Below are 457,593 nucleotides of genomic sequence, written 5' to 3'. Positions count from 1 at the left end.
GCGACGTAGTGCAGGGATTGCCGGCCTACAAGTCCTTGTTCGATTTGCCGCAGGTGCCTGATATGGCATTGATTTGCGTGTCGGCGGCTCAGGTCACGGGGGCGCTTGAGGATTGTGTGGCGCTGGGGGTCGGCGCCGCCGTGATTTTTGCGTCGGGCTATGCGGAAACGGACACCCCGGGCCGGATCAAGCAGAAGGAACTGGCCGATATCGCCAAGAAAGGCGGACTCAGGCTGATAGGCCCGAATTGTCTTGGCCTGTTGAATAGCCGCAATGGCTTCACGGGTACGTTCAGCAGCGGATTCGACAAGCGCCTGCCCGATCCAGGACCCGTGGCCATAGTCAGCCAGAGCGGTGCCTATGGCGGACACGTGGCCTATCTGTGCATGCAGCGCGGCCTGGGTATCAGCTACTGGATATCGACTGGAAACGAGGCGGCTACCGATGTGGCCGATTGCATAGACTGGTTGGCTCGGCAAGATGAGGTCCGCGTAATACTGGCCTATGCCGAGGGTGTCAGCGATGGCAGGAAATTCGTCGACGCTTTGCGTGTTGCTCACGACAACAAGAAGGCCGTGGTTTTCATGAAAGTCGGTCAATCCGAGAAGGGCGCGCTGGCGGCTCAATCACATACGGCCAGTCTGGCGGGCAGCGACGCGGTTTACGAAGGCCTCTTCAGACAGTATGGTGTTTACCGAGCCCGTACGACGGAAGAGCAGGTCGATATCGCGTACGCCTGCAGCCGGGGGGTGTATCCCGAGGCACGCAAGGTGGGGATCATTACGGTGTCGGGCGGATTCGGCATTCAACTTTGCGATGCCGCTGAACGCTACCAACTGGACGTCTCGCCGCTGCCGGCTGCGGCCGGGAAAAAGCTGAAGGAAATAAACCCATTGGGTACGGATAACAATCCGTGCGACACCACAGCCGGCTGGCTCAACGACATGAGCCTGATCACCAGGACCTATGAAGTCATGTACGAGGACGGTGGCTACGATAGTACCGTGGGTGCGTTCACGATTCTTCCCGCCACGCCATCGTTCGGCGAAAGAATCAAGGAGGCCATAGGCAAGGGCACGGCCGCGCACATCGACAGCAAGCCGACGCTGCTGTGCATGGAGGCCGACGATGAGGTGGTGCGTTCTTACGAAAAGGCCGGCTTCCTGATTTTCAAGGACTCGGACCGGGCAATGCAGGCACTTGGCGCGCTGGCACGTATCAAGGAAGGCTTTGATATGCCTGTTCCGGAACCTCGCGATGGCAAGGCGCTTGCTGTGCCGTTGCAAAATGGGCCGTTGTCGGAAGTATCCGCACTGAGGTATCTGCAAAAGGCTGGTGTCGACTTCATGCCTTGTGAATTGGTCACGTCGGTGAATCAGGCTATTGCGGCGGCGCGGCACATCGGCTATCCGGTAGTCATGAAAATAGTGTCTCCGCAGATAGTGCATAAAACAGAGATGGGTGGAGTCATCGTTAATATCGGCAGCGATCAGGAGGTCGCCGCGCACTTCAATGTGCTGATGCAGCGTGCGAAAAGCCTGGGCGATGATATCCGGATCGAAGGGGTGCTGGTTGTCAAAATGGCGCCCAAGGGTGTGGAAACCATTATTGGAGTGAACAACGACCCGCTTTTCGGGCCTGTAGTGATGTTCGGCCTGGGTGGAATTTTTACCGAACTGTTTAAGGATGTGGTGTTCAGGGTGGCACCTTTTGGCGTCGATGAAGCGCGACGCATGATCCGGGAAATCAAGGGCCATGCGCTGCTGGACGGATTCAGGGGCAGCGCCAGGGCCGATGTGAACGCCCTGGCCAGGTTGCTGAGCAGTATTTCGGAATTTGCCGTGGCCAATTCCAGCCAGTTCAGCAGCATGGACTTGAATCCGGTGATGGTTTTCGAGGAAGGCCAGGGTGCATGCGCTCTGGACGCGGTGGTGGTCGGGGCGTGCCATGATTGACGCCCATCAACTGTTGAGCAGGAAGTTCGAGGAAATCATCCAGACCTATAACCCCAGGGATGCCATGTTGTATGCCTTGTCGATAGGCTTGGGGGCGGATCCTCTGGACGAACGACAACTCCGATTTGTGTACGAGCAGAATCAAATTGTTTTCCCCACGTTTGCTCTGGTCCTGGGCTATCCGGGGTTTTGGGCCAAAGAGCCCGACACCGGCATAGACTGGAAGCGGCTGGTGCATGCCGAACAATCGATCCATTTTCATGAGACGTTGCCGGCGTCGGGAACCATAAAAAGCACCAATAAGGTCAAGGCCATCTACGACAAAGGCCCGGAAAGGGGCGCTCTGCTGCTTCAAGAGCGACAGCTTGCCGACGCGGCCAGCGGCCGGCTGCTGGCCACAATATCGCAGCTTTCCCTGCTGCGCGGCGACGGTGGCTGCGGAGACAACGGCGAAATGCCTCCCAAACCGCATCAAATGCCGGATCGCGTTCCGGACTGTTCCGAGGTCGCTAAAACTTTGCCGCAACAGGCGCTGCTGTATCGATTGAATGGCGACTTCAATCCTCTGCATGCCGATCCGCGGGTGGCGGATGAGGCCGGATTCGGCAGGCCGATATTGCATGGACTGTGCAGCATGGGCATTGCCTGCCACGCCGTGCTCAGGAATCAGCTCGATTACGAGATTCCGCGAATGGCCGGTATGCGAGCAAGGTTTACGGCGCCGGTCTTTCCCGGCGATGAACTGCGTACCGATATGTGGCGCGATGGCGACGAGGTGTCGTTCCGCATGGTCAATACCGAAACGGGTAAGGTGGTTTTGAATGGCGGGCGCGTGACGCTGGGTTAACGATTTGACGACAAGGATGGAGAGGCTTTATGGATTTGGGATTGAAAGACAAGGTGGCGATAGTGACGGGATCAGGCCGGGGGCTGGGCGCCGCAACTGCGCGTTGCCTCGCCCGGGAAGGCGCCCGGGTGGTGTTGACCGACATTGAGCCGAATCAGCTGGAAATCACGAAAGGCCAGTTTCTGGAGCAAGGCCTGGAAGTCATTGCGCTGCGGGCCGATATCACCAAAAAACAGGAGGTGGATGATCTGGTGGCGGCCACCGTGGAAAAATTCGGCGGTGTGCATATACTGGTCAATAATGCCGGTTTTCCGAGAGATAGGGTGGCCACCAAAATGACCGAGGAAGATTGGGACCTGGTCATCGAAGTCATCTTGAAAGGTTCGTTCCTGGCTTGCAAGGCGGTATTGCCGCACATGATCGAGCACAAGTGGGGTCGCATCATCAATATTTCATCCAGAGCGTATTTCGGTAATCCTGGCCAGGCCAACTATTCGGCCGCCAAGGCTGGGTTGCTGGGCCTGACCCGAGCCCTGTCGCTGGAAGACGGCAAGCACAATATCACGGTCAACGCCGTGGCTCCCGGTTTCATGGAAACCGAGGCCATAAAAATGCTGAGCTATTACGAGAAAATTCGTGAACTGGCGATAAAAAATACACCCATGGCCCGCACCGGGCTGCCCGACGACATTGCCGATGCCGTGGCATTTCTGGCTTCCGAGCGCGCCAGTTTCATTACCGGCGAAACCCTGCATGTGACGGGAGGCCGCTATGGTTGAGGCGCAAGTCGTTCTTTCATTCCTTATGGAAATTAGGGGCTGTTCACATCGCCGGTGGTCTTGGTATGCCTGATCTTGTGGAAATTCGCGTCGATGGCCCGGTGGCTATTCTGACGCTGTGCAATCCGCCGTTGAATGTGGTCAATCTTGCCTTGACCAGGGATTTGAATCGGCACCTCGACGGTATTGCTCAAGACACGGCCGTACGGGCGGTGATTATCACTGGTCAGGGGGAGCGTGCATTTTGTGCGGGCTCGGATGTCTCCGAATTCAAGGACATGACCCTGCCAGGCCAGGTGGTGGAAAAGAAATTGCTGTTTCAAAACGCAGTATTCAGGAAACTGGAAAGCCTGCGTCAGCCGACCATTGCGGCGATAAACGGCCTGGCGTATGGCGGTGGACTGGAGATTGCCTTGTGTTGCGATCTCCTGGTGATGGACGAAAAGTCCAGGCTGGCCTTGCCTGAGATCAAGCTGGGCGTGTTTCCCAGTAGCGGCGGCACGTTTCGCCTGACTCGAAAAATTGGCGCAGCACGGGCCAAAGAGATGATTTTCCTGGGTGAGCCAATAGACGCCGAAACAGCGTTGCGCTACGGGCTCGTCAACCGGATTGCCAGGCCCGGAGCCAGCCTGCGGGCAGCCGTGGAATTGGCTCACAAATTAAGTATCGGGCCGCGTCGGGCCCTGGCCTTGGCCAAAGCCCTGATCAATGACGCGTTCAATAGCCCGACCAGCGAGCTGATTGAAAAATCGCTGGCGGCCAGCGATCAGGCTTTTACCTCGCCGGAGTGCCGGGAAGGGGTCAGGGCGTTCTTTGCCAAGGAACCGGCGAAGTTCGATTGACAGTCATTGGAATTAAAGGAATACAAAATGATCAGACGTGCTGCGATTGTGGCGCCGGTCCGGACGGCCATAGGTGCATTTGGCGGCGGCTTGAAGAGTATTGCGGTGGAGCACCTGGGGGCGGCCGTCGTCAGGGAAGTCCTGGGCCGGACACAGATAGACCCGGTATTGATCGACGATGTGGTGTTTGCCCAGTCCTATGCCAATAGCGAAGTTCCCTGTGTCGGTCGCTGGATTGCGCTGGAAGCGGGGCTGCCGGTCGATGTGCCGGGCATGCAGCTGGACCGTCGCTGCGGCAGCGGTGTACAGGCTGTGGCGACTGCCGCCATGATGGTGCAAAGCGGAGCGGCCGACGTAGTGCTGGCTGGCGGCGTTGAAAGCATGAGCAATGTGGAGTTTTACACCACCAGCATGCGCTGGGGCGCGCGCGCGGGGTCCGTTGTATTGCACGACCGCCTGGATCGTGGCCGCGAGCGCGCCCAGCCCGAGCATCGCTTCGGTCCTATTTCGGGGATGATAGAAACCGCCGAAAATCTGGCCAGGAAATACGGCATCAGCCGTGAAGAGTCCGACCAGTATGCCTTGCGTAGCCAGCAGCGTGCCAACGCAGCCTGGGATGAGGGCCGTTTCGATCAGGAGATCGTGCCGATTTCCGTTCCTCAGCGTAGAGGCGACCCGGTTATTTTCAAGCGAGATGAAGGCCTGCGTGCCGATCTGAGCGTGGAGTCACTGGCTCGACTCAGGCCGATCGTGAAAGGCGGCGTGGTCACGGCCGGAAATGCCTGCCAGCAAAACGATGCGGCCGCCGCTTGCCTGATCGTGGCCGAAGACAAGCTCCATGCCCTGGGCTTGCAGCCGCTGGCCTTTTTGAATGGCTGGGCGGCCGCTGGATGCGAACCCGGTGTGATGGGAATCGGCCCGGTTCCTGCCGTGAAGAAACTGCTCTCCCGGCTCGGCCTGTCCCTGAACGACATGAGCCTGGTCGAAATCAATGAAGCGTTTGCCTGCCAAGTATTGTCCGTACTCAAGGAATGGGATTGGCATGATGCGGAAAAATTGAACGTCAACGGCTCGGGTATATCGCTGGGCCACCCGGTGGGCGCAACCGGTATGCGGATCCTGGCCACGATGCTGCATGAGCTGTCGCGCCGTCAGGGCCGCTATGCCCTGGAAACCATGTGTATAGGTGGTGGGCAAGGCATTGCCGCCGTTTTTGAACGAGCCTGATCGGTTTGGGAGTGTGTCCATCATGACAGTCAACCAAGAAATGGGCGCGCCCTTGGCGGGTTTGCGCATTGTTGAAATTTCAGCCTTCATTGCCGCCCCGCTGGGAGCGATGACGCTTGCCCAATTGGGCGCGGAAGTCATACGCATCGACCCGGTCGGCGGGAATATCGATATACACCGCTGGCCGGTCACCGACAAGGGCGACAGCTTGTACTGGGCCAGCCTGAACAAGGGCAAAAAATCGGTTTCGCTGGATTTGAGATCGGAGCAGGGCCAGCGCCTGGCGCAAGAGATCATTTGCGCGCCCGGCAAGGATGCCGGGATCCTGATCACGAATTTACCGTCCCGTGGATGGATGAGCTACGACAATCTGTCCCGTCAACGCGACGATCTGATCATGCTGCGGCTTACCGGCAATCATGATGGCTCGGCGGCCGTCGACTACACCGTGAATTGCTCAGGTGGCTTTCCCATTGCCACAGGGCCGGATGAAGAGCCCGTGAATCACGTTCTGCCAGCCTGGGATGTTGCGGCCGGTTTATATATAGCCACAGGAATTCTCAGCGCCGAACGCATCCGTGGCCGGACCGGCAAAGGGCAGGAAATCAGCCTGGCTTTGTCCGACGTGATGCTGGCTACCGTTGGCAATCTGGGTTATTTCAATGAAATCCAGGTCAATGGGACGCATCGGCAGCCCATGGGGAATTATCTGTATGGCGCATTTGGCCATGATTTCAAGACCCGTGATCATCGACGCGTCATGGTGGTGGCCATCACAAATCGACAGTGGCTGTGTCTGAAGAAGGCAAGCGGCCTGGCCGAAAAACTGGACATGATAGGCCCGATGCTGGATGTGGACTTGAGCACCGAAGGTGGGCGCTTCGCGGCCAGCAAGGCGATCGTGGCGGTATTGGAACCCTGGTTTCAGAATCGGACCTTGGCCGAAATAAAAAGCGCGCTGCTCGATTCAGGTGTGTTGTGGGGGCCGTACCAGGATTTCTCGCAACTCTTTCATGAGGATGATCGGTGCTCCCTGAATAACCCGCTGTTCGGCGAGGTTGAGCAAGATCGTATCGGTACCCTCCGGGTCCCGCGTACGCCCCTGAGCTTTGGCCTGAGCCCAGTTCCGGCGCCAGCCGCGGCTCCCTGCCTGGGCGATCAGTCGATCGAAGTCCTGCACAATCTGCTGGGCTTGCCGCAAGCCGAGTTGCGCCGCTTGTGCGAGCAGGGTGTCGTTCAGCCCGGAGCGTCCGGCTTGGCCTGATGCCGCGCCTTTTTGCAAGGGTTACTTCAGGCTGCCCGACAGGAATTGGGCCAGGCGGCTGCTTTTGGGCGAGCCAAGTACCGTTGCCGGGTCGCCTTCTTCTTCGACGACACCCTGGTGGAGAAACATCACGTGGTTGGAGACATTGCGCGCAAAGCTCATTTCGTGCGTGACGACAATCATGGTCCGTCCTTCTTCGGCCAGGGCTTGCATGACTTTCAAGACCTCGCCCACCAGCTCCGGATCCAGCGCGGAGGTCGGCTCGTCGAACAGCATGACTTCGGGTTCGAGGGCAAGCGCCCGGGCAATGGCCACACGCTGCTGCTGGCCGCCCGACAGATGCACCGGATATTTATTCGCCACGTCCAGGGAGAGGCCGACTTTCTGCAGATAGTGCTCTGCTTTTTCAGCGGCGGCTCTTTTGTCCAGCCCCTGGACGCTAATGGGCGCCGCCGTGATATTTTCCAGCGCGGTCATATGCGACCATAAGTTGAAATGCTGGAAAACCATGGCCAGCTTGGTGCGCAGGCGCTGCAGTTGCTGCTTGTCCGCGACGGCCAGCTGCTTATGCCTGTCGCGCACTGTTTTCAGCTCTTCGTTAAGGATGATGATCCTGCCTTCCTGCGGGGCTTCGAGAAAGTTGATGCAACGCAGGAAGGTACTCTTGCCCGATCCGCTGGAGCCGATGATGCTGATCACATCGCCGCGGTTGGCCTTCAGCGAAACGCCCTTCAGAACTTCCTGCGAGCCATAGCTTTTGTGGATATTCTCCACTCTCAGGTTTTCCATGAATTTCTCAATTCTAATGAGTGGGCAGCGGTTTCAAAAAGGCCAGCCACCTTTTTTCCATTAGCCTGAAGGCAGCGACCAGCGCTACGGCGATGACCGCGTAAAAAATCCCCGCAATGCTGAAGGAAGAGAAAGCGGCATAGGTTGCGCTATTGACGTCGCGCGCCACTTTCAGCAATTCGGGAACCGTTGCCGTGAAGGCAATCGAAGTGCAATGCAAAAGGATGATCACTTCATTGCCGTAGTAGGGCAAAGCGCGCTTTAATGCGGAAGGCAGGATGAGCCGGGTGTAGATTTTCACTCTGGAAAAGCCGAAGGCCCGTGCCGCTTCGATTTCCCCTGCCGGGATGGAGCGGATGGAGCCGGCCAGGACTTCGGTCAGGTAAGCGCAGCAATTGAAGCTGAATGCCACAATGACGCAATTGAAGCCACTGCGGAAAAATTCGGACAAAGAAGGCGTATGACGGATGAATTCCAGGCTGAAAAAGCCCGTGTAAACGATCAGGAGCTGCACATACAGCGGCGTACCTCGGATAACGAAGGTATACAGCTGCACCGGCCGGCTCAGGCGCTTGTTCGATGACGCCCGCAGTATCGCAAGCGGTATCGAAGCCAGGAAAGCAATCAGCATGGTAAGGACCAGGATCCAGAGCGTCATGGCCGCGCCCGAGATGTTCCAGCCGTTGCCGATGCCCAGGTACTGAGGCCAGTATTCCTTCAATATGTCTATCAAAGCTGTGCCTCTTTCACGCCGACGCCGAAACGCTTGCCGACACGAGCCAGCGCCAGCAGGGTTGCGCAGGTAAACGCCAGATAGATCAGGGCCGCCAGGATATTGAAGAAAAACAGATGCTGGGTCGATCGGCCCGCCTGCTGGCTGATGCTGATGATATCGACCAGGCCAATGATGGACACCAGCGCGGTCGATTTGATGACGACCTGAATATTGTTGCTGAACCCCGGCAAGGCAAAGCGTATCATCTGAGGCAGGGTTATTTTCCTGAACACCTGGCTGTCGCTCATGCCCGTGGACAGGGCCGCCTCGATTTGTCCGCGTGGCACCGATTCCAGCGCCCCGCGAAACGTTTCGGTCATGTAGGCGCCGTAGATGAATGCCAGGGTGACGACCCCGGCGGTGAAGGCATTGATTTCAATCAGGCCGATGCCCAGCATGTCGCATACCCAGTTGATGAAAATCTGCAGGTTGTAGAAAACCAGCAGCATGATCACCAGGTCTGGGATACTGCGAATCACGGTGGTATAGGCGGCGGCAATATAGCGCAGGGCACTGTTGCCGGAGGTCTTACACAGGGCTCCCACAATACCCAGCAGGGTGGAAAAGAAAGCGGATAGCACGGTGAGCGCCAGGGTCATGAGCGTACCTTGCAGAATCAGCGTCCCATACCCGTACAGCATGCTTCTTGCCTTGATATCCGTTTGAAGAGCTTCGACAAACGCCTGTTTACTGCTTGGGTTCCACCAGGCCGTATTTGGAGTATTTGTCGAGAATTTTCTTGTATGTGCCATCGGCCTTCATGGCGGCGATCGCTCCATCGATCTTGCCTTTCAGTGCCGTATCGCCAAGCCTCATGCCGGCGCTGGCGCCATATCCGAAAACCTCGGGATCATCAACCGGCTGGCCCGTCAGGTGAAAGTTCTTGCCGCTTGGGCTTTCGAAAAAGAACTGGGCCGCCGCCGCATTCTGCAGGGTACCGTCGATTCTTCCCAGCGCGAGATCCTGTTTTGCCAGATCGTCGTTCTGGTAGGTAACCAGATTGATTCCCTTGTCCTTCCAGTGTTTGTTCGCATAGGCGGCCTGCGTGGTTCCCTGCACGATGCCTATGGTTTTACCCTTGAGCGATTCGACGGTCGTATCGAGCGTGGTGTTCTTGGGCACCATCATTCGCGACGGGCTGGCATAGAGCGGCGTGCCGAACAGGACCTGTTTTTTCCGCTTCTCGGTGATGGTCAGCCCGGACAGGATTGCATCGATTTTTCGCGCGTTGAGGGCGGGGATGGCGCCATCGAAATTTATTTTCACCCATTCGCATTTGGCATGCAGGTGTTGGCAGATCGCGTTGCCGGCATCGATATCGAAGCCCACCAGGTTTCCCTTGGCATCGACGGATTCGAACGGCGCGAAGGTGGGATCCACTCCGTATCGGATGTTTATCGCATCCTGGGCGTGGGCTGCAAACGCACCAAGCGACAGCAAGACGGCAAGCAGGGTTTTTTTCATATCGGCTCCGGGAATATTCGGCTCATTGAAAACGCATGATAGTTCAAAACCGTAATCTCGAACTATGTATATACTTTAGGGCTATCCCTAGTATCCTAGTATCATTCAAGCTACTTCCATACAGCGGGACACCGCCCATGCGCCGCTCTTGTACAGGCGCCGGGCCCTGGATTGAACAGTCAAAAGGCAGGAAAACCAATGATGCACTATATGATGGATGCCGAACCCAGCTACACGGCCCTGAGATTGCAGTTTCTGGCAAATGCGGAACAGCACAACGCCCGGATCAAGCATTATCTTCATCCCTTGAAAGGCATGGATGGCGAGGATCTGTATACGGATGTCGCCGTTTTAGCAAAAAATGGGACAAAGAAGTGGCTGGTTTGCGTCTCGGGCACACATGGCGTCGAAGGCTATTACGGTTCGATGTGCCAGGCCCATTACATGGATCATCTGGCAGGCAGGGCGCAGGACGGCGATGTTGGAATCCTGATGATCCATCTGATCAACCCGTGGGGTACGTCGTGGAAACGCCGGGTCAATGAAGGCAATATCGATCTGAACAGGAATTATCTGGATTTCGGCAAGCCTGTGCCGGAGAACCCCGCGTACGAAACGATTCACGATCTGTTCGTCAAGGAATCCGCCCAGGGCGAAGGGCGCCGAAGAGCCGAGGGAAAATGGGCCGAGAAAGTCAGGCAGGTCGGCTATGCCCAGGTAATGAATCAATTGGGGGCGGGCCAGTACAAGCATCAGGATGGCTTGTATTTCGGCGGCTTTGAGCCCTCGTGGTCGAACGTCACCCTGCGTGCCATTGTCCAGGAATTTCTGGGCGACTGCAGCGATGCCATCAGTTTCGATCTGCACACGGGGGCCGGCGCATATGGCCATCCGATGCTGATGGCCATTGCGGAGCAAGAATACCCGGGAATGGCCGATGCGCAGCGCTTATATGGCGCGTGGCTGTACAAGATCCTGACCGGCGTCAGCCGAACCACCGATACGGGGATTTCCGCGGCGGCAACCGGCTATACCTCTCAGGCCATGGTAGACATGATGGCGGGAAAAAGATTTACTCAGCTGGTCATAGAGTGCGGCACCTATGATTCGGAGAAAGTCGGCCATGATGCGCTTCTGAATGATCATTTCGCGCATCTTTCGGGCACGCTGCAAGGTCGGGAGTTTACCCGGGCGAAAAATGGCATCATGGAGTTCTTCTTTCCCAAGGACCGTGATTGGCGGGAACTGGTGTGGGTAAGGACCCGGCAGATCTTTGATCGGGCTTTGGCGGATCTGGCGGACAGATAGTCTAGGAGCGTGGGCGGTAGAAATCCTAGGTCCGAAAATTCGCAATGCGTTTTTGGCTCAAGTGTTTATTGAGCTGAGCGTGTTTCAGTGACTTTTGTTTTGAGCTGTTTTTAGATTTGATCTGTGAGTTTGGGCTGCTTGTACAGGCTTGAACGATGAGGTTGGACTGTGTGTTGCTGTGTAGGCGGCGGTTAATTCTATAAAGACGCCGCAGGGTGGGCGGTGCTGTACAGTCCGGCACGTCCAGCGGTCGTGGTGCTACGCACCCCGACTGCCCGGGTCTGCCTCGTCCAGGCGGGCGTCGGGCCAACTCGCGTCGCCCCGCGTTGCGGGTCGCCACTCAAACAGGGCCCGCCGAAGGCCCCCGCCTTCCCTTCGTCAGCACCCGGCGCTGGACTACCGCCGGCCTGCACAGCACCGCCCACCCTGCGGCTCGCGTTGAGGTAATGCATCGAGGTATACATTGGGGAAGCCGCGTTGAGCCAATCACAGGCTACGTTGAGGCGGTGGGTGCTTAGTAAATCCAGGGTTTGGCACAGCGTGGTGTAGTGGCCACTCGATAGAGACATGAGTGCGGGCACGTTAACTGTTTCTATGGGTGCAGGCCCATTAACGGTAGGGGCGAGCACGTAAATTCCGGGCACCTCGTGATGCAATTCCAGGCATGCCATCACGCGAGCCGTCTATCGGGGCTTGGGGTCAGGGCCGGCGTAAGGCGTGCGCCGGATGCTACCGTAGGGAAGGCGGGGGCTTTCGGCGGGCCATGTTTGAGCGTAGCCGCGCCAGCGGCGTAGCGAGTTTGGCCCGACGCCCGCCTGGACGAGGTAGATCCGGATCAAGCACGCCGTGCCGGTCCTGACCCCAAGCCCCGATAGACGGCGTCTTTAAATACCTATCCATCGATCCCCGTAAACAATCGAGTGTCGTAACCACTCGAATCAAAAATACCCTAGTTTTCCGGCATGAAGCGCATTCTGAAGCGGCGGCCCTTGATATTGCTGTTGCCCAGCTTGGCGTAGGCTTCCTTGGCAATACGCCGGTCCAGCGCCACAAAGCTCACGAAATTGAAAATATTTATCTTGCCGACCTGATCCGCATTCAGGCCCGCATCTCCCGTGAGGGCGCCCAATAGATCACCCGGGCGCAGCTTGTCTTTTTTGCCGCCCTGAATGCAGAGCGTGACCATGGGTGCCCGCAGGCGGCCGCCGGGAGCCGGCTTGAGCGCGGCCAGATCCGACCAGACCAGGGGCTTGCCTTGATACTGTTCGATCAGATTGGCCCAGCGCATTTCGTACGGAGCGCACAGGCTCAAGGCCAGGCCTTTTTCCTGGCCGCGCCCGGTGCGTCCGATGCGGTGGATATGCACCTCGGCGTCCGGCGTGACATCGACGTTGATCACCGCCCCCAGGGTTTGTATGTCCAGGCCGCGCGCCGCGACATCGGTCGCCACCAGCACTGAACAACTCTGGTTGGAAAACTGCACCAGCACATCTTCGCGTTCACGCTGGTCCAGATCGCCATGCAGCGCCAGGGCGCTGAAACCGCGGCTCCGCAACTCTGCCGCAAGCGTTTCGCATTGTGCCTTGGTGTTGCAGAAAGCCAGCGTGGATACCGGACGGAAATGCTCAAGCAACTGAGCCACCGCCGCATTGCGGCTTTCCGGGGCGATTTCATAGAAATGCTGTTCGATCTGGCTGGCGTCGTGCTGCGACTCCACTTTGACTTCGGTTGGCTTGACGAGGAAGCGGGCGCTGGCCTTGCGGATATCATCGGGATAGGTTGCCGAAAACAGCAGCGTTTGCCGCTTTGCCGAGCACGCGTTCACGACGGTGACGATATCGTCGTAGAACCCCATGTCGATCATGCGGTCGGCTTCGTCCAGCACCAGGGTTTGGATAGCCGATAAATCGATGCTGTTGCGGTCGATATGGTCGAGCAGCCTGCCCGGGGTGCCCACCACGATATGCGCGCCGCGCGCCAGGGATTCGATTTGCGGCCGGATGGGAGTGCCTCCGCATACCGTCAGTATTTTCACATTGCCGGCGGCGCGGGCAAGACGGCGCAGCTCGTTGGCCACCTGGTCGGCGAGTTCGCGGGTGGGGCACAGGACCAGGGCCTGGATGGCAAAATCGGCAGGGTTCAACTTGTGCAATATGCCCAGGCCGAAGGTGGCGGTTTTGCCGCTGCCGGTTTTGGCCTGGGCGATCACGTCGCGGCCTTCAAGAATCGAAGGCAGGCTTTGCGCCTGGATGGGCGTCATGTCGACGTAGCCCAGGTTATTGAGGTTGTCGAGCGTGGCGGGCGTAAGGGGAAGGCTGGAAAAGGAAGTCGTGGTCACAATGATGTTTGCCCGCATGGAAGAGCGTCAAGTGTAGCAGGCGACCGTAGGGGTCGCCCTTGTGGCCCTCCGCGATCAATGCGTGGCCAAACGGGCGGGTACAGGGCCCGCCCCTACCGCGGATTGTCAGGCTGAGGCATGGCGGGGCAGCCGTGCCAGGCGGTATTGGCGGGTATGTTCTCGCCCTTCATGACCAGGGTCAACGGACCCAGGCGTACATCGTTTGCGATATTGGCGCTGTACAGGATGGTACTGCGCGGCCCCATGTAGGTGCGCGCACCGATGCGCACATCGTCGATTTTCATGACCCTGTCCTCAAACAGATGGGTCTGTGGGCAGCACAAGGCGTTGAGCTCGCTGTAGTCGCCTATGTGCACGCAATCGAATTCGGTGATGTCGGTGGTGTCCAGGTAAACGCCACGTCCGATGTGGCAACCCAGCAGGTTGAGTGCCTTGGGCAGGAAAGGCGTGCCCCGCAGGTAGCGCAGGAAATTCGGAACGGCAATGCCTTCATACATATTGGTGGTGGCCTCGGACAGCCACACGAATGGAGTCCACATGGGTACCGCGCAGCGCCGGTAGCGGCCCAGCAGCACCCATTTGAAAAAGGCCACGAACAGAAAGGTCGCAAGGCCGAACAGCAGTCCGGAAATGGCCAGTTCGCGGATCGTGTAGAGCCAGTGGCCGGCCCCCGCAATGGGCATGACATCCAGCACGATCGCATAGCCGGCGGCGATCACCAGGGAATGGGGTGCCACGATACGGAAGGTCTCAACCAGGCCGCGCTGCAGGCGTCGCGAGGGCGAGGGGTGGTATGTCAGCTCTTCGGGAAAGCCCTGCACCGTCTCGCGGGCGGGTAGATTGATGGGAGGCGAGCCCAGCCAGGTATCACCGCTTTTGACCTGCGTCGAGCGCGGCAGGCTGGAAAGCACTCCGATCAGCACATTTTCCGGCAGGTTGGTGCCGTCGGGTATATAGGTGCCATTGCCGACAAAGCTGCGGCGCGCGATAACGGTCGGCTTTACGGTCATCCAGCCGCCGTCGATATGTTCGTCGCCCAGCATGACCGCGTCGGCGATAAAGGTCTCGTCGCCCAGAGTCAGCATGTCGGGCACTACCCCCAGCGCGGTAGAGATCTCCGCATCGCGGCCGACCCGCGCGCCCAGCAACCTATACCAGGTGGAGGAAAACACCGTGGCGTAGACGCCATGCAGCACCTGCAGGCTGGACTCCTGAATCTGGTTGACCAGCCACTTGAGGAGGAAGACCCTGCCATTCACAGGGTAGCGGCCTGGCTTGAGTTTGGGCAGCAGCGCCCAGCGTATGCCCGCGGCCAGCAGGGCGGTCAGGACAATCATCACGACGCTGGCGGGCAGCGCCAGCAGGAAGTATTTGATCAGGCGCAAGGCGAAGACATCGTAGCCGTTGACGAAGCCGGCGCGCTGCAGCGCGCCCACGGACAGGTTGTCGATGTCCAGGTAGTCAACCAGAATGAAGGTCGGGAACAGGGGCATGAAAAACAGCACGCTGATGAACAGGGCGCCCAGCACGAAGTAGATGTTCTTGCCGATGATGTGGGCTCGCGATTCGACGGGCCGCAAAGGCAGGCTGGCGGGATCGAATTCCCCGTGGTCGATGGCGGGCGAACCGCCCCAGATGCGGCGGGCCGGCACCCGCGAGCCATCGCGCAATGCCGACTGCCCGTCCACGTGCCCCCACTCGCCGATATGGGTGTTGCCTTCCATTACCACATAGGCGCCCAGCGAGACCTGGTCTTCCAGCGTGATTTGGCCCAGTATCAATTCGCCGTTCTGTACGCGGGCGTTTTCCAGGTTGACGCCGTTGCCTATGCTGACGCCGTCGCCGACGCTGAGCAGATCCGGCACACGCAATGTAATCGAGCCAATCAGCACGTCGTTGCCGATCCGGGCCCCGAGCGCGCGAAGCCAGTAGACATATAAGGAAGAGCCGTTGAGCATGTACAGGGGTGTTGCTTCGAGTATGCGATCGGTAAGCCACCAGCGGAAGTAAGTCACGCCCCAAAGCGGATAGCGCCCGGGTTTCAATCGCCCCAGAATCAGCCATTTGCCGGCGCAGGCCAGGACGAACTCCAGCAGGGTAGCCAGCAAAAACACCACGACCGACACGGCAACGGCCCGGGTGATGGAATCGCCCGGGTCGCCCGTAAGATATTGATAGGCAAAGAAGGGCAGCAGCCATTGCGCCATTTTGAACGTCACCAGGAACGGCACGGTGACAGCCTGCGCGACCCCGCAACGCCAGCGTCGCCATCGCGAATGCATGATCCGGGGCGGGGGGACAGTCCGTTCTGCGCCGTGAAGCGCTGTGTCGCTGGCCTGGCGATCCATGACGGTGGACAGCACTTGGGCCAGTCGGCCGATCTGGCGGTTTTGGTAGATATCGCGCACGGTCACTTGTGCAAAGCGCTGATCGGCTCGCAATGCGGAGGCGAGTCGTGCGGCAAACAGCGAGTGACCTCCCAGGTCGCTGAAAAAATCCAGCTCCCGGCGTACGGCCTGGCCCGGAAAGAGCGTTTCCAGCGCGGCAAACAAGGCTTCTTCCGCCGGGGTTTCCGCTGCGTCCGAGCCTTCGGCCGGGCCGCTGGCAGCCAGCGGCAGGGCTTTGAGCGTTTTGCGATCGATCTTGCCGGAAGGCAGGCGCGGCATTTCCGCCAGATGTTCAAAGCGCACCGGCACCATATAGGGAGGCAAGCGTGCTCCCAGGGCCGCGCGCAGCGTTGCCGTGGAGGTATCGGCATCCCCGGCGGCGGTTCCGTTCCCGTTGTCTGGCATGGCGGTGGCTTCGCCATTGGCGCCCACCCAGAACGCAATCAACTGGTCCATGCCGGCATCCTGGCGCAGCACCACCGCTGTGGCACCTATGCCCGGCTGCTGAGCCAGCACCGCTTCGATTTCACCCAGCTCTACCCGAAAACCGCGGATCTTGACTTGATCGTCGGCGCGGCCCAGGCAATGCACGCGATGATCGGCGTCGATGCGGGCCAGGTCGCCGGTGCGGTAAAGCCGTTGGTCGTGCTCGCCAATGCTCCAGGGATTGGGCAGGAATTTTTCCCGGGTCAGGTCGGGCCGCCCCAGATAGCCCGCCGCCACGCCGGGGCCGGTAATACACAGCTCACCGATCTCGCCGTGAGGCAATATGCGCAGCGTTTGGCTTTCGGCGCCTTCCGTCCCGGTTGCGACCACCAGCAAGCCATAGTTGGGCAAAGGATGGCCAATTGTCACGGCCTCGCCCGGTTTCAACTGGGCCAGGCTGGCCGAGACAGTCGCTTCGGTGGGGCCGTAGGTGTTGAACATCTGCCGTCCGGGCTTTGCCCAGCGCTCGACCAGCGTTTCGGGGCACATTTCCCCGCCCAGGTTGATAATCCGCAAGCTGGGCACATCCTGGGAGAACAGGGCCAGCAAGGTCGGCACGGCGTGCAGAACCGTGATGTTTTCCGCCGTCAATGCGCGCGGCAGGGCCTCGGGATCGGCCGCGATTTCCTTGGGAGCTATCCAGAGGGTGGCACCCACCAGGTAGCTGATCCATATTTCCTCGAACGACATGTCGAATGCCACCGAGAATCCCTGGTATACCCGGTCGCTTTCGCGCACTCCCAGTATGGCATTTTCGCTTTGCAAAAAATGGCAGATACTGGCTTGCGTGATGGCAATGCCCTTGGGCTTGCCTGTGGATCCGGAGGTGTAGATGACATAGGCGGTGTCTTCGCCCTGGGTGCCGGCGCGGTGGCGCAAGGGGGGGGGATCGTTGTCCAGCGGTGCCAGCAACTGTTCCGCCGTGTGCACCGGCGCAGCCAGGGAACCCAGTTGCGGCAGCAGGTCCGCGCAACTGAGCAGGGCGCTTGCTTTTGCATCCTCCAGGCATACGGCTATGCGCTCAACGGGCGTATCCGCGTCGAAAGGAAGCCAGGCTGCGCCGGTTTTGGCGATCGCCAGTTGCATGATCAGCAAATCGATGCCGCGCGGCAACCATAATCCAACGATATGTCCGGGCTTTACCCCGGCTTCGATCAGGCGATGGGTGGCGCGATCGGCCTCGACATTGAGTTCGGCGTAACTCAGGCTGCGTGTGCCGAAAATCAACGCGGTGTTCTGGGGGTGGTGTGTGGCGCTTGCCTCAAACACGTCGGCCAATGTTTTACGGTGCAGCAATTCCGGCTGTTGCGAGCCATGCAAAACATAGGAGTCAGACATGTAGTAAGAGGTGTGTTGAAGCCGAAAGTAGAATTATGGTGTTGAACTCATGCCAACCCAATCAAATTCTTTGATCCGCCATTTTAATATCGTTGTCGCGGCATGTTGTGCAAAGAATTGTTGCGTGCGCGCCATAAAACCCCATAAAGAATGTAAAGAGTGTTACGGTGGCGGCGTATATTTCAGCCTCCTTCGCGACGATATGCCCGCGCATGGCGACAGGACGCCTGACTACCGCCAATAGAATAGGTGTCTAGGTGTCCGGCCGCGGCGCAGGTACGGCTGCCTGAAATTGGGACAAATAGGATACCCGTGATGGATACCTGGTATATCTTGCCTAACGGCAATATCAAGCACGTCGATGGCCTGGAGATCCAGCCGGAAAATGACTGGTTCCCTACCGACGAGAGTCTGGAAATTTTCAGTAGCGCCCAACGCGCGGCGGGGAAGACCGAGGTGCAAATCATCCAGCGCATAATGAGTCTGGCGCTGGAGTGTGAACAATGGGTCCGCGACAATCTGGCGTAGATTGCCGCGGGCGGGTCGAAGTACCCAGCCTGTTCAGGCGGCCAGTGCGGCGGCGCTTTCGTTGGCGGCGGTGTCCAGCGCCTTGATTTCCTGCTCGGCGGCGGCAATCGCCTGGGCCTTGGGCGCATCGCCCATTGCCACGCCTTCAGCACGCACAAAACGAACATCGGTGATGCCGAAAAAGCCGAATACGATTTGCAGATAGCTTTCCTGGTGTTCCATGGCGCGGCCCGCATCGCTGGTGGAGTAGATTCCGCCGCGGCTCGAGGCCACCACTACGGTTTTGCCCGCTGCCAGGCCGATGGGGCCGTTTTCGGTGTACTTGAATGTGCGGCCGGCTTGTGCAATGCGGTCGATCCAGGCCTTGAGCTGGCTGGGGATCGAGAAGTTGTACAAGGGAGCGCCCACCACGATGACGTCGGCCGCCAGGAATTGCGTTACCAGCGTTTCGGAAATTGCATTTTCCTGCCGTTGCACTTCGCTCAGGCTTGCGGTGCTGGGAGGAAGCCGGAAGCCCAGCGAATCCGCCGACAGGTGGCTGGGGGCCGCGGCGGCCAGATCCAGGTAGTCGACTTCGATGGCGGGATGGTCGGCGCGCCACTGGGCAACGATACGTGCGGTAAGTTGACGTGAGACGGAGCTTGCGCCGGTGACGCTTGAATCGATATGCAGCAGTTTCATGATTTTCTTCAACATAAGTAAGCCACACCAGGCGGCGATGAATGTATTATGAATAAGTATCGAATCATTGATAAGTTGGCAAAACTGCAATAAATTGTCCTGTTTATTGATCTAATTGAGGCCGCTGATGCTAGACCTGAACGATATGCGCTACTTTGCCGAGGTGGTGAACCGTGGTGGTTTCGCCGCGGCCGCACGGGCCATGGGGCTGCCCAAATCGCGTTTGTCCCGGCGCGTGGCCAAGCTCGAAGCGGATCTGGGCGTCCGTTTGCTGCAACGTACTACGCGCAAGCTGTCCCTGACGACAGTCGGCGAGATGTATCTGCGCCATTGCGTGGCCATGTGCGCCGAGGCCGATGCCGCCGCCGCCACTGTGGCCCAGGTGCAAAGCGAGCCCTGTGGCATCATTCGCCTCAGTTGCCCGGTGACGCTGGCGCAAACCGTGGTTGGCCCGGTCCTTCCGGAGTTTCTGGCCCGCTATCCGCTGGTCCAGGTCATGATGGAGGTCAGCAATCGCGTCGTGGACCTGGTTGAAGAGGGCATGGACATTGCGCTGCGCGTGCGGCCTAGCCTGGCCGACAGCGGCAGCCTGGTCGTCAAACATCTTGGTTTGTCTCACGCACTGCTGGTGGCCAGCCCATCGCAGTTGCAGCGCCAGGGGCAGCCTGTCGAGCCCGATGACCTGTCCCGATTCGATACCGTGGCCATGTCGGTGGCCGATGGCCGGTCGAGCTGGAAGCTGCTTGGTCCCAACGGCCAGGAACACACGGTTCAGCACCGCCCCCGTTATGTGGCCGACGATTTGCTGACCATCAAGTTTGCGGTGCTGGCTGGCACAGGTATCAGCATGTTGCCCGACTATATGTGCCGCGACGAGCTGAACGATGGCCGTTTAGTGCCGGTGTTGCCCGGCTGGGCCTTGCAGCCCGGTATCGTGCACGCGGTATTTCCGTCCCGTCGGGGGCTGGTTCCCGCCGTAAGGCAGCTGCTGGATTTTCTGGGCGAGCGTGCGGCAGGCATTTCCAATGAAGTGGAAGAGTGTATTGCCCGAATCGAGGCCAGTACGCGTTCGGCGGCGGCTTCCAGCCGGCCGCAAGGGTTCAGCCCGCCGCCGGCACACTGAAGCCGATTGTGTTCATGCCGTTTGCGCTGCTGGCGAAGACTTCGCCCCCATGCATGGTGGCAATCGCCTTGACAATGGCCAGGCCTAGGCCATGGCCATGCGTTTGGCCGTTATGGCGCGCGGCGTCGACCCGGTAAAACCGGTCGAACAGCAAGGGCAGGTGATTGTGAGCGATGGGTTCGCCCGGATTGGAGACCGCAATCCGGATGAGCGAGGATTCCTGGTGAAGATTGACCAGGATCTGCGCGCCGGAACGGGAATGTTCAATTGCATTTTGCAACAGGTTGGTCATGGCGCGGCGAAACAGGGCGGTTTCGATTTTTGCCTCGGCAGCGGTGTCGCCGTCGATTTTGACGGTTTCCTGCGTCTCGTCCAGGACGAACTCCAGAAACTCAATGGTTTTGCCTATTTCCTGCACAATGGGCGTCTGCACCAGGCCTGTGGCGGCTTCGCCCTGATCGGCGCGTGCCAGAAACAGCATGTCGTTGACGATGGAGCGCAGGCGTTCCACCTCTTCGAGGTTCGATTGCAGTACTTCCTGGAACTGCGGAGCCGTACGCTGGCGCGACAGGGCAACCTGGGTTTCGCCGATCAGGTTGGTCAGCGGCGTGCGCAGTTCGTGAGCCACATCGGCATTGAAGGCCTCGAGCTGGTTGTAGGCCGCCTCGAGCCGGCCCAGCGCGCCATTGAAGGCTGTGGCGAGATCGGACAGTTCCGCGGGAAGCGGCGAGATCCGCAAGCGCTGCGACAGCGTTCTGGGACTCAGGGTTTGCGCTTCTTTCGACAATAGCTTGAGGGGGCGCAAACCCACCTGGGCAATCCAGTAGCCCAGGACCATGACCAGCAGCACGGCGGTCAGCGACAGCGCCATCAGCGCGATCAGGAAGGTATGCAGGGTGTGCACATAAGGCATGGCATCTATGCCTATGGTAAGTTCGACGGCCGGCCGGTCCTGGTAGGCGGCGATGGTTTTGGTCAGGGTGTACAGGGGGTAGGCGCGTTCGGGCAGTTCGAGCATGCCCATGCCATTGGCCGAGTGGGGGACGGCCTGAATTTCGGACAGATCCCGGCCGTACCGATAGCGCGGGTCCGGGCTGTTTGCCCAGAAGCGTTTGCTGCCGTTGGCCAGGGTCAGGGTATCCATTTTGGTGACGACATGCGACCAGCGCTTGGGGGTTCCGGCACGCTTGATCATGTATTCCATGTCCTGGTAAGCCGTTTGCAGTTCGTCGTGCTGATGCCGGGCCAGTTCGCGCTGCAGTACGCCATAGAGGGCGGCGCCGATCAGCAGAAACGTGGCCAGCGTGGCAAGCGCGAACATGGCCACCAGCCGCACGGTGATGGAGCGTTTCATCTGGAGGCCTCTTCCCGGCGCAGTTCCAGCACATAGCCCATGCCGCGGATGGTATGCAGCAGGCGAGGACTGAAGGGAGTATCTATCTTGGCTCGCAAGCGCTTGATGGCGACTTCCACCACATTGGTATTGCTGTCGAAGTTCATGTCCCAGACCAGTTCGGCAATGGCGGTTTTGGAGAGGATTTCGCCCTGGCGTCGCGCCAGCACCGCCAACAGCGAAAACTCCTTGGCCGTCAGGTCGATGCGGATATTGCCGCGATAGGCTTTGCGGCTGATCAGGTCGATATGCAGGTCGCCGATGCGCAACTGCACGGGTTCCTGTGTGCGCCCGCGCCGGTTCAAGGCCTGCAGCCGAGCCAATAATTCCATGAATGAAAAGGGTTTGACCAGGTAGTCGTCGGCGCCTTCGTGCAGGCCTTTGACACGGTCTTCGACACGGTCGCGCGCGGTCAGCATGATGACCGGCGTCTGTTTGACGGCGCGCAGGGCGCGCAGCAGCGAAAAGCCGTCCTGGCCGGGCAACATGACATCGAGCACGATGACATCGTAATCGTGATGCAGGGCCAGATGCTGGCCGTCGATGCCGTCGTGCGCCAGATCTACCGCGCAGCCTTGCTCCGTCAATCCCTTGTGCAGGTAATCTGCGGTTTTCAGCTCATCTTCGATGATCAGTATTTTCATGGGAAACACCGTTGCGACTCCCTAATAGTTTAAATCATTCAGCGGTGTTTCCAGGGGCCGGCAAGGCGCGCCGGGCCAGGCGTTCTTTCCTGACTTTTTTTGCCTTGCGAGCCTTTTTGCGGCGCATGTACCAGTAGTGGGCGCGGTCCAGGTACAGATAGATGACCGGCGTCGTGAACAGCGTCAGGGCTTGTGACAGGATAAGGCCTCCGACCATCGCGAATCCCAGCGGCCGGCGCAGTTCCGAGCCCGCGCCGTGGCCCAGCATCAGCGGCAGGCCGCTGAGCAGGGCGCACATGGTGGTCATCATGATCGGACGGAAACGCAGCAGGCAGGCCTGGTAGATGGCCTCTTTGGGCTCCAGTCCGTGCTGGCGTTCGGCGGTCAGGGCGAAGTCGATCATCATGATGCCGTTTTTCTTGACGATGCCTATCAGCAAAATGATGCCGATCAGGGCGATGACGCTCAGGTCGTAGCCGTTGGCCATCAGGATCAACAGGGCACCCACACCGGCCGAAGGCAGGGTCGAGAGAATCGTCAGCGGATGAATGTAGCTTTCATACAGCAGGCCCAGCACGATATAGACCGCTACCAGGGCGGCCGCGATCAGGTAGGGCTGGGTTGCCAGCGATTCTCCGAACGCCTTGGCCGTGCCCTGGAAGGAGCCGACCAGGGCCTGGGGCACATTCATGGTGGACTCTGCCTTCTGGATGGCCGTAACGGCTTGTCCCAGGGCGACGCCCGGCGCCAGATTGAACGAAATCGTCACGGCCGGGAACTGGCTTTGGTGGCTGATCGATAAATATCCGGTTTTGGTGGTGTCCACTTTCACGAAGCTCGAAAGCGGTATCTGCTGGCCGGTCAGCGGCGAGGTGACGTAAAGCTTGTTGAACAGATCGGGATCTTTCTGCAGGCGCGGCGTTACCTCAAGCACGACGTGATAGCTGTTGATTTGCGTGAAATACTGCGCCACCTGGCGCTGGCCTATGGCATCGTAGATGGTGTTGTCGATCAGCGCCGGCGAAATGCCGAAACTCGAGGCGCGAGCCCGGTCTATGGTGACTGTTGCGGTGGCCGCGGCATTTTGCTGATCGGTCGCCAGGTCGGTCAGTTCGGGTAGTTGCCGGAATCGCTCCAGCAGTTTGGGCGCCCAGGTGTTGAGCTCGTCCAGATTGGCGTCCGTTACTGTGTACTGGTATTGAGTGCGCGACAGGCGGCCGCCCACATTGATGTCTTGTCCGGCCTGCAGGAAGAGCTTGATGCCTTCGACCTTGGCGAGTTGGGGGCGCAGACGTGCAATGACCTGGTCCGCGCTGACCGTGCGCCCGTCTTCCTTGGGTTTGAGGCTGATGAAGAACCTGCCGGTATTGAAGGTAGGCTGGTTGCTGCTCATCCCGAAACTCGTAATATCCGGATCTTCGCGCACTACATCGGCCAGCTTCATCATGCGCTGGTTCATGGCGTCGAAGGACGTATCCTGGGCCGACTCGGCAAACCCGAAGATGAAGCCGGTATCTTGCTGGGGAAAAAATCCCTTCGGAATGACAATGAACAGCACCACGGTGGCAGCCAGGGTGGCGATGAAACTGCACAGGGTAATGAACTGATGGCGCAAGACCAGGTTCAGTCCGCGCCGGTAGCCGTTGAGCAGCATGTCGAAACCGCGCTCGAACACCTGGTAGATGCGGCCGTGCGACTCAGCGTGATAATTTTTCAGGAAACGCGAGCACAGCATGGGCGTCAGCGTCAGCGAGATCAAGACCGACACCACGATGGTCAGCGTGACAGTAATGGCGAATTCCCGGAACAGGCGCCCGACGATGCCGCCCATCAGCAGCAGCGGTATGAATACGGCGACGAGCGATACGGAAATCGAGATAATGGTAAAGCCGATTTCGCCGGCGCCCTTATAGGCGGCTTCCATGGGCGACATGCCGTCTTCGATATGCCGGTAGATGTTCTCCAGCATGACGATGGCGTCATCGACCACGAAACCCACGGCAATCGTCAGCGCCATCAGGGACAGGTTATCCAGGCTGAAGCCGACCAGATACATGATGGCGACGGTGCCCAGCAGCGCCAGCGGCACTGTCGCACTGGGGATCAGGGTGGCGGGAACGCTGCGCAGGAAAACGAAAATCACCCCCACCACCAGCGCAATGGACAAGAGCAGGGTCAGTTCGACCTCGTGGACCGATGCACGTATGTTCTGGGTCCGGTCAATGAGCGTACTGACGTGGATCGTAGGCGGAATGGAGGCTTTCAGGCGCGGTAGCGCGGCGCGGATGCGTTTTACGGTTTCAATGACATTGGCGCCCGGCTGCTTGGTGATGCCGACCACCAGGGAACGGCCATTGATGGCCGCATCTTCGGCGGTCGCCGCTTTGCCGGCAAATGCCCATGCGGCCTGTTTTACATCTTCGGGACCCGCCACGGCCGTGCCCACGTCGCGTACCCGAATAGGCGTGCCGTGCCGGTAGGCCAGCACCATGTCGTTCCACGGTTCGGCGCTCAGCAGCTGGTCGTTGGTGTAGACGGTAAAACTTTGTTTGCTTCCGTCTATGGTTCCTTTGGGCTGGCTGACCGTGGTGCTGGCAATGACGCCGCGTATGTCTTCCAGGCTCAGGCCCATGGCGGATAATTTGTCCGGATCTACCTGTATGCGAACCGCGGGCTTTTGCTGGCCGAAAATATTGACCAGCCCGACACCTTCGATTTGTGAAATCTGTTGCGCCAGAATATTGTCGGCGTAATCGTTGACCTCGGTGATGGGCAAGGCATTCGACTGCACCGACAGGATCATGATGGATGAATCGGCCGGATTGATCTTGCGGAAAGTCGGCGGATTCGGCAGATTCGCCGGCAACTGCCCCGCGGCGGCGTTGATTGCGGCCTGCACATCGAGCGAGGCGCCGTCGATATCGCGATTCAGGTCGAATTGCAGGGTAATTTGCGTGGACCCCAGCGCGCTGACCGAGGTCATTTGCGTCAGGCCGGCAATCAGGGAGAACTGCCGCTCAAGTGGCTGAGCGACACTGGACGCCATGGTTTCGGGGTTGCCGCCGGGCAGTTTGGCCGTAACCTGAATCGTAGGAAAATCGACTTGCGGCAGGGGTGCCACCGGCAGCAGCGGAAACACCGCCGCGCCAACCAGGAACAGCGCCAGCGCCAGCAGCGACGTGCCGATCGGGCGCTTGATGAAGGTGGCGGAAATGCTCACTTGGCGTTTCCTTTCGCTGCAGGGGCGGTTTGCGCTTGCGCTTCGCTTATGCGCAGGCCCGGCCTGAGCTTGTATTGGCCATCCCGCACCACACGCTGCCCGGCGCTCAAGCCCTGGTCGACGATGGCGATGCCATCCTGGATGTTGATGACGTGTATGGCTTGAATCCGTACGGTTTCGTCGGAGTCGACGACATAGGCATAGGTGCCGTCGGGGCCGCGCTGAACGACTTCGGCCGGCACGGTCAGCGCCTGCTTGCGTATGCCCAGGTACAGTCGCGCATTCACATACTGGCCCGGCCAGAGCTTATGTTCGGGATTGGGGAAGCTGCCCTTGATCTGAACCGTACCTGTACTGGTGTCGATCTGGTTGTTCAGGAGAATCAGATGGCCGCGTCCCAGGACTTGCGCGCTGTTGCGGGGGTAAGCTTCCACGGCTAGCGGTTCCTGGCTGGCCTTGAGCGCATGATTGATATCCTGGAACGATTCTTCGGGCAAGGTGAATACGACTGCAATGGGGTCTATCTGGTTGATTACCACCAGGCCGTTGGCGTCCGCGGCATGCACAATATTGCCCGGGTCTACCAGCCGTGCGCCTGTGCGTCCGCTGATCGGGGCAGTGATGTGGGTATAGCTGAGCTGCGTCCTGGCAAAGCTGATTTGGGCGTTGTCGGATTGCACGGCCGCTTCGATCTGGGCCACCTGGGCACGCTGGGTATCCAGGGTCTGGCGGGTGGCGGCGTCTTGCTTGATGAGTTCGGTATAGCGGCGCAAATCGAGCTTGGCGTTTACCAGTTGCGCCTGGTCCTTGGCTTTTTGCGCCAAGGCCTGATCCAGCTGGGCCTGCTGCGTGCGGGGATCGAGTTGCGCGATCAATTGCCCTTTCACCACGTCCTGGCCTTCCGTGAAGCCGACCTGGTCGAGTTCGCCGTCGATCCGGGTCCTGACCGTGACGCTTTCTCTGGGAACCACGGTGCCTACGCCGGTGAGATAGATGGGCACATCCTGCTGCGTGACCGGCGCCGTCGTTGCCACGACCGGCGCTGCCTGGCTGTCGGGTGGTGTGGAGCTGTCGCTGTGATGATGGCTTATGTACCAGACGAGGCCGCCAAGCACGATCAGCGCGGGTATGCCGATCAGCAGCATGGAGCGTCGTGTGGAAGATAGTGTAGTCATGAATTTCTACTTGGATTTTTAATTGGATTTGGCGCGGGAGGCTGTTTCCGATGGGCCGGCCGGCAATTGGCTGGCGCTCCAGCCGCCGCCGGTGGCCTTGATCAGGGCGACGCTGGCAAGCAGTTGGCGGCCGCGCAGTTGCGCCATGGTGCGTTCGGCGCTTAATGCCAAGGCCTGCGCCGTAACGACATTCAGGTAAATGCTGGTGCCGGCGCGATATTGGGCCAGGGCCAGGTTCGCCGCGAGCCTGGCCGACTGTACGGCTTGGTCTTGCGCCACGGCTTCCTGCGCCAGAATCCGCAGGGTGGCCAGGTTGTCTTCCACTTCCTGAAAGCCGCCCAGCACGGTCTGCTTGTATTGCGCCACGGCAGCGTCATAGGCCGCCGTGGCCTGTTGATCGCGCGCCTTGCGCAGGCCGCCGTCGAAGACGGTTTGCGCCAGCGATGCGCCCAGTGCCCAGACTCGGCCCGGCACATTGAACCATTGCAGGAAACTGCCGGAGTCGAAGCCGCCGCTCGCGCTAAGCATAAGGGAAGGGAAGTAGGCAGCACGAGCCACGCCGATGTTGGCATTGGCGGCGGCCGCGCGGCGTTCCGCGCTGGCGATATCGGGGCGCCGTTCGAGCAGATCGCTGGGCAGCCCGGTGGGAATGGCCGGCAATTGCATGGGCAAGGACAAGGTTTGTTCAGAGTTTGACGGCACGGGCGGCAGCGAAAAGGCCGCCGGCGCCTTGCCGGTCAGGATGGCGAGCGCGTGTTCCAACTGGCTGCGCTGGGCCTGCAGGTCGAGTGCCTGCGCCTGCGCCGTACTCAGTTGGCTTTGTGCCAGCGCCACATCCGAACGCAGGGTCACGCCGGCCGCGTACTGGTTCTGCGTGAGTGTGAGCGCGCGCTGATAGGCCTTCAGGGTTCGGGCATAGAGATCCAGTTGCAAGTCGGTGACGCGCAACTGCATATAGTCTTGCGCCAGTGTGGTCTGTATGCTCAGGCGGGCTGCGGCCAGGTCGGCGGCGCTGGCCTGGCTTGCCGCCTGGCCGGCCTCGGCGCTGCGGCGTATGCCTCCCCAGAGATCAGGCTCCCACCCGGCGGTCACCCCAACCGTGTAGTTGTTGCCCAGCTTGGGGCCGTTGGTATTGGTTTGCGCACGTCCGGCACCGCCGCCGATGCCCAGGGTAGGCCAGAAGCCAGCCCGTGCCTCGGCCGCCACGGCAAGCGCCTGACGATACTGGGCTTCGGCCTGGCGTATGTTCTGATTGGTCTGATTGGCTTGTTCGATCAGGTGGTCCAATGTTAGGTCGCCATAGGCTTGCCACCAGTTATGCCCGCTGTCGATCTGCCGCGGTTGCGCCGTTTTCCAGGGGCCTGCTTCTTTGTAGGCGGCCGGAACCTCCATGCTTGGGCGTACGTAGTCGGGCCCGACGGCGCAACCTGCCAGCAACACAGCCATGGCCAGGCAGGCGGCGCCGGTGGTACGTCGCGGCGCGCCTTGTAATAGCAGCAAAGGAAGAAGCATAGGGGTTTACGGCACTCGGGCTATATCAATAAAATGTCGGCGGGCGGGAGCCAGTGGAAGTTCGCAGACATGAGCATAGCCTGACTTTACACTTTGTTGCAGGGCTTCAGGCTGTCGCGAATATGACAGTTTTGTCAGTTTCGGGCCAGCGCGCGTTCCAGGACGCAGGCAACGTGCTCCGCTTTGCGGGTATGGTGCAGGCCGTCGGCGATCTGATGGCGGCAGCTGGTTCCGTCGGCGACCAGCAGCGTGTCCGGCTCGGCTTTGCGCAGAGCAGGCAACAAGGACAGTTCGGCCATTTGCATGGATATGTCGTAATGCTGCGCGTCGAAGCCGAAGCTGCCCGCCATGCCGCAGCAGCTCGATTCGATCAGCTCGACTTTCAGCTCGGGAATCAGGCCCAATACCTGTTGCACAGGCTTGATCGCGTCGAATGCCTTCTGATGGCAATGGCCGTGCAGCAAGGCGCGTTTTTGCGGAAGCGCGGCCAGCTTCAAGTGCAAGCGGCCGGCTTTATGTTCGAGCGCCAGGAATTCTTCGAATAAATACGAGTTTTTTGCCAGGCTGGCGGCGCTGCTGCCCAAGCCCATTACCAGGAATTCGTCGCGCAGGGACAGCAGGCAGGACGGTTCGAGCCCCACAACAGGAATGCCGCGTGAGACAAATGGCTCGAGGGCCTCGATGACCCGGCGGGCCTCGACTTTGGCCTGGTCGACAAGGCCGGCGGCCAGATAGGTGCGGCCGCAACAGAGCGGCCTTGCGCGCGCGGCGTCGGACGGGGCGGGCTTGGCGATGTAGACGCGGTAGCCCGCGGCCTGCAGCACTCTGTGCGCGGCGCGCGCGTTTTCGGATTCGAAATAATTGTTGAATGTATCGGCGAACAGCACCAGGTCGGCCGCGGCTGCGTCGACCGATTGCGCATCGCGTAGAAAAGTGTCGCTGCGCCACTTCGGAAGCGAGCGGCGGGCCGAAAAGCCCAGCCATTTTTCCGATATCAGGGCCGCGCCGGGCAAGGTGTCGCGCATATTGAAAAATGCCGGAAACCTTGCCGCCCAGCGAGCCCAATGCGGCAATGTGGCAACCAGCCGATCCTTGAGCCGCAAACCGTGTTTCTTTTGCGATTGATACAGGAATTCGATCTTCATCTTCGCCATGTCGATGCCCGTCGGGCATTCGCGCCGGCAGCCTTTGCAGCCTACGCAGAGATCCATGGTGTCGCGCATTTCGTCCGAGGTGAACGCATCGGCTCCCAATTGCCCCGAGAGCGCGAGACGCAGTGTATTGGCGCGGCCGCGCGTCAGGTGCTGCTCGTCGCGCGTTACCCGATAGCTCGGGCACATGGTGCCGGCATCGAATTTGCGGCAATGGCCGTTGTTGTTGCACATTTCCACGGCCTTGGCAAAGCCGCCCGCCGGATCGCCGCCGGTACCGGGAGCGCTGGTGGTGTTTGCGTCCGGATCATTCTGTACATTCCATGCCGACCAGTCGAGTGCGGGCACCAGCGGTATGGCCTGATAACCGGGCTTGAAGCGAAACAGCGAGGCGTCGTCCATTTTGGGGCAACGAACGATCTTGCCGGGATTCATGATGCCGTCTGGATCGAACAGATCCTTGATCTCTTCGAAGGCGCGCGTCAGACGAGGCCCGAATTGCCAGGATACCCATTCGCTGCGGGCCAGGCCGTCGCCGTGCTCACCTGAAAATGCACCTTTGTACTCGCGAACCATGGCGCTGGCTTCTTCGGCGATGGCGCGCATTTTTTCGGCGCCGCCCGAGCGCATGTCGAGAATGGGCCGCACATGCAAGGTGCCGACCGAAGCGTGCGCGTACCAGGTGCCGCGTGTGCCGTGTTTGCGGAAGATCCCGGTCAGACGCTCGGTGTATTGGGCCAGATGCTCGAGCGGTACCGCGCAGTCTTCGATGAACGACACGGGTTTGCCATCGCCGCGCATGCTCATCATGATGTTCAGGCCGGCCTTGCGCACTTCCCACAGGGCTTTTTGCGCGCTGGTATCGGTCATTTCGACAACGCTGCCGGGCAGCCCAAGGTCGCTCATCAGTTCGACCAGCAATTTCAGCCTGCGGGTTTGTTCGCTTGCCGTATCGCCGGCGAATTCAACCAGCAGGATCGCCTGCGGCGCGCCGATAAGCGCCTGGTCGATGACCGGTTTGAATGCCGGATTATCGCGTGCCAGGTCGATCATTGTGCGGTCGACCAGTTCGACCGCGCAAGGCTCCAGTTTGACGATATGGCGCGTCAGGTCCATGGCCTGGTAGAAAGTGGGGAAATTCACCACGCCGAGTGTTTTGTGGCCGGGCAGCGGTACGAGATTGAGCGTGATCTGCTGGGTGTAGGCAAGCGTTCCTTCGCTGCCGACCAGAAGGTGCGACAAGTTGGCACTGCCGTCGGCCGTATAGGGCCGCACGCTTTGCGGATGGAAAATGTCGAGGTTATAACCGCCGACACGGCGCAGCACACGCGGAAACATGCGTTCGATTTCTTCGCGTTCGCGTTCCGCAATGCGATGCAGCGCGGCGACGATGGAGGTCATGCGCGAGCCGGCGGCATCGGCGGCATTGCCGAACCGGGCCTGGGTTCCGTCTGCCAGCAGGGCGTCGATATGGTGCACGTTGTGCACCATATTGCCGTATGCAATTGAGCGCGAGCCGCAGGAATTGTTGCCAGCCATGCCGCCGATGGTGCATTGCGCCGCCGTGCTGACATCGACTGGAAACCATACGCCATGCGGCTTGAGCCAGGCGTTCAGGTGGTCCAGCACAATACCCGGTTCGACGGTTACCGTCATGGCGTCAAAGTCGAATCCGGTTACGCGATTCAGGTATTTGCTGTTGTCGATGAGCAGCAGTTCGCCTACGGTCTGTCCGCATTGCGAGGTGCCGGCTCCACGGGCTGCCAGCGGTACTTTCATGTCGCGGCACAGGGCTACGGCGATGCGTACGTCGTCCAGGGTTCTGGGGATCAGTACGCCGACAGGGTCGGCCTGGTAGATCGAGGCGTCGGTGGCATAGCGGCCGCGCGAACCCCGGTCGAACAATATCTCGCCCCTGACTTCGTTGCGCAGCCGCCTGGCCAGTTCGCTGCGGACAGAGTCGAGACGGTTCAGGGCGGCTGCGGGCATGGGGGCGTTCATCGGAGTCCTGTAGAGGATAGGGCGGTTTGGGTCAGGCCAGGTCGGGAGACGTGTGGAAAAGGGCTTCGAGGACCGTTTCGCCCTTGCGCTGCAAATGCGTGCGCATGATGGCGGCAAGGCGCGGGCCGTCGCGGGCCGCGAGCGCTTCGACCATGTCGGTATGCTCGCGCATGGCCTTGTCCCATTTTTCGCGATTCAGGTTGGAGCGAAAACGCAGATTCTGTATGCGCAGGTTCAGCGTGGCATAGACCTGCGACAGCAGTTGGTTCTGGCCGGCCTGGTTGATGCGGTCGTGAATGGCTCGATTGACCCGGTAATAGGAAGACAGGTCCTGGCGGGCATGGCTGGCCTGCATTTCGAAGGTAAGCGCCTTGATTTCGTCGATTTCCCGATCGGTGACATGAAGGCAAGCCAGTTCGCCCGACAAGGCCTCGAGCGCGGCCATGACTTCGAAGCTTTCGCGCACGTCTTTTTCGGACAGGGCGATGACCTGGGCTCCGCGATTGGGCTGAATGTGCACCAGACCTTCGGCCGCAAGCAAACGGAACGCTTCGCGCAGCGGCGTGCGCGAGACGCCAAGCCGGTCGCACAGAGCCCGCTCGTTCAGGCGGGTGCCTGCAGGCAATTCGCCTTCGATGATCAGTTCGCGCAGCCGGCCGGCCACTGTGGTGGGCAGGGTACTGCGGTCTACCGCATCGATGGCCATCGATGCCAGGAGATTGGGCACGGCCTGACTGCCGGATTCAAGCGCCTGGGCTTCGCCTTGTATTGGCGGCTGTTTGTTCATTTGGTATACAAATAGTGATTGGAATCGGAAGCACGCATGGGGTTATTTTTTCCATGGATTTTCTGTTTTTTACACTTGAATTTTATTATACGTCAAATGATTATGCTGTTATGCAGCATTTTTTTTGCTTGCGTCGAACTGAATATATTCTTATTATTTTCCATATTAATGTTTTTTGTATACCAAAAATAGGATAAGCCCTTGCCATGATTCCGCTTAGTTCGCATCCCTCCGGCCGTCACTTCCTGCAAATTCCAGGGCCGACGAACGTTCCCGACAGGGTTTTGCGCGCTATCGATAATGTGACTATCGATCATCGTGGCCCCGAGTTCGGTGTTCTGGGTAAATCGGTCCTGGCGGGAATGAAAAAAGTATTCCAGACGCAGTCCGATGTCGTGATCTATCCGTCTTCGGGTACCGGGGCATGGGAAGCGGCGCTGGTCAATGCCTTGTCTCCCGGCGACCTGGTGCTGATGGCCGAGACCGGGCACTTTGCCGCGCAATGGAAGAAGATGGCGCTCAAGCTTGGCCTGCAGGTCGAATTTCTGCCGGGCGATTGGCGCCGGGGCGCCGATCCCGCGGAAATCGAGGCGCGGCTGGTTCGGGACGTAAACCGCGACATCAAGGCGGTCTGTATCGTTCACAATGAAACGGCCACGGGCGTGGTCAGTCCGGTCGATTCGGTGCGCCGGGCCATCGACCGCAGCGGCCATCCGGCTTTGTTCATGGTAGACACCATTTCGTCGCTGGGCTCGATCGATTATCGCCACGATGAATGGGGGGTGGATGTCTCGGTTTCCGGTTCGCAAAAAGGCCTGATGCTGCCTCCCGGCCTGTCGTTCAACGCAATTAGCGCCAAGGCGCTGGCTGCGTCGCAGAATGCCGCTTTGCCGCGTTCGTACTGGGACTGGAAAGACATGCTCGCCATTAACCCGACAGGCTATTTTCCTTATACGCCGGCGACCAATCTGCTCTATGGCCTGCATGAAGCGCTCGACATGCTGTTTGCGGAGGGCCTGGAAAATGTATTCGCGCGGCACAGGCGCCATGGCGAGGCGGCGCGCCGTGCGGTTCGCGCCTGGGGCCTGGAAATCCTGTGTCTGGATCCGAACGAGTACAGCCCGGCGCTCACCGCCGTACTCATGCCTGAAGGACACAGCGCCGATGCATTTCGCAAAACCGTCCTGGAGCATTTCAACATGTCGCTCGGACAGGGGCTGAGCAAGTTGTCGGGCAAGGTTTTCCGCATTGGCCATCTGGGCGACATGAACGATCTGACCTTGTGCGGCACGCTGGCCGGCATCGAAATGGGGCTTGCCGTGGCGGGCGTGCCTCACCGCAAAGGTGGCGCGCAGGCCGCCATGGATTATCTGGCGGAAACAGCCGCGGCCGCATGCAAGGCCGCGGCCTGACAGTACAAAGGCCCGGGTGCCCACGGTCCGGGCGCGCGTTGGGCATAAGGGCCGTAAACAGCCTGCGATGCGCGGGCGATGAGAAGTAGAAGGACCACAATCGAAATACCCTTGCAAAGGAGACATATCATGAGGTCATTCAATTTTCGCGCTGTGCGCATCGCCGCCCGTTTCCGGGCCTTTGCGGTTGTAGCGGCAATGGGCGCCATGTCCATGCTGGCGAGTCCGGGCACCGCGCAGGCGCAAATCGAACTCAAGCTGGGCCATGTCGGCAACCCGGGTTCCTTGTTTCAACTGAGTGCCGACGAGTTTGCAAAACGCGCCAATGCCAAGCTGGGTGGTAAATACAAAGTCGTTGTGTTCGGCTCCAGCCAGTTGGGCGGCGACAAGGAAATGCTGCAGAAACTCAAGCTCGGCACGCTCGACATGGCCCTGCCGTCGACGGTGATGTCATCCGAGGTCGATCTGTTCGGCATTTTCGAGATGCCTTATATCGTCAAGGATCGCGAGCACATGAAACGCATCGAAAAGGCGATTTTCTGGTCGAAGCTTGAGCCCGCCGCCGAAAAGAAAGGCCTGAAAATCCTGGCCGTTTGGGAAAACGGCTATCGCCATATCACCAACAACAAGCATCCCATCGTCACTCCCGCCGACCTGAAGGGCATCAAGCTGCGGGTGCCCAAAGGGAAATGGCGAGTGAAAATGTTCCAGGAATACGGGGCCAACCCCAGCCCCATGAGTTTTTCCGAACTGTTCAGCGCGCTGCAGACGGGAGTCATGGATGGAGAAGAAAACCCCCTGACGCAAATCTACTCGGCCAAACTCCAGGAGGTGCAGAAGTACCTTTCCCTGTCCGGCCACGTGTATACCCCCGCGTACCTGACCGTAGGCCTGAAGCGCTACGAGAAGCTGCCGGCCGATGTACGGAAAATACTGGAAGATTCCGCTCGGGAAACCCAGGCGTATGTCTATGAAACCGCCGCCAGGCAGGACACGGACCTGCTCAAGAAATTGAAAGATGACGGTATGAAGGTCAACGAGGTCGATAAAAATGCTTTTATCGCCGCCAGCAAGCCTATTTATGCGGAATTCGGCAAAGAGGTTCCGGGCGCCAAGGAACTGATCGACCAGGCCGTCGCGCTGGGCAAATAGTTGGGTCAACAGGCAGGGGAAACCGATATGCATGATTCTTCACAACGCGCGGCCGGCAATTCGATGCATCGCTTTCGCGATGGCTATGGCCGTGTGCTTGAATGGGTGGTGAGCGCCCTGATGATCATCCTGGCCGTGGAAGTCACCGTGGGCGTGGTGTTCCGAACCTTGGGGGAGTCCCTGGTCTGGTACGACGAAACGGCATCGCTGCTGCTGGCCTGGCTGACGTTCTACGGCTCGGCGCTGGCGTCGGTGCGGCGCGCGCATATCGGTTGCCCGGAACTGGTCGATCAACTGTCGCCGGGGCTGAAGCGGCAGGTCAATATTGTGGCGCAATTGCTGGTGATCGCTTTTTTCGCCTTGTTCGGCTGGGTGGGCCTGTCGATCATGCCGGTGCTGTCGGGGGAGTCGCTGGTGAGCCTGCCCGCGGTCCCGGTCAATCTCGTGCAGTCGGCCATCCCGATCAGCGCCGCGTTGATTGTCGTCGCCGAAATCATGCATCTGGTGGATCTGGTCAGGCGGACCGAGCCTGGACACGATTCCGAGGCTTTGGCCGACGGCCTGCAATGAATCTCAAAGGACTATCATGATCATGCTGCTGTTGTTCGGCGCGGTTCTGTTGCTGGTGGTGATCAATGTGCCGATCGCGGTGTCGCTGGGCATAGTCGCAGTCCTGGCGATGGTCTGGAGTCACGGCCTCGATGCCTTGCCCAATGTGGCGCTGGTTACCTTCAATGGCGCCACCAACTTTCCTCTGCTGGCGATTCCCCTGTTCATTCTCGCGGGCGCGATCATGAACGCTTCGGGGATTTCACGGCGTCTGATTGCGTTCGCATCGGCTCTGTTCGGCTGGATACGCGGCGGGCTGGCGCACGTGTCCATCGGCTCATCGCTGTTTTTCGCCGAGATCTCCGGTTCGGCCGTGGCCGATGTGGCGGCACTGGGGTCGATCCTGATTCCGGGTATGAAAGCCAAAGGCTATCCCGCCCCCATGGCGGCGGCCACGATGTCTTCGGCGTCCACGCTGGCCATCATTATTCCCCCATCGATCCCGATGATTCTGTATGCGGTCATGGCCGAGACTTCGGTGGTGCAGATGTTCGTGGCGGGTATCGTGCCCGGTGTCCTGGGCGGCTTGGGCTTGATGGGGGTGGCCTCGTTTCTGGCGCATCGCTACAAACTGCCGCGCGAAGAGGCGTTTTCGATGAGGCGCGTACGCAAGACGGCCCGCGAGGCTCTATGGGCATTTGTGCTGCCCATCATTATTCTTGGCGGCATATTCGGCGGCGTCGTCACGGCCACCGAGGGCGCCGCCCTGGCCGTCGTCGCGGCCTTGTTCGTCGGGCTGGTCGTTTACCGCGAACTCAATCTCAAACATCTGCGCCAGGCCATACTGGAAGGAGGCATACAGACCGCCATCGTGATGCTGCTGGTCGCCACCAGCGCGCTTTTGGGAAGCTATCTGTCGGAGGTCCAGGCGCCGCAGGCGCTGGCGCACGCGGTTGCCGAATTCACATCGAACAAATGGGTAGTGCTCGCTTTGCTTAATGTGCTGTTTCTGTTTCTGGGCATGTTTCTGCATTCGGCCGCCGCCATCATTCTGGTCATTCCGGTGGTCATGCCGCTGGTTCATATGGTGGGAATCGACCCCATCCACTTTGGACTGATTGTTACGATCAATCTTGGCATAGGCCAGCAAACGCCTCCGGTGGCCAGCGTATTGATGGTGGCGAGCTCTATCGCCAAGTCGTCGGTATGGGAAGTGACACGGGTCAATATCTGGTACATCGGGGTGCTGCTTGCGGTGCTGCTTGTCGTGACTTACGTACCGATCACCGGCCTGGGCCTGGTGGACTTGTTTTATCGATAACCATGCACGCGGGATATTTTCATGTCTGATCTGATTCAAGTCGAGCGCAACGACACGATTTCCACCGTTGTGCTCAATCGCCCCGAGAAACTCAATGCGATGACCCGGCCCATGTGGCAGGAATTGGGCGATACGATCAATGCCTTGTCGGCCGACGATACGCTGCGTTGCATCGTATTGCGTGGAGCCGGCGAAAAATCGTTCTCGCCGGGCAATGACATCGCCGAGTTCCAGACCGAGCGGGCCAACAAGTTGCAGGCAATCGAGTACGGCCGCGTCATGCACGCGACGGCCGCGGCACTGGCCCATTGCAGGCATCCCCTGGTGGCGCAGATCCATGGCATTTGCGTAGGCGGAGGGTTGGAGATCGCCGCGTTGTGCGATATTCGCATTTGCGGCGAATCGAGCCGATTCGGCGCGCCCATCAAGAACCTGGGCCTGGTCATGGCTTATCAGGAAATGGCGCCCCTGGTGCGTTTGGTGGGAGCCGATATCGCACTCGAAATTTTGCTGGAGGGCCGGGTCTTCGATGCGGCCGAAGCCAAGGCCAAAGGACTGGTCACACGTGTGGTGCCAGACGCGGCGGTGGCCGCCGAGGCACTGTCCAGCGCCCGGCGCATTGCCGACGGTGCTCCATTGGCCGCGCGCTGGCATAAAAAATTTGCCCGCAGGCTGGCAGACCCGCAACCCATTTCCGCTGTCGAATACGACGAATGTTTCGACTGCTTCGATACCGACGATTTCCGTATTGGCTACGCCGCGTTCCTGGCCAAGCAAAAGCCTGAATTTCATGGCAAATGAAGGATATTGAAATGAAGCCTGATACCGTCCGGCCCGGCCCCCTGGCCGGCATGCGCGTGCTTGAGCTGGCGCAGATCATGGCCGGACCCACATGCGGGATGATGCTGGCCGATATGGGGGCCGACGTGGTCAAGGTCGAGAAATTGCCGGGTGGCGACGACTCGCGCGGCTATCGGGAGCCACGCGTCAATGGTGTGTCGGCGCCGTTCATGATATTGAACCGGAACAAGCGGGGTATTGCGCTGAACCTGAAGCACGCGCAGGGCCGCGAGATTTTGCTGCGCATGGTGGCCGATGCCGATGTACTGACTGAAAACTACCGTCGCGGTACGCTGGAAAAGCTGGGTCTGGGCTACGAGGTTCTGTCGTCCATCAACCCCGGCCTGATCTACTGCGCCGTATCCGGCTACGGTCGAGACGGCCCTTATGGCGACAAGGCGGGCTTTGACTTGATTGCACAGGGCTTTTCCGGATTGATGTCGATCACCGGTGAACCCGGCGGGGCGCCCGTCAAGACGGGCAATTCCATCGCCGACATCAATGCGGGGATTCTGGCGGTTGCCGGAATTACCGCGGCATATGCGCACAAGCTCAAGACGGGCCGGGGCCAGGTTGTCGATACGTCGCTGCTGGAAGCGGCGTTGCAACAAACGTATTGGCACGCGGCCACCTACTTCGCGACGGGCGAGTCGCCGGGGCCGACCGGGTCGGCCCATTTGTTGGCCGCTCCGTACCAGGCTTTTCGGACCAGTGACGGCTGGATCAATATCGGGGGTGCGAATCAGGCCAACTGGGAACGCATTGCGGACGTGCTCGGGCATCCCGAGTGGCGCGATGATCCACGTTATGCCAGCAACAGTGCGCGCATGGAAAATCTGGAATCCCTGACCGGAGCCATGGATGCGGTGCTGGTGAAACGCAACCAGGCCTACTGGCTGGCGGCATTTGATCGCGCCGGAGTTCCCGCCGGGCCGGTGCACACAATAGGGCAGGCCCTGTCGCATCCACAGACGCTGGCGCGCGGCATGGTGGTCGACCTGGAGCACCCGCAGGCAGGACGGACCCGGGCGCTGGGCTGTCCCATTCATTTCTCCGAGACGCCGACGCAAATTACGCGGCCCGCGCCCATGCTGGGGGAGCATACCCGCGAGGTGCTTCGGGAGTACGATTACACCGATGCCCAAATCGACGGCTTTATTGCCGATGGCGTTGTCGAGGCGGGGCGTGCCGAGTCGCCGGCCGGTTGACGAATTGAATATTATCGACATCGAGAGAACTTTACATGCAACACAACGAGCTTCAGCAGGCGGTTCAATTTGCCATTGATCACGAGACCCGTTGGGATCGGAATGTCGATGGCAACTGGGGCGTTCACTTGCAGGATCCTCCTCCCTGGAATCGTCTGCTCGGCCCGGTGCATTCGCGCGGGCCGGTGTCCGGCACCATAGTTCTGGATGGACAGCCTTTGGTTTCATGGGGCGAGCCCAAACGGGCCGACCTGACATTCAGTATCGCCAAAACCTATCTGGGACTGCTGGCCGGTGTTGCGCACGATCAGGGTTTGCTGCCGGATGTCGACGAGCCCGTCCATGTTCGCGTTCCGGGTATTGGTTTTGATGAAGGCCGCAATGCTGGTGTGACCTGGGCGCATCTGCTGCAGCAGACCAGCGAGTGGCAGGGTGTGTGCTTTGGGGTTCCCGATCAAGCCGATCACTATCGCGCCGTGAAATTCGGCGCTGCGCCGGCAGGTAAAAAAGGCGATCTGCGGCCTTTGCACGCCCCCGGCACATACTGGGAATACAACGACGTGCGCATCAACCAGCTTTCCCTGGCCCTGCTGCACCTGTTCGGAAGACCTCTTCCCGAGGTGTTCGGCGAGGCGATCATGCACCCGATCGGCGCCAGCGATGAATGGAGCTGGGTGGGCTACGACAATGCCTGGGTGGATGTGGCGGGGCAACGCGTGCAGTCGGTCCCCGGGGGCACTCATTGGGGCGGCGGCATGTCGATAGGCAGCGTGGACCAGGCGCTTATCGGCCAGTTGTTCCTGGACGATGGCCAGGCGAACGGCCGGCGGATCATCTCTTCCGAATGGATGCGGCGCATGCGCGTGCCGTGCGCCATTGCTCCTTACTATGGTTATCTGGTGTGGCTGAACCATGAGCGGCGGGTGTTTCCCAGCCTGCCCGCGTCAAGCTATTTCGCCATCGGCGCGGGGAGTTCGTTCATGTGGATTGAGCCCGAGCGTCGCATGGTGCTGGTAGTGCGCTGGCTTGATCCCGACCATGCCGACGGGTTTTTCGGCCAGGTGCTGCGGGCGGTCGATGCCGGCGCCAGGCCGTAGCCCGGCCGCCGGCTTACGCTTTATTCTGCTGCGATACGTCCATAAAATGGGTAGCCGGGGTCGTTGTAGCCCGGCGATGAGGCATGCCCCGGGGTGACCAGGCTGTTTACCAGGGCTTCTTCTTCGGCACTGATCCGGATATCCATGGCCGGATAATAATCTTCCATTTGCGCCAGCGTGCGAGGGCCGGCAATCACGGAACTGATGTTGGCATTGGCCAGGACCCAGGCCGTGGCGAAGTGCCCAAGCTTTATTCCTCGCGCTTCGCAGTGCCGCAAAAGGGTTTGCGCTATGACCAGGGATTCTTCGCGAAACTCGGTTTCCAGAATGCGCTTGTCGCCGCGGGCCGCGCGGGTATTGTCGGCAGGGGCCTGGCCCGGCAGGTATTTGCCCGTCAGCACGCCTCGCGCAATAGGGCTGTACGACGCCACGCCCAGGCCGTAATGGGCGCATGCGGGCAGAATTTCCACTTCGGGTCCGCGATTGAGCAGGTTGTAATAGGGCTGGCACACCACAGGCTGGGGCACGCCGGTTTTTTCGCATAGGCGAATCATCTCGGCAATGCGCCAGCCGCGGAAATTGGATACCCCGAAAGCACGGATTTTTCCGGCGCGGATCAAGTCGCCCAGAGTGCGCACGACTTCTTCCAGGTTTTCTTCATGGAAGTCACGATGTAGATACAAAATATCTACATAATCGGTAGCCAGGCGTTGCAGGCTGTTTTCCACTTCAAGCATCATCCAGTTGCGCGAGTAGTGCGATTGATTCGGCTTTGCGCTCATGGCATTGCCCAGTTTGGTTGCCAGTACCCAGTCGTGGCGATTGGCTTTCAGCAGTTTGCCGACCATTTTTTCCGAGCCGCCCTTGCTGTAGACGTCGGCGGTATCGATGAAGTTGATTCCCTGTTCGTGCGCCGAGGCGACTATGCGCTGCGCTTCGTCCAATTCGGTTTGATCGCCGAACATCATGGACCCCAGGCACAGGGGCGAAACTTTCAGATTGCTTTTGCCAAGACGTCGATATTGCATGATTTTCCTGTCTGGTTTGCCGGCCGCGCCGCGGAGTGCGGGTCGGGCGATAAAAGAATAAAAATAGCACATCCATTGCGTGGTCCGGGAAAAACCGGGCATGCGGCTAGAGTATTTTTGGTTTAAGTGTTTACGGAGGGTGGACGCGTTTCAGTGACTTTTGTTTTGAGCTGCCTGTACTGGCTGGGCGATGACTTTGGACTGTGCGTTGCTGTGTGGGCGGCGGTTGATTCTATAAAGACGCCGCAGGGTGGGCGGTGCTGTGCAGTCCGGCACGTCCAGCGGTCGGCTAGCTACGCTAGCCGACTACCCGGGTCTGCCTCGTCCAGGCGGGCGTCGGGCGAACTCGCCCGGCCTCGCGAGGCCGGGCTCAGACAGCGCCCGCCGAAAGCCCCCGCCTTCCCTTCGTCAGCACCCGGCGCTGGACTACCGCCGGACTACACAGCACCGCCCACCCTGCGGCTTGCGTTGAGGAAATGCATAGAGAGAGGCACTAGGTCATGCACTGAGAGAAACATGTACCGAGAGAAATGCTGAGGTCATGCATCGAGGTATACCTTGGGCCGGCAAGTTCATTCTAGGCATGCCATTACGCGAGCCGTCTATCGGGGCTTGGGGTCAGGGCCGGCGTAAGGCGTGCGCCGGATTTAGCTCGGCAAGGCGGGGGAAGTCGTCGGGCGTTGTCTGAACGGAGCCTCGCGCAGTGTGCGAGGCGCAGTGAGTTCGACCGACGCCCGCCTTGCCGAGCTAAATCCGGATGAAGCACGCCGTGCCGGTCCTGACCCCAAGCCCCGATAGACGGCGTCTTTAAATACTAATCTATCGAATGCCATAAACAGAATGCCACAAACAACTCGAACCAAAAATACTCTAATCGCAAGTCGACCCACTTCAAACCCATCGATTGTTTTTCTGCAACAGGGAAATGCAGTTGTAACATTCGATAAGACTTCTGAACCGCTTGAACTATCAGGGGTCGAAGCTACATGAGGAAAATTACGACCGGCGCGGCGAAACGCCTTATCTTTTCGCTCTGTATCATGTCGGCTCTTGGGGGGTGCGCAGTCTATCCGGCCTCCCCGGGATACACCTACTACGATGGCTACGACGCTCCCGCGTATGTGGCGCCCGCGCCTGTCTACGTCGGGCCGCCAGTGTTTTTCGGTTTCGGTTGGAGCGGGGGCTATCATCACGGCTGGCGTGGCGGTCGCCATTGGCGCCGTTGATTATCCATTCTGTTAAAAGCGGCCCGGGCGGGCCGCTTTTTTTGGCCTGGACTGCCGATCCCTCGGTCGGTGAGACGTGCGGTCCAGTTCCGCTGGAAGCGCTTCAGTCGCGCCGGGCTTCTATCCAGACAGTGTCGATGCTGAACGAGTGATCGGCCTGGATTGCAAAATATTCATAGGCTTCCCTGGGCAGGGCTTTCATCGTGGCATTCAAGGCGGCCACGCGATCCGGCGGCGTGCCAATACGCTTGATCCAACTGTCGAACGCCAACGGCAATTTCCAGCTGTCGCTGTTCATGACCGAAAGGCCCGCGGCACCCAACATGGCGCGCCATTCGGAGAGTCGGTAATCGCGTACATGCGAAGAGTCCCGCAGCAACTCGACCGTCTGCAGTACGGTATCGTAGAGCGGCGTTTCAGGTGCCGCGACATCAATGATGATCAGCGTACCGCCGGGCGCCAGCACGCGCGCCGCTTCGGCGATCGATTCATTGATCCGCATCCAGTGGTGCGCCGAATAGCGGCTGGCAATCAATTCGAAGCTCGAATCGTCGAAGGGCAAGGCTTCTGCCGAACCCTGCCTGGTGGCCAGGTTGCCGAGGCCGCGCTGTTTGGCTTCCTCTTCCACGACCGCCAGCATTTCATCGGACAAGTCGTAGGCCACGACTTCGGACGCTGCGGCGGCCGCCAGCGCATAGCTTGCGTGGCCGCCGCCGCAGCCGAGGTCCAGGATCCGCTTGGGCTGCAATTGCCTGGCCAGATCGGAGAGGCGCTGCAGATCGGCGCCTTGGGCATGCACCGCGCTGGTCAGGTAGTTTTTTGCCGTGCTGCCGAATTGTTGGGTAACCAAGCCGTGCTGATCCATGATTTTCCTCATTTGTGGGGATAAGATGCCCAGTTTATGGAGCCTTTAATACTGGCACAAGTCCATAATTTATACTGGTATGTATTCTTATACCCTTGTGCTGCCTGGTTCATTTATTGCATCGGTTTCCAGGCTTTGACTTGTGGCTGGAACGGCTTTGGCGCTATGCGTAACCAGGAATATTCCGGCAACGGCCAGAAGCATTCCGAGCCAGGCCAGCACTGGTATGGTCTCCCCCAGTATGACGAACGCAATGAGCGCGGTCACCGGAGGCACCAGAAAGAACAGGGCCGATACCCTCGATGCTTCGCCATGGCGGTACATGGTCAGCAGCAGGGTAATGGCGATCAGCGAGTTGGCCAGTACCAGGTAGGCCAGGGACAAAAGCAGGGGTGTCGTCCAGGCGACCCGCATGGGTTCGAGCGCCATGGCCAGAGGCAGCGTGACGGCAAGACCTACCGCGTACTGGATCAGGTTCGCCGGAATCGGATGCGTTTCGGTGCCGAATTTTCTTTCCCATAGCGTGCCGGCCGTGATGGACAACAGGGCGGCGCAGGCGTAAAACAAGCCGGCGGGCGTTGCAATGTCCAACTGGGATTTGCCTGCAATCACGATAGCGGCGCCCGCCACTCCCAGGGTCAGGCCGGCCCAGCGCCGGAGGCTGATTTTTTCGTTTGCGAAAGCGGGCGCCAGCAAGCCGATCAGCAGGGGCTGCATGGAGGTGACCAGCGCCAGCGCCCCGGCCGAAATGCCGTGCTTGAAGGCAAGATAGGTAAACGAGAAGTAGGACGCCTGCAGCAGCAGGCCGACCATGGCCAGGTGGCCCCAGGCACGTGCCGATCGTGGCCAGGCCGGTCGCAGAATCAGGGCCGGCAGTGCCAGCACGGCCAGCACCAGGGCATAGCGCAGCGCCAGAAAAGTCAGCGGATCCGCATACGCCAGTCCGATCTTCAGGAATACAAAGCCGCTGCACCACAGCAGCAGGAAGATTGCCGGCGCCGCCTTGAGCCAGGGTGGGGCAGATCCTGTTTTCCGGTTCGTATCGTTCGAGCTCATGCGGGCAACAATCATATCTAAAGGCGAATCTTATCCCAGAGCGACTGCGCCAGTCTCGTTGCCTGCACGGTTGCCTTGCACGCTCAGTGCACACAGGCCTTTGTGTGTGTGCAGGTGTTCCGCATTGCCTGCCGCCGGCCATGATCTTTCCAGGAAATTACAGAATATTACGAAAAAGTAATTGTCCGATGTTCGCAAGTCTATTATATTTTGTATATATCAAAGCACTATGTACACATATGAGAACAGTTTCGGTCAAATCCGCGGCGCGCATTCTTGACGTGTTGGAGCTCATGGCTACCTTGCAGCAAGGCATACGTGTCAATGAAATCGCCAGGCAGCTGGGAATTCCAAGAAGCAGCGCATCGGCGTTGGTGTCGACCTTGGAGGGCAGGGGCTATATTCAGGCCGCGGCCGACGGCTACCGTCTGGCCGAATGCTATCGCGACGTGGGCTGGGTTGGCGGCGCAAGCGCCACGCTTCTGCGAGCCAGCCAGCCGGTCATGAATCGCCTGGTGGCTGCGACGGGGGAGTCGGCATTTCTAGGTGTTCCAACATCAAACCTGAGCATCCAGTACATCGCAAAAAAAGTCAGCGACAACCCCTTGCGCTATGACGTTGGTCTGGAGTTTTTACGCCCCGCCTACTGCACTTCGATTGGACAGGTAATTCTTTCCAGCCTGAGCGACACGGAATTCGAGCGCTACCTGGAAACGCACGATCTTGCCGCCATTACGCCTCGAACCGCGACCGATAGGCAAGCCATCAGGAAGGCCGTCGAGTTGGGGCGAAAACAAGGGTATGTCACGATTGCCGACAGCAATGTTCTCGGAGCATCGGGCGTGGCGGCGCCGATTTTATCGGGCGATCGTGTCCTTGCCGGCCTGGCAGTCATCGCTCCCAGTCAGCGCTTCGACCCTGCGCGTGAACAAATCATTCAAGCAGTCGTTGCGTCGGCCCGGGAAATCAGCGAGGCGCTGCTGCATCGGGGCGCAACGCCGGAGGGCGTCCCGGCACAGCAATGAGTCGCAGTCAGGGTTCCGGTTTCAGATCATTCCGGATATCGGCCTTCAGCACGTTTTTTCATATGAGAACCGTTCATGCATTCATCCGGCATTTCCAATCGTGAAGTCGTTGTCATCGGTGCAGGCATTATTGGCGCAGCGACTGCGCTGGTTTTGCAGCGGCAGGGGTTCTCGGTCACTTTGGTCGACAAAGGGCCGCCCGGAATGGAGTGTTCGTACGGTAACGGCGGCGCGATCAGCCCCGATTTCTGCGTTCCCGCTTCCTTGCCCGGAATGCTGAAAAGAGTCCCGCGGTGGCTGGCAGATCCGTCCGGCCCGCTTGTAATCCGCTGGGGCCGCTTGCCTGTGGTGCTGCCATGGATGGTGCGCTGGATTCGCGCCGGCAGCATCGATCGCGTCGAGGCTGCCGCCACGGCCCTGAGGGCGTTGCACGCCCCTAGCCTGACCGCCTATGCCCGCCTCCTGGGCCCGGAAGCCGCGGGCCTGATTGAAACGACAGGGCAGATTTATGTTTGGAAAAGCGAGCGCGCCGGTCCCACCGAAACACTCGCCCGCGCCCTGCGCGAGAAACACGGTGTCCAGACCCAGGCACTGGACGCGGCCCAGATCCGGCAGCTGGATCCGCAGCTTGCCCCTGGTTTTACGAAAGGTCTGTTTTTTTCCGATAACGGCCACACAGTAAATCCGCTGCGTCTGGTCCAGACTCTGGTCGATTTGTTTCAGCAGATCGGTGGGCGCTTGAGGCGCGCGGAGGTGCTTGGTTTGGAGCGTCAGGCGAAGGCGGTGAAGTTCGTTTGTTGCGACGACGGTGTGAAGCTGGCGGCCGATGCGGTCGTCATCGCGGCGGGTATGCGTTCCCGTGAATTGGCGGCATTGCTGGGCGATTCGATTCCGCTTGAGGCTGAGCGCGGCTACCACGTCATGCTTCCCGATCCGCATGTGCGCCCCGCCATAAAAATCAGCAACCGGGACCTGATGTTCGGCCTGACACCCATGGAGCATGGTGTGCGTATTGCCGGTACGGTTGAGTTTGCCAAACCGAATGCTCCGATGGATGAGCAGCGCGCCAGGGCCTTGCTGGCAAACGCGAAACGCATGTATCCCGGCTTGAATACCGATGGAGCGACGTTCTGGATGGGTTCCAGGCCTTCGACGCCCGATAGCCTGCCGGTCATCGATCGGGCGAGCACTGCTCCCAACGTCATTTATGCATTCGGACATGGGCACACCGGTTTGACTGGAGCGCCGATGACGGCCGAACTGACCTGCCAGTTGCTTTCCGGGGCAAGGTCCGCGATTGATATTTCGCCATATCGTTTAAGCCGGTTTTGACGATTGGCCTGGTGCGCGGCGCTGGGCGTTGTTCCGGCACCGGGCGGTATTTTTCCAGTAAGCGGGTTTTGAAGGACGAGCGTAGATGGCAAAGAGCACATATTCCGAGAAGCAGGGCCAAATAGCGATTGGTGTCGATACCGGAGGCACGCATACTGATCTGGTGCTGGCCGGCCAGGGCAAGCTGGTGACATTGAAGGTGCCGAGTACACGCGAGGACTTAAGCATAGGCATTATCGCCGGGATGGCAAAAATCATCGAGATTGCGGGCGTGTCCATGCAGGCAATCGATTGCTTTGTCTATGGCAGCACATTCGTCACAAATCTGTTTGTGGAAGGGAAAGAAACAGGTGTCGGCCTGATTACCACCGAAGGCTTTCGAGATGTGCTCGAAATCGGTCGAGCGTCGCGCAAACCAGACGTCTATGACATTCATTGGCGGCCGGCGGCTCCGCTGGTACCGCGCCAGTTGCGCTTCGGCGCACTGGAGCGGATCGATCATCTGGGGCGCATCGTTACCCCGCTTGACGAGGCAAGCGTGTGCGAGGCATTGCGCGCGCTTGCCGCGGCCCGTGTCGACAGCATTGCGGTTTGCCTTTTGCATGCTTACGCCAATCCATTGCATGAACGCCGCATTGCGGAACTGGCTGCCGAAATTTGCCCGGAGATCGACATTTCCTTGTCTTCCGACGTGGTGCGGGAGTTCCGTGAATTCGAACGTACCAGTACCACCTGCGTCAGCTCCTTTATCAAGAAACCCATTACTTTGCACTTGCAAGGGCTGAAACAGGCGCTTGCACAAAGCGGCGTACCCGCAGTGCCTTTCATCATGCGCGGCAACGGTGGCATATCGACCTTCGATATGGCATCGCAGGCTCCCACCGCCATCACCCACTCCGGTGTAATGGGAGGCATAGTCGGAGCCACCGCTCTTGCTGCGGCCTGCGGCATCAAGAACCTCATCACGCTGGACATGGGAGGGACGAGCGCCGATGTGTCTTTGATCACCAATGGTGCGCCGGTCCTGGCCAATCGCAGCCGCATAGGTTCACATCCATTGCTTGTTCCGACACTCGACATGGTTACCATCGGCGCCGGTGGAGGTTCGATTGCGTGGGTGGATGGTGGAACGGCGCTGCGTGTCGGCCCGCACAGCGCCGGTTCGGCTCCCGGCCCTGCCTGTTATGGGCAGGGCGGCGATTGCCCCACGGTCACAGATGCCAATCTGGTCGCCGGCCGCCTCAATGCCGACTATTTCCTGGGCGGAGCGCGGAGTTTGCAATTTCGGCTCGCTTTCGATGCTATCGAGCAAAAAATCGCCAGGCCGCTTGGCATGACGGTGGACGATGCGGCGTTGGGCATTATTGCCATAGCCGAGGCGCATATGGCCAATGCGATTCGTCTGGTAACGGTTGATCGCGGCCTGGATCCTCGCGACTTTACCCTGGTGGCATTCGGCGGGGCCGGAGCGCTGCATGCGGTCCGGTTGGCCGAGGCCTTATCGATACGCAAAGTCCTGATCCCTCCCGCTCCGGGCAATATGTCGGCCATGGGCTTGTTATGCGCCGACGTTCGCCACGACTACGCGCGGACCATCGTTCTCAAGGTTGGGCCGGCGATTGCGCCGCAGCTTGCAGCCATGTTCGATGAAATGCTGATCGAAGCCCAAGCTGCCCTTGCCGAGGACGGTGTCGAGCCTGATGCGCGCAGTTGCACGCTATCGGTCGATCTGCGGTATCAAGGCCAGAATTATGAACTGACATTGCCCTTGTCCAGATCGGAGCTGGCCGACGGCTTCGATGAGCTGGTGGCGCGGTTCAATGCCCAGCACCGGCAGGTCTATGGCTACAACCTGGCGGGCCGCGAAGTCCAGACCGTGAATGTGCGTGTGACGGCAATAGGTGCAAGCTCGCATGCTCGTTGGCCCGATCACGCCTTCTCGGATGCGCCCCCCGCCCCGGTCGGCCGGCGCGAACTGTTGGTCGAGGCGAATAAGCGCCTGGCGGCGCCTGTCTATCGTTTCGACGATCTGAGTGCCGGACAGGAAGTCGGCGGTCCAGCCATTGTCGAGTATGCGGGCGGAACCTTGTTTCTCGCGCCAGGCTGGAGCGCAGGCTTTGATTCGATGATGAATGCCCATTTGACTCACGCGCAGCCCACCCTCGCATCCATCGCAGATGTCCAATTATCAGGCAAGGAGTATGTATGATGCCGTCTTCCGTACTACAGCCGGATCGCGGGATTGCGCCGCCGCGCGTCGATCCCGTCACACTGGAGATCGTTCGCAATGGCCTGAAAGCCGTTGCCCAGCGCATCACGCGCCGTATGATCCGCTCCGCAAATTCCTTCATCGTGAAGGAAATGGAGGATTGTTCGGCATCGATTCTGGACACGCATGGGCAACTCCTGGCCGAGGAGGCGGGGCCGCCCATTCAACTGAATACCGTGGGTATTTGCCTGAAGACGATCCTGGAGCACTATTTTCCGCTGGAGGCATGGAAGCCTGGCGATGTGGTCATTACCAACGATCCTTATGCCGGCGGTGAATCGCTGGCGGCGACCCACACGAACGATTACCTTGCGTTCCATCCTTTGTTTTTCGAGGGTCGCCTGGTTGCGTTTTCCGGGTTGATGGTGCATCACTTTGACATTGGCGGCATGAACATGGGTACCCGTGGCTGGGGCACCGAGATCTACCAGGAGGGGCTGCGCATTCCACCCTTGAAAATAGTCGAAGGTACGGAGCTTGATACCAAGGTCATGGATATCATCCTGACCAATACACGCACGCGGGACATGTTGGAAAACGATGTCATCTCGCAAATTGCCAGCGTCAAGGTGGCGGCCGATGATGTGCTCGAGCTGTTCCGGAAATATGGAGCGCAGACGATGCAGGCCTGCTTCACCGAGTTGATCAACTACTCGGAGCGGCGCACGCGAGAGGTTTTGGCCGAGATTCCCGATGGCATTTATCGGCATCAGGAGCCTTTGCTGGACGATGGGGCAAAAGGGGGGCCGTACTATCTGCGCCTGGCCATCATTAAACAGGGCAGCGATGTCACGCTTGATTTCAGCGGCACCGATGCCCAGGTCAAAGGCCCCATCAACAGTCCGCTGGCGACCACCCTGGCCGCTGTCTACTATGCCATGCGATGCGTGACCGACGCCTCGATCCCCAGCACCGAAGGTTGCAAGCGGCCCATCCACGTGATTGCGCCGCCGGGTACGCTGGTCAATGCGCGCGCGCCCGCGGCCGTGTACCAACGCATGATTGTCTGCCACACCATTGTCGATCTCGTCATGGGCGCTTTGGCGCAGGCCATTCCCGAGCGTGTCATGGCGGATTCCTGCGGCTGCCTCTACAACTACACCATCGCCACGCAGCCGGGAAGCGGGGCGCGTACGGTTTTCGGTGAAGTGGTGCCTGGAGGAATCGGCGCCACCGCTCGGGCCGACGGCATCGAAGTTGTCGCCTGCCATGTGACCAATTGCCATATTCCGCCCAGCGAAGCCATCGAGATGGAATCGCCCGTACTTTACCTGCGCCGTGAAATGCGCTGCGACTCGGGGGGGGCGGGGCGTTTTCGCGGGGGTGTGGGCCAGATTCTTTCGTACAAAATTCTTGGTGGCGATCCTGAATTGCAGCATACCTCGCAGAAATCGGTATCGCTGCCTCAAGGCGTTGCGGGAGGCCATGCGGGAGACGGCGGTCGCTGGGTCATCAACGAAGGCCTGCCCGGCGAGCGTCAACTGCAACACGCCATTGGGGATATCGAGTCTTTGGCGGAAGGCGACACGGTCACTCACTACACCCCGGGCGGCGGAGGTTATGGCGATCCGTTCAGCCGCGAAGTCGATGCCGTGCGGCGAGACGTACGCAGCGGTTTTATTTCCCTGGCCTGCGCGGAAAGGGATTACGGCATCCGGTTTGATGCAAAAAACCTTGATGTCGTTGAGCTATTGCGATGAAACACGGCGGTGGCGCCAGTGCGGCCCGGGCGGCCCATGGCGTGCAGCCGGTGCAAGTTGTAGGCAGGAGAGGCAGGGATTGAATCGAATAACTTTTTAAGGTAAATAACATGAAGATCCTACGCAATATGCTGTTGCTTATGTTGTTTGGCACCCCTTTGGCCAATACGGCGCTCGCGGCCGGCCCGTCGGCGGGCAGTTATCCCGACCGGCCCATCCGCCTTGTTGTACCCTGGGCGGCAGGCGGCTTCACCGATACACTGGGGCGGCTGCTTGCCGACAAGATGTCGAAGAGCACCGGGCAACCCGTCATTGTTGAAAACCGTCCCGGCGCGAGCGGCAGCATAGGCAGCGAGCATGTGAGCCGGGCCGCGCCGGATGGCTACACGCTGCTGCTCAATACCAGCGATGCCTTTGTTTACGCGATCAATAGCACGGTCAATCCAACTCCCAGTTATGATCCGCTGAAAGATTTCACGCAGATTTCCTTGATCGCCACACAACCCGTGTATCTGGCCGTGGGCAGCAAAGTGCCGGCGCACAATGTCGCGGAGTTCGTCAAGATGGCCAAGGCGAATCCGGGTGGCGTGAGCTTTGGTTCTTCAGGCGAAGGTTCCGCCGTGCACCTGGCTATGGAACTGTTCAGCGCCGCGGCCGGGATAAAAATGATACATGTGCCTTACAAGGGAATAAATCCGGCATTGCTGGACGTTCTCGCGGGCCGGGTCCAGGCCATATTCATCAGCTATCAGGGGGCTGGCAGTTATTTCGAAACCGGTAAATTGCGGCCCTTGGCAATCACTTCCCTGGAGCGTTCGGCCATAACGCCAAAAGTCCCGACCCTCGCCGAATCCGGCTACCCGGATTTCAAATTGATGCTGTGGTACGAAATTGTTGCGCCCAAGGGAACGCCGCGTGCGGTGGTTGAAAAAATCAATCATGTGCTCAAGGCCGCCCTGGACGCGCCAGATCTCAGGCAAAAACTGACAGCGGCGAACACCACGCCGGTGGGTGGTACGCCCGAGCAGGCGCAGGCCTTTCTGGTCGACGAGCTTGCAAAATGGAAGGGTGCGGTCAAAGCGGCCAAAAATACTCCCTAGCGAGGCCGCCGCGGCACCGAAGTGCCATGCGTGGCCGTGCATGGCACTTCGGCGGCGGCGCACTTGATTGGCCTATAAAATGTCCTGATGCTGCGATGAGCGCTGCTTCCAAGGACTGAGTATGAAAACCATAGGCTTGCTGGGCGGAATGAGCTGGGAGTCCACTGTTCCCTATTACACGATCATCAACACCGTCATCAAGAAACGGCTGGGCGATCTGCATTCGGCAAAAATCGTTTTGTATAGCGTTGATTTCCAGGAAATCGAAACCTTTCAGCACGAGGGCGACTGGGCGGCCGCTGGCGATTATCTCGGAAAATGCGCGCAAGCCCTGCAAAAGGCCGGAGCGGATTTCGTGGTCGTCTGCACCAATACCATGCACAAGGTTGCTTCCCGAATACAGGAAACAGGGGGCTTGCCGGTGTTGCACATCGCCGACGCAACGGCGCATGCAATCAAGAACAGCAAGCTCGGAAAAGTCGGCTTGCTGGGTACGCGATTCACGATGGAGCAGGAGTTTTATAAAGGCTACATCGAATCGCACCATGGCTTGAAGATTCTGGTTCCCGATGCGGAAGACAGAAACCTCGTGCACAAGATCATCTACGAAGAACTTTGCCTGGGCATTATTTCCGACTCGTCCAGGAAAGAATATCTGCGGATCATCGAAACCCTGACCCGACAGGGGGCCGAAGGCATTATTCTGGGGTGCACGGAGATTGGCCTGCTGATCAAAGCCGCCGATGTGGCTGTTCCCGTTTTCGATACCGCCGCCATCCATGCGGAAGCCGCGGCGCTTCACGCCTTGCTGTAGCGGATATTCCTCTTGGCCCGCATTCCGCTTGCGTAGATGCGGTGCCGCTTATCGGCGCCCCCGCCGCGTTTGCCTCGAACCCTGATAAAGTGGCGGGAAGTATCAGGCCAATCACGAAAAGGAGCCCGTCCCATGCCGCAACCCGCACACATTTCAGCCTTGGGGGTCCCTGACGCCGCCACCCTGGACGATGATATCAAGGCCGTGTACCAGAAGTGCATGGACAAGCTTGGCCTGGTTCCCAATGTACTTTCGGCCTACAGCCTGCGACCCAACAAGCTGCGCAATTTCATGGCCATGTACAACGAACTCATGCTTGCGCCGTCGGGGCTCAGCAAGCTTGAACGCGAAATGGTCGCGGTCGTGGTGTCGAGCGCGAACCACTGCTACTACTGCCTTGTTGCTCATGGCCAGGCGGTGCGCCAGTTGTCCGGCGACCCGGAACTCGGCGAAATGATGGTCATGAATTATCGGGTGGCGAAACTGGATCCGCGCCAGCGCGCCATGCTGGATTTCGCCTGGAAACTGACTGCGACTCCCCACCTCGTCGTCGACGACGATCGGAATCAGTTGCGTGCGGTGGGGCTTGGCTCCGAAGACATCTTCGATCTGTGCGACACAGTGGGCTTTTTCAACCTGTCGAACCGGGTTGCCATTGGTACGGACATGATGCCGAATCGCGAATATCACGGCATGAACCGTCCCGAACCTTTCATAGCTCCCGAAAAGAAGTGAGGCTGCGCGAATAGCGCCCAAAAATCATTTCAGTGGCGTCCTGCAAACGGTGGTCGCGGCGTTCGAGCATGCCGATATCGCGGGTAGTTGAACCCAGATCCTCGGGCAAGGGCAGGATCCGCAGCTTATGGGCTTTGTTCCACTTCACGGTGTGAAGCAGGGGCAGGATCGTAACGCCGACACCGTGTCCGACCAGATCCAGCACCTGCTCGATGGCGTTCAGCTCGAGAAAGTCGTCGGGAATGACTCCCATTTTTTTTAAAACCCGGTCTATTTGACCTCCGGTATGCTGGGTGCGGTCAAAGCGCAGAAAAGGGTGGCTTCTCAGGATCTCCCTGGGGTCATCGCCAATGACAGTGCTCGGGGTGATGAGCCGCAAAGGCTCCTGATAAAGCATTTTCCATCGGGTGCCGGCCCACTTCTTGCCGACGCCCACCACGAACGCCGCATCGATCTCGCCGGCCTGGACTTTGTGGCTCAGCTCGCTGGATTTGCCCGAGACCAGGCGTATTCCCAACTCCTTATGCTCGCTCTTGAGTTCCGACACGATTTTTGCCAGGATACTCATGCAGGAGACGATGGCGCCGATGGTCAAATTCCCGACGAACTGCCCCGGCGGCGGCTTGGGCACTCGCATACGGTCGTAAAGCGCAAGCAGATGCTCGATTTCGGGCAGGATTTCCTGGCCCGCTGCGTTGAGCGAAGCCAACCTGCCGCTGCGATCGAACAACTGGCGGCCAAACTCTTCTTCCAGAGCACGCATCTGCAAACTGACCGCCGCCTGGGTCAGGGCGACATGTTCCGCGGCGTCGGAAAAGGATCCATGACGGGCCACAGCCAGGAACGTGCGCATGAAGCGTATGGTACTCATAAGAAAAACTTGTAGTTCAAATATGAAAACTAAATTGATTTAATGATTGATTGATAGTAGCTTAAAAGCCCCCCAAATATCTGTAGCGCTTGTATGAAAAACTTTAACTGGACCAATCCTTACCCTTCCATTCGCGCCCCCCTGTTTGCGCGCAATGTGGTTTCAACCTCGCACCCGCTGGCGGCGCAAGCGGGATTGCGCATGATGCTCAAAGGCGGCAATGCGGTTGATGCGGTGATTGCCGCGGCCGCCACGATGGTACTGGTCGAGCCGGTTTCCTGCGGAATCGGCGGGGATTGCTTCGCGATCTTGTGGGATGGCAAAAAGCTGCATGGCCTGAATTCATCCGGCGTGGCGCCGGCGGCCTGGAATGTCGAGTACTTCAAGCGCAAGCATGGCGTCGACAGCAATGGCCAGGCCAATCAGCCGATACGCGGATGGGATTCCGCCACCGTACCTGGTGTCGTGGCGGGCTGGGCAGCCTTGCATGAAAAGTTCGGCAAACTGCCTTTCGAGGTTTTGTTCGAGCCGGCGATCGAAATCGCCGAACGGGGCTATGCCGTTCCGCCGATCGTGGCGGGAAAATGGGCCAAGGCGGCAAAAGAGCTGAAAGACCAGCCGGGCTATGCCCAGGCATTCATGCCCGAGGGCCGTGCCCCCGAAGTAGGAGAGCATTTCCGTTTTCCCGATGCCGCCGTCACGCTGAAGCGCATTGCCCAAAGCCGCGGGCGCGATTTTTATGAAGGCGAGCTGGCCGAGAAGATCGCCGCGTTCAGCCGTGCAGGCAATGGCGCCATGACACTCGACGATTTGCGCAACTACCGGCCGGAATGGGTCGAACCCATATCCAGGAACTATCATGGCTATACGCTCCATGAAATCCCTCCCAATGGCCAGGGCATTGCGGCCTTGATGGCTTTGGGGATTGCCGAACATTTCGACCTGCGCAATATGCCGGTCGATTCCGTGCAGTCGCAGCATGTCCAGATCGAAGCGATGAAACTGGCCTTCGCCGATTTATACCGTTATGTGTCCGAACCGCGCACCATGGACATCACGCCGCTGCAGATGCTGGACGACAATTACCTCGACAGCCGGGCCAAGCTGATTCGCCTGGACAAGGCCGGGACCTACGCGGCCGGCCGGCCGTATGCGGGAGGCACCATCTATCTGACAGCCGCCGATGAAAGCGGCATGATGGTTTCGTTCATTCAGTCGAACTATATGGGCTTCGGCTCAGGCGTCGTGGTGCCGGGCACCGGGATCAGCATGCAGAACCGCGGAGTCGGATTTTCCATGGACCCCGCCTCGCCCAATGTGGTCGGAGGAGGCAAGCGGCCGTTCCATACCATTATTCCCGGATTCCTCAGCAAAGATGGCAAGCCGGTCATGAGCTTCGGCGTCATGGGGGGCGATATGCAGCCCCAGGGGCATTTGCAGACCGTTGTGCGCATGATCGATTACGATCAGCAGCCTCAGGCCGCCTGCTGCGCTCCGCGCTGGAAAGTGAACCGCGACTTTACCCTCGATATCGAGCCGAACATGAACGCCGGCACGGTCGAAGGCTTGAAGTCTCTTGGACATAAATTCAAGTCTGTTTATGATCCCTATATGGATTTCGGCGCCGGGCAGTTTATCTGGCGCATGTCCGAGGACGACAACGAGAAGGGGTATGTGGCGGCCAGCGACAGCCGGCGCGACGGTCAGGCCGTCGGGTTTTAAGACAATAAGATCAATCAGGAGACAAACATATGAAAAAAATCACGGTTTTGCTGGGCGGACTGGTGCTGGGCGCGGCGGCCACGGCCAGTTTTGCGCAAACCTTGCGCATCGGCATGCAGGAGGACCCGGATACCCTCGATCCGGCCCGTTCACGCACGTATGTGTCGCGCATCGTCTTTACGTCCTTGTGCGATAAGCTGGTCGATATCAATGCCAAGCTGCAGTTTGTTCCGCAATTGGCCACGTCCTGGTCCTGGAGTCCCGACAACAAGGTCTTGACGTTCAAGCTGCGCAATGATGTCTTGTTCCATGACGGCACCAAGTTCGATGCGGCGGCCGCCAAGGCCAATCTGGATCGCGACCGAACCATGAAGGAAAGCCAGCGCAAGGGCGAGCTGGCTTCGATCCAGCAGGTCGATGCCCCTGATCCCTCCACCCTGGTCATTACGGTGAAGCAGCCCGACGCGACCTTGCTTGCGCAACTGTCGGACCGTGCCGGCATGATGCTGTCGCCCAAAAGCTTCCAGGGTGCCGATAACGCCGCTACGGTGGGGCGCGATCCGATTTGCTCGGGTCCTTACAAATTCGTGGAGCGTGTGCAGAACGACCGCATCGTCCTGGAAAAATTCGACAAGTACTACGACGCCAAAGACTTTGCCTTCAAGAAAGTGGTGTTCATGCCCATTCCCGATACAACCGTGCGCCTGCAGAATCTGCGTTCCGGAAGCATCGATATTCTTGAGCGGCTGAATCCGTCCGATGTGGCGCAAGTCAAGGCCGATTCAAGCCTGGTGTTCGCACCCGTCACCGGCTTGGGTTTCCAGCAATTCATGTTCAACGTGGCCAATGGCCCCAAGGCCAAGACCAATCCGTTCAGCAACAAGCTGGTCCGGCAGGCCTTCCAGCTGACCATCGATCGCGATGCCATCAATCAGGTTATCGGGGGCGGCATTTTCATCCCGGCGCAGCAACCCTTTCCCCTGGCCAGCCCTTACCACAGCGACAAGTTCCCGGTCACCAAGCCCGATATCGCCAAGGCCAAGGCGCTGCTGAAAAAAGCCGGCATGGAAACCGTCAAGGCTGAATTGACCTTCGGCAACAATACGATTGCGTCTTCGACGGCCGAAATGGTGCAGGCCATGGCGGCCCAGGCCGGGTTCCAGCTAAGCCTGCGTCCCACCGAATATGCCGCCATGCTGGCGGACGATTCCAAGGGCAACTTCCAGGTCGACATGCGCGGCTGGTCGGGCCGGGTGGATCCGGATGGCAATATCTACAATTTCGTGACCTGCGGCGGTGCCCTGAACGACGGCAAATACTGCAATCCCGAGGTGGACAAATTGCTGAAGGAAGCCCGCACCGTGCCTGACGAAGCCAAGCGCAAGGCTATTTACGATCAGGCCCAGACTATTTTGCAGGACGATCTGCCCAGCCTGTATACGTATTACCAGCCCTGGCCGTTCGCCGTGCGCAAGAAGGTGCAAGGCTTCACGCCGTATCCGGATGGCATGATCCGCCTGAAGGGCGTGTCTTTCTCCAAAAACTAGGCCCCAGGCCTACGCAGCACGTCAAGGCCGCAACCAGGCAGCGGCTTTGACGCACACGGCCTGTCTTTCAATCTATCAAGCATTGCAGGGCACCCTGGCATGTTCAAACTTATTTTGCGCCGCATAATTGTGGCGATACCGACGCTGATACTGGTGTCGATGCTTATTTTCAGTCTGCAGAAAATCCTGCCGGGCGACCCGGTGCTGGCCATGGCGGGCGAAGAGCGGGATCCGGCCGTACTGACCTATTTGCGGGAAAAATACCGCCTGAACGATCCCTTGCCGGTGCAGTATCTGGCCTGGGTCAAGCAGGTTGGGCAGGGCAACCTGGGCGTGTCGCTGCGTACCGATATTCCCGTCACGGTTCTGGTCAAACAAAAGCTGCCCGTCACGATCCAGTTGGCGGTGATGGCCATGTTTTTTTCCATTCTCATAGGAATTCCCCTGGGCATACTGGCCGCGGTAAAAAAAGGCACGCGGCTCGAGTTCGGAGCCAATCTGTTTGCCTTGTCCGGAATGTCCATACCCAATTTCTGGCTGGGCATCATCCTGATCATGATCGTCGCCGTCCATTGGAAGCTGCTTCCCGCTTCGGGCTTTGTGCCGCCAAGCGAAGATCTCGGCCTGTCGCTTAAAACCATGCTCATGCCCGCGGCCGTGCTGTCGACGGTTATCAGCGCCTACCTGATGCGCCATACGCGTTCGGCCATGCTCGAGGCCCTGAGCGCCGACTACGTACGTACCGCGCGCGCCAAAGGCGCTTCGGAATGGGTGGTGGTGCTGCGTCATGCCTTGCGCAATGCCTTGATGCCGATCGTGACGCTGGTAACCATCCTGTTTGGCGAACTGCTGGCCGGAGCGGTGCTGACGGAGCAGATTTTCGGCATACCGGGATTTGGAAAATTGCTGGTCGACGCCGTGTTCAACCGTGATTACGCCGTGGTGCAAGGCATTGTGCTGTGCATCGCGATAGGCTTTATTACTCTTACCTTGATTGCCGATATCTTGTATATCCTTGTCAACCCCCGGCTGAGGTACGCATGAACGCGCAAGTCATGAATGCCGGCGCCGCTCCTCGCCGCAGGAACCGGTCCTGGGGCAAATTCAAGCGGAATCGTTCGGCCGTGCTTGGGGCCGTCATTGTCCTGTTTTTTGTCCTGGTTGCCATACTGGCTCCGCTCATTGCCGGCCACGATCCGGTGCAGGTCAGCTTTTCGGTCATCCGCAAGGCGCCGTCGGCGGCACACTGGTTCGGCACCGATGAACTGGGGCGCGATATTTTCAGCCGGATGGTGTATGGCACGCGCGCGTCCCTGATGGCGGGTATGTGCTCGGTCCTGATCGCCCTGATGGTCGGTGTGCCGTTCGGTTTGCTGGCGGGTTATTTCGGCGGCTGGATCGACGGCTGTATTTCACGCGTGACGGAAGCCCTGTTTTCGATTCCGTTTCTGATTCTTGCCATTGCACTGGCGGCGTTCCTGGGCCCCAGCCTGATCAACGCCATGATTGCCATCGGGATGTCGGCCGCACCGTTGTTCATACGCCTGGCGCGCGGCCAGGTCTTGTCGGTCAAGAATGAGGATTACGTCCAGAGCACGCGCTCGCTGGGTGCCTCGAACCGCCGCATCATCCTGCGCCACATATTGCCCAATATCATGCCGGCGCTGATTGTGCAGGCAACCATCCTGATTGCCAGCGCAATCATTGCCGAGGCGAGCCTGTCGTTCCTGGGGCTGGGTTTGCAGCCGCCCGATCCCTCCTGGGGGTCGATGCTGAATACGGCAAAGAATTTCATGATCCAGGCGCCCTGGATGTCGGTTTTTCCGGGCTCGGCGATTTTCCTGGTGGTATTCGGATTCAATTTGTTGGGTGATGGCCTGCGCGATGCGCTGGACCCGCGTCAGGATAGTTGACATATGCCGATGATGAATGCAGAGCGTGTCGTTCAGGTTGAAGACTTGAGCGTTTCCTTTAAAACCCCTGATCGCCTGGTCCAGGCGGTGCGCAATGTGTCCTTTTACGTGGAAAAGGGCGAGACACTGGCGATTGTGGGGGAGTCGGGTTCCGGCAAGTCGGTAACGTCCTTGTCGGTGATGCGCCTGGTCGAGTTTGGCAAGGGCCGCATTACACACGGCGAAATCCTGTTGCGCCGCCGCAGCGGCGACGTGCTCGATCTGGTGGCCGCAAGCGAGCCCGCCATGAGGACGATACGCGGCGCCGACATCGCCATGATTTTTCAGGAACCCATGACGTCCCTGAACCCGAGCTTTACCACCGGCAATCAGATTGCCGAGGCGCTGCGCCTGCATCAAGGCATGGATGCGGCCGCGGCCCAGGCGGAAACGCTGCGCCTGCTGGAAACCGTGCGCATTCCCGATGCCCGTGCGATACAAGGCCGCTATCCTCACCAATTGTCGGGCGGCATGCGACAGCGCATCATGATCGCCATGGCGCTGTCGTGCCGGCCGCAGGTGCTGATTGCCGACGAGCCCACCACCGCCCTGGATGTCACCATCCAGGCCCAGATCCTGCAGCTTATACGCCAATTGCAGCAGGACATGGATATGGGCGTGATTTTCATCACGCATGACATGGGGGTCGTGGCCGAAGTGGCGGACCGGGTCATGGTGATGCATCGTGGTGAAAAGGTGGAAGAAAACTCATCCGATGCTTTATTCAATCAGCCTCAGCACTGGTACACCAAAGCCTTGTTGTCCGCGGTGCCGAAACTGGGCTCCATGAAAGGCATAGGCCAGCCCACGCCCTTTGCTTTGCTGGGTGCCGACGCCGCGTCCGCTCATGAAGAGCCGCTGCCGCTGTCATCCACGGTTAAATATGAGCAAGGGCCGCTCCTGCAAGTCGATAAGCTGGTAACGCGGTTCGATATTGCCAGCGGCCTGTTTGGCCGCGTGCGTCGGCGGGTGCATGCCGTGGAGCAGGTCAGTTTCGATTTATATCCGGGCGAAACGCTGGCCCTGGTGGGTGAGTCGGGCTGCGGCAAAACCACCACCGGACGCTCCCTGGCCCAGCTGGAGCGGCTGCGTGCCGGGAAAATTCTTTTCGCGGGGCAGGATATAAGCCTTTTGAGTGCGGGCCAGATGCAGGCCTTGCGCAAGAACATCCAGTTCGTGTTCCAGGACCCCTTTGCATCGCTCGATCCGCGCGTGACCATCGGTTATTCAATTATGGAGCCGTTGCTGATCCACGGCGTGGCCAAAGGGCGCAAAGCGTACGAACGGGTGCGCTGGCTGATGGACAAGTGCGGCCTGAGTCCTGAAATGATAGACCGCTATCCCCATGAATTCTCAGGCGGGCAAAGGCAGCGCATTTGCATCGCGCGGGCCCTGGCCTTGAACCCGAAAATCATTATTGCCGATGAATCGGTGTCCGCCCTGGATGTATCCATACAGGCGCAGATCGTCAATCTGTTGCTGGACCTGCAGCGTGAGCTGGGCCTGTCCATCCTGTTCATTTCCCACGATATGGCCGTGGTGGAGCGCGTCAGCCATAGAGTGGTGGTGATGTATCTGGGGCAGGTGGTTGAAATCGGCCCGCGCAGCGCCATTTTCGAGAGTCCGCAACATCCTTACACCAGAAAGCTCATGGCTGCCGTGCCGATTGCCGACCCTTCGCGGCGGCACCGGGAGCACTCGCTACTGGTGGATGAAATTCCCAGCGCCGTGCGCAGTGTGGGCGATGATCCGCTGGTCGAGCCTCTGGTGGAGGTCGGCAAGGGTCATTTTGTGGCGCGCCATTCTGTAGGGGTCTATTGATGCCGGACGGTATTGCCGATGCCCGCGCCAGCGGTGCCGGTGGGCCAGGCTGGGCAGGCTCGCCTCACCCGGCCCTGGCTGTGCCAGGGCTGCCCACGCCAAGGACCTGGCTCGGGGCGGTCGCAAAACTCGCGTGGCGCACAGCCCCCCGGGCTGTGCGCAAGCGTCACGCTCAGACAGTTGCTCCCTTGATTCCCCGCCCCGGGTCCTTGGCGTGGCGGGTTCGAGCTCGCCTGCCCAGCCTGGCCCACCGGCACCGCTTGATGTTCCAAGAATCTAATCCGCCAACGAAACAACTCATTTCCATTGGAGCTTGATCATGAACAAGGTAATCCTGAAAATCGCGGCGATAGCGGGCGTGCTTTTATCGAGCGCGGCGTTTGCCCAGACTACCCTGAAAATAGGCTTGCAGGACGATCCGGACCAGCTTGATCCGGTGCGAGCCAGGACATTCGTGGGTCGTATCGTATTTGCGTCGCTGTGCGACAAGCTTGTTGAAATTACTCCCGACCTGAAAATCGTTCCCCAATTGGCCACCTTATGGACGTGGCTCGACAATAAAACACTTAAATTCACTTTACGCGATAAAGCCGTCTATCACGACGGCACTCCTATCGATGCCGCATCGGTCAAGGCCAACCTCGATCGCGCCAAGACATTGCCCGACAGCAATCGCAAAAGCGAGCTGGCAACGCTGGTCAGCGTCGACGCGCCGGATTCCAGGACAGTCGTGCTCCATTTGTCCGAGCCAGACGCATCGTTCCTGTCGCAGTTGTCCGATCGTGCGGGCATGATGCAGTCGCCGAAAAGCTTCGATAAAGATCCAGGAAAAAATCCCGTATGCTCCGGCCCTTATCGTTTCAAGGAGCGCGTCCAGAACGACCGCATCGTGCTGGAAAAATTTCCGCAATACTGGGATGCCAAGGATTTTCATATCGATACGGTCATCTTCAAGCCCGTTCCCGATGCAACGGTGCGGCTCAACGACCTGCGCGCCGGCGGGCTGAATATGGCCGAGCGCATTGCCCCGAGCGACGCCGAAACAGTCAAGAACGATCCCAGCCTCGTATTCATGCCGATTACCGGCCTGGGCTTCCAGGCCATTTCGGTCAATTTTGCCAATGGCCCTCGAGGGGCCAGCAACCCCTTTGCGAAAGATGCGCGGGTCAGGCAGGCTTTTGATCTAGCCATCGACAGGGACGCCATAAATCAGGTCGTGGGGATGGGCCTGTACCAGCCCGCTTTCCAGCCTTTCCCTCCCGCCAGTTTTGCTTACGACAAGAGCGTCGAGCGTAAAGGCCGCGATGTAAAAAAGGCGCGTGCCTTGTTGAAGGAGGCAGGGTTTGATCGGGTCAAGGTTGAAATCTCGTATGGCACCAATACTATTATGCAGCAGGTCATGGAACTGATACAGGCGACGGGGCGCGAAGCCGGATTCGACATCAGCCTCAGGCCCATGGAGTTTGCCGCCTTGCAATCCACTTTGGCGCGCGGCGATTTTCAGCTTGGGCAAGCCGGTTGGTCGGGCCGCGTCGATCCCAGCGGCAACGTGTTTCAATATGTCAGTTGCAAGGGCAGCCTCAACGATGGCAAGTTCTGCGACGAAAAACTCAACAAGCTGCTGGTCGATGCGCGAGTGGAGCAGGATACCGGCAAACGCAAGGCGCTTTATGCGGAATTCCTTCAGCGGATGCAGGTTGAACGGCCCATTTTCTACACCTACTATCTACCCTGGACCTTTGCCGTGCAGAAACGGGTAAAGGGGTTTGTTCCCTATCCCGACGGCCTGATTCGCCTGAAAGGGGTGGAACTGGCCAAGCAGTAGGCCATTGCCGTTTGGCTTATTCCAGTCTTTTTTCGTTTCAGGCTATCGATTATGTTTACGACTCGTCCGGAAATCACCGGCACTTTCGGTGTTGTCACCTCGACTCACTGGCTTGCCACAGCGGTAGGCATGTCGATGCTGGAGCGCGGCGGCAATGCCTTCGATGCGTGCGTGGCCAGCGCGTTCGTGTTGCATGTGGTCGAGCCCAATCTGGTGGGGCCGGCCGGTGAAGTGCCGGGCATTTTCTATTCGGCAGCCACAAAAAAAATCGAAGTGCTGTGTGGGCAGGGCACTACGCCGGGCGCCGCCACGCTGGACCGCTATCGGGCTGAAGGTTTAACGCTTATCCCCGGCAACGGGCTGCTTGCTGCGGTGGTGCCCGGCGCTTTCGACGCATGGATGATCCTGTTGCGCGACCACGGCACGAAGTCGCTGCGCGATGTGCTGGAGCCGGCCATTTATTACGCCCAGACAGGCCATCCGCTGCTGCCGCGCGTGTCCAACACCATTGCGAGCATGAAGGATTTTTTTGAGGCATATTGGCCGACTTCGGCCGAAGTCTACTTGCCTCAAGGTGCCGTTCCCAAGGGAAAGAAGCTTTTTTGCAATCCGGCGCTGGCCAATACCTGGCGCCGCTTGCTGACCGAGGCGGAAAGCGTCGGAGGCAATCGCGAAAAGCAAATCGAAATGGCCAGGCAAGTGTTTTACAAGGGCTTTGTGGCCGAGGCAATCGATCGGTTCGCGTCCCATACGGAAGTGATGGACGAAAGCGGGGCGCCGCATAAAGGAGTCATAAGGGGCGACGATATGGCCCGCTGGTCGGCCAGTTACGAAGCGCCGCTGCAGTACCAATATGGAAATATAAATGTCGCCAAAACGGGGCCGTGGAGCCAGGGCCCGACATTCCTGCAAGTGCTGGCCTTGCTCAAGCACACCGATATTTCAAGCCTGAAGCCGGGCGACCCGCGTTTCGTGCACCTGCTGGTTGAAGCCATGAAGCTGGCTTTCGCCGATCGTGAAGCCTATTACGGCGATCCCGATTTCATCGATGTTCCGCTGTCCGTGCTTTTGTCCGACGACTATAACCGGGTGCGCAGCTGCCTTATTGGCGACCGGGCATTCAATGAATTGAGCCCAGGCATAATCCCGGGCTACGAGGCGCAAGTCGCGCGCGTCATGGCTGTCCTGAACCGCCTGTCGCCCCAAACGGCGGATGACACGCCTCTTTCCGCCATGGATAAGGCAAACCGGCTCGTGTCGGCCAAGAAGGGCGATACCACGCACATTGACGTCATTGACCGCTGGGGCAATATGATTGCGGCCACGCCATCGGGCGGCTGGCTGCAATCGTCGCCGGTGATACCGGGCTTGGGCTTTGGCCTGAATACCCGGGCCCAAATGTTTTGGCTCGAAGAAGGTCTGCCCGGTACGCTGGCTCCTTATAAGCGGCCGAGAACCACGCTGAGCCCCACGTTCCTGTCAAAAGACGGGGTGCCTTACATGGCTTTCGGCACACCCGGAGGCGATCAACAGGAGCAATGGCAATTGATCCTGTTTTTACGGCATATTCAGCAAGGCTTCAATTTGCAGGAAGCCATCGATATGCCCATGTTTCACACACAGCATTTTCCCAGTTCCTTTTATCCACGCGGTCGCAAGCCCGGAAATATTACAATCGAAAGCAGCTATGGCCGCGAGGTGATCGACGACTTGCAGCGGCGCGGGCATCAGATTGAAGAGTCGCCGGAATGGAGTATCGGGCGATTGACCGCAGTGTCGCGTGACGAAGATGGCCTGATGCACGCCGCTGCTTCGCCACGGCTGCTTCAAGCCTATGCCGCCGGGCGATAACGGTGATCCAGGGAATGGAATGTCTGTCGAAATAAATGAGCCGGATTGGTCGGGCGCTCCGCACGGATGGAACTGGGTGGCGCAGGACGAAGACGGCCGCTGGTTCTGGTATGGCGTGAAACCGCTGCCGAGCATAGGCGGCGGAGTGTGGCGCGCACCATCGCGCGCCCAGGCCTTGGCATGGGTGGGCCAGCCCAACCCGGACTGGATCGACTCGTTGCGGCAAAGGCCTGCTTAGAGCATTTTTTGTTCGAAGTGTTTGCGGCATTTGACGTTTTGGTCGCTTTGGTATTTACGGTTTGGTATTTGAAGACGCCGTCTATCGGGGCTTGGGGTCAGGGCCGGCACGGCGTGCTTGATCCGGATCTACCTCGTCCAGGCGGGCGTCGGGCGAACTCGCCCAGCCTCGCGAGGCTGGGCTCAGACAGCGCCCGCCGAAAGCCCCCGCCTTCCCTACGGTAGCATCCGGCGCACGCCTTACGCCGGCCCTGACCCCAAGCCCCGATAGACGGCTCGCGTAGTGGCATGCCTGGAATGAACTTGCCGACTCAGCGTATACCTCGATGCATGACCTCAACGCAAGCCGCAGGGTAGGCGGTGCTGTGTAGTCCGGCGGTAGTCCAGCGCCGGGTGCTGACGAAGGGAAGGCGGGGGCTTTCGGCGGGCCCTGTTTGAGCAGTGCCTCGCGGGCGAGGCACTGCGAGTTGGCCCGACGCCCGCCTGGACGAGGCAGACCCGGGCAGTCGGGGTGCGTAGCACCACGACCGCTGGACGTGCCGGACTACACAGCACCGCCCACCCTGCGGCGTCTTAATAGAACTGCCGTCCAAGGTAATAAACTCAGACCTGAACGGCTCAAAACGAAAGCCACTGAAACGCGTCCACCCCCGTAAACACTTAAACCAAAAATTCTCTAGCGGCCGGTGAGCCTGACCGGGGAAAGCTCAGGTATCCTGATCGGGAATAAGCCTGCGCCCCAGGCTGACTGCTTCGTCCTGGGCGTAGCCCAGTTTCTGGTAGAACTCGATGATTTTTGAATTGGAGGAGCGCACCAGCAGATTCAGCTTGGGGCAGCCGCGCTGGATCAGCAAATGCTCTGCTTCCTGCACGAGCTGCCGGCCATAGGACTGATGACGATGCGTGAGCGCAACCGCAAGATAATAGAGCCAGCCGCGGTGGCCATCGAAGCCGATCATGGCGGTGGCGACAAGGGTTTGCGCTACAGTGCCCACCAGAAAGAGTTCAGGCTGTTCGGTAAGCTTGCGAGCAATGTCGCGCCGCGGATTATTCCAGGGCCGAACCAGCCCGCATTCGTGCCAGAGGGCGATGACAGCCTCTTCGTCGGCGGCTTGATAGGCACGGATTTGCATAGATGAGTATTCCTTAGCTGATTTCTGCAACCACACACCCCTTGCCCATCGCCTTTGCTTTGTACATGGCATGATCTGCGCTGTGCAAAAGCGCCTTGCTGGTGGTTCCCGACTCGGGAAAGCTGGCTACGCCGATACTGGCCGAAACCTCGACGGATAATGTGTCAAGCTGGTATGGAACGGAAAGACTCTTGGCGAGTTTCTTGGCGATCATTTCCGCGTCCGCCATCGAGGCATTGACCAGCAGGACACTGAATTCGTCGCCGCCCAGCCGCGCGGCAACGTCGGACTCCCGTATTCCCGCCTTGAGCCGTTCGGCCGCCAAACGCAGCAGCTTGTCTCCCGCCGCGTGGCCATGTTCGTCATTGACCGCCTTGAAACCGTCCAGGTCGATGTAGAGAATGGACATGTGGCTGTGGATTCTTCCTAGAAGCCGCAACTGCTGATCGACGATTTCCGTAAAAAGCGACCGGTTGCTGAGTTTGGTGAGAAGATCGTGGTTGGCCTGATGCCGGGCATGAAAAAGCATCTCGGAGGCTTTTACCAAGGCCAGCCCGACTTCGTCGGCTTCTTTGAGATGGTATGACGATGGCTTGACCGGTTCGCCGCGTCCCAGCGCAAGCGCCGGAGAGGCCAGGCCGCGTACCGATCGGGCTATCTTTCCGCCGATCAGCCAGGCGAAGCCCAGGCTGCCTGCCAGCAGTGCGGCGGTAGCGAAGATCAGCCAGAAGAATCTATCCCACAAAGCGGAATCCAAGCTTTGGGTCGGGATTTCTATCGCTATGGTCCAGCCTGATATGGGAGATTGGCTGAAAACAGTCAGCGCGGGTGCGCCCGCCAGGGTGGTATTTTCAAACGAGCCTTCGTGGTCCAGGGTCATATGCTTGATCAGGCTCAGGGGGGCTTGCATGCCTGTGAGCCGATGCGTGTCGTGGGTGGTGGCGACAATCGTTCCACTCTTGTCCACAATAGTGCCAATCCAGTTTGGGGGCAATGTTTGCTGGGCAAGCAGTTTGCTGAAATGCTCGGCGAACATTCCCGCGCTTAAGTTATAGATGGCCTTGTTTTTGCGTACGACCGGGACGCCCATGACAGCGAGAGGCCGGCGGGTTACAGGGCCGACAAACAGATTGGAAATCACCGTTTTTTGCGTCTCGGCAACACGTTGCAGCTGACGGGAATTGCTTTGTCGGGGAAGCGGTGCGCCATACGGACGAATGGTGTTGAGGTATTGTTTTCCCGCTGCGTCGCTTAATGCAATGGCGATGTTTGCCGGATCGCGAAGAATTTCGCTGGCCTGTCTATAAAAGGCGGCATAATCCTGAGTGCTCAGGTACGGTGACGTGGCCAGGGCAATCAGAGTGGACTCTGTGCTGGCGAAGTCCCTGTCAACCGCCAGGACCATCGCCCTGGCCGTCGACATTGAGTTGTGCGTGAGTTGTGTCCGGGCTTGATGATAGTCGTAGGTAATAAGCAGGACAGCCATCAACGAGGCAGGCACAATACATGCCGTGGCCAGCAATACAAGCCGCGAGAGGATCGACGGAGCGCAAGTTGTTTTCATTATTCGTTGTTCTTTGGCGAATAATAACGCTATGGTGCCCACAGCACCATAGCATAGCGTTTTCCCGTGCGGCCATGGCTGTCGGCAAGGGGCCGCGCAGGCTGCAATACATGGATCGCCTTACGACACATAGCCTTTGAAAGCATGCGCGATTTCGCTGCGTAATTCTTCTTCATCCCAGGGCTTGGTCAGGAATTTATATATTGAACCCCGGTTGATGGCTTCCGTGACCGATTTCAGGTCGGTGTAGCCGGAAAGTATCAGACGGACGGTGGCCGGATACATTTTCTTGACGCTGCTGAAAAATTCCGTGCCGGTCATTTCGGGTATGCGTTGATCGGACAGAATTACCTGAACATCGTGAGTCGCCAATATCGAGAATGCCTCGGGCGGCGTTTTTGCCGTCAGAATGCGATAGCCGTCGCGACGCAGCAGCCGTGCCAGGGCGCGAAGAATATTTTCTTCATCATCCAGCAACAAGAGAGTCCGGTCGGATTCTTTTTTGTATTTGGGTTCCGGCAGGATTTCGCAGCCTCCATGTTCTTTGAGCCGCTGCTCCAGGTCTCCGAATGACATGGGCTTGGCGAACAGATACCCCTGAAACTGATCGCAGAAATTGCGCTTCAGAAACCAGTACTGCGATTCTGTTTCCACTCCTTCCGCAATGACTTTTACATTCAGATGATGCGCTATGTCGATAATCGCTTTTGCAATAGCGGCGTCATGCCTGTCGCTGATTACCTCGTTGACGAAAGAGCGATCTATCTTGATTTTGTCTATGGGTAGATTTTTCAAATAGTTGAGGCTGGAATAGCCGGTACCGAAATCGTCTATGGATACGGCCACGCCTATTTCTTTCAGCTCTTTCAGCTTGGTAATGGTATGGGTGGCATTGTCCAGCAATATCCCTTCCGTAATTTCGATTTCCAGGCATTTTGCGGGCAGGGAATAGGTCTGCAGCTTCTTCCTGATGCTATCTATGAAATCGGTTCTCTGAAAATGCAGGGGCGAGATATTCACGACCACGGGAAAGTCGGACAGGTTTCGCGTTTTCAGGGTTTTGATGTGGCGGCATGCCGTGTTCAATACCCAATCGCTCAAGGGAATGATTTGCCCGGTTTCTTCGGCCAATGGAATAAAAACCGAGGGGGGAATATATCCACGAGTCGGGTGTTGCCAACGCAGCAGGGCCTCCACGCCTACTATACGGCCTGTGCTGCCGTCGATCAGGGGTTGATAGTGCAGCTCGAGGCCATCTTCATCCAGGAATTTCTGAAGTTCGGTTCGCAATGAAAGGCGCTCGGCCACGAGTGCGCTCAGATCGGTCGTATATTCATGCCACGTGTTGCGGCCGTTGTACTTGGCACGGGTCATGGCCAGATCGGCTTCACGCACAAGCTCCATCGGTTCGGCCGCGTGATCGTTGGTAACCGTTATGCCCGCACTGGCCGTCAGGCGAAATTGCATATTCTCGATATGGTACGGTCCGGTAACGGCGGCAATAATGCGCCGCGTGGCATCAAGCACATCTTGACGCGCAACACCCGCATGTACAACCACGAACTCGACTCCGCCTATACGGGCCAGAACCCCTTTTTTACCCACTTCTTCACGCATGCGCTGAGCGACTTCCACAAGGATTTTGTCGCCGATGTTATGGCCCATGGAGTCGTTGATGAGTTTCATGCCATCGAGATTGACCAAGACGACCCAAACGGCGGCGTTCTCAGCCTTTGCCGCCTGGCAGACCCTGCTTAGTTGCAGCTCGAGCTGCCGCTTGTTGGGAAGGTTCGTCAGGGCATCGTGGAGCGAGCCGTGATGCAACTGGATGGAGCGATGACGAATGCCTGATGCCAGTCGTTGTGTTCTGATCAGGAATGCGGTAAGTGCAAGGCCCACCAGCAGTACGATATTGGCCAGCAATGCCGCCAGCCCTTCGGTCAGCGGCCCTGTGCGCCATGACGATAAGGTCCAGACAGTGCCGTGGCGCAGGGATATCGCAGATTCGCCGACTCGCGAAAGATAGCCTTGGCTTGCCGCCTCGCCAAAAAGCGGCTGGCCATTTTGCTCGACACGAAAATGCAGCGGGCTGTCGCTCGCCCCGAAAGCTTCCGACAGCAGCGCTGAAATGTTTTCGACGGCAACGATAGTCCATCCCTGTGTGCCGGGGCCGGCCAGGGGGGCCGCAATGATCGCCAGCGTTTTTTTCGGAAAAATGGCCTCCGCATAGCCCAGATGCGCGCCTGGATTTATTCGCATGCGGTTCAGCCACCGACGGTAGTCCATGCCGGCCAGGTTCTGCTCTAGCCAGCGGCGGGCCACGCCGTCTTTGCTTTGTATCCATTGGATGCGGTGATTGTCATCCAGAACCGCAATAAGACTGAGCGATGCAACGCTGTCCAGATAACTGTCCAGTTCCTCGCGGACCAGTTTTTCCGGTGGCGTTCCATCCAATGCATTCCAGCGCCTGCTCATCCTGTCGAACAGGGCCAACTGGCCGGCGATCGAATTTTTTACGTTTAGCGCTGCGCGTTTGAATGCCGCCTGATCATGGTGGCTCGTTGTGCGTAGGCTTTGTTCAGTCACGACATGCCAGCCAAGCACCGATGCCAGTGTGCCCAGGACAATAGTGATGGCGATGGCTCTATCGCGCAATACATCTTCCAGGCTTGTCTTTCGGCTCAAGGCCACGACCGCACACCCACCCAGAATTCCCATGATGGCTGTTATCTTGGCGGCGTCGGCGCTGTCGTAGAGTCTTGAAGAGAATCCCCATTGAGCCACAAGATCCAGGACAGCGCCTGTTGTGGCGGCAATGCCCAAGTAGAACGAGGCGCGCCGGCCCGGCGCACCCAGATTGCGGCAGACCAGCCCCAGGGACAGGATGGTTGTCAACATGGCCCACGAAGCCATGACGTGAGGCAGCCTTCCAAAGGCCGAAGGCGCATCCAGGGGGGCGGCGGGCAGCAGATCGCTGTATAGATGCGATACGCTCACCAGCAACGCGCCGCAAGCCAGAATGCGCGAGATGTTGGCCCGGTCTCTGGCTGTAGCCATGGCTGTGCCGCACAAAAAAAACACTATGGCGCGATCCGGCGAAATAAACGCAGGGAGCACCGCGCCGCCTTCTGCCCATAGGTAATGGACGCCACCCAGAACGCCGAACCAGATCAAGGTAAAGGCCACCACGAGTACAGGCATGCGAGTCAATGTTTCGCGATTGTTTCCCGATGCCTCGCCTGGGGATATGGCTTCGGCAGGCCATATCGCGTCGGATAATGGCTTGTTATTCATTCTCCGCCCTCAGTGGCGTTTTGATCGGGGCGGCGCACATGCAGTGTGTATTGCGCCTGATCGGCATCCTCGAAGATCTGGAGCTTGTTGATCAGGCTTTCCGTCAGGGCCTGACCGCCTTTGAGCAGCAGCATGCCGCTGCCCGCATGCAGGTCCTGGGCCATTATCATCCCCGGTTCGAGACAGGGTATCGTCAAAGCCAGGATTGTGCTGTCTTCTTCTTCCTGGCCGGGGGAGTCGACTTTACCCGCCACTTCGATGAACTCGGGACACAGCAAGGGGTCGTAAAGCCGCATGGCATACTTTGGCATGTTGGCGAGTACCTCGTCGCGCGTCAGCCTGCGCGTCAGCACGATTCCTTCCCGCATTTCAACGAAATCCACGGCCAATTTCAGGATTCGCGCGCCCAGGGGAATCGCATGGCCCGCCAATCCATCCGGGAAGCCCGTGCCATCCCACCGCTCCTGATGGTGCCGTACGAATTTCGCCGCATCGTGGGTGGGGTCCAGCGCGGCCAGCAGGCTTCCCCCAGCGCACGGATAGTCGCGGTAGCGTTCCCGTTGCTCTCTGTCCATCTGGTCGGCCGGCACAGTGATGAGCGCATCGGGCCAAGTCAGCTTGCCGACGTTGTACAAAGTGGCCGCCAAGGCGAGGTCGTCCATCAACTTCTGGGGAAGCCCTTGGGCCTTGCAAAAGTTGTGCGCCAGGGCCGCGATTTCTTTGTTCAGGGATCCGCCCTGAGGCAGCCTTTGGTTTATCAATGATGAAAATATTTCCACCGTCTTGGCGTGACTTTGCCGCAGCTCTGTCCGCGTTTTCCGGCGTGCGTGGTTGCGGGATGCGAGAGCCCGCTCTATGGTTGTGCAAAGTTCCGCATCGTCCCAGGGCTTGCTTATATAGCGATAAATCCCGCCTTCGTTGATCGCGTCGATAGTGGCGCCGATATCCGGGTAGCCGGTCAGCAGCATGCGCATTCTGTCGGGCCAGCGGCGCCGCACCTCGGCAAGCAGCGCGGCTCCATCCATCCCCGGCATGCGGCCATCGGAAATGACCAGGTCGATTGAATTTTGTTCCAGCACCTGAAGCGCAGTATCGCCGTTTTCGGCCGTCAATACATGATAAGGCTTGCCCCGCAAGGTTCGTTGCAAGCTGCTGGTAATGTTTTTGTCATCGTCGACGATCAGCAAGGTCGATGTGCCTTCTACGGGCTGTGCATCATGCATTATATTTGTTCTCCTAGATATCAAGTAGATCGATGTGCCTTATGGGTAACCAGACCCTGAACTGCGAGCCTTTCCCCGGGGTGCTGAAAACTTCTATGCGGCCGTGATGCTTTTGAACGATGCTGTAAGAAAGGGAGAGTCCCAGTCCTGTGCCGGAGCCCACCGGCTTGGTTGTAAAGAACAGGTCGAAAACCCTGCTTGCCGTGGCTTTATCCATCCCACAGCCTGTATCTTCTATGTCTATCCGCACCCATGGCTCCTCATGCCTGGTTCTGATCGTGATCGTCCCAAAATTGTCAATGGATTGAGCGGCGTTAAGCAGAAGATTCAGGAGTACCTGATTGATTTGCGATGCGTTGCATTCGACTTTTGGCAACTGGGCGTAGTCTTTGATTATTTTTGCTTTATATTTGAGCTCGTTGTTGGCGACATTAAGAGTGGTGTCGATCCCGCGGTGCAGGTCCTCCAGGCGAAACACGTCTTCATCGATATGGGAAAAATCCTTGAGCGTCGTAATAATCTTTTTTACCCGATCGATGCCTTCTTCGGATTCCACGATAAGCGCTTCAATATCGCCCCGGATATAGTCGTACTCCAATGTCCGTTTTAACTGGCGCAGGTCGTTTATGCTTTCGGTATCGTCGATGGCATCGATAATCTTGAGCATGTCCTGCATGTAGCCGGCCAGTGCTTTAAGGTTGGAAAAGACATACCCGATCGGGTTGTTGATTTCGTGCGCGACACCTGCCGCCAGTTGCCCGATTCCCGCGAGCTTTTCAGACTGCAGAAGATGATTGTTGGCGCGTTCCAGTTTCTTTTGCAGGCGAAGCTGCGATGCGTGCGTGGACTGCAGCTGGTGGATAGCCGCAACAAGCCCTCGATAAAATAATTCTGTTTCCTCCGGATCGTAAAACAGCAGAGCGTGGTGCCGGCCGGGGGCCTGTTCTCCCAGGGGAAAACATATCAGGCCTCGGGGTTGCCGGTTCTGCGGCGATACGGCATTCAGGCTGATTTCGCTTATGTCCGGATTTTCATTCGTGCTGTGTCCTGCCGCCAGGCCTTCCAGGTTTTCCGCCTGTATGCTGCGGAAAGCCTCGCCATTGACTGCGGGAATGACAGACAAAAAATCCTGATTCAGCACGGTTTCCAGTGTCTGGCCGGACCATTGGAGCATGGGGGGGTTCATATGCTTGATTGCGCCATATTGATCCAATATGACCAGACCCAAGGGGAGGGCGTCGTCCAGGGCAATGAGCATATTTTGCATAGATGAATTGTTTCCCGGCATTGTTATAGTGGCGTCGCAGTAGGCGCCTGAGTCTCGTGGTACTTGTTGCGGCAAGCGAAACTACTAGGCCACCCGCCTGGCAAATTCTGGCTTTTTTGTGCTGCTCTGTGACGCCCTTCATAATCGCTGCGATGGGAACGGTTGCGCGATATTGGCGTACTGCCCCCCTGTTTCGAGTGATCTCGTGCGGTGTCGGCATAAGGTCGTACTCGACTGCGCTGGTATGAGCCAACTGCAGCAATGTAGTACTGAAGTTACAAGCAGCTGCCTGTTCAATGCAGGCGTAAGCCCCTGCTGCCTGGCGACCTCTCGACAGCCTCGGGTCTTGTAGTAATGAGGCTGACCGTAGCCGTGATGTTCGAGAGAAAATTTGTAGGGAATATCGTACCTTACAGGCACCGGTCTAGAAACAAAGATTCAAGGTTTAGTATCTTAATGATATACATTGTTAATAAAATGCAACATTTTTGGAGCGTATTTTATAGCTTGAACGAGCTTCTGAGCATTTTTGATTCGGCTGTTTATGGGATTCGGTGTTTTGGTCGCTTTGGTATTTACGGTTTTGGTATTTAAAGACGCCGTCTATCGGGGCTTGGGGTCAGGACCGGCACGGCGTGCTTGATCCGGATCTACCTCGTCCAGGCGGGCGTCGGGCGAACTCGCTACGCCCCGCGGTGCGGGGCTCCGCTCAAACACGCCCGACGACTACCCCCGCCTTCCCTACGGTAGCATCCGGCGCACGCCTTACGCCGGTCCTGACCCCAAGCCCCGATAGACGGCTCACATTGCGGCATGCCTAGAACGATTGCCTGGAATGGTGCACCTGGAACGGTGTGCCTGGAAGGATAGACGGCGTGTGGAGACGGCCTGCCTGGAATTAATGTGCTTGCACCTACCGTTAATGGGTCTGCGGCTATAGAACCGTTAACGTGCCCGCACTCATGCCTCTATCGAGTGGCTACTACACCACGCTGTGCCGAACCCTAGATTTACTAAGCGCCCGACGCTTCAACGTAGCCTGTGATTGGCTAAACGCGGCTTCCCCAATGTATACCTCTATGCATTTCCTCAACGCGAGCCGCAGGGTGGGTGGTGCTGTGCAGTCCGGCGGTAGTCCAGCGCCGGGTGCTGACGAAGGGAAGGCGGGGGCTGTCGGCGGGCCCTGTTTGAGCCTGGCCTCGCGAGGCCAGGCGAGTTGGCCCGACGCCCGCCTGGACGAGGCAGACCCGGGCAGTCGGGGTGCGTAGCACCACGACCGCTGGACGTGCCGGACTGCACAGCACCGCCCACCCTGCGGCGTCTTTATAGAACTACCATCGCACCCACACAGACTACACAGCAACGCACAGCCCAAAGCCATCGTTCAAGCCAGTACAGGCAGCCCAAAGCACAACCCAAGCCTAAAAACAGCTTAAAACGAAAACCACTGAAACGCATCCATTGCCGTATACACACTCGAACCAAAAATGCCCCAGAAGCTATGTGTCGTGTTGCAGCACTGCTGCGCTCAAGAACGTTGCCCATAAAAAAAGCCCACCATGCGGTGGGCTTTTTCGAACATTCCGTGTTTAGACGGACTGGATGTTCTTGGCTTGGGGGCCTTTGGGGCCTTCAGCTACTTCGAAGGAAACCCGCTGGTTTTCTTCGAGCGATTTGAAGCCGGTGCCGACGATGTCGGTGTGGTGGGCGAACAGATCTTTGCCGCCCGACTCAGGAGTGATAAAGCCGAAGCCTTTTTCGTTGTTGAACCATTTAACGATACCAGTTTCTGTTTTCATTTTTGCAACCTTTAAAATTACGAGCACGATACTCTAGGGGAGACTATCAAGGTGTGAAGGTTTGAGCAAAAAAGTACTGTTTCTGGTACTGGCTTGTACTAATTTCAACGAACTTGAAAATCTATTCGGCAATGTAGCCTTATCGAAGACGAAAGTCTAGGCCGAATGCGCTCTATTATAGGTTTTTTTTGAGTGATCGACACAGAAAGACCGTTATGCCCATCCTGACGGCCTGTTTTTCCGCTATACCTGTGTCTCCTGCCCGAGAAAACGTTCCACCAGCCTTGCCCAGTACGCGGCGCCAACGGTGAGGTTGTCGTCCGTGAAATCGTACGAAGCGTTGTGCAGCATGGGGCTGTGTTCGCCATTGCCCAAACGCAGGAAACAGCCGGGCTTGTGCTGCAGGTAATAGGCGAAATCTTCGCTGCCGGTGATGGGGCCGAAAGGCGCGATTACCCGCGCGGGGCCGACGAGTTCTTCGGCTATGCCCCGGGCGAATTCGGTTTCGGCTTCGCTATTGACCACGACAGGGTAGCCTTGCCGATAGTCGATATCCACGCTGCCGCCATAGCCCTGTACGTGCAGCGTGACCAGTTCGGTAATACGCTGCTGCAGTTTTTTCCGCACATCGGCGCTGAAGGAGCGCACGCTCAAGCCCATTGTGGCGGATTCGGGGATAACGTTGGGCGCGATACCGGCATTCAATGTACCGATTGTGACGATGGCGGTTTGCGTAGGGTCGATATTGCGCGACACGACGCTTTGCAGCGCCATGACCAGGCTGCCGGCGATCAGCACCGGATCGACGGCCAGATGGGGGCGCGCCGCGTGGCCGCCGCGGCCGTGAATCGTGATCTTGACCGTATCGGAGGCCGCCATGAAGGGGCCGCTGCCGAACATGAAGGTGCCCACTGGATATCCGGGATGGTTGTGCAGGCCGAAGATGGCGTCGCACGGAAAGCGCTCGAACAGCCCGTCGGCAATCATTTGCTGGGCTCCGCTATCGCGCCCGGCTTCTTCCGCTGGTTGGAACACCAGGTGTACCGTGCCGGAAAAATTCCGCTTTTGGGCAAGATGGCGGGCCGCACCCAGCAGCATGGTGGTGTGGCCATCGTGTCCGCACGCGTGCATCCGGCCGGCATGGCGGCTGGCGTAGGGCAGCTTGGTTTCTTCCTGGATGGGTAGCGCGTCCATATCGGCGCGCACACTGACACTGCGTGCCCCCTTGCCCAGTTTCAGCGTTCCCACGACGCCATGTCCGCCGACTTTGCGTGTAACCTGGTAGCCCCATTCTTCCAGGCGCGACGCGACCAGCTCGGCGGTATCCACCTCGTGAAATGAAAGTTCCGGGTTGTGATGCAAATGATGGCGGGTTTGTGTGAGAAAACCGGCTGAATCGATCAGGTCGTCGACCTGGCTGTAGCGGGTGTGGATGGTCATGAAAGCTTTACCTTTGAGTCGTCGCGTCAAGCCTGTTTCGGTGTTTTGCCGGCGCCCATGTCCCAATACAGGCCCGTCATGATGCTCAGGCCTTCGCGCAATATGGCGGGCGGCAAGTGTTCATTGGGCGCATGCTGCGAGCAGCCTGGGTAGGAGTGCGGTACCCACACGGTGCGCAAGCCCAGTATATCCGTGAAAATGTCGTTGGGCAGCGAGCCCCCCAGATTAGGCAGCACGGCCGGCTTTTTGCTACTGGTTTGGGCGATCGAGGCCACGGCCCATTGCACCCATGGATCTTCAGGATCGATGCGCGTGGCCTGGAACTTGCCTTCTCGATTCGGCTCGGCCTTGACCATGGGAAAGCCTTGCCGGTCCAGGTGGCGGCGCAGGGCGGGCAGAATATCGTCGGGATCGATTCCCACTACAAAGCGCAGTTGGCAACGCGCCCAGGCTCGTGGAGGAATGGCATTGACAGGGGTTTCCGGGTTGCCTGTCTTGTAGGCCAGAACCTCGAAAGAGCACCAGCCGAATACTCGTTCGGCCGGCGACAATCCGGCCTCGCCCCACCAGGGTTCGATCTCGGGGCCGTCGGTTCCTCCGTCGACTTCGCAATCGGCCAGCGCACGGCGTACGGACGCGGGCAGTTTTTCGGGAACCCATTCGGGGATGCGGATCTGCCCGGTGGGCGATACGATGCTGGCTATGGCGTGTGCCAGCTGAATGCCGGGGTTGGAGATCAGGCCTCCCCAATTGCCGGAATGATGCCCGCCCTTGCGTGCCTCGATGGTCAGATCGAAATTCATGCTGCCGCGTGAGCCCAGGAATACGGTAGGGCGCTCAATGCCAAGGCGCGGTCCGTCGGAGGCCAGCAGCAAATCGGCCTTGAACAGGTCTTTGTTGTTTTCGCACAGCTCGCGCAGGCCGGGGGAACCGGTTTCCTCGCCCATTTCTATCAGGTATTTGGCGTTGAAACCCAGTTTGCCGCGTGTTTCGAGAACGGTGCGCAGGGCTTCCATATTGACTGAGTGCTGGCCTTTGTTGTCGGCGATGCCGCGCCCGTACCAGCGGCCTTCGGAGGCCGTGAGCGTCCAGGGTGAGAGAGCATCCTTCCATTCGGGATCAAGACCGCGTATCACGTCTCCGTGCCCGTAGCCGAAGACCGTGGGCAGGCTTGGGTCTTCGAGCCGCTGGGCAAACAGGAACGGCGCCTTGGCCTTGGGATGTGTCAGGATCTGGCAGGCGAAGCCCATGGCTTCGAAAGCGGGGCGCATCTCGGTCTCGAGGTAGCTCGCCAGTATGGGTTGGCGTTCGGGATTCTGGCTTTCGGTGGGAATGGCGATGCGGCGGGCCAGGGTTTCCTGGAACTTGCCGGAATCGAAATGCTGCTGGGCGTTGGCAATGGCTTGAGCGCGGCTCATGATGTTTGTCCTGAAGTAATAGGCGGATATAGATGGCAGGCCACTTTGCCTTGCTCATACGAGATAAGGTCCGGCCTCTGGCTGCTGCACTGAAGCAGTTTTTGCGGGCAGCGCGGATAAAAGGAGCAGCCGGTCGGAGGATTTAGCGGATCTGGAAAGGCCAGGCCCAGGCCGATATCCGGAATGCCCAGGCCGGGTTCGGGCGTCAGCACCGAGGCCAGCAAAGCCTGGGTATACGGGTGGCGAGGCTTGTGGAACAAAGCGGCCGTGTCGGCCTGCTCCACGACGCGCCCCAGATACATGACCGCAACGTGAGTGGCAATGTGCTCGACGACGGCCAGGTTGTGGCTGATAAATACGTAGGTCAGTCCGAACTCGCGGCGCAGGTCGAGCAGAAGATTGAGGATCTGGGCTTGTACCGATACGTCCAGGGCCGAGGTGGGCTCATCGCAGATCACGATTTCGGGGCTCATTACCAAGGCTCGGGCGATGGCGACACGCTGGCGCTGTCCGCCGGACAACTGGCCGGGCGTATGGTCGGCGTAACGCGCCGGAAGCCCTACGCGTTCGAGCATCTCGATGGCCTTGCCGCGCCGCTCGGCGGCGGTTCCTATATGGTGGACTTCGAGCGGCAGAGCCACGATCGAAGCGATGCTGCGCCGCGGATTGAGCGACGAATAGGGATCCTGGAACACGGGCTGCACGCGTCGCGCCAGCTTGCGGCGATCCAGGCTGAGTATGTCTTGCCCATCGAGGGTAATGCGGCCGGTGCTGGAAGGCAGCAGGCCGAGCAGCATGCGGGCCAGGGTCGATTTGCCGCAGCCCGATTCGCCCACAATGGCCAGGACATCGCCGCGATTGAGGCTGAGGTCTACGCCGTTGACCGCATGCAGGGTGCGGCGCGGCTGGAACATGCTGCCGCCCACGCGAAAGGTACGCGTCAGGCCGTGGGCCTGCAGTAGTGCGCTCATGCCGTGGCTCCGTTCAGGATGCAGCGCCAGCTGTGGTCGGGCGGCGAGCCGTGCACGGGGATTGTCGCACCGCAGATGTCTTGCGCATGGGGGCAGCGGTCGCGAAAACCGCAGCCGTGGAATTGGCCGATGAGGGATGGAACCACGCCCGGTATGGTCCCCAGCCTGCCGCCAGGTTCGGTACGGCCCGGGATGGGTATGCAGCCGAGCAGGCCCTGCGTGTAGGGATGGCGTGGATTGGCGAATAGTTCGCGGGCGGTGCCTTCTTCGACGATTTCGCCCGCGTACATGACCGCCACACGGTGCGCGATGCGCGCCACCACCCCCAGGTCGTGGGTGATGAGTATCATGGCGATACCCAGGTCCTTTTGTATGTCGGCCAGCAGCCGCAGGATTTGCGCCTGTATGGTGACATCCAGCGCCGTGCTGGGCTCGTCGGCAATCAGCAGTTCGGGGTTGCACATGAGCGCCATGGCAATCATGACGCGTTGCCGCAAACCTCCTGATAATTGGTGCGGGTACTGGCCCAGACGTTCGGCCGCCGAGGTAATGCCGACTTTCCCCAGGAGATCGATGGCCCGCTCGCGGGCCTCGGTTGCGCTGCTGTTGCGGTGGTGCAGATAGGGTTCCATCAACTGGTTGCCTATGGTGTAGGCCGGGTTGAGGGCGGTCATGGGTTCCTGGAAGATCATGGCCATTTTATTGCCGCGCAGGGCATTGATGCGTTTTTTCCCCGCCTTGCCGAGGTCTTCACCCAGGAAGGAAAGGCTTTGCGCGCGGCGTTCGGCCGTCTTGGGCAACAGGCTCATGAGGGCCAGCGAGGTCATCGATTTGCCGCAGCCCGATTCGCCCACGATACAGAGCGTTTCGCCGCGCCGGACCTGGAACGACACGTTGCGCACCGCATGCAGGGTGCCGCGTGCTGTTGGAATATCGACCTCCAGGTTTTGGACATCCAGGACAATATCAGTCATATCGTCAGGCTCTCCCTTCGGGCGAGAGCAGATCGTGCAGCCCGTCGCCGGCCAGATTGATGGAAAAAATCAGCAGGGCCAGCGCGCTGCCCGGCAAGGCGATAAGCCAGAATGAAAAGAACATATAGGATTTGGCTTCTGAGATCATCAGCCCCCAGGACGGCAGGGGAGGCTGTACGCCCAGGCCCAGGAAGGACAGTGCGGCTTCAAGCAGTATGGCGCTGGCGGCTTCCAGGGTGGCGATAACGATAAGGTGAGGCATTACGTTGGGCAGAACCTCTGTGAGCAGGATGCGCGTGGTCGAGGCTCCGGCGGATTTGGCGGCTGCCACGTAATCCAGTGAGCACACTTGCTGCGTGGCGCTGCGCATGACCACGGCAAACCGGTCCCATTTGAGCAGGCCGAGCACGATGATGACGACCCACAAGGAGCTGCCGACTATGGCCACGGTGGCCAGCGCCACCAGGATCACCGGCATCGACAGACGGGTAGTAACCAGGAACGAGACGAACATATCCATCTTGCCGCCGAAGTATCCGGCCAGCATGCCTATGGTCGTGCCGATAAGGCCGGAGATCAGCGCCACGCTGGCGCCGATCAGCAGTGAAATACGTGCGCCGTAAAACAGGCGGGAAAGATAGTCGCGGCCGAGGGGGTCGGTGCCCAGGGGGTGCAGCCAACTTCCTTTGGCGTACCAGACCGGAGGCACGGTTCGATGAATCAGATCCTGTGAATAGGGGTCGTGCGGCGACAGCCATGGAGCGAAAACGGCGATCAGGAAAATCAGCAGCAGCAGGCCGCCGCCAACGGTAAAGGCCTTGTTGCGCCAGGCCCGGCGCCAGAACCCTTTGGTGGAGGTTGGGGCGGCGGCAAGGCTCACAGGGACGTCGAGCAAGGTGCTTGTGCTCATGGTCAGGCTACCCGGATGCGTGGATCAAGCCAGGCGTTGGCGATATCGGACGCCAGAGTCAGCACCACGTAAATCACCGATAGCAGGAGAACGATCAGTTGCATGACCGGGAAGTCCTTGTAGGTGATGCTCTGGTAGGCCAGATAGCCTAGCCCATCCAGAGCGAAGATGGTCTCGACGACGACTGAGCCGCCCAGCAGGAAACCCAGCTGTACGGCAGTGAGCGCCACGACCGGTACGACCGCGTTGCGCAGCGCGTGCTTGAAAATGACGCTGCCTGTCGACAGCCCTTTGGCGCGGGCGGTCCGGATGTAGTCGGCCTCGAGCACTTCGATCATGCCGGCGCGGATCAGGCGCATGAAGGCCGGTGCAACGTAATAGCCCAGTGCGACGGCGGGCATGACGAAATGCTGCCAGGTACCGCTGCCCGATACAGGCAGGATGCGCAGCGATATCGAGAAGAGCATGATCAGGAGCAATGCAAAGAAGAAATTGGGCAGGGCCTGGCCCACCACAGCGATGGCCAGGCAAAGCCGGTCTATCCAGCTGTTTTTGTAAATGGCGGCCAGAACTCCCAGCGGGATTGAAATGGACAGGGCCACGGCCAGGGCGGCGACGCCGAGAATCAGTGTGGTTTGCAGCTTCTCGAATATGAGCGGACCGGCGGGCGTCTTGAAATAGATCGAATTGCCGAAATCGCCGTGCAGTATTTTGCCCAGCCAATCCAGGTACTGTATGGGCAAGGGCCGGTCAAAGCCGTAGGTATGGCGTATCAGGTCGATATCGGCCTGCCGCGCACCTTCACCGGCAATTGCCAGGGCCGGGTCGCCCGACAGGCGCAACAGCAGGAAGGCGATGATCGATACGGTCAGCCCCACCAGTATTGCCAGTGCCAGCCGTTTCAGGATGTATGCAAACATGTTTCTAGTTCTCCGTACTGCCTTTTGAAGCAGGGCGCCCACAAGGGGCGCCCCTACATCGTGATTCCTTGATTTCCAAGACGGTCTTTACTAATCCGCAACTCCTTCGTTTGCAGGGGCGGCCCTTGTGGATGCCCGACAGGTGGGAAGCGCCATGCCATTGCCGGGGCACCCTTGTGGATGCCCCTGGCGTGCGCCATTTACTTCCAGCTCATTTCCCAGAAGCGAACCAGTTCATCGGGGTAAGCCTTGAACGACAAGTCCTTGTTCGCCACGTAATACACCGGCAGAGACCACAGCGGAACGCCGTAGGCCTGATCGGCGATGCGGGTCAGCGCCTTTTTATAGGCGTCTTTGCGGACCTGGGGATCGACCGAATTATTCCCTTTGTCGAGCCATTCCTTGACCTGTTTGTCTTGTGTGACGTCGTCTTTGCCACCGCCATAGAAGACGGGCGTGGAAGCGGACACGTCGTTGACCGAGAAGGAGCCCCAGGTTTGATTGATGAGTTCGGACTTATTGGCGCGATTCATGTCGCGCATGGCCGCGTACTGCAGGAAGTTCAGCTTGGCCTTGATGCCCACGGCTTGCAGGTAGTTGATGATGGCTTCAACCTGGCTGCGCTCCCGGTAGGCGAGGATGCTGATATTGAATCCGTTGGGAAAGCCCGCCTCGGCCAGCAGCTTTTTGGACAATGCCGGATCGTAGGTGTAGCGCGGCGCACCCTCGTCGGTGCAGCCGAACTGCGACGGGAAGCACATGGTGTTGAGTACGCGCGAGCCGGCGCCGACGATGTTCTTGGCGATGGTTTCGCGGTCGATTGCGTGAATGATCGCTTTGCGTACACGGATGTCTTTCAGTTCCTTGGCTGCCGGGGCGCCATCCTGCATGTTCATTTGCAGGAACGAAATACGCATGGTTTCACCGCTGACGACTTGCAGCGTTGGTACCTGGGCGGCCTGCTCAGCCTGGTCTTTAGGCACATACATGATGAAATCCACGCCCGAGGACAGGGCTTCGGCCATCTGGGTCTGGCGGTCCGGGATGAAACGGATTTCAATTTTTCCTATCTTGGCATGGGCCTTGGGCGAATCGGCGAAATAATGCGGATTGCGCACCAGCGTAATGGATTTGCCCGGCGTGTATTGCGACACCATGTAAGGCCCAGTGCCGACCGGCTTGGCGTTCATGCCCTGGGGGCCGACTTCCTTGTAGTATTTGGCAGGGTGTATGACGACCGGACCCGCCAGGTATTCGATGGCCGCCGGGAAGACCCCTTTGGTGGTAAGGCGCACCTTGTATTTGCCGAGCTTTTCCGCCTTGGCAATCCAGTTGACGTTCTGCTGGGTGGTTACCTTGTTGTTGGGATCGGCAATGAAGTTCAGCGTATACACGACGGAGTCTGCGTCGAAGTCTTCACCGTTATGGAACTTGATGCCCTGGCGCAGTTCGAAATCGATGGTGTGGTCATCGACCTGCTTCCAGCTTTTCGCGAGCAGGCCCTTGTATTCGTTGGTTTCCGGGTCGCGATAGATCAGCGTATCCCAGACGTTGGCGCCGATGATGACGCCGATGCGCACATTATTGAAATAGGGGTCCACGCTTTCCGGCGCCTGGTCGTAGGCAAAGCGCACGGTGTCGTCTTTTTTGTTGGCCAGGGCCGGGCTGCTCAGGGCCATCAAGCCGCTCATCAGAGCACACGCGGCAAGGCGTGTTAACAGGCTTCCAGTTTTTAGAATATCCATAATGTCCCCTAAAAGGTAGATGTGCGCATTCCGCGTCTGGGTTTTCACATGTGGTCTGACCACTTCTGGCCATTTAACTATAGACCTCAACTAGTTTGCTCTTGTGGTTTACCCTAAATCGCCATGACAGAAACAGGCGCAGGGGTGTGTTGTACAAACCCCAGCGCCTGCTTCCAGGTGCTTGATCGTCGCAATGGTCCCGCATGGCGATCAGGTTTTGGAAGGGAACACCCAAACCTGACCTTCAGGCAGTACCAGATGGTAGTCGCCAGGAGTGCGGCTGGCCGCGCCGTAGGCCCGCAGAGCCAGGGCCTGGGCCGGATTGTCGTTCGCTGCCCGGAACAGATATTCCCATCGATCCCCGAGGTACATATTGGTTAGCAAGGGCATTGCCAGGCTGTTGTCGACAGCGTTTTCGGACAGTTGCACTTGTTCGACGCGGATTACTGCCACGGCATCGTTGCCGCTTTCGAGGCCTTGCCCCGCCTTGCCCCACAAGGACCAGCCCGGGCCTTCGATGCGGGCTCGGCCATCTTGTATCTGGCTGACGCGGCCCTGCAAGCGGTTGTTGCTGCCCATGAATTCGGCACAAAACAAGGTAGTGGGGGCGCCGTACATTTCCTGGGGCGTGCCTTGCTGTTCGATTTTTCCGTTGTTCAGCAGCAATATGCGGTCGGATATCGCCATTGCCTCGCTCTGGTCGTGAGTAACCATCAAGGCGGAGAGGCCCAGCCGCATGATGAGTTCGCGCAGGAAGGCACGGGCTTCTTCGCGCAGTTTGGCATCCAGATTCGATAGCGGCTCGTCGAGCAGCAGTACCGGGGGGTTATAGACCAGGGCCCGGCCGATTGCCACCCGCTGTTGTTGGCCGCCCGACAGTTCGTGCGGATGGCGCTGGCCTAAATGGCCCAGGCCCAGTTGGTCCAGCACGGTTTGCACTCGTTCGCGTAATTCGGCGCCTGCAACCTTGCGCAGCTTCAGCGGGTAAGCCACGTTTTCAAATACGGTTTTATGAGGCCATAGGGCGTAGGACTGGAATACCAGTCCGAGATCACGGAATTCGGCGGCGACCTCTGTGCCTGCGACGCTATCGAACATGACGCGTTCATTGATGGTGATGCGTCCTTGCTTGGCGGCTTCCAGGCCGGCGACGGCTCGCAGCAATGTTGTTTTGCCGCTGCCCGAAGGGCCGAGCAGCGAAACGACTTCGCCGCGCCGCAATTCCATGGATACACCCTTGAGCACCGGATTGGTGCCGTAGTCGAGATGCAGGTTTTCAACCGTGAGTTCAATCATGAAGCTTTACTCCGAATCGCAAGGCCACGCCCAGGCCGGCCACCACCAGGACAATATTGATAAAAGACAAGGCGGCCACGATGTCGATGGCACCCGAGGCCCATAGGGAAACCAGCATGGAGCCTATGGTTTCGGTGCCGGGCGACAGCAGGTATACGCCGGTAGAGTATTCGCGCTCGAAAATCAGGAACATCAGCAGCCACGAACCGATCAGGCCGTAGCGCGCCAGCGGAATGGTGACATGGCGCGTGATTTGCGCGCGTGTTGCCCCCGTGCTGCGGGCGGCTTCTTCGAGTTCGGGCGCCACTTGCAATAGAGTGGATGAAATCAGCCGCAGGCCATAGGCCATCCACACCACCGAATAGGCGAGCCAGACGCTGAAGATGGTGGAGCGCAGGCCGCGCAGGCTTTCGATGACGTTGTCGCGCAGCCATTGGGCCATGGGCAGTACCGAGAGCCAGCCGTCATCCAGCGAGTTGTCCAGCAGCATGGGCACGAACAGGAAGACCCATAAGAAGGCCAGGCCGGCCAGCAGGCCGGGCACGGCGCGCGGCACCAGCACGCTGTAGTCCATGAAACGGGTGATGCCATCGGGCTTGCGATGCATGGCCAGGCCGATGGCTGTATAGCAGGCCACAGCCAGGGCACCGCCCACCACGCCTATGGCAATCGAGTTGACAATGGCGCGCATCAGGGTGGGTTGCGAGAGTATGGTGCGAAATGCCTCTACCGACAGTACGTCGAATAGCGAGACGCCCATTCCCCAGTTGGAGACGAACGAGCGCAGGAAAACGCCGGCCAGCGGTACCACTACGGCGAGCAGCAACCAGAAAACAACGACCGCGCCCGCCAGCCAGCGCCATCTCCCCAGGGGCAAGGGCCGCGCGCGCGAAGCCTTGCCCTTGAGTGTCACGTAGCGGTTGGCGGAACGCATGAGCCGGCGCTGCAGCATCACCAGCGGAATCGTGAAGGCAATAAGAACTACGGCAACCGCCGCCATCAGGTGGTAGGAAGGGGTGCCCAGCTTGTTGGTGAGTTTGTACAGATAGGTGGACATCACCAGATGGCCTTCGGGGTCGCCCAGCACCAGCATCAGGCCGAATACTTCCAGGCCCAGGAAGAACAGCAGCACCGATGCGTACAGCATGGCGGGGCGCACCATGGGCAGGCTGACCGACATCATGACTTGCAGGGGCCTGGCGCCGGCAATCCGCGCGGCTTCTTCAACGTCGGAGCCCATGCTGCGCAGTGCCGAAGAGATATAGAGGTAGGCGTAGGGGACGTGAGTCAGCCCGGCAATGATGACAATGGTGCCAAGGGAATAGATGTTCCAGGGGACGAAGCCAAAGAGGTCTTTTGCCCACAGCGAGAAGAAGCCGACAGGGCCGGCGGCCACCACGTAGCCGAATCCCAGGACCATGGGCGATACGAATACCGGCACGAGTATCAGCGGCTCGATCCAGCGGCGCCCCGAGAGATCGGTGCGGATCATGAGGAAGGCCAGCATTCCTCCCAGCGGCACGGCAATGATGAAAAGCCCGAACGCCAGAATGAAGCCGCTTGTAAGCGCCTTCAGAAAGTCGGGATCGGCGAAAATGAAACGAAAAGCCTCAAGCCCCACATGCTTGGACGGCATAAAAAAGGGCGCCGACAGGAAGCTCTGATAAATAATCAGCGACAGCGGTACATAAATTGCCAGTGCGGTAATAACTACGACTACGCCGCGTGGCAGCGATTGCCATTTTGTGCGCAAGGAATGCATGGGAGCCCCCGTGTTTTTCGATCCCGCAGGGGTACCCATGTGGGCGCCCCTGCACATGCCACCTTTTGTTCGAGGCACAAAGGGCGGCCACAAGGGCCGCCCCCGGTTAGCTTACTTGCCCGCGGCGGTGCGCCATTGCTTGATGAACGCAAGGCGCTTGTCTTGTTGCAAATAGTCGAGCAGGGATTCGTTGACCGGAATGGGCTTGAGGGATTTGCCCAGTTTCTTGGTCATGCCGTCGACATCGTTGTCGCCATCGATGTCATCGCGCACCGACGCCAGGTCTGCCTTGTTGGCCAATACATCCTGGCCGCGCTTGGACAGCAGGTAGTCGAGCCATAGCTTGGCGGCGTTCTTGTGCTTGGCCTTCTTGCTGATAAAGGCAACGCGCGACAGTACCAAGGTGTAGTCGGTAGGATAGGCTACGCCGATCGACGGATCTTTTTTGGCGCGTGTTTCGGCATAGGAACCAAGGATGTTGTAGCCGATCAGGTTTTCACCCGAAGAGACCCGTTCCATCATGGTGCCGGTGGACGACTGTACCACCAGGCCCGCTTTGCCCACGTCGCGGACGAAATCGAAGTATTTCGGATTATCGAGGTTGTCTTGTACGGCGAACATGAATCCCACCGCGGATTTCTCGATGTCGTAGGTGGTGACTTTGTTCTTGAAGCGGTCGACCTGGCTGCTGACCAGTTTGGCCAGCGCGGCGTGCGTGGTGGGAACTTCTTCTTTTTTGATCAGGCGCTTGTTGTAGATGAATACCGCAGGTTCATAGGTGGTGCCGTAGGCCTTGTCTTTCCAGACCGACCAGGAGGGCACCTTGGCTATTTCCTGGGATTTGTACGCCAGGGCGTAGTCGACAGCCAGTTTCAGGGCGGAATCCATGGACGAGCTCCAGACGATGTCGCCGCTGGCGCCGCCCGCTGCCTGTTCGCTGATGTAGCGGTTGTAGATTTCGGTGCTGTTCATGTCGTTGTATTCGACTTTGACGCCTGGATAGAGCTTTTCAAAGTCTTTCACGACGGGGTTGGCCGCTTTGGTGTCGGTGGTGGAATACACGACTACCTTGCCTTCCTTGTTGGCGCCATCGATGAGCTTCTGATAATCGGCCGGATAGCCTGCCGGCACCTGGGCCAGGGCGGTTCCGGTTACAACGGCAAAGGCGGCAGCGCACGCGGCCGCCAGACGTGATGGTCGTAGCATAAGTCTTCTCCTGTAGATTTTTATAAAGGGATAGTGAATTCCCGTTCCCGTGGCTATGATAGAGGAGCCGGCGATTTATGGCTACTGCCATGTTTGCGCCCGGCAGCCGAAGCGCTCTCGAACGGTGCTCGATTCGTTGACACGTTTGGATCCGCATTTGGCGGGAATCCGGCTTAATATGAGGCGTTTTCGTAGCTGTTTGATGACGGGGAGAAACCTCATGACGCACAGTGAAAACACCGATACCAGCCCGGCGTGGCTGTCCGGGCTGGCAAGCTCCATGACGGTGGAGCACGATTACTACGCGCAAGTCGAAGGGCAGTTGCCGGCGGCCTTGCAAGGTACTCTTTACCGCAATGGCCCCGGCCGTTTCGATCTGGGCGGCGTGCGCAAGCAGCATTTGCTGGACGGCGATGGAATGATCCAGGCTTTCGACTTTCAAGACGGCAGGGTAAGGTACCGCAATCGTTTCGTGCGCACCGAGAAATATCTTGCCGAGGAACAGGCCGGACACCTGAGCCTGCCTACCTGGACGACGAGGGCGCCGGGCGGTGTCCTGAAAAACATGGGCAATCGCATCAAGTCGCAGGCCGGAGTCACGGCAGTGGTCAAGCATGGCTGCCTGTATGCCTTTGACGAGGTCGGGCTGCCTTATGGCCTGGATCTGCAAACGCTGGATACGCTGGGCGAACAGCAGCTTGGCCCGCCCGGTACGCATATCGACTACAAGGCCCATACCAAAACCGATCCCAAAACCGGTGCCTGGCTGTTGCTGGGTATTGAAAACGGGCCGCGCATGCATCTGCACCTTGCCGAGCATTCCGTGGATGGTGCTTTGCTGCGCCATCAGCGTATTGCGGCGCCGCGATCCTTTTATATTCACGACTGGTTTGCCACGGAACACTATGCGCTGGTGCTGCTGCATCCGGTCAAGCTTTCTCTTGCAAAGTTCTTGAGCGGCTGGGCCAGCTTTACGGACAGTCTGCAGTGGAAGCCCGAACTCGGGAATTTGCTCCTGGTGATAGACCGCGAGGGTATCAAGGCCCCAATCGTACTGGAAACCTCGGCATGTTTCATGTGGCACAGTGTGAATGCCTTTGAAATGAAGGATTCCATCATCGCCGATTTTGTAGGCTACGACGAGCCCGATCATTTTCTCGGCTCCAATGCCGCGTTCAAGGCGATCATGCAAAAAAGGCAGGGCGAGCAGAATTATTCCGGCACGGTACGGCGCTATTTGATCAATCTCGAGCAAAAACAGATTACCGAAGACGTGCTGAGCCAGGAAAACCATGAGTTTCCCATTGTCAATCCTCGGCTAGCCTGTTACCGCAGCCGCTACGGATATTTCTCCACGGCATCGCACAGCACGGCTTTCCATAACGGCCTGGCCAGGCTGGACCTGGACACCGGCAAGCGCGATGCCGTCCACCTGGGCGGCGATTATCATCTGGGCGAACCGATATTCGTGCCCGATGGCGTGGCGGCCGACGAACCGGGCTGGCTGCTTTCCTTGGGCCTGGACGGTAAATCCGGGCATTCCTTTTTAGGTATTTTTCGTGCCGAACGCCTCGCCGACGGGCCGGTGGCCAGGGTGTTGCTGAATCATTCCACCCCGCTCAGTTTTCATGGCTGGTGGCATCGGCGCCCAGTTTGAAACCAAGGAGAATCTCATGCGCAGGAATTCAGTGTTTTGGTCGTTCGGCCGCACGGCATCTCGTGTGCGTTTGCCGATTCTGCTGTTTGCGCTTTGCTGGCCATCCATTGTCCTGGCGGCTAAGCTGACAGTCGAAGTTTCAGGCCTGCATAATGTACAAGGGAAGGTGGCGGTTGCCGTATTTGCAAGTGCCGAGGGTTTTCCGAAAGACGATTCCAAGGCGATACGGCGGGCGATGCTGCCTATAGATGGCGCATCGCATTCGGCGAAAACTGTTTTTTCGGACATTGCCCCGGGCACGTACGCTATTGCCGCCTTCCACGATGACAACAATAGCGGCAAGCTTGAAACCAATTTTTTTGGCGTGCCGAAAAAAGGCTACGGCTTTTCAAACAACCCCAGACCAAAGATGCGTGCGGCCAATTTTGATGAGGCCCGTTTTACGGTTCCAGCCGAAGGGGCGAGTGTCGGAATTCAGTTGCAGTATTGAGTCGTGAATACTTTTCGCTATTTTACAGAGCAAGCACATAGGACACAGTATGAAAATGATTGCGTGGTTGATGTTGGCGGCGGCATTGTTGCCGGTGGTCGCCGCGATGATATCCAAGGGAGGGGGGAAGGGCTATGACAACAACAATCCGCGCCCGTGGCTGGAAAGGCAGCAAGGATGGCGAGCGCGGGCCAATGCCGCGCAGATCAACCTGTTCGAAGGGCTGCCGTTCTTTTATGCGGCGGTGTTATTCGCCCTGCATGCCAATGTCGATCCGGTCTATCTGGGCAAACTGATGCTGGCCTGGGTGATTGTGCGGCTCGTGTATCTGGGTTTATATATCGGTGGCTATGGCGCCTTGCGGTCCCTGGTCTGGGGCGTTGGCATCGCTGTGAATATTGTCATTCTGTTTTCCGCTGTTTAGAGCATTTTTTGTTCGGGTTGTTTACGGGATTCGATGTTTGGATAGCTTTGGTATTTGCGGTTTGGTATTTAAAGACGCCGTCTATCGGGGCTTGGGGCCAGGTCCGGCACGGCGTGCTTGATCCGGATTTAGCGCGGCAAGGCGGGCGTCGGGCGAACTCGCATCGCCCCGCGGCGCGGGTCGATACTCAGACAGCGCCCGACGACTTCCCCCGCCTTGCCGCGCTAAATCCGGCGCACGCCTTACGCCGGTCCTGGCCCCAAGCCCCGATAGACGGCTCGCGTCATGGCATGCGTGGAATGAACCCGCTCGCATCCATAGTTCATGGGGTTGCACCTAAAGGATAGTGAACGTGCCCATCTCCATCAAGTGGCCGCGTATACCTCGATTGACGACTCGATGTACTAAGCGCCCGCCGCTCCAACGTATCCCTCTATGCATTTCCTCAACGCGAGCCGCAGGGTGGGCGGTGCTGTGTAGTCCGGCGGTAGTCCAGCGCCGGGTGCTGACGAAGGGAAGGCGGGGGCTTTCGGCGGGCCCTGTCTGAGCAGTGCCTCGCGGGCGAGGCACTGCGAGTTGGCCCGACGCCCGCCTGGACGAGGCAGACCCGGGCAGTCGGGGCGCGCAAGCGCCTCGACCGCTGGACGTGCCGGACTGCACAGCACCGCCCACCCTGCGGCGTCTTTATAGAATTAACCGCCGCCAACACAACAACGCACAGTCCAAAAGCCACAGATCAAGCCTAAAAACAGCTCAACACGAAAGTCACTGAAACGCACCCAGTGCCATAAACACGTGAACCAAGAAAGCTCTAATTCAGCGTAGTATTGGTGCCGAGCATTGCATTCAGAACCCGTAGAGTTCCGCTGGATTTTCGACCAGGATTCGATTTCGTACAGTCTCATCGGGAGCCCATTGCGTCAGAAGATTGAGCAATGCGATATCGTCGGGCCCATTCCCTTTTTCGGTCGGATGCGGCCAGTCCGAACCCCACACCATGCGCTGGGGCGACAAGCGGATAAGAGCCTGCGCAGTGGCGACAGTGTCCGAATAGCCGTCTTTGCCGGAATTCAGATAAGCGCCGGACAACTTGATCCAGGTGTTGCCGCGTGCGACCAGCCCGGCGACGACATCCAATGCTTCGTGCGTGGACCCAGCTTCTCCATGCAGGCGCAGCATATGATCGAAAACCAGAGTCCCGGGAAGGCGCTTGAGCATGGCGGCGTGTTCAACGATTTGGCCGGGAAGCAGATGCAATTGGAGATGCCAGCCCAGACGCTGCACCCGGCGGGCAAGCGGTTCGATCATATCGAATGTAGTTACCGCGGTGGCAGGATTGAATAGTGTGAATCGTATGCCGCGTATCCCACCCGCGTGCAGGGTATCAAGCTCGGAATCGGCCACATCCGGATGCACTACGGCGATGCCGCGAGCGTCTTTTTCGCCAAGTTCGGCGATGGCGTGCAAAGTCGCCCGGTTGTCTGTTCCGTAGATTCCGGGTGCCACCACAACGACTCTTTTCAGGCCCAGCTTGTGCTGCAGTAATTTATATTCGGGTACGCCCAAAAATCGTGGCGGCTCAAGGCCCGCGGCCCGCTTCGGAAAACGCTTGTCGTAGATATGAATATGCGCGTCGCATGCCTGGTCGGGCATTTGCGCCGAGTTTGCAGGCTTCGTTTCCATTCCTTATTCTTCCCTGTTCAATGCGATGGCCGCGGGAAAGAGATCCCAGCAGGCGATGAACAGTGCTGCGCATAATGGCCCGATCACAAAGCCATTCAGTCCGAATACAGTGATGCCGCCCAGCGTTGAGATCAGGATGACATAGTCGGGCATCTTGGTGTCTTTGCCTACCAGTTGAGGGCGCAGAATATTATCGACCAGGCCTATGACCAGCACGCAGAAAAGCGTCAGGACCACACCTTGCCAGATGGCCCCGGTAACCAGGAAGTAAATCGCCACGGGCGCCCAGACCAGGGCGGCCCCGATCGCGGGCAGCAGCGAGAGGAAAGCCATCAGCACCCCCCACAACAGGGCGCCTTGAATGCCCAGGAACCAGAAAATAAGGCCGCCCAGCGCACCTTGCGTGGCGGCCACGACAATATTGCCCTTGACGGTGGCGCGCACGACAGTGGCGAACTTGCGGTATAGATGCCGCTGGTGATCGTCGCTAAGGGGGATCAGCAGTTTGCTTTGCCGGGCCAGTTGAGCGCCGTCGCGCAGCAGGAAGAACAGCAGGTACAGCATGACGCCCATGCCGATCAGGAACTCGAATGTGTGTTGCCCTACGCTGACTGCCTGTGTGGCCAGGAATTTGCTGCCTTGCAAGGCTGCGGCGGAGAGTTTTTCCTGCAGGCTGAAGATGTCGCTGATGCCGAGGCGGGTTAGGGTATCGTGCACCGATGCGGGCAGGACATTGACGATCTGTTCGAAGTAATTGCCCAGATTCAGGTCTCCGGAACTGATCTGTTTGTAGATGATCGCCCCTTCCTTGAGCAGGACCCCGGTAATGAGGATCATTGGAATGATCACGATCAGGATAATGATAAGCACGGTCGTCAGGGCGGCGAGGCTGGGGCGCTTGTGCATTCTGGCAAGCAGCCGCCGGTGCAGCGGCGTGAAGACGATGGCCAGGATTACGCCCCAGAAAATGGCGCCGTAATAAGGCAGCAAGACCCAGACGAATGCCACGGTCACGGCAAGCAGCAGTATCAGGAATGAGCGGAAGTAGAGGTTGGAGTTTTCCATCCGGAATCCAATGAATAGGGGTGGAGGGCGAAAGCGGTTGCTGGCGCAGCACACCGCGCCATACCCCGGATAGCGCCACAGTTAGGCAATTCTAAGCGAAACTCTGGATAGTTACCGTTACACATGTGCCTGTTTGTGCCGCTTCGTCTGAGTAGCCGATATGCACTTGCGCTCCGATTCGACCGGCAATCGTCTGGACAATCGACAAGCCTAACCCCGATCCTATGGCTCCATTGCCCGCTATGCGATAAAAAGGGTCGAAAATCCGGCTGCGTTCTTCGGGAGAAATGCCCGGCCCCGAGTCGCGGACTTGCAAGACCACCTTGCCTTCGCTGACGTACTCGGACAGATCGATCCGTCCGCCGTCGGGCGTATAGCGAATGGCGTTATCCACCAGATTTCTGACTATGGTGATCAAGTCGATTTCGTTGGCCAGGATTTCCGCCTCGGCGGTACCTTCAACGCCGATATCGATGTTCTTGGCTGTCGCCAGAGGCATCAAGTCTTCCAGTACGCGCCGGTAAATGCGTTCCACAGGAACCGCCGCGACAGGCTTTACCGGCTCGGATTGCACTCGGGCCAGGGTCAGCAATTGATCGAGCAGGTTCCTTCCTCGTTCAATGCCCCGGCGCAGGGTAGCGACTCGCTCCCGGGCGGCGTCCGGCATCTCGGCGTCGGCGAGCCGCTCCGCCTGTAGAGACAGTGCGGTCAGCGGCGAGCGCAGCTCGTGGGCCGCGTCGGCCACGAAGCGGCGCTGGGCCTCCATGGACTGCGAAACACGATGCAGCAATTGATTGATGGCAACGACGAAAGGCCGAATTTCCGTAGGCAGCTTGTCTGGCGCGAGGGGGTGCAGCTCCTGCTCGCTGCGTTGTTCTATTTCGACGGATAATGCCGCGATAGGCCGGAACATCGAGCGTACGAGGGCGGCAACCACCAAGAGCAGGAGGGGCATCAGAATCAGAAGGGGCATCAGTGTGCGCAATGCACTGTCCCGGGCGATTTCGTCGCGGATGCCGGTTTCCTGGGCCACGGCGATACGCTCCCCGGTAGCCAGGGTTTTGACCAGGACCCGGTGCGGCTCGCCTTTTATCTTGACGGTCTGGAGGCCATCGATCAGGGAGGCGGGCAATGCCGGGGAAGGGTTCGCATCGGCGCTGTTCCCGTTTGCGGCGTTTCCCGACAGATACTGCACGATGACTCGCGACTCTTCGTTGCTGCCGGGAAGTCTGCCCCTGTCTCCCAAGTGGGCGTCGGGCAAATGCCGGCGATCGAACAGCGCCGCAATCTGGCGCAGTGTGTCGTCCTGGAGTTCCTGGGCTTCATTGAATGCCGCCGCGAAAGAAAACACGCCGGCGATCAAGGCTACCGCCAGAATCGCCAGCAGCAGCCAGAAGGAGAGTCGAAGCTGGATCGAGCGCTTCAGTCGCCCTTTGAAACCATCCATCCCACCCCCCTGACATTCTTGATGACTTCGCTTCCCAGCTTTTTGCGCAGTGTGTGGATCAGGAATTCGACCGCATTGCTTTCCACCTCGTCTCCCCAACCGTATATTCGCTCTTCCAGGTTGCTGCGGGAAAGAATAGCCCCAGGCCGCACCATCAGGGCTTGCAGCAAGGCGAATTCCCTGCTGGAGAGCTGTGTTGCCTCGATCCGGCCATGCGTATGAGCCTCACGTGTGGCCGGATCGAGCGACACGATTCCATTGCTCAGGACAGGGCCTGCCGTGCCTCCCTTGCGGCGCAGTACGGCCCGCATGCGCGCAAGCAGCTCGGCCATCTCGAAAGGTTTCAGTATGTAGTCGTCCGCGCCGCTGTCCAGCCCACGAATCCGGTCGCCCAGATCGTCGCGCGCTGTAACAATGAGCAGGGGCACAGGATTGTCTTTGGCGCGAATGGAAGTCAATACGTCCAGGCCGTCTTTGCCGGGCAAGCCAAGGTCAAGCAGCACGAGGTCGTAGTGCTGGCAGGCAAGCGTATCGAGGGCAGTTTGCCCGTTCTTCACCCAGTCGGTGGCATAGGAAGCGTCTTTCAGAGCGTCTTGTATGGCTTGCCCTATCATCGGATCGTCTTCAACCAGCAGTATCCGCATTCACCCTCCCTGTGGCGCCACTTATGATGTATTGGAATATTAATCCAGAGTTTGGCGCAAGAGGCTTAGGCCTGCCTTAGCTCCGCCGGGCGGCGTCCGGGGCAGCCCTTGTGGATGCCCATTGGAAAGTATGCATGCGCGCCAAACAAAAAAGCCTTTCGATTTCTCGAAAGGCTTGATTTTGTTGGCTCCCCGACCTGGGCTCGAACCAGGGACCTGCGGATTAACAGTCCGTCGCTCTACCGACTGAGCTATCGGGGAATTAAAGAAGCGAAACTATAGCATAGAATTTTAGGTGCTTGCAAACTGACGCGGCCTTCGATCATCAATGCGCGGCGGCGGCAACATCTCCCGCGCCGGAGTTCATCTTTCTGGGGCGCGCAAACCAGACCAGGATGATCAGCGCCAAAAAGATAATTGCCGAGGCGTAGAAAATATCGGTGGCGGAAATGGTAAACGCCTGCTGGTTGATGAGATTGTTGATCAGCGATGCCGACTGCGCCTGATTCAATCCTTTGTCGTGCAGGCCTGCCATGGCCATATCGAAGGCCGGCTTGCCCGGCCTGGCAATTTCGGTCAGTTGGGCGTGATGCAGGGCAGCGCGATTTTCCCAGAGTGTGGTGGTAATCGAGGTGCCGAATGCTCCGAAGACCAGGCGCACGAAATTGGACAGGCCGGCTGCGGCGGGAATGCGATGCGGCTCCAGCCCCGACAGGGTGATTGTTGTCAGGGGAATGAAGAACATCGCCATGGCCGCACCCTGGATGAAGGTGGGTATCATGACCGTGCCCAGATCAACTTCGGTATTGAAGTCGGCCCGCATGTAGCTGACCAGGGCGAAGATCAGGAACGACACAGTGACGATGTAGCGCGGATCGTGCTTGCCCAGCAGTTTGCCGACAATGGGCGAGAAAATGATCGCCAGGATGCCGACGGGAGCCGAGGCGATCCCGGCATCGGTGGCGGAATAGCCCAGGGTGCTCTGGAGCCACAGGGGAAGCAGTACCACTGTGCCGAAAAATACCCCGTATGCTACCGAGATGGTCACTGTGCCGGAGGTGAAATTGCGGCCTTTGAACAGCGTAAGATCTATCACCGGATGCTTGGCAGTCAGCTCCCAGATCACGAAAAACACAAATGACACGATGGCGACGACCGCCATGGTCGTAATGGCCGAGCTGGCGAACCAGTCCAGTTCCTTGCCTTTGTCGAGCATCAACTGCAGCGCGCCCACCCACAGGACAAGCAGTGCCAGGCCGGTGCCATCGATGGGCAGCTTGATTCGCGCCGAGTCGCGGGTTTTATAGATTTGCCACGAGGCCCATCCGGCGATCAATCCCACGGGCACGTTGATGTAGAAGATCCACGACCAATTGTAATTGTCGGAGATCATGCCTCCCAGCAAAGGCCCTGCAACAGGCCCGACCAGCACCGTGATCGACCACATGGCCAGTGCCATGCCCGCCTTTTCTTTGGGATAGCTGCCCAGCATGAGCGCTTGCGACAAAGGGATCATGGGGCCTGCAACGGCCCCCTGTATCACACGGAAAATCACCAGCGATTCCAGTGACCACGACAATCCGCAGAGCCATGAAGCCAGCACGAACAGCAGGGTCGACAGGACGAACAGGCGCACCTGGCCGAAGCGCTGAGTCAGCCAGCCTGTCAGCGGAACGGTAATGGCGTTGGCCACCGCAAACGAGGTGATGACCCAGGTGCCCTGCGTGGCGCTCACGCCGAGGTCGCCGGCGATGGTTGGAATGGACACGTTTGCAATCGACGAGTCGAGTACATTCATGAAGACGGCGGCGGACACGGCAATGGTACCGAACAGGCGTGCCTTGCCTTCGAGCGGCAGGTGCACGACGGGCTTGGGTTTGCCGGCCGGTTTCGGGGCTTTAGGCTCTTCGGAGCTCATGATCCAAGATTTTCTTTGATGATTTTATCGATGAGTGCATCAGCACCATTCTTGTTGTCTTCGAAGACACTGGTTTCAAGTTTGGAGTTGATGTTTTTGTCCACGGCTTGTTTGCCAGGGTCGACGAGATGGACTTCAGCCACCATCGACAAGCCTACGCGCAAGGGGTGATCGGCCAGCTGCTTGGGGTCGAGGGCGATGCGCACGGGGACGCGCTGCACGACCTTGATCCAGTTGCCGCTGGCATTTTGCGCGGGAAGCAGGGCGAAAGCGCTGCCGGTGCCGGCGGCAATGCCCTGTATCTTGCCGTTATAGCTGACGTCGCTGCCATAGAGATCGGCGGTCAGTTTCACGTCCTGGCCAGGCTTCATGTGGGCGACCTGGCCTTCCTTGAAGTTGGCTTCGACCCAGACCTGCTGCAGCGGCACAAGAGTCATCAAGGGAGTGCCTGGGCCGACGCGCTGTCCGACCTGGACGGAGCGCTGTGCGACCATGCCGTCGACCGGAGCGGGTAAAACGGTACGGGCGCTGGCGAGCCAGGCTTTGCGCAACTGATCGGCGGCTTGCTGCACGTCGGGGTGGGCTGCAATCGTTGTGTTGTTCGTCAGGGCCTGGTTGGTTTCAAGCTTGGCCTTGGATGCGGCCAGTGCTGCCTGGACCTGTGCCAGCCCTGACTGCGCCGCCTTGACGGCGGTTTCGGCATGAAGGATTTCTTCGCCGCTTATGCCGCCCGATTTGGCCAGTGTCTGGCGCCGCTTCAAATCGCTTTGCGCCTTGTTCAGATCGACCCGGGCACGCTCGATGTCGGCCTGCCGCACGGCAATATCGGCCTTGAGCGCATCGTTTTGCACAAAAAGCGTGTGCGTGTGGCGTACGGCCTGGGCCAGCGCCGCTTCAGCCTGCTTGAGGGCGACTCCGGCATCGGTGGGGTCGAGTTTGATCAGCGCCGTGCCTTTTTTGACGTGCTGGGTGTCGTCGGCATCGATCGCCACGACTGTTCCCGCTATTTGTGAAGTGACCTGCACCAGGTTGCCGTGCACATAGGCGTCATCGGTGGATTCGTAGTGCGAGGCCACCACGAACCACCAGACGGCGTAGCAGATGCCCAGGACAATAAAAATCAGTGCTGCGGTAAGAAGCAGGGGTTTGCGCTTGGAGGCCGATTTGGTTTCGGTAGTCATAACTGTCTCGTGTTTCAGTGAGTCGTGTATCAGTATCAGTGGAGTGCGCCGGCCTTGGGCATTGCGGGGACATTGCCGGGCGACGTGCCAGCGGCCGGCGCGGAGCGGTATCCGCCACCCAGCGCTGTAGCGAGTTGGGCATCCAGGTTATAGGCGCGCGCCTGCAGATCGGTGTCCAGAATGGCTTGTTTCTGAACCTCATTCTGTGCCAGCAGCACTTGCACATAATTGCCCAGTCCGGAGCGATAACGCTGAACCGCAATGTCATAGGCCGACGAAATGGCGGTGTAGCTGGCGTGCTGATCGACGATCTGCTGTTGCAAGGCGCGAATCGCGGTGCTGGCATCAGCCACCTCCCGCACTGCCGTCAGCACGGCCTGGTTGTAATTGGCAATGGCCAGGTCGCGTTCGGACCGCTTCGCGTTCAGTTGCGCATTGAGCGCCCCGCCATGGAAAATCGGCAAGGTAATAGCGGGCCCTGCGCCGTAGACCTTGCTGCCGTTTTTCAACAGGTTGTCCAGCCCCAGCGACATGAACCCGGCAAAGGCGGAAAGGTTTATATCGGGAAAGAATTCCGCCTTGGCGGCCGAGATTTCACTCGAACTGGCTTCCACCAGGCGCTTTGCCGCGACGATATCGGGGCGCCTTCCCAACAGATTCATGGGAAGCAGGGCAGGCACACCGGCGGCCACGGCCGGCAGCTTGGCGCGTTCAATGCTCATGCCTCGGTCCGGCCCGGCCCCAACCAGCGCCGACAACTGATGGCGCAGCAGGTCGGCATTGGTGCCGACCTGGCTTAACTGAACCTTGGCGGCTGAAACGGCTGAATCGGCCTGGTTGACTTCAACCTGTGTGTCGAGCCCGGCAACGACGCGTTGATGCGTGATCTTGGCGACGTCTTCAAGCTGTCTGACGATTTGCGCGATAACCTGGTGTTGCGCCAGTGCATTTTGCAGATTGAAATAGCTTTGCGTTACGGCGCTGACCAGAGCATTGCGCGCCAGCTGCGCATCGGCCTTGCTGGCTTCAACGCGCGACACGGCCGCGGCATAGCGCGCGCGGTTCTTGCCCCACAAGTCCAGGTCGAAACCCAGTTGGAGCTGCAGGGTGTTGTCGGTTTGCATGGAACCCGCGTAAGGCGGCGGATAGATGTAGTTTTCCGAAAAACGCTCGCGTGTCATTTGATAATTGGCGTTGAGCTGGGGCAGTTGCACGGCTCGGGCGCCGCTGACAGCTGCGTTGGCCATGCCTAAACGAGCCTTGGCCGCGGCCAGCGACGGATTGTTTTGCAAGGCCTGATCGATCAGGCTGTCAAGCTGTGGATCTTTATAGCGCAGCCACCATTGTTCGGTTGGCCAGTCGATGGCCGCTGTCTGCAGGCCAAGCTGCGCGCCCTGGATTTCCTTGAGTCCGGGCTCTCCAGGATTGATGGCCGCACAACCAGTCAGAGCGGCAAGCAGCAAAAGAGGTAATAGGGGTTTCATACTGACATTAAACTGAATTTGATTGATCGGGTCGTATCTGACTAGGCAATAATTTAAGCAGGACCTTGGAGGTTATGCAAAGGTACAGGCAAGCTATTTACGATGAATGTAAGAGTGCGGAATTAATGAGCGTCTTGATCGAACGAGGAGTCCATACAGGCGCCATTGTCTATCATGCGTCGCAGGAACTTTAGCAGCGTTTCGGTTTCCTTTTCCGAGAATCCGGCAAGATGGGCGTTCAAGGTATGGGCTACGGCAGGCAAGATGTCTTTAACCACCTTGGTGCCGCTTTCGGTAAGTTCCAGATTGACGACGCGGCGATCTTCCAGGCAGCGGTGCCGGGTAAGGAACCCCTTGGCCTCAAGGCGGTCGAGAGTGCGGGTCATGGCGCCTGTATCTACATTAGTGACACGTGACAGCTCGGCGGGCGTGTGGATGTCGCGGTGGCAGATCAATACCAGGGGCTTCCACTGCATAGCGGTCAGGCCCAGGGGGGCGACGCCCAGATCGATGTTGCGATTGATCGAGGCGTATACGTTCTTGATAAGATGGCCGATGTTGTTGGTCTCGCAAAGCGATTCTTCGTTGGGGCTGTAAAAAGTCGACTGGGCGTGTGCCCGCGCGCTTGCCGGTGCGGTGCCGCGCGCGGCTTCGTGAGCCGCGGACTTGCCTGCCGCTGAAGGTGTCGGGGAAAGAGAAGTCTTGTCGTGTGCCATGGAAAGAATTCTAGCGCGAATTTATTGCCTAGGCAACTACTGACTTCTCATTATTCTTTTGTGCAGCTAATAATTCCACAAAATAGCAACAGATCCGCCGGACTTTTTGGCCAGATCTGTTTGCCACAGGCCTGCCATGGCTCAATCGTGCCGCATGGATTGTTCGATTTCTTCGCGGTGTACATCGTGCGTGACGAATCCGGCGTCATTGTCGGGCATGGCCAGGCGATCCGGCTGGGCCAGGGTGTCGCGTATGTCCTGCAGCCCGCTGGCCCAGCGTCCGCGCATGGTGGCCAGGTCGAATTGATAATCCTTGTAGTACTGTTCGTAGGGCTTGTCGCGATAGATGAGGTGCACGACGTTATAGTGCTTGCTCGACGAAAGTTCCTGGGCCAGTTTGCAGTAGTGCTCGCTGGTCCGCGCCTCGGCCGGGACGTCTTCGAGCACATTGAGCAGCACGTGCCTCAGATATTGGGTCCAGCGCAGGTGTTCGGTAACCAGGCGCGTGCGGCTTGAGTATTGGATTTCCTTGATGCGATCGGATACTTCGCTCATATTGGCAGGCAGCCGGCCGCGCGCGCTCCACAAGTCCACCTGGAATACCAGTGTGTCCTTGCGTGGGCGCGTATTCAGCACGTCGGACAAGGGCGTATTCGAGACCAGGCCGCCATCCCAGTAATACTCGCCATCGATTTCTATGGCTGGAAAGGCAGGGGGCAGGGCGCCCGAGGCCATGAAGTGTTCGGGCCGCAAGGCGATTTTGGTGTTATCGAAATAATTGAAATTGCCCGTGCGTACATTGACGGCGCCCACCGACACATGCAGCTCGCCGGAATTGATCCGGTCGAAATCGCAAAGCCGCTCGAGCGTTTCTTTCAGTGGGCTGGTGTCGTAATAGCTGGCGTGGCCGGGGCCGCTCGAGGAGATGAACGCCGGCGACGGGAAACGGGGCTTGAAAAAACCTTTCTGCCCGTCCAGGACCGCGCTGGCGGCGCTCAGGGCGCTCATTGTCTGGCGCACGGCGTCGCCCAGGTTGAAAAAACTCTGCTCTATAAACGGGTTGGGCGCCAAACCCAGGTTCGGCTGGCAGATGGTTTCCCAGAACTCGACCAGTCTTGCAATGCGTTTTTCGGGAGGGTTGCCGGCGATGATGGCGGTATTCAGTGCGCCGATCGAGATACCCGACAGGCGGTCGGGCTCGATGCCTGCCTCGGACAAGCCCTGAAAGACGCCTGCCTGATAGGCTCCCAGAGCCCCGCCGCCTTGCAAGACCAAGGCGATAGTTTCATAGGGCGGCAGCCCGAGCTCACGATCCTTTTCGCTCCATTTGCCGCGTGCGGCGATTGCCTGCGGGATCTGTGCTTTGATTGGCATGTTCAATGCGCTTGTCTTGCGCCCGCGCGCTGGCGCGGCTTTGACGTGGCCCGTTTTCTTACCCCGGGTTTTCCCCGCGCGCCGCGAAGGCGAGCGGGGATTGTCGGTGGAAGCGGTTGCAGCGGAGAACAGTTCTAGTTGAGTTGTCATGGCAGTCCAAAGGCGCGTAAGGCGTTGGTTTTTAGTGTAGCCGACCGTGGGCGCCGGGCGAGGGACCTGCGATCAGCGTGCGCCGGCGTTCAGGCTGGCGATAAAGGCCTCGATAAGCGCTCCCCGATAGCGTGCCTTGTGCAGTACCAGCGACAGGCGCCGATGCAGATCCAGGAAGGGAGTATTCAGAATGGCCAGGCGCCCTACGGCAACGGCGTCGCCAGTCGCCGTGGCGGGCAGGCAGGCGATGCCCAGCCCAGCGATGACGGCCTGCTTGATGGCTTCAACCTGCCCGAGTTCCAGCACGATCTGGCCAGGAGGAAGTGAATTCATCGCCTGTTCTGCCAATGCCCGCATTGCCGAGCCCGGCTCGCGCAGAATCCATTTGGCGTCTTTGAAGTGGCTGGGTTGCAGTCGGCGATGTTGGGTCAAGGGATGATTGGCCGCGGCGCAGACGACCAGTGCGTCGTCGCGCCAGGGTTGGACGTCGAGTTGCGGGTGGTTGACAGGGCCTTCCACGCACCCCACGTCTATTCTGTGTTCCAACAGCCCGGCCACTATCGTATCGGTGTTTTCGACGCTGACAGTCAGGGAAACCCGAGGATGCGCGGCGACGTAGGGGCCCAGCAGCTCGCCTACCAGGTAATTGCCTATGGTGTTGCTGGTGCCCAGGCGCAATTCTCCTTTCAATTCCAGGGGATTGCCGCTGGACTGACGCAGCATTTCGTGCATGCGCTCAACGACTTCCTGGGCCATGGGAAGCAATTCCTTGCCGCGAGAGCTTAAATGCAGGCGTCCGCGTGTCCGATCGAACAGGGGGGCGTTCAACTGGCGTTCGAGTTCGGCCAGCGCCATGCTGACGGCCGGTTGCGTGACAAACAGGCGCTCGGCCGCCGTACGGACGCTACCTGTGGCGGCAATGGAGACGAAGACTTCAAGCTGTCGTATGCTGATTCCAATCATCAATAAATCTTATACGATAAATAAGTATTAATGAATTTTTTTATATTGTTGGCGAATTTAAAATAACTTCAGATTATTAAGATATGCGAGTCTGTAATGTTGACGTCAACGCCTTCCTCCTCTCAGGCAGTATCCCACCGGCCTCTGGCAGCGCCCATCCATCATGCCGGAGGCCGCCGCAGCAGCCGTCTGGCGCCGCCGAAATCATCGCCTTTATATGGATTGGTGCTGGCGATGGTGGTGGGCATGGCCGCCCTGTACCTGGGGCGCTGGGCTCCGATTATCGGCGGACCTGTATTTGGGATTGTATTGGGTATTGCAATCCGCAATTCCGTGGGGGTGGGGCCGATATTCAAGCCCGGCCTGGGGTTTGCTTCCAAGCAGGTGCTGCAGTGGTCGATTATCGCCTTGGGGTTTGGCCTGAGCATCCAGCAGGTAGCCAAAACGGGCGTGGAGTCGCTTTCGGTCACCCTGGTGACGATCTCAGCGGCTTTCGCCTCGGCGTATTTCCTGGGCAAGTGGCTGAATATTCCCGCCAAGCTGAAAATCCTGATCGGTGTGGGGACGGCGATTTGCGGCGGCTCGGCCATTGCGGCCGTCACGCCCATCATAAAATCCGACGATCATGATACGGCGTTTGCGATTTCCACGATTTTTATCTTCAATATTGTGGGTGTCCTGACTTTCCCCTTGCTGGGGCATTGGCTGCAGATGTCGGATGCGGGCTTTGGCATGTGGGCCGGTACGGCCATCAACGATACCTCTTCGGTGGTGGCTGCCGGCTATAGCTACAGCCACGCCGCCGGCGATTATGCCACCATTGTCAAGCTCACCCGCGCAACCTTGATCATTCCCATTTGCCTGGCCCTGGCTTTCTATGAAGCCTGGCGGCATAAAAAGCAGGGCGGCACCGATTTCAGCCTGGCGCGCATTTTTCCCTGGTTCATCCTGTGGTTCCTGGTGGCGTCCGGGGTACGTTCGGCAGGGATCATTCCCGAGGCCTGGAATGGGGTCATTCATTTCATGGCCGAGTTTCTGATTATCGTGGCGCTTACCGCTATCGGCCTGTCCTCGGATTTACGCCGCATGGCCACCGCCGGCATGCGCCCCTTCCTGTTGGGCCTGGGCGTGTGGTTGTCCGTATCGCTCAGCAGCCTGTTGGTGCAGCACTACATGGGGTCGTGGTAGTTCGCTTAAAGAACGCGAATGGCGGGTGATCGCAAGGGGAATCTCTTGCAGTCACCTTCGGCGCTCGCTTCAGCCGGTTTTCCGCTTGCCCGGCTGCCCCCTGTGCGGGCGTTCTTTTATGATTTCGACCTCCAGCATGCGCTGCGCGCGCAGGGTGATCTTGTCCAGGGCTTTCCTGAGCACACGCAATTCATCGGCATCCAGATCCTGGGTGACCTGGGCGTTCAGCTCGACGATGGTGGGCATGATCTGCCGGTAGAGCGCGTGGCCGGCCTCGCTGACGTCGATGAAAATATTGCGGGCGTCGCGCGAATTGCGATGGCGGATCAGCCAGCCTTTGTTGCACAGTGTGCTGATGGTTCGCGAGGTGCGTACCAGATCGAGATTGGCCGCTTTGGCCAGCGCCGCCGAGCCGAGCCGGCCGTTGACGGCCGCGGTGGCCAGGATGCGCCATTCCCGTCGCGTGATATTGAACCGGCCTTCGCACAGGCGCGTGAAGATCGGATTGGCCCCGGACCACGCTCGATAAATGCGAAACACCGTCATGTCCTGGATGGTTGGCTCGGGCACAACAGGCGCGGGGCTTGCGCCTGCCCGAGTGCTGCGGCCGGGTGAGGGCCGGGATGCTGCCTCGACCATAAGTGTTTTCCCTTGTTGCCAGATACTTGATTAGATCAATTACCGGCGTGCTTGTTAAGCTGCAAATCATAGTCATATGAAAATCAGGAGACCATCATGCACGGCAATCTATTAAAAATAAAGGCGATTGTTGCTGCGATCGCGGCGTGTTCGAGCCTGGCCATGACGGCCGCCCATGCCGAATCGGCAAAGCTCGATGGGCCCTTGACGCTGGTGGTCGGTTATGCGCCGGGGGGAACTTCGGATCGCACCGCCCGCATTGTTTCGCAAGAACTGCAGCACAAGCTCGGAGTTTCCGTGATTGTGGAAAACAAGACCGGCGCGGGCGGCCGCATCGCTGCCGCGTATGTCAAGGCGACGCCGGCGGGCAAGAATGTATTGCTGTTGGGCAATCCGGCGGTGATGGTGGTGGCGCCATTGGTGTACAAGCAGTTGAACTATGACCCCGTCAAGGATTTCAAGCCGGTGTCGATAGTGACCAAATATGGCTTCGGCGTGGCTGTGGCGGCCACAAATCCCATCAAGAATTTGTCTCAGCTCATCGAGTGGGCCAAGGCGCATCCCAAAGAGTTCAATGTGGGCGTGCCGGCTACGGGCAGCCTGCCTCACTTTTTTGCATTGATGCTTGCCGGGAAAATCGGTATCAAAGGGCAAGTGATAGGCTATCGCGGATCGGCGCCCGTCATGACCGATCTTATCGGCAATTCGATTCCGGTGGCCATCGATACGCTGGACGTGCAGACTCCGCAGCATGTGGGCGGGAAAATCCGTATCCTGGCCACTTCGGGCGCCAAGCGTGAAATCAGGACGCCGGATGTGCCTACTTTTACACAGGCGGGTGTCGGGCTCGAGGCTTTTGGCTGGAATGCGTTCTTTGCCCCCGCCACCATGCCCGATGCCAAGGTCAAGATCCTGAGCCGGGCTATCATGGACACTCTTTCCACGCCCAGCGTGCAGAAAATCCTGGAACAGAACGACCTGGTCCCTGTTGTGGCCGGCGCCGCTGAAACGAGGAAAATGGTCGATGCGTTCCGCAAACAATGGGCGCCGGTTGTCGAGAGTTCAGGCTATGTGGTGGAAAAATAGGCGGTCCAGGCGCTGAGGCCGCAGGCGGCTCGGGCCGTTCGCGGTTTGCGATAATCATTAACGGAGGTAGGCGAGGGCGGGGCGCCGGACATTGTGTGCCGTTGTTGTTCAGCCCAAAGGTTCTCGCGCAAAGTCGATGGCCCAGATTCAGAATGTCTTGTTCATTATGTCCGATCAATTGCGCGCCGATCATTTGGGGTGCTACGGACATCCATACATGCGGACGCCCAATATCGACGGCCTCGCGAAAAAAGGCGTGCGTTTCGAACGCGCGTTCGTGAATTCGGGCGTATGCGGCCCTTCGCGCATGAGCTATTACACGGGGCGCTATCCGTCTACCCATGGGGCTACCTGGAACCGGGTGCCTTTGCCGGTGGGCGAAGTCACCATGGGCGAGTATTTGCGTAATCATCAGCGCAAACTGGTGCTGGCGGGAAAAACCCATGTCATGCCCGACCACGCCGGCCTGGAACGCCTGGCTATCGATGGCGGATCCGAATTGGGACGCTTGCTGGCCAGTGGCGGATTCGAGGAAATCGATCGCTACGATGGCCACCACGAACCTGGCGAGGAAAGCGGCTATCCGGCATACCTGCGCCGCCAGGGGTATGTGTCGGACGATCCCTGGACCGATTTCGTGATTTCAGCGCGCGATCACACCGGCAAAGTGGTGAGTGGCTGGCATATGCGCAATTCCCGCTTTCCGTCGCTGGTGGAAGAAAAGCATTCCGAAACGGCTTACATGACCGATCAGGCTTTGGGTTTCATGCGGAAAATGGGCGGCCAGCCTTGGGTGTTGCACCTCAGCTACGTCAAGCCGCATTGGCCGTACATTGCTCCGGCTCCTTATCACGCCATGTACAGTGCGGACCAGTGTTTGCCTGTGATTCGCAACGAGTCCGAAAAACAGAATGCGCATCCGGTCGTGGCGGCATATCGCCAACAGGAAGAAAGCCTGAGTTTTGCGCAGGATGATTGCATACGGGTGGTGCGTCCGGCTTATCAGGGCTTGATTACTCAGCTTGACGATCATTTGGGGCGGTTGTTCGAGTACATGGAGCGTACTGGGTTGATGCAAAATACCCTCATCGTGTTCACGGCGGATCACGGCGATTTCCTCGGAGACCATTGGCTCGGCGAAAAAGAGTTGTTCTACGATACTGTGCAGCGCGTTCCCTTTATCGTGATGGATCCGTCGCCCGCCGCCGATGTGTCGCGCGGCCGGGTCGAATCGCGCATGGTGGAGTCGGTCGATGTCTTGCCGACGCTGCTCGAGGCCTTGAATATTCCTTTGGCGGCACATCGCCTGGAAGGGCGCAGCCTTTTGCCGATCTTGCATGGTGAACCCGAAGCCTGGCGCGATTGCGTATTTTCCGAACTCGACTACAGTTATCGGCTGGCGCGCCTGCTGGTGCACAAGACGCCGCAGACAGCTCGCGCGTGGTCGGTGCGCACCGATCGCTGGCTATATGTGTACTGGATGGGTGAGCCCGAACAGCTCTACGATTTGCAGGCCGATCCGGAGCAATTCCAGGACCTGGGCCGGGATGCCGGTCATGCGGCTGTTCGCGGGGAACTGAAGGCCAGGCTGTTCGACTGGTTTACGCATCTTAAGCGTCGTACCACGGTAACGGACGAGTCGGTCGAAAAGGGGACCGATGCCTACAAGAAGGCTGGCGTGTTTTACGGGCAGTGGTGATTGGTAATCCGCAGCGCACTAGCGTAGTTTTTGGTTTGAGTTGTTTACGGCATTTGACGGTTTGGTATTTGAAGACGCCGTCTATCGGAGCTTGGGGTCAGGCCCGGCACGGCGTGCTTCATCCGGATTTAGCTCGTCAAGGCGGGCGTCGGGCGAACTCACTGCGCCTCGCACACTGCGCGAGGCTCCGTTCAGACAGCGCCCGACGACTACCCCCGCCTTGCCGAGCTAAATCCGGCGCACGCCTTACGCCGGTCCTGACCCCAAGCCCCGATAGACGGCTCGCGTAATGGCATGCGTGGAATGAGCTTGCCGGCCCAACGTATACCTCGATGCATGATCTCAACGTTTCTCTCGGTGCATGACCCCAATGCCTCTCTCTCTATGCAAGCCCACCCTGCGGCGTCTTAATAGAACTACCGTCCAAAGTACAAAGTAATAAGCCCAAACCTGAACGGTTCAAAACGACAGTCACGGAACCACGTTCAGCGCAGTAAACATCCGAACCAAAAATGCGCCTAACCCAGCCACGACATAGGATTGTGCCGTATGGCCACGCCCACGATATAAAAGAAAACGGCAATGGCGACCAGGGCTGCCAAGGCTCGTGTCCCGGAGGTTTTGCCGCGCTTGATCGCGATCGTGCCTATCCCTATGTAAAGGACCAGGGCCAGCAATTTGGCCACGATCCACGGCTGCAGGCCGCCCAGCATGAAAGTAAGAATAATGCCGCAAACGAGCAACACCGTATCTACTACATGCGGAAGAATCTTGATTGCGCGCAGTTGCAGCTTGCCCGAACCGGTGACAGACCAATAGGCCCGCAGCGCGAACAGGATAATGCTTATGGCGGCAGCGCTTACGTGCAAATGTTTGACGATCGAATAGTTCATGATTGACCAAGTATCAAGGGCAGTGGATTAAAGTCGGCGTGGCCCGTAGGGCTGGACCCTCGGCCAGCGCCAGGCACCGGATTGGATGCCGCAGCAGGGCGTGATTCAGCTCAATTCCCAGGCTCCGCCCCCCTTGATGATAAGTTGCCGGGAATGGTGCGCCACCAATGTGCTGCGATGGCCTACGCTCAGCAATATCATGTCAGGCAGATGCTCGCGCGTCAGTCGGTACATGGATTCTTCCAGCCCTTCGTCCAGGGCTGAACTGGCCTCATCCAGGAAAGCGGCGTCGGGCCGGGCCAGGAGCATGCGGCCGAATGCCAGGCGTTGTTGTTCGCCCAGCGACAGGATGCGGCCCCAGTCCGCGACTTCGTCGAGTTTGTCGATAAGGTGGCCCAGTTGCACCTGCTTGAGCACCTCCTGGGCCTGGCCGTCGGAGAGGTTCGATGGCTGGGTTTCAAGCAGCGAGTCGCTGGAGACAAGAAGGGTATCGAGGTTTGCCGAGCCGCCGCGCGAACTTGTCATAGCGGCTTCCTGTTGGCGTTGGGGACTGGCGATAATGGATGTACCGGCCGCGCCCGGCAACTGGCTTGGGTAGTACAAGGCCTCGCGCAGGCTTCCGAGCGGCAGATACGGCTTTTGCGACAGGAACAGTGCGCCGCTCTCGGGCCGGATAATGCCCCCTTCGCAATAGGGCCAAAGACCGGCAATCGAGCGCAATAACGTGGTTTTGCCCGATCCGGAGGCGCCGCGGATCAGCAGCGGCGCGCCTGGTTGAACCTCGAGCGACAGGCGGTTGATCAGGAGCTGCCGGCTTGGCGTGAGCACGGTCAGATGGTCGAGCGCGACCCGTTTGCCTTGGGCTTGCACTTGCGGCGTGGGTAGCTCGTATGAATGCCTGATGGCGGTGGTGAAGCCGGTCAGGCGGTCGAGAGTGGCCCGGTATGCGGCAAAGCTATCGTAGGCATTTCGGAAAAACGACAGATTGTCCTGCAGGCGCCCAAAAGCCTGGGCGGTCTGGATCAAATCGCCCAGGCTGATTTTTTTCGTGAAAAAACGTTGCGCCTGGATAATGAAAGGGAAAACCACCGCCGCCTGCGTGATGGAAAAATTGAACCCCAGGAACTTCAGGGATCGGTACACAATTGCCCACGAGTTGGCGATGACTTGCGCAAAACGATTGCGCAGCAGGGCGCCTTCCACTTTTTCGCCGGCATAAAAGGCCACGCTTTCCGCGTATTCGCGCAAGCGCACCAGTGCGTATCGATAATCGGCATTAAAGCGTTCGTTCAAAAAATTCAGGCTTATGAGCGGACGGCCGATGCGTATGGCGAATACAGTGGCCACCAATACGTACAGGAACACCAGAAAGACCATGCCGCGTGGAATGTCCAGCCCCATGACAGACAGGGGGCCGGATAAATTCCACAAGATCAGGGTGAAGGCAAAGGTCGACACCAGCGCGTTTACCACGCCCATCGATAAGGTCAGCGATGTTGAGACGAAGCTGTTTACGTCCTGTTGTATGCGCTGGTCGGGGTTGTCTGTGGGTTTGTCGAGGTACTGGGTTCGGTAGTAGGCCTGATGATCGAGCCAGCGGCTGAGCATCTGTTCGTTCAGCCAGACGCGCCAATGAATGGTGAAGGCCTGTTCTACATAAAAATCGATGAGCGAACGGATGACATGCGTCGTTGCCAGAACCGCGAACAGCCACATGGCAAACCAGAATTCGGTTTCATCGAGCTTCTGCAGCGCGGTATACATATTGTTGTACCAGGACGAAAACAGCACATCCAGGCGCACGCCGCACAGCGTTAAAAACAGGATGAAGGCCAGCGCGATCAGAGGTTGCCAACTGCGTTTCGGAGAAAAATAGCCTTTTGCCAGAGTCCAGAACTGCCGCCCCCATATCGTGAATCGAACCAGAGCCCAGATTGCCAGTCCGGCAAGTACGACAGTGATGGCGTAGGCTTTTAATATCCAAAGCCCACTTTCAAGTAGCTCGTGATTCCAGTTCATTCATGCTCCGTAACGGGAGAGTGCCTGGCACTCCGGGGTTTGGCTGGCTGCTGGCCGGTCGTTCTTAATGACCTGGGTTTTTGGCAGAGGTTCCCCGGCCTTGTCGCCCGCGTTCACAAACCATTGACTGGAATTTTCAGATAGCGCACCCCGTTGGCCTCGGGTTCGGGAAAGTATCCCGCGCGGATATTGACTTGTATTGCCGGCAAAATCAGCGTCGGCATACCCAGTGTCTGGTCGCGCCGGGTACGCATGGCGACAAATTCATTCGCGCTGATGCCGTCGTGGACGTGAATGTTGGCGTTGCGCTGGGCTCCCACGGTTGTGAAACACTGCGGTGCACGCCCGGGGGGTGGATAGTCGTGGCACATATAAAGTACCGTATTTTCATCCAGGCCGAGTATTTCCTGGATGGACTCGTACAATCGCGGTGCGTCGCCGCCGGGAAAGTCGCAGCGCGCGGTGCCCACATCCGGCAAAAACAAGGTATCGCCCACGAATACACCTATATCTTCAATACGATAGGCCATGTCGGCGGGGGTGTGGCCAGGCACATGCAGGGCGGTGGCCCGCAGATTGCCGATCTGGAAGTGTTCGCCGTCGTTGAGCAGGCGATCGAATTGCGAGCCATTGGGCAGGAATTCTTTTTCCAGGTTGAAAATACTTTTGAAGACCTGCTGCACGCGCCGGATCTGCGCGCCGATGGCGATTTGTCCGCCAAGCTGCTCTTTCAAGTAGGCGGCGGCCGATAGATGGTCGGCATGGGCATGGGTTTCCAGAATCCACTGGACCGACAGGCCTTGTGCTCGCACCCAGGCAATGATTTTGTCGGCCGAGGCGGTGGACGTGTGGCCCGATGCCGCGTCGTAATCCAGCACCGAATCGATAATCGCGCATGCGGAGGAATCGGCGTCATGGACTACATAGGTGAATGTCGAAGTATGTTCATCAAAAAAAGCTTGAACAAGAGAGGACGGCATTGCGGTTCCTTGGAGTATGGCGGCTCGTGGCGCGTCGACCGGTATAGGGATGGGAGCGCGTCGGGATGACAGTGCACAAGTATAAGGGGGATTTGACGATGCGGGATCGGGATGCGCACCCGGCGCCGCCCGGAACGGAGAAGGGCACATTCCCGGCCGTGTTTGCCGCGGCCCTGCCGCGAATCAAAAAGAGTTACGATTGATCCCGGGGTCGGCGCCAGGTGCCGGATAATCGGGGCTGGCGGCGACGCATGCCTGTCGCTCAGGCATATCCTCTTTTATCCTCCTTCCGTTTGAGAGAGTTTGCATGCCATACATTACGATTACCGCTACACAGGGTTTGTCTTCCGATCAGAAAAAACAGCTGCTCGAGCGTTCGAGCGATGCCGTGGTCAGCAGCATAGGCGCGCCGATTACCAGTGTGCGGATCATGCTGCACGAGTTGTCGCGCGATCACTATCTGGATGCCGGCCAGTACGGCGCGCCTACCGTAATGTATCAAGTGGAGTTTATTGAAGGCCGCAATGAAGAGCTCAAGTCCGCGCTGATTGCCGCGCTGAGTAAAACCGCGCATGAAGCCACCGGCATTTCAGAGCAGAACATACGGGTAAGGCTGATCGATTTTCCCAAACCGAACATGGGTATGGCAGGCGGCATCAGCGCCAAGCAGGCTGGCCGCTGACACACCTGTCGAGCATCTTCTACGCCGAAGTCCTGTTGCCGGTCCCATGCCCAGGCATAGGGTTTACAGGACGTTCGGCCCCGTGTTTTGTCCGCGGCGCCCATCATGGGTTTTCAGCCGCAAAGTCGTGGCCGCGTATCAAATTCTTTTTTGACCGAGCCAAACAATATTGATCGAGCCAGGCAATATTGATCGAGCAAAACAATAATTAAAGTTCGATTTTGTATCTCCATCCCGAGAGCCATTTCGCCGCATCAAGCGGCTCGGCTCGCAATTTTCAATTTGAGTCAATGCGCTGAAGTAAGGGCGTTATTTGCCTTATTTCTTCCTGGTGTTTTCCCTAGAAAGTGTTAATTGCGTAGACATAAAACTTACATTAAGTTATGTTTGCAACCAAATTTAAGAATTGCTTGGCTTGTTTCGTTAAGTAACATTATTAAAAAACTCAGGCAAGCAATGGCGAAATTTTGATTATTTCTTATTCGATATATAAAAAAATCTATTTGTAAATAGATCGAATAGCTAATTTTTTACTTCAATGCGTAACTTGGGCTGTCGCATGAGAGGTGCGGTGGCCGGGATCGGGGAGCGCTGTTTAGAGCCGCCAGGCAAGCTGGGCGAGGGGACAAAATGAGCAATGCAATGAGGGCGGGCGCAAAGCGGGCCGCTTCGAGCCGCGATGTTTTCAGGTTAACGGCGCTGACGGCCGCGCTTTTGGGAATGGCTGGAACGGCTTGCGCCGATACGCTGCTGTGCGGGGGTCCGGGATGCACACTGGACCCTGCTTTGACATATACCAGCGTGGTGGTGAACAATTTGGGAATCGCGACGGGCAATAATTCCCGAATTGCCGGGTCCTTGTACGAACTTACGAAGGTCAATGCCGGCGGCGGCCTGACGCTGACCGGCGCATACATACTGAACGACGTCAGCACTCCGACCGGCACCAATGGACGAGGGGTAACGGCCAGCGGCGTGGGCGCCACAGCATCGCTCACCAATTCGGACATAGTCCTGAGGGCCTTTTCAAGCAATCCCGGCACGAATTATGCGCATGCGTACACGGCGGGGGTCGGGGCCGATGCGGGCGGGCATGTCGATATCAGCGGCGGGTCAATTACGGCTTCGGGCAGCAAACGCACTGTGGGCATGGAGGCCAAGGACGGTGGGTCCATCAATGCCAGCAACCTGGCCATTGATACTTATAGCTCGTTCGGTCATGCCGTCAATGCCTACAGAACCGTGACGCTGGGAGACTCGGTAACGGCCATTGACCTCGATCATGTCACGATCAACACACATGACTTGAATTATGCCGTTGGGATTCAATCCGCAAACAAAGGCGCCAGCGTCAATGCGACGGCCACCGATATCACGACTGTGGGCACTAATAGTTTCGGCGTTGAGGTATTCAACGGGGCCACGGTGGTATTGACGAATGGCAGTATTGCCACCTCGGGAGCAACGGCTGCCGGTGTGCGTGCATATGGCGGAGGGGTTCTGGGCCTTGGCGCTGTCACCGTCAACGGTACGCGGATTGCGACCAGCGGCCTGGGTGCGGCAGGGGTGGTGGCCGGAGCCGAGGGGTCTGCTGGAATCGTCAATCTGAACGGCGGTTCCATAGTCACGATGGGCGGCCCCGTGGGTACGGACGGCAGCGCGGGTGTGTTGGCCCAATACGGCAGTCAGGTCTCTCTTGTCAACACCAGCGTGACGACGAGCGGGGCGAATGCCCAGGGTTTGCTGGCGGCACAGGGAACGAGCAGCGGCCCCACGGTGATTAATGCCGTCAACACTACGGTTGCAACCAGTGGCGCGGGCGCCGGGCGTGTCCGGGGCGAATGGTGCCCAGATCATGGTGAGCGGCGGCTCCATCACCACCACTGGGGCGGGTTCGGCCGCGGTGCAACTGAGCAACGACAGCGATATTGCGCTGACGGGCACCAGGGTTGAATCGGCTGGCGCTTCCATCATGTCCAGTTTCGGCTCGACCGGGCAAACCCAGAATATTGCGATTGGATCGGGAACGGTGTTGACCAAGAACAATGGCGTGTTGTTGCAGGTCAACCGCAACTTGGCGGGCATGGACGGTACCGTCAACCTCAGCCTGGGGGCGGGGTCGATCTCGGCGGGCGATATTATTGATCTGGATGGCCTGGTCAAGGGCGGCAGCGATACGCGCAGCCAAGGCGGCAAGACCAATCTCACCATAGCGCCGGGTGCGAGCTGGACAGGCATTGTCCAGGGCTTGAACACATCGACTGTGGCCGATGGCGCCTCGATGGTCGACAATGGCGGCGCGCCGATTGCCGGCAACGTGGTCGGCGGCAGCAACTCAACGATAACCTTCAATAACGGTGCGCAGATAGGCGGGAATGTGGCTACGGGCGCCGGCACCCAGGGCACATTCCGCGGCGCGGCCACGATAGGCGGCAGCGTGGTGGGCACTGGCTCGACGCTGGCCTTTAATGGGCCGGCCACCATTGGCCAGGGCGTGACCGGAGATGTGGGCTCGAGCTTCAGTTTTGCCGGACCCACCAGCATTGGCCAGAGCGTTTCGGGCCAAAGCACGAGTTTCGTGTTCAGTAAGGGCGAGGCCACCACCATTGGCGGCGACGTGGTGCTGGGACGCAGTTCGAGCCTGAAGGGCGGTACGATTGCCACGCCGATCCGGATCCTCGGAGCGGCCACGGTCAACAGCGGCTCGACCCTGGGCGGCAACCTGATCGTCTCGGGTTCCTTGGGCGGCAGCGGCGGCACGGTCAGTCCCGGCAATTCGGTCGGTACGCAAAGCTATGCGACCAGCGCGGGCTTTGTCGGCGCTTATAAAGCCGAAGTCAATGCGGCGGGCCAGTCCGACTTGATCATCATCCGTTCGGGCAATCTGGACCTGTCGGGAATCGACCTGACGGTGGCGCAGGAAAACGGCACTGGCGGCTATCGCTTGCGGCAGAAATACACAATCATCCAGACCCCGGGCGGTGCGGTGCTGAACACGTTCAAGAGCACCGGGCTGGACGCGAGCTTTGCCGATACCCTGGTCAAACTCGATCCGGTGCTGTATGGCGCCCAGGACGTGGGGGTGAGCCTGTCGATCGATCCGGCCAAGGTGGCCGCCAAGACTTCGAGCCTGAGCATGAATCAGAATGCCACGCTTGGCGGGGTGATTTCGGTCGCGGGAAGCAACGCGGCGGCCGACGCGGCACTGGTCTCGACAGACACCAAGGGGGCGCTGAACCAGCTTTCGGGCGAACTGCACGCCAGCACACAGTCGGCTTTGCTCAGTTCGGGCGACCTGATGGTGAGCACTCTTTCGAATCGTATGCGTGGCAACCTGGGCGTGGGCCTGATGGCGGGCGCGCCCCTGGCGCAAGCCTCCGGGGCGGTACCCGCCAGCGCCATGCCTCAATCCGCAGCCTATCCTTTATGGGCCCAGGTGGTAGGTAGCTGGCAAACTTTCAAAGGCCGGGATAACAACACTGCCAAAAGCAGGCTGGCCACGGGCGGCTTGTATCTGGGGGGCGATGCCGATGTCGGTGCCGGCTGGCGCGTAGGGGGAGCCCTGGGCTTCACCGACGGCCAGGTCGACGTCGACGATCGCAGCGCGAGATCCAGGCTCAAGAGCTATACGGCTTCAGTGTATGGAGGCAAGAGTTGGGCAACGGGCAAAGGGCGCATCAACTTCCTGGTCGGAGCGGGCTATACACGCCATGTCATCGATAGCCGCCGCACCGTGAGCATGGGAGGCAACCAGGCGCTGGAGGCGAAGTACCATGCGAATGCCACCCAGCTCTTTACAGAACTGGGCTATGCGCTGCCTGTGGGGCAGGCCGGCACGATCGAACCCTACGTGGGGCTGGCGTGGATCAATCAACGCTCGCAGGGGTTTGACGAGACGGGCGGGGCGGCCGCATTGCATGGCGACAGCCGCACCGACAGCGTCACGACGATGACGCTGGGCGTGCGGGGCAAGACCATGGTGAATGTGGGTCGCCAGACGGTCAGGCTGACGGCGGGCCTGGGCTGGCGTCATGCGGGAGGTGATGTGAACCCCGAACGGCGTCTGGCTTTCCTGCAGGGCAATGGCACTGCCTTTACGGTGTCCGGCGCCCCGATAGCCAGAAATGCGGCCGTGGTGGATCTGGGGGCTGAAATGGCAATCGGCAAGAAGGCGGCCGTGGGCATGTCCTATAGCGGCCAGTTTGGTGCGGGAAATACCGATAACGCCGGTTCGCTGTACCTGAGGGTGCGTTTCTAAACCGGGGCTGGGCGCGGTGCCTGTATCGTTGTCGTGGCAAAACTTGTATATTGAAGGCCCATGCCACTGGATAGACCAGGTGCTTGAACAAAGAGCCGGAAATGAATGCAAGCAACTCAGCGACTCCGTCAGCAAGAACGAATGGGGCGCACGCCAGCGCCCATGCCGAGGCCAACGCCGTTGTATCGTTTTGGCGCAATGCGGGACCTGCCTCCTGGTTTGCCAAAAACGACGATTTCGATCAGGCCTTCCGCACCTCGTTTTGCGATCTGCACTTTGCCGCCGCGCGGCGCGAGTGTGATCGCTGGCTGGACGATCCTTATGGCAACCTGGCCCTGATTCTTTTGCTGGATCAGTTCCCGCGCAATGCGTTTCGCGGCTCGGCGCATATGTATGCCACCGATTCGCTGGCGCGAGCCTATGCCCGAACAGCCATTGATTCGAATGCGATTGCGGCGATTGAAGACACGCTCAAGCTCTTCGTGTGCCTGCCATTCGTACATTCGGAAAATATCGAAGATCAGCACTACGCGCTTGATTTGTACGAGCGGCACAGCCCCGATAATCTCAGGCATGCGCAAGAGCATTGCGAAATCGTGCGGCGGTTCGGGCGGTTTCCGCACAGGAATTTCCAGTTGGGGCGGGCTTCGACACCGGCGGAACAAGCCTTTCTGGATTCGGGCGGATTCTCCGGATAGCCGGCCATCGATCAGCCGCTCATGGATCACTGAGTACGCTTTGTCGATTAATCAGAACTTTTTACCTGTCACGGAACGCACTTATGGCCAATCTCAATCCATCCCGCCGCCGCTTCTTGAAGACTACCGTGATAGCCGGTATTACGGCTTATATCGCGCCGTTCGGCTCGGCCGCCTACGCGGCCTTGTTCGATGAAAAAATCCTCACGCCGATCGACTGGGATCCCGTCGCCGGCCGGGCACGGTTTCGCGTCGATGGCATGGCCAAGGTGACCGGCGCGAAGGTTTTTGCCCGCGATATCCGTGCCCGCGATTTGCCCCATTGGCCGGCACAGCAAAGCCACGCATTGGTGCTGCGCGCCACCCGGGCCGATGCCGTGTATCGGGGTTTCGACCTGGCTCGCCTGGGCGGCGACCTGAAGCCAGACCGCATTGTGACCGCGGCCGATTTGCAGCGCGATGGTGTGGCATTTACCGATTTCTACGGCGAAGACATGCTGTTGCCCGAGGGCAAGACACCGGCGTATCTGGGGCAGGCGGTGGCCATCCTTATCTACCATGATTTCGCCCATTTCCGTCTGGCCAAGAACACCTTGCAGTTCCAGGCCGACGTGATACGGTATGGCGCGAGCACGGGGCCGCTGGTGCGCGACCCATGGGGGACATTCCGTTTCGTGCGCGTGGGGGGCAAGACGCCCTACGACGACGATGTGTTTTCCAGCCTGAAAGACGCTCCGGTATTTCCAAGCCAGATGCGCAAGCAATTGCCGGTCTGGCCGGATGGCAAAGATCACGGCAATGTCGGCGAAGAAGGCATGTTTCACGCCGCAAGCATTCGCCGGGAACTCGATGACCCTCCCAAAGACTGGCTCGTGGTCGAGCGCCGTTATCAGACGCAGTCGGTCGATACGGCGGCGCTGGAGCCGGACAATGCCAATTGCTGGTACGACGCACAGGCCCAGGCCTTGCATATGGTGGTGCCTACTCAATCGCCCAGCGAGGTGGTTGAGACCGCCGGCGAGATGCTGGCCAAAGCGAAGTTTCCTGTGAAGTCCGTATTTTTGCATCCGTGCTACACGGTGGGTTATGGCTCCAAAGATCACTGCAATATGCCGTTTTACGGCCTGGTTTGTGCCCTGTACTCGGACGGGCACCCGGTGCGTCTCGCCAACGACCGCTATGAGCAATTCCAGACGGCATTGAAGCGCCATGCTTTCGACATAAGCTACCGCCTGGCGGTGGATCGCAAGACGGGCCTGTTTCAGTCGTTTACGGCGGACATGACGGCCAATGGCGGTGGCCGCTGCAATTTTTCGCCCTCGGTGGCGATGGTTGGCGCTACCGCGGCTCAGTCCATCTATTATCTGCCCAAGACCGACCTGACGGCGCGCGCCGATGCCTCGCGCGCGGTCGATGCCGGATCGGCGCGCGGCTATGGCACCTTGCAATCGATGGTCGCGACCGAGCTCATGGTCGACGACGTGGCCCAGCAACTCGGGCTCGATCCGATCGAACTCAGGTTGAAGAATGTTCTGAAGACCGGCATGAAAAACACCCAGGGGGCGATTCCGGCCGGTGCGGTGCGTGCGGATGAAATCCTGCGCAAGGCGCAGAAGCATCCCCTGTGGATCAACCGGGCCAGCCGCAAGAAAGAGTACGAGGCGAGCCATCCCGGCCGTGCCTATGGCATTGGGTTTGCCTGTGTGCAAAAAGATTTCGGCACCGGCGCCGAGTCGTCGTTCGCCAAAATCGAAGTCTCGCCCGAAGGGCGCATCATGTTGCGTCATACGGGTACCGAAATCGGCACCGGTATGAGCACTTCGCAAGCCATTGCCTGTGTTCGCTGGCTTGGTTCGCCGGCCACCGATCTGGGTTTTGCCATAACAGACTGGCCCGATTTGCCCATGAAGACCAGCGGAGATCCTTATCTGATGAGCCAGTCCGACCAGGACGGCGCCCAGGCCGATCCCCAGTGGACTCCGGCACTGGCTTCACCGGCCAGCGCGTCGAATTCGGCTTTCTATTACACGCACACCACGCGCGAAGCCTGCCGCGTGATATTTCAATATGGCTTGTGGCCGGCGGCGCTTGCGCTGTGGGGCAGCGGCACGGGCGGGGGACAGGCCGCCCCCTATGTGGTTCGGCAGGAAGATGCGCGTTGGGAGCAGGGTTTGCTGACTGCCAATGGCATGCAGGGCCTGAGCCTGGCGCAGCTTGCCGCGAAGGCTCACGAGATGGGGGGTGTGGTGGGTGTCGTGGTGCATGGTTTCAATCGCTGGCAGTGGGCCGAAGCCGAATTCCAGATCGGCAAAGCCGCTGCACGCCTGGCCGTCGATGGCCTGGCCCTGTATTTCGGCGCGGGGGCGGGCACGGCTGGTCCGGCCAGCGCGGCTGCAAAGCCGTACCGGGCGATAAAGCGAACCAGTGTTTATTACCCGCCCGTACAACGCAATAATGCGGGGGTGACCTATTACAGCGCCATGGGAAGTTTGGCTGAAATAGACATTAATCTGGCCAATGGCGAGGTTGAACTCCTGAACCATCACTCCATTATCGAATGCGGCAATGTGCTGTCCGAAGAATTGGTGTCGGGCCAGATACAGGGCGGGATAGCCATGGGAATCGGACATGCCCTGTACGAGTACCTGCCCTTGTACGAAGATGGCCCGGGCAATGGCACCTGGAATTTCAATCGTTACCACTTGCCGCGCGCCAAAGAAGTGGCCCTGTGGTCGCAAAGCTACGAGGTGCTGCCGCCCTTGTCCGAGACCGATCCGCCCAAAGGCATGGCGGAGGTGGTCATGATTCCGATCGTCGGGGCCATAGTCAATGGCGTCGCGCACGCGACTGGCCATCGTTTCAATACCTTGCCCCTTACGCCCGAAAAAATACAGGAGGCTCTGGCATGAGCGTTGCAAGCAAGTCGGTTTCCATGACCATCAACGGCACGGCGGTGGGGCCCTTCGATGTGCCGGAAAGCCTGATGATGATTGATTTTCTGCACGAATACGCCGGCCTGACCGGATCGCGCCTGGGTTGCGGCCAGGGCATTTGCCATGCCTGTGTGGCCATTCTCGATCACGAAGACGGCACCAGCGAGGAAATTCGCACCTGCATCACCGGAGCCATTTTCTTCCAGGGGAAAAAGCTGCGGACGGTGGAAGGCCATGCGCAGCGCAACCAGGCCGGCGAACTTACAGCCCTTTCTCCCATCCAGCAGAAGTTCCTTGAGTTTTATAGTTTCCAGTGCGGGTATTGCACACCGGGGTTTGTCAATGCAGCGACGGTCTTGCTTGAAAAATTGAAACGCCAGCCAATTGCGGGCGACCAGGTCGAAGCGGTGGTGACCGAAGCCTTGAACGATCATATCTGTCGTTGCACGGGGTATGTGCGTTACCACCAGGCCGTCAAAGACCTGATCATGACGACGCCCGGCCTGCTCAAGGAGACCGCTCATGGCAAGTAAGAAAAAGATATTCGGGGGCGTGGTGATTGTGGCCTTGGTGGCCGCGGGGCTGGTGTTCTCGGGTGTGCTGGACTCGTCTTACCCGACCTCGGATGTCGATAGGGGAGGGAATTCTCTCGAACTTCTGGCGCGCGGCAAATATCTGGCGAAGGCCGCCGATTGCACGGCCTGCCATACAACCCGCAACGGCGCGCTATTTGCGGGCGGAGATGCGCTGGATACACCATTCGGAAAAATATACGGCTCGAACATCACGCCCGATAAAGAGCATGGCATAGGCAAGTGGACTTCCGCGGATTTCTACAAGGCCCTGCACGACGGCCTGGCTCCCGATCGCTCCTTGTATCCGGCCATGCCGTATACAAGCTACCGCGGCGTGACGCGCGAAGACAGCGATGCCATTTTTGCCTATTTGCAAAGCCTCAAACCGGTTGCGCAGCCTGATAGAGGCAACGAGTTTGCCTTTCCGTTCAACTTGCCGATACTCATGCGTGGCTGGAATCTGCTGTTTCTGAAAAACACCCTGCCCGACGTGTCCTCGGGCAGCTCGCAAGAATGGGTGCGTGGACGGTACCTGAGCAATGCGCTGGGTCATTGCACGGAATGCCACACGCCGCGCGGTTCGATGGGGCAGTTGAACCTGGGCAGCACCCTGGCTGGAGGCGACCTGGGCGATATCAAGGCTCCGGACATCACGCCCAAAGGCTTGGCCTCCCGGGGCTGGACACCGCAAGACCTGCGGATATTCCTGAGCCAGGGTATTGCGCCTCAAGGGTCGGCGTTTGGCGAAATGTTTTCGGCCTTCCATCACAGCACCCAATACCTGAGTCCCGCCGACAATAAGGCGATGGTCGCCTACCTGATGGGCGACATGCCCTTGGCACCGGTAGCCATGCCGCGCGCCGCCGCCGGCAATGCCGATCTCACAGCGGGCAAGCTGCATTATCTGGCCCTGTGCGCGGCTTGTCACGCGGCCCAGGGTCAGGGCAAGCCCAATGTGGCGGTTGCAATGGACGGCAACACAACTGTGCGTAACGTCGATCCGCATAATCTGATTGCGGTGATGCTCAGGGGGATCGACGAGCAGAAGTTCCCGGGCAATCAGGCCATGCAGGCCATGCCGGGCTTTGCCGGCAAGCTGAACGATAGGGAAATGGCCGATCTGGCGAATTATCTGCGGGTAAGCTGGGGCGGGCAGAAAGCGGATGTTCAGCCAGAGGCTGTAAAGGCTTTGCGCAAATAACGAGGTTTTGAGTCATGGATTCAGTCGACTATCAAGTTCTTCAAAGTGTGCTCAAGTGGTTGCGTCAAGGCAAGGCTGTGGCGCTGGCGACGGTTGTGCGCAATTGGGGGTCGGCGCCGCGGCCGCCGGGATCGCTGTTTGCGGTCTCCAACGCCGGAGACTTCATCGGTTCGGTATCCGGCGGCTGCATTGAGGACGATTTGCTGGCGCGCTTTACCGCGGCCTTTCCTCAAGGGGTGTCGATAGCCCGCTACGGCATTGCCGCGGCCGATATGCGTCGCTTCGGCCTGCCTTGCGGGGGTACGCTCGAACTGGTGGTCGAGCGTTTGCATGATCCGGCCAGCATTGAAATGCTCTGCACCGGCATCGAGTCGGGGGAATTGCTGGAAAGGCATGTCGACCTTGCCAGTGGGGCGGTCAGTGTCAAACCCGGCGCCGCCGATTTTGCGGTTCGCTATAGTGACGCCGAAATGGTGCAGGTATTCGGGCCGCGCTGGCGCCTGCTGATCATCGGCGCGGGTGCCGTGTCGGAATGTCTGGCGCAAATGGCGCCGGCCCTGGATTTTGCGGTCTATATCAACGATCCGCGCGAAGAGCAGCAGCGCAATTGGCATGCGGAGGGTGCGCAGTGGCTGGCGGGCATGCCCGATGATGCCGTGCTGGAATTCAAGCCCGACCGGCGTACGGTGATCGTTACGCTTAGCCACGATCCCAAGATCGATGACATGGCGCTGATGGAGGCTCTCAAGACGAAGGCATTCTATATAGGCGCCATCGGCTCGGCGGCAAGCACCCAGGCCAGGCGCGAGCGCTTATTGACGCTCGATGTGACACAGCAGGAGCTAAGCCACCTGCATGCACCCATAGGCTTGCCGATCAACAGCCGCGCGCCGGCCGAGATAGCCGTATCCATCCTGGCCGAACTGGTGGCGCTTCGCAATGCCGCCAAGGACACCTCCCCCGCCAGCGCCTGCGCCTTCACGCCCAAAGCATCATAATTCGGCGTCATCACGAATATCGCAATGAATGTCGTAACGCGGATATGCCGACTGTCCTGATGGATATTTGCACGGATCGCGTAGAGGCGACCCTTGTGGCCGCCCGTCAACCAGCCACCGAAAGGAGCCTCGCAGTGGAAAAAAGTACGGCAATCGTTCTGGCCGCCGGGCGTGCGCGGCGATTTGGACGAGACAAGCGCCTGGAGCTTGTCGATTCAATACCCATGTTTTTGCGCACAGCGCTCAAACTGAAAAAAATCATTCCCGATACGCTGGTCGTGCTGGCTGCGGGCGACGTGGAGCATGCCCGAATCCTGGACAAGCACGGAATCGATGCGGCCTTTTGCCCCGATGCCGCCCTGGGCATGGGCCATAGCCTGGCTTATGGTGTGGCGCAGCGGCCCGCGGCGGCGGGCTGGCTCATCATGCCGGCCGATATGCCGTATATCCAGGACGGCACGCTATCGGATCTGGTCCAGGCGGCAAAAGGGCATGCCTTGGCGGCACCGGTGTTCCAGGGCAGACGCGGCCACCCGGTCTGGTTTGCACATCGCTACTATCACGCTTTGTGTGCGCTCAAGGGCGACGAAGGCGCACGCCGCCTGTTGCGGGACGCCGACCTGTATCTGCTGCCGGTTGAGGATGCAGGCAGCGTGCGCGATATTGACCGGCCGGAGGATCTGGCCCCCGCGTCAGAATGAAACCGCCGGGCCTGATTCGGCCCGTCTTGTTTTGCCGCGTGTCAGCGCCGCCAGCACAAAGGTAAGTGCCAGGGTAGGCAGGGCAGAACCCAGATTTGGTGCCCATTGCGCCAGGACATGGTACGTGGCTATGCCCAGCAGCCACAGGCCCGCGGCGAAGGCATCGATTTTGCGGATCTGCGGCGCGAATGCGGCATGCCCGAAACCCAGGCGCCCCAGTATCACGCCATATAGCGGCACGAACACTGAGCTGAGCAGCAGCAGGAAAGGCTCCAGACTGTGCATGGGCAGCACCAGCGCGAGCAGAGTACTGCCCACCGCCAGCAGCAATCCCCAGCGGCGTATGCTCCAGCCTGGCTTCAGGCTGTGCGCCGAGACCGAGCCTGAATATACGTCGCCGTACGCGTTATCGAGTTCGTCGACCAGGATCAGGCCCAGGGCAATCAGGCCGCCTTGCGCCAGCAACAAGGCACTGACCAGATCGGTATCGGGATTGGCCACACTGACCACGACCACGCCCAGGCCGTAGCACCAGATATTGGCGACGGTGTAGCCCAGCCAGGTTCCTCCCAGGGCGCCCCGGCCGCGGCGGCCGTAGCGGGCGTAGTCGGCCACCAGAGGCAGCCACGACACGGGCATGGCTATTACCAGGTCGATTGCCGAAAACATGCCCATGCTGCCGTCGCCCTGGCGGTTCCAGAGCGTGGCCAGTCCCGTGGTTTGCAATTGGCTGGAAAACTGCCAGCTCAACCACAGCAGTGACAGCACGACCAGCGGCAGACCCAGGCGGCTGACGAATCGCCGCACCAGAGTGATCATCGATCCCGCCAGCAGCGCGGTGAGCACGGCTCCCCAGAATACCGTGCACAGGATCAGCCCCCAGCCGCTGTCCAGATGCAGGCCGAAAGCGTGTTTTCCTATGGCCGCAGTACCTTCGCGCATGATCACGAGCTCGAACGTGGTCCAGCCCAATAGTTGCACGATGTTCAAGAAAACCGGCAGGCGCGCGAAGTGGCGGCCGTAGGTGACGTGAATCAGACCGGCGCTGGACAGGCCGCAGTCGCAGCCCACCTTGGCGACCCAGGCCAACAGTCCGGCGCCTATGAGGGAGCCTGCCACCACCGCCAGCAAGGCCTCCCGGGTGCCGATAGCGGGCGCCAGGTAGGCGCCGATCTGCATGACCAGCAGCCCGACACCCAGGCTGAACCAGAGCGAAGCGTGATCGGTCCAGCCAAAAACGCGGGCGGATGCGGGCAGTGGCGTCAGTGCCTGGTTGCCCGGGGTCGAGGAGGAAGAGTTCGTCACGTCCGGTTTGTTCCTTGAGTATGTCGTCGAGTCAGTTGGATACTGCCGCCAATGATAAGGGCAGATACGCGGGTTGCTCAGCCCAGATGCGACGCCGAAGGATGTTTTTCCTCGGTTTCCATGGATGCCAGGCCGTGGATTATGCCGCAGTCTTCAATCGGCCGTTCGGTGCCGCATTGTCGCCGCAGCGTGGCCAGCTGTTCCTGCAAGACCTGCAGTTCTTTGATGCGCACGGCGACGTGATGAATATGCTCGTCGAGCAGGCTATTGACCGGTCCGCAATCGCCGCCGCCGGGATCATCCATGTGCCCAAGCAAGGACCGTATTTCGTCATGGCCCATATCCAGCGTTCGACAGTTGCGTATGAAGCGCAAGCGTTCCAGATGGGCGGTCTGGTAGTTGCGGTAGTTGCTGTCGCTGCGATCGGGCGCAGGAAGCAGCCCCGCTTTTTCATAAAAACGGATGGTTTCTGTACTGCAATTGGCCAGTCTGGCGAGATCGCCGATTTTCATGGTGTGCTCCGGCATCGCGTAAAAAAGACTAAGGGTTGACCTTGTAGTTACTTTAAGGTGTTTACTGGCGAAATACAAATCCTTTGTCTGGGGACATCATGAAGCAAGCCGGAGATTGCGGCCATTCGGACCATGGAGGCGGTTCGGTCCACCAACACGAGTCTCATGGGCATGCAGCGGCGGCCGGGGGCTGCTGCGTCCAGGGCGATGCCGCATTGGCCGCGCTGGCTCGTCCTGTTTTCCACGAACGAGGCACGCGCACCGCCATGCGTATTATGCAAATGGATTGTCCGACTGAAGAAGCCCTGATACGCAGGAAGCTCGAGAGCATGGATTGCGTCCACGCCGTCGAGTTCAACCTGATGCAGCGGGTGCTGACCGTGGATCATGCCGTCGATTCCGAGACGCCGATTCTTGCCGCCATCCGCTCTCTGGGCTTTACGCCCGAACTGCCTGGCGCCGGCCAGAGGCAAGGCAAATCGGTGGATGCGCCTGCCAGGCATTGGTGGCCTCTGGCGCTGGGCGTAGCGCTGGCATTGTGTGCTGAAATGTTCAGCTGGTGGGGGTATGCCCCCTGGCTATCGGTCGTCGCGGCCGTTTCGGCCATTGCGTTCAGCGGGCTGGGCACATATAAAAAGGGCCTGGTCGCGGTGTTCAACGGCACGCTCAATATCAATGCGCTCATGAGCATTGCCGTCAGTGGCGCGGTGTTGCTGGGGCATTGGCCCGAAGCGGCCATGGTCATGGTGCTGTTCGCCATTGCCGAGCTGATCGAAGCCCGATCGCTTGATCGCGTGCGCCATGCGATTGAAAGCCTGATGCAGATCGTTCCCGAAACCGTGACGATGCGACAGGGCGACGGAACCTGGGCCGAGGTTGAAGCGGCCCAGGTTACCCCCGGCGCCATTGTGCGGGTCAAACCCGGGGAACGGGTCGGGCTCGACGGCGTGATTGTTTCGGGCTGCTCGGTGCTTGATCAGGCGCCGATCACCGGCGAGAGCCTGCCTGTGGACAAGACAGTGGGCGATGAGGTTTACGCGGGCACCATCAACGGCGCGGGCGCTTTCGAATACCGTGTCGTGGCGGCGTCGGACAACACCATGCTGGCGCGTATTATTCACGCGGTGCAAGAGGCGCAATCCGGCAAGGCGCCTACGCAGCGCTTTGTCGATCGCTTTTCAGCGATTTATACGCCCATAGTCTGCGGCTTGGCTTTGCTGGCGGCGCTGTTGCCGCCTTTGTTCCTGGGTGGCGCATGGCTGGACTGGGCTTATAAGGCGCTGGTACTGCTGGTTATTGCGTGCCCCTGCGCGCTGGTTATTTCCACGCCTGTGGCCATAGTCAGTGGCCTGGCTGCCGCGGCCCGGCATGGCATTCTGATCAAAGGCGGCGTGTACCTGGAGCAGGGGCGCAAGCTGATGCTCGTGGCTCTGGATAAAACCGGCACCATCACACAGGGCAAGCCGGTGCAAACCGATTTCGAGCCTTTGGCCGGACTCGATGCCGCGGCGTGCCGGCGTTTGGCCGCAAGCCTCGCAAGCGGCTCCGATCATCCGGTGTCGCGCGCCATAGCGGCGGCCCATATGGCCGATGGGGTCGAGGCGGGCGGCGCAGGCGGGCAAGACTTGCTTCCGGTAACGGGTTTCGAGGCCGTTGCAGGCGGCGGCCTGCGCGGCACGATAAATGGCAGCCTCTATCTGCTGGGCAATTATCGTCTGGTCCGCGAGTCCGGCTATGGCTCACCGGCGCTTGAGGCGCGTCTCGATACGCTTGAGCGCCAAGGCAAGACTGCTGTGGTGCTGGCGGGTGCCGGCCAGGCCCTGGCCTTGTTTGCTGTGGCCGACACGGTCAAGGAATCGAGTCGCCAGGCCATTGCCGATCTGCATGAAATGGGGGTGCGCACCGTCATGCTGTCGGGCGACAACACGCATACGGCCCAAGCGATTGCGGCCCAGGTGGGCATAACCGAGGTGTTGGGTTCGCAATTGCCGCAGGACAAGCTGGCGGCTATCGACGGCTATGCCACGCGGGGCATTGTGGGGATGGTCGGCGATGGAATCAATGATGCCCCCGCGCTGGCGTGCGCCGATGTCGGTTTTGCCATGGGGGCGATGGGCACCGATACGGCTATTGAAACGGCTGATGTTGCCTTGATGGATGACGATCTGCGCAAGATTCCCCGCTTTGTGCGTCTGTCGCGCAGTACCCATGCGGTGCTGGTGCAGAATATCGCGCTGGCGTTGAGTATCAAGGTCCTGTTTCTGGCATTGACGCTGCTTGGGCTGGGTACCATGTGGATGGCTGTATTCGCCGATGTGGGCGCCAGCTTGTTGGTGGTGGGTAATGCGTTGAGGCTTTTGCGCCGTTAGCGCATTTTCGGTTCCAGTGTTTACGGCGCTGAGCGTGTTTCAGTGACTTTCGTTTTGAGCTGCCTATACCGGCTGGGGCGATGACTTTGGATTGCCTGTATTGGCTTGATTGATGACTTTGGGCTGTGCGTTGCTGTGTAGTCTGTGTAGGCGCGATCGTATTTCTATAAAGACGCCGCAGGGTGGGCGGTGCTGTGTAGTCCGGCACGTCCAGCGGTCGTGGTGCTGCGCACCCCGACTGCCCGGGTCTGCCTCGTCCAGGCGGGCGTCGGGCCAACTCGCAGTGCCTCGCGTGCGAGGCACTGCTCAAACAGGGCCCGCCGAAAGCCCCCGCCTTCCCTTCGTCAGCACCCGGCGCTGGACTACCGCCGGACTACACAGCACCGCCCACCCTGCGGCTTGCGTTGAGGCAATGCAGCGAGAGAAGCGTGGCGGCCCCATGGCGAGACGCAGGGTGTTGCGTCACGATGACACTTCAGTATTTGGTTTCTGCAACTTTTATTTGCATAACATTATAATGTAAACCACATTCAATTGGTCCATCAAGAATAATGATGTTTGCCCTGCGTGAAGCGTATCGTGCAGGCCTGCTGCGGCGGCCGCACTGGTTCTCCAATATTGTTGCCGGCGTGATTGTCGGCGTGGTGGCTTTGCCGCTGGCGATGGCGTTCGCGATCGCTTCGGGGGTCAAGCCCGAGCAGGGACTGTATACCTCCATCGTGGCAGGTTTGGCGGTGTCGATATTTGGCGGTAGCCGAATCCAGATCGCCGGCCCGACCGGCGCGTTTATTGTCATCCTGTCGGGGATAACCGCCAAATATGGCGTCGATGGCCTGCAAATTGCCACCCTGATGGCGGGCGTCATACTGTTTTGCTTTGGCTTGGCCCGCTTGGGTGCCATCATCAAATTTATTCCGGCGCCGGTGATCGCCGGTTTTACCGCAGGCATAGGCGTCATTATCTGGGTGGGTCAGTGGAAGGATTTTTTCGGTTTGCCCAAAGTAGGTGGCGAACACTTTCATGAAAAGCTATGGCATCTCCTGCAGGCGCTTCCGCAACTCGATCCGGCCACTACCGGCTTGTCTCTGCTGTCGCTGCTGCTGGTGATCTTTACTCCCAGGATTCCTCGCTTCGAGCGTGTCCCCGGACCCCTGGTGGCCTTGGTCGTGGTGACGGTCCTGCAGTCCGTGTTCGAGTTCAAGAGCGTCGCCACCATAGGCACTACCTTCGGCGGGATCCCGCGTAGCCTGCCAACGTTTCAGATCCCGGCGGTCAGCTTGTCGCGTATCATCGAACTGATCGGCCCGGCCTTTGCCATTGCGATGCTGGGAGCCATCGAGTCTCTGTTGTCGGCGGTCGTGTCCGATGGCATGGCAGGGACGCGCCACAATTCGAACCAGGAACTGATTGGACAGGGCCTTGCCAATATAGCGTCGCCTTTATTCGGTGGTATTGCGGCAACCGGCGCCATTGCCCGCACTGCCACTAATGTCCGCAATGGCGGCACGAGTCCCCTGGCCGGCATTGTGCACTCGCTGACGCTGGTGCTCATTATTCTGTTCCTGGCTCCTTATGCTTCCAATGTGCCGCTGGCGACGCTCGCGGCAATTTTGTTCATGGTCGCATGGAACATGAGCGAAGCCCGGCACTTCGTCAGGCTGGTCAGGCGGGCGCCGCGCGCCGATGTGATTATCTTGCTGGTTACTTTTTGCCTGACGGTTTTCGCCGACCTGGTCGTGGCCGTCAATATTGGAGTAGTGCTGGCCATGCTGCACTTTTTGCGGCGCATGGCGGCCAGCGTCGTGGTGCATGAGGAGTCGGAGCAGGATCTCCATAGGGAACTGTCATTGGAAGGATTTACCCGTCTGCCTGCGGGGGTGCGGGTCTGTGCCGTAGAGGGGCCCATCTTTTTTGGCGCCGTCGAGGCCTTCGAACAGGCGTTCGACAGTGCGCAGGCCGATTTGCAGTTTCTGGTCATCCGTTTGAAACGAGTCCCGTTTATCGACGCAACGGGCCTGCAGGCGCTTGAGTCTGTGGTTCACGACTGGCACGGACAACGGGTCCGTGTCATCCTGACCGAGGCAAATGCGCGGGTGGAGCGTAAGCTGGGCAAGATGGGGCTGATCGACAAGCTGGGTCGCGAGAACGTGGTGGGAACGCTGGCGCAGGCCATGACCGCTTGCGGCGCGATCCCGGCCTGAAAACCTCTATTTGCCCACGGATGTCTTGATCTTGGGATTGGACGTGGCGGCAGCCTTGCCGTATGTGACCCCGTGCTGGGCGAGGTAGTCGCGGATCATCTTCCGTACGACTTGCGAAGGAGTGATGTCCTGTGCGGCGCACAAGCCTTCGAAGGCTTTCTTTTTATGTGGGTCGATCAAGACGGTAAGGCGGGCGGTCTTGTTTTCCATAAATACTTGAAGTGTCAGTAATGATAATTAAATTGTAATGCATGATGCAGACACTCGCGAATCAGCGCAGCCATAAATAGTGGGTCGGATTGTCCAGGCACGCTCCGAAACCGCATTCGAGCAGGGTGGATCCCAGGTTGGCCAGGACCAGCAGGAAAAACAGCCACATGATCAGCCGCGCATAAGGCCCGGTGGTGCGCGGCATGGTGTATTCGGCGTTGGCGCGATCCAGGCTGAGCATCAGGCCGCAATAGGCAATGAGCGCCACGAATGCGAGCAGCGCCCAGGTATAGAAATGCAGGCCCAGAAACGGAGCTCCGTAGCCTGGGTCCCCGGGCCCGATATGCAGCGCCACCTGGCGGATGGAGGCAAAAGCCCCTCCCAGCGCCGACAGGATCGTGACGCCGTAATGCAGCGGAGCGGGACCGAACCGCACATTGAGCAGCAGCCCGATTCCGGTCAGAATGAATGCGATTCGCTGCAGCAGGCACAGGGGGCAGGGCAGCTCGTGGAAGATCAATTGCCAGGCAAACGCGAACGAGAGCACGCCGCATACGCCCAGAAGCGCCAGCGAGTTGACGGAGCGCGATACATGAAAAGAATCGGTATGAAAGTGCACGGATATGAACCAGGAAGGCTTAAAGCGACAAGATCAAGGGATCATTCATGTGGACCTTGCACCAGGCGAGGAAGATAATTGAGCTGAGCAGCCAGAACCACAAGCATGCCCGGCGTTGGCCCCGTATTCCAAACCAGATTGACATGATTCCGGTCAGGAAGGGCAGCATCATGATCATAAAAGTACCTTATCTGTTAACTAACACAATGTAACGAATGGTATTGGAGGGATGCTATAAAGGTTTTCCCTTAGACTGTTTCTTGCTGTCATGGCCCGGGTTTTATTCATAGTATAAGTTTTTAAAACATATCTTTTTTTTGTTGGTAATTACCCTTTGTAAAAACAAAATAATATATAAGTCATTAATTATAAATAAGATTAAATCAATTCTTTCATGGTTCTGTAAGGCTAATATTTCATTGACAGACATCGTACGTCCTGTATAAAGTAGCGCAGTTGGATTAAATTCATAAAGGCTGGTTTTTATAAATAACCTTATGTTGGAGACACCATGAGACCACGCAGCAACTCGCTAAAACGCCTTTCACTATGCGGTTCCCTGGTTCTGGGCCTGTGGGCTGGAACACAGGCCCAGGCCGAGCCGGTGCAAATCAATATTGTCGATATCGCCGGCAATCTGGCGCTGACTCGACAGGCATTCGAGAACTTCCAGAAGCAGAATCCCGACCTGGTTTCCCGCATTACATTTACCAATGCCCCCGCACCGCAATTGCCGGGCAAGATCAAGGCCATGCAGGCCGCAGGCCGCGCTGAAATCGACCTGGTGCTGACCGGCACCGACGGCCTGGCCGCCGGCATACAGCAGAACCTGTGGATCAAGCTCTTGCCCGATCAGGCCGCGGCGTTTCCGGGGGTAATGGACAACTACGCTCCAGGCCCGCTGAAGATGCAAGGCCTGGCGCAAGGCTTTGGGCTGGAGGTCACGTACATGCCCGCGGGCCCCTTGCTCGAATACAACCCCGACAAGGTGAAGGCCGCGCCGAAAACCCCGGAAGAATTGCTGAAGTGGTGTCAGGCCAATCCCGGGCGGTTCATTTATGCGCGCCCGGCCAATTCCGGGCCAGGCCGCACCTTTCTGATGGGGCTGCCTTATTTGCTGGGTGACAAGAATCCGAGCGATCCTATCCATGGCTGGGACAAGACCTGGGCGTATTTGAAGCAGCTCAATAGTTGTGTGCCGTACTATCCCGGCGGCACTTCCGCCGTCATGAAAGAGTTGGGCGACGGGTCGCGCGACATGACGGTGACCGTCACGGGCTGGGACATCAACCCCCGTGCGCTGGGGGTGGTGCCGGCTTCGTTCAAGGTGCAGCATTTTGATCACATGACCTGGGTCAATGATGCCCACTATATGGTCATACCGAAAGGCGTGTCCGCGGCCAAACAGAAAATCCTGTTCAAGCTCATGAATTTCATGCTTGAGCCCAAGCAGCAGGCCATGACCTATGACGATGGCTACTTTTATCCCGGCCCAGCCATCAAGAACGTGACGATCAAGGATGCCCCCGAGCATAGCCAGGAGGTCATAAAGAAATACGGCCGCGCCGAATATGCCCAATGGCTGGCCGACTATCCCCATGTTTTGCCGCTGGATGCGACGACCATGGTTGCCGCTTTCCAGAAATGGGACTCCGACATCGGCGCTCTGAAGTAAGTATTCAACGTTCTTGTGCCGGCGGTCCTGGTGGCCGCCGAGCACCTGCCCGGCCTGATCCCGGTGCCTGCCGGGCGGCTTCGTCAATCACGCATCCACACCATGACACAGATTTTTAAAACCCTGCATCTCAATTCCGTCACTCGCAGCTTTGCCGACGCAAGCGGGAATCGCATCGACGCCTTGAAAGGTCTGGATCTGAAGATCGAGTGTGGGGAATTCATTGCATTTCTCGGCCCCTCGGGTTGCGGGAAAACCACCGCGCTCAATTGCCTGGCCGGTCTCCTGCCTTTGTCGGGGGGCAGTATTACCCTGGACGGCAAGCGCATCGACGTCCTGCCGCCCGAACGGCGCGGCTTTGGCATGGTGTTTCAAAGCTATGCGCTGTTTCCCCATATGAATGTGGTGGACAACGTGGGATTCGGCTTGAAAATGCGGGGCGTTTCGAAAAGCGAGATCGGCCGCCGCGTGCGCGCCGCCTTGTCTCTGGTTCAGCTCAATGGCCACGAGAAAAAGCTGCCTGGCCAGTTGTCCGGTGGCCAGCAGCAGCGCGTGGCCATTGCCCGCGCGATCGTGATCGAGCCTCCAGTGGTTCTCATGGACGAGCCCCTGTCCAATCTGGATACCAAGCTGCGCATCGAGATGCGCGCCGAGATCCGGCGCATACACAGCCAGCTCGATCGCGCTACCGTTTATGTGACGCACGATCAGGACGAAGCCTTGTCCATGGCCGACCGTATCGTGGTGATGCGCGAGGGCGTGATGCAGCAGGTCGGCACGCCCCGGGAAGTGTACGGCCGGCCTACCAATTTGCATGTGGCGCGTTTCATGGGCTATCGCAATGTGCTCGACTTTACCTTGAGCGGTGCACGGGAAGATTGCGCCTCTTTCGAGGCCAACGGCGTATCGCTGTCCGGAACCCTGCTCGCGCCGTCCAGCGGGCCGTCGGTCAGCGTGGCGATCCGGCCCGAAGATTTCGAAGTATGCGAGCGCGGCGCCGCCAATTCGTTCGAGGCCCAGATCGAAGCGGTGGAATACGGCGGCCACGACTCTCTGCTTTCCTTGCGTTCCGCGGTGGGCCCGCTTTATGCGCGTGTGGGCGGCGATTTCCAGTCAGGCCAGTCGGTATGCCTGCATATCTCGCCGCAAAAGGCGCTGGTGTATGCGAGGGAACACGCATGAGTCCGTTTCCCCGTGATTTGCGCAGCTGGCTGCTCGCACCGGCATTGCTGTGCATTATTGCCCTGTTTGTGTATCCCTTCGCCTATGGGTTCATGCTTACGTTTCAACCGATGAACGGGCATGGCATCTGGGCCAACTATATCGATTTCTTCAGCCATAAGCGTCAGTGGTACACCCTGGTCATTACCCTGAATCTGGCGGTGCCGGCCACCATCATCAATGTGGCAGCATCGCTGCCGATTGCCTTTGTATTGCGCCGCAAATCGCGCTACCAGAAGTGGGTGACCACGCTGCTGGTGGTGCCCGTTACCCTGGGTACGGTGCTGATTGCCAATGGAATGCTCAGCTACTTTGCTCCCAATGGCTGGTTTTCGCAGGCGGTGCATGGGCTCAACCTGTATAGCGGCGAAGTACGCCTGACGCATAACTACTGGGGGGTTCTGCTGTCGCTGATCATCTCGGGCTTTCCCTTTTCTTTCCTGCTGATACTGTCTTACGTGACCGGCATAGATCCCACCTTGGCCAAAGCGGCGTCCACATTGGGGGCTACGCCCTGGGAACAGTTTCGGCGAATTTACCTGCCGCTGCTGGCGCCCGGCCTGACCATGGCGGCGTGCCTGACCTTCGTGCAGGCCTTTTCGGTGTTCCCTTCGGCCATTTTGCTGGGTGTGCCGGCGGGGGCGACGCGCGTCATTTCGATTGCCGCCTACGAGGCCGCTTTCGAATCCTACGATTACGGCATGGCTTCCACCATCGCGGTTTTGATGGGGTTTGCGCAATTGTTGCTTGTAGGGGCGATGCTGGCGGCACGCAAGGCTTTCTATACGGGCCCGGTTTCCGGCGGCAAAGGCTGACGAGGTGTGCAGATGAACCAAACAATAAAACAATCCTCGCCCTTGCTGGCCAAATCATGGCGTTACCTGGTTTGGGGTTCTGTCATTTTTTTCCTGTTGAATGTGGTGCTGATGATAATGGCCGTCGCCGTCGACTCGGTGGCCACGCGTTGGTTCGGCACACTTCTGCCGCAAGGCTTTACCTTGCAGTGGTATGCCCGCGCCTGGAACGATTTTCAGTTGGGTCCGGTGCTGTGGGTCACTGTGAAGGTCGTCGGCGCAGTGGTGATACTGTCGGTTTTGCTGGGAGTGCCGGCCGCCTATGCGCTGGCCCGAGTCGACTTCCGCGGGAAAAAATGGGCCATGCTCGTCTTTTTGCTGCCATTGATGGTGCCGCCCGTCACGTACGGTATCCCGATGGCCACGGTCATGTACAAGATTGGCCTGGCCGGGACTCTCGGCGGCGTGATTCTGGCCAATCTTGTTCCCGCCTTGCCATTTGTCATTCTCGTCATGACACCGTTCATAGAGCAGCTCGACCCCAACCTGGAACTGGCGGCACGCATTTTCGGCGCCAATACGCGCCAGTATTTCCGGTATGTGCTGGTGCCGCTGCTGGTGCCGGGCATGCTGGCTGCCGCGCTGTTGGTGCTGGTGCGGACCATAGGCATGTTCGAGCTGACTTTCTTTACCGCCGGGCCGGATACCCAGACCCTGGTGGTGGCCTTGTATTACGCCGTGTTCTCGACCGGCGTGAGGGCGCCTCAGGCTATCGATGCCATGGCCATCATCTATATGGTGATCACTCTGGTATGGGTGCTGATTGCCTTGCAGTTTGTAAGCCCGACGCAGTTGGTCAGCCGTGTCAAGGCTGAGCCGCAGGAATAGCGCCCGTGGCTGTTACGGTTTTTATTCAGAGGTATTCATGATTACGCAGAAAGGGATTGATCCCCTATATATACGGGTTCACGACAACGACAATGTCGCCATTGTCGTGAACGATGGCGGCCTGCCCGCCGGAGCGGTGTTTGCCGACGGCCTGACGCTGGTCGAACGCGTACCGCAGGGCCACAAGGTGGCGTTGTCCGATCTGGCTGAAGGAGCGCCCATTGTGCGCTACAACGTGGTGATCGGGTACGCCTTGCAGGCGGTTTCCAAGGGCAGTTGGCTCAGTGAGGCCCGCATGCGCATGCCCGAGCCGCCGTCGCTTGAAGGCTTGCCCATTGCCACCGTCAAGGCGCCGGTTCTGGCCCCGCTCGAGGGCTACACCTTCCAGGGTTATCGCAATGCCGACGGTTCCGTGGGAACACGCAATATCCTGGCCATCAGCACTACCGTTCAATGCGTGTCGGGCGTGGTGGCCTATGCGGTCAAGCGCATCAAGGAAGAGCTGTTGCCGCGCTTTCCCAATGTCGACGACGTGGTCAGTATCGAACACGTCTACGGTTGCGGTGTGGCCATCGATGCGCCGGGCGCCGACATTCCCATACGCACTTTGCGCAATATCAGCCGCAACCCCAATTTTGGAGGCGTTACCCTGCTGGTAAGCCTGGGCTGCGAAAAGCTGCAGCCGGCCAGGCTCTTTCCCGAAGGAGCCATCGCCATCCAGCGCGTCGATCCCGACCTGGTTCGTTTGCAGGACGATGAACACGTGGGTTTCGAGTCCATGGTCGTCTCCATCATGCAGCGCGCCGAAACGCGGCTGGCCGAATTGAATTTGCGCCAGCGCGTCAGCTGCCCCGCATCCGACCTGGTCGTCGGCGTGCAGTGCGGGGGCAGCGACGCTTTTTCGGGCCTGACGGCCAATCCGGCGGTTGGCTTTGCCAGCGACCTGCTGGTGCGGGCAGGGGGCGCGGTCATGTTTTCCGAAGTCACCGAAGTGCGCGACGGCATCGATCAATTGACTGCCCGGGCGAGCACTCCGGAGGTAGCTCAGGCCCTGATTCGGGAAATGGATTGGTACGACCAGTATCTCAAGCGCGGCAGCGCCGATCGAAGCGCCAATACGACCCCGGGCAATAAAAAGGGCGGGCTTTCGAATATTGTCGAAAAGGCCATGGGATCCATCGTCAAATCAGGCTCCAGCGCAATCGTCGACGTCCTGTCGCCCGGCGAGAAGCTGCGCAAAAAAGGCTTGATATATACCGCTACGCCGGCCAGCGACTTTATTTGCGGCACTTTGCAACTGGCCGCCGGCATGAATGTGCATGTGTTCACGACCGGGCGCGGCACGCCTTATGGGCTGGCCGCTGTTCCAGTGGTGAAGGTCGCCACGCGCGACGACTTGGCCAGGCGTTGGCACGATCTCATGGATATCAATGCGGGCAAGATAGCCACCGGCCAGGCCACGATTGAAGAAGTGGGCTGGGAGCTGTTCCAGTTCATTCTGGATGTGGCCAGCGGGCGCAAGAAAACATGGGCCGAACAGTGGAAACTGCAAAATTCGCTGGCATTGTTCAACCCGGCGCCGGTGACCTGAGGGCGGATTGTGCCGGCCATGCGGTTCAGGAAAATGAAGTGTGCCGCTGTCGATGGCGATTCGAATGTGATGTACCGGGGGGGCGCCGCATTGGGTGTCATTGTTTGAAGAGCAAGGGTATATGGGTATGCTGTCTGTATTAAGGGCAGCTATAATCCAGCCTTGTAGGCTCAACTACTTACTATATAAATAATATGATTTCCAGCGGCCCAGAAAAAAAGCGTTCGCGCAGCCTGACCGACGATGTCGTGGCTGCGTTGTCCGAGCACATCCAGAACGGCCGTTTCAGGCCCGGTGCCAAGTTGCCCACTGAATCGGCCATCATGCGCGAACAGGCGGTCAGCCGCACGGTCGTGCGTGAAGCCATTTCCCGCCTGCAGGCGGCCGGCCTGGTCGAAACACGCCATGGCATCGGCACCTTTGTCATGGAGTCCAGCGTCGGCCATACCGTCCGGCTGGCGGCCGACAATATTTTCACCATGCTCGACACCATGGCGGTTCTGGAATTGCGCATCAGCCTCGAAACAGAGTCCGCGGCATTGGCGGCAATGCGCCGCACCGATGACGATGTACGAGCCTTGCGTTCCTTGCTCGATGATTTCGAAGGGCATATCGACCAGGCCGATGGCAGCGCCGTTTCGGCCGACCTGGCGTTTCACCTGAAAATCGCCAATGCGACCGGTAATCGGTACTTCCAGGACATCCTGGGCCAATTGGGCAAGAACCTGATCCCTCGTACCCGTATCGATACGGCGAATCTGGCCTTGAACGATGAGCACACCTATTTGCAGCGCGTGAATCAAGAGCACGAAGACATCTACGCCGCCATCGACCGGCACGACCCTGAAGCGGCTCGCGCGGCCATGCGCACCCATCTTACCAATAGCCGCGAGCGCCTGCGCCGGGCCTACGAACGCATGACCCGCGAACCCGCAGCGACCTGATTGCCTCTTGTTGTGCGGGCTCGCACACAGCGGCTTCGGCCGCTGTTTTGCTTTTTGCGTGACTGGGGTATTTTTGGTTCGGGTGTTTACGGCGTTCGATGTTTTGGTATTTGAAGACGCCGTCTATCGGGGCTAGGGTCAGGCCCGGCACGGCGTGCTTGATCCGGATTTAGCACGCCAAGGCGGGCGTCGGGCGAACTCGCCCGGCCTCGCGAGGCCGGGCTCAGACAGCGCCCGCCGAAGGCCCCCGCCTTGGCGAGCTAAATCCGGCGCACGCCTTACGCCGGTCCTGACCCTAGCCCCGATAGACGGCTCACGTTAGGGCATGCCTGGAACGATTGCCTGGAATGGTGCACCTGGAACGGTGTGCCTGGAAGGAGAGATGTCTTGTGGAGACGGCATGCCTGGAATCAATGTGCTTGCATCTACCGTTAATGGGCCTGTATCCATAGAACAGGTAACGTGCCCGCACCCATGCCTCTATCGAGTGACCACTACACCACGATATGCCAAACCCTGAATTTACTAAGCGACCGATGCCTCAACGTAGCCTGTGATTGGCTCAACGGGGCTTCCCCAACGTATACCTCGCTGCATTGCCTCAACGCAAGCCGCAGGGTGGGCGGTGCTGTGTAGTCCGGCGGTAGTCCAGCGCCGGGTGCTGACGAAGGGAAGGCGGGGGCCTTCGGCGGGCCCTGTCTGAGCAGTGCCTCGCGCGCGAGGCACTGCGAGTTGGCCCGACGCCCGCCTGGACGAGGCAGACCCGGGCAGTCGGCTAGCGCAGCTAGCCGACCGCTGGACGTGCCGGACTACACAGCACCGCCCACCCTGCGGCGTCTTTATAGAATTAACCACCCAAAGTAGCAACTCAAACCTGAACGAACGGTTCAAAAAAATCGACTGAAACGTCTTCAGCGCCGTAAACACCTAAACCAAAAATACTCTAGCTCAGAGTAAGGCGAGCATGCCAATTTATTTATTTGTTATACGTCATCGTATCATATGGATAATTCATAACAAAGCTCAAAAAATTTAAGTGATTAAATGGTATTGACCGCTATAAATCACAAATTTATGAACAAATTATAAGGAAAACCCTTGTAAAGCCATGCGTTTATGTTGTACGATGACATGAATGAATTCTTGGTTAAACAAAGACAAAGAGGATTTTTAAATGAGCCCCAACGAGTTAAAGCATACGGTTTCCAATGGCTTGCTTTCCTTCCCCGTAACGGATTTCGACGAACATGGCGATTTCCGGCCTGACACCTATGCGCGCCGCCTGGAATGGCTGGCTCCCTATGGCGCCAGTGCTTTGTTTGTAGCGGGCGGAACGGGCGAATACTTTTCCTTGGCCCCCAGCGAATATGCCGAGGTCGTCAAAGTCGGTGTCGATACCTGCAAAGGCAAGGTTCCCATTATTGCTGGCGCGGGCGGCGCAACGCGCAACGCCATCGCCTATGCACAGGAAGCCGAAAGACTGGGCGCGCAAGGCGTGCTGCTAATGCCGCATTATCTGACCGAAGCCAGCCAGGACGGCGTGGCCGATCACGTCGAACAAGTGTGCAAATCCGTGTCCCTCGGCGTGATTGTGTATAACCGTTCACTGTGTCAGTTGAATGCCGAACAGCTAACGCGCCTGGCCGAACGCTGCCCCAATCTGGTCGGCTATAAAGACGGTCTGGGCAATATCGAGTTGATGGTTACGATACGTCGCAAGCTGGGTGATCGTTTTGCCTATCTTGGCGGCCTGCCGACGGCCGAATTTTATGCCGCTGCCTACCGCGCCTTGGGTGTACCGGTCTATTCCTCGGCGGTGTTCAATTTCATACCCAAGACGGCCATGGAGTTTTACCAGGCCGTCGTCAAACAGGATACCGCCACTATCGACCGGATCATGGATGATTTCTTCATTCCTTATGCCCAGATCCGTAATCGTTGCAAAGGCTATGCTGTCAGCATCGTCAAGGCCGGCGCGCGCCTGGCGGGCTACGACGCAGGCCCCGTCCGGGCTCCGCTGACCGACCTGACTGACCAGGATCGCGCCGACCTGGCCGTTCTCGTTAAAAAACTCGGGCCCCAGTAAGGGGAAGAGGCGCGATGGGTGCTGATTTAATGAGTCATTGACCTCGTGCATTGACTCCGTGTTTTGTTAGGGGCGATTCTTGCACAAGCAACTGCGAGAACCGCCCCTACGAACGCAAAGACAACCGGGCGATCCCCTCATTGTCGCACTGACTTGCAAGCATGTAAGAACCGCTGGCCTGTGAGCATGCAAAAGACGTTGCCTTATAGGCATGCAAAAAACACAGACCCATAAACATGCAAAAACAGGCCTGCAATGGCACAAAAAACTCCAATGCAAGCGGGGGTGGCGGCCCAGGCGGGGTGAGCGAGCTTGAGTCCGCCGCGGCCGCAGCCTGGATCGGGATGCAAGGGAGCGGTTGTTTGAGCGTCAAGGGTGTCCACAGCCCGGGGGGCTGTGGACGACGCGAGTTCCGCGACCGCCCGATCCAGGCTTCGGCCGCGGGCAGTCCTGGCGCAGCCAGGACCGGACGATGCGAGCTCCACCCCGCCTGGGCCGCCACCCCCGCGTCTCAAGAACGCGGACAGTCGCCCTAAGGCACCCCCACGAGCAGCCACAACAGCCACCCCCACGCATGGCTTGTATTACACATCGAGATGCGCCGGCACGCAATTGGTGGGCGCACTGGTCTTTTTTATTTGCCCGATCAGGGACTCTTTCAGCCCCTGCATGAAGGCTGCGGCCGGTAAAGTGCGCGACGCAGGCAGGCAGTCATGCAGCGAAGCGATCCGGGTCGCGTCGTAGCGCTTGCCGCTGCCCAGTTGCCGCTCCAACAAATTGGCGCGTTCGGTGAGCGACGCCGCATCGATCGCCGCCAGCAGAAGGGCATGCACGAGCACGATTTGCCGCTTTGTTTGATCTTGCCCGACGCGCCGCCAGAGCTGTGCCGTTCCCGCCACCTTGCGCGCTGAGTTTTCAGGACCCCACGCCAGATTGTAGCGGCCGTCGCAGAAAGACCCGTCCACAGCCTGAATCCGGGTTTCAACATCCCAGTCTTCCTTCAGTGCATTGCGAATCATGGAGCAGATCAACAGATACGCGGCATCGGAATGCCGCAGCGGCGGCCCGTCGAACGCATAGGCCATGCTCAGATTGACGATGCCGGTGCCTTGCGGGACCACGCCGCCTCCCGACAGCCTGACGGCAATCGGCCATCCCTGGGCGGCAAATTCTTCGCTGACCCTGGCAAAAGAGTCATGGCGTTGATAGGTGCGTGGAACCACCAGGCCCTGCTGCGCTTCCCAGACGCTGGCGATCGGGCCGTCGCAGGCCGCCAGACCCACGAGCGACTCGTCGAATCGGGCCCCTTGGCGCGGGTCGGAAGGGAAGGTCAGAAGCTTGAATGGCATGTTGGACGGCGGCGCATATCGTGGATGCAGTCATGCTCGGCCGGGATGGAATTCTTCGTCGCTCATGAACAGATAGCGTATGGCATCGATCAGGCTGATGACGACGACCAGGGGCGTGAACAAATAGAAAATAAGCAGATACACAATTCCCCATCCGACCTGGCCCAGGTAAAAGCGGTGGCCTCCAAGCCAGCCCAGGAAAATGGCCAGGATGATGGCGATTTTACGAGGGCTCGCCGAACGGTTGAGTTCGGCGCCCTTGTTGCGAATCAGCCATAAACTGACGGGTACCGTCAGCACCAGCGCAATCACCACCTTGGTGGCATGAGCCTGCACGTAGTTGCGCGCCGCATAATAAATGTCGGAAAAATTGTGGATCACCAGACCCGTCAAGTACGAGATCCAGGCAAAGACTTCGTGCGCGATCGTCTCCCCAAAGGTAAGGGCGATCAGGATAATGATGAAAACAACGCAGGCCAGGATGATTTTTTGCAACATGAGGGTGCTATGCCTTGTGTGCCATGGTAAAGAGTTCAAGTTTAATGGCTATTGCGGCCCATATTGTTAAGAACTGGTAAGAACTGTATGGGGGCGTACGCGGCGCACACCGACCGCCGGCATGCCGTGATCGCGAGTGGTTCGGGCCGGGCGAACACTACGGAACTTTCCTGGCCAGCCGCCACAGCGACGTGACTTCAGCCTTGCGCGCCTTATGCAGGGCGTCGTTCGCATCCAGTGCCTTCGGGTGCAGGGGCCGGGCGTCGTGCCTGGCCAGCACCTTCAGGCCGGCGTGTTCCATGGCGTTCAAGAGAAATTCGCGACTGCGCAAACCCAGGTGTTCGGCCAGGTCGGACAAAATCAGCCAGCCTTCGCCGTCATTGCGCAGATGCGAGGCCAGGCCGTTCAGGAACCCCAGCAGCATGCGGCTATCGGGATCGTAGATGGCATGTTCCAGAGGGAGCGTGGGGCGCGCCGGCAGCCAGGGTGGGTTGCAGACGATAAGCGGGCTTTGCCCGGCGGGAAACAGGTCGGTGTCCTGGAGCTCGATGCGTGGCTCCAGCCCCATGCGCTGGAAATTCTCGCGCGCACAGGCCAGGGCACGTGGGTCCTGGTCGGTTGCCACGATTTTCTTGACGCCGCGCCTAGCCAGAATGGCGGCCAGCACGCCGCTGCCCGTGCCGATGTCGAACGCCAGGTCGGTGGCAGGCAGAGGTGCTTTGGCGACCAATTCGATATATTCGCCGCGGATCGGGGAGAAGACGCCGTAGTGGACATGGATATTATGGGGCAGGCCCTCGATCGCGATGCCCTTCTTGCGCCATTCGTAAGCGCCGATAATGCCTTGCAAGGCGCGCAGCGACAAGAGCAGAGGCTCGTGCTTGTTGCTCAGGGCGGCGAGGCAGGCCGCCGCGACATCCGGAGCGCGGCGCAAGTCGATTCGAAAGTTCGCGTCCAGCTCGATAAGCAGGCTGTTAAGGAGGCGGGCACGCTGGGATTGCGCCAGCCGGTGCAAATTGAAGGCGTCGGCGGGCGCCGGCAGCGTGTCTTCCTTGTGCTTTTTCCGTTTATCGACACGCCGCGCCAGCGCTTGCAAAAGTTGCCTGGCATTTTGAAAATCGCCGCGCCACAGCATGGCGGTTCCGCCATTGGCCAGGCGGAAGGCCGAATCCGCTGTGAGCGTATCGTCCACGATGCTGATGTGCTTGGGCGGCGCACTATGGTTTTCCATGCACCACAAGGCGCGCCGGGTTTGTTCGTTTTCTTCCCAAACGGCATAGGCGGGGACAGCGGGGTGGGCAGTGGTGGTCATGAAATAGGCAGTGTATGCGGAGCCTTCATTGTATCGGGATGAGGTTGCGGGCTCACAAGGGCTCGACGTGGTCCAGCAATATGTCGATGAAATGCCGGGTCAGCAAGGATGGCGCGGTATGTGTGGGAATGGCCATCTGTATGGGAATGTCGATGGCCGGTTCCAGTTTTTTGATCAATAGCTGGCCGGCGAAGGTACTGGCAACGTAAGGGTTGACGATGGCGATGCCATTGCCGGCCGCGACCAAGGCGCAGATGGTGATGGACGAAGTCGTCTCGATGACGAATTCGTCCGAGTCCTTGCCTTCGGTAAGCAGCGCCTTGATTTTCATGGTGATTTCTTCGGCGTCGCTCAAGGAAAGCACCCGATCGCCCCGCAATAGCGCCAGGTCCACGGTATCGGCGTTCTTGAGAGGGTGGTCCAGCGGCAGCACGCAGACGGCCCGGGAAGTTTTAATGACGGTGGGCTGGAAGTCCTTTTGATCCAGGGTGCCGGTCGTCAGGGCCACGTCGCACAGGTCCTGGTGCAGGTAGTCCGTCAGTTGCTGCGTGCTGAGCGTTTGTATATTGATATAGGTCTTGGGGAATTTTTGCAGAAACCGATTGACGACTTGAGGCAGCAGCCCGATTCCCAGGGTGGGGGTGCATCCGATCCTGAGCGCGCCGGTGCCGGACTTGCGCATGATGGATACGACCGATTCGATTTTTTCCAGGCCATCGAAATGCCTCTGTATTGTTTTATAGAGCAGCTTGCCTTCGCTGGTGGGGCGCAGCCGTCCATGATGCAGCTCGAAAAGCTTCAATTCGGTCGCGCTTTGCAATTCGGCGATGCGGCGGCTGATCGAAGGCTGCGTGGTGTTGAGCATCAGGGCTGCGCGGGTGGTCGTGCCCATTTGCATGACGGCCTTGAAGGCTTCGATTTGCTGGAAATTTAAGGGTCTGGCCATGTTTTAGCGTGCAGGAAGAAGGGGGGGGGGTGAGGGCCCGGGCGCATTTTTTGGCGCTCGGACCAGCCTCGTTTAATGTATATCAAATCTGAATAGATCATAAACAAAAAAGAATTTGATCGTATGGCTGTCTGGGAATACTCTTTCCCGCTGTCCTGTTTGTGCAAATAATTTGCTGTTCGAGGCCTGGCGTCCGGTGTCGTGTTCTGCGGCATAGGGAAGCGTACGGCCCATCATGGCATCCTGGAATTCGATTTTTCATGACTCAACATATTCTGAATGCATTGTCGCCTTGTCGCCGTGTCGGTGCGGGGAAGCTGCATCATTTTTTCGGTTACTACAACAAGAGCGCCTGGGACGCGAGTGATCGCTACCTGCTGGCCAATCGAGTGCCGGTGATGGATGCGGACCTGACTCCGGAGCTCGTGGCCGAAGTCGGTTTTTTCGATCTGCAGGATCACGATAATTATCACAGCCTGGGTAAAACCACAGCCTGGAATTGGCAAATGGGCTGCCAATTGCAATGGCTCGATGGCATGCCGGGACGGCAGTTCATTTACAACGTCCGCACGATGGATGCGGCTTCGTTCTACCCCGGCTTTGCTTCGTGCATTTATAACGTGGACACGAAAGAAGAACGGCTTTTGCCCCTGCCGGTTTATGTGGTCGCGCCCAATAGCCGCTATGCCCTGAGCGTCGATTACAGCCGCCTCTACATTACGCACGAAACCATAGGGTATAGCGAGAATGGGCCCGCGCGCACCTTCCCGCTGGCGCCTGCCGGAGACGGAATTCATTATATGGATCTGGCCTCGGGAGAAACACGCCTGCTGGTGAGCTATGAGGATTTGCGCCAGTTCCATCCGCGCGCCTCCATGGACAAGGCAATCCATTGGGTCAGCCATATCGAGATCAACCCCGCGTCCTCGCGCATTCTATTCCTGCATCGCTGGACCGAGCGCGTCAAGGACGAGACATGCTTCCTGCATCGCCTGATCACGATGAATCCCGACGGCTCCGGCCTGCGCCTGCTGGAATGCTCGGACCATCCTCTGCCGCAACTGGCCGACGATTTCGATCCCGCGGCGGTGGGTACGTTCGATTACGAAAAATCCGAATACCAGATTTCGCATCCCTTATGGAAGGACGATACGCAGATAATCGTCTGGGGGCCGCATGACGGCGAGATCCACTATCATCTTTATACCGATAGCGATCAGGGCGAAGTCCGGGTCATAGGCCCGGATATCCTGACCGAAAATGGCCACATGACATTTTCGCCTGTGGACAAGCGATGGCTATTGAGCGATACCTATCCGGATTCCACAACGAATCAGCGCATCCTGTTTTTGTTCGATATCGAAAACAATGTGCGCCACGACCTGGGCAGCTTTTATACAGATCCCGATTTGCGCAAAGAGAATCGCTGCGACCTGCACCCCCGCTGGAGCCGCGATGGCAGCCTGGTGTGCATAGATTCGGTGCACGAGTCGCAGCGCCAGATGTACATCATCGATGTGTCGGAAATCGTAGGCGCCGGCGTCTGATGGTCGCGAGGCGATCCCGGGTACCGGGGACTCAGGTTTGATTCATTTCAGTTCGAGCAGGCAAGCAAGAGAGTTTTTCTTTATAAATACCGACTCTCCATTCATGCAAAGGAGCAGCAACAATGAAGCGTAAATACAATCTATTTTATAAAAGCATTTTATTGAGCCAGTGCGCCGCGGCGGTAGCCCTGGCTCTGGGCGCCGGTTCGGCATTGGCCGACGATGCCTTGTCGGGCACCTTGAAGAAGATCAAGGACGAAGGGGTGGTGGTCGTGGGCTATCGCGATGCGTCGATTCCATTTTCGTATTACGACGCAGATCAAAAGCCCATTGGCTATTCGATGGATTTCACCAACCTGATCGTCGCCGAGCTTAAAAAGAAATTGAATCTGCCGAATTTGAAAGTCAGGCAGATTCCCATTACTTCGCAAAACCGGATTTCGCTGCTGCAAAACGGGACTTTCGATTTCGAGTGCACCACCACCACTCATAACGAGTCGCGCGCAAAGCAAGTCGATTTCAGCAATAGCATCTTCGAGATCGGTACCCGCTTGCTGGTCAACAAGAATTCCAATATCAAGGACTTTGCCGATCTGAACGGCAAGACCCTGGTGGTCGGCGCCGGCACGACGTCCGAAAAAATCATCCGCAGCATGAATGTCGAGAAAAAACTGGGCATGAGCATCATAAGCGCCAAGGATCACAGCGAATCGTTCCTGATGCTGTCGACCGGCCGCGCCAAGGCCATGATGATGGATGACGCCCTGTTGGCCGGGGAGCGCGCCAAAACCAAGAATCCGTCCGACTATATTATTACCGGCACGCCGCAGTCGTACGAGGTTTACGGGTGCATGGTACGCAAGAACGATGAAGGCTTGAAGTCGCTCATGAACGAAGTGATCGCCAAGGCCGAGACCTCGGGCGAAGGCGAGAAGATTTATAACAAATGGTTTATGAGCCCGATTCCTCCCAAGGGCTTGAATCTGGACTTCCCGCTGTCGGACGCCATGAAGAAGCTATTTGCGCATCCCAACGACAAGCCTGTGTCGTGATGGATGTTTGGACGCTAGCGGTCGGGGCGACGTTTTCGGCCGCTGCTGTTTGTACGAGGTGAGGACCTGATGGATTACAAGTGGAACTGGGCGGTTTTGCTGCAGCCGGTCGCAACCGGGGAACCCTCGACCTATTTGGGTTGGCTGTTCACGGGGTTTCTGAATACGGCTCTTTTGACGGCACTGGCCTGGATACTGGCGCTGGCGGTCGGCTCGGTGTTCGGAGTCTTGCGTACGCTGCCCAATAAGCCTTTGCGCGCCTTGGGGACGATCTATGTGTCCATATTCAGGAACATTCCCCTGATTGTCCAGTTTTTCATTTGGTACTTCGTGGTGCCTGAACTCTTGCCCCGGGGTTTGGGCGACTGGCTCAAAAACCTGCCGCCGTATACGCAGTTTTTTGTGGTGTCGGTATTTTCCCTGGGCATCTACACCGGTTCGCGCATCTGCGAACAGGTGCGCGCCGGCATCAATTCCTTGCCGCGAGGGCAGCGCTACGCCGGGCTTGCCATGGGCTTTACGCTACTGCAAACCTATCGCTATATTTTGCTGCCCGTTACGTTTCGCACCATTATTCCGCCGCTGACCTCCGAGTTCTTGATTATTTCCAAAAATTCCGCCGTGGCATCCACCATCGGCTTGCTGGAACTGTCGGGCCAGGCGCGTCAGCTGGTCGACTATACCGCCCAGCCCTACGAGTCGTTTATCTGTGTAACTCTGGGCTACGTACTGCTGAATTTCCTGATTATCCGCTTGATGGGCTGGGTGCGTAATCGCACCAAAGTGCCGGGCCTGTTGGGGAACTGATATGTTTGAAATGGATTGGAGTTCCATCGTTCAATCTCGTGCCCTGCTGTTCACCGGCATGTGGATTACCCTGAAAATCACGGCGGTGGCGATATGCTGCGGCCTGGTCTGGGGCACCGTATTGGCGATGTTCAGCATTGCCAGAAACAGATTGCTCAATGTCTTTGCCCAATCGTATGTGTCGCTGTTCAGGTCGATTCCGCTGGTGATGCTATTGCTGTGGTTTTTTCTGATTGTGCCGCAATTCCTGAAGGCGATTTTCGATCTTTCACCCAGTGTGGATATTCGGCTGGTCTCGGCCATGGTGGCTTTTTCCTTGCTGGAGGCGGCCTTTTTTTGCGAAATCATGCGCGCCGGGATTCAAAGCCTGCCCAAGGGGCAATTCCATGCGGCGCGAGCGCTGGGCATGAATCCCTTGCAATCGATGCGATTCATTATCCTGCCGCAAGCTTTCAAGGCCATGCTGCCTATTGTCCTGACGCAATGCATTGTGATTTTCCAGGATACTTCGCTGGTGTACGTGATTGCGCTGGGCGATTTTTTCCGGCGTGCCACCAGCATCGGCGAACGTGACGGCACCATTGTGCAGATGCTGCTATTTGCCGGCGTGGTGTATTGGATTATTTGTTCATTGTTGACTCTGGTGGTTAAGTTGATTCAGTTGAGGGCTGCGCATGATTGAGCTGAAAAGTGTTTCTAAATGGTATGGGAAATTCCAGGCGCTCAAAGATTGCAGCGTCCGCGTCGATCAAGGCGAGGTTGTCGTGTTTTGCGGGCCATCGGGCTCGGGAAAGTCGACCTTGATCAAGCTGATCAATGGGCTGGAAGATTTCCAGGCCGGCGATGTCCTTTACAGGAACCAGTCGATTCACGGCGGCGATATCAAATTGACCCGGCTCAGAACCAGAATCGGCATGGTGTTTCAGCACTTCGAGCTGTTTCCGCATCTGTCGGTGCTCGAAAACCTGACCATTGCGCAAATCCGGGTGCTTGGCCGCTCGGAAGGCGAGGCGGTAAAGAAGGCCAGTGCCTTGCTGGATCGGGTCGGTCTGGCGGCGCACATCGATAAGCATCCCGGCCAGTTGTCGGGAGGGCAGCAGCAGCGCGTGGCTATTGCGCGGGCCTTGTGCATGGATCCCGAAGTCATGCTGTTCGACGAGCCTACCTCGGCGCTGGATCCGGAAATGATCAATGAGGTGCTGGCGGTCATGATCGAGCTGGCTCAAGAAGGCATGACCATGCTGTGCGTGACGCATGAAATGGGCTTTGCCAAGAAGGTGGCCGATAAAATCGTCTTTATGGATGCGGGCGCTATTGTCGAGGAAACACCGAAAGACACGTTTTTCATCGAGCCCCAGACGGACCGCGCCAAGGATTTCCTGCAGAAAATCATTCATTGAAGAAGCATTAATGGCATTGTCTAACTGCACGCCTGTCGTACCGCGTGTTCCCAGCCGTCCATCAGCGCCTTTGCATGTGCGGCGTCGTGTTGCGGGGTAAATGTGCGCTCGACCTGCCATAGCTCCGAAAGCTCTTGCTTGCTGCGATATACGCCGCTGGTCAGCCCCGCCAGGTAGGCGGCCCCCAGCGCGGTGGTTTCGATGACGGTGGGGCGCACTACCGGAATGCCCAGCAGATCGGCCTGGAACTGCATCAGCAAATCGTTCACGCAAGCGCCGCCATCGACACGGACTTCGGCCAGCGGCGCCGCACCCGCCGCCACGGCATCGCGGCTCATGGCCTGCAGCAAGGCCGTGCTTTGATAGGCTATGCTTTCGAGTGCGGCGCGTGCGATATGCGCCATGGTCGAGCCCCGGGTCAGTCCGGTAATGGTGCCGCGTGCATTGGGTTGCCAGTAGGGGGCGCCCAGCCCGGTAAAGGCCGGCACCAGCACTACTCCTCCCGAATCGGGAACGCTGTGTGCCAGCGCTTCGATTTCGCTGCTGCGGGTGAATGCATGCAGGCCATCGCGCAGCCATTGGACGACCGCCCCGCCTATGAATACGCTGCCCTCTATGGCAAATTCAGGCTGCGGTGCCGTTTGCGCGGCGCTGGTGGTAATCAAGCCGTTCTCGGACGTCTGAAATTTTTCCCCGGTATGCATCAGCGCGAAGCAACCTGTGCCGTAAGTATTCTTGGCCATGCCTTCGCGAAAGCACGCCTGGCCAAATAATGCACTTTGCTGGTCGCCCGCGACGCCGCAGATGGGGATGGCGTGGCCAAGGAGATCGGCATGCGCTACGCCATATTCGGCGCTTGACGGCAGGACCTTGGGCATCAACTCCGGTTCGATAGTCAGCGCGCGCAGCAGTTCGTCATCCCACTCGTTGCGATGCACATTGAATAACATGGTGCGAGAGGCATTGCTGACGTCGCTGGCGTGCACGGCGCCGCGGGTCAGTTGCCAGATAAGCCAGCTGTCGATAGTGCCGAAAGCCAGCTCGCCCTTGCGTGCCAAGGCGCGCGCTGAAGGGACGTGATCGAGGATCCACTTGAGCTTGGTCCCCGAGAAATACGCGTCGATGCGCAAGCCGGTTTTCTCGAGTATGACCGGCTCCAGGCCTTTTTCGCGCAGTTCGGCGCAGGCTGGCTCGGCGCGGCGGTCCTGCCAGACGATGGCATTGTAGAGGGGTTGCCCAGTCTTGCGGTTCCACACCACGGTGGTTTCCCGCTGATTCGTAATTCCGATCGCCCGGATATCGTTGCCCTTAAGCCCGGCCTTGGTCAAGGCTTCCTGGGCAGTGCTTAATTGGGTTTGCCAGATTTCCAGGGGGTTGTGTTCGACCCAGCCGGGTTCAGGGTAAATTTGTGTGATTTCCTTTTGTGCCAGCGCGACGATTTTTCCGTTTGCATCGAAAACGATGCTGCGCGAACTGGAGGTTCCCTGATCGAAAGCAAGTAGATAGGTCATGGCATTTTCTGTGGGAAAGAGGACTCAAAGCGTTTTTAGCATACTCGCTCGCCGTCTCATCCCATTTTCCGGCCAATTGCGGCCTTGAAATCGAAAGAACGACACCAAGCGGCCAAACAGACAAAGCACGCAGCCTGTGCGGAAATGGAATTACACTAAAACCTGTCTGGTTTAATGGCGACTTGCATATGTCGATTCCTCCTACTCCTTTATCTACCGATCGGCCTCGATTGCTGGCCGCGCTGGCACAGCCCAGGATCTACGACATGGCGATTATCGGTGGCGGAGCGACCGGCTTGGGCGTGGCGCTTGACGCGGTTTTGCGTGGCCTGTCGGTAGTGTTGCTGGAGTCGCACGATTTTGCCAAGGGGACATCGTCCAGGGCCACCAAACTGGTGCATGGCGGGGTGCGATACCTGGCGCAAGGCAATGTTGCCCTGGTGCGCGAGGCCTTGCACGAGCGTTTCACTCTTCTGCACAACGCGCCGCATCTGGCGCGGCCGCTGCCCTTTGTGATGCCCAGTTACCGTTGCTGGGAAATCCCGTTTTACGGCATCGGACTAAAGATATACGACGCGCTGGCCGGCAAGGCCGGCCTGGGCTCCACCGAGTTCCTGAATGCCAGGAAAACCGAACAGTGCCTGCCCGGAGTCAGGACGCAAGGGCTGTGCGGCGGAGTCAAGTACTGGGATGGACAGTTCGACGATGCGCGCCTGGCCTTGGCCCTGGCCCGAACCGCTGCGTCGCAAGGAGCCTTGGTGCTCAATTATTGTGCGGTGACGGATCTGATCCACGAGCAGGGCCGCGTAGCGGGCCTGCGTTGCCAGGATTCGGAATTCGGTACCGAATATACGGTTCGCGCCAAATGCGTCATCAATGCGGCCGGTGTATGGGTCGATGAATTTCGCCAAAAAGACGGCGCTGCCCTGCATCGACCCACCAAACCCATGGTGGCGCCTAGCCAGGGAGTGCATCTGGTGGTGGATCGCGATTTCCTGCCTGGCGACCATGCGTTGCTGGTGCCCAAGACCCGTGACGGCCGCGTGCTGTTTGCGGTGCCTTGGCTGGGCAAGCTCATTTTGGGCACGACCGATACGCCGCGCCACGACCTGGCGCGCGAGCCTGATGCCTATGCCGGAGAAGTCGAATTTATTTTGAGGGAGTCGGCCCATTACTTGCAGCGGGCTCCTACGCGCGCCGATGTTAAAAGTATCTGGGTGGGTTTGCGCCCCTTGGTCCGTCCGCCCGACGACGAAGGGGACAACACCAAGAAAATCAGCCGCGAGCATACGGTGCTGGCCAGCCCCAGCGGCCTGATCACCGTTACCGGGGGGAAATGGACGACCTACAGGGCCATGGCCGAAGACGTGCTCGCCAAATGTGTCGATGCCTCTGTGTTCAATAGCTTGCCGCCGAGCCGAACGGCCGATTTCAGGCTGGTGGGGGCGGACACGGATGCGCCTCGTGCAACGCTTACCCAGGCACCGGGTCTCGACGCCTACGGTTCGGAGAGCGGCTATGTACAAAGTCTCGAGGGCCACGATATGGAAGTTGTCCCGGGCCTGACCGAAGCCATGGTGCGTTTTGCGGTGCGCTACGAGTACGCGCGCAGCGTCGAGGACGTGCTTGCCCGTCGTTTCCGCTTGCTGTTCCTGGATGCCCGGCTGGCGGCCAAGGTCGCTCCGCAGGTGGCCGAGATCGTACAACAAGAGACGGGCCTCGATCCCCACTTGAGTATGTTTTTGCAGCTGACCGAGCATTACCTGAGCCTGCCATCCTGAGCGCTTTGGGGAAGGCTTGCTGCGTTGCCATGCCCTTGAACAGGGCTGAAAAACATCGGCCGGGAGTCGCGCTGGCCAGGCCGGGAAGGAATCGATGACATTGTCAGGCGTGGCCTTGCCTCGATTGTTCGCGCTTAAACCCCTCTGTCTTGCCGGCCCTGTGCCGGTATATTTCGTCCATACAAAATAGCACGCAATGTCGCCGGCTTACGCCTGTGGTAGCTGGCAATTGTCGATCATCCCTTCTTTGGAATGCTGTTTTCCACACTGAAAACAGGGTGAAATCGCGGCTGGAAATTTGACGTTATATGCAGATGCATGTTTGTGGTTTTTTTGTTACGTATGTTGCACTGTTTCAACATACGTTGGGTATTAAATGTAAAAAGCCACCAAACTTTTCACTTATATAGTATCTTTCGTCAATAAATGGTATGAAATGCTGGTTTAAAATTCCATATTTTTCATTAAATTGAAACTTGAAATACCGATAATTAAAATTATTGGCAATATTAAGATAAATAGATACAAATCTAAGATTTTGTTATACTTCCGCCTAGGAACACAGGCTTTATTGGCTTGATTTGGTAACTTTTTGTTTGAAATTTCGTGCCTTACCCTACAGAATGGAGGACGCTTGTGTCTGGAACTGATAATTCATCGTTAAGCGATATTCGGGAAGTCAATTTGTCATACCTGATGCTGGCTCAGCGTTTGTTGCGTGACAATTATGCGGCTGGCATGTTTCGTCTCGGCTTTAACGAAGACGTTGCCGAAACCCTGATGCGCCTGTCTCCGTCCCAATTGGTAAAGCTGGCGGGCTCCAGTTCCCTGATTTGCCGTTTCCGCCTGGACGACCATGGTTTGTTGTCCGCCTTGACCCAGGATGTACTGGGCGGGGTATTGCAGCAGGCGCATTCAACCATCCTGCTTTCGCAGCGTCCCGTAGAACAAGCCATTTAGCATTCACCTTGTTGTAGGACATCCATAATGTCAACAAAAAGCGTCGCCAAAGAGGCCGAAGAAATACTTTTGGCGACCGATATGATTCGGCTGGGCGCAAGGTTGCAGGTGCTGCAATCGGAAACGTCTTTAAGCTATGACCGTCTGGCCAGGCTGTATCGTGAAATAAAGGGCTGTTCCCCACCCAAGGGAATGCTGCCGTTTTCCGTCGACTGGTTCATGACATGGCTGCCCAATATCCACTCCAGCACGTTCTATGGGGCATACAAGTTCCTGGATACGTTCACCCCTGCCAAAAAGGCGCGTGCTCTCATCGAAGCCTATCGTCTTTATCTTGAACAGGCTTTCACAAGCCGTGGCTCGGTCGAAGAGCCCGTGCTCAGCTTTACCCGGGCGTGGATGCTGGTCAGGTTTTTCGAAAGCGGCATGTTGCAGCAGTCCCGCTGCGTGCGCTGTACAGGCGAATTTGTGGCGCACGCGCACGACCCTCAAAACGATTTTGTCTGCGCCATTTGCCGTCCGCCGCCGCGGGCCGGGAAAACCCGCCCAAGGCAATCCACTGCCTGCGATTCCTGAGCGCCAGGGGCAGGGGGATTTTCAGAGTCCTGATTTAGGATGAAAAAACCCCTCTGACAGCCGCTTTTGGACTACTCAAAAAGAGTGATCATAGCCACACTGTTTTAGCAAGGGTGTTCTTGTGTTCATTATTTTCGGGTTTCTTCTCGTCCTGGTGTCGGTGTTTGGCAGCTATACGGCGCTGGGCGGGCATTTAGGCGCTTTGTATCAGCCCTTCGAGTTCATCCTGATCGCCGGTGCGGCGCTGGGCGCGTACATTTCGTCGAACAGCGGCAAATCCGTCGCTCTGCTGTTGCAGGCCATTCCGGGGGTACTCAGGGCAACGCCCTACAGCAAATCGGTGTACATGGAGTTGATGGCCTTGCTGTACGTGATTCTGAACAAGGCCCGGCGCGATGGCCTGATGTCGATCGAAGGCGACATCGAAGATCCGAAAAGCAGCGCTATTTTTGCCGAATACCCGAGCATTCTGCGCGACGCCAAGCTGATTGAGTTCATTACCGATTATTTACGGCTCATGATCAGCGGCAATATGAGCGCGTTCGAAATCGAAACGCTCATGGACCAGGAAATCGAAGCCTACCACCATGAGCGCGATATTCCCGCCCACGCCTTGCGTGCCGTTGCTGATGCTTTGCCGGCATTTGGAATTGTGGCGGCCGTGCTGGGGGTCATCAAGGCGCTGGCCTCGGTCGACCAGCCGCCCGCGATACTGGCGGATCTGATCTCCAAGGCCATGGTCGGCACGTTCCTGGGGGTTTTGCTGGCTTATGGCTTTGTCGCTCCGCTGGCGTCGACGATCGAGAGGCGCACGGTCGGCTCGGTCAAGATCCTGGAGTGCATCAAGGTCACTTTGCTGGCGAGCATGAATGGCTACCCGCCGCAACTGGCGGTCGAATTTGGGCGCAAGGTTTTATATTCGGGCGTTCGCCCGTCGTTCATAGAGCTTGAAAACCACGTGCGGCAGACCCGATCGCAGTCCAATAAGAATGCCTGACGGGTTCGGGTCATGAAACAGTCGAACTCCGATCGCGTGGTTATTCGGCGCAAGCGTGCCGTGGTTGCGGCCAACCACGGCGGCAGCTGGAAAATTGCCTATGCCGATTTTGTCACGGCAATGATGTCGTTTTTTCTGGTCATGTGGCTGATTTCGCTCGTGCCTTCCAAGGATCTCAAAACCATCGCCGAATATTTCCGCATGCCGCTCATGACAGCCGTGACGGGCGGGCCCAAGGTGGATAGGGGTTCGAACGTGATTCCAGGCGGCTCGCCCAGTGTCATACCCAACAAGAACCCCTTGCCCCCAAGGGATATTCGCGATGAATCATTGCCGCCCGGTCTGGGCGGCGGCGACGATGCGGAAGGAGACCGCCGGGACACGCGTCGTCTGGAGGATCTGAAAGGCAAGCTCGACGCTCTGATCAGATCGGATCCTGTGCTGAAGGAATTTCAGCCGCAGTTATTGCTGGACATGACACCGGATGGGTTGCGCATTCAGATCATCGACAAGCAGAATCGGCCGATGTTTACGACAGGGAGCGCTCAGGTCCAATCATATATGAGTGCGATCCTGCGCGAACTGGGGCCTGTCTTCAATGAACTGCCCAATTCCATCAGTATTGCCGGCCATACCGATGCTCAACAGTACGCGGCCGGCGATCGCGAATACAGCAACTGGGAGCTTTCGGCCGACCGGGCCAACGCGGCGCGCCAGGAACTGGTTGCCGGCGGCATGGAAGCGCTGAAAATCAAGCGCATCCTGGGCCTGGCTTCGTCGGTCAGCTTGATTAAAGATAATCCCAATGCTGCCGTTAACCGCCGTATCAGTATTGTTGTATTGAATCGCCGCGCCGAGCGCCGCATCGATGAACAGAATGCAGCGGGTGCCTCCGCGGCGAAGTTGCGGGAGGCGCTGGAGTCCACTTTGCTGCCCGACCCGCCATTGCCCGCAAGCGCCGCAGGCGCAGCCTCCTCGGATGGCAAGGCGGCGCCCGTTCGGGCTGCGCGCGAATCGGAACGTAAAGCCGGGACATCGATGTCCGGAGGCCGGCAGGCAACACACTGACGAGTGCGGCGGCGCTGGGGCAGTGCAGTACGTGGGGCGGCCGTTGCTTGACGGCACGCTGTTAAAGGGAGCGATCATGAGTGGTGCCGGTGTTGATCTGAGTCAGTTTTTCGAAACATTTTTCGATGAGGCTGACGAGCTGCTGAGCGAAATGGAGCAATTGCTGCTGGGATTGGACGTGGCCAATCCGGATATGGATCAGCTCAATGGAATTTTTCGGGCAGCGCATTCCATAAAAGGCGGAGCAGGCACTTTTGGCTGTTTTGGCTATCTGGCCGAGACCACGCATTTACTTGAGAACTTGCTGGATTTTTTGCGCCGGGATGAGCTTTCCCTGCGCAAAGACATGATAGACCTCTTTCTGGATACCAAAGACGTGCTGACCGATCAGATCGCCGCATATCGCAATGAGCAAGACCCCGATATCCAGGCTTATGAACGCATATGTGCGCAATTGCGGGAATTGGCTCTGGAGCAATCTTCCGCGGTTGCCGAGCCTGTCGCCCGGGTTTCGGCGCCGGTCGCGGCGGCCGCGCCCGCGCAGGCTGCGCCGACCGATATTCTGCATGTCCGTGTCGATTTGCGGGAGCTCAGTGCCAAGGACGCCGATGCGCTGGTCGCCGAAATGGCCATCCTGGGCGAGGTGCTGCGGCAGGACCGAGGCGATGGCGTCTTGTCTTTGACGCTGCAGACCAGCTGTTCGGCCAGCGATATCGAAGCGGTGTGCTGTTTTATTGTGAATGCCGATCAGGTGCGGGTGTCCGGCGCCAGCGCCCCGGACGCGGCCGGTATTGCCGCCCAGGGGGCCTCCACGGACTCAGGGCCAGGCGCTGGACTCGGGCTTGCGGCCGTTTCGGCACCGGCTGCCCAGGCTACACTCGAAGCGGCGGCGGAGCCGGCTCATGCGGCATCCGGGTCGGAGGCGCTGCAGAATAAAGGCGGCAAAGAGAAAAGCGGCAAAGAGTCAGGCACGATTCGAGTCGGAGTCGAAAAGGTGGATCAGATCATCAATCTGGTGGGCGAACTGGTCATCACCCAGGCCATGCTGGTGCAAACAGCATCCACGCTTGATCCGGTCGTGCACGATCGCTTGCTGAACGGCATTGAACAGCTGGAACGCAATGCCCGTGATCTCCAGGAGGCGGTCATGTCCATACGCATGATGCCTATGGACTATGTATTCAGCCGCTTTCCCAGGTTGGTGCGCGAGAGCGCGTCGAAGCTGGGCAAGCAGATCAACCTGCAAACTTACGGCCAGGCTACCGAGTTGGACAAAAGCCTGATCGAACGCATTATCGATCCGCTCACTCATCTGGTGCGCAATAGCCTGGATCACGGCATCGAGTCGCCCGAGAAGCGCATCGCAAACGGCAAGAGCCCGGAAGGCCGGCTTCGCTTGTCCGCGCAACACAATGGCGGGCAAATCGTGATCGAGGTTTCCGACGACGGTGGTGGTCTGGATCGGGGGCGGATACTCAGGAAAGCCGCGCAGCAAGGCATATCCATCAACGAGAACGCGCCCGATGACGAAGTCTGGCAGCTTATTTTCGCGCCTGGATTTTCCACCGCCGAGCAGGTGACCGATATTTCGGGACGTGGCGTAGGCATGGATGTGGTGCGGCGCAATATCCAGGGGATGGGCGGGCATATACAGTTGTCGTCGCGTGCCAATCAGGGTACGACGACCCGCATTGTGTTGCCGCTGACCCTGGCCATTCTCGATGGCATGTCGGTGCGGGTGGGTGACGAAACCTTTATCTTGCCGCTCAGCCATGTGACCGAATCCATGCAGCCCACGATGGATCAAATACATAATATTTCGGAAGACGAGCATGTGCTGCACGTGCGCGGCGAATATTTGCCTTTGGTGGCCTTGCACAATGTGTTTTCTGTAAAGAATGCCCAAACCGAAATTGCGCGCTCGATCGCCGTTATCTTGCAGGCCGAGGAAGTGCGCTTTGCGCTTTTGGTGGATCACCTGATTGGCCAGCACCAGGTTGTGGTCAAAAATCTTGAATCCAATTATCGGAAAATACCGGGCGTATCGGCGGCTACCATTTTGGGCGATGGCAGTGTCGCCCTCATTGTCGATGTGTTTGCGCTAATGCGCATGACACGTGAGCGGGCAGTGTAAGGGATCGAGGAATTATCGGAGAACATGATGATTAATAAATTTGAGTTCAATTCGGGCCAGCTCGACAATACCGGCAAGGAGTTTTTGGTCTTCACGCTCGCGGCGCAGGAGTATGGCATCGACATCCTGAAGGTTCAGGAAATTCGCGGCTACGACAGCCAAAGCGTGACTCGTATTGCCAATGTCCCCGCATTCGTCAAAGGGGTAACCAATTTGCGCGGGATTATCGTGCCCATTGTCGATATGCGCATCAAGTTCAATCTTGAAAACGTCGAGTACAACCATCAAACGGTGGTAGTCATACTGAATCTGGGTTCGCGGGTGGTGGGCGTGGTGGTCGACGGGGTTTCCGACGTGCTTATGCTGCAGCAGTCGCAAATCAGCGCGGCTCCGCAATTCGGTACGGCATTCTCGACCGAGTACCTGACCGGCATTGGCACCTTGGGCGAGCGCATGCTGATACTGGTCGACATTGAAAGGCTGATGACGAGCGAGGAAATGGCCCTGGTAGAGCGTGCTGCGGCCTGAGGCCCGATCGCGGCTTCACGGAAATCGCGGAATCCATCTTATAAGACTGCAAAACGTATGCGCGCACTATCCTTGCTTTCCAATCTGAAAATCCGCACGAGTCTGATACTGGTGCTGGCTTTCTTTTTGTTTATGGTGTTTACAGGTGCGGTATTGGGCGTGTTCTCGATGCATGGCAATAACCGTGCCTTGACGCAGGTGGCCCAGAATCAGCGCGCGGGGGCCTTGATCGGCGAGGCGGGGTCGGTGCTCAAGTTCAGTGGAGGGGAGGTGATCGAGGCGGGGTCCTCAGGGGCCTTGTCGCACGAGGGCCGGTCGCCAGCTCTCGTGCATTCCTTTCCCTCCCTCGCTGGCCAGGCTTGATTCGTGACATCGACCGCCCGCCAACCTCTTTTCCTGATGGAGTCTCTGGCTCAGGCGAGCCAGCATGACTTCGACCGGGCAGTACGCCTGTTGCGCGACCGTGCCGGTATAGTCCTGGGCGGCCACAAGCGCGAAATGGCTGCGCGCACGCTGGGGCTGCGGGCCAAGCGCCTGGGCAAGAAAACGATTGAGGGGTACTTGAACTATCTTGAACAGGACACTGGCTTGCCGGAATGGGAGCATTTTGTGAACGCGTTCACGATCAATCACACCGCGTTTTTCCGGGAAGCCCATCATTTCGAAACCTTGAATAAATGGGTTCGCGACCGCAAGCGTCCCGTGTCCGTCTGGTGCTGTGCGGCATCTACGGGCGAGGAGCCTTATTCGATAGCAATGACCTTGCGCGAAGCTCTGCCCGGGGCCGATTCGCAGATATCGGTATGGGCAACCGACATCGATACGCATGCCATCGAACGCGCCAGATTCGGAGTCTACTCTCTCGATCGTGTTCAGCCTGTGCCGGATGGCATGCTGAAAAAATACTTTTATCGCGGCAAAGGTACGCAAGACGGCATGGTTCGCGTCAAGCCGGTAATACATAATCTGGTGCAGTTCGAGCCGTTCAATCTGGTCTCGCCCATTTGGCCATCGGACAAGAAGTTCGATGCCATTTTCTGTCGCAATGTGATGATTTATTTCGATAAGGAAACCCAGACCCAGGTCCTTGGGCAATTCTCGAAAATGCTCAAGCCCGAGGGTCTGCTGTTTGTTGGGCATTCGGAAAACTTTACCTATTTGAGCAAGGCATTTCGCTTGCAGGGGCAAACGGTGTATGTCGAGGCCCAGGGCGGCAGGCGTCCGTGAGGCATTTTTATATATATGAATGAAGGGCCATAAGGCGATGAAAAAAATCCGTGTTTTATGTGTGGATGATTCGGCGTTGGTGCGTGGCCTGATGACGGAAATCATTAATGGCCACCCCGACATGGAAGTCGTGGCGGTTGCTCCCGACCCGCTGATCGCGCGTGAGTTGATCAAGCAGCATAATCCCGACGTACTTACCCTGGATGTGGAAATGCCGCGCATGGACGGCCTGGATTTCCTGGAGCGCCTGATGCGGCTGCGGCCCATGCCGGTGGTCATGCTGTCGTCCCTGACCGAGCGCAACTCGGAGGTGACCCTGCGCGCCCTGGAGCTCGGTGCCGTTGATTTCGTAACCAAGCCCAAGCTGGGTTTGCGCGATGGCCTGGTCGAATACACCGATATCATCGCGGAGAAAATTCGCGCCGCGGCGCTTTCCCGCCCGCGCCAGCGATCGCAATCCGCGGCAGCGCCAAGGCGCCTGTCACAACTGTTCTCAACGACTGAAAAGCTGGTCCTGGTCGGCGCCTCGACTGGAGGCACCGAGGCGATACGCCAGGTTCTGGAGCCTCTGCCCGCCAATAGCCCGGCCATACTGATCACGCAGCATATGCCGGCCGGTTTTACCCGCTCGTTCGTGCAGCGCCTGGACAGCCTTTGCGCAGTAACCGTGCACGAGGCGGAACAGGGCCAGCGTGTCCTGCCGGGGCATGTCTATTTGGCTCCCGGCGGTGTGGCGCATATGAAGCTTGCCCGTTCCGGGGCCAATTACACGATCGACCTCGATCATGGCGAGCCGGTCAATCGGCACAGACCGTCGGTCGATGTGCTGTTCAATTCGGCGGCGGCGGTGGCGGGCAAGAACGCGGTGGGAGTTCTTTTGACGGGCATGGGCAAAGACGGCGCGCAAGGCTTGCTGGCTATGCGGCAGGCGGGAGCGCTGACCTTTGCGCAGGATGAAGCGAGTTGTGTGGTATTTGGCATGCCGCGGGAAGCCCTGCATATTGGCGCTGCGATCGAAGCTGTCCCTTTGCAGGACATGAGCGAACGTATTCTAACTAGTTGTGGTGCATATGGCCATCGAGTCTGAGCGTGTTTGACGGCTCGCGGCTATTTATTATTTTTGGAGAGTAACAAGTGGTACAGAAAACCATGAAAATATTAGTGGTTGACGACTTCCCGACCATGCGTCGCATTATCAAGAACCTGCTCAAGGATTTGGGGTTTGAAAATGTCGATGAGGCGGAAGATGGGGCGATGGGCCTCGAGAAGCTGCGCAACGGCACGTTCGACTTTGTGGTTTCCGACTGGAATATGCCCAATATGGATGGATTGACCATGCTCAAGCATATCCGTGCCGATGCGGTCCTGTCCAAAATGCCGGTACTCATGGTAACGGCGGAAGCCAAAAAGGAAAACATTATCGCGGCAGCGCAGGCGGGAGCGAACGGCTACGTGGTGAAACCCTTCACGGCGGCAACCCTGGAAGAGAAGCTGAACAAGATATTCGAAAAAATCGGAGCCTGAAAAAGGGAGCATGAATATGTCTGAAAATCCCGTGAACGGCGCGGCCGAACCTATCGACCTGATTCATCGTATCGCGCAGCTCACACGCATGCTGCGTGAAAGCATGCGCGAACTGGGCCTGGATCAGGCCATCAAGGATGCCGCGCAGGCCATACCCGATGCCCGCGATCGCCTGCATTATGTCGCTCATATGACCGAACAGGCCGCCAACCGGGTGTTGAACGCCGCCGAGAAGATGCAGCCTTTGCAAGAACAGATGCAGCGCGAGGCACAGGCGCTCGATGTGCGCTGGCAATCATGGTTCGATCATCCGGTCGAGCTCGACCAGGCGCGCGAACTGGTCGACGACACGCGCTCATTGCTGCGCGGCATTCCCGACAAAACGCAGGCTTCGCAGAATAGCCTGATGGAAATCATCATGGCCCAGGACTTCCAGGACCTGACGGGCCAGGTCATCATGCGCATGCTTGGGGTGGTGGGCGCTATCGAAACCGAACTGGTGCAAGTGCTTATCGACAATGTTCCCCAGGAACGCCGCGACGAAGCTGTAACCCTGTTGAATGGGCCGCAGATCAGCCCGCAGGGCAAGGCTGATGTGGTAACCAGCCAGGATCAGGTGGACGATTTGCTGGCGAGCCTGGGCTTCTGACGGCGGTTTGGGCCCTGTTGGCTTCGGGATATCCGTGAAACAACAGGTTTGGGCCTATGCGCCGAGGTAGAACGCTTTTTTTGTGAGAGACCGTGCACAGGGACAAGGAGACAAAACATGAAGAAAAAATCCAATCGCATGTTGGGTGTGGGCCGATTGTTGCGGCGCCTGAGCAATGGCCAGGCAACCCTGGCCGACCGGGCCTGGACACTTAATCCTGTTGCGTGGCCGTTGTCGCGATTCTTGAGCTCCTTGCGCGATCGGGTGATCACCATGCGCCAGGCCAGCATCGATATTGCGCTCAATGCGGCGCGCCTGCAGTCGCAGGCCCAGGCATGCCGCGACATGGTGCGCGAGCAGGCTTCCGAAGCAGATGCCCTGGCTATCAGCGGTGGGCAGATTGAATCCTTGTCCGAGCAGACTTCAGTGCGCGTCAACGAGATTGCCAGCACCTTCAATTCGCAATTGCAGGTGGCGCATCAGACCCTTTCCCAACTGAATGACCTGCATCAGCGTATCTCGCGAGTGTCGGCGCAAATGGAAGTGTTTTCGGGTGTGGTGGCGCAACTGAGCCAGCGTGCCCAGTCGGTCGAAAGTACCAGTCGCCTGATCAAGGATATTGCCTTGCAGACCCATTTGCTGGCGCTGAATGCCGGCGTCGAGGCGGCACGGGCCGGAGAAGCCGGAAAGGGGTTTGCGGTGGTGGCCAGCGAGGTGGGCAAGCTGGCCGAACGCGTCAACGCGGCCACGGGCGAAATTGTTACACATACCGGGGAAATCCTGGATCTGGTATCGGATACGCGTGAAAAAACCACGCAGATCCATCTCGATATGACCAGCTCCGATCACGTGGTGTCGCAGTTCACCGCCAACTTCGATCAGTTCGTCAAGGATTTCGACCGTATGGAAGGCGAGATGGGCGAAGTGGTGCAGGCGGTATCGCAAGTGAACGGCACGAATCACGATATGGGCAGAAAAATCGCCCGTATCGCCACCCTGAGCTCGCATGTGCAAAATCGCATGGTGACCATGAATGATCAGGTCACCGGGGTGCGCAATGAAACCGAGAGCATGCAGGAAATGCTGGCGTCCCTGCGCACCGGAAATACCGCTTTCGACTGGGTGGCCAATATGCTGGAATCGTTTCGCGAAGCCTGCGGCCAGCTGCTGCAGCAAACCAGGCAGCAAGGCGTGGATGTGTTCGACCGGCAGTACCGGCGTATCCTCAACAGCAATCCGCCGAGGTTTCAGACTCTGTACGATACGGCGATAGACCAGCCCCTGACTCAGATACTCGACTATGTGCTGAACCAGGTGCCTGCCTGTTCGTATGCCCTGCTGATCGACCAGAACGGCTATTGTCCCGCCCACAATACGCGTTATTCCCAAGCGCCCACCGGCGATGTGGGGCACGACACCGCGCATGTGCGGCACAAACGTATTTTCGACGACTCGGTAAGTTTGGCGGCAGTGGCGAATTCGCTGGGAGTGCTGTGTCAAACCTATATGCGCGACACCGGCGAAATCATCACCGACTTGTCCCTGCCCCTCGATCTTGACCACGGACGCTGGGGCGCAGTGCGCATCGGTCTCGACTATAGCCAGTTCGAGACCGCCTTTCGCGGCACTGCAGTGTAGTTGCCCTCTGCAAGTTCCTGGCCTGCGCTCCTGGGGGTAGCCCTGGTGGCTATCCGTCGCATCGCGCCGGCCCGAATTTTGAATTAAGCGGGTTTATCGGGTTTGCTCGACCAATCGTGCGCGGGGGGTTCCTTTAGAATCGTGCCAACGATCCCGTCTTGAATTTTTACTGAATGGCAGCCGTGGCTTAGCTTGATCCTCGGGATACAAGCGGGCGGCGCATCCCCGAATGGCTGAGGAAAGCGACCTCGAAAAAACCGAACCGGCTTCCCCGCGGCGTCTGGACAAGGCGCGCGAGGAGGGCCAGGTCGTGCGTTCCCGCGAGCTCAATACCTTCGCCCTGTTGGCGGCAGGCGTTGGCGGCTTGTGGATAGGCGGCCCCGATCTTTACCGCAATCTGAGCGAAATCGTGCATTCCGGCTTGTGGTTCGATGCCCGCCTGGGCCGGGATACGGGGGTGATGCTGGCGGTCGCCTCGCGGTCGGCCATACAGGCCGTTATGGCTTTGCTGCCGTTGTTTGGCGTTTTGGCGGCAGTTGCAATCCTGTCGTCGCTGGCTTTGGGCGGACTATTGTTCTCGGCCAAACCGCTGGAGCCTAAGTTCGAACGCCTTAATCCCGCGAAAGGCCTGCAGCGCATGCTGTCGTCGCAAACCCTGGTGGAGTTGATCAAGACGCTTGCCAAGGCCACTGCGATCGGAACCGTAGGGGCCATGGTGATCTGGCATTATCGCGACCGGATGATCGGACTGATGCGGTCCACTCCCAGCGCCGCCCTGACCGAAGGCATGTCTCTGGTGGCCTTGTGCTGCGCTTTGATCGTCGGTTCGCTGCTTCTTATCGTGCTCATCGATGTGCCCTGGCAGTTATGGAGTCACTACAAAAAATTGAAGATGTCGCGTGAGGACGTCAGGCAGGAACACAAGGAAAGCGACGGCGATCCGCATGTCAAAGGCCGCATACGCCAGCAGCAAAGAGCCATGGCGCGGCGCCGCATGATGGCCGAAGTGCCGCGCGCCGATGTGGTCGTGACCAATCCCACTCATTTTGCCGTTGCGCTGAAGTATCAGGATGGTCAGGGTGGAGCGCCGCGTGTAGTGGCCAAAGGCTCGGACCTGCTGGCCGCCCGCATTCGCAAGCTCGCCGAAGAGCACAGCGTGCCCATGCTGGGGGCTCCGCCACTGGCCCGGGCCCTGTATCGCAACGTCGATGTAGGCCGCGAGATACCGGCCGAATTGTATACGGCAGTGGCCGAGGTGCTGGCCTGGGTTTATCAGTTGCGCCGCTGGAACGCGGGCCAGGGCGTGGAGCCCATCAGGCCCTCCAATTTACCGATCCCGCGGGAACTTGATTCTCCGGATCTTGACACAATGGCAGCAATCGCTTCATGAACAGCTTTATCGCACTCTTGAAGGCCAACGGTCCGCAGCACGCGCGCCTCATGGCCGGGCCGGTACTGATCCTCATGGTTCTGGCCATGATGATCCTGCCTTTGCCGCCTTTTATCCTCGACCTGCTGTTCACCTTCAATATCTCCCTGGCGGTCATGATTCTGCTGGTCGCCATGTTCACCAAAAAGCCGCTCGATTTTGCGGCCTTTCCGGCTGTGCTGTTGTTCGCGACCCTGCTGCGCCTGGCGCTGAATGTGGCATCGACCCGGGTCGTCCTGCTGCACGGCCATAAAGGCCCCGATGCGGCCGGCCAGGTTATTGAAGCCTTTGGGCATTTCCTGGTGGGCGGCAATTTTGCCGTCGGTATTGTGGTTTTCGTCATCCTGGTGATTATCAATTTTGTCGTGATCACCAAGGGGGCCGGCCGTATAGCCGAAGTCGGCGCGCGCTTTACCCTGGATGCCATGCCCGGCAAGCAGATGGCCATCGATGCCGATCTGAATGCCGGCCTGGTGGGTGAGGACGAGGCTCGCAGGCGGCGCAGCGAAGTGGCTCAGGAGGCGGAATTCTACGGCTCGATGGACGGCGCGAGCAAATTCGTGCGCGGCGACGCCGTGGCGGGTCTGCTGATCATGGTCATCAATATCCTTGGCGGGCTGATTGTGGGCGTGGCGCAGCACGGCCTGAGTTTTTCCGATGCGGGCCGCGTCTATACCTTGCTGACTATCGGCGATGGCCTGGTGGCCCAGATACCGGCTTTGGTGATCTCGACGGCGGCCGGGGTGGTGGTATCGCGGGTTGCGACCGATCAGGATGTGGGGCAGCAAATGGTCAGCCAGCTGTTTGCCAATCCGGCAGTCCTGTTCATTACCGCCGGTATCCTGGCGGCCATGGGGCTGATTCCGAATATGCCTCATGTGGCATTTCTGTTGTTGGCAGCCATATTGGGCAGCTCCGGCTGGGTAATGTACAAGCGCCAGCAGGGCGAACGGGCCGAGTTGGCCGCAGAGCCGCAAAAAGCGCAGGCCGCTGTCGATGCGGCCGCGGCTGAAGCCAGTTGGGATGACGTGGCTTTGGTCGATCCGCTGGGACTGGAAGTAGGCTATCGCCTGATTTCATTGGTTGATCATGCCCAGAACGGCGAACTGCTGCACAGAATCCGCAGCCTGCGCAAGAAGTTCGCCCAGGATGTGGGGTTCTTGCCTCCAGTGGTGCACATTCGCGACAATCTGGAACTCAAGCCCAACGATTATCGTATCCTGCTCTCGGGCGTGGAGATCGGGCGTGGCGCAGCCACGCCCGGGCAATGGCTGGCCATCGATCCGGGCGGCGTGGATATCAAGCTTCAGGGAAATTCCACCACCGATCCGGCCTTTGGCCTGCCCGCGGTCTGGATCGATGTGGCCATGCGCGAGCAGGCCCAGGTTGCCGGCTATACCGTGGTGGATGCGGGCACGGTGATCGCCACGCACCTGAACCACTTGATGCATCGGCACGGCGCCCATTTGCTGGGCCGACAGGAAGTCCAGCAGCTATTGGATCATGTCGGCAAGGAAGCCCCCAAACTCATCGAAGATCTGGTTCCAAAAACTGTTTCTCTTACTTTGCTGCAGAAATTGCTGCGCGGCCTGCTGGATGAAGAGGTATCGATCCGGGATGTGCGATCCATCGTCGAGACGGTGGCCGAGCATGCGCCTCGGCTGGCCGCGCTCAATCCCAACGGAACCGGGCCGGATCCCAACGAATTGCTTGCCTTGACGCGGGTAGCGCTGGGCCGGGCCATCACGCAGCAATGGTTTCCCGGCGAAGGTGAACTGCGGGTGATCGGGCTTGAAGCCAGGCTCGAGCGAGTGCTGGTGCAGGCCTTGTCGACCAGCGGGGCGCTCGAGCCGGGATTGGCCGAGACGTTGCTGAACGACACGCTGCGGGCGGTTCGCGAGCAGGAAACCAATGGCGATGCGTCGGTGCTTGTGGTGCCGCCCGCGTTGCGCGTTTCACTTGCGCGTTTTCTGCGACACCATATACCGCAAATCGCGGTGCTTTCGAATACCGAAATTCCCGATGAACGCATGTTGCGCGTGACTGCCACGATAGGCGGGGCGATGGCATGAATATAAGCCGTTTTTTTGGCAGCACGAACCGGGAGGCCATGCGGCAGGTGCGCATGGCCTTGGGAGCCGATGCCCTGATCGTGTCGAATCGCCGTGTCAACGGCGGCGTCGAAATCCTGGCTACCGATCCGACCTTTGTTCCGCCCGAGTTCAATACGGCAACGGCGGCGGCCGATCCGCCGCCGCGCGCTGTCCAGGAGCCTGAGCGGCAGCGGCCGCGTCAATCGACAACTGTTGCGCCGCAGGCCGACGTTATGGGAGCCATAGGCGATTTGCGCGGCTCGCTCGAAACCCGCATCGACGAGTTGCTCTGGGGTAGCCAGTTGCGCCGGGCGCCTCAGGCGGTTTCCCTGTTCCAGGCCATGCTGGGTTTTGGTTTCAGCACCGCTTTGTTGCGCGCCATGCTCAAGCGTCTTCCTGAACACCTGCCGCCCAAGGCCGCGTTGCAGTGGGCGCGCCAGGAACTGATCGATCATTTGCCGGTGCTTGCCAGGGAAGACGATCTGTGGACATCGGGGCGGGTTCTTGCGCTGGTGGGGCCAACTGGGGTTGGCAAGACGACGACCATTGCCAAACTGGCGGCACGCTGCGTCAAGCGCCAGGGTGCGGAAAAAGTGGTGCTGTTGACGACGGATACCTACCGGATCGGCGCTCACGAACAGTTGAAGATATACGGGCAGATGATGCGCGTGCCCGTGCATGTGGTTCAGGATATGGCTGAGCTGAATCGCATTGTGAGCGGAATCCGCCCGGATCAGACGATTCTGATCGACAATATCGGAATCAGCCAGCGCGACCGCTATATAGCGGAGCAGGCGGCGATGCTGGCTGGCGCGGGGCGTCCGGTGCAGCGCCTGCTGGTGCTGAATGCATCCAGCCACGGCGATACGCTGGACGAAGTGGCGCGTTCCTATTGCAACGATGGCGGCGAACCGATATCGGGCTGTATTGTGACCAAGCTCGACGAAGCCTCGCGCCTGGGCGCCGCGCTCGATACGGCGATTCGCTATCAACTGCCCATCCATTATGTATCAAACGGCCAGAAAGTACCGGAAGATCTTTTGTTCCTGTCGGCGCGCGACCTGATCGACCAGGCTCTGGCGCACAAACCGCAGGGCCAGGCTCTGTACGCGCCAACCGAAGCGGATTTTGCGGCATTGATGTCCCTGGCCAAGACGCCTGAAGCAGAGTCCGGCGGTACTGTGCCGGAGTCGCGGCGCCGACTGTTGCTGCCGCCGCTGATGGCGATGATGAGCGCAGGCGCCGCGGCATCTGCCAGCCTCGCGAAAACCGATTTAACGGCCGCCTGGGATTTCGTCAAGGGCGATCTGGCCTGCGCCTCGGCACTGGATTTATGGCGCACGCACGCCGGAACCGGACCAGCCGTTTCTTTGCGGCATGCGATCGATCAGCACCTTGCGTCCATGCACAATGAACTTGCCTGCGGCGATGGTTCCTATGTATTGGCCGTTCATGACGGAGTGGCGCTCCGATCGGCCCCTGACAGCCAAACTCATTTGCGCGCCAGCTTATTGCTGACGGAGCGTGGCGAAGCATTGGGCTCTCCCTTGCAGTTGTTGACACAGGCCGAAGGCTGGTCGACATCGGCGGGAGAGTCGGCCCTGGCGGCGCCCAGCGCAGGCGACGCGCTGTTCCATCAGGTCGAATGCCTGGACCAGGCCACTGATCTATTACCTTGCGTGCATCTGATCGAAGCGGGCGGCCCCGGCGTGTGGCGGCGGCTATCGTCGCAGCGATGGCTTGCCCATGTGCCGGGCGCCACGAAACTGGATACCGAGTCGGGTCCGACCATAGTCACGGCCCTGGCCAAGACCCTGGATTATCGTCTTGCGGCCAGTGCATTGCAGCACTTGAGCCTGGTTCAAGTGGCCGGCGTCGCCATTGACGATTTGGCATTCTGGGTGGGATCGGAGCGTGTAGGGTTGCCGGCGCGCCAAAAGGCCGGCGTGCAGGCTCTGAATATGTTGGCGGTGCGTGTTGTGAATCGCCACGATGGCCGAATCGTTCAAACGCATTTCGGCTTGAGCAATTTGCCGTCCGAGCAGATCGGGATCGACCTGCAGGCTTCATGGCTGATCATGCAAGCCGAACTCAAGACCTGCTTTCGCTATACGGCATGCGGCTGGGGTGCTCTGGCCGGCGGCGATCAGGCCGATTCGCCGCAGAAAAAGGCCTTGCTCGCCGTGCGCTTGGCACTGGCAGCCTGGCAGCTTAGGCAGACGCCAGCCGCCGCTGCGGCTCGCAGTCTGCTTGACAGTCTGGCGGGAAAATCCAGCCCCGCGGCGGTGATGAAGGGCCTGGTGAAGCTATTTGCCCTGCATGAAATAATCGCTTGACTGTGCGGGGTATTTGCCGCAAGTTCCATCGGTATCGATGTGCAGCAGGCCTGCATCCCGGCATCGGGCTCTGCCGGGGAGTTTATCCGGCTTTGATGTTTGTTTTGTGTGCCGGCATGGAATGCGCGCGGCCGCTGGCATCGTACAGATGATCGACGCCGACCAGGCGGCGCAAGGTATCGATGGCTTGCTGGTTGTGCTGCAGATAAATATCGATGATGGCGCCGTTCGACGCGTTCAGGTCGCTGGCCTGGCGGGCGAGATCGAGGAGCGACTGGCAGGCCGGTTGCAAAGAGGGATGTGCAAGGGCTGCGGCATCCAGGCCGGTCTTGTTCGGTTCGAAGCCGAGTTTGCGAAGCTGTGCCTGGCGGTCCTGGTCCATTTGCGTCAGCAAGCCGGCAAAACGGCTTTTTTCCCGGGTGACTGCCTCGAGTTCGTTGATCTCTTTGGCTTGGATAAGCGTTTCCGATTCGGTCTGCAATACGGAAATGAATTGTCCGACCAGAGTGGATTCCCGCTCCAGGCTGTCTTGCAGTTGTTCCAGTATTGCGCTCATGATGCGGAAAAAGGCAGGGTTACTTGAGCAGATCGCGGACGCTGGCAATCAGCCCGTCGGCAATGCGGCTGGGGTCGATTTTCAGTTGTCCCGAGGCGATGGCGTCGCGAAGCTGGTTCACGCGTTCGACATTGATATCGTTGTCGCTGTTTTGCAGATTCGACAATTGCCGGGCGGCGGCGCTCAGGTCTACCGCGCTGCTGGACGAAACGCCCGGTGCAGACGCGGAGGATCCGCCCACGCTCTCGGCACGGGTCGGCGCAATGCTGCCGGCCAGCGGGTTTTTAAGAGGCGAAGGGTAGATTTTCAAGCAGGTCTCCGGAGTGAGGCGGAACCATTCATTTGTGGCTCCCATGATACAGGGTAACGGCGCGACAGCGCCGAACTTTAGGCAATTCTTGCCCGGTTATGTTTGTTTTCCATCATTGCGTCGTGGTGATGCCAGCATGCCGTGCTCCCGAGTCGCGTCTACATCATGACCGAGACGGTCGCGCCGTCGACGATGGTGCCGGTCACAATGCGCCCGGTCGCTGTACGCACCTGTATCTGGGAGCCTGGTGCGCCGCCTTGTACCGCCTTGCCTTCGCTGCTGGCTACAAAACCATTGCCGCGCGCCTCCAGACGCACTGTCTGGCCGCGCAATATCGACTGAGGGTCGCGTAGCCCATTGCCTTTGATCGGTGCGCCCGCGATCAGGCGGTGCCTGGCGATACGGCCGAGCAGCTGAGCGGGGTCGATAACCGTATCGGGCGGCAGCGACAGCAGATCGGTCTGGCGAGCGTCGAGATTCTCGGGGCCCAGGGCTTCGCCTGGATTGAGATTGCGCGCAGGTACGTAGTATGTGCCTTGGATGCTGATAGAGGCCTGCACATAGCTCGTCCAGGGTTCCGGTGCGAGACAGTGCACGCCTACCGACAATCTGGATCGCAGGTGCCCGCCGCTGGGCAGGGAAAACTGCAATTGCGAACAGGCGGGCAGGTTTTCCAGGCGCGATGCGTCGATGGTGATTTGCGGCGTGCCGGGATAGATCAGGGCCTGTTTGCGCAGGAATTCCTGGGCCTGGGCGACGATGGCGGCGGGATCCTGCGCCCCCCCCGATGCCAGGCCGGCGTGTGCAAGGCCTCCACAGACAGTGGCCAGGCCGAGGAAGAGGGCGGAAATCTTGAACATATCGATATTTTATAGAGGATGCGCCGCCTGCATCGCTGGAATTGGGCGATAAATTGCGGTTTGTTTCTTACTTTATGCCATGGCTCGCGACCTTACTATGTGCCATGTGATAAAGCCCGGATACCGCTCCGCGGGGTCATGCTAGCCGACCCTCCAGCCGCGGCTTGCGGGGCAGATTCCAAATACTTATCGAGCCGCCAATGATCGATCGCCTTAACCAGGATTTCAGCTTTTATCAAACCGCCATCAATTTGCGGCAGCAGCGCCAGGAAGTGCTGGCCTCGAATATCGCCAATGCCGATACGCCCAACTACAAGGCGCGCGATTTCGATTTCAAGGCCGCCCTGCAGGGCGCCATGGGAGATCAAATGCGCCTGCCGGACACACAGCTTACGCTGACGTCTCCGCGGCATATACCCGCCAAGGCGGTCAGCCCCGATCCGGCCGACTTATTGTATCGCCAGCCTCTGCAGCCCAGCCTCGACGGCAATACCGTGGACATGAATGTCGAACGCGTGCAGTTTGCCGATAACACCCTGCGTTATCAAAGCGACCTGACTCTGATCTCGCAGCGCGTAAAAACCATGATGGCCGCCCTGCAGCAATAAGGGCCAAAGGAAACCCGATGTCTACCATGAGTATTTTCCAGATTGCGGGATCGGCCCTGACGGCCCAATCGCAGCGCATGAACGTCTCGGCCAGCAATATGGCCAACGCCGATAGCGTCGTGGGTCCCGATGGCCAGCCGTACAAGGCGCGTCAGGTGGTGTTTCAAATGACGCCCGAGCCTGGCCAGCCTTACACGCAGTCCATCGGGGGCGTCAAGGTGGCGGGAGTCGTGGAAAGCTCGGCGCCGCCGCGCATGCAATACGATCCGAAAAACCCGTTTGCCAATGCCGATGGCTACGTCACCATGCCCAACGTCGACGTGGTGGCGGAAACCGTCAATATGATCTCCGCTTCGCGTTCGTACCAGGCCAATGTCGAAGTCATCAATACCGCCAAAAGCCTGATGCTCAAGACGCTTGCCATCGGACAATAACTCGTGTTCGCTTGCGCCGCGCGAAATTTTTTACGGAGTCTTTTGTAATGACCGTTACCAATACGTCAGCAACGAATTCAACCGATGCAACAGCGGCGGCATTGGCCGCGGCCAATGCCAATACCCAGAGTCTGACCGCCGATACGCAGGGCCAGTTTCTTACCTTGCTGGTCACCCAGTTGCAGAACCAGGATCCCCTGAATCCCATGGACAACGCCCAGGTCACCTCGCAAATCGCGCAGCTGTCGACGGTCAATGGCATCAACCAGCTCAACAACACCTTGCTGGCCTTGTCGGGGCAAATGGATGTGTCCCAGTCCATGCAGGCCGCCGGCTTGATTGGTAAAAACGTGCTGGTGCCGGGTTCCAAAATATCGCTGGGCAGCGATCCGGCCAATCCCACGGTCAAGCAGACGACTCCATTCGGCATCGATGTCATTTCTCCGGCAACGCACGTGACCGCCACGATTCTCGATTCGGGCGGCAAGGCGGTGCGGCAAATCGATCTCGGCGCGCAGCCGGCCGGCATATTGTCCCTGCAATGGGACGGCAAGGGCGACGGCGGCCTTGCATTGCCCGATGGCGCGTATACCGTCCAGGTGGCTGCCAGCGATGCCGATTCCAAGCCGGTTTCGGTCAGCGCCCTGACTTCCGGTACGGTGGGCAGCGTGTCCTACGCCTCGACCGGCCTGCGCGTGGATCTCGGGCTGACAGGATCCTTTGCTTTATCGGACATCAAGAAAATCATGTCGTAGCGGTGGCAACAAATTCAGGGGCGGCGCGCATCGCTGTCATTTCACACGAATACACTAAATTTCAACGAGGTAGATCATGGGTTTCGGACAAGGTTTAAGCGGACTGAATGCCGCCGCGCAGGATTTGGATGTGATCGGCAACAATATCGCCAACTCGGGTACGGTCGGCTTCAAGTCGGGCTCGGCCACGTTTGCCGACGTCTATGCCAATTCACGTGTCGGGCTGGGCGTGCAGGTGTCCGGCATCAACCAGGACTTTAGTATTGGTTCCGTCACCGGTACGGGCAACCAGTTCGATATCGCCATCGATGGGGCCAATGGCTTGTTTCGCTTGCAGGATCCCAGCGGGCAGGTGCTCTATTCGCGCAATGGCCAGTTCCATGCCGACAAGGATAACTACATTGTCAATGCGCAAGGGCAGCGCCTGACCGGATACCCGGCCGGCGGCAGCGCGACCGACCTGCAGCCCATCAAGGTGCCCGTCGGCAATATCTCCCCCACCGCAACGTCTACCACCACCACCCAGGCCAATCTCGACGCCAACGCCGCGGTCATCGATCCGGCTATCACACCGTTCAATCCCGCCGTTTCGGGCTCGTACACCCATGTTTTGCCGATCACGGTCTATGACTCGCTGGGCAATCAGCACCAACTGACCCAGTATTTTGCCAAACGCGCCCCGACGGCGGGGCCGCCGGCGCAAAGCCAGTGGGATGTGTACTACAGGCTGGATGGTGCCACGATTACCTCTCCCGCCGGGGCAACAAAAATGTTGTTCGATGATTCCGGCCGCCTGACGTCGGCGCCGCCGGTGGTCAATCTGTCTATTGCCGCGCCAGGGGGCGCAGGCTCGCCCGCGGCGGCCTTGGCCATCGCCGTCGACTACACCGGCACCACTCAGTTCGGCGGTGCTTTTGCCGCCAACTTCACGCCGAACGGCTACGCTTCCGGTGAATATGCCAGCATGTCGATCGGAGCCGATGGCTCCATTGTGGCCAGCTATACCAACGGCCAAACACAGTCGCTCGGTTCCCTGGCCCTTGCCAATTTCAATAATCTGCAGGGCCTGCAGCCAGTCGGCGGCAATGCCTGGATCGAAACCTCGGCTTCAGGCCAGGCGATACTCGGTCGTCCCGGCTCCAACGGCCTGGCCTCGATCAAGGGCCAGTCGGTGGAAGGCTCCAATGTGGACATGAGCAAGGAACTCGTCAAAATGATTATTGCGCAGCGCACCTATCAGGCCAACGCGCAAACCATTAAAACCCAGGATCAGATCATGCAGACTCTGATTACAGGGCTGTAAGGCGCCCGGTCATGGATCGCGTCGTTTATACCGCCATGAGCGGGGCCTCCCGGGTGCTCGAACAGCAGTCGGTGATCAGCAACAATCTGGCCAACGTCAGCACGACCGGCTTTCGCGAGCAATTGGCGGTTTACCGTTCGGTGCCGGTGGTCGGCGAACAGGGCTTGCCGACCCGGGTGACGACGGTCACCTCGACCCCGTCCAGCAATTTTCGCCAGGGAACCATGCAGGAAACCGGCAGCCCCCTGGATCTGGCGGTGAGCGGCGACGGTTGGCTCAGTGTGCAGACGCCGACTGGCGAGGCCTACACCCGCGACGGCGAACTGGCCGTCAATGCGCAAGGCATACTGGTTACCCAGCAGGGGCAGCCGGTGCTGTCGACCGGAGGCGGGCCGATCAATATACCGGATCGCGGCACCTTGACGTTTTCCGCCGACGGCTATGTAAACGTGCTGGGTGCGGGCGATACCCCCAAGGATCTGCAGATTGTCGCTCAATTGAAGCTGGTCAATCCGCCTGCCGCCAGCCTGGAGCGCGGCGGGGACGGCCTGTTTCGCATGGCCGCGGGCCAGCCGCCCGTCGCGCAGGCCGATCCCAATGTACGGGTGGTGCCGGGATTTGTGGAAAAAAGCAATGTCAGCCCGGCTGAAGCCATGGTGGGCATGATCAGCAATGCGCGGCGCTTCGAGATGCAAATGAAAGTCATCGGCGACGCCAGCACCAACGAAGACAAGGGCAATTCGATCTTGTCGGTCAACGGCTAAGGTAAAAAGGAATACACATGATACGTTCACTATGGATCGCCAAAACAGGTCTCGAGGCACAGCAGACCAATATGGATGTGATCTCCAATAACCTGGCCAACGTCAATACCGATGGGTTCAAGCAGACCCGTGCGATTTTCGAAGACCTGATGTATCAGACCGTGCGTCAGCCGGGCGCCCAGGTGGGCGCGGCCAATCAGTTGCCTTCGGGCTTGCAGGTCGGGACCGGGGTGCGTACGGTGGCGACCGAGCGCATTCATACGCAAGGCAATATGAAGAACACCGGCAACTCCATGGACATTGCGATCCAGGGCAAGGGGTTTCTGCAGGTACAGATGCCCGACGGCACTTTTTCCTATACGCGCAACGGCAGCCTGCAGGTCGACCAGAACGGCCAGCTGGTGACGGCCGGCGGGTATCCGATACAGCCGCCCATCAATATTCCGGATAATGCGCTGACTGTGACCATTGCGCGCGACGGCACGGTATCGGTCACCCAGCCTGGCGCTGTGGGCACCAATGTGCAGATCGGCCAATTGCAGCTTTCCACGTTTATCAATCCCACCGGCCTGCAAAGCATGGGCGAGAATCTGTACGTCGAAACCGACGCCTCGGGTCCGGCCAACTTCTCCCAGCCGGGGCTGAACGGCGCCGGGCTGGTCATGCAGCAATATGTGGAATCGTCCAATGTGAATGTGGCTGAAGAACTGGTCAATATGATTACGACGCAGCGCTCTTATGAAATGAACAGCAAGGCCGTCCAGACTTCCGACCAAATGCTTGCGCGCCTGACCCAACTTTAATGATGCAACATCGCTTTTTTTCCGGCCTGTGCTGCTGCGTGATGGCGGTGTTGTCAGGTTGTGCCCTGATTCCGCCCGAACCCGTGGTGACAGGGCCCCTGACGGCGCGGCCGCCAATACCCCAGCCGATTCCGGAAGAGAACGGTTCGATCTACCAGCCTACCGCGTACGGCAACTACCCCTTGTTCGAGGACCGGCGCCCACGCAACGTAGGCGATATCGTCACGATCGTGATCCAGGAAAAAACCAATGCGGCCAAGAATGTGGCGACGTCGACGGATCGCTCCGGCAGCGCCACGGTGGGCATGACGGTAGTACCCAGCTTCCTGCCCAGCGAATTGGGGGCCAAGCAGAACCTGGATGCATCGGGCGCCAACAAGGCCAGCGGAAAGGGATCGAGCAGCGCCGACAATACCTTCTCGGGCACCTTGACGACCACGGTCATCGGCGTGCTGCCCAACGGCAACCTGCAGATTGCCGGCGAAAAGCAGATAGCCATCAATCGGGGCAGCGAGTACATCCGTTTTTCGGGTGTGGTGGACCCACGCTCGATTACCGGATCGAACACAGTTCCCTCAACGCAGGTGGCCGATGCGCGCATTGAATACCGCAGCAAAGGCACTATGGACGAAGTTCAAACCATGGGCTGGCTGCAGCGCTTTTTCCTGAATATTTCACCGTTCTGACATGATGCCGATCTTCACATTCCCTTGTTCCGCCAGGCCGCGTCTCTGGAGACAGTGCGCAGTGCTGGCTGCCGCGCTGCTGCTGTCCCTGAGCGCCGCGCATGCCGAGCGGATCAAGGATCTGGCATCGATCCAGGGGGTGCGTGCGAACCAGCTGATTGGCTACGGTTTGGTGGTGGGCCTGGACGGCAGCGGCGATCAGGTTCGCCAGACGCCGTTTACCCAGCAAAGCCTGACGAACATGCTGTCGCAGTTGGGTGTCACCATGCCCCAGGGCACCAATATGCAGGTTAAGAATGTGGCCGCCGTCATGGTAACCGCGCGGCTGCCGGCTTTTTCCAGGCCGGGCCAGACGGTGGATGTGGTCGTGTCGTCCATGGGCAATGCCAAGAGCCTGCGCGGCGGCACTTTGCTCATGACGCCGTTGAAGGGGGCCAATGGCCAGGTGTACGCCATGGCCCAGGGCAATTTGCTGGTGGGCGGGGCGGGCGCGCAGGCAGGCGGCTCAAGCGTCCAGGTCAATCAGCTCAATGGCGGCATCATCACCAACGGCGCGATCGTCGAGCGCAGCGTGCCTACCGCGTTTGCGCGCAATGGCGAGATCAATCTCGAGATGAATACCACTGATTTCGGCGTGACGCAGAGCGTGGTTACGGCCTTGAATCGGGCCTTTGGGCCGGGTGTGGCGCGTGCCATCGATGGCCGGGTAGTGCAGTTGCGAGGCCCTGTCGATGCGTCGAACCAGGCCGTGTTTCTTTCACAGGTCGAGAATGTACAGGTCAATCTGCCGCCGGCTCGCGCCAAAGTCATTATCAATGCGCGCACCGGCTCGGTTGTGATGAACCGGACGGTAACCATCGACGAAGCGGCCATTGCCTACGGCAATCTGTCGGTGGTGATCAGCCAGCAGGCACAGGTCAGCCAGCCCACTACGCCTTTTGCCGGCGGGCAGACGGTGGTGACGCCCAGCACCCAGATCGAGATGCGCTCCGACAAGGGCAGCATCAAGCGGGTGCGCACCAGCGCCAATCTGGCCGATGTCGTCAAGGCACTCAACGCTCTGGGAGCGACACCGCAGGATCTGTTGTCGATTCTGCAGACCCTCAAGAGCGCGGGCGCCTTGCGCGCCGACCTGGAAATCATATAGGAGCGGGGGTTCTATGGCTTTTACTCAATACACCCCGCGCCCCGGCAACGATATGTCGATCTTCGACATGAGCCAGTTGAACTCGCTCAAGCGCGATGTTCAGAGCGGTGCCGACGCGAATGCGACCAAGAAGGTGGCCCAGCAATTCGAGGCCATGTTCATCCAGATGCTGCTCAAGCAGGCGCACCAGGCATCCACTTTGTCCGGGCCTTTCGACAGCGAGCAGACGCGCATGGCGCAAAGCATGGGCGACGAGCAAACGGCGTTGCAACTGTCCAATCCCGGGATAGGCCTGGCGCAGGCGCTGCTGAACCAGATCAGCGCGCAACGGGGCGGCAATGCCACGCAACAGCAGGCTTCGGCCACGCCGCCCGAGCTGGCGGCCTCCCGGATACCTGGCTTGCGGTCCCGCGTAGGTCCGGACCGCCCCAATGTCGCGTCGTCCATTTCGGACCTGATCGATATGCTGGGCAAGCAGTCCGCCGCCGGCGCGGCCTTGTCCGCAATCCAGGGAGCGCCTGAGCACATACGCAGTTTCATCTCGGCCATGACCGACGCCGCGAAAGCGGCGGCCAGCCAGAACGGTGTGCCGCTCAAGCTGATGCTGAGCCAGGCGGCGCTGGAATCAGGCTGGGGCAAGCGCGAAATTCAGGGGGCGGATGGCAGCCCGAGCTATAACCTGTTCGGCATCAAGGCCGGCGGCAGCTGGAAGGGCAAGGTGGTCAATGTGCTGACGACCGAATACGAGGGGGGAGTGGCCAAGAAAGTGATGCAGCCGTTCCGGGCCTATAGTTCGTATGCGGAATCGTTTGCCGACTACGCTCGCCTGATAGGAAATAGTCAGCGTTATCAGGATGTTGTAAGCGCTCCCAGCGCCGAAGTTGCTGCGCAGAAGATCCAGGACGCGGGCTATGCGACCGACCCCGATTATGCCAAGAAATTGATTTCGATCATGGGGTATTTCAATGCCGGCGCGATCTAGGGTGTGTTTTCCTGCTTGCCGGGCCGGGCGCGCTAAACATTTTCGCTTTCTGGCCGTAAATACATCAAACGGTTGTCCCGCACACGTGGAGCTTGCTCCCATTGTTTAAGAGTGTAATTCGTTCATGAATTTGGCTAATCTTGGTCTCTCGGGTTTGACAGCGGCGCAGGTTCGCCTGCAAACGGCGGGCCACAATATCGACAATGCGGCGACCGTCGGCTACAACCGCCAGACGGTGCTGGTATCCACGGCCGGAGCGGCCAATACCGGCAACGGCTTTATAGGCTGGGGTGTCCAGGTCGATAGCGTTACCCGCTCTTATGACAATTTCCTGGCCAAACAGTTGGTCAATTCGCAAACCACGGGCGCGGCACTGGCCTCCTATGGCAACCAGATCACCCAGATCAACAATCTGTTTGCCGATCGTACGGTAGGCATTTCGCCGGCCATCCAACACTTTTTCGACAGCGTGCAAGCCGTGGCGTCGGCGCCGGCCGATAGCGCCGCTCGCCAGGAAATGCTGGGACAGGCGGGCAGCCTGGCCACTAATATCAATAGCGCCAATGCCTTCCTGAATCAGCAGCGCAACGATGTCAATACGCAAATTACCACCACGGTTACTCAGGTCAACAGCTATGTCGAGCGCATACGCGATTTGAATCATCAGATTTCCAGCGCGCTGGCCGGCAGTTCGGGCCAACCGCCCAACGATCTGCTCGATCAGCGCGACCAGGCGGTGTCCGATCTGAGCCAGCTCGTCGATGTCAAGGTTCTGCAGCAGAACGGCAATGTCAGCCTCACGGTGGGCAATGGCCAGATTTTGCTGGGCGGCGATACAGTATTCCCCTTGACGGCGGTGCAGTCGGCGGCAGATCCGTCGCGCACGGTGGTTGCCTATAGCGTGCCTTCGGGCGCCGGCGGTGCCATGACCTCAGTGGAAATGCCCGAGCAGGATATCACCGGTGGTAGCCTGGGCGGTTTGCTGAGTTATCGCAGCCAGACGCTTGACGCGACCCAGAATAAGCTCGGGAGGTTGGCGGCGGGCCTGGCCATGGGCGTCAACGCTGTGCATGAAAACGGCAAGGATTTGAATGGGGCGGCTGGAACGGAATTTTTCAAGCTGGGCACGCCCAAGGTCATATCAAACAGCAATAACCCAAGCTCCGCCACGATTACCGCTTCATTTGCGGTTCCGAACGATTCCAATGCGCTGGCCGGGCTCGATTACACAGTGCAGTACGACGGCAGCAACTATTCGGTATTCAGTCTGCCGGATGGCAAACAGGTCGGTGCAAGCAGCGCCACGCTGGACACCCTGCCGACCGACGCCGGCGTTCCGGGGCTGAAGCTTACGGTATCGGGTACGCCGCAAGCCGGCGACTCCTGGCTGGTACAGCCCACCCGCACGACAGCCGATGATTTGAAACTCGAGATCACCGATCCCGCCAAGATTGCGGCTGCCGATACCAACGGCGGCTCGGCCAACGGCGTCAACGCTCTGGCGCTGGCACAGCTGCAGACAAGCAAGGTTTTTGGCGGCGGCACCATGAGCTTGAACGAGGGCTATTCGCAGATCGTCAACCAGGTTGCCGTGGCGACTCAGCAAAATGCGGCCTCCGCAAAAGCGCAGAACACGCTGATCCAGCAGAACTATGCGGCCCAGCAAGCGGTGTCCGGCGTCAATCTGAATGAAGAGTATGTCAATCTCGATAATTATCAGCAGCAGTTCCAGGCGGCCTCGCGTCTGATCGACGTCAGTTCGAAATTGTTCGACACATTGCTGACCATGGGTCGCTAGCCTGGCAGGCTCGCAGTGTTGCACATAAATTTTCTTTCAGGATTTCGCCATGCGTATTAGCTCCAGCCAATTTTTTCAGACCGGGCTGAATTCCATTAACGCCCAGCAGGCCGATCTGATGCATATATATCAGCAGATTGCCAGCGGGCAACGCATGGTGACGCCGGCCGACGATCCTCTGGGGGCGGCGCAAGCCATCAATATTGCGCAGTCGCAGACGCTTAATCAGCGCTTTGCCGATAATCGCGGCGTGGCCACGCAAAACCTGGGAACCGAAGACAATGTCCTGGGTTCCGCGACCACCTTGATGCAGAATATCAAGACCCAGCTGATCCAGGCAGGCAATGGAACTTTGTCGGATGCCGATCGTGCAACGCTGGCCAATGTCCTGACCGAGGCCAAGGCCAGCCTGCTGGGTCTGGCGAACAGCACCGACGGCAACGGCCAATATATGTTCTCCGGCTTCAAGGGCGATACCATGCCGTATGTGACCGATCCGGTCACAGGCAAAGTCACCTATACAGGCGATACCAATCAACGCTTGATTCAAATCGATCCAACCCGGCAGATGGCGGGCAGCGATGTAGGGTCCGATATTTTTGCGCGTGCTGTGCCGGGTATGAGGGTTTATGTAACCACAGGGGATCCCGCCAACACGGGTACGGCACAGATCAATACGCCCACGATTACCAATCCCGCGGGATCGAATGTGGGGAATTCTTTCAAGATTACCTTCAGCGCCGGATCGCCGCTTCAGTACCAGGTCGATACAACAGATGCGACAACAGGCGTGACAAGCAGCGCTACATTTCCCTATCAGGCGGGCGGCACCGTGCTGGACTTGACCGGTGGCGTGCAAGTGCAGTTCTCGGGCGACCCCAAGCCGGGCGACACGTTTACGGTCAGCCCCGGCAATGCCGGCAATCTGGATGTATTCGGCACGCTCGACGACATGATCACGGCGCTCAATAAGCCCGTCAATGGGAACGATACGGCCAGTGCCAATCTGGGTAATTCGCTGTCCACCGCGATACAGAAATTCAATGCCAGCTACGACAATCTATTGACCGTGCGCGCCTCGGTGGGTTCGCGCATGAACGAAATCGATGCCCTGAATGCGAATGGCACGGCGCGCGGGCTGGGCTACGCCAGCCAGCTGTCCACGCTCGAGAATGTCGATTACTACAGCGCCACCACGCAGTTGCAGTTGCGTCAGTCCGCGCTTCAGGCGGCTTCGCTGGCGTTCAAGCAGATCCAGGGCACCAGTCTGTTCAATACAGGCAGCAGCGGTTAATGGTAGGCGGATGTTTGTGCCGGGCCGCGTGCAATGGCGCCGCGATCGATTGTTTTGCAAGCAGGCTAGCCTGCCGGGTAAAAGAGAGTACTTGATGAAGTTCAAACGATTGCAACTCAAGACAAGTCTGTCGCTGATGGTGTTTTTCCTGTCTTTATTGACGTTCTTTGCGGTAGGTATAGGCTGGAATAGCCTGTATACGGCGCGCCAGCAGATGAATGCGCTTTCGACCAGCAGCATCGAGGCGGGCCGTGAGGTCAAGAATGCGTATGAGCAATCCCGGTATGCGCAGCCGGCCGTTGCGGCCCAGGGGCTGGAGGCCGCCTTCAAGCGTTTCGATCAATACCTTGCGGGTGAATATTCCGACACTTCCGCGGATGCCGCGAAGCTCTATCAGCAGGCTCTTTATGTTTTTGGCTGCTTGATCGTTCTTGCCATTGTGCTGGCACTGGCGGCGTACCGGACCTTGTCGCGCACGGTGCTGCGGCCGTTGAAGCAGGCCGGCGCCCATTTCGATCGCATAGCTTCGGGCGACCTGACCGAGCGTATCGAAGTCACCACGCAAAACGAGATCGGCATGCTGTATGCCTCGCTCAAGCGCATGCAGGACAGCCTCGGCCGCATCGTCGGAACCGTGCGCCAGGGTATGGATCAGATCAATACCGGGTCGCAGCGGATCGTGCTGGGCAATACCGATTTGAGCAGCCGTACCGAGCAACAGGCGGCGGCGCTGCAGCAGACGGCGGCCAGCATGGAGCAACTGGCCAGCACGGTCAAACAGAATGCCGATAATGCGCGCCAGGCCAATCAATTGGCAGCCAGCGCATCCGAAGTGGCGCAGCGCGGCGGGCATGCCGTGGGCGAAGTCGTAACGACCATGCAGGGTATTTCCGCCAGTTCGCGCAAGATTTCCGACATTGTAGGCGTGATCGACAGTATTGCCTTTCAAACGAATATTCTGGCATTGAATGCGGCGGTCGAGGCCGCCCGGGCCGGCGAACAGGGTAAAGGCTTCGCTGTCGTTGCGGCCGAGGTGCGGGCGCTGGCGCAGCGCAGCGCCCAGGCGGCCAAGGAAATCAAGGGCCTGATCGAGGATTCCGTCAAGAAAGTTACGGAAGGCTCGACTCAGGTTGAACAAGCCGGCGCCACCATGGAAGAAATTGTCGTGTCAGTGGCGCGGGTCACCGACATCATGGGTGAAATCTCGGCGGCCACCACCGAGCAGTCGACAGGTATAGACCAGATCAATCGCGCCGTAACGCAAATGGACGATGTGACCCAGCAGAACGCCACCCTGGTGCAGGAAGCCGCCTCGCTCGCCGCGGCTTTGCGCGAGCAGGTAGCACAGGTCAGCGATGCGGTGTCCGTGTTCAAGACGATCGACAAGCAGGTGATCGATGTCGCGGCGACGGCCATTGCCACCACGGCCGGCAAGGCGCGCGCAGCCACGGCCGCCGGTAGCCAGGCAACGGGCCGGGCATTGCCCTCCGCCAATTCGGCAAATGCCGCCGGCGCGGCATCGGCGACTGCCTTGGCCGCGGCTTCCCTGCAGGCCGCCGCCCGAATTCCGGGCCAGCTCCCAGGCCGGGTGCCCGCTTATGCCGGAGCCACTGGTGCTGCGGCGGCGCACAAGCCGATAAGCCAGGATGATTGGGAAGAGTTCTAGCATGTTTTCCACTTCCGTCTTGTTTCGATTTTTCCTGCTGGCCCTGGGTTTGTCCCTGGGCCTGGCCGCGTGCAGCACTTCCGGACGCGCTTTTCACACGTCGGATCTCGAACAGATAAAGGTGGGGCAGACTACGCTGGAACAGGCCAGCGCCATTCTCGACGCCGAGCCGGACAACATCTATATGCAGGGCGACGGTTCGGCTCTGGCCGTTTGGGCCCATAAGGCCTCGCTCGTGACCGATGCGATTTATTTTCGCCGCGAGCTATGGCTCGACTTTGGGCCGGACGGTAAATTCAGCCGTGTCGTGAAGAGCACTAATGTGCCCACACGATCCCTGCAGCCTGTCGCAGCACCCCACACGAGCGTACAGAATGCGGCAGGCCCTGCGGACAATAGCCCGATGGGCAATATGTCGCAGGCCCCACTATATGCACCCGCCGTAAGCTACAGCCTGTCGCCCCAATAGCTTTCATTTCTGTACCGCGAGGTACGCAATCGAAATCGGATTCAATCATGTCCATGACCATGCAATTTCCACAAAATGAAGTAAAAAAATCGAAACGCACCCGAAGCCCCCGTTTTCGGCTGGGAGGCTCAAAGGTCAGTTCCATGCTCATGACCGGGCTTGCGCTGTTCATGCTGCTGATCATGGCGGTGGGCGGGTTGGGCGCTTACTTTCTTTATCTGAATGTTCAGGCTGTGCACACCATAGGCGAGCAAAATAGCCGAGCCCAGCAGGTTCTGCTGATGAGCAACGATATGCTGCATGCCCGGGTGTCCTTGCTGGTCGCGGCCCGTTATCAGCAGGAGGCCAGCTCCTCCATGGATCCGGCCCTGAAACAGAAAGCCAAGGACATGCTCGACCAGGCAACTCAAAAGCTCGATGCGGTCAGAAAGAGCTTCGTGGATTTCCGCAAGAACCTGCCTGAAGATCCAGAAGCGCGGCGCCTGTCGCTCAGGCTGGTCAGCACGTATCAGCCTTATGTGGACGATGGCATCGACCCGATGGTTCAGGCCTTGACGATACAGGACTACACGACTTTTTATTTTGTCAATAATCAGTTTGGCATCGAGCGCAGCATTACCTTCGAGAAAGCCATCCAGACTTATTCGGCCTATATAGACAAGCAGGAAAAGCAAGCGTTTGCCGCCGCCGGAGAAAAATTCCATCAGGCCCTGATGGCGATCGGCGCCGCGGTGCTGGCAGGCCTGTTGCTCATGATTGCCGCGCGCATTATTTTCGGCCGGGCGGTGATCAAGCGCCTGATCGAGGCAGGGGGACATTTTGACCGGATTGCGGGAGGGGATTTGACGCAGCGGATCGAGGTGAGGTCGCGCAACGAGATAGGGGTGTTGTACGAGTCGTTGAAGCGGATGCAGGAGAGTCTGACGCGCACGGTGACGACGGTGCGCCAGGGGGTAGAGGAGATCACGCTGGGATCGCGCGAGATATTCATGGGGAACACGGACCTGAGCAGTCGCACGGAGCAGCAGGCGGCGTCGTTGCAGGAGACGGCGGCGAGCATGGAGGAGTTGGCCAGCACGGTCAAGCAGAATACGGAGAATGCGCTGCAGGCGGACAAGCTGGCCAAGGGGGCTTCGGAGGTGGCGCAGCGCGGCGGGCGGGCGGTGACGGAGGTGGTGGGGACGATGGAGGAGATCACGACGAGCTCTGGCAAGATAGCGGAGATTGTGGGGGTGATAGACGGGATAGCGTTTCAGACGAACATCTTGGCGTTGAATGCGGCGGTGGAGGCGGCGCGGGCTGGGGAGCAGGGCAAGGGATTTGCGGTGGTGGCCGGTGAGGTGAGGTCGCTGGCGCAGCGCAGTGCGCAGGCGGCCAAGGAGATCAAGGTATTGATTGAGGAGTCGTTGCACAAGATCAAGGCTGGGGCGACGCAGGCCAAGCAGGCAGGCCAGATCATGCAGGAGGTGGTGGGGTCGGTGCATGGAGTGACGACGATCATGGGGGAGATTTCGTCGGCGTCGCGGGAGCAGTCCGAGGGGATAGAGCAGGTGAATCAGGCGGTGGCGCAGATGGATGGGGCGGTGCAGCAGAATGCGGCGCTGGTGGAGCAGGCGGCGGCCGCGGCGGGCTCGTTGCAGGAGCAGGCGGGTCGGTTAAGCGAGGCGGTGTCGGTGTTCAAGCTCAGTGGAGGGGAGGTGATCGAGGCGGGGTCCTCGGGGGCCTTGTCGCACGAGGGCCGGTCTCCAGCTCTCGAACACTCCCTGGCCGTATAAGATAGATGCGGGGCCGGCCCTACGTGCCGGCCAGCGCCATGGCCAGGCGTCCCATGGCTTCGTAGCCGGATTGAAACAGATGCGCCAGGAACGGCGTGGACTGCGGCAGCACCACCGTCAGCAGTATCAGTCCTACCATCAGGCTGATCGGAAACCCAACGGCGAATACGGAAAGCTGCTGCGCGGTTCTATTTAAAATTCCCAAAGCCAGATTGATGGTGAGCAGGGCAATGATAATCGGCAGGGCCAGCAGCATTCCCGAAATCATGATCTGGCTGCTCCAGTCCAGCAGTACGCCCCATCCGCCCGAATCCAGGGATGACCCGCCTATGGGCAGCACTTCGAAGGTGCGGACCAGGCCGGCCAGCATCAGCAAATGGCCGTTCAGCGCCAGAAAAATCAGCATGGCAACCACATTCATCAGGCGTGAGAGCACGGCCGTATTGGCCCCCGTGCCGGGGTCGAAGAATGATGCAAACGACAAGCCCATCTGCAGGCCGACGAACTCGCCGGCCGTCTGCACCGCGGCAAAGGCAATACGCATGGTCAGGCCCATGGCGATGCCGATCATGACTTGCTGCGCGGCGATCCATAGTCCCGCAAACGAAGCGGGAGCGATGGGCGGCATGGGGCCGAGCGCGGGAGCAATGGCAATGGCCGTCAGCGCCGCGAAGCCTACTTTTACCCGGGCTGGAATGGCGGATTCACCAAGCAGCGGAGCGGTGCTGAGCAAAGCCAGCAAGCGCAAAAATGGCCAGATAAATGCCGTGATCCAGCCGTAGAGCTGATCGAGCTGGAAGGAAACCATGAACCTGGGGCGTCGCAGTCGATGTCAGGATACCAGGCCCGGTATCTGCGCAAGCAGTTGCTGCATATAGTCGACCATGGTGCTGATCAGCCAGGGGCCCAGCAGCACGAGTGCGGCGCCCACCGCCAGCAGCTTCGGGATGAATGACAGCGTCATTTCATTGATCTGCGTCGCGGCCTGGAAAATGCTGATGAGCAGTCCCACCACCAGGGTCACCAGCAGCAGCGGGCCGGCCATGATCAGCGCGATTTTCATGGCCTGATAGGTCATGGACATGATGGCTTCGGAATTCATGGAGGTTCCTTTATTGATAAAAGCTGCGTGCCAGCGAACCAAGGAGCAGGTGCCATCCGTCGGCCAGCACGAACAGCATGAGCTTGAAGGGCAGCGAGATGGTGACAGGCGGCACCATCATCATTCCAAGGGCCATCAGCACGCTGGCAATCACCAGGTCGATAATCAGGAACGGGATGAATATCGTGAAGCCGATCTGGAATGCGGTTTTCAGTTCGCTGGCGACGAACGCGGGCACCAATACACGCAAAGGCACTTCATTGGGGCTGTCGAGCTGTCCTATCTTGGCCATATTGGCAAACAGCGACAGATCGGCCTCGCGCGTTTGATGCAGCATGAAGGTTTTCAGCGGCTGTGCACCCCGGTCCAGCGCCGTTTCAAAGGAGATGGTGCCGGCGCTCAGCGGTTGGTAAGCCTGGCTGTATATCTGGTCGAAAACAGGCGACATGGCAAAGAAGGTTAAAAACATGGCCAGGCCGATCAGCACGGAATTGGGCGGCGAACTGCCGGTGCCCATGGCATTGCGCAACAGGCCCAGTACGATAATGATGCGCGTGAAGCCGGTCATCATCAGAAGCATGGCCGGCAGGAACGACATCATTGTCAGCAGCAGCAAAGTCTGGATGCTGAGCGTATAGGTCTGGCTGCCGTTGGGGCCGGTTACGGCGGTAATCCCCGGCAAGGTAGCCTGGGCCAGTCCCGAAGCCGGGTACAGCAAGGCGAGCGACAACAGGCTCCAGACGGCGAGCCCGGAAAGGGTGCGCAGTCCGGGAACGCGGAGTCGAGCGGAGATGGAATGATTCATGAAGATAGTGCGGGCCAGGCCGGTTTCAGCGGCGCTTCGCCATGATGTGCCGCAGCGTGCGAGCGAAGGCGGGGGCATGTTCCGCCTGCATGGGTTCGTTTTCCGGCCTGGGCAGTGTATGCAGCAGGGACACATGGCTTGTCGTTACGCCCAGCACCAGCCGGGTGTCTTCGACATCGACCAGCGCCACATACGTGCGCGATCCCAGGTTTTGCGTGTCGATGAGCTTGATCATGCGCTTCGTGCCGGGATGCAGCCAGCCGGCACGGCGCGTCAGCCATGCGCCGGCCAGAATAAGGGCCAGTACAAAGAATAGACTGAGTATCAGGCGCAGCGCCGCGGCTTCGGTCATGGGGCTCAGCGTCTGTTGTTCAGGCGTTGCAGGCGATCGGAAGGGGTAATGATGTCGGTCAGGCGAATGCCGTATTTTTCCTCGACCACCACGACTTCGCCTTGTGCAATCAAATAGCCGTTCACGAAAATATCCATGGGCTCGCCGGCCAGTCCGTCAAGTTCGATCACCGAGCCCTGGCCAAGCTGCAGGATATTCTTGATGGTGAGCCGGGTGCGGCCCAGCTCGACAGTGAGCTGGACAGGGATGTCCATGATCATGTCGATATCGCTGCCGGCGTCGCTGGGATTGTCGATCAGAGGCTGGAATACCTGCTGCGATGCCGGTGCAGGTGTCGCGGCGGTTTGCTCGGCCAGTGCGCTGGCCCAGTCGTCCGTGTTTTGATTCAGGCCGGCGGCCTGGGTGCTGCTGCCCTGGCTCGCCTGTTCGGCAAGGGCGTTCGCCCAGTCGGCGTCGGCACCGGCCGAGGTGTCCGGGACGTGCGCAGGCTCTTCTTTTGGCTCAGTCATGATGGGTCGCTTTAGGTAAATCGGTTTCCGAGTTGGCCAGCAGTTTTTGTACGCGCAACGCATACTGGCCGTTGAAGGTTCCGTATGAACATTCCATTACCGGCACTCCTCCGACATGCGCCGTGATGGACGACGGAATATTCAGGGGCAGTACGTCTCCGACCTGCAGTTTCAGCAGCTTGGAAATGGAGGAGGAAATGTGGGCAAAATCGGCTATCAGTTCGACATCGGCGCTGCGTACCTGACGCGACAACTGATGCATCCAGCGCTGATCGATCGAGCCGATCGACGCATCCTGCAAGGGCCGGGTCAGTACATCGCGTATCGGTTCGATCATCGAATAAGGCAGGCAGATGTTGAGGCTGCCTCCGGTCGATCCGAATTCGATATGGAAAGACGAGACCACGACAATTTCATTATTGCCGGCGATGCTGGCAAATTTGGTATGCATTTCGGAGCGTATGTAGTCGAATTCGATCGGATGGACCGTATCCCATGCGTGCCCGTAGCTTTCAAGTGTCAAATTGAGCAGGCGCCGGATAATGCGCTGTTCGGTCGTGGTGAAATCGCGCCCCTCGATGCGGGTGCTGTAGCGTCCATGGCCACCGAACAGGCTGTCGATGATCAGGAAGACCAGGTTGGGGTCGAAAGTAAACAGGGACACGCCGCGCAAGGGCTTCATGCTGACCATGTTCAGATTGCTGGGCACGGGAAGATTGCGTTCGAAGTCCGAGTATTTCTGCACGCGTATCGAACCTACCGTTATGTCGGCGCTGCGGCGCATGAAACTGAGCAGCGTCGAACGCAGGCGCCGGGCGAATCGCTCGTTGATCAGCTCCAGCGTTTGCATGCGGTGGCGCACGACCCGATCGGGGGAACTTAGGTCGTAGGGTCGTACTCCACCCGGATCGTCGGCCTGGCGGGTTGTTTTTTTGCTTTCGCCCGTTACGCCTTCAAGCAGGGCGTCGACTTCGTCTTGCGAGAGAAAGTTTTGATAAGACATTATTGCACTACGAAGGCCGTGAACAGCACATTTGAGATGCTTGGGCCGCGCGGTTGCGGCACGTAGGGGGCCTCCAGAACCTTGGTCAGGTTCGTCGCCAGTTGAGTCCGCCCTTCGGGCGTCTGCACCGCCACGGGGCTTTGCGTCGAGAGTTCCAGCAGTACGCGGTTGCGCACTTCGGGCATGTAGGTGCCAAGCAGATGGCGCGACTCTTCGTCGGCAACCCGCAAGGTGATGGCTACATACAGAATGCGTGTGATGCTTTCATTGCGCAGCGTAACGGTAAAAGGTTCCAACGGCACGAATATGGGGCCCGGCAGCGGAACCGGTACAGACGGCCGTGTTTCGGCATTGACCGCGGGCACCGCGCGCATGGAATAAAACAGGGTGGCGCCGACACTGGCCGCCACGATGAGAATGACTCCGAGAATGGTCTTGATCATGGCAGTATTTTGCCGATAGGGCAGGTGGCGGCCAACAGCGGCGTGTTTTCAGAATGAGCGGGATGGTTGGGAATATACATCTGAGACAATGAGTGTATTGGGTGCATGATGGGCATACTGGTTTATCCCTGACATTCTGCATCAAGTACGCACGCCGAATCCTTTTGAATAATGGGCTTAAATCTTGTCAGCTCGTGTCTTTGCATGGGAATGGCCTGAATGGGACAAGTGAGTGGAGCTCTATGGATAGAGATGTGGGCAGAGGGATGGATAGATATTGCCTCGGGAGTCAAGAGACGGCCGGGCAGGGGCGGCTCTTGTGCCAATCCGGCTGCATGAGTTACCCGAAATGAGGTTGGGCTGCCGTTTACGCGAAGGTATCGACAAGCGAGTCGGGCGAGACGCTGCGTGTGCGGGCTTGCCCGACAACACCTTGTTCTGTGGCCGCTCCGGCGATGGCCCCAACCGCGCCGCGGCGCTTTTGCCCGGTGGGCTCGTGGAAGCTTCCTGCGGACGGCCGCTGGTCGCTGACGTTTGCCTGGCCCAGCGAAATGCCGTTTTGCGCCAGGGCCTGTTGCAATTGCGGCAAGGCATTTTCCACCGCGCCGCGCACCGCGGCGTGGGGGGACATGAATATGGCATGGGCCACGTTGTCGCTGATATTGATTGAAATGTGCAGAGGCCCCAGGTTGGGCGGATTGATATGCAGCTCGGCGGTTTGGCTCTGGGCGTGATTCGAAGTCAGGCTTACGAATTGCCGGCCGAAGTCGCTGGCCCATTGCGGGTTCTGCAAAGGCGTGTCGATTCGAAGAACGGCCGGCGACACGGTTGCCGCTGTGCCCGATCCGGCTCCGGGTGTGCCTTGCGCGCCCGGTGAATTGATGTTTACGACGGCAAGGGTGCTGGTTTGCGCGGCATCCTGGGCCAGGTGTAAAGGCTTGGGATCGGCCGGCGGGGAGTTCGAAAAAGGGTGGGACGCAAGCGCAGCTTGCTGACCCGCCGCCGCGATTGTCGCGCCGGCAGTTCCCGGCAGCGGGATTGCGGTATGGCTTTTGAGTTTATCGTTTACCGGGTCGCCGGGTTTGCTGTCGCGCCCGGCCGCCGGTCGGGACGATGGCCCGCTGGGCGTATTCGTGGCGGCCAATTGCTCTTGTATGACACGGGCGATGGCGTCGGGCGATATCTCGGAGCTGGGCGGCGTATTGGCCGGGCCGGTGTCCGGCATGACATGGTCTGTGTTGGCGCCGCGTACTGATCCGCCGGGGCTGGCCAGCGCCGCCTGGCTCCTGAGATGGGACTCGTGCATTTCCGCAGCCGAGCCGGCCTGGGCGGCCGCATTCAGGGCGAGTGGTTGCTGTATCAGGCCTTGTCCGGCCACCAGCAGGCTCAGCACCTCTTCATCCGATTTCGCCGGGGCATCGTCTTTAGCCTGGCTGGGTTTGCCCGCCGGTTTGTGCCCTGCTGGGACAAGTACCGCCTGTGGCGCCTGCTGGCTGTCGAGCACGCTGGAAAAACTGGTTTTGGCGTCTTTGGCTTCTTTTGCGTCTTTGGCGCCAACCATGGCAGCGGAGCCCGCGACTTTGTCCGTCTGACTTGTTGCCGCGGAAACTATCGGAATCTTCATGGCGTGGTCAATTTAATGTACTTTTCCGGAACGGCGCAGTTGCCTGGCCGAAATCTCGTCGTTATCGCGCTGTTCCTTGCGGTTATCGCGTATCGTGCGCTGCTGAACTTGTCTGGACAAGAGCGTGGCATAGGAATTCAGCCTGCGTTTTTCGTCATACCAGCTTTGGCGTCCGGATTCGAGCTTTGCGCCTATCTGGGCCAATACCTTATTTTGCTGCGCAATCGCCTCATCCAAAGTGGCGATAAACTGCCTGAAATTATGGTAGTTCGACGCTGAAATCCCGTCTTCCGTGGCTTTCTGCAGGCGTTCGGCGTAGTCCTGGCGATATGTTTTCAGCGTATTCAACTGCTGTTCCGCATCGCGGCGAGTGCTGTTCAACTGTTGCAACTGTTTGGCCGCCTGGTCCGCGTTGTTCTGGGCCAGCTCAATCAGCGTATTCAGCGACGAGGGGCTAGCCATGCTGGACGCCGCGGCTTAGTACCGCGCTCAGTTCGGCGGCTGCGGCCGGGTAATTGACGGGGTTTTCCATGCCTTGCTGCAGAAATGCTTCAAGCCAGGGGTATTTTTCAATGGCCTCGTCGATCTTGGCGTCATTGCCGGGTGTGTACGCTCCTACGGCTATCAAATCATGATTGCGCTGATAGCGCGACAGCATTTGCTTGAACCGGTGGACTTCGGCGAATTGTTCTTTAGGCACGATGGCCGCCATGACCCGCGATATCGAAGCCTCGATATCGATGGCCGGATAATGCCCCGATTCAGCCAGTTGCCGCGACAACACGACGTGCCCGTCGAGGATGGCGCGCGCCGAGTCGGCGATGGGGTCTTGCTGATCGTCGCCTTCGGTCAACACGGTATAGAAGGCAGTTATGGACCCGGCCGGCCGATTGTCCACCGATGCGCCATTGCCCGCGCGCTCGACCAGGGCCGGCAGCTTGGCGAACACCGAGGGCGGATAGCCCTTGGTCGCCGGCGGTTCGCCAATGGCCAGGGCGATTTCACGCTGGGCCATGGCATAACGTGTCAGTGAATCCATGATCAGCAGTACATGCTTGCCCTGATCGCGGAAATACTCGGCCAGCTTTGTGGCGTAGACCGCTCCCTGGAGCCTGAGCAGGGGAGAGACGTCGGCCGGCGCGGCCACCACGACCGAGCGCCGCAGGCCGTCGGGCCCCAGGTTGTGTTCGATGAATTCCTTGACTTCGCGGCCGCGCTCGCCGATCAGGCCTACGACGATCACATCGGCCTGGGTGTAACGCGCCATCATCCCCAGCAATACGCTCTTGCCCACGCCCGATCCGGCAAAAAGACCCATGCGCTGGCCGCGTCCTACCGTCAGGAGACCATTGATGGCCCGCACCCCTACATCGAGCACGCTGTCGATGGGAGCGCGCATCAGCGGATTGATGGTCGGCGCGGCAAGAGGAACCAGGGTGACTTCGCCCAGTGAGCCCAGGCCATCCAGCGGTCTTCCGGCGCCGTCCAGTATCCGGCCGAGCAGCGCATCGCCCACGGGCAGATGCCGGCTGCGTTCCGGAGCCAGGCTTTCATTCGAATGCTCGCGAGGCAGGGAAATGGGGCTTTGCAGCGCCGGCTCCACGGGCAAGACCCGCGCTCCGGGCGGCAGGCCTGAAATATCGCTTTGCGGCATGAGATAGAGGGTGTGGCCGTCGAAGCCCACGACTTCGGCGTCGGCCCAATGATCGCGGCCAGGTGTAATTTCGATTTTGCATGCCGCTCCCACGGCAAGGCGCAAGCCTGTAGCCTCGATGACCAGCCCGGTGGCGCGCCTGACGCGGCCTGTCGCTTGCAGGGAATTCGTGGCGGCAACGCGCCTCGCGCCAACGGCCAGCTGGGCTTGCCAGCGTTCGGCAATGGGGATGTAGCGCATTTTCGGGGACGGACTCATAGGGAGGTTCTCCAGGGATGATCCTGGCCCAGGGCGGCTGTGATTCGCCGCCAGCGTGTTTCAAGCGTGGCGTCGATATCGCCCCGCGCCGTCGAGGCGATGCAGCCACCCCGTTCGATGCTGTCATCGCTGATCAGCCGCCAGTTTTTAAAAGCAGGATCGTCGGTCAGGTGAGTTTGTATCAATTCCAGGTCGGCGGGATGGACACGCAATTGCAATTTGTCTTGAGGGTCGCTTTCGTCATGAAGGATATCGCGTACGGTATCCAGCATTTTTTCCGGCTCGGCGGCCAAGGTGCTGCGCAGTACCTGCCGCGCGATATCGATAGCCAGTGAAATCAGGTTCTGGCCCATATCGGCCTCTACGGATTCCAGGGCGTCGGCGCATGTTGTCAGCAGTGTCGCCAGTTGCCCGGCTTCTTGCTGGCTGACTTCGCTTCCTGCCGCGCGTCCCTCGGCAAAACCCGCCTGATAGCCTTCCTGGTGTCCCGATTCTGTTCCGGCCCGGATACCCTCGGCCAGCCCCTGGGCATGGCCGGCGGCGTAGCCTTCGGCTCGCGCCTCGGCGTGCGCGGCCTGCCGGATTCGTTCAATCTCCGCGTTCAGTTCCGGCGGGAGTGGAGGGGAGGCAAGCGCGGCCAATGCCGATTTGCGTTTGGGCAAATCGAAAGCTCTCATCTCCCAGCGCTTCCATGCATCGGGCGATGACCATGCTGCCTCGGACGGCCATTTGTCAGACATACTCGTCGTTCCCCATGCCGCTCAGGACGAACTGGCCGGACTCCGCCAGCCGGCGCGCCACCAGGAGTATGTTTTTCTGCTCCTGTTCGACCTTGGACATGCGTACGGGGCCTTGCGCCTCCAGGTCTTCGCGCAGCAGTTGCGCTGCCCGGTTCGACATATTGCGGAAGAACTTGTCGCGCAGCTCTTCGGGGGCTCCTTTCAGCGCGATCGTCAGGGCGGCCGTATCAATCTCTTTCAGGATCAACTGGATGGCACGGTCTTCGATTTCGGCCAGGTTTTCGAAGACGAACATTTCGTCGACTATTCTCTGCGCCAGATCGGCGTCCAGCTCGCGCAGGCTGGCGACAACGGCATCTTCGTCGGCCGAGCTCATGAAATTGAGAATCTCGGCCGCGGTGCGCACGCCGCCCATTTTGCTGCGTTTGGCGCCCTGGCCGGAGAGCATGTTGTTGAGCACGTCCGTCAGCTCATGCAAAGCGGCCGGCTGGACGCCGCCAAACGTGGCAATGCGCAGCATGACGTCATTGCGCAGGCGCTCGGACAGCAGAGCCAGTACGTTCGAGGCGCGGTCGCGCTCCAGATGCACGAGAATTGTGGCGATGATCTGCGGGTGTTCGCCGCTTATCAGCTCGGCCACGCTGGGTGCGTCCAGCCAGTTCAGGGCATCGATGCCGCTGCTGGCGTTATCGCCCGCTTCAAGTATGTCTTCGATCAGGCCGGCGGCGCGATCATTGCCCAGAGCCTTGGTCAGCACAGAGCGTATGTATTCGTCGGACCCCAGGGTCACGGCCATGAATTGGTCGGCTTCCTGACGGAATTCTTCCAGCACATTATCGACGTCCTGGCGCGTTATTTGCTTGAGATTGGCCATGGCGCCGCCCACCATTTGCACTTCGCGCGCCGACAGGTATTTGAAGACTTCAGCCGCCGCGTCTTCGCCCAGCGACATCATCAGAATCGCACAGCGCTCCAGGTTGCTTTCAGTTGCTGCCATTATTTCCCATCCAGGATCGCAATACCATGGCCACGGCGCGGGGGTCTCTCTCGGCCATGCGTCGAGCGGTAGCCAGGTTTTCTTCGTAGCGGTTGATTTCCGAATCGCGTTGCGCCGCGGCTGCTTCGCTTTCGGCGGCGGCGCTGGCAGCGCTTGTCATGGGGGCTGCCGGGGGCATGCCGCTGGAGGTGATGCCGGCCAGCAAGGGTTTCAGCAGGCTGCGCCAGAGCATGAAAATGATGAGCGCAATCAGCAGGTATTGGCCAAGCCGCAGGGCCAGGGCCTGATAGGTGGGATTTTCCCAGATTGCCAGCTTGTCGGGATCTTCCGTATTGAAGGGGCTGTTAACGACACTTAGCGTATCGCCGCGCGCCGCGGAGTAACCCATGGCTTCCTTGACCAGATTATTCAGCTTGGCCATTTCACCAGGGTCCAGCGGTACGAGTTTGCCGGCCGCATTGCGCTGATAGTTGACTACCACGGCTACCGACAGGCGCTGCATCGTACCCACGGAGTGTTTGACGTGATTGATCGTACGATCCACTTCGTAGTTGACCGTTGCGTCGTGGCGGCTGTCGCCCGGCTGATTGCTCTGATTTGCCTCGGTGGCAGGTGTCGTGGCATTGGCGACGGCCCCGGGCGCCGCTCCTGGCGCGGCGGCCGCTGCCGGGGCGCGTACGGCGGGCACGTTGGGCCTTGTGATGGGCGCCGTGGCGTTGGCGGGCGGCTGATTGGTCAGGGCTCCGGGCACACCTTCGGGAGGAAGCAGGCCGTGGCGCGCCGACGAGCTGGTCTGTTCGCTGCGAACCGCGGCTTCGCCGGGCTTCTGATTGGGACGGTAGACTTCCGAGGTCTGCTCGCGCTGCGAAAAATCGATATCGGCGCTGGCCTGGGCGCGTACATTATTGGCCCCCACGAGCGGGGTCAGGAGGGTAAGTATCCGTTGGACTGTGTGCTCTTCCACTTCGCTGGTGAAGGCCCGGCGCGTGCCGTCGGCGCCTGCCTGGCCCGAGGGGGCGGTCAGCAGGCGGCCATTCTGGTCCACGATCGACACTTTGTCGGCGGTCAGGTTCGGGACGCTCGACGATACCAGCCAGGTAATGGCGGCTACTTGCGATTCATTCAGCGAGCGGCCGGGGTATAGCGTAATCAGCACCGACGCGGTCGGCGACTGGCGCTCCCGCACGAACAGGGATTCGCGCGGAATGGCCAGGTGCACTCGTGCCTGCTTGACCGAGTGGACGGCCTCGATGGAGCTGGCCAGTTCGCCTTCGAGCGCACGCTGGTAGGTAATTTGTTCGGTAAACTGGCTGGCCCCGAACTGTGTGTGGTCAAGCAGTTCGAAACCGACTTTGCCGCCGCGCGGCAAGCCCTGGCTGGCCAGTTGCAGGCGGGTTTGGTAAACCTTGTCGGCGGGAACCAGCAAGGCCGATCCGTTATCGGAGAATTTGTACGGAACATTCATCTGGCCCAGGGCCGTCACGATGGCCCCGCCGTCCTGGTCCGCCAGGTTGGAAAACAGTACGCGGTAATCGGGTGTTCTGCTCCATAGCAGCAGCGCAACGATCAATGCAACGACGGCAGCGGCCGCGCAGATCTGCAGGGATTTGGGCCAATTACCGAGTTTTGCCAGAGCCGGGAAGCGAGCCAGGAACGCTGCCTGCGAGCTCATTGAGACCCTTTGCCGGTGCCTTGATGAGGGCGCAATATTAACGTCGGGCAGATGAAAAGCAGGGTACGCATGCGACAGGTTCGTGTTTTTTGGAGAATGCATTATTGCCCGGAATGCAAGCGGCTCAAGTGTTGAAAAACATGGTTTTTGGGGCTTATTTAAGTCTTATGAATCATTGCGGGAATATTGTTTGTGGGGTTGGCAATCTTGTGGGTTGCTCGTGACTCTGTGGGGGTGGCCCTTGTGGTTGCTCGTCTTCCGTGTTCTTTAGACGCAGGGGTGGCGGCCCAGGCGGGGTGGAGCTCGCATCGTCCGGTCCTGGCTTTGCCAGGACTGTCCGCGGTCGCAGCCTGGATCGGGCGGTCGCGGAACTCGCGTCGTCCACAGCCCCCCGGGCTGTGGACACCCTTGACGCTCAAACAACCGCTCCCTTGCATCCCGATCCAGGCTGCGGCCGCGGCGGACTCAAGCTCGCCCACCCCGCCTGGGCCGCCACCCCCGCTCGCGTTGAAGTTTTTTGGTAAGCCCCGAATTGGGTGGGGTTTTGCCATTTGTTGCGACGCTTGCCAGCCTGGTTTTTGCGTACCATGACGTCATAGTCGGTGTGGAATGCCGTGCGCGAAATGGCTTGCTTCGGCGATGTATTCGATCGACAGCAATGCGCCGGCTGTTTTCCCGCTCCGGCCCCTTCTTCATATGGTTTGCAATAATGGCTATTGATCGCTTATCAAGTATAGAAACCGTGCTGCAGCAGATGCGTGCCGTGGCCGATCTGGCGGCTGCGCCCAAGGCCAGCGCGGCGGCATCGTCGTCCGCCAGCGGCGGGTTCGCGGCCGAGCTGCAGCGCTCTTTGCAGCAGGTTTCAAGCATGCAGAACGCCGCCAATACGCAGGCGCAGGCCTTTGAGCTCGGCGCGCCGGGTATATCGCTGAACAATGTGATGATCGATATGCAAAAAGCAAATATCGCGTTCCAGTCTACCGTGCAAGTGCGCAATCGCCTGGTGGCCGCCTACCAGGAAATCGCCAGCATGGCGGTGTGAGTATTGCGGCTTCATGCCGCATGGTTGCGCATTGTCGATTACCCGCTCAAGCTGAGGGTTTTCCTGCCTTGGCTTCGAATGGCGCACCGGTTTTGGACTCCAGCGAGTATAGCCAGGCCAGTAACTCCGCGATCGCCAGGTAGAGTTGCGGCGGAATATGCCGGTCCAGGTCGACTTGCATCAGCAGGCCCACCAGTTCGGGCGATTCATGCACATACAAATTGTGCTCCCGGGCTGTCCGGATAATCGTTTCGGCCAAGGTGCCATAGCCTTTGGCAACGACGCGTGGGGCCGAATCGCTTTTGTCGTATGTGATGGCCACCGCACTGGGCCGGACGAGTGCCTTGGGCGGGCTTTTCATTGGATGATCTCTTCGCTGGCCGCGGACGCCGATTCTGTCTGGGCGATCGACAGACGGCTCAGTTGCAGGCCTCCGCCAAGCAGCCGTGAACGCAGCTCGGCGCTTTGTTCGCTTAGTTGATCGGCGGATTCGGGCGCCACCAGGTGCATCACCAATTGTTGTCCCGCCAGGCTCAGGCGCGCTTCGACATTGCCAAGCCGGGGTAGAGTCAGATTCAGGCGGGTTGCCCAATGATTATCGGCTTCGGGCGTGTCGGGTGAATCTGCCTGGCGCCTGATTTCCCACTGCATCGGGGCATTGGGCCATGCTTCGCCGCGCCATATGAAGGCTTGATTGGCCAGCACTTCCAGCTGCTGGCGCACCAGCAGGTGAGTATCGGGGTGCAGGCCGGCCAATTGAGCGGTTTGAGCACTGGAAGGCGCGCTGGATGTTGTCTGGGCCTGCGCGCCGGCGGCAGACGGGTCGCTGCGCGCAGCCGGGGCCCCGGCAAGGGAAGCGTCGGCATCGCGTGCAGTGGCGCCCGCGGTGGAGGGCTGGTATGCCGAGGTATCTGGCTGCGCATGGCCCGGTGCGGCCCGGGCCAGTTGCGCTTGAGGCTCTGGCAAAAGGGAATCGACGCTGCGTTGGCCAAATGAGAGATCGCTCAGATGCGATTCATAAAACAGGCCGCTGCTTTGCAGTGCCTGCGATAAGGCTTGCACGAATACTCGGGCAGGAATTCCCGCGTTGCCTGCTTCGCCGGCGCCGCGTGTCATGCCCGCTCCGGCAGTGGCGGCTGCGGCAGGTGCGGTGGATGCGGCATTGGCCGGGCTGGCCGAAGCGGTGTCTGCGCGGGTGCCGGGCGGCGGCGCGCCTGCCGTTTGAGAATTCGCGGCAGTCGGCTCGGGATTGGCCGGATTCGCCAAAGGCGCCTTGCCCATCATGGCCGGGGCCTGTTCCGGGAAGGTGTTGAGCAGGGCGAGTATGGTTCTGGCGGCGTAGCCCAGCGTGGTGGGGGCCGAAGGTGTGCTGTCTGTTGCCGTCGAGCTGTAGGCCAGATTGGAGTCGGGCCGGTTCGCGCCAGGCCGGGATTTGTCCAGGGGGCTTTGTTGCCCGGCTTGGCCTTTGGCCTGGTCCACGGTTTCGCGCGGATGGCGCAGCATTTCGTTTTCGGCGGCTCCCAGCCAGGAAGGATTATCGGGCTGGGTGACGGCGTCGGGCCGCGCGCCGGACACTATATTGGCTTGCTGCGACAGCGTGGTGCCCAGCACAGCGTCCAGCCTTTGTACCAGCAGTGTGCCCAAGGCGGATGGGCCGCCTATGCTCATTCTTTATTGGCGGCAGGGGCGCAATAGGCCTGCAGCACGGATTGCTGGCGCCTCATGGTGCCCAATAAGGAGCGCAGGCGCTTCAGTTCGGGGCTGGCCAATTCCCGGATATGGGCGTCGTTGGCCAGAATCTGGTTCAGCAGGTCTCTGCGCGCCATGCGGTCTTCGTTGCTAAGCTCACTTATGTTGCGCAGCGCTTCGACTTCCCGATGGTATTGATCCCCCAGTTCGACGAGTTGGTCCCATTGGTTGGCGTGAGCCGCGATGAACATACTGTTCGAAATGGCGGCGATGATTTGATACTGGCGCAAAACCGAGTTTGTGATAATCATATTTGTCGCTCACCAAAAAATGCCTGCGGGCATTCCGATGATTAGTATATTAATAGTGGGTCTGCGTGAGTGTGGGTTCAAAGGCTTGTTATAACAGGTCTTTTGGTATCTACGGCGGTGCGCCAGGCATCGCCGATATTGCATAGCAACTGCTCGGCCAGGGCCAGATTCTCGGCGTCGGCATTCAAGTTGGCCAGCAGGAGCTTGCGCGCGATCAACTCGTAGGTGGCTACCAGGTTGTTGGCCAGTTCGCCGCCTGCTTCCAGATCGACACTGGCTTTGAGCCCGGATTCGACAATATTTATGGCCTGGGATATCGCTTTGCCGCGACCTTCGATATTTCCCTGCTGCAGGTACAGACGGGCCTTGCCGATGGCGGCTTGCGCGCCGTCGAACAGCAGGGTGATCAGGCGTTCCGGGCTGGCGCTGAGCACCTCTGTTTCCAGGCCGATGCTGGCATAGGTCTGCGCCGATTTCATCCGCCCGGCTCCGCGTTGTTGCATGGTATAGGTCATTTTTTAGTGCTGCTCTGAGAAATGCTTAAAGACGACAATTGCTGGGTAAGGTAGCTGCTGACCGAGTTCATCTGCGCCACCATGGTATCCAGATTGGTGAACTGCGTTTGGTAGTTGGCCATGACCGCATCGATGCGGGCCGATGTGTCGTCGTACTGTTTTTGCAGATCGCTGCTGATGCTGTTGGCGCTATCGGTGGCGGTACTTAACAAGCCGTTGGTGCCAAGGATGTTATTCGTTACGGTCGTAAGCGTTTGGGCCACGCCATTGGTGCCGCTCAGCAGGTTCTTTACATCGTCGGGATTGCTGTTGACGGCGGCAGCCAGCTTGGTGCTGTCTATGGCCAGGGTGCCGTCCTTGTTGGTTGAAATACCCAGTTGCGACAATGTACGCACGGTCCCCGTCGTAGACACCACATTCATCACATTGCGAACCTGGTTCTGAATGCTGCGTGCGACGCTGTCGCCAGTCAGTGCGCTGCTGGTTTTCGCTGTGGTGTCGAATGCCGTCAGCGATTGGAGCGTGGTTTGCAGGCTGTTATAGGCGGTGACAAAGGCATTGACGGCCGCGCTGACGGCGCTGTTGTCGCTGGTAATGGACAGATTCGAGGGCGCGGTCGTGGTTGTGTTCAGATTGAGCGTAACGCCCTGGATGGCATCCGTGACCTGGTTGTTTTGACTGCTGATGGCGATGCCATTGATGTGCAGGCTGGCGTTGGTGGCCGCCGTTGCCGTCAGCGCTGGGCTGGAGCCGCCGAAGCCGACTACAGATTGCAGGGCTGTGTTGTCGGGGGATACGCTGATGCTTGTCACCGAAGCGTCGGTACCGGTCTTGGCGGCGGTCAGCAATAAGTGGTAGGGAGTGCCCGAACCGTCGTTGATCAGGGTGGCCTGCACGCCCAGGGTCGAATCGGAGTTGATGGCGCTGACCAGGCCGTTGAGCGAAGTGTCCTTGCCTGTCATGTCCAGCACTTTGCTGCTGCCGTCGGCCAAGGTAATGGTTACCTGGCCGCCCGTGCCGTTGGCGGCGGTCTGGCTGGCCTGTCCGGCGCCAATCAGGGTTTGCGCTGTCGCCAGGGTATCGACCTGTATGCTGTATTGCCCGGGAATTGCCTGGTTGGTGGCGCTGGCGGTAAAGGCACTGGTGCTCACGCTGGTTTTAAGCGCGCCGTAAGTACTGCTGCCGGAGAGTGCGGCGATGGTGCCTTGAAGCGTGGTGACGGTGTTTTTAAGCTGTCCGTAGGCTGAAATCCGGCTCTGGACTCCGGATTGTTGAGTTTGGATGGCTACGAGCGCGGTGTTTTCACTATTGCGTAAGTTGGTAAGCAGGGTATCCAGCGGCAAGCCAGACCCGACGCCGAGGGAAGAAACGTTTGCCATGATAAATCTCCTGGTGGGAGTATTGTGCTGTGGTTCGAATGGGTTTAATCCCTGTGTCAGCGGCTATAAGCTGCGCCATTTTGGGCATTTGCCTTCGCTGGACTCAGGCTTTGGTATCAATTCCGGTACCCTGCAATTGGGAAATCATTTTGGCGACCCGTATAACCGCGTCGCTGGGTACAGTGCGCAGCACTGTACCGGTAGCGTTGTCGATAATTGACACCACAATGCGTTTGGAATCGGGGTCTATGTCGAAGCGCATGCCGGTGGACCAGGCTTGCAGGTTGGAATTGACCAGTTTCAAGGCTTTTTCCAGGGGATCCATGGCTTGGCCGTTTGTACCCGGCTGCGACTTTCCCGCAGTGGCGGTGTTGCTATTCAAGGCATCCTGGGCAGCGGTGACCTGCTGAGCGGGGTCGGGTACAGTGGCGGGGCGAACTGCTTCCGCAGGTACCGGGCTGGCCTGGGCCTGAATGGGCGCAAGGGGGCTGATCATGGGACTCGCTCCTGGGATATGTAGCCAAACGGGCGCTGGGCGCAACGTTTTTGCGTTTCGCCCAGCGCATGGGTTTGAGCATGGGTATACATGCTTGCCTGAAGCTTTAACGGCCGCACTGCCAGGAACTTTAGTTTTTCGGGGTTTCGTCGCTGCGGCGGGGCCGCGCCTATGGTGCGTCAATGCCTGGAACAGCCCATGAAATCCCGTCTTGATCGTGGCATGGCCGTGGCGGGTCTGGCGCGAGAATAGCTTGTCTGTATTTTTGTTTGCTCGCGCATGTCCAGCTCGGAAGACCTGTTGGTCGGTCAGTACGCTCCCATGGTTCGCCGCCTGGCATTGCAGCTTGTTGCCAAGCTGCCTGCCAGCGTCGAGCTCGATGATTTAATGCAGGCCGGCATGATCGGCCTGCTGGACGCCGCGCGCCGTTATCAGCAAACTCCTGATGCACAGTTTGAAACCTATGCCGTCACGCGAGTGCGCGGGGCCATGCTGGACGAGTTGCGCAGCCAGGACTGGCTGCCGCGCAGTGTGCGCAGCAAGGCCAAAAGCATCGAGCAGGCAATTCATGTGCTTGAGCAACAGTTGATGCGCCCTCCCACTGAACTGGAAATCGCACAAAAGCTTGACCTGCCCCTGTCCGATTATCACGAACTGCTGGATGATGCGCGTGGAGTGCAGATCGTTCATTATGAAGACCTGTTGCGCCATCAGTCCGATTCGCACGACGCGCTGGACCACACCGTGCTTGATTCGGATCGGCCGGTCGCTCAGGGTAATCCCCTAAATCAATTGTTGTCGCAGGGTTTGCGGCAAGCCTTGGCGGATGCCATTAAAAACCTGCCTGAGCGTGAGCAGTTGTTGCTGTCGCTGCAATTCGAGCAGGACCTCAATCAGAAGGAAATCGGCGCGGTCATGGATGTAAGCGAAGGGCGCGTGTCGCAGATACGTTCGCAAGCCGTTGCACGCATCCGAGCCTCCCTGACTCGGAAAAACTGGCACGAAGCGCCCAGCGAAATGGAATACCAAAGCCTTCTGTAGGGGGGGCCTTGTGGCCCTCGAATCCGATGCATGGTCCCGCGCCCGGTTTCCAATTGCATCGCCGCCCGAATTCCCGCTTTACCCTTTCTGCGATCTCTCGATTGCGGGATAGAACTCTGTGTTTTCCTTTTGCATGCGTTCATGTACCCGCCGCAACACCGTATTGGCTTCGACCCTGAAGCTTTCAGGGTCGTGCGCCACCTGTGTTGGCGTATTCCAGCGTCGTGAGAACGCGATATAGGCCGATGCAATGTCTTTCATTTCTTCCTGATAGCGGCGCCCCATGTCGGCCAGGGCTTTATCTTTGCCGTCTTGCAGAGCCGGGTACAGGAGACGATCTTCCACGGCCAAATGCACCTTGATTACGGTGTTCATGGACACAATCAAGCCAGCAATGTCGCCGGCATGTTCTTTGATGCCGGCGTGAGCGTATTTTCTTAGAGCGGCAATGGCAGTGAGTATTTCAACGTGCTGCAGCTTGAATTTTTCGATTTCCATGATGATTCCTGGCTTGCGTGATCCCGCTTCCCTTCGTTTATTGACGCTTTTTCAATTTAACGGCAGAAGTGGCGCGTTCTTTAAAGGATCGGGCAGTGGCAGTGCGTTTCATCCTTTTGAGCCAGCCTGCGCCAGCGCTTAATCCTGTCCAGCTACCTCCAAAATCCGCCATAGTTCGGCGGATTAGCTCGTTGCTGCGCCTGTTACGCTACTGCTCATTATCCGTTTTTATACCTTCAGGAGTCTGGCTTGAATTCGCCCGATACCGTCAATCAGCAAATCGCCGGGCAGAGCGACTGCGCGTCGTACACATCGAACGCCTTTTTTTATTCGTCGCCCGGCCATTTGAGGGCGGCGGCGCATTTATACGGAGTGGAAACGGAGCCGCTGGAAAAGGCCAGGGTGCTGGAGTTGAGCTGTGGGTCGGGTGGAAACTTGTTGCCGTTTGTACTGGCATATCCCGGCGCGCAGGCCGTGGGCGTCGACTTATCGCCGGCGCAGATTGAGCAAGGCAGGAAGGTTGTGCAGGATTTGGGCGGTGAAAACCTGCAACTGCACGCCATGAGCTTGGCAGACATCGACAAAAGCTTTGGCGAGTTCGATTACATCATCGTGCATAGCGTGTTCAGCTGGGTGCCGCTTGAGGTGCGCCAGGCAATCTTGCGCATCTGCAGTGAAAACCTGTCGCCCAAAGGCATAGCCTATATCAGTCACCACACGTATCCTGGCTGGAAGGCCGGCGAGACAGTGCGCGACGCCATGTTGCTGCACAGCCACTCGGCCACTGACGGTGAAGAAAAGCTGGCCAGCGCCAGAACCATGCTGACCTTGCTGTCGGATGGGGTGGCGGTACACAATCCGCAGGCGGCTGCGCTCAAGTCGGCGGTGGAGCAGTTGCACAGGTACGCGGACTACTACAGTACGGCGGAAGAGTATCTGGAAGCGTTTAGTTCCCCCTGCTATTTTCTTGATTTCGCCGGCCTGGCTCAGGAGGCCGGCCTGGCGTACGTGGGCGATGCCGAACCCCAGGAGGAGCTTTCAGCAAGCCATGGGGTGAATGTACAGCTTAACCACAGCCTGATTGCCTTTGGGCAGCCCAAGGTTATGCGCCAGCAGTACCTGGATTTTGCGGTTGGCCGCCAGTTGCGTAAAAGTCTGCTCGTGCGACAAGAGCGGGCCGAAGGGATCCTCATTGGGCCGGATCTTGCGCGCTTCGCCGACTTGCGCTGGGCCGGTGGGTTTCGACGAGCGGATCCGAAACCCGGCGTGTCGGTTAAAGGAACGAGCTATATCACCCACACAGGCCGAAAAATCATGGTGGGGGAGCCTCTCGAGATTTCCATCGTCGAGGCCTTGAGCTATGCCTGGCCCGCCTCGCTAAGCTTTCAAAGCCTGGTTCTCAACACTGCAGATGTGACCTCCTTGCCCGGTGAGGGACACGATCATTCGAAAGCGGTGCAGCGAACGCTGGAAGTCTTGTTCAAGGCAGGCCTGTTGCGCTATAGCTTTGGACCGAGCCCCTACGACGCGGTAGCGCCAGGCAATTTGTGCCTGGTGCCTGGGCTGGCGAGCTTGTCGCAGCCGGGCAAAGAAGCCGTGTATGGCGTGGCCAGATTCAACCTCTGGCATGACGGTGTGGATTTTAAGCTGAATGACATAGAGGCCGCTTTGCTGCCGGCCTTCAATGGGCAGAATAGTTTTGCACAGATTGTTGCCTTGCTGCGCAAGGCCTTGCAGCCGGACGGCATGCCGACGCAAGACACAGAAAAGAATGCAGTCGATGCCAAAGCACGATATATGGCGACGCGTTTGATTGATGTCTTGAAGCGGCAGGGCGCGCTTATGGGTACGAGCGCTGCCTGGGTGGACTATTTCAAGATAGCGCTGGAAGTGAATGCAGGACACGGGTATTACGACTTAGGCTATCTGGATCCGCTGATTCTATATGCCAGCCCACTTAAGCAGGGCGGCCTGCATTCTGGTAAATCCGGATTGCCGGCCCAAATCCAGAAAACGTCGGGACGACATGCTTTGCCGGCGGGACAGAGCCCTGCTCAGGAAACAATACTTCGCGTTTCGCGTTTACAGCAGCAAGAGCTGTTCCAGGAGGCGGAGTCTCTGGCACGGCAGCTTACCGTCCAGTTTCCGCAACATATGTTTGGCTGGCATGCACTGAGCCAGGTGTTGAGCCAGACAGGACGCGCCAAGGAGGGGCTGGAGCCTTTATTCAAAGCGATCGCCTTGCGGCCTATGGAGGCGGGCCTGTATTCGGATCTGTGCGCGGCTCTTCTTTCTTTGAGATTGTTGGAGGAATCCGAGATAAGTGCCCGCAGAGCCCTGAGGTTGGATCCTCGTAATGTATTGGCGTGGAACCATTTGGGCAATGTTTTCCGGCAACAGAAGAGAATATCGGAGGCCGAGGCCTGCTATCGCCGCGCAATCAAGGAAAAGCCTGACTATTGGGCGGTGTATAGCAATCTGGGCAATGTATGCGCCGAGCAGCTTCGGGTCGCCGAAGCCATGGCATCGTACAGAAAGGTGCTTGATGCCCAGCCTGATAATTTTGAGGTGTTCAGCAATTGGCTGTTTATCATGACTCATGACGAGGCGGCCAGTCCTGTTGAGCTGTTCAAGGCGCATAGGTCTTTCGCGCTTAGGGCTGAACAAAAAGCAAGCGCCTCGCCCGCTGTCATGCATGCCAATTCTCGCGATCCGGGGAGGCCGCTGCGTGTGGGTTTTGTCTCGGGCGATCTCAGGACTCATGCTGTTGCGCACTTTCTGGAGCCAGTGTGGCGGGCTTTGGACAAAAAAGTATTTGAAATATACGCATACAGTAGTTGCAATGAGGCGGAGGACGATATCAGCCTGCGCTTGCGCGGCTACACAAAAAAATGGACCCTGGCTACCGGCATGAGCGATGGCGGGCTTGCACAAGAAATTCGGCGCGATGGCATCGATATTCTGTTCGATCTGTCTGGCCATACTGGCTATAACCGTTTGCCCATGTTCGCGCTGAAGCCAGCTCCTGTGCAGGTCAGTTGGATCGGATATCCGGCTACTACCGGCCTGACTGCTATGGATTATCGGATCGTGAATAAGCATTTTGCGCCGGCAGGTTTGTTGGACGAGCAATTTACTGAAAAACTGGTACATCTTCCATCTGTGCATGCATTTGAGCCTTTATCCAATAGTCCAGATGTGAATGTTTTACCTTCGTTGAGCAAGGGTAGCTTTACATTTGGGAGCTTCAACCGCCTGAGCAAGGCAAGCGAAAGTGTGTTTGCTTTGTGGGCGCGGGTGCTTAAGGCCGTGCCCGACTCGCGATTGCTTCTCGGTAATATGCTGGGAACCACAATGCCCGCGGACGTGACTGCGCGATTTGCGAAATATGGGATTGACGTGGGACGTTTGATTTTCCACGAACGGGCGTCGATGCAAACTTATTTGAGTTTGCATCATGAGGTGGATTTGCTCCTGGATACGTTTCCTTATGCGGGCGGCACGACCACTAAGCATGGTCTTTGGATGGGGCTCCCGACGCTTACGTTGGCAGGAAAAACCCTAGCCGGGCGAGCGGGAGCTGCCCTCATGAGCCAATTTGGGCTGGACGAGTTTGTTACCGTCACCAAGGACGAGTATGTGGACAAAGCGGTTTTCTGGAGCGAAAAACGCGTGGAATTAGCGGCAATCAGGGCGGGCATGCGAGGGCGTATTGAGAGCTCGCCTATAGGTTCCCAAGATTTTATAACTCAGAGTCTGGAAGCCGCCCTGCGCCGGATGTGGCAAGTCTGGTGCGCTGGCAAGGCACCGGAGAGCTTCGAGGTGGAAGTATGAGGCATCTGAATAGGATCATCGATGGTATAGGGGAGCCAGAGGAATTGGCCCGCAAGGCCGAGTTGATAGCGGCGTCGAAATTATTCGGCAAGAATGTTCATGGGCAGTCTCCTGGTTTCGCGGGGCAGGACAGCTCGATTGCTGAATCCATTTTTGTCACGCAGCCATATCTCCCTCCATTGGCCGAGTTCTTGCCTTATCTTGAGCAAATCTGGGCTAGCAAGGCCTTGACCAATGGCGGGCCGATGCATCGGCAATTGGAGCCGGCTCTGTGCGATTACCTCGGTGTGGAGCATATTGCACTGTTCAATAACGGAACCATCGCGTTATTGACGGCGTTGCAGGCGCTGCGCATATCCGGAGAAGTCATCACAACGCCGTATTCTTTTGTTGCCACCTCTCACTCGCTGTTGTGGAACGGTATCAATCCTGTGTTTGTAGATATTCATCCCCAGACACTGAATCTCGACCCCTCGAAAATCGAGGCGGCCATCACTCCCCGGACGACGGCCATCATGCCGGTTCATTGCTACGGCAATCCCTGCGATGTCGCGGCCATACAGAATATTGCCGATAACTACAACCTCAAAGTCATTTATGACGCGGCTCACGCTTTTGGCGTTCAGGATGCTGGCGGCAGTGTTTTGCGACACGGTGATCTTAGTGTCCTCAGCTTCCATGCCACCAAGGTTTTCAATACTTTCGAAGGCGGCGCCATTATCTGTCCGGATGCCAAAACCAAGCAGCGTATCGATCATCTTAAGAACTTTGGCTTCGTAAACGAAACGACTGTTGTCGCCTCTGGCATCAATGGGAAAATGAGCGAAATCAATGCCGCATTCGGATTGCTGCAACTGCAACACATAGATGGGGCACTGGCTCGCCGCAGGGAGATACGTCAAACCTATCGAAGGCTGCTTGGTGACATAGAAGGTATTTGCATTGTGAACGACTCCGGACAGCTTGTCTCAAATGGCTCTTATTTTCCTATCCTGGTTGAAAAGAGCTTCCCCCTTTCGCGTGATGGGCTGTATCAAAAACTAAGGGATAACAATATTTTTGGACGGCGTTATTTTTATCCCTTAATTAGTGAGTTTCCAATGTATAGAGGCATGCATTCAGCGCGACGCGAGAATCTTCCTGTAGCGAACGAGATTGCCGAAAAAGTTTTATGCCTACCGATTTATCCCGAGCTTCAAGATAGTGCGGTTGAACGTATTGCTAGCCTGATCGCAGGATAGGAATTCCAGTGTTTTTTTCGAAAAATACTGGAATTTAAGATGTAAAGGCCAGCCCAAGCATCCCACATCAGTGCCACATAGCCCTGGCTGGCGCTGCTGAATTGTTGCATCTTTAACTCAACGCCTGGAGTAAAAATCGTTGGAATCCGATTACAAAATTCATCCGAAAACATTACCCGCAAAAGATTATTGGGGGCAGGTAAAACGAACTGTAAATGGGCAACCGATCCTCGATCGTGAAATAGAGGTAATAGTCAATGCCATTACCCGCAATCTATTGTTGACGAATCAAGGGAGTGACGTCCTGCTTGATCTTGGGTGTGGAAATGGTGCATTGTCAGAGCGTATTTTCAATACATTGCATGCATTCTTTGGGGTGGACTATTCTGAATATTTAATCTCTGTTGCGAAGCGGGATTTTGAAAAGGCACCAGATTTCTGCTTCGAAGTAGGTGATGTGCTGGATTATGTTTTAGCTGAAAAAATACCGGAGCGATTTACCAAAGTGTTGTGCTATGGATGTTTTTCTTATTTTCCCGATCCTGAAAAATTATTGGCGATCCTCAGCCAGAGGTTTATTAACGCTTCCCATGTTTTTATTGGAAACCTGCCGGACAGAGAGCGGGCTGAATTATTTTATAAGAATGGATTGCCAGGCGATGAGGAATTGACAGACTTTGATAGCAAAATTGGTGTTTGGCGCAGCCAACAAGAAATTCGAGAAATGGCGCAGAAAGCTGGCTGGGAGGCCAGATTCAGTTTTATGCCGCAGGGTTTTTTTAATTCGCACTATCGTTATGACGTTACCTTGATCCGGAATTCATAATGCTGAAAAGGCAAAAAAACAGCATCTCGGAATTGGCATTATTCAGCGGTGGCAGGTTATTTGAGAAGCCTCGCTCCACATCTAATCTTGTTCGGCCCGATATTGAACGATTTCTGGAGTACTCGAAAGCGCTTTATCAGGCAGGTCAGTATGAAACCAGTGATTCTTTGGCCACCAGGCTTGAACGCCGTCTTGCCGAATTCCACAACACTCGCTATTGCGTATGTTTTTGCAGCGGCTTCTGGGCTCTTGTTTTGGCGATTCGTAGTTTGGCTGTTCCTGGCCGGATGGAGGTGGTAATGCCGTCGTTGACGTATCGGCGTTTGGGCGATGTTGTTGCCTGGGCCGGCCTCGTACCGCGTTATTGTGATGTTGATCCAAACACCCTTGCGATTTCGCCCCAAACCGCTGAATTCAATATAGGTCCGAATACAGCATTGATCATCGGAGTTCATCCAATTGTCAATTGCTGCGATGCTTTGGGGCTTGAACAGCTGGCAGGAAGGCATGCTGTCCCAATTCTTTTTGATGGAGTCGAGTCGGTATACGAATCAGTGGCAGGACGGAAAGTCGGATCATTTGGCGATGCGGAATGTTTCTCGCTTCATGCCAGTAAATTGCTTAATGGTTTCGAGGGCGGCTATCTCACTACGAACAATAAAGAACTCGCCGATAAATTGCTTGGGATGCGTGAGTTCGATTTCACGTCCGAGCATACGGAAACCAGCTATGGAACGAATGCCAAACTGAGCGAAATTCACGCTGCGATGGCTTTGGCCAGCCTCGACGATTTAGAAGAGCAGGTTGCGCGCAATAGGGAACGCTACAGGGTTTACCAAGACGTTCTTCAAGATATTGCGGGAATCAGGCTGCTTCCTTTTGATGAGTCGGAACGCTGCTCATTCAAGAATATCGTCGTAGAGTTGACCGGCGAATGGGAGCTGACAAGAGAGCTGACCCTTGAGCTTCTTAACGCAGAGGGAATGTTGTCCAGGGCCTATTATTCGCCACCCCTGCATGTAAAAAAGACTATGTACCCGACGATTAGCGGAAATTTGCCCGTAACCGAGCACTTGGCTGAACGTTTTATGCTGATGCCTTGCGGTCATTTTGTTAGCAAAGAAGATATATTGGAAATAGCTCATTTCCTGACTTTTATCAAAGGCAACGCGGCTGATATCAAGAGTAGGGTTACTCAATGACCAGCCCGAACTTTGAGCGCTCTCTGGATTTGGCTGTTCTTGATGGCACACCGGCTTTCCCGACCCCAATTCCGTGCGGGCAGGCTTACTTTCCAGCTTGGGGCGAGTATGAGCATAGTTTCCGGGAGTTATTTGAAAGACAGTACTACACCAATCAAGGGCCGCTGACTAATCTATTTGAATTGCAGCTTGCTGAACGATTGCAGGTACGTCACGTCGTTTGCGTGACGAATGGAGCGATTGGTCTGTCGATGGTGGCCGAAGCGTTAGAGCTAAAGGGCCGAGTCGTTGTCCCGTCATTCGGGCACGCTGCAGCGTCTCAGTCACTCAGGTGGAGCAACTTGACACCTGTGTTCTGCGATGTTGATCGTGAAAGCCATGCTATTGATCTAGACAAGTTAAAGTACTTCCTGGATCAGGGAGCCAGCGCTGTTCTTCCTGTGAATCTTTGGGGTGGGGCTTGTGATGCCGGACGCCTGGAAATCCTGGCGCATGATTACGGCATACCCATCTACTTCGACTCTGCGCACAGCTTTGGATCCTCCATCGGTGGCCGGCCCATAGGCGGGTTCGGCAGGGCTGAGGTGTTTTCGTTTAACGCCACCAACATATTGAATACGACGGAAGGAGGTTGCATTGCGACAAGTGACGATCTTCTGGCTGAGCGTCTGCGCAATATCCGCAGCAGCTATGGCGTCCGCCAAGTCATTCCGGTAAGCCGGACTGCAAATGGGCGCATGTCAGAGGCACAAGCAGCCATGGGTTTGCTGAGTCTGAAGTCTCTCGATTCGGTGATGGCTCGTAATAGGGTGCTGCACAATATGTATTGTCGGGAATTGACAGGAATACCTGGGCTTAAGGTTTTTGTCCCTCGTGGGATGGACGTTTGCAATTACCAATATTTGATCTGTGAAATCGATGAGTGCGATTTCGGTATGCCCAGAGGTGTTTTGCGGCGAGCTCTTCAGTTGGAAGGAATCGTAACGCAGGAACATTTTCCCCCGATGCCACGTCGGGCGTCCGTATCCGATGCCGAGCCTTCGGCGACTTCTGAAACGTTTCCTGTCGCCAATGCTTTGTGCGTAGTGGCCCTACAACTTCCCCTTGGGGCGTGGGTCGAGGACTCTATGGTATCGATTATATGTAGCAAGATTCGGCTCATTCAGCAATCGGCAGATGCAATCTTGCGTGTGATGGAACGCTAAAGATGAAGATAGGCATTATGCAGCCCTATTTCTTTCCCTACCTGGGGCATTTTGCGCTAATTGCCAATGTCGATCGTTGGTTGGTATTTGATATTACCCAGTACACACCAAAAACATGGATGAATCGAAACCGCATTCTGCATCCCGCAGGTGGCAGCCAGTACGTGACTGTAGCCTTGGCAAACTCGTCCATATCGATCAAAACCTGTGAAGCGCGTATCCTTGATAAAGAAGCCTCTCGCCAGGCTGTACTAGGAAAACTCACTCACTACCGACGTTATGCTCCTTATTATGGGTCTGTGATTGCACTAGTCGATCAAGTTTTTTCTTCGTCGATGAGCGATAGTCTTGTTGCATTAAATGTATCGGGCTTAAAAGCAACTTGCGATTACCTCTGTATTCCGTTTGCCTTCGATACGTGTTCCGCCATGGGTTTGAATCTACCGTCAGGCCTGCGGCCTGGCGGCTGGGCTCCTGAAATTTGCGAAGCTATAAACGCTACCGAGTACATCAATCCAATTGGTGGGCGGCATTTGTTTTCTTCTGAAGATTTTCTTCAAAAGAAAATCAAGCTGTCTTTTTTGGACTTTCAGGGGTTTTCCTATCCGGTAGGCAACTATTCATTCGAGCCTAATTTGTCGATCCTCGACGTTCTGATGTGGAATAGTCCCGAGATAGTCAAGAATTACATTGATGGTGCGGCAAAGATAATTCCCGCGGAAGAAGTGCCGGGTTCTTTGCCAAATGGAATATAGAGCGCTTGTATGCGTCCAGGCCATAAATTGCCATATGTGCTGGTTTTCACCAGGGAGTGATGTGTTTTTTCGTGAAATCGGTGGTGATTATGGGTTGGAGTATTGACTGACGGCATACAAGAAAGCCAGCCCTTGGGCTGGCTTTCTCCGTTTTGATGAACGGATTCATCGCGGCGGGGTACTGCAAAGAAGCCGAAGGTGAATCCGACTTCCTTACCGGCTGATCTGATCGAATGTCAGATTATTTCAGCAGCGACAACACAGTTTGTGGAACCTGGTTGGCCTGGGCCAGAACCGAAGTACCGGCTTGTTGCAGGATCTGGGCGCGGGTCATGTTCGACACTTCAACCGCGTAGTCGGCGTCTTCAATGCGTGAGCGTGCCGACGACAGGTTGGTTACGGTATTGTTAAGGTTGGCGATCGACGATTCGAAACGGTTTTGGACCGCACCCAATTGGCCTCGCATGGAGTCGATTTGAGCCAATGCCGTGTCGAGCGCCTTCAATGGGCTGCTGGTGGCTGCGCCGGTTGGTGTGTATTCCGTCGCGGTCGCCAGCGTGGCTGCGCTGGTGATGGTGCTATCCTTGAATGTTACAGCCCCTGCTGTGCTGACCGCACCTTCGTACTGGGCGCCATTGGACAGGCGGATCACATAATCGCTATAGGTGCCGTCCGCGCTTGCGCTGCCCACGCCGTGAACCGTAAAGCCGCCGGTGCCGGCAATTGAGTCCACTGCGCTTGTGTCGAGATCTTTGATAGTGGTCGTGCCGGTTACCGAGGTATCGGTCAACTGCGTGATGGGGCCGGTTACGCCCGAAACGCTGAAGGATTTGAGGTTCAGTGCGGACGTATCGATTTTCTGCAGATTGATGGAAATGGTTTCCCCATCGTTCGTGCCGACCTGGATTTTCAGGCTGGAGTTGCTGGCCAGAACCTTGACGCCGTTGAACTGAGTTTGTGCCGATACGCGGTCGATTTCGCTCAGACGCTGGTCGATTTCATCCTGGATCGATTTCAAATCGGAAGCCGAGTTCGAACCATTGGCGGCCTGCACTGTCAATTCGCGCACGCGCTGCAAATTGTTGTTCATTTCGTTCAGCGCGCCTTCGGTCGTTTGAGCGATCGAAATGCCGTCGTTGGCATTGCGCGTGGCTTGCGTCAAGCCATTGATATTGGCGGTGAAGCGGTTGGCGATGGCCTGGCCGGCGGCGTCGTCTTTGGCGCTGTTGATGCGCAGGCCCGACGACAGGCGCTCGATGGCGCTGCCTAGAGCCGATTGCGATTTCTGCAAGTTGCCTTGGGCAACCAAGGAAAGCGTGTTGGTATTGATAACTGACATGAGAACTCCTGAGAGGAATAAATACGGCGAATCTGGTGCTCCGCCTGGTTGCCAAGAAGAAAGAAGCCTGTTTTGAGCACAAGGGCCTTAGTCCCGTACTTAAACCAAGCCCGCTTCTTCCTGTTCACAGACATTAACGGCGAGGGGAAGGGGAACTTTAGGGTGGGGTAGCGGTTTGTGTGGGCTGGGGCGGGTGTCTATCTATAAAACGCCGCAGGGGGGCGTGCCGGTCCTGACCCCAAGCCCCGATAGACGGCGTCTTTAAATACCCATCCATCGCATGCCGTAAACACCCATCGTCTTAAACCATATGCTTGCCCATATCGATGCTGCGCAAGATATTGGCGGTTGTCTCGGACAGTTCGGGGTTGGGGCTGTTGATAGGCATGGCCAGGACCAGGTTGTTCATGATGACCGGGTCTTTGATGGCTGAAAATGTCAATTCCCGGTGGCGCGCGGTGTCGTGGATGGCCGAGCGCGGAATAATCGTGAATACCTGATCGTAGGATATGGTCTCCACCGCGGTCTGCACTACGTCGACTTCGGCCACGATATTCAGGCTGACCTCGAAATCGTTGCAGATATTTTCCACCAGGGTGCGTATGGAGTTCGGCATGCTGGGCAAGACCATGGGGTACTGGCCCAGTTGAACGGCTTTGATCAGGCGGGGCGGCCTGGGCTGGCAGGCTTTTGCGTAGGCCAGCACCATGTCTTCGCGATAAATGGTTTCATAGGCCAGCATGGCGGCCGGGGAAGGGTCGTACAGCAGCGCCAGATCGATGCGGTTCTTGATCAGCCAGCCGCGCATGTCCGAACTCAGGCCCTCGGCAATGCTGATGGAGGAGCTCGGCGCCTGCGCCCTGAATTCCTGGACGATCAGCGGGGTCAGGCGCCGGGCAACGCGGGGCGGCAGGCCCAGCCTGACTTTGCCCTGGGCGGATGAGCGAAAGGTTTGCAGATCCTGCTTTGCGTGGCCGGCCAGCTTGTGCAGTGCCCTGGCATGATTCAAAAACCGCAGGCCGGCTTCGGTGGGTTCCACGCCACGGCCGGTTCGGCGCAACAGGTGCTGTCGCAGTTCAGCTTCCAGCAACTGGATCTGCCGGCTGATCGAGGGCTGGGAGACATCCAGGATTTCAACGGCGCGGGAAAAGCTGCGCTGCTCGCACACGACGATGAAATAGTTGATTTGTTTCAAGTCCATAGCGGCATGATATACGTTTTTTGTATATCAGAAGTCACATATCGGCCATTGCTGCCCTGAGTTGGTCTGACGCATCATGGCGTTGATTCACTGATGAGAAAGCCATGTTCGATTACGCTCCGCCACTGGAACAGATTGCACCGGTCCGGCACCGATTTCCGGCCCATGCCTGCGACAGTCATTGCCATATATTCGGGCCGTCCGCTGTATTTCCATTTGCCGAAAAACGGCCTTATACCCCGCCGGATGCGCCTTTTGAAAAATTGCAGGCCATGCACGACAAGCTGGGCATCAGCCGTACCGTGCTGGTTCAGGCGGCGTGCCATGGCTACGATATGTCGGCGGTGCTCGATGCCATCGCCCGCAGCCGCGGCCAGTGCCGCGGCGTGGCGCTGCTGGCGCCCGATGTCAGCGCCGGCGAGATAAAAAGGTTGCACGAAGGCGGCATACGCGGTGCGCGCTTCCATTTCATGTCCCATCTGGCGGGCTCTACCCGGGAAGAGGTCGAACATATCGCCGGCTTGATTGCCCCGCATGGCTGGCATATTTGCGTACATGGCGATGAAGCCTCGGTGATCTCGGTATTGCCCTGGTTCACCAGCCTTAATGTTCCTTTCGTGATCGACCATATGGCCAGGGTCTCCGCGGACAAGGGCGTGGAGAATCCCAATTTCCAGGCCTTGCTGGATCTGAAGAGCCATCCCGGCGCGTGGGTGAAGATTTCCGGCATCGACCGGGTGTCCAGCAGCGGCAAACGGCCTTTTGCCGACGGCAGGCCGCTGATGCGCGCACTGATCGAGCATATGCCCAATCGCCTGTTGTGGGGCACCGATTGGCCGCATCCCCGGGTGCAGGGCGATATGCCCGACGACGGCGATTCGGCCAATACTCTGCTCGATTTGTGTCCGGACCCGGCGGTGCTGGAGCAGATATTGGTCGCCAATCCCCAGGTTTTGTACGGATTTGACGAAGAGGTTCAGGCATGACCCTATTGAATGCTTATATGGAACAGGTGCGCGTGGCAATATGAAAAATGGTTTGATCAAGTTTCCAGGCTTGCGGCTGAGCGCCGCCGAAGTTCGGCACGCCCTGACAGCCGTGTCGTCTGCCGAAGTGCTGTCCTCGCTCGACGTGCAGTGTGCCATCGAGCAGGCCGAGACCTATGTGTACCTGAAGCTGGCCGCCGCCGACACTGATGGCCAGTGCCAAAAGCTGCAGGCGGCATGCATGGGGCTGTGCCCTGGCGCCGCGGTCATTGCCCTGGAATGTACGCTGGATTTGCCTGGACATTCCTTTGGCAAGAAAGCCGCCTGGCACTATGTGGTGGAAACGGATGTGCGGCCCGAGGCCGAGGGCGATTTCAATGCGTGGTACCAGACTGAACACATGCCCGGCCTGGCGGCCGTGCCTGGAACGGTCCAGGCCTGGCGCTATACCGACGGCAGCGGGTCTCCCAGGTATTACGCCGCCTACGATCTGGAGACCCTGGAGACTTTCGGTTCGGAGCCCTGGGTGGCCGTGCGCGCGACCGACTGGAGCAGCCGGGTGCGGCCCAATTTCTTCAATACCAAAAGAACCATGTTCAAAAAAGACGGCGTCTCGCCGGGCCGGGGGTAGATCGCAATGCCCAGACTTTTGCCACCCGACCCCGAACGGATGAACGAGCATCAGCGGCGCGTCTACGAGGCGATCCAGTCGGGGCCCCGGGGGCGCGTGCGCGGACCCCTGGCCATATGGCTGCATCGTCCCGGGCTGGCGGAACCCGCCCAGGCGCTGGGCCAGTACTGCCGCTACGACTCGAGCCTGCCGCCGCGCCTGTCCGAGCTGGCGATATTGACCATCGCCGCCTTGTGGCGTTCTGAATTCGAATGGTGGGCGCACAAACCCATTGCCATCGAAGCCGGTATATCGAGCGACATCGCCGAGGGCATACGCACGGGCGGCCGCATCGAATTCCGGCAACAGGACGAACAGGTCGTTTACGAGTTCGTTAAAACCCTGGTCGAAACACGCCACATACCCGAGCTGCAATATCGGCGCGCAATCGAGGTGTTGGGCCAGGATCATGTGGTGGATCTGGTCGGTTTGGCGGGGTACTACACGCTGATCTCCATGACCTTGAATGTCTTCGAGGTCGCGCCTGCGGATGCCGCGGCGCCGAGCGCATTTGGCGCCGCCGGCTGAAATTCTCATTCAATGCACAGGAGGTCTTCGTGGCAGGACGTTTGCACAACAAGGTAGCCATTGTGACGGGCGCGGGCAGCGTAGGCCCCGGCTGGGGCAATGGCCGGGCGATTGCCTTTCGCTTTGCCGAAGAGGGCGCGCAGGTTTTTGCCGTCGATCTGAATGCCGGGGCGCTGCTTGAAACTGTCGCCCGGGTCCGGGAGATTGGCGGCGATATCACGACGCATATTGCGGATGTCACCTCGAGCGCCTCGGTCCGGGACATGGTCCAGGCCTGCGTCCAGGCTTATGGGCGGGTCGATGTCCTGGTCAATAATGTGGGCGGCTCCCGCAAGGGAGGTCCGGTCAATTTGTCGGAAGACGATTGGGACGCGCAGATCGACTACAACCTGAAAAGTGTGTTCCTGACGTGCAAGCATGTGTTGCCGCTGATGGAGCAGCACGGCGGCGGGGCGGTCGTCAATATCGCGTCGACCTCGGGCATACGCTGGACCGGGTCGGCCCAGGTGGGCTACGCCAGCGCCAAGGCGGGGGTAATCCAGTTTTCGCGTGTCGTCGCCATTGAGTATGCGGCAAAGAACATACGCTGCAATACGGTGATTCCCGGCCAGATGCACACGCCCATGGTCGAAGCCAGGCTGGCCGGCCAGAGGGCCGGGGGCGACGTGGAGCAATTGCTTGCACAGCGCCAGTCCCGGATTCCTTTGCCGTTCATGGGCGACGGCCGGGATACGGCCAACGCGGCTTTGTTCCTGGCTTCCGAAGAGGCTCGGTTTGTGACCGGAACCGAATTGCTGGTTGATGGCGGCATGAGCGCACGTTGCGGTTGATTTTTACATTCACACAGCCCCAAGGGTGATCAAGGGGCGCAAGGGAGACACTATGTTTACTGGAAAAATTTCATTCATATCCAAACTGGGGCTGGGCGCGGCATTGGCCATGGCGGCACTAAGCACCTATGCGGCCCCGCCGACCACGGTCGTAGTGGCTTTCCCGCCCGGCGGGCCGGCCGATACCTTGGCCCGCGTGGTGGCCAAGCAATTGGAAAGCTCTCTGGGCTCTTCGGTTATCGTTGAAAACAAGCCGGGCGGCAACGGGGCGATTGCCGCGAATTTTGTGAAACGCGCCGCGCCCGACGGGCATACGCTGTTCCTCAGTTCAGCGGGCGCCATTTCCATCAACCCCACGCTTTATCCGCATCTGACCTATAACCCTGAAAAAGACTTTGCGCCGATTTCCACGCTGGTGTCCACGCCGGAGGTCCTGGTGGTGCCGGCCACCAGCAAGGTGAAGTCGGTCAAGGAATTCCTCGATTTGGCCAAAAGCAAGAAGGAAGGGGTGACCTTGTCCTCCTCGGGGATCGGCAGCATGCCGCATATGGCCATTTCACTGCTGCGCATTGCCACCAAGGCCAATATTTTGCATGTGCCCTACAAGGGGGCGGCGCCGGCCATACGCGATACGGTGGCGGGGCAGGTAGGCGGGTTTTTCGGCGACATTTCCGGCCTGCTTCCTTTTATCCAGGATCACAAACTGACCGCGATCGGCATCGCCGATTCCAAGCGTTCGCCCAAGCTGCCGGACGTTCCTACGTTTGACGAATTGGGTTTCAAGAATGTGTATGCCAGCAACTGGTACGGTATTTTTGCGCCTGCGGGAACTCCCAAGCAGACTATCGATGCGCTGAACAAGGCCATGCAAGTGGCCATGGCGTCGGAGGATGCCAGGAAGTACGCAGAGACTTCAGGCGTGGAAGCCTCGGTTATTTCGCCCGATGCATTTGCCAAACTGATCCAGCAGGACACCAAGAAATGGGGAGCCCTGATCAAGGCCGAGCACATTACGGTCAATGAGTAGTCGTATGCCTAGGGGAGCGGGCGATCCAATGCGTTGCCGCGAGCCCCTAACGAGGCACCCCTGCAAATCCTGGTGTTTCGTTTAAAGCCATTCTCCTGGCTTGACCTGCGCCCCGAGGGCCGGACACTCGTTCCGGCCCTCGGGGCGCAACTTATTTGGCCAAGCTTTTTAGCGTAAACCCTCATTCCAGAATGGAAGATTGTATGCAATTATAAAAAATAACACGCTTTGATCTAGGTATTTATCAGTAATTGTATGCAAAATGAAAATGCTTCCGCGCACTTGATGACGAAGTCGGTCAATACGGCTTATGAGTACATCACTCGCGAGATCGAGGCCGGTCGTCTTGCGCCGGGCGAATTCATCCGGGAAGAATCGATCGCCGACACCGTGAAAGTCAGCAGAACGCCCGTCAGGGAAGCGCTCAGGATCCTGGCGGCTGAAGGGTGGCTGGAAATCAAGAAAAATCAGGGCGTCAGGGTGAATGACTGGAACCTGAAGAATATCGAGGAAATATTCGATGCGCGGGTGTTGATCGAGCCGTATCTGGCAAGACTGTGCGTAAGCAATATGAGCCCTGACGACATTGAGCAACTGGTGCAATTGGCGGAGGAAATGTCGCTCAATCAGGACAATACGCCCGAGGCCATCAGCCAGCGGCAGGTTTCGAATGACCGGTTCCACAAGCTGATAACCGAACGCTCCAATAATCAGGTGCTGTGCACATCCCTGAATACGATCAAGAAGATCCCCCTGATCAAATGGACCTTCAAAGGTTATTCCGAGCAAGAGCGCATCCGCAGCAACACCGAACACTTTGAAATGATCGATGCCATCCGGACGAAGAATGCCGAGCTGATGGAATCCATCATGAAAAGCCATATTCTGCATGGCAAGAATTCGTTTTTACTGAACCTTAAAAAGTAACGATTCAATAAAGGAGACATAGGTGGAGACAACCGAGAACATAGGGCCAAGACTTGATCGCCTGCCGATAGGCCCCTTCCACAAGAGGATCATATGGCTTATTGGCGGGGGGATGTTCTTCGATTCCTTTGACATCTATCTGGCCGCCGGCGTGCTGGGGGCGCTGGTCAAAAGCGGCTGGTCGACGATCGGCTCGAATGCCACGTTTCTATCCGTCACATTCATAGGAATGCTGATTGGTGCGTTCACGGCCGGCTATCTGGGCGATTTGAAAGGCAGGAAGTTCACCTACCAGTTCAACTTGGCCATTTTCGGCATAGCCTCGATTGCGGGCGCCTTCGCCCCGTCGATAGACTGGCTTATCGTGTGCCGGTTCTTCATGGGCCTGGGTCTTGGCGCCGAGATCGTGGTTGGCTACGGATGCCTGGGGGAGTTTGTTCCTCCCAAGGTCAGGGGCAAGTGGTCGGCTTATTTGTCGCTGATTACCAATTCGGCATTGTTCTTCTCGACACTGCTGGGCTTTATCGTTATTCCGAATCTGGGCTGGCGTTTCATGTTCGCGATTGCCGGCGTTGGGGCGCTGATCGTCTGGTTCCTGCGTAAAACAATGCCGGAATCGCCGCGGTGGCTGGAATCGAAGGGCCGGTATGCAGAGGCCGACAAGATAGTCAGCGATGTCGAGGCCGGCTACGACAAGTCGAAATTGCCGCCGCCCGCGCCGGTCAAAGCAACGATAGACAGCACTTTGAAAAGCATCGATTTGTTCAAGCCGCCCTATTTAAGAAGAACGATACTCGGCATCTGCATCCATGTCGTCTCAAACATCGTGATATACGGATTTATCGTTTGGGTGCCTACGTTCCTGGTCAAGCAGGGCATGGGGGTGACTTCGTCCCTGGGTTATGCAACGCTGATGTCTTTAGGCGGCCCCTTCGGCGCCTTGATCGGCGCACTTATTCTGGACAAGGTGGGCAGGAAATACAGTATTGCCCTGGTGTGCCTGCTGGCCGCCATTACGGGCTGGCTGTATCTGTCGTCTCCTTCCATATACGTGGCGACCTTATTGGGCTTTATCCTGTTTACCCTGATCTACCTGCTTGTTGCGCTGGGCATAGCAACTTATACGCCGGAACTGTTCCCCACAAAAATCAGGATGCGCGGAAACGGTATCGCCAACACAATGGGCCGCATAGCGGGAATTGCGACGCCGCAGATCATTGTGGCCATGTATGTGGTGGGCGGCGTCAATAGCGTAATGTCGCTCATTGTCGGCGCCTTATTGTTTTTAACAGTCGTGATGCTGGTGCTGGGCATCGAAACACGCAAAAAGACACTGGAAGAAATTGATGTTTTGTAAATGGGAGCAAATTGCATGAGCAGCTTGAAGCAGAAACTCAATGGCGGCAAATTACTTGTCGCCCCTGGGGTATATGACCTGATATCGGTGAAGCTGGCCGATCAAATGGGTTTCGATTGCCTGTACATGACAGGCTTTGGCTCGGTGGCGTCGTACCTGGGCCTTCCCGACGCCGGGCTGGCGACGTATACCGACATGGTCAACCGCGTAGCGGCGTTTTGCGGCGCCAGCAAGACCCCTATTATTTGCGATGGCGACACCGGTTATGGCGGCCTGCTGAATGTAGCCAATACGGTCAAAGGCTACGAAAAAGCCGGGGCGGCCGGCATTCAGCTGGAAGATCAGGAGTTTCCCAAAAAGTGCGGGCATACCGCGGGCAGGAGGGTGACTTCCGCCGAAGATATGGTCAGGAAACTCCAAGTCGCATCCGACAGCAGGACAAGTTCCGAATTCCTTATTGTCGCGCGCACCGATGCCCGAACTTCGCTTGGCCTGGACGAAGCCTTGAGGCGGGCCGAGAAATATGCAAAAGCCGGGGCCGACATCCTGTTCATCGAATCGCCCGAATCGGAAAAAGAACTCGAAATCATCGGCAAGTCTTTTGACCTGCCGGTGCTGGTGAATATCGTCGAAGGCGGGCGCACCCCCCAGCTCAAGCCGCAAGACCTGGAGTCCCTGGGTTTTTCCCTGGCGATTTATCCGGGCACGGGCTTTCTGGCGGTTGCCAAGGCTTTGGAGAAGGTTTATTCAGAGATCAAGAACGGCCAAGGTACCTTGAACGTCACCTCGGATTTGTATTCATTCGAAAAACTGTGCCTGTTGATGGGGTTCAAGGAAGTGTGGGATTTCGATGCGAAGTACAAAGAATAAGGGCTGAACGACAGGCGGGCTGTAGGGGCGGGCCTTGCGCCCGTTCGTTCGACCCGATGCGTTACCCCGGGGGGGCTACAAAGGCCACCCCTACGCTCATCGTCAACGAGGCCGATGCGTTATCCGGCCGCTGCACATTAGAAATGTTCCTGCAGCCAGGCGCCAATTTTCAGGGCGATGTCGTCGCTGTTGTTGTCCATCATCAGCATGTGCGAATTGCCGTATATGCCCATCTTGGCCAGCTCCCACCATTCGGCGCCGATGCCCGCGTGAACCAGGGCATTCCTGAATGCGGCGCCTTTTTCCATGAGAGTTTCCCAGGTGGGAGTGGCGTCCAGATAGTCGCCATAGACAAACAGGCCGGCCCGCAGGCCCAGCGATGGAATCGCGTCGGCAGGGCAAAACCCGGAAGGCTCGACCGCGACCATGCCTTGCACCACGTCCGGGCAGCGGGCGGCAGCGCGGAAAGCCACTTCGCCGCCATGGCTGTGCGCCAGCAAAAGACAGGGGCCGATATGATTCAGGGCCGCACACAAGGTTGTTACGGCCGTGTCGTTGTTGGACAGCCAGCGCGGCACGGCCCCACAGATGAACGCATCCAGATGTTCGACTGGAAATCGCTGGCCGGCAAAGGCCTGCCGAGCCGGAAAGTCGGGTGCCTTGCCGAATCGGAACAGGCTCCAGGCTTCTTCGGCGCTGCGGATGATAGGCGCATCGGGCCAGACGCCCGGAAAAGGAGCCCAGCCTGCGCGTCCGCGTTCGACGTTGTCGACAATGTATACAGCGAAACCCTGGTCGACAAAGGCTTGCGCCCAGCCGGTGCGGCCATCGGGCGTGTGTTCCCACATGGCTCCGTTCATGCCGCCGCCATGCAGCAATACCAGCGGCAGCGCGCAACGCTGTTCGGCGGGAATGAAGTACTGCACATAGGCCTGTTCGATATGGAACAGGCCATTCGGATCGTACTCGTACGATGCCGTTTGAGTAAAGGCGATGGATCGAACCGGCTCGCCCGTGATGCGCAGTTGCCGGCCGCCCGCGTAAAAGCTTCCGAATCGGGCTATTCCTGTTTTTGACGCGGTCATGGGCGGCGGGTTGGCCTTGCTATGATTTCTTGTCGTTCTTGAGCAGTGGGCACTGGCTTTCGGCTAAAGGCCACACCAGGTTTTCGCCGGGTATGGTGGCAATGATATTGTAGTAATCCCAGGGCTTCTTGGATTGCTCGGGGGTTTTGACCTGCGCCAAAAGCATATCGCGCACGACCAGGCCATCGGGACGGATTTGAGCATGCTGGCTGAAAGGGTCGTCGATGGGCAACTGGCGCATTTTTGCCATGACGGCGTCCGACTGGTCGGTGCCGGCGGCTTTTACCGCCTTGAGGTAATGCCTGACCGAACCGTACACGCCTGCCTGCAAAAAGGTGGGCGGCTTGCCGACGCGGGCCTCGAATTTCTTGGTAAAGGCGCGCGTACCGTCGTTGGCGTCCCAGTAAGAGGGCGTGGTCAGGTAGGTGCCTTGCGCCACTTTAAGCCCCAGGCTGTGCACGTCGGTGATCATGAGCAGCATGGCAGCCAGTTTCTGTTTGCCCGTGCCCAGGCCGAATTCGGCAGCCTGTTTGATGGCATTGATGGTGTCGCCGCCCGCGTTCGCCAGCGCAATGATCTGTGCGTTGGAGGATTGAGCCTGCAACAGAAAGGACGAAAAATCCGCCGTATTCAGAGGGTGGTAAACCGTGCCCAGCACGTGCCCGCCGTTGGCGGTAACGACCTCGCTGGTGTCCTTGGCCAGTTGTTTTCCGAAAGCGTAATCGGTGGCCAGTATGAACCAGTTTTTTTCGCCCGCCTTGACCACTGCGCTGGCGGTGCCTCGAGCCAGGGCATACGTGGTGTAGGTCCATTGCACACCATAAGGCGAGCACTGGCCTTGGCTGAGAGCCGTGGTTCCGGCGCTGGAAAACATCACGATTTTCTTTTTCTCGCGAGCGATGTTCTGCACGGCCAGGGCGACGGAGGAATTGGGCAGATCGACGATGACATCGACTCCGTCGACGTCGAACCATTTGCGGGCGATCGCGCTGCCTATATCGGGACGATGCTGGTGGTCGGCGGCAATGACTTCGATGGGGCGGTCCAGCACCTTGCCGCCTGCTTCTTCGACGGCGATGCGCGCCGCCTCCACGGATCCTTTGCCGGTCGCGTCGGCAACGACGCCGGATAGATCGGTCAGCACGCCGATTTTAATGGGTGCGGCCGGGCTCGACGGCGTTTGGGCATTTGAAGAGGCAGGCAGGACAAGCAGGGCGCTTGCCGACAGGGCAGCGGCTATCAGGGTGATTTTCACGGAGGCCTCCTCGGGCGGATTGGGGAATATTTTTTGTGCTGGTCGCTTGCGGCTTATTTAATATCCTTTTGGCCCTTCGGGCAAGCGGCAATCGGTAACACGCGCCGGGCTGTCAGCGCTGGAACAGCGTTCGGGCGCCTTCGTAGCGCTTGGCGAAGTAGGGGCTATTGAGCGCATCGATGCGCACATGGCCGCCGCTGGACGGCGCATTCACGAACTGCCCATCGCCAATATAGATGCCCATGTGGGAATAGGCGCTGTGGAGCGTATTGAAAAATACAAAATCGCCCACGCTTAAATCGCCGCGGGATACAGGTCGGCTGATCTGCGCGATTTCGGCCGTGTTGTGGGGAAGCTGCTCGCTGGTGGCGTCTTCAAACACGTATTGCACCAGGCCGCTGCAATCGAACCCGCTATCGGGGCTGGAGCCGCCATAGCGATAGCGCGTGCCGACCAAGCCCATGGCTGTCAGCGCGACGTTGTTGCGCTTTGTTCCGTCGATAACGATGTGTCGATATGAACGCAGGCCTTGGGATGACTTGAGGCCCGACTCGCCGGCGCAGCCGGCCAGCAGGATCGACAGCATGCTGATCAACAGCAGGGAATAAGGCCGGGCCTGACGCCCGCGTTCAGGTGTCTCCATGCCTGCATTATGGTGGGGTTCATCTGTGCAGACAATAGCGCAGGCGGCGAAATGGGCCCGAAAAGCCTTAAGATGTGCGCTTATGGCCACAAATCGAGTGCCTACAACATTGATTTCCCCCACGCTGTTGCGCGCCTATCGCGAAACGGACTATATCGTGAGCGGTGCCAGCGGCTTCACGCTGCGAGTCGGAGTAGCGAGCCCTGCCTTGTCGGCCCTGTTCGAGCGGCATGGCGTGCGGTGCGCGGCGTTCATCACGGCATTCAATCCGCTCAGCCGGGTTACACCCGAGCCAGAAAATCGCCGGCGCCAGCGCGAGCTGCAAGACTGGCTGGATCGAAGCGCGTATACCTGTATGCAAGGAGTCGGGCGGCATCCATCGAACTCATGGCCCGGCGAGCCGAGCTTTCTGGTTTTGGGCATTGATCGTGCGGATGCCCGGGCTTTGGGCGGAAAATTCCGCCAGAACGCCATAGTGTGGTGCGGCGGCGATGCCATGCCCCAGTTGTTGCTTCTTTAAAGTTATCAGATAACCTGATATTATTGCCGCTATGCAAATTTCACCGCAAACCCTGACCAGCCGCGTGGCCGATGCCCTGATCGAGCGTATCCAGCAGGGGGTTTATGCTGTCGGCGCCAAATTGCCAGCGGGGCGCCTGCTGGCGCAGGAGTTCAATGTCAGCGCCGCTGTCATACGCGAAGCGACCGAACGCTTGCGCACCAAAGGGCTGGTGGAAAGTCGCCAGGGGGCGGGGTGCCGCGTGCTGGCCAGTTCGGTCGATGAAGGCTTCCAGCTTATCGTACCCGCGGATGTAGACAAAACGGCGCTCAGGCATATTTACGAGTTGCGCTGCGAAATCGAGGCGGGGGCGGCCAGCCTGGCCGCCTTGCATGCCGGCCCCGATGAAATTGCACTGATGGAAGATATTCTGCGCTCCCTGAAAAAAAGCCTGGGCGAGCCCGATCAGGCGCTGGAGTGGGATCTGGCTTTTCACAAGGCCATTGCAAAGGCCACGCATAATCCGCACTACATGCAATTGATGCAATACCTCAACGAGCAATGGCGCTATGGTGTGCGGGCGGCAAGGCTCAATACCCTGGCGCTCGATCGCGCCCGGAAATCCACGCCGTCCAAAGCCGGACTGGCATCCTATGTGCATGACGAGCATGTAGCCGTGCTGGCGGCGATCAAACAACACGACCCGGCGCTGGCCCGCAGCATGGCCAGAAAACATTTGCACAATGCCAGCCAGCGGCTGGGCCTCGATGTTTCTTTTTTGTAGATCTGAATTTTGAAAGCATGGATATCATGAACCGTTTCCAGGAAGAATTGAAAAACGCCCTGAGCCCGGACGTCGTGCAAACCGCAGCCGAGGAAATAGTGCCATGGCTAAGCGATTGGCGTGGTATCTACACAGGGCAGGCACAGGCGCTTGTGCGGCCGCGGTCCACGCAGCAAGTAGCCGAATGCCTGCGTCTGTGCCATGCCCACAAGGTGCCCGTGGTGCCGCGGGGCGGCAACACGGGTTTGTGCGGCGGGGCCACGCCCGACGCCAATCCGGCCAATGTCATTCTGTGTCTGGATCGCATGAACAGCATTCGTTCGCTCGACACCATTGCCAACACGCTGGTGGTCGACGCGGGCTGCATTCTGGGGAACCTGAGGCGTGCGGCAAACGAAGCTGGGCGCATGCTGCCGCTTAGTCTGGCGGCTGAAGACTCCGCGCAAATCGGCGGCAACCTGGCCACCAATGCGGGCGGCGTGAATGTCGTGCGGTATGGCATGACGCGCGAGCTGGTGCTGGGCGTCGAGGCAGTGCTGCCCGATGGCACGATTTTCAATGGGCTGCACACCTTGCGCAAGGACAATACCGGCTACGATCTGAAGCAGCTGTTCATAGGCTCCGAGGGCACGCTGGGTATTATTACAGGCGTGGCTTTGCGCTTATATGCCCAGACGCAAGTGCGCTCGGTGGTGCTGGTGGCCGTCGAGTCCGCGCAGCAATCGCTCGAGTTATTTCGCCTGCTGTTTGGCGCCTGCGGCGCGCGCCTGCAGGCTTTTGAATTTTTCACCGACGCTTGCCTGGACCTGGTGCTTGCGCATACCGAGGGCCTGCATGAACCTTTCGAGCAGCGCCATCCCGCCTATGTGCTGATCGAATTGGCCGACACCGCCGACGGTGAAGGCCTGAACCGTTTGCTGGAAGAGGTGATAGGCCAGGCGCTGGAGCAGGAACTGTGCCAGGACGCGGTCGTTTCGGCATCGCTGTCGCAGTTGCAGACCTTGTGGCGGCTGCGCGAAGAAATCTCGGAAGCGCAGCGCGCCGACGGCCCGCATCTGAAACACGATATTTCCCTGCCTATCGAGCGCATTCCCGATTTCATGCGCACCGCCGTGCAAGGCCTGCATGCGGTGGCGCCCGATTGCCGGCCTTACATATTCGGCCACTTCGGCGATGGCAATTTGCACTACAACATTTCCCGTCCCCAGGGCGCCGATAAAACCTGGGCTGCCGAACATGAAGAAGCGGTGGCCGATGCCGTGTTCGATGAAGTGGCGGTTTACGGAGGCAGCATCAGCGCCGAGCATGGCATAGGGCAGCTCAAGCGCCGTGCTTTCCACCACTACAAGGATCCGGTCGCTATTGCGCTGATGCAACAGATCAAGCAACTGTTCGATCCGCACAACATCATGAATCCGGGCAAGTTGTTGTAGTGCCGCCAGGGGCGAAATGGAATTACCAGCGCGCGCCGAATGCCTGGCGCAGTTCTTCGATCTGATCGCTGCTCAGGGGCGTTGCGCTGTGCCGGCTGAGCATCCATAGTTTGGCGGTTTCTTCCAGCTCTTCCAGAATTGCCATGGCGCCGCCCGGGGTTTCGCTCCAGACATTGGGCCCGAGCCGGTCCAGCATGACAGCGCAAATGGGTGAGCCTTTTTTCCTTGCCTGCAGAATTTGCTGTTCCACCAGCACGCCTGTTTGCGGACTGCCGGGGCGATGATAGGGGATAAGCGGGACGTGCCCGATCTTCATGACGAAATACGGTGTGATGGGTGGCAAGAGTTCCGGTTCGCCTGTTGTGCGCGTGAGCGTCAGCGCCACCAGGTGAGTGGAGTGGGTGTGTATGACGCAGGCGGCGCCTGGGTCGGCGGTATAAATGTGTTGGTGCAAGGCCAGGGTTTTGCTGGGCTTGTCGCCGGCAAGCCAGGAGCCGTGCGCATCGACCCGTGCAATGCGATCGGCATCCAGGAAGCCCAGGCAGGCGTCGGTGGGGGTGATCAGAAAGCCATTGTCGAGCCTGCAACTGATATTGCCGGCGGTGGCGTGCACGTAGCCGCGTTCAAAGAGGCTGCGCCCGACCCGTACGATTTCGTCTCGAAGCTGGGTTTCCGTCATGTGGCCGATCCGGCAAGCCGTTCCCGCCAGCCCAGGCCTTCGGTCGTGGCGCCAAGCGGCGCGTATTCGCAACCTATCCAGCCCTTGTAGCCCAGGCGTTCAATCTCGGCGAAAACAAAAGGGAAGTTGACCTCGCCCGTTCCGGGTTCGTGTCGCCCCGGCACATCCGCAATCTGGATATGGCCCGCAAATGGCATGCTGGCGCGCATCCGTTCAACCAGATTGCCTTCGCCGCGCTGCACATGATAAAGATCGAGCATGATCTGCAGATTGCCGCAGTTCAGTGCGCGGATGAGATCGATGGCCTGGGCTTGCCGGGTGAGAAGATAGCTGGGGCGGTCAAGCGCATTGAGCGGCTCTATCAGGACCTGGCGGCCGTAATCCTGTGCAAGGGCGCACGCCGTCTTGATGTTGCCGCCATAGACTTCCCATGCATCGGCAACGCTTAGCGAGGGCGGTGCAACGCCCGCCATGACATGCACCTTGGGGCAATCGATTGCCTGGGCATACACCATGGCCTGGCGCACGCTTGCCATGAATTCGTCGCGCCGGGCGGGGTCGGCGGCCAGCCCCCAGTCGCCCGCGGCCGCATTGCCGGACGGCGAGTTCATGCCTACGCAAACAAGGTGGTGTTTCCGCAGCTGCTCTTTCATTTCCGGTGCAGGGATATCGTAAGGGAACCAGATTTCTATCGCCCTGAAGCCGGCGTCCGCGGCGGCCTTCAGGCGTTCCAGTACGGGCAGTTCCTGGAACATAATGGAAATATTGGCTGAGAATTTCAACATGGTTATGGCCTATCGCGTATGGTACTTGCACAGCAGCATTATGACGCTATGCATGTGCGTAACGTCATGGTATTAGCTTGCGTTGGTTTGCGCCAGCCCCGGTTTCCAATAAGCACTATTTTCGCAAGCTATGGCTCGACCCCATCTTGTTCGAGAGGGGCTTCTTCAAATTGACCGTATACGCGCCGCCAGATTATATCGAAACGACTTTCTGGCATTGCTGTCCCAGGCCGTCGATGCCCAGCTCCACAAGATCTCCATGCCGTAGATACTTGGGTGGGGACATTCCCATGCCGACGCCAGGGGGAGTGCCCGTGGCGATGAGATCTCCGGGCATCAAGGTGATGTACTGGCTGATATAGCTGATCAGGCGCGCCACTCCGAAAATCATCTTGCTGGTATGCCCGGTTTGGCAGCGCACCCCATTGACGTCCAGCCACAAAGCCAGGTTTTGCGGGTTGGGAATATCATGTTGAGTGACCAGATAAGGCCCCACGGGGCAAAAGGTGTCCAGACTTTTCCCTTTGTGCCATTGCCCTGCGCTACGTTCGATTTGTAGTTCGCGTTCGGACACATCATTGACGATGCAATAGCCGGCCACGTGCTCCAGGGCTTGCGTTTCGGAAACATTTTTGGTTTTTTTTCCTATCACTGCACCGAGTTCCACTTCCCAGTCGACTTTCTCGCAACCAACTGGATATACGACATTGTCGTATGGGCCATTCAGGCTGGTGATGGCTTTGCTGAACAAAATTGGTTCTTTGGGCAACGCCATATGCGCTTCGGCGGCATGGTCTGAATAATTCAATCCTACCGCGACTATTTTTTGCATGCCGGTATAAGGTACGCCTAGCCGTTGCGGTTCACGCACCAAAGGAAGCGTAGTGGGGTCGGTCTGTATGAGATGATCGAAGACACCCCCGTCAAATTGGCTTGCGGCAATGTCGGGCACTATCTGGCTCAGGTCGCGGATATTGCCCTGAGCATCAATCAGGCCCGGCTTCTCGTATCCTGCGGCCCCGTACCTCACTAATTTCATTTGTTACTCCTTCTGTGTATTTCCGACAGTTCAATGCGTAATGCTGATGTGGGTCAATTCAGCCACGTGACGCCAATAGGCCTGATCTTGATGTATGTATTCCGCGAACTTCAAGCTATTCAATGGATGGACTATTGTTCCTTGTGCTATGAGCTGTTCGCGTATATTGGGCTTCTGCATGACCTTCAATAGTGCGGTGTTGAGCGTTGTGATAATGGAATCGGGTGTTTTTGCCGGCACTAGAATGCCGGACCAGAAACTCACGACAAAATTCTTGCTGCCCGCTTCAGCCATGGTTGGAACGTCTGGCAGGACAGGCAGACGTTCCTGGGTCGTCTGAGCCAGCGCGACCAGCTTGCCGGTCTTGATGTACGGCAAGACCGGCAGCACATTGCTGAACATGACTTGCACCTGGCCTTCCAGCAGCGCGCTCAATGATGGTCCGCCACCCTGGTAGGGTACATGCAGCCAATCGAGGCCAGTTCGTTTTTTGAAAAGTTCGGTGGCCAGTTGCTGGGGCGAGCCGACGCCGGTCGATGCGTAATTAATGGAGCCTCGATTCTTTCGGGAAAGCTCCACGAGATCCTGCAATGTCTTGATCTTGAGCGAGGGTGTTGCGACCAGTGCAAATGGCGATTCCGTTAGCAAGGTGACGGCTTTGAAATCGCGCGTGACCGAGAACTTGGCGGTTTTGTCGATGGCGGGTGTAATCGTTACATTGGACGTTGCTAGGAGAATCGTATATCCATCGGGATCGGAACGCGCAGCAGCCAGCGTGCCGATTGCCCCGGATGCGCCGCCGCGATTGATTACGATAATGCTCTGGCCCAGTTCGCGGCCGAGTTCAGCGCCTACCAGACGGGCCAGTATGTCGGTTCCTCCGCCCGGTGGATAGGCAACGATCATTCTTATTGATTTGTCGGGATAGTGGGGCGTGGTCGCCCATGCTATATGACCCGCACTGGAGCACGCGATAGCAAGCCCCCATCCAAGCAGTCTGGTCAGTTTCATGTGCTTATCCTCTTTAATTGATTTTGACGTTGGCGTCAGCCACTATTTTTCTGAATTTCGCGACTTCCGCAGCTTGGAACGCTGCAAACTGTTCGGGAGTGCTGCCTTCGGGCTCCATATATGAAGCCGAAATCTGTTTGCGAATCGCAGGATCGGCCATGATTTTCATGACGGCCTGGCTAAGCGTACCGACCACAGGCTTGGGCATATGTGCAGGCCCGAACAGTCCGAACCAGCCGACCTGATACAGGCCTGTCAAGCCAGCTTCTTCCAGTGTGGGCACGTCGGGCATGATTTTTGAACGAGTTTGCGAACTGACCGCTAAAGCCCGTATTTTTCCTGAGTGGATAAAAGGCATTACAGCGGCCGGTGTGACAAACATGCTGGTCAGACGCCCGCCTAGTAAATCGGTCAAGGCAGGGCTGCTGCCGTTATAGGGTACATGCAGCATATTGATGCCAGCCTGTTTCATCACCCGCAGCGCCAGAATATGCTGTGGTTGGCCGATACCTGGGGTTCCGTAGGTGGCCGCACTGGGCTTTGCCTTGGCGAGCCTGAGCAGATCGGCAAACGTCTTTATAGGCGATTTCGCCGGCACTACCAGGACTTCGGGCGCCGTGGCAATTAGGCTGATGGGGGTGAAGTCCTTGATCGGGTCGTAGGTTGGATCGGTATGTATCAAAGGAAGAATGGCATGGGTCGCGGCATGTCCCATAATTAGGGTATAGCCGTCGGGCTGTGCTTGCCGGACATATTTTGTTCCTATCAAGCCCGATGCGCCAGGCCGATTCTCGACGATGACAGATTGCTGAAATTCCTTGGCCAGCTTATCGGCCACCAATCGGGCCAGAAAGTCAGTACCTCCTCCTGATGGTCCGGCTACGACAATTTTGATAGGTCTTGTTGGATAGTTCTGCGCCTGGGCTACGCTCATGAATGCAGCAAGCGAAAACACGGCCATACTTATTTTTCGTATTGCATCAAGTAGTAATGCTCTCATATCCTGTCTCCTGTTCCAGCTTTTTTTGTTAATAAATATCTCGCATGCGCAGCGTATGCGCATTCAGAACACTGCGATCAATGCGTGGCCAGTAACCGGCAGGCAAATGAATAGCCCCGTCAGTGAAGGGCAGCGGATTTTCAAACAAACGGGTTCGCGTTTTTAAAAAGCCGTTCATCTCGCCTGCGTTGGAAATTCCCTTGGCCGCTACGCAGGCCTCCATCCAGCATCCAAGTTCAATCGATACGCCGTCTCCCAGCACTGGCGTCATGCCCAGGTCTCGTATTCGTTGTAGAGCAGCGCTCAATTGCTGAGCGCTGCCGATTTTTTTCAGTTTGAGCTTGACATAGCCGACATTCGGAATAGTGGCTGCGCGATCGATGTCCGAGACCTTGTAGATCGATTCATCCAGCATCACAGGAACAGTCGATACCGCCGCGACTCGGGCATTGGCTTCCCAGTCTGCAGAAGCGCATGGTTGTTCCAGAAGCTCTATGCCTTGAGGATGCAAACGAGAGGCGAAAGACTGGCCGTCCTCGTTGCTATAGCCCTGGTTGGCATCCAGTCTCAGGCTAGCTCGTCCCGCAACGCAGCCCTGTATGATCGACATGCGGTCCAGGTCGTCCTGCCATTTATAGCCGACCTTGATTTTCAGGGTTCCGAAGCCGGCTTCCAGAAGCGCATCGATCTCGTCGCGTATTGCATGCGCTTCATGGGCCTGGCACGGGGCGAGCAAGGGAACGCGAGTTTCCTTGTCAACGCTGAAGGGCGTCTCGCTGCACAGCATGTCCAGGGCTGCATAAGCTGTGCTTGCCATGCCTGGATACCGGCCGCCATATCCGGCGATGATCGAATGGGCTTGGCCTATGGCCACTTTCTTCAGCCGTTCGCCCAATTCGATGGCGGTATTCCAGGATCCCTCTACCGTTTCTTCGGTATAGCCGGGAATGATCAAGCATTCCCCCCATCCCGAGCGCCCCTCCTTGTCCAGCAATTCAAGCACTATCGGATCGAACAAATGCAGATTGCCCATCGACAGCTTATAGGGTGTGATCAGGGGAAACGACAACTGTCTGACGACAGCTCTTTCGATAATCATTAATGGATTCCGGATTGGGTGTTATAAGAAATATCAGATGACTGCTTCACCGGCAATTTGTGTACGGTAGAGTAGCCGCCTCGTCGTGGCATCGAAAGAATCCCGCCTATGCATGGTGCAGCGGTTATCCCATAAAATCAGGTCGTCCAATTGCCATACTTGAGTCCAGACAAACTTCTCTTGGGTCGCGTGGGCCCATAAACTATTCAGGAGATCTTCGCTTTCTTCGACCTCCTGGCCAACGATATAGGCATTGCGCCGCCTGCCCAGGAACAGGGCGGGTTTTCCTGTTACGGGATGGATACGCACCAGTGGATGGGTGGCACCAACGGTTTTTCGTGGGTCGCTGATATCTTCATAGCCCTTGCGGAGTTCGCCCGCGCTATTCCGGCTTGCGTCATGTATGCACTGCAGCCCTTGGATTCGCGTCTTCAGATTGGCAGGCAGAGTCTCGTAGGCCGCATACATATTGGCGAACTGAGTATTGCCCCCACTGGGTGGAATTTCAATGGCATACAGGGCGCTGCCTTTAGGCGGCTTGGGGTTGTAGGTCATATCTGAATGCCATACCGCTTCGTATGCGCCAAGGGCTCCTACAGGCTTGCCATTAGTCGTGACATTTGAGATGACGGTTATCTCAGGATGTTGCCAGTCGAAATCGTCGCCTAGCTTGGAACTGGCAGTGGGGGCTTTGTCCAGAGATCCAAAATGGCGGGAAAAGTCGGCCAGATTTTGCACACTGAGTCTCTTTTGCCCTCGCAGCCTTAGAACCAAGTGATCTGCCCACGCCTGTTTGATAGCTTCTACCGCCGGCTGCGTAATGGGCTGCGACAAATCTACATTATGCACATCGGCGCCCAATGCGCCTCCTGAAGCGGTAACGCGAACCGTATCGTCGATATGTAAGGTTTGCATCGTTATCTCCTTTAAAAAGATCTATTGGATGTTGGGATGATAAAAACAGGCTATTTATCAGTCCAATTTATTTATGTTATAAATTTATTTGTTATGAAAATAAATATCACTTTCCGGCAATTGGAAGCTTTTGTGGCGCTGGCGCGCACACTCAATTTCAGCGAGGCTGCCAAAAACGTCTATTTGTCGCAGCCTGCGCTTAGCGCTGCCATACGCAAGCTCGAAGAAAGGGTTGATGCTGTTTTGTTTGACCGGACGACCCGGACCGTGATTCTTACGCCAATAGGGGCCGAATTGCTGGTAGTGGTTTCGCGTATGCTTGACGACTTTGATTCTTCGCTTTCGAGTATCAGCGATTTGGTCAGCGGGAAGCGAGGTAGCCTGGCGATATCGGCCGCCCCCTCATTGGCGGCGACCTTTCTGCCCGAGGTGCTTAATGCGTTTCAACAAAAGTATCCTGAAATAGCCCTGCGCGTGCACGATGCGCTGTCTGAGGTGTCGATCGAGCTTTTGAAGGCGGGGACGGTTGAGCTGGCATTGGCGCCGGCGAAATTTCTGGACGAAGATTTAGTGCATCGCGAGCTGTTCCTGGATCGCCTGGTCTTGGTTTGCCCTCCTGATCACGATCTGGCCAAGTATAAAAAAGTGACCTGGACTAAGTTGCAGCCGTATCGTTTGGTTTCGCTGAGGAGCACAAGTAATGTCAGGATTCTGATGGAGGCCGAATACCTGCAGCATGGGAAAAAATTCCAGCCATCATTTGAAGTCGAACAAACAAGCACCTTGATCGGCTTTATTCTCAATAAGCTGGGGGTAGGGATTCTGCCGGCATCGTTGATTCCTTTGGTCAACTCCGGCAATCTTGCGACCGTCGATCTTGTATCTCCGGAGATTCATCGTTCGATTTGTGTGGTGCGGCTGAAGGCTAGGTCGCCGTCGCCAGCGGCGCAGACTTTTATGGAGCTATGCGACCAATATGCCAAAAAATACCAGCGCTAATCCGAAATTTTTTTGAAAAAAATTGTTCTGTGACGATGCCGTCGATGTACCTGTATTAGTCCGGGGTTTTGTTATTTAAAATGGTGACCTATAGAATTCCAATCTTGGGGAAGCGTTCCATGAATAAAAACCGCCTTGAAGCTTTCAGCGACGGCGTGCTCGCGATCATACTGACCATTATGGTGCTGGAAATGAAGGTGCCCCATGGGTCGGATTTCGCGGCGCTTGTGCCTGTGGTGCCGGTATTCCTGAGCTATGTCCTGAGTTTTATCTACCTGGGGATATATTGGAATAACCACCACCACATGCTGCATCTGGTCAATAAGGTAAATGGAACGATACTTTGGGCAAATCTGCATTTGCTGTTCTGGTTGTCGCTATTGCCGTTCACCACCGGCTGGATGGGGGAAAATCATTTTGCGCCGGCGGCGTTGTTTCTCTATGGCCTTAATCTGTTGTGCTGCGCAATCGCGTATGTCATTTTGCAGAACCTGATCGTCAGGTCGCAAGGGGCGGATTCCCCGCTTGCCCATGCTGTCGGCGCGGACAAAAAAGGCAAGATCTCGCCGGTGCTGTATCTGCTGGGCATTGGCAGTTCGTTCGTGTCGTCGTGGCTGGCCGGCGCTTTTTATATTGGGGCGGCCTGCATGTGGTTGATTCCAGACCGGCGCGTGGAGCGTGAAATCGTGGCGCGCGGCAAAGAGTAAGCTTATGGTTCGTGGAACGGCGACTTGGCCCGCAAGCAGGGGCGGGCAAGCCGTTGGACAGATAAAAATACGCAGAGGGGCGAGATATGATTCCCGTATATTCTCCGAAGTCGGAGTCCGAGGCGGCTGTGATTGCATCGCTGATGCAGGCCTATGGCATTTCATTCTTTATGCGTGGCGGGGCATTCAGTTCGATGTACCCCGGGCCGATCTCGAACAGCCTCAACGCCCAAATGCTGATGGTCGAGGACGATCAGGCCGAGCTGGCCAAGGAGTTGGTCCGGTCGTTCTTGTAAGGAAGCGGGGCGCCGGATGCCGGGCCTTGCGGCGGGATGTTGGCATTGCGGGTGTCATCAAGCCGGTCGGGCCGATTTGAATTTCACTGTCGCCCGCAATCCTGTGCCCTGTCGGCCGGTGTGCAGGCTGACATGGCCGCCGCAAGCGGCGGCAGCCTCCTGGACGATGGCCAGGCCCAGGCCCGTGCCTTCCTGGTCGGTGGCGTTGCCGCGATTGAAACGCTCGAACACACGCGTACGCAATTCCGGCGGGATGCCGGGGCCGGTATCTTCCACCTCCAGCACGACATGGCCTTCGGGCGTTGTCGCGACCGATACCGTGACGCTGCCGCCGGGCGGGGTGTAGCGGATGGCGTTGTCGGCCAGATTGAACAGCAGTGCATACAAGGCGGGGCGGTGGGCGTAGAGCCTGGCCTGGTCGGCTCCGGGGCCGATGCCCAGATCGATTTCGCGGTGTGCCGCCAAGGGGGCGAGTTCGACCAGCACTTCGTGCACCAGTGGGAGCATATCCAGCGGTACCCGCGCCGCGTGCCCGGCGCGCAGGCTTTCCGCCTGGGAGAGGCTCAACAGCTGATTCACCAGTTGGGTAATTTGCTGCCGGTTCTGGCTTAACGCGGCAAGAATTTTTTTCAATTCCGGTGTCGAGGCCAGGCCGGCCGCATAATGCAATTGAGTGCTGAGCAAGGCCATGGGGGTGCGCAACTGGTGCGCGGCGTCTTCAATAAAGCGTTTGCGCGAATCGATCTGCCTTTGTATGCGTGCGCCATATTGATTGATGGTTTCCACCACCGGGCGCAGTTCCAGAGGGAGGTCTTTCAGTTGTATGGGGCGCAGATCGGTGTGCTCGCGATTGAGCACCGCGCCCCGCAGAGCCGCCAGGGGTTTCAGCTCGTGACGCAGGCCAAGCAGCATCAGCACCAGCACCAGCACCAGCATGCCGCTTTCGCGCAGCATATTGGGCCACCACAGCTCCCGGGCGTCCGCGGCAAGCTGATTCTGGGTCTTTGCCACGGTTACCGTGACTTCCCGGGATTTGCCCGAATCGAAAAAATCGCGAACCATGCTGTAGCTGCGCAGTTGCTGGCCCTGGTAGATCATGTCCTGGTAGCTTTCGCGCTGAGTCGTGGTCGGCGTGAATTCTATGGGTAGATTGGGCCAGCCGGCCAATAGATGGCCGTTATCGGTAGAGGCCGAAAAAAAAACCTGGTCGTGGCTTGCCGACGCAAATACTTCCAGTGCCACGGGCGGCACGGACGACATCAGGTGGCCGTCGACCCACTGTATCTGCCCGGCAATAATCTGGGCCGAGGTCCAGAGCTGGTGATCTTGCTGCGCCTGTGCATCCTGCAGGCCATCCTGATAGGAAAACCAGATGCTGAACGACAGGGCGACCGACAAGGGCAGCAGCACCCACAGCGCCAGGCGAACGCGCAAGCTGTTCATGCGGAGTGGCGCGGGGTCAGCAGGTAGCCCAGCCCGCGCAGCGTGACGATGGTGGCTTGCGAAGCGTCGAGCTTGCGCCGCAGGCGATGAATATAAATTTCCAGGGCATCTTCACTGGCTTCGGCGCTCAGGCCAAAAACGCTCTGCATCAGGCTGGCCTTGCTCATGGTCTTGCCTTGATGCATGAGCAGGGCTTCGAGCAGACTGTGTTCGCGGGGAGGCAAAGTCAGGGCTTCGCCGCCGATCTGGAATTGCCGCGTATTGGTGTCGTAGTTCAGGTCGGCACAGGCCAGCAACGGGGTTGCGCTGCCGCTGTGGCGCCGGATCAGGGCCTTGATGCGGGCCACGAGTTCGCGGACTTCGAAGGGCTTTACCAGATAATCGTCGGCGCCGGTTTCCAGGCACTCGACCTTCAGGTCCAGCGAGTCGCTGGCCGTCAGCACCATGACGGGGGTCTGGTTCTGCTGGCGGCGCAAGCGGCGCAAGACGCTTTGCCCACTGGCGCTGGGGAGTTTCAGGTCGAGCAGCACCGCGTCGTAATGTTCGTCGTTGAGCAGGACATTCGCCGTTTCCGCGTCGTGCACGCAATCCACCCGAAAGGCGTCTTCCTGCAAAACAGTGGACAGCCACAGTGCCAGTTCCTGGTTGTCTTCGACGAGTAGCAGTCTCATGTTTTTGAATCTATGGGAGCGTTGGCGGGTGGATGGCTTTGTTCATACGGGCAGTATTGGGTGTCAGACTGACAAAGCCCTTAAAGAAATTGCCGTGCCTGGTGTGGATAAGCCTGGTTTCGGGCAAAACACGGGTTTCCCCCTATGTTTTCGCTTGCCTGGCGAAAGCTGGATGAAAGTCGGCGCCTCTAGCATTGCAATTGTGGCATTTCCAATGTCAGGTCGATAAAAATCGCTTTTCAATCAGGAGACCCTTATGTCCAGTATTGCTCGTATTCTTAAATATACCGCGGTTGCCTCCGCCTTGGCTGCCTGCGCAATGAGCACAGCTCAAGCGGCAGACAAGATCACCATTATGGTGGGCGGCATCAACAAGATCATTTATCTTCCGGCCAAGCTGGCCGACAACCTGGGCTATTTCAAAGCCGAAGGCCTGAACGTCGATTTGCTCTCCGAGCCCGCCGGCGTCAATGCCGAAAACGAAATGCTGGCCGGCGCCGTCCAGGGCGTAGTGGGTTTCTATGATCACTCGATTGATTTGCAGGCCAAAGGCAAGAACGTCGAATCGATAGTGCAGTTTTCGCAGGCGCCGGGCGAAGTGGAAGTCATTGCCGCCAAGCAGGAAGGCAAGATCAAAGGCCCAGCCGACTTCAAGGGCAAGACCCTGGGTGTGACGGGGCTGGGTTCCTCCACCGATTTCCTGACGCAATACATGGCGTTCGTTGCCGGTTTGAAGCATGGCGATTACACGATTCTGCCGGTAGGCGCGGGCAATACCTTTATTGCTTCCATTCAGCAAAACCGCATCGATGCCGGCATGACCACCGATCCGACCGTCACTCAGCTTGTAGCCAGCGGGCAGGGCAAGGTATTGGTCGACATGCGCACTCCCGCCGATACGGAAAAAGCCCTGGGTGGCTTGTATCCCGCCGCCAGCCTGTACATGCCCAATGCCTGGGTGGACAGCCACAAGGCCGAAGCCCAGAAACTGGCCAATGCCTTTGTGAAAACCATGAAGTACATCCATACGCATTCGGCTGAAGAAATCGCCGACAAAATGCCCAAGGATTACTACGCCGGCAACAAGGACTTGTACATCAAGGCGCTGAAGGCCTCCATGCCGATGTTCACCGCCGATGGCCGCATGCCTGAAAACGGACCTCCGACTGTCCTGAAGGTTCTGTCGACCTTCAAGCCGCAGGTGAAGGCGGCTCATATCGATTTGTCCAAGACGTACACCACGGCATTTGTGGACGCCGCCAATAAAAAATAGCCGGTTGACGGCCGCGTGGCCCGGCTTTGCGGTGGATGCGATGTGCGCAAACCTTGATTCCGGGCCGGGCAGAGGCTCTGTAGCCACGGCCTTCGGGTTCGCGCGGCCAGGTCGCTTGCGCGCTGCCCGAACGGGGCGACACCGTAAACCTTATGCTTTAACTACTGAGTAAACCATGCAAGATCAATCCACGACGTCTGCCATCGAAATGCAGAATATCACGTGCCGTTTCATCTCTCCCGACGGCAAAGCCACCATTGCCCTGCAAGATTTCAGCATGAGCGTCAAGCGCGGCGAGTTTTGTGCGATTGTGGGCCCGACGGGTTGCGGGAAATCGACCACGCTCAGCCTGATCACGGGTTTGCTGAAACCGACCACAGGCACGGTTACCGTCATGGGCCAGCCCGTCGACGGCATCGATCCGCGGATTGGTTTCGTATTCCAGAACGATGCGATCTTTCCGTGGCGCAGCGTGCTCGACAATGTGGCGGCCGGCCCGATGTTTCGCGGCCAGAAGCCGGCGCAGGCCAAGGAACTGGCCCAGGACTGGCTGCGGCGTGTGGGGCTGGAAAAATTCGGCCAGCACTACCCCCATCAACTGTCTGGCGGCATGCGCAAGCGGGTATCGCTGGCCCAGACATTCATCAACAGCCCGGAAATCCTGCTGATGGACGAGCCTTTCAGCGCCCTGGATATGCAGACCCGCACGGTGATGCAGGATGAATTGCTGCAGCTTTGGGCTGCCAGCGGCGGCTCCGTGGTGTTTGTGACCCACGACCTGGAGGAGGCCATAGCCCTGGCCGACAAAGTCATTGTGTTGACGAGCCGTCCGGCGACCGTCAAGCACATTTACGACATCGAATTGCCGCGTCCGCGCGTTATATCGGAAGTGCGCTACGAACAAACATTCATACGCTATGCACGTGAAATCTGGGACGATTTGCGTGCTGAAGTCAAAATCGGTTAAAGGAGTGCTCCACCATGACCAGTCATGCTGATACTTACACGACGGCCAGCGATCGCGCCAATGCCGTCAAAGATACCCTGCAGCAAGCAGAAACCGAAGCGCAGCGCATGGTGCGCCGTCGCGCCCAACTGATTATTTTCTGGCGGCTAGCCATTCTGGTCGGCGTTCTGGGGGGCTGGGAATTATTCGCCAGCCTGCACTGGATCGACCCTTTTTTCTATTCCAAACCTACGCTGATCGCCAAGCAGATTTACGATTGGACCATGGAAGGCACCTCGCAGGGGCCCTTGTGGCTGCAAGTGGTGGTCACACTGGAAGAGACCTTGATCGGGTTCCTGATCGGCGGCGTCGCGGGTGTCATTTGCGGCATTCTGCTTGGACGCAACCAGTTCCTGGCCGATATATTCAGTGTGTACATTAAAGTTGCCAACTCGATTCCACGTGTCGTGCTGGGCTCCATTTTTGTAATTGCGCTGGGCCTGGGCATGGCCTCCAAAGTGGCATTGGCCGTGGTGATGGTGTTCTTTGTGGTGTTCGGCAATGCGTTTCAGGGAGTACGCGAAGCCGACCGCTACATGATTGCCAATGCGCAGATACTGGGCGCTTCGCCACGCCAGGTCACCATGCAAGTGGTCATTCCCTCGGCCTTGAGCTGGATCCTGGCCAGCCTGCATGTCAGCTTTGGCTTCGCGCTGGTGGGTGCCGTGGTGGGCGAGTTCCTGGGCGCGCGTGAGGGCATAGGCTTGCTGATTTCCACGGCCCAAGGCGCCTTCAACGCCAGCGGTGTGTTTGCGGCCATGATAGTGCTGGCGGTGGTGGCCCTGATCGCCGAGTACATTCTGACTTACATCGAGGGCCGTCTGCTGAAGTGGCGCCCGGCGCAGTTCGAGAACGCTTGAAGTCCGGCTGCCGGCGTGCGCCTGGTGCGCAATCGCCGGGGTCGCCGGAAATCGAAGCGTGCCGATCGTTGCGGATCGGCGCGTTTTTTTTTTGCGCAGGCGGCGAGGAATTCTTCTCTTATGGCTGGTGGGCGAGCAAGCTGAAATGACTGGACGGCGTAACAAAATACTACTACGATCCGTTTGCGATTTGTCCAGGCGGCGGGAGGAAAGCGTGGGTCCAGAATAGCGCCGCTTCCTAAAAGGGGTTCATCCATGATGTGCAAATTCATTCCGTGCCTGTTGCGTTCCAACGGGCTGTTTTATGTGGGTGTGGCGGCGCTGACGTTCATTTATTGGGCGAGCGGATTCACCAAGTTATGGGACTTCACCACCGCTCAGGCCGAGATGGCGCAGTTCGGCCTGAAGCCGCCGGCGCTTATTGCCGCGCTGGTCATATTGGTGCAGTTGGCTGGCTCGGCACTGCTTATTTTCGGGCGGCGCTGGGCCTGGCTGGGCGCGGGCATGCTGGCCGTGTTCACCTTGGCAACGATCCCGGTGGCGCATCAGTTCTGGAAGCTGCAAGGCCTGGCGAGTTTTCTGGACATGATGCTGGTGCTCGAACACTTCACCGTGATCGGCGGCCTGATCCTTGCCGCCATTTTGTCGGAACTCAAGTTCGGCACCATAAGGCCCACCCCTACACCAGGGCGAGCTTGAGTCGGGGCGCGCCCGGCAATATATAGTCCAGATCCCTGGCTCCCAAGCCGTAAAGTGCCGCGATGGCTTCGGCGGCGACGCCGCGGTAATCGTTGTAGACGGGCAGGTCGCGCTGCTCGTTCAACATGCTGTTTGTGACAGGCTCCTGGCGGCCGGCCAGGCGCCCGCCCCGTAATCCTCCGCCCAGTACCCACATGACTGTTCCGTGGCCGTGGTCGGTGCCCTGGTTGCCGTTTTCCCTGAAGGTGCGGCCAAATTCGCTGATCACCAGCACCATGGTGTGGCGCCAGGCAGGGCCCATTTCCCTTGCATAAGCGGCCAGACCTTTGGACAGATTGCCAAGTTTGCCGGATAGCTGGCCTTTGCCGTTTCCTTCCCCTACATGGGTGTCCCAGCCGCCTACATCGACAAACCCCACGGAATAGGCCTGCTGGGTTCGCATCAGCCGGGCTATTGAATGCATTTGTTTCTCGAATGCCGAAGCGTCGGGCGCGCCGCGGCTGGCCGCGATCATTTCTTTTTGCAGCGTATCGGGGGCATCCAGCGTGGCGGCGACGGTCTGTCGAGTCGCGATACCTTCATCGAGCAGCTTTTCCAGGGAGCTGCCTCGGTAAAGCTGCTGCATTTCCGCGTCGTGCCGAGGTTTGCTTCTGGCCATTGTGCCGCCGGACAGCGCAATATTGGGAACGGCGACATTGCCTTTCATGGAGAGCGCCAGGTTTTGCGTAAATGAAATGCCCGAGCCGCCGGAGTGGGCGACACCCAGGCGCTCGATCAGTCGTCCCATCCAGCCGCTGCGATGGCTGGGATGCGGATTGCCGGATGCCAGGCCAAGCTCCATTAAATCCTGGGCTTCAAAGTGGCTGCGTGGTGCGCCGGAGTTGCCCGAATAGGGTACCAGCAGCGCCTGGCCGGCTTGATAAAGCGGCAAAAAATGCTCTTTGACAGCGGGGTTCAGCCCCCAGTGTTCATCCAGAGCAAGGGCAGCGTCCGGGTTGCGCGGGTCAGGGCGCGCAACGGCGATGCGGGGGCGCGCCGCGTAGTAATCTTCGGAACTGATGGGTACAAGGAAATTCGCCGCGTCGTAACCGCCGCGCATCATCACCGTCAACAGCCTGGCGCCCCGGGCCGAAGGAACGGCCCAGACCTTGGCCGATGAAGATAGCAGCGCGAGCGCGCTTGCGGCTTTCAAAAAATCGCGGCGCCCGTATGAAGCCTGGCCGGGGAGTTCGGGGGCGAGGAGTGAATAAGGAGGCGGGCGCATGATGGGATTCCTAATATTCCATGAAAGTCGGCGAGGAAATGATCAGCGCGGCTTTTTGTGCTGCCTGGGGCGTTTTGTTCAGCAGGGGCGGCAGGTTCGGGGACTCATAGATCGGCTTCAATGCCTGCAGCCTGGCATTGTCCAGGTAGCTGTGAGCGGAATTTTCCGATATGGACTCGAGATAAGCGGCACTGGCTGGATCAAGGGCGATATTGCTTTCCCGCGAGGCCAGCCCGGAATCGGCAGGAGTGAACAATTTGTTTCGAGGCGACGCCAGTTGGCCGGCATAGCCTAGCCGCTTGGCCAACTGGTCGGCGTTGGCCCAGTCGCCGCGGGTCATGCCATAGCCTTCCGGCGTCAGGTGCTCGTACGGAGCTTCGGCCAGCCCCTTGATCCAGCGCTGAATGGGCGCCGTATTCCGCACGACGCGATCGCCGTACAGCAGGCGGATCGATGAATAAATATATTGAACAGGGTCCTTGAATTTGGGCTTTACATTGGCATCGAACAGCTTCGACTCGAACAGTGTGCGCAGGACCGAGGCAATTTCTCCGTCGGTCTTCATATAGGTTTGCGCCATTTGATCCACGACGGCTTTGGGTGGATCGTCCGACAGAAAATAGGTGGCCAGTTTTCTGGATATGAAGCGCGCGGTGGCGGGTTGGTGTGCGAGTATTGCGGCGGCGCGTTCTATTTCGTCGAAGCCGGGCGAACCTTTGAATGGCTTGCCTAGAAAAATCCTGTCGCCCGCATCGTGCCTGGCCGGATCAAAGATAAAAGCGCCGTGCTCCAGGTAGTACGCCGAGAGGCGCCGCACCTGCTTAAGCGGCTTGTCCTTCACGTAGAATCGTGCGCCGCTCAGGATTGCGGCAAGTTCCTGCACGTCGTTTTGGGTATAGCCGCTATCGACTCCCATGGTGTGCAGTTCCATGATTTCACGGCCGTAGTTTTCGTTGGGCTTGCCCTTGATATTGCGCGCATTGTCCAGGTACTCGAGCATGGCGGGGTGCGTCAGCGTGGCCATCAGCAGATCCTGGAACCTTCCCAGCACATGTGGGCGTATGGCCTGCTCTTCGTAATCGGGTACGAAGATCGGCGTAATCCCCTTGTGGCCATAGATATTGAAATGGTTGTACCAGAACCAGACCAGTTTTTCCTGCAGTTGATTGCTGCAGTACAAGGCACGCAAGGTCCGGCGTTCGAAGGCCTGCGCCAGACTTTGCCGATCGTATTCCCGGCGCACTGCCATCCTGGCCTGCTGCGAACCCTGTTCCCGCGCTTCTTTAAGCGCCGCTTGTCGCGCACGCCAGACCGCGGCGGGATTGTCATGCTCGATATCCAACTTCTCGATACGGTTGCGGATCTCGGCGGGCAGGCATTGATCGCCCACATAATGCAATTGGCTTTCCAGCCATTTATGCCGGCCTTCCCGGGAAAATGTTTGCAGCGTTTCGGCCGTAGGGCCGAACGTGACGCGCTGTATCAGGCGTAGATCCGCGGCGCTGATCGGTGTTGCAGCGCCAGCCGTGAACACACCGCATGCGGCAAGCAGGCCGGCGGCGCTCAGTATGGTTTTCAGCGGACTTGTCCACATGGGAAACACTCCGTGGCTTGGCCTGCCAATAGTGCGCTTCTTTGCCGGGGCTGTCTGTTTCAAAGGCTTGCTGCGGAGAAATTTTTATTTCAATGCGTTTCGCAGCTGCGCGGATTGGGCACAAGGGCCGCCCCTGCGCTTTGCGCCGTCTCTACATCTTGCGCAGTTCCTTGCGGATGATTTTGCCGGTTGCCGTCATAGGCAGGGATTCGACGAAGCTGATCTTGCGTGGATACTCGTGAGCGGCAGCCTTCCGCTTGACATGATTCTGGATATCCCGGACCAGGGCCTCGCTGGCGCTATAGCCCTCGTTCAGGATAATAAAGGCCTTGACCACTTCAGTGCGCTCATCGTCGGGCACACCCACGACTGCCGCCATTTTCACGGCGGGATGGCCCAACAGGCAGTCTTCGATGGGGCCCGGGCCGATGCGGTAGCCGGCACTGGTGATGACGTCGTCATTGCGGCCCAGGAACCGGATGAAATCCTGGTCGTCGCGTATTCCTATATCGCCGGTTACCAGGTACTTGCCGGCAAATTTTTCCCGCGTGGCCTGGGGGTTCTGCCAGTAGTGCAGCATCATGACCGGATCGGGCGCCAGCACGCCGATATTGCCTTCCTTGCCGTTTGGAACGGCTTGGCCGGCATCGTCCACGATATCGATGACATGGCCGGGAACAGCCTTGCCCATGGTGCCGATCAAAGGCGGGAAAAGCGTTGAGCACGAGGAGACAATCATATTGCATTCGGTCTGTCCATAAAATTCATTAATGGTCAGGCCCAGGTTTTTCTTGCCCCATTCGATCAGTTCCAAGCCCAGCGATTCGCCGCCGCTGGCTACCGATACCAGTTTCAGCGGCCAGCGCGCGCGGGGATTCTCGACTGTTCTAAGCATTTTCAAGGCGGTGGGCGGCAGAAATGTGTGCGTGACGCCATGGCGCGACATCAAGTCGTAGGCGGCGGGAGCGTCGAATTTCGCAAAACGGCGAGCTAGCACCGGAACGCCGTGATGCCAGGCGGGCAGCAGGACATCGAGCAGTCCGCCTATCCAGGCCCAGTCGGCGGGGGTCCACATGAGCTCGGCATGCGAAGGGAAAAAATCATGCGATATTTCCACGCCGGGCAAATGCCCCAGCAGTACGCGATGGGCATGCAGCGCTCCCTTGGGCTTGCCTGTGGTGCCCGAGGTATAAATAATGACGGCCGGATCGTCGGCCAGGGTATCGACGGGGGTGAAGTCCGGCGACTGTTGTTCAAGCTCGTGCCAGAACGATAAACAATCGGCTTGCGACTTTGCCGCGTCGATATTGAACAGGGTTGCCAGATCGGGCAGGGCGCTGCGGATTTCAGCCAGTTTCTGCCGGCCTTCCTCGTGGGTGACGAGCGCCTTGGCGCCCGAATTGCTTAAGCGGAATTGCAGGGCTTCGGTGCCGAACAGAGTAAACAGCGGGACGGCGATGGCTCCTATCTTGTAGATGGCCAAGTGCGCGACGGCGGTTTCCAGCGCCTGCGGCAGGAATATGCCAACGCGATCGCCCTTTTGCACCCCGTGGCGGATCAAGGCATGGGCGAACTGATTGGACAGTTTTTTCAGTTCGTCAAAGCTGTAGCGCGTTTGTTCTGTGGGGGATTTCTCGCTGATCAGAGCCAGGCGGCCCGAGCCGTCGGCCCATTTGTCGCAGGCATCGACCCCGATGTTGTAGTGTTCAGGAATATTCCATGCAAAGGCCTGGCAGGTGGCCTGGTAGTTTTGCTGAGCTTTGAGCATTTTGTCTCCTTGGTCTGTTTATTTTAGTAGCAGGAGTGCTCGACGTGGGCGGGCAGTCGCAGAAGCCACCCGCGATTCCATTCAATGTGTCGCCTCGGATGGAAATGCCTGGCCTTGCAACAGGCGAAGAAACAGCTTGCCGCCGTCCTGCAGCTTGAGTTCGTTGTAGTCGCGGCGTGGGATTTCTATTTGGATAGGGCCGGCGTTCGCGCCCTGCGCCATGCTCAATTCCAGTCGGACCACACTGCCCAAGGGAAGAATATGCTCGATTTGTACCGGCGGCAGCCCCGCGTCCGCTTGCCGCGTAAGCTCGGCCTCATGGGGCCGCACAAAGGCCGAAATGCGGGCGGTGTCCGGATTGACCGGCCCGGTCAGGGGCAACTGCCAGTGCCCGAGATCGATGCGGCCGTCGCGGATGCGACCCTGGAACACATTGACGTTGCCGATGAAGCGCGAAACGAAAGGCGTAGCCGGCTGATCGTAGACGGCGGCGGGCGAACCGACCTGTTCGACGCGGCCCTTGTTCATGACGACGATTTGGCTGGCCACTTCCATGGCCTCTTCCTGATCGTGAGTGACAAAGATGCTGGTGACCTTAAGATTCTGGTGCAGATTGCGCAGCCAGCGCCGCAGGTCCTTGCGTACGCTCGCGTCGAGCGCGCCGAACGGTTCGTCAAGCAGCAATACCTTGGGTTCCACGGCCAGGGCGCGAGCCAGGGCAATACGCTGGCGCTGTCCGCCGGATAGTTGGTCGGGATAGCGATCGCCCAGCCAGCCCAGTTGAACCAGATCGAGAAGTTCCACGACCTTGTTGCGTATAACGGTTTCGGGCGGTCGCTGGCGCCTGGGTTTGGCACGCAGGCCAAAAGCGATATTGTCGAATACCGTCATGTGCCGAAAGAGCGCGTAGTGCTGGAATACAAAGCCGATGCCGCGGTTCTTGACATGCTGATCGGTCTTGTCCTGGCCGTGGATGGCAACGCTGCCGCTGTCGGCCTGTTCCAGGCCGGCGATGATGCGCAGCAAAGTCGTCTTGCCGCAGCCCGACGGCCCCAGCAGTGCGACCAGTTCGCCCTCGGGTATGTCGAGGCTGACATTGTCCAGCGCGGTAAAGCCGCCGAATTGCTTGCGGATGTCCAGAAGTTCGATACTCATGATGCGGCCTGTTCGGAATATAAAATGGGGTCTTGCGGAGTCTTGACGGCGCGCTGCCTGGCCTGCTGCCATTCCAGTATCGACTTGGCCAGCAGGGTAACGATGGCCAGCAAGGCCAGCAGGGAAGCCACGGCAAAGGCGCCCACGAAGTCGTACTCGTTATAAAGCTGCTCCACCTGCAAGGGCAGCGTATTGGTTTCGCCGCGTATATGCCCCGATACCACCGATACCGCCCCGAACTCACCCATGGCGCGGGCGTTGCACAGAAGCACTCCGTACAGCAGCCCCCATTTGATGTTGGGCAAGGTGACTTTGATGAATGTAGTCCAGCCGCCGGCGCCCAGGCTTAGCGCGGCTTCCTCTTCTTCCTGGCCCTGCTCCTGCATGAGCGGGATCAATTCACGCGCCACAAATGGAAAGGTCACGAAGACCGTGGCCAGCACAATGCCCGGTACGGCAAACAGGACATGGATATTGTGGGCATCCAGCCAGGGGCCGAACCAGCCTTGCGCGCCGAAGATCAGTACGTAGATCAATCCCGAGATCACGGGCGATATGGAGAAGGGCAGATCGATCAGTGTCATCAGCACACTGCGGCCACGGAAGCGGAAGCGGGCGATGGCCCATGCCGCGGAGATGCCAAACAGTGTATTCAAGGGTACGGTAATGGCGGCGACCAGCAGCGTCAGGCGGATGGCGGACAGGGCGTCGGCTTGTGTCAGCGCGGTCGCATACGCATTCAGCCCCTGATGGAAAGCTTCCGTCAGCACCGCAATCAGGGGCAGCACCAGGAACAGCGCCAGTATGCCGAGGGCGGCGGCGGTCAGGACGCCGCGTATCCAGCGCGGCTCCCTTGCATTCAAGGCAGCGGGGCCAAGGGCTATAGCGGTCATTTCTTGGCGTCCTTGCCGGCATGGCGCCGAGTCCACAGTTGCAGCAGGTTGATGATCAACAGCAGCGTGAATGAAATCAGCAGCATGCCCAATGCTATTGCCGTGGCGCTGCTGTAGTCGAATTGCTGGAGCTGGGTCACGATGAGCAGGGGGACGATTTCCGACCGCATGGGCATATTGCCGGCGATGAAAATAACCGAGCCGTATTCACCTATGCCGCGGGCAAACGCCAGCGCAAAACCCGTAAGCAGCGCGGGCAGGATATTGGGAAAGATCACCTTGGCAAACGTGTGGCCATAGTGCGCGCCCAGGCTGGCCGCGGCTTCTTCCATGGCTGGATCGAGTTCCTGAAGGACAGGCTGTATCGTGCGCACGACAAAGGGCAGGCCGATGAAGATCATGGCCACGACAATGCCCAAGGGGGTGAATGCAACCTTGATGCCCGCCAGGGCCAGCCATTGCCCCAGCCACCCTTGGGGGGCATAGAGCGTGGTCAGGACAATGCCGGCTACCGCGGTGGGCAGGGCAAAGGGCAGGTCGACCAGCGCGTCGAACAGCCTTTTCCCGGGAAATGCATAACGGGCCAGGACCCAGGCCACTATCAGTCCCAGTACAGCGGTGATGATGGCCGCCGCCAGTGAGCACGCGAGGCTTACTCGAAATGCGGCGACCACGCGAGGCGAGGTGAGCAGCGCCCAGATTTGATGGGGGCTCAACTGCAGGGTCTTGAGCACCAGGGCCGACAGGGGAATCAGCACGATCAGGCACAGGTAGGCCAGCGTATATCCCAATGTCGGACGCAGACCGGGCAAGATTGACGAAGAACGAAGCCGCCTTTTTTTCAGGCGAGTGGAGCTGCCAGGCGGCAGACGCACGCCTGGCAGGGTAGTCGATGAGATAGTTGCCATTAGTCTCTCTGGATGGAGTTGACCGCTTGTGGAAATTCTATTTCAGATAGATCTGGTCGAATACGCCGCCATTGCTGAAGTGCGTTTTCTGTACTTGCTGCCATGTGCCGAATACGTCCTGGAGCTTGAATAGAGCTACTTTGGGCAGCAGGGCCAGATCTTTGGCGTCGGCAAATTCGGGATGCTGGGGACGGTAATAATTGGCCGCCGCGAGTTTCTGTCCTGCGGGGGAATACAGGTAATCCAGATACGCCTTGGCGACTTTGCCAGCGCCATGCTTGTCGGCGTTGCCATCGACCACAGCCACCGGCGGTTCGGCCAGGATGCTGATCGAGGGTATGACAATATCGAAATCGCCCTTCAGTTTGTATTTCGACAGCAGCGCTTCATTTTCCCAGGCCAGCAGCACATCGCCGATGCCGCGTTTGACGAACGTATTGGTCGCTCCGCGGGCGCCCGAGTCCAGCACGGGGGTGTTTTTATAAATCCTTGCGACGAACTCCTTGGCCTTTTCCTGGGCGGCGGCTATTTTGTCTTTGGCGGCAGGGTCCTTGAGCACGGCCAGGTCGCCAAGCTGCTGCTTCAGTTCATAGCCCCAGGCAGCCAGGTAATTCCAGCGCGCGCCTCCCGATGTCTTGGGGTTGGGCGTGATGATCTGCACATCTTTGCGTATCAGGTCATTCCAGTCGCGGATATGCTTGGGATTGCCTTTGCGCACCAGGAACACGATGGTCGAGGTATAGGGCGCGCTGTTGTCGGGCAGGCGGCTTTGCCAGTTGGACGGAATCTTGCCGGTTTTATCGGCGATGGCCTCGATGTCATACGCCAGCGCCAGAGTGACGACATCCGCCCCCAATCCATCGATGACAGCGCGCGCCTGCGATCCCGAGCCGCCATTGGACGTTTTGATCGTCACTGTCTCGCCGGTGGTTTTCTTCCAGTGCTCGGCAAAGATGGGGTTGTAGGCGGCGTACAGTTCCCGGGTCGGGTCATAGGATACGTTCAGCAGGGTAGTGTCTGCGTGAGCGTTGCCCAGGCCCAGCAGGCCCAGGCTCAGGCCGAGCAGCAGGCGTTTGGCTTGAGCGCGGTTTGCGGCGATGGATCGGAAATGACGGAATTGCAAAAACATGGAACCTCCAGAATGAAAATGGGATTTTCAGCTTCCGGTGGTCCAGTCAGCAGATAAACGGATTGTTGGTTTGGGGAAAGCGTATGCGGCGGTTTGGAATCAGGCGCGGGCCTTGCCATCGGCAAGCCGCAGTTTTTCCTTTTTCTCCACTTGCACCAGCTTGCCTTGATGGAACGTCAATTCCACCGTGCCATAGTGCAGCGGCCCGACAAGCTGCTGGATCTGTTCCAACAGCTTGTCGAACTGCGCAGGGTCGAAAGTGTCGTGGGTCATGAGCGTGTTCTTCAATACGGTGTTGCCGGATGGCGACTGCCTTGGGGCAGGCCATGTTGAAGATTCTAAGTCCCGCAAGATAGAACTTATAGGAATATTTAGCGATTTCAATATGCAGTATGGATCTATTGCCTATCCAGATCTTTTCGCACCAGATGAATCAACGCCGGCACGGCCGTGGTGAAACGAGAGCTTTGCGATACTATGTGCCGGCCATGTCCGCGCCGAGGCTGGAGGTTCAGCGGTGCGACAGCGGCAGGGATTATAGTAATGGTTCTCATTAATATTCAGGAAATTGCCGCCATGTCGATCGAACATCCCTTGTGCAAACTCGTTGCTTATGCCACGCCGCTGGCATTGGCCCTGATATCGCAACCGGCCTTTGCCCATGCTCATCTTAAATCGGAAGTCCCTGCCGCCAAGTCAGTCGTCAGCGCTGCGCCCAGTGTGATTAAACTGAAGTTCTCCGAAGGCGTCGAACCGAAATTCAGCGGTGTTTCCATTAGCGGGCCGAAAAATGTGCCGGTGAAACTGAGCCAGCCCACAGTGGACCCGCAGGACAACTCCCGTTTGCTTATCTCCGTTCAAGGCCCAATGCCCGCGGGGCAATATCGGGTGAACTGGCATGCCGTGTCGGTCGATGGGCACAAGACCAAGGGCGACTACAGCTTCAGCCTCAAGTAGCCTTCATGAGTCTCGACGGGGTCTATATAGTCACGCGCTGGATACATTTTTCCGCGCTTTACCTGATGTTTGGCATAAGCATCTACGTAGAGTGCCTGACGCCAGGCGCGTTCAGGCCCGCGTCCAGATCCCGTACCCGGCTCATGCTGCATGGATGCACCATTGTCGCGTGTGTTTGCGCCGGGGTGTTGCTGTGTTTGCAGGCGGGGCAGATGGGCAATGGCTGGCCGGATGCCTTTGATCCCTCTACCTGGCTGGCGGTGCTGGGTACTTCGTTCGGTCGAGTGTGGCGCTGGCAACTGGGGCTTTCCGGCCTGGCGCTTTTGTGCGTGCTGACGGGGCTTGGCCGGCAGCGGCATGGGATATTGCCCGTTCTTTCGACCTTGATGTTGCTATGCATGGCCTTTGTCGGACATGCGGCGAGCCACAAGGGTTATGTGAACGCGATCGCGGGCGTCAATCAGGCCGTGCATCTTTTCTCGGGCGCGTACTGGCTGGGGTGCCTGATCCCCTTGCTCTGGACCATGGCCTATTTGAAAACAGCGCATCGCCAGGACGTCATCCGCACTCACATCCGCTTTTCAAGCATCGGTCATTTTGCCGTTATTGCCGTTGTTGTCAGCGGCCTGGTCAATATAGGGCTGGTGTTGGGCGCATGGCCTTTGCAATGGTCGTCGATCTACCAGCGCCTGCTGCTTGTAAAAATAATGCTGGTCGGCCTGATGACGTTGTTGGCTCTGGTCAACCGCTATGTGCTGGTGCCAAGGATGAACGGCGATTCGACTAATGCCGTAGACATGTTCGCCCGTCTTGTTGGCGTGGAAATTGCATTGGGCTTAGGAGTGCTGGGCCTGGTGAGCTGGTTCGCGACGCTGGAACCGGTGTAGCAGGCCGGAAAATTGTTGTAATGGGAAGATAATTGAGTGAGGCTCGAAAAATGCCAGGTTTATTTGATTTGACCGGTTCCACCGCACTGATTACGGGCTCATCCAGGGGGCTTGGCTTCGCCTTTGGCGAGGCTTTGGCGGCTCATGGCGCCACCATTGTTCTGAACGGCACGAGTGCCGAAAGACTGGACAGCGCGGTCAAGTCTTTACATGCGAAGGGCTATGCGGCGGAAAAAACGCTGTTCGATGTCAGCGATCAAACAGCGGTTGTCGAGGCCTTCAAGACGCTGGATGCCAAAGGGCTGATCATCGACATTCTGATCAACAATGCCGGGATTCAGCTCAGGAAGCCTCTGGTGGATCTCGAGTTAAGCGAATGGCAACGCGTGATCGACACGAATCTGACCAGCGCTTTTCTGGTGGGAAAAGAAGCCGCTAAAAGGATGATTGCCAGGAAGCAAGGTGGAAAAATAATAAATATCGGGTCTTTGATGAGCGAATGTGCACGCGCGACAGTCGCTCCGTACACCACGGCAAAAGGCGGCATCAAGATGCTGACTCGCGCAATGACTGCAGAATGGGCGCAACACAATATCCAGGTCAATGCCATTGGTCCGGGCTATATGGCAACGGACATGAATGCCGCTTTGATCAGCAACCCGCAATTTGATAGCTGGGTAAAGGGCCGAACTCCTTCCGGCCGGTGGGGCCTGCCCGACGAACTGGCCGGTACGGCGGTTTATCTGGCATCCCGGGCATCCAACTATGTCAATGGCCAGATCATCTATGTGGATGGCGGGATGCTGGCTGTTCTTTAAAAAGGTTTCAAGATATAAGCCTGAAAATCAAGAATTTGTCCGTGTTCGGCGTTTTCATGGCTTAGCAATCGGGCTACTTCAAAAAACTGCTGGCTACGGTGCATATTCAGAAATAGAAGTTCGGTTTTAATAAAACCTGGCTGCGTTGAGGCGTTTTTGGTTCGAGTTGTTTGCAGCATTCGACGTTTTGGCAGCTTTGGTATTTAAAGACGCCGTCTATCGGGGCTTGGGGTCAGGCCCGGCACGGCGTGCTTCATCCGGATTTAGCACGTCAAGGCGGGCGTCGGGCGAACTCGCGTCGCCCCGCAGAGCGGGGCGACGCTCAGACAGCGCCCGCCGACTACCCCCGCCTTGCCGAGCTAAATCCGGCGCACGCCTTACGCCGGTCCTGACCCCAAGCCCCGATAGACGGCTCGCGTAATGGCATGCCTGGAATCAACGTGCTTGCACCGATAGTTAACGGGCCTGCACCCATAGAACCGTTAACGTGCCTGCACTCATGCCTCCATCACGTGGCCACATCTACCTCGATTGACGACTCGATGGATTGACGACTGGATGTACTAAAAGCATCCACCGCTTCAATGTAGCCTGTGATTGGCTCAACGCGGCTTCCCCAACATATACCTCGATGCATTTCCTCAACGCAAGCCGCAGGGTGGGCGGTGCTGTGTAGTCCGGCGGTAGTCCAGCGCCGGGTGCTGACGAAGGGAAGGCGGGGGCTTTCGGCGGGCCCTGTCTGAGCAGTGCCTCGCATGCGAGGCACTGCGAGTTGGCCCGACGCCCGCCTGGACGAGGCAGACCCGGGCAGTCGGATAGCGCAGCTAGCCGACCGCTGGACGTGCCGGACTACACAGCACCGCCCACCCTGCGGCGTCTTTATAGAATTAACCGCCACCTACACAGCAACGCACCGTCCAAAACCATCGCCCCAGCCAGTACAGGCAGCTCAAAACAAAAGTCACGGAAACGCGTCCACCCCCGTAAACATCTGAACCAAAACACCTGAACCAAAAATGCGTTAGCCAGGCTTTATTTTTAAGTGCCCTTCGCAAGAACCACAACCCCATCCGCCGCCAGCACCCCATGGCCTTGGTCTTTCACAAAAATCGGATTGATCTCGGCCTCCAGCAAGCGCGGCCCCAGGCAATGAACCATTTCCGAGAAACCGACAATGGCCGAAACCAGGGCTTCGGTATCCCGCAGCGGCTTTCCTCGGTAGCCGTTCAGCAGCGGCCATGACTTCAGCGTTCGTATCATGGAATCCGCCTCCACCCTGGTAAGGGCCCGGTCTGGGGGTTGCATTACAAGCACCGTGTCGTTGAACAGCTCGGCAGCTGTGCCTCCCGTGCCCAGCAGTATGGCGCAGCCCAGGGGATCGCGGGCCAGCCCCAGAATCAGCTCCTCGCCGTTTCCAGCCATTTCCTGCACCAGAAACGATTGCGGTGTATCGCCTGTCTTGTCGCGCACCGTGTCTTGCATCTTGAGCAGGCCTTCAGCGATAGTGTCCGCCCGAAGATTGAGCATCACACCGCCTACATCGCTTTTATGCGTGAGTTGATCGGAAAGCATCTTCAGGGCAACCGGCCCGGCGAAAATTTTTGCGGCGTGTTCGGCCTCCTGTGGATTGGCGACAGTGATTTCACGGGTAACGGGAATGCCGAATCGTGCAAACAGTTGCTTGGATTGTGTTTCATTCAAAGGGCCGGACGGAATGTTTTCCTGCTGGCGGGTAGTGGAGGGCGTCGGTTCATATTCGGGCGCCGCCTGGCTGGCGGCCAGCATAGCCTTGAAGACCGATGCGCATGTTTCGGGCGCCGTAAATGCCGGAATGCCCAGCCGGTTCAATTGGGCTGCGATATGCGGCGCATGGGGGCTGATATAGGTGAACACCGGTTTGCCGTTCAGGCTCAGGCAGTCCTCGATCGCGCTTGAAACCAGTGTAGGCATGGCCAGGGCCGAAGATCCCACGATCGCTACGATGGCATCGTACGAGTCGCTGAGCATGAGGGTGCTGATGGCGCCGCGCAGCAGCTTCGGATCCAGCCCGGCCAGCGTCACGTCGATAGGGTTGCGATCCAGTGCCGCTTGCTGGCCGTTCTGGATGCTTCTCAGTTTTTCCGCCGTGGCCTCGTCGGGCACTGGAGTGTCGAAACCGGCCAGGCCCAGGCTATCGGCGACAAGCGTGCCCGCTCCACCGGTGGATGTCAGTATGGCAATCCGGTTGCCCTTGAGCGGGCGCCCAATCGATAAGCCCAGCGGTACGCTCAGCAGATCGGCGAATTCCTGAACGCGTATGACGCCGGCTTCTTTGAAGAGCGCGTCGTACATCCTGTCGGAGCCTGCCATGGCGCCGGTATGCGAGACGGCGGAGCGCGCTCCGGATTCGGATCTTCCTACCTTGAAGACGACTATGGGTTTTCCGGCACTGCGGGCCCTTTTTGCTATTTTGCGGAATTTATCCGGATTGCGCAGGCTTTCCATGTACAGGGCGATAACCGTTGTGGCTTCGTCGTCGATCAGGGCATCGGTGAAGTCGGCCAGATCAAGATCGGCTTCATTGCTGGTGGAGACCAGTTTCGAAAACCCTATGCCCTGCGTCGCGGCGCGCGACAGCAGCGAGCCCAGGATACCGCCGCTCTGGGACACGAGTGCAATATTTCCCTTGGGCAAAGAGTCGACCTCCAGCGCGCCGCTGGCGGACAGTGGAATGTTATCGGTCAGATTGACCAGCCCGATGGTGTTGGGTCCGAGCAGTCGCATGGAGCCGGCCGCTTTTTTCAGCTCTTCCTGCCGTCTCGCGCCTTCTTCGCCAAGCTCGGCATAGCCGCTGGCCAGTACGATAGCCGTTGCGGTGCCGATGGCGGCCAGGGCGCGTACGGCGGGTATGGCTTTTTCGGCGCTCAGCATGACGATAGCCACATCGGGCGCTTCGGGAAGCGAGGCGATATCCGGGTAGCAAGGCAAGCCTGCAATCTCGCGCGCGCTTGGATTCACAGGGTAAATCTGGCCCTTGAAATCATGTTTCTTCAGATAGGCCAGGGGTTTTCCGGATGTTTTCGTCACGTCCGACGAGGCGCCGATCACCGCAATGCTGCGCGGCTTCCATAAACGATTGATGGCTTCCATGGCTAGCGGCCCCGCTGGGTTTTGTTCAGAAAAGCAGCGATTGACTGCTGGTGTTCGCCGGTGGTGTAGCAGATGGCCTGGGCCTGGCTACCCTGAGCGAAAATCGTTTCGGCGTCGAGTTCGAAGCTCTTGTTCAATATCGATTTGCCCAGCGCGATGGCGGCGGAGGAGCCGCCGGTGAATTCGCGCGCCAGGTTCCTGGCCTCGGCCAGCAGGGTTTCCGCCGGCGCCAGCAGGTCGGCGACGCCGATTCGTTCGGCTTCTTGTGCGGTAATGGTCTTGCCCGAAAAGATAAGCTGTTTAGCTTTACTCAGGCCGACCCGCCGAGGAAGGAAATACATGCCGCCGCCATCGGGTATCAAACCTCTGAGCACATAGCTCCAGGCAAAAGTGGCCTCGTCGCTGGCCACGATAAAGTCGCAGCTCAGGGCCAGGTCCGCTCCCAGTCCGGTGGCTGCCCCATTGACAGCCGCGATGACCGGCTTGGGGAATGCATGGAGGAATGCAATGGCCTGGTGGGTTTTCTGCTGCCGGCTCCAGCCATTGAACGCGATTTCCCCGGCGGGCGCTCCGGCTCGTTCCTGCATGGCGGAGATATCGCCCCCAGCGCAAAACGCCTGGCCGCTCCCGGTAATGATCAGGGCTTTGACGGACGTGTCGTAAGCGGCCTGGCGCAGCGCTGTCAACAAGTCTTCCCGCATGCTGTCGTTGAGCGCGTTGCGTTTTTCCGGTCGGGCCAGCGTTATGACCGCGATATCGTTTTCGATGTCCAGCCGGATAGTGTGTGGAGTAGTCATGTAATGGGTTTACGAGGTAGTAAGTGTGTTAGTCGAGAGTAATGTGTGCGTCTTGCACAACTTTGTGCCAGAGCTTTTCTTCTCTTGAAATATATGCCTGCAGGTCCTGGGGCTGTCCAGTATGGGCATTCAGGCCTTCTTGTTCGATCCGTTGCTGGAAGGCTTTTGATTTGATGGCCTGTTGGGCCGCCGCATTCAATTTCTGTATGACGTCGGGGGGCGTTCCGGCTGGCGCCAGCAGGCCGTACCAGCTTTCCGCTTCATAGGCTGGCAGGCCTGATTCGGCAATGGTGGGTACCTTGGGGAAGGCGAAAGAGCGCTTTTTCGACGTGACGGCTATGGCCCTTAATTGCCCGCTGTTGACATACTGCGCCACACTGGCCGCCGTGCTGAACACCATATTGATCTGCCCGCTGAGCAGATCCGTGATGGCCGGGCTGCTGCCTTTGTAGGGCACATGCGTCATCTTGATTTTGGCGAGGTTCTCGAACAGGGCTGCCGCCAGATGGGCGGAGGTGCCTGTACCGTAAGAGCCGAAGGTCAGCTTGCCGGGGTTGGCCTTGGCATAGTCGATAATGTCCTTGACGCTCTTGTAAGGGCTGTGGCTGTTGACCACCAGCACATTGGGTGAGGTGCCGATCAGGGCTACGGGGGTGAAGTCCTTGTCGGTCGAGTAGGGGATGTTTTTATACAGGCTGGGGTTCACCGCGTGGGCGAACGTGGCCATGACCAGGGTGTAGCCGTCGGGTTTGCTTTTTGCAACGAAGCCCGTTCCTATGATGGTGCCGGCTCCGGGTTTGTTCAGGACCAGAACGGTTTGGTGCAATGACTTGGACATGCCGTCGGCAATGGTGCGGGATATCTGGTCGGTACCCCCGCCTGGCGAGAAGGGCACCACGATGTCGATCGGCCTGTCGGGGAATGCAGCGTTCGCGGGACTGGTGGACAAGGCGGTCAGGCACAGGGCGCTGGCCAGGATCAGGGTTTTGCAATGCATTGAAGTCTCCTTGGTTTTCAAACCAGATTGGTGGCGTTGCCGGCGGCAAAATTATTGATATTGTCGAAAGCGGTGCCGAAGTAGTTCTCGTAGTTGTCACGTTCAACATAGCCCAGATGCGGCGTGCACAAGGCATTGGGCAACTGGACCAAGGGATGGCCTGGGCCGGCCAAAGGTTCGTCGTCATAGACATCGACGGCGGCGAACCCGGGTGTGCCGATTTTCAGCGCCGCCTCGAGCGCACCGGTTTCAATCAGCTCGGCGCGGCTGGTGTTGGCCACCAGCGCAGAGGGTTTCATCTTTTTCAAGTCCGACAGCGTGACGATGCCGCGGGTTTGTTCCGAAAGCCTTATGTGCAGGCTGAGTACATCGCTTTCGGCAAAAAATTTATCGCGCGATTCGGCGACATCGATGCCGTCTTCCCGGGCCCTTGCCGTCGATTCCAGCCCACCCCAGACCCATACACTCATTCCGAACACCTTGCCGTACTGGGCAATCTGCTTGCCGATTCGACCGTAGCTCCATATGCCGAGCCGCTGTCCCCCTAATTGTTGCCCCAGGCTCGCCTGCCACAGCCCCTGCTTGACCCGATTGGCTTCCGCCACCAGATTGCGGCGGCTGGCCAGTATCAGCGCCCAAGTGAGTTCGGCTGTGGCCGCACCCGATCCCGAGCCTTGTGCGACGGCAATGCCCAGCCGGCGGCAGGCATCGAGGTCTATGTGCTGGGCGACTTTGCCGATCTGGCTGATCAGTTTCAAGCTGGGCAGGCGTTCCAGAAGCGCCGCTGTCAGCGCGGTGCGTTCGCGTGTCAGCACAATGGCTTCGGCATCCTGAAAACGTTCGGCCAGGACGTCGATGTTCTTGCTCGAATCGTTGAACACCGTTACGCGGTGTTGCGCGAGTTTGGCAAAGCAGTCAAGCGTGCGTACGCAGTCCTGGTAGTCGTCGGGAATAACTATGTGCATGACGGGCGCCTATTCGATTTTCAGATTCAGCTTTTTAACGATGCCTTTCCATGCGACCAGGTCTTCCTTGATGAGCTGGTTGAACTCGGCGGGCGTATTTCCGCCTGGTTCGATTCCCAGGGAATGGAAAGTTTTTACGACGTTGGGGTCTTGCAAGGATTTTTTCGTACTGCGATAGATTTTCTGGATGATGGATTGCGGAGTTCCCGCACGCGCCAGAAGGCCATACCAGGCGTGGATGTCGAAACCCGGATAGCCCTGTTCCGCGATCGTGGGCACGTCCGGCAAGACAGACACGCGTTTGGCGGGCGCGATGGCCAGCGCCCTGAGTTTCTTCGATTGCAGCAAGGGTATGGCCGTGGTCGTATCCAGGAACATGATCTGGATCTGCCCCGCCAGCATGTCCTGCACGGCAGGCCCCGAGCCGCGGTAGGGGACGTGTGTCACTGTTATGCCGGCGCGGTCCTTGAACATTTCCATCGCCAGATTGCCGGAAGAACCGTTGCCCGACGAACCGTATGAATAGGCCTCGGGCTTGGCCTTTGCCATGGCGACGAATTCCTTGAGAGTCTTGGCGGGGAAATCGGCCTTGACTACCAGTATGTGCGCGATGTAACCCACCACAGTGACGCCGGTGAAATCATGCTCCATATCGAAGGGGAAGTCGGATCGTAGCGCTGGGTTGGTGACCGCCTGGATGGAAGGGAAGGCCAGCGTATAGCCATCGGCCGCGGCGTTGCGGACTTCGCCCAGCGCGATTGCGCCGCCGCCGCCCGGCTTGTTGTAGACGATCACGGCTTGCTTCAGATCTTCGCTCAGCGGCTTGCCTATGGTTCTGGCCATGAGGTCGGTCGGCCCCCCGGGCGAGAACGGCACGATTATTTTTACAGGCCGGTCGGGAAAATTATCGGATGCTGCCTTTGCCATGCCTGGCAAAAGCGGAGCGGTCATCACGGCTGCGGCTCCAAGCAGGAACTGGCGTCGCTGGAAATCGGTTTGCTTCATTGTGCTGTCTCTCCATGTAGAGTCGATCAGTGTACGCAGCCTGGTGAGCACAGGCACTAGGCTATTTCCATCAAGTGGAAATATATAATCTGTAATCCATCGGCCTATTCCGCAGGTTTATCGCAAGGCATATGACTGGAAAATCGACATCGAATCGCTCTCTGATGAGCCTTTTGACAAGGCCATCGCCAGCTTGAACGAGCCGCTATTGTCGCTGGCGTCGGAGATTGGCCGGCTGGCCGAATCGCAAAGAATGGCGCGGGATTGAGGCAGGGCGGGCATTGCGGTTCGCTTATTGCTGCCGGCGCGCCGATCGCCATTCGACCATGCCGATGGTGATGCCGCTGGCGCAAATGATGGCGATGCCAAGCCAGCTCAGCGCGTCGGGAAACTGGCCCCAGATCAGCCAGCCCAAAGCGCTGGCACTGGCAATCTGGAAATAGAGGAACGGCGCCAGCATTGAAGCCGGTGCCTGCCGATAGGCCTGGATCTGCAGCAAATGCCCGAGGCAACCCCAGGCTCCGGTCGAGATCAGTATTGCCCATTGCAAGGGGCCAAGCGATGCGAGCATGGGCATCGCCGACGGCAGGATGAAGGGCAGGGCGATGGTCAGGCAGACACTGCCTACGGCGCCGCTCCAGATCAGTGTGGTGAATGGATCGTCGTTTGCCAGGCGGCGCGTCACGATATATTGCGCCGCAAAGACGCATGCCGTGATCAGCCCGAATACCGTTCCGACGGGGTCCAGGCCGGCGCCGGGCCGGATAACGATCAGGACTCCGGCAAAGCCGACCCCCGCCGCGACCCAGCGGGACAGGCGCGCGGGCTCGTGCAGAATCCACGGGGCAAGCGCAAGAATAATGAGCGGCGCCAGGAAATTGATGGCGGTGGCTTCCGCCTGCGGCAGGTGCCGCAAGGTCATGAAAGAAGACAAGGTCGCCGCCAGCATGATTGCGCCGCGCAGGGCCTGGTCGCGCATGCGCTTGCTGCGCAGCGCCCGCGCGCCCCGCGAGGGCAGCACGAGTGCCAGCACCAGAGCCAGGTGGACGACATACCGCACCCAGCACAGTACAAGCAGCGGCACCCCTGCGCCCATCACCCATTTTCCGCTGGCATCGAGGCCCGACAGAGCCCAGGTGGACAGTATCAACACCAGGATTCCGGCGATGGGGCGGGAGCCCGGGAATTGCGCCAAGGGCCGCGCGGCCGCGCGTGCGCCATGGGCCGTGTCGGAAGAAGCAGTCGGCGCAGCAAACAGGCCGGAATCCGCTCGAGACATCAGTAAACCCCCCGGACAGCCTGGGCGAGGACCTGGCTGGATGAATTATTTGAAATAAGGCTGGTAATCATACGCTGGATGGCTCGGGCTTATCTTAGATGTAAATTGGCAGTTGGCAAACCTGGAAAGAGGCTTTCTTCCAGACGGGGAGATCCTGTATATTCAATTGCGGATCTGGTCGAGAATCGTCTGAAAGGGCGCTGACACGACGCCTTGATGGAGCGAGCCGGGTTTCAGACCGGTCCTATGTTCCATATTCGGTGTTGTGACGGTAATGGCAGCCGGCATGGCCTGGCGGCGATATTGCCCGACGTCGAGGAATAGGCCGATTGCTCGATCAATGCATCACGCAAGGAGTCACAGTATGAGCAGCAAAATTGCAGTTGTAACCGGCGCCAGCCGCGGCCTGGGCAAGAATACCGCCTTGAAACTGGCTGCCCAGGGCGTCGACGTCATTCTTACCTATCACAGCAATCTGGCCGAAGCGCAAGCCCTTGTCGCGGAAATCACGCAGGCGGGGCGGCGTGCGGCGGCGCTGCAACTGGATGTCGGCCTCAGTGCCACCTTTGACGCCTTTGCCGCGCAGGTCCGGCATGAGCTAAGCCGGCAGTGGCAGCGCGAGAATTTCGACTTTCTGGTGAATAACGCCGGAATCGGCATTCATGCGGCGTTTGCCGACACGACGGAAGAGCAGTTCGATCAACTGATGAATATTCAGTTGAAGGGGCCGTACTTCCTGACGCAAAAGCTATTGCCGCTGATGGCCGACCATGGCCGGATTGTGAATGTGTCGTCGGGGCTGACGCGGTTTAGCCTGCCGGGATACTCCGCTTACGCCGCCATGAAGGGCGGCATCGAGGTGCTTACCCGCTACATGGCCAAGGAACTGGGCTCGCGCGGCATCGCCGTCAATGTTGTCGCGCCGGGCGCGATCGCCACTGATTTTGGCGGCGGAGCGGTGCGGGACAATGCGGAGCTCAATCGCTTCGTCGCGTCCAATACAGCGCTGGGTCGTGCCGGCCAGGCGGACGATATTGGTGGCGCCATTGCCGCCTTGTTCCTCGACAGCAACCGCTGGGTCAACGCCCAGCGTATCGAGATTTCGGGCGGAATGTTTCTGTAATGCGCCGGCTCAGTGATCGTGGTGCAGGTACGCGGCCTGTCGCGGCAAGCGCAGGCTGACCAGGAAGGCCAGCACCATCATTGCCGTCACGTACCAATAGAAGCTGGTCTCATGCCCCAGGGCCTTGAGGCCAAGCGCTACATATTCGGCGGAGCCGCCAAAAATGGCATTGGCGACCGCGTAGGCGAATCCGACCCCCAGTGCGCGCACCTCGGGCGGAAACATTTCAGCTTTCACAATCCCGCTGATGGACGTGTAGAAGCTGACGACCGCCAGTGCGAGTACGATCAGCACGAAAGCCATGACCGGATTCGTGACGCTGTGCAGCGCCAGCATGATGGGCACGGTGCACAGGGCGCCGAGCCCGCCAAACAGCAGCATATTGTTGCGGCGTCCGATACGATCGGACAGCATGCCGAACAGAGGCTGCAGGCACATATACACAAAAAGGCAGGCGGTCATCACGTAGCTGGCGGTCTTGATTGACATGCCGGCCGAGTTGACCAGGTACTTTTGCATATAGGTGGTGAAGGTATAGAAAATCAGCGAGCCGCCGGCGGTGAAGCCCAGGACGGTAAAGAAGGCAGCTTTGTGGTGCCGAAATAGACCGCCCAGGGTGCCCGCTTCCTTGTTGCCGCGTGTATCGGCCGTGGATGTTTCGTGCAGGCCGCGCCGCAGCAGCAGGGCGACAACGGCCGTAACGGCGCCGACCACAAATGGAATGCGCCAGCCCCAGTCTTTCAATTCCTGCTCGCTGAGCAATTGCTGCAGAATGACGATGACCAGTACCGCCAGCAGTTGTCCCCCGATCAAGGTCACATATTGGAACGATGAGAAAAAGCCGCGCTGGCCCCGCAACGCCACCTCGCTCATATAGGTGGCCGTGGTGCCATATTCGCCGCCGACCGAAAGTCCCTGGAACAGGCGCGCCACCAGCAGCAGGGCGGGGGCCCATGCGCCTATGCTTGCATAGGTGGGCAGGCAGGCGATGACGAGCGAGCCCGCGCACATCATCGTGACCGAAATCACCATCGAATTCTTGCGTCCGGCCCTGTCCGCGATCCGGCCGAACAGCCAGCCACCGATCGGGCGCATCAGAAATCCTGCCGCAAAGACACCGGCCGTGTTGAGCAGTTGGACGGTGGGGTTCGCCTGCGGGAAGAACGAGTGGGCGAAATAAATGGCGCAGAATGCATACACATAAAAGTCGAACCACTCGACCAGATTGCCCGACGAGGCGGCAACGATGGCAAAGATGCGCTTGCGCTTTTCTTCAGCGGTGTAGTGCGGAATGGGCGACGCCGCCACGATCGCGGCGGCGGAATTTGCGGGGTTATTGGCGGTCATACGTAAATGTTTGAATGTTTAAGGTGTCAAGGCAGTCGACGGGCCCGACGACATCTGCTGGACAGAACTGGCCTGCTTACTTGCGTTCGCAAGAAGGGCTCAAGACTGTCTGTGAAGCAGGGCAATGGAGTTTTTCCCTTTCGTTCATGCCAGATGACAACAAATGGCGTTCCGGGTACCTGGGCTGAATAAGGAAAGATGCCGGCCGCGGGAGGGGCGAACTGCGGCAAAAGTATACTTTTTTTTAATATTGGAAGTCTAATTGCGGGTCGGGGATCCGCTGGCGAGGCGAAAACCCGGGTATGGCGGCCCAGCCGCGGGAGTCAATAAGTTCCTGGATAGGCGCCGCCGTCCACGAGAATATTCTGGCCTGTCAAATATTCCGCGTGCACGCTGCAAAGGAATGCGCAAATTTCGCCGAACTCGGCCGCGGTACCGAAGCGATGCGCCGGAATGCTTTTTTGACGCGCCTCGCGCACGGTGGCCAGATCTTGCCCCAACTTCCCCGCGACAGCTTCCATCCCGCTTTTGAGACGATCCGTATCGAAGGAACCGGGCAAAAGGTTGTTGAGCGTCACGCCTTTGGCGGCGATCGCGCTGCGCGCCACGCCGGAGACAAAGCCTGTGAGTCCGCTGCGTGCTCCGTTGGATAATCCCAGAATATCGATCGGCGCCTTTACCGAACTTGAGGTGATATTGACGATGCGTCCAAAGCCGCGGGCCGCCATGCCATCGACCGTCGCCTTGATCAATTCGATGGGTGTGAGCATATTGGCGTTGAGCGCCGCTATCCAGGTATCGCGATCCCAGTCGCGGAAGTCGCCGGGAGGCGGTCCGCCGGCATTGGTGACGACAATATCGAATTCTTTCTGAACGCTAAAGACCAGAGCCCGGCCCTGGGCCGTCGTGATGTCCGCCGCGACGTGCCTGACAGAGGGCGGCGTCGGGCCGACGGTATCGGCGGTTGCCTGCAATGCCTGGGCTGTGGCCTCTAGCGCCTCGGCGCCGCGCGCGACAATCACTACATTGACGCCTTCGCGTACCAGCGCCTGCGCGCAGCCTCGGCCCAGTCCCTTGCTGGCTCCGCATACCAGGGCAGTTCTGCCCGCAATCCCGAGATCCATTTGATTTTCTCCTTGCCTATGTTGATCGATGCAGTTACGCATGCCGTATCGTAATCGGTGCCGGCCTTATCATCCTCGTTTTTTTCATGGGCTATCCAATAGCCTGGGGCGGTGCGATTCGATTTCGGTGGGCATTGAGAGGGACATAGGAAGGCAGGGGATTGCCTATTCTGAAGGACCGCCTGGCCGACACCGAGCTTTCCTGCACGTGCGGGGAGTCGCCGGCGAGACTTGGACGTCTGCCCGCATCGACTCGTGGCGGCATTCTACATTCTATACATAGCATGGGCCTTCAATCAGCGGGTGTTTTTTGATGAACTCCAGGTCCACTTCCAACCCTATTCCTTGTCCTTCCAGCGGGCTGACACAGCCATTTTCATCGAGCTCATAGGGCAGTGCGGAGCACAGTTTGTCCCGGAACGGATTGAGAGTGGTTACATCGGCTTCGAAATAGCCGCTGTTATCCAGCGCGCATAGATAATGGATGGAGTTGGCCATATTGACAGCGGTGGCCGAGGTATGCGGATTGACGGAGATTTTCTTGGCGCTGGCCATGGCCGCTATGCGCATGGCTTCGGTCAGGCCGCCCGTCTTGGATAAATCCGGTTGCGCGTATCCCACTGTTCTGGAATTGAGCAAGGCTTCGAATTCATATCTTGTGTAGTGGTTTTCACCGGCGGCCAGCGGAATGGTCGCGAAGCGGCTGGCCATTTCATAGCAATAATAGTCCTGGGCTGGAAACGGTTCCTCCAGCCAGCCGACATTCAGCTCGCGATAGGCCGGCATGGTCTGGCGGACGGCTTCCAGGCTGTAAGCGGTATTGGCATCGACCAGTATGTCGATCGAATCACCCACGGCCTTGCGGACGGAAGCGACACGCTCGATATCCCTTTGGGGGGTATCCCCGACTCTCAGCTTGAGCGCTTTGTAGCCTTTATCCAGATGCCCCAGGGCTTCGGCCGCCAAGCTGGCGGGATCCTGCCAGCCCAGCGAGATACCCCCGGCGTATGCCTTGATAGGCCTGGACGAGCCGCCCAGTAGCCGGTACAGGGGCTGGCCGGTAGCTTGACAGCGTATGTCCCACAAGGCCAGATCCAGGCCGCTCAAGGCCAGTGCTGCTGCGGCGCCCATACCATGGCTGGCTATTTGCATTCTGTAGATCTTGCTGCCCACCGAGACGACGTCCATCGGATCGAGCCCCACCGCCAGCTCCTTGATGGTAGTTTCCAGTAATTTGGCAATGGCTCCGGGGCAGCGGCCATGATGGGATTCGCCCCAGCCTACCAGGCCCTGGTCGGTTTCAACCCGGACAAGGACTGCGTCTCTTTTGACGCTACGGCCTATTCCCAGGGTGACGGAATGTTCGGGAGGGACCGGGAACGAGATAGGTACTGCAAGGATGTTTTGGATTTTCATGATAGGGCATTCAAGTGTTGAAGACTTCTGGATTCACCAAGAACTGGGAGGTACGGTGATTGAGCAATGACAGCAGTTCGTGCACCGCGGCCATGCTCATGCGCCGCAAGCTTGGTATGGTGGTGCCGGCGATATGCGGCGTAAGAATCAGGCGGGGACAGGTCAGCAGCGGGTCGTCGCCTGGCAGCGGCTGTTGATCGTAGACATCGAGTACGGCACCGCCCAGTTCATTATTGTTCAAGGCATTGATCAGCGCATGTTTGTCGACCACCGGGCCGCGCGCCACATTGATGAGCATGGCGTCTTTTTTCATCATGGCCAGCGCGGCAGCGTCGACAAGGCCGCGCGTTTCGTTGTTCAAGGGACAGCACAGCACCACGACATCCGCTCTCGAAAACAAAGCCGGCTTGTCGGCGGCCTGTATAGAGGCAGGCAAAGAGTCGGGCCTCCTGGTCAGTCCCAGTACCGTCATACCCAAGGCCGCCGCAAGCTGGCCCAGGTTTTTGCCAATTGCACCGACCCCGACTACGCCCAAAGTGGCACCGTTCAGTTCACCGCAAGCGGTGCCTACCTGTTTACCCGCGTCCCATCCTCGCTGGCGGAACAGGGAGTCTATTTTTTCCAGCGGACGGTACCTGCCGAGGATGGCGGACAGGCAATACTCGACCACCGCGGCGGTATTGGCGCCGGGTACGTTGGCCACGGGTATCCCCTTCAGTGTGGCCTGCCGCACGGGTATCATGTCCAGACCCACGCCATGGCGGACCACGGCGCGCAGCCGGTTCGCGAAGTCGAATATATCTTCCGGCAGTTGTGTCCGGACGATGAGCCCGTCGATATTGCGAACCAGTTCCGGCAAGAGGGCTGGATTCTCGTTCGACGGGATGATGACGTCGGCGTGCTGCTCGAGATAGCTCAGGCCATCGGGATGAATGGCGTTGGTCAGCAAGACTGTGGGTTTCATGTATTTGATCGCTTATGGACGCGGTTGGATAATTGACCGATGTGTTCGATATTGATTACAACTTCATCGCCGTCTTTTAGCCACTTTCCGGGCTGGTACGATGCCGCTACGCCCGCGGGAGTGCCCGTGGCGACGATGTCTCCGACATCCAGCGGCATTTTGCTGGATATGTACGAAATCAATTCCGGTATCTTGAACAGCATCTTTGATGTTGACGATTTCTGCAGTACTTCGCCATTCAAGGCCAGGGAAATATTCAGTTGATGAGGGTCCGCGATGCCGTCCCGGTCTACGATGATGGAGCCCAGCGGCCCGCTGGTTTGCTGGTTCTTGCCCCTGACGAAATTCTTGTCGGCCCTGACGAACTCGCTGACGCTGACATCATTGAAAATGGCATAGCCGAATACATGGTCCATGACTTGAGCAGGCGCAATGTTCAGCGCCTGCCTGCCTATGATCACCGCCAGCTCCGCTTCATAGGTGGTCTGCGTGGCGTTGTCGGGCAGCACTATCGGCTCTCCATCTCCAATAATGGTGGAGGCCGATTTGATGAATATGACCGGCTCCGATGGATATTCCTGCTGTTTCTCATCCAGCGCATCTTTATAATTGAAAGCCGCTCCGACTATCTTTCGAGGATTCGGAAGAGCTGCGATGGTTTGTACATGGGCCAGATCGATGAGGGCTCGTTCCTTGTCGGTTACGGCCTCGATGGCCTGCAGGAGGTCTGGAGTATGCAAGGCAATGAAGTCCAGCATCGAGTGGCCGGCATTGCCCAGTAAAGAAGCAAAGGCCGGATGAGACAAATCCAGGGCCAATGTCGCTGCGCCGGAACCCTGCAGGATGCCGACGGCTACCGTGCCGTTATTTTTGATGAATGAAATAAGGCGCATGAGTTGTCACTGAACCCGGTATTTTTCAAGGATGGCTCTATCGATTTCGATGCCGAGGCCGGGGCCTTCGGGCACATCGACGATGCCTTTGTGCTGTGTGATGGGCGTCTTGGCGAGATAGTCCCTGAAGGGATTCTCGCATTGTTCGAATTCGAATATGGGAGGCATGGGGCGGAAGCTGGGAGGTTGGTCGGGCAGGGCGGCAATAAAATGCAGTGTGGCCGCCACGCCGATGACGGAACCCCAGGCATGAGGCACGCATTCGACGCCATGGGCGCTGGCCAGGGCTGCTATTTTGCGGCATTCGCTGATGCCGCCAGCGGCGCAGACATCGGGTTGGATGATGTCCATTGCCTTGCGGGCCACGATGTCGCGGAACCCCCAGCGCGTGAATTCGTTTTCGCCGCCGGCGATCGCCATGTCCAGGGCCCGGGTGACCTCCACATAGCCGTCCAGGTCTTCGGGTGAAATTGGCTCTTCGAACCACTCAACATTGAGCTGCTCCAGTTCGCGTCCCATCCTGATCGCGGCAGGCACGGTCAGGCAGTGATTGGCGTCGACCATCAGGCGCGTGTCATCGCCGATGGCTTTCCTGACGGCGGCCACCCGTTCGATATCGGCCTTGATGGAACCCAGGCCGATCTTCATCTTGATGGCGGTGAAACCTTCATGTACATATTCCACGGCTTCCTCGACGGCTTCCTCGACCAGCCTCTCGGTGTCGATGAAATACAGGCCGGTAGCATACGCTGTGACGCTTTTCCTATGCGCGCCGCCGATCAGTTTATGCACTGGTCGATTGCATTTTTTCCCTATGATGTCCCACAGCGCGATATCTATGCCGCTCAGCGCAGCGATGGACATGCCCTTATTGCCATAGTCCTTGATGCGGTTGTATAGATCTTCCCATATCACTTCCACATCGAAGGCATCCCTGCCTATGATCCTGGGCGCATATTGCGTATCGATATACGCTTTGGCGACATGGGAAGGCCCATAGCATTCGCCCCAGCCGACTACGCCGTCGGCCGTTTCAATTTCGACGATGCATGAGCCGCGGGTTTTGTAGATCCAGCCCCGGGACGACGTGAAGGGCCGCTCTATGGGTGCGCTGACGAGATGACATACCACTTTCTTGATCTGATCCATACATTCTCACTTGATATTGAATACTTTGCTGCCGACGGTATCCAGGGTGGTTTGCACCGCTAGTACTTCTTTCTGCAAGTCGTCACCCACCAGTCTGTCCACCACGAAGCCATTCTTGTCGGCGAAGGCCTTGTATTCCTGGCTGTCTATGGCTTTGGAGAAAATCGAAATCAGCTTTTGGCGCACTGGTTCACTGATGCCTTTCGGCCCTACGATATAGGCCATCTGCAACAGGGGGCCGTAGGGATACACGTTGTATCCAAGCTCTTTGAACGTAGGCAGGTCCGGAAACACCTGCAGCCGCGTATCGGAAAATGTGGCCACGGGCTTTACCAGGCCGGCATTGATCTGCCCCAGACTTTCGGAAGGTTTGAGCACTGCCGCATCGATCTGCTTGCCGGCCAGGGCGGCCATGACTTGCGAGCCGCCGGTATAGGGCACATTGATGTAGCCCACTCCCGCGGATCTTGCGGTCATTTCGGCAAATATATGATTGATGTTGTGCGTGCCGGGAGTACCGATGGACACTTTGCCCGGATTCTTTTTCATGTAGCCGAGAAACTCATTCAGGGTCTTGTAGGGCTTGCCGTTGGGAATGAGAAGAATGAGAGGGTCGGTAGATACGCGCACAATCGAGGTGAACTGGTCGTTTTTTAGATTGGTCAGCTTCATGGCGATCTGGGCCAGGGTCGAACTGGTGCCCATGCCTAGCGTATAGCCGTCCGGATCGGACCTGGCCACCCGCCCGAGGCCGATGGCACCCGTCGCGCCCGGGGCGTTTTCCACGATTACATTTACTCCTTGGGGGGCTACCATTTTCTGTAAGGCCCGGGCGGCTATGTCGTTCGATCCTCCTGCATTCCAGGGAACGATCAGGCGTATCGGATGATCGGGAAATGAGGTATCGGCGGCATGGGCAGCCATCGGGAGCGCAAGGAAAATGAACAGTGTGGAAACCAATCTGGCTTTTAAGGAATGCTGGAACATCGATGTCTCCGGTTGAGGTTTTGTGAGGTCGGATGAAATATTATCATTCGTTATAACAAACAACAATATCTTTGATGTTAAATTAGCAACATTGTTTTGAGCGTCGCTTCTTCATCATTTCAGGAAAAAATTTGGATATTTCGGCTACAGCGCTCAAGCCCGCCCAGCGGTCCACCTTATGGGATCATGCCTACAGCGAGCTCAAAAAGGCCTTGCTGGTGGGGCGCTTCAGGCCCGGGCAACGCTTGTTGCTGCGCGATATCGCCATAGAACTGAATATCAGTCCGACTCCTGTGCGCGACGCGATCAACAGGCTGGTGGCTGAGCGCGTGCTGGAACGGGGAATAGGCGGACAGAAGGGCGGTGCAACGGTTCCCATGATCAAACGGCAGGAGTTCGCCCAGTTCATTGTCATGAGGAGCCTTCTCGAGTCTCGCCTGGCATTCGATGCGGCCGCTTATTGTGGCGACCGTGATATCCAGGAGCTGCAGTCATCGCTCAAACAGATGAAGCGCCTGGCTCTGGAGCACCGGTCGGATCTGTATCTCGAGGAGCATCGCAAGTTCCATTTTTCTATTTATTCGCTGTCCACCATGGGTGTACTGTACGATACGGTCGAGAATCTATGGCTGCGTTGCGGGCCGATGCTGAATATGATTTTTCCGGAGTACCTGCACCAGGTAAAAAAGACGGACTTCCATGCGCAGGCGCTGGCTGCGCTCAAACGCAAAGACGCCGAAGGCGTCGCGCAAGCCGTCAAAGAGGATATCGAACAGGCCGGCCACTACATTTGCGACATTCTGGAGCGTCAATAAGGCTGGCTGTCCGGGCCGTAAAGACGCCGTACGAGCTTCCTCCATGACCCATGCCCTGAATCTGAACGCTTATCTAGCCCGCATCGGCTATTCAGGGTCTCCCGAGGCAAGCTTGCCGGTTCTACGCACACTGGCACTTCACCATGCGCAGGCCATTCCATTCGAAAACCTCAACCCTTTTCTGGGCTTGCCTGTAAGCCTGAGCCTGGCCGACGTGGAGCGGAAACTCGTGCACGAGGGCCGCGGCGGCTATTGCTTTGAACAGAATCTGCTGTTTGGGCAAGCCTTGCGCGGCATCGGCTTCGATGTCACCGATCTGGCTGCGCGCGTGTTATGGACTCAGCCCGACGATGCAAAAACCGCGCGCACGCACATGCTGCTGGCCGTCGATCTGGGTGGTGAGCCTTATCTGGTGGACGTGGGCTTTGGCGGCCAGACTCTCACAGGCGTGCTGCGTTTGCAGGCCGATATGCCGCAGGCCACGCCGCATGGCGATTTCCGCCTGTTGCGCGACGACGGCCAGTGGCGCATGCAGAGCCGCATTCAGGGCGAGTGGCGATCTTTGTACCGTTTTGATTTGTCGCCTCAATATGCGGTCGATTACGAGATCACCAACTATTATCTGTCAACGCACCCGCGCTCGCACTTTACGCAGAACCTGATCGCGGCCAGGCCTACGCCGCTCGCGCGGCTGGCATTGCAAAATCGCGATTATGCGGTGCATGCCATCGGCGGCGAGAGTACTCGTCGCCGGCTGGAGTCGACCCGGGAAATCCTGCAGGTGCTGGCCGACGATTTCGGCATTGTCCTGCCCGATACCCCGACCCTGATTGCCCGCCTGGACGCCTTACTTTGACTGAGTGTCCAGAAGCAGATTGAACGCCTTGTCGAGCTTGATGTCGGCATCTTTCAGGTTCTGGCGCGTTTTCTGCATCCAGGCTTTATCGGCGGATAGGGTGGTTTGCGCCTCGGCCAGCATGCGTTCGACTTCCGCGGGCTGCGGGCCGCCGATACCTACCCGGGTCTTGACCATGAACTCCGGCGACAGCACTTGCCGGAACTCAGCCTCGGAAATCGGAAGCTTGGCGGGATCGGGCAATTTGAACTTGGCTATGGCCTGGGCATACAGTTCCACGGCCTTGTCATAAGGGAAGGTCTTGGGCTTGAATCCGTTGGCGCGGGCGTAGGTTACGATCGACGAGGCGAAACTGTGGCCGACGCGGAAAGGAATCTGATGCTCTTTTTGCAGCGTTTCAGCCAGTTCCATGGACGTGGTCCAGTCGTCTTCCAGCTCTTCCAGGGAGCGTTTGGGGTTGATCGTCAGGGCATCCATGACGGTATTCATGCCCTTGATCATTGTGATGGCTTGGGGGAAGAAGCCGATTTGCGCCCAGGGATCTTTGTAGTCTGTCATGCCGGTCGTGACATTATGGGCCCTGAATATAACCGTTTGCGCCAGGCCGACGACATTGGAGGCCGCTTCCCGCGCACGCATGATGACGCCTGGATTGCGTTTTTGCGGCATGGCGCTGCTGGTGTAGGTTGAGCCTTCGCTCAGCAATAGCCAGGGGCGGGTCTGGTGATATTGGGTATGGATGTCGCCCAGGATCGCGCCCAGGCGTATGGCCGTGGAGGAAACGATGCCGGTGGCTTCCAAGGAAATATCGGAAGGAGCGACCTGGCTGGAATCCAGCGAGTTTTCTATGGGGCCGTCGAAACCCAGCAGTTCCGCCAGTCTTTTCCGATTCAGCGGCCAGCTCGAGTTGGCCAGCACGGCGGTTCCCATGGCGCTGCGGTTCAGGCGTTTGTACAACTCGTGGATACGCTGCGCATCGCGGTCGAATGAGGCCTCGTAGGCCAAAAGATAATGGGCATAGGTGATAGGCATGGCCTGCACGCCGTTGGTGTAGGCCGGGATGATGGTATTGATGTTTTTGGCGGCGGTCGCCAGCATGCGTTCGCGCAAGGTATTCAGGGCATCGGAATAGTCCAGCAATTCGGTGCGCAGCTTCGCCATCCGGAATGTGGCGTACATATCCTGCCGGCTGCGGCCGGTATGAACCAGCGAGGCATCGGGCCCGATGGCTTCGGTGATAATGTGTTCGATCTGCAGCACATCCTTGGGGCGCCTGCCGTCGGGCTGTTTGGCCTGATCGATGACATGCTCGACGCCTTTGGCGATCTTGCGGCCCATTTCGGGCGTGATGATTTTTTCTTCGGTCAGCATCACCGTCGATGCTTTATTGATCTTGTTCAGCCAGAAGAACTGGTCCTGGGCCTGATCGGTCTTGCTGGTGGTGTTGCTGTCCTTGAGGAGCGATGAGGCCGTCGTGGCGCCGGCCTTTGCTGCCTGCTGATTGCATTCAACGGTGGTGCGGCAAGGCATCTGCCCGGTATCCGCGGCGGATGCCAGGACAGGGCAGGCCAATAAAGAAGAAATGACGAATGCGATTCGGGTGTTCATGATTGTGTCTCCCCAGGGCCGGTTTAATAATTTGTATGGCGCGGGTTAACTTAACATGAAATCAGCGGTGCTGAGCAGGCCGGGGTGGAACGCCTGCTCATGCCATCAAGAAAAATATAGGTCCAGCGCATTCGCGCCATACACCTGGCGGCGCGCGGATTCGTCTGGAATCGCTTGGGCGAGCCAGTCTATGGCACGACGGTAGTCGGTGTCTTTTTCGCCACCCACGAAGGGACAGTCGCTGGCCCATACCATTTTGTCGTAGCCGACCCGGCGGCACAGTTCGCGCGCGCAGTCCAGGGCGTTGGCGCCCAGCCGGTACGCGCCCGACAGCTTGACCCAGGTGCGCCCCTTCTCGACCGACTGCACCATGGCGCGAAAGCCGTCGCTGTCGATGCCTTTGACGTGATCGGGCCTGCCGATGTGATCGATGACGATTTTCACCCCCGAGCGTTCCAGATAGGGCAGGACCAGGGGCAGGCGCGGCCCGTCGATGTGCACGTGCACGTGCCAGTCCAGATCCGCCAGGCGGCGCAGGAACTTGCGGTAATTCCAGCTGTCCAGATCGGGCAACTGCGGCATGCTGATGAAGGGCAGACGTACGCCGACGATGCCGTCGCGGTCCATCTGATCGAGCACCGCGCGCTCGATGGATGGCTCGGCGATGATGGTTCCGCGCAGACGCGGGTTGCCGCGCACCGAATCGATGACGTAATCGTTGTAGTCGCCCCATGGGCTGGCGGCAGCGATGACGGCATAGCGCACGCCGTGTTGGTCCATCACCTGAGTCAACTGCTCCACCGTAAAGCTGTAGGTCGGGCTATGCCGCGGATTTGGAATCAATGGCATGTCTTGCTTGAAGACATGCACATGGGTGTCGACCAGCAACCCTTCCTTGGGATGCATAGTTGTAGTCGTCATGCAAAACTCCTGTGCTGTGTGATTCATTGACGTTTGATGCCTGCCTGCTTGATGACGGCGGCCCATTTGTCGGTATCGCTCTGCAGCCGGGTGGCCATCTCCGCAGGCGTGCTGCCCGCCGCTTCGGTACCCAGTTCCTGAAAGCGCCGTTTGACATCCGGCATCTGCAGTACTTCGTTCAGTTGGTGGTTCAGTAACTTCACCACTTCGGGCGGCACGCCGGCCGGCGCGAATATGGCATTCCAGCCCGTCACTTCGTAAGGTATGCCGCTTTCGCGTACTGTGGGCACCTTGGGCAGCCAGGATGAGCGTTGCCCACCTGTCGCGGCGATCGGGAGGATCCGGCCGGCATCGATGAAACCCTTGACGGCGGCATAGGACTCGAACGCCACGTCCACGTCGCCGCGTATCAATGCCGAGATGACATCCGAGGTGGTCTTGAAGGGCACAATGGTGGCATTGAGCTTGGTGGTGGACTTGAACAACTCCGCCGACAGATTCTGGGTGCTGCCGGGGTTGATCGTTCCAAACACAAGCGGGCGTTTTTTGGCCTGCGCCAGGACATCCGCCAGGGAGTGCAAGGGTCCTTTCGCACTGGTCACCAGGATCAGATCGAAATAGGCCATGGTGGAGACCGGCGTGAAGTCTTTGGCGGGATCGTAGGGCAGCTTGAACAGCGATCTGCTGATTGCGGTGCCATTGGCGAACACGATCAGCGTGTAGCCGTCGCGGGGTGCCTTGAGTGCGGCCACCGCGGCCAGAATGCCCCCGGCGCCAGGACGGTTTTCGATGATGACCTTGTCGCCGAAGCGGTCTCCCAGTTTCTTCCCCACCAGGCGCATGGAGATGTCAGCCAGGCCGCCGGGGCCGAACGGGACGATGACGTGGATGGGCTGGTCGGGATAGCCGGCCGCCTGGGCGGCGGGGGCCATTGCGAGCACTGCGGCCAGCGCAAGCAGCCAATGGCCTGCTTTCCGGATACCATACGGCAATGTTCGCATCATGGCACGAATCATGTCAGTCTCCTTGTTGTTATGTATTGCGGCGCATACCGGCGGACATTCGCCTGGCGGACAAGACCAATACAGTCTAGGCATACCTGCGCCGCGGCACAAATGAATTGTTTGGCGCGATTTATTCGTGTCGTTCATCCCGGCGGCTTCGGCTATGATGCAGACAACGCCACCTGATGGCCGTCCTGCCGTCCGCTTGCATGAACGAAACGCTCCTCACTGCCGTGCAATGGCATAAACTACGCGCATTTTCCGCCGTTGCCGAACACGGCAGCGTGCACCGCGCGGCGCGCGCCATCCATTTATCCCAGCCCGCGGTCTCGCGAGCGGTGCAGCAGACAGAGGTCGCGCTGGGTGCGGCGCTGTTCGATCGCACCACCAAGGGTATGGTGCTGACGACCGCGGGGCGCTATGTGCAGTTTCGCGTGGGACGAGCCCTGAACGAATTGCGTGTTGCCGTATCGGCCATCGCCGTCCGTATACCGGATGCGTGCGGCGTGCAGCAGCGGCGCCGCGGGCTGGTGGAGGTAGTGAATGAACGCATGCTGGCATCGTTGGTCGCCGTCTGGCGCGGCGGCAACGAGCGTGTTGCCGCGGATTTCGCCGGCTTGTCGGTGCCGGCGCTGCAGCGCAATTTGCGGCAATTGGAACAACTGGCCTGTGCGCCTCTTGTGACCCGCTCCGGTGGCGCCGCCCGCTTGACCGACGCGGGTGAAATTCTGTTGCGGCATGCTCAACTTGCCTTGGCGGAAATCCGCGTGGCGCGGGAAGAGCTGGCGTCGATGCAAGGGCGTCTGGCGGGGCGGTTGGTCGTGGGCGCTTTGCCCTTGTCCAGTGGGCATCTGGTGCCCGGGGCGGTGGATCGTACGCTGCGCGCCCATCCGGACTTGCATATCAGCATCATCGATGGCACTTACGAGACGCTCAGTCATGGGCTGCGCTGCGCCGAGGTCAACGTCATCGTGGGTGCGCTGCGCGCTGCCGAGAACGAGCCGTATGTGATCCACGAGACGCTGTTCACGGATTCACTGAACGTGGTGGCGCGTGTCGGACATCCGGTGTTCCGCCGTGGCGCGCTGCGGGGACTGCGCGATCTGATTGGCGAGACATGGCTGATGCCGCTTTCGGGCACGCCGTCGCATGCCGCGTTCGAACGCGCTTTTCGCGCCGATGGCGTAGAGCCGCCCGCCGCCAGGCTGCAAGGCAATAGCCCGGCAATCGTACGCAGCCTGCTGTTGTCCAGCGACCGGCTGGCTCTGTTGTCCGTACGCCAGGTACAGCACGAACTGCAGCAAGGCATCCTGAAGGTGGTGCCCGTCGATGTCCGGCATACCGAGCGCCGTATCGGCCTGGCAACGCTGCGCGACAGTGTGCCGTCGCCGGGCATGACTGTCTTGCTGGGCGCCCTGCGCGACCTGTCGGGCACGGCGCGGGGCGAGGCTGATCAATATTGCAACGCAGCATCACAAAACGCATCACTTTCCCTTTGAAACGCATTTGCCATGCACGCGTGTTGGCGGGATGCTAGAAAGGATGTTCCTCTGGCCATCCCATGGCCTACATTTCCGGAGTTCCAATGGTCAATTTCCCGTCTTCCGCCGGCAAGAGTGCTGGCCTGGTCGTCAGCGCTCATTCCGCCGATTTCGTCTGGCGTGCCGCGGGCAGCATCGCCTTGCACGTCAAGCAGGGCTTGCGCATGAAGATCGTCTGCCTGTCGTTCGGCGAGCGCGGCGAGTCCGCCAAGCTCTGGCGCAAAGGCGGCATGACCATCGAGAAGGTCAAGGCCGGCCGCCGTGACGAGGCGCAACAGGCGGCCGATATTCTCGGCGCGGAAATTGAGTTCTTCGACCTGGGCGACTACCCGCTGCGCGTGCCCGACGAGGCTCTGTTCCGGCTGGCCGATGTCTATCGCGAATTGCAGCCCGCGTTCGTGCTGAGTCATTCGGTGCGCGACCCCTACAATTTTGACCACCCGCTGGCCATGCACGTAGCGCAGGAAGCGCGCATCATCGCCCAGGCCGAGGGTTACAATCCGGGCGAAAAAATCATTGGCGCACCTTCCGTCTATGCTTTCGAGCCGCATCAGACCGAGCAATGCGGCTGGGTACCCGATACTTTCCTGGACATCACTGAAGTATGGGATGTGAAGCGGCGCGCCATCGAAGCCATGGCGGGGCAGGAACATCTCTGGGAGTACTACACGCGGGTCGCGCAGCAGCGCGGCGTGCAGGCCAAGCGCAATATCGGCATCGCGGCGGCCCGTAATATCCAGTATGCCGAGGCCTATATGAAACTGACTCCTACTGTTCTGGAATCGATGGCATGACGGCCATACCCTGCATCCTGATGCGTGGCGGTACGTCCAAAGGGGCTTATTTTCTGCGCGGCGACTTGCCTCGGGATCCCGCCGTGCGTGACCAAGTGCTGCTGCGCGTCATGGGTTCGCCCGATTCACGGCAGATCGATGGCCTGGGCGGTGCCGATCCGCTGACCAGCAAGGTAGCGATCGTCAACGTATCCGAGCGTGCCGATGCTGATGTCGACTATCTTTTCGCACAAGTCCTGGTTGACGAGGCGAGGGTGGATTACGGACAGAATTGCGGCAATATCCTTGCCGGAGTCGGCCCCTTCGCTATCGAGCGCGGGCTGGTGCCGGTGACGGGTGAGCGGACTCGCGTGGCGATCCATATGGTGAATACGGGGCAGATCGCCGTCGCCGAGGTCAGCACCCCGGGCGGAGAAGTGTGCTACGACGGCGACGCGCGCATCGATGGCGTGCCCGGTGCCGCCGCCGCGGTGCCGATCGAATTTCGCGATACCGCCGGTTCCACGTGCGGCGCACTGCTGCCCACGGGCAGGGTGCTGGACGAAGTCGACGGCGTGGCGCTCACCTGCATCGACAACGGCATGCCGCTGGTCCTGATGCGGGCGGAGGATTTCGGCATTTCGGGCTACGAGAGCCGCGAAGCGTTGGAGGCCGACGTTGCGCTGGCCGCGCGCATTGAGGCCATTCGCCTGAAAGCCGGGCCCATGATGAACCTGGGCGACGTCAGCCGGCGCACCGTGCCCAAAATGTGCCTGATTGCGCCGCCGCGTAACGGCGGCGCGGTCTGCACGCGTACCTGGATACCACACCGTGTGCATGCCTCGATCGGTGTGTTGGGCGCAGTCAGCGTCGCCAGCGCCGTGGTGCTGCCGGGGTCGGTTGCGCAAGGCGTTGCGCTTATCCCGGGCGGACTCAGGCGCCGCCTCGCCATCGAGCATCCCACCGGCGAATTCAGCGTCGAATTGTCCAAGGAGCGCGAAGACGAGCCGGAAGAATCCGCCCGCGCCGCGCTGCTGCGCACCGCCCGCTTGCTCATGGATGGCCGGGCGCATGTCCCGGCCTCGGTCTGGGCTCCCTGACCTAGGCTTGCCGCCGCGGAAAGGACGCCCACGGCCCGGCGTCTTGCAAACGCCGGTTTATTGCGGTGTGTCCGCGGGCAGGCCCGCGCGCAGTTCCTGCACCAGCAGTTCGCGCAGGGCCTGGGCCTGCCCGGACAGCACGACCCCTTTGCGTGTCAGCACAGCCAGCTTGCGGGTGACATAAGGCTGCAGCAATGGTCGGGTCACCACGCCGTCGATGGCCGCCGCGGCAAGGCAGGGAACCACTGTCAAGCCTAGGCCTTCCCGCACGAAATTCAGTGCCACTGCCGTATGCTGGGTCTCGTAGGCCCAGCGCAGTCGCAAGCGCCGTTCGCCCAGCGCATCGTCGATGGTGGAGCTGTTGCCCGCGGGCAAGCTGATGCGCACCAGCACCTCGCCCATCAACTGGTCCCAACGCACGCTTTGCAAGCGCGCCAGCGGGTGCCCGGCCGGGCATGCCAGCACGAAGGGCTCGTCGGCGAATGGCTCCACCGCCAGGCCGTAGCGGTTGGGTGCCGCGAGGGAAATACCGAAGGCCGTGGTCTCGGTCTGGATCAGCTCGGCGATTTCCTGGATGGAATTGTCGAATACGCGCACGGCAATATTCGGATGCAGTTCGCCGAAGCGCCGCAGCGCCGGCGCGATGCGGTATGCGGCCATAGTGGGCAGGCAGCCGAATGCCAGCCATTGCGGCGCGTTGCGGCTGTGCTGGCGCAGTACATCATAGGACAGTTCGAACTCGCGCATCGCCCCGCGTACGCACGGCAGCAGCGCGCGGCCGGCATCCGTCAATGTGACCTCCCGGGTCGTGCGCGCCAGCAGCGCCACGCCCAGGCTGGTTTCCAATTTGCGAATCCGGTGGCTGACGGCGGTTTGGGACAAGTTCAGATGGGAGGCTGCCTGCTGGAAGCCGCCGTGTTCCACAATTGCCAGGAAGGCTTGCATGCCTAGAAAGTCGATTTGCATGCGACATTCTAGGCCGTACCCGCGCCGGCTAGCAACCGGTCGCGGCCATGGTGCCGGCCGTAGGCCGAAGCAGGAAATCCGGGCTTGGGCAAAGGTGCGGATCGGTTGAAAAAAACATTATTCGACCAGAACTTTGCCCTTGGTCTCGGGCAGGAAAAGCGTCGACAGCAGAACGACGACGTAAGCGCCTCCGCCGAACAGGCCGATGGCAAGCGCCAGGCCGGTAGATTGGCTCAGGTAGCCGACAAGACTGGGAAACAAAGCCCCGATGCCGCGCCCGAAATTGTAGGCGAAGCCTTGCCCATTGGCCCGGATGCGTGACGGGAAAAGCTCCGTCAGATAGGCGCCGATGCCACTGAAAATGCCCGAGGCGGCAAAGCCTAGCGGAAAGCCCAGGAACAGCATTTGTTCATCGCTTAACGGCAATACGGTATACAGATAGATGCTCAGGCACGACAGCAATGAAAAGAAAACCAGATTGGCTTTGCGGCCGAACCTGTCGGTGAAATAGGCACCCGCGATATAGCCGCAGAACGAACCCAGAATAATGACCAGCAGGTATCCGCCGGTGTTCATGACCGACAAATGGCGTTCTACCTTGAGGTAGGTGGGCAACCACGTGGTGACCGCGTAATAGCCACCCTGGGCGCCTGTGCACAGGATGGCGGCGGGAATGGTTGTCTTGATGATGTCCGGAGAAAAAATCGCCCAGGGGCTGACTTTGTCGGTGTTGCTTTCAAGTTTCTTTTTGAAGATTTCCGGTTCGGGCACGTGTTTGCGAATATACAGAACAAGCAGCGCCGGCAGGGCGCCCACCCAGAAGAGCGTGCGCCAGGCCCATTCGATCGGCAATATCGAAAATGCCACGGTATATAGCAGTGCCGCGATACCCCACCCGATAGCCCAACCGCTCTGGACGGTGCCGACGGCTTTTCCGCGGTGCTCGGCGCGAATGATTTCGCCCATCAGCACCGAGCCCACGGCCCATTCTCCGCCGAACCCCAGGCCCTGCAGCGCGCGGAGCACAAAAAACTGTTCGAAGTTTTGGGAAAATCCGGTAAGAACTGTGCAGATCGAGAACCAGAGAATGGTAATTTGCAGGATTTTCACACGGCCGTATCGATCGGCGAGAATGCCGGCTCCCCAGCCTCCGATGGCGGAGAAGAGCAGCGTAACGGTTCCGAGCAGACCCGCCTCGCCTTTGTTGATACCCCAAAGCTGCATGATCGCCGCAATGACGAACGTGAAAATCATGAAATCGAGCGCGTCGATCGCCCATCCTCCGAAGGCGGCGATAAAAGTCTTTTTCTCTTTCTGATTCAGTTCTTTGTACCAGCGCATGACATGACTCCTTGTTTGTTTGGGGGCTATTCGAAATCGTAGAGCTTTGCCGGGTTGTCGACCAGGATGCGGTTTCTCTCTTTGCTATCGGGCGCCCAAAGGGCGAGCTGGTTGCGCAGGCGTCCTGTGTTGGGCATTCTGGGTATGGCGACATGGGGCCAATCGCTGCCCCACACCATTTGATCCGGCGCGGTTTTTATCAGTTCGCGAGCCCACGGCACGACATCTTTATAGTCCTGGAAGTCGTCGCTGATCCGATAGGCTCCGGACAGCTTCACCCACCAGCCGCGATCGCGGACCAGGCTTTGCAATGCTTCAAAACCTGGGTGCAATGTGCCCAGCGATACCGGCATGTGGCCCATGTGATCGACTACGCCAATCACCGGCAGCTTTTTCATTTTCGGCATCAAGTCCGGTAATTGACGGGCATCCATCAGGAACTGGATATGCCAGCCCATGTCGGCAATCCGGTGCGCCAGGCCTTCCATCGCGTCAAAGCCGGTGCCTCCTCCGAACAGGACGTTGATGCGCAAGCCCCGCACTCCCGCTTCGTGCATGTCGCGCAATTCTTTGTCGGTGACATCGGCGCGGACGACCGCCACGCCTCTTAGCCGTTTCGGATTGCGTTTCAGGACATCGAGCATGTATCGGTTGTCCGAGCCGTACACGCTGATTTGCACCAATACGCCTCGATCCATTCCTGTCGCATCGAGCATGGCCAGGTATTTTTCTTCGGGCGCCGCCGGCGGGGTATAGCTCCGGTTCGAAACCATGGGGTATGCGTCGCTGGCCGATATCACATGCGCGTGTGTATCGCAGGCTCCGGCGGGAATATCGAATGTCGATTCATCGACCTCGGGGAGCGGGCCAAGGCAATAGTCGCTATTGGGTTTTACCGGCGCGAGGCTCATATGCTTTCTTTCTCCTGTTAAGTCAAGACAAATACTCCACCCCGGCGCCCTGAAAATCAAGGCCGGGTTGCTGATTGTTTCAAGTAGCGGGCCGGCGCGCGGCCTGTGAAGGCCACACGAATCTGGCTCTTCGCATCAGGAATTGCCTTCCAGCAGGCACGCCGCGTCTTTGTCGGTCAGCTTGTTTTTCTGCAGCCAGGCTTTGGTTTCGGCGGCCCCGGAATCCTTGAGTGCCTGATTGATCGAGGCCGACGGCTGCGTGTTCAATGTCATCTTGTGCTCGCTCATGCGGCTATAGTTTGCCTGGATGCGTTTTTCAACCCCGGCCCAGGATGCGTCGGCAACTTCTTGAGCCGCCTTGTCCAGCACGGATTGCTGCTCTTTGCTCAAGCTGTTCCATGTGGCGTTGTTGATAATCGTATAGCTGAGCGGAATTGAATAGTTCACCGCGGTGAAGTAGGGCAGAAGATCCCATAGTTTTCGGCCGGCGCCGCCATCGCCCGAAGTAAGAACCGCGTTCAGATCGCCCGCTTTGAGTTTCTCCGCCAGCGCGGAGTACGGAAGATTCACGCTTTGCGCGCCCAGACGCTCAAACACCGACTTGCTGGTTTCATCGTAAGTACGGATCTTCAGCGCCTGTAAATCTGTTTTGGTGGCCAGCGGTTTGGTGGACCAGATGCCCGATGGCGGCCATGGCGTCACATAGAGCAATCTGGCATCGAGTTTCTTCAGCCTGTCTTCCAGTACCGGTTTTGCACAGGTAAACAAGGATTTGGCCTGCTGGAAATCCTTGGCGGCAAAAGGCAACGACGAAAGTAAAAACAGGGAGTCTCGCGCTCCCAGGATGCCGCCGAACAGTGTGCCCATTTGTACTTTGTTCTGGCTGACTGCATCCACCTGGCCGGCGCCTTTATAGGGATCGTTCTTTTCCTGCAGTGTCTCTACCTTGATTTTTCCATTCGACAGCTTGTCGACCGAGGCGGCGAAATCCAGATCGGCCGCGGCCGTGATGGAGGTTGCCGGATATTCATTGATGAGTTTCAGTGTGGTGGTCTGTGCATATCCCTGCGGACAAAAGGCGATCAAAGAAAATGCCGAACCGATGATCAGATACCTGGATTTAATGACCCTCATTTCCGTCTCCTTGGATGCTCCCTGGGATTTTCCTTTTAACATGGGCGACATAAACTGCGGCGACTTATTTTGCCGCAAAATTGCGGTGCTACGTTACTATTTGCTTCAAGGGCTAATGGATATACAGGAGATCGACATGGACCCCTTCATGCTTGCCGCGATCAACGAGGCGCAGCAGGGCCTGGCCGAGGGCGGCATTCCGATCGGCTCGGTGATTGTGCATCGGGGCCGCATCATAGGCCGTGGCCACAACCGGCGGGTGCAGCAGGGCAGCGCCATTTTGCACGGCGAGATGGACGCCTTCGAGAATGCCGGGCGCCAGCCTGCCAGTGTGTACCGGGAATCGGTGCTCTATACCACGCTTTCGCCTTGCGCGATGTGCAGCGGCGCCATCCTGCTTTACAAGATTCCTAAAGTGATCGTAGGCGAAAATCGTAGCTTCATGGGCGAAGAGGCCATGCTGCGCTCACGCGCCGTGCAGGTGGATGTGTTGCAGGACGAAACCTGCATTGCGTTGATGCGCGATTTCATTGCGGCCAAGCCTTCTTTGTGGAACGAAGACATCGGCACCTGAGCGACACAGTGTGTGGGCGCCGCGCACCGCGCCTTGCGTTTATGGCGTGGCTTCCGCCGCCGATGCCGCCGGTGGACGGGACTGTTCAAGCGCGTCTGGCGGTGTGGGGAAATGGATGCCCGCGCGCTGCGCGGCCCGCACAATATGACGCTCCATCGCCAGCCCGGCTGCCTGGCCGTTGCGCCGCCGCAGGCCTTCCAGGATTTCCAGGTGCTCGATATACGTGGAGTGCGCCAGCTCGCGCTGGTAGAAGGGCAGGCGCTGGCTTTCCATCACAATTTCCGTACTGCCGCGCAGGATGTCTGCAATGGCGCCGTTGCCTGCCATGCTGACTATGTGCAAATGGAAAGCGAAATCGAGTTGTGCCGCTTCATCGAAATCGCCATTGAGCAGAGCCGTGTGCATGGCTTCGACGTTATCGGATAGCCAGTCGATTTCATCCTGGCTCGATGCCAAGGCCGCGAGGCGGGTTGAAAACCCTTCAAGCGCGTAGCGCAATTGATAGGTATCGGCCAGTGAAATCTGATCGGCAAAGCGCCACGCAACGCCAACCCGCTGAGGCGCATCGGATACATAAACGCCTTTGCCCGGACGGATCACCACCAGGCCCAGCGCCTCGAGCGTCGACAAGGCTTCGCGCAGCGACGCCCGGCTGATGCTCAGTTCCTCCGCCAACTGGCGTTGCGACGGCAGCATCGCCCCGGCCGGATACACCTGCCGTTCGATCCGCTCGCGGATGGTCGTAATCGTTGTGTTGGTTACGGTATGCGGCATGTTTTTCATGTTGATCACCTGTTGGCCGGTTCCGGTCCCATTGTACGACGGCTTTCAAGCCCTGGTCTGACCAGTGTATGCCTATAGAGGCCAGCCAATCCTAGGGATATCCCGAGTAGAAAACTCCTTGACCGATACATACTCAATTCTTTATATTCTGTATAACACATCTGGTCAGACCGGTATGATGTGTATAAATACATTCAGGAGACACGCTATGCCTCGGTTCTTAAATTCGCTATTCGGACGTGTTGTGATTGGGCTGCTTATCGGCATTGTCGTCGGTGTGCTTTTTCCTCATTTCGGTGAAAGCCTGCGTCCGTTCGGCGACGGTTTTCTCAAATTGATCAAGATGATCATTGCCCCCATCGTATTTTGTGTGGTGGTCAGCGGCATGGCCAGCGCCGGCGACTTGAAGAAAGTCGGCCGCGTTGGTGTCAAGGCGATTGTCTACTTTGAAGTCATTACCACGTTTGCCTTGCTGATCGGCGCCGCGCTGGCCTATCTGATTCATCCGGGCACCGGCATGAATATCGACATCCACACGCTGGATGCATCGGCCATGACCGCCTACACCGAGCATGCCAAGAGCCTGAAGGACACGGCCGGGTTCCTCCTCAAGATCATCCCCGACACGGTGTTCGATGCATTCGCCCGAGGCGATATCCTGCAGGTACTGGTGTTTGCCGTGCTGTTCGGTGCGGCCCTGTCGATGATGGGCGAAAAGGGCAAGCCTGTTGCCCGGCTCGTCGACGGTCTGGCGCAAGTGTTTTTCTCCATCATGGGCTTTATTATCAAGCTGGCCCCGCTGGGAGTCCTGGGCGCCGTGGCGTTTACCACGGGCAAGTACGGTGCGGCCTCGCTCCAGCAACTCGGCTTGCTGGTGCTGGTGTTTTATGCGTCATGCATCGTGTTCGTGGTGGTCGTGATGGGCATCGTCATGCGGCTCGCGGGCTTCAATATTTTCAAGTTCATCAAGTATTTCCGCGAAGAGCTGTCCATCGTGCTGGGCACGGCTTCGTCCGACGCGGTGCTGCCGCAAATCATGCGCAAGCTCGAGTGGATGGGCGTCAAGGATTCCACTGTGGGCCTGGTGATTCCCACCGGCTATTCGTTCAATCTCGACGGCTTTTCGATTTACCTGACGCTGGCGGTCATATTCATTGCCCAGGCGACCAATACGCCTTTGTCGATCCATGACCTGGCTTTGATCATACTGGTGTCGCTGCTTACCTCGAAAGGCGCCCACGGCATCCCGGGTTCGGCCATCGTGATTCTTGCCGCAACCCTGACGGCGATCCCCGCCATTCCGCTGCTTGGGCTGGTGCTGATCCTGCCGGTCGATTGGTTCATTGGAATTGCCCGTGCATTGACCAATATGATCGGCAACTGCGTGGCGACCGTGGTCGTGGCTTCCTGGGAAAAGGATATCGACTGCGCCCGTGCGCATCGCGTGCTCAACGGCGAACAGCCGTTCGAGCCCGCCGCGGCGCCTGACCCGACCGGCGCAATCGACCATGGCATTACGCACCTGGCCCCTAAAACCGCTTAACCCCTGCTTAACGGAAGAATAGGCATGTCACTCGTATCTGTAGATCCCAACGCGCCGGACTTTGTGCGGCAGTACACGAACCTGGCCGATCCCCGGCTGGGGGCCCAGGCCCTGTTTGCCACCGATGAGTTCTTTGCGCCGGCCGAGCGTATGCTCAACCCCGATCCGGCGGTGTTCATTGTCGGCAAATACGACGATCACGGCAAATGGATGGATGGCTGGGAAACCCGCCGCAAGCGCGTCAGCGGCTACGACTATTGCATCGTCAAGCTGGCTCGCCCGGGAGTAATCCGCGGGGTGGACCTGGATACAAGCCACTTCACCGGCAATTTTCCGCCGGCGGCCTCGCTCGATGCCTGCCACAGCCCCGAAGGCGATCCAGGCGAACTCACTGTGTGGCGCAATGTCCTGCCTGCGACCAGCCTCCAGGGCAACAGCCATCACTATCATGCGATTGAGGCGGAACAAGCGTTTACTCATGTGCGAGTCAATCTGTACCCGGATGGCGGGCTGGCGCGATTGCGTGTCTACGGGTCGCCGCAGTGCGACTGGGAGCAGCGCGGCGCCCAGGAGCAGATCGACCTGATTGCCATGGAAAACGGCGGTTGTGTCATAGGCGCCAACAACCAGCACTTCGGTGCGGCTTCAAACATGTTGATGCCGGGGCGGGGGGGGAACATGGGCGATGGCTGGGAGACCCGCCGGCGGCGGGAACCGGGCAACGACTGGTGCATTATCGCGCTGGCGCATCCCGGCGAGATCGACAAGATCGAGGTCGACACGGCTTTTTTCAAAGGCAATTATCCTGACCGTTGTTCCGTGCAGGCCGCGTATGTGACGGGAGGTACGGCCGAGTCGCTGGTGACGCAATCGATGTTCTGGCCGGTGTTGTTGCCTGAGCAGACGTTGGTGATGGACCAGCAGCATTATTTTGCGGAGCAGATCGCGCGGCTGGGGCCGATCAGCCACATTCGCTTCAATATTATTCCGGATGGGGGCGTGTCGCGCCTGCGCGTGTGGGGACGGCTGGCAAAATAGGGTACCCATGAAAAGAATAGCCTGCGGCGCCGCAAGCGTAGAATCACTGTATCTTGTTTCGCGAACATTTCTATCAGTTTAAGGAAAATACCATGCGCACTCTGATTATCGAGAAGCTTACGCGCGAATCGTTCGAACCGTTCGGCGATGTCGTGCAAACGGAAGGCGCAAAGCACTTCATGATCAACGATGGCACCACCGAACGCTTTCACGATCTGGCCAGGGTCGAGACGGATGGCGGGCGCACGCTGATCAATCTGTTTCGCAGCCAGCCGCGGCAACTGCCATTTACAGTCACCATGCTGGAGCGCCATCCGCTGGGCAGCCAGGCCTTCATTCCATTGACAGGCACTCCATATCTGATCGTGGCTGCGCCTGCCGGAAAGCTGGATCCAAGCCAGGTACGGGCGTTTGTGTCGGACGGCTGGCAAGGGGTGAATTATGCTCCGGGCGTATGGCATCATCCACTGATGGCGCTGGAACGCGTGAGCGAATTCATTGTGGTCGATCGCGGCGGCGATGGGCACAATTGCGACGAGCAGGTTTTGGCCGAGCCGCTTTGGCTTATGCAAGAAGCGCTTGAAGAAGCCAGGGCGGAAGCCCGCGTCTGATTCGAGGCGAAGCTGTTCAGCCAATCGCCAATGGGCAGGCCCAGGCCTTTTTTACCAAGCTTCAGGCGGCCGCTGGCTTGCGGGTTGTACGGACGGCTCGTTTACGTGCCGGTTTAGCCGGGGCTTCCTGGGGCGCGCCGGCAACGGGCGCCTGAACGGCAGCCCGCCCTTCGCCTGCTTTCTGCCTGCCGCGTCGGCGTGTTTCCGGTTTATCGACGACAGCGCTGCGGTAAACATAAGCGCCTGATTTTTCGTCGCGGCCCACCTCGAACAGGCCGTGCGCCTGCGCCTCTTCTAGCAGATTGCCAAAGGCGCGAAAACCGTAGTACGACTCGTTGAAATCGGGCTTGCGGCGCTTGATTGCCTGTTTAAGCGTCGATGCCCATATCTTGCCGCTGTCTCCGCGTTCGGACAGCAGGGCATCGAAGGTATCGACCGCTATTTTGATTGCCGTATTTTTCAGGCCCTGCGATTCGTCCTTGCCGAGTTTTTCGCCGTCTATCGAGGGCTTGGACCCATGTTGGGTTTCTTCGGTTTCGCGCCCTTTGACCGTACCTCGATTTGCGCGTACCAGGTCATCGTAAAAGATGAATTCGTCGCAGTTGGCAACCAATAGATCGGACGTCGATTGCTTGACACCCACACCGATTACTTGTTTGGCGTTTTCACGCAGCTTGGAGACCAGCGGCGAAAAATCGGAGTCGCCGCTGATGATGACAAAGGTATTGACGTGTGCTTTTGTATAGCAAAGGTCCAGGGCGTCGACCACCATGCGGATATCGGCCGAATTCTTCCCGGACTGGCGGACATGGGGAATTTCAATCAGTTCGAAATTGGCTTCATGCATTGTTGCCTTGAAATTCTTGTAACGGTCCCAATCGCAGTAGGCTTTCTTGACGACGATGCTGCCTTTCAAAAGCAGGCGCTCCAGCACCGGCTTGATGTCGAACTGCTCGTGGCTGGCGTCGCGCACGCCAAGCGCCACGTTTTCAAAGTCGCAGAACAGCGCCATGCTAATGTTTTCAGGGTTGTGAGCCATATTGTTCGCCTGCGCAATGAAGGGTTGGAGGAAGTCAGGTGCAGCCGGTACTGGAATAATCAGTGAGTTTCGTATTCGCTAAAGGGCGCCAAACGCTCGACCAGCGCCGCACAGGCGAGGTCCACCGTGTGATCGATGCCGACGGACCTTCCCGTATTCGGGTCGCGTCCACTCAACCAGCTTTTATAGGTGGCAAGCGACGTACCCAGGGCCTTCGCCGCCTGGGCCTGGGTAAAGTCCATATGTGCCTGCCAGCGGCGCAAGTCGTCAGGTGTCATATCCACGCCATGATTTGCTGTAATTGATTCGAAATGGGTGCGCGGGCTATCGCGTCCCGAAAGTTAAGCGATTGCCGCGCCAAAACCAGTGCTTGTGTCATGTTTCGTTGACCTTATGATAAAGGCGATTGTGGTTTCACTCCACTTTTACTGATTTTTGTGATTTCTTACAGCCAAAGGCTTTGACGCAAGCTAAATTCATGGCGTAGCGATGTGTCGTGCATCTTGTGCAACTCTTTTTGTATTTTCCCTTGGAGAAAATAATGTTCAAGCGCAAGATGGTAATGGTGATCGGCGTCCTTTTGGCTAGTCCGAGCCTGGCTACCTTTGCTGGCGGCGGTGTTGGCGCCGCAGACAGAGCAAGTACGTCAGGACTGCCACATCAGTAAATCGCGGCGCTCCGCAGGTTGAGATAATTTCCAATATCCTGCAATTGCGGCCAAGATAATTAGTAACTGCCCACACCATGTGTATCATGCCGAAAAGGGAGTCTGTTTTGTAATTGATGAACCCATAGGGTTCTGAAATGACGTTGAGCCGTTTCGTTTACAATGCTGACTCCATATCGGTTTCTGTTACATTTAATTCTCGACTATGTTGATCCAGCAGGGAGCTGCGCGCAGCAGCTACAAAGATCGGCGCCTGGCCTGCACTCTGGCGGCCGTTGCTGGGGCATTGAACACTGCGGCCTTTCAGGCCGTCGGTTTTTTTTCCGCCAATATGACCGGCAATGTGTCGGCTCTGTCCGATCGTGCAGCGCTCGGTCAGTGGCGGACAGGCGTGTTCTATCTGGTTATCGTGCTTGCCTTCATTTTAGGTTCTTCGGTGTCGACCGTGCTGATCAATGCGGGCAGGCGGCGGCAGATAAATGGCATTTACGCGTTCAGTATTCTCACCGAAGCCATTCTGATGGCGCTGTTGGGCTACACGGATTTGCGGCTGGCAGCCGACTATAGCGGGCCGACGCTGATTCTTGGCTTGAGCTTCCTTATGGGCCTGCAGAATGCCGTAGTCACGCGTATCTCGAACGCCCGCGTCCGCACGACGCACGTATCAGGCATGTCCACGGACATCGGGATTGAACTGGGCATGTTGTTCGACATTATGCGTGGGCGTGAATCTCCTGCGCAGGCTGCCCGATACAAGACAAAACTTAGGCTGCATGCGGAAACTGTGGCCTCGTTTCTTGGGGGCGGCGTGGTGGGGGTCCTGGTGTATAAGACGATAGGTGGTTGGCTCCTGCTTGGGATAGCGGCGTGGTTGTTGGCGATAGCGCTTGCCGGCCTTTTGCAGGTGCGTAAGCTGCATAGTAATGAATTGTTGTCGCCAGGATCCAGCCCTGTGCCCCTGTCCGAATAATGCCAGCCCAAGGAACCTCTGAAATCAACGATATCAACTCATCGATGTCGGATTGATATTTTTAGAAAGGGGGTTGTCATGTTGAAAACGAAAACCTGTCTAGTTGTCGCTTCTGTTGCTGTCATGTCATGTTTTGCGCTTGACACGCAGGCGCGTGGCGGCGGCATGATGCCGCGGTTCAGTGCTTCAATAATGGGTAAATGATCAAGCCGATGACCGCTGCCGCCGCGACGATGGCCGGCTCTTGGAGTTTCTTGATTTTCCATAGCAGCGCAATCGTGAGAAGGGCAAGCAATGCGGTCGGAATATCGACGATCGAGCGTTTGGCGATCACGATCACCGACCCCGCGATGGCACCGATCGCGGCGGCCGTGATGCCGTCCACGAATGCGATGACGCCTGGCACTTTGCCGTATTTCTTGAAGTATGGCGCAGGGATTACCGTGAACAGGTAGCACGGCAGAAAGGTTGCGAGCGCTGCGACCGAGGCGCCAGGCAGCCCTGCCACGAGATAGCCGATGAAGCCAACGGTGATGACGACGGGCCCCGGCGTAATCATCGCTACCGCCACCGCGTCAACGAACTGCTTGTCGGTCAGCCAGTGATGTTGCGCCACCACACCGCCATACAGGAAAGGCACAATCGCCAGGCCGGAGCCGAATACGAAGGCGCCCGCTTCGGCGAAGAAGATTCCGATTTGTACCAATAGCGGAATATCCAGTGTGCTCAACATACTGCTGGCGATCGGCAACTGCGCCAACACACCTGCGTTCAAACCTCCTTTGTGCAAGCACCGCGGTGGCGCGCGCCGGAACCAAACCAATACACCTGCGGCGATGAAAAGCCACGCGATTTCGGATTCGGTAGCGATCGTAACGACGGCCAGCAATAGATAAATCGCCCATAGCAGCCTATCTTTACCCACGGTTTTTTTAGTGAGCTTTTTGGCACTCATCGCAATGATGCCGATCACCGCGGCGCCGACCCCGTAAAACACCGCCTGCATCCACGGCAAGCCGCCAAAGCGCAAATAGGCCCAGCCCAGCGCGACCACCATCAGAAAAGAAGGGATGACGAAGGCAATGCCCGCGAGTGTCGCGCCGAGCAGCCGGAAATGCACGAAGCCGAGATAAATACCCAATTGCGCCGCCAGCGGACCCGGCGCGAGCTGGGCCAGCGCCAGCCCTTCCTTGTAATCTTCTTGAGAAATCCACTGACGATCATCGACCAAGTCGCGGTGCATGTAGTCCACCAGGGCCACTGGGCCGCCGAACCCCCATGCGCCAAGCTTCAGAAAGTAGACAATGAGCTGCCACAGGGTGTAGGTTGGCTTTGGTACGATGCGTTCGGCGAGATTCATTTGTTGGGCCTAGCGTTTTGTTTCCGGGGTTTGCGGGTCATCGGAAAAATGCGCATACAGCGAATCGAGCACGACTTCGAGTTCGGCCAGCAGCTGGTCGTCGTCCGTGGCGCGTTGGCGCGCGCCGGACAGCACGGCCTCGAAGCCATTGGCCTCCGGCACGTAACCGTTGCCGACGTCGAGTGCGTGCACCATTGCGCCGAGCCTCGCCAGGCCAAGGTCCGAATCGAGTCCGAAACTTGCCAGCAGCACCTCGAACGTCACGCGGTCGCCGATGTGGGTGAAGGTGGCGCCATCAAAGTCGAAACCCAGCGCCTTGGCGGGACAGTCGCCCGGAGAATCCAGCCATAGAAAGCGCGCTTTGCGATCGATGAAGCGCCGGATCAGCCATGCACTGGCGACCCGATCGACCCAGAGATGGCGGCGTGTTGCCCAGATGCGTCCCTGATAACGGTTCGGGTCGAGTTGTGGGATGGAAGTGTCGATTGCATGCGGCTCGTTCGGCGACAGGATCAGTTCGGCGGCATTGACGAAATCGATCCATGCAGCTTCCGTCTGCAGGCTAATCTCATTGGGAAAATAATCGATGGCACAGAGCGCCTCGTAGTCTCTCCGCAGCTTGCGCAAAACGCGGTTGATTTCCTGTGGTGCCAGCGCGGCCAGCGTTTCGCGTGCGGCGGAGAATGCTTGCAGCAATTCAGCATAGTCATTGCTGCGGTCAAACAGCGCGCGGTAGGCATCAATCTCCGTTTCAGTTTGCGCATGAACCGTCAATAGCCACGCGCTACCGCCTTCACGTAGGGTTTCGTCGGATAATTCGGTGAGTTGCCGTTGGTGCGAAGCGTTATCGGGCAAAAGATAGACGCCATCGCGCAAAGCCCCGCAGCCTAGCGCTTTCAGTGCGCGCCAGATGCGCATGCGCGCCGTCGCGCTGTTGGTCGGCAGGCTGATAATAAGAAGCAGCCACTTCATATTTATAGTATCCATGTTTTAATATTAGAATAAAGTAGGATTTACTACAAATATTGTGGTATTTATTACATAAAATATATAAAGCTAAGGAAAAACTTGCTCAGTTTTTCGGCGTACGGGTGGGGTTTGTGACCCGTGGCACTGCTGCTGTTGATATCTTTGGCGCGTTCGACCTGTTTTAAAAACAACAAATGACACCGCTGTCGCAGAAGCTATGCGACCCATGCGTGGCCGATCTACTCGACGGCGTACCGATCCGGTTCAATCAATGCATCCTGTTCAAAACGGCCATAGCGCAGCGCAAGTATGGGCAGCACGATCAGGTTCAGCAGCGTAGAGGTGGCAAGCCCGCCAAGAATCACAATGGCCATAGGCCCTTCGATTTCATTGCCGGCCGCACCGCTCGTAAGCGCCAGCGGCAGCAGCGCGAATGCGGTCACGAGCGCTGTCATCAAAATGGGTATCAGGCGTTCGGCCGCGCCTTGCACGGCCGCCTGCATACACCAGGGCATCCGGTCGACGTGTACGAGGTGTTCATAGTGGCTTATCAGCATGATCGAGTTTCGCAGGGAAATGCCGAACAGCGTTACGAAGCCCACCATGGCCCCCAGCGAAAGATCGCCACCGGTCAGCGCTACGCTCAAGACTCCGCCCACCAGCGCAAATGGCAGGTTAGCCATTACCAGCGCGACGCTGCGGCGGTTTTTCAACGCAAGAAAGAGCAGCAGCACGATGCCGACGCCGGCCATGACGCCGTAGACCAGTAAATCGTGCAGCGATTGGCTGCGTGCTTCGTTTTCTCCCGCAAACACCGCATACGTTCCCTTGGGCATGGTGATTTCGTGTTTCACACGCGCCTGCGCTTCGCGAACGAAATCGCTCACGGCGCGCCCGCCAACGCTGACCGATACCGTCTGCATACGTCGGCCCCCATCGTGCGTGATCTGGTAGCGGCCCGATACTTGGCGCAGGTTTGCGAGGTTTCGCAATGGCACGGCGAGGCCGTCGGGATTGCGCAGTATGAGCGAGCCAATCTGGCCGATGTCTGTGCGGGCCGCCGGCGACAGGACTACGGCGACATCGTAGCTGCGATTGCCTTCATAAGCTTGTGCGACGGTCGTTCCCTGATAGGCATCCTGAATCGTGTTGAGAACATCAATGGGCCTGAAGCCCCAGCGGCTTAATTGATCCGGTTTGAGCCTGACGGCCAGTTCCGGAATACCGGGAGGTGATTCGACGCGTACATTGATGGCCCCATCGATCTTGCCCATCAACTGAGCAATTTCCAGCGCCTTGCGATCAATGACATCGAGGTTGTCGCCAAATACATTGACTACAACGGGTGCGGTCGAGCCGGAAATCGTCTCGTCGATGCGTTCAACAAGGAAGGTGTTGACCGAGGTGGAAACACCCGGGAAGCTCGCAAGTGCATCACGGATGCGTTGCAAAGTGGTACTTTGCTCGCTGGCGCTCCTCGGCTTTAGATCGACCTCGAACTCACTGAGCTGTACGCCTGCTGGGTCGACCACTTCGTCGGCGCGGCCTGCGCGCTGCGCTACCAGGCGCACGCCCGGGATCTGCATCAGTGTGCGGGAAATCCGGGCGCCGGTGCGCATTGACTCGGCCAAGGATGAGCCGGGCGCAAGACCCATATGAACAATGTAGTGCCCTTCCCGAAGTTCCGGAATAAAGTTGCCGCGCAGGAATGGCAATATCGACAACGCCGCGAGACATAGGATAGCGACAAGAATCATGATGGTCCGAGCATGCCGCTCCACTTTTATCAATAGAGTGCTGTAGTGTGTTTTCAGCCACGCCAACAACCGCGGCTCGTGAGGCGGGAGGGGCGTCTTGGCCAGTAGTGCGAGCGCCATCGCAGGGGTGAGAGTCAGCGCCACCGAGAGGGACGCCAGCACTGCGAGAATATAAGCAATGCCCAGCGGTGCGAAGAGTTTGCCGGCCACGCCCGAGAGCGATAAGACCGGCAAGAAGATCAGGATGACAACGAATGTCGCAAACACGACTGCGCTGCGCACTTCCAGCGACGCGTGCAACACGACCCGGAAAGCGGGAAGTGGTTCGGGCAATTTACGGTTTTCCCGCAGCCGTCGATAAATGTTTTCGACATCGATAATGGCATCGTCAACCACTTCACCCAAGGCGATCGCCAGGCCGCCAAGGGTCATTGTATTGAGCGTAACGCCAAAGGCATTGAGAACAATCACGGCAACCAGCAGCGAGAGTGGAATGGCAAGGGCGGAAATGACCGCGGTCCTGACATTGAGCAGAAAAAGAAACAGGATTGCTATAACGAGTACGCCGCCAATCAACAGGGCCGTGCGTAAATGGTTGGTTGCTTCCACGATGAAGCTCGCCGGGCGAAAAACGTCCGGCTCCAGGTCGACGCCTTGCCGGGCGAGCACAGGCTTGAGCGTGGCGAGCGTTTGCTCCAGCCCGTTCGTGACGGTCAGCGTATTGGTTCCATACTGGCTTTCCAGCACCACCATGACACCGGGTTTGCCCATGACGGATGCGGCGCCTACCGCGGGCGCGGGCGCGTACGCCACCGTGGCGACGTCGCCCATCCGGATGCCTGTACCGTGGCCCCAGCGCAGTACGACTTCAGCCAGCGCCTTGGGCGTCGTGATCTGGCCGTCGGTGCTGATCGTGATGCGCTGGTTCGCGTTTTCGATAAAGCCCGCGCCACGCACACCGGTCGATGCTCTCGCCGCAGCGATGACCTCCTGGATTGAGAGGCCATAGCGCGCCAATTTATCCGGATCGACCTGAATCTGCAGTTGCCGTGTATGGCCGCCGAATACGATCGCATCGGCGACGCCCGGCACACTCAATAATTGTGGCCTCACCATCCATTGGGCAATATCATGCAGTTCCATCAAGGACTTTGTCTTCGATGTCAGGCCGATGGTCAGGACAGTGTTCGTCGCGGTCGTGAGCGGCAGCAGCTTGGGCGGCAGCACACCGGCCGGCAAAGCGGCGGCCACAGCGTTCATGCGCTCGGACACCAGCTGCCGGGCTTGCAAGACGTTCGAATGGTCGCCAAACACCATGGTAATGGCGGATAAACCCTGCAGGGACTTGGATCTCATGGACTGTACGTCGACCGTCCCGCTCAATGCAGCTTCTATCGGGCGAGTCACCAGCGTCTCGACCTGTTCGCTCGATAGGCCCGGCGCCTCTGTCTGGATCACCGCCATAGGCGGGGCGAATTCGGGGAAGACATCCAGCTTCACATGTGTCAGGGTATACAGGCCATAAGCGCTCGCCAGGACGGCGAGAGCATAAATGACGCCGCGAAACCGCAGCGAAAATCGGATGATGGTGTTTAGCATGAGAAGTTATGGTGCTTGTGGATGAATGACCCTGGTCAACCATCGCATTCCGGTGGATCTTTGCACTGGGTTGTAATGCCTTGGGGGAGCAGTTCTTCGGAAAGCAACAGCTGGGCACCGCTGACCACTACTTCATCGCCGGCACGAAAGCCGCTCGTCACAACGAATCCACTATCAGTTGCCGGAGCCAATGGCATATAGCGTCGGGTAAATCGATCGGCAGCCGTCTTCACATAGACCCATTGTTGTCCGCCGTACCATACGACCGCGTCTTCGGGGATCAGCAGGCCTTGTGCGCTCTTGCTCTCCAGAGGTATGTGGGCGATTGTGCGCGTTCCGACAGGTAGGGTACCGTCCGTTGCATAGAAATAAGGACTGCCTTGAATCGACGGATCGCTTTGCGGCGAAGCCGAGAGTTTGTGGGCGGCAATGAGCCGGCCGCCGAGGCCATCGACCGATATCTGAGCAGGTGCCGAAGCGCTGTATTTCGCCGGCAGCGTGACACGCAACACCTCGGTATGGCCGCTCATTAATTGTTGAAGGAGATGGGATGTCGGCGATGTGGCTGCGCTGGCCAGCGCAGTCCCGAATTGCTGCCTCAATGTTGCATCAAGAACGTTTTGCGCGGTCTCGGCCGCCTGCCATTTGAACTGATCCGTAAGCATAATGGCCCGGGCGCTCTGCAGGCTCTTTTGCGAAACGTTGCGATTATCCTTGAACAGCACGTAGTCGCGCTCGTACTGGGCACGTGACACGTCGGCTTGCGCGCGCGCGCTTTGGCGGTTGGAGCGCACCGCCGCCGCGCGGTTGTGCAAATCGAAGAGCGGCTGCAAATTGATCACTGACGTGTAAGCGGTGGTTTCCGGCTGAACCGTCGAAGTCATAAGGGAAGCCACGTCGATGTGGCTTGCGCGCTGTTCGTCGATGGAGACCAACACCACTGTTTCGCCGTTGACCGTTTGCACGCGTGGCGTCTGGGTTGCGGCGGTCGATATGACGGTCGGCGCGACGCTCACCGTGTAATAGATGTACCCACCGCCGGCCGCCGCCAGTACCGCCGAAGTGATTAGCAAGAGGGCCATTTTGTGTTTCATCGCAGGATCCTTTTTTGCGTCGTAGTCCAGTTCGGCGTGCTCGGCGACAGAGGTCGCTGCATGGCGTCCTCTAGTGCGCCCGCGGCCTGCTGCGCCGCTACGACATCGTTCAGGCGGGCGATAGCGCTGGTTTGGTAGTTTGCTTTCGCCTGGGCGAGTGCCGGGCGATCGATAGCGCCGGCGTCGAAGCTCGTGGCTTGGCTCCTTAATTGCTTTTGCTCGGTGGACAGGCGCACAGCGGACAAACGCAACACATTGAGGCTTGTCCGGTAATGTTCGAGCGCGTGATCGAGATCATTAATGATCTTGTCCTGCAGTGCGGCCGTATTGGCGGCTGCCTCGGCTCTTTTCGCTTCCGCTTGGGCGATTCCGCCTTCGTTTCGATCAAAGATCGGCAGTGTGATCCCCGCCAAGCCAAACCCGATCTTATTGGTTCCTGTATCGTAGGTGTAGCCCAGGCCGATATGGATATCCGGGTATTGCTTGGCGATTTCCAGTTGCAGTGCGCCTTCGGCCGCTTCGTACCTGGCCAGCGAACCGAGCAGATCGGCACGATTGAAGATTGCGGCGCGGCGTGCCTCGGCAGGTGGTGGGGCTGCACCTGGCCGTTCGAACTCGTCGAGATCGAACTGAGCCGATTCGAGCGCAACGACAGGAAGGCCCATGGCGTTTGCAAGCCGGGCGAGTGCATCTTGCGATGCACTTCCCGAGGCGACGAGATCAGTCTGCGCTTGCTTCAGGAAGAGTACGGCCAGGTTTATGTCTGGCTCCGCAGTTTCTCCCACTGCCTCCCGCTTTTTCATCATGTCGAGAATGTGTTGCTGCGTCGCCACTTTTTGCGTCAGAAGCGCAGTCCGTTTCCGTGCCGCAAAGAGGCTGAGCAATGCCTCTCGAACCTGGCTGTGTGTCTTCCACGCCTCGTTACGAATATTCAGGCGCGCCGCTTCGGACAGGTGCGATGCCTGATCGATGCGGTAACCGCGCTTGTGCGCGGTCTCGATCGGGATGTCAAGGCCCAGGCCCGTGGTGTAGGGGCGGCCCGGCCCTGGATTGACCGTGGAATACTGGAAGGGCAGTTGCAGCACGGGATTCGGGATGGCGCCCGCAACCTCGATGCCCGCCTTGGACGCGTCCCACTGCGCCCGCGCAATATCCAGCGCCGGGCTGTAATAGTAGGCGGCGAGCGTGAGCAATTCGCGGTTCCAGTGCGGCAGTGGCCAGGGCTTGATGGGGTGTCCGGCCTCTCGTTCAAGATAGGCCCGCAAAGCGCCGTTGGTAAGTGTGCGTTGTTCAAAGTTTCTGGCAAGTTGCGCTGGCGTAATGGGCTTTGGCTGATAACTTGCACATCCTGTCAGGACTGCACACGTAAGCATCAACGATCGGAACAGATAGGCATTCATTCGTGTCTGGGCGCCTTGCTCGGGCGTATTTTCCCATCGCGTCGAACTGGCGCGATAGCAGACATTGATACTAATCGGGTGTCCGTGAAGCCTGTGTCAAGAAAATGTCAATTTTTTGTGAAGCCTTAGTTATCGAGTCTTTTGCGCGACTTTTTGCTGTACAAATGCCCATCTTTTGTTTTATCGAGATCGTGTGCTCGAATCCAGGTGGAAAATTATAAATAGTTGCAAATGTCACGTGGCAGTTTCACCGTTTAGTGTTGTCAATCGGTAGACTTCCGTCAATGTCAGCGACACCCATCTCATCCGATGTCGGTTTGATATTCTCAGAAAGGAGTTGCCATGTTGAAAACGAAATTCTGTTTAGTTGTCGCTTCTGTTGCCGCCATGTCATGTTTTACGCTTGGCGCGCAGGCGCGTGGAGGTGGTGTTGGCGGTGGTCATGGCGGCATGGGTAGTGAAGCCGGGGGTGTGTCCGGTTCACACATGAGCAGCCATGGAATAGTCAATACCAACGGCGTCCATGCCCTTGACAGAGATAAGGGTTTGCAACGCGCCGGAGACCGTAGCCACCAGCATGCTAAAGCTTCGCGCTCCGCTGTGCATTCCGGCAAGCATAAGGCTCTTGGCCATACGAAATAGCCCGCGGGATACGGGTTGTCCCCAGTCATCCCGCCACCTCAAAGCTCACCATAATATGAAACCAGCGCTCCTCGCATTGCTTGTAACCGTTGTAGCCCTCCTGACAGGATGCGTCGCTGTGCCATATGGCGGCAATGGCTACAGTGACGGGTATTCCTACAATCCTTATGTTGTGGTTACCCCCCAGGGGCATTGGCAGGAGGATGATGACGACGATTAATTGGATGCTGGCGGCAGGAACAGGGCTGCGCAAGTGCCCTTGCCGGGCGCGCTTTCGAGTTCAATGGACCATTTGTAGCGGTCGCTGATCTTCTTCACAATGGCAAGGCCGATGCCGAATGTACGGCCAGCTTCCTGTGCGGGCCTTGCCTGGTAGAAGCGCTCGAATACATGCGCCAGGTCGTGCTGGGGTATGCCGCGGCCCGTATCCGCGATCCGCAACCAGCCGTCCATGTAGCTGAAGCCGATGCTGCCCCGTTCGGTGTGTCTGACCGCATTATCAATGAGATTGGACAATGCGATAGCAAGCGCTGAGCGGTTAGCCTTGATGCGCGGGGCGTTTTCTATGTCGATCACGATCGCGATACCCTTGGTGGCCAAAATGTCCGCGAAAGGGTCCAGGGCATCCTCGATCGCGCCAATCAGGCTTATCGGCCCGACATTTGTCGACGATTCTTCTCGCGCAAGCAGAAGCATGACGTTGATCAGTTCGATCATGTTGTCGACCGCGCGATCAATCTGCCGCAGACGCGCCGCGGATTTTGCATCCATGGCCGCATTCTGAGCGAGGAGCTCGCAACTGGTCTTGATCGCGGTAAGCGGCGTGCGGAATTCGTGGCTGACGTTGCCGGTGAATTCCTTCTCTCGTTCGATCATTTGACTCATTCGATGGTGATAGTCATTGAATGCCGCAACCAAGTCGGCCACCTCTGCTTCATCGTATTTGCCAGGATTCAATGGGGTCGATGCGCCCAGCCTGGCTGTCTTTACCTGGCGGGCAAGTCCTGCGACTTGACGCACCAGTACACCTGACAATCCAAACGCCAGCCAGATGGTCAATAGTGCGAATAAGCCTGTTCCGGCCATTAATGCATTAATCGTTTTCTTGAAATGTTGCTCATAGGCGCTGAAGTCGTAGACCCGATACACTCGCGTCTGGTCGAAAGAGGCGATGGCCACATGGATTTCCTGGTCGTTCAGCCTTATTTCATGTATCCCATTTTGCAGCTCTTTGACTGAAGCAGGCAAAGTAATGTGCGTTCGGCCTTCTTGCGATACATGCCCGTCGAGTTGTGGATCAAGCGGAGGTACGAGCGTCGGATCCGTACGGTAGCTTTGGATCAGGCTTGCCATATCATCGGCAATCAAGGCGGTGATGAACTTTTCTTCCTGCACTTCGGCGAGTGTCTTCACGCCTAGCGCTTGAGACACAAGTAATAGAATCGTCAATGCGGAAAAGACGAGTGCTACCTTGAAGCGCAGGCTATGGTAGGGCAGCACTGCTCGTCACAAATCGGTAGCCCAGGCCGTGTACGGTTTCGATAAGGTTATCTTCGCCATTGATGGCCAGGGCGTGGCGCAACGTATAAATATGCGAACGCAGAGTGTCGCTGTCGCGCAGATGCTCTCCCCATATCTCGGTTTCGAGCTCCGCGCGGCCAAACACCCGATTGGGCGATTGCATCAAGACGCGTAGAAGGTGCAAGCATTTTGGCGGCAGCCTGATGGGGCGGCCGGCTCGCTCAACACTTAGTGCGGCCAAATCGAAGCGCACATCGGCGCAACACAAGGCGGCTTGTACCACCTTGCCTTTATAGCGTTTGATGAGCGCGCCAAGCCGTGCCCCCACCTCCTTGAGTGAAAACGGTTTGACCAGATAGTCATCGGCTCCTTGTAGAAATCCCTCAAGTTTGTCGTCCAAAGTGTCTTTCGCGGTCAACATCAAGATAGGTGTGTCTTGATGCGCTTCTTTTCGGAGCTTGCCGCAGATTGTCAAACCGTCCATGCCCGGCAATGACAAGTCCAGCAGAATTGCGTCCCAGTGTTGGGTGGTGGCAAGGTGCAGGCCCATTACGCCATTGGATGCCGTGTCGACCTCATAGCCCGCGCCTTCCAGATAGTCGTAGAGATTGGCTGCTATATCCGAGTCATCTTCAATAATCAATACTTTCATTGAACGATTCTCCAGTTGAGCCGATGCGAGTAATGCAGCGGAGATGCCAATTTTGCACGGCGAATGGAAAAAGAGGGAGTGGCGCAAACCATGTGAAGAATATCCGGTTCTTTGCACGATTGATTTTCGGACAATAGCTTCGTGTGGCTGGGGAGTTTCAAAAGCCATCGGATTAATTATAGTGAAATCGCTTCCGGTGGTCATGACATGAAATCCATGCCGGGCCACGATATGTCCAGTATGAAGAAAGGTGATTCAGCGGACGGACTGAAGGAATGTGCTGGAATGATGCGTAAAATACCCGGAATGAAGCATGCCGAATCCACTATGACCATGCTCAATCCCGGTCCAAAGGGCGGTAGGGTCTGGCAGTTCCCTCAAACGGGAACAGTGGATTTTACCTGCCGGACCCCAGGGCATTTGGAAGCAGGCATGGTTGGAAAATCAAGGTTGGATAAGACATAGGGTATTGAATCGATGCTCGCCACAAAACGACGGAAGCAAACGGGCATAGCCGCAGTGATCAGCGCGGTGTTGCTGGGCGTTTTGGTATTTGCCTACTATAGGTTCAGTACGAGTACGGGGTATATCGATCCTGCCGACCATACGCTCGTTCTGCGTGGGCAAAAGGTCTATGCCAATGACTGCGCCGCATGCCATGGCGCAAACTTGCAGGGCCAAGCCAATTGGCGCGAGCGCAAGCCCAATGGCCGCCTGCCGGCGCCGCCGCACGATGTCAGCGGGCATACCTGGCATCATCCGGATGCCGTCCTGCTGGACCTTATCAAGAATGGGCTTGTTCCCGGCGTCACGGCTCCCCAGGGCTATGAAAGCGATATGCCTGCCTTTAAAACTAAGCTTTCCGACCAGGATATCGTCGCTGTCATTGCCTATATAAAAAGCTTTTGGCCACCCAACGCACTGGCGGCCCAGAAAGAGGTGACCCAGGAGCATCCCACACCGCGATGAGGGGAGGATTTCGCATAGTCATTTGAACTTGAAATGGCTTACGATGAAATAAATGGCCTGTATCGATAAGGCTTATACTAAATCCATGAAATCCTGGGCCAAATTGATTGCCAGTGTTTTGATTGCGTGCCTGCCCTTGCTTGGCATTCCCGCACAGGCAGCCGTTTGCCCGGGAATGTCATCGACTATCGTGCAGCCGAATAGCCTGGCTTCTTCGATGCCAGGCATGACCGCCAGTACACACGACATGAAGGCCAGGACAACAGCATGCCACGCTTGCAGTGGCCTATCCTGCGGCATGCCGGCTCTTTTCGGTTCGCAGCCCATGGTTATCACCGCTTCGTTTTCACCCGTCTACGCATCAGCCAGCCGCATAATCGTCAAGCAATTTATCCCGAATTACAGCCCCCTCCGCCTCGGAGGCTATAGGTACATCTTTGGCAAGCCTTGAGCACACATCGATCTACTGAATTTAGAGGTTCACATGAACACGAAACGACTACTTATCACATCATTTTCGGCGGTTTTGCTTGGGGTGGGCGGCATAAGCCTGGCCGCCACGTCGACGGGAAACGACGCCTCAATGATGTCGCCTGAATCCGGCAGCATGGAACATGGCGCTTCGATGATGGGCCATATGATGGGGAAGGGGATGATGGGAGGAGGAATGATGGAAAACGGGATGGGGGGCGGGATGATGAGCGCTTGCCCCATGATGGGGGCGGGGGCCGCTCTTAGCGGCAAAGCCGCCATGCAAATGCGCGGTGAAATGATGCGCGCCATGGGTGACATCCTGATCAAGTATGCCGATAAGCTTGAAACCCCGGCACCGTCCAAATAACCGAAGCCTTTGAACGGCAGGGCTTTTCGCTCAATGAACCGCCTCTTTGTGGCGTGACTCTACAAAGGGGCGGTATCCTCTCGGAACTGGTTTTGCACGGGCTGGCCGAGCCCCGCCTGTCTTGTGAATGCTTATGGCTGCTTTTTCAGCTTTGTGATGGTACAGGTACCATTTAGGTTCTCTAACCGGAACCTGACTTTCAAAGCAACATATGGCATCGCTGCGGACGCAATGTCGTTGCTAGCCTGCACTTTCCAGGTAGCCATAAAAATTGGTTGCGATGGCCGGCGGCTGACTGGGGATTGGTCGAATGGTATGCCATGCACACTGCCCCTCCGGAACGGCTTTCAAGAATCTGTTATAAAAAAAGCTACAGCATTTCTAAGGGCCCGAGGAAAATGTCCATTCAAACGTTGAGCCGATGCGGCGTAGCGCTGTTTCTTGCCGCACTTGTTTCTGGGTGCTCTTTAATTGGCTCCGGGAATTCGGGCCGCGCCAACCGCTCCATCGAGTGCACGTTGAACAGTAGCAGCTGCATGTATGATGGGCCGTATGAGCCTGGGGAAAAGGGCTATGCCGAACAGGAAGCGAAACGCCTGAATCAGGCCGCATCCGAAAGGCTGCGCCGCAGCTCTGGCAACTGAGCTTGTGTCCTGAAGAAACAAAATCCATCCGTGCGAGTTCCTATGGCGGTGTCATACCGAATGAAGGCCTGGGCCCAGCGCGTCAAACGTGACGGCGTGACACTTTGGTTTGCAGGCAAACACCCCCGAACGCCTTGGTACGCGAAGGCCCTGGGGGTGTTTGTGGTGGCCTACGCACTTAGTCCCATCGACCTGATTCCCGACTTCATCCCAGTGCTGGGTTATGTCGACGATATCCTGCTGCTTCCCGGCCTGATCTGGTTAACTATCAGGCTCTTGCCGCCTGAGATCGTCGCGGAATGTCGCACTCAAGCAGACGAGTGGATACAAGCAAAGGGATCAAAGCCCAGCAGCCGGGCTGGCGCGGCCCTGATCATCACATTGTGGCTGGCCATGGGTGCGGCGGCGTGGTTGTGGTTTAAGTCGCGCCCATAGGCCGTAAAGTCTGGCTTCAGTCTTCGTCCATTGCCTCGAATCGCTGTGCAAGGTAATCAATCAATGCGCGCACAGACGGCATCAAACCGCGGCGGGACGAAAATACGGCATGAATGATTTCACGCCGTGGCGCCCAGTCGGGTATCGGCCTGACCAGTGAGCCTTGCTCGAGCTGGTCACACACCATCAATGTTGGCAACTGAACGATCCCTACACCCGCCAATGCTGCGATGCGTAATGCAATCATCTCCGTTGTGATAAGGCGGGGAGTGTGATGTAAACAAATACTTGCCAGGCCGCCAAAAAAAACGCCAAGTATATTAATACTTGGCGTTGTGACTGGTGGAGTCGGGGGGAATTGAACCCCCGTCCGCAAGCCCTCTGCAGGCAGATCTACATGCTTATTCGGTTCACTTTAAGTTTTAACCTTGGATCATGCCAACCGACAGGCCCTTCCTTGGCGATTCACATTAATTTAAGATCAGATTGAGTGACCCAACCAGACCCGATTCTTTGTAAATGACGCTGCTGTAGGTTTTACCCTACCTGACCCAAAGACAAATCAGTGCAGCGGCTTACCGCACTAGGCGGCTAAAGCGAAACGCTCGTCGTTGGCGTTTGTATTTTTTCCAGTGGATTTACGAGCTTACTGGTGCTCGGCATGCCCTACACTGTTTCGCGACCCACGTCGAAGCCGGATCGACCCCAGTGCTGCCATTGTAGCCCATATGGATTCCTTGTGCGATGATTCCCGTGGCGGGTTTGCCGATTTCGACGAGCCGCCGCATAGTGATGTTTTGGGGCGAAAATATGAATACTTCTGCTTTAGTGGTTTCGCATGGGCGCGACGCAAGCTTCGAGCGCGGTCTGAGGTCTTTTTTCGAGTACCGCGACCTGGGCGTGAGTGCGGCAACGCAGGGCCGGGTGGTGGCTCATGTGATTCGCGCCGTGCCGGGAACCGAGCTGATCAGCGCGGCGCACCTTCACCGGGTGGATTTCCAGCTTGTTTATGTGCTGCGGGGCTGGATCGAGTTTGAATATGAAGGCTACGGGGCAGTCAGGCTGGAATCTGGATCGTCGGTGTATCAGCCGCCGGGGATACGTCATCGGGAAATTGCCCACAGCGATGACCTGGAAATGCTTGAAATCGTCATGCCCGCCCAGTTCGAAACGGAAATGGTCGATGCCGTCAATGGCTGAGCGTGGCGGCAGGGTCTCGCCGCCGATACACGGAAAACCTGACGCTGCGGCGATGAAAGTGAATAGCCCTATATTGGGCGGGGTCTGCGCAGGTCTTGTGTGCGACAGGTATTAATATCAAGACTCTGCGATAATTTTTTGCCTACTAGTTGAGACGTTTCATGGCTACTGATACAGTTTTGGCCCAAGCCCGGCCGGGAAGTAAATTTGTCAGCCCCCAGGGCACGCGAGCCATCAAGGATGGAATTCGCCCGAATCCGGGCAGCAATGTGCCCGATGTGGCGTCCAAACCACCCTGGTTGCGTGTCAGGTTGCCCGCGGGCGCGGCCTACGAAGACGTGCGCGATATCGTCAGCAGCCACAAATTGAATACGGTCTGCGCCGAATCCAAATGCCCGAATATTGCCGAATGCTGGGGCCGCGGCACGGCTACATTGATGCTGATGGGCTCGGTTTGCACGCGCGCCTGCAAGTTCTGCGCGGTCAGCACGGGCAATCCGCATGGCTGGCTGGATGCGCAAGAGCCGCAAAGCGTGGCCGACGCCGTAGCGCTGATGAAACTGAAGTATGTGGTGTTGACTTCAGTGGACCGCGACGATTTGCCCGATGGCGGCGCGGCTCATTATGCGGCATGCGTGCGTGCCATCCACCAGCGTTCGCCTGCCACCGCGGTGGAGGCGCTGACTCCCGATTTTTCCGGTAATCTGGCTGCGGTGGCGGCGGTGCTCGACGCCGGACTGGTCACCTACGCGCAGAATCTGGAAACGGTAGAACGCCTGACCCACGTGGTGCGCGACGTGCGCGCGGGCTATAGGCAAACCCTGGATGTGCTTGCGTTTGCCAAAAGCCATGCGCCCAAAACGCTGACCAAGACAAGCCTGATGCTGGGCCTGGGCGAAACCGACGAAGAGATCGATCGCGCCCTGGACGATATACGCTCCGCCGGCGTCGATGTGCTGACCCTAGGCCAGTACATGCGTCCCACTCGAAACCATTTGCCGATTCAACGCTTCGTGTCGCCCGAGCAATTCGCGTCTTACCGCGACCAGGCCTTGGGCAAGGGTTTTCTCGAGGTGGTTTCGGGGCCGCTGGTGCGCTCCAGCTACCGTGCCGAGCGCGTGTTGAACCACGATAACGTGGGCTTATAGGGCCAGTTTCCTGTTGTGCAGTGCTGTGGCACTCGACGGCAGGTGGGCTTGCGCAAATCATAACAATATGAAATATATGATAACATTTTGACCCTGATTCGTTTCATTCTTATAAAACAGATAAAAACAGGGGCTCTCAATGCGCAAGGAACCAGGACTCAAACGCCTGATATCGGTCGCGCTCGGCGGCGTTGTCTTGATCGGTTCTTCCGCGCACGCGGTCAATATCAATAACCCGTTCCTGAACGCATATTACGGCGGGCAACTCGGCAATTACTTCGACAGCGCCAATACAATGCCCAGTGTGGCGGCCCTGTTCATGAATTACAACGGCGGCCTCGGAGAGTGGTGCACAGGCACGCTGATCAATTCCCGTACCATCCTGACTGCCGCCCATTGTGTGGTGGAAGACCGGGCCCAGGCCAAGCTTTCCAGCGAGATCGGGTCGCTGCAAATCCGTTTTTCGCCCGACCCCGCATCGTCGTCCACGCCTTACGATCGGAAAATTCGCGATGTCGTCTTTCATCAGGGCTATATCGGCGATGATGATTTCGATATCGCGCTGATCAGCCTTGATCGGCCCATCAATGGCCTGCAGCCTGTGAGGCTTGCTCCCGCGGGGTATACGGTCAGCATGGAAGAATTGGCGACCATAGTCGGTTACGGCCTGTCGGGTAGCGGCACCCATCCTGGCCGGCCGAACGACGGCACCCCCAGGCTGCCGAATTACAACGATGCAAAGCGTCGCATTGCCGTGACCCAAATAGGCGAGATCGACGGAAATATCATTCATGCTCAATTCCGCATACCCGGCTCTCCGGACAATCCCAATCAGTACAATTTACAGCAACCCGTGCCTGAATTGCAGGGCCAGCCGGAAGGGGGCGACAGCGGAGGGCCGCTTTTTATACAGACTCCCGCCGGCTGGCTGCAGATAGGAACGGTGATGAGGGGAGGGGGAGGTCTGTATGGCGACAGCGGATACGCGTCGATCGATGATTGGACCTGGCTGCCTTTTTACGCGAGCTGGCTGCAGACCAATATTGCGACACTGTTGTCCAGCACGGCAGTCCAGTCCAAAGCCGGCAGCAGCGGGCCGGTTCATTGGAGCGATGCGAGCGCGTGGAGCACCAACAAGTCTCCGGGAAACCTGTCGGGCCATCTCGATTCCAGCAGTGGGAACTGGGACCAGGGCACGTATTATGAAGTGGAAGTCAATGCCCCCGTGAACCTGATTGTCGACCAGAATGTGGATATTGATGCGCTGACGGTCAATCATAAATCAGCCTTGGTCGGGATACAAAAAGGCAAGTTGCTGTATACCACGCTGGATACGACGGTGGCCGCGGGCGAGCTTAACGTCAATGGCCAGTTGGATGCCGATGCGCTGGTGTTGCAGGGAGGCCGCCTTTCGGGCAGCGGTCTTTTGACGTTGGCATGGGGCCTGACGCAAACCGGCGGCGTGCTTGCTCCAGGCAATTCGCCCGGTACCCTGACAGTGGACGGCAGCGTGACGCTGGGGCCGGGCGCCCGCTATGAAACGGATATCGATGGCACCGGTGTGGGCAATGGCGCGGGCAACCACGATCGCCTGCTTGTGACCGGGGCTTATTTGGCGGGAGGCGAAATTGCGCCGATCCTGCGCGCAATATCCGGCTCGGCCAGCAATACATACAGTCCGCCGCTCGGGCAGGGTTACGAGGTCGTCAATGCGGCTCGGGGCGTAAGCGGCAGCTATGCCGCGTTGGCGCAGCCTGCCGCGGGTCTTTTGCCCGGCACGCGTTTTGACACCGTTTATGGCGGCAATACGATCACGCTGTACGCGACGCCGGCTTCCTATGCCAAGCTGGGTGCGACGGGAGTCGACGACAATTACAACCGCAGGCAACTGGGCTCCGCACTGGATGGGCTGCGTCCGGCTGCCGGAGTGCGGCCAAACGATGCGCAGGTCAAATCGCTTTACGATGGATTGGCTCCGCAAACCGCCGATAGCTTGCCCAGAGTCATGGACCAGCTGGGCGGGGTCGGCTATGCCCAGTTGATTCAGGCCGGTTTCGAGAACAGCAAGTTCATGATCGATCAGACTGAACAGGTGCTGGCGGCACAGCGGCGCGGCGATCCCTTGCTGCCCATTTCCACGCGCCCGGGAAACAGCGCGGGCTCGGGCGATCTCAAGGCCGATCCGGACAAACTCGTCTGGGGTACGGCGTTTGGCCGGATCTCGTCCCAGAAAGCCGATAGCGATGGCTATAAGACCACCAACACGCTGGGCGGGCTGATAGGCGGCGTGCAGAAACGCCTGGGGACGGGTACGACCGTGGGCTATTCCCTGGCCTATGCCTACAGCAGTCCCGACGTCAAACAGGGTATGGCGCACGGCAGTACCGATAATGTGCAGATCATGGCTTATGCCAACAAGAATTTCGATTCGGGTTATTTTCTTCAAGGCGCGGCTGGGGTGGGTGCGGGCCGCATCAGGGCCAGCAGAAGTGTGTCGCTGGCATCAAGCGGCCAATGGACGACTGTCCGGAATATCAATGGCGCCGCCTCAGGCCTGATCGGCTGGGCGCGGGGAAAGTCAGATGAGCCGCGCGTCGAATTCACACTGGGCATGCGTTACGTGGCACAGCAATATCGAGGGTTTAGCGATAACAACTACCAGGCGGTCGGCGCACTGGATGTCGAGCGCGGCACATTGCAGTCGTTCACGGCTTCGCTGGGGGCGGCGGCCAGCCTGCCTTTCAGGGCAGGCGCAATAGATTGGCGCGCTTCCGCCTGGACCGGCCTCAGCCATGAATTTGCCGACACGCGCGCCACTATCGATGCCCGTTTGCTGAATGCCTCGTACGATCAACGCAGCGGCGCCATCGGCCGCGACAAGCTGTCCGCCGGCCTGGCCTTGTCGGGCAAGGTGACGCAACGCACGACGGTCACAGCCAATGTCGCGGGAGAACTGGCCAGGAACTGGAAGGCCGCCAGTATTGGGCTGGGTGTGCAGGTCGCCTTCTGACCCGCGGATGATTTACGTGTTACTTACCGGGCGCCGGCCAGGCGCTGGATTGCCGGCCAGAGGTCTTGCGGCGTATGGGCGATTTCGTCGGCATTCCACGTGTCTATGACAGGGTTGCCTCCGCAGTAACCGTAAGCCGCTGCAATAGTGGCCATGCCGGCCGCCTTGCCGGCCATGATGTCGCGTTCGTCGTCGCCTACGTATAAACATTGCGTCGTTGAATAGCCGGCCTGTTCCGCTGCGAACAGCAGTGGGGCCGGGTGCGGTTTGGTGTGGGCGGTGGTGTCTCCGCCCACCGTTACGGCGCAGTCCTGTTGCAGGCCCAGGTGCTGCACCAGGGGAAATGCCAGATACTCCACTTTGTTGGTGACAATGCCCCAGGCATAGCCGTGCTGCTTCAGTGTGCTCAACAGGGCCGAAATGCCGGGAAACAGGACGGTCAGCGAGGTCATGTCCTGTTCGTAGTCGTCGAGGAATTGCTGCCGGTGGCGCTCGTAGTCGGGGTGGCCGGGATCCATGTCCAGGCCGACCTTGAGCAGGCCGCGCGCGCCCTGCGAGGCCATGGGGCGCAGGGCTTCGTAGGGCAGCGGAGGCAGTCCCTGGCGCGTGCGCTGTTTATTGGCGGCAGCCGCCAGATCAGGGGCGGTGTCGGCCAGGGTGCCGTCGAAATCAAATAAAACCAGCGTATTCATAGTATTTCGGTGTGTTTTAAAAGGCGTGCCGATTATGCATCGCGTCGGGTGGCGAGCAGGTAATTGACCGATGTGTCGCCCGACAGCTTGTAGCGATCGGTAATCGGGTTGTATTCCATGCCCGCAAGCTGGAGCGTATTAAGGCGCGCCTGGCGGGCGGCAGAGGCCAGCTCGCTGGGTTTGATGAAGTTTTCGTAGCTGTGCGTGCCGCGCGGCAATAGGCGCAACAGGTATTCGGCTCCGATAATGGCAAACAGGAAGGACTTGGGGTTGCGATTGAGCGTGGAAAAGAACACCCAGCCGCCCGGCTTGACCAACTTGGCGCAGGCCTGAATGATCGATGCCGGATCCGGCACGTGTTCGAGCATTTCCATGCAGGTGACGATATCGAATTGACTGGGCTGTTCCTCGGCGAATTGTTCGGCGCTGATGGCCTTGTAATCGACCGCCACGCCCGATTCGAGCCCATGCAGCTTGGCCACTTTGAGCGATTTTTCGGCCAGATCGATGCCGGTTACCTGGGCGCCGGCGACAGCCATGCTCTCGGCCAGTATCCCGCCGCCGCAGCCCACGTCGAGCACTTTTTTACCGTTCAGCATGCCCGAGTGTTCTTGTATCCAGCCGAGCCGCAAGGGATTGATGGCATGCAGCGGCTTGAATTCGCTTTCAGGGTCCCACCAGCGCGAGGCCAGCGCGCTGAATTTGTCGATTTCAGCCTGGTCGACGTTGGCTGTTTTGGCTTGGGTAGGAGGGGACACGGTAGCAGTCATGATCAGGGGCGCCGGAATGAATAAAGGCCCCGCATTGCGGGGCCTTTATTGTAGCGGTTTCGCAGCAAATATTATTTGCGGGTACCGACGATTTCGATTTCAACGCGACGGTTTTTAGCACGGCCTTCGCGAGTCTTGTTGCTGGCAACAGGATTCGTTTTGCCTTTACCTTCGGCGTAGATATGATTGGCGTCGATGCCTTTGCTGACCAGATACGACTTAACGGCGTTGGCACGACGCTGAGACAGTTTCAGGTTGTACGCTGCGGAGCCGATCGAGTCGGTGTAGCCGGTTGCGATAAGCGTTTCAAGGTTGACCGTGTTGGCTTGTGCGGCAACTTGGTCAAGCATTTGGCGCCCAGCTGGTTTCAGCGTGGCTTTGTCAAAGTCGAAGAAGGCGTCGGCGTTCAGGACGACTTTGGTCGAGGTAGGAGCTACCACCGCAGGAGCTTGAGCAACAGGTACGCCGTCGCAACCAGCAATACCGGTAGCAGGTGTCCAGAAGTTGTCGCGCCAGCACAGTTCTCTCGTGCCGTTTTTCCATACGTCGCCAAACGGATTACGCCAGTTATCGACAGTTTGCGCGGATACTGCACTGGAAGCCGAAACGGCTGCAAGGGCAAGCGCTAGTGCGAGTTTGGAGGGTTTGTTCATGTTTCTCCTCGTTGAGCTTAATGCTGGTAAGTGACCGCAGCGAACCCCCGCCGCATATCAAGAAAACGTAGCCAGTATAGCAACGCTGTGAAGTGGATCAAAGAATTGCGCTGGGTTTCATGCGTGTTAGGGCGAATCTTACGGCATTTCAGTGCTGTTAGTTAAGTGTGTTTTGCGCATATGGCTCAGATATTCGGATTTCCACGCGATCTTGTTCAATATTGTTGGTTTTTGGCAACAACGGGCAAAGTTTAAAGTGGTTTCTCAAGTTGTAGAGGGGAGTGCGCTGCGGTTGGCTGAAATGGGCGGGGCCTGGCGGGTGCCTGGGTATCGCCAGCGAGCCTTATGGGTGGAAGTGCTAGAATTTCCCATTCGCCCGTAATGGCCCACCTTCACGATTTCACGTATTTAGACTATCTATGGATTCCTTCGCCAAGGAGACCCTTCCAATTTCGTTGGAAGAGGAAATGCGCCGCAGCTATCTCGATTACGCCATGAGCGTAATTGTCGGGCGCGCTTTGCCAGACGTTCGGGATGGCCTTAAACCCGTGCACAGGCGCGTGCTGTTCGCGATGCACGAACTCAATAACGACTGGAACCGGGCTTACAAGAAATCGGCGCGTATTGTCGGCGACGTGATCGGTAAATATCACCCTCACGGCGATTCGGCGGTCTATGACACTATAGTGCGCATGGCCCAGGATTTCTCGTTGCGTTACATGCTGGTCGACGGCCAGGGCAATTTCGGCTCGATCGATGGTGATAATCCCGCGGCGATGCGTTACACCGAAATCCGCCTGGCCAAGATCGCCCACGAATTATTGGCTGATATAGATCAGGAAACCGTCGATTTCGGCGCCAACTACGATGGCAGCGAGCAGGAGCCTTTGCTTTTGCCTTCCCGTTTGCCCAATCTGCTGGTCAATGGCAGTTCGGGGATAGCGGTCGGGATGGCCACCAATATTCCGCCGCACAATCTGTCCGAAGTGATCGACGGCTGCTTGTACTGCCTGCGCAATCCGCACTGCACGATCGACGAACTGATCGAGCTGATTCCGGCTCCCGATTTCCCCACCGGCGCCATTATTTACGGTATGTCGGGTGTGCGCGAAGGCTATCGCACAGGGCGCGGGCGGGTCATCATGCGCGCCAAAACCCATTTTGAAGACATGGAAAAGGGCCATCGCCAGGCGATCATCGTCGACGAGATCCCCTATCAGGTCAACAAGAAGTCCCTGCAGGAGCGCATTGCCGAGCTGGTCAACGAAAAGAAGATCGAAGGCATTTCCGATATCCGCGACGAATCCGACAAAGACGGCATGCGCCTGGTCATCGAGCTCAAGCGCGGCGAAGTTCCCGAAGTCATTCTGAACAACCTGTATAAAAATACACAGCTTCAGGACACTTTCGGCATGAATATGGTGGCTTTGGTCGATGGCCAGCCGCGCCTGCTGAACCTCAAGCAGATGGTGGAGTATTTCCTGTCGCATCGCCGCGAAGTGGTTACACGGCGCACAGTGTTCCAGCTGCGCAAGGCGCGCGAGCGCGGCCATGTGCTCGAAGGGCTGGCAGTGGCCCTGGCCAATATCGACGACTTCATTGCAATTATCAAGGCGGCGCCCACGCCGCCCGTGGCGCGTCAGGACTTGATGGCTCGCAGTTGGGATTCCTCGCTGGTGCGCGAAATGCTGGCCCGGGCCGACGATGGCACGACGCCGGGCGGCCGCGCGGCTTATCGCCCGGAAACCCTGCCCGAGGGGTTCGGCCTGCAGGGCGACGGCTTGTATCGCCTGAGCGATACCCAGGCGCAGGAAATCCTGAACATGCGCCTGCAACGCCTGACCGGCCTGGAGCAGGACAAGATCGTCGGCGAATATAAAGAGATCATGGCAACCATCGCCGATTTGCTGGATATCCTGGCGCGGCCGGAACGCATTACCACCATAATCAGCGATGAGCTTACGGCGATCAGGGCCGAGTTTTCCACCAATGCCAAAGACGTCCGGCGTTCCCAGATCGAACATAACGCCACCGAGCTCGATACCGAAGATCTGATCACTCCCATGGACATGGTGGTGACCCTGTCGCAGACCGGCTATATCAAGAGCCAGCCGCTGTCGGAATACCGCTCGCAAAAACGCGGCGGCCGCGGCAAGCAGGCAACCGCCATGAAGGAAAACGACTGGGTGGATCAGTTGTTCATCGCGAACACGCACGATTACCTGCTGTGCTTTTCGGATCGGGGGCGAGTGTACTGGCTCAAGGTCTGGGAGGTGCCGCAAGGCACGCGCGGCTCGCGTGGCCGGCCTATCGTCAATATGTTCCCGCTGGTCGACGGCGAAAAAATCACCGTGGTGCTGGCCGTCAAGGAATTCAGCGACGACCACTACGTCTTCATGGCGACTTCGCGCGGCACGGTCAAAAAGACGCCGCTGTCGGATTTCTCCAATCCACGCAAGGCGGGCATTATCGCCGTAGCGCTCGATGACGGCGACTTCCTGATCGGCGCCGACCTGACCGATGGCGAACACGATGTGATGTTGTTCTCCGATTCCGGCAAGGCCGTGCGTTTCGACGAAAACGATGTGCGCCCCATGGGCCGCACGGCGCGCGGCGTGCGCGGCATGACGCTCGAGGATGGCCAGGCGGTCATTTCCCTGCTGGTTGCCCTCGATGAAACCCAAAGTGTGCTGACAGCCACCGAAAATGGCTTCGGCAAGCGGACTTCAATTCTCGAATACACGCGCCACGGCCGCGGCACCAAAGGCATGATCGCCATTCAAACCAGTGCCCGCAATGGCAAAGTGGTGGGCGCCGTACTGGTGCGTCCGTCCGACGAAATCATGCTGATCACCACCGCTGGGGTGCTGGTTCGCACCCGGGTTTCGGAAATCCGTGAAATGGGCCGCGCCACGCAAGGCGTTACCCTCATCAACGTCGACGAGAACAGCACCTTGTCGGGCTTGCGCCGCGTGGTTGAAAGCGATGCCGACGATGTCGAACTCGATGGCGATGCGGACGAGTCTTCTGATGTCGGCGCGATCGATTCCGATGACGGCCCGGCGACGCCGGACATTGATAATGGCAGCGCGGAGGATGATTCGTAATGCGCCCGTGGAATTTTTCGGCGGGCCCGTCGGCTTTGCCGCTTGAAGTATTGCAGCAGGCTGCGGCCGAAATGACGGATTGGCACGGCAGCGGAATGTCGGTCATGGAAATGAGCCACCGCGGCAAGCAGTTTACGCAAATCCGCGATGAAGCCGAAGCGGACCTGCGCGAATTGCTGGCCGTGCCCGACGACTATGCCGTGATGTTCATGCAGGGCGGGGCGACGGCTGAAAATGCCATCTTGCCGCTGAATCTTATCGGCCGGGGTGGCGCGCTCAAGGCCGATTACGTCCTGTCCGGCATCTGGTCCAACAAATCGCACAAGGAAGCGCAGCGCTACGGCGACATCGCCGTAGCGGCGTCAAGCGGCAGCGCGGTACAGGTCGATGGACGGGAACAGGAGCCCTGGACCTGGTTTCCCGATCCGGGACAATGGCGTGTGCGCCCGGATGCGGCTTATCTGCACCTGTGCAGCAACGAAACCATAGGCGGGGTCGAGTTCGCGCAGTGGCCCGATACGGCCCAACTGGGTGCGGCCAATGTGCCGCTGGTGGTCGATGCATCGTCGCATTTTCTGTCCCGCCCGATCGATTTTTCCAAGGCTGGGCTGATATATGCCGGCGCGCAGAAAAATGCCGGGCCGGCGGGAGTTACCGTCGTACTGGCGCGGCCCGACCTGATCGGCCATGCGCTGCCCGTATGCCCTTCGGCGTTCGATTATGCCAATGTGGCCGGCTCCCAATCCATGTTCAATACGCCGCCTACCTATGCCATTTATATTGCCGGGCTGGTGTTCAAATGGATCAAGCGCCAGGGCGGCGTTGCGGCCATGGAGCGCGCCAATATTGCCAAATCCCAGGCCTTGTATGCCTTTCTGGACAGCTCCGGTTTTTATATGGCCAAGGTTCAGGCCAAAGCCCGCTCGCGCATGAATGCGCCGTTTTTCCTGCGTGACGAATCGCTTAACGGCGAGTTCCTGGTCCAGGCGGAAGCGGCCGGCCTGATGCAGCTGAAAGGGCACAAAAGCGTCGGCGGCATGCGTGCCTCCATTTACAATGCCGTGCCTCTGGAAGGGGTTCAGGCTCTGATTACTTTCATGCGGGAATTCGAGCGGCGACATGGATGATTCTTTACTAGCCCGGTTGCGTCCGATACGCGAACGCATCGATGCCCTGGATGAGCAGATTCTCGATCTGCTCAATCAGCGCGCCAAGGCCGCACTCGAAGTCGGCGAGGTCAAACAGGCTTTCGATTCCGCGGGGCCGGTGCTCAAGCCGGAGCGCGAAGCGATGGTGATACGCCGCCTGCAGGCCCTCAACAAGGGGCCGTTTACCGAGCAGGCGGTCGAAGCGGTGTGGAGCCAGGTCATTTCCACTTGCCGCGGCCTGGAAAGCACGCTGACTGTGGCTTATCTGGGCCCGCAGGGCTCGTTTTCCGAACAGGCGGCGCTCGAGCATTTCGGGCATGCCATTACGCCATTGCGCTGCAATTCCTTCGACGAGGTGTTTCGTGCCGTCGAGGCGGGCCAGGCCAACGCGGGCATGGTGCCGGTCGAGAATTCCACCGAAGGCGCTGTGAATCGCACGCTCGATCTGCTGCTCAATTCGCCGCTCAAGGTGCTGGGCGAACGCTCGATCAATATTCATCATTGCCTGATGACCCAGTCGGGCACGCTCGACGGCGTCAAGCGCGTCATGGCGCACCCGCAGGCGCTTGCACAGTGCCAGTCGTGGCTGACGCAAAATCATCCCGAGCTGGAACGCGACGCGGCCTCGAGCAATGCCGAGGCGGCCCGCGTGGCCGCCCAGGACCCTGGCGTTGCCGCCATTGCCGGCACTACGGCCGCTTCGGCATGGAATTTGCAAGTAGTGGCCTCGGGCATCCAGGACGATCCGCAGAATCGTACCCGTTTCCTGGCTGTGGGCGCGATTGAAACCCTGCCCAGCGGGCACGACAAGACCAGCGTGATTCTGGCGGTGCCCAATCGCGCCGGCGCCGTGTACGAAATGCTTGCGCCTTTGGCCAATAACGGTGTGTCGATGACGCGCCTGGAATCGCGGCCGGCCCGCACCGGGCAGTGGGAATATTATTTCTATGTCGACCTGTTGGGGCACCGCGATGAGCCGTCAGTCGCGCAGGCCTTGGCTGATCTCAAGAAACAAGTCGCTTTTTTCAAGGTGCTGGGCTCTTATCCCACCCAGTAAGGAATCTGCTCGCATGACTACGAACGATATCAAGAAGGGCGCCGACGGCGCCCAGGTGCCGGACTATATCCTGGGCATTGCCCCTTATCAGGCGGGCAAGCCGATCGAGGAACTGGCCCGCGAGTTCAATCTCGATGTTGCCAATATCGTCAAGCTGGCTTCGAACGAAAACCCGCTGGGCCTGCCGACGTCGGTGCAATTGGCCATGATTTCGGCATCGAGCTCATTGGCGCGGTATCCCGATCCCAATGGTTTCGATCTGAAGTCGGCCCTGGCCAAACGCTACGATATTCCGGCGGACTGGCTTACTTTGGGCAATGGCTCGAACGATCTGCTCGAATTGGCTTCGCTGGCGTTTTTATCGCCGGGTACGGCCTGCGTCTATGCCCAGCATGCTTTTGCCGTGTATCGCCTGGCCACCCAGGCGCGCGGCGCGCGCCACATCGTGGTGCCCGCGCGCGAATACGGTCACGATCTGGATGCCATGTTTGCGGCCATCGACGTCGATACGCGGCTGGTGTTCATCGCCAATCCCAATAACCCGACCGGCACATTCTTGCCGCAAGCAAAGGTTGCCGCGTTTTTGAAACAGGTCCATGACCGTCATGGCGACCGTGTCACTGTTTTGCTGGACGAAGCCTACAACGAGTACCTCGATCCCGAGCTGCGTTTCGACAGTTCGATCTGGGTGCGGCAGTTTTCCAATCTGATTGTGACGCGCACCTTTTCCAAGGCTTATGGCTTGGCGGGATTGCGGGTTGGATTTGCGATGGCGCAGCCCCGGCTTACCGATTTGCTCAATCGCGTGCGCCAGCCTTTCAATGTAAATAGCCTGGCCCAGGCGGCTGCCACGGCGGCGCTGGAAGATACCGCTTTCTTGAAGCAGGCTTACGATATCAACAAGGCGGGCAAGAAAACGCTTTGCGAGGCCTTCGACAAGTTGAAGTTGAATTATGTGCCCAGCTACGGGAATTTTGTGCTGGTGCATGTCGGCGACGCGGCGCGCATCAATCTCGAGCTGCTCAAGCGCGGCGTGATTGTGCGCCCCGTTGCGGGCGACGGCTTGCCCGAATGGCTGCGTGTGTCGATAGGCCTGCCTAAAGAAAATGCACGCTTCATCGAAGCGCTGACCCAGATTCTTGCGGAGCGATGACTACCGGGCCCCAGACGCCAGCCTCTCCCCGGGTGGGAGTGCTGGCTGTGATCGGAGTGGGTCTGATAGGCGGCTCTTTTGCGGCGGCATTGCGCCAGCGGCAGGCGGTCGGACATATTCTCGGTGTCGGGCGCGCTGCGCATTCCCTGGCGCGCGCCAGGCAACTGGGATTGATCGACGAAGTGGCCAGCATCAGGCAGGCCGCCGAGCAGGCCGATGTGATCATGCTGGCCGCTCCAGTTGGGGCAAGCGGCAAGATACTGGCTGAAATAGAACCCTATCTCCGTGACGATACCCTCATTACCGATGTCGGCAGCACCAAAGCGAATGTAGTGGAGGCGGCCCGTGTCGCCCTGGGTGAACGGGTAGGCCAATTTGTGCCTGGCCACCCCATTGCCGGAGCCGAAAAGACCGGCCCGGAAGCCGCCGATGCCGCTCTTTATCAGGGCCGTACAGTGGTATTGACTCCGCTGGCTGAAAATTCCGCCGCGGCAAAGCTGTACCTGACCCAGTTGTGGGAGCGCTGTGGGGCGCGGGTCATCTGCATGGAGCCCGAGGCGCATGATGTCGTGCTGGCGTCGGTCAGCCATGTTCCGCATTTTCTGTCTTCGGTTTTCATGGGGCAGGTTGCCGCGGCGCATGACTCCGATGTGCGGCTTGGCCTGGCGGGTAGCGGGTTCCGTGACTTTACGCGCATCGCGGCGGGTTCGCCTGAAATGTGGCGCGATATTTTTCTGGCCAATCGGGACGCCGTGCTTTCCGAATTGCAGGAGGTCAGGGCGGCATTGCGGCAGGCCGAAGATGCCTTGCAGCGCGAAGATGCGGCGGCTTTGCACGATTTTCTTGAACGGGCAGCGCTGGCGCGCCGCTTTTGGGGCAGCAGGAGCGGTTTGTCATGACGGGTGTATCCAGCTTGCGTTTGTCTCCGGTGAGTGCGGCACGGGGCGTAGTGGCCTTGCCCGGATCCAAAAGCATTTCCAATCGCGTGCTCTTGCTGGCGGCTCTTGCCCAAGGCACCACCCGGCTTGAAGGCCTGCTCGACTCCGACGACACTCGTGTGATGCTGGCGGCTTTGCGCCAGTTGGGCGTGCAGGTCCGCAGCCTGGGGCCTACCGAGGTCGAAATTCAAGGCGGTTCGCCATTTGCAGTGCGGCACGGCGCTTTGTTCCTGGGTAATGCCGGGACAGCGTTTCGTCCCTTGACCGCCGCGCTGGCCATGATGGGTGGCGATTATCAGTTGTCGGGTGTGCCGCGCATGCATGAGCGCCCCATAGGCGATCTGGTCGAGGCCTTGAATGCGTTGGGGGCGCAGGTGCGGTATTTGGGCGCGTCCGGTTATCCGCCTTTGTCGATAGCTCCCGGATCAATACAGGCGGAACGGGGAATACGGGTCAAAGGGTCGGTGTCCAGCCAATTCCTGACCGCCTTGCTGATGGCCGCGCCGATTCATACCGGTGCGGGACGGGATCCCCTGACTATCGAGGTGGAGGGCGAACTGATTTCCAAGCCCTACATTCTGATTACCCTGAACCTGATGGCGCGTTTTGGCGTTACGGTGCAGCGCGAGGGCTGGCAGCGTTTTACCATTCCGGCGGGGTCCATATACCGTTCGCCCGGAACCCTGGCCATTGAAGGCGACGCCTCTTCGGCCTCTTATTTCATGGCCCTGGGTGCGATCGGCGGAGGTCCCGTTCAGATTCAAGGAGTAGGCTCCGACAGCATCCAGGGCGATATTGCGTTTGCCGATACGATAGAAGCCATGGGCGCCCAGGTCACGCGGCGCGCGGCCTCCATTGAGGTGAGCGGCGTACAGGTTGCGCGCGGCGGCAAACTCAAGGCGTTTGACCTGGATTTCAATCTGATTCCCGATGCCGCCATGACGGCCGCTACCCTGGCCTTGTATGCCGACGGGCCTTGCACATTGCGCAATATCGGCAGTTGGCGGGTCAAGGAAACCGATCGCATTCACGCCATGCATACCGAATTGGGCAAGCTGGGCGCACGAGTCGAATCAGGGCCGGACTGGATTCGGGTTCATCCCGTGGCGGCGTCGCAATGGCAGCCTGCGTCGATTGCCACCTACGACGACCATCGCATGGCCATGTGTTTTTCCCTGGCATCGTTCGGGCCTGTTGCGGTGACGATTCTCGATCCCGATTGCGTCAGCAAGACTTTCCCGGATTATTTTTCGGTGTTTCGAAATTTGGTGCAAACCTGATATCGGGGCTCTGGGCTGGCGTGGCTCCCTGGACATGACAATGACTGATTTTTCGACGATACCGGTAATTACCATCGATGGCCCCACTGCTTCCGGCAAGGGTACGATTGCTCATCGGGTTGCGCAGGCCCTGGGCTGGTCGGTACTCGATAGCGGCGCACTGTATCGACTGACCGCCCTGGCTGTGCTGGACCAGGGCATCGATCCTGCGGACGAACAGGCTGTCGCCCGTGCGGCCGGCCATCTCGATGTCCGCTTCAATGGCGAGCAGGTGTGGCTGGCCGGCCGCGATGTGGCGCCCCTGATACGCGAGGAACGGGTCGGCAATCTGGCTTCCCAGATAGCGGCGTACGGTTCCGTTCGGCAGGCATTGCTTACGCGTCAGCAGGCGTTTCGCCAACCGCCAGGGCTGGTGGCTGACGGGCGCGACATGGGTACGGTGGTCTTCCCGGATGCCGTTTTAAAGATTTTTTTGGTGGCCGATGTTGCGGCGCGGGCTGAAAGACGCTGTAAGCAGTTGAAGGGAAAGGGATTTTCTGCTAACCTTGCGAACCTGATGCAGGATATGCGTGCGCGCGATGAGCGCGACCGCAATCGGGCGAATGCGCCGCTGAAAGCGGCGCCAGACGCCAAAACAATCGATTCGTCCGATCTTTCCATCGACGAAACGGTTAAAGCGGTACTCGACCATTGGTCGAGCCTGGGTACTCAAGCGTAAAGCCTGCCGGGGTGGAAACCCACGGGGGCTTGGCAGATCAAAAACCTGCAAGGCTATGATTAGCTTGAGATTTTTTCACTCCACTGGGGCAGGCATTGCCTTGGTGTGTTTTTAACGGCCATCCCGGCTACATGGATTTAACTTAATGTCTTCCATTTCAACCACTGCTGCCTCGGGCGGCGAAAGCTTTGCCGATTTATTTGCTGAAAGTATCAAAAACCAGGACATGAAGTCTGGTGAGGTCATTTCGGCGGAAGTCGTGCGTATCGATCACAATTTTGTCGTGGTCAACGCCGGCCTGAAATCCGAAGCACTGATTCCTCTTGAAGAATTCCTGAACGATCAGGGCGAACTCGAAGTCCAGGCGGGCGATTTCGTCTCCGTCGCCATTGATTCGCTCGAAAACGGCTATGGCGACACCATCCTGTCGCGCGACCGTGCAAAACGTCTGTCGGCCTGGCTGCAACTCGAACAAGCCCTCGAGTCCGGCGAAATGGTTACCGGCACGATTACCGGCAAAGTCAAAGGCGGCCTGACCGTCATGACCAATGGCATCCGCGCCTTCCTGCCCGGTTCGCTGGTCGATCTGCGTCCTGTCAAGGACACTACGCCCTACGAGGGCAAGACCATGGAATTCAAAGTGATCAAGCTCGATCGCAAGCGCAATAACGTTGTGCTGTCGCGTCGCTCGGTCCTTGAAGCCAGCATGGGCGAAGAGCGCCAGAAACTGCTCGAAACACTCAGCGAAGGCTCGGTGGTCAAGGGCGTGGTCAAGAATATTACCGATTACGGCGCGTTCGTCGATCTCGGCGGCATCGATGGCCTGCTGCACATTACCGATATGGCATGGCGTCGTGTGCGTCATCCTTCCGAAGTGCTGCAGGTGGGCCAGGAAGTCGAAGCCAAAGTGCTCAAGTTCGACCAGGAGAAAAGCCGTGTTTCCCTGGGCGTCAAGCAGTTGGGCGAAGACCCCTGGGTCGGCCTGGCACGTCGCTATCCGCAAGGCACCCGCCTGTTCGGCAAGGTCACCAACCTGACCGACTACGGCGCGTTCGTTGAAGTCGAAGCCGGCATTGAAGGCCTGGTGCACGTTTCCGAAATGGACTGGACCAACAAGAACGTCGATCCGCGCAAAGTGGTTACATTGGGCGAAGAAGTCGAAGTCATGGTCCTCGAAATCGACGAAGACCGTCGCCGTATTTCCCTGGGCATGAAGCAGTGCCGCGCCAATCCGTGGGAAGAGTTCTCCATCAACTTCAAACGCGGCGACAAGGTTCGCGGCGCGATCAAGTCCATCACCGACTTCGGCGTGTTTGTCGGCCTGCCCGGCGGCATCGATGGCCTGGTTCACCTGTCCGATTTGTCCTGGACCGAAACCGGCGAAGAAGCCGTGCGCAACTTCAAGAAGGGCGACGAAATCGACGCCGTGGTGCTTGGCATCGATACCGACAAGGAACGTATTTCCCTGGGCATCAAACAGCTCGAAGGCGATCCGTTCAACAACTTCGTGGCCACCTACGACAAAGGCGCAGTGGTTCCTGGCGTGATCAAATCGGTCGAAGCCAAGGGTGCCGTCGTAACGTTGTCGGTTGATGTCGAGGGCTACTTGCGTGCCTCCGAAATCTCCGCCGGCCGTGTCGAAGACGCCACCACCGTACTGAAGGCCGGTGAAAACGTCGAAACCATGATTGTCAACATCGATCGCAAGGCGCGCTCGATTCAGTTGTCGGTCAAGGCTCGCGATAACGCCGAAACCGCCGATACCATCCAGCGTATGTCGGAAGCCAGCGCTTCGTCGGGCACCACCAATCTTGGCGCCTTGCTTAAAGCCAAGCTCGACCAGCAACGCGACGACGGTTAATTGGTGTGACTAAGTCTGAACTGATCGCGATACTCGCGAGCCGTTATCCGCAATTGGCAGCACGCGATACGGATTACGCCGTCAAAACGGTTCTCGATGCCATGACCCAGGCTTTGGCCAGCGGTCAGCGCATCGAGATCCGCGGCTTCGGCAGTTTTTCCTTGTCAGAGCGTTCACCGCGTATAGGCCGCAACCCCAAGTCGGGCGAAAAAGTGCTGGTGCCAGGTAAACAGGTGCCTCACTTCAAAGCCGGCAAAGAGCTGCGCGAGCGGGTCGATTCGGCTTTTGACGAAGAGGTCAAGGCTGCCGGCGAGTCCGTCTTCAATATGGGACAGTTCGACACGCGCATGATGCACGGATAGGCCAGACTGCCCGCAGGGCATAAGCCGATCGCTGTTCAATGCGTTATTCAGTACCATCAAACAGGCCCTTCCAAGGGCCTGTTTGATTTTCAGCAAGATCTGCAGGGCTTTTGCGTTCCTGGGGCCCAGATCAGGCCGGACCATCGATGCCGGACGGGCTTCAAATTCTTTTGCGCCGATTGAGGTCTGCGAATCGATTCCCCTTACAATTACCCATTGCTGGTTTATTGGAGTTCCCGTTATGCGCTACCTGGTATGGATATTGCGATTATTGGTTTTCATCCTGGTCCTGTTGTTTGCCCTCAAGAACACCGGGCCGGTCGATGTCAGTTTTTATGCCGGCCATGTCGTAACGGGGGTGCCGCTTATCGTTGTGATGCTGGTGGTATTCGTTTTGGGCGTTTTGTTTGGATTGCTGGTGGCAGCCCCGTCGCTCGTACGTCGGCGCCGCGAAGTCAAAAAGCTCAAGCGCGATCTGGATCGCTTGCACGACAGGCTCAGGCAACCCGCGGTTCACAACGACGCCGTGGTTCCTGAAACGGTCGCCCCGTTGGCGCCGTTATAAATCCATAGCAGAGGTCGACTAGAGTGGATTTTGAACCGTGGTGGCTAATTTTCGTGCCGATCCTCTTCGCCCTGGGCTGGATCGCGGCACGCGTCGACATTCGGCAAATGCTTTCCGAAACGCGCAATTTACCCGATTCCTATTTCAAGGGCCTTAACTTCCTGCTCAACGAAGAGCCCGATCGCGCGATCGATGCATTTGTCGAAGTGGCCAAGCTCGATCCGGAAACGACCGAGCTGCATTTTGCGCTCGGCAGCCTGTTTCGGCGGCGCGGCGAAATGGAGCGCGCCATCCGGGTCCATCAAAGCCTGCTGTCCAGGGCTGATTTGCCCCAGGAAGACCGCGAGCACGCGCAACATGAAATTGCCCAGGATTTTCTCAAGGCGGGCATGCTCGATCGTGCCGAACAGGCTTTTGAAATCGTCCAGGAGTCGCGCTTTGCCATTCCGGCCGTGCGTGCCCTGATCCGCATTTACGAATCCGAGCACGACTGGCCGCGCGCCATCGATGCGGTCAAGCGTTTGCGAGCCCTGATCGACGAACCGGTGCCGCAACTCGTGCACTATCAATGCGAACGCGCTCAGTCGGCCATGGCAATCAAGCCCCCCGACATCCAGGCTGCCAACGAAGCGCTCGACGCCGCAGACAATGCAGCCAGGGCTTTGCTCGGCCAAACCCAGGGGCAGGCTTCCGAAGCCCGGATAGCCATGTTGCGGGCCAGCCTGGCCAGGCTGACTCAAAACCCCGAGCGTGAACGTGTTTATCTTGAGTCGGTGCTGACCATCGCCCCCGAGTATGCCAGCCTGGTTGCGGCCGACATACTACAGCTGTATCGAACCGCGGGGCGCCAGGTCGAGGGCTTGAAGGTGCTTAAAAATCATTACATGCGGCACCCGTCGCTGGATATGTTCAATGTGGTGTTTCGAGAACTCCGGTCTCAGGAAGGGTACACCCCCGCCTGGACGTTTGCGCGCGAGGCGCTGCGCGCCCATCCTTCGTTGCTGGGGCTGGATCGCCTGCTCGAGGCCGAGCTGGCCAGCTCCGATACGCCAGCCGAGGCCGGCGCGTCACTGGGCTCGGACCTGGGTTTGCTCCGTTCGCTCATACACAAGCATACCCAGCGTCTGGATCGCTATTCGTGCAAAGTGTGCGGTTTCGAAGCCCGGCATTTTTATTGGCAGTGCCCGGGATGCAATTCCTGGGAAACTTATGAACCTCGCCGCCTCGAGGAGTTGAAATGATGTCTTTCCCTCTGGATGCTGTAAGCCGGGTCAAGGTACTGGTGGTGGGCGATATCATGCTCGATCGTTACTGGTTCGGCGAGGTCGAGCGTATCTCGCCCGAGGCGCCGGTTCCGGTGGTCAAGGTTGCCCGACGCGAAGATCGCCTGGGCGGCGCCGCGAATGTGGCGCGCAATATTGTGGCCTTGGGTGCGCAGGCCACGCTGCTGGGTGTGGTCGGGGTCGATGAGGCCGGCCAGAAAGTCCGCGAGCTGTCGACGGAATCGGGCATTGCCGCGCGCCTGGTCGAAGACCAGGCCTTGCACACGACGCTTAAAATGCGTGTATTGGGGCGCCAGCAACAGTTGCTGCGCATCGATTTTGAACAACTGCCAGGCAACGCCAGCCTGGCGCGTATCGAGGCCGAGGTATCGGCCCTGGTTGCCAAGCACGATATGCTGGTGCTTTCCGACTATGCCAAGGGCGTGCTGGGCCAGGTCGAGGCCTTGATCCAGATTGCGCGCCGGGCCGGGGTGCCGGTCATGGTCGATCCCAAGGGCCATTTATACCGACGCTATCGCGGCGCGACGATGGTCACGCCCAACCGGGCCGAAATGCAGGATGCGGTGGGGCGCTGGCAAACCGAAGATGAATTGGCCGAGCGGGCGCAGGCTCTGCGTGTCGAGCTCGATCTCGAGGCTTTGCTGGTTACCCGGTCCGAGCAGGGCATGACCCTGTTTACTCAAAGCGGGCGCGATCATACCGATGCCCAGGCCCATGAAGTGTTCGATGTATCGGGGGCTGGAGACACCGTGCTGGCAACCCTGGCGGTGACTCGTGCGGCGGGCCTGGCCTGGCCTGATGCGGTGCAGTGGGCGAACCGCGCCGGCGGTATCGTGGTCGGCAAACTTGGAACATCGGTGGTTACGGCAGGAGAACTGACATGATTATTGTGACGGGGGGCGCCGGCTTTATCGGCAGCAATCTGGTGGCGGGCCTGAACCGCCGCGGCTATACCGACATCATGGTGGTCGACGACCTTACCGAAGGCGACAAATTCATCAATCTGGTCGATGGCAAGATTGCCGATTACCTGCATAAAGACGATTTCCGCCAACGGGTGGCACGCAAGCAATTCGCCAATATCGAGGCGGTGATTCATCAAGGGGCGTGTTCCGACACTACCGAGCGCAATGGTCATTACATGCTCGACAACAATTATCGGGTAACGCTTGAGCTGTTCGAGTATTGCCAGGCGCACAAGGTTCCGTTTTTATATGCGTCGTCGGCCGCTGTGTATGGGGCGGGTCCGGTATATGCGGAAAATCCGGTGCACGAATCGCCGCTCAATGTGTACGGCTATTCAAAATACTTGTTCGATCAGGTTCTGCGGCGCCATCTGTCCGAACTGGCCGCCCCGGTCGTCGGTTTGCGTTACTTCAACGTTTACGGTCCCAACGAGCAGCACAAAGGCCGCATGGCGTCGGTGGCGTTTCACAACATGAACCAATTCAGGGCGGAAGGGCATGTGCGCCTGTTTGGCGGCTGGGATGGCTACGCCAACGGAGGGCAGTTGCGCGACTTCGTTTTTGTCGACGACGTCGTCGACGTCAACCTGCATTTTCTCGACCACTCTCAAAAGTCGGGCATTTTCAATTGCGGAACCGGGCGCGCCCAGCCTTTCAACGATGTGGCCCGTACCGTCGTCAATACCCTGCGGGCCGAAGCCGATCTGCCGGAGCTCTCCTTGCAGGAACTGGTCGACCAGCAATTGATACGCTACATTCCTTTTCCCGACGATTTGAAGGGTCGTTATCAAAGCCACACCGAGGCCGATATGACGCAGTTGCGTTCGGCCGGCTACAAGGCGCCGTTTCGCGACGTAGAGACGGGAGTGGCGGCCTACGTGCGGCGCTTGCTGGAGCAGGGCCGCCTTTAGGTTCCGTCGCAGGCCTCGGCGTTTTGCCAGAGGTAGGTTTACGCATGGATGTATTGATGTGCCGGACCTATCTCCTGGTCGGCAAGTATTCGATTATGGAGCTTATGGAAATGTTCGATTTCCATATTCTTTTCATTTTTCGGAGGCTAGCCATGAACCCGTTTACCGAATCCACCGTAGCTCGTCCGCTCAACCCCGGCACTTCCCGGCAGGCGGGCCATGCCTCAAGTCGGCATGCGCAAAAAAGACGTTCCTTTTGGCGGCCCGCGTGGGGCGCCCTGGGGCTGGCGACCGGCCTGACCCTCTCCGCCACGGCGCTCGCGGTCGACGTCAACGTAGCGACCCAGGCGCAGTTGCAAGAGGTGCGAGGCATAGGTCCGAAGACCGCGCAAATCATTCTTGAAGAACGTGCGCGCGGCGGCAAATACGAGTCGTTCGACGATCTGGCTGTGCGCGTCAAAGGCATAGGCCCCAAAAAGGCGGCTACCTTGCAGGCTTCCGGCCTGACAGTAGGGGCCGGGGCGCTGCCATCTTCTTCGCCGGCCGCGTCGCCCGGCACGGCTGCGCTGGCAGCGCCTCGCAGCGCTTCGGCCAAGCCCAAGTCCAGTGCGCCCGGAAGGCCGGCCAGATAAGTGCCGGTACCTCTATGCCGTCGGTACTGGCACGTATCGCGATGGCATGGGTTGCGGCCCTTGCGTATGGTTCGCATATCGCCGCGGCATGTCCGCGGCGATGCCGGCACTGGAATGTCTACCGGAATAACCGGGACCCGATCGGGGCTGTTCAAGTCGCTGTTACCCGGATCGGTGTATTATTTCCGCATGAAAAAATACCCTACTATCGAAGACACCATAGGCGCCACGCCGCTGGTTCGCCTGCAACGTATTCCAGGCCAGGCGGGTCATCAGCGCGGCAATGTGATCCTCGCCAAGCTCGAGGGCAACAATCCGGCCGGCTCGGTCAAGGATCGGGCTGCAAGCTCCATGATCCGTCGTGCCGAAGAACGCGGCGAAATCAAGCCCGGCGACACTTTGATCGAAGCCACCAGCGGCAACACCGGCATCGCCCTGGCCATGACGGCGGCGGTGCGCGGCTACAAAATGATTCTGATCATGCCCGACAATCTGTCGCTGGAGCGGCGCGCCGCCATGACGGCATACGGCGCCGAACTGATCCTGACCCAGGCCAGCCAGGGTGGTATGGAATACGCCCGCGACCTCGCCCTTAAAATGCAGGCCGAAGGGAAGGGCAAGGTGCTCGACCAGTTCGCCAATGCCGATAATCCGCGGGCGCATATCGAGACGACCGGCCCCGAGCTATGGCAGCAAACCGATGGGCAAATTACCCACTTCGTCAGCGCCATGGGCACGACAGGCACCATTATGGGGGTAGCGTCCTACTTGCGATCGCAGAATTCAAAAATTCAGATCGTTGGGGCGCAGCCTGCCGAAGGTTCGCAGATACCCGGTATCCGCAAATGGCCGGAGGCGTATCAACCCAAAATATATCAACCCAGCCAGGTTGACGTATTCGAGCTGATCAGCCAGGCCGAGGCTGAAAACATGGCGCGGCGCCTGGCTGCCGAAGAGGGAATCTTCGGCGGAATTTCCTCGGCGGGTGCTTTGGTGGCCGCCCTGCGTGTCGCCGCCCGCGTGGAAAACTCCACAATTGCGTTCATTGTTTGCGATCGCGGGGATCGTTATCTATCGACTGGTGTCTTTAATTAAAACGCCACAGGGTGGGTGGTGCGGTGCAGTCCGGCACGCCGTGCCGGTCCTGCCCCCAAGCCCCGATAGACGGCGTCTTCAAATACCCATTATCTACAGCGCCGAACTACCGATTCGTTCAGCTATTGCCTGCGCCAGATCGGCGACTGAAGCGGCGTAGAAGTAGCTGTGGTTGTAGTGGGTGATGGCAAAGAAATTCGGCGTGCCGGTGCGGTACTCGTTCAGGTTGCGCGGCTCGTCGATCAGGTCCACGACACCCACCGGGTATTTTTCCCAAGCCGTGTTGACGGATCCTGGCCGGATGCTGGCCCCTTTGGCGTCAAGTTCCGGCCAACTGTAGTTCGGGGTGAGCCCGCCTGCGACCAGGGTGCCCGCATTGCCCGGCAGTACCACCGGCGCGAACACCGGCAGGCCGGGCACCCATCCGTGCTGGCGCAGGAAATTCGCCACCGACAAGATGGCGTCTCTGGGGCTGTTGGTCAGGTCGATGTGTCCGCTGGCGTCGCCATCCACCGCGTAGCGCAGAATGCTGCCCGGCATGAATTGAGGCAGGCCGATGGCGCCGGCGAAGGAGCCTTCCACTTCAAGCGCGTCGAGTTTTTTTTCGTGATCAAGCTGAATCAGATCCGCTAGCTGATCGCGAAACATCTGGCTGCGTTCCGGGCGTGCCCCATCGGGGTGACGAAAGCCCAGGGTTGCCAGGGCGTCGAGTACCGGGAAATCGCCGGTCTGGCGCCCATATATGGTTTCGACGCCGATGATGGCGACAATAATCGACTGAGGCACGCCATATTGGCGGGCAGCCTGATCGAGCGCGGCACGGTGCTCGCTCCAGAAGGCTGCCCCGGCCTTGATGCGTATGGGTTCGACAAAACGCTTGCGGTATGTGACCCAGCTGCGCCGGATCCTGGTTTTGCCTGGGGTCATGAGCCTGGCCACCGTCGCGTTGTATCGGGCGCTTTTAAGCAGGACTTCGATGCGATTGAGCGGTACGTGTCGTGTTTGCGCGACTTCGCGTGCATAAGCCTGGATGTCGGGTTTCAACTGGCCCCTGGCATCCACAAAGCCTTCCGTGCTGCTGGTCGAGTTTCCCGCCTTGATATGCGGGGGGAGGCTGGCGCCGGCAGTATTTACCGGGGCCGGGGCCTGCGCGGGAGCCGGCGATATGGCTGCGGTTTTAGTCGTGGCGCAACCCCCCAGGAATGTAACAAGAACGGCGGCTTGCAAAATGCGGGCAGGTTTGAACATAATCATCCTTATGGAGACCCTATATATTACCCACCCGATTTGTCGCTTGCATGAAATGGGCAGTTGGCACCCAGAATGTCCCGCGCGCCTTGACGCGATCAACGATCAATTGCTGGCCAGCGGCATACTTGGCTTTCTGGGCGAGAAAGAAGCCGTCCAGGCCGGGGACGCCGATCTGTTGCGTGTACATACGCCCGAATACCTGGACTATTTGCGTACGCATGCGCCGGCAAGCGGCTACTTCACGCTCGATCCCGACACGCTGATGAATCCGCATACGCTCGAGGCGGCACGTCTGGCTGCGGGCGCCGGACTGCTTGCCGTGGATGCAATCATGCGGGGCGAAGCCAAAACAGCTTTTTGTGCGGTGCGGCCTCCCGGGCATCATGCCCGCGCCAATCAGGCCATGGGATTTTGCATTTTCAATAATCTGGCGGTGGCACTGGCCTATGCTCTCGACAAGTATGCGCTCGGGCGTGTGGCAATCATCGACTTCGACGTGCATCATGGCAACGGCACCGAAGAAATGTTCGCCGGCGATGAACGGGTGCTGATGTGCAGTTTTTTTCAACATCCTTTTTATCCCAATTGCGGAACCGGACGGACAGCGGACAATATGCTGAACATACCGGTCGATGCCTATACCAGCGGCGCCAGTTTGCGGCAGATCGTCGGCGATATCTGGATGCCGCGGCTTGCAGCCTTCAGGCCCGAATTCATTTTCATATCGGCGGGCTTCGACGCGCATCGCGAGGACGATATGGGGCAATTGGGCATGGTCGAGTCCGACTATGCCTGGATCACCGACCAGATCGTGGCCCAGGCTGAAAAAACCGCCCATGGACGGATCGCGAGTTTTCTTGAAGGCGGCTATAACCTGTCGGCGCTGGGGCGCAGTGCGGCGGCGCATATCAAGGTGCTGGCAAAGCTGTAGAATGGCATGGTTTGCGTCAACTTTGGCTTTTGCCGGCAAGTAAAAGAATGGCCTCGCGGGGCAGGTTGCAAAGCCGCGGCAAAAGCGCAGCAGTTTTTTATATTCCCCTCAGGAGGATACTGAATGAAGGTGTTAGTACCCGTCAAGCGTGTGGTTGATTACAACGTCAAGGTGCGCGTCAAGTCCGATCAAAGCGGCGTGGATATCGCCAACGTCAAGATGTCGATGAATCCCTTCGATGAAATTGCCATCGAAGAGGCCACTCGCCTGAAAGAAAAAGGCGCCGCCAGCGAAGTCATCGCGGTGTCCTGCGGGGTGGCGCAATGCCAGGAAACCCTCAGAACGGCCATGGCCATCGGCGCCGACCGCGCCGTCCTGGTGCAGACCGATGCCGATCTGCAGCCCCTGGCCGTGGCCAAGCTGCTCAAGGCGGTGGTCGATAAAGAGCAGCCCCGGCTGGTCATACTGGGCAAGCAGGCCATCGACGACGACGCCAATCAAACCGGCCAAATGCTGGCCGCCTTGCTCGACTGGCCGCAAGCCACGTTTGCCAGCAAAGTCGAGATTGCCGGCGACACGGCCACCGTCACGCGCGAAGTCGACGGCGGGCTGGAAACGCTGTCGCTCAAGCTGCCGGCCATAGTCACGACCGACCTGCGCCTGAACGAGCCGCGCTATGTGACGCTGCCCAACATCATGAAGGCCAAGAAAAAGACCCTGGATACCGTTACGCCCGAAGACCTGGGCGTCGATGTAGCGCCTCGCCTGAAAACCCTCAAGGTTTCCGAACCTCCGGCACGCTCTGCCGGCATTACGGTGCCCGATGTCGCGACGCTGGTCGAGAAACTCAAAAACGAAGCCAAGGTGATTTAATCATGACGATTCTTGTAATAGCCGAACACGACAATGTCCAGTTGAAAGGGGCGACGCTCAATGCCGTGGCCGCCGCGGCGAAAATCGGCGGTGATGTCCATGTGCTGGTGGCGGGCAGCGGCGCGCAGGCGGTGGCCGATCAGGCTGCCCAGATCGCCGGGGTTGCCAAGGTGTTGCTGGCCGATGCGCCGCAACTGGCCGACGGGCTGGCGGAGAATCTGGCCGCCCAGGTCCTGGCCGTGGCCCAGAACTATGGGCACATTCTGTTTGCCTCCACCGCCTCGGGCAAGAACGTTGCGCCGCGCGTGGCAGCCAGGCTCGATGTGGCCCAGATCTCCGACATTATTGCCGTGGACTCGCCCGATACGTTCCAGCGCCCGATCTATGCGGGCAATGCCATTGCCACCGTGCAGTCGGCCGACGCGGTGAAAGTCATTACGGTACGCACCACGGGCTTTGACCCAGTCGCCGCCCAGGGCGGCCAGGCTGCCGTCGAAACGCTGGCCGCGGTGGCGGATTCGGGCTTGACGTCGTTTGTGGGCCGTGAAGTCGCCAAGAATGACCGCCCCGAACTGACTGCCGCGAAAATCGTGGTCTCGGGCGGGCGCGGCATGGGCAGCGCCGAGAATTTCAAGATTCTCGATCCCCTGGCCGACAAGCTTGGTGCGGCACTGGGCGCGTCGCGCGCCGCGGTCGATGCCGGCTATGCCCCGAATGACTGGCAGGTTGGCCAAACCGGGAAAATCGTGGCGCCGCAGTTGTACGTGGCCATCGGTATTTCGGGAGCAATCCAGCATTTGGCCGGCATGAAAGACTCCAAGGTCATCGTGGCGATCAACAAAGATGCGGAAGCGCCGATTTTCGGAGTGGCCGATTACGGTTTGGTGGCGGACTTGTTCCAGGCCGTTCCCGAGCTGGTCAACGCCTTGTAACTGGCGCCGGTCATTCGCCCTTGAAGAAGCCTGCAAGCTTTCCCGTTTGCAGGTTTTTTTACATGAGGCCTTTCACACACCGGTTGTTCGAGGCATAGTGGTACGTGTCGCGGGGCTTGGCCGGGCAATTTCAATTCTGGAGATAGTATGAGTTATCGTGCGCCAACACAGGATATTCGTTTCGTAATCAAAGAACTGGCGGATCTGGCGGGGGTCTTGGCTCTGCCTGGCTTTGAAGAAGTCAGCGACGATCTGGTCGAGGCTGTGCTCGAAGAGAATGCCCGCTTTGTGGAACAGGCTGTCGCCCCGCTCAACCATGGCGCCGATACGTCACCCGCTCTATGGGAAGATGGCGCGGTGCGAACTTCACCCGGTTTTCAAAAAGCATTTCGCGAGTTCGCCGCGGGCGGCTGGCAGGGTCTGCAGCATGAGCCGGAGTGGGGCGGCCAGGGTTTGCCCAAGCTGGTGGGGGCGCCTGCCAGCGAAAACATCAATGCCGCGAGCCTGGCGTTCTCGCTGTGCCCCCTGCTGACCGACGGCGTCATCGAGGCCTTGATCACGGTAGGCACCAAGGAGCAGCAGGATCGATTCATTCCTCCCCTGCTCGAAGGGCGCTGGACCGGCACCATGAATCTGACCGAGCCGCAGGCCGGGTCGGATCTGGCCCTGGTTGCCACCAAGGCTGTGCCCCAGGACGACGGCAGCTATCGCCTGTCGGGGCAAAAAATCTTCATTACCTACGGCGAGCACGATCTGGCCGAAAACATTGTGCATCTGGTCCTGGCGCGCACTCCCGATGCGCCCGCCGGCGTCAAGGGCATTTCCCTGTTCATCGTGCCCAAATTCCTGGTCAAGGACGATGGCTCCCTGGGAGTGCGCAACGATGTGTGGTGCGCCTCGATCGAGCACAAGCTGGGCATACACGGCAGCCCGACCGCCGTACTGTTGTACGGATCGGGTAAAGGCGAAGCCGGGGAAGGGGCGGTGGGCTATCTGGTAGGAGAAGAAAACCGCGGCCTCGAGTACATGTTCATCATGATGAATGCCGCGCGCTATGCGGTGGGCCTACAGGGGATTGCCGTTTCCGAGCGCGCCTTGCAGCACGCCGAGGCGTACGCGCGCGAGCGCATACAAGGGCGAGCCCTGGAGGGTTCCGCGGGGCCCGTGGCGATCATTCACCATCCCGATGTACAACGAATGCTCATGACCATGCGCGCTCTTACCGAAGGCGCGCGAGCCGTGGCCTATGTGGCCGCGTCGGCTTGCGACAAGGCCAGGCACCACGCCGATTCGGGTGTGCGCAAGCAGCACCAGGCGGTTTATGAATACCTGGTCCCCATCGTCAAGGGTTTTTCCACTGAAAATGCGGTCGAGATTGCCTCGCTGGGCATACAGGTGCATGGCGGCATGGGTTTCATTGAAGAAACCGGTGCGGCCCAATATTATCGCGATGCGCGCATTTTGCCGATCTACGAGGGCACGACAGCCATCCAGGCCAATGATTTCGTGGGCCGCAAAACCCTGCGCGACGGCGGTGCCGTGGCCAAAGCCCTGGCCAAGGAAATGCGTGCCACGGTTGCCGAACTCGAGGCGGCGAGGGCGGGAGCCGACCGCCCTGGGCTGGATCTGATCGCGCGTCGCCTGGGCCTGGCCGTCGATGCTTATGAAAGAGCGGTCGATTACGTTCTGGCAAACGCCAAGGAGTCTCTGCGCGCAGTGTTTTTGGGCAGCGTGCCGTATTTGATGCTGTCGGGGACGGTTCTCGCCGGCTGGCAAATGGCCCGCGCGGCGTTGGCGTCTTGCCGCCATATCGAATCCGGCAGCACGGATCGCTACTATGCGCAAAAATTCGCGACCAGTGTTTTTTATGCGGCCCACATACTGCCCCGGGCCGAGGCGTTGTCGACGGCGCTGCTTGAAGGTCAGCTTGCTACGCAGTATGCTGGGATTGCAGCGGGCGCATAAGGATATTCATAAACGGTATTTCCACCGTCTCGCCTTTGCTGCCACAATAATTGCTTCCTTACCGATGTGGGTGGGCAGTGCCACAGCTTTCACCCATATTTTCTGATTGATTGACTGTCTAGAGAGCTACCATGACAACTTTGCGCCTGGGCGATACCGCCCCTGATTTTGAGCAGGATTCTTCTGTTGGAAAAATCCGCTTTCACGAGTTTTTGGGCAATAGCTGGGGAGTGCTGTTTTCGCACCCCGCCGACTTTACTCCAGTCTGCACCACCGAACTGGGCTACACGGCAAAACTGGCTGACGACTTCGCCAAGCGCAATGTGAAAGTGCTGGCTTTATCGGTGGACGATGCCAAGTCACACAACGACTGGATCAAGGACATCAACGAAACACAAAGCACAACGGTCAATTACCCGATTCTGGCGGATTCCGACCGCAAAGTATCCGATCTGTACGACATGATCCACCCCAATGCCAGCGCCACGGCAACGGTGCGTTCCGTATTTGTCATCGATCCCGCCAAGAAAGTGCGCCTGACCATTACCTACCCGGCCAGCACCGGCCGCAATTTCAACGAAATCCTGCGTGTTATCGACTCCCTGCAACTGACGGACAGCCATAGCGTTGCCACGCCGGTCAACTGGGAAGACGGCGACGATGTGATTATTGTTCCGTCCATCAAGGATGAAGCCGTGCTTAAAGCCAAGTTCCCCAAAGGCTACAAGACTGTTCGCCCCTATCTGCGCATTACTCCCCAGCCCAACAAATAAAGTCCGCCGGCTCCGGGCCTTCGGGTCCTGAAGCCATATGCCGTCTTGGAAGCCCCTGTTTGTAAAAAAACAGGGGCTTTTGTTTTATGCGCAAAATAAGGCTTGCAAAATATACTGTAATTTTGTACAGTTCATTTACGGCATAACTGTGTTTATAAACAGTTATTTATCAGGTGGCTTCATTCGTCCGGTTCCGCCGCATCAGCAATACAAGAGTCGAGGGCCATTTGCCCCACGCACTCTGCATCAACTTCTACTATTGCGAGGCATTCATGAATACCTATAACTCCAAGAGCGTTCCGGCCAAATGGCCATTTCCACCCCATTCCGGCCGTAATAAAAAGCCCCAGAAAATATCCCGTGGCACCATGGTGGCCGATATTTGCCTGGTAGCCGTTTGGGGAGCGATGATTCCGGGCTTGATGTGGTTGGGTGTGGCGGTTGGCTTTTAAAAAAAACAATTTGGGTGTAGAATGTTGGGTTTTGCAACTTCATCCTCTGGCGGCGGGCGTACTACTACAGGCCCGGCGGTGTTCGTCCAAATATGCTGGTTAATAAAGCGGGTTCGATGCCTATAAATGGGCAAGGGCTTGGGGCTTTAACCGAAAAGGCTCGAAAAGCCTGAAAAAGCATGGCGGAATACATCGCCCAAATATACTTACCGACCGATCACGATGACACCAGGAGTTCACTGTGAACCTAATCGCACTTCTTGAACAAGAAGAAATCCAGCGCCTGACCGGTGGTCAGCCCAAACCCGACTTCGCTCCCGGCGATACGGTTGTTGTCAGCGTCAACGTGGTCGAGGGTACTCGCAAACGTGTACAGGCATACGAAGGCGTGGTCATCGCCCGACGTAATCGCGGCTTGAATTCGGCATTTACGGTGCGCAAGATTTCGTCCGGCGAAGCGGTCGAACGCACATTTCAGCTGTACTCGCCACAAATCGCCAGTATCGAAGTAAAGCGTCGCGGCGATGTGCGCCGTGCTAAACTTTATTACTTGCGTAGTCGCTCGGGTAAAGCCGCTCGTATTAAAGAGAAACTGGTTCGTAACTCGGCAAAAAAGGCAGCTGTCCAGTAATCGGCGCTGCATTTTCCGGTATCAACCAACAAAGGCACCCGCGTGGTGCCTTTGTTTTATGAACTTCATGTCGCATAGCATACATATACCTCGACAACAACGCGTGATTCGCCGGCCAAGTTTTGATCCTCAGACTCAGCCTGTTGTATCGACTGTCGAGCTTTTGCCCGCGCTTCTGCCATCGACGATTCAACTGGAATTTATCCGTTCGGCGTTTGAGCATCCGGTGGATTGGCAGGTCGAGCCCATATTCACCGAATCGTTTGGCGGCGATTTTTCAGAATTCGACGACATCATCCGTGCGGCCGTGTTCGTTCCTCTGGTGCAAAGGCCCACGGGTTTGAATGTTATTTTTACCCGCCGCGCCTCGCATTTGCATGATCACGCCGGGCAAATCAGTTTTCCGGGCGGGCGCATCGAGGCCTTCGACCGCGACGCGATAGCCGCCGCAATACGCGAAACCCACGAAGAGATCGGGATAGAGCCTCAATATCTCAAAATAATAGGCACTCAGCCTGGCTTCCTGACTTCCACCCGATTCACCATGCTGCCCGTCATTGGACAGGTCTTGCCCGGATTCACGATACGCGCCGATATTACCGAGGTTGCCGAAGTATTCGAGGTGCCTTTATCGGTACTGATGGACCCTGGGCTGCACAGGCTGCACGAGGCGCAGCTGCCCGAGGGCGGCCATCGTTTTTATTTTTCCATCAGCTGGGGCCCTTATTTCATATGGGGCGCTACGGCGGCCTTGATACGCAATTTGTATCATTACCTGGCCGCGGTCCAAGGGTCGCCGGCTGTCTGATCAATGTGCGGCCGGTGGACTCCCGATAGTTCAATAATGGCTTTTGGCTTCGTTTTCGGCGAGTATGCGCTGATACAGCGCGTGACGTTCAGGCGTGATTTCCCCGCGCTCCAGCGCGGCCAGTACACCGCAGCCAGGCTCATGCCTGTGGGTGCAGTTATAAAACCGGCAATGTTGCACGGCGGCCTTGAACTCAGGAAATCCCTGTTCGATTTCGTGTGCGCTCAGGTGATATAGGCCAAATGTCTGGAATCCAGGGGAATCGATCAGGTCGCCACCCTGTGCCGGCAAATGGTATAGGCGGGTGCTGGTGGTAGTGTGCTTGCCCGTACCCAGTGCCAGGGAATGTTCTTGTGTTGCCGCCTGCGCGTCTGGGATCAGGGCATTGAGTATGGTTGATTTGCCCATGCCGCTTTGCCCCAGCAGAAGGCTCGTACGCCCCTTGAGCAGCGGGAGCAGCAGGTGTTGCACGTGTTCCGGGTTGCGGGCGCTTAATTCGATGATGCGCACCCCCAGTCTGGACAAATCGGCCAGGCGCTGCCGGGCCTGGTCCAGTTTCTGGGCAAGGTCGGCCTTGTTCAGCAGTATGATCGGCTCGATCCCTGCGCTCCATGCGGCCACCAGCGCGCGTCCGGTAATATCGTCGGAAAATGCCGGCTCTACCGCGACTACCAGCAGCAGCAGATCGATATTGGCGGCGAATTGCTTGGTCCGCATATCGTCGGAGCGGTACAGCAGGTTGCGGCGCTCCAGAACCTGGTCGATAGCTCCTTCGGCGGCCCCTTCAAGGGCAACGAGTACCTGGTCTCCTACCGTTGCGCCCGCCTTCTTGCCGCGAGGGAAGCATTTGCGCTGGCTGCCGTCGGCCAGCTCCACCGTGTAGTGGCGTCCGTGCGCGGCGACAATGCGCCCTGGGTGAGGGGCCGCGTCAGCCATGCTTCAGTTGCTGGATGCGCTGCACGGCAGAAGGATGGCTGTCGTAGAAGGCGGAGTGCAAGGGATCGGGGGTAAGGGTTGCGGCATTGTCGTCGTAGAGTTTGATGAGGGCGGCAGCCAGCGATTCGGCCGAGCACTGCTCTGCCGCATAACGGTCGGCCTGGAATTCGTCGCGGCGCGAAAACCAGCACCCCAGCGGCGCCGCCCAGAAGGTGAATGTTGGTGTGACCAGAAAAAACAGGATCAGGGCCAAGGCATCGTTGGCGCGCCCCAATTGAGGGTATACACCTAATTCCGTGTAGAACCAGACTTGCTGGGAAGCCCAGTCCAGCGCCTGGAAAAACAGCAGGGCCAGCACGAAGCTGACGATCATGCGCTTGATAATGTGCTTGTGTTTGAAGTGGCCCAGTTCGTGGGCCAGTACGGCTTCGATCTCGTCCACATTCAGGCGCGACAGCAAAGTGTCGAAAAACACAATGCGGCGCGCTTTGCCCAAGCCTGTGAAGTAGGCGTTGCCGTGGGCCGAGCGCTTCGACCCATCCATGACGAACAGTCCGCTCAGGGCGAAGCCGCAGCGCTTGGTCAGGGCCTGGATGCGGGACGCGATTTCGGGATTGTCGAGCGGTGTGAATTTGTTGAAGAGCGGGGCAATGACCGTGGGGAACAGCCACAGGATCAGGAAGTTGAAACCGACCCAGACGAGCCAGGCCCACCACCCCCAATGGGCGCCGGTATTGGCCATGACCCAGAGCACCAGCGCAGTCAGCGGCGCGCCAAAGAGCAGCGCAAGCAGCAGGCCTTTGCAGGCATCGATCATAAACAGGCGAGGCGTGATGCGGTTAAAGCCGAATTTCGCTTCGAGCCTGAATTTGCGCCAAATTGAAAAAGGCAGGCCGAGCAGCCCAAGCAGCGCCGTGAGAATACCGATCAGGGCCAGTTGGCGCCACATGTCGCCGGAAATGGCGCGGCTGAGTTCCAGGTCGAGGAACTGCAGGCCTCCCAGCAGCGTCAGGCCTATGAGCACGGCGGCGTCGACAACCCTCTCGATCATGCCCAATTGCGTTTTGGCGAGCGTGTAGTCGGCGGCGCGCTGGTGGCTGTACAGGCCTATACGGTCGGCGAATTCCGCCGGAACCTGATCCCGGTGTGTGGTGACGTGGCGAATCTGGCGTGTGGCAAGCCAAAGACGCAGGGCAATATCGATCAGCAGAAAGGCAATAAACAGCAATGTGAACATATATATCGGGCGCGTATGCGAAAATCTCTTTTTTGAGGATGAATTATATGGCGGTTAATGCTCAGCGTTTGGTATGGCTCGACATGGAAATGACGGGGCTGGATCCGGAAAAAGAACGCATTATCGAAGTGGCGGTAGTGGTGACGGAGCCGGATCTGACCGTGGTGGCGGAAGGTCCGGTATTGGTTATACATCAGAACGATGCCCTGCTTGACGGCATGGACAAATGGAATCAGTCCACCCACGGTAAAAGCGGGCTGATCGACAAGGTCAAGGCTTCGACGCTTACCGAAGAGCAGGCCGAAGAACAACTGCTGGCCTTTCTGAGCCAGCATGTTCCTGCCGGCAAATCGCCTTTATGCGGCAACACCATCAGCCAGGATCGGCGCTTCATGGTCAAGTATATGCCGCGCCTGGAGGCTTATTTTCATTATCGCAATCTGGATGTCAGTACGCTCAAGGAACTGTCCCTGCGCTGGAAGCCGGAAGTTTATAAAAGCTTCGTCAAGAAAAGCCGCCATGAAGCGCTGGCCGATATTTACGAGTCTATCGACGAGCTCAAGCATTATCGCGAACATTTCATCAAGCTATGAGGATCGGGGGCTGTGGTTGCCGAAGCGCTGATATACATGGGGCTTGAGCGCCTGAAAATGGCTAGGATCGCGCTGGATGACTTGGTTGAGGTGCTCTTCGGCGAGATCGAATACCTTCCAGTATAGCTTGCCGCATAGCTCGCGCGCGGCATGGCCCGGCCAGTCGACCGGCAGCATTTGCTGAGGCAGTTGGGGGTCGTGAAGCACAATGCGACGCCATTCGTGAATAGTCAGGGCGCGCACCGCAAAGGCCTGCATGGGCCGGGTGTGGCCGTCGATCGCCTCCAGCATCGGGGCGAACGTATCGGAAAACTGCCGGTACTGCTGCGCGACGTTTTCCAGATCCCAGCACTGGGAGACCAGGGAACCCAGCAATAGGCCTTGCCCTTTGTTCATATCGTGGGCGCTCAGTATCAGCGCCTTGTCGGTGACTTTCAGCTTGGCCAGGACCTTTCGCGCCCGCACAGTCTGGTTGCGGGGCAGGGCGAAAATGCCCGGCGCAATCGCGCCGAAGCCGGCCCAGACCAGTTCTCGCCGCAGCGCGCCGCGCCCGTCCAGGCTGCTGTTGCCGAAACGCGGCAAAATGACCAGAGTCCAGTCCCCGTTCCAGTCGTTGCGCGAGCCGACATAGATCCGCTCCGAGGCGGCGGCGGTCAGTTCCTGGCCCGATTCGCTCAAGCGGTACAGGCTGCGGCGTCCGTGCCGTTCCGATTGCAGCCAGTCCTGGGCCACCAGCCGGAATACGCTGGTGCGCAACAGGCGTTCATTGATTCCTAGAGGGGTGACGAGATCGATCAGGTCGCTGAGCCATATATTGCCGCCATGCGGGCCGATGGCGTCGCCCAGCAAGGTAACGCTCAGGGATTTGGCCCTGGGCGGGTCGCGCTGGAGCAGGGCGTGGATCAGGAGTTGCAGCGTACTTTGCGGCTCAGGCATGGCGAATGATTTGTTTCCGATAAAGCAGGCCCACATCTTATACCAGGGCGTCGGTATTGCAGTATTCCGCAGGATTCGCCATAAGCCTAATTTGATACTAAAATATGATTGACAGTATTTATTTTGTAATAAATAATAGCTTGAATCGGTTCTGAAAAATTATTCACAGGAGACTGCCGTGTATGCTCAACTCGTTGAAACTGGGGTGAAAAACGTCCGGTCCCTCGATCAGATGACAGGGCCTGAGCTGGTTTTTCAGCAACGTGTCGATGAAGGCGTCCGCATCGAGGCCAAAGACTGGATGCCCGAGGCCTATCGCAAAACCCTGGTGCGGCAAATTTCCCAGCATGCCCATTCCGAGATCGTCGGCATGCTGCCCGAAGGCAACTGGATTACACGGGCGCCCAGCCTCAAGCGCAAGGCCATTTTGCTGGCCAAGGTCCAGGACGAAGCCGGCCATGGCCTGTATTTGTACAGCGCGGCCGAAACCTTGGGCGTTTCGCGTGATGAACTGGTTGGCGACCTGCATTCTGGCAAGGCCAAATATTCCAGTATTTTCAATTACCCCACGCTTACCTGGGCCGATATCGGCATGATAGGCTGGCTGGTCGACGGCTCGGCGATCATCAACCAGATCCCCCTTTGCCGCTGTTCCTACGGTCCTTATGCCCGCGCCATGGTGCGGGTTTGCAAGGAAGAATCCTTTCATCAGCGCCAGGGCTACGATCTGCTGATCCAGATGTGCCGCCATGGCACCCAGGAACAGAAAGACATGGCGCAGGACGCGTTCAACCGTTGGTGGTGGCCGGCGCTCATGATGTTCGGCCCCTCGGATGGCGAATCGCCCAATAGCGCGCAGTCCATGCAGTGGCGCATCAAATTGTTTTCCAACGACGAGCTGCGTCAGAAGATGGTCGATCAAAGCGTGCCGCAGGCTGAATACCTGGGCCTGAAAGTCCCCGATCCCGATCTCAGGTGGAACGAAGAGCGCGGGCACTATGATTTCGGCGAAATCGATTGGTCTGAGTTTTATGCCGTGATCAAGGGGCATGGACCCTGCAATCGCGAGCGCCTCCAGGCGCGCGTGGCAGCCCATGAAAACGGAGCCTGGGTACGTGAAGCCCTGTCGGCTTATGCCGATAAGCATGCCGGCCTGGCCGCGGCAGCCTGATAGCAGCCGCGGGGCACGGGTCCATTCAGGTATTCCAGATTCGTTCTATTGCAGGTAATTATCATGCCGGTATCCAGTCCGGCGTCAAGGAAAGCAACATGAGCCCAAACGCGTGGCCTCTTTGGGAGGTCTTTATCCGCAGCCAGCACGGCCTGGCCCATAAGCATGTCGGCAGCCTGCATGCTTCCGATGCCGAAATGGCCATCAACAATGCGCGCGACGTGTATACGCGCCGCAATGAAGGGCTGAGTATCTGGGTGGTCAGGGCCGTCGATATCGTGGCCAGCAGCCCGAGCGACAAAGAGCCCTTGTTCGAGCCGGCCAATAGCAAGGTTTATCGCCACCCCACGTTCTTCCCCATGCCGGAAGAAGTCAAACACATGTAGCCTGGAGGGCATATGGATCAATCCTTGTTCCAATATCTGCTCCGGCTGGGCGATACCACTTTGATCCTGTCGCAGCGTCTGTGCGAATGGTGCGGTCATGGACCGGAGCTCGAAGAAGACCTGGCCATGACGAATCTGTCGCTCGATCTCCTGGGGCAGGCGCGCCTCTGGCTGACGCTGGCCGGCGAGGTGGAAGGCCGGGCGCGCGACGAGGACAAGCTGGCCTATTTGCGCGATGCGCCCGAGTATCGCAATTATTTGCTGGCCGAGCGCAGCAACGGCCATTACGGGGATACCATCGCACGCCAGTTTTTCTTTGATGCGTGGCATTATTTCTTGTTGAAAGAACTCTCAGGCTCTTCGGATGAGCGGGTCGCCGCGATTGCCGAAAAATCCCTTAAAGAGGTCACCTATCATGTGCGCCGTTCGTCGGATCTCATGGTGCGCCTGGGCGATGGCACGGCGGACAGCCACGCCAGAATGCAGGCGGCGGTCGAATCGATCTGGCCTTATTTGGGGGAGCTGTTTGCCGACGACGATATCACGCTCGAACTGGCGCAGCGCAAGGTAACGGTCGAGCATGCCTCACTATGGCCGGCCTGGCTCGAACATGTCGGCCAGGTGCTGGCCGAAGCCACGCTGGCCTTGCCTACGCCCGACGACGCCCATCACCCGGCGTTTCGCGGCGGCGTGAGCGGGCGCCATACCGAGGCGCTGGGCTTCATTCTGGCCGAGATGCAGCATCTGCAGCGCGCCTATCCGGGAGCCACATGGTGAATGCGAACGTCGCCGCGATCCCTGTTCCTGCGGAGCAGGTGATGCAGTGGCTGGCCCAGGTGCCGGATCCTGAAATACCCGTGTTGTCCGTGGTCGACCTGGGCATTGTGCGCGATGTATCCTGGGACGGAGCGATCTGTGTGGTGACGATTACACCCACGTATTCGGGGTGTCCGGCCATGCGGGAAATTTCCGCCGATATTCAGGCAACGCTTGCACACAAAGGTGTGGCCGATGTCCGCATCGAAACTCGCTTGTCGCCCGCCTGGACGACCGACTGGATGACGCCCGAAGGGCACGCGGCGCTCAAGAATTACGGCATCGCTCCTCCCAAGGAAAAGGCGATCGATATTTCCGGAATTTCGCGCGGCCTGCATCGCACGGTTGTCCAGTGCCCCCGCTGCGGTTCGGAAAAAACCCGCCTTGTCAGCCATTTCGGTTCTACCTCGTGCAAGGCCTTGTACCGCTGCGGCGAATGCGGTGAACCCTTTGATTACTTTAAGGCGCACTAGCGTTATGGTTCAGTTTTATCCATTGAAAGTCGCTTCGGTCGCCAAAAACACACGGGATGCCGTGGTGGTGACTTTTGAAGTCCCCGGCGAGATACGGGAAAAATTCGCATTTCGTCCCGGGCAATATCTGACCCTGCGCACACAGGTCGACGGCGAAGAACTGCGGCGCTCGTATTCGATCTGCGCGGCGCCTCGGGACAAGCTGCTGCGTGTGGCCATCAAGCGCCTGAACGATGGTGCTTTCTCATCGTGGGCCAATGAGCACCTGGTTCCTGGAGAGATGCTCGATGTCATGCCGCCCGATGGGCACTTCACTGTTGATTTTTCTTCCGAGCACAGCCGCGGCTATGTGGCTTTTGCGGTGGGCAGCGGCATTACCCCCATCCTGTCCCTGATCAAGACCGCCCTGGGTACCGAGCCTGGTAGCCGTTTTACGCTGTTTTACGGCAATCGCTCCTCGTCGGCGGTCTTGTTCCGCGAAGAGATCGAAGACCTGAAGAATCTGTATATGGAGCGGTTTTCGCTGGTATACATCATGAGCCGCGAAATCCAGGATGTCGACCTTTTCAACGGACGCCTCGATGGCGCCAAGGCCGGGCAGCTGCTTTCCTTGTGGCTGGATCCCGGCCAGATCGATGTGGCGTTTGTCTGCGGCCCGCAAGACATGATTGAATCGGTGACGCAGGCCCTGCAGGACAAGGGGCTGGACAAATCGCGGATCAAATTCGAGCTGTTCGGTTCGCCCAAAGGGCCGCGCGCCCTGCGCATCGGGCAAGAGGCGCGGCACGCTCCGGGCAGGGAGCAGTGTGAAGTGACAGTCATACAGGATGGCGTCACACGGACACTGACCATAGAAAAAAACAAGGATAGCGTACTGGATTCGGCCCTGGCTCAGGGGGTCGAATTGCCGTATTCCTGTAAAGGCGGGGTCTGCTCCACATGCCGATGTAAAGTTATCGAAGGCGAGGTCGACATGGATGCCAATTTTGCGCTTGAAGACTATGAGGTGGCGCGCGGCTTCGTGCTGAGTTGTCAGAGCTTTCCCGTTACGGATCGCCTGGTCATCGATTTCGACCAGGAAACTTGAAATATCATGGATGGGGGCAGGCGCAGCTGCGCGCATGCACCACCAGACATTATGTTTTGCCCGCCTGGCGGGCAAACCTTTAACTTACAGGAGTGAGCACAGTGTCTACCGATTTTTTCAGCTCCCATCAGGCGGTTCTGGAGCAGGCCGTGGCGGCGGCGGCCGCTCGCGGCTACTGGAGCCCATTTTCCGAGTCACCCAGTCCGCGTATATATGGAGAAACGGCCAACGACGATGGGCGTGCCGCCTTCGAAGCCTATCGGGGGCACGATTTCCCGCTTGATCTTGACGGCGCCAGCGGCAAGACCGGTGCCGAGGTCTCGCCTTTTGGCTTCGACCTGAATATTTCTTATCCGCAGGTTCCGGCCCCGGCCCTGACAGCCCAATCGCAACAGGCTCTTGAATCCTGGCGCGAAGCCGGCCCCCGCGCCTGGGTTGGCGTGGCGCTTGAAATCCTCAAACGCCTGAATCAGCGCAGTTTTGAAATTGCCTACGCGGTTCAGCACACCACAGGGCAAGGATTCATGATGGCGTTCCAGGCCGGCGGCCCGCATGCGCAGGATCGCGGCCTCGAGGCGGTTGCGTACGCCTGGCAGGAAATGGCGCGCATTCCCGGCCTGGTTTCCTGGGAAAAGCCGCAGGGCAAGCACGATCCGATCCGCATGCAGAAGCAGTTTACGGTCGTGCCGCGCGGCGTAGGCCTGGTCATAGGCTGTTCCACCTTTCCCACCTGGAACGGCTATCCAGGCCTGTTCGCCAGCCTGGCTACGGGCAATACGGTCATTGTCAAGCCGCATCCCGCGGCGATTCTTCCCTTGGCCATTACGGTCAATATTGGCCGCGAGGTCCTGGCTGAAGCGGGCTTCGATCCCAATGTGCTGCTGCTGGCGGCTCATGGCGCCCAGGACGATACGGCGCAGGCGCTCGCGCTCGATCCAGCGGTCAAGCTGATTGATTTCACCGGCAGCAGCGCCAATGGCAACTGGCTGGAGTCCAATGCCCGCCAGGCGCAGGTGTATACCGAAAAGGCCGGCGTGAACGCGGTGATTATCGATTCGGCCGACGACTTCAAAAGCGTGGCACGCAATCTGGCTTTTTCGTTTGCCTTGTATTCGGGGCAGATGTGCACCGCGCCGCAAAACATTTATGTGCCGCGCGGCGGCATTGAAACAGCCGACGGCCATTTGAGTTTCGACGAGGTCGCCCAAGGCCTGGCCGCCGCGGTCGAAAAGCTTACGGCCGATCCCGCCAAGGCCGTCGAAGTTACCGGAGCCGTGCAAAACTCGGCGACGCTGCAGCGCATACAAGACGCTCGCGCGCTGGGCCTGCCGGTATTGTGCGAGAGCCGCAGCCTGCCGCATCCGCAGTTTGAACAGGCCCGTGTTCAAACGCCTCTGTTGTTGAAAGCCGAAGCGGGCGATCCGCAGATCGCCCGCGAATGGTTCGGGCCCATTGTTTTTGTGGTGGCTACCGATTCCACCGCCGACAGCATCGGCTTGATGCAGCGCTCGGTTGCCCTGCATGGCGCGCTGTCGCTGTCGGCCTACACGACCGATAAAGCGATTGCCGGGCAGGTGCAAAAGGCGGCGGAGCGGGCCGGTGTGTCTCTGTCGCTGAATCTGACTGGCGGGGTTTTTGTGAACCAGACGGCGGCATTCAGCGATTTTCATGGTACTGGCGCCAACCCGTCGGCTAACGCGGCGCTATCCGATTCCGCCTATGTCGCCAACCGTTTTCGTGTCGTGCAAACGCGCTGGCACGCCTGATAAGGGATTACACATGAGCTATGACAGTATTCAATTCGAATTCGAGCGCGGCATCGCGAAAATTACGCTCAATCGGCCCGATAAGCTCAACAGCTTTACGGAGGCCATGCATGGCGAACTTGCCGAAGCGCTTGGGCAGGTCGAGGCCAAGGGCGCTCGCGTATTGGTGCTTACGGGCAGCGGCCGTGGATTCTGTGCCGGCCAGGATTTATCCGAACGCCAGATGAGCGCTGGAGCCGCCCCCCTCGATCTTGGCCAAACCGTAGGCAAATTCTATATTCCCCTGGTGCGGCGGCTGCGTGCATTGCCGGCGCCGGTGGTGGTCGGCGTCAATGGCGTGGCGGCAGGCGCGGGCGCCAATCTGGCCTTGGCCGGAGATATCGTTATTGCCAAGCAGTCGGCCAGCTTCATTCAATCGTTTGCGCGGCTTGGGCTGATACCGGATACCGGCGGCACATACGTACTGCCTCGCCTGGTTGGCCAGGCGCGCGCCATGGGGCTGGCCATGCTGGGCGACAGGCTTAGCGCCGAACAAGCCGCCCAGTGGGGGCTGATCTGGCAATGTGTGCCCGACGAGGCTTTCGATGCCCGTCTGACCGAATTGGCGGAGCACTTTGCAGCGGCGCCCACCAAGGGGCTGGCCTATACCAAGCGTGCCTTGAACCAGAGCTTGAACCATACCCTGGACGAACAGCTCAACCTGGAGCGCGACCTGATGCGTGAATTGGGCGCCACTGAAGACTATGCCGAAGGTGTGTCGGCCTTTCTGGCGAAACGCAATCCGCTGTTCAAGGGGAAATAATGAGTGCAGCGCAGTCCGGCCTGGCCCTCGACCCTGTCGAGCTTCCTTCCGATCCGCAGGCTCTGGCGGAGGTGGCGGCCAAGGCCATGTACGAAAAAGATCCCGCAACACAGGCCTTGGGTATTCGTTTGATCGAGGTCGCGCCTGGCCGGGCGCGAATGCAAATGACGGTTCGGCCCGACATGCTCAACGGCCATCAAACCTGTCATGGCGGGTTTATTTTTGCGCTGGCCGACAGCACATTTGCATTTGCCTGCAATTCCCGCAATCTGGCTACTGTAGCATCGGGCTGCACCATCGATTACCTTGCGCCGGGTTTTGCGGGTGATATTCTGACTGCCGAGGCCTCGGAGGCTTCATTGGCGGGCCGCACCGGGGTTTACGACATACTTGTCAGCAATCAGGAAGGCAAGCGCATCGCTTTGTTTCGCGGCCGTTCTTATCGTATCAAGGGCCAGGTGGTTGGCGAGGCCGGATAATGCCGAATGCCGCCAGCTGTTTATCCAAACCCGGAACCCGCTATCGGGGCGCCCGGGCGTATTGCAAATATTGAACCAAAGGCAGGAGCCGGAAATGTCCGAGTCAAAATCGCCCAAACGGGGCCGCGATGCCATCGAGCACGCCAGTCAGGATGAGCTGCGCAGCTTGCAGCTCGAACGCTTGCAGTGGTCCTTGAAGCACGCGTATGACAATGTGCCGCACTATAAAAAATCTTTTGATGCGGCCGGTGTGCATCCGGGCGATTTGAAACAGCTATCCGATTTGTCCCGCTTCCCCTTTACGACCAAGCAGGACTTGCGCGACAACTATCCGTTCAAAATGTTTGCCGTGCCGCGTGAACAGGTTACGCGCATTCATGCCTCCAGCGGTACGACCGGCAAGCCGACCGTTGTTGGCTATACGGCCCGCGATATCGATATCTGGTCCGACCTGGTGGCACGCTCCATCTGGGCCGCCGGAGGGCGTCCGGGCGACATTGTGCATGTGGCCTATGGCTATGGCCTGTTCACGGGCGGCCTGGGTGCGCATTATGGCGCCGAACGCCTGGGCTGCTCGGTGATCCCCATGTCGGGCGGACAGACCGAAAAACAGGTGCAACTGATCCATGACTTTGAACCCAAGGTCATCATGGTTACTCCTTCGTATTTTTGCAACATCATCGAGGAGATGGAGCGCCAGGGGCACGATCCGCATAAAAGCTCGCTGCGTATCGGCATCTTCGGCGCCGAGCCCTGGACCGGGCAGATGCGCGCCGATATCGAAGCGCGTTGCGGCATCGATGCCGTGGATATCTATGGCCTGTCCGAGGTGATGGGGCCCGGCGTGGCCATGGAGTGTGTCGAATCCAAAGACGGCCCGGTTGTATGGGAGGATCATTTCTTTCCCGAGATCATCAATCCCGCCACAGGCGAACCAGTGGCCGATGGCGAAGCGGGCGAGCTGGTATTCACATCGCTGACCAAAGAGGCCATGCCCGTCATACGCTACCGCACCCGCGATCTCACGCGTTTGCTGCCTCCCACCTCGCGCAGCATGCGCCGTATCGACAAGATTACCGGCCGCAGCGACGATATGCTGATAGTGCGCGGAGTCAATCTGTTCCCGACTCAGGTCGAGGAAATCGTGTTGAAAATACCGGAGCTTGCCGCGCAATACCAACTGGTGCTGACACGCAGCGGCAATCTCGATGAGCTCGAAATCCTGACCGAGGTTCGGCCCGAGCATAACCATCTGGGCGAGGCCGAGCGCGAAGGGCTGGCCGCCAAACTCAAGCATGCCGTCAAAACCTATGTTGGCGTCAGCGCCCGCGTCACGGTGCAAGCCGCGGGCCAGGTCGAGCGCACTGTGACAGGCAAGGCACGCAGAGTGATCGACAAACGTCCAAAATAGGGCCTGCTCCAAGGGCCTGCATTGCTCTTCGAACCCGCGTCGCTTGCCTTTGTTCGCTGCCGCGGTGCGAGAGGCAGGGCTGTCATGGCGTCCACGCATATCGGGGCGCCATTTTTTTTATGTTTGACGTCAAGGTATGATGCGAATTTGGCTCCGATGCGGATACAGGTATCGGGTGCTGGTCGGATCGAATTTTCAGGCTGGGTTGTGAATGCGGGCAGAAGCGGGAAAGGTGGCGGGTATTGGCGTTGATTTGCTGCGTGTTGAACGCGTTGCGCGCGCCTATGCGCGTCATGGGCAGCGCTTCGCGCAGCGTATCCTGGGTATGCAGGAGTTGGAAAAATTTCAGCACCGCTACGAGCGCGACCCTGATCGGGGCATCCGGTTTCTGGCGACCCGTTTTGCCGCCAAAGAAGCGTTTTCAAAGGCCATAGGCCTGGGCATGCACGATCCCATGTCCTGGTCCCGGATGCAAACGCTCAATGAACCCGGCGGCAAGCCGCGGGTCAGCTTGAGCGAGCCTCTCGCCAGTTGGTATGCGCAGCGATTTGGCGCGGCCCATGTTTCCCTGACCGACGAAAGCGATACAGTGGCGGCCTTTGTCGTTGTTGAATCGAGGCCATGATCCAGTTGATCGAAACCTTTTAATGTAGGAATGAACCAGCGCAATGCGTACAGAAAAAAACTCTGCAGCTCTGGCCCCCGGCCCTGTCATGGTCGATGTGGCGGGCATCCGCCTGACCTCGCAGGAAAAGCAGCGCCTGCATCATCCGCTGGTGGGCGGTGTGATTCTGTTTGCCCGTAATTTCGAGAACCGCGAACAGTTGTCGGCCCTGTGCCAGGCTATTCATGCGGAGCGCGCCGAGCCCTTGCTGATTGCCGTCGATCACGAAGGAGGGCGCGTGCAGCGGTTTCGCACGGACGGTTTTACGCCTATTCCGGCCATGAGCCTGTTTGGCGAAATCTGGATGCAGGATTCGCTGGGGGCGATGCGCCTGGCTACCGAGACCGGCTATGTGCTGGGTGCTGAACTGCGCGCCTGCGGTGTGGATCTCAGCTTCACCCCGGTGCTGGATCTGGATTATGGCGTCAGCAAGGTCATTGGCAACCGGTCGTTTCACCGCGATCCCCGGGTGGTGACCTTGCTCGCCCGTTCACTGATCCAGGGCTTGATGCTGGCCGATATGGCCGCTTGCGGCAAGCATTTCCCGGGACATGGCAGCGTCGAGGCCGATTCGCACCACGAAATTCCGGTCGATGCCCGCAGCTTTGACGAAATTATGCAGGAAGATGCCGCTCCGTATGGCTGGCTGGGCGATATGGTGCTGCCGTCGGTGATGCCCGCGCATGTCATCTACTCGAGCGTTGACCCTCATCCGGCCGGGTTTTCCCGGCATTGGATCCAATCCATTCTGCGGCATGAACTGGCCTACGACGGGGTGGTGTTTTCCGACGACCTCACGATGCAAGGGGCGACCGTGGCGGGCGATATCCTGGCCCGTGCCCAGGCCGCGCTGGGCGCGGGCTGCGACATGGTGCTGGTTTGCAATCGCCCGGATCTTGCCGACGATCTGCTGGCGCGCCTGGTGATTGACCATCCGGCCGAATCGATCCAGCGGATACGCCGCCTGATGCCAAAGCGGCCGGCGCTGGACTGGGATGCCTTGCAGGCCAATGAACGATATCAATATGCCAGACGACTTCAATCTCAAATTATTTCTGGCTGATTTACCGCATCTTCCGGGTGTATACCGGCACATCGATGCGGCCGGCGAGGTGCTGTACGTAGGCAAGGCCAGAGACCTGAAAAAGCGCGTTTCCTCGTATTTCCGGAAAACGCAGAGCAGTCCGCGCATTGCGCAAATGGTGGCCAGGGTCGTTCGCCTGGAAGTCACCGTGACCCGGTCCGAGGCCGAGGCGCTGCTGCTGGAAAACAACCTCATCAAAAGCCTGAAGCCGCGCTACAACATCCTGTTTCGCGACGATAAATCGTACCCCTACCTGGCGCTGACCGATCATGCGGCGCCGCGCATTGCCTATTATCGGGGCAGCACGAGCGGCAAAGGGCGGTATTTCGGGCCCTATCCGAATTCTTGGGCGGTGCGTGAAACCATACAAATCCTGCAGCGGGTATTCCGTTTGCGGACCTGCGAGGACAGCGTTTTCGCCAATCGTTCACGGCCTTGCCTGCTGCATCAGATCGGTCGCTGCTCCGCTCCGTGCGTACAGCTGATCGCTCCTGAAGAATATCGGGCCGATGTCGAGCGCGCCGTGCGTTTCCTCGACGGCCGGGCCAAAGAAGTCATGCATGATATCGGGTCGCGCATGCAACAAGCCTCCCAGGCCCTGCATTTCGAGCAGGCGGCGGTATTGCGCGATCAGATGGGGGCCCTGGCGCTCGTGCTGCAACAGCAGACCATGGAGAAAATCGGCAACGACGACGTCGATATCATTGCCGTCGCTTCGGCGGGGGGGCGGGTCTGTGTCAATCTGGCCATGGTGCGCGGCGGCCGGCATCTGGGAGACAAGCCTTTTTTTCCGACGCATGTGCATGAAGGCGAAGACGGCATCGGTGATGTGCTGACGGCATTTGTCGAACAGCACTATCTCGACGGCGGCATGCCGGCGGTGCTTGTCTGTTCGCATGCCCTGTCCGATCCGGCGCTGATAGGGTTGCTGGCCGAGCAGAACGGCGTCAAGGCCAGGGTGCTGGTCAAGCCTCAGGGGGTGCGCAAGACATGGCTGGAGCAAGCGCAAAAAAATGCCGAGCTGGCCCTCGCCCGCCTGTTGTCGGAATCCAGCGCGCGGGCGGCCCGCTCGCTGGCGCTGGCCACGGCTCTGGATATGGATACGGATGAAGCGGCGCTGGATGCGATGCATATTGAATGTTTCGACATCAGCCATACGGCGGGAGAAGCCACACAAGCCTCCTGCGTCGTTTACATGCATCACGCCATGCAGCCTTCCTTGTACAGACGCTACAACATTGCCGGAATTACGCCGGGCGACGATTACGCGGCAATGCGCCAGGTGCTGACGCGCCGGTTTACGCGGGTGGCAGACGGGTTTGCGGCCATGCCCAATATTGTGCTCATCGATGGCGGCAAGGGACAGGTCGAGGTGGCCCGTCAGGTGTTTGTCGAACTGGGCCTCGATACACATACCATTGTGGGCGTGGCCAAGGGTGAGGGGCGCAAGGTGGGGCTTGAAACCCTGGTATTTGTGGATGGGCGGGCCGCGGTTGCCCTGGGGGTCGAATCTGCCGCCCTGATGCTGGTGGCCCAGATCAGGGATGAGGCCCATCGCTTTGCCATTACGGGCATGCGGGCGCAGCGTGCCAAAACGCGCAATGTATCCCGTCTTGAAGAAATCGAAGGGGTGGGCGCGCGGCGGCGCCAAAAGCTGCTGGCGCGTTTCGGCGGCTTTTCGGGAGTGGTTGACGCCAGCATCGACGACTTGCAGTCCGTTGACGGAATCTCCGCCGAGTTGGCCGAGCGTATCTATCAGGCACTGCGATGATGTAGTATTGTGCTCATTATGCCGATCAATTTTCCGATTTTTCTGACATGGCTGCGCATAGCCATGATTCCGCTGGTGGTGGGGTTGTTTTACCTTCCTGGCAGCTGGGTGCCGGCGCGCGATGCCATTGCCGCCTGGGCCTTCATCGTGGCCGCCCTGACCGACTGGTTCGACGGCTGGCTGGCCCGGCGCTGGAATCAAACCTCGTCGTTCGGTGCTTTCCTGGACCCTGTGGCCGACAAGCTCATGGTGTGTGCGGCACTGCTGGTCCTGCTTGATTTGAACCGTGTCGATTCGTTCATTGCATTGGTAATCATCGGGCGTGAAATCACCATATCGGCCCTGCGCGAATGGATGGCAAAGATCGGTGCCAGCGGCAGCGTGGCCGTGCACTGGCTGGGCAAATTCAAAACGGCGGCGCAAATGATTGCCATCCCGTGCCTGCTGTACTGGCAGCCGATTTACGGGGTTTCCCTGCATAGCGTGGGCAACGTGCTGATTATCATTGCCGCCATCCTGACGGTCTGGTCCATGTGCTATTACCTGCGGCGGGCCTGGCCCGAGATCCGCGATCGGGCTGCGTAACGCCGGCCCGGTATTCATCCAGCTCTCGAACATGACAACTGCAACCCTCAATCTGCCTGCCGACAGCCGGTCTTTGAAGCGCAAGGACTGGGCCATCATCAGCCTGATCGGCGCCGCGCACTCGTGCTCGCATTTTTTTCAGCTGGTGCTTCCGACGCTATATTTGTCTTTGGGAGCTGAATATGGCTACGACTTTGTCAAGCTGGGTTTCCTGGCTTCGGCGTTTTTCCTGATGTCATGCATAGGACAGGCTTCGTCCGGATTCATCGTCGATCGGATCGGGCCCGCTCCGGTACTGCGTTTCGGCTTGTCCTGCTTTGTGGTATCGGGTGTTCTGATCGGCCTGTCCAACGGGTATGCCATGCTTGTGCTGGCCGCCCTGATAGGGGGGGTGGGCAATTCGGTTTTTCACCCTGTCGATTACTCTATCATCAACCATCGTGTCAGTTCGCGGCGGCTGGGTCATGCGTTCAGCACACATGGCCTTACAGGCAATCTGGGTTGGGCGCTGACTCCGGTGTTCATGGCGGCGATCATCCATATCGCCAATTGGCGTGTGGCGGTGTTCGCCGCGGCTGGCTTGGTGGCAGTCGTGCTGGCTCTGACTTGGCTGGGGCGCGATCTGCTGGCGGGTAAAAATGAAGAGCTTGTCGCCGACTCGGGCTCGGCTGGCGAGCCGGCCGCATCGCCCGGCCTGGCCAGACAATCGGTGCGTCAAACCTTGGCTACCTTGCTGGTGCAGCCGGCGTTGTGGGGCGCATTCCTCTTTTTTGCCTTTACATCCATGGCTTTGTCGGCGGTGCAAAACTACACCATCCCAATGTTGAGCGGTGTCTACGGCATCGACAAGGTGTTGGCGGGCACCGCCTTGTCGGCATACATGGTGGCGGCCGCGGCCGGCATGCTGGCAGGTGGGTTTCTAGTCGGTGCTACGCCGAATACCGAGCGTACTGTGGCGGTGTCGCTGGTCCTGGCGGGCGTTTTGCTGGTCGTGCTGGCCTCCGGGTCGGTAGCGCCATCGTTTGCCATTGCGCTGGTGGCCTTGGCGGGTTTTTGCTCGGGGGTTGCGTCGCCTTCACGCGATATGCTGATACGCCGTGTCACACCCAAAGGGGCTACGGGCACGGTGTATGGTCTGGTTTATTCGGGTATGGATGTCGGTTCCTCGCTGGCTCCGGTCGGGTTTGGCGTGCTGCTCGATGCAGGCTATAACCAGGGTCCCTGGTTCGGTGCCGCCGTTGGCTTTGTGGTGGCGGCATTCCTGGCCATGTGGGTGGCTCGCTCGGCGGCTCGCGCGGCTGTGCCTGCGGTGGCGTAGGTGGTAAGTGGTGGTTTAACGGCTTTCCGGGTTCTTAAGACGCGGGGGTGGCGGCCCAGGCAGGGTGGAGCTCGCATCGTCCGGTCCTGGCTTTGCCAGGACTGCCCGCGGCCGCAGCCTGGATCGGGCGGTCACGGAACTCGCGTCGTCCACAGCCCCCCGGGCTGTGGACACCCGTGACGCTCAGACAACCGCTCCCTTGCCTCCCGATCCAGGCTGCGGCCGCGGCGGACTCAAGCTCGCTCACCCTGCCTGGGCCGCCACCCCCGCTCGCGTTGACGTTTTTTGGACAATCGCAGGCAACTTGCATGCTGATGGCCGGCGTGACTACGCGAGGATTGTGCGAACAGTTCGTGCGGTTGTTAGTGGATTTGTAATGGTGGGGCTCGTCGCCGGTCATGGGTTCGGGGTTGCCCTTACTGCCGGATGGTTCGCTGGTTGACCACATTGGTCGGGTGGCTGCTGCGCCAGGGGTTGATGTCGAGGCCGCCGCGTCGGGTATAGCGCGCATAGACAAACAGCGCTTCGGGGCGGCAGGCTTGCCAGATATCGCAATACATCCGTTCGACGCAATGTTCGTGGAATTCGTTGTGCTGGCGCAGGGAAATAATATATTTGAGCAAGGCTGCCCGGTCTATTTGCGGGCCGCTGTAGCGGATTTGCACGCTGCCCCAGTCGGGTTGGCCTGTGACCGGGCAGTTCGTTTTAAGCAGGTCCGACATCAGGGTTTCGCTTACAAGCGGCGCATCGGGTACGCAGCGCAGCAATTCGGGGGCGGGTTGATAGCGTTCGATGCTGACGTCGGCGTCATCGATGTTGATTCCTTCAAGTGCCCGATACGCCGTGTCGACGTCCGCTGCCACGATATCCACATCCACATGGACGGCTGCGCCCGAGGCGCGACTCAGGTCCTGCCTGAGGCATTGCAGCACTGCGTGCGGGCCATCGAAGCGGCTTTCATTGAACGAGTTGAGGTACAGCTTGAATGATTTGGATTCGACGATATTGGGGCTGTTCTGGCTGAATACAAAGCATGCGGTGGCTACGACCGGCTTGCCTTTGAGATTCAGCCACGATATTTCGTAGGCATTCCAGACGTCGGCCCCTTGCCATGCGGGCACGGGCTGCAGCGACAGGGTTTGACGATTTCCCGAACGGGCGATGGGAAACAGCACTGTCGGGTCATAGGTTTTCGGGTAGGCCACGTCGTGGCCCAGGGGAGCATGAGTCAGGGTAGGGTCAGCCATACAAATAGTGAAAATACAAAAGTATGAATCTATTCAAGCCATTGTACTGCCATCGCCATCCTGTTTTCATATTATGAGAATTGCTTTTTGCCATGCAAAACGTGAATGTTGCGCAGCATCATTTCTGTTTTCATAGCGAAAAATATCGTTTTATATTGTGAAATAAAATTTATAATATATTGATTTTAAAGATTAATATATTTAATCTTATATAAGATATAAGTGTGATTTGCTCTGCAGCAAAGGCGTAGAATTTTTCCTAAGGATTCTTGCTGATTTACTTTTATTTTTGATACTTTCAGGAGCGCCACCATGAGCACACGCGAAAACGAAATCCGTAATTTACAGAAAAACTGGGCGGAAAACCCCCGCTGGCAGGGCATCAAGCGCGGCTATGGGGCCGAAGAGGTGGTACGTTTGCGCGGCTCCGTCGTGGTCGAGCATACGCTGGCACGCCGTGGATCCGAAAAATTATGGTCATTGCTGCAATCCGAACCGTTTGTAAATTCGCTGGGTGCGCTGACCGGCAATCAGGCCATGCAGCAAGTCAAGGCTGGATTAAAAGCGATTTACCTGTCGGGCTGGCAGGTAGCGGGCGATGCCAACGGTGCCGGTGAAATGTACCCCGACCAGTCGCTCTATCCCGCCAACTCGGTGCCGCAAGTGGTGCGCCGTATCAATAATGCGCTGACCCGCTGCGACCAGATCCAATGGATGGAAGGCAAGAATCCAGGCGATAGCGCTTACCTGGACTACTATGCGCCCATCGTGGCCGATGCCGAAGCGGGCTTTGGCGGCGTCCTGAATGCGTTCGAGCTTATGAAAGCCATGATCGAAGCGGGCGCCAGCGGCGTGCATTTCGAAGATCAGCTGGCTTCGGTGAAGAAATGCGGCCACATGGGCGGCAAAGTGCTGGTGCCTACCCGCGAAGCGGTGGCCAAGCTTGTATCGGCCCGTCTTGCGGCCGACGTCCTGAATGTGCCGACGCTCCTGCTGGCTCGCACCGATGCCGACGCTGCCGACCTGGTCACCAGTGATGTGGATGAAAACGATCGTCCTTTTATTACCGGCGAGCGCACGGTAGAAGGCTTCTTCCGCACCAAGGCGGGGGTCGATCAGGCGATTTCGCGCGGCCTGGCCTATGCACCGTATGCCGATTTGCTGTGGTGTGAAACTTCAACTCCGAATCTGGAGTACGCGCGCAAATTCGCCGATGCCATTCATCGCCAGTTCCCGGGCAAGATGCTGGCCTACAACTGCTCGCCATCGTTCAACTGGAAGAAGAACCTGGACGACGCCACGGTGGCCAAGTTCCAGCGCGAACTGGGCGCGATGGGCTACAAGTTCCAGTTCATCACCTTGGCCGGCTTCCATGCATTGAACTATGGCATGTTCGAGCTGGCGCACGGGTATGCTCGCCGTCAGATGAGTGCTTTCGTCGAATTGCAGCAGAAGGAGTTCGCCGCCGCAGACTTGGGCTTCACCGCCGTCAAGCATCAGCGCGAAGTGGGTACGGGTTACTTCGATGCCGTTACCCAGGCGATTGAAGGCGGCCAGTCATCGACCACAGCGCTTACGGGCTCGACCGAAGAAGCCCAGTTCAAAAGCTCGCCCGCTGACGGCCTGAAAGTAGCCTGAGCGTTTGTTTGACCGGGGTGCCTGCGAGGGCACCCCTTGTCTCTTGGTTTTTCCAGTGCACGGTATCCATGTTGACAAGCAGGCAATGCGCGCTTTAATGCCCGAGGGTCAATGAGTTTCCCAATAAGATGCCTTGGAGTAATGGGCCTTGAGCAAATCGACGAAGGCTCGCACTCGCACCGGCAGGTGTTTGCGTTCGGGCAGCATGGCGTAGATTCCATTGGGAGAGGCGGCGTATTCATCGAGAACGCTTACCAGGCGGCCTGCGGCAAGGTCTTCCCGTACTTCCCACAGGGCGCTCCAGGCCAGACCGCATCCCGCGAGAGTCCATTTGCGCAGGACCGAGCCATCGCTGCAAGCCAGGTTTCCCTTGACTTGCATGATTCTTGTCTGACCCTTGTGCCTGAGCCGCCAGTCCTTGGCCTGATCTCCTTGCGTTGCCAAAGACAAGCAGTTGTGACGAAGCAGGTCTTCGGGGCTATGGGGGATTCCATGCGCGTCCAGGTATGAAGGGGCGGCTACGATGACGCAGCGGCTATCGGCCAATCGCACGCCGGCGACCTGAGGGGCTTGCGCATCGCCAATCCGGATGGCGCAGTCGTAGCGCTCTTCAATCAGATCTACCTGCCGGTCGCTCAAGTCAAGTGTAATCGTGATGTCGGGATGGGCCTGGATGAACAGCGGCAGCAAGGGGCCTATATGGCGCCGCCCGAAACCCACAGGCGCACTGATCCGCAAATGACCGGAAGGCTTGATGCTCCCCTGGGTAATCCGGGCTTCGGTATCGTTCATATCGCGCAGGATACGCTGTGCTTCTTCGAGGAGGGTTGCACCCTCGGAAGTCAGGGACAAATGGCGGGTCGAGCGTATCAGCAGTTTCAGGCCCAGGCGAGCCTCGAGTGCGTTGATGCGCCGGCCCATCATGGCTGGGGCGATTCCCTCGGCCCGTGCTGCGGCCGACAGGCTTCCCAGAGTCGCCACCGAGACAAAACTCTCAAGCTGTTTGAATTTATCCATGAGGCGATGCTTTTATTTAAAGGGTCATTTGCCTCGATTATATTGCCATATGTATCAATGCATTCCGTTGAGATGAGCGACTTTACAGTTCTTTTTTCCGAAGAATCGCACATGTTGCAGAATTGCCTATAAAAAACGTATCAATATGTAATGGCTTTCTCTACCTTTTCGCATACCTGCGCAAAACTTTGCAGGATTTGACCGGAAACACGGAAAGCGTTCGTGCGCGACCGCCGCCTGCCTGGCATCAAGCAGGCGGTAATTCAATACGATTAGGTGGTTTGTTGCTTTGCAGCATTGAGGACCGAGGGAGGCGCCCGCGGGAATCCGGCGAGGCTGCTGTTTACCCTTTAAAAATGAGTGCTTGCAGCTTTGCGCGGATCTCGGCCAGTTCGGATGAGCTGATGCGTCCCTGGTGGCTGATTTTGCTGCTTGCCCAATCCAGGCTTTTGATTTGATCGGACAGGGCGGCGATGCGCTGTTCGGCGTCGATCAGGACTTCGAACGGATAGCCCTTGATAGTCGGGGTAATGGGGCAACATATCATTAGCCCAGTTTTTTTGTTGTAGGCAAGAGGACTGAGCACGACCGCGGGCTTGTAGCCGGGGCCGGTTGAGCCTTTGGGCACATCGAAATGCAGCCAGATGATATCGCCGGCCGTGGGGATATAGCGTTTGCTCATGGTGGGCCTCGTCGAATTATTATGCGGCGCCAAAATCGATTTCGGCGTGTATGTTCTTGGCTTTGATTCCGCCCAATAATTGGCTAAGCACGTATTCTTCGGTGCGTATGGGCTCGATCACGATATTGCCATGCTCGACGCTGATATTGATGACGTCTTCCAGGTCGAGTTTGAGTGTTTTCATCATCGACGATGGCAAGCGCACCGCTGCACTGTTACCCCATTTTTTAATTACGCCACGCATGGTTTGTCTCCCGGGTGCCATAAAAGAGTGCTATTAGCTTAACAGTTTAAACGGTGTGTAAACAATAGGGTAGGCTTTGGGGTACAGAGCGAGTAAAGTGAAAGGATCGCGGTCATATTGCTGCATGGCGGCATGTTTGTATCTTGAAAACTGGCTGGCTGGCCGCACATAATCATTATTCGAGCACGGCTCTTCCCCTTTGATCAAGCGAAACGATTATGCGATTCGACAAACTGACGACCAAATTTCAGCAGGCGATTTCCGACGCGCAAAGCCTGTCCATCAAGCATGATAATCCCTATATAGAACCCGTACATGTGCTGGCCGCGTTGCTGGCCGATCCGGAAAGCGGCGCGGGCGGGCTGCTTGCGCGGGCCGGTGTTGCCGTCAATCGGATAGTTCCGGCCGTCAATGCGGCCATCGAGGCCTTGCCGCAAGTGCGGGGCTCCGAAGGCAATATCCAGGTTGGCCGCGATCTGCAGGCAGTACTGGCACGCACCGATAAAGAGGCGTCCAATCGCGGCGATACTTATATCGCCAGCGAGCTTTTTCTTCTGGCGCTGGCCGACGATAAAGGCGAAGCGGGGCGCATACTGCGCGAAGCCGGCCTGCAGCGCAAGGCGCTTGAAACCGCTATCGATGCGGTGCGCGGCGGCGCTTCGGTGTCCGACTCCGAAGGCGAGTCGAATCGCGAAGCCTTGTCCAAATACACGCTTGATTTAACCGAGCGCGCGCGGCAGGGCAAGCTCGATCCGGTGATTGGGCGCGATGACGAAATTCGCCGGACCATACAGATCCTGCAGCGTCGCACCAAAAACAACCCGGTCCTGATTGGCGAACCGGGGGTTGGCAAAACTGCGATTGTCGAAGGCCTGGCTCAGCGCATCATCAACAACGAGGTGCCTGAGACTCTTAAAGGAAAGCGCGTACTGTCGCTGGACATGGCGGCTTTGCTGGCTGGCGCCAAATTTCGCGGAGAATTCGAAGAACGCCTGAAATCGGTGCTGAAAGAGCTTTCTCAAGATGCCGGGGGCACCATTGTTTTCATCGATGAGTTGCACACCATGGTGGGGGCCGGAAAGGCCGAGGGCGCCATGGACGCGGGCAATATGCTCAAGCCCGCCTTGTCGCGCGGCGAGCTGCATTGCATAGGCGCCACGACTCTCGACGAGTATCGCAAGTACATAGAGAAAGATGCCGCCCTGGAGCGCCGTTTCCAGAAAGTGCTCGTCAACGAGCCCGATGTCGAATCGACGATTGCCATTCTGCGCGGCTTGCAGGAACGCTACGAGCTGCATCACGGTGTAGCCATCACAGACCCGGCCATCGTAGCCGCGGCTGAGTTGTCGAACCGCTATATTACCGACCGGTTTCTGCCTGACAAGGCTATCGATCTCATCGACGAGGCGGCTGCTCGCATACGCATGGAAATCGATTCCAAGCCCGAGGTCATGGACAAGCTGGACCGGCGTATCATTCAGCTGAAAATCGAACGTGAAGCGGTAAAAAAGGAGTCCGACGAAGGTTCCTTGCGGCGCCTCAAGGTAATCGAAGACGAGCTCGAAAAGCATCAGCGCGAGTACAACGATTACGAGGAAATCTGGAAGGCCGAAAAAGCGGCGGTGCAGGGTTCGCAGTCGGTCAAGGAAGAAATCGAACGCACGCGAGCCGAGATGGCCGACCTGCAACGCAAAGGCCAATTCGACAAGCTGGCCGAGCTGCAATATGGCAAATTGCCTGAGCTCGAGGGGCGTCTGAAGGCGGCCGAGGCCGGCCATCAGGCGGTTTCCGATCCCGAACACCCGCGTCTGTTGCGTACCGAAGTGGGTGCCGAGGAAATCGCCGAGGTCGTGGCCCGGGCAACCGGAATACCGGTTGCCAAAATGATGCAGGGTGAGCGTACCAAATTGCTTGGCATCGAAGATTTCCTGCATCAGCGGGTAGTGGGGCAGGACGAGGCCGTCAGTCTGGTTGCCGACGCAATCCGTCGTTCCCGGGCCGGCTTGTCCGACCCGGGCCGTCCCTCTGGCTCCTTTCTGTTCCTGGGCCCTACCGGCGTGGGCAAAACCGAGCTTACCAAGGCTTTGGCCAACTTCCTGTTCGATTCCGACGATCATTTGATCCGTATCGACATGAGCGAATTCATGGAAAAGCATTCCGTGGCCCGCCTGATCGGTGCGCCGCCGGGTTATGTGGGCTATGAAGAGGGCGGTTATCTGACCGAGGCTGTGCGCCGCAAACCGTACAGCGTCATTTTGCTCGACGAGATCGAAAAGGCGCATCCCGATGTTTTCAACGTGCTGCTGCAGGTGCTGGATGACGGGCGCCTGACCGACGGCCAGGGGCGTACTGTTGATTTCCGCAATACGGTTATCGTGATGACCTCCAATTTGGGTTCGCAGCATATACAGAACATGATCGGCCAGCCTTACGACGTGATCAAGGAAGTTATCTGGGATGGGCTTAAGGAGTCGTTCCGTCCGGAGTTTTTGAATCGTATCGACGAAGTCGTGGTGTTTCATGCACTGGAATCCAGGCACATCGAGGCGATTGCACGGATCCAATTGCGCCGCCTGGCTCAGCGCATGGCGACGCAGGAAATGCGGCTCGAGGTATCCGATGCGGCCCTGGCTCAACTGGCTCGCGCAGGTTTCGATCCGGTGTTCGGCGCCCGGCCGCTCAAGCGCGCCATTCAGCAGCACATCGAAAACCCGATTGCGCGCCTGATACTGGAAGGCAAGTTCGGCCCCAGGGATGTGGTGCCGGTGGACTGGAAAAACGACAAGTTCGTGTTTTCGCGGACCCTGCAATAGCAGCGCGGGCGGCCACAAGGGCCGCCCGCCTGTTGGCCACGCCGGTTTTACGCTCTTGCAAAACCGGGTTTTTAGCCTTGCGCCGGCTTGTCGCCGACCGATGGCGGAGGGTTGAGTTCGATCTCGTCCTTGCCGTAGAACTTGATGCCGATCTTGACGCGTTCGCGTCCCTGGGCACGCCGGTGCCGGTTGGTGTCTCGCAGAGAATATACGCAACCGCAGTATTCTTGCTGGTAGAACTCTTCGCGTTTGCTGATTTCGATCATGCGGGCCGAACCGCCGCCTTTACGCCAATTGTAGGTCCAGTAGATCAGCTCGGGGTAGCGCGCCGCGGCCCGTTCGCCGCAGCCGTTTATTTGGTTCATATCCTTCCAGCGCGAAATGCCCAGTGAACTGCTGATTGTGTCGAAGCCGTGTTCGTGCGCATACAGGGCGGTGCGTTCGAAACGCATATCGAAGCAGGCTGTGCAGCGTTGGCCGCGTTCGGGTTCGTTTTCCAGGCCTTTGACGCGTTCGAACCAGTTGTCCCTGTCGTAGTCGGCATCGATAAATTCGATGCCGTGCTGCTCGGCAAAACGGATGTTTTCGTTTTTGCGGATTTCGTATTCGCGATCGGGATGAATATTCGGGTTGTAGAAATAAATCGAATAATCGATGCCCGAGGCGGATATGGCTTCCATGACTTCGCCAGAACAGGGAGCGCAGCACGAATGCAGCAACACCTTGCGGCGGTTGTCGGGCAGTACGAGCTTGGGGCGTTGAATGTCAGTCATGGCATGCGGGCACGCGTGGCGAAGCGTGCCGTATTCAGTTAGGCAAGACGTGTATTTTAATCCCCAATGACGGTATTCCAAAGCTGATGCACCACTGCGCGCTCGGCAGTCATTTGATTCTGCGGCACACGGGCTTTTTCCGCGCCTTGCAGACGCAGTTCGTGCTGCACCTTGCGGAACAGGCGATAGGCGTCAGCCGCTCCGGTTGCGATTTCCGCGTCTATCAGGCTGGCTTCCGAAGCCAGGCGCAGAAGTGTGATATTGCCCAGATTGCGGAGCAGAACCGGATGCCTGGATGCGTGGCACAACACCAGGTATTGCGTGACGAACTCGATATCGACCATACCGCCCCGATCGTGTTTCAAGTCGAAATCGGCAGACGGGTTGGGGTGGCCGGAGCCGATTTTTTGCCGCATGGCCTGAACTTCTTGCTTGAGTGCTTGCGGGTCGCGGGGCAGCAGCAGAACCTGGTTGCGGATTTCCTCGAATTTATTGCCCACGGAAGAGTCGCCTACGGCATAGCGTGCCCGGGTCAAGGCTTGATGCTCCCAGGCCCAGGCATGGTTAAGCTGATATTGGGCAAAGGCGTCCAGCGATACGGCCAGCAGGCCCGCGTCGCCGTCGGGTCGCAGCCGCAGGTCGACTTCATAAAGGCGCCCCGAGGATGTCATGGTTGACAGCCACGATGTCATGCGCCGTCCCAGCTTGGCATAAATTTCCATCGCGTCTTCGCGTGTATCGTCGTATATGAAAACGAGATCCAGATCGGAGGCGTAGCCAATTTCCTTGCCGCCCAGCTTGCCATAGGCAATGACGGCAAACTTGGGGGGGGGCAAATCGCCTGCCGCATTGCCCTTGGACTGCACGAGCGGCCAGACGCGGAAAATCGTTTCGGCCAGCAGCATGTCGGCCAGGGCCGAGAGCTGATCCGCCAGTTTTTCCACGCTCAGCACGCCCTCCAGGTCCTGCGCCAGAAGCTGGAAGCTCACTTGGCGCTGGACGTCGCGCATGAGGTTCATTTGCTGCTCGACATCGGCCCGGCCATTGGGCAAAAGGCAAGCATCGAGATCGGTGCGGAGTTGTTGGGCGATCTGGCCAAAATCGGGTGGCGCAAGCAGGGAGCGCCATTCGATCAGGCTGTCGAGCAGCAAGGGGTATTGACTGAGATATTGAGATGCCCAGGGGCTGGCGGCTACGATGCGTGCGACGCGCGCCAAGGTTTCGGGGTACTCGGCCAGCAGCGCCAAATAGGCGCTGCGCTGTGCTATTTGCTCAATGAGGTCGAACAGCCGGATTGCGGTTTGCTGGGGATTGGCGGTTTTTGCCGCCGCGCTGATGGCCGCCGGCAGCAGCGCTTCGACCCGCTTGCGGCTGGTGCCCGGCAGGCTGCGTATCCGGTGGCTGTCCAGCAGGGCTTCGACTCGCTGGTCCAGAATATCGTTTTGGCCGCCCAGCTGGGTCTGTATATGTTCGCCGAGGCTGGCGCAGTGTGCAACGCCCGGCTTGCCGGGCGAGCCCTTGGCTTCGTCTTCACCTACACCGGCAATCCGGAAGGCGTTGCAAAATAGCTGGGTGACAAAGGTGCGATGGGCGGCGAGGGTGGATTCGAAAATTTCCGGGCTCAGACCCATGGCGTGCGCCAGTCCCATGCGCAGAGCCGGATCGCTGGGCAATAAATGGGTCTGCTCGTCTTCGCGGTATTGCAGAAGATGTTCGGTGCGACGCAGGAAAACATAGGCCGTTTCCAGTTGTTCGGCATCGTCGGATGAAATGATGCCCGCATCTTTTTGCCGGTGTAAGGCGGTTATCAGACCGCGCTGCTGCAAGGACGGCATGCGTCCGCCGCGGATCAACTGGGTCAGTTGCACTACGAATTCGATTTCACGTATTCCGCCGTCGCCCAGCTTGATATTGTGGGTGGTATCGATTCCGTTGCGCGCCATGGCCCGCCGTTGCCAGTCCTGGCGTATGCGTTCGCGCAAGGCCCTCAGGGACGCCAGGGAGTCGAAATCGAAATACTTGCGATAGACAAAAGGCGTACGCAAGGATTCGAACTGCGCTACTTGCTTTGATGTGTCGCTGGAGGGAAAGGCCTGGCAGGGAATGATCCGGCCCTTTAGCCAGGCATAGCGTTCCCATTCCCTGCCTTGGGTGAACAGGTAGTTTTCAAAAGCATCCAGGCTCCAGGCCAGCGGCCCCGAGTCGCCATCGGGGCGCAGGCGCAGATCGGTGCGAAATACCTGACCATGCGCATCGATGTCGGACAGGACCGGCATCATGCGCTGGGTAAGCCGGCCGTAAAATTCGTGATAGCTGATCTTGCGCCGCCCGGTGGTTTCGCCTTCTTCGCCGTACAGCATGATCAGATCGATATCGGACGACACATTCAGTTCTTTGCCGCCGAGCTTGCCCATGCCTACGATCAGCATTTCTTGCGGCAGGCCCGTGCCGGGGTCTGTGGGAATACCGTGGGTTTGGGCCAGCTCGGCGGCCACGCATTGATAGGATTGCGCAATGGCCAGATCGGCCAGCGCCGACATCGCCGCCACGACTTCGGCCAAGGGAGCCTCGCCGTTGATGTCCCGCACCATCAGGGTAAAGAAAACCCGCTCCCGCAGTTGGCGCAGGGCCCGGCGCACTTCGGGCAGGGCCGGGGAGCTTTCCGGCCTGGGTGGAACGAATTCGGTAAACCAGGTTTGAATCGATTGGCGTGTGACCGGATGCTGGGCAGCCTGGCACAGCCACTGCTTGAAAGCGGCGTTGGCCCCGGTTTTGCGGCGCAAGGCTCCTGACCAGAGCAAGGCTGGTTCCAATAGTTTAAGTTCGGGCATGGAGTTTACAAATAGTGAGGACGGCAATCGTAATTTCAGGTATAAGACTCGCAAGATACTGCAATTCTTCTTGTTCTGGCTAATTTCATTCCGTGCGTCAAATTTCAGGTTTTGTCCGTTTTATAGGCCGAGTGGCTTTAGTGGCCTATTTTTTGTTGGCCGCGCTATTGCTGGGAGTACGTTATTGGGTGCTGCCCCATATCGACCAGTGGCGTCCTTACATAAGCCAGGAATTGTCGAATGCTCTGGATGCTCAGGTCACTCTGGACCATGTCGCGGCAGACTGGAATGGCCCGAATCTGTCTCTGCAGTTGCGTGGCGTCAATTTTGTCGATGCTCAGCAGCATCGCCTGCTGCGCCTGCCGCAAGTGCGAGCCGAACTCAGTTGGCGCAGTCTTTTGCACTGGTCGCCGCAGTTTGTAAATATCGAGGCGCTTGGCCTTGACCTCAGTGTGCGCCGCGATCGACAGCAGCAGATCTGGGCGTTGGGCTATTCGTTCGGGCTGGATGCGTCCGACAATCAGGCGCCTGATGCCGACGGAGCGGCTATTCGCTGGCTGACCACTCAGCGCCAGATCGTCCTGCGGGATTCCACTTTACGCTGGATCGACGAGCGGCGCGATGCGGGCCCTTTGGTGTTGAAGCATGTCACGCTGAAGATTCATAATCAGGCGCCCGAACATCGATTTTCGCTGGTGGCCACGCCTCCCGAGTCTTTGGGGGCTTCGCTGGACATCCGGGGCGAGTTCGAGCATCCGGCCCGCACAGGCCCGACACCCTCTCCCTGGTCCGGGCAGCTTTACATGAAAGTAGGCGAAATGCTGCCGCTGGGCTGGAAACCCTGGTTCGACTTGCCGCAAAATCTCCAGTCCGGCGAAGTCTCGGCACAGGCTTGGCTGGGCATCCAGCATGGGCGCCTGGATCGTTTTACCTCGGATGTGACAGTCAAGCACGGGCGTTGGACAATGGGTCCCGACGCCAGCGTGCAAGCCGATATGGCCCGGCTATACCTGGCGGGGCCCTGGGGCGGTTTTGAGCGGATTTTTTCACCTCCGGTCGCACCGAATATGCCGGCCGATGCGGCAGGCCCTCGAGCGGATGCTTCTGCCGCGGCGGCCAGCCCCCAACCAGGGCCGGAAACGGCGGTCCAGTTCCGCTTCGAGACGCACGCCTTGGCTGTACACGCCGCGGATGTCTTCCAATATCCCCTGAACTTTGAACGTATCGCGGCTCGTGGCGCCATCAGCCGCCAGGACAATCAGGCCATGCGCGCCGCGTTCGATCAGGTCGATCTACTCAACCACGACATGGATGCGCGCTTGCAGGGAAGTTGGCAGGAGGGTGGGACGGGAGCGGCCGGTGTGGCCGATATCCACGGAACCTTCAAACGTGCCGCGATCGCCGCCATTGACCAGTACTTGCCCAATACCGTCAATCTGGACGCGCGCGAATGGATGGCCAAGGGTTTGACTGGAGGCCAGATTCACGATGCGCAACTATTGCTCAAAGGAGACCTGGAGTTTTTCCCCTTCGAGGATCATCCCGAACAAGGGGATTTCGATGTCCAGGGCCGCTACACAGGCGGGAGTATCGATTATTTGCCCCCTGAAGGAAAAAAACTGGGCTGGCCGCAACTGGCCGACATGGTTGGCACAGTGCGGCTGCACCGAGCCGACCTGCGGCTGACTGCGGATCAGGCCTCGATGTTACCTGTGAAGGGCCAAAAAATAAGCTTGCACGGACTTGAGGCGCGTATTCCGAACATCGAGAACAACTCGATTTTAAGCATCGAGGGTGAAACTGTTGCCCCTGCGTCCGCATACCTGGCACTGATGCACCATTCCCCTTTGGGAGAGATGCTCAATGGCGATTTCGACGATGCCCAGGCCCAGGATAACTGGGAAGTGCCGCTTTCCCTGAAGATTCCCTTATTGCACAGCCGGGAAACTACGGTGCACGGAACTATCCGCTTTGGTGGCGGCACTTTGACCCTGATGCCCGAAATGCCGCCGTTCAAGCGCCTGGCGGGTTCTCTGGATTTTTCCGATACGGAAATCAAGGCTGAAAATGTCAAAGGCGAGTTTCTTGGGGGGCCGCTCGCCGCCAGCGGGGGAATCGGAGGAGCGCAAAAGGGTCTGCAGATTCATGGCAGTATCTCGGCCAAGGCGCTGACCGAATATGGGGGCGTTGCAGGCCTGAAACGCTTGCAAGGGCAGATTCCCTATCGGGCCGTGGTGCATCGTCCTCACTCCAAGGCGCTGGCGGTTACGCTTGATTCCACATTGGTGGGACTGGGGATGGATTTTCCGCCGCCCCTGGGCAAGACATCGAACCAAACCCTGCCTTTGCACTTGAGCTGGGCTCGCGACAAGCCAGGCGGCGATACGGACCTGAGCCTGAGCCTGGGTCCCGATATCAGTGCAACGTTGTTGCACTCCACGAAAATCAAGACGGCCTCTTACTTTTACGCCGGCGTGGCGGGGGTGAATCAAAAGCCGGCCATGCTGCCCGCGGGAATGAATGTCGATGTGCAGTATCCCGAGATCGATGCCGGTCTCTGGAAGCAGATTGTCGATGAATTTTCGGTCGGCTTGCCGAACGCTGGCGCCCGACGCGAACGCCCCTTGCTGCCCGATGTGCATCAATTGCGCCTGCAGGCGAAAACAGTGCATTTCCGAGGTCTTGATCTGGATCAGGCCACTTTCACGGCGCGGCAACCCGAGCCCATGCAATGGCGGGTCGACGTGAGCTCGTCGCAGACTGCCGGGACTATGTTCTGGCGCGAGGCACAGGGCAAGGTAGCCGGTCGGATCAATGCGAAATTCGATCGCCTGGCGCTGGGCCGGGCCGATAGCGGCAGCGACACGGACGCCGCTTCGCCGGACGACAAAGAGACCGCGCCGGACGATACTCTGGACATACCTGCCATCGATTTGCAGGTGCGGGCATTCAGCATGTATGGCCACGAGTTCGGCCAGCTGTCGCTGGTGGGGGTGAATCAGTCGCGGGGCGAGCTATGGCGTCTCGACACGCTGAGCCTGAAAGGCGCCTCGACTCAGTTGACGGGCTCCGGGGCATGGCGTCTGAAGGGGCCGCAGCGCGGCCTGACGCTGGACGCCGTCGTCAATACCACGGATTTGGGAGCGTATTTCAATCAGCTCGGTTTCAAGAATGTCATGTCGGGAGGAGCGGGTTCGGTCAAAGGCCAGATAGAGTGGCGTAATCTGCCCTGGACATATGAAAAGTCCGATTTGAGCGGTAACCTGGATTTCAGCCTGAAAAAAGGGCGCTTCAGCAATATCAATTCGAAATCGGCTCGTTTGCTCGAGTTGCTTTCCCTGCAGTCGATACAACGTCTGGCTACGTTCAAGTTCAGTCCCGGCAGTCTGCTCAAGGATGGCTTTCCGTACGACAATTTGCGTGGAACGATAAAAGTGGATCGGGGTGTCATGACAACCGACAACTACCGTGTCACGGGTCCTGCCGGCACGATCGTTATTGGCGGCAATGTCAATCTGACTAATGAAAAACTCGATTTGCAAGCCGTGGTCGTGCCGAATCTGGACGTCAGCGGAGCCGCCGTCGCGGCCGGGATCGCCATTAATCCCATTGTGGGTATCGGTGCCTTCCTGACGCAATGGTTATTGCGCGGGCCCTTGGCCAAGGCGATGACGGTGCAGTATCAGGTCAGGGGAAACTGGAGCGACCCTCAGATAAAAGAGCTTGCCCACGTAAAAATTCCTGCTGCCGACGAGCCGAAAAAATCCCCTGGCGCCAAGTAGCCCAGGGGAAAAACAGGCTATCAGTAAACGCCCTGTTGCAGCATGGCGTCGGCAACCTTGACGAAGCCGGCAATATTGGCGCCATTGACGTAATTGACGTAGTTGTCCTGCAGACCATGCTTGACGCAGTTCTCGTGGATACTGCGCATGATGGCATGCAGTTTGTTATCGACTTCTTCGCGTGTCCAGTGAAGGCGCTGCGCATTCTGGCTCATTTCCAGGCCAGACACAGCAACGCCGCCAGCGTTGCTGGCCTTGCCCGGGGCGTACAGGACGCGGGCATGGATGAAGGCATCGACGGCGTCAAGGCTGGTGGGCATATTGGCCCCTTCGGCGATGCAGCGTACGCCATTCTTGATAAGAGTTTTGGCGTCGTCGAGTTCCAGCTCGTTTTGTGTGGCGCAAGGCAGCGCAACGTCGACGGGAACATGCCAGGGCCGCTTGCCGGTTTCGTAGGCGAGTTTGAACTGCTTGGCGTAGGTTTCGACCCGACCGCGTTTTTCATTCTTGAGTTCGATCAGCGCAGCCAATTTTTCGGGAGTGAATCCGGCCGGATCGACGACCGCGCCATGCGAATCCGAGACAGTAACGACCTTGGCGCCGAGCTGCATGCATTTTTCAATGGCATATTGCGCAACATTGCCCGAGCCCGATACGGATACGGTCAGGCCTTCGATGGATTGGTTCGCGCGCTTGAGCATTTCCTCGGCAAAGTACACGGTGCCATAGCCGGTGGCTTCGGGGCGGATCAGGCTGCCGCCGAAGGCAATGCCTTTGCCGGTAAAGACGCTGGCTGCCGAGTTCGACAGTTTTTTCATCATGCCGGCCATAAAGCCGACCTCGCGCCCGCCGACACCCATATCGCCGGCGGGTACGTCGGTATCGGGCCCCAGGTGACGGTAGAGTTCAAGAATGAGCGCCTGGCAGAAGCGCATGACTTCGGCATCGGACTTGCCCTTGGGGTCGAAATCCGATCCTCCTTTGCCGCCGCCCATGGGAAGCGTGGTCAGCGCGTTTTTGAAGGTCTGTTCGAAAGCCAGGAATTTGAGGATGGACAGATTTACTGAAGGATGAAACCGCATCCCACCCTTGAAAGGGCCGATAGCCGAACTGTGCTGGATACGGAAACCGCGGTTGACCTGTACATGACCCTTGTCGTCGACCCATGAAATTCTGAACTGGATCGCGCGCTCGGGCTCGACCAGGCGATACAGCAGGCCTTGATCGGCGTAGCGCGGATTCTTTTCAATGAACGGCCATAGGCTGTTCATGACTTCTTTGACGGCCTGCATGAATTCGGGCTGATTGGGGTCGCGCGCCCGGATATGCTCAAGAAATTGATCCAGCGTAGGTAGTTTCATCAGTGAGTGCTCTCCGTATAAGGCAGGCCAGGGCAGAGGCTGCAGGCCCGCATGGAAAACGGCTGCCTGTTTTTGTTTTGCACGAAGGGCAGCCGCAGTTGTGATGACAAAGCCGGCAAACTTTCCGCGAGGAAGCTTGCCGGCTGTCGCAAGTGTTTATTTTTTCATCATGTCGAAAAATTCGGAGTTGGTTTTGGTTGCCCGGATTTTGTCCAGAATAAACTCCATTGCCTCGACTTCGTCCATGTCGTGAATGAACTTGCGCAGCACCCAGATTTTTTGCAGAAGCTCAGGCTTGATGAGCAATTCTTCACGGCGCGTGCCCGATCGGTTCAGGTTGATGGCCGGGTAGACGCGTTTTTCAGCCAGGCGGCGTTCGAGGTGCAGCTCGGAGTTGCCGGTGCCTTTGAATTCCTCGTAAATGACTTCGTCCATGCGGCTGCCGGTTTCGATCAGCGCCGTACCGATAATGGTGAGCGAGCCGCCTTCTTCCAGATTGCGGGCCGCGCCGAAAAAGCGCTTCGGCCGTTGCAGGGCATTGGCGTCCACGCCGCCCGTAAGGACTTTGCCCGAGGCCGGCACGACTGTGTTGTAAGCGCGCGCCAGGCGTGTGATGGAATCGAGCAGGATCACGACGTCTTTTTTCAGTTCGACCAGGCGCTTGGCTTTTTCGATAACCATTTCGGCCACTTGCACATGGCGCGTTGCGGGTTCATCGAATGTGGAGGCGACGACTTCACCGCGCACCGTACGCGACATTTCGGTAACTTCTTCAGGGCGCTCGTCGACCAGCAGCACGATGAGAACCGCGTCGGGATAGTTGGTGCTGATGGCATGCGCGATATGCTGCATGATGACCGTTTTACCGGACTTGGGGCTGGCCACGATCAGGGCGCGCTGGCCTTTGCCTATGGGGGCGAAGATGTCCAGGATGCGGCCGGTGATGTTTTCTTCGCTGCGGCTGTCGCGCTCCAGGGTCATGACCTGGTTCGGGTGCAGCGGCGTGAGGTTTTCAAACATGATGCGATGTTTGATGACCTCGGGTTGCATGCCGTTGACCTTGTCGACCTTGACCAGGGCAAAATAACGTTCGCCGTCTTTGGGGGTGCGCACCTCGCCTTCGATGGAGTCGCCCGTGTGCAGGTTGAAGCGGCGAATTTGCGACGGCGAAATGTAGATGTCGTCGGTGCTGGCCTGATAAGACGTGTCGGGCGAGCGTAAAAAACCAAAGCCGTCGGGCAGAACCTCAAGGACGCCATCGCCGAAAATCTGTTCGCCTTGTTTGGCGCGGCGCTTCATGATGGCAAACATGAGTTCTTGTTTGCGCAGGCGGCCGGCGTTTTCGATTTCCAGGCCAGCGGCGATTTCGAGCAGCTGCGAGACGTGCTGCGCTTTTAGTTCTGAGAGGTGCATGAGAGAGTGGAGGGGGTATTTGCAAGCAAGTGGCGAGCCCAGAATAGGCTCGCGCGAAACAGACTATTTTACAAGGATTCGTCGAGAAAGCTGGTGAGTTGGGATTTGGACAGGGCGCCCACCTTGGTGGCCGCGGCCTTGCCGTCTTTGAACAGCATGAGTGTCGGTATGCCGCGAATGCCGAATTTGGCGGCTGTATCGGGATTGGCGTCGACATCGACCTTGGCAATGGTGACACGGCCCTGGTATTCCTGGGCGGCCGCCTCGAGCAGCGGGGCAATCATTTTGCAGGGGCCGCACCAGGCAGCCCAATAGTCAACCAGCACCGGCAGGTCGGAATTAAGCACATCCGCCTCAAAGCTGGCGTCGCTTACGTGTTTGATAGATTCGCTCATGATGGAAGAAGAATTGGGGTCAGAATCAGGGATATGTGAAAACTATACGGGAAGACTGGGCATAGATACAACGAATTCTATTATTGGATTGTGTGTATCTGTTGCCGAATGACTACAAGCATACCACTGTCGGCCCCCGAACGCATGGCGTGGGTCCGGCCCGGCCTGCGGCAGGGCCGTGGACAGGGCGCCTGGGGCGTTTTGAGCGGCAATTTTCACTTCGTCCTTAAAATAAGGGTTTTTGTCCACAGAAATTTGGGGATAACTTGGCTACATCACGCTACGACGAAGCATCTATTCGAGTATTGAAAGGGCTGGAGCCCGTGCGCCAGCGTCCGGGGATGTACACCCGTACCGAAAGTCCCATGCATATAGTGCAGGAAGTCATCGACAACGCCGCCGATGAAGCGCTGGCGGGCTTTGCCCAGCATATCAAAGTCACCCTGCATGCCGATGCGAGTATCTCGGTGGAAGACGACGGCCGCGGCATACCCGTGGGTTTGCACCCGGAAGAGCATGCGCCGGTGGTTGAACTGGTTTTTACCCGCCTGCACGCCGGCGGCAAGTTCGACAAGAAGGCCGATGGCGCTTATGCGTTTTCCGGAGGCCTGCACGGTGTTGGCGTTTCGGTCACCAATGCACTTTCGTCGCGGCTCGATGTGCGGGTCTGGCGCGATGGCCGGACGCACGAAATAACATTTGCAGACGGCGACGTGCTCACGCCGCTGAAAGAGCTGGAGCCGGTCAGTCGCAAGAAAACCGGGACCTGGGTGCGTGTCCGGCCCAACCCCAAGTATTTCGATAATGCTTCGATACCCATGGCGGAACTGGTGCACGTTCTGCGCAGCAAGGCGGTACTGCTCAGCGGCATCAAGGTTTCCCTGACAATCGAGAAAACGGGCGAAACCAGAAACTGGCAGTATGAAGAGGGCCTGCGCGGCTATCTGAACGAGGCGCTGGGTGATGCCGAGACCGTGGTGCCGGCCTTCGAAGGCCGGCAATATGCCGATGCCGATCACGACACCTTTGCACCCGGCGAGGGCGCGCAGTGGGTGGTGGTCTGGACGATGGATGGGCCGGTTGTACGGGAATCGTATGTGAACCTGATTTCGACCACGGCGGGCGGAACCCACGAAGCGGGTCTGCGCGAAGGCCTGTTTGCCGCGGTCAAGTCGTTTGCCGAACTTCATGGTTTGATACCCAAGGGGGTCAAGCTCTTGCCTGAAGATGTGTTTGCGCGGGCCAGTTTCGTACTGTCGGCCAAGGTGCTCGATCCACAGTTCCAGGGGCAGATCAAGGAACGGCTCAATAGCCGCGATGCAGTCCGCCTGGTTGGCGGCTTCGCCAAGAACGCGCTCGACCTGTGGTTGCACGCCAATGTCGAGTATGGCAAGAAATTGGCCGATAGCGCGATTCGCCAGGCCCAGGCCCGTGCGCGCTCGGCCCAGAAGGTGGAAAAACGCAAGAGCTCGGGCGTGGCGGTTTTACCCGGCAAGCTGACCGATTGCGAATCCAGCGATGTCAGCCGGACCGAAGTGTTCCTGGTCGAGGGAGACTCCGCGGGCGGATCGGCGAAAATGGGGCGCGACAAGGAATTCCAGGCGGTTTTGCCTTTGCGCGGCAAGGTGCTCAACTCCTGGGAGGTCGAGCGCGACCGGTTGTTTGCCAATAATGAGATTCACGACATTGCGGTGGCGATCGGGGTCGACCCGCATGGGCCGAACGACCAGGCCGATTTGTCGGGCTTGCGCTATGGACGGATTTGCATCCTGTCCGACGCCGACGTCGATGGTTCGCACATCCAGGTACTGTTGTTGACCCTGTTCTTCAAGCATTTCCCCAGACTGGTCGAAGCCGGCCATGTGTACGTCGCGCGTCCCCCCTTGTTCCGTGTCGATGTGCCGGCTTTGGGCAAGCGTCCTGCGCGCAAGCTATATTGCCTGGACCAGGGCGAGCTTGAAGCGATCCAGGACAAATTGCTCAAGGAAGGAGTGCGGGATGGGGCCTGGAGCATCAGCCGCTTCAAGGGCCTGGGCGAAATGAGCTCCGAACAGCTTTGGGACACCACCATGAATCCGGATACCCGTCGGTTGATGCCGATTAGCTGCGGCGAACTGGGCGTCGATGCAACGACCCGGATGTTCGACATGCTGATGGGCAAGGGCGAATCGGCGCAGCGCCGCAGTTGGCTGGAAGAAAAAGGCAATCTGGCCGAGGTGGATGTTTGAGCTTTTGCACGCGTGAAATTTTTTGCCGGCGCCTGTCGTAGATAGACAAAGAGATACTGGAATATATGGATAGCACACAAGCAGGCCTGTTTGACGAGGGCCAAAACAGCGAACGTATTTTGTTGGCAAACTATGCGGAACAGGCCTACCTGGATTACGCGATCTCGGTAGTGCGTGGCCGGGCCTTGCCCGAGGTGGCTGACGGACAAAAGCCGGTGCAGCGCCGCATTTTGTTTGCCATGCAGGCGATGGGGCTGGGGGCGAACGCCAAGCCGGTCAAGTCGGCGCGTGTCGTTGGCGATGTTCTGGGCAAATACCATCCGCATAGCGATCAGGCCGCCTACGACGCCATGGTGCGCATGGCCCAGGATTTCACCCTGCGTTATCCCCTGGTTGACGGCCAGGGCAATTTTGGTTCGCGCGACGGCGATAATGCGGCCGCCATGCGTTACACGGAAGCGCGGCTTACTCCTTTTGCGCGGGTATTGCTGGATGAGCTGGATGAGGGAACGGTCGATTTCGTCCCCAACTACGATGGTAGCCAGACCGAGCCGGCCATGTTGCCGGCGCGTTTGCCTGTCATGTTGTTGAACGGAGCCTCGGGTATTGCCGTAGGTATGGCGACCGAAATTCCCTCCCATAATCTGCGCGAAATTGCGCAGGCGAGCGTGGCCCTGTTAAAAAACCCGAAGCTTTCGGACGACGAGTTGTTCGGTCTGGTGCCGGGGCCCGATTTTGCCGGCGGTGGCCAGATTATCTCGACGCCGGCCGATATTGCCCATATATATGGCCAGGGCAAAGGGTCGATCAAGGCCCGGGCGCGCTGGCAGTTCGAAGAGCTGGCTCGCGGCCAATGGCAATTGGTCGTGCACGAGCTGCCGCCGGGCACGTCGTCGCAAAAAATCCTCGAGGAAATCGAGGATTTGACCAATCCGAAAATCAGGGCAGGCAAAAAGAGCCTTGGCGCCGAGCAACAGCAAACCAAGGCACTGATGCTGGGCCTGCTTGATACCGTGCGCGACGAATCGGGTAAGCAGGCGTCGGTTCGCCTGGTATTCGAACCCAAGACCAGCCGTATCGACCGCGACGAGTTTGTCAATACCCTGCTGGCTCAAACCAGCATGGAAAGTAGCGTTTCGATCAATCTGGTGTGCATAGGCACCGACGGGCGACCGGGCCAGCGCGGCTTGCGCCAGGTCCTGGTCGAATGGCTGGGGTTTCGCACACAAACCCTGACGCGCCGCACCCAGTTTCGCCTGGACAAGGTCACCGACCGCATTCACGTGCTGGAAGGCCGCATGGTGGTGTACCTGAATGTCGATGAGGTTATCCAGACCATACGGGAATCCGACGAGCCACGGCAGGCCTTGATGCAGCGCTTCGACCTGTCGGAACGACAGGCCGAAGATATCCTGGAAATGCGCTTGCGGCAATTGGCGCGCCTGGAAGGTTTCAAGATAGAAAAAGAACTGGCCGAAAAGAAGGATGAGCAGCTCAAGCTGCAGGAGTTGCTTGACAATCCGGCGGCGCTCAAGCGTTTGATGGTCAAGGAAATCGAAGCCGATGCCAAACTGTATGGCGACGAACGGCGCACGCTGATCGAGACGGCCGAACGTGCGGTGCTGGAAACGCGGGTGGTCGATGAGCCCGTCACCGTCATTGTGTCGCAGAAGGGCTGGTTGCGCGCGCGACAAGGGCATGGCCACGACCGGACCCAATTCGGCTTCAAGGCGGGTGATGATCTCTACGACGCCCTGGAGTGCCGCAGCACAGATAATCTGATCGCTTTTTCCACGACCGGCCGGGTCTACACTGTGCCGGTTTCCAGCCTGCCGTCGGCGCGCGGCGACGGCCAGCCCGTCACGTCCATGATCGATGTCGAGCAGGGCGCTCGCATCGTTCATATGATTGCGGGTGACGACGGGCAGCGCTATGTTCTGGGCAACAGCGCTGGTTATGGATTCGCGGCCACGCTCAAGGACGTGACGACACGCCAGCGCGCGGGCAAACAGTTCATGAGCCTGGCCAAGGGCGAGTCGCTGCTCAAACCGCTGGCCCTGCGTGAAGCCGACGAATATCTGGCCATGCTGAGCAAAAAAGGCCGGATACTGGTGGTGGCCCTGGCCGAGGTCAAGTCCTTGTCGGGAGGCGGGCGCGGCACCATACTGATGGGGCTGGATACGGCCGATATCGTGGCGCAGTGGGTCGTTTTTGGGCCGGCCGGCCTGGCCGCCAGCGGCATTTACCGCAACAAAGAGACGCTGCTTGTGCTGGACGCCTCTGAGCTTGAGGAATATATAGGGAAACGCGCACGCAAAGGCAAGCTCTTGTCGATCAAGGTAAAGCAACCTACACTCTTGGCGGCCCCCGAGGCCGGTAAACCAGCTTGATTGTCCGAGTGGCAGTGCCTGGTTTTATGGACACGGAATGCGTTTATTCGCTTGTTACTTAATTATTTGATTGTTTAAAAAATCCTTATGAGCTTCAAGGTTACTGTTCAGCCCAGTCAACATCAGTTTTTGGCCGAACCCGGCCAGTCGGTGCTCGACGCCGCCCTGGCGGCGGGAATCGTCTTGCCCTACAGCTGCCACAATGGCGCCTGCTCCACCTGCAAGGGCCGCGTCATAGAGGGCGACTACGAGGCGGGGCCGCATCCGGCGCAATTGCTGTCGCCCGAAGAGCTGGCCGCCGGATACACGCTGTTTTGCCAGGCCCGGCCCAATTCCGATCTGCTTATCGAGGCCCGTGAAATCCGCATGGCCAGCGATATACAGATTCGCAAAATGCCTTCGCGCGTCATGGGGCTGGAACAGGCGACCGACGACGTGATGATTGTGCGTTTGCAGTTGCCGGCGGCCGATCCGTTCAAGTATTACGCCGGCCAGTATCTTGAATTCATACTGAAAGACGGCCGGCGCCGCAGCTATTCCATGGCCTGCCCGCCGGTCGACAATAATCTGGTCGAACTGCATATACGCCATATGCCGGGCGGGGTGTTTACCGATCATGTGTTCGGCAAGGGCGCCACCCAGATGAAAGTCCGTGAAATTCAGCGCGTCGAAGGCCCTTTCGGGTCTTTCTTTCTGCGTGAAGACAGCGCCAAGCCGGTGGTGTTTCTGGCAAGCGGAACCGGTTTTGCGCCGATCAAGGCTATTATCGAGCGCATGGCCGAGCAGCAGATTCGCCGCCCGGCGGTCTTGTACTGGGGCGGGCGCCGGCCCAAGGACCTGTATATGCACGATAAAGTGCTGGAATGGACCAGGGCCTTGCCCGATTTCTCTTATGTGCCGGTGATCTCCGAGGCGCTTGCGGAAGATAACTGGAGCGGACGTACAGGCTTTGTGCATCAGGCGGTGTTGCAGGATATACCCGATCTTTCGGGGTACCAGGTATATGCATGCGGGGCGCCCATTATGGTTGACAGCGCCCGCAAGGATTTCACGCAAAGAGGCCTGCCGGGCGACGAGTTCTATGCCGATGCGTTTACGTCGGAAATCGATCTGGCATAGGGCGGTTTCGAGGATAAGCTTCTATGAAAATAGCCGTACTGGGTAGCGGAATTATCGGAACGGCCACGGCGTGGTGGTTGTTGCAGGCCGGGCATGAGGTTGTCGTGATCGATCGCGCGAGCGGCCCGGCGCAAGAAACCAGCCGCGCCAATGGCTGCCAGATTTCGGTATCGTATTCCGAGCCATGGGCCAATCCTCAGGCGCCTCTCCAATTGCTGAGATGGTTGTTCCAAAAAAATGCGCCCCTGTCGTTTCGTCCCCAGCTTGATTGGCGGCAGTGGGTCTGGAGCATGGCGTTTCTGCGCGAATGCCTGCCCGGCCGCCTGGCGCCGAACATACAGGCGATGGTGCGCTTGTCCGAATACAGCCGTCGCACTTTGCAGGCCATGCGCGCCGATCTGGGCATCGATTACAACCATCTGGAACGCGGCATACTCAACTTCTACCGCGACCAGGGCGAATTCGAAGCCTCGCAGAAAGCGGCGGGCCTGATGCGGGATTTTGGCGTGGATCGTCGTATTGTCAGCACCGACGAAATCGTGCAGATCGAGCCGGCCCTGGCGCCGGCGCGTGATCGCATCCTGGGGGGAGATTACACAGCCGAGGATGAAACAGGCGATATCTATCTGTTTACCACAGCCCTGGCCGAGCGGGCCCGCCGTGCCGGGGCCGAATTCCGCTTTTCCACACAAGTCAGCCGCCTGCTGGCGGAGGGCGGCCGCATACAAGGTGCGGAGCTCGTCAATCCCGAAGGCTTGTACGAAACCCTGGTCGCCGACGCCTATGTGGCCGCCCTGGGCAGCTTTACCCCTCAACTGGTCGCGCCCCTGGGGATTCCCTGCAATGTCTATCCGGCCAAAGGCTATTCGGCCACGTTCAATATCCTGGACGATGCGGCGGCGCCGACAGTCAGCCTGACCGATAGCGCGCACAAAGTTGTGTATACCCGTATTGGTAAGCAAATACGTATGGCCGGCACGGCCGAGCTTTCGGGATATTCGCGTGCCTTGAATACAATCCGTTGCGATAATATGGCGTCGCTTGCGCGAGATTTGTTCCCAAGCGCACTTGATTTTGATACTGTTCAGTTCTGGTCAGGTTTGCGTCCCACCACTCCGTCCAATGTTCCGCTAATCGGTAAAACACGAATTTCCAATCTTTATTTGAATACAGGGCATGGCACGCTCGGATGGACCATGGGGGTGGGATCGGGCCGCGCTCTGGCTGATCTGATCTCCGGTAAACAACCCGAACCCGAATTTCCTTTTTTAGGCTAAGCAACTTATGAAGATCCATCCGTTTTTTGGCGCGACTTCCGCGTGGTGTGCCGTCGCGCTGATGGGTACGTCCGTGTTTGGCGCCTCCTCTGCCCTGGCGGCCGGGGCAACCGATATCCAGGTGTGGTACAGCCTGAATTCCCATAACAAACAAGTGTTCCAGAAACTGGTTAAACAGTTCAACAGCGACCAGGGCGAGGTGCACGTTACGCTCAAGGCCTTCGACAGCCCCGACGAAATCGAATCGGCATTGCCCGGCGGCGCAAAAGGCAAGGATGCGCCGAACCTGGTGCAATTGAGCGACAATCATGCGCCCGACGAAGTCGCCAAGCGCAGTTATATTTTGCCTTTGCATACCTTGCTGGCCAAGTATCCGATCAAGGATGCCAAATGGTTCCTGGCTCCCGAGCATGCTTTCATGCGCGATGCCAAGGGGCGCCTGCTGGCATTTCCGTATATGGTCGAGATTCCTGTCATGTACTACAACGTAGATGCCTTCAAGAAGGCGCACCTGGAGCCGGCGGTTCCCGCGCGCACCTGGATGGGCCTGCAGGATCAGCTCGTCAAGCTGGCCAATGGCGGCTCTCGCGACTGCCCCTATACGACCGACCAGCCGGTATCCATCAACCTGGAAAGTCTGGCGGCCGTGAACAATCAGTTGTACCTGACGGGCGACAATGGCATGCAGCCCAAGGTTACGCCAAGTTTTCCGCTCGACCTGATGTACATACGCCATTTGTCGACCATGATCAGCTGGGCCCGCACCGGGCTTTTGGTCAAACCCGAACTTGAAGCGAAGTCCACGCAGCGTTTCGCCAACCGCGAATGCGCCGTGCTGATGTCCAGCTCCAGCAATCTGGGCTGGTTCAACGACACCCGTTCGCTGAAATTCGGCGTGTCGGGATTGCCGTATTATCCGCAGGCCACTTCCACGCCTGGAGATCCTTTTGTGGGTGGTGCGGCCTTGTGGGCAATCGATAACCACACAAAAGATCAGAACAAGGCCACGTCGGCCTTCCTGGGGTGGCTGGCTCAGGCTAAAAACGCCGCGGCCTGGTATCAGAATACCGGGTATTTGCCATTGACCGCGCAGGCGTTTGCCAGCACCGATAAAAGCTATTACCAGAACCTGGGCGACTGGCAGGAACTGGTGGCCGGGTATGCGCGTCGCCCGACGCCGACCGAACGGGGTTTCCATGTCACCAACTACCCCAAAATCAAAGCCATGTTTCGCCAGAAGCTGAATCGTGCCCTGGAGGGGCAGGATCCTGCCGTCAGCGCCTTGCGTTCGGCATCTGCTGAAGCGGGGGTAATCGTGCGCCAGCACTGATTGCCCGAGGTACCGCATGGGCCGGATTCGAAGCCCTATCTGAAAATCCTGCTGGTCTTATTTGGCCAGCAGGATTTTTTGTTCCTTCCCGGAGTAATTTAATGTCTTGATCCATAGGCAATTTTTCTGCGCCAGCTGGGTTTCTCCTGGCGATAAAAAACTCTATTCGTACAATTCGGTCTGGCGAGAGTCCGGCTCGGCATCCAAGATTGCTACCCAAGCGACACGGGTAAATTTTATTTTGGTGCTGATATGGCTAGAACGATCGCAATATTGCTTGTTTTGTTTTTATCGGGCTGTTCCGCCTTGCCCGATTGGGCATGGATTTCGGGTGGGTCGGCGCGTAACCCACAGGAAGACACCGGCAACTATAATTTTTCCTGGCGTTTGTCCGGCGATCGCGAGGTTGCGCCGGTACAGGTTTTCGACAATGGCCGGCAAACGTGGCTGCAGTTTGCTCCCGGCCAGGCTATTCCCGCCATTTTCGAGCGATCGCCCAATGGCGACAGGCTGCTTGACTACCGTCGCGACGGGCCGTACCTGGTTCTGCCCGGCGTATGGGCCAGCCTGGTGCTGCGTGGCGGACATTTAAAGAGCTTTATCGATCGGATTGCCGCCGAGCCGGCCGAATCCCGGGCGCCATTGCAGCCTTTGCCTCAGACGGAGCCTCAGCCCGTGGATTCGGTCTCGCTTGCCCAGCCGGGCGCTGTTCCCGATAAGTTGCCGCATGCCGGTGCGCAGCCCGCTGCGGTCGAGGGGCCGGGCCAGGCTCGGGTCCCGGATGCGGGTGCCAGGATTGCGCCGCCGCCCGCGCCCGAGGTGCTGCTTCCGGCGGCCTCGGCGCTTGATCTGGCCGACCATTATCACGTTAGTCCGCAAGACAGCAATCTTCGGGCGGCATTAGCTCGATGGGCCCGCAGCGCCGGCTGGACTTTCGAGCCGGAGCATTGGGTCGTCGACGCCGATATTCCCATTGTGGCTTCGGCCAGCTTCGAATCCGGCTTCAAGTCGGCGGTCCAGGAACTGGTCGCCACGACCGAACTCGCCGATCGGCCGCTGCAGCCCTGCTTTTATTCAAACAAAGTCTTGCGCATCGTGCCGTATGCGCAGCTGTGCGATCGCACCACCAACCTTTCGGAGTCCTCATGAGCAGCCTGGCGCGGTGCATCGCCATTATTGGCCTGTGTTGCCTGGCCTCGGCCTGTGCGCTGGGCGAAAAAATGCGTCAGATCGGCTTGTCGGTCGGAACCGCCGAGTCCGATCTGCAGGCTCGGCATCAGGCCTTTGGGCGGGCAATCAAAAGCCGCGAGGCGAGGCGCGCCGCACAAGACGTGGCCAGGCCCTGGCTGGCCGGGCGTTCGCAGCCGCTGGCTCGCGAAGTAAGCCTGCCTTTGGCCTTGCGTGCCAATGTCAATACCACTCTTATGTTTTCAGATGTTGCACTTGATTTGCCGGGCATTGCGCAGCGCATTACCGCCGTGACCACGATCCCTGTGCATGTCAGCCCCGAGGCCTTGCTGCCGCTTGAGCGTTTTGCGCCGCGCCTGGCCAATGCCGGCAATGCCATGGCTGCAAATCCCGCGCCGGCTCGCGTAGTTTTGTCCGGCGGGCCCGAGCCGCTGGCCAGAATTCTGGACCGGATCGCTGCAAGTCTTGGCGTAGCGTGGCGTTATGCGCATAGTCGAATCGAATTCTATCGAACTGAAACACGTGTGTTCAACGTTCGGGCCCTGACGCTGAATGCCCAGGCGGAAGCTTCGCTGGGCTTGAGCGGGGCCGGCAAGGCCGAGGGTTTCGCCAGCACTTCGAAAACCAGCCTTTCCAGCGGCAAGCTCGAACTTTTGGCGGTGGTGCGTTCCCGTATCGAACCTTTCCTGTCGCAAGCGGGGACGCTGGTTGCCGAACCCGGAGCCAGTTCGTCCGTGGTGGTTACCGATACGCCAGACGTGTTGCAGCAGATTGCCCGGTATCTGGACCAGGAAAATCGTTCACTCACGCGCCGCGTGCGATTGGTGTTCGAGGAAATTACCTTGATAACGCGCGACGCGGCGGAAGCCGGGCTCGACTGGAACCTGGTCTTTTCCAGTGCCAAGGTGGCGGCGGCAATGGCCATTCCCGGATCGAATCTTGTCGAGTCCGCAAGCCTGGGCCTGGGTTTGAATCAAGGCTCGTTCAAAGGTTCAGAGGCCGTGGTCAAGGCGCTGAGCCAGCTTGGCCAGGTGGTTCGCCGCAGCAGTGTGCCAGTCCTGACGCTTAATCGCCGTCCCGTTACGCACGCGGTCAGGACAACCTTTTCGTATATAGACAAGGTACAAACCACGGCTCTGGCGAGCGAAACCGGCATGGCTCTCCCATCGGTGTCGGTCAGCCAAAAGGACGAAACGGTCGGCTCCCTGCTCACGCTGGTCCCCGATGCTCAGGACGACGGCCAGATCCTGTTGTCCGTGGCTTATGACAATACCGTGGCGCAGCCGATCAAGTCGGTAACGTTCGGCGATAAAGCCAATCCCTTGCAATTGCAACAGATCACCATCGATGGCAATGGCACGGTGCAGCAGCTTGCCCTGTATCCCGGCCAGCCTCTGCTTGTATCCGGTTTCGACCGCCGTCAAGAGGAGTCCGAGGGGCGGAGGTTGAATCCAGGAATTCCAATGGCGTTTGGCGGCAGCGATCGCGCTTCGACCCAGCATTTGACCACTGTCCTGGTGATTACGGCTCAGGTCGAAGAGGGCTTCTGATGGGGGGGCCATGGATGACGTGTTGATTTTGCCTGGTGCCTCGGCCTCCCTGGTCTTTGGCCTGGACTGGCTGCCGCTGATCAATGGGCGAGCAAGCCGGGTCGCGTATCGCATAGCCAGGCGGCACGGTGCCACGCATCTGGTTTTTTCCGGGGAAACGGCGCCTGCCGTGGGGTTGGCCAGGCTTAAGCTGGATCGCACCCAACGCGGGCAAGTCCTGAATTCGGCCGCTCAAAGCGTCGCGCATTTGTTTGCCACCGGCACCATTGCCTTGCTGCTCGAACTCGGTCCGTCCCGGCACTGGCTGGTCGCGGTTCACGAAGGGGCCGTGGTGGCTCGCACTGATAGATTGTTTCGTTGCCGATCCGATGCCGAAAGCGTCCTGGAAGAACTGAAACAGGCGTATCCGCGCCTGGCGATGGTGGGCATGCCTCCTTCCATAGATTCCGTGGACTTGCCCTTGATCGAATCGTCCAGCGGGCGGCAAGCCCGGCTATTGCCTGTAAGCCACTGGCGTCGGGCCTTGCCGCGGCCAATACAGTGGTTCGTCCTGATATTGCTTCTGGCATTGCTGCTGCCGCGGCTATGGAAGCTGATATCGCCCGCAGCTCGAACGCCGGCTGCGGCGCAACAGATGGATCCCGGCAAGGCCTGGGAGAGCGCCTTGGCCAGAGCCAGTCGCGAGATTGTCATGCACGGCGTGCAGGGTACCCGTACGGCTTTGCATAGTCTGTATGACATGCCTGTCAGGATCGCGGGCTGGTTTCTGGTGAACGCGGCGTGTATGCCCCATGCCCGCGGCTGGCGCTGTCAGGCCCGCTACGACAGGCGTGGTTCCGAGGCCAGCAATGAGCTCTTGCTTGCGAAAGCGCCGGCGTCATGGATTATCGAGTTCATCTCCATCGACCAGGCTCTGTCGGTGTGGCATATCGCATTGGCGGATTTACCCCTGAATCAGCATGCGCTCAAAAGCAGCGCAGGCAATGAGCGCTATCTGTTCAGCTCCTTGCAGGCCATACAGCCGGCTTTTACGCAAATCCAGCTTGGCAGGCCGCGGGCCATCAAGGTCGTGCCGCCGCGCGACGCCCAGGGCCGGATTCTTCCCCGGCCGGCTCATTTGCCGGCGTATTCCGTGCGTTCCGTACAAATCAGCGGGCCTTTGCGTTCAGGCAGCCTGCTACTGCCTTACACCGATTCCATGGCTTGGAAAAAAATATCTTTGACCATGCACGACACTGGACAGGTCGGCCTTAAAAGCAGCCGTCTGACAGTGTCTTTTCAAGGAGATCTGTATGAAACCGAGTCTGTACGTCCGGCCGTCGAAGAGCGCGAATTTTCTGCGGGCGACTTGCCTGAGGAAAGCCACGGCATGTCTCGTCCCGATGCTGCTGGCCCTGCTTGGCCCGGCGGGCGCGCAGGGCATTGACGAGTTGACGAGCGAGCAGATGTCGGTGCGCGAACTTATGCGCCTCGATACCGAACTGGCATTGAGCCAGGCAAAGGGTCGGCTCCGTGGCCAAGGCAAGCCAATGTCCGCGTCCGAATCCAGCGCGGCCCTGGCTCACGGCGGCGGACTCAAGCTGGTGGCCATTTACGGAGTAGGAAAAAAACTGCTGGCCGAGGTCCTGGTGGGATCTCAACCGCATATTTATATGCGCGGCCAGGCTTTGCCGGTCGGGGTCAAGGCCGGCACCGCGGCTTTCATGCTGCGCGGCATAACAGGTTCGTGCGTGCAGCTTGAGCGCCAGGAGGAATCGCATACATTGTGCCTGCATCCTTCGCTTTGGGCGGGGAGGTAAAGCCATGTTGAGTTCATTGCGCCGGTTTGCCGCGCCCGCACCCAGATTGCCGCTATCGGCGGCGCGTTTCGACGTGTCCCGTGCCGTGTTGATTTCCGGTCCGGATGAGCTGGCTGCCTTGCAGCCCGCATGGTCCAGATCCTTAAGCGCTGATTTCGAGGTCGAGTCTCTGGCCGGCCGATTGTGTCCCGTGCTACTGGCCGATCAGAGCGTGGCGATTTTTGCCCTGGCCGAGCATGCGGGCAGCGACCAGGCCGATGAGCTGGCCAGGCGGGTAGCCGAAAGCGGTTATCGCCTGGCGTTGCCGCAACGCTATATATTGGCTGCTCCCTTGCTGCTGGCAATTGCCCGCAATCAGATGCCGGTTCAGCCCGGTGCGTGCGGGGGCGATCTTGCCTCGGCCCAGGCCAGAACCGCGTTGGCGGGCGCTTTTCAGGACATCATTGAATGGGGCGTACGGCACGGTGCGAGCGACGTGCATCTGAACGTTCGCATGAACGAGTCGGAATCCGAAATCAAATATACATTGGCGGGACGCTATGTGGCCCCTGAACGGTTTCGCCGCATGCCTACGCGTACCCTGGTCGACATGCTGTCTGTTGCCTGGATGGACATACACGGCGGCAATGGCGCGGTTTTCGATCCCTTGATCGAGCAGCAGGGAAAATTGAGCAGACAGGTGGACGGCAGAACGGTTTTGCTGCGCTGGGCGTCGCTGGCTGCCGATCAAGGGCCCAGTGTGTGCCTGCGCCTGCTCAAGCGCGAAGCGGCGATCGGCCAGAGCCTGGACCAGCTTGGCTATTTGCCTCATCAAGTCAGCGCCATCGAGCGTGTCATGGTGTCGGAAGGGGGCGCCATTGTTTTTGCCGGCACGGTAGGCTCCGGCAAATCCACGACCCTGGCGTCGCTGATGGCGGGGATTCCCGAGCATCGAAAGATCATTACCGTCGAGGATCCGGTCGAGTATCTGATTCCTCGCGCCATACAAAATACAGTCGTGCGCGATCTCGATACAACAGATCACGATGCTTACGCGGCCAAGCTCAGAACGCTTAAACGGTCGGCCATGAATGATGTCCTGCTGGGTGAAATTCGCGATCGGGAATCGGGGAGGGCGTTTATGGATCTGGCCGGCTCGGGCGTGAATGTGTACACCACGACGCATGCTCCGTCGGCAATGCTTGTGGGCGAACGGCTGGCTTCAGACTTTATCGGTGTGTCGCGCGATTTTCTGTCCTGTCCGGGTGTGCTCAAACTGCTGGTTTATCAGGTGCTGCTGCCCAGGCTATGCCCGTTTTGCGCTCTGCCGGCCGCGCGCCTGCTGGCGGGCGGCGAGGGCCTCGATGGCCGGCATCGAGAAGGTGCCGCCTGGCGTACGTGGCTCGATCGTTTGCGGCGTTTGTGCGTCTGCGATCCCGATTCCCTGAAAATCCGCAACCTGCAGGGTTGCCGGCATTGCCAGAATCCGCAGGCGCCCGCATTGAACGGTTATGCCGGACGAACCGTGGCGGCCGAATATATCGAGCCGTCTTTGCATCCCGAGTTTCTTGAAGCTATTCAGCGAGCCGATTCTTCGAAGTACGGCGAATTCCGCTACACCGCCCAGCCACAGGCCGGATCCAGTGCAATGGAAGCGGGGACCGCCATGGAGTGCGCTATGCACAAAGCGCTGCGTGGGGAAATCGATCCACGGGAAATTGAACTGCGGTTTCAGTCCTTCGAAACCTATGAGCGTCTGCTGCGCGTGCGCGGCGATTGTGGCTTGCGAGTCGTGGCATGAGCCTTGCACAGCTCGCCGACCCGCTGTTGCAGGGCCTGGAACTTCTTGCCTCGCGTGTGGACCGTTGGCGTTTTCGTTCCGGGCGCGCCGATTATTACGAGTATCTTGCCGCACTTATGGAAGGGATGCAGGGTCGGCGCACTTTGCGCGAAATCTTCGAGCATGACGCCTGGCGGTATGGAGAGGCGTCGGTGCGCGGCCGCCTGTCGGGCCGCTGGGCGCAAGCCTACCAGGCTACCGGCGGCGATCTGTACGTGACCTGGCTCGAGTGTTTTCCAACGGCTGAGCTGGGTCTGATCAGGGCGGCCCAGGCGCACGGCAACGCTCCCCTGATACGCACGCTGCATGATCTTGGCGATGCGGTGCGGTTAATGCAGCTTGCCAGGGATATCCTTTATTCGACGCTCTGGTCGGCTATGGTTGCGCTGTTTGTGCTGGCATCTCTATTATTGGCTGTGCCCTTGTTTACTGTGCCTCATTTGCGTCGCACCTTCGATGCGGTACCGGCCGAATATTACGGGGTACTGACGCGGCATCTGTTCTCATTGTCTTCCTGGATACAGGGGCATTGGCTGTTCGTCGCGGTCTTCCTGGCGGGGGGAGGGCTATTGCTGTTGTGGTCCCTGCCTAATTTTTCCGGCCGCGTGCGCAATTTCCTGGACCGCTATTCCTTGTGGCGCATATACCGCTATGTCAACGCGGTCCGCTTCATGGCGGTGCTGACTATTGTGCTGACGCGGCAGGGAGCCGGTTCGACTCAGTTGCGAGCCGCAGTGGCCATGCAGAAAGCCGGGGCTTCGGCCTGGAGCGTGTGGCACCTCGATGCCATGCTGGCACGCATCGACGTCGGCCTGGTCGGCGCCGATACCTTTGACACGGGGCTGTTTGATCCTGAATTGTTCTGGTTTCTGAGCGACATGGCGATGGCGCGCGGGCTGGACACGGGCCTGGTTCTGGCCCGCCAGCGATTGAAGGCGCAGGTGCTTACGACGGTGTCGCGCCAGGCTCTCGCAATGCGCTGGTGTTTGTTGCTGCTGTGCGTGGCGGGCTTGCTGGGTTTGGGCTTGTGGCATTACGCGGTGATCGACGAACTGCGTCGGGCATTGATGTTTTTTTACGCAAGCCAATAGTGGCAAGCGTGTCATCGAGGAGTTGTCATGTCTGTTATTACCACCGCGGTTCAGCCGCGCTGCCTGCCTCTGCGGCACGGCCTGCATCGTCAACAAGGATTTTCCCTGATCGAAGTATCGATCGTGACGGCCATCGTATTGCTGCTGGCGATTATCGGGATTCCGGCCATAGGCAGTTATGTCGTCGAAAACAAGGTACCCAAGGTAGGTGAAGAACTGGCGCGCTTCATTCTGCAGACCAAGGTCAATGTACCCAATGGTTCGTCTGCTCCTTATGCCGAAATCGACACTCCCAATTTTGCGAATCTGGTACGTGAATCCAGCATTTTCTCGGTATCGGGAGCCGACGCAACGATCAAGGTGCTGCACGGGCTGGGTACCGACGGCGAAGTGACCGTCGGTCCGGCCGCGGCCGGCGCCGCCTTTGCGATCACCCTGTCCCGGGTGAATAATGCCGCGTGCCCCGCGATTGCGTCGGTCATGCAGCGGGTTTCCGACAGCATTACCGTGGCTCCCGATGGGCAATCGGCGGCTACGGTAAAAGACGATGCGACCGCCTACAGCGCCTTGACGGCGGAGTCCAAGTGCGCCAGGGGCGATGTCAATACTTTTGTCTTCACTGCCAGCTAGGAGGCCCCCATGCATCGGCAGCAAGGATATGCCCTGCTGGAATTGACGCTGGCGGTGCTGATCGCGACCTTGCTGGCGGTATGGGGCGCAGGCACCCTGGCCAACAGGATCAACGACGGGGCGGCTCAGTCTTCGGCTGCCTGGATGGCCATGGTGAAAAATGCGGTGCAAGCGTATATCGAACGCTACGATCAAACCTTGCTCAAGGCATCGGGCACAACAGAGCTGGCGCATAAAGGGTATGCCAATTGGTCCGCACCCAGCGTGGCCGAGCTCAAGGCCGATGGTCTTTTGTCGGCGGGCTTTCCCGAGCGCGGCACCGGAGGCCTGTCGGCCGCCGTCGTGCTGATGCGCAGCGGTTCATGCGGGGCCGGCGCCTGCCGGCTCGAAGCCCTGGTGCACAGTACCCGGGCCATGGTACGCCGCGGCCATGTCGACGAGCAGATGATCGCGCAATGGTTGCTCGCGGCGCAGGGCTGGGGAGGCGTTGTGTCGCGCCTGCGTCCCGATCATGTCGGTGGTGCAGCCTTCGGTTATTCCAATCCACCTGTAATGGGCATGGATGCCTTGCCCGTCGGCACTTTGGCCATGGCGGTCACGGCGGGACAGTTGGCGCATCTGGATTATTTGCGGGTGCACGATGAGCGTGACCCGGATTTTCGCGGGCCGGCAAGCGTTGCGGGCGATCTCAAGACCGGGGGGTCTTTGTCAATAAAGAACTACCTGACTATTGGCGCTGAAGAGGCGGCGTTTACCCCTTGCAGCCAGAATGGGGCGGTAGCACGCCAGTCTTTTGGCGGTTTGCTGATCTGTCGCGGCTATTCCTGGCGGCAGGCTGGCGGTGGGGGCGGCGGCGGATTTTCGGTCAATACGCTGTATGGCTGCAGGACCGGCAGCGGGAGTTCTTCGGCGAATCCGGCGACCGGCGCCTGCAGTTGTCCTCCTGGTTTTGCAATGACCACCATTTCCGATAGCGGCAGCCACCCGCCGCCCGAGGGGCGGACCGTGGGTTACCTATGCGTCGAATAGCCGTGATTGGCGCAGGGTTCAGTCTTGGCCGCCTGTTGCGATTGGACATGGTTTAGTGTTTTTTTAGCAACAGCCTCTATAATCGACCGTTACCCATTAAATTAGCGCTTTTCTGCAATGAAGACCTCCGAAATCCGTCAAAAATTCTTATCGTTTTTTGAGTCCAAAGGCCATCACATCGTGGCGTCGTCCTCGCTTGTGCCGGGTAACGATCCAACTTTGCTGTTTACCAATGCCGGCATGGTGCAGTTCAAGGATGTATTCACCGGCAAGGAAACCCGGCCCTACACGCGAGCCGCCAGCTCGCAGCGTTGCGTACGGGCGGGAGGCAAGCATAACGATCTGGAAAATGTCGGCTATACGGCCAGGCATCACACGTTCTTCGAAATGCTGGGAAACTTCAGCTTCGGCGATTATTTCAAGCGCGAGGCCATACATAACGCCTGGGAACTATTGACCGCGGTCTACAGGCTGCCGGCCGAAAAGCTGTGGGTGACGGTGTATCAGGAAGATGACGAGGCCTATGACATCTGGGCCAAGGAAATCGGCGTGCCGGTCGAACGTATTGTGCGCATCGGCGACAATAAGGGCGCGCGGTATGCCTCCGATAATTTCTGGCAAATGGCCGACACGGGTCCGTGCGGCCCTTGTTCCGAGATTTTCTACGACCATGGCCCCGAAATCTGGGGTGGGCCACCGGGGTCCGCCGAGGAAGACGGAGACCGCTACATCGAAATCTGGAATCTGGTGTTCATGCAGTTCGAGCGTGATGCCGCCGGCAATATGCCGCGCCTGCCCAAGCCCTGTGTCGATACAGGCATGGGCCTGGAACGCATCGCCGCGGTCTTGCAGCATGTTCATTCCAATTATGAAATAGATCTGTTTCAGGCGCTGATCAAGGCTGCGGCACGCGAAACAAGGGTCGCCGATCTGGCCAATAATTCCCTCAAGGTTATTGCCGATCACATACGCGCCTGCAGCTTCCTGATTGTCGATGGCGTCATCCCCAGCAATGAAGGGCGTGGTTACGTCCTGCGGCGAATTGTGCGCCGCGCCTTGCGTCATGGCTACAAGCTGGGCCAGTCGCAACCTTTCTTTTTTCGGCTGGTGGCCGACCTGGTAGCTCAAATGGGCGAGGCCTATCCCGAGCTGGCCAGAAATCAGGCACGGGTGGAACAAGTGCTCAAGCAGGAAGAAGAGCGTTTTAGCGAAACGCTTGAGCACGGCATGAAGATTCTGGATACGGCGCTTGCCGATATTCCCGAAAACGGCGTGCTCGACGGGCAAACCTTGTTTACGCTTTACGATACTTATGGTTTCCCGGTCGATCTGACCGCCGATATCTGCCGCGAACGCAATGTTGACGTCGATCTCGACGGCTTCGAGCAGTCCATGGCGCGCCAGCGCGAGCAAGCCCGTGCCGCCGGCAAGTTCAAGGCCGTTGAAGGCCTGAGCTATCACGGGGTACAAACGCGTTTCGATGGCTATGAGCATTTGCAGGGCCAGGGCCTGGTTACCGCCCTGTATGTCGGGGGCACGTCGGTCGATTCGGTATCCCAGGGCCAGGAAGCCATTGTGGTACTCGATGCCACGCCCTTTTATGCGGAATCCGGCGGGCAGGTTGGCGATACGGGCACCTTGAGCACCGGTTCCGCCAGTTTCCAGGTGTCCGATACGCAAAAAATTCAGAATGGCGTGTTTGGCCACCATGGGTCCGTGCTGAATGGCTCCCTGGCGGTGGGCGACCGGGTCGACGCGAAAGTCGATGCGCAGCGCCGCGCCCGTACCGTACGCAATCACTCGGCCACCCACCTGATGCACAAGGCTTTGCGGCAGGTGTTGGGCAGCCATGTGCAGCAACGCGGTTCGCTGGTCGACGCGGAAAAAACGCGTTTCGATTTCGCGCACGATGCGCCCATGTCCAGCGAACAAATTGTTCAGGTCGAACAAATCGTCAATGCCGAGATCCTCGCCAATCAGCCGGTCAACGCGCAAGTCATGGCCTACGACGAGGCGGTGAAGGGCGGCGCCATGGCTTTGTTCGGCGAAAAATACGGCGACACAGTGCGTGTGCTGGATATCGGTTTCTCGCGTGAATTATGCGGCGGCACTCATGTGGGCAGCACAGGCGATATAGGCCTGTTCAAAATTCTCTCCGAAGGGGGAGTGGCTGCCGGCGTACGCCGCATTGAAGCCATTACCGGCGATAACGCGCTGCGCTGGGTGCAGCAAACCAATGCCACTCTGTTGCGGGCGGCGGGTTTGCTCAAATCCCAGCCGGCCGAACTCGTCGAGCGCATTGGCCTGTTGCAGAATCAGCTTAAAGCGGCCGAGCACGATCTCGATCAGGCCAAGAGCAAGCTGGCCTCGCAGGCCGGCCTCGATCTGGTCAGCAAGGCTGTGGCCCTGACGGGCGATTCCAAGCTGCTGGTGGCGCAAATGAATGGCACCGATCCCAAGGTGTTGCGCGGCATTGTCGACGAGCTCAAGGGCCGTATCAAATCGGGCATTGTGTTGTTGTCGGCCGAAGCCGAAGGAAAAATCAGCCTGGTTGCCGGCGTGACGTCGGACCTTCTGTCCAAGGTCAAGGCCGGCGAGCTGGTCGGCGCTGTGGCGGCCCAGGTGGGCGGCAAAGGCGGTGGGCGTCCCGATATGGCCATGGGCGGAGGCACCGATCTGGCTGCGCTGCCCGGAGCGATGTCCAGCGTTGAAGCATGGGTGCGCACTCGTCTGGAAGCCTAGGTTTTACCTGGAAGGTTATTCTGTCATCATGAACGAAACAGCAGCTTTGCCTGATCCCGATATCGAAGTGGATGCCTCGGGTCTGAAATGTCCATTGCCTATTTTGCGCGCCAAAAAAGCGCTGGCACAGTTGCAGAGCGGCCAGGTGCTCAAGGTCATTACTACCGATCCGCACGCAATCCGGGATTTCCAGGCCTTTGCCAAGCAAACCGGCAACACCTTGTTGACGCAGGTCGAGTCCGCAGCGGGCGCCACTCATTTCCTGGCCCGCCGCTGACTCCGAATTTCCGGATTCATCGTTGATTGCCACTTTTCCCCGTCGGTAGATGCCCTACTGGAAGTCACTAGGCGGTAGCGCAGGGAGGGGCCTGGTGTCCGCCCCCACACGCATGCCGGCGCATCGGGTGTTGTGTTTTGATGCGGTATTTAATGTTTTCCGGCAAATCGGTTTGCTCACAAGCCTGTAAAAGTGCTAGAATCTTTCGTTTTTCACAGTATTTTCAAAGGATTACCAATGGTTGTGATTCGTCTAGCCCGTGGCGGCTCGAAGAAGCGTCCGTTTTACAACGTTGTAGCAACCGATTCGCGTAACCGTCGCGATGGTCGTTTTATTGAACGCGTGGGGTTTTACAACCCTGTTGCCAATGAAGGTCAGGAAAACCTGCGCCTGGCTTTGGATCGGGTTCAGTATTGGGCCGACAATGGTGCGCAGATTTCGCTTGCCGTCGAGCGTCTGGTAAAAGAATTCTCCGCCAAAGCCGCTGCCTGAGCATTTTGTTCAGCGTACGGCTATTGAGCAGCAATAATGCCTGATACCCAAGGCGCCGGGATACCCGATGGTCTTGTAGAGTTGGGGCGTGTCGTATCCGCATATGGGGTCAAGGGCTGGGTCAAGATCCAGCCGCACTCGGCCCAGGCGGATGTCCTGCTCAAGGTCAAAGACTGGTGGTTGAGAGCGCCCGTTCCCGTGTTGGGAAATACGGGCGTTTTGCCCTTGCCGCGAGCCGTCAAGGTATCGGCCTGCCGCCCTCAAGGCGCCACGATCGTGGCCCAACTGGATCTGGCGCCCGATCGGGACAGCGCCGAAGCGCTCAAGGGCTATACAGTCTGGGTGCCGCGCAGCGCGTTTCCACCTGCCGCAGACGACGAATACTATTGGATCGACCTGATCGGCTGCCGTCTGTTCGGCGACCAGGATGGCCGACCGGTATTGATAGGCGAGGTGGTCGAGGTCGTCGACAATGGCGCACACGCGATTTTGCGTGTGGCAGGCGCCACTCTGGACGAGCAAAACCAACTGGTTCCCGTATTGAATGCCAAGGGCCTTCCCCATGAAGTGCTGGTGCCATTTGTCAATGCGCATATTCATGTGGTCGATGTAGCCGGAAAACGTATCGAAAGCGATTGGCCGGTCGAATTCTAGTTCGAGGCACTGCTATGCGCTTTGACGTTGTTTCTCTGTTTCCGGAAATGTTTGGTGTGGTCCGCGATCAAGGCATCACGGGGCGCGCGCATAAGCAGGGGCTCTGGTCCCTGAATGTGTGGAATCCGCGCGACTATACCCACGACGTTCACCGTACTGTGGACGATCGCCCTTATGGCGGCGGCCCGGGCATGGTGATGATGGCCGACCCCCTGGAACAGGCGGTGCACGCCGCCCAGGAGCAGCGCAGCGAAGCCGCTTCGCCTGGCGATCCGGCGTCAAATGTTCCCGCCGCGGTAATTTTGATGAGCCCGACCGGCAAGCGTTTCGATCAATCGATGGCCGAGCGTTTGCGGGATACAGGCGGAGCCATCCTTATTTGCGGACGCTACGAAGGCGTGGACCAGCGATTCATAGACCGTTGCGTGACCGAGGAAATATCCATCGGCGACTTTGTGCTGTCGGGCGGCGAAATCCCAGCTCTTGCCATCATGGACGCCGCCGTGCGCCTGCTGCCGGGCGCACTGAACGACGCCGATTCGGCATTGCAGGATTCATTCAATACCGTCCTGACCGGGCTGCTCGACAGCCCTCATTACACGCGACCGGAGCAATACGGCGAGCAGCCCGTGCCGGCGGTATTGCTGTCGGGGCATCATGCCAACATTGCCGTGTGGCGCCGCCAGCAGTCTTTGCGGTTGACGCTGGCCCGGCGCCCCGACTTGATAGCCCACGCGCGCGAGCAAGGCCTGCTTTCGGGGGCCGACGAAAAATTCCTGGCCCAAATCGCTGACAGGCCCACCCTCACGTAGATAAAGCCTCTTTCATGCAAAAAAGGCAGGTCCTTAAGCATGCAAAAAGCGCAGGCCTGCGATCATCCGAAAAACGCAGGCCTGGATATCGTCCAAAAAACTTAGATGCAAGCGGGGGTGGCGGCCCAGGCGGGGTGGGGCGAGCGTTGAGTCCGCCGCGGCCGGCGCCTGGATCGGGATGCAAGGGAGCGGTTGTCTGAGCGTCAAGGGCGTCCACAGCCCGGGGGGCTGTGGACGACGCGAGTTCCGCGACCGCCCGATCCAGGCGCCGGCCGCGGGCAGTCCTGGCAAAGCCAGGACCGGACGATGCGAGCCCCACCCCGCCTGGGCCGCCACCCCCGCGCCTCAAGAACGAGGAACATTCAAGAACACGTTTGACGGCCAGCCCCCGCGCCACTGTCTCCAGGAAGAGTTCTACATCACAGCTTGCCGAGCTGCGCGCTGACCGTGTGCAGCGTATCAGTGAACTGTGCCAGCCGAGCTTTTTCCTGTTCGATGACTGCCGCCGGAGCGCGCTCGACGAAGCTTGCGTTCGACAACTTGCCATTGGCCTTGGCAATTTCGTTCTCGAGGCGGCTGATTTCCTTGCCCAGGCGCAGCCGCTCGGCGGCTACATCGATTTCCACATGCAGCATAAGCTGCGTCGTGCCGACGACTTGCACCGGCGCTCCCAAATCGGGCAAATGCTCGACGATGGACACATCGCTCAGCTTGGCAAGCGCAGCCAGATACGGCCGATTGGACTGCAGCGTGTCCTGGTGACCCAAGGCTATAAGCGGCACACGCTGGGCCGGCGACAGGTTCATTTCGCCGCGCAGGGCGCGTACCGCTTCGACTTGCGCCTTGAGCTCGGCAATTTGCGCCTCGGCCTCTTCATCGAGATGATCGGAATCGGCGATCGGGTAGGGCTGTACCGAAATACTGGTTTCTTCAGCGGCCGTGCGCTTTCCGGCCACCAGAGCGACTTTTTGCCAAAGCTCTTCGGTGATGAACGGAATAATCGGATGTGCCAGCCGCAATACCGTTTCCAGCACGCGTATCAGGGTACGGCGAGTACCCAGTTGCTGGGCCGCAGTGCCGCTCTGAATCTGTACCTTGGCCAGTTCGACGTACCAGTCGCAGTATTCGTCCCATATATAGCGATAGAGCGCATTGGCGATATTGTCGAAGCGATAATCGTCGAAACCGCGTTGGATTTCGCTTTCGAGACGCTGCAATTGGCTGACGATCCAGCGGTCGGCAAACGACAGCTCGCCCTGGCCGGCGCCGCCCAAGGCGTGTCCTTCGGTATTCATCAAGACGAAGCGCGTCGCGTTCCAGAGCTTGTTGCAGAAGTTGCGATAGCCTTCGCAGCGCTTCAGGTCGAAATTGATATTGCGCCCCAGCGTTGCATAAGCCGCCATGGTAAAGCGCAAGGCATCGGTGCCGTAGGCAGGGAAGCCCTGGGGGTAGTCCTTGCGGGTTTTCTTTTCGATGCTGGCCGCTTGCCTGGGATTCATCAGGCCCGTGGTACGCTTGGCCAGCAGCTCGTCCAGGCCAATGCCATCGATCAGATCGACCGGGTCTATGGTGTTGCCCTTGGATTTGCTCATTTTCTTGCCGTCCATGTCGCACACCAGCCCGTGCACGTAGACATCGCGGAACGGCACTTCGCCGGTCAGGTGCATGCTCATCATGATCATGCGGGCGACCCAGAAGAAAATAATATCGAAGCCGGTTACCAATACGCTGGACGGCAGGTAGCGCGCCAGATCGGGAGATTGCTCGGGCCAGCCCAGGTCGGTAAACGGCACCAGGGCCGAAGAGAACCAGGTATCGAGCACGTCGGGGTCGCGAGTCAGCGTGCCGCTGACGCCGGCCTGCGCCGCTTTCCTGGCGGCTTCCTCTTCGTTGTGCGCAACGAAAATCTGCCCGTCTTCGGCGTACCAGGCTGGTATCTGGTGGCCCCACCACAGTTGACGCGAAATGCACCAGTCCTGGATTTTTTCCAGCCACTGGTTGTAGGTGGTCGTCCAGTTTTCGGGATAGAACTTGATGCGGCCGTCGCTCACAACCTGAAGCGCTACCTCGGTAATGCTTTTGCCCGGGTTGATGGTGCCTTCGGGGGAGGGCTTGCTCATGGCGACAAACCACTGGTCGGTGAGCATGGGTTCGATGACCGTGTTCGTGCGGTCGCCCCGCGGCACCATGAGTTTATGCGGTTTGACGCCATTTAAGGCGCCGATCGCCTCCAGGTCCTGAACCACTTTTTTGCGCGCCTCGAAGCGATCCAGCCCCTGGTAGGCAGCGGGGGAATTGTCGTTGATCCTGGCATCGAGCGTCAGCACGCTGATCATGTCCAGGCCATGGCGCTGTCCCACAGCGTAGTCGTTGAAATCGTGCGCCGGGGTAACCTTGACGACACCGGTGCCGAATTCGCGGTCGACGTAGTCGTCGGCAATCACGGGGATTTCCCGATTGCACAAAGGAAGCATGACTTTGCGCCCGACCAGGTGCGCGTAGCGCTCGTCGTCGGGGTGGACCATGACGGCTACATCGCCCAGCATGGTTTCGGGCCGGGTGGTGGCGACCACCAAGTGGGTCAGGCCGCCTTCGGGCTGGACGAGCGGGTAGCGGATTTCCCACATGGAACCGTCTTCTTCCTCGCTGACGACTTCCAGATCGGATACCGCGGTGCCCAGTACCGGATCCCAGTTCACCAGGCGTTTGCCGCGGTAAATCAGCCCTTGTTCATGCAGCCGGACAAAGGTCTCGACGACTCCACGCGACAAGTTGTCGTCCATCGTGAAATATTCACGTTTCCAGTCCGCCGATGAACCCAGGCGGCGAAACTGTTCGGTGATGGCATTGCCCGACTTTTGTTTCCATTCCCAGACTTTTTCGACGAAGCGTTCGCGCCCCAGGTCGTGGCGCGATATCTTTTGTGCGTCGAGCTGGCGTTCCACCACGATTTGCGTGGCAATTCCCGCGTGGTCGGTGCCGGGAACGAAAACCGTATCGTCCCCCCGCATGCGGTGATAGCGCACCAGGCCGTCCATGACTGTCTGATTAAAGGCGTGGCCCATGTGCAAAGTGCCCGTTACATTCGGCGGCGGAAACTGGATTGCATAGGGTTGGCTGGCATAACCAGGTGCCGGAGCCACATGCCGGCCTCCCACGAAATAGCCGCGCTGCTCCCATTTTGCGTACCAGCGTGATTCGATTTCGCTGGGTTCGAAGCTCTTGGAAAGTTGGGAAGGGTCGTTCTGTGCGGAGTTCGTGGTCATGATCAAAAAGTCGATACGGAAGCTGGAGCGCCCGGGGCGCCAGAAAATTCATTATGTTCGGGCCGCGACGGACGGGCCGTGCCGGGGCCGGCGGTCCGCCCCGGCGGCACGCAAAGGCTTGACTATATATGAAACGGGCGCAATGCGCGGCGCCTGGCCTGTCATCCTGCAGTTATCGAAGCTGGCGATAATAAGAAGACCTGACCCGGAGATTTCAATGATGATTTTACGATGGAGCAGTGCGCCGCCGGCATGTTAAAATGCTTGGTTAACAAAAACTCGAGCAAAGTTGTTGTTTTTATTGGAAAAACCAATTTGCATAAATGTTGCACAAAAGGTTGCATAAAAGGTCCTTGCAATGGGATCTGCGCAATTGGGTCTTTGCCGCGTCGCCGCGTAGCCGGCTTTGGCAATTGATTCGTGCAAGGAATTTTTGTAACTGATTTCATAACCGCGGTATTTACCTCTATCGACGGGCGCAGCCCGCCTGTCGCCGGGTGGTAAAAACCAACGATTTTATTTTCTGGAGCTTACATGGCGATCGAACGCACCCTGTCCATCATCAAACCCGACGCAGTGGCAAAAAACGTCATTGGTCAAATCGTAGCTCGTTTTGAGCAAGCCAATCTTAAAGTTATCGCCGCTACGCTCAAACAACTGTCGCGTTCCGATGCAGAGCGTTTTTATGCCGTGCACAAAGCGCGTCCTTTTTACAAAGACCTGGTCGATTTCATGATTTCCGGCCCAGTGTTCGTGCAAGTACTCGAGGGCGAGAACGCCATCCAGAAAAACCGCGACCTGATGGGTGCCACCGATCCTAAAAAAGCCGACGCCGGCACGATACGCGCCGATTTCGCCGACAGCATCGATGCCAATGCCGTGCACGGTTCCGACGCAGCCGAAACAGCGGCTGTTGAAATTGCCTTTTTCTTTCCCGAAAGCAATATCCACAGCCGTTGATTTTTTTTGCACAATAAAGTAAGTCACTACTGAATTACTCATGTCATCCGTCGAACCCATCAATCTCCTTGGACTGGACTCGGCCAAACTCGTCGAGTTGGTCGGCCAGTGGGGCGGCAAGCCGTTTCGGGCCAAACAATTGCAGCGCTGGATTCATCAGCGCGGGGCCGATTCGTTCGACGACATGAGCGACCTGGCGCGTGGTTTTCGCGAGCAGCTTTCCGCGCATTGCGCGATTGCCGCGTCGCCGGTTTCGGTCGAACAGCGCTCAACCGACGGAACCCGCAAGTGGTTGTTCGACGTCGGTAAAAACAATGCAATCGAAACGGTTTTTATTCCTGAAGACGATCGAGGCACTTTGTGCATTTCGAGCCAGGCCGGTTGCACCGTGGCCTGCCCGTTTTGCTCGACTGGCTATCAGGGCTTCAACCGCAACCTCACCACGGCCGAAATCATCGGTCAGCTCTGGTATGCCAAACGCGTGCTCGAAGCCGATGCGCAAAGCGCGCGGACCGGCGATCCAGCGGCCGGGGCGGGGGCCAATCGGGTCATCAGCAATGTGGTCATGATGGGCATGGGCGAGCCCCTGCTCAACTATGATCAGGTGCTGGGCGCCTTGCGCCTGATGGTCGATGACAATGCCTATGGGCTGTCGCGTCGGCGAGTCACGGTGTCGACCTCGGGGGTGGTTCCCATGATGGACCGCCTCGGGCGCGACTGTCCGGTGGCTCTGGCGGTGTCGCTGCATGCGCCCAACGATGCCTTGCGCGACAGGCTGGTGCCGCTGAATCGCAAGTACCCTTTGGCTGAATTGCTGGCCGCCTGCAATCGGTACCTGGAGCACGCTCCGCGTGACTTCATTACATTCGAATATATTATGCTGGACGGCGTCAATGACGCCGACCAGCACGCCCATGAACTTGTCGCTATTGCAAAACAAGTGCGATGCAAGTTTAATTTGATTCCGTTCAATCCATTTCCGCAATCGGGTTTGAAGCGCTCGCCCATGCCGCGTGTGCGTTTATTTGCGCAGCGCCTCATGGACGCCGGCGTAGTGACCACGATACGGAAAACTCGCGGCGACGATATCGACGCGGCGTGCGGACAATTGGCCGGAGACGTCAAAGACCGTACACGCATCAATGAACGTTTGCCCAATCGCGCGGCCATCGTCATCAAAGAGGAACGAGGATGATTCAACCTTTACGCAACGAAGCCGAGTCGAGCCCGGCAGCATTGGCTCCCATGGGCGTGGGCGCTACGCTCAAGTCCCTGCGCGAAGCCAAGCAGCTTTCCTTGGGCGATGTGTCCGCTCGTCTGAAGTTTTCCACGCGCCAGCTCGGCGCGCTTGAAGGCGAACAATGGGATGATTTGCCTACGGGCGTGTCGTTGCGGGGATTCGTCAAGAACTACGGCCGTTTTCTCGAGACCGATACCGATGCGCTGGTGTCGATGCTCGACAGCCAGGTTGGTTCAACCGGGGCTCGGCCTATTCCCGTCAGCAGCCCGGCGTCCCTGGGGTCTGCCGATCTTTCCGTGCAAAGCGAGCCTGTGCATCGACCTTGGGGCTGGCTGATCATTATCCTGATTTTATTGATCGTTGCCGGCTTTTACGCGATCGAGCGCAACTGGGTGCCCGACTCCTGGCTGGTATTCGATTGGCTGAAGTCTTTAAAGAAATGATGCAAGATCCAAAAGGGGCAAGCTCGGAACCCGTCGCCTCATCTCTGGGTACGGCGGCGCGCCGCACCACGCGTCCGGTCATCGTCAAGTGGAACGACCGGTCTGTGCAAATTGGCGGCGGGGCGGCCGTTGTGGTGCAATCCATGACCAATACCGACACCACCGATGCCATTGCCACGGCCATACAGGTCAAAGAGCTGGCTCAGGCGGGATCGGAACTGGTACGGATCACAGTCAATACCCCCGAGGCGGCCAAGGAAGTACCGGCGATCCGCGAACAGCTCGACCGCATGGGCGTGCATGTGCCGCTGGTGGGCGATTTTCATTACAACGGTCATAAACTGTTGTCGCAGTTCCCGGATTGCGCCCAGGCGCTTTCCAAATACCGCATCAACCCCGGCAATATGGGGGGAGGCAAAAAGCGCGACGACAATTTCGCCCAAATGATCGAAATTGCCTGCCGCTACGAAAAGCCGGTGCGCATAGGCGTGAACTGGGGCAGTCTCGATCATGAGCTCCTGGCGCGCATGATGGACGACAACAATCGCTGCGCCGAACCCCGGGACGCTCAGGCCGTGATGCGCGATGCCCTGGTGGTTTCGGCGATCAGCAACGCCCGGCGCGCCGAAGAGCTCGGCCTGTCGCCCAACGCCATTGTGCTGTCGTGCAAGGTCAGCCATGTCCAGGACCTGATTACGGTGTATCGGGATCTGTCGTCGCGTTGCGACTATCCCGTGCACCTGGGCCTGACCGAAGCCGGCATGGGCAGCAAAGGAATCGTCGCATCGACGGCGGCACTGTCGGTGCTGTTGCAGCAGGGCATAGGCGATACGATCCGTATTTCTCTCACGCCGGAACCAGGTGGGGACCGTACTCGCGAAGTCATTGTGGCGCAGGAAATTCTTCAAAGCATGGGCTTGCGCGCCTTCACCCCCATGGTCATTGCTTGTCCGGGCTGCGGGCGCACCAGCAGTACGTTTTTCCAGGAACTGGCCGACAGTATTCAAAGCTACCTGCGCCAGCAAATGCCTGTGTGGAAAACCCGTTATCCGGGGGTTGAAACCATGAATGTGGCTGTGATGGGCTGTGTGGTGAACGGTCCCGGGGAAAGCCGTCATGCCGACATAGGCATCAGCCTGCCCGGCACGGGCGAGGTTCCTTCCGCGCCTGTGTTCGTCGATGGCGAACGTACTGTCACTCTCAAGGGGGCATCGATTGCGCAGGAATTTCTGGCTATCGTCGAAAAGTACGTCGAACGCCGTTACGGCGCTTCGGGTTCGCATTGAAAGGCCCGTTTTTTCAGATCCATGGGCTTTAATAACAGAGAGTTTATGACCCAGTCGTTTCAGAAGGTTCGTGCCCTGACCGGCATGAAAGATGTTCTACCCGATACCAGCTCCCAATGGGAACTGCTCGAGGAAACAGTACGCTCGTGGCTTGCCAGCTATGGGTATCGCAATATGCGTACTCCCGTGCTTGAGCAAACCCGCCTGTTTGCCCGCGGTATTGGCGAAGTAACTGATATCGTCGAAAAAGAAATGTATTCGTTTACCGATGCCTTGAGCGACGAGCAACTGACCATGCGCCCCGAGTTCACGGCCGGCATGGTGCGGGCGGCCATCGAGCACAATATTTTGTACGATCGTCCGCATCGGGTATATGCCCTGGGGCCGGTGTTTCGTCGCGAAAAGCCGCAACGCGGGCGGTACCGCCAGTTTCATCAGATCGACGTCGAGGCCCTGGGCCTGGCCGGCCCCGATATCGATGCCGAACTCATCGTCATGTTGGCCCGCTTGTGGAAAGTGCTGGGGCTGCGGGATATCCGCCTGGAACTGAACTCGCTGGGGCAGGCCGATGAGCGGGCCGCGCATCGCACGGCGCTGATCGCATATCTCGAGCAGCATAAAGACGTGCTCGACGATGAGGCAAAGCGCCGCATGTACACCAATCCCCTGCGCGTCCTGGATACCAAGAATCCGGCCATGCAGGAAATGGCCAACAATGCTCCGCGCCTGTTTGATTTTCTGGGCGCCGAGTCCCTGGCGCATTTCGATGGCGTGTGCAAGCGCCTCGACGACGCCGGTATTGCCTATAGCCTGAATCCTCGCCTGGTTCGCGGCCTGGACTATTACAATCTGACAGTTTTTGAGTGGGTCACCGACCGTCTCGGGGCGCAAGGTACTGTTTGCGGCGGCGGCCGCTACGACGGCTTGATCGAGTTGCTGGGAGGCAAGCCGGCACCGGCGGTAGGGTTTGCCATCGGCATGGAGCGCCTGCTCGATTTATGCGAACAGGCTCAGGCGCAGGCAACACATGCCGAGTGCCAGGTCTACATGATTTATCAGTCCGACGAGGCGCAGCGCCAGGCTGCCCAGGTGGCAGAAAGCTTGCGCGATGCGGGTTTGCGCGTCATCGTGCACGCCGGATCTGCCGGCTTCAAGGGGCAGTTCAGGCGCGCGGATGCTAGTGGGGCGACGGTTGCGGTTATTCTGGGCGCCGATGAGCTAAGCTCTCGCACGGCGAGTGTTAAATGGTTGAGAGCCGAGGGTTTGGATCCCCAGTCTCAGCAAGAGACGATTCCCCTGGATCGTTTGGTTACAGAATTGAAATTAAAGGTTTGACGCATGGCATACGATTTGGAAGAGCAGGAAAAACTGGACGCATTGCGTGCATGGTGGGACCGCTACGGCACTTTGTGTGCGGCCCTGCTGTTTGTGGCCGTGGCGTCGGTTGTCGGGTGGCGCGGCTGGCAGTGGTACCAGGGCCACGAGGCCACCCAGGCCATGAGCTACTTCGAGGCCCTTGAAAATGCCACCGGACAGCAGGGCAGCGACGCCTTGGCCCGCATCAAGGCGGCCAGCCAGACCTTGCGCACCGAGTTTGCCAAATCGGGCTATACCTCGCGTGGCTTGCTGATCGCCGCCGAGGCCTTGCAGGCCCGCAATGATCTCGATGGTGCGCGCGAACAGCTCGAATGGCTCATAAAGAACAGTTCGGACGCGGCACTGGTGCCCTTGGCCAAATTGCGCTTGGCCGGTGTGCTGCTTGAGCAAAAGCAATACGATTCGGCCCTGGCGCAGCTTGACAATGCGCCGGCTGCGTTTGCGGGCTTGTTTGCCGATCGTCGCGGCGATATTCTGGCGGCTCAGGGTAAAAAGGCCGAGGCGAAAACTGCCTGGGAGACGGCGCTGAAAGCGTTCGGCGTCGACCCGGTTGCTCAAATCATTCAACTGAAAATAGATGCCTTAGGCGGAGCTTAACTCTATGTCGACTTCCCGTGTTCGTCGTGTCTTGCGCAGCTCCGTGCTGGTGCTGAGTGTTGCGGCCCTGGCCGGATGTTCCATGTTCTCCAACCGGAACCCGCGCTATGATCCCGTGCCCTTAACCGAATACGCGGCGGGGATTTCGGCGCATATTGCGTGGTCCACTGCCATAGGCAGTGGCGGCGGCTACGGTTTCGCTCCGTTCGTCGTGGGCGAAGCGGTCTATGCTGCCGCGCCCAATGGAGCGGTGGCCAAGCTGGATATTTCCTCGGGGCGTGTCCTGTGGCAGGCCAGCGCCAAATCCGGGCTATCGGCGGGAGTGGGTTCGGATGGTCAGGTCACAGCAGTGGCCGCGCCCGACGGTTCGGTCATAGCCTTTGACGAGCAGGGCAAGGAAAAATGGCGGGCCAAGGCCACCAGCGAGGTGAACATTCCTCCTGCGGTCGGGGCTGGAGTCGTGGTGGTTCGCAGCAGCGATTACCGTATCCAGGCTTTCGACGAGAATACCGGCGCCCCTCTCTGGAATATCCAGCGCCCTGGGCCGGCTCTCGCGCTCAAGACCAATATGCAAATGGTCATAGCCGAAGGATTGTTGATTTCCGGCCTGCCCAACGGCAAATTGATTGCCATTAATGTCCGCAATGGCAATGTGCAATGGGAAGGGGCCGTGTCGACCTCACAAGGGGCTACCGACCTGGAGCGCATCAACGATGTGGTTGGCTCGCCGCAGATTCAGGGATCATTGCTGTGTGGCGTTACCTATCAGGGGCGCATGACGTGCTTTGATGTCGCTCAAGGCGGCCGTCAGGTCTGGGAACAGCGGTTTTCCAGTGCAACCGGCATGACCACCGATTCGCAGCAGGCTTATGCCTCCGATCAGCGCAGCGTGGTTTATGCGTTCAGCCTGGCCGACGGCCATCAGATCTGGAAACAAGACGGGTTGCGCTACAGACAACTGTCCGGGCCGGCTGTAGTTCCGCAGGCCGTGGCAGTAGGCGACTATCAGGGCTATGTGCATTTCCTGTCGCGTACCGATGGCCATCTGCTTGGCCGTATTCAGCTGGGCAGCGACCCCATTACGTCTCCGCTGGTGGCCAGCAGCCATGGCGTGCTGGTGCAGACCGCCAGCGGCAATTTAGTATTAGTTGGTGTCAATTGAACAATATTACGCTCAAGCCGGTAGTGGCCCTGGTAGGCCGGGCCAACGTAGGCAAGTCCACGTTGTTCAACCGGCTTACGCGTTCGCGCGCCGCTCTGGTGGCCGATTTTTCAGGATTGACCCGCGATCGTCATTACGGTGAAGGGCGGGTTGGCGATCACCCTTTCATTGCCGTTGATACCGGCGGTTTCGAACCGGTCGCCAAAGACGGCATTTTGCTCGAGATGGCTCGCCAGACGCAGCAGGCGATCGCCGAGTCCGATGTGGTGATTTTCCTGGTCGATGCGCGTGCCGGTGTCAATGCCCACGATCATGAAATCGCGCGTTTGTTGCGCCGCTCGGGCCAGCGGATCTATCTGGCGGTGAACAAGGCCGAAGGCATGCGCTATGGGTCGGCGACAGGCGAATTTCACGAATTGGGCCTGGGCGAGCCCTACGCGATTTCCGCATCGCATGGCGATGGCGTGGTCGATTTGATCGAACGGGCCTTGTCTTATCTCGACGAGGCCCCGGGGTCTGCCGAAGCCGAGAAACCGGAGCTGGCCGAATTCGGCCTGGACGAAGGCTCGCATCTGGTGCATTCCGACGAGCCCGGCAGTCAGGCTGACGATAGCGACGAAGCCTACGATCACCGCATCAAGCTGGCGATCGTAGGGCGGCCCAATGTAGGGAAATCCACTCTCATCAATACTTTGCTGGGCGAAGAACGGGTCATTGCGTTCGATTTGCCAGGCACTACGCGCGATGCCATCGAAATCGAATTCGAGCGCGCAGGTGTTTCCTATACCCTGATCGATACGGCCGGCTTGCGCCGCCGCGGCAAGGTATTCGAGGCGATCGAAAAATTTTCCGTCATCAAGACCCTGCAAGCCATCGAAGCCTGCAATGTCGTCTTGCTCATGCTCGATGCCCAAACGGAAATCTCCGACCAGGACGCGCATATTGCCGGATTCGTGCTTGAAACCGGCCGGGCCTTGGTCGTGGCCATCAACAAATGGGACGGCCTGGACGGCGAGCAGCGCGAGCGCATACAACGCGAGTTCGAACGCAAACTGCGGTTTTTGTCTTTTGCCAAAATGCATACGGTATCGGCGCTGAAAGGGCAGGGTGTCAATGCCTTGCTCAAATCGGTCAATGCCGCCCATGCGGCTGCGTTTGCCAAGCTGTCCACACCTAAGCTAACCCGCGAACTGCAGGCGGCCGTCGAACAGCAGCCGCCGCCGCGCAAAGGGATATTCCGCCCCAAAATGCGCTATGCGCACCAGGGTGGGCAGAATCCGCCGCTTATCGTCATACACGGCAATGCGCTCGATGCCATTTCCGATTCGTACCGGCGCTACCTCGAAACCCGGTTTCGCGCGGCGTTCAAACTTGACGGCACGCCGTTGCGCATCGAATTCAAATCTTCTCACAACCCGTATGTACAGGGGTCTTAATTGAGCCGCTTCTGGAGCGACCACGTCGCCGATCTTGCACCGTATACACCCGGCGAACAACCGGGGATCAGCGATCTGCTCAAACTCAATACCAACGAGCATCCGTACGGCCCGTCGCCGCGCGTTGTCGACGCCATCAAGGCGGCCACCGACGATCGCCTGCGGCTTTATCCGGATCCCGCCGCCACCGCTCTGCGTGAAGCGATTGCAGCCCTGTGCGATGTCGAGGCCGATCAGGTGTTTCTGGGCAATGGCTCGGATGAAATCCTGGCCCATGTCTTTAACGGTCTGTTCAGGAAGGCCGGCCGGCCTTTGCTGATGCCCGACATCAGCTACAGTTTCTATCGCAGCTATTGCCGCCTGTATCAGGTTCCGCACGAAATCATTCCTTTGGCCGCCGATTTTTCGATTCGGGTTGCCGATTACACGGCCAGACGCGATGTACCGGCGGCGGGCATTATTTTTGCCAACCCGAACGCGCCTACGGGCATAGCACTGGGGTTGGCTGAAATCGAGCTGATTCTCAAGGCCAATCCTGATTCCGCCGTCGTGGTCGATGAGGCCTATGTCGATTTTGGCGCCCAGACCGCGATTCCGCTGCTGGCTCGCTACGACAATCTGGTCGTGATCCAGACCCTCTCCAAATCGCGCTCGCTGGCGGGCCTGCGGGTGGGGTTTGCGTTGGCCGGGAAGCAGGTCGTCAATGGTTTGCTGCGCATCAAGGATAGCTTCAATTCTTATCCGCTCGACCGCCTGGCCCAGGTGGGGGCGCTGGCCGCAATTCAGGATACCGCCTATTTCGAGCAGACTCGCCAGGCCGTCATCGCCGCTCGTGAACAGCTTGTGGCGCGTTTGACCGTGCTGGGTTTTGACGTGCTGCCGACCCTGGCCAATTTCGTGTTTGCCCGCCATCCGGCCCATTCGGCGCTCAGCCTGAGTCAGGCTCTGCGTGAGCGCCACATTCTGGTGCGTCATTTCAGGCAAGAGCGCATTGAGCAGTTTTTGCGCATTTCGGTGGGAACTCCCGGCGAATGCGAGCGTCTATGTAATGCCTTGTCTGAAATTTTGAATAAACATTAATGTGATACACAAAAAAATTAATTTGCCTGACCCCTCGCATGGCGTATTGCGGGAAAACCCTGTAAAGTTATGCATTCAGAAGTCAGTTTAAATAACAACACAATCGGAGCCTCGCCAATGAGCAACAAAGGGCAAACACTACAAGATCCATTCCTCAATGCTTTACGTAAGGATCACGTGCCCGTATCAATTTATCTCGTCAACGGAATCAAATTGCAGGGACAAGTCGAATCGTTCGATCAGTACGTCGTCCTGTTGCGTAATACCGTGACTCAAATGGTTTATAAGCACGCGATTTCCACTGTTGTACCGGCCCGACCAGTCAGCTTCCAAGTGGACGAACCCGCTGAGTAATCAGCTTTTCATCCGCTTGATGAAACGCCCGCCGTGTGCCATGCGCCGGCGGGCATTTCGTTTATAAGGTCTCCATGAAAGCTTTGATCGTAAGCGTTGATTTGGGCAGTCCCGATTTCCAGGCGCATGCCGATGAATTCGTCATGCTTGCCAAAGGCGCCGGAGCCGAGATTGCAGGAACGCTGATTGCGCGCCGTTCTCGCCCCGACGCGGCGCATTTCATAGGTTCGGGCAAGCTCGAAGAAGGAATTCTGCTTGCCGACGAAACGCAGGCGGAAATCATCCTGTTCGACCAGCCCCTGACCCCGGCCCAGCAACGCAACCTCGAGCGTGGCTTCAATCGCCGGGTGGTCGATCGGGTTGCCCTGATCCTGGATATTTTTGCCTTGCGTGCCAAAAGCCATGAAGGCAAGCTGCAGGTTGAACTGGCTCAGCTGCAGCATCTTTCCACGCGCCTGACCCGCATGTGGTCGCACCTGGAACGGCAACGCGGCGGGATAGGCATGCGCGGGCCAGGCGAGGCCCAGCTAGAAATGGACCGCCGCATGATAGGCGCCAAAGTGCGCCTGTTGCGCGAGCGCCTGGATCGGGTGCAGCGGCAGCGCACCACCCAGCGGCGTTCCCGGGCGCGCGGCGGCATATTGTCGGTTTCGCTGGTAGGCTACACCAACGCGGGCAAGTCCACTTTGTTCAATGCCCTGACGCGTGCCGATGCCTACGCGGCCGACCAGCTTTTTGCCACGCTCGACACCACGACGCGTCGGATCTGGATCGAAGGGGCGGGGCAGGTGGTGATTTCGGATACCGTGGGTTTTATCCGGGATTTGCCCCCCACGCTTATTGCGGCGTTCAGGGCTACGCTCGAGGAAACCATTCAGGCCGATCTGCTGTTGCATGTCGTGGATGCCTCCAGCCACCAGCGTGACGAACAAATTGCCGAGGTCGACAAGGTGCTTGCGGACATCGGCGCGGACGAGGCCCCGCGGATTTTGGTGTATAACAAGATAGACGAGGCGGGTTATGAGCCCCGCGTCGAGCGTAACGAACATGGTACCATTGCGCGAGTCTTTGTGAGCGCCCTGAAGCGTGCGGGCCTGGATGGTTTGCGCGGGGCTATTGTCGAGTCAGATCAAATCGCGGGAAATAATGCGTTTAATGTCGAAAATATTTAATTTGAATGACCCCGGTTGGGGGCGTGGCAATAATAACGGTTCCGAGCCACCGCGCCGTCCGAACAAAGGCGAGGGGCCGCCCGATCTCGACGAAGTCTGGCGCGATTTCAATAACCGCATTGGTTCTCTGTTCGGCCGTAAACCCAAACGCGGCGGCAGCTCCAATGGCGGCAGCGGCGGCGGCAACAACGGCAGTTTCCTGCCCATGCCCAAAAACACGCCCAAGGTCATCGCCATCGTCCTGATCATCGCTCTGGGCTTGTGGCTTGCCAGCGGCTTTCTCATTGTGCAGGAAGGCCAGGTTGCCGTGGTAACCAAATTCGGCAAGTACAAGGCCACACTGCCTCCGGGTCTGCAGTGGCGCTTGCCGTATCCCATTGAAGACCATCAAATGGTCAATATTTCGCAATTGCGCACGTTTGAAGTCGGTTTTCGCGGCTCGTCGCGCAACAAGATTCTGCCTGAGTCGCTTATGCTCACCAACGACGAAAATATCGTCGATGTGCAGTTTGTCGTGCAGTATCGGCTGATGTCCGATGGGGCGCCCGATTATTTGTTCAAAACCAGCCATCCCGACGAATCCGTGCGCCAGGTTGCTGAAACGGCCATGCGCGAAATCGTGGGCAAAAAGCCCATGGATTTCATTTTGTATTCGGGCCGTACCGAAGTGGCGGCCGATGTGCAAAAACTCACCCAGAGCATACTCGACCGTTATAAAACAGGCATACAAATCAGTACGGTGGCGATTCAGAACGTACAACCGCCCGAGCAGGTACAGGCGGCTTTCGACGACGCGGTTAAAGCCGGTCAGGACCGGGAACGCCAGATCAACGAAGGTAATGCCTATTCCAACAAGGTTTTGCCCGAAGCGCAGGGGCAGGTGGCCCGTCTGGTTCAGGAAGCGGAAGGTTATCGCGCCAAAGTCGTGGGCGACGCCCTGGGCGACACGGCCCGCTTCAACAGTATTGAAGCCGAATACGCCAAGGCTCCTGAAATCTTGCGTGAACGCCTGTATCTGTCGACCATGCAAGAAATCCTGGAGCGTGCCAGCAAGGTCATGATCGATACGCAGTCGAGTAACAATATGTTGTATTTACCGCTAGATAAAATCATGCAGCAGGTGTCGCGCGCGCAAACCGACGCCAATGCACCCATAGCGGCGGCCGCGGCCGCCGCCACCACTCCGGCCCCCTCGACGACCAAACCTGCGGCTTCGCCGGTTCGGCGCAAAGACCCGCCTGCTTCATTGCAGGATTCTTTGTCGATCAATCGTTTCTCACGCTAAGGAGGCCATCATGCAACGTTTATTTCCCGCTCTGGTTGGCCTGGTGATCGTCCTGGCCGTTCTTTCTTCGTGCGTATTTGTGGTGCGCGAGCGCGACTCCGCCTTGCTGTTTGCCCTGGGCGAGGTACGTGAAACCATCACCCAGCCAGGTTTGTATTTCAAGCTGCCGCCGCCGTTTGAAAACGTGGTGTTGCTCGACAAACGCCTGCAAACCATAGAAAGCACCGATCCCGAGCGCATTCAAACGGCCGAAAAGAAAAACCTGCTGATTGACTCCTTCGTCAAATGGCGGATTTCCGATCCCCGCCTGTTTTACGTTACTTTCGGTGCCAATGACCGTGCCGCGCAAGAACGTCTGCAAGCGCAGATCCGCGATGCCCTGAACGCCTCGGTCAACGTGCGCACTGTAAAAGATGTGGTTTCCAGCGAACGCGACAAAATCATGGACGAGGTGCTGACGACCGTCGAGGCGCGTGCCAAGCCGCTGGGCGTCCAGGTGGTCGATGTGCGTTTGCGCCGTATCGAGTTTGCTCCTGAAATTTCCGAATCGGTTTACCGGCGCATGGAAGCGGAACGCAAACAAGAGGCCAATCGATTGCGTGCAACCGGGGCGGCGGATAGTGAAAAAATCCGTGCCCAGGCCGACAGGGAGCGTGAAGAGATTCTGGCCAAGGCCTATGCCCAGGCGCAGGGGATCAAAGGCGAGGGCGATGCCAAGGCCAACTCGATTTATTCCGAGGCCTATGGCAAGAATCCCAAGTTTTTCAGCTTCTACAAAAGCCTCGAGGCATATCGTGCGGCGTTCTCGAAGCCTGGCGACATGCTTGTGCTGAGCCCCAAGTCCGATTTTTTCAAATACTGGAATTCGGCCTCCGGAGTCAAGCCCGCCACGCCTTGATTCCTGCAAATGGCGAATCCGCCACAAAAGCGGATTCGCCATTTGGGCGGTACGCCACAACAGGGTACAATGCCATGTAAGTTGACAGATTATTCCGCAAGCGACTCGGCGGGCTTACGCCTCCAGTCGCTTTTTGTTTGTCTGTCACATTTCATTTCTGGATCCACATACCGCTTCGCCTGCCGCACATCGGGCACGGTGCGTGCCCGATGTGCGCGATCGATGCGGAAATGACGCTATTTTCGAAGGCCTTTTTCAGAACGACATATGTCCAATTGGTTGTTGCCAGAAAGCCTGGCCGATATTCTTCCCGCCGAGGCTCGCCGCATAGAAGAACTGCGACGCGATTTGCTGGATTTGTACCGCACGTACGGGTTCGAGCTTGTGGCTCCGCCTCTGGTGGAATACATAGACTCCTTGCTTACGGGGACCGGCGGCGATCTCAATTTGCGTACCTGCAAGCTGGTTGACCAGCTCTCCGGCCGCACTCTGGGAGTGCGCGCCGACATGACACCGCAGGTGTCGCGTATTGACGCCCATTTACTGAATCGCGAGGGGGTTACCAGGCTTTGCTATTGCGGTTCAGTGCTGCATGCCCGGCCGGCGGGGCTGCTGTCCGATCGCGAGTTATTGCAAATTGGCGCCGAATTATTCGGCCATGCCGGCGTCGAAGCCGACATTGAAATCATCCAGCTTGCCTTCGAAAGCGTAAGGCGCGCCGGTGTCGACAACGCCAGGCTGGACCTGAGCCATCCGGGGGTGGCGCATGCCATTATCGATGCGGATCCGGCCCTGGCCGGCTCGGCCGACGAGATCTTCGCGCTGCTCAGCATCAAGGACGTACCCGGCCTGGTCGAGCTAAGTAAGCGTTTGCCCGATATGCAAGACGCCAGCTTGCAGGCATTATTGGTGCTTCCGTCTTTGTATGGCGGGGTCGAAGTGCTTGCGCGGGCCAAAAGCGCCTTGCCCGGACTGCCCGCCGTGCATGCGGCATTGGCCAACCTCGAAACCCTTGTGCATGCCATGCCCAAGTACGAATTCGGCATCGATCTGGCCGATCTGGGCAGCGGATATGGCTACCACTCCGGCGTTGTGTTTTCAATTTATGCCGAAGGCTGGCACGATGCCCTGGTCAAGGGCGGTCGCTACGACGGCATAGGCAGGGCCTTCGGCCGGGCCCGGCCGGCAACGGGGTTCAGCCTCGATTTGCGCAAGCTGTCGTCCGGGCTCGAGGCGCCTGCCGTGGCCAAGGCGGTCCGGGCCCCCTGGGGCACCGATCCTTTGCTGGTCGATGCCCTGCGCGCCTTGCGCGAGGCGGGCGAGATCGTGGTCCAGGCCTTGCCTGGGCAGTCGCAGCGGCTGGATGAATTCATCGTTGATCGGGAACTGGTTCTCGAAAACGGGGCATGGAAGGTAAGAGCGATTTAGCATGCCGGGCTGTCGGCTTTATCGTGTGGTTTAAACCCTTTTTAGTCTATACATACGGCTAAAACTTTTTTGATACGTAACATGAGCAAGAATATTGTGGTGATCGGCACTCAGTGGGGTGACGAAGGGAAGGGGAAAATCGTTGACTGGCTTGCCGAGTCGGCTCAAGGGGTCGTGCGTTTCCAGGGCGGACATAATGCCGGCCATACGCTGTGGATCAATGGCAAGAAAACCATATTGCGCCTGATTCCATCGGGAATCATGCACCCCAATCTGACCTGCTATATCGGCAACGGCGTGGTTCTTTCGCCCGAAGCCTTGTTGAAGGAAATCGCCGAGCTCGAAGAGGCCGGTCTCGATGTCCGTTCGCGTCTGCAGATATCTCCGGCTTGCCCACTGATTTTGCCTTATCACATTGCCGTCGACCAGGCGCGCGAAGTGCACAAAGGGGCGGGCAAGATCGGTACCACGGGCCGCGGCATCGGGCCTGCCTACGAAGACAAGGTCGCGCGCCGCGCTTTGCGGGTACAAGACCTGTACGACCCGGCCGTGTTCGACGACAAGCTGGCCGAGGCGCTCGACTATCACAACTTTGTGCTGACCCAGTACCTGGGGGCCAAGGCGGTTTCCGCCGACGAGGTGCGTGAACAGGCCATGTCCCTGGCTCCCGCCATCCAGCCCATGGTCGCCGACGTATCCGGCAACCTGCATATAGCCCAGCGGTCCGGCCACAACCTCCTGTTCGAAGGAGCGCAGGGCTCCCTGCTCGATATCGATCACGGCACCTATCCGTTCGTGACCAGCAGCAACTGCGTGTCGGGTGCCGCCGCCGCCGGAGCCGGCGTCGGGCCACAATCCCTCCACTATGTGCTGGGAATTGCCAAGGCCTACACCACGCGCGTCGGGTCGGGTCCTTTCCCCAGCGAACTTCTCGATGAAACCGGCGCGCACCTGGCGACGGTCGGCAAAGAGTTCGGATCGGTTACCGGGCGGCCTCGCCGTTGCGGCTGGTTCGATGGCGCCGCCATGAAGCGTTCGGTCATGATCAATGGCATTTCGGGGCTGTGCATCACCAAGCTCGATGTGCTCGATGGCCTCGAACATATAAAAATCGGTGTGGGATACCGCTACCGGGGCGAGTTTCTCGATTTGCTTCCCTACGGCGCCCACGCTGTGGCCGAAGCCGAGCCTGTGCTCGAAGAAATGGCGGGCTGGTCCGAATCGACAGTGGGCATTACCGAATACGACAAATTGCCTATCAATGCACGCCGTTACCTCGAGCGCATCTCCGACGTGTGCGAGGTGCCTATCGATATGGTTTCCACAGGCCCCGATCGCCTGGAAACCATCGTGTTGCGGCATCCCTTCAAAGGTTGAGGCATGGCGTTGGCCTGCGGGCCGACGCCGGAATATCCGGTTTCGATCGAACCCCCGCTTGTCGCCGATCGGGGGTTTCGTTCTTTTCGCCTCGGGTATTGTGCCTGCCTGCGGCGTCTTGCTTATTGTGCTTGGCCAAATGAGGCGGCTAAAATCGCGTATCTACAGGAGTTATCTACATGAGTTTGCCCCCAAGCACGGATCGCGATCTTTGGGTTAGCTGGGACCAATATAACGGCCTGGTCGAGCGGCTTGCCTTGAATGTCCACGAAGCTGGCTGGCAGTTCGACAATATAGTGTGCCTGGCCCGCGGAGGTGTGCGCGTGGGCGATGTGCTTTCACGCATTTTCGATGTGCCGCTGGGCATCCTGGCTACCAGCAGCTATCGCGAGGCGGCCGGTACGCAGCAGGGGCAGCTCGATATCGCCCAGTTCATCACGATTACCCGCGGCACTCTCGAAGGAAGGGTGTTGCTGGTCGACGACATGGTGGACACGGGCCTTACCTTCATCAAGGTGGGCGAACACTTGCGCTCGCAGTTTCCGGCAATCACCGAGCTCAAGAGCGCGGTGTTATGGTGGAAAGGCCACGCCAGGGCAACGCCCGATTACTTTGTCGAGAAACTCCCGACCAATCCCTGGATTCATCAGCCATTTGAAGATTACGATAGTTTGCGGCCTCATCAGCTCGAGGCCTGGGTGAGAAAAGGTGTCCGCAATTAGGTGTTTCGTGTTAAACTCTTTGGTTGTCGTTTACATCATTTATTTTTAACTAATTTAATACAAAAGACTACATGCCTATCGTTCGTCTGAAAGAAAACGAGCCCTTCGAAGCCGCCTTGCGCCGCTTCAAGCGCACTATCGAGAAAATCGGCCTCTTGACCGAGCTGCGTTCGCGTGAGTTCTACGAAAAGCCTACGGCTGAGCGTAAGCGCAAGCATGCTGCGGCCGTCAAGCGCCATTACAAGCGTATTCGCAGCCAACAGCTGCCTCCGCGCCTGTATTGATCCCTGAATCATTTGTTCAGGACCTGCTCGCCCGAGTTGATGTTGTTGACGTCGTCGGGCGATATGTACAGCTGCGCAAGGGCGGAGCCAATCTGCTTGGCTTGTGCCCGTTTCATAACGAAAAAAGTCCGTCTTTTACCGTAAGTCCGACCAAGCAGTTTTACCACTGCTTTGGCTGCGGCGCCCACGGTAGCGCTATTACATTTTTAATCGAGCACACCGGGGCCAGCTTCCCGGAAGCGGTGCGTTCCCTGGCTGCAGCCGTTGGCATGACGGTGCCTGAAGAATCCCGCAGCCCGCAGCAGCGCGCGGCGTCCCAGCGCCACAAGGAAGAAGTTTCACGCCAGCAGCAAATACTGGATCTGGCGCAAGCGCATTATTTGCGTGAGCTCAAGGCGTCTCCAGCGGCGATTCGCTACCTGAAACAGAGGGCGCTTAGCGGCCAGATTGCCGCGCGTTTTGGCCTGGGCTGGTCGGGAACCGATCGCCGTGGCCTGGCCAGCGTCTTTCCCCACTATGAAGATCCGCTCCTGATCGAGTCCGGACTGGTGATTGAGTCCGAAGACGGACGTCGGTACGACCGGTTCCGCGAACGGATCATGTTTCCCATTCGCAATACGCGTGGGAACCTGATCGGGTTTGGCGGGCGCATCATTGGCAAAGGCGAGCCCAAGTATCTGAATTCGCCTGAAACTTCACTTTTTTCAAAAGGCCATGAATTGTATGGCATGTGGGAAGGGCGCACGGGTATACGGTCTGAAGGCTATGTGCTGGTGGTCGAAGGGTACATGGATGTGGTCGGGCTGGCGCAGCAGGGCGTAGAGAACGCGGTTGCCACGCTGGGCACGGCAACGACCTCGCAGCATATCCAAAAATTGTTGCGTACAAGCGACAAGATTATTTTCAGTTTCGATGGCGACGCGGCAGGCCGCCGCGCGGCCTGGCGTGCCCTGCAGGCCTCTTTGCCAATGCTGCGCGACGATGTGTCGGTCCGGTTCCTGTTTTTGCCCGCCGAGCATGATCCGGATTCCTACGTGCGTGAATTCGGTGCCGAGGCTTTTCGCGCCGCCGTGGGCGAGGCCGTGCCCTTGTCGCGGTTCATGCTGGAAGAGTTGGCCGGGCGTCATCCCATGGACGAAGCCGAGGGGCGTGCTGCGTGCGTGCACGAGGCCAAGCCGCTGCTGGCGATGCTGCCGGAAGGCACTACGCTGCGCATGCAGATTGAACGTGAATTTGCCAAGCGGGTGCAGCTTACTCCGGAAGAACTGGCTGCAATGCTGGCCGCCATGCCGGCTCCCAAGCCTTTGGCTGTGCCGGCGGCGCCCCGCGAAACCGGGATATCGGGCGGCGATGCACCGCCCGAGTGGGCCGATATACCTGTTTTTGCCGCTGACGATAGTGAACCCTATAGTCCCAATGTTTCGGCTGGCCGGGGCCGCGCAAACCGCGCAGCGCCGACCGGTAATAACCGCCGTTCGGTCACTCCCATGGCGAAGCGTTTGTTGCGCCTGCTGCTGGCGCATCCTGAACTGGTCAACAGTCTGGGCGACCAACAGCTTGAAATTCTGGAGCAGGGCCCCCATCTGGTACTTGTCAGGGAACTGATCGTCCTGGCCCATACCAGCGGTGCCCGGCACGTGGGTGCCTTGTTCCAGGCCGCCGATCCCGAATCCGATCTGGCTGGCGTATTGAGCTCCCTGTCGACCGAATTGCTCGATCAGGACGATTTGCCGGATCCGCAAACCGAGTGGAACGACGCTTTGCATCGTATCGAGCTCGAGGCCATCAAGGCCGAGCAATCCGCCCTGATACAGTCCGGTTTGCAAGACGATGCCGCCCGCAAGCGGTATCAGGAATTGACGCGACGAATTGCGCTGTTAAATAATGCCTCTTCGCGCTAATTATTGTAAAATAGAGAGTTTTCGCAGGGTCTTTGCATATTGTTGTGGCTCTTTGCCGCCACGCCATCGCCGAGTGATGGTGTTTTGAATTCGAAGCTCCCCCGTGCCTTGCAACCATAGTGTCAAGGAATTCCAAATTACGGGCTTCGCGTTCAACATCCGAATTCTGCTCTTTATGCCGAGTCTCTGTGATAAGTAAGTTCTGCCCTGCAACATTCGGTTGGCATTTTGACTAACCGAGTGCGTTTGCGCCTACGGAAGCGACTATGACCCAAGCTACTGGTAAAACCTCTTTGGCGGCTGAGAAAAACGCCGCAAAAAAAACTAGAACTGCCGCTGCGACCAAAAGTGTCGACAAGGCTGCAGTCAAGGTAAAGGGGGCCGCTAAGGCCGATACGGCTGTCGATACCAAAGCCGCAGTGAAAAAAGCACCTGCCAAACAGGAAGCGGTAAAAAAAGCGGCTGCTAAAAAAGCGGCAGGGGCCGGTGAGTCCGGAAAAACCGAAAAAGCGCCCAAAGCTGCCGCCGCTCGCCCGATTCCCAGCGGACGCCGCCCCGGTCGCCCCGCAAAGAATGCCAACAACGATGCGCCCGATTTCGGCGACGACGACGTTGAAGGCGAGGCCGAAGTCATTCCCGATCTCAAACCCTTGCCCAAGCGCGGTGGAAAACGTGCCAAGGCCGACAAGGATGCGCCTGCGCGCAATCAGATGACGCCCGAAGAGCAGGAGGCTCGCCGCAACCGGCTCAAGGTCCTGATCAAGCTGGGCAAAGACCGCGGCTACCTGACTTATGGCGAGATCAACGATCACCTGCCCGACGACCTGGTCGATGCCGAGGCCATCGATGGCATTATCAGCACATTCAGCGACATGGGGATTTCGGTTTACGACCAGGCTCCCGATGCTGAAACGCTGCTCCTGAGCGACAATGCTCCAGTGGCCTCCAACGACGACGATGTCGAAGACGAAGCCGAAGCCGCGCTGACGACCGTGGATTCCGATTTCGGTCGCACGACCGATCCGGTGCGCATGTACATGCGTGAAATGGGTACGGTCGAATTGCTGACTCGCGAAGGCGAAATCGAAATCGCCAAACGCATTGAAGATGGCCTCAAGCACATGGTCATGGCGATTGCCGCGTGCCCGACCACGGTCAACGAAATCCTCAATCACATTCAGCGCGTGCGTGAAGGTACGGCGCAAATCGATGAAATCGTCGATGGCCTGATCGACCAGGAAGGCGAAGAATACGCGGGTGCGGGCGTCACGGTGGAAAGCGACGAGAACGAAGACGGCCCGGCGGGCGGCATGAGCAGCAAGCAGCTTGAAGACTTGCGCGTGAAGTCGCTTAAAAAATTCGAGGTGATTGCCGACTGGTTCGAAAAAATGCGCAGAGCCTTCGAAAAAGAAGGCTACGAAGCGCATTCCTATATTCAGGCCCAGGAAGCGATCCTGAGCGAACTGATCGGCATACGCTTTACGGCGAAAATGGTCGAAAGGCTTGCCGATACGCTGCGCGATCAGGTTGCCGAAGTGCGCAAGCTCGAACGCGCCGTGCTGCATACCTGCGTCGATCGCGCGGGCATGCCGCGCGCCTATTTCATCAAGGCCTTTCCCGGCAACGAAACCAATCTCGACTGGGTACTGGCCGAGGTGGCAGCCAACCATGCGTATTCCGAAACGCTCGAACGCCATATCCCGGCGGTACAGGAACTGCAGCAGAAGCTTATCGATTTGCAGGTCAGCGTCGTGCTGCCCCTGAAAGATCTGAAGGACGTCAACAAACGCATGGCTACCGGCGAGGCCAAGGCACGCAAGGCCAAGCGCGAAATGACCGAGGCCAACTTGCGTCTGGTAATTTCCATTGCCAAGAAATATACCAATCGCGGTTTGCAGTTCCTGGATCTGATCCAGGAGGGCAATATCGGCCTTATGAAGGCGGTTGATAAATTCGAATACCGTCGCGGCTACAAGTTTTCCACCTATGCGACATGGTGGATACGCCAGGCCATCACGCGCTCCATTGCCGATCAGGCCCGCACGATCCGGATTCCGGTTCACATGATCGAAACGATCAATAAAATGAACCGCATCAATCGCCAGATCCTGCAGGAAACCGGCGCCGAGCCCGATCCTGCTACGCTGGCGCAAAAAATGGATATGCCTGAAGACAAGGTGCGCAAGATCCTCAAGATCGCCAAAGAGCCCATCTCCATGGAAACCCCCATAGGCGATGACGACGATTCGCATCTGGGCGATTTCATTGAAGATACGGGCACTCTGTCACCGTCCGAGTTTGCCTTGCATGGTTCGATGCGCGACGTCGTCAAAGAGGTCCTCGATTCGCTTACTCCACGCGAAGCCAAGGTCCTGCGCATGCGCTTCGGCATTGAAATGAGCACCGACCAGACCCTGGAAGAAGTCGGCAAGCAGTTCGACGTGACTCGCGAACGTATCCGCCAGATAGAAGCCAAGGCTCTGCGCAAATTGCGTCACCCCAGCCGGGCCGACAAGCTCAAGAGCTTTTTGGAAGGGCAGTAAGCAGTGCGCGGTAATTCGTAAGGCTCTGGACGATCAGGCTCCTGCCGGGTCGCCCAGAGTAGAATCCCAGATAGCCTTGTACGGTATCTGGGATTTTTTATGCGCCCCGGCCGCCGGAATCTCAATTGGAGTAAACAATGAGCAAGCCCGACCCCAGTATTGCAGCCGTATCGCAAACAGCATCGACCGATGGAAATTTTCAGGCACTGCAGCGGATCGGCGCGCGCATTGCCGATGTAGGCGGCATTCCGGTTGCCCGGGCGCTGCCGTCGCGACAGCGCCGCCTGGTGGGTGCGTGGTGCTTTCTGGATCACGCCGGCCCTGCCGATTTCGCGAAAGGCGAGCCTGGCATGCAGGTGGGGCCGCATCCCCATATCGGCCTGCAGACCTTCACGTGGATGATAGAGGGCGAGGTCTTGCACACCGATAGTCTGGGCAACAGCCAGGTCATACGCCCGGGTCAGGTGAATCTCATGACGGCCGGCCGCGGCATCGCGCACACCGAGCAATCCTTGCCTGGGCAGGCTCGTTTGCATGCCGCCCAGCTCTGGATTGCCCTGCCTGCTGAATACAGCCAGATCGCCCCGGCTTTTGATCACTACCCTCATTTGCCCAACTGGACCGAGCAAGGCGTGGCCTGCACCTTGCTTGTCGGCGAGTTCAACGGGCATACGGCGCCGGCGCGCACCTTTTCTCCTTTGCTGGGAGTCGAGCTATTGGCTTCGGAGCCGGCTTCCCTGACATTGCCATTGAGGCCGGATTTCGAATACGCCATGCTGCCGCTTGAAGGTTCGCTGCAAGTCGGCACGGAAGCCATAGGCTTGAATGAATTGGCGTATCTGGGCATCGGACGCAGCAGCGTCGAGTTCAGCATGTCGAGCGGCGGGCGCGTTTTGATGGTGGGTGGCGAGCCCTTGAACGAAGAAATCCTGATCTGGTGGAATTTTGTCGGGCACGACAAAGTTGAAATAGCCAGAGCACAGCACGACTGGGAACGCGGCGGCGAGCGGTACGGGAATGTGGCGGGCCTTTCCGGGCCGCGCCTGATGCCGCCGCCGCTGCCATGGCCCGGTATTGAATGATTACCCGGCGTTGGCCTGAATGCGGATAAACTTGCCCGCAACAACAACGCCTGTTACTTGGAAAGGAATTTGTCATCATGAGTAAACACATAGCCGTCATCGTAGGCAGCCTGCGTCGGGATTCCCTCAATCGCAAAGCGGCGCAGGCCCTGATCCGGCTGGCGCCTCCGTCGCTGACACTCGAAATAGTCGAGATAGGTGGGTTGGCGCTCTACAACCAGGATTTCGATCTGGAACCGCCTTCGGCTCCTTATACCGAATTTCGCCAGAAAATCCTGGATGCCGACGGCATCATTTTTGTCACGCCTGAGCATAATCGTTCGATGCCCGCTGCCATGAAAAATGCCGTAGATATCGGATCCAGGCCATCCGGCCATAGCGTCTGGAATAAAAAGCCTGGCGCGATCCTCAGCGCTTCGCCCTCTTTGCAGGGCGGATTCGGCGCCAGCCATCACTTGCGCCAGTCGCTGGCCTGCCTGAATGTGTATTGCATGGGGCAGCCCGAAACGTATTTGAGCCAGGCGCATTTGCTGTTCGACGAGGCGGGTGTGCCAAGCAAGGATGGCAATGTCTACCTGCAGCGTTTTATCGACGCCTATGCGGATTGGATCGGTAAGTTCTAATCAAAGGCTGCTGAGCGCCGCGGATTATCGGAGAGGTGGCTTGCCTTGTGTGCTGTTTGATCAATGTGTTTACGGGATTCGATGTTTTGGTCGTTTTGGTATTTGAATACGCCGTCTATCGGGGCTTGGGGTCAGGGCCGGCACGGCGTGCTTGATCCGGATCTACCTCGTCCAGGCGGGCGTCGGGCCAAACTCGCTACGCCGCTGGCGCGGCTGCGCTCAAACATGGCCCGCCGAAGGCCCCCGCCTTCCCTACGGTAGCATCCGGCGCACGCCTTACGCCGGTCCTGACCCCAAGCCCCGATAGACGGCTCACGTAATGGCCTGCCGTGAATTGCATCACGGGATGCCCGGAATTTACGTGCTTGCCCCTACCGTTAATGGGCCTGCACCCATAGAACCGTTAACGTGCCCGCACTCATGCCTCCATCACGTGGCCGTATCTACTTCGATTGACTTCTTGATGGATTGACGACTCGATTGACCAAATGCCCACAGCCCAACGTATACCTCGATGCATGACCTCAACGTTTCTCTCGGTGCATGACCCCAACGCTTCTCTCGCTGCATTGCCTCAACGCAAGCCGCAGGGTGGGCGGTGCTGTGCAGTCCGGCGGTAGTCCAGCGCCGGGTGCTGACGAAGGGAAGGCGGGGGCCTTCGGCGGGCGCTGTCTGAGCCCGGCCTCGCGAGGCCGGGCGAGTTCGCCCGACGCCCGCCTGGACGAGGCAGACCCGGGCAGTCGGCTAGCGCAGCTAGCCGACCGCTGGACGTGCCGGACTGCACAGCACCGCCCACCCTGCGGCGTCTTTATAGAACTACACCCGCCAACACAGCCCAAAGATCAAGCCTAAAAACAGCTCAAAACAAAAGTCACTGAAACACGTCCAGCCCCGTAAACATTTGAAAGAATGCGTTAATGGCTTACTTCGGCATGGTGCCGCGCTATCAAGCGCGCCTGTTCCTGCATCATGCCCAGCACGACTGGCAGGCGTTGCGGGTTGAGCCGCTCGGCCATCGCCGTAATGGTTACCGCGGCTAGAGGCTCGCCGCTTTTGGCCCGCACCGGAATCGCCAGGGCGCTGGTACCTGCCATGACACCGGCAGCGGCGTAAGCATAGTCCGTTGCACGGGCAGTTCGAATACGCTCCAGCAATTCTTGCGGGTCCAGATGATGCACGGCCAGGCGGCGGGCATTCTCGTGCACGATGGCTTCGCTTTCCTCCTGGGTCAGGCACGAAAGCAGCGCCACTCCCGACACGCCGACTCCGAGCGGCCGGCGCACGCCGACTTCGATCGATAGCACCTGTATCGGATGATCGCCGGTTTTACGACCTATGCAAATCGAATCGTGGCCATGGCGCACGCTTAAAAATACCGTATCGCCCACCTGTTCCGCCAGTTTGTTCAGATAGGTGTCGGCAATCGTCAGCAAAGGGAATCGCTTGGTTCTGGCTATTCCCAATAGCGTCAGTTCAGGCCCGATAAGATAGTGCCGCGTATCGGAATGCTGTTCGACCGCGCCTTCTTCTATCAAGGCCTTCAGGATGCGGTGCACCGTGGGGCGGTTCAGACCGGACATCTGCACGATGTCGGTCAGCCTTACGCCGCGCTCCTGCCCGCAGGCCAGCAAGCGCAAAATAGCCATGGCGCGGCGCACGGTCTGCGCACCATGCGTGGTGTCCTTGTCGTCGACGGACTTGATCATTGCGGCTCGACTTTGGCGCCGATGATGGACTTGGGTGTTTGAGCTATGGGCTGCATGGATATGATTTCTCCCAGTGTGGCGTAATTGGGGCCGGCCAGGCGCGCGACAGGCCGCAATTGAGCCGTATCGATTTTGCCGTTATGCAGCAAGTCGTCACGCACGTGAAAAAGCATGATTTCACCAACATGGAATTCGGCACCCGTGTCGCCGAACGGCGTAACCGAATGCAGGCGGCACTCCATGCTGATAGGTGCGATAGCCAGGCGCGGCACCGCAATCGCCTGGCCTTTTATCAGTTCCAGGCCCAGCAGGGCCGCCTCGCTGATTTCCGGCGGATGTTCCACTGCGCTTTGATGAATGGCGTCAATCAGCGTGTCGTCGCCGATGTTGACGACAAACTCGCCGGTTTCGTGAATGTGGCGCGAGGTGTCTTTGCGGACCCCTGCTTTGCGGCCGATGTTGATGCCTATCATCGGTGGCTTGTTGGAAACGATGGTATAGCAGCTGAATGGCGCCAGGTTGATCAGCCCGGCGGTCGAGCGCGTACTTACCCAGGCAATGGGGCGCGGCACCACGATTCCTGTCAGGAGCTTGTAGGTTTGTTCGGGATTGATGTCTGTCGAGCGTATTTGCATTGAAGGTGCCCTTGAAAACGGTGGCTGATTCCCGTCCCGTGGATAGCCTGTTTGACGGAGTTATTTTAATGTCCACATTGTGACGAACTTAATTTGGCTGAAAATACGATTCTCAAGTAAATCATAGGTTTTATGTTTTTCTTTTATTTTTGTTTTGAATATTAGTCCAAATATCGGACTTTTTTTCGAAATGATTGTTGTCGTGACAGATGCCCATTGCTATCGTGATTCGCAGCACAACACAATAAGGAGACAGGCATGAAAAAATTTGCATTGCTGATGATGTCGTTGGCATTGACGTATGGCATCAACGCCAACGCCACACAATGGCCAAGCCAACCAGTCAAGATCGTCGTGCCATATCCACCGGGTGGCAATGTCGATGTGGCTGCCAGAATTATTGCGCCAGGTTTGCAAGAGGCGTTTGGCCAGCCTTTTATTGTGGAAAACAAGCCAGGGGCGGGCGGCATGATTGCCGGTGAATATGTGGCGCGCTCGGCGCCCGATGGATACACCTTGTTCATGGCCGCAAATGGACCTTTGCTTTACAGCCCGCTTATTTTCGGCCGCACTCCTTATCAATGGAAAAAGAGTTTCGAGCCTATCAGTTCCGTGTCGTATACACCTATGGTCTTGCAGGTGCGTCCCTCCCTGCCTGTCAAGACGGTGGCCGATTTGATTGCGCTGGCCAAAAAAGAACCGGGCAAATTGAATATGGCGGCGCCGGGCGCCGGCACGAGCAATCATCTGGTCAGCGAGCTGCTGCAGGCGGTCACCGGAGCGCACTGGACTACCGTGCAGTACAAGGGCAATGCGCCGGCAATGACCGATTTGCTCGGCGGCCAGGTGGATTTCGATTTCGACCAGATTTCAGTCGCCTTGCCGTTCATCAAGCAGGGCAAGCTGCGCCCGCTGGCCGTCACGACCGACAAACGGGTAAAGTCCCTGCCCAATGTCCCCACTTTCGCCGAAGCCGGTGTCAAAGACATGGTGGCAACGACCTTCACCGGTCTTCTGGCTCCCAAGGGAACGCCCAAGGACGTTGTGGATCGCCTCAGCGCGGCCCTGCACAAAATACTCGGGCAGCAAGATGTCATAGATAAATTTGATGGGCTCGGCGCCGAAGCGCGTGCTGCCACGCCTCGGGAATTCACCGATTATCTCGCCAGCGAAGACGCCCGGTGGACTCCCATCATCAAGCGTGCGCATATCAGGGCCAATTGATTTTCAAGCTTAGGGATGGAGCGAGTCATCATGAAGAGAACCAGCGTGTATGCCCAGGGGTTCAGCCACAAGAACCCCATTCCGGCCGCCTGCCGAATTGGACAAATGCTTTATTCCGGCAGCATTCAGGGCACCGATCCTGCAACCGGAGCGTATGGATCCTCCCTGGAAGCCCAGTGCGAGCTGATGTTCGCCCATGTACGGCGCATTGTCGAGGCCGGTGGAGGAACGACCGGCCATATCGTCAAAATGACGGTATGGATGAATGATCGCTCGCAGCGCGCGGCGTTGAATACGGTATGGCTGGCGATGTTTCCGGACCCCGCGGCCCGGCCCGCCCGCCACACCATGCAGGCCAGCCTCGATGGCGGGAAGCTTATTGAATGCGATTTTATTGCGGTCATTGATTGAGAGAGCAGCATGCCAGAATACCTACCCTTCAACCCTCATCCCAAAACGCCCAGCCCGCTGCCGCCGCCCCACAGTTGCGACAGCCAGTTCCATGTGTTCGGGCCGCGGGAAAAATATCCGATCCGCCCCGGTGCCGCTTACGAGATGCCTACCGCGACCATCGAGGTGGCGCTGCGCCTGCACAAGACCCTGGGCATAGAGCGCGGGGTCATCGTACAGGCTACGACCTATGGCGCAGACCACCAGATCGTGCTGGACGGTCTGGCCGCGGCGGGCTCGAATTATCGGGGATGCGCCAACGCGGCGGTCTTGCTGGAGCGGGATGACGCCTATCTGGATACTCTGCATCGTGCCGGGGTGCGCGGCGCGCGTTTCAGCCGGCAGGGGCTCGGCATCACCATGTCCGCAGCCGATTTCGATCGCGCCATCGGGCGAGTCAGGGAGCTGGGCTGGTATGCGAAGTTTCAGCCTGAACCCGGTGGCATCATGGATCAGGTTTCCCTGTTCGAATCGCTGGACATCCCGGTGATCATTGACCATATGGGGCGGGCCGATCCGTCCAAGGGGGAGCAAGACGCAAGCTTGCGCAAACTGGTCGAATTGCTGGGACGCGGCAATTTTTGGGTCATGCTGTCCTTGAGCGAGAAGCTCTCCAGGCAGGGATTCCCCTGGGACGACGTAGTGCCGGTGGCGCGTGCCTGTATCGGCGCGGCGCCCGATCGCGTCATATGGGGCAGCGATTGGCCGCATCCGGTATCGGTCAAGCAGCCTCCGAACGAAGGCGATCTGCTTGAACTGCTTTATCGTTATGCGCCGGATGCCGCGGTACTCAAGAAAATCCTGGTCGATAACCCTGCCGCATTGTTTGGATTCGATTCATGAAACTCATTTCGTATGAAGCACAAGGCAGGCGGCGTTTTGGCGTAGTGCGGGACGACAGTATTATCGACCTGACCGACAGGCTTGGGCCGGGGGTTTCCTCCTTGCGCGACGCACTGGCTGGCGATGGGCTCAAGCTTGTGCCGGGTATTGCTGACAAGGCCAAGCCCGAATTCTCCTTGAGTGAGGTGAAGTTGTTGCCGCCCATTCCGAGTCCCGAGAAGATTATTTGCGTGGGTGTCAACTATAGCCATCGCAATGAAGAATACAAAGACGGTTCCGCGGCACCCAAGTATCCCAGCGTGTTTCCAAGGTTTCCGGGGTCTTTTGTGGGGCACGGCAATGCGCTGATGCGGCCGCCCGAATCGGAACAGCTCGATTATGAAGGCGAGATCGCCCTGGTCATAGGCAAGCCCGGCCGCCGCATAGCGTTGGCAGACGCCGAGGGCCATATTGCCGGCTTGATGTGCCTCAATGAAGGGACTGTCCGCGATTGGGTCAGGCACGGCAAATTCAATGTGACCCAAGGGAAGAATTTCGATGCGAGCGGCGCCATGGGCCCTTGGCTGGCAACGGCAGATGAGTTCGAGCGTTATGACGATCTGGAGGTCATTACGCGCGTCAATGGCGAAGAACGTCAGCGCGACACCACGGCCAATCTGATGTTTTCATTTGGCTTCCTGATACATTACATCTCGACCTGGACCACACTGCGGCCGGGCGACATCATTTCCACCGGGACGCCTATCGGGGCGGGGGTCCGCTTCGATCCCCCCAGATTCCTGAAGGCGGGCGATGTCGTGGAGGTCGAGGTTCCCGGCTTGGGGGTATTGTCGAATGTGGTGGCTGACGAACAATAGGTGGAATCATGCTTAGCGATGCCGATATCACAGAAGCCGCCCGCCAGTTGATCGAGGCTGAGCGCGAGGCGAAGCCGATAACGCAGTTGGACAAAATCTTTCCTGGCATTGAGATCTCCGATTCGTACGCAATACAACGCGAAACGATTGCCGTCAAAATGGCGGCGGGCGCCAAATTGCGCGGCCATAAAATCGGCCTGACTTCCAAAGCCATGCAAGCCACCGTGGGAATTGACGAACCCGATTATGGGCATTTGCTGGACGATATGTTCCATCACGACGGCGATACCATTTGCGCCGATCGTTTTATTGTTCCCCGTGTCGAGGTGGAGCTTGCGTTTATCCTGGGCAAGGCATTGAAAGGGCCTGGAGTGACTCTTTTCGACGTGCTGAGCGCCACCGACTATGTGCAGCCGGCTCTTGAGCTGATCGATGGACGCAGCCGGTACCCACGAAGAATTGTCGATAATATTGCAGACAATGCCGCCTCGGCCGGTGTTGTGCTGGGAGGGCGGACCGTGCGGCCGCTCGATGTCGATTTGCGCTGGGTGGCCGCGCTTTTATACAAAAATGCGGTTATTGAAGAGTCGGGCGTATCGGCCGCTGTGCTGGGCCATCCGGCAATGGGGATAGTATGGCTGGCGAATAAATTGGGTGCCTATGGCACCACACTGGAGGCGGGGCATATTCTGCTGGCGGGATCGTTCACCCGTACCGTGGCTGTCGCCAAAGGCGACACCATTCATGCCGACTATGGGCCCCTGGGCAGTATTTCGGTTCATTTTTCCTAGAGCTGAATACGAGGCACCCGGGCACATGGCTTGAACCAGCCGCTGCCTTCTAACCGGGCTCCAGTTGCTCGTAGACGGCGGTGGCTATAGCCACCAGCTTGCTTTTATCGATACCGGCCGAGAGCGCGTAGCCGAACTTGCCGTCTATCCAGTAAAAGACATTGACCGGGCCTTCCTGGGCAAAGCGAAAGCCGGTGTTTTTGTTGTCGGTGTTTTCGGTGGAGACATAGAGTGTCAATCGGCGGCCGGAGGTGTCCTGGTACATGAATTGCGCGACCGGCCCGTGGGAGCCCGGCAGCAGTCGCCCGCCCATCAGATCGTATCCCAGCGCGTCGAGCTTGGGAGGGTGCAGGGGAGAACCCAGCCGTTTGGACAGCCACTTGACCAGATGATCTTTTTGGGCCGATCCGACTTCCACCGGATGCAGCACCTCGGGGCTGTAGACCAGATGCGCCATGGCGGCCCGGCGTGCCAGGCCTGTCATTTCCGCTACCTGAGATGAAGCGGCATCGCCCGCCTGGGCATGGAGTTGGGCTGGTTCGATGGATCCTCGCCCGACCCAGCCCGCGGCGGCTCCGACAAAGACAAGCACGAAACCGGCAGCAATGCGCGAAAGGGATGCGGGCCGCAGGCGCCACGGCCCGGCCGCTTGACGGGCAAATCCGGGGGGCGTGACGGCAGCCCGATGCAGGCGTTCGGGAATTGGTTCGTCCAGCACTTGGCTGTAAAGCGATTTGATGGCCAGTTTCTGCTCGCGGTAAGCCTGTATGCGTTCGGCTTCGTCGCGACGGGTCGCCAGGTAGCTCTCGATGTCGGCGTGACGCGATTCCGGCAGCACACCATCTGCATAAGCCTGCAAATCGGATTCAGTCACCACTAGGGGTTTCATTTCACCACCTTCAACGAATTGACCTGAGGGCGCCCTTGCATCTGCGCACGCAGCTTTTCTCTTCCCCGCGACAAGCGCGACATGACGGTTCCTGACGGAATCCCCAGCGTGCGCGCCACTTCCTCGTACGACATGTCTTCCAATGCAATCAGCAACAGTACCTCGCGTTGTTCGACGGGCAACTGCGCGAGCGCCGTTTCAAGATCGCGGATTTCGAGCGCATCGGCCTGGGTTGCCCGGGTCGATGCTTCGAAACCCGTATCGTCGATGGGCGTCGTGGCCAATCCCGGCTTGCGTCGCTGATCCACATGCAGATTGTGCATGATGCCGAATAGCCATGCGCGCATGTCGCTGCCTTGCCGCCAGGTATGAAGCCGGGCCCAGGCGCGTTCACAGGTATCCTGCACCAGGTCGTCCGCGCCGCTGCGCTCGCCAACCAGGGCGCGCGCATAGCGGCGCAGACGGGGCAGGCATGCCACCATCTGCGCGCTTTCATCATTGATGGGCGCTTGAGCCCTCATGGCCGTTCAGGTATCAGTCTTTGGCAGCATGCCACATGTTTTTGAAATTGTCGCCGGTGCGGTCGCCGGGTTTCTGGTCCGATTTGTAGTGGTAGAGCGGCTTGCCTTCGTGGGCCCACTGCTTGGTGCCGTCGTCGCGGGTAATGACCGTGTATTCGCCCTTGGCGCTGGCATTCTTGTCGGCTGCCAGAGGCGGCCAATTGGCGGCGCAAGGCCCGTTGCAAGCGCTTTTGCCGCTATTGGCGGTATCCTTGTCGAAAGTGTAGAGAGTCATGCCTGCCTTGTCGAGCAGCATGCCGTTCTTGCTGACCGGTTCGTTGGCGCTGGCGCTGCCGAAAGTGCTGCAACCGGCCAGGACAAATGCTGAAATGATCAGTAGTTTCTTCATTGTGGATTCTCCAGAGGGTGGGGTGGATTGATGGTGAGCTTACTCCTGGGTATACGAACCGGGTAGCGGCTTTATTCCGCGGGCATGAAAAATATGCGGCGTCGGGCGGCTGGGAAACTTATCGGACGGCATTGTGCGAGGATATACGGGTTTGCCAGGGCATTCCGTGTATTTAAAACCGACTTTCGAGCCCAAAAAGGCTTTATCATCACGTTTTTTCGTACTTTGTTTTGTAGCCGGAGGGCGCCTGCGATGAAGTTCTGTCTGATGCCGCGATTGATAATGGGTGCGGCCGTTGCCGTCCTGGCCAGCTCGTCCTGGGCCCAGGAAAAAGTTGTCAATGTGTATAACTGGGCGGAATATACGGCGCCGGACACGATTTCGGGATTTGAAAAGGCCACGGGCATCAAGGCGCGCTACGACGTCTACGACAGTAACGATACGCTGCAGGCTAAATTGCTGACCGGCAAATCGGGCTATGACGTGGTGGTACCTTCAACGCATTACGCCGCGCGCCAGATTGAAGGGGGGATTTTCCAGAAGCTCGACAAATCGAAGATGCCCAACCTGAAGTACCTGGATCCCGACATCATGGCACTGGTTGCCACGGTCGATCCGGGCAATCAATATCTGGTACCTTGGGGTTATGGCACCAATGGCCTGGGTTACAACGTGACCAAAGTCAAGGAGATCATGGGCGCCAATGCGCCGCTGGGCAGCTGGGATATGCTGTTCAAACCGGAAAACGCCGCAAAGCTGAAGGCCTGTGGTATTTCCATGCTCGACGAGGCGGCTCAGGTGTTTCCCGCGGTACTGCACTATCTGGGCAAGGATCCCAACAGCAGCCAGCCCGCAGATTACAAGGCTGCGCTCGATCTGCTCAAGAAAATACGCCCTTATATCCGGCAGTTCAGTTCTTCAGGCTATATCGACGAACTGGCAGGCGGCGATTTGTGCATGGTTTATGGTTATTCGGGCGATGTCATGATTGCCCGCCACCGCGCCCAGGAAGCCAAGAAAACCTACGACATCAACTACTACATTCCCAATGGCGGCGCCCCTGCGTGGTTCGACACCATGGCCATCCCCAAGGATGCTCCCCATGTTGCCGAAGCGCTGGCGTTCATCAATTACATTGAAACTCCGCAGGTTCATGCCGCCATCACCAATACCATGTTTTATCCCAATGCCAACAAAGAGGCGCGCAAATATGTGCTCAAGGAAGTTGCCGATAATCCCATGATCTACCCGCCTCCCGAGGTGGCCAAGACCTTGTTCGTCATCAAGCCCCAGCCCTTGGCAATTCAGCGCTTGCAAACGCGCATGTGGGCCGAACTCAAGTCGGGACGCTAAACGCCATGGTCGATAGCCGCGTGGGGCCGCAAGCCTGGTCGCCCGATCCGGATGAATTCGTCCGGGTGAGCGATCTGGTCAAGATATACGGCGATACAGTGGCCGTGAAGTCGGTGGATTTGTCCGTGCGGCGCAATGAGCTGTTTGCCCTGCTGGGTAGTTCGGGTTGCGGCAAGTCGACCTTGCTGCGCATGCTGGCGGGCTTCGAGGCCGTTACTTCGGGGCGGATTTACCTGGATGGCGAGGACATCACCGATCTTCCGCCATACCGGCGGCCGGTCAATATGATGTTCCAGTCTTATGCCCTGTTTCCGCACATGACGGTGGAAGCCAATGTTGCGTTCGGCTTGAAGCAGGAAGGGGTGCCCAAAAACGAAATACACGAACGCGTTTTCGAGGTGCTGGACCTGGTGCAGATGGCCGGTTTTTCACGCCGCAAGCCGCACCAGCTGTCGGGGGGCCAGCAGCAGCGGGTGGCCTTGGCGCGCAGCCTGGTCAAGCGTCCCAAACTGCTCCTGCTTGACGAACCCATGTCGGCGCTGGACAAGCAGATACGCCAGAAAACCCAGATCGAACTGGTCAAGATCCTCGATCAGGTGGGCGTGACCTGCATTCTCGTAACGCACGATCAGGAAGAGGCCATGACCATGGCCAGCCGGCTGGCGGTCATGACCGAAGGGCAGATCGTGCAGTGCGGTACGCCGCACGATGTATATGCTTTTCCCAATTCGCGCTTTGTGGCCGGCTTTATTGGTTCGACCAATTTGTTCAGCGGCACCATCGTGGTCGACGAGCCCGATCACGTGCTGATTGAAAGCGCCGAGCTGATGCGTCCTCTCTATGTCAGCCACGGCATCAGCGAACCCCTGGGCATGGAAGTGCATGTATCGATACGCCCGGAACAGATACGTGTGCTGCGCGAACAGCCCGAAGCGGAGTCCAATTGGGGGCATGGCATGGTAAGCCATGTGGCCTGGCTGGGCAGCTACGCGCTGTACCAGATCCGCCTCGATTCCGGCATGGTGATCAATGCGAGCGTGCCCAGCATGATGCTGGCGCAGGCGGATGCGCCAGGCATCGATGACGAAGTGTTCGTCAACTGGGCCAGCGATAGCGCAACGGTGTTGCCGGCATGAAAAGCCTGTTGCCGCACAGAACATGGTGGTCGACGCGTTCGCTGGCGATTGTCCCGCCTTTTGTCTGGTTGCTGCTGTTTCTGCTTCTGCCGTTTGTGCTGGTTTTAAAAATCAGCTTTGCGGATCTCAAGTTCGGGATTCCGCCTTATACGGCATTGGCCGAGCTGAAAGATCAAACCTTTTCGATCGCCTTGCATTTGCGCGGCTACGCATTGCTGTTCAGCGACAGCCTGTACATTGCGACCTATTTGAGTTCGGTCAAGATTGCGGCGATCACAACGCTTTGCTGCGCCCTGATCGGCTATCCCATGGCCTATTACATAGCCCGATCCGATCCCGTCGTGCGCAATGTCCTGTTGCTGGGGGTCATACTGCCGTTCTGGACTTCGCTGCTGCTGCGCGTTTACGCGTGGGTGGGGATCCTGCGCAATGACGGCCTGCTCAACAAGGTATTGCTGTGGCTGGGCTTGATCAAGGCGCCGCTTGAAATCTATCGCACCGATCTGGCGGTCTATATAGGTCTGGTCTACGGCTATCTGCCTTTTTTCATCCTGCCCTTGTATGCCTGCCTGGTCAAGCTCGACGACCGCCTGCTGGAAGCCGCCTGCGATTTGGGTGCGCGCCCCTGGCAGGCCTTTTTGCGCATAACCCTGCCGCTGTCGATACCCGGTGTGATAGCCGGTGCGATGCTGGTGTTCATCCCCGCGGTGGGTGAGTATGTGATCCCCGAGATGCTTGGGGGGGCCAATACGCTCATGATGGGGCGGGTCATGTGGACGGAATTTTTCAACAATGCCGATTGGCCCATGGCGTCCGCTGTAACCTGCGTCATGGTGCTGCTGTTGCTGGTGCCCTTGGCGCTGTTCCAATACAACCAGGTTCGGCAGCTTGAAGGGCGGCACGGAGGAGAGCAATGATACAGCCCAATCGCATCTGGCGCGCCCTGGCCCTGACACTAGGCTATCTCTTTCTGTATGTGCCTATATTGTGCCTGATGGGTTTTTCCTTCAACGAATCGTCGCTGATGACGTCGTGGTCGGGTTTTTCCTTCAAGTGGTATCACGAACTGTTCCGCGATCAAGCCTTGCTCAGCGCCGCGTGGCTGTCCTTGCAGATTGCGGCCCTGACTGCCACGGCAGCGATGGTGATCGGGACCTGGGCCGCCTATGTGTTGGTGCGGATGGGGCGATTCCGGGGCTTTGCGTTATATATAGGCATGTTGAGTGCTCCGCTGGTCATCCCTGAGGTCGTGCTGGGGATTTCCCTGTTGCTGATGTTCGTGGAAATGAGCAAGGTGCTGGGCTGGCCCGACGGCAATGGCATGTTTACGATCTGGGTGGGGCATACCACCTTGTGTGTGGCCTACGTGGCTGTGGTGATCCAGGCCCGCATACGCGATCTGGACCGATCCCTGGAAGAGGCCGCCCTGGACCTGGGCGCCACTCCGCTCAAGGTGTTTTTCGTGATTACCGTCCCCTTGATCGCCCCCGCCCTGGCTGCCGCATGGCTGCTGTCGTTTACCTTGTCGCTCGATGATGTGGTTATTTCGTCGTTCCTGTCCGGGCCGGGCTATACCACCTTGCCGCTTGAAGTCTTTTCGCGGGTGCGCCTGGGCCTGCGCCCCGAGGTGAACGCACTGGCAACCCTGTTCATCCTGGTCGTGGGTATTTTTGTGATCGTGGCCAATCGCATGCAGTGGCGCAGGACGTCGGCTAGTTAGTTACGGACAGGCCTGCCTTTTGGATCAGTTTGCTCCATTTCCGAGTGTCGTCATTGACGAATTTTTGCAGATCTTCAGGCGAGCCGCCGCCAGCAACCATGCCGGCTACCGCAAGTGCTTTCTGGAATTGCGCAGTTGCCACGGCTTTACCCAGAAGCAGGTTGAGTTGTTTGATCCGATCGTCGGGAGCTCCCTTCACCGTGGCCACCGCAAACCATTGGCTGGCGTCGTAACCTGGAAATCCGGCTTCCTGCACTGTGGGAACATCGGGCAGGCTGGAGAGGCGATATGTGGTGGTGACGGCATAAGCCTTCAAGGCTTTTGAGCGGATGTGCGGCGCTACGGGAGTGGGGCCCAGTATGGCAAGCGGAACCTGTCCTCCTACTACATCCGATACCGCCTGGCTGCCGCCTTTATATGGAATCTGCGTCATGTGCGTCTTGGCCATATCGTTAAGCAGCTCACCGGCCAGATTCTGCGAAGTGCCTGTACCCGAGGTGGCGTAGCTCCACGCCTGGGGGTGTTTTCGGGCATTGTCGATTACGCCGGCAAGGGAGTTTTCGGAATTCCTGGCGGGTCCCACAATAATCATGGGACCCTGAGCCATAAGAATGACAGGTGTCAACTCGCCGCCTATTGTGGGTTCGGGCTTGGGATACACGATGGGCCCCGGCACGGTGATCAACACAAGTTCCGAGGGTGCCGTGTGGGTCACGTATTGCAGGGCGACTGCTCCGGATGCGCCGGGACGGTTCTCGACGATAACCGGGCGGTCTATGCGTTCAGATAATTCTTTGGCGGCGATGCGTGTCAGCACATCGGCCGTTCCACCTGGAGTGAATCCGACTATCCAGCGGATTTGTTTCTGAGGCCATTGCTGCGGTGGTGTTTGCGCCCTCGCCGATAGCGTGGCCGCGGCGGCGATAAATAATGCGAAGATTGTCGAATATAGTTTTTTTCCGTTCATGGAATCCTCCTTGTTTTGGCCGATATGGCGCACCGCTTTTAGGCCTGCACAGTGTCGGGCGCGCCTGGCTTGGTGTTGGGATAGGCTTCGCAGCTTTGATTGAACGCTTGCACCATTTTGAGGATGGGGCCCAATACCCATGTATTGAAGATCAACACGTCGCTTTCTTCTTTTTGATCGCTCAATAAATTGAATAGATAAGGCGATTCAAGCTTGCCTTTGCCTTCGTTGACTTCGGGTTCCCAATAAAAATGCAGCTTCCAGTGCCTCCACTTCACTGCGCGCAGGTCGTTCTTGATGTAGAAGAGAAAGCCCTCACGCAATGATTTGGCTTGACGCCCGAGAAAAAAGGAAGTCTGGTCCATACCGTCGATAGGACGGTCGTCAGGGAGCGGTGCGTTGGCGATGGCGGCTAATGTGGCATACAAATCGGTGACATGCACGATTTCGTTGCTGACTCGACCCGGGGCAACTTTGCCCGGCCAACGCATGATGAAAGGGACGCGCAAACTGCCCTCCATGGCGGTGTGATACGTCCCGCACCAGGGGCCGGCGGTTCCCCGATATGGACGGCGGTATTCGGGGCCGTTGTCGCTGCAAAAAATCAGGACTGTATTTTCCTCGATTCCCATGTCGGCCAGCGCGTTGGTGATCTGGCCGACCCGGTGGTCCATTTCCACCATGGAGTCGGCGAAATCGCCGGCGCCGGTGCGGCCTGCAAAATCGGGATGAGGCAAGGTCGGGAAATGCAGATGCACCAGGGGAAGGTATAGAAAGAACGGGCGATTGGCGGCGTGATGCGTTTGCATGAAGGCGATGGACCGGTCAACCAGTTCTGCGTCTATGCCGCGCCGCGTATCGAGATCGTACACTTTTACCTGTTCCGAATCTGATCCAGAGCGGCCCTGCATGATATAAGGCAGGTCCACCACCGACGGATCGAAGCCCGTCGATGAGGTGAACTGGCTTTCGTCCGTGGTGCGGGGGATTCCGTACCATTCATCGAAGCCACGGTCCGACGGGTAGCGGCCTGGGACATCGCCTAAATGCCATTTCCCGAAATGGGCGGTCGCGTAGCCTTGCCGCGACAGTAGTTCCGCCAGGGTAATTTCATTGCGGTTCAGGCCTTGTGGCAAGCCTGGCGGCACGGACTGCAGGCAGCCGGTGCGAATCGGATGCCGGCCGCTCATCAGCGCCGAGCGCGTGGGGACGCAGTCGCTTTCTACATTGAAGTTATGCAGCAACAGGCCCTGAGTGGCGAGGCGATCGATATTCGGTGTGGGCGCTCCGCGCAGGGCGCCGCCCCCATAGCACCCCAATTCGCCCCAGCCGAGATTGTCGGCGAGGATCAGCACAATATTGGGAGTTGCATTCTTCATCGTTTGGCTCGTTCCTGGAAGTGGCGCAGCGGACCTGCCGGTGCCGGCGACGTAATCTCATTTTAGGGGCGCGGGCCTATAATTTGATTCCTGAATAGATATTTTTGATAACTTATATTCATGAATCTGAATCTGCGCGACATTGAATACTTCCTGGCGGTGGCGGAATCCGGGCATATGGGCCGTGCCGCCGCGGCGTGTGCGGTGACTCAGCCGGCGCTGTCGAAGTCAATCCACCGGCTTGAAGACGAAACAGGCCTCAAATTGTTTGACCGTTCGGCGCGCAGCATGCGCCTGACATCCTCAGGCCTGGCTTTCGTGGAGCACGCCCGTCGGTTGAAGCTTGAGTATCTGGATACTGTGCGTCACGCGGGCGAATTGAGGATGGGGCAGGCGGGTCTATTGCGTGTTGGAGCGACCGGCGCCACCCTGGACAACGTGGTGATGCCCGCTTTGGCCGTATTGTTGCCCAGGCGGCCCGCATTGAAAGTGTGTGTGACGGTCGGGTTGTCGGATGCCTTGTGCGAAAGCGTTGGCCTGGGAGATCTGGACATGGCTGTGGCACCCATCTATGGCGCCGGGCCGACAGCCCTGGAGCGTGTTGTCCTGGGTGAAGATTCGCTGGAAGTGGTTGTGCGCGACAGACATGCATTGCTGGACAAGCCGCGCTTGCAGTTGTCGGATTTGCTGGATTTTTCCTGGATATTGCCCGGGTCGCAGGCTTCAGCGCGCAAGGCCTTGTTTGGCTTGTTCGAGGCAAAGGAACTGGGCTTGCCTAATGTGGCGATGGAGGTCGAGTTCATATCCGAAGGCACTTTAGCGGTCGTGGCGGCAACGGATCTGATTTCATTTGCGCCCATGTCCTTGTTGCGCAGGCTGTCGACGGAACGCGTCGTGCCGTTGCCGCTGCGCTTGCCGTTGCGCTTGCCGCGCCAAATATCGCTATTGACTCATCGTGGGGTGACCTGGACGCCATTGATGGAAGCGTTCCGCCAGGTTCTGGCCGATCAGATCAACCCGCGGCGCTGAGGCAAATCAACCGTAGGGCCTGCCAGGACGTATACTTCAATTCGTCGATTGGACAGGAACAAGGAGCGGGCATGTTGACAATCTGGGGGCGGCAGAATTCCACCAATGTGAAGAAGGTTCTTTGGTGCGCCGACGAGTTGGGCATCGATTACGAGCATATCAATGCGGGCGGCCCGTTTGGTGTGGTGAATACGCCCGAATACCGGGCCATGAATCCGAACGGCCTGGTGCCGTGTATCAGGGATGAGGGCTTTGTCCTCTGGGAGTCGAATGCCATTGTCCGTTATCTTTGCACCAAGTACGGAGCGGGGGCTTTGCTTGGACAGGATCCGGCGCAGCGCGCCAGGGCGGAGCAATGGATGGACTGGGCGACCTCAAGCCTTGCCGCGCCGTATCGCGACCTTTTTCTGAATGCCGTGCGGCTTCCTGTCGAGCAGCGAAAGCAGGACGTGGCCGAGAAAGGCTTGCAGGCCTGCATCAGCCAATTCGGCATTGTCGATGCCGCGCTGTCCAAAACTCCTTTTTTATCGGGCGATGTTTTTGGCGTGGGCGACATTCCGCTTGGCTGTTTTGCGTATTCCTGGTTCGAGATGCCCATCGAGCGGCCGCAATTTCCGCACCTGCAGGCCTGGTACCAGCGCTTGACGCAGCGGCCCTCCTATCGGAAAAACGTCATGATAGCCCTTACATAGAACCGGATTTGGCATTGCCCCGGATGCCGGTGCGTGGGATCGATGCGCCGGCGGGGCAGCCTTTGAAAGGGTTCCGGGCGTTTTACAGTATGATTCGTCAAATCCCAAGACCGGCTACTTCCATGTCATTAGTTCTGAAACGGTTCCTTGCAAGCCTTTTTTTCTTTGCCGGCATACAGATGGCTTGCGCTCAGGTTCCCCGGACGGTCTTGCTTGAAAACCTGACCTGGACCGAGTTGCGCGACCAAATCCAGGCGGGCAAGACCATCATCATCATTCCCATTGGCGGCACCGAGCAGAGCGGGCCTTATGTCGCCTTGGGCAAGCACAATGCCCGCGCGCTGGCCTTGTCGCAGAAGATTGCGGTGGGGCTGGGCAATGCCCTTGTCGCCCCGGTCATCGCTTATGTGCCTGAAGGCGGATACAACCCGCCGACTTCGCATATGCGCTTTCCCGGCACGATTACCATTCCGGACGATGTGTTTGAAAAAACCCTGGAGTCCGCCGCCAACAGTTTCAGGGTCCACGGTTTTCGCACTATCGTCTTTCTGGGCGATCATGGCGGCTACCAGAACGACGTGAATCGCGCGGTAGCCCGTTTGAACAAGGCCTGGGCAAAGCTGCCGGCGCGTGCCTTTGCGCCTCCGGAGTACTATCAGGCAAGCTCCCAGGGTTTTGCCCAGATACTGCGTGAACATGGCTACCGCAATGACGAGATCGGGACACATGCGGGCCTGGCGGATACCTCGCTGCTTATGGCGGTGGCGCCGCAGATGGTGCGTCAGGACAGCATGCGCGGCGGGCCGAAACCGGGAGCCGCCGATGGCGTTTACGGCGGGGATCCCCGCCGCTCCAGCGCGGACCTGGGGCGTCTGGGGGTCGATGCCATTGTGGCCCGGACCATTGCCGCGATTCGCAAGGATACCGCGAGGCAATGAGCATGTATTTCCGTTTGTGTTTTCGGGGGCCTGATGCAAAGCTTCCGGGCGGGCTATCGGCCGCTTCAATATATTCATCATAACGTTTGTGGAATTGCCATAATGAGACACGCCAAGCGTCAATTTATTCGAACCGCCTTATCCTTCAGCCTGACGCTGGGTGGTATTTATGCCGCGACTGCCATTGCGGCCGATTCCGGACAAGCCTCCGGGCCGGCGGCCGCCGCAACAGAGTCGATGCCGGCGATGCCCGGGCACTCGTCGGGCGATGCGATGGCGCTTCATAATGCCTCTTCAGCCGGCACAGCGGCGGCGCCGGCCGCCGATCCCGCGGTGGACAAGGAGCCCACTCCGGCCGAGCCGCCTGCCGCGGCACAGAAAGCTGCCGTGGCCGACTCCGGCACGACGGCCAGCGATCAAGCGATCAAAACAGTGGAGGGCATGCCGCCTGTCGTCAATCCCGAAAACCTGTACAGCGAGACTACGGCCGACAAGCTCAGTCCTGTGGTCAAGGGTGCGCTGGCGCGGGTGTACGTGCCCAACGTGAAATCGAACGATGTGTATGTGATCGACCCGGCGACTTTCAAGGTGGTGGGGCGTTTCAGGGTGGGTGCCAATCCTCAGCATGTGGTTCCCGCCTGGGATCTCAAGACCTTATGGGTGGCCAATAATGCCGAGGGTACGGCCCACGGCAGCCTCACGCCGATCGATCCCGACACGGGCAAGCCCGGCAAGGCGCTGCCTGTGGACGATCCTTACAATATGTACTTCACTCCCGACGGAAAGTCCGCGATTGTCGTGGCCGAGGCGCTCAAGCGGCTTGATTTCCGGGATCCGCATACGATGAAGCTGCAGTTCTCGATTGCGACGCCCGGGTGCGGCGGCATCAATCATGCCGACTACTCCATAGACGGCCGATTTGCGATCTTCACTTGCGAGTTCGATGGAGGCCTGGTCAAAATAGACATGGTCGAACACAAAGTGATGGGCTATCTGAAGCTGGCCAAGGGCGGCATGCCCCAGGACATACGCAGTTCCCCGGACGGCAAGATATTCTATGTGGCCGACATGATGGCCGACGGTGTTTACGTGATTGACGGTGCGAGCTTCCAGAAGATCGGCTTCATCAAGACGGGTGTGGGCACTCATGGGCTTTACCCAAGCCGCGATGGTTCCAAGCTCTATATTACGAACCGCGGTTCCAACAAGATTCACGGCAAAGCCAAGGGGCCGGGCAGCATCTCAGTGCTCGATTTCGCCACGCGCAAGGTTGTGGCCACCTGGCCGATCCCCGGCGGCGGCAGTCCGGACATGGGCAATGTGAGCGCCGATGGTAAATATTTGTGGATATCCGGCCGTTTCGACAATGTGGTTTATGCCATCGATACCAATACCGGCGCGGTGAAGATCATTCCGGTTGGCACCGAACCGCACGGCTTGACCGTATGGCCGCAACCGGGCCGGTATTCCCTGGGGCATACGGGGAATATGCGGTAGGGGACGCTACGCGGGCGGGCCTTATTTCGCCAGATAACCCTGCAATAAGGCCTTGCCGTCGATCTTGTGATTGACCGACATCGGAAACGAGGCCACGGTCAGAATTTCGGATGGCAGCATGTATGGCGGCAGGCATTGTTCCAACTGAGGTTTCCACTGCTCGGCGGGGAATGGCGACCATTCCGCGATCGAGTTTTGCTTGCCAGACGATTCCAGTTCCACAAAGCCCAGTAAACGCACCACCGTATGGTCGGGGCGCCGCAATGCCAGGCAAATAGCCGCCTTGACCGTGTCGAGCGCTTGCAGCGCCAATGAAATCTCGGATAGCTCGATTCGATAGCCGTTGAGCTTGACCTGATCGTCGCGGCGACCGTTGCACCACAGCAGGCCCGTTTCGTCTATCTGCCCCAGATCGCCGGTTTTGAAGCCGCGCCGGCCGTCGCCATGCACAAACAGTTTTTCCGCGTTCAGATCGGGGCGATTCAGATAGCCGCGCATCACATGATCGCCGACGATGCAGATTTCGCCATCCTGGATCAGGATTTCGCAATCGGGCTTGGCATAACCCACCGGCAACACGGCATGCGCATCCAGCGTGGCCTGGTCGATTTCTATGGATGTGGTGGCGACGGTTGCTTCGGTCGGGCCGTAAGTGTTGAGGATTTTGGCGGCCGGAAACCGCTGTTTCAGACGCTTGCCCAGAGCGACCGGAAGCACTTCGCCGCAAAATAAAAAAGTGTCCAGCGAGGGTAGAAATTCGCCCGAGAAGTTTTTATTCAATAGCTGCTGGTGAGCAAAAGAAGGGGTGGACACCCAGCATGTCACGTGATGCTCGGCCAGACGAGCAAGATAGGCCGGGCCGTCCTGGATTTGCTCGCGTGAATTAAGTATGCAACTGCCGCCGCTGGCCAAGGTATCGAAGACTTCGAACATCGACAGGTCGAAGCTGAAAGGCGCCTGGTTCATGAAAACCGGAGCGGGCCCCAGATTGAAGCGGGATTGCATCCAGTCGCCCAGCAGCCTGACGCTTTCACGGCCAATCTGCACTCCCTTGGGCTCGCCCGTGCTTCCCGAGGTAAACAGGATATAGGCAAGATCTTTTTCCGGCAGGGCAGTCGGGCTGTTGCCAGTGGGCATAAACGTGCCCGTCGTGGCCTGGTAGACCAGTGAAGCGCCGACGATGTCGACGATTTTCCGGCGGCGTTCGTCGGGATAGATAGTATCGACGGGAACAAAAGGCGCGCCCAGCGTCAGGCATGCGGTCATGGCGACAAAGAAGCCGGCCTGCTTGTGGCCCCCAAGGACAACGGGCATATCTTTTTGTATGCCCAGGTCGCGAGCCTGCTGGACCCACAGCGCGACTTCAGCCTGGAGTTCGGCCCAGCTCAGGCTGCGATCGCTGCCGGCCACGGCGAGACGGTCCGCATTATGGGCGGCGTCGGCGAATTGCATGGTACGCAGATCCAAATGCATGGGAACCTCTCAAATAGGGCTGCGGCCGCTGAAGACATACAGGGCGAGCATGGCAAATGCCAGGGTAAGAACACGTCCGCCCCATTGCGCCGGCCGGCTTGAAAGCCATTGCTGGAGCGCCGGGCGCTGTTTTGCGGCAAATACCAGCCGATTATGCACGACCGAGTAGGTACCAAACATCATGCCGCTGACGATGTAGTGCAGTTGCAGGCCGTTCCATATTCCCATGCAGAACAGTGTGGCAAAGATGCCTATGTTCTGCGCCGCGAAGCGGTGCTGCGAAAAAAAGGAGTCTTTCGACAAGGCTTTGTAAATGGGCATGAAAACCACATCGCGCAACCATTCCGAAAGGCTGATATGCCAGCGCCGCCAGAAATCCTGGGGGTTTTTGCTCAGGATCGGGTTGTTGAAGTTCGACGGCAGGTTTACACCGAACATTTTCCCTATGCCTGCGGCCATGTTCGAATAGCCGGCAAAATCAAAATACAGATAGGCGCTGTACAGCACTGCATTGAGCACGACTCCACGCAGGGAATAATCGTGCGGGGAAACGACATTCAGGCCATAAAGCCAGATCAGGTGGGCGATGGCGAACTTCTGCACGATGCCCAGGAGCGTGGTTTCGAAGCCGGCTCTCCAGTGGCCCATATTGATCTGGCCGAATCCTTTCTGCAGATCGGCCTGAAAATTGCGCCAGCGGTACATGGGGCCGGCCAGCAGAGTCAGAGGGAAAAACAGATAGGTGACATAGTCCAGCGGATGAATGGTTTCGTTTTTGTGGGCAAACAGCAGCACGTCGACGGCCCTGAATGTGACGAAAGACAGACCTATCATCCCCAGGAAAGTCAGTGCGTGCGTCTTGACCAGCAGCAAGGGCAGCATGGTGAGGACAACGGCTACCCGGGTTGCGATGTAGCCTCGCCGGCACAGCCATAAGGCGGCGGACTGCACGACGAGCACAATGACCGCCTGCAACGGGCGATCCCAGAAAACCAGCGCTGAAGTCAGTATGCTGAAAAATGCCAGCACATAGCGCAGGCTGATCCTGGCGCGCATTGCCAACGGGCCGAGCACCGACAAAGCCAGGCTTGCCAGCAGCGCGTCGAGGAAAAAATCGAAACTCGCGAACAATTCCATTATGTTCAGAACTGCTGGTATTCGTATTCGACTTTCATCGGTCCGCCCAGATCGGACGGCGCGCGCGCCTGCAGCGTCAGCACGAGAATCAGGCCCAGATACAGGCAGACCAGTTTGATGAATCGTTTCATTTGGAAAAGTGCTTATCGATACCCTGGTCCACCAGGGCCCAGCCCAGTTCGGCCAAATGCATATCGTCGTGGAAAATGCCGGGTACCGGGCGAAGCGGGTACAGATTCAGGCAGGACATTTGATAGCGCCGGCACATGGCCATGATGCTGCGCACCGTGGGGATGAATCGTTCTGAATCCAGCACCAGCTTTGAATTCAGGGGCTGCATGACAAAGAACGCACGCACTTTCTTTTGCTGCAAATATTCCATCAATTGCGACAGGTCGGTAAATTCGTGGGCGGCCAGCGGGTCGCCGCGGGCGAACTCCTGGTGCGTGGGATCTTCGACCAGGGACAGGTGCGATTTGTAATATTGATTGCGCACGGCGTAGGGATTGTCGTTGCTCAGCAGCAGCCCCGTGGCCCGCGCCTGGGCCAGCAGTTCGGGCCAATTGGCCTCAGGCAGGGCGGGCGGGATGGGGAATACGGCGTTGCGCGTGGCTTCTATGGCCGCCGGCGTAGGAGTGTAGGCGGCGCCGCTGACGATGGGCTTGCCGCTGATCCACATCTGCAGCTGATCGCGGAACTGGGCAAGCCGGGCTTGGGCCAACAGGCCGAGTATGCCCCAGGTTTCATGGTGGCGCGCCCAGTAAATCAGGTTTTTCCGGGCTTGGGGCCTATCCCAAAGATTACTGAGCACCGGGCCCGAGATATGTTCGGCAAACGCGCTGGAAGGCAATTCTCCTTCGGCGGCAAACCAGGCCGGCGAGAGCATGATGACCAGCTTGGTTTCGGGGGTAAAGACCGAGGACAGCGATTGCAGTACCCGGAAAATTCCGTAGGATTGGAATTTCGCATGGCCATAGGCCAATGTGGGGACACCCAGTTCGGTCGGGAAAAAACGATAGGGCACAAAACGCAAATCGTGGCTCGATAGTTCGGATGAGCCCATGATGACCAATGTGCCGTTGCCGAGGGCCGTGCGCATGCGCTCGAAATTGACCGACTGCTCATTCCAGTTGTCGCCCATATTCGGCAGGTAAACACCTGCCTTGGCGTTCAGTCCGTCGGTGGCAACAGGCTTGAGTGTGCGTGTCAGATATGGGCTCAGGCCCATATCGATTAAAAACGCAATGCTTAAGGCAGTCAGTGCAGCGAGCAGGTGCTGGACCAGAGATCTGTTAAGTATTCGCCGCCACATAGGCCGTGATGCTTTTGACCGACTCTAGAATCTGCGCGATTTCGGGGGCGGGAAGGCCGCAACCGAATTTGTCTTCAATGGCCAACGCTATATCGACAGCGGCCATTGAGTCGACCAAGCCCGATTTGACGAGCGATGTGTCAGGCGCAACAGATTTGAAAATAACCGATTCGACGATAGCCAGAATTTCTATTTCTATATTCTGAGCGACTAACATTCGAGGTAAACCCCTTCGGCAAAGCCGAAAAAAAACCATAAAAGAACAACTTGGCATTATCGTTGAAAATGTCTGAATTGCCGCTTAATCTTTTTTCAAAAGGCTTATTTTCCGGCATGCTGTGTTTTTTTCCCCACAGGGTCAGACCAGTTTCATCCCCAGGATGAATAGCCCGGCTGCCAGAATCATCGCGGCGGGCAAGGTCAATACCCACGCCAGCACGATATTGCGCGCAGTTCCGCGTTGCAGGCCGCTGCGATTGGCCACCACGGTTCCGGCCACCCCCGACGACAGCACGTGGGTGGTCGATACCGGCAGGCTGAAGACGTTGGCCATGCCTATGGATGCGACGGCGGTCAACTGCGCCGCCATGGCCTGGGCATAGGTTATGCCTTGCTTGCCGATTTTTTCACTGACCGTTTCCACCACGCGGCGCCAGCCTACCACCGTGCCCAGGCCCAGAGCGAGCGCGACCGCGGCGATCACCCAGAAAGGAGCGTATTCGGTCGTGGCGGTCAGGTCTTTGCGTATGCGCAGCACGTCGGTGCGATCCGAGGATGGCAAACCCTTCATGCCGGCAAGGTTTTTGGCCGTATTGTCCAGGCACAACAGGTAGTGGCGCACATCGATGCGTTTGCGGTTATCGAGCTGCCGGTAATTGTCGATGCCCGCCAGATCCTGGATCAGCAGGGCGGTCGTTTGCGGTGTCTTGCGTGGATCGCAGGCCGCGTCTCCGGATATGCCGTCGGTGGCCCGCTGGGGGTATTGTGCGAGGTATTGCTCGAGCGTCATGGCATCGCGCTCGAAGAAATGCGTCAGGTGAATGGCGGCGTTGCGCGTGTAGTCGATATCATAGCTGCTGGCGTTGACGTCCAGCACGAACTTCCCGGGTACGATGCCTATCAGCACCAGCATGATCAGGCCTATGCCTTTTTGCCCGTCGTTCGAGCCGTGGACGAAACTCAGGCCCATTGCCGACAGGACCAGTACCAGGCGATGCCAGAAAGGGGGGTGTTTTTTGCCATCGACTTCGCGGCGCTGTTCGGGCGTTTTATGCATTTTGGAGTCGGGCATCCAGCGTTTGGCGGCCCAGAGCAGGAATCCAGCCAGCGCAAAGCCCGTAATCGGCGATATCACCAGCGACAAACCGATTTCCGCCGCCTTGCTCCAATTCACGCCGGTGCTGAGCGCCGTATGTGTCAACCAGGCATTGGCCATGCCGACCCCGAGTATCGAGCCTATCAGCGTATGAGAGCTGGATGCCGGTATGCCGAAATACCAGGTGCCCAGGTTCCAGGCGATTGCCGCGGCCAGCATCGAGAACACCATGATCAGACCGCGCGCGGTGTCGACGTTGACCAGCATCTCTACCGGCAGCAAGTGCACGATGGCATAAGCCACGCCTACACCGCCCATCAGCACTCCGAAGAAATTGAAAATTCCCGACAGGCTTACCGCCAGATGTGGGGGCATGGCCTTGGTGGAAATCGCCATGGCAACCGCATTTGCGGTGTCGTGGAAGCCATTGATGAATTCGAAGGCCAGCACGAAAGCCAGTGCCAGCACCAGGCTAAAGCCTAGCCAGAAATGCAGGCCGGAAAAAATGTCGAACATGGGGCGGGGGCGCAGGGGAGAAAGTGCTGCGATTATGGCAGATTTATGAATTGTTTATGACAGAAGGGTGAGAAAATTTGTTACATCCGTGTCAGCCAACTGTTCGCTGCGCCCGCCGGGCATCCGTACCCGGCCCTGTTTATGCGGAATTGCCGGTCTTGCTTACACGTCCTGTTCCTTGATCAGGTGCTTGGCGATAATAACCTGCTGGATCTGCGAGGTGCCTTCGTACAGGCGGAACAGGCGTACATCGCGATAGAAACGTTCGATGCCGTATTCGGTAATGTAGCCGGCGCCGCCGAAGATCTGTACCGCGCGATCGGCAACACGGCAGCACATTTCAGTGGAGAAGTACTTGGCGCAGGAGGCCAGGACCGACACATTTTCGCCATCGTCGCGGCGGCGCGACGCGTCGAGCACCATGCATTCCGCGGCATAGATTTCGGTTTTGCTGTCGGCCAGCATGCCTTGGATCAACTGGAAGTCGGCGATGGCATGGCCGAATTGCTTGCGCTGTCCCGCGTATTGCACGGCATCCCGCAACATGCGTTTGGCGGCGCCGATAGCTACCGCTGCGATGTGCAGGCGCCCCTTGTCCAGCACTTTCATGGCGGTTTTGAAGCCAACTCCTTCTTTGCCGCCAATCAGGTTGGCCGCGGGAACGCGGCAGTTTTCGAAAATGACATCGCAGGTATGCGCGCCTTTCTGGCCCATTTTCTTATCGATCTTGCCCAGCGACAGGCCCGGGGTGTTGGCCTCGACTATGAAAGCGGAAATGGCCGAGGCGCCCCTGGCTTCCCGCGATGTGCGGGCCATGACCGTGAATATGGCGGCGTGGGGGGCGTTGGTGATGAAACGCTTGGTGCCGTTCAGCACATAAAAGTCGCCGTCGCGGTCGGCGGTGGTTTTAAGCGATGCCGCATCCGAGCCGGCCTCGGGTTCGGTCAGCGCAAAAGATCCGATCAGTTCACCCGCCGCCAATCCGGGCAGATAGCGCTGTTTTTGTTCCGGCGTGCCGTCGATGACCAGGCCTTGCGAGCCTATGCCGTTGTTGGTGCCTATCAGGGAACGGAAGGCGGGCGAAGTCTGCCCAAGCTCCATGGCGATTCGGACTTCTTCTTCCATGGTGATGCCCAGCCCGCCGTATTCTTCGGGGAGCGACAGGCCGAACAGGCCCAGCTCTTTCATCTGCCGAGCTATTTCCGGCGGGATCTGGTCAGTTTCGGCGACCTGATCTTCAATGGGGACCAGCGCCTCGCGGACAAAGCGGCGGACGCTGTCTTCCAGCATGGTTTGAATCTCGGGGTCGCGAATCATGGGATTTCTTTCCTGTAATGAAGTCTGTTTCCTGGGACATTGAACAGTTTTTATTGCGTGTGTTCCTAGCGGCCTGCTTGCCGTTCCATGACTGCAAACACACCGCTGGCCCGCAATATTTTCTGGTCGCCCACGAACAGAGTGCAATCTGCAAAGGCCAGGCGCTTGCCGGTTTTTTGTATGCTGACGCGCGCAGCCACCCATTCACCTATTTTTGCCGATTTCATGAAATCGGTGTTCAGGCTGACGGTGACCAAGCCTACAGGCATAGAGTAGCTTTGGACGATTGCGTCGCCAAGAGCGGTGTCGGCCAGTGTCATCAGCAAGCCGCCATGAGTGATGCCGCGCAAATTGCCGTGCTTTTTCTCGATGCGTATGGCCAGTTCCGAGCGCCGGCCATTTTCGACTTTTTCGAAAAGCGGGCCGCATAGATCGGTGAATTCACTACGGTTTTGAAGCGGGCGATAGCCTTCCGGTATGTCTGTCATTGCTGTACTCAAGATGCGGGTTTTTTCCCTTCGAGGGTTTCGTCGGCGATTACCAGGCTCAATATAAACGAGACGAAAGCGATCAGCGCGCTGATGACGAAGATTTTCCGGAAAGCGCCTTCCACGGTTATGGCCAACTGGGCCTTGACCATGGCGTCTATGTGCACCTGCGCGTCGCCCATCATGGCTTTGATGATATCGGCCCCCGAAAATGAGGCGACCGCCGCGGGAACCTTGGCTTGCAGGGTGGCCAGAAGAAGCGCCATCAGCACGGCAATACCGATGGCGGCGCCGAGCGACCGGCAGAATGCCGATACCGCGGTGGCGATGCCTACGTATCGATGTTCCACTGCGTTTTGCACGGCGACGGTCGATGTGGGTAATTGCAGGCCAATGCCCAGCCCGATGAGCGCCATGCATACAAGGCCTGGCACGACAGTATGCGGATTGATGAAGGCCAGCCCGAGCACGGCCAAAGGCACTATGGAGGCCCCGGCGATTTGGATGCGCTTGTAGCGGCCGGTGCTGGTCATCAGTTTGCCGCCGATAAAGGCGCCGAAGGGTACTGCCAGCGACAGGGGGACCAGTTGCAGCGCCGCGCCGTCGGCACCCACGGTGGTCAGCATCTGCAAGCGTAAAGGAATCAGTACTGAAAGCGAGACGATTTGGATGAATGCGATAAACAGGATCATGCAGGAAATGGCGACCGTGGGGCTGCGGAACAGATTGAGCGGAACGATCGGTTCGGCCGTATGCTGTTCCTGCCAAAAGAAGGCGGCCAAGGCGGCGAGGGTGGCGGCAAACAATTTCAGATTGCCTGCATCGAGCCATGCGCTGCCCTGGCCGACACGCGTTACGCCAATCAGCAAGGTCGCCAGGCCGATAGTCAGCAGGATTGCGCCGGGATAATCGATGGGCCGTTTGATGTTCGGGGTAGGCAGCAGTTTCAAGGCCCGGCGTGAAATGAACAAGGCTATCAGCCCCAGCGGCAGATTGATCCAGAACACCCAGCGCCAGGAAAGATAGGTCGTCAGGAATCCACCTGCAAGCGGCCCGGTTACGCTGGCGACGGCGAAGGCGCCGCTGATATACCCCTGGTAGCGGCCACGATCGCGCGGCGCAACCACGTCCGCCACAATGGCCTGCGCAACGGAAATCAGACCGCCGCCGCCCAGGCCCTGGACAATACGCGAGCCCACCAGAAAAGGCATGGACGGCGCCATGGCGCAGGCTATGGATGCCAGCAGAAACACACTGATGGCGCTCGAGAGCATGATGCGGCGTCCGTACAGGTCGCCCAGCTTGCCATAGATGGGCGTGGCAACCGCCACCGCAATCAGGTAGCCGGATACAACCCATGCGAGCAGGTCGACCCCCTGCAGGTCGGACGACATCATGGGCAGTGCCACCGAGACAATGGTCTGGTCCAGGGCGCCCAGTAGAATCGCCAGCATCAATCCTGTGATTACGGAACGTACATCGGTGTGAGACAGGGTGGAATAAAGCGGAACTTCTTTAGTGTTGGACATTGTTGGCGATTATTGAGACAGGTAGGCTTTTAGTTCGTTGGATGCCCGGTACAGAGGCATCGAACCGCGCAGCAGAATCTGTGCGCTGCGGCGGTATGCGGCCTGTTCAATACGGGTGTGTCCGTCATCCAGGACGGCGTCGACGCGGGCTTCCAGGATTCCGGCGGGGTTTTCAATCAGGACGCGCTGGGTTTGCGACTGAGCGCTTACCGGCGACAGCCCGGCGGCAATGCCGTGCGCCACGGAGCCTGGCAGCAAGCAGGCCGCGGCCAGGCAGCAGCCTCCCGACACGGCCAGCGAGGCATGTGCCTGCTGGGGAGTGAAGTAACGGGCGTTGATGTTTCCGCCGGCTTGCGGCGACGACACTATGCAGACTTTCGGGATGGTTTCACTGGCACGCAATTGTTCCGCCGTCATCAGGCTGCCGTCGCGGTTCTTGAGCTCCATCTTGTGCCCGGCATCCGTCCAGATCTCCCGCAGGCGGGCTTTGAACTGGAGGTCGGCATCGAGTTCCCCGGCCGTTTCGCAACCGGTTTTGCCCAGGTCGGCCGCGGCCACGATTACCATGGGTACAGCGACATCCACGCAACTGACATCCAGGCCAGCGATGCGGTCAATGACTGCGCCGGTGGGCAATAGTCTTCCGGTCTTGGCGCCGACCGGTTTATGCAGATAAAGGTCGACTCCGGGGAAGGCGCCTTCCACACCAGGGATTTCCGTATTGGCTTCGAGCCGGCCTTGTTGCAGTTGCATGACGGCCGACAATCGTGTTTGGGTATTGGTATTGAATATGTCCAGCGTGGCAGCCGATGGTTCCGGCCCCCATTGGACCAGTCCGGTGTCGAGTGCATAAAGCGGCAGGGCGGCCGACATATTGCCGCAATTGACACTCCAGTCGATGGCGCTTTTTGTTGCCGCCAGCTGCGCCAATGTGCTGATCAGGGTTTTGCCGTCTTCGCTGAAATCGACAATAAAAACCTTGTTGCTGGTTGCCGGGCCGCGCCCCAGTCCTGTGATTTGCCTGTTCTGGGTGAGTTCCCCTTCGAGTGGGACTCCCATCAGGTGCCGGATCAGTTCGTCGCGCAACTCGGGCGTGGCTGGCAGATGGCGTTGCCAAAGCACTATCCCGGTGGAAGTTCCGCCGCGCATATGGTAGACGGGGAACTCCACCACGCCGGCATGCAGGCGCGGGGCCAGATGCGCAAGGCGGGGGTCTGGGAAAGCATCAAACATTATGGCTCGGCTCTATATACAAAGTTTTTATCGCAAGCGATGCATGATACTTGCGTCGCGGACACGATCATAGCGTTTCTTATTCTACTTTAGTGCCGCCGGCGCCTGTTTGGCCTCGCAAAGGCGCCAGGAGCGGGGACAGGCCGTTGTGATCGATTTCCTGCATCAAGGCCAACAGGCGGCCGATCTCGCCTTTGGGGAAACCTTCGCGGGCAAACCAGTTAAGGTAGTGTCCCGGCAGGTCGGCGATCAGGCGCCCTTTGTACTTGCCGTAAGGCATGGTGCGCGTCACCAGGAGCTGGAGGTCTTCGGGATTCATCGTCGCCTGCCTGCCGCTAATGGAGTCTGATGCGTATGGAACGGCTTATCACATGCGCAACAGTCCCGAACACCAGCCCCCAGAATGCGCTGCCTATGCCCATGAGCGTAAGTCCGGATGCCGTCGTTACAAAGGTGATCAGGGCTGCCTCGCGCCCGTTCGCGTCCTCGAGTGCGCCAGCCAGGCTGTTGCCGATAGTGCCCAGTAGCGCCAGGCCTGCGATGGCGGCCACCAGTTCCGAAGGAAAAGCCGTGAACAGCCCGACCACTGTGGCACCGAAAATACCCGTCGCCAAGTAGAAGAGTCCGGCCCAGATCGAGGCCAGATAGCGTTTTTCAGGATTGGGGTCGGCGTCCTTGCTCATGCAAATGGCCGCGGTAATGGCCGCCAGGTTAAAGGAAAAACCGCCAAACGGCGCCAGCAGCAAACCCGTTATTCCGGTCCAACTGATAAGCGGCGACGCCGGCACCTGATAGCCGTTGGCGCGCAGCACCGCCAGGCCCGGCACATTCTGGGAAGTCATCGTAACGATGAACAGGGGGATGCCGACCCCGATCAAGCTTGAAACGGAAAAGCTGGGCATCATGAATACGGGGCTCGCCGGAGCCCAGTTCAAGGCATCGAGCTGCAGAAGGTTTTGCACCGCCGCCCATGCAATACCCACCGCCAGCGCCAATGGAACGGTATAGCGGGGCAGCCATTGCCGGGCCAGCAAAAAGGTAAGGAACATCAGGCCCACCAGTACCAACTGAGTCTGCATGGCGGTAAACAGGTTCATCCCGAAGCGGATCAGTATCCCGGCCAGCATGGCCGAGGCAATGGCCTTGGGGATGTAGTGCATGATCTTTTGAAACCAGCCCGTGATCCCGCATACCGTTATCAGCAGCGAGCAAAACAGGAAGGCGCCAATCGCCTCGGACATGCTCAGCCCGGACAGGCTGGTGGCCAATAGCGCGGCGCCGGGCGTGGACCACGCCGTCAGCACCGGGCTGCGATAATAGAGGGACAGGCCGATGCAGGTTACGGCCATGCCTACGCCCAGCGCCCAGAGCCATGAGTCCAGTTCGGCCGGGGTGGCCCCGGCAGCGTGCGCCGCCTGGAAAACAATGGCTACCGAGCTGGTGTAGCCGACAAGCACCGCAATGAAGCCGGCGGAAATGTGGGAAATCTTGAACCAGTTGCTCACAGCGGTCCTTCTTGGCTAAGAACGTGCGGCGCCATTCTTTTATCGGGCGCAAAAGCGGCATGCTAACACTTGAAGGCTGCTTCTTCACGAATGAGCCGATGGTCACTGCCGCCGAGCCTGGTGTCCGGGAGGGCGCCATGCTTGGGCGCGATTCGGCCGAGTTGCATTGATTTCACTTGTCCAGCATGCCTCCTGGGGGCGATTTTTCAATTTGATTCCACATTGCCTGCGCTGCCGCCGAAAGGCTTCTGTCCTTGCGCTTGATAATATAGATGGGGCGCAATGCTTTCCTGGCATTGATGGGACAAGCAAGCAGGCCGGGGCGATTACAGAGATACACTGCCAGTTGGGGCACAATACTGATGCCGAAGCCGCTGGAGATCAATCCGGCCAAGGTGCCGAACTGCGCAACCTCCAGGCCGCTGTCGCGAATTTTGGTTCCGCTTAGCAAGCCTTGCATCTGTTGCCATACGCTGCCTGAACGCACGGTGTGGATAAAGTCGCGGTCCTTGAGATGGCTTAGCCTGATTTGCTTTAGATGGGCCAGGGGATCGTCTTCCCGGCAGATCAAATACAAGCGCTCATTGAACAGCAGCCGTGTGTCGAACTCGAGATCGTTACCGCGTTGTGCGTTAAGGCCCAGATCCACTTCGCCTCGGGCGATCATATCCAGGCAGCGGTCCGAAACGACATCGTGCAGGCGTATATCGATTCCCGGATGATCCACTTTGAAGTTGGCCATCAGTTGCGGCAGCCAGGCGGCAGCCAGAGAGGGCGGGGCCGCTATGGAAACCCGGCCTTTGCGCAGCAGGGATCTCTCATTGAGTTCCGCCATGGAAGCGTGGATTTCGGCGGCTATGCGATGGGCGCCGGAGGAAAACACTTCTCCTTCGGGAGTAAGAGCCACATTGCGGGTATCTCGATCAAAAAGGCGGGTGCCGACCTTTTCTTCCAGGCGGCCGATCATCTGGCTGAAGGCGGAGGGCGACACATGACAACGCCGCGCCGCAATCGAGAAGCGCCGGGTTTCTTCCAGAGCCAGGAAAGCGTCGATCAAACGACCGGAAAGATTCATTAAAAAAACAGTATAAACATTAAGATATATTAAGTTTACATACAAAAACAAATGGTTCAAGCTTGCCGTGGAAAAGGAGCAGGGATATGGATCGTTTGCTGATAGGGTGCGGCGCCGGCTTTTCAGGCGACCGTGTCGACGCCGCCGGCCCGGTGGTGCGCACGCTGATAGAGCGGGGAGGCCCCGCCGCTCTTATGTTCGAAATGCTTGCGGAACGGACTCTCGCCACGGCACAGCTGGCCCGGCGCCTTGATCCCGAGTTGGGCTACGAGCCATTGCTGGAATTGGAGTTGCGGCCCGTTCTTGCCGATTGTCTGAATCATGGGATAACCATTGTTGGAAATTTTGGTGCAGCCAATCCTCGGGGAGCGGCGCAGATGATCCGGCGATTGGCTCGCGAATTGGGCCTTGTGCCGCCACGAATCGCCGTAGTATCGGGCGACGATTTATCCAGCAAGGCAGGAAGGCAAGTTATAAGAGACTGTCTGCCCGGCGGTTTTGACGACGATCGCTTTGTATGCGCCAACGTGTATCAGGGGGCGTTCGAGATTGCCGGGGCCATCAAGGCCGGAGCGCAAATCGTCGTTACGGGCCGGGTTGCCGATCCATCGCTTGCCCTGGGGCCGGCCATTGCGCATTTCGGCTGGGGCCGGACTGATTGGGATCTGCTTGCCGCGGCAACCATGGCCGGCCATTTGCTGGAATGCGGCACTCAAGTTACAGGCGGGTACTTTGCCGATCCGGGAAAGAAAGATGTGCCCGGCATGCATGATGTGGGCTTTCCCATTGCGGAGATCTCCCCGGACGGCGCTTGCGTCATCACCAAGGCGTCTGGCACCGGCGGACTGGTCGACGCGCGCACGGTCAAGGAGCAGCTGCTGTACGAGTTGCATGATCCGGCGGCTTACATTACTCCCGATGTCGTGGCAGATATCAGCGAGGCTGAAGTCACCGAACTGGGCCCGGATTGCGTAAGGCTGAGTGGTGTGCGCGGCCATGCCCGAACAGCCACGCTCAAGGCCAATGTGTTCTTCGATGGAGGGTGGTTCGGCGAAGGCGAGATCTCATACGCGGGTCCGAATGCCCAGGCGCGTGCGCGCCTGGCAATGGATATGATGCAAAAGCGGATGGGCAAGGTTCTGGACCTGCGCTTCGATCTGATTGGCGTGCTGAGCATAATCGGAGACGATGCCGGTCGCCTGCTGGAAAGCATTCCAGATGGGCAATCTACGGATATACGCCTGCGTGTTGCAGGCAAGCATGAAGACGTGCGGGTCATCGATCGCTTGTTGCGCGATGTGACCGCGTTATGGACGGGCGGGCCGGCGGGGGGAGGAGGAGTGCGCGTAGCCAAGCGCCAGCGATTATTGACCCAGTCCTGTCTGGTGCCCAGGGATCAGGCCCCAGCCACTTTTGAATTCTTAGCCTGAAATTTATAACTTGAGAGTCTCGTCGCCATGAATGAAATTCAGTTATACGAACTCGCACATGCACGCACGGGCGATAAAGGCAATCGCATCAATATCAGCCTGATCGCCTATCGGCCGGAAGATTTCGATTTGCTGGTGGCGCAGGTGACCGAATCGCGGGTAGCGGAACATTTTGCGTATCGCCGACCCGCCAGAGTCGTGAGGTATCTGCTGCCAAAAATCGGGGCCATGAACTTTGTTCTGGACGATGTCCTGGACGGTGGAGTGAATGATTCACTCAATCTGGACATGCATGGCAAGACATTGTCGTTTCACCTGCTTGCATTGCCAATTCTGGTCGCTTGCCAACGGACATAAGTACATATATCAATAACACATAAAAGGAGACATCATGAAATTATTGAACCTGCTCAGGATGGCGGGCCTGGCCCTGGGGGCCAGCGTTGCCGTACATGCGTCGTTCGCTCAAGGATATCCCGCCCGGCCTGTACATATGATTGTGCCATTTCCGCCCGGCAGCGCCACCGATATGGCAGCTCGGCTGGTTGGCAAGCAGTTGCAGTCGGCCCTGGGCCAATCTTTTGTCATAGAGAACAAGCCTGGCGCCGGAGGGTCCATCGGGGCCATGGAGGTTGTTCGGGCCGCGCCCGATGGCTACACGATGATGTTCGCATCCAATTCGGCCATAGCCTCCAATGTCGCGCTGTTGAAAAACATTCCCTACAATCCGAACAAAGATTTCACGCCACTTTCGGGGGCAGGCGAGACTTCCTTGGTGCTGATGGTAAAGCCCGATTTCCCCGCCAAGAATCTGCGTGAATTCATTGCTTATGTGAAGCAGCGTCCTGGCAAGCTCAGTGCGGGTTATGGCTCTTCCAGTTCACAGATATGCATCTCTTTGCTGGACAAAATGGCTGGACTGGACGTGCTTTCGGTACCTTACAAGGGAATTCCCCTGGCGGTGAACGATGTGCTGGGCGGAACGCTGGACTTTACATTCGTGGATCTGGGCAACGCCATGGCGCAGGCCAAAGGCGGCAAATTGCGCCCTATCGCCATTACATCGGAGAAGCGCAGCACACTGGCACCCGACTGGCCGACGCTGTCGGAAGAGTTGCCGGGGTATAACATTACGGCCTGGTTTGCCATGGTCGGGCCGGCAGGAATTCCTTCGGAGGTCGTCGCCAAACTGCATACGGCAATGACGGGGGCCTTGCAGAATCCGGAATTGAAAGAACGGTTCGGCAACGTCGGCGTTACGCCCATGGCCATGGCTCCCGAACAATTGAAGGGCTTCATCGCTTCCGAGATTGATAAATGGAAAAAGTTGGCTAAAGACGCCAATATCGAACCCAAATGACTGCAGACAAGACAGCTCTTGAAATAAGCGAATGAAAAAAACCATTCTGATTACCGGCGCAAGCCGCGGCATTGGGGCTGAAATTGCCAG

Annotated in this window: 405 protein-coding genes, 1 tRNA gene, 1 other RNA gene and 3 pseudogenes (2 of these 410 cut by a window edge); 236 read left to right on the top strand and 174 right to left on the bottom strand. The window is 58.5% G+C overall.

The features are described 5' to 3' along the window. From LSG25_RS05995 to LSG25_RS05970, 6 genes are all read left to right on the top strand, one after another. On the top strand, window positions 1-1,955 hold the 3' portion of the coding sequence (locus tag LSG25_RS05995) for an acetate--CoA ligase family protein (RefSeq protein WP_232743787.1). 145 nt of this gene lie to the left of the window's left edge; 1,955 of the gene's 2,100 nt are visible here — the last part of the coding sequence; its start codon lies beyond the left edge, outside the window; it ends in the stop codon at window positions 1,953-1,955. Further along, window positions 1,948-2,802 (top strand): MaoC/PaaZ C-terminal domain-containing protein, encoded by an 855-nt coding sequence (locus LSG25_RS05990; protein ID WP_232743786.1) that lies wholly within the window; start codon window positions 1,948-1,950, stop codon window positions 2,800-2,802. The genes LSG25_RS05995 and LSG25_RS05990 overlap by 8 nt, the downstream gene beginning before the upstream one ends. A gap of 29 nt (window positions 2,803-2,831) precedes the next feature. Further along, window positions 2,832-3,581 (top strand): SDR family NAD(P)-dependent oxidoreductase, encoded by a 750-nt coding sequence (locus LSG25_RS05985; RefSeq protein ID WP_232743785.1) that lies wholly within the window; start codon window positions 2,832-2,834, stop codon window positions 3,579-3,581. Between the two features lie 65 nt (window positions 3,582-3,646). Beyond that, window positions 3,647-4,423: an enoyl-CoA hydratase/isomerase family protein gene (locus LSG25_RS05980; protein ID WP_232743784.1), complete on the top strand. Its 777-nt coding sequence runs from the start codon at window positions 3,647-3,649 to the stop codon at window positions 4,421-4,423. 30 nt (window positions 4,424-4,453) lie between these two features. After that, window positions 4,454-5,650, top strand: coding sequence for an acetyl-CoA C-acetyltransferase (locus tag LSG25_RS05975; RefSeq protein WP_232744583.1), 1,197 nt, complete (start codon window positions 4,454-4,456; stop codon window positions 5,648-5,650). Window positions 5,651-5,672: 22 nt separating this feature from the next. Further along, entirely contained in the window at window positions 5,673-6,914 is a 1,242-nt protein-coding gene (locus LSG25_RS05970; RefSeq protein ID WP_232743783.1) for a CoA transferase, read from the top strand. Between the two features lie 21 nt (window positions 6,915-6,935). Here the strand turns inward: LSG25_RS05970 and LSG25_RS05965 are convergent, their stop codons facing one another. The 4 genes from LSG25_RS05965 to LSG25_RS05950 are packed head-to-tail and all read right to left on the bottom strand — an operon-like array spanning window position 6,936 to window position 9,942. Then, entirely contained in the window at window positions 6,936-7,703 is a 768-nt protein-coding gene (locus tag LSG25_RS05965; RefSeq protein WP_232743782.1) for an ABC transporter ATP-binding protein, read from the bottom strand. A gap of 13 nt (window positions 7,704-7,716) precedes the next feature. After that, complete coding sequence (hisM, locus tag LSG25_RS05960) at window positions 7,717-8,436, bottom strand: histidine ABC transporter permease HisM (protein ID WP_232743781.1); 720 nt, start codon at window positions 8,434-8,436, stop codon at window positions 7,717-7,719. Beyond that, window positions 8,433-9,119, bottom strand: a complete 687-nt coding sequence (locus tag LSG25_RS05955) for an ABC transporter permease (RefSeq protein WP_232743780.1) — start codon at window positions 9,117-9,119, stop codon at window positions 8,433-8,435. The genes hisM and LSG25_RS05955 overlap by 4 nt, the downstream gene beginning before the upstream one ends. A gap of 46 nt (window positions 9,120-9,165) precedes the next feature. Further along, the gene (locus LSG25_RS05950) at window positions 9,166-9,942 is read right to left on the bottom strand and encodes a transporter substrate-binding domain-containing protein (RefSeq protein WP_232743779.1); all 777 of its coding nucleotides are present in this window, start codon (window positions 9,940-9,942) and stop codon (window positions 9,166-9,168) included. Between the two features lie 198 nt (window positions 9,943-10,140). On the opposite strand from LSG25_RS05950, the gene LSG25_RS05945 reads away from it, so the two are divergent. Continuing rightward, window positions 10,141-11,250: a DUF2817 domain-containing protein gene (locus tag LSG25_RS05945; RefSeq protein ID WP_232743778.1), complete on the top strand. Its 1,110-nt coding sequence runs from the start codon at window positions 10,141-10,143 to the stop codon at window positions 11,248-11,250. Between the two features lie 949 nt (window positions 11,251-12,199). On the opposite strand, the gene dbpA is transcribed toward LSG25_RS05945, so the two are convergent. After that, window positions 12,200-13,588 carry an ATP-dependent RNA helicase DbpA gene (gene dbpA / locus LSG25_RS05940; RefSeq protein ID WP_232743777.1) on the bottom strand — a complete coding sequence of 463 codons (1,389 nt, stop codon included), beginning with the start codon at window positions 13,586-13,588 and terminating at the stop codon, window positions 12,200-12,202. A gap of 113 nt (window positions 13,589-13,701) precedes the next feature. After that, complete coding sequence (locus LSG25_RS05935; protein ID WP_232743776.1) at window positions 13,702-17,820, bottom strand: Pls/PosA family non-ribosomal peptide synthetase; 4,119 nt, start codon at window positions 17,818-17,820, stop codon at window positions 13,702-13,704. 315 nt (window positions 17,821-18,135) lie between these two features. Here LSG25_RS05935 and LSG25_RS05930 point away from each other — a divergent pair, with 315 nt between their 5' ends. After that, complete coding sequence (locus LSG25_RS05930; protein ID WP_232743775.1) at window positions 18,136-18,348, top strand: hypothetical protein; 213 nt, start codon at window positions 18,136-18,138, stop codon at window positions 18,346-18,348. Window positions 18,349-18,381: 33 nt separating this feature from the next. On the opposite strand, the gene LSG25_RS05925 is transcribed toward LSG25_RS05930, so the two are convergent. After that, window positions 18,382-19,029 carry an FMN-dependent NADH-azoreductase gene (locus LSG25_RS05925; protein ID WP_232743774.1) on the bottom strand — a complete coding sequence of 216 codons (648 nt, stop codon included), beginning with the start codon at window positions 19,027-19,029 and terminating at the stop codon, window positions 18,382-18,384. A 127-nt stretch (window positions 19,030-19,156) separates the two neighbouring features. On the opposite strand from LSG25_RS05925, the gene LSG25_RS05920 reads away from it, so the two are divergent. Next, window positions 19,157-20,152, top strand: a complete 996-nt coding sequence (locus tag LSG25_RS05920) for a LysR family transcriptional regulator (protein ID WP_232743773.1) — start codon at window positions 19,157-19,159, stop codon at window positions 20,150-20,152. On the opposite strand, the gene LSG25_RS05915 is transcribed toward LSG25_RS05920, so the two are convergent. From LSG25_RS05915 to LSG25_RS05885, 7 genes are all read right to left on the bottom strand, one after another. Further along, on the bottom strand, window positions 20,130-21,506 hold the full coding sequence (locus tag LSG25_RS05915; protein ID WP_232743772.1) for a heavy metal sensor histidine kinase: 1,377 nt from the start codon (window positions 21,504-21,506) through the stop codon (window positions 20,130-20,132). The two genes, LSG25_RS05920 and LSG25_RS05915, sit on opposite strands and share 23 nt — an antisense overlap. Then, window positions 21,503-22,189 (bottom strand): heavy metal response regulator transcription factor, encoded by a 687-nt coding sequence (locus LSG25_RS05910; protein WP_232743771.1) that lies wholly within the window; start codon window positions 22,187-22,189, stop codon window positions 21,503-21,505. The genes LSG25_RS05915 and LSG25_RS05910 overlap by 4 nt, the downstream gene beginning before the upstream one ends. Window positions 22,190-22,223: 34 nt before the next feature. Further along, entirely contained in the window at window positions 22,224-25,409 is a 3,186-nt protein-coding gene (locus tag LSG25_RS05905) for an efflux RND transporter permease subunit (protein WP_232743770.1), read from the bottom strand. Next, window positions 25,406-26,584 (bottom strand): efflux RND transporter periplasmic adaptor subunit, encoded by a 1,179-nt coding sequence (locus LSG25_RS05900; protein WP_232743769.1) that lies wholly within the window; start codon window positions 26,582-26,584, stop codon window positions 25,406-25,408. The genes LSG25_RS05905 and LSG25_RS05900 overlap by 4 nt, the downstream gene beginning before the upstream one ends. An 18-nt stretch (window positions 26,585-26,602) precedes the next feature. Then, window positions 26,603-28,096 carry an efflux transporter outer membrane subunit gene (locus LSG25_RS05895; protein WP_232743768.1) on the bottom strand — a complete coding sequence of 498 codons (1,494 nt, stop codon included), beginning with the start codon at window positions 28,094-28,096 and terminating at the stop codon, window positions 26,603-26,605. Between the two features lie 134 nt (window positions 28,097-28,230). Continuing rightward, on the bottom strand, window positions 28,231-31,248 hold the full coding sequence (locus LSG25_RS05890; protein WP_232743767.1) for an FAD-binding and (Fe-S)-binding domain-containing protein: 3,018 nt from the start codon (window positions 31,246-31,248) through the stop codon (window positions 28,231-28,233). Window positions 31,249-31,279: 31 nt separating this feature from the next. Continuing rightward, window positions 31,280-31,954, bottom strand: a complete 675-nt coding sequence (locus LSG25_RS05885; RefSeq protein WP_232744582.1) for a GntR family transcriptional regulator — start codon at window positions 31,952-31,954, stop codon at window positions 31,280-31,282. A gap of 287 nt (window positions 31,955-32,241) precedes the next feature. On the opposite strand from LSG25_RS05885, the gene LSG25_RS05880 reads away from it, so the two are divergent. The 7 genes from LSG25_RS05880 to LSG25_RS05850 all read left to right on the top strand — a co-directional run bounded on the left by LSG25_RS05880 (window position 32,242) and on the right by LSG25_RS05850 (window position 39,614). After that, window positions 32,242-33,447 (top strand): alanine--glyoxylate aminotransferase family protein, encoded by a 1,206-nt coding sequence (locus LSG25_RS05880; RefSeq protein WP_232743766.1) that lies wholly within the window; start codon window positions 32,242-32,244, stop codon window positions 33,445-33,447. 129 nt (window positions 33,448-33,576) lie between these two features. After that, the gene (locus tag LSG25_RS05875) at window positions 33,577-34,599 is read left to right on the top strand and encodes a TRAP transporter substrate-binding protein (RefSeq protein ID WP_232743765.1); all 1,023 of its coding nucleotides are present in this window, start codon (window positions 33,577-33,579) and stop codon (window positions 34,597-34,599) included. A 27-nt stretch (window positions 34,600-34,626) separates the two neighbouring features. Beyond that, on the top strand, window positions 34,627-35,169 hold the full coding sequence (locus LSG25_RS05870; RefSeq protein WP_232743764.1) for a TRAP transporter small permease: 543 nt from the start codon (window positions 34,627-34,629) through the stop codon (window positions 35,167-35,169). Window positions 35,170-35,185: 16 nt separating this feature from the next. Further along, window positions 35,186-36,469, top strand: a complete 1,284-nt coding sequence (locus tag LSG25_RS05865; RefSeq protein ID WP_232743763.1) for a TRAP transporter large permease — start codon at window positions 35,186-35,188, stop codon at window positions 36,467-36,469. A 21-nt stretch (window positions 36,470-36,490) separates the two neighbouring features. After that, window positions 36,491-37,270 (top strand): enoyl-CoA hydratase/isomerase family protein, encoded by a 780-nt coding sequence (locus tag LSG25_RS05860; protein WP_232743762.1) that lies wholly within the window; start codon window positions 36,491-36,493, stop codon window positions 37,268-37,270. Between the two features lie 11 nt (window positions 37,271-37,281). After that, window positions 37,282-38,517 carry a CaiB/BaiF CoA-transferase family protein gene (locus LSG25_RS05855; protein WP_232743761.1) on the top strand — a complete coding sequence of 412 codons (1,236 nt, stop codon included), beginning with the start codon at window positions 37,282-37,284 and terminating at the stop codon, window positions 38,515-38,517. A gap of 35 nt (window positions 38,518-38,552) precedes the next feature. Next, entirely contained in the window at window positions 38,553-39,614 is a 1,062-nt protein-coding gene (locus tag LSG25_RS05850; RefSeq protein ID WP_232743760.1) for a serine hydrolase, read from the top strand. A 20-nt stretch (window positions 39,615-39,634) separates the two neighbouring features. Here the strand turns inward: LSG25_RS05850 and LSG25_RS05845 are convergent, their stop codons facing one another. The 3 genes from LSG25_RS05845 to LSG25_RS05830 all read right to left on the bottom strand — a co-directional run bounded on the left by LSG25_RS05845 (window position 39,635) and on the right by LSG25_RS05830 (window position 43,789). Further along, window positions 39,635-40,642, bottom strand: a complete 1,008-nt coding sequence (locus LSG25_RS05845) for an aldo/keto reductase (RefSeq protein WP_232743759.1) — start codon at window positions 40,640-40,642, stop codon at window positions 39,635-39,637. A gap of 1,329 nt (window positions 40,643-41,971) precedes the next feature. Beyond that, window positions 41,972-42,733, bottom strand: a complete 762-nt coding sequence (locus LSG25_RS05835) for a class I SAM-dependent methyltransferase (RefSeq protein ID WP_232743757.1) — start codon at window positions 42,731-42,733, stop codon at window positions 41,972-41,974. 87 nt (window positions 42,734-42,820) lie between these two features. Next, entirely contained in the window at window positions 42,821-43,789 is a 969-nt protein-coding gene (locus LSG25_RS05830) for a DMT family transporter (RefSeq protein ID WP_232743756.1), read from the bottom strand. Between the two features lie 239 nt (window positions 43,790-44,028). Between LSG25_RS05830 and LSG25_RS05825 the strand changes: the two genes are divergently transcribed. The 7 genes from LSG25_RS05825 (at window position 44,029) to LSG25_RS05795 (ending at window position 52,764) form a co-directional block, all read left to right on the top strand. Then, on the top strand, window positions 44,029-44,814 hold the full coding sequence (locus LSG25_RS05825; protein WP_232743755.1) for an IclR family transcriptional regulator: 786 nt from the start codon (window positions 44,029-44,031) through the stop codon (window positions 44,812-44,814). A 75-nt stretch (window positions 44,815-44,889) separates the two neighbouring features. Continuing rightward, complete coding sequence (locus LSG25_RS05820) at window positions 44,890-46,146, top strand: FAD-binding oxidoreductase (protein WP_232743754.1); 1,257 nt, start codon at window positions 44,890-44,892, stop codon at window positions 46,144-46,146. Between the two features lie 85 nt (window positions 46,147-46,231). Continuing rightward, window positions 46,232-48,355, top strand: a complete 2,124-nt coding sequence (locus tag LSG25_RS05815) for a hydantoinase/oxoprolinase family protein (protein ID WP_232743753.1) — start codon at window positions 46,232-46,234, stop codon at window positions 48,353-48,355. Beyond that, window positions 48,352-50,115, top strand: coding sequence for a hydantoinase B/oxoprolinase family protein (locus tag LSG25_RS05810; RefSeq protein ID WP_232743752.1), 1,764 nt, complete (start codon window positions 48,352-48,354; stop codon window positions 50,113-50,115). Before LSG25_RS05815 ends, LSG25_RS05810 begins: the two co-directional genes overlap by 4 nt. Window positions 50,116-50,225: 110 nt before the next feature. Next, the gene (locus tag LSG25_RS05805; protein WP_232743751.1) at window positions 50,226-51,215 is read left to right on the top strand and encodes a tripartite tricarboxylate transporter substrate binding protein; all 990 of its coding nucleotides are present in this window, start codon (window positions 50,226-50,228) and stop codon (window positions 51,213-51,215) included. A gap of 121 nt (window positions 51,216-51,336) precedes the next feature. Further along, window positions 51,337-52,029, top strand: a complete 693-nt coding sequence (locus tag LSG25_RS05800) for an aspartate/glutamate racemase family protein (RefSeq protein ID WP_232743750.1) — start codon at window positions 51,337-51,339, stop codon at window positions 52,027-52,029. Window positions 52,030-52,161: 132 nt separating this feature from the next. After that, window positions 52,162-52,764, top strand: a complete 603-nt coding sequence (locus LSG25_RS05795; protein ID WP_232743749.1) for a peroxidase-related enzyme — start codon at window positions 52,162-52,164, stop codon at window positions 52,762-52,764. Here LSG25_RS05795 and LSG25_RS05790 read toward each other — a convergent pair. Continuing rightward, entirely contained in the window at window positions 52,742-53,635 is an 894-nt protein-coding gene (locus LSG25_RS05790) for a LysR family transcriptional regulator (protein ID WP_232743748.1), read from the bottom strand. The two genes, LSG25_RS05795 and LSG25_RS05790, sit on opposite strands and share 23 nt — an antisense overlap. Before the next feature lie 93 nt (window positions 53,636-53,728). On the opposite strand from LSG25_RS05790, the gene LSG25_RS05785 reads away from it, so the two are divergent. The 8 genes from LSG25_RS05785 to LSG25_RS05750 all read left to right on the top strand — a co-directional run bounded on the left by LSG25_RS05785 (window position 53,729) and on the right by LSG25_RS05750 (window position 64,591). Beyond that, window positions 53,729-55,357: a gamma-glutamyltransferase family protein gene (locus LSG25_RS05785; RefSeq protein ID WP_232743747.1), complete on the top strand. Its 1,629-nt coding sequence runs from the start codon at window positions 53,729-53,731 to the stop codon at window positions 55,355-55,357. A 29-nt stretch (window positions 55,358-55,386) separates the two neighbouring features. Beyond that, complete coding sequence (locus LSG25_RS05780; RefSeq protein WP_232743746.1) at window positions 55,387-56,904, top strand: ABC transporter substrate-binding protein; 1,518 nt, start codon at window positions 55,387-55,389, stop codon at window positions 56,902-56,904. A gap of 99 nt (window positions 56,905-57,003) precedes the next feature. After that, window positions 57,004-57,948 (top strand): ABC transporter permease, encoded by a 945-nt coding sequence (locus tag LSG25_RS05775; RefSeq protein ID WP_232743745.1) that lies wholly within the window; start codon window positions 57,004-57,006, stop codon window positions 57,946-57,948. Continuing rightward, entirely contained in the window at window positions 57,945-58,817 is an 873-nt protein-coding gene (locus tag LSG25_RS05770) for an ABC transporter permease (protein ID WP_232743744.1), read from the top strand. The genes LSG25_RS05775 and LSG25_RS05770 overlap by 4 nt, the downstream gene beginning before the upstream one ends. Window positions 58,818-58,829: 12 nt before the next feature. Then, a complete protein-coding gene (locus tag LSG25_RS05765; RefSeq protein WP_232744581.1) occupies window positions 58,830-60,677 on the top strand; it encodes a dipeptide ABC transporter ATP-binding protein in 1,848 nt (615 codons plus the stop codon). A gap of 319 nt (window positions 60,678-60,996) precedes the next feature. Further along, window positions 60,997-62,502 (top strand): ABC transporter substrate-binding protein, encoded by a 1,506-nt coding sequence (locus tag LSG25_RS05760; protein WP_232743743.1) that lies wholly within the window; start codon window positions 60,997-60,999, stop codon window positions 62,500-62,502. Between the two features lie 51 nt (window positions 62,503-62,553). Continuing rightward, a complete protein-coding gene (locus tag LSG25_RS05755) occupies window positions 62,554-64,353 on the top strand; it encodes a gamma-glutamyltransferase family protein (RefSeq protein ID WP_232743742.1) in 1,800 nt (599 codons plus the stop codon). Window positions 64,354-64,372: 19 nt separating this feature from the next. Then, window positions 64,373-64,591 (top strand): hypothetical protein, encoded by a 219-nt coding sequence (locus tag LSG25_RS05750; protein ID WP_232743741.1) that lies wholly within the window; start codon window positions 64,373-64,375, stop codon window positions 64,589-64,591. Window positions 64,592-65,297: 706 nt separating this feature from the next. Here the strand turns inward: LSG25_RS05750 and LSG25_RS05745 are convergent. The 16 genes from LSG25_RS05745 to LSG25_RS05670 all read right to left on the bottom strand — a co-directional run bounded on the left by LSG25_RS05745 (window position 65,298) and on the right by LSG25_RS05670 (window position 87,512). Continuing rightward, window positions 65,298-65,723 (bottom strand): GNAT family acetyltransferase, encoded by a 426-nt coding sequence (locus tag LSG25_RS05745; protein ID WP_232743740.1) that lies wholly within the window; start codon window positions 65,721-65,723, stop codon window positions 65,298-65,300. Window positions 65,724-65,736: 13 nt separating this feature from the next. Next, complete coding sequence (locus tag LSG25_RS05740; RefSeq protein ID WP_232743739.1) at window positions 65,737-67,287, bottom strand: sensor domain-containing diguanylate cyclase; 1,551 nt, start codon at window positions 67,285-67,287, stop codon at window positions 65,737-65,739. A 120-nt stretch (window positions 67,288-67,407) separates the two neighbouring features. Further along, the gene (locus LSG25_RS05735; RefSeq protein ID WP_232743738.1) at window positions 67,408-70,581 is read right to left on the bottom strand and encodes an EAL domain-containing protein; all 3,174 of its coding nucleotides are present in this window, start codon (window positions 70,579-70,581) and stop codon (window positions 67,408-67,410) included. Next, a complete protein-coding gene (locus tag LSG25_RS05730; RefSeq protein ID WP_232743737.1) occupies window positions 70,578-71,804 on the bottom strand; it encodes an HD domain-containing phosphohydrolase in 1,227 nt (408 codons plus the stop codon). Before LSG25_RS05730 ends, LSG25_RS05735 begins: the two co-directional genes overlap by 4 nt. 13 nt (window positions 71,805-71,817) lie before the next feature. Continuing rightward, window positions 71,818-73,071, bottom strand: a complete 1,254-nt coding sequence (locus tag LSG25_RS05725; protein ID WP_232743736.1) for an ATP-binding protein — start codon at window positions 73,069-73,071, stop codon at window positions 71,818-71,820. A gap of 1,589 nt (window positions 73,072-74,660) precedes the next feature. Further along, window positions 74,661-74,870 carry a cold-shock protein gene (locus LSG25_RS05720; RefSeq protein WP_232743735.1) on the bottom strand — a complete coding sequence of 70 codons (210 nt, stop codon included), beginning with the start codon at window positions 74,868-74,870 and terminating at the stop codon, window positions 74,661-74,663. Window positions 74,871-75,113: 243 nt separating this feature from the next. After that, window positions 75,114-76,310 carry a M20 aminoacylase family protein gene (locus LSG25_RS05715; RefSeq protein ID WP_232743734.1) on the bottom strand — a complete coding sequence of 399 codons (1,197 nt, stop codon included), beginning with the start codon at window positions 76,308-76,310 and terminating at the stop codon, window positions 75,114-75,116. A 26-nt stretch (window positions 76,311-76,336) separates the two neighbouring features. Beyond that, on the bottom strand, window positions 76,337-77,728 hold the full coding sequence (locus tag LSG25_RS05710; RefSeq protein ID WP_232743733.1) for a M20 family metallopeptidase: 1,392 nt from the start codon (window positions 77,726-77,728) through the stop codon (window positions 76,337-76,339). After that, the gene (locus LSG25_RS05705; RefSeq protein WP_232743732.1) at window positions 77,725-78,699 is read right to left on the bottom strand and encodes an ABC transporter ATP-binding protein; all 975 of its coding nucleotides are present in this window, start codon (window positions 78,697-78,699) and stop codon (window positions 77,725-77,727) included. The genes LSG25_RS05710 and LSG25_RS05705 overlap by 4 nt, the downstream gene beginning before the upstream one ends. Further along, a complete protein-coding gene (locus LSG25_RS05700) occupies window positions 78,696-79,673 on the bottom strand; it encodes an ABC transporter ATP-binding protein (protein ID WP_232743731.1) in 978 nt (325 codons plus the stop codon). The genes LSG25_RS05705 and LSG25_RS05700 overlap by 4 nt, the downstream gene beginning before the upstream one ends. A gap of 4 nt (window positions 79,674-79,677) precedes the next feature. Next, window positions 79,678-80,583, bottom strand: a complete 906-nt coding sequence (locus LSG25_RS05695) for an ABC transporter permease (protein ID WP_232743730.1) — start codon at window positions 80,581-80,583, stop codon at window positions 79,678-79,680. Between the two features lie 2 nt (window positions 80,584-80,585). Then, window positions 80,586-81,503 (bottom strand): ABC transporter permease, encoded by a 918-nt coding sequence (locus LSG25_RS05690; RefSeq protein ID WP_232743729.1) that lies wholly within the window; start codon window positions 81,501-81,503, stop codon window positions 80,586-80,588. A 200-nt stretch (window positions 81,504-81,703) separates the two neighbouring features. Next, a complete protein-coding gene (locus LSG25_RS05685; RefSeq protein WP_232743728.1) occupies window positions 81,704-83,248 on the bottom strand; it encodes an ABC transporter substrate-binding protein in 1,545 nt (514 codons plus the stop codon). Window positions 83,249-83,458: 210 nt separating this feature from the next. Beyond that, window positions 83,459-84,544 (bottom strand): ABC transporter ATP-binding protein, encoded by a 1,086-nt coding sequence (locus LSG25_RS05680; RefSeq protein WP_232743727.1) that lies wholly within the window; start codon window positions 84,542-84,544, stop codon window positions 83,459-83,461. Next, a complete protein-coding gene (locus tag LSG25_RS05675) occupies window positions 84,537-86,306 on the bottom strand; it encodes an iron ABC transporter permease (RefSeq protein WP_232744580.1) in 1,770 nt (589 codons plus the stop codon). The genes LSG25_RS05680 and LSG25_RS05675 overlap by 8 nt, the downstream gene beginning before the upstream one ends. A 111-nt stretch (window positions 86,307-86,417) precedes the next feature. Then, window positions 86,418-87,512, bottom strand: coding sequence for an ABC transporter substrate-binding protein (locus LSG25_RS05670; protein ID WP_232743726.1), 1,095 nt, complete (start codon window positions 87,510-87,512; stop codon window positions 86,418-86,420). A gap of 220 nt (window positions 87,513-87,732) precedes the next feature. Between LSG25_RS05670 and LSG25_RS05665 the strand changes: the two genes are divergently transcribed. From LSG25_RS05665 to LSG25_RS05655, 3 genes are read left to right on the top strand one after another with little or no spacing between them, the layout of a single operon-like run. Further along, window positions 87,733-89,169 (top strand): carotenoid oxygenase family protein, encoded by a 1,437-nt coding sequence (locus LSG25_RS05665; protein WP_232743725.1) that lies wholly within the window; start codon window positions 87,733-87,735, stop codon window positions 89,167-89,169. A 16-nt stretch (window positions 89,170-89,185) separates the two neighbouring features. Beyond that, window positions 89,186-89,659, top strand: coding sequence for a DUF2141 domain-containing protein (locus LSG25_RS05660; RefSeq protein ID WP_232743724.1), 474 nt, complete (start codon window positions 89,186-89,188; stop codon window positions 89,657-89,659). Between the two features lie 49 nt (window positions 89,660-89,708). After that, window positions 89,709-90,083: an MAPEG family protein gene (locus LSG25_RS05655; protein ID WP_232743723.1), complete on the top strand. Its 375-nt coding sequence runs from the start codon at window positions 89,709-89,711 to the stop codon at window positions 90,081-90,083. An 846-nt stretch (window positions 90,084-90,929) separates the two neighbouring features. On the opposite strand, the gene LSG25_RS05650 is transcribed toward LSG25_RS05655, so the two are convergent. The 11 genes from LSG25_RS05650 to LSG25_RS05600 form a co-directional block, all read right to left on the bottom strand. Further along, window positions 90,930-91,766 carry an amidohydrolase gene (locus tag LSG25_RS05650; protein ID WP_232743722.1) on the bottom strand — a complete coding sequence of 279 codons (837 nt, stop codon included), beginning with the start codon at window positions 91,764-91,766 and terminating at the stop codon, window positions 90,930-90,932. 3 nt (window positions 91,767-91,769) lie between these two features. Then, window positions 91,770-92,831 carry an AI-2E family transporter gene (locus LSG25_RS05645; protein ID WP_232743721.1) on the bottom strand — a complete coding sequence of 354 codons (1,062 nt, stop codon included), beginning with the start codon at window positions 92,829-92,831 and terminating at the stop codon, window positions 91,770-91,772. Window positions 92,832-92,922: 91 nt separating this feature from the next. Beyond that, window positions 92,923-94,278: an ATP-binding protein gene (locus LSG25_RS05640; protein WP_232743720.1), complete on the bottom strand. Its 1,356-nt coding sequence runs from the start codon at window positions 94,276-94,278 to the stop codon at window positions 92,923-92,925. Next, window positions 94,254-94,922 carry a response regulator transcription factor gene (locus LSG25_RS05635; RefSeq protein WP_232743719.1) on the bottom strand — a complete coding sequence of 223 codons (669 nt, stop codon included), beginning with the start codon at window positions 94,920-94,922 and terminating at the stop codon, window positions 94,254-94,256. Before LSG25_RS05635 ends, LSG25_RS05640 begins: the two co-directional genes overlap by 25 nt. Window positions 94,923-95,107: 185 nt before the next feature. Then, window positions 95,108-95,183: transfer RNA gene (locus tag LSG25_RS05630), tRNA-Asn, on the bottom strand. A 64-nt stretch (window positions 95,184-95,247) separates the two neighbouring features. After that, window positions 95,248-96,840, bottom strand: coding sequence for a DHA2 family efflux MFS transporter permease subunit (locus LSG25_RS05625; protein ID WP_255696642.1), 1,593 nt, complete (start codon window positions 96,838-96,840; stop codon window positions 95,248-95,250). Then, window positions 96,837-98,021, bottom strand: a complete 1,185-nt coding sequence (locus LSG25_RS05620; RefSeq protein WP_232743718.1) for an EmrA/EmrK family multidrug efflux transporter periplasmic adaptor subunit — start codon at window positions 98,019-98,021, stop codon at window positions 96,837-96,839. Before LSG25_RS05620 ends, LSG25_RS05625 begins: the two co-directional genes overlap by 4 nt. A 35-nt stretch (window positions 98,022-98,056) precedes the next feature. After that, window positions 98,057-99,505: an efflux transporter outer membrane subunit gene (locus LSG25_RS05615; RefSeq protein ID WP_232743717.1), complete on the bottom strand. Its 1,449-nt coding sequence runs from the start codon at window positions 99,503-99,505 to the stop codon at window positions 98,057-98,059. 122 nt (window positions 99,506-99,627) lie between these two features. Next, window positions 99,628-100,221: a MarR family winged helix-turn-helix transcriptional regulator gene (locus LSG25_RS05610; RefSeq protein ID WP_232743716.1), complete on the bottom strand. Its 594-nt coding sequence runs from the start codon at window positions 100,219-100,221 to the stop codon at window positions 99,628-99,630. Window positions 100,222-100,362: 141 nt separating this feature from the next. After that, window positions 100,363-101,595 carry a patatin-like phospholipase family protein gene (locus tag LSG25_RS05605; RefSeq protein ID WP_232744578.1) on the bottom strand — a complete coding sequence of 411 codons (1,233 nt, stop codon included), beginning with the start codon at window positions 101,593-101,595 and terminating at the stop codon, window positions 100,363-100,365. A gap of 222 nt (window positions 101,596-101,817) precedes the next feature. Then, complete coding sequence (locus LSG25_RS05600) at window positions 101,818-102,708, bottom strand: LysR family transcriptional regulator (RefSeq protein WP_232743715.1); 891 nt, start codon at window positions 102,706-102,708, stop codon at window positions 101,818-101,820. 96 nt (window positions 102,709-102,804) lie between these two features. On the opposite strand from LSG25_RS05600, the gene LSG25_RS05595 reads away from it, so the two are divergent. After that, the gene (locus LSG25_RS05595; protein WP_255696641.1) at window positions 102,805-103,896 is read left to right on the top strand and encodes a YeiH family protein; all 1,092 of its coding nucleotides are present in this window, start codon (window positions 102,805-102,807) and stop codon (window positions 103,894-103,896) included. A gap of 69 nt (window positions 103,897-103,965) precedes the next feature. On the opposite strand, the gene LSG25_RS05590 is transcribed toward LSG25_RS05595, so the two are convergent. After that, window positions 103,966-104,535 (bottom strand): MarR family winged helix-turn-helix transcriptional regulator, encoded by a 570-nt coding sequence (locus tag LSG25_RS05590; protein ID WP_232743714.1) that lies wholly within the window; start codon window positions 104,533-104,535, stop codon window positions 103,966-103,968. A gap of 96 nt (window positions 104,536-104,631) precedes the next feature. On the opposite strand from LSG25_RS05590, the gene LSG25_RS05585 reads away from it, so the two are divergent. Together LSG25_RS05585 and LSG25_RS05580 are read left to right on the top strand one after the other, a co-directional pair. Next, window positions 104,632-105,621 (top strand): tripartite tricarboxylate transporter substrate-binding protein, encoded by a 990-nt coding sequence (locus LSG25_RS05585; RefSeq protein WP_232743713.1) that lies wholly within the window; start codon window positions 104,632-104,634, stop codon window positions 105,619-105,621. A 136-nt stretch (window positions 105,622-105,757) separates the two neighbouring features. Then, window positions 105,758-107,320: a sulfatase-like hydrolase/transferase gene (locus LSG25_RS05580; RefSeq protein WP_232743712.1), complete on the top strand. Its 1,563-nt coding sequence runs from the start codon at window positions 105,758-105,760 to the stop codon at window positions 107,318-107,320. 518 nt (window positions 107,321-107,838) lie between these two features. Here LSG25_RS05580 and LSG25_RS05575 read toward each other — a convergent pair. From LSG25_RS05575 to LSG25_RS05565, 3 genes are all read right to left on the bottom strand, one after another. Further along, window positions 107,839-108,213 (bottom strand): SirB2 family protein, encoded by a 375-nt coding sequence (locus tag LSG25_RS05575; protein WP_232743711.1) that lies wholly within the window; start codon window positions 108,211-108,213, stop codon window positions 107,839-107,841. Between the two features lie 105 nt (window positions 108,214-108,318). Then, complete coding sequence (locus LSG25_RS05570; RefSeq protein ID WP_232743710.1) at window positions 108,319-110,232, bottom strand: ABC transporter ATP-binding protein/permease; 1,914 nt, start codon at window positions 110,230-110,232, stop codon at window positions 108,319-108,321. Window positions 110,233-110,345: 113 nt separating this feature from the next. Beyond that, the gene (locus tag LSG25_RS05565) at window positions 110,346-111,212 is read right to left on the bottom strand and encodes an MBL fold metallo-hydrolase (RefSeq protein WP_232743709.1); all 867 of its coding nucleotides are present in this window, start codon (window positions 111,210-111,212) and stop codon (window positions 110,346-110,348) included. A 307-nt stretch (window positions 111,213-111,519) separates the two neighbouring features. Between LSG25_RS05565 and LSG25_RS05560 the strand changes: the two genes are divergently transcribed. The 9 genes from LSG25_RS05560 to LSG25_RS05520 all read left to right on the top strand — a co-directional run bounded on the left by LSG25_RS05560 (window position 111,520) and on the right by LSG25_RS05520 (window position 123,258). Beyond that, window positions 111,520-111,894, top strand: a complete 375-nt coding sequence (locus LSG25_RS05560) for a tautomerase family protein (RefSeq protein ID WP_232743708.1) — start codon at window positions 111,520-111,522, stop codon at window positions 111,892-111,894. Between the two features lie 630 nt (window positions 111,895-112,524). After that, entirely contained in the window at window positions 112,525-113,847 is a 1,323-nt protein-coding gene (locus LSG25_RS05555; RefSeq protein WP_232743707.1) for a hypothetical protein, read from the top strand. Next, the gene (locus LSG25_RS05550) at window positions 113,750-116,152 is read left to right on the top strand and encodes an autotransporter domain-containing protein (RefSeq protein WP_370635993.1); all 2,403 of its coding nucleotides are present in this window, start codon (window positions 113,750-113,752) and stop codon (window positions 116,150-116,152) included. Before LSG25_RS05555 ends, LSG25_RS05550 begins: the two co-directional genes overlap by 98 nt. A gap of 101 nt (window positions 116,153-116,253) precedes the next feature. Further along, window positions 116,254-116,850, top strand: a complete 597-nt coding sequence (locus tag LSG25_RS05545; RefSeq protein WP_232743706.1) for a DUF924 family protein — start codon at window positions 116,254-116,256, stop codon at window positions 116,848-116,850. 83 nt (window positions 116,851-116,933) lie between these two features. Next, window positions 116,934-119,759, top strand: a complete 2,826-nt coding sequence (locus LSG25_RS05540; protein ID WP_232743705.1) for a xanthine dehydrogenase family protein molybdopterin-binding subunit — start codon at window positions 116,934-116,936, stop codon at window positions 119,757-119,759. After that, the gene (locus tag LSG25_RS05535; RefSeq protein ID WP_232743704.1) at window positions 119,756-120,316 is read left to right on the top strand and encodes a (2Fe-2S)-binding protein; all 561 of its coding nucleotides are present in this window, start codon (window positions 119,756-119,758) and stop codon (window positions 120,314-120,316) included. The genes LSG25_RS05540 and LSG25_RS05535 overlap by 4 nt, the downstream gene beginning before the upstream one ends. Beyond that, entirely contained in the window at window positions 120,306-121,559 is a 1,254-nt protein-coding gene (locus tag LSG25_RS05530; RefSeq protein WP_232743703.1) for a cytochrome c, read from the top strand. Before LSG25_RS05535 ends, LSG25_RS05530 begins: the two co-directional genes overlap by 11 nt. 14 nt (window positions 121,560-121,573) lie before the next feature. Beyond that, the gene (locus LSG25_RS05525) at window positions 121,574-122,557 is read left to right on the top strand and encodes an XdhC family protein (RefSeq protein ID WP_232743702.1); all 984 of its coding nucleotides are present in this window, start codon (window positions 121,574-121,576) and stop codon (window positions 122,555-122,557) included. A 134-nt stretch (window positions 122,558-122,691) separates the two neighbouring features. After that, complete coding sequence (locus LSG25_RS05520; protein ID WP_232743701.1) at window positions 122,692-123,258, top strand: NTP transferase domain-containing protein; 567 nt, start codon at window positions 122,692-122,694, stop codon at window positions 123,256-123,258. Here LSG25_RS05520 and LSG25_RS05515 read toward each other — a convergent pair. After that, entirely contained in the window at window positions 123,250-124,563 is a 1,314-nt protein-coding gene (locus LSG25_RS05515) for a cytosine permease (protein ID WP_232743700.1), read from the bottom strand. The genes LSG25_RS05520 and LSG25_RS05515 overlap by 9 nt on opposite strands. A 77-nt stretch (window positions 124,564-124,640) precedes the next feature. Next, window positions 124,641-125,075: a Cd(II)/Pb(II)-responsive transcriptional regulator gene (cadR, locus tag LSG25_RS05510; RefSeq protein WP_232743699.1), complete on the bottom strand. Its 435-nt coding sequence runs from the start codon at window positions 125,073-125,075 to the stop codon at window positions 124,641-124,643. A 98-nt stretch (window positions 125,076-125,173) separates the two neighbouring features. Between cadR and LSG25_RS05505 the strand changes: the two genes are divergently transcribed. Continuing rightward, the gene (locus tag LSG25_RS05505) at window positions 125,174-127,444 is read left to right on the top strand and encodes a cation-translocating P-type ATPase (protein WP_232743698.1); all 2,271 of its coding nucleotides are present in this window, start codon (window positions 125,174-125,176) and stop codon (window positions 127,442-127,444) included. Window positions 127,445-127,998: 554 nt separating this feature from the next. Next, the gene (locus LSG25_RS05500) at window positions 127,999-129,645 is read left to right on the top strand and encodes a SulP family inorganic anion transporter (protein WP_232744575.1); all 1,647 of its coding nucleotides are present in this window, start codon (window positions 127,999-128,001) and stop codon (window positions 129,643-129,645) included. 6 nt (window positions 129,646-129,651) lie between these two features. Here the strand turns inward: LSG25_RS05500 and LSG25_RS05495 are convergent, their stop codons facing one another. From LSG25_RS05495 to LSG25_RS05485, 3 genes are all read right to left on the bottom strand, one after another. Next, window positions 129,652-129,855, bottom strand: a complete 204-nt coding sequence (locus tag LSG25_RS05495) for a ribbon-helix-helix domain-containing protein (RefSeq protein WP_232743697.1) — start codon at window positions 129,853-129,855, stop codon at window positions 129,652-129,654. Between the two features lie 61 nt (window positions 129,856-129,916). After that, the gene (locus LSG25_RS05490; RefSeq protein WP_232743696.1) at window positions 129,917-130,474 is read right to left on the bottom strand and encodes a disulfide bond formation protein B; all 558 of its coding nucleotides are present in this window, start codon (window positions 130,472-130,474) and stop codon (window positions 129,917-129,919) included. Between the two features lie 19 nt (window positions 130,475-130,493). Next, on the bottom strand, window positions 130,494-130,643 hold the full coding sequence (locus LSG25_RS05485) for a DUF5993 family protein (RefSeq protein WP_255696738.1): 150 nt from the start codon (window positions 130,641-130,643) through the stop codon (window positions 130,494-130,496). A 342-nt stretch (window positions 130,644-130,985) separates the two neighbouring features. Here LSG25_RS05485 and LSG25_RS05480 point away from each other — a divergent pair, with 342 nt between their 5' ends. The 7 genes from LSG25_RS05480 to kdgD all read left to right on the top strand — a co-directional run bounded on the left by LSG25_RS05480 (window position 130,986) and on the right by kdgD (window position 139,673). Continuing rightward, entirely contained in the window at window positions 130,986-132,149 is a 1,164-nt protein-coding gene (locus tag LSG25_RS05480) for an ABC transporter substrate-binding protein (protein WP_232743695.1), read from the top strand. A gap of 102 nt (window positions 132,150-132,251) precedes the next feature. Next, entirely contained in the window at window positions 132,252-133,331 is a 1,080-nt protein-coding gene (locus LSG25_RS05475) for an ABC transporter ATP-binding protein (RefSeq protein ID WP_232743694.1), read from the top strand. Further along, window positions 133,328-134,185 carry an ABC transporter permease gene (locus tag LSG25_RS05470; RefSeq protein ID WP_232743693.1) on the top strand — a complete coding sequence of 286 codons (858 nt, stop codon included), beginning with the start codon at window positions 133,328-133,330 and terminating at the stop codon, window positions 134,183-134,185. Before LSG25_RS05475 ends, LSG25_RS05470 begins: the two co-directional genes overlap by 4 nt. Window positions 134,186-134,197: 12 nt before the next feature. Further along, window positions 134,198-135,052, top strand: coding sequence for an ABC transporter permease (locus LSG25_RS05465; protein ID WP_370635957.1), 855 nt, complete (start codon window positions 134,198-134,200; stop codon window positions 135,050-135,052). A gap of 37 nt (window positions 135,053-135,089) precedes the next feature. Then, window positions 135,090-136,643: a galactarate dehydratase gene (garD, locus tag LSG25_RS05460; protein ID WP_232743692.1), complete on the top strand. Its 1,554-nt coding sequence runs from the start codon at window positions 135,090-135,092 to the stop codon at window positions 136,641-136,643. A 194-nt stretch (window positions 136,644-136,837) separates the two neighbouring features. Further along, window positions 136,838-137,587, top strand: coding sequence for a FadR/GntR family transcriptional regulator (locus LSG25_RS05455; protein WP_232743691.1), 750 nt, complete (start codon window positions 136,838-136,840; stop codon window positions 137,585-137,587). A 1,174-nt stretch (window positions 137,588-138,761) separates the two neighbouring features. Continuing rightward, entirely contained in the window at window positions 138,762-139,673 is a 912-nt protein-coding gene (gene kdgD / locus LSG25_RS05450) for a 5-dehydro-4-deoxyglucarate dehydratase (protein WP_232743690.1), read from the top strand. A gap of 584 nt (window positions 139,674-140,257) precedes the next feature. On the opposite strand, the gene LSG25_RS05445 is transcribed toward kdgD, so the two are convergent. From LSG25_RS05445 to LSG25_RS05430, 4 genes are all read right to left on the bottom strand, one after another. Further along, window positions 140,258-141,022, bottom strand: a complete 765-nt coding sequence (locus tag LSG25_RS05445) for a lipoate--protein ligase family protein (RefSeq protein ID WP_232743689.1) — start codon at window positions 141,020-141,022, stop codon at window positions 140,258-140,260. Between the two features lie 30 nt (window positions 141,023-141,052). Then, entirely contained in the window at window positions 141,053-141,520 is a 468-nt protein-coding gene (locus LSG25_RS05440) for a TM2 domain-containing protein (RefSeq protein WP_232743688.1), read from the bottom strand. Window positions 141,521-141,677: 157 nt separating this feature from the next. Then, on the bottom strand, window positions 141,678-142,832 hold the full coding sequence (locus tag LSG25_RS05435) for a 50S ribosomal protein L11 methyltransferase (RefSeq protein WP_370635956.1): 1,155 nt from the start codon (window positions 142,830-142,832) through the stop codon (window positions 141,678-141,680). 52 nt (window positions 142,833-142,884) lie between these two features. Then, on the bottom strand, window positions 142,885-143,778 hold the full coding sequence (locus LSG25_RS05430) for a LysR substrate-binding domain-containing protein (protein WP_232743687.1): 894 nt from the start codon (window positions 143,776-143,778) through the stop codon (window positions 142,885-142,887). Between the two features lie 260 nt (window positions 143,779-144,038). On the opposite strand from LSG25_RS05430, the gene LSG25_RS05425 reads away from it, so the two are divergent. The 5 genes from LSG25_RS05425 to LSG25_RS05405 all read left to right on the top strand — a co-directional run bounded on the left by LSG25_RS05425 (window position 144,039) and on the right by LSG25_RS05405 (window position 148,584). Further along, the gene (locus LSG25_RS05425; protein ID WP_232743686.1) at window positions 144,039-145,325 is read left to right on the top strand and encodes a hypothetical protein; all 1,287 of its coding nucleotides are present in this window, start codon (window positions 144,039-144,041) and stop codon (window positions 145,323-145,325) included. A 122-nt stretch (window positions 145,326-145,447) separates the two neighbouring features. Beyond that, a complete protein-coding gene (locus LSG25_RS05420) occupies window positions 145,448-146,377 on the top strand; it encodes a glutamate/aspartate ABC transporter substrate-binding protein (protein ID WP_232743685.1) in 930 nt (309 codons plus the stop codon). Between the two features lie 69 nt (window positions 146,378-146,446). After that, window positions 146,447-147,184, top strand: a complete 738-nt coding sequence (locus tag LSG25_RS05415; RefSeq protein ID WP_232743684.1) for an amino acid ABC transporter permease — start codon at window positions 146,447-146,449, stop codon at window positions 147,182-147,184. Window position 147,185: 1 nt separating this feature from the next. Beyond that, complete coding sequence (locus LSG25_RS05410; RefSeq protein ID WP_232743683.1) at window positions 147,186-147,866, top strand: ABC transporter permease subunit; 681 nt, start codon at window positions 147,186-147,188, stop codon at window positions 147,864-147,866. Beyond that, a complete protein-coding gene (locus tag LSG25_RS05405) occupies window positions 147,859-148,584 on the top strand; it encodes an amino acid ABC transporter ATP-binding protein (RefSeq protein WP_232743682.1) in 726 nt (241 codons plus the stop codon). The genes LSG25_RS05410 and LSG25_RS05405 overlap by 8 nt, the downstream gene beginning before the upstream one ends. Before the next feature lie 20 nt (window positions 148,585-148,604). Here LSG25_RS05405 and glpK read toward each other — a convergent pair whose 3' ends face one another. Continuing rightward, on the bottom strand, window positions 148,605-150,095 hold the full coding sequence (gene glpK, locus LSG25_RS05400; RefSeq protein WP_232743681.1) for a glycerol kinase GlpK: 1,491 nt from the start codon (window positions 150,093-150,095) through the stop codon (window positions 148,605-148,607). A gap of 188 nt (window positions 150,096-150,283) precedes the next feature. On the opposite strand from glpK, the gene LSG25_RS05395 reads away from it, so the two are divergent. The 16 genes from LSG25_RS05395 to flhF all read left to right on the top strand — a co-directional run bounded on the left by LSG25_RS05395 (window position 150,284) and on the right by flhF (window position 169,035). Further along, entirely contained in the window at window positions 150,284-151,876 is a 1,593-nt protein-coding gene (locus LSG25_RS05395; RefSeq protein WP_232743680.1) for a glycerol-3-phosphate dehydrogenase/oxidase, read from the top strand. 636 nt (window positions 151,877-152,512) lie between these two features. Continuing rightward, window positions 152,513-152,836, top strand: coding sequence for a flagellar transcriptional regulator FlhD (gene flhD / locus LSG25_RS05390; protein WP_232743679.1), 324 nt, complete (start codon window positions 152,513-152,515; stop codon window positions 152,834-152,836). Window positions 152,837-152,863: 27 nt separating this feature from the next. After that, entirely contained in the window at window positions 152,864-153,412 is a 549-nt protein-coding gene (flhC, locus tag LSG25_RS05385; protein ID WP_232743678.1) for a flagellar transcriptional regulator FlhC, read from the top strand. A gap of 121 nt (window positions 153,413-153,533) precedes the next feature. After that, window positions 153,534-154,409: a flagellar motor stator protein MotA gene (gene motA / locus LSG25_RS05380; protein ID WP_232743677.1), complete on the top strand. Its 876-nt coding sequence runs from the start codon at window positions 153,534-153,536 to the stop codon at window positions 154,407-154,409. Window positions 154,410-154,421: 12 nt separating this feature from the next. Further along, window positions 154,422-155,477, top strand: coding sequence for a flagellar motor protein MotB (gene motB / locus LSG25_RS05375; protein ID WP_232743676.1), 1,056 nt, complete (start codon window positions 154,422-154,424; stop codon window positions 155,475-155,477). 76 nt (window positions 155,478-155,553) lie between these two features. Further along, window positions 155,554-157,611 carry a chemotaxis protein CheA gene (cheA, locus tag LSG25_RS05370; protein WP_232743675.1) on the top strand — a complete coding sequence of 686 codons (2,058 nt, stop codon included), beginning with the start codon at window positions 155,554-155,556 and terminating at the stop codon, window positions 157,609-157,611. A gap of 27 nt (window positions 157,612-157,638) precedes the next feature. Continuing rightward, entirely contained in the window at window positions 157,639-158,139 is a 501-nt protein-coding gene (locus LSG25_RS05365; RefSeq protein ID WP_232744572.1) for a chemotaxis protein CheW, read from the top strand. A gap of 57 nt (window positions 158,140-158,196) precedes the next feature. Then, a complete protein-coding gene (locus LSG25_RS05360) occupies window positions 158,197-158,502 on the top strand; it encodes a Tar ligand binding domain-containing protein (protein ID WP_232743674.1) in 306 nt (101 codons plus the stop codon). Between the two features lie 3 nt (window positions 158,503-158,505). Beyond that, window positions 158,506-159,366 (top strand): CheR family methyltransferase, encoded by an 861-nt coding sequence (locus tag LSG25_RS05355; protein ID WP_370635955.1) that lies wholly within the window; start codon window positions 158,506-158,508, stop codon window positions 159,364-159,366. A gap of 37 nt (window positions 159,367-159,403) precedes the next feature. Continuing rightward, the gene (locus LSG25_RS05350; RefSeq protein ID WP_232743673.1) at window positions 159,404-160,453 is read left to right on the top strand and encodes a chemotaxis response regulator protein-glutamate methylesterase; all 1,050 of its coding nucleotides are present in this window, start codon (window positions 159,404-159,406) and stop codon (window positions 160,451-160,453) included. 47 nt (window positions 160,454-160,500) lie between these two features. Then, window positions 160,501-160,890, top strand: coding sequence for a chemotaxis response regulator CheY (cheY, locus tag LSG25_RS05345; protein WP_232743672.1), 390 nt, complete (start codon window positions 160,501-160,503; stop codon window positions 160,888-160,890). 16 nt (window positions 160,891-160,906) lie between these two features. Further along, complete coding sequence (gene cheZ / locus LSG25_RS05340; RefSeq protein WP_370635954.1) at window positions 160,907-161,539, top strand: protein phosphatase CheZ; 633 nt, start codon at window positions 160,907-160,909, stop codon at window positions 161,537-161,539. Window positions 161,540-161,656: 117 nt separating this feature from the next. Beyond that, window positions 161,657-163,177, top strand: coding sequence for a methyl-accepting chemotaxis protein (locus LSG25_RS05335; RefSeq protein ID WP_232743670.1), 1,521 nt, complete (start codon window positions 161,657-161,659; stop codon window positions 163,175-163,177). A 229-nt stretch (window positions 163,178-163,406) separates the two neighbouring features. Beyond that, window positions 163,407-164,567 (top strand): flagellar biosynthesis protein FlhB, encoded by a 1,161-nt coding sequence (gene flhB / locus LSG25_RS05330; RefSeq protein ID WP_232743669.1) that lies wholly within the window; start codon window positions 163,407-163,409, stop codon window positions 164,565-164,567. Next, entirely contained in the window at window positions 164,564-166,678 is a 2,115-nt protein-coding gene (gene flhA / locus LSG25_RS05325; RefSeq protein ID WP_232743668.1) for a flagellar biosynthesis protein FlhA, read from the top strand. The genes flhB and flhA overlap by 4 nt, the downstream gene beginning before the upstream one ends. Beyond that, the gene (gene flhF / locus LSG25_RS05320; protein ID WP_232743667.1) at window positions 166,675-169,035 is read left to right on the top strand and encodes a flagellar biosynthesis protein FlhF; all 2,361 of its coding nucleotides are present in this window, start codon (window positions 166,675-166,677) and stop codon (window positions 169,033-169,035) included. The genes flhA and flhF overlap by 4 nt, the downstream gene beginning before the upstream one ends. An 82-nt stretch (window positions 169,036-169,117) precedes the next feature. Here the strand turns inward: flhF and LSG25_RS05315 are convergent, their stop codons facing one another. From LSG25_RS05315 to flgA, 3 genes are all read right to left on the bottom strand, one after another. Beyond that, the gene (locus LSG25_RS05315) at window positions 169,118-169,591 is read right to left on the bottom strand and encodes a flagella synthesis protein FlgN (RefSeq protein WP_232743666.1); all 474 of its coding nucleotides are present in this window, start codon (window positions 169,589-169,591) and stop codon (window positions 169,118-169,120) included. A 19-nt stretch (window positions 169,592-169,610) separates the two neighbouring features. After that, window positions 169,611-169,901, bottom strand: coding sequence for a flagellar biosynthesis anti-sigma factor FlgM (gene flgM / locus LSG25_RS05310; protein ID WP_232743665.1), 291 nt, complete (start codon window positions 169,899-169,901; stop codon window positions 169,611-169,613). Window positions 169,902-170,059: 158 nt separating this feature from the next. Next, window positions 170,060-170,761, bottom strand: coding sequence for a flagellar basal body P-ring formation chaperone FlgA (gene flgA, locus LSG25_RS05305; protein ID WP_232743664.1), 702 nt, complete (start codon window positions 170,759-170,761; stop codon window positions 170,060-170,062). A 200-nt stretch (window positions 170,762-170,961) separates the two neighbouring features. On the opposite strand from flgA, the gene flgB reads away from it, so the two are divergent. The 14 genes from flgB (at window position 170,962) to LSG25_RS05235 (ending at window position 185,245) form a co-directional block, all read left to right on the top strand. Then, window positions 170,962-171,369, top strand: a complete 408-nt coding sequence (gene flgB / locus LSG25_RS05300) for a flagellar basal body rod protein FlgB (protein WP_232743663.1) — start codon at window positions 170,962-170,964, stop codon at window positions 171,367-171,369. 17 nt (window positions 171,370-171,386) lie between these two features. Next, window positions 171,387-171,803, top strand: coding sequence for a flagellar basal body rod protein FlgC (gene flgC, locus LSG25_RS05295; RefSeq protein ID WP_232743662.1), 417 nt, complete (start codon window positions 171,387-171,389; stop codon window positions 171,801-171,803). A gap of 47 nt (window positions 171,804-171,850) precedes the next feature. Beyond that, window positions 171,851-172,558: a flagellar hook capping FlgD N-terminal domain-containing protein gene (locus LSG25_RS05290; protein WP_232743661.1), complete on the top strand. Its 708-nt coding sequence runs from the start codon at window positions 171,851-171,853 to the stop codon at window positions 172,556-172,558. A 76-nt stretch (window positions 172,559-172,634) separates the two neighbouring features. Further along, window positions 172,635-173,861: a flagellar hook protein FlgE gene (gene flgE / locus LSG25_RS05285; protein ID WP_232743660.1), complete on the top strand. Its 1,227-nt coding sequence runs from the start codon at window positions 172,635-172,637 to the stop codon at window positions 173,859-173,861. Window positions 173,862-173,872: 11 nt separating this feature from the next. Beyond that, complete coding sequence (flgF, locus tag LSG25_RS05280; protein WP_232743659.1) at window positions 173,873-174,625, top strand: flagellar basal-body rod protein FlgF; 753 nt, start codon at window positions 173,873-173,875, stop codon at window positions 174,623-174,625. Between the two features lie 17 nt (window positions 174,626-174,642). Beyond that, window positions 174,643-175,428, top strand: coding sequence for a flagellar basal-body rod protein FlgG (gene flgG, locus LSG25_RS05275; protein ID WP_232743658.1), 786 nt, complete (start codon window positions 174,643-174,645; stop codon window positions 175,426-175,428). Window positions 175,429-175,430: 2 nt separating this feature from the next. After that, window positions 175,431-176,114 carry a flagellar basal body L-ring protein FlgH gene (locus tag LSG25_RS05270; RefSeq protein WP_232744570.1) on the top strand — a complete coding sequence of 228 codons (684 nt, stop codon included), beginning with the start codon at window positions 175,431-175,433 and terminating at the stop codon, window positions 176,112-176,114. Between the two features lie 4 nt (window positions 176,115-176,118). Then, window positions 176,119-177,261, top strand: a complete 1,143-nt coding sequence (locus LSG25_RS05265) for a flagellar basal body P-ring protein FlgI (RefSeq protein WP_232744569.1) — start codon at window positions 176,119-176,121, stop codon at window positions 177,259-177,261. Between the two features lie 13 nt (window positions 177,262-177,274). After that, the gene (gene flgJ / locus LSG25_RS05260; RefSeq protein ID WP_232743657.1) at window positions 177,275-178,243 is read left to right on the top strand and encodes a flagellar assembly peptidoglycan hydrolase FlgJ; all 969 of its coding nucleotides are present in this window, start codon (window positions 177,275-177,277) and stop codon (window positions 178,241-178,243) included. 124 nt (window positions 178,244-178,367) lie between these two features. Next, entirely contained in the window at window positions 178,368-180,041 is a 1,674-nt protein-coding gene (gene flgK, locus LSG25_RS05255) for a flagellar hook-associated protein FlgK (protein ID WP_232743656.1), read from the top strand. A 49-nt stretch (window positions 180,042-180,090) separates the two neighbouring features. Then, the gene (gene flgL / locus LSG25_RS05250; RefSeq protein WP_232743655.1) at window positions 180,091-181,335 is read left to right on the top strand and encodes a flagellar hook-associated protein FlgL; all 1,245 of its coding nucleotides are present in this window, start codon (window positions 180,091-180,093) and stop codon (window positions 181,333-181,335) included. A gap of 94 nt (window positions 181,336-181,429) precedes the next feature. Continuing rightward, entirely contained in the window at window positions 181,430-183,001 is a 1,572-nt protein-coding gene (locus LSG25_RS05245; protein ID WP_232743654.1) for a methyl-accepting chemotaxis protein, read from the top strand. A 1-nt stretch (window position 183,002) separates the two neighbouring features. Then, window positions 183,003-183,470: a hypothetical protein gene (locus LSG25_RS05240; RefSeq protein WP_232743653.1), complete on the top strand. Its 468-nt coding sequence runs from the start codon at window positions 183,003-183,005 to the stop codon at window positions 183,468-183,470. Between the two features lie 47 nt (window positions 183,471-183,517). Further along, window positions 183,518-185,245 (top strand): methyl-accepting chemotaxis protein, encoded by a 1,728-nt coding sequence (locus LSG25_RS05235; protein WP_370635953.1) that lies wholly within the window; start codon window positions 183,518-183,520, stop codon window positions 185,243-185,245. 19 nt (window positions 185,246-185,264) lie between these two features. Here LSG25_RS05235 and fliR read toward each other — a convergent pair whose 3' ends face one another. From fliR to fliF, 13 genes are all read right to left on the bottom strand, one after another. Next, window positions 185,265-186,053: a flagellar biosynthetic protein FliR gene (gene fliR / locus LSG25_RS05230; protein ID WP_232743652.1), complete on the bottom strand. Its 789-nt coding sequence runs from the start codon at window positions 186,051-186,053 to the stop codon at window positions 185,265-185,267. Window positions 186,054-186,077: 24 nt separating this feature from the next. Further along, window positions 186,078-186,347 carry a flagellar biosynthesis protein FliQ gene (gene fliQ, locus LSG25_RS05225; protein WP_232743651.1) on the bottom strand — a complete coding sequence of 90 codons (270 nt, stop codon included), beginning with the start codon at window positions 186,345-186,347 and terminating at the stop codon, window positions 186,078-186,080. A 10-nt stretch (window positions 186,348-186,357) separates the two neighbouring features. Then, window positions 186,358-187,152 (bottom strand): flagellar type III secretion system pore protein FliP, encoded by a 795-nt coding sequence (fliP, locus tag LSG25_RS05220; RefSeq protein ID WP_232743650.1) that lies wholly within the window; start codon window positions 187,150-187,152, stop codon window positions 186,358-186,360. Window positions 187,153-187,177: 25 nt separating this feature from the next. Next, a complete protein-coding gene (fliO, locus tag LSG25_RS05215) occupies window positions 187,178-187,504 on the bottom strand; it encodes a flagellar biosynthetic protein FliO (protein WP_232743649.1) in 327 nt (108 codons plus the stop codon). 5 nt (window positions 187,505-187,509) lie between these two features. Then, the gene (fliN, locus tag LSG25_RS05210; RefSeq protein ID WP_232743648.1) at window positions 187,510-188,013 is read right to left on the bottom strand and encodes a flagellar motor switch protein FliN; all 504 of its coding nucleotides are present in this window, start codon (window positions 188,011-188,013) and stop codon (window positions 187,510-187,512) included. Beyond that, on the bottom strand, window positions 188,006-189,016 hold the full coding sequence (fliM, locus tag LSG25_RS05205) for a flagellar motor switch protein FliM (RefSeq protein WP_232743647.1): 1,011 nt from the start codon (window positions 189,014-189,016) through the stop codon (window positions 188,006-188,008). The genes fliN and fliM overlap by 8 nt, the downstream gene beginning before the upstream one ends. Then, complete coding sequence (locus LSG25_RS05200; RefSeq protein WP_232743646.1) at window positions 189,016-189,459, bottom strand: flagellar basal body-associated FliL family protein; 444 nt, start codon at window positions 189,457-189,459, stop codon at window positions 189,016-189,018. The genes fliM and LSG25_RS05200 overlap by 1 nt, the downstream gene beginning before the upstream one ends. Before the next feature lie 367 nt (window positions 189,460-189,826). After that, window positions 189,827-191,083 (bottom strand): flagellar hook-length control protein FliK, encoded by a 1,257-nt coding sequence (locus tag LSG25_RS05195; RefSeq protein ID WP_232743645.1) that lies wholly within the window; start codon window positions 191,081-191,083, stop codon window positions 189,827-189,829. 12 nt (window positions 191,084-191,095) lie between these two features. Next, window positions 191,096-191,545, bottom strand: a complete 450-nt coding sequence (fliJ, locus tag LSG25_RS05190; protein ID WP_232743644.1) for a flagellar export protein FliJ — start codon at window positions 191,543-191,545, stop codon at window positions 191,096-191,098. Then, window positions 191,538-192,995 (bottom strand): flagellar protein export ATPase FliI, encoded by a 1,458-nt coding sequence (gene fliI / locus LSG25_RS05185; protein WP_232743643.1) that lies wholly within the window; start codon window positions 192,993-192,995, stop codon window positions 191,538-191,540. The genes fliJ and fliI overlap by 8 nt, the downstream gene beginning before the upstream one ends. Then, window positions 192,992-193,735: a flagellar assembly protein FliH gene (gene fliH / locus LSG25_RS05180; RefSeq protein WP_232743642.1), complete on the bottom strand. Its 744-nt coding sequence runs from the start codon at window positions 193,733-193,735 to the stop codon at window positions 192,992-192,994. The genes fliI and fliH overlap by 4 nt, the downstream gene beginning before the upstream one ends. Continuing rightward, the gene (gene fliG, locus LSG25_RS05175) at window positions 193,728-194,732 is read right to left on the bottom strand and encodes a flagellar motor switch protein FliG (RefSeq protein WP_232743641.1); all 1,005 of its coding nucleotides are present in this window, start codon (window positions 194,730-194,732) and stop codon (window positions 193,728-193,730) included. The genes fliH and fliG overlap by 8 nt, the downstream gene beginning before the upstream one ends. Beyond that, window positions 194,719-196,404, bottom strand: coding sequence for a flagellar basal-body MS-ring/collar protein FliF (fliF, locus tag LSG25_RS05170; protein WP_232743640.1), 1,686 nt, complete (start codon window positions 196,402-196,404; stop codon window positions 194,719-194,721). Before fliF ends, fliG begins: the two co-directional genes overlap by 14 nt. A 709-nt stretch (window positions 196,405-197,113) precedes the next feature. On the opposite strand from fliF, the gene fliE reads away from it, so the two are divergent. Next, entirely contained in the window at window positions 197,114-197,446 is a 333-nt protein-coding gene (gene fliE / locus LSG25_RS05165) for a flagellar hook-basal body complex protein FliE (protein ID WP_232743639.1), read from the top strand. Between the two features lie 46 nt (window positions 197,447-197,492). Here the strand turns inward: fliE and LSG25_RS05160 are convergent, their stop codons facing one another. The 6 genes from LSG25_RS05160 to LSG25_RS05135 form a co-directional block, all read right to left on the bottom strand. Further along, on the bottom strand, window positions 197,493-197,807 hold the full coding sequence (locus tag LSG25_RS05160) for an EscU/YscU/HrcU family type III secretion system export apparatus switch protein (RefSeq protein ID WP_232743638.1): 315 nt from the start codon (window positions 197,805-197,807) through the stop codon (window positions 197,493-197,495). Next, the gene (locus tag LSG25_RS05155) at window positions 197,804-199,114 is read right to left on the bottom strand and encodes a flagellar hook-length control protein FliK (protein ID WP_232743637.1); all 1,311 of its coding nucleotides are present in this window, start codon (window positions 199,112-199,114) and stop codon (window positions 197,804-197,806) included. The genes LSG25_RS05160 and LSG25_RS05155 overlap by 4 nt, the downstream gene beginning before the upstream one ends. Next, window positions 199,111-199,446 (bottom strand): flagellar protein FliT, encoded by a 336-nt coding sequence (locus LSG25_RS05150; protein ID WP_232743636.1) that lies wholly within the window; start codon window positions 199,444-199,446, stop codon window positions 199,111-199,113. Before LSG25_RS05150 ends, LSG25_RS05155 begins: the two co-directional genes overlap by 4 nt. 77 nt (window positions 199,447-199,523) lie before the next feature. Beyond that, window positions 199,524-199,961 carry a flagellar export chaperone FliS gene (gene fliS, locus LSG25_RS05145; protein WP_232743635.1) on the bottom strand — a complete coding sequence of 146 codons (438 nt, stop codon included), beginning with the start codon at window positions 199,959-199,961 and terminating at the stop codon, window positions 199,524-199,526. Beyond that, window positions 199,958-201,340, bottom strand: a complete 1,383-nt coding sequence (gene fliD / locus LSG25_RS05140) for a flagellar filament capping protein FliD (RefSeq protein WP_232743634.1) — start codon at window positions 201,338-201,340, stop codon at window positions 199,958-199,960. Before fliD ends, fliS begins: the two co-directional genes overlap by 4 nt. Window positions 201,341-201,443: 103 nt before the next feature. Then, window positions 201,444-201,836 (bottom strand): flagellar protein FlaG, encoded by a 393-nt coding sequence (locus tag LSG25_RS05135; RefSeq protein ID WP_232743633.1) that lies wholly within the window; start codon window positions 201,834-201,836, stop codon window positions 201,444-201,446. A gap of 279 nt (window positions 201,837-202,115) precedes the next feature. Between LSG25_RS05135 and LSG25_RS05130 the strand changes: the two genes are divergently transcribed. Then, on the top strand, window positions 202,116-202,877 hold the full coding sequence (locus LSG25_RS05130; RefSeq protein WP_232743632.1) for an RNA polymerase sigma factor FliA: 762 nt from the start codon (window positions 202,116-202,118) through the stop codon (window positions 202,875-202,877). Between the two features lie 78 nt (window positions 202,878-202,955). Here LSG25_RS05130 and LSG25_RS05125 read toward each other — a convergent pair whose 3' ends face one another. Next, complete coding sequence (locus LSG25_RS05125; RefSeq protein ID WP_232743631.1) at window positions 202,956-203,375, bottom strand: hemerythrin domain-containing protein; 420 nt, start codon at window positions 203,373-203,375, stop codon at window positions 202,956-202,958. 372 nt (window positions 203,376-203,747) lie between these two features. Here LSG25_RS05125 and LSG25_RS20485 point away from each other — a divergent pair. The 7 genes and pseudogenes from LSG25_RS20485 to LSG25_RS05090 all read left to right on the top strand — a co-directional run. After that, a pseudogene (locus LSG25_RS20485) lies at window positions 203,748-204,044 on the top strand (methyltransferase); the annotation flags it as partial. A 150-nt stretch (window positions 204,045-204,194) separates the two neighbouring features. Beyond that, window positions 204,195-207,209 carry a methyltransferase regulatory domain-containing protein gene (locus LSG25_RS05115; RefSeq protein ID WP_232743630.1) on the top strand — a complete coding sequence of 1,005 codons (3,015 nt, stop codon included), beginning with the start codon at window positions 204,195-204,197 and terminating at the stop codon, window positions 207,207-207,209. Then, window positions 207,206-208,450 carry a DegT/DnrJ/EryC1/StrS aminotransferase family protein gene (locus tag LSG25_RS05110; protein WP_305072061.1) on the top strand — a complete coding sequence of 415 codons (1,245 nt, stop codon included), beginning with the start codon at window positions 207,206-207,208 and terminating at the stop codon, window positions 208,448-208,450. Before LSG25_RS05115 ends, LSG25_RS05110 begins: the two co-directional genes overlap by 4 nt. Window positions 208,451-208,589: 139 nt before the next feature. After that, window positions 208,590-209,276 carry a class I SAM-dependent methyltransferase gene (locus LSG25_RS05105; RefSeq protein WP_232743629.1) on the top strand — a complete coding sequence of 229 codons (687 nt, stop codon included), beginning with the start codon at window positions 208,590-208,592 and terminating at the stop codon, window positions 209,274-209,276. After that, window positions 209,276-210,478: an aminotransferase class I/II-fold pyridoxal phosphate-dependent enzyme gene (locus LSG25_RS05100; protein WP_232743628.1), complete on the top strand. Its 1,203-nt coding sequence runs from the start codon at window positions 209,276-209,278 to the stop codon at window positions 210,476-210,478. The genes LSG25_RS05105 and LSG25_RS05100 overlap by 1 nt, the downstream gene beginning before the upstream one ends. Continuing rightward, a complete protein-coding gene (locus LSG25_RS05095; protein ID WP_232743627.1) occupies window positions 210,475-211,683 on the top strand; it encodes an aminotransferase class I/II-fold pyridoxal phosphate-dependent enzyme in 1,209 nt (402 codons plus the stop codon). Before LSG25_RS05100 ends, LSG25_RS05095 begins: the two co-directional genes overlap by 4 nt. Window positions 211,684-211,685: 2 nt before the next feature. After that, window positions 211,686-212,438, top strand: a complete 753-nt coding sequence (locus tag LSG25_RS05090; RefSeq protein WP_232743626.1) for a WbqC family protein — start codon at window positions 211,686-211,688, stop codon at window positions 212,436-212,438. Window positions 212,439-212,679: 241 nt separating this feature from the next. On the opposite strand, the gene LSG25_RS05085 is transcribed toward LSG25_RS05090, so the two are convergent. Both LSG25_RS05085 and LSG25_RS05080 read right to left on the bottom strand, forming a co-directional pair. Next, a complete protein-coding gene (locus LSG25_RS05085; protein WP_232743625.1) occupies window positions 212,680-213,777 on the bottom strand; it encodes a FliC/FljB family flagellin in 1,098 nt (365 codons plus the stop codon). A 301-nt stretch (window positions 213,778-214,078) separates the two neighbouring features. Next, window positions 214,079-214,978 (bottom strand): LysR family transcriptional regulator, encoded by a 900-nt coding sequence (locus tag LSG25_RS05080; protein WP_232743624.1) that lies wholly within the window; start codon window positions 214,976-214,978, stop codon window positions 214,079-214,081. A gap of 104 nt (window positions 214,979-215,082) precedes the next feature. Between LSG25_RS05080 and LSG25_RS05075 the strand changes: the two genes are divergently transcribed. The 8 genes from LSG25_RS05075 (at window position 215,083) to LSG25_RS05040 (ending at window position 222,173) form a co-directional block, all read left to right on the top strand. Then, on the top strand, window positions 215,083-215,964 hold the full coding sequence (locus LSG25_RS05075) for an amidohydrolase (protein ID WP_232743623.1): 882 nt from the start codon (window positions 215,083-215,085) through the stop codon (window positions 215,962-215,964). A gap of 40 nt (window positions 215,965-216,004) precedes the next feature. Then, window positions 216,005-216,595 (top strand): DUF4286 family protein, encoded by a 591-nt coding sequence (locus tag LSG25_RS05070; RefSeq protein WP_232743622.1) that lies wholly within the window; start codon window positions 216,005-216,007, stop codon window positions 216,593-216,595. Window positions 216,596-216,601: 6 nt separating this feature from the next. Then, a complete protein-coding gene (locus tag LSG25_RS05065) occupies window positions 216,602-217,162 on the top strand; it encodes a carboxymuconolactone decarboxylase family protein (RefSeq protein WP_232743621.1) in 561 nt (186 codons plus the stop codon). A gap of 29 nt (window positions 217,163-217,191) precedes the next feature. Continuing rightward, window positions 217,192-217,992 carry an SDR family NAD(P)-dependent oxidoreductase gene (locus LSG25_RS05060; RefSeq protein ID WP_232743620.1) on the top strand — a complete coding sequence of 267 codons (801 nt, stop codon included), beginning with the start codon at window positions 217,192-217,194 and terminating at the stop codon, window positions 217,990-217,992. A 52-nt stretch (window positions 217,993-218,044) separates the two neighbouring features. Next, on the top strand, window positions 218,045-219,019 hold the full coding sequence (locus LSG25_RS05055; protein ID WP_232743619.1) for a tripartite tricarboxylate transporter substrate binding protein: 975 nt from the start codon (window positions 218,045-218,047) through the stop codon (window positions 219,017-219,019). A gap of 255 nt (window positions 219,020-219,274) precedes the next feature. Further along, a complete protein-coding gene (locus LSG25_RS05050) occupies window positions 219,275-219,946 on the top strand; it encodes a GntR family transcriptional regulator (protein ID WP_232743618.1) in 672 nt (223 codons plus the stop codon). Window positions 219,947-220,058: 112 nt separating this feature from the next. Further along, window positions 220,059-221,303: an MFS transporter gene (locus LSG25_RS05045; RefSeq protein ID WP_232743617.1), complete on the top strand. Its 1,245-nt coding sequence runs from the start codon at window positions 220,059-220,061 to the stop codon at window positions 221,301-221,303. A gap of 15 nt (window positions 221,304-221,318) precedes the next feature. Continuing rightward, entirely contained in the window at window positions 221,319-222,173 is an 855-nt protein-coding gene (locus tag LSG25_RS05040; protein WP_232743616.1) for an oxaloacetate decarboxylase, read from the top strand. 137 nt (window positions 222,174-222,310) lie between these two features. On the opposite strand, the gene LSG25_RS05035 is transcribed toward LSG25_RS05040, so the two are convergent. The 3 genes from LSG25_RS05035 to LSG25_RS05025 form a co-directional block, all read right to left on the bottom strand. Continuing rightward, complete coding sequence (locus LSG25_RS05035; RefSeq protein WP_232743615.1) at window positions 222,311-223,258, bottom strand: alpha/beta fold hydrolase; 948 nt, start codon at window positions 223,256-223,258, stop codon at window positions 222,311-222,313. A gap of 19 nt (window positions 223,259-223,277) precedes the next feature. Continuing rightward, complete coding sequence (locus tag LSG25_RS05030; protein ID WP_370635952.1) at window positions 223,278-224,513, bottom strand: ABC transporter substrate-binding protein; 1,236 nt, start codon at window positions 224,511-224,513, stop codon at window positions 223,278-223,280. 112 nt (window positions 224,514-224,625) lie between these two features. Continuing rightward, window positions 224,626-225,156 (bottom strand): C40 family peptidase, encoded by a 531-nt coding sequence (locus tag LSG25_RS05025; protein ID WP_232743614.1) that lies wholly within the window; start codon window positions 225,154-225,156, stop codon window positions 224,626-224,628. Between the two features lie 82 nt (window positions 225,157-225,238). On the opposite strand from LSG25_RS05025, the gene LSG25_RS05020 reads away from it, so the two are divergent. From LSG25_RS05020 to LSG25_RS05010, 3 genes are read left to right on the top strand one after another with little or no spacing between them, the layout of a single operon-like run. After that, window positions 225,239-225,676, top strand: coding sequence for a DUF3293 domain-containing protein (locus tag LSG25_RS05020; RefSeq protein ID WP_232743613.1), 438 nt, complete (start codon window positions 225,239-225,241; stop codon window positions 225,674-225,676). A gap of 31 nt (window positions 225,677-225,707) precedes the next feature. Next, entirely contained in the window at window positions 225,708-226,439 is a 732-nt protein-coding gene (locus LSG25_RS05015) for a FadR/GntR family transcriptional regulator (RefSeq protein WP_232743612.1), read from the top strand. Window positions 226,440-226,465: 26 nt separating this feature from the next. Next, on the top strand, window positions 226,466-227,872 hold the full coding sequence (locus tag LSG25_RS05010; RefSeq protein WP_232743611.1) for an FAD-binding oxidoreductase: 1,407 nt from the start codon (window positions 226,466-226,468) through the stop codon (window positions 227,870-227,872). Between the two features lie 22 nt (window positions 227,873-227,894). On the opposite strand, the gene LSG25_RS05005 is transcribed toward LSG25_RS05010, so the two are convergent. From LSG25_RS05005 to LSG25_RS04975, 7 genes are all read right to left on the bottom strand, one after another. Next, window positions 227,895-228,551 carry an aldolase gene (locus LSG25_RS05005; RefSeq protein WP_232743610.1) on the bottom strand — a complete coding sequence of 219 codons (657 nt, stop codon included), beginning with the start codon at window positions 228,549-228,551 and terminating at the stop codon, window positions 227,895-227,897. Continuing rightward, window positions 228,548-229,336 carry a hydroxypyruvate isomerase family protein gene (locus tag LSG25_RS05000; RefSeq protein ID WP_232743609.1) on the bottom strand — a complete coding sequence of 263 codons (789 nt, stop codon included), beginning with the start codon at window positions 229,334-229,336 and terminating at the stop codon, window positions 228,548-228,550. The genes LSG25_RS05005 and LSG25_RS05000 overlap by 4 nt, the downstream gene beginning before the upstream one ends. A 193-nt stretch (window positions 229,337-229,529) precedes the next feature. Further along, on the bottom strand, window positions 229,530-230,375 hold the full coding sequence (locus LSG25_RS04995) for a fumarylacetoacetate hydrolase family protein (RefSeq protein ID WP_232743608.1): 846 nt from the start codon (window positions 230,373-230,375) through the stop codon (window positions 229,530-229,532). 30 nt (window positions 230,376-230,405) lie between these two features. Then, window positions 230,406-231,386: a tripartite tricarboxylate transporter substrate binding protein gene (locus LSG25_RS04990; RefSeq protein WP_232743607.1), complete on the bottom strand. Its 981-nt coding sequence runs from the start codon at window positions 231,384-231,386 to the stop codon at window positions 230,406-230,408. Window positions 231,387-231,399: 13 nt separating this feature from the next. Then, a complete protein-coding gene (locus tag LSG25_RS04985; protein ID WP_232743606.1) occupies window positions 231,400-232,449 on the bottom strand; it encodes a tripartite tricarboxylate transporter substrate binding protein in 1,050 nt (349 codons plus the stop codon). After that, window positions 232,415-233,485 (bottom strand): mandelate racemase/muconate lactonizing enzyme family protein, encoded by a 1,071-nt coding sequence (locus LSG25_RS04980; protein WP_232743605.1) that lies wholly within the window; start codon window positions 233,483-233,485, stop codon window positions 232,415-232,417. The genes LSG25_RS04985 and LSG25_RS04980 overlap by 35 nt, the downstream gene beginning before the upstream one ends. 33 nt (window positions 233,486-233,518) lie before the next feature. Next, window positions 233,519-234,400 carry a TauD/TfdA family dioxygenase gene (locus LSG25_RS04975; RefSeq protein ID WP_232743604.1) on the bottom strand — a complete coding sequence of 294 codons (882 nt, stop codon included), beginning with the start codon at window positions 234,398-234,400 and terminating at the stop codon, window positions 233,519-233,521. 36 nt (window positions 234,401-234,436) lie between these two features. Between LSG25_RS04975 and LSG25_RS04970 the strand changes: the two genes are divergently transcribed. The 3 genes from LSG25_RS04970 (at window position 234,437) to LSG25_RS04960 (ending at window position 236,402) form a co-directional block, all read left to right on the top strand. Further along, complete coding sequence (locus LSG25_RS04970) at window positions 234,437-235,399, top strand: LysR family transcriptional regulator (RefSeq protein ID WP_232743603.1); 963 nt, start codon at window positions 234,437-234,439, stop codon at window positions 235,397-235,399. A gap of 119 nt (window positions 235,400-235,518) precedes the next feature. Continuing rightward, complete coding sequence (locus LSG25_RS04965; RefSeq protein WP_232743602.1) at window positions 235,519-236,106, top strand: TMEM175 family protein; 588 nt, start codon at window positions 235,519-235,521, stop codon at window positions 236,104-236,106. Window positions 236,107-236,192: 86 nt separating this feature from the next. Beyond that, a complete protein-coding gene (locus tag LSG25_RS04960) occupies window positions 236,193-236,402 on the top strand; it encodes a putative signal transducing protein (RefSeq protein WP_232743601.1) in 210 nt (69 codons plus the stop codon). A 57-nt stretch (window positions 236,403-236,459) separates the two neighbouring features. On the opposite strand, the gene LSG25_RS04955 is transcribed toward LSG25_RS04960, so the two are convergent. Further along, on the bottom strand, window positions 236,460-237,845 hold the full coding sequence (locus LSG25_RS04955; RefSeq protein WP_232743600.1) for a sensor histidine kinase: 1,386 nt from the start codon (window positions 237,843-237,845) through the stop codon (window positions 236,460-236,462). Further along, complete coding sequence (locus LSG25_RS04950; protein WP_232743599.1) at window positions 237,842-238,516, bottom strand: response regulator transcription factor; 675 nt, start codon at window positions 238,514-238,516, stop codon at window positions 237,842-237,844. Before LSG25_RS04950 ends, LSG25_RS04955 begins: the two co-directional genes overlap by 4 nt. Window positions 238,517-238,772: 256 nt before the next feature. On the opposite strand from LSG25_RS04950, the gene LSG25_RS04945 reads away from it, so the two are divergent. The 4 genes from LSG25_RS04945 to LSG25_RS04930 all read left to right on the top strand — a co-directional run bounded on the left by LSG25_RS04945 (window position 238,773) and on the right by LSG25_RS04930 (window position 242,354). Next, window positions 238,773-239,789 carry an ABC transporter substrate-binding protein gene (locus LSG25_RS04945; RefSeq protein ID WP_232743598.1) on the top strand — a complete coding sequence of 339 codons (1,017 nt, stop codon included), beginning with the start codon at window positions 238,773-238,775 and terminating at the stop codon, window positions 239,787-239,789. A 175-nt stretch (window positions 239,790-239,964) separates the two neighbouring features. Further along, window positions 239,965-240,756, top strand: a complete 792-nt coding sequence (locus LSG25_RS04940) for an ABC transporter ATP-binding protein (protein WP_232743597.1) — start codon at window positions 239,965-239,967, stop codon at window positions 240,754-240,756. A gap of 107 nt (window positions 240,757-240,863) precedes the next feature. Then, on the top strand, window positions 240,864-241,655 hold the full coding sequence (locus tag LSG25_RS04935; protein WP_232744564.1) for an ABC transporter permease: 792 nt from the start codon (window positions 240,864-240,866) through the stop codon (window positions 241,653-241,655). Between the two features lie 255 nt (window positions 241,656-241,910). Then, window positions 241,911-242,354 (top strand): DoxX family protein, encoded by a 444-nt coding sequence (locus LSG25_RS04930; RefSeq protein ID WP_232743596.1) that lies wholly within the window; start codon window positions 241,911-241,913, stop codon window positions 242,352-242,354. Here the strand turns inward: LSG25_RS04930 and LSG25_RS04925 are convergent. The 8 genes from LSG25_RS04925 to LSG25_RS04890 form a co-directional block, all read right to left on the bottom strand. Beyond that, window positions 242,335-243,618: a DUF1501 domain-containing protein gene (locus LSG25_RS04925; RefSeq protein WP_232743595.1), complete on the bottom strand. Its 1,284-nt coding sequence runs from the start codon at window positions 243,616-243,618 to the stop codon at window positions 242,335-242,337. The two genes, LSG25_RS04930 and LSG25_RS04925, sit on opposite strands and share 20 nt — an antisense overlap. A gap of 10 nt (window positions 243,619-243,628) precedes the next feature. After that, window positions 243,629-245,212, bottom strand: a complete 1,584-nt coding sequence (locus LSG25_RS04920) for a DUF1800 domain-containing protein (protein ID WP_232743594.1) — start codon at window positions 245,210-245,212, stop codon at window positions 243,629-243,631. 151 nt (window positions 245,213-245,363) lie between these two features. After that, complete coding sequence (locus tag LSG25_RS04915; RefSeq protein ID WP_232743593.1) at window positions 245,364-246,980, bottom strand: acyl-CoA synthetase; 1,617 nt, start codon at window positions 246,978-246,980, stop codon at window positions 245,364-245,366. A gap of 81 nt (window positions 246,981-247,061) precedes the next feature. After that, a complete protein-coding gene (locus tag LSG25_RS04910; RefSeq protein WP_232743592.1) occupies window positions 247,062-248,135 on the bottom strand; it encodes a sulfate/molybdate ABC transporter ATP-binding protein in 1,074 nt (357 codons plus the stop codon). After that, complete coding sequence (gene cysW / locus LSG25_RS04905) at window positions 248,132-249,028, bottom strand: sulfate ABC transporter permease subunit CysW (RefSeq protein WP_232743591.1); 897 nt, start codon at window positions 249,026-249,028, stop codon at window positions 248,132-248,134. Before cysW ends, LSG25_RS04910 begins: the two co-directional genes overlap by 4 nt. Continuing rightward, window positions 249,025-249,936: a sulfate ABC transporter permease subunit CysT gene (cysT, locus tag LSG25_RS04900; protein WP_232743590.1), complete on the bottom strand. Its 912-nt coding sequence runs from the start codon at window positions 249,934-249,936 to the stop codon at window positions 249,025-249,027. The genes cysW and cysT overlap by 4 nt, the downstream gene beginning before the upstream one ends. A gap of 37 nt (window positions 249,937-249,973) precedes the next feature. Continuing rightward, a complete protein-coding gene (locus LSG25_RS04895) occupies window positions 249,974-251,065 on the bottom strand; it encodes a sulfate ABC transporter substrate-binding protein (protein WP_232743589.1) in 1,092 nt (363 codons plus the stop codon). 99 nt (window positions 251,066-251,164) lie between these two features. Then, on the bottom strand, window positions 251,165-251,338 hold the full coding sequence (locus tag LSG25_RS04890; RefSeq protein ID WP_232743588.1) for a YezD family protein: 174 nt from the start codon (window positions 251,336-251,338) through the stop codon (window positions 251,165-251,167). Between the two features lie 270 nt (window positions 251,339-251,608). Between LSG25_RS04890 and copC the strand changes: the two genes are divergently transcribed. From copC to LSG25_RS04875, 3 genes are read left to right on the top strand one after another with little or no spacing between them, the layout of a single operon-like run. Next, on the top strand, window positions 251,609-252,022 hold the full coding sequence (gene copC, locus LSG25_RS04885) for a copper homeostasis periplasmic binding protein CopC (RefSeq protein ID WP_232743587.1): 414 nt from the start codon (window positions 251,609-251,611) through the stop codon (window positions 252,020-252,022). Between the two features lie 5 nt (window positions 252,023-252,027). Beyond that, window positions 252,028-252,909 carry a copper homeostasis membrane protein CopD gene (gene copD, locus LSG25_RS04880; RefSeq protein ID WP_232743586.1) on the top strand — a complete coding sequence of 294 codons (882 nt, stop codon included), beginning with the start codon at window positions 252,028-252,030 and terminating at the stop codon, window positions 252,907-252,909. A gap of 50 nt (window positions 252,910-252,959) precedes the next feature. Further along, window positions 252,960-253,727, top strand: coding sequence for an SDR family oxidoreductase (locus LSG25_RS04875; protein ID WP_232743585.1), 768 nt, complete (start codon window positions 252,960-252,962; stop codon window positions 253,725-253,727). Between the two features lie 1,038 nt (window positions 253,728-254,765). Here LSG25_RS04875 and LSG25_RS04870 read toward each other — a convergent pair. The 6 genes from LSG25_RS04870 to LSG25_RS04845 all read right to left on the bottom strand — a co-directional run bounded on the left by LSG25_RS04870 (window position 254,766) and on the right by LSG25_RS04845 (window position 261,899). Then, window positions 254,766-256,856 (bottom strand): acetate--CoA ligase family protein, encoded by a 2,091-nt coding sequence (locus LSG25_RS04870; RefSeq protein WP_232743584.1) that lies wholly within the window; start codon window positions 256,854-256,856, stop codon window positions 254,766-254,768. Between the two features lie 2 nt (window positions 256,857-256,858). Then, window positions 256,859-257,653, bottom strand: a complete 795-nt coding sequence (locus LSG25_RS04865) for an enoyl-CoA hydratase/isomerase family protein (RefSeq protein ID WP_232743583.1) — start codon at window positions 257,651-257,653, stop codon at window positions 256,859-256,861. A gap of 28 nt (window positions 257,654-257,681) precedes the next feature. Beyond that, on the bottom strand, window positions 257,682-258,650 hold the full coding sequence (locus tag LSG25_RS04860) for a tripartite tricarboxylate transporter substrate binding protein (protein ID WP_232743582.1): 969 nt from the start codon (window positions 258,648-258,650) through the stop codon (window positions 257,682-257,684). 17 nt (window positions 258,651-258,667) lie between these two features. Beyond that, window positions 258,668-259,615 (bottom strand): D-2-hydroxyacid dehydrogenase family protein, encoded by a 948-nt coding sequence (locus LSG25_RS04855; RefSeq protein WP_232743581.1) that lies wholly within the window; start codon window positions 259,613-259,615, stop codon window positions 258,668-258,670. A gap of 9 nt (window positions 259,616-259,624) precedes the next feature. Next, window positions 259,625-260,620 (bottom strand): tripartite tricarboxylate transporter substrate binding protein, encoded by a 996-nt coding sequence (locus LSG25_RS04850; protein ID WP_232743580.1) that lies wholly within the window; start codon window positions 260,618-260,620, stop codon window positions 259,625-259,627. A gap of 292 nt (window positions 260,621-260,912) precedes the next feature. Beyond that, window positions 260,913-261,899, bottom strand: a complete 987-nt coding sequence (locus LSG25_RS04845) for a DMT family transporter (RefSeq protein WP_232743579.1) — start codon at window positions 261,897-261,899, stop codon at window positions 260,913-260,915. 340 nt (window positions 261,900-262,239) lie between these two features. Between LSG25_RS04845 and LSG25_RS04840 the strand changes: the two genes are divergently transcribed. Beyond that, window positions 262,240-263,022 (top strand): SDR family NAD(P)-dependent oxidoreductase, encoded by a 783-nt coding sequence (locus LSG25_RS04840; protein ID WP_370635951.1) that lies wholly within the window; start codon window positions 262,240-262,242, stop codon window positions 263,020-263,022. A gap of 9 nt (window positions 263,023-263,031) precedes the next feature. Here the strand turns inward: LSG25_RS04840 and LSG25_RS04835 are convergent, their stop codons facing one another. From LSG25_RS04835 to LSG25_RS04805, 7 genes are all read right to left on the bottom strand, one after another. After that, a complete protein-coding gene (locus LSG25_RS04835; protein WP_232743577.1) occupies window positions 263,032-264,369 on the bottom strand; it encodes an MFS family transporter in 1,338 nt (445 codons plus the stop codon). Window positions 264,370-264,692: 323 nt separating this feature from the next. Continuing rightward, window positions 264,693-265,493: an SDR family oxidoreductase gene (locus LSG25_RS04830; RefSeq protein WP_232743576.1), complete on the bottom strand. Its 801-nt coding sequence runs from the start codon at window positions 265,491-265,493 to the stop codon at window positions 264,693-264,695. A 273-nt stretch (window positions 265,494-265,766) separates the two neighbouring features. Further along, entirely contained in the window at window positions 265,767-266,909 is a 1,143-nt protein-coding gene (locus LSG25_RS04825; RefSeq protein ID WP_232743575.1) for a mandelate racemase/muconate lactonizing enzyme family protein, read from the bottom strand. 10 nt (window positions 266,910-266,919) lie between these two features. Then, the gene (locus LSG25_RS04820) at window positions 266,920-267,873 is read right to left on the bottom strand and encodes a D-isomer specific 2-hydroxyacid dehydrogenase family protein (protein WP_232743574.1); all 954 of its coding nucleotides are present in this window, start codon (window positions 267,871-267,873) and stop codon (window positions 266,920-266,922) included. Next, a complete protein-coding gene (locus tag LSG25_RS04815; protein WP_232743573.1) occupies window positions 267,870-268,766 on the bottom strand; it encodes a fumarylacetoacetate hydrolase family protein in 897 nt (298 codons plus the stop codon). The genes LSG25_RS04820 and LSG25_RS04815 overlap by 4 nt, the downstream gene beginning before the upstream one ends. 6 nt (window positions 268,767-268,772) lie before the next feature. Next, the gene (locus LSG25_RS04810; RefSeq protein WP_232743572.1) at window positions 268,773-269,915 is read right to left on the bottom strand and encodes a mandelate racemase/muconate lactonizing enzyme family protein; all 1,143 of its coding nucleotides are present in this window, start codon (window positions 269,913-269,915) and stop codon (window positions 268,773-268,775) included. Window positions 269,916-269,921: 6 nt separating this feature from the next. Then, window positions 269,922-270,902 carry a tripartite tricarboxylate transporter substrate binding protein gene (locus LSG25_RS04805; protein WP_232743571.1) on the bottom strand — a complete coding sequence of 327 codons (981 nt, stop codon included), beginning with the start codon at window positions 270,900-270,902 and terminating at the stop codon, window positions 269,922-269,924. A gap of 131 nt (window positions 270,903-271,033) precedes the next feature. Between LSG25_RS04805 and LSG25_RS04800 the strand changes: the two genes are divergently transcribed. Beyond that, on the top strand, window positions 271,034-271,717 hold the full coding sequence (locus tag LSG25_RS04800) for a GntR family transcriptional regulator (RefSeq protein WP_232743570.1): 684 nt from the start codon (window positions 271,034-271,036) through the stop codon (window positions 271,715-271,717). Window positions 271,718-271,760: 43 nt separating this feature from the next. Then, window positions 271,761-272,573, top strand: a complete 813-nt coding sequence (locus LSG25_RS04795; protein WP_232743569.1) for an arylamine N-acetyltransferase — start codon at window positions 271,761-271,763, stop codon at window positions 272,571-272,573. Here the strand turns inward: LSG25_RS04795 and LSG25_RS04790 are convergent. The 3 genes from LSG25_RS04790 to LSG25_RS04780 all read right to left on the bottom strand — a co-directional run bounded on the left by LSG25_RS04790 (window position 272,565) and on the right by LSG25_RS04780 (window position 276,118). Next, window positions 272,565-274,181, bottom strand: a complete 1,617-nt coding sequence (locus tag LSG25_RS04790) for an argininosuccinate lyase (protein WP_232743568.1) — start codon at window positions 274,179-274,181, stop codon at window positions 272,565-272,567. The two genes, LSG25_RS04795 and LSG25_RS04790, sit on opposite strands and share 9 nt — an antisense overlap. Window positions 274,182-274,286: 105 nt before the next feature. Next, complete coding sequence (locus LSG25_RS04785) at window positions 274,287-275,102, bottom strand: amidohydrolase (RefSeq protein ID WP_232743567.1); 816 nt, start codon at window positions 275,100-275,102, stop codon at window positions 274,287-274,289. 23 nt (window positions 275,103-275,125) lie between these two features. After that, window positions 275,126-276,118: a tripartite tricarboxylate transporter substrate binding protein gene (locus LSG25_RS04780; RefSeq protein WP_232743566.1), complete on the bottom strand. Its 993-nt coding sequence runs from the start codon at window positions 276,116-276,118 to the stop codon at window positions 275,126-275,128. A gap of 197 nt (window positions 276,119-276,315) precedes the next feature. Here LSG25_RS04780 and LSG25_RS04775 point away from each other — a divergent pair, with 197 nt between their 5' ends. The 3 genes from LSG25_RS04775 to LSG25_RS04765 all read left to right on the top strand — a co-directional run bounded on the left by LSG25_RS04775 (window position 276,316) and on the right by LSG25_RS04765 (window position 279,520). Then, a complete protein-coding gene (locus tag LSG25_RS04775) occupies window positions 276,316-277,605 on the top strand; it encodes a LysR family transcriptional regulator (protein ID WP_232743565.1) in 1,290 nt (429 codons plus the stop codon). Window positions 277,606-277,667: 62 nt separating this feature from the next. After that, window positions 277,668-278,441 carry a PIG-L deacetylase family protein gene (locus tag LSG25_RS04770; protein WP_232743564.1) on the top strand — a complete coding sequence of 258 codons (774 nt, stop codon included), beginning with the start codon at window positions 277,668-277,670 and terminating at the stop codon, window positions 278,439-278,441. Further along, the gene (locus LSG25_RS04765; protein WP_232743563.1) at window positions 278,438-279,520 is read left to right on the top strand and encodes a 4-oxalomesaconate tautomerase; all 1,083 of its coding nucleotides are present in this window, start codon (window positions 278,438-278,440) and stop codon (window positions 279,518-279,520) included. Before LSG25_RS04770 ends, LSG25_RS04765 begins: the two co-directional genes overlap by 4 nt. 57 nt (window positions 279,521-279,577) lie before the next feature. Here the strand turns inward: LSG25_RS04765 and LSG25_RS04760 are convergent, their stop codons facing one another. From LSG25_RS04760 to LSG25_RS04745, 4 genes are all read right to left on the bottom strand, one after another. Next, complete coding sequence (locus LSG25_RS04760) at window positions 279,578-280,486, bottom strand: LysR family transcriptional regulator (RefSeq protein WP_232743562.1); 909 nt, start codon at window positions 280,484-280,486, stop codon at window positions 279,578-279,580. A gap of 117 nt (window positions 280,487-280,603) precedes the next feature. After that, window positions 280,604-281,827 (bottom strand): MFS transporter, encoded by a 1,224-nt coding sequence (locus LSG25_RS04755; RefSeq protein WP_232743561.1) that lies wholly within the window; start codon window positions 281,825-281,827, stop codon window positions 280,604-280,606. A 26-nt stretch (window positions 281,828-281,853) separates the two neighbouring features. Beyond that, window positions 281,854-282,738, bottom strand: a complete 885-nt coding sequence (locus LSG25_RS04750) for an amidohydrolase (protein ID WP_232743560.1) — start codon at window positions 282,736-282,738, stop codon at window positions 281,854-281,856. Between the two features lie 135 nt (window positions 282,739-282,873). Further along, on the bottom strand, window positions 282,874-283,872 hold the full coding sequence (locus LSG25_RS04745) for a TRAP transporter substrate-binding protein (protein ID WP_232743559.1): 999 nt from the start codon (window positions 283,870-283,872) through the stop codon (window positions 282,874-282,876). Between the two features lie 136 nt (window positions 283,873-284,008). Here LSG25_RS04745 and LSG25_RS04740 point away from each other — a divergent pair, with 136 nt between their 5' ends. Continuing rightward, window positions 284,009-284,446 carry a nucleoside deaminase gene (locus tag LSG25_RS04740; RefSeq protein WP_232743558.1) on the top strand — a complete coding sequence of 146 codons (438 nt, stop codon included), beginning with the start codon at window positions 284,009-284,011 and terminating at the stop codon, window positions 284,444-284,446. A gap of 39 nt (window positions 284,447-284,485) precedes the next feature. Here LSG25_RS04740 and LSG25_RS04735 read toward each other — a convergent pair whose 3' ends face one another. Further along, the gene (locus tag LSG25_RS04735) at window positions 284,486-285,229 is read right to left on the bottom strand and encodes a FadR/GntR family transcriptional regulator (protein ID WP_232743557.1); all 744 of its coding nucleotides are present in this window, start codon (window positions 285,227-285,229) and stop codon (window positions 284,486-284,488) included. A 208-nt stretch (window positions 285,230-285,437) separates the two neighbouring features. Between LSG25_RS04735 and LSG25_RS04730 the strand changes: the two genes are divergently transcribed. The 3 genes from LSG25_RS04730 to LSG25_RS04720 all read left to right on the top strand — a co-directional run bounded on the left by LSG25_RS04730 (window position 285,438) and on the right by LSG25_RS04720 (window position 288,421). Beyond that, window positions 285,438-286,772, top strand: a complete 1,335-nt coding sequence (locus tag LSG25_RS04730; RefSeq protein WP_232743556.1) for a C4-dicarboxylate transporter DctA — start codon at window positions 285,438-285,440, stop codon at window positions 286,770-286,772. Between the two features lie 24 nt (window positions 286,773-286,796). Then, entirely contained in the window at window positions 286,797-287,810 is a 1,014-nt protein-coding gene (alc, locus tag LSG25_RS04725) for an allantoicase (protein WP_232743555.1), read from the top strand. Between the two features lie 92 nt (window positions 287,811-287,902). Further along, a complete protein-coding gene (locus tag LSG25_RS04720; RefSeq protein ID WP_232743554.1) occupies window positions 287,903-288,421 on the top strand; it encodes an ureidoglycolate lyase in 519 nt (172 codons plus the stop codon). A gap of 226 nt (window positions 288,422-288,647) precedes the next feature. Here LSG25_RS04720 and LSG25_RS04715 read toward each other — a convergent pair. After that, window positions 288,648-289,460, bottom strand: a pseudogene (locus tag LSG25_RS04715) (NYN domain-containing protein); the annotation flags it as partial. 59 nt (window positions 289,461-289,519) lie between these two features. Then, window positions 289,520-289,738: a DNA-binding transcriptional regulator gene (locus LSG25_RS04710; RefSeq protein ID WP_232743553.1), complete on the bottom strand. Its 219-nt coding sequence runs from the start codon at window positions 289,736-289,738 to the stop codon at window positions 289,520-289,522. Window positions 289,739-290,332: 594 nt separating this feature from the next. Here LSG25_RS04710 and LSG25_RS04705 point away from each other — a divergent pair. After that, on the top strand, window positions 290,333-291,097 hold the full coding sequence (locus LSG25_RS04705) for a YoaK family protein (RefSeq protein ID WP_232743552.1): 765 nt from the start codon (window positions 290,333-290,335) through the stop codon (window positions 291,095-291,097). Between the two features lie 178 nt (window positions 291,098-291,275). On the opposite strand, the gene LSG25_RS04700 is transcribed toward LSG25_RS04705, so the two are convergent. The 5 genes from LSG25_RS04700 to LSG25_RS04680 form a co-directional block, all read right to left on the bottom strand. Further along, window positions 291,276-292,457, bottom strand: a complete 1,182-nt coding sequence (locus tag LSG25_RS04700; protein ID WP_232743551.1) for a chromate transporter — start codon at window positions 292,455-292,457, stop codon at window positions 291,276-291,278. 9 nt (window positions 292,458-292,466) lie between these two features. Then, complete coding sequence (locus tag LSG25_RS04695; RefSeq protein ID WP_232743550.1) at window positions 292,467-293,444, bottom strand: chromate resistance protein ChrB domain-containing protein; 978 nt, start codon at window positions 293,442-293,444, stop codon at window positions 292,467-292,469. Between the two features lie 221 nt (window positions 293,445-293,665). Next, window positions 293,666-296,782, bottom strand: a complete 3,117-nt coding sequence (locus tag LSG25_RS04690; RefSeq protein WP_232743549.1) for an efflux RND transporter permease subunit — start codon at window positions 296,780-296,782, stop codon at window positions 293,666-293,668. 35 nt (window positions 296,783-296,817) lie between these two features. After that, window positions 296,818-297,876: an efflux RND transporter periplasmic adaptor subunit gene (locus LSG25_RS04685; RefSeq protein ID WP_232743548.1), complete on the bottom strand. Its 1,059-nt coding sequence runs from the start codon at window positions 297,874-297,876 to the stop codon at window positions 296,818-296,820. Then, entirely contained in the window at window positions 297,873-299,276 is a 1,404-nt protein-coding gene (locus LSG25_RS04680) for a TolC family protein (RefSeq protein ID WP_370635950.1), read from the bottom strand. Before LSG25_RS04680 ends, LSG25_RS04685 begins: the two co-directional genes overlap by 4 nt. Window positions 299,277-299,618: 342 nt before the next feature. Between LSG25_RS04680 and LSG25_RS04675 the strand changes: the two genes are divergently transcribed. Then, the gene (locus LSG25_RS04675; RefSeq protein ID WP_370635949.1) at window positions 299,619-299,918 is read left to right on the top strand and encodes a hypothetical protein; all 300 of its coding nucleotides are present in this window, start codon (window positions 299,619-299,621) and stop codon (window positions 299,916-299,918) included. A gap of 216 nt (window positions 299,919-300,134) precedes the next feature. On the opposite strand, the gene LSG25_RS04670 is transcribed toward LSG25_RS04675, so the two are convergent. Next, window positions 300,135-301,418, bottom strand: a complete 1,284-nt coding sequence (locus tag LSG25_RS04670; RefSeq protein WP_232743547.1) for a HAMP domain-containing sensor histidine kinase — start codon at window positions 301,416-301,418, stop codon at window positions 300,135-300,137. Further along, window positions 301,402-302,091, bottom strand: a complete 690-nt coding sequence (locus LSG25_RS04665; protein WP_232744561.1) for a response regulator transcription factor — start codon at window positions 302,089-302,091, stop codon at window positions 301,402-301,404. The genes LSG25_RS04670 and LSG25_RS04665 overlap by 17 nt, the downstream gene beginning before the upstream one ends. 207 nt (window positions 302,092-302,298) lie before the next feature. Here LSG25_RS04665 and LSG25_RS04660 point away from each other — a divergent pair, with 207 nt between their 5' ends. Both LSG25_RS04660 and LSG25_RS04655 read left to right on the top strand, forming a co-directional pair. After that, a complete protein-coding gene (locus tag LSG25_RS04660; RefSeq protein ID WP_232743546.1) occupies window positions 302,299-302,556 on the top strand; it encodes a hypothetical protein in 258 nt (85 codons plus the stop codon). A 12-nt stretch (window positions 302,557-302,568) separates the two neighbouring features. Further along, a complete protein-coding gene (locus LSG25_RS04655) occupies window positions 302,569-303,060 on the top strand; it encodes a cytochrome c (RefSeq protein ID WP_232743545.1) in 492 nt (163 codons plus the stop codon). Window positions 303,061-303,132: 72 nt separating this feature from the next. Here LSG25_RS04655 and LSG25_RS04650 read toward each other — a convergent pair whose 3' ends face one another. Continuing rightward, a complete protein-coding gene (locus tag LSG25_RS04650; RefSeq protein WP_232743544.1) occupies window positions 303,133-303,360 on the bottom strand; it encodes a hypothetical protein in 228 nt (75 codons plus the stop codon). Between the two features lie 184 nt (window positions 303,361-303,544). Between LSG25_RS04650 and LSG25_RS04645 the strand changes: the two genes are divergently transcribed. Continuing rightward, window positions 303,545-303,901 (top strand): hypothetical protein, encoded by a 357-nt coding sequence (locus LSG25_RS04645; protein WP_232743543.1) that lies wholly within the window; start codon window positions 303,545-303,547, stop codon window positions 303,899-303,901. Between the two features lie 686 nt (window positions 303,902-304,587). Further along, entirely contained in the window at window positions 304,588-304,980 is a 393-nt protein-coding gene (locus LSG25_RS04635; protein WP_232743541.1) for a YkvA family protein, read from the top strand. Between the two features lie 16 nt (window positions 304,981-304,996). On the opposite strand, the pseudogene LSG25_RS04630 reads toward LSG25_RS04635, so the two are convergent. Both LSG25_RS04630 and ssrA read right to left on the bottom strand, forming a co-directional pair. Next, a pseudogene (locus tag LSG25_RS04630) lies at window positions 304,997-305,260 on the bottom strand (LysR substrate-binding domain-containing protein); the annotation flags it as partial. Window positions 305,261-305,320: 60 nt separating this feature from the next. Then, window positions 305,321-305,687, bottom strand: a transfer-messenger RNA (tmRNA) gene (gene ssrA / locus LSG25_RS04625). A 103-nt stretch (window positions 305,688-305,790) separates the two neighbouring features. On the opposite strand from ssrA, the gene LSG25_RS04620 reads away from it, so the two are divergent. The 3 genes from LSG25_RS04620 to LSG25_RS04610 all read left to right on the top strand — a co-directional run bounded on the left by LSG25_RS04620 (window position 305,791) and on the right by LSG25_RS04610 (window position 310,338). Continuing rightward, window positions 305,791-306,180 (top strand): cupin domain-containing protein, encoded by a 390-nt coding sequence (locus LSG25_RS04620; RefSeq protein ID WP_232743540.1) that lies wholly within the window; start codon window positions 305,791-305,793, stop codon window positions 306,178-306,180. 161 nt (window positions 306,181-306,341) lie between these two features. Then, window positions 306,342-307,328 (top strand): lipoyl synthase, encoded by a 987-nt coding sequence (gene lipA, locus LSG25_RS04615; RefSeq protein ID WP_232743539.1) that lies wholly within the window; start codon window positions 306,342-306,344, stop codon window positions 307,326-307,328. 139 nt (window positions 307,329-307,467) lie between these two features. Then, window positions 307,468-310,338, top strand: a complete 2,871-nt coding sequence (locus LSG25_RS04610; RefSeq protein ID WP_232743538.1) for an autotransporter domain-containing protein — start codon at window positions 307,468-307,470, stop codon at window positions 310,336-310,338. A gap of 23 nt (window positions 310,339-310,361) precedes the next feature. Here the strand turns inward: LSG25_RS04610 and gph are convergent, their stop codons facing one another. The 3 genes from gph to ompA all read right to left on the bottom strand — a co-directional run bounded on the left by gph (window position 310,362) and on the right by ompA (window position 312,453). Continuing rightward, a complete protein-coding gene (gene gph / locus LSG25_RS04605) occupies window positions 310,362-311,030 on the bottom strand; it encodes a phosphoglycolate phosphatase (protein ID WP_232743537.1) in 669 nt (222 codons plus the stop codon). Window positions 311,031-311,062: 32 nt separating this feature from the next. Further along, window positions 311,063-311,800, bottom strand: a complete 738-nt coding sequence (gene ubiG, locus LSG25_RS04600; protein WP_232743536.1) for a bifunctional 2-polyprenyl-6-hydroxyphenol methylase/3-demethylubiquinol 3-O-methyltransferase UbiG — start codon at window positions 311,798-311,800, stop codon at window positions 311,063-311,065. Between the two features lie 71 nt (window positions 311,801-311,871). Then, the gene (gene ompA / locus LSG25_RS04595) at window positions 311,872-312,453 is read right to left on the bottom strand and encodes an outer membrane protein OmpA (protein ID WP_232743535.1); all 582 of its coding nucleotides are present in this window, start codon (window positions 312,451-312,453) and stop codon (window positions 311,872-311,874) included. 419 nt (window positions 312,454-312,872) lie between these two features. Between ompA and gyrA the strand changes: the two genes are divergently transcribed. From gyrA to cysM, 15 genes are all read left to right on the top strand, one after another. Next, entirely contained in the window at window positions 312,873-315,560 is a 2,688-nt protein-coding gene (gene gyrA, locus LSG25_RS04590) for a DNA gyrase subunit A (protein ID WP_232743534.1), read from the top strand. Next, complete coding sequence (gene serC / locus LSG25_RS04585; RefSeq protein WP_232743533.1) at window positions 315,560-316,687, top strand: 3-phosphoserine/phosphohydroxythreonine transaminase; 1,128 nt, start codon at window positions 315,560-315,562, stop codon at window positions 316,685-316,687. Before gyrA ends, serC begins: the two co-directional genes overlap by 1 nt. After that, complete coding sequence (gene pheA, locus LSG25_RS04580) at window positions 316,680-317,765, top strand: prephenate dehydratase (RefSeq protein WP_232743532.1); 1,086 nt, start codon at window positions 316,680-316,682, stop codon at window positions 317,763-317,765. The genes serC and pheA overlap by 8 nt, the downstream gene beginning before the upstream one ends. Before the next feature lie 13 nt (window positions 317,766-317,778). Then, complete coding sequence (gene hisC, locus LSG25_RS04575; protein ID WP_232743531.1) at window positions 317,779-318,918, top strand: histidinol-phosphate transaminase; 1,140 nt, start codon at window positions 317,779-317,781, stop codon at window positions 318,916-318,918. Further along, the gene (locus LSG25_RS04570) at window positions 318,915-319,817 is read left to right on the top strand and encodes a prephenate dehydrogenase/arogenate dehydrogenase family protein (protein ID WP_232743530.1); all 903 of its coding nucleotides are present in this window, start codon (window positions 318,915-318,917) and stop codon (window positions 319,815-319,817) included. Before hisC (LSG25_RS04575) ends, LSG25_RS04570 begins: the two co-directional genes overlap by 4 nt. Beyond that, window positions 319,814-321,136 (top strand): 3-phosphoshikimate 1-carboxyvinyltransferase, encoded by a 1,323-nt coding sequence (aroA, locus tag LSG25_RS04565; RefSeq protein WP_232743529.1) that lies wholly within the window; start codon window positions 319,814-319,816, stop codon window positions 321,134-321,136. Before LSG25_RS04570 ends, aroA begins: the two co-directional genes overlap by 4 nt. Window positions 321,137-321,170: 34 nt before the next feature. Continuing rightward, window positions 321,171-321,854, top strand: a complete 684-nt coding sequence (gene cmk / locus LSG25_RS04560) for a (d)CMP kinase (protein ID WP_370635948.1) — start codon at window positions 321,171-321,173, stop codon at window positions 321,852-321,854. Window positions 321,855-321,999: 145 nt separating this feature from the next. Then, window positions 322,000-323,715 carry a 30S ribosomal protein S1 gene (rpsA, locus tag LSG25_RS04555; RefSeq protein ID WP_232743527.1) on the top strand — a complete coding sequence of 572 codons (1,716 nt, stop codon included), beginning with the start codon at window positions 322,000-322,002 and terminating at the stop codon, window positions 323,713-323,715. Window positions 323,716-323,720: 5 nt separating this feature from the next. After that, window positions 323,721-324,077, top strand: a complete 357-nt coding sequence (locus LSG25_RS04550) for an integration host factor subunit beta (protein WP_232743526.1) — start codon at window positions 323,721-323,723, stop codon at window positions 324,075-324,077. 241 nt (window positions 324,078-324,318) lie between these two features. Then, the gene (locus tag LSG25_RS04545) at window positions 324,319-324,642 is read left to right on the top strand and encodes a lipopolysaccharide assembly LapA domain-containing protein (protein WP_232743525.1); all 324 of its coding nucleotides are present in this window, start codon (window positions 324,319-324,321) and stop codon (window positions 324,640-324,642) included. A gap of 23 nt (window positions 324,643-324,665) precedes the next feature. Continuing rightward, a complete protein-coding gene (gene lapB / locus LSG25_RS04540) occupies window positions 324,666-325,883 on the top strand; it encodes a lipopolysaccharide assembly protein LapB (RefSeq protein WP_232743524.1) in 1,218 nt (405 codons plus the stop codon). After that, on the top strand, window positions 325,880-326,809 hold the full coding sequence (rfaE1, locus tag LSG25_RS04535) for a D-glycero-beta-D-manno-heptose-7-phosphate kinase (RefSeq protein ID WP_232743523.1): 930 nt from the start codon (window positions 325,880-325,882) through the stop codon (window positions 326,807-326,809). The genes lapB and rfaE1 overlap by 4 nt, the downstream gene beginning before the upstream one ends. Continuing rightward, entirely contained in the window at window positions 326,806-327,801 is a 996-nt protein-coding gene (rfaD, locus tag LSG25_RS04530; RefSeq protein WP_232743522.1) for an ADP-glyceromanno-heptose 6-epimerase, read from the top strand. Before rfaE1 ends, rfaD begins: the two co-directional genes overlap by 4 nt. A 44-nt stretch (window positions 327,802-327,845) precedes the next feature. Continuing rightward, window positions 327,846-328,433 carry a DUF655 domain-containing protein gene (locus LSG25_RS04525; protein ID WP_232743521.1) on the top strand — a complete coding sequence of 196 codons (588 nt, stop codon included), beginning with the start codon at window positions 327,846-327,848 and terminating at the stop codon, window positions 328,431-328,433. Window positions 328,434-328,622: 189 nt separating this feature from the next. After that, a complete protein-coding gene (cysM, locus tag LSG25_RS04520) occupies window positions 328,623-329,528 on the top strand; it encodes a cysteine synthase CysM (protein ID WP_232744560.1) in 906 nt (301 codons plus the stop codon). A 93-nt stretch (window positions 329,529-329,621) separates the two neighbouring features. On the opposite strand, the gene mltB is transcribed toward cysM, so the two are convergent. Beyond that, the gene (mltB, locus tag LSG25_RS04515; protein WP_232743520.1) at window positions 329,622-330,776 is read right to left on the bottom strand and encodes a lytic murein transglycosylase B; all 1,155 of its coding nucleotides are present in this window, start codon (window positions 330,774-330,776) and stop codon (window positions 329,622-329,624) included. A gap of 10 nt (window positions 330,777-330,786) precedes the next feature. On the opposite strand from mltB, the gene LSG25_RS04510 reads away from it, so the two are divergent. The 8 genes from LSG25_RS04510 to LSG25_RS04475 all read left to right on the top strand — a co-directional run bounded on the left by LSG25_RS04510 (window position 330,787) and on the right by LSG25_RS04475 (window position 338,144). Then, the gene (locus LSG25_RS04510; protein WP_232743519.1) at window positions 330,787-331,710 is read left to right on the top strand and encodes a histone deacetylase family protein; all 924 of its coding nucleotides are present in this window, start codon (window positions 330,787-330,789) and stop codon (window positions 331,708-331,710) included. 123 nt (window positions 331,711-331,833) lie between these two features. Beyond that, window positions 331,834-332,583 carry an electron transfer flavoprotein subunit beta/FixA family protein gene (locus LSG25_RS04505; RefSeq protein ID WP_232743518.1) on the top strand — a complete coding sequence of 250 codons (750 nt, stop codon included), beginning with the start codon at window positions 331,834-331,836 and terminating at the stop codon, window positions 332,581-332,583. A 2-nt stretch (window positions 332,584-332,585) separates the two neighbouring features. Next, the gene (locus LSG25_RS04500; RefSeq protein WP_232743517.1) at window positions 332,586-333,515 is read left to right on the top strand and encodes an electron transfer flavoprotein subunit alpha/FixB family protein; all 930 of its coding nucleotides are present in this window, start codon (window positions 332,586-332,588) and stop codon (window positions 333,513-333,515) included. 147 nt (window positions 333,516-333,662) lie between these two features. Continuing rightward, a complete protein-coding gene (locus LSG25_RS04495) occupies window positions 333,663-335,480 on the top strand; it encodes an acyl-CoA dehydrogenase (protein ID WP_232743516.1) in 1,818 nt (605 codons plus the stop codon). A 131-nt stretch (window positions 335,481-335,611) separates the two neighbouring features. Then, window positions 335,612-336,253 carry a peroxiredoxin gene (locus tag LSG25_RS04490; protein ID WP_232743515.1) on the top strand — a complete coding sequence of 214 codons (642 nt, stop codon included), beginning with the start codon at window positions 335,612-335,614 and terminating at the stop codon, window positions 336,251-336,253. Window positions 336,254-336,525: 272 nt separating this feature from the next. Next, the gene (locus tag LSG25_RS04485; protein ID WP_232743514.1) at window positions 336,526-336,705 is read left to right on the top strand and encodes a hypothetical protein; all 180 of its coding nucleotides are present in this window, start codon (window positions 336,526-336,528) and stop codon (window positions 336,703-336,705) included. Window positions 336,706-336,946: 241 nt separating this feature from the next. Continuing rightward, window positions 336,947-337,336, top strand: a complete 390-nt coding sequence (gene rplS, locus LSG25_RS04480; RefSeq protein WP_232743513.1) for a 50S ribosomal protein L19 — start codon at window positions 336,947-336,949, stop codon at window positions 337,334-337,336. Window positions 337,337-337,403: 67 nt separating this feature from the next. Further along, window positions 337,404-338,144 (top strand): CoA pyrophosphatase, encoded by a 741-nt coding sequence (locus LSG25_RS04475; RefSeq protein ID WP_232743512.1) that lies wholly within the window; start codon window positions 337,404-337,406, stop codon window positions 338,142-338,144. Window positions 338,145-338,174: 30 nt separating this feature from the next. Here the strand turns inward: LSG25_RS04475 and rsgA are convergent, their stop codons facing one another. Together rsgA and LSG25_RS04465 are read right to left on the bottom strand one after the other, a co-directional pair. After that, complete coding sequence (rsgA, locus tag LSG25_RS04470; RefSeq protein WP_232743511.1) at window positions 338,175-339,080, bottom strand: ribosome small subunit-dependent GTPase A; 906 nt, start codon at window positions 339,078-339,080, stop codon at window positions 338,175-338,177. Further along, on the bottom strand, window positions 339,073-340,317 hold the full coding sequence (locus LSG25_RS04465; protein WP_232743510.1) for a M48 family metallopeptidase: 1,245 nt from the start codon (window positions 340,315-340,317) through the stop codon (window positions 339,073-339,075). Before LSG25_RS04465 ends, rsgA begins: the two co-directional genes overlap by 8 nt. Window positions 340,318-340,364: 47 nt before the next feature. On the opposite strand from LSG25_RS04465, the gene orn reads away from it, so the two are divergent. Beyond that, entirely contained in the window at window positions 340,365-340,910 is a 546-nt protein-coding gene (orn, locus tag LSG25_RS04460; protein ID WP_232743509.1) for an oligoribonuclease, read from the top strand. Here orn and paaX read toward each other — a convergent pair. After that, complete coding sequence (paaX, locus tag LSG25_RS04455; protein WP_232743508.1) at window positions 340,905-341,846, bottom strand: phenylacetic acid degradation operon negative regulatory protein PaaX; 942 nt, start codon at window positions 341,844-341,846, stop codon at window positions 340,905-340,907. The two genes, orn and paaX, sit on opposite strands and share 6 nt — an antisense overlap. A 178-nt stretch (window positions 341,847-342,024) precedes the next feature. Here paaX and paaA point away from each other — a divergent pair, with 178 nt between their 5' ends. The 14 genes from paaA (at window position 342,025) to LSG25_RS04385 (ending at window position 355,659) form a co-directional block, all read left to right on the top strand. Next, the gene (paaA, locus tag LSG25_RS04450) at window positions 342,025-343,017 is read left to right on the top strand and encodes a 1,2-phenylacetyl-CoA epoxidase subunit PaaA (RefSeq protein WP_232743507.1); all 993 of its coding nucleotides are present in this window, start codon (window positions 342,025-342,027) and stop codon (window positions 343,015-343,017) included. 98 nt (window positions 343,018-343,115) lie between these two features. After that, complete coding sequence (gene paaB / locus LSG25_RS04445; protein WP_232743506.1) at window positions 343,116-343,403, top strand: 1,2-phenylacetyl-CoA epoxidase subunit PaaB; 288 nt, start codon at window positions 343,116-343,118, stop codon at window positions 343,401-343,403. A gap of 12 nt (window positions 343,404-343,415) precedes the next feature. Further along, window positions 343,416-344,180, top strand: a complete 765-nt coding sequence (paaC, locus tag LSG25_RS04440) for a 1,2-phenylacetyl-CoA epoxidase subunit PaaC (RefSeq protein ID WP_232743505.1) — start codon at window positions 343,416-343,418, stop codon at window positions 344,178-344,180. Further along, window positions 344,174-344,692: a 1,2-phenylacetyl-CoA epoxidase subunit PaaD gene (paaD, locus tag LSG25_RS04435; RefSeq protein ID WP_232743504.1), complete on the top strand. Its 519-nt coding sequence runs from the start codon at window positions 344,174-344,176 to the stop codon at window positions 344,690-344,692. The genes paaC and paaD overlap by 7 nt, the downstream gene beginning before the upstream one ends. A 4-nt stretch (window positions 344,693-344,696) precedes the next feature. Then, window positions 344,697-345,779 (top strand): 1,2-phenylacetyl-CoA epoxidase subunit PaaE, encoded by a 1,083-nt coding sequence (gene paaE, locus LSG25_RS04430; RefSeq protein ID WP_232743503.1) that lies wholly within the window; start codon window positions 344,697-344,699, stop codon window positions 345,777-345,779. A gap of 101 nt (window positions 345,780-345,880) precedes the next feature. After that, complete coding sequence (paaN, locus tag LSG25_RS04425; RefSeq protein ID WP_232743502.1) at window positions 345,881-347,545, top strand: phenylacetic acid degradation protein PaaN; 1,665 nt, start codon at window positions 345,881-345,883, stop codon at window positions 347,543-347,545. Between the two features lie 13 nt (window positions 347,546-347,558). Then, entirely contained in the window at window positions 347,559-348,347 is a 789-nt protein-coding gene (gene paaG / locus LSG25_RS04420; protein ID WP_232743501.1) for a 2-(1,2-epoxy-1,2-dihydrophenyl)acetyl-CoA isomerase PaaG, read from the top strand. Then, the gene (gene paaI / locus LSG25_RS04415; protein ID WP_232743500.1) at window positions 348,347-348,826 is read left to right on the top strand and encodes a hydroxyphenylacetyl-CoA thioesterase PaaI; all 480 of its coding nucleotides are present in this window, start codon (window positions 348,347-348,349) and stop codon (window positions 348,824-348,826) included. Before paaG ends, paaI begins: the two co-directional genes overlap by 1 nt. Window positions 348,827-348,920: 94 nt before the next feature. After that, complete coding sequence (paaK, locus tag LSG25_RS04410) at window positions 348,921-350,237, top strand: phenylacetate--CoA ligase PaaK (RefSeq protein WP_232743499.1); 1,317 nt, start codon at window positions 348,921-348,923, stop codon at window positions 350,235-350,237. A 211-nt stretch (window positions 350,238-350,448) separates the two neighbouring features. Continuing rightward, complete coding sequence (gene acpS / locus LSG25_RS04405) at window positions 350,449-350,862, top strand: holo-ACP synthase (protein ID WP_232743498.1); 414 nt, start codon at window positions 350,449-350,451, stop codon at window positions 350,860-350,862. A 43-nt stretch (window positions 350,863-350,905) separates the two neighbouring features. Next, window positions 350,906-351,964, top strand: coding sequence for a beta-N-acetylhexosaminidase (gene nagZ, locus LSG25_RS04400; protein WP_232743497.1), 1,059 nt, complete (start codon window positions 350,906-350,908; stop codon window positions 351,962-351,964). Then, a complete protein-coding gene (gene uvrC / locus LSG25_RS04395; protein ID WP_232744559.1) occupies window positions 351,927-353,756 on the top strand; it encodes an excinuclease ABC subunit UvrC in 1,830 nt (609 codons plus the stop codon). Before nagZ ends, uvrC begins: the two co-directional genes overlap by 38 nt. A gap of 18 nt (window positions 353,757-353,774) precedes the next feature. Beyond that, the gene (gene pgsA / locus LSG25_RS04390) at window positions 353,775-354,341 is read left to right on the top strand and encodes a CDP-diacylglycerol--glycerol-3-phosphate 3-phosphatidyltransferase (RefSeq protein WP_232743496.1); all 567 of its coding nucleotides are present in this window, start codon (window positions 353,775-353,777) and stop codon (window positions 354,339-354,341) included. A 31-nt stretch (window positions 354,342-354,372) separates the two neighbouring features. After that, entirely contained in the window at window positions 354,373-355,659 is a 1,287-nt protein-coding gene (locus tag LSG25_RS04385) for an MFS transporter (RefSeq protein ID WP_232743495.1), read from the top strand. 416 nt (window positions 355,660-356,075) lie between these two features. Here the strand turns inward: LSG25_RS04385 and queF are convergent, their stop codons facing one another. Further along, window positions 356,076-356,906, bottom strand: a complete 831-nt coding sequence (queF, locus tag LSG25_RS04380) for an NADPH-dependent 7-cyano-7-deazaguanine reductase QueF (protein ID WP_232743494.1) — start codon at window positions 356,904-356,906, stop codon at window positions 356,076-356,078. Between the two features lie 312 nt (window positions 356,907-357,218). On the opposite strand from queF, the gene aceA reads away from it, so the two are divergent. Then, window positions 357,219-358,544, top strand: a complete 1,326-nt coding sequence (gene aceA, locus LSG25_RS04375; protein ID WP_232743493.1) for an isocitrate lyase — start codon at window positions 357,219-357,221, stop codon at window positions 358,542-358,544. Window positions 358,545-358,652: 108 nt separating this feature from the next. On the opposite strand, the gene LSG25_RS04370 is transcribed toward aceA, so the two are convergent. From LSG25_RS04370 to LSG25_RS04360, 3 genes are all read right to left on the bottom strand, one after another. Then, complete coding sequence (locus LSG25_RS04370) at window positions 358,653-359,561, bottom strand: LysR family transcriptional regulator (RefSeq protein ID WP_232743492.1); 909 nt, start codon at window positions 359,559-359,561, stop codon at window positions 358,653-358,655. Window positions 359,562-359,904: 343 nt separating this feature from the next. Beyond that, window positions 359,905-360,243: an endoribonuclease MazF gene (gene mazF, locus LSG25_RS04365; protein ID WP_232743491.1), complete on the bottom strand. Its 339-nt coding sequence runs from the start codon at window positions 360,241-360,243 to the stop codon at window positions 359,905-359,907. Window positions 360,244-360,262: 19 nt separating this feature from the next. Continuing rightward, window positions 360,263-360,487 (bottom strand): AbrB/MazE/SpoVT family DNA-binding domain-containing protein, encoded by a 225-nt coding sequence (locus LSG25_RS04360; protein ID WP_232743490.1) that lies wholly within the window; start codon window positions 360,485-360,487, stop codon window positions 360,263-360,265. 218 nt (window positions 360,488-360,705) lie between these two features. Between LSG25_RS04360 and clpB the strand changes: the two genes are divergently transcribed. Beyond that, window positions 360,706-363,300, top strand: coding sequence for an ATP-dependent chaperone ClpB (gene clpB / locus LSG25_RS04355; RefSeq protein ID WP_232743489.1), 2,595 nt, complete (start codon window positions 360,706-360,708; stop codon window positions 363,298-363,300). Window positions 363,301-363,371: 71 nt separating this feature from the next. Here clpB and LSG25_RS04350 read toward each other — a convergent pair whose 3' ends face one another. Continuing rightward, on the bottom strand, window positions 363,372-364,073 hold the full coding sequence (locus LSG25_RS04350) for an epoxyqueuosine reductase QueH (protein WP_232743488.1): 702 nt from the start codon (window positions 364,071-364,073) through the stop codon (window positions 363,372-363,374). A gap of 56 nt (window positions 364,074-364,129) precedes the next feature. Continuing rightward, on the bottom strand, window positions 364,130-366,904 hold the full coding sequence (glnE, locus tag LSG25_RS04345) for a bifunctional [glutamate--ammonia ligase]-adenylyl-L-tyrosine phosphorylase/[glutamate--ammonia-ligase] adenylyltransferase (protein WP_232743487.1): 2,775 nt from the start codon (window positions 366,902-366,904) through the stop codon (window positions 364,130-364,132). 140 nt (window positions 366,905-367,044) lie between these two features. Between glnE and LSG25_RS04340 the strand changes: the two genes are divergently transcribed. Continuing rightward, entirely contained in the window at window positions 367,045-370,686 is a 3,642-nt protein-coding gene (locus LSG25_RS04340; protein ID WP_232743486.1) for a YhdP family protein, read from the top strand. A gap of 20 nt (window positions 370,687-370,706) precedes the next feature. On the opposite strand, the gene gdhA is transcribed toward LSG25_RS04340, so the two are convergent. The 3 genes from gdhA to trxA all read right to left on the bottom strand — a co-directional run bounded on the left by gdhA (window position 370,707) and on the right by trxA (window position 373,855). Then, window positions 370,707-372,047, bottom strand: coding sequence for an NADP-specific glutamate dehydrogenase (gene gdhA / locus LSG25_RS04335; RefSeq protein ID WP_232743485.1), 1,341 nt, complete (start codon window positions 372,045-372,047; stop codon window positions 370,707-370,709). Between the two features lie 156 nt (window positions 372,048-372,203). Beyond that, a complete protein-coding gene (gene rho, locus LSG25_RS04330) occupies window positions 372,204-373,460 on the bottom strand; it encodes a transcription termination factor Rho (RefSeq protein ID WP_232743484.1) in 1,257 nt (418 codons plus the stop codon). Between the two features lie 68 nt (window positions 373,461-373,528). After that, window positions 373,529-373,855, bottom strand: coding sequence for a thioredoxin TrxA (gene trxA / locus LSG25_RS04325; RefSeq protein ID WP_232743483.1), 327 nt, complete (start codon window positions 373,853-373,855; stop codon window positions 373,529-373,531). A gap of 266 nt (window positions 373,856-374,121) precedes the next feature. Here trxA and LSG25_RS04320 point away from each other — a divergent pair, with 266 nt between their 5' ends. The 18 genes from LSG25_RS04320 to trmD all read left to right on the top strand — a co-directional run bounded on the left by LSG25_RS04320 (window position 374,122) and on the right by trmD (window position 396,282). After that, the gene (locus tag LSG25_RS04320; protein WP_232743482.1) at window positions 374,122-376,083 is read left to right on the top strand and encodes a DNA topoisomerase IV subunit B; all 1,962 of its coding nucleotides are present in this window, start codon (window positions 374,122-374,124) and stop codon (window positions 376,081-376,083) included. A 65-nt stretch (window positions 376,084-376,148) separates the two neighbouring features. Beyond that, entirely contained in the window at window positions 376,149-378,473 is a 2,325-nt protein-coding gene (gene parC / locus LSG25_RS04315; RefSeq protein WP_232743481.1) for a DNA topoisomerase IV subunit A, read from the top strand. A gap of 87 nt (window positions 378,474-378,560) precedes the next feature. Beyond that, on the top strand, window positions 378,561-379,592 hold the full coding sequence (locus LSG25_RS04310) for a CDP-6-deoxy-delta-3,4-glucoseen reductase (RefSeq protein ID WP_232743480.1): 1,032 nt from the start codon (window positions 378,561-378,563) through the stop codon (window positions 379,590-379,592). 23 nt (window positions 379,593-379,615) lie between these two features. Next, on the top strand, window positions 379,616-380,869 hold the full coding sequence (locus tag LSG25_RS04305; RefSeq protein WP_232743479.1) for a D-amino acid dehydrogenase: 1,254 nt from the start codon (window positions 379,616-379,618) through the stop codon (window positions 380,867-380,869). A 7-nt stretch (window positions 380,870-380,876) separates the two neighbouring features. Continuing rightward, a complete protein-coding gene (locus LSG25_RS04300; protein ID WP_232743478.1) occupies window positions 380,877-382,199 on the top strand; it encodes an extracellular solute-binding protein in 1,323 nt (440 codons plus the stop codon). 252 nt (window positions 382,200-382,451) lie between these two features. Beyond that, window positions 382,452-383,348 carry a TcpQ domain-containing protein gene (locus LSG25_RS04295; RefSeq protein WP_232743477.1) on the top strand — a complete coding sequence of 299 codons (897 nt, stop codon included), beginning with the start codon at window positions 382,452-382,454 and terminating at the stop codon, window positions 383,346-383,348. Beyond that, the gene (locus LSG25_RS04290; RefSeq protein ID WP_232743476.1) at window positions 383,345-384,937 is read left to right on the top strand and encodes a hypothetical protein; all 1,593 of its coding nucleotides are present in this window, start codon (window positions 383,345-383,347) and stop codon (window positions 384,935-384,937) included. The genes LSG25_RS04295 and LSG25_RS04290 overlap by 4 nt, the downstream gene beginning before the upstream one ends. A gap of 10 nt (window positions 384,938-384,947) precedes the next feature. Continuing rightward, window positions 384,948-386,363: a hypothetical protein gene (locus LSG25_RS04285; protein ID WP_232743475.1), complete on the top strand. Its 1,416-nt coding sequence runs from the start codon at window positions 384,948-384,950 to the stop codon at window positions 386,361-386,363. Continuing rightward, window positions 386,320-386,736 carry a hypothetical protein gene (locus tag LSG25_RS04280; RefSeq protein ID WP_232743474.1) on the top strand — a complete coding sequence of 139 codons (417 nt, stop codon included), beginning with the start codon at window positions 386,320-386,322 and terminating at the stop codon, window positions 386,734-386,736. The genes LSG25_RS04285 and LSG25_RS04280 overlap by 44 nt, the downstream gene beginning before the upstream one ends. 4 nt (window positions 386,737-386,740) lie before the next feature. Next, complete coding sequence (locus LSG25_RS04275; RefSeq protein ID WP_232743473.1) at window positions 386,741-388,516, top strand: GspE/PulE family protein; 1,776 nt, start codon at window positions 386,741-386,743, stop codon at window positions 388,514-388,516. Beyond that, window positions 388,513-389,646, top strand: a complete 1,134-nt coding sequence (locus tag LSG25_RS04270; protein WP_232743472.1) for a general secretion pathway protein — start codon at window positions 388,513-388,515, stop codon at window positions 389,644-389,646. The genes LSG25_RS04275 and LSG25_RS04270 overlap by 4 nt, the downstream gene beginning before the upstream one ends. Window positions 389,647-389,673: 27 nt before the next feature. After that, window positions 389,674-390,276 carry a type 4 pilus major pilin gene (locus LSG25_RS04265; RefSeq protein WP_232743471.1) on the top strand — a complete coding sequence of 201 codons (603 nt, stop codon included), beginning with the start codon at window positions 389,674-389,676 and terminating at the stop codon, window positions 390,274-390,276. A 9-nt stretch (window positions 390,277-390,285) separates the two neighbouring features. Continuing rightward, window positions 390,286-391,305: a type II secretion system protein gene (locus LSG25_RS04260; protein ID WP_232743470.1), complete on the top strand. Its 1,020-nt coding sequence runs from the start codon at window positions 390,286-390,288 to the stop codon at window positions 391,303-391,305. Window positions 391,306-391,422: 117 nt separating this feature from the next. Next, the gene (alaS, locus tag LSG25_RS04255; RefSeq protein ID WP_232743469.1) at window positions 391,423-394,047 is read left to right on the top strand and encodes an alanine--tRNA ligase; all 2,625 of its coding nucleotides are present in this window, start codon (window positions 391,423-391,425) and stop codon (window positions 394,045-394,047) included. A gap of 28 nt (window positions 394,048-394,075) precedes the next feature. Then, on the top strand, window positions 394,076-394,324 hold the full coding sequence (locus LSG25_RS04250; protein ID WP_232743468.1) for a sulfurtransferase TusA family protein: 249 nt from the start codon (window positions 394,076-394,078) through the stop codon (window positions 394,322-394,324). Window positions 394,325-394,561: 237 nt separating this feature from the next. Beyond that, a complete protein-coding gene (rpsP, locus tag LSG25_RS04245; protein ID WP_232743467.1) occupies window positions 394,562-394,816 on the top strand; it encodes a 30S ribosomal protein S16 in 255 nt (84 codons plus the stop codon). 36 nt (window positions 394,817-394,852) lie between these two features. Further along, the gene (rimM, locus tag LSG25_RS04240) at window positions 394,853-395,470 is read left to right on the top strand and encodes a ribosome maturation factor RimM (protein ID WP_232743466.1); all 618 of its coding nucleotides are present in this window, start codon (window positions 394,853-394,855) and stop codon (window positions 395,468-395,470) included. A gap of 14 nt (window positions 395,471-395,484) precedes the next feature. After that, window positions 395,485-396,282 carry a tRNA (guanosine(37)-N1)-methyltransferase TrmD gene (trmD, locus tag LSG25_RS04235; protein ID WP_232743465.1) on the top strand — a complete coding sequence of 266 codons (798 nt, stop codon included), beginning with the start codon at window positions 395,485-395,487 and terminating at the stop codon, window positions 396,280-396,282. Window positions 396,283-396,701: 419 nt separating this feature from the next. Here the strand turns inward: trmD and LSG25_RS04230 are convergent, their stop codons facing one another. Beyond that, window positions 396,702-399,548: a valine--tRNA ligase gene (locus LSG25_RS04230; RefSeq protein ID WP_232743464.1), complete on the bottom strand. Its 2,847-nt coding sequence runs from the start codon at window positions 399,546-399,548 to the stop codon at window positions 396,702-396,704. Window positions 399,549-400,082: 534 nt separating this feature from the next. On the opposite strand from LSG25_RS04230, the gene ndk reads away from it, so the two are divergent. The 21 genes from ndk to LSG25_RS04125 all read left to right on the top strand — a co-directional run bounded on the left by ndk (window position 400,083) and on the right by LSG25_RS04125 (window position 422,798). After that, window positions 400,083-400,508 (top strand): nucleoside-diphosphate kinase, encoded by a 426-nt coding sequence (ndk, locus tag LSG25_RS04225; RefSeq protein ID WP_232743463.1) that lies wholly within the window; start codon window positions 400,083-400,085, stop codon window positions 400,506-400,508. Window positions 400,509-400,548: 40 nt separating this feature from the next. Continuing rightward, window positions 400,549-401,703, top strand: a complete 1,155-nt coding sequence (gene rlmN / locus LSG25_RS04220) for a 23S rRNA (adenine(2503)-C(2))-methyltransferase RlmN (RefSeq protein WP_232743462.1) — start codon at window positions 400,549-400,551, stop codon at window positions 401,701-401,703. Further along, window positions 401,700-402,191, top strand: a complete 492-nt coding sequence (locus LSG25_RS04215) for a RodZ family helix-turn-helix domain-containing protein (RefSeq protein ID WP_232743461.1) — start codon at window positions 401,700-401,702, stop codon at window positions 402,189-402,191. The genes rlmN and LSG25_RS04215 overlap by 4 nt, the downstream gene beginning before the upstream one ends. Further along, on the top strand, window positions 402,191-403,477 hold the full coding sequence (ispG, locus tag LSG25_RS04210; RefSeq protein ID WP_232744558.1) for a flavodoxin-dependent (E)-4-hydroxy-3-methylbut-2-enyl-diphosphate synthase: 1,287 nt from the start codon (window positions 402,191-402,193) through the stop codon (window positions 403,475-403,477). Before LSG25_RS04215 ends, ispG begins: the two co-directional genes overlap by 1 nt. Window positions 403,478-403,522: 45 nt before the next feature. Beyond that, complete coding sequence (hisS, locus tag LSG25_RS04205; RefSeq protein ID WP_232743460.1) at window positions 403,523-404,812, top strand: histidine--tRNA ligase; 1,290 nt, start codon at window positions 403,523-403,525, stop codon at window positions 404,810-404,812. Window positions 404,813-404,815: 3 nt separating this feature from the next. Beyond that, window positions 404,816-405,451: a tetratricopeptide repeat protein gene (locus LSG25_RS04200; protein WP_232743459.1), complete on the top strand. Its 636-nt coding sequence runs from the start codon at window positions 404,816-404,818 to the stop codon at window positions 405,449-405,451. A 4-nt stretch (window positions 405,452-405,455) separates the two neighbouring features. Beyond that, complete coding sequence (gene bamB / locus LSG25_RS04195; RefSeq protein ID WP_232743458.1) at window positions 405,456-406,613, top strand: outer membrane protein assembly factor BamB; 1,158 nt, start codon at window positions 405,456-405,458, stop codon at window positions 406,611-406,613. Between the two features lie 5 nt (window positions 406,614-406,618). Beyond that, window positions 406,619-408,049 (top strand): ribosome biogenesis GTPase Der, encoded by a 1,431-nt coding sequence (gene der, locus LSG25_RS04190; RefSeq protein WP_232744557.1) that lies wholly within the window; start codon window positions 406,619-406,621, stop codon window positions 408,047-408,049. Next, on the top strand, window positions 408,050-409,129 hold the full coding sequence (gene hisC / locus LSG25_RS04185; RefSeq protein ID WP_232743457.1) for a histidinol-phosphate transaminase: 1,080 nt from the start codon (window positions 408,050-408,052) through the stop codon (window positions 409,127-409,129). A gap of 117 nt (window positions 409,130-409,246) precedes the next feature. Further along, window positions 409,247-409,483 carry an RNA chaperone Hfq gene (gene hfq, locus LSG25_RS04180; RefSeq protein ID WP_217965235.1) on the top strand — a complete coding sequence of 79 codons (237 nt, stop codon included), beginning with the start codon at window positions 409,247-409,249 and terminating at the stop codon, window positions 409,481-409,483. Between the two features lie 74 nt (window positions 409,484-409,557). Next, window positions 409,558-410,655: a GTPase HflX gene (gene hflX, locus LSG25_RS04175; RefSeq protein WP_232743456.1), complete on the top strand. Its 1,098-nt coding sequence runs from the start codon at window positions 409,558-409,560 to the stop codon at window positions 410,653-410,655. After that, window positions 410,630-411,940: an FtsH protease activity modulator HflK gene (gene hflK / locus LSG25_RS04170; RefSeq protein ID WP_232743455.1), complete on the top strand. Its 1,311-nt coding sequence runs from the start codon at window positions 410,630-410,632 to the stop codon at window positions 411,938-411,940. The genes hflX and hflK overlap by 26 nt, the downstream gene beginning before the upstream one ends. A 10-nt stretch (window positions 411,941-411,950) precedes the next feature. Then, complete coding sequence (gene hflC, locus LSG25_RS04165; protein WP_232743454.1) at window positions 411,951-412,838, top strand: protease modulator HflC; 888 nt, start codon at window positions 411,951-411,953, stop codon at window positions 412,836-412,838. Window positions 412,839-413,105: 267 nt separating this feature from the next. Further along, window positions 413,106-414,266 carry an ATP phosphoribosyltransferase regulatory subunit gene (locus LSG25_RS04160; protein WP_232743453.1) on the top strand — a complete coding sequence of 387 codons (1,161 nt, stop codon included), beginning with the start codon at window positions 413,106-413,108 and terminating at the stop codon, window positions 414,264-414,266. An 81-nt stretch (window positions 414,267-414,347) separates the two neighbouring features. After that, window positions 414,348-415,643, top strand: a complete 1,296-nt coding sequence (locus LSG25_RS04155) for an adenylosuccinate synthase (RefSeq protein ID WP_232743452.1) — start codon at window positions 414,348-414,350, stop codon at window positions 415,641-415,643. A 179-nt stretch (window positions 415,644-415,822) separates the two neighbouring features. Further along, on the top strand, window positions 415,823-416,365 hold the full coding sequence (locus LSG25_RS04150) for a phosphoribosyltransferase (RefSeq protein WP_232743451.1): 543 nt from the start codon (window positions 415,823-415,825) through the stop codon (window positions 416,363-416,365). A 71-nt stretch (window positions 416,366-416,436) separates the two neighbouring features. Continuing rightward, complete coding sequence (gene rpsU, locus LSG25_RS04145) at window positions 416,437-416,649, top strand: 30S ribosomal protein S21 (RefSeq protein ID WP_013742464.1); 213 nt, start codon at window positions 416,437-416,439, stop codon at window positions 416,647-416,649. Next, window positions 416,646-418,550, top strand: a complete 1,905-nt coding sequence (dnaG, locus tag LSG25_RS04140) for a DNA primase (RefSeq protein WP_232743450.1) — start codon at window positions 416,646-416,648, stop codon at window positions 418,548-418,550. The genes rpsU and dnaG overlap by 4 nt, the downstream gene beginning before the upstream one ends. A 266-nt stretch (window positions 418,551-418,816) precedes the next feature. Next, window positions 418,817-421,093 carry an RNA polymerase sigma factor RpoD gene (rpoD, locus tag LSG25_RS04135; RefSeq protein ID WP_232743449.1) on the top strand — a complete coding sequence of 759 codons (2,277 nt, stop codon included), beginning with the start codon at window positions 418,817-418,819 and terminating at the stop codon, window positions 421,091-421,093. Window positions 421,094-421,230: 137 nt separating this feature from the next. Beyond that, on the top strand, window positions 421,231-422,175 hold the full coding sequence (locus LSG25_RS04130; protein WP_232743448.1) for a pirin family protein: 945 nt from the start codon (window positions 421,231-421,233) through the stop codon (window positions 422,173-422,175). Between the two features lie 77 nt (window positions 422,176-422,252). Further along, window positions 422,253-422,798 (top strand): NADPH-dependent FMN reductase, encoded by a 546-nt coding sequence (locus LSG25_RS04125; protein ID WP_232743447.1) that lies wholly within the window; start codon window positions 422,253-422,255, stop codon window positions 422,796-422,798. A gap of 914 nt (window positions 422,799-423,712) precedes the next feature. On the opposite strand, the gene LSG25_RS04120 is transcribed toward LSG25_RS04125, so the two are convergent. Both LSG25_RS04120 and LSG25_RS04115 read right to left on the bottom strand, forming a co-directional pair. Further along, complete coding sequence (locus tag LSG25_RS04120) at window positions 423,713-424,504, bottom strand: IclR family transcriptional regulator (RefSeq protein WP_232743446.1); 792 nt, start codon at window positions 424,502-424,504, stop codon at window positions 423,713-423,715. Continuing rightward, window positions 424,501-425,139 (bottom strand): flavin reductase family protein, encoded by a 639-nt coding sequence (locus LSG25_RS04115; protein WP_232743445.1) that lies wholly within the window; start codon window positions 425,137-425,139, stop codon window positions 424,501-424,503. Before LSG25_RS04115 ends, LSG25_RS04120 begins: the two co-directional genes overlap by 4 nt. A 279-nt stretch (window positions 425,140-425,418) precedes the next feature. On the opposite strand from LSG25_RS04115, the gene LSG25_RS04110 reads away from it, so the two are divergent. The 5 genes from LSG25_RS04110 to hpaH are packed head-to-tail and all read left to right on the top strand — an operon-like array spanning window position 425,419 to window position 429,304. Next, a complete protein-coding gene (locus LSG25_RS04110; protein ID WP_370635992.1) occupies window positions 425,419-426,363 on the top strand; it encodes a Bug family tripartite tricarboxylate transporter substrate binding protein in 945 nt (314 codons plus the stop codon). Between the two features lie 30 nt (window positions 426,364-426,393). Then, window positions 426,394-426,774 (top strand): RidA family protein, encoded by a 381-nt coding sequence (locus LSG25_RS04105; protein ID WP_232743443.1) that lies wholly within the window; start codon window positions 426,394-426,396, stop codon window positions 426,772-426,774. A gap of 9 nt (window positions 426,775-426,783) precedes the next feature. Next, entirely contained in the window at window positions 426,784-427,656 is an 873-nt protein-coding gene (locus LSG25_RS04100) for an amidohydrolase (RefSeq protein ID WP_232743442.1), read from the top strand. After that, window positions 427,653-428,513 carry a fumarylacetoacetate hydrolase family protein gene (locus LSG25_RS04095; protein ID WP_232743441.1) on the top strand — a complete coding sequence of 287 codons (861 nt, stop codon included), beginning with the start codon at window positions 427,653-427,655 and terminating at the stop codon, window positions 428,511-428,513. Before LSG25_RS04100 ends, LSG25_RS04095 begins: the two co-directional genes overlap by 4 nt. 8 nt (window positions 428,514-428,521) lie before the next feature. Further along, window positions 428,522-429,304, top strand: coding sequence for a 2-oxo-hept-4-ene-1,7-dioate hydratase (hpaH, locus tag LSG25_RS04090; RefSeq protein ID WP_232743440.1), 783 nt, complete (start codon window positions 428,522-428,524; stop codon window positions 429,302-429,304). A 49-nt stretch (window positions 429,305-429,353) separates the two neighbouring features. Here hpaH and LSG25_RS04085 read toward each other — a convergent pair whose 3' ends face one another. From LSG25_RS04085 to LSG25_RS04075, 3 genes are read right to left on the bottom strand one after another with little or no spacing between them, the layout of a single operon-like run. Continuing rightward, a complete protein-coding gene (locus tag LSG25_RS04085) occupies window positions 429,354-430,193 on the bottom strand; it encodes an anti-sigma factor (protein WP_232743439.1) in 840 nt (279 codons plus the stop codon). Beyond that, a complete protein-coding gene (locus LSG25_RS04080) occupies window positions 430,190-430,714 on the bottom strand; it encodes an RNA polymerase sigma factor (RefSeq protein WP_232743438.1) in 525 nt (174 codons plus the stop codon). Before LSG25_RS04080 ends, LSG25_RS04085 begins: the two co-directional genes overlap by 4 nt. 13 nt (window positions 430,715-430,727) lie before the next feature. Then, complete coding sequence (locus LSG25_RS04075; protein ID WP_232743437.1) at window positions 430,728-431,102, bottom strand: hypothetical protein; 375 nt, start codon at window positions 431,100-431,102, stop codon at window positions 430,728-430,730. A 267-nt stretch (window positions 431,103-431,369) separates the two neighbouring features. Here LSG25_RS04075 and LSG25_RS04070 point away from each other — a divergent pair, with 267 nt between their 5' ends. Genes LSG25_RS04070 through LSG25_RS04055 form a run of 4 tightly spaced genes read left to right on the top strand, consistent with a single transcriptional unit; the run spans window position 431,370 to window position 435,311 of the window. Further along, window positions 431,370-432,455, top strand: coding sequence for a polyamine ABC transporter substrate-binding protein (locus LSG25_RS04070; RefSeq protein ID WP_370635947.1), 1,086 nt, complete (start codon window positions 431,370-431,372; stop codon window positions 432,453-432,455). 5 nt (window positions 432,456-432,460) lie between these two features. Then, entirely contained in the window at window positions 432,461-433,591 is a 1,131-nt protein-coding gene (locus LSG25_RS04065; RefSeq protein ID WP_232743435.1) for an ABC transporter ATP-binding protein, read from the top strand. Further along, the gene (locus tag LSG25_RS04060) at window positions 433,588-434,508 is read left to right on the top strand and encodes an ABC transporter permease subunit (protein WP_232743434.1); all 921 of its coding nucleotides are present in this window, start codon (window positions 433,588-433,590) and stop codon (window positions 434,506-434,508) included. The genes LSG25_RS04065 and LSG25_RS04060 overlap by 4 nt, the downstream gene beginning before the upstream one ends. After that, on the top strand, window positions 434,505-435,311 hold the full coding sequence (locus tag LSG25_RS04055; protein WP_232743433.1) for an ABC transporter permease subunit: 807 nt from the start codon (window positions 434,505-434,507) through the stop codon (window positions 435,309-435,311). Before LSG25_RS04060 ends, LSG25_RS04055 begins: the two co-directional genes overlap by 4 nt. On the opposite strand, the gene LSG25_RS04050 is transcribed toward LSG25_RS04055, so the two are convergent. Then, entirely contained in the window at window positions 435,304-436,278 is a 975-nt protein-coding gene (locus LSG25_RS04050; protein ID WP_232743432.1) for a tripartite tricarboxylate transporter substrate binding protein, read from the bottom strand. The two genes, LSG25_RS04055 and LSG25_RS04050, sit on opposite strands and share 8 nt — an antisense overlap. Window positions 436,279-436,316: 38 nt before the next feature. Next, on the bottom strand, window positions 436,317-437,657 hold the full coding sequence (locus tag LSG25_RS04045; RefSeq protein WP_232743431.1) for an arylsulfatase: 1,341 nt from the start codon (window positions 437,655-437,657) through the stop codon (window positions 436,317-436,319). A 120-nt stretch (window positions 437,658-437,777) separates the two neighbouring features. Between LSG25_RS04045 and LSG25_RS04040 the strand changes: the two genes are divergently transcribed. The 4 genes from LSG25_RS04040 to LSG25_RS04025 all read left to right on the top strand — a co-directional run bounded on the left by LSG25_RS04040 (window position 437,778) and on the right by LSG25_RS04025 (window position 441,813). Beyond that, window positions 437,778-438,686 (top strand): LysR family transcriptional regulator, encoded by a 909-nt coding sequence (locus LSG25_RS04040; protein ID WP_232743430.1) that lies wholly within the window; start codon window positions 437,778-437,780, stop codon window positions 438,684-438,686. Between the two features lie 71 nt (window positions 438,687-438,757). Next, window positions 438,758-439,378: a glutathione S-transferase family protein gene (locus LSG25_RS04035; protein ID WP_232743429.1), complete on the top strand. Its 621-nt coding sequence runs from the start codon at window positions 438,758-438,760 to the stop codon at window positions 439,376-439,378. Window positions 439,379-439,500: 122 nt separating this feature from the next. Then, complete coding sequence (locus LSG25_RS04030; protein ID WP_232743428.1) at window positions 439,501-440,316, top strand: creatininase family protein; 816 nt, start codon at window positions 439,501-439,503, stop codon at window positions 440,314-440,316. A gap of 102 nt (window positions 440,317-440,418) precedes the next feature. After that, entirely contained in the window at window positions 440,419-441,813 is a 1,395-nt protein-coding gene (locus tag LSG25_RS04025; RefSeq protein WP_370635946.1) for a hypothetical protein, read from the top strand. A gap of 21 nt (window positions 441,814-441,834) precedes the next feature. On the opposite strand, the gene LSG25_RS04020 is transcribed toward LSG25_RS04025, so the two are convergent. The 13 genes from LSG25_RS04020 to LSG25_RS03965 form a co-directional block, all read right to left on the bottom strand. Further along, window positions 441,835-443,286, bottom strand: coding sequence for a D-alanine--poly(phosphoribitol) ligase (locus LSG25_RS04020; protein ID WP_232743427.1), 1,452 nt, complete (start codon window positions 443,284-443,286; stop codon window positions 441,835-441,837). A 9-nt stretch (window positions 443,287-443,295) separates the two neighbouring features. After that, window positions 443,296-444,423 carry an MBOAT family O-acyltransferase gene (locus LSG25_RS04015; protein WP_232743426.1) on the bottom strand — a complete coding sequence of 376 codons (1,128 nt, stop codon included), beginning with the start codon at window positions 444,421-444,423 and terminating at the stop codon, window positions 443,296-443,298. A 5-nt stretch (window positions 444,424-444,428) separates the two neighbouring features. Further along, window positions 444,429-444,554 carry a hypothetical protein gene (locus LSG25_RS20430; RefSeq protein ID WP_255696629.1) on the bottom strand — a complete coding sequence of 42 codons (126 nt, stop codon included), beginning with the start codon at window positions 444,552-444,554 and terminating at the stop codon, window positions 444,429-444,431. After that, window positions 444,551-445,735, bottom strand: a complete 1,185-nt coding sequence (locus LSG25_RS04010; protein ID WP_232743425.1) for a D-alanyl-lipoteichoic acid biosynthesis protein DltD — start codon at window positions 445,733-445,735, stop codon at window positions 444,551-444,553. The genes LSG25_RS20430 and LSG25_RS04010 overlap by 4 nt, the downstream gene beginning before the upstream one ends. Beyond that, window positions 445,716-445,952, bottom strand: a complete 237-nt coding sequence (locus LSG25_RS04005) for an acyl carrier protein (protein WP_232743424.1) — start codon at window positions 445,950-445,952, stop codon at window positions 445,716-445,718. Before LSG25_RS04005 ends, LSG25_RS04010 begins: the two co-directional genes overlap by 20 nt. Before the next feature lie 141 nt (window positions 445,953-446,093). After that, window positions 446,094-447,566, bottom strand: coding sequence for an inorganic phosphate transporter (locus LSG25_RS04000; protein WP_232743423.1), 1,473 nt, complete (start codon window positions 447,564-447,566; stop codon window positions 446,094-446,096). 162 nt (window positions 447,567-447,728) lie between these two features. Next, window positions 447,729-448,883 carry an acyl-CoA dehydrogenase family protein gene (locus tag LSG25_RS03995; protein ID WP_232743422.1) on the bottom strand — a complete coding sequence of 385 codons (1,155 nt, stop codon included), beginning with the start codon at window positions 448,881-448,883 and terminating at the stop codon, window positions 447,729-447,731. Window positions 448,884-448,948: 65 nt separating this feature from the next. Beyond that, window positions 448,949-449,371 carry a PaaI family thioesterase gene (locus LSG25_RS03990; protein WP_232743421.1) on the bottom strand — a complete coding sequence of 141 codons (423 nt, stop codon included), beginning with the start codon at window positions 449,369-449,371 and terminating at the stop codon, window positions 448,949-448,951. A gap of 8 nt (window positions 449,372-449,379) precedes the next feature. Further along, window positions 449,380-450,900: an MDR family MFS transporter gene (locus LSG25_RS03985; RefSeq protein ID WP_232743420.1), complete on the bottom strand. Its 1,521-nt coding sequence runs from the start codon at window positions 450,898-450,900 to the stop codon at window positions 449,380-449,382. 9 nt (window positions 450,901-450,909) lie between these two features. Further along, window positions 450,910-452,133 (bottom strand): PrpF domain-containing protein, encoded by a 1,224-nt coding sequence (locus LSG25_RS03980; protein ID WP_232743419.1) that lies wholly within the window; start codon window positions 452,131-452,133, stop codon window positions 450,910-450,912. A gap of 79 nt (window positions 452,134-452,212) precedes the next feature. Continuing rightward, window positions 452,213-452,452 (bottom strand): DUF3820 family protein, encoded by a 240-nt coding sequence (locus LSG25_RS03975; RefSeq protein WP_232743418.1) that lies wholly within the window; start codon window positions 452,450-452,452, stop codon window positions 452,213-452,215. A gap of 16 nt (window positions 452,453-452,468) precedes the next feature. Then, window positions 452,469-453,638 carry a benzoate/H(+) symporter BenE family transporter gene (locus LSG25_RS03970; protein WP_232743417.1) on the bottom strand — a complete coding sequence of 390 codons (1,170 nt, stop codon included), beginning with the start codon at window positions 453,636-453,638 and terminating at the stop codon, window positions 452,469-452,471. A 172-nt stretch (window positions 453,639-453,810) separates the two neighbouring features. Beyond that, a complete protein-coding gene (locus tag LSG25_RS03965; RefSeq protein WP_232743416.1) occupies window positions 453,811-454,713 on the bottom strand; it encodes a LysR family transcriptional regulator in 903 nt (300 codons plus the stop codon). Window positions 454,714-454,799: 86 nt separating this feature from the next. Here LSG25_RS03965 and LSG25_RS03960 point away from each other — a divergent pair, with 86 nt between their 5' ends. The 4 genes in view from LSG25_RS03960 to LSG25_RS03945 are tightly spaced (at most 34 nt apart) and all read left to right on the top strand, a layout consistent with a single transcriptional unit that may run on beyond the window. Beyond that, window positions 454,800-456,143: an acyclic terpene utilization AtuA family protein gene (locus tag LSG25_RS03960; RefSeq protein WP_232743415.1), complete on the top strand. Its 1,344-nt coding sequence runs from the start codon at window positions 454,800-454,802 to the stop codon at window positions 456,141-456,143. A gap of 27 nt (window positions 456,144-456,170) precedes the next feature. Next, a complete protein-coding gene (locus tag LSG25_RS03955) occupies window positions 456,171-456,500 on the top strand; it encodes a hypothetical protein (protein ID WP_232743414.1) in 330 nt (109 codons plus the stop codon). Between the two features lie 34 nt (window positions 456,501-456,534). Further along, on the top strand, window positions 456,535-457,503 hold the full coding sequence (locus LSG25_RS03950) for a tripartite tricarboxylate transporter substrate binding protein (protein WP_232743413.1): 969 nt from the start codon (window positions 456,535-456,537) through the stop codon (window positions 457,501-457,503). Between the two features lie 31 nt (window positions 457,504-457,534). Beyond that, window positions 457,535-457,593: the 5' end (the start) of an SDR family oxidoreductase gene (locus tag LSG25_RS03945; protein WP_232743412.1), read on the top strand. 688 nt of this gene lie beyond the right edge of the window; the window shows 59 of its 747 coding nt (coding positions 1-59); it begins with the start codon at window positions 457,535-457,537; its stop codon lies off the right edge, out of view.

The organism is Paralcaligenes sp. KSB-10, from assembly GCF_021266465.1.
Classification (GTDB): Bacteria; Pseudomonadota; Gammaproteobacteria; order Burkholderiales; family Burkholderiaceae_B.
This window is presented reverse-complemented; position numbering and strand designations above follow the sequence as displayed.

What these genes read in the sequence shown, in the direction of transcription:
- cmk (WP_370635948.1), top strand. Translation starts at nt 321,171, where the DNA reads ATGACAATGACTGATTTTTCGACGATACCGGTAATTACCATCGATGGC.
- LSG25_RS05710 (WP_232743733.1), bottom strand. Translation starts at nt 77,728, where the DNA reads ATGAGCCGCGCTCAAGCCATTGCCAACGCCCAGCAGCATTTCGATTCC.
- LSG25_RS05410 (WP_232743683.1), top strand. Translation starts at nt 147,186, where the DNA reads ATGTTTGAAATGGATTGGAGTTCCATCGTTCAATCTCGTGCCCTGCTG.
- LSG25_RS05615 (WP_232743717.1), bottom strand. Translation starts at nt 99,505, where the DNA reads ATGAAACCCCTATTACCTCTTTTGCTGCTTGCCGCTCTGACTGGTTGT.
- LSG25_RS04045 (WP_232743431.1), bottom strand. Translation starts at nt 437,657, where the DNA reads ATGAAGAATGCAACTCCCAATATTGTGCTGATCCTCGCCGACAATCTC.
- LSG25_RS04030 (WP_232743428.1), top strand. Translation starts at nt 439,501, where the DNA reads ATGTCATTAGTTCTGAAACGGTTCCTTGCAAGCCTTTTTTTCTTTGCC.
- LSG25_RS04080 (WP_232743438.1), bottom strand. Translation starts at nt 430,714, where the DNA reads ATGAGGGCTCAAGCGCCCATCAATGATGAAAGCGCGCAGATGGTGGCA.
- LSG25_RS05550 (WP_370635993.1), top strand. Translation starts at nt 113,750, where the DNA reads ATGGTGAGCGGCGGCTCCATCACCACCACTGGGGCGGGTTCGGCCGCG.
- LSG25_RS04745 (WP_232743559.1), bottom strand. Translation starts at nt 283,872, where the DNA reads ATGAGGGTCATTAAATCCAGGTATCTGATCATCGGTTCGGCATTTTCT.
- LSG25_RS05900 (WP_232743769.1), bottom strand. Translation starts at nt 26,584, where the DNA reads ATGACTACACTATCTTCCACACGACGCTCCATGCTGCTGATCGGCATA.
- LSG25_RS05665 (WP_232743725.1), top strand. Translation starts at nt 87,733, where the DNA reads ATGACGCACAGTGAAAACACCGATACCAGCCCGGCGTGGCTGTCCGGG.
- LSG25_RS05790 (WP_232743748.1), bottom strand. Translation starts at nt 53,635, where the DNA reads ATGAGTACCATACGCTTCATGCGCACGTTCCTGGCTGTGGCCCGTCAT.
- LSG25_RS04830 (WP_232743576.1), bottom strand. Translation starts at nt 265,493, where the DNA reads ATGGATCTCGGGATTGCGGGCAGAACTGCCCTGGTATGCGGAGCCAGC.
- LSG25_RS05005 (WP_232743610.1), bottom strand. Translation starts at nt 228,551, where the DNA reads ATGACGGAAACCCAGCTTCGAGACGAAATCGTACGGGTCGGGCGCAGC.
- LSG25_RS04940 (WP_232743597.1), top strand. Translation starts at nt 239,965, where the DNA reads ATGCAAGATCAATCCACGACGTCTGCCATCGAAATGCAGAATATCACG.
- LSG25_RS04150 (WP_232743451.1), top strand. Translation starts at nt 415,823, where the DNA reads ATGAGTTTGCCCCCAAGCACGGATCGCGATCTTTGGGTTAGCTGGGAC.
- LSG25_RS05070 (WP_232743622.1), top strand. Translation starts at nt 216,005, where the DNA reads ATGAAAAATGGTTTGATCAAGTTTCCAGGCTTGCGGCTGAGCGCCGCC.
- LSG25_RS04290 (WP_232743476.1), top strand. Translation starts at nt 383,345, where the DNA reads ATGAGCAGCCTGGCGCGGTGCATCGCCATTATTGGCCTGTGTTGCCTG.
- LSG25_RS05365 (WP_232744572.1), top strand. Translation starts at nt 157,639, where the DNA reads ATGATTAATAAATTTGAGTTCAATTCGGGCCAGCTCGACAATACCGGC.
- flgG (WP_232743658.1), top strand. Translation starts at nt 174,643, where the DNA reads ATGATACGTTCACTATGGATCGCCAAAACAGGTCTCGAGGCACAGCAG.
- LSG25_RS04875 (WP_232743585.1), top strand. Translation starts at nt 252,960, where the DNA reads ATGCCAGGTTTATTTGATTTGACCGGTTCCACCGCACTGATTACGGGC.
- LSG25_RS05425 (WP_232743686.1), top strand. Translation starts at nt 144,039, where the DNA reads ATGACTCAACATATTCTGAATGCATTGTCGCCTTGTCGCCGTGTCGGT.
- LSG25_RS05950 (WP_232743779.1), bottom strand. Translation starts at nt 9,942, where the DNA reads ATGAAAAAAACCCTGCTTGCCGTCTTGCTGTCGCTTGGTGCGTTTGCA.
- LSG25_RS05075 (WP_232743623.1), top strand. Translation starts at nt 215,083, where the DNA reads ATGTTCGATTACGCTCCGCCACTGGAACAGATTGCACCGGTCCGGCAC.
- LSG25_RS04930 (WP_232743596.1), top strand. Translation starts at nt 241,911, where the DNA reads ATGATGTGCAAATTCATTCCGTGCCTGTTGCGTTCCAACGGGCTGTTT.
- LSG25_RS05360 (WP_232743674.1), top strand. Translation starts at nt 158,197, where the DNA reads ATGCGCGCACTATCCTTGCTTTCCAATCTGAAAATCCGCACGAGTCTG.
- LSG25_RS05910 (WP_232743771.1), bottom strand. Translation starts at nt 22,189, where the DNA reads ATGAAAATACTGATCATCGAAGATGAGCTGAAAACCGCAGATTACCTG.
- LSG25_RS05535 (WP_232743704.1), top strand. Translation starts at nt 119,756, where the DNA reads ATGAGCGTTGCAAGCAAGTCGGTTTCCATGACCATCAACGGCACGGCG.
- LSG25_RS04835 (WP_232743577.1), bottom strand. Translation starts at nt 264,369, where the DNA reads ATGACCGCCAATAACCCCGCAAATTCCGCCGCCGCGATCGTGGCGGCG.
- LSG25_RS05955 (WP_232743780.1), bottom strand. Translation starts at nt 9,119, where the DNA reads ATGCTGTACGGGTATGGGACGCTGATTCTGCAAGGTACGCTCATGACC.
- LSG25_RS03980 (WP_232743419.1), bottom strand. Translation starts at nt 452,133, where the DNA reads ATGTTTGATGCTTTCCCAGACCCCCGCCTTGCGCATCTGGCCCCGCGC.
- LSG25_RS04765 (WP_232743563.1), top strand. Translation starts at nt 278,438, where the DNA reads ATGACGGCCATACCCTGCATCCTGATGCGTGGCGGTACGTCCAAAGGG.
- hisC (WP_232743531.1), top strand. Translation starts at nt 317,779, where the DNA reads ATGACTACGAACGATATCAAGAAGGGCGCCGACGGCGCCCAGGTGCCG.
- LSG25_RS05605 (WP_232744578.1), bottom strand. Translation starts at nt 101,595, where the DNA reads ATGCCAATCAAAGCACAGATCCCGCAGGCAATCGCCGCACGCGGCAAA.
- LSG25_RS04230 (WP_232743464.1), bottom strand. Translation starts at nt 399,548, where the DNA reads ATGACCACGAACTCCGCACAGAACGACCCTTCCCAACTTTCCAAGAGC.
- queF (WP_232743494.1), bottom strand. Translation starts at nt 356,906, where the DNA reads ATGGCTGACCCTACCCTGACTCATGCTCCCCTGGGCCACGACGTGGCC.
- LSG25_RS05025 (WP_232743614.1), bottom strand. Translation starts at nt 225,156, where the DNA reads ATGGAGACACCTGAACGCGGGCGTCAGGCCCGGCCTTATTCCCTGCTG.
- flgA (WP_232743664.1), bottom strand. Translation starts at nt 170,761, where the DNA reads ATGTTCAAGATTTCCGCCCTCTTCCTCGGCCTGGCCACTGTCTGTGGA.
- paaC (WP_232743505.1), top strand. Translation starts at nt 343,416, where the DNA reads ATGGATCAATCCTTGTTCCAATATCTGCTCCGGCTGGGCGATACCACT.
- LSG25_RS05930 (WP_232743775.1), top strand. Translation starts at nt 18,136, where the DNA reads ATGGATACCTGGTATATCTTGCCTAACGGCAATATCAAGCACGTCGAT.
- hflK (WP_232743455.1), top strand. Translation starts at nt 410,630, where the DNA reads ATGCGTTTAATGTCGAAAATATTTAATTTGAATGACCCCGGTTGGGGG.
- gph (WP_232743537.1), bottom strand. Translation starts at nt 311,030, where the DNA reads ATGAATACGCTGGTTTTATTTGATTTCGACGGCACCCTGGCCGACACC.
- LSG25_RS04795 (WP_232743569.1), top strand. Translation starts at nt 271,761, where the DNA reads ATGACCCATGCCCTGAATCTGAACGCTTATCTAGCCCGCATCGGCTAT.
- kdgD (WP_232743690.1), top strand. Translation starts at nt 138,762, where the DNA reads ATGAGCCCCAACGAGTTAAAGCATACGGTTTCCAATGGCTTGCTTTCC.
- LSG25_RS04300 (WP_232743478.1), top strand. Translation starts at nt 380,877, where the DNA reads ATGAAGATCCATCCGTTTTTTGGCGCGACTTCCGCGTGGTGTGCCGTC.
- LSG25_RS05050 (WP_232743618.1), top strand. Translation starts at nt 219,275, where the DNA reads ATGCAAAATGAAAATGCTTCCGCGCACTTGATGACGAAGTCGGTCAAT.
- LSG25_RS05480 (WP_232743695.1), top strand. Translation starts at nt 130,986, where the DNA reads ATGAGACCACGCAGCAACTCGCTAAAACGCCTTTCACTATGCGGTTCC.
- LSG25_RS04385 (WP_232743495.1), top strand. Translation starts at nt 354,373, where the DNA reads ATGACAACTGCAACCCTCAATCTGCCTGCCGACAGCCGGTCTTTGAAG.
- LSG25_RS05660 (WP_232743724.1), top strand. Translation starts at nt 89,186, where the DNA reads ATGCGCAGGAATTCAGTGTTTTGGTCGTTCGGCCGCACGGCATCTCGT.
- paaE (WP_232743503.1), top strand. Translation starts at nt 344,697, where the DNA reads ATGGTTCAGTTTTATCCATTGAAAGTCGCTTCGGTCGCCAAAAACACA.
- LSG25_RS05545 (WP_232743706.1), top strand. Translation starts at nt 116,254, where the DNA reads ATGAATGCAAGCAACTCAGCGACTCCGTCAGCAAGAACGAATGGGGCG.
- LSG25_RS04755 (WP_232743561.1), bottom strand. Translation starts at nt 281,827, where the DNA reads ATGCGCTGGTACAAAGAACTGAATCAGAAAGAGAAAAAGACTTTTATC.
- LSG25_RS04955 (WP_232743600.1), bottom strand. Translation starts at nt 237,845, where the DNA reads ATGAACAGCTTGCGCGTTCGCCTGGCGCTGTGGGTGCTGCTGCCCTTG.
- rimM (WP_232743466.1), top strand. Translation starts at nt 394,853, where the DNA reads ATGCCTGATACCCAAGGCGCCGGGATACCCGATGGTCTTGTAGAGTTG.
- LSG25_RS03995 (WP_232743422.1), bottom strand. Translation starts at nt 448,883, where the DNA reads ATGATTCGCGACCCCGAGATTCAAACCATGCTGGAAGACAGCGTCCGC.
- LSG25_RS05785 (WP_232743747.1), top strand. Translation starts at nt 53,729, where the DNA reads ATGAAAAACTTTAACTGGACCAATCCTTACCCTTCCATTCGCGCCCCC.
- flgE (WP_232743660.1), top strand. Translation starts at nt 172,635, where the DNA reads ATGGGTTTCGGACAAGGTTTAAGCGGACTGAATGCCGCCGCGCAGGAT.
- LSG25_RS04305 (WP_232743479.1), top strand. Translation starts at nt 379,616, where the DNA reads ATGAAAATAGCCGTACTGGGTAGCGGAATTATCGGAACGGCCACGGCG.
- LSG25_RS04845 (WP_232743579.1), bottom strand. Translation starts at nt 261,899, where the DNA reads ATGTCTCGAGCGGATTCCGGCCTGTTTGCTGCGCCGACTGCTTCTTCC.
- LSG25_RS04870 (WP_232743584.1), bottom strand. Translation starts at nt 256,856, where the DNA reads ATGGAAGCCATCAATCGTTTATGGAAGCCGCGCAGCATTGCGGTGATC.
- LSG25_RS04730 (WP_232743556.1), top strand. Translation starts at nt 285,438, where the DNA reads ATGCCTCGGTTCTTAAATTCGCTATTCGGACGTGTTGTGATTGGGCTG.
- acpS (WP_232743498.1), top strand. Translation starts at nt 350,449, where the DNA reads ATGCGGGCAGAAGCGGGAAAGGTGGCGGGTATTGGCGTTGATTTGCTG.
- fliD (WP_232743634.1), bottom strand. Translation starts at nt 201,340, where the DNA reads ATGGCAAACGTTTCTTCCCTCGGCGTCGGGTCTGGCTTGCCGCTGGAT.
- LSG25_RS05575 (WP_232743711.1), bottom strand. Translation starts at nt 108,213, where the DNA reads ATGAACTATTCGATCGTCAAACATTTGCACGTAAGCGCTGCCGCCATA.
- LSG25_RS05540 (WP_232743705.1), top strand. Translation starts at nt 116,934, where the DNA reads ATGGCCAATCTCAATCCATCCCGCCGCCGCTTCTTGAAGACTACCGTG.
- LSG25_RS05155 (WP_232743637.1), bottom strand. Translation starts at nt 199,114, where the DNA reads ATGAGCATAGGCGGCCCATCCGCCTTGGGCACACTGCTGGTACAAAGG.
- LSG25_RS04790 (WP_232743568.1), bottom strand. Translation starts at nt 274,181, where the DNA reads ATGAACACCCGAATCGCATTCGTCATTTCTTCTTTATTGGCCTGCCCT.
- LSG25_RS05770 (WP_232743744.1), top strand. Translation starts at nt 57,945, where the DNA reads ATGAACGCGCAAGTCATGAATGCCGGCGCCGCTCCTCGCCGCAGGAAC.
- LSG25_RS05160 (WP_232743638.1), bottom strand. Translation starts at nt 197,807, where the DNA reads ATGAAAAGCCCGCCCAAGGCACTCGTCCGGCCCAGTGCGGTGGCCATC.
- LSG25_RS04500 (WP_232743517.1), top strand. Translation starts at nt 332,586, where the DNA reads ATGACGATTCTTGTAATAGCCGAACACGACAATGTCCAGTTGAAAGGG.
- LSG25_RS04295 (WP_232743477.1), top strand. Translation starts at nt 382,452, where the DNA reads ATGGCTAGAACGATCGCAATATTGCTTGTTTTGTTTTTATCGGGCTGT.
- LSG25_RS05885 (WP_232744582.1), bottom strand. Translation starts at nt 31,954, where the DNA reads ATGGCCATCGATGCGGTAGACCGCAGTACCCTGCCCACCACAGTGGCC.
- alc (WP_232743555.1), top strand. Translation starts at nt 286,797, where the DNA reads ATGTCACTCGTATCTGTAGATCCCAACGCGCCGGACTTTGTGCGGCAG.
- LSG25_RS05445 (WP_232743689.1), bottom strand. Translation starts at nt 141,022, where the DNA reads ATGCCATTCAAGCTTCTGACCTTCCCTTCCGACCCGCGCCAAGGGGCC.
- LSG25_RS04985 (WP_232743606.1), bottom strand. Translation starts at nt 232,449, where the DNA reads ATGCGCATACGCTGCGCATGCGAGATATTTATTAACAAAAAAAGCTGG.
- LSG25_RS05485 (WP_255696738.1), bottom strand. Translation starts at nt 130,643, where the DNA reads ATGCTGCCCTTCCTGACCGGAATCATGTCAATCTGGTTTGGAATACGG.
- LSG25_RS04125 (WP_232743447.1), top strand. Translation starts at nt 422,253, where the DNA reads ATGAGTAAACACATAGCCGTCATCGTAGGCAGCCTGCGTCGGGATTCC.
- LSG25_RS04990 (WP_232743607.1), bottom strand. Translation starts at nt 231,386, where the DNA reads ATGAAACTGACCAGACTGCTTGGATGGGGGCTTGCTATCGCGTGCTCC.
- LSG25_RS05700 (WP_232743731.1), bottom strand. Translation starts at nt 79,673, where the DNA reads ATGACTGATATTGTCCTGGATGTCCAAAACCTGGAGGTCGATATTCCA.
- LSG25_RS05065 (WP_232743621.1), top strand. Translation starts at nt 216,602, where the DNA reads ATGCCCAGACTTTTGCCACCCGACCCCGAACGGATGAACGAGCATCAG.
- LSG25_RS04760 (WP_232743562.1), bottom strand. Translation starts at nt 280,486, where the DNA reads ATGCAAATCGACTTTCTAGGCATGCAAGCCTTCCTGGCAATTGTGGAA.
- LSG25_RS05080 (WP_232743624.1), bottom strand. Translation starts at nt 214,978, where the DNA reads ATGGACTTGAAACAAATCAACTATTTCATCGTCGTGTGCGAGCAGCGC.
- LSG25_RS04060 (WP_232743434.1), top strand. Translation starts at nt 433,588, where the DNA reads ATGAAAAGCCTGTTGCCGCACAGAACATGGTGGTCGACGCGTTCGCTG.
- LSG25_RS20430 (WP_255696629.1), bottom strand. Translation starts at nt 444,554, where the DNA reads ATGAAACGATTCATCAAACTGGTCTGCCTGTATCTGGGCCTGATTCTC.
- fliS (WP_232743635.1), bottom strand. Translation starts at nt 199,961, where the DNA reads ATGACCTATACCATGCAACAACGCGGAGCCGGGCGGATGAAATCGGCG.
- fliE (WP_232743639.1), top strand. Translation starts at nt 197,114, where the DNA reads ATGGCTATTGATCGCTTATCAAGTATAGAAACCGTGCTGCAGCAGATG.
- LSG25_RS04705 (WP_232743552.1), top strand. Translation starts at nt 290,333, where the DNA reads ATGTTGATCCAGCAGGGAGCTGCGCGCAGCAGCTACAAAGATCGGCGC.
- LSG25_RS04510 (WP_232743519.1), top strand. Translation starts at nt 330,787, where the DNA reads ATGGAGACCCTATATATTACCCACCCGATTTGTCGCTTGCATGAAATG.
- LSG25_RS04280 (WP_232743474.1), top strand. Translation starts at nt 386,320, where the DNA reads ATGCTGCTGGCCCTGCTTGGCCCGGCGGGCGCGCAGGGCATTGACGAG.
- LSG25_RS05110 (WP_305072061.1), top strand. Translation starts at nt 207,206, where the DNA reads ATGAGGCATCTGAATAGGATCATCGATGGTATAGGGGAGCCAGAGGAA.
- LSG25_RS05455 (WP_232743691.1), top strand. Translation starts at nt 136,838, where the DNA reads ATGATTTCCAGCGGCCCAGAAAAAAAGCGTTCGCGCAGCCTGACCGAC.
- LSG25_RS04200 (WP_232743459.1), top strand. Translation starts at nt 404,816, where the DNA reads ATGGCATACGATTTGGAAGAGCAGGAAAAACTGGACGCATTGCGTGCA.
- LSG25_RS04995 (WP_232743608.1), bottom strand. Translation starts at nt 230,375, where the DNA reads ATGAAATTAGTGAGGTACGGGGCCGCAGGATACGAGAAGCCGGGCCTG.
- lipA (WP_232743539.1), top strand. Translation starts at nt 306,342, where the DNA reads ATGGCTACTGATACAGTTTTGGCCCAAGCCCGGCCGGGAAGTAAATTT.
- rpsP (WP_232743467.1), top strand. Translation starts at nt 394,562, where the DNA reads ATGGTTGTGATTCGTCTAGCCCGTGGCGGCTCGAAGAAGCGTCCGTTT.
- LSG25_RS04635 (WP_232743541.1), top strand. Translation starts at nt 304,588, where the DNA reads ATGGCGGTGTCATACCGAATGAAGGCCTGGGCCCAGCGCGTCAAACGT.
- fliJ (WP_232743644.1), bottom strand. Translation starts at nt 191,545, where the DNA reads ATGGCTAGCCCCTCGTCGCTGAATACGCTGATTGAGCTGGCCCAGAAC.
- LSG25_RS05085 (WP_232743625.1), bottom strand. Translation starts at nt 213,777, where the DNA reads ATGTCAGTTATCAATACCAACACGCTTTCCTTGGTTGCCCAAGGCAAC.
- LSG25_RS05685 (WP_232743728.1), bottom strand. Translation starts at nt 83,248, where the DNA reads ATGGATATTCTAAAAACTGGAAGCCTGTTAACACGCCTTGCCGCGTGT.
- LSG25_RS04025 (WP_370635946.1), top strand. Translation starts at nt 440,419, where the DNA reads ATGAGACACGCCAAGCGTCAATTTATTCGAACCGCCTTATCCTTCAGC.
- LSG25_RS04160 (WP_232743453.1), top strand. Translation starts at nt 413,106, where the DNA reads ATGTCCAATTGGTTGTTGCCAGAAAGCCTGGCCGATATTCTTCCCGCC.
- LSG25_RS05405 (WP_232743682.1), top strand. Translation starts at nt 147,859, where the DNA reads ATGATTGAGCTGAAAAGTGTTTCTAAATGGTATGGGAAATTCCAGGCG.
- rpoD (WP_232743449.1), top strand. Translation starts at nt 418,817, where the DNA reads ATGACCCAAGCTACTGGTAAAACCTCTTTGGCGGCTGAGAAAAACGCC.
- nagZ (WP_232743497.1), top strand. Translation starts at nt 350,906, where the DNA reads ATGCGTACAGAAAAAAACTCTGCAGCTCTGGCCCCCGGCCCTGTCATG.
- LSG25_RS05015 (WP_232743612.1), top strand. Translation starts at nt 225,708, where the DNA reads ATGCAAATTTCACCGCAAACCCTGACCAGCCGCGTGGCCGATGCCCTG.
- LSG25_RS05805 (WP_232743751.1), top strand. Translation starts at nt 50,226, where the DNA reads ATGAAGATCCTACGCAATATGCTGTTGCTTATGTTGTTTGGCACCCCT.
- fliF (WP_232743640.1), bottom strand. Translation starts at nt 196,404, where the DNA reads ATGAGCTCGCAGGCAGCGTTCCTGGCTCGCTTCCCGGCTCTGGCAAAA.
- LSG25_RS04475 (WP_232743512.1), top strand. Translation starts at nt 337,404, where the DNA reads ATGTCGCATAGCATACATATACCTCGACAACAACGCGTGATTCGCCGG.
- rlmN (WP_232743462.1), top strand. Translation starts at nt 400,549, where the DNA reads ATGTCATCCGTCGAACCCATCAATCTCCTTGGACTGGACTCGGCCAAA.
- bamB (WP_232743458.1), top strand. Translation starts at nt 405,456, where the DNA reads ATGTCGACTTCCCGTGTTCGTCGTGTCTTGCGCAGCTCCGTGCTGGTG.
- LSG25_RS04865 (WP_232743583.1), bottom strand. Translation starts at nt 257,653, where the DNA reads ATGACTACTCCACACACTATCCGGCTGGACATCGAAAACGATATCGCG.
- hpaH (WP_232743440.1), top strand. Translation starts at nt 428,522, where the DNA reads ATGCTTAGCGATGCCGATATCACAGAAGCCGCCCGCCAGTTGATCGAG.
- LSG25_RS05040 (WP_232743616.1), top strand. Translation starts at nt 221,319, where the DNA reads ATGAGCAGCTTGAAGCAGAAACTCAATGGCGGCAAATTACTTGTCGCC.
- LSG25_RS04785 (WP_232743567.1), bottom strand. Translation starts at nt 275,102, where the DNA reads ATGACGACTACAACTATGCATCCCAAGGAAGGGTTGCTGGTCGACACC.
- LSG25_RS05600 (WP_232743715.1), bottom strand. Translation starts at nt 102,708, where the DNA reads ATGATTGGAATCAGCATACGACAGCTTGAAGTCTTCGTCTCCATTGCC.
- LSG25_RS05265 (WP_232744569.1), top strand. Translation starts at nt 176,119, where the DNA reads ATGCCGATCTTCACATTCCCTTGTTCCGCCAGGCCGCGTCTCTGGAGA.
- LSG25_RS05820 (WP_232743754.1), top strand. Translation starts at nt 44,890, where the DNA reads ATGCATTCATCCGGCATTTCCAATCGTGAAGTCGTTGTCATCGGTGCA.
- LSG25_RS04915 (WP_232743593.1), bottom strand. Translation starts at nt 246,980, where the DNA reads ATGCTCAAAGCTCAGCAAAACTACCAGGCCACCTGCCAGGCCTTTGCA.
- LSG25_RS04070 (WP_370635947.1), top strand. Translation starts at nt 431,370, where the DNA reads ATGCCGCGATTGATAATGGGTGCGGCCGTTGCCGTCCTGGCCAGCTCG.
- LSG25_RS04650 (WP_232743544.1), bottom strand. Translation starts at nt 303,360, where the DNA reads ATGCCGCAGGATAGGCCACTGCAAGCGTGGCATGCTGTTGTCCTGGCC.
- LSG25_RS05875 (WP_232743765.1), top strand. Translation starts at nt 33,577, where the DNA reads ATGAGGTCATTCAATTTTCGCGCTGTGCGCATCGCCGCCCGTTTCCGG.
- LSG25_RS05645 (WP_232743721.1), bottom strand. Translation starts at nt 92,831, where the DNA reads ATGGAAAACTCCAACCTCTACTTCCGCTCATTCCTGATACTGCTGCTT.
- LSG25_RS05690 (WP_232743729.1), bottom strand. Translation starts at nt 81,503, where the DNA reads ATGTTTGCATACATCCTGAAACGGCTGGCACTGGCAATACTGGTGGGG.
- copC (WP_232743587.1), top strand. Translation starts at nt 251,609, where the DNA reads ATGGTTCTCATTAATATTCAGGAAATTGCCGCCATGTCGATCGAACAT.
- LSG25_RS05675 (WP_232744580.1), bottom strand. Translation starts at nt 86,306, where the DNA reads ATGCATTCCTTGCGCACAAAATGGCAATCGCTGCCACGCGGCGTAGTC.
- LSG25_RS05985 (WP_232743785.1), top strand. Translation starts at nt 2,832, where the DNA reads ATGGATTTGGGATTGAAAGACAAGGTGGCGATAGTGACGGGATCAGGC.
- LSG25_RS04680 (WP_370635950.1), bottom strand. Translation starts at nt 299,276, where the DNA reads ATGAATGCCTATCTGTTCCGATCGTTGATGCTTACGTGTGCAGTCCTG.
- LSG25_RS05705 (WP_232743732.1), bottom strand. Translation starts at nt 78,699, where the DNA reads ATGAGCGCACTACTGCAGGCCCACGGCCTGACGCGTACCTTTCGCGTG.
- LSG25_RS04265 (WP_232743471.1), top strand. Translation starts at nt 389,674, where the DNA reads ATGTCTGTTATTACCACCGCGGTTCAGCCGCGCTGCCTGCCTCTGCGG.
- LSG25_RS04270 (WP_232743472.1), top strand. Translation starts at nt 388,513, where the DNA reads ATGAGCCTTGCACAGCTCGCCGACCCGCTGTTGCAGGGCCTGGAACTT.
- LSG25_RS05200 (WP_232743646.1), bottom strand. Translation starts at nt 189,459, where the DNA reads ATGATCAAGACCATTCTCGGAGTCATTCTCATCGTGGCGGCCAGTGTC.
- ompA (WP_232743535.1), bottom strand. Translation starts at nt 312,453, where the DNA reads ATGAACAAACCCTCCAAACTCGCACTAGCGCTTGCCCTTGCAGCCGTT.
- cadR (WP_232743699.1), bottom strand. Translation starts at nt 125,075, where the DNA reads ATGAAAATCGGCGATCTCGCCAGACTGGCCAATTGCAGTACAGAAACC.
- LSG25_RS05195 (WP_232743645.1), bottom strand. Translation starts at nt 191,083, where the DNA reads ATGAAGATTCCGATAGTTTCCGCGGCAACAAGTCAGACGGACAAAGTC.
- LSG25_RS05100 (WP_232743628.1), top strand. Translation starts at nt 209,276, where the DNA reads ATGCTGAAAAGGCAAAAAAACAGCATCTCGGAATTGGCATTATTCAGC.
- clpB (WP_232743489.1), top strand. Translation starts at nt 360,706, where the DNA reads ATGCGATTCGACAAACTGACGACCAAATTTCAGCAGGCGATTTCCGAC.
- LSG25_RS04250 (WP_232743468.1), top strand. Translation starts at nt 394,076, where the DNA reads ATGAACGAAACAGCAGCTTTGCCTGATCCCGATATCGAAGTGGATGCC.
- LSG25_RS03960 (WP_232743415.1), top strand. Translation starts at nt 454,800, where the DNA reads ATGGATCGTTTGCTGATAGGGTGCGGCGCCGGCTTTTCAGGCGACCGT.
- LSG25_RS04960 (WP_232743601.1), top strand. Translation starts at nt 236,193, where the DNA reads ATGATTCCCGTATATTCTCCGAAGTCGGAGTCCGAGGCGGCTGTGATT.
- LSG25_RS04895 (WP_232743589.1), bottom strand. Translation starts at nt 251,065, where the DNA reads ATGTTTTTGCAATTCCGTCATTTCCGATCCATCGCCGCAAACCGCGCT.
- LSG25_RS05465 (WP_370635957.1), top strand. Translation starts at nt 134,198, where the DNA reads ATGAACCAAACAATAAAACAATCCTCGCCCTTGCTGGCCAAATCATGG.
- LSG25_RS05415 (WP_232743684.1), top strand. Translation starts at nt 146,447, where the DNA reads ATGGATTACAAGTGGAACTGGGCGGTTTTGCTGCAGCCGGTCGCAACC.
- rpsA (WP_232743527.1), top strand. Translation starts at nt 322,000, where the DNA reads ATGTCTTCCATTTCAACCACTGCTGCCTCGGGCGGCGAAAGCTTTGCC.
- LSG25_RS04620 (WP_232743540.1), top strand. Translation starts at nt 305,791, where the DNA reads ATGAATACTTCTGCTTTAGTGGTTTCGCATGGGCGCGACGCAAGCTTC.
- fliQ (WP_232743651.1), bottom strand. Translation starts at nt 186,347, where the DNA reads ATGAATTCCGAAGCCATCATGTCCATGACCTATCAGGCCATGAAAATC.
- LSG25_RS04285 (WP_232743475.1), top strand. Translation starts at nt 384,948, where the DNA reads ATGGATGACGTGTTGATTTTGCCTGGTGCCTCGGCCTCCCTGGTCTTT.
- LSG25_RS04815 (WP_232743573.1), bottom strand. Translation starts at nt 268,766, where the DNA reads ATGCGCCTTATTTCATTCATCAAAAATAACGGCACGGTAGCCGTCGGC.
- LSG25_RS04015 (WP_232743426.1), bottom strand. Translation starts at nt 444,423, where the DNA reads ATGGAATTGTTCGCGAGTTTCGATTTTTTCCTCGACGCGCTGCTGGCA.
- LSG25_RS04685 (WP_232743548.1), bottom strand. Translation starts at nt 297,876, where the DNA reads ATGAAACACAAAATGGCCCTCTTGCTAATCACTTCGGCGGTACTGGCG.
- LSG25_RS04780 (WP_232743566.1), bottom strand. Translation starts at nt 276,118, where the DNA reads ATGATTCGTGCCATGATGCGAACATTGCCGTATGGTATCCGGAAAGCA.
- LSG25_RS05610 (WP_232743716.1), bottom strand. Translation starts at nt 100,221, where the DNA reads ATGGCACACGACAAGACTTCTCTTTCCCCGACACCTTCAGCGGCAGGC.
- LSG25_RS05970 (WP_232743783.1), top strand. Translation starts at nt 5,673, where the DNA reads ATGACAGTCAACCAAGAAATGGGCGCGCCCTTGGCGGGTTTGCGCATT.
- flhC (WP_232743678.1), top strand. Translation starts at nt 152,864, where the DNA reads ATGTCAACAAAAAGCGTCGCCAAAGAGGCCGAAGAAATACTTTTGGCG.
- LSG25_RS04890 (WP_232743588.1), bottom strand. Translation starts at nt 251,338, where the DNA reads ATGACCCACGACACTTTCGACCCTGCGCAGTTCGACAAGCTGTTGGAA.
- LSG25_RS04805 (WP_232743571.1), bottom strand. Translation starts at nt 270,902, where the DNA reads ATGTTCCAGCATTCCTTAAAAGCCAGATTGGTTTCCACACTGTTCATT.
- LSG25_RS04950 (WP_232743599.1), bottom strand. Translation starts at nt 238,516, where the DNA reads ATGAGACTGCTACTCGTCGAAGACAACCAGGAACTGGCACTGTGGCTG.
- uvrC (WP_232744559.1), top strand. Translation starts at nt 351,927, where the DNA reads ATGCCAGACGACTTCAATCTCAAATTATTTCTGGCTGATTTACCGCAT.
- LSG25_RS05990 (WP_232743786.1), top strand. Translation starts at nt 1,948, where the DNA reads ATGATTGACGCCCATCAACTGTTGAGCAGGAAGTTCGAGGAAATCATC.
- LSG25_RS05270 (WP_232744570.1), top strand. Translation starts at nt 175,431, where the DNA reads ATGCAACATCGCTTTTTTTCCGGCCTGTGCTGCTGCGTGATGGCGGTG.
- rsgA (WP_232743511.1), bottom strand. Translation starts at nt 339,080, where the DNA reads ATGGCTGACGCGGCCCCTCACCCAGGGCGCATTGTCGCCGCGCACGGA.
- LSG25_RS05000 (WP_232743609.1), bottom strand. Translation starts at nt 229,336, where the DNA reads ATGTTGAAATTCTCAGCCAATATTTCCATTATGTTCCAGGAACTGCCC.
- flhB (WP_232743669.1), top strand. Translation starts at nt 163,407, where the DNA reads ATGGCTGAGGAAAGCGACCTCGAAAAAACCGAACCGGCTTCCCCGCGG.
- garD (WP_232743692.1), top strand. Translation starts at nt 135,090, where the DNA reads ATGATTACGCAGAAAGGGATTGATCCCCTATATATACGGGTTCACGAC.
- LSG25_RS05580 (WP_232743712.1), top strand. Translation starts at nt 105,758, where the DNA reads ATGGCCCAGATTCAGAATGTCTTGTTCATTATGTCCGATCAATTGCGC.
- LSG25_RS05525 (WP_232743702.1), top strand. Translation starts at nt 121,574, where the DNA reads ATGGATTCAGTCGACTATCAAGTTCTTCAAAGTGTGCTCAAGTGGTTG.
- LSG25_RS05920 (WP_232743773.1), top strand. Translation starts at nt 19,157, where the DNA reads ATGCTAGACCTGAACGATATGCGCTACTTTGCCGAGGTGGTGAACCGT.
- LSG25_RS04010 (WP_232743425.1), bottom strand. Translation starts at nt 445,735, where the DNA reads ATGTGGCGGCGAATACTTAACAGATCTCTGGTCCAGCACCTGCTCGCT.
- LSG25_RS05495 (WP_232743697.1), bottom strand. Translation starts at nt 129,855, where the DNA reads ATGGAAAACAAGACCGCCCGCCTTACCGTCTTGATCGACCCACATAAA.
- LSG25_RS05965 (WP_232743782.1), bottom strand. Translation starts at nt 7,703, where the DNA reads ATGGAAAACCTGAGAGTGGAGAATATCCACAAAAGCTATGGCTCGCAG.
- LSG25_RS05055 (WP_232743619.1), top strand. Translation starts at nt 218,045, where the DNA reads ATGTTTACTGGAAAAATTTCATTCATATCCAAACTGGGGCTGGGCGCG.
- LSG25_RS04110 (WP_370635992.1), top strand. Translation starts at nt 425,419, where the DNA reads ATGATGTCGTTGGCATTGACGTATGGCATCAACGCCAACGCCACACAA.
- LSG25_RS04465 (WP_232743510.1), bottom strand. Translation starts at nt 340,317, where the DNA reads ATGTTCACATTGCTGTTTATTGCCTTTCTGCTGATCGATATTGCCCTG.
- parC (WP_232743481.1), top strand. Translation starts at nt 376,149, where the DNA reads ATGGATAGCACACAAGCAGGCCTGTTTGACGAGGGCCAAAACAGCGAA.
- LSG25_RS05650 (WP_232743722.1), bottom strand. Translation starts at nt 91,766, where the DNA reads ATGGAAACGAAGCCTGCAAACTCGGCGCAAATGCCCGACCAGGCATGC.
- LSG25_RS05090 (WP_232743626.1), top strand. Translation starts at nt 211,686, where the DNA reads ATGAAGATAGGCATTATGCAGCCCTATTTCTTTCCCTACCTGGGGCAT.
- LSG25_RS04735 (WP_232743557.1), bottom strand. Translation starts at nt 285,229, where the DNA reads ATGAAAAACATGCCGCATACCGTAACCAACACAACGATTACGACCATC.
- LSG25_RS04675 (WP_370635949.1), top strand. Translation starts at nt 299,619, where the DNA reads ATGTTGAAAACGAAATTCTGTTTAGTTGTCGCTTCTGTTGCCGCCATG.
- LSG25_RS05855 (WP_232743761.1), top strand. Translation starts at nt 37,282, where the DNA reads ATGAAGCCTGATACCGTCCGGCCCGGCCCCCTGGCCGGCATGCGCGTG.
- LSG25_RS04505 (WP_232743518.1), top strand. Translation starts at nt 331,834, where the DNA reads ATGAAGGTGTTAGTACCCGTCAAGCGTGTGGTTGATTACAACGTCAAG.
- orn (WP_232743509.1), top strand. Translation starts at nt 340,365, where the DNA reads ATGGCGGTTAATGCTCAGCGTTTGGTATGGCTCGACATGGAAATGACG.
- flgJ (WP_232743657.1), top strand. Translation starts at nt 177,275, where the DNA reads ATGGCTTTTACTCAATACACCCCGCGCCCCGGCAACGATATGTCGATC.
- LSG25_RS04690 (WP_232743549.1), bottom strand. Translation starts at nt 296,782, where the DNA reads ATGCTAAACACCATCATCCGATTTTCGCTGCGGTTTCGCGGCGTCATT.
- LSG25_RS03965 (WP_232743416.1), bottom strand. Translation starts at nt 454,713, where the DNA reads ATGAATCTTTCCGGTCGTTTGATCGACGCTTTCCTGGCTCTGGAAGAA.
- LSG25_RS04850 (WP_232743580.1), bottom strand. Translation starts at nt 260,620, where the DNA reads ATGAAGCAAACCGATTTCCAGCGACGCCAGTTCCTGCTTGGAGCCGCA.
- LSG25_RS04825 (WP_232743575.1), bottom strand. Translation starts at nt 266,909, where the DNA reads ATGAAAATCCAAAACATCCTTGCAGTACCTATCTCGTTCCCGGTCCCT.
- LSG25_RS04130 (WP_232743448.1), top strand. Translation starts at nt 421,231, where the DNA reads ATGAGCAAGCCCGACCCCAGTATTGCAGCCGTATCGCAAACAGCATCG.
- LSG25_RS04050 (WP_232743432.1), bottom strand. Translation starts at nt 436,278, where the DNA reads ATGAACGGAAAAAAACTATATTCGACAATCTTCGCATTATTTATCGCC.
- LSG25_RS05290 (WP_232743661.1), top strand. Translation starts at nt 171,851, where the DNA reads ATGACCGTTACCAATACGTCAGCAACGAATTCAACCGATGCAACAGCG.
- fliI (WP_232743643.1), bottom strand. Translation starts at nt 192,995, where the DNA reads ATGAGTCCGTCCCCGAAAATGCGCTACATCCCCATTGCCGAACGCTGG.
- LSG25_RS04700 (WP_232743551.1), bottom strand. Translation starts at nt 292,457, where the DNA reads ATGAATCTCGCCGAACGCATCGTACCAAAGCCAACCTACACCCTGTGG.
- LSG25_RS04860 (WP_232743582.1), bottom strand. Translation starts at nt 258,650, where the DNA reads ATGCATTGCAAAACCCTGATCCTGGCCAGCGCCCTGTGCCTGACCGCC.
- LSG25_RS05035 (WP_232743615.1), bottom strand. Translation starts at nt 223,258, where the DNA reads ATGACCGCGTCAAAAACAGGAATAGCCCGATTCGGAAGCTTTTACGCG.
- LSG25_RS05865 (WP_232743763.1), top strand. Translation starts at nt 35,186, where the DNA reads ATGATCATGCTGCTGTTGTTCGGCGCGGTTCTGTTGCTGGTGGTGATC.
- LSG25_RS05815 (WP_232743753.1), top strand. Translation starts at nt 46,232, where the DNA reads ATGGCAAAGAGCACATATTCCGAGAAGCAGGGCCAAATAGCGATTGGT.
- fliG (WP_232743641.1), bottom strand. Translation starts at nt 194,732, where the DNA reads ATGGCAGCAACTGAAAGCAACCTGGAGCGCTGTGCGATTCTGATGATG.
- LSG25_RS04525 (WP_232743521.1), top strand. Translation starts at nt 327,846, where the DNA reads ATGGATGTATTGATGTGCCGGACCTATCTCCTGGTCGGCAAGTATTCG.
- LSG25_RS05835 (WP_232743757.1), bottom strand. Translation starts at nt 42,733, where the DNA reads ATGGATCAGCACGGCTTGGTTACCCAACAATTCGGCAGCACGGCAAAA.
- LSG25_RS05420 (WP_232743685.1), top strand. Translation starts at nt 145,448, where the DNA reads ATGAAGCGTAAATACAATCTATTTTATAAAAGCATTTTATTGAGCCAG.
- LSG25_RS05925 (WP_232743774.1), bottom strand. Translation starts at nt 19,029, where the DNA reads ATGAAACTGCTGCATATCGATTCAAGCGTCACCGGCGCAAGCTCCGTC.
- LSG25_RS04005 (WP_232743424.1), bottom strand. Translation starts at nt 445,952, where the DNA reads ATGTTAGTCGCTCAGAATATAGAAATAGAAATTCTGGCTATCGTCGAA.
- rpsU (WP_013742464.1), top strand. Translation starts at nt 416,437, where the DNA reads ATGCCTATCGTTCGTCTGAAAGAAAACGAGCCCTTCGAAGCCGCCTTG.
- glnE (WP_232743487.1), bottom strand. Translation starts at nt 366,904, where the DNA reads ATGCCCGAACTTAAACTATTGGAACCAGCCTTGCTCTGGTCAGGAGCC.
- LSG25_RS05890 (WP_232743767.1), bottom strand. Translation starts at nt 31,248, where the DNA reads ATGAACGCCCCCATGCCCGCAGCCGCCCTGAACCGTCTCGACTCTGTC.
- LSG25_RS05590 (WP_232743714.1), bottom strand. Translation starts at nt 104,535, where the DNA reads ATGGTCGAGGCAGCATCCCGGCCCTCACCCGGCCGCAGCACTCGGGCA.
- fliR (WP_232743652.1), bottom strand. Translation starts at nt 186,053, where the DNA reads ATGGTTTCCTTCCAGCTCGATCAGCTCTACGGCTGGATCACGGCATTT.
- LSG25_RS04155 (WP_232743452.1), top strand. Translation starts at nt 414,348, where the DNA reads ATGAGCAAGAATATTGTGGTGATCGGCACTCAGTGGGGTGACGAAGGG.
- LSG25_RS04645 (WP_232743543.1), top strand. Translation starts at nt 303,545, where the DNA reads ATGAACACGAAACGACTACTTATCACATCATTTTCGGCGGTTTTGCTT.
- LSG25_RS04920 (WP_232743594.1), bottom strand. Translation starts at nt 245,212, where the DNA reads ATGTGGACAAGTCCGCTGAAAACCATACTGAGCGCCGCCGGCCTGCTT.
- LSG25_RS05845 (WP_232743759.1), bottom strand. Translation starts at nt 40,642, where the DNA reads ATGCAATATCGACGTCTTGGCAAAAGCAATCTGAAAGTTTCGCCCCTG.
- LSG25_RS05020 (WP_232743613.1), top strand. Translation starts at nt 225,239, where the DNA reads ATGGCCACAAATCGAGTGCCTACAACATTGATTTCCCCCACGCTGTTG.
- cheA (WP_232743675.1), top strand. Translation starts at nt 155,554, where the DNA reads ATGAGTGGTGCCGGTGTTGATCTGAGTCAGTTTTTCGAAACATTTTTC.
- LSG25_RS05395 (WP_232743680.1), top strand. Translation starts at nt 150,284, where the DNA reads ATGTCGATTCCTCCTACTCCTTTATCTACCGATCGGCCTCGATTGCTG.
- LSG25_RS04810 (WP_232743572.1), bottom strand. Translation starts at nt 269,915, where the DNA reads ATGGATCAGATCAAGAAAGTGGTATGTCATCTCGTCAGCGCACCCATA.
- trmD (WP_232743465.1), top strand. Translation starts at nt 395,485, where the DNA reads ATGCGCTTTGACGTTGTTTCTCTGTTTCCGGAAATGTTTGGTGTGGTC.
- LSG25_RS05935 (WP_232743776.1), bottom strand. Translation starts at nt 17,820, where the DNA reads ATGTCTGACTCCTATGTTTTGCATGGCTCGCAACAGCCGGAATTGCTG.
- flgK (WP_232743656.1), top strand. Translation starts at nt 178,368, where the DNA reads ATGAATTTGGCTAATCTTGGTCTCTCGGGTTTGACAGCGGCGCAGGTT.
- LSG25_RS05825 (WP_232743755.1), top strand. Translation starts at nt 44,029, where the DNA reads ATGAGAACAGTTTCGGTCAAATCCGCGGCGCGCATTCTTGACGTGTTG.
- LSG25_RS05505 (WP_232743698.1), top strand. Translation starts at nt 125,174, where the DNA reads ATGAAGCAAGCCGGAGATTGCGGCCATTCGGACCATGGAGGCGGTTCG.
- LSG25_RS05800 (WP_232743750.1), top strand. Translation starts at nt 51,337, where the DNA reads ATGAAAACCATAGGCTTGCTGGGCGGAATGAGCTGGGAGTCCACTGTT.
- cysT (WP_232743590.1), bottom strand. Translation starts at nt 249,936, where the DNA reads ATGGCAACTATCTCATCGACTACCCTGCCAGGCGTGCGTCTGCCGCCT.
- LSG25_RS04980 (WP_232743605.1), bottom strand. Translation starts at nt 233,485, where the DNA reads ATGATTATCGAAAGAGCTGTCGTCAGACAGTTGTCGTTTCCCCTGATC.
- LSG25_RS05830 (WP_232743756.1), bottom strand. Translation starts at nt 43,789, where the DNA reads ATGAGCTCGAACGATACGAACCGGAAAACAGGATCTGCCCCACCCTGG.
- LSG25_RS05640 (WP_232743720.1), bottom strand. Translation starts at nt 94,278, where the DNA reads ATGGATGGTTTCAAAGGGCGACTGAAGCGCTCGATCCAGCTTCGACTC.
- LSG25_RS05130 (WP_232743632.1), top strand. Translation starts at nt 202,116, where the DNA reads ATGTCCAGCTCGGAAGACCTGTTGGTCGGTCAGTACGCTCCCATGGTT.
- LSG25_RS05240 (WP_232743653.1), top strand. Translation starts at nt 183,003, where the DNA reads ATGTTTTCCACTTCCGTCTTGTTTCGATTTTTCCTGCTGGCCCTGGGT.
- cysW (WP_232743591.1), bottom strand. Translation starts at nt 249,028, where the DNA reads ATGACCGCTATAGCCCTTGGCCCCGCTGCCTTGAATGCAAGGGAGCCG.
- LSG25_RS04775 (WP_232743565.1), top strand. Translation starts at nt 276,316, where the DNA reads ATGAACGAAACGCTCCTCACTGCCGTGCAATGGCATAAACTACGCGCA.
- flgL (WP_232743655.1), top strand. Translation starts at nt 180,091, where the DNA reads ATGCGTATTAGCTCCAGCCAATTTTTTCAGACCGGGCTGAATTCCATT.
- LSG25_RS05775 (WP_232743745.1), top strand. Translation starts at nt 57,004, where the DNA reads ATGTTCAAACTTATTTTGCGCCGCATAATTGTGGCGATACCGACGCTG.
- LSG25_RS04350 (WP_232743488.1), bottom strand. Translation starts at nt 364,073, where the DNA reads ATGACTGACATTCAACGCCCCAAGCTCGTACTGCCCGACAACCGCCGC.
- paaB (WP_232743506.1), top strand. Translation starts at nt 343,116, where the DNA reads ATGAGCCCAAACGCGTGGCCTCTTTGGGAGGTCTTTATCCGCAGCCAG.
- LSG25_RS04840 (WP_370635951.1), top strand. Translation starts at nt 262,240, where the DNA reads ATGCATCACGCAAGGAGTCACAGTATGAGCAGCAAAATTGCAGTTGTA.
- LSG25_RS05635 (WP_232743719.1), bottom strand. Translation starts at nt 94,922, where the DNA reads ATGCGGATACTGCTGGTTGAAGACGATCCGATGATAGGGCAAGCCATA.
- LSG25_RS05585 (WP_232743713.1), top strand. Translation starts at nt 104,632, where the DNA reads ATGCACGGCAATCTATTAAAAATAAAGGCGATTGTTGCTGCGATCGCG.
- LSG25_RS05500 (WP_232744575.1), top strand. Translation starts at nt 127,999, where the DNA reads ATGTTTGCCCTGCGTGAAGCGTATCGTGCAGGCCTGCTGCGGCGGCCG.
- hflC (WP_232743454.1), top strand. Translation starts at nt 411,951, where the DNA reads ATGCAACGTTTATTTCCCGCTCTGGTTGGCCTGGTGATCGTCCTGGCC.
- LSG25_RS04720 (WP_232743554.1), top strand. Translation starts at nt 287,903, where the DNA reads ATGCGCACTCTGATTATCGAGAAGCTTACGCGCGAATCGTTCGAACCG.
- LSG25_RS05560 (WP_232743708.1), top strand. Translation starts at nt 111,520, where the DNA reads ATGCCATACATTACGATTACCGCTACACAGGGTTTGTCTTCCGATCAG.
- LSG25_RS04695 (WP_232743550.1), bottom strand. Translation starts at nt 293,444, where the DNA reads ATGGATACTATAAATATGAAGTGGCTGCTTCTTATTATCAGCCTGCCG.
- LSG25_RS03975 (WP_232743418.1), bottom strand. Translation starts at nt 452,452, where the DNA reads ATGAATCCCGAAGACCTCCAGCTCCTGGTGACGCGCACCATGCCTTAC.
- LSG25_RS05945 (WP_232743778.1), top strand. Translation starts at nt 10,141, where the DNA reads ATGATGCACTATATGATGGATGCCGAACCCAGCTACACGGCCCTGAGA.
- mazF (WP_232743491.1), bottom strand. Translation starts at nt 360,243, where the DNA reads ATGAGCAAACGCTATATCCCCACGGCCGGCGATATCATCTGGCTGCAT.
- LSG25_RS05755 (WP_232743742.1), top strand. Translation starts at nt 62,554, where the DNA reads ATGTTTACGACTCGTCCGGAAATCACCGGCACTTTCGGTGTTGTCACC.
- LSG25_RS05135 (WP_232743633.1), bottom strand. Translation starts at nt 201,836, where the DNA reads ATGATCAGCCCCCTTGCGCCCATTCAGGCCCAGGCCAGCCCGGTACCT.
- LSG25_RS04495 (WP_232743516.1), top strand. Translation starts at nt 333,663, where the DNA reads ATGAGTTATCGTGCGCCAACACAGGATATTCGTTTCGTAATCAAAGAA.
- aroA (WP_232743529.1), top strand. Translation starts at nt 319,814, where the DNA reads ATGACGGGTGTATCCAGCTTGCGTTTGTCTCCGGTGAGTGCGGCACGG.
- LSG25_RS04570 (WP_232743530.1), top strand. Translation starts at nt 318,915, where the DNA reads ATGACTACCGGGCCCCAGACGCCAGCCTCTCCCCGGGTGGGAGTGCTG.
- LSG25_RS05730 (WP_232743737.1), bottom strand. Translation starts at nt 71,804, where the DNA reads ATGCATGATGCACAGCCCGTAGAAGGCACATCGACCTTGCTGATCGTC.
- LSG25_RS04105 (WP_232743443.1), top strand. Translation starts at nt 426,394, where the DNA reads ATGAAGAGAACCAGCGTGTATGCCCAGGGGTTCAGCCACAAGAACCCC.
- LSG25_RS05625 (WP_255696642.1), bottom strand. Translation starts at nt 96,840, where the DNA reads ATGAGCTCCGAAGAGCCTAAAGCCCCGAAACCGGCCGGCAAACCCAAG.
- LSG25_RS04660 (WP_232743546.1), top strand. Translation starts at nt 302,299, where the DNA reads ATGAAATCCATGCCGGGCCACGATATGTCCAGTATGAAGAAAGGTGAT.
- rfaD (WP_232743522.1), top strand. Translation starts at nt 326,806, where the DNA reads ATGATTATTGTGACGGGGGGCGCCGGCTTTATCGGCAGCAATCTGGTG.
- flgC (WP_232743662.1), top strand. Translation starts at nt 171,387, where the DNA reads ATGTCTACCATGAGTATTTTCCAGATTGCGGGATCGGCCCTGACGGCC.
- flgB (WP_232743663.1), top strand. Translation starts at nt 170,962, where the DNA reads ATGATCGATCGCCTTAACCAGGATTTCAGCTTTTATCAAACCGCCATC.
- LSG25_RS05765 (WP_232744581.1), top strand. Translation starts at nt 58,830, where the DNA reads ATGAATGCAGAGCGTGTCGTTCAGGTTGAAGACTTGAGCGTTTCCTTT.
- mltB (WP_232743520.1), bottom strand. Translation starts at nt 330,776, where the DNA reads ATGTTCAAACCTGCCCGCATTTTGCAAGCCGCCGTTCTTGTTACATTC.
- fliO (WP_232743649.1), bottom strand. Translation starts at nt 187,504, where the DNA reads ATGACCGAAGCCGCGGCGCTGCGCCTGATACTCAGTCTATTCTTTGTA.
- LSG25_RS04370 (WP_232743492.1), bottom strand. Translation starts at nt 359,561, where the DNA reads ATGGATAAATTCAAACAGCTTGAGAGTTTTGTCTCGGTGGCGACTCTG.
- serC (WP_232743533.1), top strand. Translation starts at nt 315,560, where the DNA reads ATGCGCCCGTGGAATTTTTCGGCGGGCCCGTCGGCTTTGCCGCTTGAA.
- flgF (WP_232743659.1), top strand. Translation starts at nt 173,873, where the DNA reads ATGGATCGCGTCGTTTATACCGCCATGAGCGGGGCCTCCCGGGTGCTC.
- LSG25_RS04275 (WP_232743473.1), top strand. Translation starts at nt 386,741, where the DNA reads ATGTTGAGTTCATTGCGCCGGTTTGCCGCGCCCGCACCCAGATTGCCG.
- LSG25_RS05235 (WP_370635953.1), top strand. Translation starts at nt 183,518, where the DNA reads ATGTCCATGACCATGCAATTTCCACAAAATGAAGTAAAAAAATCGAAA.
- LSG25_RS04120 (WP_232743446.1), bottom strand. Translation starts at nt 424,504, where the DNA reads ATGATCAAGTCCGTCGACGACAAGGACACCACGCATGGTGCGCAGACC.
- fliN (WP_232743648.1), bottom strand. Translation starts at nt 188,013, where the DNA reads ATGACTGAGCCAAAAGAAGAGCCTGCGCACGTCCCGGACACCTCGGCC.
- rfaE1 (WP_232743523.1), top strand. Translation starts at nt 325,880, where the DNA reads ATGATGTCTTTCCCTCTGGATGCTGTAAGCCGGGTCAAGGTACTGGTG.
- LSG25_RS04975 (WP_232743604.1), bottom strand. Translation starts at nt 234,400, where the DNA reads ATGCAAACCTTACATATCGACGATACGGTTCGCGTTACCGCTTCAGGA.
- LSG25_RS04970 (WP_232743603.1), top strand. Translation starts at nt 234,437, where the DNA reads ATGATAAAAACAGGCTATTTATCAGTCCAATTTATTTATGTTATAAAT.
- LSG25_RS04100 (WP_232743442.1), top strand. Translation starts at nt 426,784, where the DNA reads ATGCCAGAATACCTACCCTTCAACCCTCATCCCAAAACGCCCAGCCCG.
- LSG25_RS05880 (WP_232743766.1), top strand. Translation starts at nt 32,242, where the DNA reads ATGATTCCGCTTAGTTCGCATCCCTCCGGCCGTCACTTCCTGCAAATT.
- LSG25_RS05850 (WP_232743760.1), top strand. Translation starts at nt 38,553, where the DNA reads ATGCAACACAACGAGCTTCAGCAGGCGGTTCAATTTGCCATTGATCAC.
- paaD (WP_232743504.1), top strand. Translation starts at nt 344,174, where the DNA reads ATGGTGAATGCGAACGTCGCCGCGATCCCTGTTCCTGCGGAGCAGGTG.
- LSG25_RS05725 (WP_232743736.1), bottom strand. Translation starts at nt 73,071, where the DNA reads ATGCAAAATATGCTCATTGCCCTGGACGACGCCCTCCCCTTGGGTCTG.
- paaG (WP_232743501.1), top strand. Translation starts at nt 347,559, where the DNA reads ATGAGCTATGACAGTATTCAATTCGAATTCGAGCGCGGCATCGCGAAA.
- LSG25_RS05745 (WP_232743740.1), bottom strand. Translation starts at nt 65,723, where the DNA reads ATGCAAATCCGTGCCTATCAAGCCGCCGACGAAGAGGCTGTCATCGCC.
- pheA (WP_232743532.1), top strand. Translation starts at nt 316,680, where the DNA reads ATGGATGATTCTTTACTAGCCCGGTTGCGTCCGATACGCGAACGCATC.
- trxA (WP_232743483.1), bottom strand. Translation starts at nt 373,855, where the DNA reads ATGAGCGAATCTATCAAACACGTAAGCGACGCCAGCTTTGAGGCGGAT.
- LSG25_RS05350 (WP_232743673.1), top strand. Translation starts at nt 159,404, where the DNA reads ATGAAAAAAATCCGTGTTTTATGTGTGGATGATTCGGCGTTGGTGCGT.
- fliP (WP_232743650.1), bottom strand. Translation starts at nt 187,152, where the DNA reads ATGAATCATTCCATCTCCGCTCGACTCCGCGTTCCCGGACTGCGCACC.
- motB (WP_232743676.1), top strand. Translation starts at nt 154,422, where the DNA reads ATGAAACAGTCGAACTCCGATCGCGTGGTTATTCGGCGCAAGCGTGCC.
- LSG25_RS05860 (WP_232743762.1), top strand. Translation starts at nt 36,491, where the DNA reads ATGTCTGATCTGATTCAAGTCGAGCGCAACGACACGATTTCCACCGTT.
- LSG25_RS05655 (WP_232743723.1), top strand. Translation starts at nt 89,709, where the DNA reads ATGAAAATGATTGCGTGGTTGATGTTGGCGGCGGCATTGTTGCCGGTG.
- LSG25_RS05595 (WP_255696641.1), top strand. Translation starts at nt 102,805, where the DNA reads ATGTTGACGTCAACGCCTTCCTCCTCTCAGGCAGTATCCCACCGGCCT.
- LSG25_RS03985 (WP_232743420.1), bottom strand. Translation starts at nt 450,900, where the DNA reads ATGTCCAACACTAAAGAAGTTCCGCTTTATTCCACCCTGTCTCACACC.
- LSG25_RS05780 (WP_232743746.1), top strand. Translation starts at nt 55,387, where the DNA reads ATGAAAAAAATCACGGTTTTGCTGGGCGGACTGGTGCTGGGCGCGGCG.
- LSG25_RS04075 (WP_232743437.1), bottom strand. Translation starts at nt 431,102, where the DNA reads ATGAAGAAACTACTGATCATTTCAGCATTTGTCCTGGCCGGTTGCAGC.
- ndk (WP_232743463.1), top strand. Translation starts at nt 400,083, where the DNA reads ATGGCGATCGAACGCACCCTGTCCATCATCAAACCCGACGCAGTGGCA.
- LSG25_RS05670 (WP_232743726.1), bottom strand. Translation starts at nt 87,512, where the DNA reads ATGCTACGACCATCACGTCTGGCGGCCGCGTGCGCTGCCGCCTTTGCC.
- ispG (WP_232744558.1), top strand. Translation starts at nt 402,191, where the DNA reads ATGCAAGATCCAAAAGGGGCAAGCTCGGAACCCGTCGCCTCATCTCTG.
- LSG25_RS05915 (WP_232743772.1), bottom strand. Translation starts at nt 21,506, where the DNA reads ATGAAACGCTCCATCACCGTGCGGCTGGTGGCCATGTTCGCGCTTGCC.
- LSG25_RS04910 (WP_232743592.1), bottom strand. Translation starts at nt 248,135, where the DNA reads ATGAGTATCGAACTTCTGGACATCCGCAAGCAATTCGGCGGCTTTACC.
- LSG25_RS05795 (WP_232743749.1), top strand. Translation starts at nt 52,162, where the DNA reads ATGCCGCAACCCGCACACATTTCAGCCTTGGGGGTCCCTGACGCCGCC.
- LSG25_RS05045 (WP_232743617.1), top strand. Translation starts at nt 220,059, where the DNA reads ATGTTCTTCGATTCCTTTGACATCTATCTGGCCGCCGGCGTGCTGGGG.
- LSG25_RS04065 (WP_232743435.1), top strand. Translation starts at nt 432,461, where the DNA reads ATGGTCGATAGCCGCGTGGGGCCGCAAGCCTGGTCGCCCGATCCGGAT.
- LSG25_RS03950 (WP_232743413.1), top strand. Translation starts at nt 456,535, where the DNA reads ATGAAATTATTGAACCTGCTCAGGATGGCGGGCCTGGCCCTGGGGGCC.
- LSG25_RS05750 (WP_232743741.1), top strand. Translation starts at nt 64,373, where the DNA reads ATGTCTGTCGAAATAAATGAGCCGGATTGGTCGGGCGCTCCGCACGGA.
- LSG25_RS05870 (WP_232743764.1), top strand. Translation starts at nt 34,627, where the DNA reads ATGCATGATTCTTCACAACGCGCGGCCGGCAATTCGATGCATCGCTTT.
- hflX (WP_232743456.1), top strand. Translation starts at nt 409,558, where the DNA reads ATGAAAGCTTTGATCGTAAGCGTTGATTTGGGCAGTCCCGATTTCCAG.
- LSG25_RS04485 (WP_232743514.1), top strand. Translation starts at nt 336,526, where the DNA reads ATGAATACCTATAACTCCAAGAGCGTTCCGGCCAAATGGCCATTTCCA.
- LSG25_RS05315 (WP_232743666.1), bottom strand. Translation starts at nt 169,591, where the DNA reads ATGAGCGCAATACTGGAACAACTGCAAGACAGCCTGGAGCGGGAATCC.
- gyrA (WP_232743534.1), top strand. Translation starts at nt 312,873, where the DNA reads ATGGATTCCTTCGCCAAGGAGACCCTTCCAATTTCGTTGGAAGAGGAA.
- LSG25_RS05565 (WP_232743709.1), bottom strand. Translation starts at nt 111,212, where the DNA reads ATGCCGTCCTCTCTTGTTCAAGCTTTTTTTGATGAACATACTTCGACA.
- pgsA (WP_232743496.1), top strand. Translation starts at nt 353,775, where the DNA reads ATGCCGATCAATTTTCCGATTTTTCTGACATGGCTGCGCATAGCCATG.
- LSG25_RS04040 (WP_232743430.1), top strand. Translation starts at nt 437,778, where the DNA reads ATGAATCTGAATCTGCGCGACATTGAATACTTCCTGGCGGTGGCGGAA.
- hfq (WP_217965235.1), top strand. Translation starts at nt 409,247, where the DNA reads ATGAGCAACAAAGGGCAAACACTACAAGATCCATTCCTCAATGCTTTA.
- glpK (WP_232743681.1), bottom strand. Translation starts at nt 150,095, where the DNA reads ATGACCTATCTACTTGCTTTCGATCAGGGAACCTCCAGTTCGCGCAGC.
- gdhA (WP_232743485.1), bottom strand. Translation starts at nt 372,047, where the DNA reads ATGAAACTACCTACGCTGGATCAATTTCTTGAGCATATCCGGGCGCGC.
- flhA (WP_232743668.1), top strand. Translation starts at nt 164,564, where the DNA reads ATGAACAGCTTTATCGCACTCTTGAAGGCCAACGGTCCGCAGCACGCG.
- LSG25_RS05760 (WP_232743743.1), top strand. Translation starts at nt 60,997, where the DNA reads ATGAACAAGGTAATCCTGAAAATCGCGGCGATAGCGGGCGTGCTTTTA.
- fliM (WP_232743647.1), bottom strand. Translation starts at nt 189,016, where the DNA reads ATGTCTTATCAAAACTTTCTCTCGCAAGACGAAGTCGACGCCCTGCTT.
- copD (WP_232743586.1), top strand. Translation starts at nt 252,028, where the DNA reads ATGAGTCTCGACGGGGTCTATATAGTCACGCGCTGGATACATTTTTCC.
- LSG25_RS03990 (WP_232743421.1), bottom strand. Translation starts at nt 449,371, where the DNA reads ATGACAGACATACCGGAAGGCTATCGCCCGCTTCAAAACCGTAGTGAA.
- ubiG (WP_232743536.1), bottom strand. Translation starts at nt 311,800, where the DNA reads ATGACTGCTACCGTGTCCCCTCCTACCCAAGCCAAAACAGCCAACGTC.
- LSG25_RS05435 (WP_370635956.1), bottom strand. Translation starts at nt 142,832, where the DNA reads ATGACCACCACTGCCCACCCCGCTGTCCCCGCCTATGCCGTTTGGGAA.
- aceA (WP_232743493.1), top strand. Translation starts at nt 357,219, where the DNA reads ATGAGCACACGCGAAAACGAAATCCGTAATTTACAGAAAAACTGGGCG.
- LSG25_RS04740 (WP_232743558.1), top strand. Translation starts at nt 284,009, where the DNA reads ATGGACCCCTTCATGCTTGCCGCGATCAACGAGGCGCAGCAGGGCCTG.
- LSG25_RS04965 (WP_232743602.1), top strand. Translation starts at nt 235,519, where the DNA reads ATGAATAAAAACCGCCTTGAAGCTTTCAGCGACGGCGTGCTCGCGATC.
- paaK (WP_232743499.1), top strand. Translation starts at nt 348,921, where the DNA reads ATGTCCGAGTCAAAATCGCCCAAACGGGGCCGCGATGCCATCGAGCAC.
- LSG25_RS04260 (WP_232743470.1), top strand. Translation starts at nt 390,286, where the DNA reads ATGCATCGGCAGCAAGGATATGCCCTGCTGGAATTGACGCTGGCGGTG.
- LSG25_RS05150 (WP_232743636.1), bottom strand. Translation starts at nt 199,446, where the DNA reads ATGATTATCACAAACTCGGTTTTGCGCCAGTATCAAATCATCGCCGCC.
- LSG25_RS03955 (WP_232743414.1), top strand. Translation starts at nt 456,171, where the DNA reads ATGAATGAAATTCAGTTATACGAACTCGCACATGCACGCACGGGCGAT.
- LSG25_RS04545 (WP_232743525.1), top strand. Translation starts at nt 324,319, where the DNA reads ATGCGCTACCTGGTATGGATATTGCGATTATTGGTTTTCATCCTGGTC.
- paaX (WP_232743508.1), bottom strand. Translation starts at nt 341,846, where the DNA reads ATGCCTGAGCCGCAAAGTACGCTGCAACTCCTGATCCACGCCCTGCTC.
- LSG25_RS04935 (WP_232744564.1), top strand. Translation starts at nt 240,864, where the DNA reads ATGGTGCGCCGTCGCGCCCAACTGATTATTTTCTGGCGGCTAGCCATT.
- LSG25_RS04035 (WP_232743429.1), top strand. Translation starts at nt 438,758, where the DNA reads ATGTTGACAATCTGGGGGCGGCAGAATTCCACCAATGTGAAGAAGGTT.
- LSG25_RS04055 (WP_232743433.1), top strand. Translation starts at nt 434,505, where the DNA reads ATGATACAGCCCAATCGCATCTGGCGCGCCCTGGCCCTGACACTAGGC.
- LSG25_RS05735 (WP_232743738.1), bottom strand. Translation starts at nt 70,581, where the DNA reads ATGAATAACAAGCCATTATCCGACGCGATATGGCCTGCCGAAGCCATA.
- LSG25_RS05895 (WP_232743768.1), bottom strand. Translation starts at nt 28,096, where the DNA reads ATGCTTCTTCCTTTGCTGCTATTACAAGGCGCGCCGCGACGTACCACC.
- LSG25_RS04095 (WP_232743441.1), top strand. Translation starts at nt 427,653, where the DNA reads ATGAAACTCATTTCGTATGAAGCACAAGGCAGGCGGCGTTTTGGCGTA.
- flhF (WP_232743667.1), top strand. Translation starts at nt 166,675, where the DNA reads ATGAATATAAGCCGTTTTTTTGGCAGCACGAACCGGGAGGCCATGCGG.
- LSG25_RS05125 (WP_232743631.1), bottom strand. Translation starts at nt 203,375, where the DNA reads ATGGAAATCGAAAAATTCAAGCTGCAGCACGTTGAAATACTCACTGCC.
- LSG25_RS05555 (WP_232743707.1), top strand. Translation starts at nt 112,525, where the DNA reads ATGAGCAATGCAATGAGGGCGGGCGCAAAGCGGGCCGCTTCGAGCCGC.
- hisS (WP_232743460.1), top strand. Translation starts at nt 403,523, where the DNA reads ATGACCCAGTCGTTTCAGAAGGTTCGTGCCCTGACCGGCATGAAAGAT.
- LSG25_RS04215 (WP_232743461.1), top strand. Translation starts at nt 401,700, where the DNA reads ATGATTCAACCTTTACGCAACGAAGCCGAGTCGAGCCCGGCAGCATTG.
- LSG25_RS04710 (WP_232743553.1), bottom strand. Translation starts at nt 289,738, where the DNA reads ATGACACCTGACGACTTGCGCCGCTGGCAGGCACATATGGACTTTACC.
- LSG25_RS05715 (WP_232743734.1), bottom strand. Translation starts at nt 76,310, where the DNA reads ATGACCATCCACACCCGCTACAGCCAGGTCGACGACCTGATCGATTCA.
- LSG25_RS04925 (WP_232743595.1), bottom strand. Translation starts at nt 243,618, where the DNA reads ATGCGCCCGCCTCCTTATTCACTCCTCGCCCCCGAACTCCCCGGCCAG.
- LSG25_RS05680 (WP_232743727.1), bottom strand. Translation starts at nt 84,544, where the DNA reads ATGATTGAACTCACGGTTGAAAACCTGCATCTCGACTACGGCACCAAT.
- LSG25_RS04085 (WP_232743439.1), bottom strand. Translation starts at nt 430,193, where the DNA reads ATGAAACCCCTAGTGGTGACTGAATCCGATTTGCAGGCTTATGCAGAT.
- LSG25_RS05620 (WP_232743718.1), bottom strand. Translation starts at nt 98,021, where the DNA reads ATGACTACCGAAACCAAATCGGCCTCCAAGCGCAAACCCCTGCTTCTT.
- cheZ (WP_370635954.1), top strand. Translation starts at nt 160,907, where the DNA reads ATGTCTGAAAATCCCGTGAACGGCGCGGCCGAACCTATCGACCTGATT.
- paaI (WP_232743500.1), top strand. Translation starts at nt 348,347, where the DNA reads ATGAGTGCAGCGCAGTCCGGCCTGGCCCTCGACCCTGTCGAGCTTCCT.
- LSG25_RS05245 (WP_232743654.1), top strand. Translation starts at nt 181,430, where the DNA reads ATGAAGTTCAAACGATTGCAACTCAAGACAAGTCTGTCGCTGATGGTG.
- LSG25_RS04855 (WP_232743581.1), bottom strand. Translation starts at nt 259,615, where the DNA reads ATGCACATAGTTATTCCCGACGACTACCAGGACTGCGTACGCACGCTT.
- LSG25_RS04820 (WP_232743574.1), bottom strand. Translation starts at nt 267,873, where the DNA reads ATGAAACCCACAGTCTTGCTGACCAACGCCATTCATCCCGATGGCCTG.
- LSG25_RS04000 (WP_232743423.1), bottom strand. Translation starts at nt 447,566, where the DNA reads ATGTTCGACATTTTTTCCGGCCTGCATTTCTGGCTAGGCTTTAGCCTG.
- LSG25_RS04360 (WP_232743490.1), bottom strand. Translation starts at nt 360,487, where the DNA reads ATGCGTGGCGTAATTAAAAAATGGGGTAACAGTGCAGCGGTGCGCTTG.
- LSG25_RS04665 (WP_232744561.1), bottom strand. Translation starts at nt 302,091, where the DNA reads ATGAAAGTATTGATTATTGAAGATGACTCGGATATAGCAGCCAATCTC.
- LSG25_RS05095 (WP_232743627.1), top strand. Translation starts at nt 210,475, where the DNA reads ATGACCAGCCCGAACTTTGAGCGCTCTCTGGATTTGGCTGTTCTTGAT.
- LSG25_RS05980 (WP_232743784.1), top strand. Translation starts at nt 3,647, where the DNA reads ATGCCTGATCTTGTGGAAATTCGCGTCGATGGCCCGGTGGCTATTCTG.
- LSG25_RS05570 (WP_232743710.1), bottom strand. Translation starts at nt 110,232, where the DNA reads ATGAACTGGAATCACGAGCTACTTGAAAGTGGGCTTTGGATATTAAAA.
- LSG25_RS04310 (WP_232743480.1), top strand. Translation starts at nt 378,561, where the DNA reads ATGAGCTTCAAGGTTACTGTTCAGCCCAGTCAACATCAGTTTTTGGCC.
- LSG25_RS05470 (WP_232743693.1), top strand. Translation starts at nt 133,328, where the DNA reads ATGAGTCCGTTTCCCCGTGATTTGCGCAGCTGGCTGCTCGCACCGGCA.
- fliH (WP_232743642.1), bottom strand. Translation starts at nt 193,735, where the DNA reads ATGTCTGACAAATGGCCGTCCGAGGCAGCATGGTCATCGCCCGATGCA.
- LSG25_RS05010 (WP_232743611.1), top strand. Translation starts at nt 226,466, where the DNA reads ATGAACCGTTTCCAGGAAGAATTGAAAAACGCCCTGAGCCCGGACGTC.
- LSG25_RS05695 (WP_232743730.1), bottom strand. Translation starts at nt 80,583, where the DNA reads ATGAGCACAAGCACCTTGCTCGACGTCCCTGTGAGCCTTGCCGCCGCC.
- LSG25_RS04115 (WP_232743445.1), bottom strand. Translation starts at nt 425,139, where the DNA reads ATGCAAATACGCTCGACAGACATCAATCCCGAACAAACCTACAAGCTC.
- LSG25_RS05430 (WP_232743687.1), bottom strand. Translation starts at nt 143,778, where the DNA reads ATGGCCAGACCCTTAAATTTCCAGCAAATCGAAGCCTTCAAGGCCGTC.
- LSG25_RS05740 (WP_232743739.1), bottom strand. Translation starts at nt 67,287, where the DNA reads ATGAAAACAACTTGCGCTCCGTCGATCCTCTCGCGGCTTGTATTGCTG.
- LSG25_RS05115 (WP_232743630.1), top strand. Translation starts at nt 204,195, where the DNA reads ATGCTGACCTTGCTGTCGGATGGGGTGGCGGTACACAATCCGCAGGCG.
- LSG25_RS05530 (WP_232743703.1), top strand. Translation starts at nt 120,306, where the DNA reads ATGGCAAGTAAGAAAAAGATATTCGGGGGCGTGGTGATTGTGGCCTTG.
- LSG25_RS05440 (WP_232743688.1), bottom strand. Translation starts at nt 141,520, where the DNA reads ATGTTGCAAAAAATCATCCTGGCCTGCGTTGTTTTCATCATTATCCTG.
- LSG25_RS05810 (WP_232743752.1), top strand. Translation starts at nt 48,352, where the DNA reads ATGATGCCGTCTTCCGTACTACAGCCGGATCGCGGGATTGCGCCGCCG.
- LSG25_RS04945 (WP_232743598.1), top strand. Translation starts at nt 238,773, where the DNA reads ATGTCCAGTATTGCTCGTATTCTTAAATATACCGCGGTTGCCTCCGCC.
- alaS (WP_232743469.1), top strand. Translation starts at nt 391,423, where the DNA reads ATGAAGACCTCCGAAATCCGTCAAAAATTCTTATCGTTTTTTGAGTCC.
- cysM (WP_232744560.1), top strand. Translation starts at nt 328,623, where the DNA reads ATGAAAAAATACCCTACTATCGAAGACACCATAGGCGCCACGCCGCTG.
- LSG25_RS04750 (WP_232743560.1), bottom strand. Translation starts at nt 282,738, where the DNA reads ATGAGCCTCGCGCCGGTAAAACCCAATAGCGACTATTGCCTTGGCCCG.
- LSG25_RS05475 (WP_232743694.1), top strand. Translation starts at nt 132,252, where the DNA reads ATGACACAGATTTTTAAAACCCTGCATCTCAATTCCGTCACTCGCAGC.
- LSG25_RS05720 (WP_232743735.1), bottom strand. Translation starts at nt 74,870, where the DNA reads ATGAAAACAGAAACTGGTATCGTTAAATGGTTCAACAACGAAAAAGGC.
- LSG25_RS04490 (WP_232743515.1), top strand. Translation starts at nt 335,612, where the DNA reads ATGACAACTTTGCGCCTGGGCGATACCGCCCCTGATTTTGAGCAGGAT.
- LSG25_RS04610 (WP_232743538.1), top strand. Translation starts at nt 307,468, where the DNA reads ATGCGCAAGGAACCAGGACTCAAACGCCTGATATCGGTCGCGCTCGGC.
- rho (WP_232743484.1), bottom strand. Translation starts at nt 373,460, where the DNA reads ATGCACCTCTCAGAACTAAAAGCGCAGCACGTCTCGCAGCTGCTCGAA.
- LSG25_RS04770 (WP_232743564.1), top strand. Translation starts at nt 277,668, where the DNA reads ATGGCCTACATTTCCGGAGTTCCAATGGTCAATTTCCCGTCTTCCGCC.
- LSG25_RS05335 (WP_232743670.1), top strand. Translation starts at nt 161,657, where the DNA reads ATGAAGAAAAAATCCAATCGCATGTTGGGTGTGGGCCGATTGTTGCGG.
- LSG25_RS04020 (WP_232743427.1), bottom strand. Translation starts at nt 443,286, where the DNA reads ATGCATTTGGATCTGCGTACCATGCAATTCGCCGACGCCGCCCATAAT.
- LSG25_RS04655 (WP_232743545.1), top strand. Translation starts at nt 302,569, where the DNA reads ATGCTCGCCACAAAACGACGGAAGCAAACGGGCATAGCCGCAGTGATC.